The following is a 452,682-nucleotide window of genomic DNA, read 5'->3' on the forward strand; positions in this document are numbered from 1 at the left end:
CGGCAACCGGCGCGGGCCTCTGGGCATGGCAATGTCCTGAGCCGGGCGCTGCGGCGCGGTCAGGACATGGAGCCGGGGGCGGAGCCGCGTGCCAGGGCCGTGCGGGCCCGTTCGGCCTCGAAGGGCAGCCCGGCCGCCTCGCAGACCGGCGCCAGCGCCGCGACATCGCCGCCCATCACCGCCTCGGCCTGCACCGTCAGCACCCTGACGCCGCTGTCGACCAGCCCGGCCAGGCGATCTTCATAGCAGGCGCAGAAGGGTTTCCAGAACTCCGGGCTTGTCGAATGGCGGCGCATGAAACTGGCGCGGGCCAGCGAGGCCAGCACCGCCTCGCGCTCCCTCTCGACGATCACCCAGGTGGCACCCGGAAAGGCGCGCGCGAACAGCGGCCAGAGCAGGGCGAGCTTGGGGTCCTTGTAGCCCCAGGGGGCCTTGCCGTCGTATCCCTCCGCCCGGATCGCGCGCAGCAGGCGGCGGTTCAGGCCGGGGCAAGGCGGCAGGGCCTCGGTGCGGGGCAGGGGCGCCACCCCGCGCGGGTCGGCGCCCAGGGCCGACAGGATCGGTTTCAGGTGCTTTTCACGGATCCGGCGGTTCTCGCCATAGCCCTCTGGGTTGTCGGCATTGCCGGGGATCGTCTCGCCCAGCCACAGGCCCTGGCCCTGCAGGATCCGCGTGACCAGCGAGGTGCCCGAGCGCGGCAGCCCGGTGATGAAGACCGGGCGCAGGGCCGGGGGCTGCCGTGGCGGGGTCGCGGGCAGGGCGGCGACAGGCCGCTCTGACCACCGCGCCAGTGCCTTTTCGATCCAGGGGGCGAGGCTGCGCGCCGACAGCTCTTCCTTCGGCAGGGTGGTGGCGCAGGCAAAGACGCTGCGTGCGTCTGCCTCCGGCCCCCAGAACCAATGCGCGGTTTTGTTCATGATCGCCAGCAGCGGCACGCCGGAAAACCCCGCCATGTGCCAGTTGGCACTGTCCACGGAGATCACCCCGGCGAGACCCCGGATCATGTCGATCGTCTCCACCGGATTGGCGGTGATGTCGGCCAGGGGCACCTGGGCGCGCGGGTCGGCCTGCAGGATCGCGCGTTCCTCCGCCGTCAGGTCGAACTGCAGGGCCAGGATTCGGCAGTCCAGCGGCAGCATGTCCAGCAGGAAGCGCAGGGGGATGTGCCGTTCCTCGCGCCGGTTCTGCCCCGATCCGCCGCGCCAGCACAGGCCGAAGACCGGCGGGTCGAAGGGATGCCGCCGGGGCTGATCCAGGGTGATCCCCGGGGCGATCGTGCCCAGGCGGCGATAGCCGCGCCCGACGAAATCGGCGGCCAGGTGGGCGCGTGGGCGGCCCAGATCCGTGGCGATCCGGTCGGCGGGGGTGAAGCTGGCCTTGGGGAAGTAGCGCCGGATCAGCGGACCATACTTGGCCAGCCCGGTGAAGGCCGATGTTTCATGCGCGCCCTCGGCCTTGATATGCGCCAGGTGAAAGAGCACGTCGCCCAGCCCCTGTTCCAGCACGATAAGCCCGGCATCCCCGGACGGGTCCGCGGGCAGGGGCGCATGAGTCACGCTGTCCGGCAGGACCTTCGGGAAATTGATCGCCTGCCAGCGCGCGGCGTAGAGCGGAAAGCCGATGCCATAGCGGTGCGCCCAGATCTCGTGCAGCCCGGCGGAGGTGCGGAAATCGGCCAGTTCGCGCGGGCCGTTCGCGGGATCCAGGCGCAGCCGTTTCGCCTGGGCCGGATCGCGCAGGCGCAGGGACAGGCGATAGCGCATCGGCGTGAAAAGATGGGTCGGCAGGTCGCGGTTCAGCTGTCGTGCCGCATCCAGGTCGCCGATGGCGTAGAGGGCGCAGCCCAGTTGCAGATAGCGCAGCGCCTGCTGTCGGCTGGGGTCCAGTCGGTCGAAGGCCGGCTGGCGCAGCAGTGGCGCGATCAGCTCCCAGCAGCGGGAAATGCGGCCCGCGGTGAAGGCTGCCTGCGCCTCCTTCAGCAGCGCCGCCAGGTCGACCTTGCGCGCCTGCGGCGCGGGCGCGGCCGGGCGGTCGCTCATTTTTCCTTCACCTTCAGCAGGCGCTCGGGGCGCACCCGTTCGGCGGCCTCGAAGAGGGAGAAGGTCTGGTTCACGTAGTTCACCGCGCCGCCGATGTGATCCATGTAGGTCTGCAGCTCGTCCGTCATTTCCGCCTCGACCATCTGCACGGTCCGATCCGGGCCATCGGCCTCGAACTGCACGTAGAACAGCGGTTCGCCCCGGCGGATCGTGATGGGCTTCGCTGTGTCGTGCCACTCGAAGGCCCACATCAGCGGGCGCGGCCAGAGGTTGATCGGGAAACGCCCGCCGAAGATCGTGCCCGGAAGGGGCGTCTTGCGGTAGTACATGTAGGCTTCGAGCTGGGTCATGTAGACCGGCTCATCGGTGATGAAATAGTAGGGCAGCTTCAGCTGGATGATGGGGCGGTCGGGGTAGCGCCACTCCCCCTCGTTCACCAGGGTCAGCCGCTTGCCCAGGGTCGAGCCGCGCACCGCAGATTTCTCGCCCGAGAGGTTGCGCAGCACCGGCTTGCCGTCCTTGTCGCGGGTGAAGCCGATGTTCAGGTCGAAGGGGCAGAGCACCTCGAAATAGCGGCTTTCCAGTCCCACGACGGCCGGACAGCGCGAGGCGGATTTGGCATGCTCGCGCCGGGCCTCGCGGGAATGCACTCGGCGGGGCGGTTCGTAGATCACCGGCGCGTCGGTCTTGCCCAGTAGCCAGCCGATCTTCACCGGGCCGGCGCCGGGATCGGTCGGGCCGCGCTGGTAGGTGACGGTGATGTCCATGGGGATCTCCTGCGCGCGGGGCGTACACTGCGAAAAGAGGTAGCCTGTCGCCCCGCGCCGCGCAAGAAATTCAAGGGCTTCGCCCCAGTGCGTAGGACCCGGGACCGACCGGATCAGGGCAGCATCGTCAGCCAGAACCACGAGGTGAAGAGGCACACCCCGGTGGAGATCAGCAGCGCCGAGGCCGCCGAGCGTTTGGCCCGGTCGTAGAGGTTGGCGAAGACATAGGTGTTCACGCCCGGTGCCACGCAGGCGGTCAGCACGGCAGAGCGGAAGGCCGCCTCGGACAGGGCGAAGGCGCGGCCCAGCCCCCAGGTGATCGCCGGATGCACCATCAGGGCCAGCACACAGATCATGCCGATCAGTCGCCAGTCGCCCTCGATCTTGTATTGCACCAGCACGCCGCCCACGGCGAACAGTGCTGCCGGCAGGGCGGAGCGGGCGATGATCTGCATCGCGTCATCCATGGGGCCGGGCACGGTCAGCCCGGAAAGGTTCACGATGAAGCCCAGCATCAGTGCGATGACCAGCGGGTTGGTGAAAATCTGCCGCAGGATGCGCTGCGCCAGCGCGGCGATGCGCAGGCCCTGGCCACCCGCCCGCGTCATCTCCATCGCGATGATGCCCAGGGTGTAGCAGAAGGGCGCGTGGATCGAGATGATGGCGAAGTTGGAGGCCAGCGCATCCGCGCCGAAGGCCCGTTCGGTGATCGGCACGCCCAGCATCATCGAGTTGGAGAAGAGACAGCAGAACCCGATGACCACCGCATCCTCGGGCGAACGCCCGATGGCGCGGGCGCCGAAGAGGCCGAGGAAGAAACAGGCGGTGGCCCCGGCGTAGAAGCTCAGCAGCAGCGGCGCGTGGAACTGTTCCCCGATGTCGAAGGTGCTGACCGCGAGGAACAGCAGGCAGGGAAAGGCCGCGTTCTGGGTGTAGGACATCAGCCCTTCGGCCACCGACAGCTTCAGCAGCCCGGTGCGGGTGGCGACATAGCCGGCGCCCAGCACCAGAAAGACCGGCAAGATGATGTTGAGAAGCGCGCTCATGCCGCGGCCCCCTGTGCGGGGCAGGGCCGCATGTCAGAGGTCATAGGTGATCTGCATCCCGTCAAAAGCCGGGGTGATGTGATCCGCCGTCTCGGCCTCCAGCGTGGCATAGTCCAGGTCGATGTGCATGTTGGTCAGCACGGCCCGATCGGGCGCGGCGCGTTCGATCCAGGCCAGCGACTGTTCCAGGTGCGAATGCGTGGGATGCGGATCGCGGCGCAGGGTGTCCAGGATCCAGCATTTCAGCCCGGCGCAGGCCTCCCAGGCCTCATCGGACATCTCGGCCACGTCGGGCAGGTAGGCCACGTCGCGTACCCGGAAGCCGAGCGCGTCGATGGAGCCGTGATTGACCTTGAACGGCATCAGCGTCACCGGCCCGCCCGCGCCGTCGATGGTAACGGCGCCCTTGATGGTGTTCAGCTCCAGGATCGGCGGGTAGGGCGAGCCCTCGGGCTGCACGAAGACATAGCCGAAGCGGCTGAGCAGCGCGTCCTGGGTGTCGCCATCGGCCCAAACGGGCAGGCGGCGGCGCATGTTGAAGACCACCTGGCGCAGGTCGTCGATGCCGTGGACGTGATCGGCATGGGCATGGGTGAAGACCACCGCGTCCAGCTCGCCAATCCCTGCGTCCAGCAGTTGCTGGCGCATGTCGGGGGAGGTGTCGATCAGCACCCGGGTGGTACCTTCCTCGCGGATCTGCTCGACCAGGAGGGAGCAGCGGCGGCGGGCGTTCTTGGGGTTCTCGGGGTCGCAGTCGCCCCAGAGGCCGCCGAGACGCGGCACACCGCCGGAAGAGCCGCAGCCCAGAATGGTGAAACGCAGCTGGCCCATCAGGCGGCGTCCTTCTGCCAGGCGGAGACCTTGGTGAACAGCCGGTCGAAGTTCGCCTGCGTCTGGGCGGCGAAGGCGGCGTAGTCCATGCCGAAGACCTCGGCGCCGACCTGGGCGGTCAGGGCGGTAAAGGCGGGCTCGTTACGCTTACCGCGATGCGGCGGCGGGGCCAGGTAGGGGCTGTCGGTTTCCACCAGCACCCGATCGCGCGGCACCTGGGCGAAGAAATCGCGCAGTTCCTGGCTTTTCTTGAAGGTCGTGACGCCGGACATCGACAGATAGAAGCCCAGCTCCAGCGCCTTGCGGCCCAGATCGGGGCCGGAAGAGAAGCAGTGCATCACGCAGGAGTAAGGCGCGTTGCGGTATTCCTCTTCGAGGATCCGCGCCATGTCCTCATCCGCGTCGCGGGCGTGGATGACCAGCGGCAGGCCGGTCTCGGCGGCGGCGGCGCAATGCACCCGCAGGCTGTCCTTCTGCGCCTGGGCGCTCTCGGCAGTGTAGTGGTAATCGAGGCCCGTCTCGCCAATGGCGACCAGTTTCGGGTGCTTGGCCACCTCGACCAGCTCGTCGAAGGTCACCGGGGCCTCATCGGCCACCGACATCGGGTGCAGCCCGTAGGCCCAGAAGACCGACGGATAGGTTTCCGAGATGCTGCGCACCTTGTCGATGCCGCCGGGCTTGGTGCAGATCGACACCATCCGGGTCACGCCCGCCGCATGGGCCCGCTCCACCACCTGGTCCAGCTCACCGTCGAAGTCCGGGAAATCGAGGTGGCAATGGCTGTCGGTGATCTGGGCTGCGTCGGTCATGTCTGTCCTGATGGGTCTTGCTTTGGCGCCTGGGCCGGGCGGCTTACCCCCCGGCAGCGGCTTTCTGTAGCCTGAAGATCGTATCTAGGATGAGCGCGGAAGGGTCAAGGTTGACCGCCGTGCCGTGACGCAGACGGGCGCCGATCTCCTGTGCCTCTGCTGCCCAAAGGCGTGCGGAACGGGCATCGGGGGCCAGGCGGGCAAAGGCCTTGGCCTCTCCCGGGGCGGCCTCGGGCTGCGGGGGCATGCCGCGGGCGCCGGTCAGGGCAAGACGTACCAGCGCCTGGTCCAGCAGGGCCAGCAGCAGGGCGCGGCGTTCTTCCTGGCCCCGCGCGGCGGCGGCCTCGGCCAGGGCCTGGGCGCGGGCGCGATCGAGGCGCGGCAGGCTGTCGAGGATCGCGACCCATTCGGCATAGAGCTTCAGCCCGTCGAGATTGGCCAGCTGCACCGCCGCGCCGACCGACCCTTCTGCCAGGGCGGCCAGGCGTTCCGGCGCCTGCGTCTGGATCCCGGCCTGTTGCAGTGCTGCCTGCATCGCTGTCTCGTCCAGCGGGCGCAGGCGCAGCACGCGACAGCGCGAGCGGATGGTGGGCAGCAGGCCCGAGGGCTGGTGCGTGACCAGCAGGAGCGTCGTGCGCGCCGGTGGTTCTTCCAGCAGCTTCAGGATGGCATTGGCCGCAGAGGTGTTCAGCTCATCCGTGGCATCGACGATGACCACGCGGCGGCCCCCGTCGGCCGACGACAGCGAGAAGAAGTTCTTCAGCCGCCGCGCCTCGTCCACGGTGATCTGCGCCTTCAGCCGGCCCGTGTTCTCGTTGACGCCACGGCGCAACACGAAAAGACCCGGCTCGGCCCCGGCGGCCATGCGGCGCGCGACAGGGTGGTCGGGCGAGATCGCCAGGCTTTCGGCCTGCGCGGGCGCCAGCGCCTCGCCGAACATGCCGCCATCGTCTTCGGCCGGATCCGGCGTGGCCAGCAGGAAGCGCGCGATGGACCAGGCCAGCGTCGCCTTGCCCGACCCGCGCGGGCCGGTGATCATCCAGCCATGGTGCAGCCGGCCCAGGTTGAAGGCCTCCAGGAACTCTGCCTCCGCGGCCTCCTGCCCGAAGAGGCGGGGCGTGTCGCGGGGATGCGGGGCGCCTTCGATGCGATCCGGTTCGGGGCGGTCCTCGTGGCTCATGCGGGGGCCTCGAACAGCTCGGGCAGGGTGGCTTGCACGCGGGCGTGGACGGTGCCCACGTCGCCCGCGCCATCGACGATGCGGAAGCGGTCCGCGTAGGTCTCGGCCAGGTCCAGGTAGCCCTGGCGCATGGCCAGCTGCAGCGCCAGCCCGAAGGTCTCGAACCGTTCCTCGGCGCCGGTGCGCGACAGGGCGCGGGACAGGCCGGCCTCCGGGTCCATGTCGATCAGCAGGGTGATGTCCGGCTCGCGCCCGATCATCAGCGCGTGCAGGCGGTCGACCACCTCGCGCAGGTCGCCGCGCGACAGGCCCTGGTACATGCGGGTGCTGTCGGCGAAACGGTCGCAGATCACCACGGCGCCACGCTCCAGCGCGGGCAGGATCGTGCGTTCCAGGTGGTCGCGGCGGGCGGCGGTGAACAGCAGGATCTCGGTTTCCGCCGACCAGCGGTCCGGATCGCCGTTCAGCACCAGCGCGCGGATCTCCTCCGCGCCCGGCGATCCGCCGGGTTCGCGGGTCAGAACGACTTCACGGCCCTGCTGTTGCAGAGCCGTGGCGAGGGCACGGGCCTGGGTGGATTTGCCGGACCCGTCGATGCCTTCGAAGGAGAGGAACAGACCCCCGGTCTTGCGCGCCCCGGTCCCGGTCAAGAGGCCGCCTCCGCCGGGGCCGCCTCCTCGGGGCCTTCGTTGATGCGGCGCAGCAGGTAGCGCGCGGCCGACTGCAGCTTGGCGGTGAACCCGCCGTGCGGCACGGCTTCGGCGGCGATCAGCGGGATACGCTTCTCCGGCAGGCCCTCGGGGTGGATCACCAGCTCGCCCAGCTCCTGGCCCTTCTCGATGGGGGCCTTCACCGGGCCGCGGGCCACGATTTCCGAGGCGACGCCGTCGCCGGTCAGTACGGGCACCAGGGTGGTCACGTCCTCGGCCACGGTCAGGCCCACGTCCATCGCGGCGCCCTCATGCACGGGCAGGCGGGTCGGCAGGATCTCCCCCGCTTCGACCAGGGTGCTTTCGGTGAACTGGCGGAAGGCCCAGTTGACGATCGAGCGGCCCTCTTCGGCCCGCGCCTGGGTGCTGTCCAGGCCGGCATAGACGAAGACCACGCGGCGGTTCGACACCGGGTCGACGGCAGAGCCCACCAGGCCGTAGCCGGCTTCCTCGGTGTGGCCGGTCTTCAGGCCATCCGCCCCGATGCCCATCGACAGCAGCGGGTTGCGGTTGTGGATGTTCTGCGGCGCGCGGCCGTCGAAGGCGAACTCGCGCTCGGCGAAGTAGGTGTAGAACTCGGGGAAGTCCTCGATGATGTGGGTGGCCAGCAGGGCGAGGTCGCGCATCGACATGCGCTGCATCGGATCGGGCCAGCCGTTCGAGTTGGCGAAGGTCGAGTTGGTCATGCCCATCTGGCGCGCGCGCTGCGTCATGTAGCTGGCAAAGCCCGCCTCGGTGCCATCGGGCGACAGGGCTTCGGCCAGGACGGCACAGGCGTCGTTGCCCGACAGCACGATGATGCCCTGGATCAGGTCCGACACCTTCACCCGGTCGGTGGTGTCCAGGAACATGGTCGACCCGCCGTAATTCATGGCGTGCTGCGACACCGGCAGTTCCTCATCCAGCTGCAGGCGGCCGTCGTGGATCGCCTCGAAAGTTACGTAAAGCGTCATCAGCTTCGACATGGAGGCCGGGGGCAGGGGCACGTCGGCCTCCTTGGTCAGCAGCACCGTGTCGGTGGTGATGTCGACGACGAAGGCCGCGCGGGCGCGGGTGTCGAAGGCCTGGGCCGGCAGCGCGGCGCTGAGGCTCAGCAGGGCAGTGCCGAGTACCGCGACAATGGTACGCAGCGGGCGACGGAGGATGGACATGGGCGGATCCTTCTGCTTCGCGGACGGTCTGGGCCGGTTCCGGGGCGAAGGCCGCGCCCCGGTGGGCGCGCTCCTTCTACCACGGGTCGGATCAGTTCGTAACCGGATAGGCGTCTGTAAAGCCGGCGTCCTTGACGATCTGCAGCATGGTGGCGCGTTGCTCGGTCGATTGGGCCGGGCCGGCGATCACGCGGTAGAAGGTCTTGCCGGCGCTTTCCTGTGTCAGCACGCTGACATCAAGCGCCCGCTGACGCATGGCGGTGGCGGTGTTCTGGGCATTCTCCCGGATGCTGAAGATGCCAAGCTGGATATAGGGCTTGTCGAGGGACGACACGGCGGCGGCCTGCGCCACGGGCGCGGTGGCGGGGGCCGGGGCGTCCAGCGGTGTGGCGGAGACCTCGGTCGGGGCGGCGCTCGACAGGGATCCTGCGGTGCTCGCCGTGGTGCCGGCGGTCGGGGCCGGCTTGGGGGCGCGGTCCTTGCGCAGCCAGCCGAACAGCCCGCCGGACTTGCGCGGCTGTGCCTCTTCCGACGCGCCGGCCGCGTTGCCGGCGGTGGCGTTCGGCGCGGCCGTGACCTCTGCGCCCGGCGCGGGATCCAGCGCAGTGGCCTCGACCTCGGCCGCAGCAGGCATGCCGGCGGCGGCGGGCAGGGGGGCGGGCTCCACGGGATCAGGGTCAACCGTCTCGCGGCGCAAGGCGGTCACGTTCAGCTCCTCCGGGGCCCCGGCCAGCATGTCGAGGGCGGCCGCGGCATCCGAGGACACTTGCAGCCGCGGCCCCGGACCCATCGTTTCGCGCCGGAAAAGCGCCCCGATGACGAAGCTGTCGTTGCTGGTGTTGCGGATCAGCACCCGTTCCGGTTCGGTCACGTCCGGATGCGCCACCCAGACCCCGCCTAGCGAGGGCCGCCCGTCCCATAGCCCGGCCTCGGTCACCTGGAAGACGTCGGGCGCCTCGATGTCGCGTTCGATCAGACGGGTCGACCGGCCGTCGCCCGCGCTGGCCGGTGGGCTGTCCTGCGAGGCCTGGAACAGTTGCAGCTGTCCCCCCTCCTGGCAGGCCCCAAGCGCCAGCAGAGCCAGCGCCGCGACGGCGGTTCGGAACGGAAACGGGTGGGGCTGTGCCGTTCGGGGGCCCTGAAACATGGTGTCTGCTCTCTGCCTCGGCGGCGGGGCCGCCCTGCCGCGGGGCGCGGCGATGCTCTGTCTTGCTTTGTGCCGGCCGGTCGTGGCGCCGGCCCTGTTGGCGCAGAAACTAACCCGAAGCCCCGCGCAAGGAAAGCCCGAGGAAGGGACGCCGGATCTTTTCGCCGGGCCAGCGGCGGGAATGCGCGCTTCCAGAATCATTCAAGGCCCGGTAACCCGCTGCCCACCGGAGGAGTGGCAGAGTGGTCGAATGCACCGGTCTTGAAAACCGGCGTGCGTGAAAGCGTACCGTGGGTTCGAATCCCACCTCCTCCGCCACCACACATGTCGAGTGGTTTTGATTGGGTCGCCTTGGGCGACATTTTTCTTTTAAAATCAGATCTTTGATGGGGGTTTCATGTTTCTGCGGTTTCTTTCTATTTGGCCTGTTTGCTTGTGTTAGGTGGTACAAATCGTGGTCTGGATCAGGGCCTTGCTGAGCGGAGAGCTCACGAAGAAGCTGGTTGAGAACCTTGGCCCCGGTCGCCACGGGGATGGCAACGGTCTCTATCTCGTGGTGGACCCTTCAGGTGCCCAGCACTGGATCGTCCAGTTACGGTAAAGGGGAAGCGGACCCGCAAGGGTGCGCCGCTCAGAACCGGTCGGACCCGGGAGAGATCGAACGCCTCCAACCAAACGCCGAGCGATCTGTTTGTCATCGCCGTCACCTCCGCGAGACCGGGTATCGTTTCGGTCGTTTGCTGCAGTGCGAGCCGAGTGAGCCGAACAGGGATCTGACGCGCGCGGATCACACCTCTATATCTCGGGATCTGAAGGCGCAGGCTGAGGCACGGCTGCAGAAGTATCCGTGGCACAAGGGGTGCCACAGGCGCGCGGCCCTGTTCCACAGTCCGAATAGCTGAAGAAAATTGGAAGCCTGGCAACGAAACGCGAGGCACTCCCACGTAAAATCTGCGCCATATCAGTATTCTAGCATACCAGCGGAAGCACAGGCGCTCCTCCAGCAGCCCCGGGGGAAGCTGAAAATCAGGGTGAAGTGCTCCTCACCGGTGAGGGGACCTTCGCTTTCGCGCGCGGCTAACGGAGAAAAGAGCCCACTTGTCGACTGGGGGATCAAGGCTTCGCGGGGCGGTAGATCACTTTCCGAGGCTTCGGCGAGCATCTGCACGAAGCCTGAGTGGGCCAGGGCGATCGGCAGGTCTGCGTTGGCGGCGCAATGCGCGCCAACGCAGTGTCTTCTCGTCGGTTCAGCCCTGATTGGGCGTGGGGTAATCCTCGGCATTCAGGACCCAGCCGGGCTTGGCGCTGAAATCGGCGCGGGGCGGGCAGAAGATGTCGACCAGTTGGTTCAGCCCGTCCCCCTTGGCGCGGCTGGTGTGGATCACCGGCGGCGGGATCACCAGGACCGAGGGACCGGTGACCTCGATATGGCGGTCGGGGCGCCAGTCGGCCATGTCCGTGGTCCAGGGCCAGCGCAGGTGATGGTCATAGGCCCCCTCCAGCAGTAGCGAACATTGCTCGAAATCGTCGTGATGATGCGGCGAGACCGAGGCGGGGTCGCGCGGCCCCTCGCGCGGGTCCAGCATGTTCACCATGAAGGTGGTGCAGCGGAAGATCCGGCCAAAGCGCCCCTCGGCCTTCGGCACGTCCAGCGAATAGTGGCGCAGGCGCAGACCGTCGGGCGGGGTGGGCCAGGGCTCAAACGCGGGCACATGGCTGCGGGGCGTATCATAGGCCCGGGCATTGGGACACAGCGCCACGAGATCGGCAGAGGCCGTGGTGAACAGGCCGATCACCACGCCACCCTCGGGCAGGGTCACTTGGCTGTCGCCTGGCGGCACGAAGGCGATCTGATGGCCAGGCAGATCCGCCTGGGCTTCGCCTGCGGTGATCTGCGCGGGCGCCTCGGGCATCAGAAGGACATACTCGTCGGGCTGGTCGCCGCGCGACAGGGTGCCGCCCGGGGCCATTTCGCAATAGGCCAGGACGAAGTTGTGGCCGCGTATGAACCAGATCCGGCCATTGTCATCCTCGATCTGCGGCGGGCTGTCGTAGAAGGTGGCCAGCTGCTCTTCGGCGATCAGCCCTGTCGGGGGCTTGCCCTTGGCGGCCGGGGCGGGGGCCAGTTGCGAGCGGGGGTCGGACTTGTCGTACATGGAGAACCTCAGCGTGTCGTCTGCAGGGCAGTGCGGGTTTCGGTCAAGGTCGCGGCGGCGGCCTTGCGCAGGAAGGTCTGGTCGGAGGAGACGATGAAGGCCGTGGCGCCCTGTGCGGCCAGCGCGGCGGCATCTTCCGGGCCCGAGGCCATGACGCAGATCGGCTTGCCCGCAGCGCGGGCGGCGGCGGTGATCGCCTCGGTTGCGGCCTTGACCGGGGCCGATCCGCCCTTGACCTCGCCATAGGCTACCGTCAGGTCGCCGCGTCCGATGAAGACGCCGTCCAGTCCTTCGACCGCCAGGATCTCGTCGAGGGCGTCCAGCGCGTGGGGATCCTCGATCATCGCGATGACGGTGGCGCGGGTGTCCTGCTCGTCCAGGTGCTGGGCGATGCTGCGTCCGCCGAAATCGCCCGCCCGGGTGGTCGAGGAATAGCCCCGCATGCCGCCGCGATAGCGGGCTGCGGCGACGATGGCGCGGGCCTTCTCGGCGCTGTCCACATGGGGCACCAGCACGCCGTCGCCGCCGCAGTCCAGCACCGACTGGATGCCGGCGGGATCGGCGGAGGGCACGCGCACCAGGCCGCCGATGCCATGCGCGCGGCAGGCCAGCAGGATGTGATCGGTGCTCTCGCGGTTCAGTGCGCCATGCTCTTCATCCACCACGACGAAGTCATAGCCCAATGTGCCGAGTATCTCGGCCGGCATGGTCTGGGCGATTTTCAGAAAGCTGCCGATCAGGATCTGCCCCTCCTGGAAACGCTGGCGAAAGCCGCTGTGCTCTGATGGCATCATCTTCTCCTCGGGTCCTGTGCCTTTGGCCTGAACATCGGCAGCAGGCCGGGGCGCAGCAACGCAGGAGCAGCACCGTTTCGCAGAGCGGAACGGTCGCGGGTTCGCGTTGAGGGAAGGACCTCCGGGGAGGAATGTGGTAGCGCATTCTCCGTGACCGGGAGGAGGGGGCCGCCCCAGGGGGGACGGCACGCTGGCCGAGGTCACGAGAGAGGCGGGCCGTGCCCAGGGGCATGGCCGGACCCAAAGAAGGAGGAAGGTCATGAACTTCAACGTCAAGCTCGCCCGTGCGGCCCTGTTTGCCGGTACGGCCCTGGTGGCCCTGCCGGTCCTGGCGCAGGAGGCACAGCTGCCGCCGCGCCTGGCGATGACGACTTACGACGTGGGCTCGTCCGGCTATGCCCAGGCCGTGGCCCTGGGCAAGGCGATCAGCGATGGCTACGGCATCAGCCTGCGTGTGCTGCCGGCAACTTCCGACGTGGCGCGGCTGCTGCCGGTGAAACAGGGGCGCGTCGACCTGGCCCTGATCGGGTCCGAGGCCTACAACGCCTACGAGGGGACCGAGGCCTTTACCTCGCCCGAGCTGGGCCCGCAGCGGATTGAACTGCTGGCCGGTGCCAATTCGTCCAATTGTTTCACCCTGGCGCTGCAGGGCGACGGCGATGTTCAGAGCGTCGAGGACCTGCGCGGCAAGCGTGTGGGCTGGGTGGTCAGCTCGCCCGCCCTTCAGGCCAATGTCGAGGCCTTCCTGGCCTTCGGCGGTCTGACCTGGGACGACGTGGAGAAGGTCGAGGTGGCCAGCTTCGGCGCCTCCTGGGAGGCCTTCCTGAATGGCCAGGTGGATGCGATCACCTCGCTGTCGACGACCACCTTCGCCACTCAGGCCGCGGCCTCGCCCAGCGGTCTGAAATGGCTGGAGCTGCCGGAAGAAAATACCGAGGGCTGGGCCCGCCTGCAGGAGATCAAGCCGCAATTCGCCCCGCGCACCGCGACCGTAGGCCCGAACATGTCCGAGGACGCGCCGGTGGAATGCGCGGGCTTCCCCTATCCGGTGGTCGTGACCTATGCCGACAAGGATCCGGATGTCGTCTACAATACGACCAAGGCCCTTCAGGAACAGTTCGATGCATATTCCCAGGCTGAAAGCGGCCTGGCCGGGTTCGCTGGCGATCGCCAGAACTTCCAGTGGGTCGTGCCCTACCACCCGGGCGCCGTGCGCTACTGGAAAGAGGCGGGCCTGTGGTCTGACGCGGACGAGGCGCATAACCAGGCGCTGATCGAACGCCAGGACGTGCTGAGCGCCGCATGGGAGGCCCTGGCTGAGGAGGAGCGCGCCGCGATGTGGCCCGAAGCGCGGGCCAAGGCCCTGGCCGACGCCGGCCTCTGACATCGGTCCTCGTCTGAAACGTGAACCCCCGCCTGTCGCGCGACAGGCGGGGGTTTTTCTTTGGGGGCAAGGGGCGGCGTTCGAGCCACCTAGGCTCAGGCGGCGACGCGACCGGCCTCTTCGGCGTCGACGGCCAGAACCACCTTGCCGATCTGGGCGTTGGCATCCAGGATCCGGTGCGCCTCGGCGACCTCTTCGAAGGGCAGGACCGCGTGCAGGCGGGTAACGATCCGCCCGCTTTCCAGCAGCGGCCAGACCTGCGCCACAAGGTCCCGGGCGATGGCGCCCTTGTAGGCGGCAGATCGCGGACGCAGGGTCGAGCCGCACAATGTCTGGCGCCGTCGCACCAGCTGGCGGAAGTTCACGTCGCCCTCGGCGCCCAGGTGGCTGGCGATCAGGACCACCCGCCCGTCGAAGGCCAGCAGGTCCAGCTGCTTCTGCACGTAGGGGCCGGCCTGACCATCGAGGATGACGTCCATCCCCTCTCCTTCGGTCAGGGCCATCAGCTCGGCCCCCCAGTCGCCGCGGTAGTCCACCGCCGCGGCGCAGCCCAGGTCGAGGCAGACCTGGCGCTTTTCGGCGCTGCCGGCGGTGGCATAGACCGTGGCGTCGCGCAGGCTGCGGGCCATTTGCATCGCCGCCAGGCCAACACCACTGGTGCCCCCCTGTATCAGCAGCCGTTCGCCCCGGGCGAGGCGGCCCAGCAGGAAGACATTGTTCCAGGCGGTAAAGAACACCTCCGGCAGGGAGGCGCCCTGGGCAAAGGTGAAGCCAGCCGGGATCGGCATGCATTGCTCGGCCGGGACGGTGCAGTATTCGGCGTAACCGCCGCCGTTGGCCAGGGCGCAGACGGCCGCGCCCAAGGCGAAGCCGGTGACGCCTTCGCCTGTTGCCTCGATCCGGCCGGCCACATCCAGCCCGGGCAGGTCCGAGGCGCCCGGCGGCGGCGGATAGAGGCCCCGCCGCTGCTGGATGTCGGGCCGGTTCACCCCGGCGGCGATGGTGCGGATCAGCACTTCGCCGGGGCCGGGGGCGGGCCGGGGCCGCTCGGCCAGCTGCAGGACCTCGGGGCCGCCGGGTTCGCGGATCTCGATGACTTTCATCACGACGTGCTCCTCAGTGGCTTCCGGCCTGAGCCGGCTGGCGGTTCTGCCAGGTGGCCAGCGCCAGGATCGGCAGAGCCACGAAAGCCGCCGCCAGCACCAGGTCGAAGTCGCTCCAGCCCGGGATGATGGTGGCGGGCAGGGCGATGGCCACCGCCGAGAGGAACAGCAACAGCCGTAGCGGGAAGGCATAGACCCGCCCGGAGAACAGCCGCCCGACAAATGGCACGTAGCCCTGCACTGAACAGGCGAAGAGCGCGATGCCCGCCACCGCCAGCGAGGTCGAGATCACCACCTGCATCGCCGTCCCCTGCAGCACCAGCGCGGGCTGGAAGGCGAAGAAGAAGGGGATGAAGTAGATCACTGAGCCGATCCGCATCGCCTCGAACCCCGTCTGCATCGGCGGTGTCTTGGCAATCGAGGCAGCGGCGAATGCGCCAAGGGCCACGGGGGGCGTGATGAAGGACAGCATCCCCCAGTAGAAGATGAACATATGCACCGCCATCGGGTTCAGCCCAACCTGCACCAACGCCGGCGCCAGCAGGATTGCCAGGAAGATGTAGGCCGCGGTGGAGGTCATGCCGACGCCGAGGATCAGCCCGGTCAGCGCGCCCATGACCAGCAGGAACAGCGCCGAACCATCGGCGAGGCGCAGCAGGTCGTTGACCAGCGTCGCCGCCACACCCGTCATCGACAGGGCGCCGACGATCATGCCCACGGCGGCCAGGATCGCCACCAGGTTGGCAAAGAGCATCCCCAGGCTGTCGATGAAGCCGCCCAGCTCCTTCCAGCCCCAGCGGTGCTTCTTCGACAGCAGCTGGTTCAGCACGATCAGCAGCGGCGTGGCGTAGTAGGGCGCCAGCGCCTCGCGGCGCATCACCAGCAGCATGTAGATCAGCAGGGCGAAGACGAAGATGTAGTACCAGCCGTCCTTCAGGGTCTGGCGGATCGAGGGCAGCTCCTCTGCCGGCAGGCCCTTGATGTCCTCCTTGCCGGCCATGGCGTCGATCTGCACGAAGAGGCCGAAGAAGTAGAGGGCAGAGGGGATGATCGCGGCCAGGGCGACCGTGCCATAGGGCACGTTCATGAAGCTGGCCATGACGAAGGCCGTGGCCCCCATCACCGGCGGCATCAGGGTGCCCCCGGTGGAGGCGCAGGTTTCCACGCCCGCGGCGAAGGTGCCGCGAATGCCGGTGCGGCGCATGGCGGGAATGGTCATCACGCCGGTGGTCAGAACATTGGTGATAACCGACCCCGACATGGATCCCATCAGCCCGGAGGAGAAGATCGCGACCTTGGCCGGTCCACCCCGGACCCGGCCCAGCAGGGCGAAGGACAGGTTCATAAAGAAGGCCCCGGCGCCGGTCTGTTGCAGCGCCGCGCCGAAGACGATGAAGCCGATGATCAGCCCGGCGAAGGTGCGTAGCGGAATCCCGAGAATGCTTTCCGATCCCATCGCATGATAGGCCGCCGCATAGGGGGCGGAGCTGGGGAAACCCTGGATCGCCGCCGGCAGGAACTCGGTATAGAGCGGGTAGAGCGACATCACCCCCACGATCAGTGCCAGTGGCAGGCCCCCGGCCCGGCGGCCCGCCTCCAGCACCAGGATCCAAAGCGCGTAGGAGAACCAGACCGCCGTTTCCGGCGGGGCCATTTCCCATCCGCGCAGGGTGATGTTCATCGCGTTGGCGAAGAAGTAGGCGCAGACGACCAGCGTTCCGCCCGCCAGAAGCCAGTCGTACCAGGCGACGCGCCCGTCGGCGGATCGCCCGGTGACCGGGTAGACGAGGAATGCGACCGAAAGGGCGAGTGCCAGGATTGCGTAGTAGAACCGCATGTCGACCAGCGTGTAGCCGACCAGGAAGCCCAGGTTGAACGTCTGGTTTACCGCCAGCGTCAACATCAGCACAGCGGCGACTCGCACGAACCACTTGCCAGCCCCCCGCAGGTCACGCGGCCCGGGCTCGCCTACGGCCTTCACCTGTTCCTCTGCCTCGCTCGGCAGATCTTGCGTCTTATCCATGTCGTCCTCCCGTGCCACCTGGCACCCTGCGCCGGTTAGGCGCTCAGTTCAGCGGAATATCCACCAGCCGCGACGGGTTGTCCCGCACGAGTTGGCGCACCTCGTCGTCGGTGAAACCAAGCGCAAGGCACAGCGCGATGGCCTGGCGCATCCCCTCGACCGGCGTGGGGTTGTCCACCTGTCCCAGATCCGAGCCGATCGAGCTGTTCTCGACGCCCGCCGCGCGGATGTCGGCGGCCAGTTCCTCGGGCTCGAAGACGTTGAAGCGGCTATCGATGTAGAGGCAGGCGGATTGTTCTATCAGCGCGCCGTAGGTCTCGGCAATCTCGCGGATGTCGTCATGGGTGAAGTGCAGCCCGTACATCGGGTGGTTGACGATCAGCCGCTTCACGCCGCGGGCCTTGGCCTCTTCGAACAGCTTCCAGATCTCCCAGACGTGCAGGTGTCCCGAAGACAGGATGGCATCGGATTCGGCTATGCTGTCCAGGATTTCCTTCACCGGGTCGATGATGTTGCCGTGATCGTCCAGCACCGTCAGCAGTTTCGGCGCTCGCAACTGTACCTTGGCGGCCAGCCGAGTCTTGCGGAAATTGGTGCGGATGTGGTTGGCGGAATGGGCCGTCGGCATCCAGATCATCCGAGCGCCATGCTTCAGGATCGAGTCGACCACTGCCGGGTTGAAGCCGCCGGTGGAATTGTTCAGCACCAGACCGCCGAACATGGCGACGTCGAGGTGACCCAGCGTGCGTTCCATGATCGGGATGATCGGCGAGACCGAATAGTGGTGGTCCTTGAACAGGATGCCCTTCATGCCCGCCGCGGCGGCCTGCTCCACCGCCTGGAAGTGGTCCACCTGGCGGTCCATGATCGAGGGGCCGGAATGCACGTGCAGATCCACCGCCCCCTGCATAAGCGCATCCACCCGCTTGCCGTCGATACCGGCAATCATTTCGCGCACCTTTGCGCGCCGCTCTTCGGTTCCCATGAGGACCTCCCGTGTCTGGTGATGGCCGGGATAATATCCCGACGTGGCGCGACACTTACGTTGACACCCGTCGCTCTCAACGTTTGGATATCTGCGTTTCGTCTGGCGAAATGGAGGGGTGCATGGGCATCAGGGCAATTGAGCGCGTGCTGGACGTGCTGGAGGAGTTGAACCGGCATCCGGTTTCGACCATCGCCGAGCTGAACCGGTCCACCGGGCTGCCCAAGCCGACGCTGGTTCGGATCCTTCAAACGCTGGAGGAAAAGGGCTACGTGGACAACGATCCACGGTTGGGCGGGTACCAGGTTACAGCGCAGGTCGCCTCGCTCTCGGGCGGGTACCACAAAGAGCCGATGGTGGTTGAGGCGGGCCGTCCCTGGGCGGTGGCGCTGACCCGACAGCACCAGTGGCCGATCTCCATCGCGCTTTACGACAACGCCTCGATCATCGTGCGCTTCTCGACGATTCCCGACAGCGCCATCTCGCCGTTCCACCGGACCGTGAACATGCGCCTTCCGATCCTGACCCGTGGTCTGGGGCGGGCCTATTTCGCCTTCGCGCCGCAGGATGAACAGGATCTGATCCTGTCGATCCTGCAACGGTCGGACGATCCCGAGAACAGTATGGCCCGCGCGCCCGCGCAGGTCGCGGCGATGGTGAGCGAAGTACAGTCGCAGGGCTATGCGACGCGTCCCGAGGCAGTGACCCCGAAAAACTCCGACACTATCGCGGTGCCGGTTTTCAGCCCGGCGGGGCGGGTTATTGCCAGCCTTGGGATGACCTACTTCCGCTCCGCCTTTCCCAGTGCGCGCACGGCGACGGCGCGCTATTCACCGCTGCTGAAGAAGGCCTCGGCGGAGATCACCGTCGACCTGGAGCGGCTTGCCAGAACCACGGCCGGAGGGGAGCCGGACGACGCCGCCTCGCCCGTGGCCTGAGGGCACCGGTAGGGCTCGCGCCTAGCCGCGGATCTGTTTCACAGCCGCCGCCGAGGCGCCCGATAGCAGGGCGATGTCGGAGGGGCCGGTCACCATGTCCCAGCCCTTCGCCGCCATCTTCGAGGCGTGGTCTGGGGTCAGGTTGTGCACGGCCGCGAAACCACCCGCTGCCTGCGCTGTCTCGCGGATCCGGTCCACGGCCGCGACCACTTCGGGGTTCGTAGGCTCCCCGGTGGGTTGGCCGATCATTGTCAGGCTGAGGTCGGCGGGGCCCACATAGACGCCCGAGATGCCATCGACCGCAAGGATGTCGGGCAGGGCCTCCAGCGCCTCGCGGGTTTCGATCATCGCCAGAACCAGCAGGTTATCCGAGGACTCCTTCCAGTAGTCGGCGCCGTAGGCGGCGCGGGCACGGACCGGGCCGTAGCTGCGTTCGCCGCTCGGGGCATAGTGCACTGCGCGGGCCAATTGCCGGGCGTCTGCGGCGGAGTTGACCATCGGGCAGATGATCCCCTCGAACCCGTCGTCCAGCAGGCGTGAGATCTGGGCCATGTCGTTCCACGCCGGGCGGGCGAGCAGGGGCAGGTCGAGGCCCGCCGCTGTCCGTGCCAGAGTGCGTGCCTGCGTCGGGTCGATCTGACCGTGTTGCAGGTCCAGGGTCAGGCAATCCCAGTCGTGGGCTGCCAGCGCCTCCAGCACGGCGGGTTCCGGCGTCATCATCCAGCCGTTCAGAAGCGGGCGCCCGGCTGTACGGGCCTCGGCGAGAGCGTGGGAGAGACGCCGGGTCATTGCGGCCACGCCTCGAAGCCGAAGAGCTTTGCCGGGTTGTCGACCAGGATCTGTTTGCGCAGTCCCTCGTCCGGAGCATAGCGGTAGAACAACTCCAACAGGTCCGCGTCGTTGGGCGGAGGGTTCTTCGACACCGGATGCGGCCAGTCTGTCGCCCAGACGCAGCGTTCAGGCGCGTGTTCGATCAGGGTCTGCGCCAAGGGCACCACGTCGTCGAAAGGCGCGCCCTCGACCGATATCTTCTCTCCCAGTGACAGCATGACCCAGACATTGCCGCGGTCGAGCTGCTTCTTCAGCGCCGTGATGTTCTCATCGTTCACCCCCTTGGAGGCATCGGCGCGGCCCATGTGGTCGATCAGGATCGGGATGTCGACGCCAGACAGCTTGTCGACATGCTGGGCAATGCCGGTCTGTTCCGGTTGCACCTTCATGTACCAACCCAAGTCGCGCAGGCGGTCGGTGGCGGCCCTGAAATCCTCGTCGTTCAGGACCGCGCCAAGCGCCTCGCGGAAGCTGAACCTTGCGCCGTTTACCCCTGCCGCGTCGAGCTCGGCCAGATAGGCCTCGTCCTTCTCGGCAAAGACCAGGGCGTTGGCGCAGCCCTTGTAGTTTGCGCCCATGGCTTTCAGTGCGTCGAGCACAACCGAATGGTCGGCGCCGTAGGTTGTCGTCTGCACGATAATCCCGCGGGAGATGCCGAGCTGTTCGTGAACATGGCGGGCCCGCTCCCAGGTGGCCGTGGGCATCTGGTAGGCGGCGCCGGGACGCGTCGGATATGTTTCGGGGTCGCCCAGAACATGGAACTGGCTGTCGCAGGTGCCCGGGGGAGGCAGAATGGCGGGGCGGCGCGGGCTGGGATGGAAGGGGTGGTAGTCTGCCATGGTCGATCTCCTCACGGGGCCGCAAAAGCGGTGACGTTGCATTGGATGAGTTTCCCGTTGTCCAGGTCGGCCTGCATGGCCTGGCGGACGGGGCGGTTGTCTGGGTCGGGGAACATCACCTCCCACTCCCGGTTCAGCGGTCCGCGCTGTGAACGGTCCAGCAGGAGTACATCGAGCTTCAACACATGCTCCGGGCCCATGTCAGCGGCTTCCAGAATGCGGGCCAGGTGTTGGAACATCAGACGGGTCTGTTCTTCCAGCCCCTCGGCGGCGCGGCCGGTGGTGGGGTCCAACCCGTAGATGATCCCCGTGGTCAGCAGCCCGTCGATGACGCAGGCGGCCGGGATCGGGTTCTTGTGCGCGAAGTCGGGCAGGTAGATGCTGCGTCGTTTGCCCATGCTCAGGCCCTCGCGGAGAAATGGCAGGACACGGTGCCGAGCGGCCCGTAATCGGCGGTGAAGGTATCGCCTGCACGCGCGTCTATGGGCCTGATGAAGGATCCCGACAGGATGACCTGGCCCTTCTTCAGGCTGACGCCCCAGGGGGCCAGACGGTTGGCCAGCCAGGCGATGCCGTTCGCCGGGTGGTTCAGTACGCCGGCGGCGACGCCGGTTTCCTCGACGATGCCGTTGCGCAGGGCGATCACGCTGGCGCGGCGCAGGTCAATGTCCATCGGGCGCACCATCAGCCCGCCACAGATGATCGCGCTGTTGGCGGCATTGTCGGCTACCGTGTCCAGCACCGTGCGCCGTCGGCCGTTGGCAGGGTCGCTGCGCTGGATGCGTGCGTCCAGCAGCTCCAGTGCCGGGGTTACATATGCGGTGGCCTCCAGCACGTCGTGCAGTGTGCAGTCCGGTCCCGACAGGTCCTCGGCCATGATGAAGGCCAGCTCGGCCTCGATCCGGGGCTCAATTAGTCGCGCGGTGTCGATCTGCGCTGCATCATCGAGGAACATGTCGTTGGTCAGAAAGCCGTAGTCGGGTTCATCGATTCCCACGGCCTGCTGCATGGCGCGAGAAGTCAGGCCGATCTTATGACCCCGGACCGTCAGGCCCCGGTTCAGCTTGATTTGCAGCCAGGCGTTCTGGATCGCGTAGCTGTCCGCCATCTGCATGTCGGGATGGGCCAGCGACAGCTGGCCGATCTGGCTTGCGTCCTGTTCGGCAGCATCCAGCTGCCGGGCGATGTCGGAGATCAGCTCGCTATCAAGCATTGCCCACCTCCTGGTCGGCGACCCCGTTGCGGAGGGTGCCGATCCCGTCCACCTCCACCTCGACCACGTCGCCGGGTTTCAGCCAGACCGGTGGATCGAACCGAACGCCCGCACCCGTTGGCGTACCTGTGACGATGATGTCGCCGGGCGATAGCGTGGCAAAGCTGCTGAGGTAGGCGATCAGAGCATCGAAGGGGAACATCAGGTTCGCCGTGCTGTCGCTCTGGCGCAGCTCTCCGTTCACGCGGGTCCGGACGGCGATGTCGCCGGCCGGGTCGAGCTCGTCCGCTGTGACGATCCAGGGCCCGATGGCGCCCGAGCGGTCGAAGTTCTTGCCTTGGGTGACGTTGAACTTGCCGTGGCGCAACCAGTCGCGCACCGTGCCCTCGTTGCAGATGGTCAGGCCGAAGATATGCTCATGGGCCTTCTCGCGGGGGATGTCGCGACCACCCTTGCCGATGACCAAGGCGATCTCGCCTTCGTAGTCGAGCTGCTCAGATACCCGCGGGCGCTCCAACGGCACGCCGTTACCCACGAAGGACTGGCGCGACCGCACGAAAAGCGAGGGGTACTTGGGCAGGTCCGAGCCGTCCTTGTACTCGGCGTTGCGGTTGCCGTAGTTGACGCCGATGCACCAGATCTTCTCGGGGTTGCCGACGGGCAGGGCGAAGGTCACGTCTTGGGGCGACAGGCTGGGCGCTTCAGGGATCGCTTGCGCAGCAGAGAGCGCATCCTTCTCGATCAGCTCCTGCAGCGAAGAAATGCCCTCGATCCGGTCGGTGAGAGGGGTGATGCCGGCCTCGGTCACGATGCCGAAACCAGGACGGCCGTTCAGGGTGTAGCTGGCGAGCTTCATGGGTCAGGCTCCTGAATGTTTCTTGGTCTGTTTCATCGCGCGCAGGGTGCGGATCTCTCCCAACGTGGCGTAGTTCGGTCCGGCCAGGCGGCAGATCGGGTCCAGCTCGGCGCTGTCGATCTTGCCGTCCGTGACCAACCCGTCGCGGATGTGGAAACGCAGCACTTCACCGACGATGAAGCGGCTGCGGGTGTCGCCGAATTCGAGGACCTGGCGCAGGCGGCATTCCATGGCGATCGGCGCCGCGGCCAGGCGAGGCACTTCGATGCAGTCACTGGCGCAGGTGCCCAGGCCCAGCATCTCCGCCTCGCTGACCTCCGGCCCGACTTCCTCGGCGCTTTCGTGTAGCGGTTCCATCAGGCTGCGGTCGGCAATATGAACCACATAGGTTTCCCGCGACATGATGTTGTGCACCGTGTCCTTGTAGACGCTGCCCTTACGGCCGGCGCTGAAGCCGACCATTGGAGGCTTGGGGGCAACGAAGGTGAAAGTACTGTACGGAGCCAGGTTCACGTTGCCCGACGCGTTCAGGCTGGAGACCCAGGCAATGGGTCTTGGTACGACGATTCCGCTCAGCAGGCGGTAGCTCTGCTGGGCCGACAGATCCGATGGATCGACGTGCATGATGGGTCCTCCCTTTGTCGCCCCAACACAAGTTCGGGACCCGTGGTTGGACAAGCGCAAATGGTGAAAAGGTCCACCATGTGGAACTTTTCCATTTTTGCAGTTGCGCGGAAACCGGGGGTCCTATGTCCATTGGGACAGATCCGGCGGCCCACGGGAGGGTTGGCCCCGGACAGGAAAATAGGGAGGAAACCATGAAATCCTGGAAAAACGCCATTGCCGCCGTTCTGGCGGTCCTGCCGGGCACCGGCTTTGCTGCGGACTTTCCGTCCGAGCCAGTGACGCTGGTCGTGCCCTATCCCCCGGGCGGCAACGTCGACAGCGCCGCACGCATCATCGCGCCGAAGATGGAGGAGCTGCTGGGCCAGCCCATCGTGGTTGAGAACCGTGCAGGGGCCGGGGGCATGATCGCCGCTGAATATGTCAAGAATGCCGATGCGGACGGCTACACGCTGTTCATGGCGGCCAACGGCCCGCTACTCTTCGCGCCGATGACGATGAACCGCCCCGACGCCTACGATTGGGAAACCGATTTCGAGGCCATCGGCACCGTGTCGATCACCCCCATGGCGCTGACCGTGCGTGAGGGCGTTGGCATCACCGACATCGATGAGCTGATGTCCCGTGCGGGTGAGGAGAACCTATTGATGGCCTCGCCGGGCGCGGGAACCACCAACCATCTGGCCGCGGAGAAGCTGAAGGCCGACAGCGGCAGCGACTTTCGGATCGTGCATTATAAGGGGAACGCGCCTTCGATCGCCTCTCTCGTCGGGGGCGAAACGGCGTTCAGCTTCGACCAGATGTCGGTCATCCTGCCCTACATCGAAGACGGTTCGGTCGTGCCCTTGGCGGTGACTTCCTCCGAGCGCGTGCCCGCCCTGCCGGATGTGCCGACGCTGAAGGAAAGCGGTCAGTTCGATTTCGCCGCCGTGACCTTCACCGGCCTGCTGGCCCCGGCCGGCACCCCCGAGGAGGCGATCGAGGCGCTCTCTGCGGCGCTGAACGAGACGCTGGCCAGTGACGACATCGTGGCTCGCTTTGCCGATCTTGGCTCCGTCGCCTCGCCGAAGACCCCGGCAGAGTTCGACGACTTCCTGACCGAAATCGACGACACGTGGCGTCCTATCGTGGCCGAGGTGAACGCCAACCGCTAAACGACCGGCAACGCAGGAGTGACGGGCGGCGGCAGAGGAGGCTGCCGCTCGTGCACAGGGGGGAACCATGCATCAGACCTATCACCGGATCGGCCGCTTGCCCGAGTTGATCTTCGGCCTCTTTCTGTTCGGGATCGGTTGTGTCAGCACCATCTACGGTTGGAGCTACGGGCTGGGCCGCCTGAACGACATCGGCCCCGGTGCCTTCCCGATGGGGCTGGGCATCGGGTTGATGATCCTTGCCGCCCTCGCCATGCGCGAGGCCGGGACGCAGGACCCGGTGTCGCGGCGCCTTGCGCCCGCCTTTTTCTACCTGCCCGGGGTCATCATCTGGGCACTGCTGATCGAGGGTGCGGGCCTTCTTGTGGCTACGATGGCGCTGATCCTGATGTGTTCGGTGGCGGAAGAGCATCTCAACCTGAAGCGCGCTGTCCTCCTGAGCCTGATCCTGACCGCGGTCGGCTATCTCGTCTTCATTCTTGGCTTCGGCCTGACCTTCAATCTTATCGGGGACTGGTTTTGAACGTCCTGCATGATCTCGCTCTCGGCTTCCAGGTCGCGTTGACCTGGCAGGCCATCGTCATCTGTCTCGGTGGTGTGGTCCTTGGCACCTTCGTGGGCGTGCTGCCGGGGATCGGAGCGCTGGCCGCGATCTCGCTCTGCCTGCCGCTGACCTACTACATGGAACCGGTGCATGGGCTCATCCTGCTGTCGGGCATCTTCTACGGCGCGCAATACGGCAGTTCGACCTCGTCGATCCTGCTGAACATCCCGGGCACACCCTCGGCGGCTGCCACCTGCTTGGATGGCAACCCGATGGCGCGCCAGGGTCGGGCCGGGCAGGCCCTCTTCATTGTCACGCTCAGTTCCTATTTCGGCGGCATGGTCGGGATCATCCTGCTGGTGGCCTTTGCCGTGCCTCTGGCAAAGTTCGCGCTGACCTTCGGGGCGCCGGAGTACTTCGCGGTGATGCTGCTGGGGCTCGTCGCTGCGTCGACCGCCTCTCCCGGATCCGCCGTGAAGGGGCTGGCGATGATGGTGTTGGGCCTGATCTTCGGCATGGTCGGAACTGATGTCACCTCGGGGGTCTACCGGTTCACCCTGGGACAGCTGGAGCTGACGGACGGGATCAACCTGGTGGCCATGGCCATGGGTCTGTTCGGGATCGGCGAGGTCCTCAGCAACCTGGCCGCTCCCTCTGCACCACAGCCGCCCAGCAAGGGTTTCCGCCTGCGGGAAATGTTGCCGAGCCGGAAGGAAGCGCGCCAATCGGTCTTCCCTGCGATCCGGGGCTCGCTTCTCGGGTCCTGGATCGGCGCGCTGCCAGGCACCGGACCGGCCATCGCCGCCTTCGTCGCCTACGCGACGGAAAAGCGGATCTCGCGCACGCCGGAGAAATTCGGCACCGGCGCCGTGGAAGGCGTCGCGGCACCGGAGGCCGCCAACAATGCCTCCGTGCAGGCGGCCTTCATCCCGACGCTTTGCATCGGCATTCCCGGCGATGCGGTCATGGCTTTCATGCTGGGGGCGATGATCATCCACGGGATCGTGCCAGGGCCAAACCTGATTTCCCAGCAGCCGGAGATGTTCTGGGGCCTCGTCGCCAGTTTCTCCGTGGGCAACCTGATCCTGGTGCTTCTGACGCTGCCGATGATCGGGGTCTGGGTGAAGATCCTGAATGTGCCGCGTCAGGTCCTCTATCCGCTGATCATCTTCCTGATCTGCGTCGGTGTCTACAGCGTGAACAGCAACGTCTTCGACGTCATGGTGGCGGTGGCTTTCGGTATCCTGGGATTCGTGATGACCCTCTTCCGCTATCCGGTGGCACCAATTCTGCTGGGCTACATCCTGGGGCCGCTGGTGGAGGAGAACTTCCGCCGCACTCTGTTCATCAGCAACGGCGATTTCACCGCCTTCCTGTCCTCACCGGTGTCAGTCATTTGCCTGGCCCTGGTGCTGGTGGCGCTTCTGACGCCCATGGTGCTGTCCTTCAGGCGCCGTCTGACTTCGAGCGTCCAAGAGTGATGGCATTTGAGATCTGTTCGGCCGACTGACCGAGCAGGTCCACCAGTTCGTCGGCTCGCGGAGCGCGCTGGCGCGAGGAAATCGCGATGGTGCTGAGCGCGGCGACTGGCCGGCCCAGCACGTCCTTGATCGGGAAGGCGATGGCGCTGGTGCCTTGGGTGATGGCGCGGGGCAGCACGGTGTAGCCCCGCCGCCGCGCCTCCCGGACTCTGGTTTTCAGGGTCGCCATGGGCACGCCATAGGTTCGCAGGCGCTCCTCATTCTGCGCCAGAACTTCATCTGCCTGGGCCGGGAAAACGCAGGAAAGCATCGCAACGCTGTTGGCGCTGATGCCGAGCGGGCGTCGCGATCCGATCTCGATGGAGAGTACCTGGATGGGATAGCTGCCGATGCGCCGGTCGGCGCAGACGGTGTCCAGGCCGCTGCGGACGGACAGGAACACCGCATCGCCGACCGCCTCACTCAATCTGCTTAATTCGGGCGAGGCCAGCTCTCGGAAACGGCGGAGTTCGGAGGAGAGGCCAAGCAGGGTCAACTCGCGCCCGACGTGATATTTCAGGTCCGGCTGTCGCTCGACGATGCCGCGTTCCAGCATGGTGCCCAAGATGCGATGGACCGTAGGCTTGGCGATTTGCGTGCTGTCGCAGATCTGCTTGAGGGAGATGCCCGACGGCGAGCATCTGGCGATTGCATCGAGGATGTCGAAGGCCCGGTCGATGCTCTGGGTACCGTTCTTGTTCTGCTTGGGATCAGACATTTCAGGAGCCAAGGACTTGCTGGGACCACGGGGCTGGACACTTCAGGTGGCGACGTGGAGGTCGGGCACATTCGGTAGCCAACCTTTCCAGAACAACACCTTGCTCTGCAACCCTGCTCAGCGCGCGCTGTCATTGAGCATCTGCCCAACCGCTGGACGCAATGTCCCGAGAGGGAGCGCCGCCAACCCCACTGCCGTGCTCGATCCGGTCCACAGTCCGGCCTCTCCCGCGGTCCCCGCGCCTGTCGGGGCCGGGTCCCCGTTGGATCGGCTGGTTATTCAACCTCGGCCGGTATGATCGTGTCCATCTCGGCAATGGTCTGAAACTCCGACAGGAACTCCGGGCGCGTCTGCATCAGATGCCGAACCACGCGCGCATTCCCGAGGAGCTTGGCGACGTAGCTGCGGAGCACAGTCAACTGAAGATGGTCCTGGCCGTAGGTGTCCTGGATCTGGGTGATCCCTTCCTGAAGTCGGGCAAGCTCCTTTTCCATCCGGGCGACCGCCTGAGGCGTCACGCCCCTGATGCGTTTGGGCTTGTTCGCCTCGACCAGCTGCGCCTGCGGAGTCCCGGCGCTCCACCCGCAGACCTCGTGGCAGGTAGGGACCGGTCTTGTGCCCCGTCGCCGGCCTGCTCCTGTTGGGCATCTGGTGTATCGGCCTCAATCCCATGAAGCGCATCCGCCACCGGATGCGCTTCGCGGTCGCCCGGTGGCTGTCGTGATGCCTCACCTGCCGGATACCGAACAACAGCGTCTCCTGAACCTGCCCGGGACAGATGGGCCTGGCTCAGCCGGCCATCCAGCCCCCATCGACCAGAAGGTTGTGCCCGGTCACGAAGGTGGTCGCCGGATCAGCCAGGAACAGGACGGCCTGGGCAACATCGCCAGGGGTGCCCAGGCGTGGCAGCGGGGTGCGCGCCTCGGAATAGGCGATCATCTCCGGGGCGACGGCGGGTCCGCTCTTGCCGGTCAGGATCTTGCCGGGGGACACCGCGTTGCAGATGATCCCTTCGTGCGCGTGTTCGACGGCGATCTGGCGCATCATCTGCAGGACCGCGGCCTTGGAGACTCCGTAGGAGAAGCCGCCGGGCGAGGCGACCATGCCATGCTGCGAGCCGATGATGACGATGCGCCCGCGCACCTCGTCGACGGGCTCTTGCGACAGCATCCGGGCCAGGCCGCCGGACAGCACGTTGTAGACCCCGTCGACATTGACCGACATGACGCGCCGCCAGTCCTCCGGCGTGGTTTGCGCCAGGCTGCCGCGCCCGGGCGTCATGGCCGAGGGCACCACCAGGTCGAGGCGGCCATGCTCGGTCGCGATCCGCTGGCACAACTCGGCGCAGGCGGCATGGTCGCGTACGTCCAGTGGCGCGAAGCGCGAGGCGGGCGAGATCTCGGCCAGGGGCACGGCCACCGGCGGGCCACCCTCCACGACCTCTTCGGTGACATCGGTGGCCCAGACCGTCGCACCGGCCCGGGCCAGGCGCAGGGCGATGGCGCGTCCAATGCCGGAGGAGGCGCCGGTGACAAGCGCGCTTTGGCCGCTGAGGGGGCCGGGGGGCGGGGTGGTCATGTGCGGGTCTCCTGCCAGCTTGCCAGCCAAGCCGTCTCGTCGGCCACGGCCTCGGTCATCGAACGGCCGCCGTTGATGCCGGTCAGCGCGGCGGTGGCGGCGGCGGACATCGGGCCGCGGCGCGGATCGGCGCGGGGGGCGATGTCGGGGGTGTCGGGGGTGAGGGTCGGGGCCGGCAGGCCCATGGCGCGGGCCCAGTCGGTCAGGGCGAAGGGCGCGCCGCCGGCAATGTTGAAACACCCGCCTGCTGCCGCTTCCATCCGGGAGGTGACGGCAGCGATCATCGCGGCGGCATCGCGGGAATAGATCCAGTCGCCGCGCATCTCATGCGCCAGGCGCACCGGCGTGCCGTGCGCGGATAGCTGCCGCAGTTGCGCATGGGGCGACAGGTCGGGGCGGGCCTCGCGCAGGCTTTCCCAGGGACCGAAGAGTGGCCCGAGGCGCAGGGTGGCCAGGCGCAGCCCCAGCGTCGGCGCGATCCGGGCACAGAGCATTTCCGCCGCCAGCTTGGTCTCGCCATAAAGCGTGTCGGGCGTGGCGGGCGCGTCCTCACGCAGATCCGCCGCGCCGCCGCCTAGGGCGCCGTAGACCGAGACCGAGGACAGCAGGACGACATCGCGGACCCCCGTGGCCTGCGCCGCGGCCAAGAGGCGCAGCGCGCCGGTGACGTTGACCTCGGCGATGGTCAGGGCTTGGGTTTGGCTGGTCTCCCCGTTGGGGGTGATGGCGGCAGCATGGACGACCAGGTCGGCCCCGCTTTCGGCCAGGCTGTGCCGCAGCGGGGCCTCATCCAGGATATCGCAGGGCAGATATCGGGTGCCCGCCAGTTCCGTCCGGGCAAAGAGCTGCGGATCGGGCGGTGCGAGGTCCAGCAGGGTCACGCTGTCCCCGCGCAGGCGAAGCGCCTCGGCCAGGGCCAGGCCCACGAAACCGGCGCCGCCGGTGATGGCGATGGAGCGGGTCACCTCAGCGGTCCTTCGTGGCAGCGGCGGCGCGCGTGGCGGAAAGGCCCGGTATGTCCAGCGCGGCGGTGGCGCGGCGCATCTCCTCCATGAAGACCTGCAACAGGCCCGAATGGGGCACCCCGCGCCGGGTGAACATCATGCAGCGCACCGGGCAGGGCTGGGCCAGGGGACGGGCCACCAGGCCCCCGACGCTGGCCGGGCCCTCCAGGTAGGGCTGGGCCGACCAGGGATCGACGATGCAGACCCCCATGCCGCTGGCGGCCAGCGATGCGGCGGTCTGGCAATACCGGGTTTCCAACTGCGGGTGATAGGTGACATGGGCCTCTTCGAAGGCCTGAGCGACCATCCGGCCAAGATAGCTTTCCTGGTCGATGCCGATGAAACGCTCGCCGGTCAGGGCGGCGACCTCGATCATCTCATGGCGGGCCAGGGGGTGATCGCGGGGCAGCAGGGCGACCATCTGGCCCGGCCTCAGCTCCTCGGTGTTCACGTTGGGGATACGGGCCGAGGCGAGGCCGATGCCCACATCCGCCTGGCCAGTCTGAACCGCGTGCAACACGTTGTCCAACCGGCGCACGTCGAAGCTGACGGTGACATCGGGGCGGGTGTCGAGGAAGCCGCGCATCGCCTGCGGGATCACCGAATAGCCCGGCGGCGGCGTGGCGATGACCCGCAGCCGCCCGACGCGCCCGTTGCGCAGATCGCGGGCGCGCATGGCGAAGCTGCGCACGATGCCGAACAGGGGGCGGATCTCCTCGTAGAGGTTGCGGGCCTCCAGCGTCGGTTCCAGGTGGCGGCCGGTGCGTTCGAACAGGGTCAGCCCCAGTTGCGCCTCCAGCTGGCGCAGCCCGGCTGAGACGGCGGGCTGCGAGATCCCGAGGCTCTCTGCCGTGGCCACCGTGGTGCGTTGGCCCATCATAGCGGCGAAGATCTCCAGCAGGCGCATGGAGGTCTCGGGCAGGTTCTCGGGGCCTTTGGTCATGCGCTGGCCGTGTCGAAGGTGAAGGCCGGATCGCCCTGCAACGCCGCAACGGCCTGGGCAACGGCGGCGGAGACCGGGTCGATCACGGCGAGGCCGGTTTCCGCTTCCAGCCGGGCACGGATCAGGGCCATGCCGGCACAGCCCAGAACGATGGCGCCGGCCCCCATGGCGCCCAGCTCCTCGGCGCGGGTGCGGATCAGGGCGTAGGCCTCGGGGTCGCGCATCGGTGCCTCGGCCGAGCAGCCCGAGAGGTGCAGCTCTCCGGCCAGTCGTCCCTCGATGCCCATCATCCGCATCTTGCGCCTGTGGCGCGGGATCGAGGCCGGGCCGAGGGCAATCACGCCGAAACGGTCGGCGCGGGCCAGGGCCGACAGCAACGCCGCCTCCTGGCAGCCGATGGCGACGGGGCCGTCCGGCATGGCGCGCAGGAGGTCCAGGCCGGGGTCGGAGAAACAGCCGGTGATCACCGCGCGCGCGGGCGTGGCGCGGGCCAGCTCCAGCACCCCCAACCCGGCGCGGGCGACATCTTCATCGCTGGCGATGGTCGCCGGGCTGTCGGACAGGTCGAGAGAGGTGAGCGACAGCCCCGGCGGCAGCATGGCACGGGCCGTCTGGTCCATGCCGCGGGTCACGGTGGCCGAGGAATTGGGATTGATCAGCAGGATGTCGGTCATCCGCGCAGCTCCGTGCCGAAGTTCTGAGCCGGGTCGAATTCCTTCACCGGCGCACCGGGCCGGGCGCGCAGATCGACGGGGGCGCGGCCGAAGAACCGGCCCTGGCCCTCGCTGGCCTTCAGCGCGCCCTTGTCCACGATCACCTCGCCCCGGGTCAGCACCGTCTCGGGGCGGCCGGTCAGGGTGCGGCCCTCCAGGGGCGTGTAGTCCATGTTGTCTTGCTGATCCTCCAGCGTGATGGCATAGCGCGCCTCGGGGTCCCAGATTGCGATGTCGGCGTCCATGCCGGGCGCCAGACGGCCCTTGCTGGTGCAGCCGAAGACCTTGGCGGTGTTGGTGGACGACAGCGCGACGAACTGTTCCAGCGTGATGCGCCCCGCCACGACCCCTTCGGAGAAGAGCCAGGGCAGGCGCAGGGCAATGCCGGGCATGCCGTTGGCGATCTTGGGGTAGGGCACGTCGGACCCGTTCAGGAACTTGCCGGTCTTATCCGCGCGGTAGGGGGCATGGTCGGAATGCACGCCGACGAAGGTGCCCATGCGGATGTGATGCCACAGCGCCTCTTGCGTGGCCGTGTCGCGCAGGGGCGGGGAACAGATGTATTTCGCCCCCTCCATGCCGGGCCGGTCCAGGTCGTCGCGGGTCAGTGACAGATACTGCGGGCAGGTCTCGGCAAAGAGCTTGGCGCCGTTGAACTGCTCGCGCCGGATGATCTCGGCCCCGCCTTCGGTCGAGACATGGACGACGAAGAGCGCCGCATCGGCGAGCTTTGCCAACTGCACGGCGCGGTTGATCGCCTCCTGCTCGGCCAGCTCGGGGCGCGAGATGGCATGGTATTTCGGCGCTGTCAGGCCCCGGTCAGCCAGCTGGCGGTTCATCCATTTGACCATATCGTTGTTCTCGGCATGGACCATGGTGATGGCGCCGTGCTGTCGCGCCACCGTCAGGATGTCCAGCATCCCGCCATCGCCGATGTTCATCAGGTCATAGGTCATGAAGACCTTGAAACTGGTGATGCCGCGCGCGAAGGTGCGGGGCAGCTGATCCGCCAGCACCTCGGGGCGCGGGTCCGAGATGATGAGGTGGTAGGAATAGTCGATGACGGACCGCGCGCCGCGCGCGTCGTAGGTGGCCAGCACGTCATCCACGTTTTCGCCGCGCTGCTGTGCCGCGAAAGGGATGAAGGAGGAATTGCCGCCGAAGGCCGCCGAGATCGAGCCCGACAGGTAGTCATCCGCCGTCATCACGCCGGAAGAGCTTTCCTGCGCGATATGGGCGTGGGTCTCTATCCCGCCGGGCACGACGATGCGCCCGCTCGCGTCGATGCGCCGGTCGCCGCCCGCGATGGTTTCCGCCATGGCGGCGATCTTGCCGTCCTTGATGCCGATGTCGCCGGTGCTGACACCTTCGGTCGTGGCGATCTGGCCGCCGTGGATTACGCAATCGAATGTCATTGGGTCACTCCGGCAGCTTGACGCCCGTCTGGGTGGCGATGCGGCCATAGTGCTCGATCCGGCGGTGAGCTGCAAAGTTGAACACGGTGGACTTGCCGAAGGCGCATTTGGCGAAATCGGCCTCGGCGGTGATCACCTCGTCGCCCTCGGTCTCGGCACGGGCGATGACGAAGCCGTCGGGGTCGACGATGATCGTGCCGCCGATCATGTGATTGCCATCCTCCATGCCGCACTTGGCCACGGCCATGGCGTAGGTGGAGTTCTGGTAGGCCCCGGCACAGACCGACAGCTCGTGGTGGTAAAGCCGCTTCTCCAGCCCTTCGTCCTTCGACAGGTTGTTCTGGCTGGGAGTGTTGTAGCCGATGCAGACCAGTTCGACCCCCTGCAGGCCCAACTCGCGCCAGCTTTCCGGCCAGCGGCGGTCGTTGCAGATCGCCAGCCCCATGATCGCGCCCTGGCTGCGCACGACGTTGAAGCCGGTATTGCCGGGCAGGAAATAGCGCTTCTCCAGGTGCTGGTGGCTGCGCTCGGGCTCGTATTCGGCATGGCCGGGCAGGTGGGTCTTGCGGTATTTCAGCACGATCTCGCCCTGCGGAGAGACGATGATCGCGGTGTTGAAATGCTGCCCTTCCGGCGTCAGCTCGCAATAGCCGAAGGTCATGCCCATGCCATAGGCCTTCGCGGCGTCGAACAGCGGCTGGGTGGCGGGGCCGGGCATTTCGGTTTCAAACCAGTGGTCGAACTCGGCGCGGTCCTCGACGTAGAAGCGCGGGAAGAAGGTGGTCAGGCACATCTCGGGATAGGCGATGAAGCCCGCGCCCGCGGCGTGGGCCTTCTCCATCAGCGCCAGCATCCGCGCCACCACCTCTTCGCGGCTCTCGTCCTTCTGGATGCCGCCCATCTGTGCTGCGGCCAGGATCATGCGTGTCATCGTTACGCTCTCTTCTTATAGGTCAATGGCTGATCGAAAGGCCGCGCTGGAAGCGCGAGATGACGCGAACGAGCGGCCAGAGGAGGAGGAGGTAGAGGCCGGCGGCCATCACCAGGGGCGAGGAATTGTAGGTCACCGCACGGGCCATGTTGGCGCTGTAGAGAAGCTCGGACAGCGACACGACCGAGGCGATCGAGGTCAGCTTGACGATCTCCACCACGTTGGACAGCAGGTCCGGCAGCACGTTGCGGATGGCCTGGGGCAGGATGACCCAGGTCTGCGCCTGGGCGGGGCTGAGCCCGGTCGCCCGCGCCGCCTCCATCTGCCCCTTGGGGATCGCCTTGATGCCGGACCGGAAGATCTCGGCGAAATAGGCCGAGTTGTTCAGCAGGAAGGCGATGCAGACCGCGACGAAGGGGGGCACACGGACGCCGACGAAGGGCAGGCCGGCATAGATCAGGATCAGCAGGATCAGCGGCGGAATGGCCCGGAAGATGTCGATGAAGACGAAGGCCGGCAGCCGGAGAGCCGCGGACCCGGACGAGGCCAGAAGCGCCAGTCCCAGGCCGCCGAAGAGCCCCAGCAGGATGACCACCGCACAGAGTTGCAGCGTCACCCAGGCCCCTTTCAGCAGCAGGGGTGTGGCCTGGCGCATGATGTCGATGTTGAAGAAGGCGTCGATGATGGTGTCCATGCCGGTCCCTCAGTGTTCGTAGTGGAACCGGTTCTCGATGTAGCGCGAAAGCAGCATCGCCGGATAGAAGATGATAAGGTAGGCCAGCGCGGCCATGGTCAGCGGCGTGGCCGAGCCGGAGAAGGCCTGGGCCGATCCCGCCACCGAGACGATTTCCTTCACCCCGATGACCGAGCCATAGGCCGTCATCTTGGAGATCGTCAGCGAGCGGTTCACCAGCGGCGGGATGTTCATCCGCAGCGATTGCGGGAAGATTACGTGCAGCAGCACCTGCAGGAAGGACAGGCCCGTGGCCGCGCCCGCTTCCCACTGGCCGCGCGGCAGCGAGGTCATGGTGGCCCAGAAGATCTCCTCGACGAAGGCGGCAAGCACCAGCGTCAGGATCAGGTAGAGGACGAACCAGTCGGCCAGGATAATCCCAACCGAGGGCAGGCCGAAGAACAGCACCAGCATCAGGACCAGCGGCGGCAGGGCGCGCATCAGGTCGGCGAACAGAACGATGGGCCAGCTGAGCCAGCGTTTCTGATAGGCCCGCAGCCCTGCCAGCAACGCGCCAAGCGCCAGGCCCGAGATCACCACCAGGACCGAGATCCAAAGGGTCACCCAGACCGCGCGTATCAGCGCCGGCAGGTAGCGCGCGATGATCTCAGGGTTGAGGAAGGCGTTGAAGAAATCCATCAGGCCGCCTCGCCCGAGACGCGCGACAGGAAGGCCTTCAGCCGGTCGGACTTCGGGTTGCCGAAAATCTCCTCCGGGGGGCCTTCCTCGACGATCACGCCGCCGTCCATGAAGACGACGCGATCCGCGGCTTCGCGGGCGAACTGCATCTCGTGGCTGACCACGATCATCGTCATGCCGCCTTCGCGCAGGTCGCGCATGACCTTCAGGACCGAGCCGACCAGTTCCGGGTCCAGCGCCGAGGTGGGTTCATCGAAGAGCATCACCTTGGGGTCCAGCGCCAGGGCGCGTGCGATGGCCACCCGCTGTTGCTGGCCGCCCGACAGCTCGCTGGGCATGGCGTCGGCCTTGTGCTTCAGCCCCACCTTGTCGAGCATCTCCAGCGCGCGGGCCTCGGCCTCGGCGCGGGGGCGTTTCAGCGCCTTGCGCTGCGCCAGCGTCACGTTCTTCAGCGCCGTGAGGTGCGGGTAGAGAAAGAAGCCCTGGAACACCATGCCGACCTGCAGGCGCATCCGGTCCAGCTCCTTGCGGGGGATGCCCAGCATGGGCTTGCCGCTGACATGAATCGCACCAGAGGTCGGTTCCTCCAGGCGGTTGCAGCAGCGCAGCATGGTGGATTTGCCCGACCCCGAGGGGCCGATCACGAAGACCAGCTCGCCGTTCCGGACATTCAGGTCGATCGAGCGCAGCACCTGCGTCTCGCCAAAGCGCTTTTCCAGCGCGGTGATTTCAAGCGTGGGGAGGGGCTGTGCTGCCGTCATGTGGGAACCTGGGGAAGAAGTTGGCGGGCCGGGAATTGCCCCGGCCCGGGGAAGGAATGACCGGGATCATTCGAAGGTGCAGGTCACCTCATGTTCGTCGGGCTGGTACCCTTCGAAGCCCGGGGTGCCGTAGCCAGCGTCGGGGGTGACGATCAGTTCGCCCTCTTCGGGGGTCAGGCCGAACCACTTCTCCGACAGGGCGGCCATGGTGCCGTCGGTCTTCAGGCATTCCAGGACCGAGTCGAAGAGGTTGCGCGTGGCGTAGTCGTCACGACGGAAGGGCAGGGACCAGCTGAGGCCGGTGTCGATCTGGAACGCGAATTCCAGGCGCGGGTTCTGCTGTCCGGCCCAGGCGGTCACGGTCATGCCGGCCATGCTGGCGTCGGCCCGGCCCGAGGTGACGGCCTCGAAGGCATCGGCCTGGGTGCCGAAGGTCAGCACGGTCAGGTCCATTTCCTCCGCGCGTTCCGTCAGCCAGGTCTCGTAGAGAGAGCCCTTGTTGGCGGTGACGGTCTTGCCCTGCAGGTCCTCGACGCTGTCGATGTCCGAGCCGGTCAGGGTGGCGAAGCCGAAGTTGGTTGCCATGAACCCTTCGGTGAAGAGCATGGTCTTGGACCGTTCCTCGGTCACCGTGGTCGGCGCTGCGATATAGTCGAAGGTGCCCGAATGCAGGGCGGGGAACAGGCCGGTGTACTGGCCGGGGACGATCTCGATGTCGACGCCCAGTTTCTCGGCCATGGCCGCGGCGAGGTCGACGTTGAAGCCCTGGATGCCACCGTCGAGGGAGGGGAAGGCATGGGGAGCGAAGGTGCCGTCGATGCCGGCCTGGTAGCCGTCGGCCTTGATCGGCGCGACTTCCGCGGGGGGCTCTCCCTCGGCGAGGGCGGCGGTGGAGGTCAGCAGGGCGGCGGCAAGGCCAAGGGATGCGAGTTTGAAGGTCAAGGTGGGTCTCCTGTTGGATCGCGCATCGTCGAGTGCGCTGTGCCGCCAAACTCGGGGCGGCGAGGGACAGGAGGCCAGATAAAATGGGATTATCTAGCGATTAAATGTATAATCTCAAATTATACTATCCGGTTTCGGATAGGTTGCCGTCGCCACCGGGGCCGCTGTCAAAAGTCTGATAAGGTTGATTAAAAACTCTCGCCTTCGACTGTACGGCGCGGGCGCATTGTCCCCGTGCGCCGTCCTATCGTGGCCTGTCCCGCAAGTCGGTGCTGGAGAAAATTTGGGCGTTTCGCTCTCATCTTGGTCAGCTTGAGGGCCTGAAACGGGGCTCTGGCCGTGGATTTCGGATCTTCGGCTCGGGGAGGATTTTGAGAATCCCCTGTCGCGATGGAAAAGGCGTTGATGACGCAAGCCCCAGGAGCGCCCGCATGTCGCCTGACCGCACGGTTCAAGTTCTGTTTTCCGCCCCGGACGTCTTCTACGACTCCTTCTTCCCCGTCCTCACCGCCGCGCTGGCGGAGGCGCAGCTGCCCACGGTGATCCGCCGGGAGATGGATCCGGCGGAGGTGGACTACCTCGTTTTCGCGCCCAATGATCTGATTACCGACTTCTCGGGGTTCGTGCGGGCCAGGGCGGCCCTGTCGATCTGGGCCGGTGTCGACCGGGTGCTGCGGAACCCGACGCTGACATTGCCCCTGGCCCGCATGGTCGATCCGGGGCAGCGCGAGGGGATGGTGGAATACGTGGTGGCCCATGTGCTGCGTCATCATGTGGGCATGGACCGTTACATCCTGTCGTCCTCTGGCTGGAACCAGGTCGCGCCCCGGCTGGCGCGGCAGCGCCGGGTGGCGGTGCTGGGCCTGGGGGAATTGGGCGGTGCCTGCGCCCGGGCTCTGTCTTCGCTGAATTTCGACGTCCATGGCTGGAGCCGGCGGCCGAAGACCCTCGACGGGGTGACCTGTCACGCCGGGGCCGAGGGGCTGGAGGCCGTGCTGGCCGGCACGGCGATCGTCGTCTGCCTGTTGCCGACCACGCCGCAGACGGAAAACCTGCTGAACGCCGAGACCCTGGCGCGCCTGGCCCCCGGGGCCGTGGTCATCAACCCGGGGCGGGGGGCGGTGATCGACGACGCCGCGCTGATCGCGGCGCTGGACGACGGGCACCTGGGCCATGCGACGCTGGACACCTTCCGCATCGAGCCGCTGCCCGAGGATCACCCGTTCCGCGCCCATCCCAAGGTCACCGTCAGCCCGCATGTGGCCTCGCTGGTGCGGGCCGAGACCGCTGCTCGGGTGATCGCCGAGAACATCTGTCGGGGCGAGGCGGGCCAGCCCTTCCTGCACCTGGTCAGCCGTCGGGACGGCTACTGAGCAAGGACCGCAGGATCGCCTGCTGTGCGGCCGCCCTCTCGGGCGTGGCCGGTGTCAGCAGCACGAGGTGGCGTTGGTAGGCGGCGCCATCGGGCAGGGGGTGCGCCCCCTGCAGCCCGGCCCAGTCGGGCACCAGCGCGGCCCCGATGCCGCTGGCAACCAGGTCCGAGATGACCTCCAGGCTGTCGAGGGCGCAGAGCACCTGCGGCGTGACCCCGTGATCGGCGAGGTAGCGGGCCGCGATCTGGCCGCCCCAGCTTTCGGGATCGTAGGCGATCAGTGGAAGGTCGTCGAAGGCCGCTTCGGCGGTCCGGGCCGGGTGGCCTTCGGGCAGCAGCAGGCGTAGCGGCTCGCGGCGCAGCGGATGCTGTTGCAGGCCGAAGGGCAGGGGAAAGGGCGGTGTCACGATCAGCGCCGCGTGCAATTCGCCCGCCCGCACCGCCTCGTAGAGCGCGACCGAGGTGCCGGGCGTGATCTGAAGCTCCAGTCCCGGCGCGCTGTCGCGCAGCTCCGGCAGCAGCTTGGGGATCTCTGCGGTCAGCATCGTGGAAATTGCCCCCAGCCGGAACACGCCGCGAGCCAGCCCGGGATCGGCGGCACGGCGCAGGTTCTGGGCCTGCTGCACGAGGCGCCGCATGGCCGGCAGCAGGTCGCGACAGGCCGCAGAGGGGCCGGAGGCATTGGCCTTGCGCTCCAGCAGGGTCCGACCCAGCTCTCGCTCCAGCACCTGGATCCTCTGGCTGACGGCCGCCGGTGTCAGGGCCTGAGTCTGCGCCGCCGCAGCGATCGAGCCATGGTCGATCACCGCCAGCAGGCTTTCCAGAAATCGCGTGTCCAACAGTTTTTCTTTCGCTCGGGTGAAAAGAAATTCGTTTTTCCTTTCTCTGATGATTGGTTACCCCAAGACAAGACCAAACCCGGAGCCTTCCCCATGAAATCAGTTTTCCACCTCGCCCTGCATGTCACCGACCTGGACGAAACCCGCCGTTTCTACGGCGACGTCCTGGGCTGCGCCGAAGGGCGCTCGACCGAAACCTGGGTCGATTTCGATTTCTTCGGCCACCAGCTGTCCCTGCACCTGGGCAAGCCCTTCGAGACGACGCGCACCGGCAAGGTGGGTGAGCACATGGTGATGATGCCGCACATGGGTGCCGTGCTGGGCCTGGACGACTGGAAGGCGCTGGCTGCCCGGCTGGAGGAAAAGGGCGTCGCCTTCGACATCCCGCCCGTGGTCCGTTTTGCCGGGGAACCGGGCGAACAGCGCACGATGTTCTTCTTCGACCCCTCCGGCAACCCGATCGAGATCAAGGGCTTCGCCGACACCTCCGGCATCTTCGCGAACTGACCGATGGGCGCGCTGCTTACCCGTCGGACCCACGGGGTCTACATCATCGCGGCCACTCCTTTCACCGAGAGCGGGGCCGTAGATTTCGACAGTCTGGATCGGCTGGTCGCCTTCTACGAGGGCCACGGCGTCACCGGGATCACCATCCTCGGCATGATGGGAGAGGCCGACAAACTGAGCCCGGAGGAGCGGCATCAGGTCGTCGATCGCGTTCTGGCGCGCACCGACCTGCCCGTCGTCGTGGGCGTGTCGGATCCGGGCCTGGCCAGCCTCTGCGCCCTCGGGCGCTACGCGATGGAGCGGGGCGCGGCGGGCGTCATGGTGGCGCCAACGCGTGGCCCGGCGCGGGAGGATCGGATCGAGGGGTATTTTCACGCCGTGGCGCAGGGTCTGGGGGCCGACGTGCCACTGGTCTACCAGGACTTTCCGCTGTCGACCGGGGTGGCGGTGTCGCCCGCGCTGATCCGGCGGCTGTCGCAGGACCTGCCGCAGATGGTCATGCTAAAGCACGAAGACTGGCCGGGGCTGACCAAGATCTCGGCACTGCGCGACCACGAGGCGGATCCGGCGGTGGCCCGTCTGTCGATCCTGTGCGGCAATGGCGGGCTGTACCTGCCGCAGGAACTGGCCCGGGGCGCGGACGGGGCGATGACCGGCTTCGCCTATCCCGAGGCGCTGGTGCAGTCCGTCGCCCTGCACGCGGCAGGGCAGGTCGAGGCGGCCGAGGATCTTTTCGACCGTTACCTGCCGATCCTGCGTCATGAGCAACAGCCGGGGTGGGGGCTGGCCCTGCGCAAGCACATCCTGATGCGGCGCGGCGCCATTGCCTGCGCCGCGACCCGCGCGCCCGGGCCCCGTCTGGGGGCGCGGGACATCGAGGAACTGGAACGACTGATGCGCCGGACCGAGATCCGGCTGAAGGAGAGATGAGATGGATCTGGGTTTGAAGAACCGCCACGCGCTGGTGCTGGCCTCGTCGCGCGGCCTTGGGCTGGGCGTGGCCGAGGCGCTGGCCGCTGAAGGGGGGCGCGTGATGCTGACGGGCCGGGACGAGACGGCCCTGGCCGAGGCGGCGGCGACGATCAACGCGCGTGGCGCGGGGCAGGCCGACTGGCTGACGGTCGACCTGTCCGCCCCTGATTTCGCCACCTGCCTGGCGGCCGAGGTGCAGGAGCGGTTCGGCGGGGTGGACATCCTGGTGAACAACACCGGCGGCCCGAAGCCCGGCCCGGCGCGGGAGATCACCGCCGCCGACCTGCTGACCCAGGCGCAGGCCATGGTGGCCTCGGTGATCGAGCTGACCGGCCTGCTGCTGCCGGGCATGTGCGCCCAGGGCTGGGGGCGGGTGCTGACCATCGCCTCCTCCGGGGTGGAACAGCCGATCCCCAACCTGTCGCTGTCCAACACGCTGCGCGGCGCCCTGGTGGGCTGGAACAAGACCCTGGCGACCGAGGTCGCCGGCGAAGGGGTGACCTGCAACATGCTGTTGCCGGGGCGGATCCACACGGCTCGCGTCGATCAGCTGGACGGCGCGGCGGCGGAAAGGCAGGGCAAACCCGTGGAAGAGGTCCGCGCGGCCTCGCGGGCGTCCATCCCCGCCGGGCGCTACGGCACGGTCGAGGAGTTTGGCGCGGTCGGCGCCTTCCTGTGCAGCGACCCGGCCAGCTACGTGACGGGCAGCATGATGCGCTGCGACGGTGGCATGATCCGCAGCGTCTGAGCGCCCTTCGCTGCGCGCGCAGCCACATGTGATCCCCGGGGGACGGACGTCGCCCGGGCAGGCCCCGGTCCGGTTGGAGGAGGCCCCGGGGGTCGCCGGATCAGGCCCCGGATAGGCGGCTCTCTGCCCGGCCGTCTGGCGGGGTCTGGCGGATTTTCGCCCCGCAGCTGGCGGTGTCCTGCCACGAAACTTCGCGTTTTTTGTCAGATTATGGCTGACGTCCGACCCCCAAATGCGCGAGGCTTCCGCCATCTCGAAGAGGAGTCGGGACAATCTTGGGCGAAAAGCCCGACAAGGGAGGACGACCATGAGTAATTCTGTAAACCGCCGGACCTTTGGCCTGCTGGGCGCTGCCTGTGCGGCGGCGATCGGCTTTGGCGCGCCGGCAATGGCGCAAACCCAGCTCTCCATCGCGACCGGTGGCACCGGCGGCGTCTACTATCCGATGGGCGGTGGCCTGGCGGAAATCATCAACAACCACATCGAGGGCTACGCCGCGACCGCCGAGGTCACCGGCGCGTCGGTCGAGAACATGGGCCTGATCGCCCTGGGCGACGCGGACCTGGCCATCGGCCTGGCCGACACCGTGGCGCAGGCCTATTCCGGCACCGGCCGCTTTGAAGGCCAGGAGCTGTCGATGATCCGTGGCCTGGGCTCGCTCTACGCCAACATGGTGCAGATCGTGGCCCTCGAAGGCTCTGGCGTGACCTCGCTTGCGGATCTGCCCGGCAAGCGCGTTTCCGTCGGCGCACCGGGCTCCGGCACCGAAGTGAACACCAACGCGATCCTCGAAGCCAACGGCATCAGCTATGATGACATCGAAGAACAGCGCCTGAACTTCAATGAGACCGCCGACGCGCTCGCCAACGGCGATATCGACGTTGGGTTCTGGTCCGTGGGCGCGCCGACCTCGTCGATCCTGAACCTGGCGACGACGCAGGACATCACGATCATCGCGCTGACCGAGGCCGAGCTGGATGCCGCCATGGCGCAGCACGACACCTTCGCCAAGACCACCCTTGCGGGCGGCACCTACAACGGCGTCGACGAGGACATCACCGTGCTGGGGATCCCGAACGTGCTGACGGTCTCCTCCGAGATGTCCGATGACGTGGCCTATGCCATCACCAAGGCGATGTACGAGAACATCGAGGATCTGCGCGCCGTGCACCCGGCGGCGCGTGAGACGACCGTTGAATTCGCCCTGTCGGCCACCCCGGTGCCGCTGCACCCCGGCGCCATCCGCTACTACGAAGAGATCGGTTCCACCGTTCCGGACAAACTGCGTCCATGATCGGGACGATCCGGGGAGGGGGAGTGACAGCACTCCCTCTCCTCATTCTTCTGCTGCTGCCGGTCCCGGTGGGGGCGGAGGCGCTGACCGCCACACTTGAAGACGGCACAGAGTTCGCCCGCTTCGATGTTGCCGAGGGGCAGGAGTGGTGCGTGCTCTGGAACCATTCGGTTCAGGGGTTTCCGGTGTCCGACTGCTACCAGAACCAGGCAGGCCACATGGTCCTGGTTCACGCGCATCTGCCTGACTTCGCGGCCGGACTGGACCATATCCCCGGTCGCGGGCGGCAGGTCTCGGACGGGCAGGGCGGCTATTTCATTCTCGACATCAATGAGCCCGTCCCGGGCGACGCCTATATTCTGCGTCCCGGTGCGGGTCCCGTAAACCACCGCCTTCAGGTCGGAGATGCGATTGTCTCCCTGTCGGCGGTCGCGACGCATCAAAGGGTGCGGATCGCTCTGGAAAGGAATGAGGGCCAATGAGTTCGACCACTGACGACACCCTTTTGCCGATTGAACAGCCGAAGATGGTCGTGCGGGCCATCACGGTGATCGGGATCGCCCTGTCGCTCTTTCAGCTCTACACCGCCGGTGTGCAGCCTCTGGGGCTGTTCTTCCAGCGCCCCATTCACCTGGGTTTCGTCCTGGTTCTGTGTTTCCTGATCTACCCGGCCTTCGGGCGCCATCGGCCGCGGGGCGTGACCGGCTGGGTCATCGACGGCATCCTGATCGTGATGAGCATCGGCGCCGGGGCCTGGGTGCCGATGAACATCGACATCATCGCCAACCAGATCTTCCCCCGTACCACTGACATCGTCATGGGCGTCGCGACTGTCATCGTCGTGCTGGAGGCCGCCCGGCGCGCCGTCGGCCTTGGCATGACCGTGATCGGGGTCGTCTTCATCTGCTATGCCTTCGCCGGCAACCGGGGCGAACTGCCCTTCCTGGCCGACTGGATGCCCGGCATCCTGAACCACCGCGGCTATTCGCTGGATCGCCTCGCCAGCCAGATGACCCTCGGGGCCGAAGGGATCTTCGGCATTCCCCTGGGCGTTGCGGCCACCTTCGTCTTCATCTTCGTGCTGTTCGGCGCCTTCCTCGAAGTGACCGGCGCGGGCAAGTTCTTCATCGACCTGGCCTATGCCGCCGCCGGCAAGCAGCGTGGCGGCCCGGCCAAGGCCGCGGTGATCGCCAGCGCGGGCATGGGCTCGATCTCCGGGTCCGCCATCGCCAACGTGGTGACGACCGGGGCCTTCACCATCCCGCTGATGAAGAAGCTGGGCTACCGGCCGGCCCAGGCGGGCGGGATCGAGGCCGCCGCCTCGACCGGCGGGCAGATCATGCCGCCTTTGATGGGGGCCGGCGCCTTCCTGATGAGCGAGTTTACCCGTGTACCCTATGTCGAGATCGTCCTGATCTCGATCTTCCCGGCGGTGCTGTATTTCGGCGCGGTCTACCTGCTGGTGCATATCGCGGCGGTGAAGCAGGGCATGAAGGGCCTGTCCGCCGAGGATCTGCCCCACACCCGCAAGGTCCTGGCCGAAGGCTGGCATTTCCTGTTGCCGCTCGTCGTGCTGGTCGCCCTGCTGGTGGCGGGCTATTCGCCGATGCGGGTGGGCTTCTATGCGATCCTGTCGATCATCGCGGCTGCCTCGGCGCGGGCGCTCTGGACCTTCGTGGTCTCCGGGCCGACCGCGTCGGGCTTCGCCGCAATGCTCAAGCGTGGCATCATGGTTACCTTCGAGGCGCTGGATCTCGGCGCGCGCAATGCGGTCGCCGTCTCCGTCGCCTGTGCCGTGGCGGGGATCATCGTGGGGGTCGTGGGGCTGACCGGCCTGGGGCTGAAATTCTCGGCCATGATGATCGCCTTCTCTGGTGGCAACATCGTTCTGGCGCTGATCCTCGTCCTGCTGGCTAGCCTGGTGCTGGGCATGGGCCTGCCGGTGACGGCGGCCTACATCGTGCTGATCATCCTTGTGGGGCCGGCGCTGACCGAGGAATTCGGCATCCCGCTGCTGATCGCGCATCTGGTCGTGTTCTGGTATTCCCAGGACAGCAACGTGACGCCGCCCGTGGCCCTCGCCGGGTTCGCCGGCGCCGCGATTGCCGGATCGAAGCCGATGGAGACAAGCGTTCAGGCATGGAAATACGCCAAGGGCCTCTACCTGATCCCGCTGTTCATGGTGTTCAACGAAGAGATCATCGTCGGCGGCCCCCTGCCGCTGGTGATCTGGGGCGGCGCGCTGGCGATCCTCGGGCTCGTGGCCTTTGCCGCGGTGCTCGAAGGGTTCCTGTGGCGTCCGATGGCGCTCTGGATGCGCGTGCTGCTCCTGCCCGGGGTCGTGGCCCTGTTCTGGCCGGATCTGATGGTCGAGGGGGCGGGCTTTGTCCTGGTCGTCCTCCTGCTGGGGGCGAACTGGCTGCAGGCCCGCCGGGAGAAAGACCTGCCCGGCGGCCCGCCCTGGGCGCGGGACTTGTCGAACGGCTGACGCCATGATGCTGGTCCGGCCTCTTCTTCTTGCGGGCCTTGTGGGGGCGCTGGTCTGGGCTGTCGCGCAGAACCTCGCCCTCGGCACGGCGCGCAAGCAGCTGGACCAGACCCTGCTGCTGACCGAACGCGCCGTGGAGGCGGAGGTGGAGCGCCTGCGCTCTCTGCCCGCGGTCGCGGCGGAGGACGTGCGGGTGCGCAACGCGCTGTCCGGCAGCGGCCCCCTGCAGGAGGCCAATCGCTACCTGGAAAGGATCGCGGTGCATGCCCAGGCAGAGCAGTTGTATCTGCTCGACGCCCGGGGCGAGACGATTGCCGCGTCGAACTGGAACCAGCCGAGCGGCTTCATCGGGGAGAATTACGCCTTCCGGCCCTACTTCAAGGACGCGATGGCGCAGGGCCAGGGTCGGTTCTACGGCATCGGGGTGACCACCGGGCAGCCGGGCTATTTCCTAGCCACCCGGGTCGACGCGGCGGGCGCGCGCGGCGTGCTGGCCGTCAAGATGAATCTGGGGGCCTTGCAGGCCATCTGGCGCACGGCCGATGCGGATGTGGCCCTTGCCGATGAGAACGGCGTCGTCATCCTGTCGGCACGGCCGGACTGGGAATACCGCGCGCTGACACCGCTCAGTCCGGATGTCCTGGCCGAGCTGGAGGTCACGCGCGCCTATGAGGGCACCGAGCTGGCGACGGCCCCGCCGCTTCTGGCCGCGGCCCCGGATGAGCGGAACGTGACCGGGGAGGGCTGGATCGGCCGCATCTCCACCATGCCGTCCACGGGCTGGCAGGTGATCGCCGCCCGCTCCACCGCCGGGTTGCGAATGGTGGCGCTTGGGGCCGCGGCCCTGGCGGCGCTTGCGACCCTGGCGATGGTCGCGATGGTCAAGGCCTGGGATCAGCGCCGCCAGATCATCGCCCTGCGCCTGTCGCAGTCCGAGAAACTGGAAACCATGGTGCGTGCCCGCACCGCCGACCTGGCCCGAGAGGTGGAGGCACGCACCCAGGTGGAGATCGATCTGCGCGCCACGCAGGAGGCGCTGGTGCATACGGAAAAGATGGCGGCCCTGGGGCGCATGTCAGCCGCGATCGTGCACGAGATCAGCCAGCCTCTGGCGGCGATGGAGGCCACCCTGTCGGCGGCGGAGCTTGGCGTGGACAAGACGGATGCGGCCACGACACGGCGCCTGGGCAAGGCGCGCGGGTTGATCCGCCGCATGCAGCGGACAACCAAGCACCTGCGGAGCTTTGCGCGCAAGGATGTGGCGGAACGGTCGCTGATCGACCTGAGGGGGCCCGTGGCCTCGGCGCTTGAACTGGTTTCGCCCCGGGCGCGGGACATCGGGGTCACGCCGCTGTTCCAGCCGCCGGAGGAGAAGGTCGAGGTGATGGCCGGCGCCGTCCGGATGGAACAGGTCGTGGCCAATCTGCTGCTGAATGCCCTCGACGCGGTGGCCGAGAGGCCCGACGCCCAGATCACCGTCACCTTGACGACCGGGAACGGCCAGGCCCGGCTGTGCGTGGCCGACACTGGCAACGGCATCGCCGAAACGGACCTGCCCGATGTCACCGAACCCTTCTTCTCGACCAAGATGACCGGTGAAAGCCTTGGCCTCGGCCTTGCGATCTGCAAGGCGATCCTGTCAGATTTCGACGGCACGCTCGATATCACCTCCGATCTTGGCCAGGGCACACGGGTGACGGTCACCGTGCCTCTGGCCCTTGCCAAGGAAGCCCAGGCCGCATGAACGCCAGCATTTTCATCGTGGATGACGACGAGGACCACCTGTCGGCCCTTGCCGATCTGCTTGAGGCCTCCGGCTACGGGGTGGAGACCTTCGACGCGGCGGCCCCGGCCCTGGCCGCGATGCCGAAGCAGCCGGATCTGGTCATCAGTGACCTGCGCATGCCGGGCATGGATGGCATCGCCCTTCTCAAGGAGCTGCATCAGCAGCATCACGGCGTGCCCGTCGTGCTGCTGACCGGCCACGGCGACGTCGTCCATGCCGTCGATGCGATGCGCGCGGGGGCCGAAGACTTCCTGGAGAAACCCTACGACTCCGCGCATCTGCTGGCGGTCGTGCGCCGCACGCTGGAGGCCCAGGCCGCCCGCAGGGAAGTCGCGCGCCTGCAGCAGGTCCTGATCGCTCGGGCCGACGACAGTATCCTTGGCCGGTCGCGGGCGATGCAGCAGTTCCGCAAGCGCATCTCGGTGCTGGCCTCCTTCGACCTCGATGTGCTCATCACCGGCGAGACGGGCACGGGCAAGGAACTGGCCGCCCGGGCCATCCACGCCGCAAGCACTCGGGCCTGTGGCCCCTTCGTGGCGCTGAACTGCGCCGCCCTGCCCGAGGCGATGGCCGAAACCATCCTCTTCGGCCACGGCGAAGGGGCCCTGGCCCATGATGCCGAGGGGCGCGCGGGCAAGCTGGAGGCCGCCCATGGTGGCACCCTGATGCTGGATGAGGTCGAAACGATGCCGCTGGCCATCCAGGCCAAGCTGTTGCGGGTTCTCCAGGAACGCTGTTTCGAACGTCTTGGCGACCCGGTCGCCCGGCCGCTGGATGTGCGGGTGATCGCCACGACGAAGACCAACCTGCGCCTGCTCGACACCTTCCGTCCGGACCTCTTCTTCAGGCTAGCGGGGGCAGAGCTGACGACGCCCACCCTGCGCGAGGCCGGTGAGGACATCCCCCTGATCTTCGCCCACTACGCGCAGCTGGCCGCTCGCCGTTATGGCCGCGAGGATCCGACGCTGCCCTGGGCTCTCCTGCAGAAGCTCAAGCGCCAGGCCTGGACCGGCAATGTGCGCGAGTTGAAATCAAGCGCCGAGGCCTATGCCCTTGGGCTGGTCGAGCTTGAGGGCACCGGCGCCCCCAGGTCGTCGCCGATGACACTGGCCGATCGCGTCGCGGAATTCGAGGCGCGGGAGATTTCGGCGGTTCTGGACGCCCACGCGGGCAACACCCTGCGCGCCGCAGAGGCTCTCGGGATTCCACGGCGCACCCTGAACGACAAGATGCGACGGTACGCGATCTCGTCCGATGCTGAACGCACGTCGGACGACGCCAGCTGAGGGTCCGGACGCGGTTTGCAGCTCGTCCGGGGCGGGAAGGGTCAGAGGACGGGCTCTTGCCATGGCGCCTGCGCCGTGCGGGCCTGACGGGCGAAGATTTGGCGCCCGGACAACTATTCGCCGGAGGCTGGGAAGGCGGCGCAGATCCCTATCCCCTATTTAGGCTCGGCTGTGACTTTTTGGTCGCGTTTGTCGTGGAAGACGCGACGTCAGGGCGCAAGACGGAAGCGTGTAGGTTGCGCCGCTGAGGGCCACTTTTCGCGCGCGTATCAAAAAGATAAATCGATCGTATAAGTCCTTGATATTTGTCGCGATTCGCAAGTCCCCTTTTCAGGGGAGATCGGAGGTTTTCCGCCGTTTGCGTAGCCGTCGGGTTAGTTCGGCCATGAGACGGAGGGCGATTCGGGCGACTGTCGGCCTGCCCCTTGTCGCGAAAAATCCATTTCGACGAGTACCTTGCAACTTGAATTCGATGCGAACTGCACGAAAAGTGGCGGCGAAATCGGGTCGGCAAATTGATGCCGATAAAGCCGGAGCAGGCCGGCAGGTGTCTGCCGCAGTCATACGGTGACGGGCAGGGCAGAGGGCGGCAAAGCCGCGGAGCGGAGGAGCATGAGCATTGGACAACGGGCCCTCGCGGCTGTCGTGTCGGGCATCGTTCTGGCGGGCTGCCAGCATGATGCGTCGAGTGGAAACAACCTGAAGTCGCTGCTGGACCAGGGGCCGGACGCCGAAACGCGGGCGCTGCTGCACGAGGATCTGGCCGAGGTGCTGGAACGCCAGGAAAAGGCCATCGGCACATATACCACGACCGCCAACACCGGCGCCGCTGCCGTGCCGATGAACGCGCTGATCGAGAACGCCCTGGCGCGCAATCCCACGATCGGCCACGCGGCGCAGGCGATCAACCAGGCGGATGCCGAGCGGATGCGCGCCATCTACGCACGCCTGCCGCAGGTCTACATCAACTTCTCCTACGACGGTGTCCGCCAGGACGTGCGCGATACCGACAACGCCGTCTTCGAACGCGGCAAGGCGAATTACCCGGTGGCCACCTCCTCGGCCAGCCTGGTGCAGCCGCTCTTCGATCCGGCCCGGCGCTACCGGGTGCAACGGGCGAAAAGCGTGCAGTCCGGGGCCGAGGTCGATTACATCGCCGCCGTGCGTGATGTCGTATTCGAGGTCTTCGACAACTACATCGTGGCCAGCCAGGCCAAGGCCCGCATCGCGTCGCTGCAGGAGCGCCGCTACCTGCTGAACCGGCAGATCAACAGCCAGGGTGCGCTGGTCGACACCGGGCTGAGCAACGTCCTGCAATCCTCCTCGCTGCGCAGCGAGCGTGACACGATCGCCGCCGAGGAATCGCTGGAAAGCGCCCGCCGGGCCGAGGCGCTCAGCAACCTGTCGCAGCTGACCGGGCTGGTGGTGTCGGATCTGGCGCCGCTCGACTTCCCCGATGACCTGCTGAACGCGCCGGGCCGGGTGAATGTCGATCAGGCGGTCAGCACCGCGCTGGAAAACAACCCCGCGATCATGAGCGCGGCCCTGCAGGTGGTCAGCACCGAGTTCGAGCGCAAGGAGGCCCATGCCTCGGACATTTCGCCGGTGCTGGAGGCCTATGCCACAATCGAACGCGAGGACCGTTCCAACAGCCGGTTCGGCGGCGGCTCCCTCACGGTGGATGAAACCGTCGGCGTCAGCCTGACCATCCCGATCTTCAACGCCAACGGCACCGGCCTGTCGGAGCCGACCAAGCGGATGGAGGTGCGCACCGCCGCGCTGCGCTACCACGCCCGCAAACGGTCGGTGGAGACGGAGGTCCGCACCGCCCATGCCCGCCTCGGCGAGCTGTCGAAGGCGATCCGCCAGTCGAAGAACGCCGCCTACCACGCCTCCCGCGCGCTGGAGGTGGAACGCAACCGCGTCTCCTCCGGGGAAAGCGTCGATCTGGCCGTGGCCGCGCGTCAGTTGCGGGTGAACGAATCCCGCGCGCAGGTGGCCTTCTACGAGGCGGAGTTCATGCGGGCCTGGGCCCGGCTGAACTACCTGATGGGCGCCGACCTGACTACGCAGCAAGGGTTCTGAGCCATGCAAGGGGCCACGATCCGGGGCTGGCTGATCTGTGCCATGATGGCGGTGCCTGCGGGCGCCGCCCTTGGCCAATCTACCAGCCGCGCGGATTTCGAGGCCCGGGCCCAGGCCCTGCAGTCGGGGGAGGGGATGGCCACATCGACACCCAGCTTTGCCGGACCGCGCGCAGGCCTCGGGGTGACCGAGTTCAACTGCACCATCCGCCCTTTGCGTGTGGTGGAGGTCGCAGCCCAGATCAACGGCGTCGCCGAGACGGTTCTGGTGCGCCCCGGTCAGCAGGTGCGCGTCGGTGATCCGCTGGTCGAGCTGGACAGTGAGATGACGCGCGCCGACCTGCGCCTGGCCGAGGCCCGTGCCGCCAATACGGCCACGCTGGAGGCGGCCCGCATCCGCCAGGCGGGGGCCGCCGAACGCGAGGCCCGCCTGAAGACCGCGCTGGAGCGCCGGGCGATCAGCCCCGCCGAATACGAAAGCGCCGCGCTGGAGCTGGCCATGGCCGAGGCCGACATCCTGCGCGAGGAACAGGCGCTGGACATGGCCCGCCTGGAGGCCGACCGCGCGCAGCTGCTGGTCGAGAAGGCCCGCGTCCTGGCCCCCGTCGACGGTGTCGTCGGCGAGGACCTGATCGACCCGGGCGAAAGTGCCAGCGGCCGGCCCCTGGCCACGCTTTACGTCAATCAGCCGCTGCGGGTCGAAGCCTTCGTGCCGGCCGCGGCCCTGGCGGGCTTCGTGGGGGCGGGGGGCTATGCCATCGCCGTGAACGACGACCGCGCCGCGCCCTATCCCGTCACCTTCGATTATGCCGCCCAACTGGCCGACATCGCCTCCGGGACGATCTCGGTCTTCTTCACGTTGGAAGCGCCCGACGTGCTTCCGGGCAGCAAATGCCAGATCTCCGTCAGCCGTGCCCCCGGGGAGGGAACCCAATGAGCCTTTCGCCCTACCAGCCGCGCCCCGAACACGGGCGCCCGGGTACCATCCGCAAGTCGCTGGCCCTGCTGGGCGTCGGCGGGGTCCTGTCGGGCGCCGTGCTGACTGCCTTCGCCCCTGTCGGCCAGGCGCAGGTCGCCTCCAAGGGGGCGATGATCGCCGGCGCCGGCGTGTCGTCGGTCTATGGCGCCACCGCCGATCTGGGGCTGGAAATCGAGGACCTGTTCAGCGCCGGCATCGACCTGTCGCTGGACTATCGCCTGGGCGATCGCGGCCAGGGCCTGAGCCTTGATGTCGAGAAGGCGGTGGCCTTGGGCCAGACCGCGCTTGGCGCGGACACGGTGCTGGACTTCGGCCTGACCGCCGAGGTCGATGAATGGGATTTCCGCTCCTACCGGCGGGAAAGCTACGGTGTCAGCGTCGGGGTGGGCGCCGCGATCACCCCGCAGCTGCGTTACCGCGTCGGGCTGTTCCACGTCGCCGACGATCTGAGCGAGGCGGATGACGACCTGTCGCCGCTGATCCAGGCCGACATGGGCGACAGCGACGCGACCGGAGTTGAGGCCTCGCTGAGCTGGAGCAACCGGCAGAGCAAGTCGGTGCTGGAGCCGGGCGCCGACCTCGGCGTCGCCATCCGGGCCTCGGGCCTGGGCGACAGCCGCGAGTTCACCGAGACCACGGCCCATGTCGACATCTACCAGCCGGTCTTTGGCCCTGCGGTCCTGAACCTCGGCCTGTCGGGCGGCGTGGTGCGCAACGGCGACGACGGCTACGTGGCGATCAACGAACGTGCCTTCCTGGGCGGCGACATGCCGCGCGGCTTCGCCTACGGCGGCATCGGTCCGATGGACGCCTCCACCGGCGATGCCCTGGGCGGCACCCGCTACGTGGCGGCGACGCTGGAGGTGATGGTGCCGACCGCGCGCCCCGACCTGGCCGTGGGCGCCTTCTGGGATGCCGCGACCCTGTCGGATCTGCCGGGCATCGACAGCCCGAACGTCGACGACAGCGCGCACCTGCGCCAGTCGGTCGGCCTGTCGCTGGCCTACCAGACCAAGATGGGTGAATTCACCGCCTCGATCGCCGAGCCGATCGAGAAACGCGACGGCGACGACGTACAGAACATTTCTTTCTCCTTCACCGCCAGCTTCTGACGGTAAGGTTGATTCTTGTTGGGGCCTGAACGGCCAGAGGGACCAGAATGGGACAGCAACGCAAGCTCCGTGCAGAACCGTCGCTCGAAGTCGATCAGCGCGCGATCCCTCTTGAGCCCCGGGTCATGCTCGATGCCAACCTGACCATTGACCTGGCCGGCACCCAGGACCTGACCGAGCTGATGCTGGGTCTGGCCCAGTCCTTCGACGATCAGGCGCAGCAGGCCGATGACCTGCTGGAGTCGCTGGAAAGCTCGGGCGAGGCGGCGATGGTGCTGCTGGACCCGCTGCTGGACAATACCGAGGACCTGTCGGCCGTCACCGATACCGTGACCCGGATCCAGGGCGCGCTGGATGAGCTGCGCTCGGGTCTGGCGGGCACGGTCGACGACCTGTTCAGCGACACCTTCCACGACCGCCTGGCCAGCAGTGGCTCCAGCTCTCTGGGCTACACGATTGATGCGGCGGGCCTGTCGACCATCTTCGACAGCGACAGCGTCCTTAGCGGTGACCTGATGTCGGAACTGGTCGACTACCTGGGTGACCAGGGCGCGACCGATGCCGAGGCCGATGCCGAGGCGCTGCTGGACCTCGTGGTGCCCTCGCTGGATAGCTCGGTCTCCGCCCTCAGCTTCACCCTGACGGACATTAAGGTGGACGGCGAGACGCTGGTGTCCTTCTCCGATGGCGGCAACGGGTCCGTGACCGCCGAGGTCACCCTGCTGTCCGAGGACTTCAGCGCCGATTTTACCACCCTGCTGGCCGATGCGCTGCCGGGGCTGGACCTGCCCTTCGACCTGAACGCCGCCGGCAGCGTCGGCAACGGCTTCAGCTTCGACATTTCCGCCTCGATCGAGGTCGATGCGGGCACCGCCGCGCTGAACGCGCTGGAAGTGCACGTCGACAACTTCGACTTCGACCCGCTGCTGACCGTGGGCGGCGCCCTGCCGCTGACCGGCGATCTGTCGGCGACGCTGGGTCTGCTGGAGCTGGGCGTCGACAGCATCGACACCGCCAGCTTCCGCCTGGCCGTCACCGGCGCCGAGGATCTGGACCTGGGCGGCGCAATCGACTTCTCCGGTGGGCTGGGCTCTCTCGATTTCGAGTTCTACGGCACCACCACCGGCGCCGACCTGTCGCTGGACGTGCTTCTGGCCGAGGCCGGCAGCAGCGACTATGCCGCCATCGAGGAAGGCACCAGCTATCGCATGCTGGACGTGGGCCTGACAGGCACACTGGATTTCTCCGGCGCGACGCAGACCTTCGGCACCGATGTCACGGTCTCCGCCGTGCTGGCGGACGGCAACGGCGGCAACATCCTGGACACGATGCTGAACAGCATCGACCTCGGCCTGGATCTGGACACCTCGGCCACCGTGCTCAGCGACGAGCTGAAGCAGGTGTTCGAGAACCTGGTGAACGCGCTGGCGACCATGTCGACGGGCGACCTGATCGACTTCCTCACCGACACCGGGACCGCGCTGTCGGGCGTGCTGACCGACACGATGTTCGACATCGAAATTCCGATGACCGACATCAGCCTGACCGACGCAGCCGAGGCGATCGCGGCGGTCTTCGACGACCTGGTGTCGGCCTTCGTGATCGACGAGGGTGCCCTGGGCTTCGATGCGCAGACCATCGAGACGCTGCTGACCAACGAGATCGTCAGCTTCGAGGCCGACGTGCTGACCGATGCGCAGATGGATGCGTTGGCCGGTTACAGCACCATGACCTTTGCCGTGCAGCAGGGGACCGATGTCACGCTGAACGTCACCGTCGATCTGACCGCTGCGCCCGAGTTGCAGGACACCTCCCTGAGCGTGGCAGAGCGGATGAACGCCCTGGCCGCGCTGCTAAATTCCTCCCTGCTGGGCACCCAGTACGGCATGACCTTCTCCGTCTCGTCGCTGGGCGCGCTGAAGGCCACCACGTCGCAGCGCACCACGGATCCCGACAGCGGCGCGGAGACCTACACCAGCTTCGCCCTGACCAGCGTCACCGAGACCGGCGGCACCCTGCGGGACGAGGTGAGCCTGTCCGCCCTCGGCTTCGACGGCTACGCCCTGGCCGCGTTGGATTACTACGTCGATGCCGGCGACCCGGATGCTGCGGTGATGGCCGGCTCCGGCGCGGCGTCGGATGGTGAGACCTCCGTGCAGGAGAGCTTCCTGGGCTTCCAGGATGCCGTCACCTCCTTCGAGCTGAATGCGCTGGACCTCGACAACCTGACGGGCGTGACCGACCTGCGCTTCACCTTCACCGTCGATGGTGTGGACCGGAAGGTCGATGTCAGCTCGGACACCGGCTGGACCGATCTGGGCGATCTGATCGCCGACTTCAACGCCGCGCTGACCGCCGAAGGCATCGGCGTCAGCGTGTCGGCCAACACCGACGGCGACGGGCTGGCCTTTGCCATCGACGCGGAGGAAGACCGCCAGGTCGAGGTCTCGGTCGCGGATGGCGCGATCCTGCGGGCCACCACGCTGAACGGGCTGCTGGCCTGGGTCAACGCCGAGTTGCAGGACATCTGGGCCGGCGCCATGCTGGATCTGACCGACGATGGCGCGCTGATCTTCAGCCTGCCCGAGGTCACGGCCAGCGCCGAGATCACCAGCGACGATGAGGTGTATTTCACCGCCGAGGAGCTGGGCTTCGGCATGCTGGGCGACACCAACCTGTCGGCGCTGCTGACGGCCTCGCTGTCGGGCACGATGACCTCGTCCTTCGGCATCGGCCTTGCCGACCTGGGCAGCGACCTGATCGCCGCCGGCGGCAACGCGCTTCAGGGCGCGGCAGGGCAGGGCGACAGCGTCATCGACAGCGTGATGGACAACGCCTTCCTGACTGATGTCTCGCTGGAGCTGACGGTCAACGCCCAGGCCAGCGACATCACCGGCACGGCGGATCTGGGCATCGCCTCCATCGTCGTGGGCGGCGAGGATTCCTCGCTCAACTACGTGGCCTTCGGGGCCGAGCTCTATGCCACCCTCGTCGGCAGCAACCCCGACGGGTCGGCCAGCAGCCGCATCAGTTTCAACAACCTGTGGAACGCGGTGGTGAACCAGGTCGATCTGGGGGATGACGGCGAGGTGGAGACCACGCTGGCCACCGGGTTGCAGGGCCTGATCGGGCGCCTGGACTTCGGCGGCACCATCGTCACCGATGGCGAGGGCCTGGCGCTGGATGCCTCCGGCGAGGCCGCGCTGTCGGGCAGCGCGGTGCAGTTCGTCAGCGCCCATGGCTACGACGGCGACGACGTGCTGGCGCAGTTCTCGGCCCTGCTGGGCGACGTGTCGATCAACGTGGCCGGCGTCAACGGGCTGAACGAGGACGTCATCGACGGCCTGGGCGTCACCGTGACCGACCTGACCGCCATTGGCGCGACCGCCGAGATCGCGATCATCGCCAACGACCCCGACGCCGAGGCGGCCCTCGAAGGTCTGGCCGCGCTGGAAGGCGACGACATCCTCGACAGCCTGGTGTCCATCGCCAACATGCTGGTCGTCGTCGGCGACGCCCTGGAAGACAATCTGCCCTTCCTCGCCGCCGACATTCCGCTGCTGAACTTCTCGCTTTTGGACACCATCAGCTTCTCCGCCGATTTCCTGGAAAAGCTGCAGGAGATCCGCAACGATCCGCAGGCCGCCCTGGATGAGCTGGACGGCTTCCTTGAAAGCTTCTTCGGTGACGACACCGTGGAACTGACCTGGGACCAGGAGGCCGCCACCCTGGTCTTCGGTCTCAGCTTCGAGTTCCTGGACGACTACAGCGAGAGCCTGCCGTTCAACATCGACCTGGCAGAGCTGATCGGCGATCAGCTGGCCGACGTGGTGGGCGAGGACCTGGCCGCAACCGTGACGGGCCTGGTGGATGCCTCCGGCGACGGCGAGATCGTCTTCGATCCGCTGCTGTCGCTCGATTTCGTCTTCGGGCTCGACCTGTCGGCGCTGCTGGCCGAACCCTCGACCGTGGCCTCGGCCTCCACCGCGATTTCGGCGCTGGCGACGGTCGGCACGGTCAACATGCGCCCGGGCGGCGGGGCCGAGCTGCGCGTGACGCGGGTCAATGCCGAGGGCGTGCTGGAGAAGGTGGATATCGACCTTGATGGCGCCGAGACCATCGCCGAGGTGGTGGCGCTGGTCGACACGGCGGTCAAGGGCGCCTTCGGCGACACCGTCAGCTTCAGCTACGACGAGGCCACGGGCGAGGTCAGCCTGACCGACAGCCTGGCCTCTGCCACCGATGACACCGGCGCCGAGGCCCTGACCGGCGCGGCCGAGACCGCCTCGGAAGAGGTGGACGGGCTGCAGACCATCGCCCTGAGCGAGATCAGCGATTTCGAGGCCGCCTACAGCTTCGACCTCGGCGTGGGCGAGGGGCGGGTGACCGTCGAGATCGACGCGGTGGTCGGCCGCACCGAAGAGGAATTCGTTGCCGCCGTGAACGCCGCCCTGGCCGAGCTGTCGGTGGCGCGCTCCGACGTCTTCGAGACCGGCGCGCCCGGCACCACCGTCCTGGTGGCGCAGCTGGTGCATGCGGTTGGCGACGGATCGGGCAATGTCGCCCTGGTCTCCACCGGCTTCGACACGGTGCTGGACTACGACACCTACGATTTCACCCTGTTGGGCGTCGACATCTCCGAAGAGATCGAATTTGCCCTGACCGACCTGGGCGGGGCCAACATCGCCGAGGCCCTGGGCCTGTCGGGTGACGGCAGCTACGGCGCCGGGACGCTGACCTCCGAGGTGCTTTACGAGGCGGTCGAGGACGGGTCGATCCGGGCCTATCTGGATACCGAGGCCAGCGGCATCCACCTGTCGATGTTCGCCGGCGTGACCGAGGGGCTGAACATGACCCTCGCCCTGGGGCCGCTGCAGATCGCGGTGGACAACGGCCATGCCTTCATTGGCGCGGCGGACGGATCGGGCGATCCGGCCTATATCTCCTTCGGGTTCAACGACATCGACGGCGACGAACACGAGGGGCAGTACGACCTGGCGCACCTGTTCGACATCGGCGAGGATCCCGATCTGAGCTATGCCGACCTGTTCGACGTCGACATCTCAATCGGCATCGACGTCAATCTGCCGCTGAGCGACAGCATCGGCCTGTTCGATCCGGCCACCGACGGGCTGACCTGGACCGTCTCCCTGGTCAATCTGAAGGACGGCGCCAGCTGGTCGGACCTGCTGAACGACGGTGTCAGTGTCTCCGACGTCTTTGAAGGCGCTCTGATCGACCTCGCCTCGGGCAACGGCCTGTCGGAAATCTACATGCCAGACATCGAGTTCCCGGACCTGTCCAACTTCCTCGACAACATCAATGTCCTGGCGCTGCTGAACGATCCGGTGCTGGTCCTCGACGGTCTGGACATGATCCTGGACATGATGCAGTCGGCGATCGACGACTTCCTGGGGGCGATCGATCTGCCCATCGTGGGCGAACAGATCGGCGCCGGCGTCACCTTCTTCGACGACTTCCGCATCAACGTGCTGGAGGCCGCGATGGCCTATGCGGAAACGCCGCTGGCCGACGGTACCATGCCGACCACGGTGGACCTGATCACCGGCTTCCTGAACGATGCGCTGAACGACCTGCTGGGCACCTCGGACACCCAGTATCTGCATGCCTACCTGAACACCGATGGCAGCACCGACGAAAGCTATGTCTACGGCGCGCTGAACTTCTCCGCCGAGATATTCAACGAGGTGCTCGACATCGGTTTCGACCTGGGCATCCCGGGCTTCAACCTGGAGATGGCCGAGGGCGCCGAGCTGCAGATGTCCCTGGGCTACTCGGTCAACATCGGCTTCGGCTACGACCGTAACGGGTTCTTCCTGCTGAACGACACCGACGAGTCGGAGATGGTCATCGACTTCGCCGTCGACGCGGGCGACTTCACCACCACAATGGAGCTTTTTGGCATCCTGGGCGTGACCGCGACGACCGAGGCCGACACCAGCGACCCGCTCTATGATTCCGCCGCCTCGGAACATGCCGACGACGGCGAGCTGCGCCTGTCCGCGCAGCTCTACGTGGATCTCTACGGCGATCAGGGCCTGACGATCACCGATCCGGGTCAACAGGGCGATGGCGGCGCCATCACCTCCACCATCGCCTACCGCGATTTCGGCGGCATCGACATCACCGACAGCCACGGCGACCCGCTGAGCTACGAGAAAGTCGTCTATTTCTCGCAACTCGACACCGGCAACATGATCGACTTCGGCTTCGAGGCGCGGATCGACGTGATGCTGTCGATCCAGGGCGACATCCTTGATCCCAGCACCGGCGAGCCGCTCTTGCTGGGCGGTGTGCAGTTCATTCCCTCGGTCGCCACCGAGCTGGAATTCCGCGCCGTCTACACCCTGGAAGACGGCCTGGACATGACGGCGCTGGCCTTCCACGACGTGCGCGTCGACCTCAGCCAGCTCTACGAAGGCATCCTGGCGCCGGTCCTCGACCCGATCCGTGGCTTCATCGACCCGGCCGCGGAGTTCTTCGGCTTCCTCGACAGCACCTTCCCGTTCAACGTCATCTTCAACGGCCTCGCCACTGCCTTCCCGATCGTGCGCATGGTGCAGACGATCGGTCAGGTGATCACCGACCTGAACGATTTCCTCGAAGACCTGGAGGCCACGGGCGGCGTGGTCGTCTTCGGCGACTATGACTTCTCCGGCTCCACCGACGACCTGGAGAGCGGCGAGGCCCGGTTGAACACCATCGACCAGAAGTCGATCTCCACCGACCTGACCAGCACGGTTTCGGCCAGCCAGTTCGGGATCTTCGGCAATACCACGCAGGGCTTTGCCGTCGAATTCCCTCTGCTGACGGATCCCTTCTCGGTCGTCGACATCTTCCTGGGCAACTACGAGGATGTCGGCCTGGTGGAGTTGCACTTCACCCTGTTCAACCTGCCCTATCGCCAGATCAACCTGGCGGATGAGCTGTTTGATGCCATCGGCCTGCCGGGCTGGGTCGCGGACATCGTGCAAAGCGCCTTCAAGGCCTCGGTCACGCTGAAGCTGAAGGGCGGGCTGACCGTCGGCTACGATCTGGGCGGGATCGTGAACTTCGTCGAGACGATGGACGCCGAGCGCCTGCTGGACGGGATCTACATCGAAAGCGGCATCGGCTCGATCATCGACGTCTACTTCGGCTTCGCCGTGTCGCTGAACCTCGGGATTGCCGGGGCCGACCTGGACGGCGGCGCCTATTTCCGGCTTGGCCTGAACGACCCCAACCACGACGGTAAACTGCGCCTGCCGGAGCTGATCGCGGTGGTCGAAAGCGCCGCCGATGCCGGCAGCCTCGGCGGTTTCCTGGGCACGATCTTCATCGGCGACGGTGGCGTGAACCTGAGCCTGGATGTCTGGGTGGAGATCGACCTGTGGCTGTTCAGCTTCGGCGGCAGCTGGACGATCATCAACGTGAACGAGAACATCGACTTCGGTGGGCTGCCGGTGCTGACCTCGCTGTCCAGCGACATCGGTGACACGGGTGGCACGGCGATCCTGAACATCGGCTCGCGCGCCGGGGCCTCGATGACCGACATCTACGAGGACGGCGACGATTCCGTCTACATCGACGGGCCGAACTCTCCCTACACGCTGATCTACACCCAGAACGGCAAGCGGGTCGAAAGCACGATCGATCAGGACGCGGCGGCGATCATTCTGCCGGCCGGGTCGGGCAACAACCGCATCGACCTGTCCGGGGTGAAACCGAAATCCGACGGCAGCACCGCCTCGACCATCACCTACACCCGTGAAGGCGACGACGAGATCACGCTGCCGTCCACCGGGCTGCACGTGGTCTTTGCCGGCGACGGCAACGACACCATCACCGCGGAAGATGCCAGCGGCACCTACATCATCTTCGGCGAAGAGGGGCAGGACAGCGTCAACATCGACGGCGGCAACGTGGTCTATATCGGCGACGACGACTATGGCATGCGCGATCTCTTCGTCACCACCTTCGCCGATGGCGGGGTGAGCGAGGCGAAGGTGCTGGAACTTCTGGGCCTGGAATACACCGCCGAAGGCGGGCTGCGGGCGTCCGACGGGGTCAGCGGCGACAACCTCGACCTGAAGGTGCTGATGGAAGGCTACACGGCCAGCACCCAGCGGACCGCCGGCAGCGATGCCGACACGATCACCCTGGGCGCCGGTGGCACCAAGATCGTGATGACCGGCGCAGGCGACGACCTGATCGAGATCGACAGCGACAACGAGGGTGACGTGACCATCCTGTCCGGCGCCGGGTCGGACACGATCAGCGCGGGTGGCGACGACATCTTCATCGAAGGCGGTGCGGACGGCGACCTGATCAAGGTCGATGGCAACACCACCGAGGTCTGGGGCTGGGGCAAGGCCGCCGGCGAAAGCGGCACCGAGGGTGGCGACGACATCTTCGCCCTGTCTCTGAAGGACGGCCAGGACATCATCATCGGTGGCGACGGCGAGGACGTGCTGCACGGCCAGATGGGTGACGACATCCTGCAGGGTGGCCTGGGCAACGACACCGTCACCGGCGGGCAGGGCGACGACATCGCCACCGGCGGGACCTTCACCCTGACCACCTCCGGTGGGTCCGAGATCGACCTGCTGACCATGACACCGGGCCAGTCGCAGACCTCCGGCATGATCCTGACCGTGGCCGATGCCGCCGATGGCGATGACCTGCTGAAGGGCGGCAACGGGTCGGACATCCTGGTGGGTGGCGGCGGCGAGGATACGCTGGAAGGCGGCCTGTCGGCGGACCTTCTGGTGGGCGATTTCGCGCGGATCACCATGTCGGCCAGCTATGTGGTCACCGGCGTGGCCTCGACCTTCATCACCTCGGTCAACAATGGCACCGATAGCCTGGCGGGGGGCATGGGCAATGACGTGCTGATCGCCGGCGGCTCGACCGAGGGCACCATCGAGGTGATCGAGGATCTGGACGGTTCCAACGTGGTGGTCGGCGACTTTGCCACCATCACCGGGGCGCAGATCCTGGATGCGGTCACCGGCATGGTCTCCATGGCCTCCGCGCGGGGCGGGGCCGACCGGATCACCACCGGGCGCGGCAACGACCTGATCATCGGCGGCGAAGGCGACGACACGATCAGCGCGGGCCTGGGCGCCGACATGGTGCTGGGCGACCTGGGCACGCTGTCGATTGCCGACGGCGAGCTGACGGGCTTGGCGAACGAGAACGACGGCGATGACATCATCACCTTCGGCGCCGACGACGCGGGCCATTACGGCACCGCAGCCCCGGCGGACCTGAAGGACGTGGCCGTGGGATCTCTCGGCGACGATTCCATCAACTCTGCGGCGGCCAGCCTGGTCGCCATCGGCGATGCGGGCAACATCACCCTCGATCCCATCGCGCTGAACGCGCTGCGCACCTACGTGCCGCTCGGGGCGAACCCGACCGACGCACAGCGGGCCCAGGATACCAACGCCCTGAACCTGATCGCCATGCTGGCGACGCAGATCGAGACCGCGGGCACCGTGGATGACGGCAACGACACCATCACCTCCACCGGCGGCGACGGTATGATCGCCCTTGGCGGGGGCAGCGACGTGGCCCACCTGGCCGATGGCGTGAACTATGTCCTGGGCGATGACGGCACCATCACGGTTGAGGCCAACGGCGATTACACCGGCCGCAAGGTGGTGGTGACCTCCGCTGACACCGCCGCCACCTCCAGCGATGACGAGATCATCACCGGCGCGGGCGACGACGTGATCGTCGGCGGCGAGGGCAGCGACACGATCTCCACCGGCGACGGGGTCAACCTGGTGCTGGGCGACAGTGGCGAGATCACCGGCGACACGCTGGACACCGAGGTTCCGGTCTATGCGCTGACCTCGCACATGGATGAAAGCGACGGCGACGACAGCGTCACCGGCGGCGATGATCGCGACATGGTCATCCTCGGGGCAGGGGCCGACTGGGCCGATCTGGGTGACGGGGTGAACCTGACCCTTGGGGACAGCGGCACCATCGACGAGACCGTGGGCACCGGCTACGACCTGCTGACCACCGACGCGGGCACCGGCGGCAATGATACCGTGACCGGGGGTGAGGACCGCGACATCGCGATCCTCGGCGACGGCAGCGACGAGGCCGACCTGGGTGACGGGCGCAACATCGTGCTGGGCGACAATGGCGAGATCCATGTGACCGAGGGGGTCAGCTTCCGCGCCCTGTCGACGGCGCGCGGCACCGGGGATGACGACACGATCACCACCGGTGCGGGCGATGACGTGATCATCGGCGGCGAAGGCGCCGACAGCATCGCGGCAGGCGAGGCGGACAACCTCGTCCTGGGCGACCGGGGCACGATCACCGGCGACATCAGCGATCCGGCGGCCCCCGTCTACTCGCTGGTCTCGGCCTATGACGATCGCGACGGCGATGACACCCTGACCACCGGCAGCGCGGCGGATGCCCTCGACCTGGCGATCCTCGGCGGCGGCAATGATCTGGCCACGATGGGTGACGGCACCAATATCGCGCTTGGCGACAGCGGCACCGTCGATGTGACCGTGGGCACGGGCTACGACCTGCTGTCGACCGATCCGGGCACTGGTGGCGACGACAGCGTCTATGGTGGCGCGGGCGCCGACACGGTTCTGCTGGGCGATGGCAGCGACGATGCGGATCTCTTCGACGGGGCAAACGTGGCGCTCGGCGATAACGGCGAGATCCACTTCGACATTCCCGAAGGGACGCTGGACCTGTGGACCACCTCGCCCGCCATCGGCGGTGACGACAGCATTACATCGGGCTACGACGCGCTGTTCGCCCTGGCCGGTGTGGGCGCCGACACGGTGCGCGCCGCGGGCGGCACCAATTGGGTGATGGGCGACAACGGCCGCATGGCCTTCGACACCGAAGGCACGGTGGAGATGCGCACCTCGGACGAGGACCTGGGTGGCAACGACGTGATCGAGACCGGATCGGGCGAGGATGTGATCATCGGCGGCACCGGCGCCGACACCATCGACGCGGGCAACGGCCACAACCGCGGCCTGGGCGACTCGGGCTCCTACGTGCTGGACGACACCTCCGGCACGCAGGACGGTGATCTGGTCTCCGCCTATCTCGACAGCGACGGGGCCGACAGCCTGACCTCGGGCGCCGGCAATGACTTCTTCATCCTCGGCGGGGATGCGGATGTGGCCGACCTGGGCGATGGCGAGAGCCGGGTGATCGGTGACAGTGGCGAGATCCACTGGGCCGACACGCACCTGACCGAGCTGACCACGACCGACACCAACAGCGGGGCCGGCGACACGATCACCAGCGGCGCGGGCGCCGATGCGATCCTGGGCGGCGACGGCGGCGACGTGATCGCGGCGGGCTCGGGTGACAATGCCATTATCGGCGACCAGGGCGTGCTGATCCTCGACGCGGGATCGCTGGTCAACGTGGTGCGCGACGCCCGTACCTTCGACGAAAGCGAGGGCGGCGCGGACAGCATCACCTCCACCGCGGGCGACGACGTGATCCTGGGCGGCGCCCTGGGCGATACCATCCGCTCCGGCGCGGGCGAGGATGCCATCCTGGGGGACAACGGCCGCTGGATCTCCTCCCATGTGACGGGCGAGGGGTCGCTGACCGCGACGCTGCTGGACTTCGGCGGGGATGACGTGATCGACAGCGGCACCGGGTCCGACCTGGTGATGGGCAACCTCGGCGACGACGACATCTACGTCGACGCGGGCGAGGACATCGTGATGGGCGACGACGGGACGATGACCTTCATCAACCGTTCGGACGTGCGCACTCTGGTCCTGACCAACGAAGAGCTGGGTGGCGACGACACGATCAGCGCGGGCGACATGTCGGGTGACAACCTGATCGTCGGCCAGGCGGGCGCCGACAGCATCATGGGTGGCAACACCGACGACATGATCATCGCCGACATTGCCGAGCTGACCTTCACCGACCCGGCCACGCGCCGGGCGGGCCAGTCGGCGGTCGACCGGATCGACTACATGATCGGCACCCGGATGGATCTGGGCTTCGACGATGTGGTCCGGGCCGGCGGCGGCAACGACTTCGTCATGGGCGGCTTCGGCGCCGACACGATCAACGGCAACGACGGCCAGGACTTCCTGATCGGCGAGACGGTGATCTTCCAGCGCAGCTATGAGGAGATGGCCGATGGCGGTCTCTTCGAGATCACCCTGATCGACACCAACTTCGCCTATGAGACCGGGGGCTATGACCTGATCAGCGGCGACGAGGGCAATGACGTTATGGTGGGCGGTCTGGGCGGCGACCTGTTCTTCGGCAATACCGCCGAGGACCTGATCTTCTCCGACGCCTATGCGGGCGAGTTCCACGCCGAATGGTCGCCGCTGCAGTTCGAGGGCGAGACGGCCTTCCGCACCCTGTGGCAGTCGAACTTCGCCGGGCCGGGCGCCATCGACGTCGTGTCGCGCGCCCAGCTGGACGATGCCATCGGCTCGCCCTTCGACATGCTGCCCGCCTTCTCGGTGGCGCAGTTCGACATGACCGAGCGCGACCTGGGTGGCGACTTCATCGCCGAGGGCTTCGGCGACGAGGTGCAGACCCTGGTCTTCGTCAACCAGCTGATGGACTACCTGTCCTCCGAGAAGGTGGTTGGCGCCCTGGCGGTGATGGTCAACTCCGGTGCTGAAAGCTCGGTCCTGGACGACGCGCTGCGCGCCGGGATCGCCGGTCAGTTCGCCGGTGTCTGGAACCTGGATGCGCCCGAGTTTGAAATGGTCATTCGCCAGATCATCGCCTTCCTGCTAAACCGCGTGCAGGCGGACAATGAAAACGAAGCGCCGTCTGAAGCGGCCTGAAACCCGGGCGCCGCGCGCGTCCGGATCCACGAGACTTGAGGATACTACCATGAGCGAAGATACCACCCCCAAGACCGCGACCGGCACCATCAACGGCGTGAAAATCGCCTGGGACGACAGTGAGATGCAGAGCCATTACGCCAACATCGGCACGGCAACTGCCAACCGCGAGGAATTCTTCCTGCTCTTCGGCACGCACCAGCACTGGCGCGGCACCATGGACGAGCAGAAGGAAGTGGACGTGAAGCTGGCCAACCGCATCGTCATGTCGCCCTTCGCCGCGAAACGCCTGGCCGTGATCCTGACCCAGTCGATCCGCGCCTACGAAGAGCAGTTCGGCAAGATCGAAGCCTGATCCCCCTGAAAGACCGTTAATCCCGTGATCGACACGCTCGACGCCCTGTTCTGCATCGACCCTGCCGGACAGGGCGTGCTTCTGCATGGCTCCCTGCCGGAGGACATCCCCGAGGCCCTGATCGTCCAGCTGCGCTCGGACAAGGCCGTGATCCGGCGCGTGGGGGACCGTCTTCTGGTGATCCTGCCGCAGGACGGCGAACACCTGGCCTGGATCCTCTCGGAGGTGCCCTCGGTCACCGACCTGCCGGGGCTGATGGATCAGCTGAAGGCCTCGGGCCCCGACTGCCTGGCCTCGGCGCGCAAGCTGCGGGCGGAACAGGCGGGGCGTCAGTCCGGGATTGCGGTTACTGGTGACGTGGCGGGCGCTTTGGCGACGGGACCGGCGGAGGCCGGCACCGGGCGCAGCAAGGCGGCCCAGGCCGCCCAAGCGCGTGCCGGATCGGCGGCCTTGCTGGCGCTGGCGCGCATGGCCGGGGCCGAGAAGATGTCGCCTGCCACTGCCGCGCAGGTCGTGGCCGACGCCTGTGTCGAGGCGGGCATCGCGCGCGCCGCCGCCGTCGCCATCTGCGACGGGCGGGCGGGCAGCCGGGGCGTCGGCGCCCTGCGCGTGTCGGACCGGGCGCTGGACCCGGTCTTTGACGAAATCCGCCAGATCATTGCCAGCTACCGCGCGGCGGAGGGCCAGCCGGCCGAGCCGCTGCGCATCCGTGCTGATGACCTGGACGACAGCGCCCTGGATGCTGCCCTTCTGGCGCGGATGATGGAGGCCGGAGAGCTGCTGCTGGACCTTCCGGGCGTGGGCCATGAGGCCCCCGCGATCCTGCTGATCGACCCCTCGCCCGAGGCCGACACCGCCGGGTTGGCGGAGCTGGTGACCGTCGCCGGGCGCCGCCCGTCGAAGGCCCGCCGGTCGGCGCGCGCGCGGGTGCTGAAGGGGGCCGCGCTGGCGCTTGCGCTGGCGGGCCTCGTCTGGCTGGCGCTGCCCGCGCCGCTGATCGTCACCGCCTCCGCGCTCAGCCAGCCGGCCCAGGCACGCGCGGTCACTCTGCCCTTCGATGCCTACCTGCGCGAGATGCGCGTCGAGGTTGGCGAGGCGGTGGACGCGGGGGACGTCCTGGCGGTCTTCGGCGCGCCGGAGATCGAGGAGCAGGCGGCCCAGGCGCGGCTGCAGCTGGCGGTAGAGGCCGCCACCGCCCAGACCGCGCTGGCCGACAATGATTATGGTGCCTACGTGCTGTCCGAACAGCGGCAGGAGGCTTTGCGCCGCCAGCTCGACCAGTTGAAATCGCGGCTGGACCGGCTTCAGGTGCGGGCACCCGAGGCGGGCCGGGTGATCTCGTCCCTGGGGTCGAACGTGCTGGGCCGCTTCCTGCCCACGGGGGATGCCGTGGCGACGATCCAGCCCGAGGATGCCTTTGCCGTCTCGCTGACCGTGACCCGGGTCGATGCGCCGCTTCTGCGCCCCGGGCTGACCGGCGAGGTCTACTTCCGCGGTCTGTCGGGTGAGACCTGGCCGCTGGAGGTGGAGACGCCGGTACAGGCCACGGAAGGCGAGGGCGGCGACCAGAAACTCAGCGCCTGGGCCCGGCTGACCCAGCCGGGGCGGGATGAGCTGATCGTCGGGCTGACGGGCTTTGCCCGGGTCGAGGCGGGCGAGGTGATGCGGATCCGGGCGCTGTCGCGCTACGTGGTCGAATGGGGCAAGGTGAAGGCATGGCAGTACCTGGGTTTGCGCTTGTAGGCCAGCTGGCCCTGCGGCTCAGCGCGGACGGGCGCGACCGCAGGCTCTACCTGGCGCAGGACCGCTCCTCGGGGCGGATCTTCAGCCTGCCGCGCAAACTGGCACTGGCCCTGCACCGGCTGCGCGCGATCAACGACGGCGACGAAGAGGCCCGGCGCGACATGGGCGCGGAAGAGCTGCGCGACGCCTATGGGTTCCTGCGCCAGATGAGCGGCATGCGCGACGAGGACCAGCTGCGGCGCAAACCCTTCAACCCGGTCTTCATGTCGATCCCGCTGATCGACCTGGCGCCCTGGCAGCCGCGTCTGGCCCCCCTGGCGCGGCGTATGGTGGCGCCCTGGTATCTCTGGCTGCTGGCCCTGATGGCGCTGGCCTGTTTCATGCTGGGCATCCGCAGCGACTGGGCGATCATGGAAAGCTACCGCAACGTCTTCTCGTTGCAGGCGCTGGCGACCTTCGGGATCGTCGCGCCCTTCCTGAAGGTGATCCACGAGCTGGGCCACGCCCTGACCGCGACGCGCTACGGCGTGCGGCTGCGCAAGGGGGGGCTTTATGTCATCGGCCTCTACCCGATGCCCTACGTGGATTGTTCCGAGGCGGACGTCAGCGCGCACCGGCGTCACCGGCTGGCGATCAGCGCCGCCGGGATCGCGGTGGACGTGGGCGTGGGGCTGGTGGCCTTCATTGCCTGGTACCTGGTCGAGGGCAGCTACCTGCAGGTCCTGGTGGGCAACATCTTCGTCTTCTCCACGCTGAACTCGCTGCTGTTCAACGCCAACCCGATCGTGAAGCTGGACGGCTACTACGTCATGTGCGACCTGATCCGGTCGCGCAACCTGGCCACCCGTGCAGCGGCGGTGTTCAAGGAGGCTCGGGTCTGGGTGATGACCCTGGGCCGCGCGGGCAGCTACCCGCAGGCCGCGCGGCACTGGGCGATGCTGGGCTACGCGGTGCTGGGCCTGCTCTACCGGCTGCGGATCCTCTTCGTCATCGGCTTCGCGCTGATGCCGCGCTACCTCGGGCTCGGCGTGGTGCTGGTGGCCTGGGGGGCGATCGCCATGTTCGCCGTGCCGATGATGCGCGACCGGGTGCCGAAGGTGGCGCTGGAGGGGTCTGCGAAACGCGCCCGGACAGGCATGCGCCTCGGTCTGCTCGCGGCGCTTGTGATCGCCCTGGCCTTCGTGAAGGCGCCGCATGTCCTGGTGCTGCCCGTGGCGCTGGACACCGGCGGGCGCTACCAGGTGACGGCGCGCACGGCCGGCTTCCTGCAGACGCTGGCCCCCGCCGGGGACATGCAACCGGGTACGCCCCTGGCGCGGCTGGAAAACCCGCTGCTGGCCGACCGCGCCCAGATGCTGGAAGCCAACCTCGACGGGGCCCGTCTGGCCTATGAGACGGTGCGCGGTGACCATCCGGCGAAGGCGGCGGTGGCTCGTGAACAGGTCGAGACCCTGGAACAGCAGTTGCAGGTGTCGCGCTACGAACTGGCCGAGCTGGAGCTGACCAGCGGTTCGGGCCGTTTCCTGCCGCGCAGCGGGCTGGCCCGCGGCGCCTACCTGGCGTCCGGCGAACCCCTGGGCGCCTTCCTGCCCGACACCGGGCGGGCGCGGCTCACCGGGCAGTTCCCGGAACGCTACGTGCAGAAGTTCCAGCAGGGTCTGACCGGGGTCGAGCTGCGCCACGCGGGGCAGTACGAGATCCTGGAGATCTCCACGACCGAGCTGCTGGCGATCCCGGCGGTGGACCGGGTGGGGGGCGGACGCTCCTACAAGCTGGTGACCGAGGTCGGCACGCCGCCCGCGGCGCTGGCCGGCCAGCCCGGCCTGCTGCGCCTGCGCTTCGAGGCGGAGCCGCTGGCGGCGCATGTGGTCTTCTGGTTCCGCGGGCTGGTGGTGCGCTTCCGCGAGGCGCAGATCGCCGACCGCGAAAGCTGGTAGAGGCGGCGCGGCGCTCTCGGCCTGGCGGCCGAGGCCTCCGGCGGGAGTATTTTCGACAAGGTGAAGACAGCGGGACAGCGCCCGGCCGGGCGCCCGCCTTTTCCACCTGGCGGGCGCAACGCCCATCCCCTCGTGCGATGGTGGCCTCGCAGGCGGGCCGTCCCTGTCTTCACGTCGTCTGAAATACTCTGGGGGGAGTCTCCGGCACGGAGACGGGGCGCAAGGCCCCCCTCTGCCATGCCCCTTGTCTCAAACCGCGTCCCAGGGCACCGTGGTCTGGCACTGCTCCCCCAGCCCCTCGATCCCGAGGCGCAGGGTCTGGCCCGGGCGCAGGTAGACCGGGTCGGGTTTCTGCCCCATACCGACGCCCGGCGGCGTGCCGGTGAAGATCACGTCGCCCGGTTCCAAGGTCATGAACTGGCTGAGGTAGGACACCAGATGCGCCACCCCGAAGACCATCGTCGCGGTGGAGCCGTCCTGGTAGCGGTGTCCGTCGACCTCCAGCCACATGGGCAGGGCCTGCGGATCCGCGATCTCGTCCCGGGTCACCATCCAGGGTCCCAGCGGGCCGAAGCTGTCGGCGGACTTGCCCTTCACCCACTGGCCCGAGCGTTTCTGCTGGAAGTCGCGTTCCGATACGTCGTTGACCAGGCAGTAGCCCGCGACGTGTTCCATCGCCTCGGCCTCGTCGACGTAGCGGGCGGTCTTGCCGATCACCACGCCCAGCTCGACCTCCCAGTCGGTGGCGGTGCTGCCCTTGGGAATGATCAGCGGGTCATTGGGGCCGCAGATGGCCGATGTGGCCTTCATGAAGAGGATCGGTTCTTCCGGAAGGTCCATCCCCGCCTCGGCGGCATGGTCGGCGTAGTTCAGGCCGATGCACATGATCTTGCCCACGCGCCCGATGCAGGGGCCCACGCGCGCCTCGGGGTCCAGCACGGGCAGGGACAGCGGATCCACCTCGCCGATCCGCCACAGACCGGCGGCAGTCAGCGCCGCGCCGGTGATGTCTTCCACCACCGACGAGAGGTCCCGACGGGTGCCGTCCTCGTGCAGAATGGCGGGCCGTTCCTGGCCCGGGGCGCCGATGCGCATGAGTTTCATGGTAATCCTCCTGTCTTCCGGGACAGTTTTTCCCGGAGGCAGGCGCGGGACGCAAGTCTCTCTTGCACGTATCGGCGAAAGGATGGCAGGTCGTTACGTCAGATCGCTGTGACGATGCTCCTCTCTTCCAACCATTTCTGGTACTGGATCGGCGGCAGGTCGCCCGGGCGGATCGGCAGTGCGCCCTTGCTCCAGAAGGGCGGCAGCAGCCAGGGGCGCTGACTTTCGATGATCGCCCTGTCCTGCATCCGCACATGGGGCGCCGTCTTGGTGAAGGTCGCTTCGCGTTCGGGCGCCATGTCGTCGTTGCGGGGGAAGATCCAGAAGCTGCGGGTGCGGCTCCAGCCCAGCGGGCAGGTCGCCAGCTAGATCATGTGGCACCCGCCGGGGCTGTTCTTCACCAGGCGGATGGCGCCTGGGCGCAATGGCCGATCTTCAAGGACGTGGCCGGGGGCGACGACAGCGACATCACCATCGAAATCATCGGCTTTCCGGTGCGGGAACCGATGCTGGCCGACGGTGACTTTGATGGCGTCGTCGGCTTCACCTCCTCGTTGACCCTGAACCTGAGGGCCCAGGCTACGTCCGAGGCTGTCACCAGTCTGCTGCGCCCGCAGAAGGGCGCCGCCTCGGTTCGGATGGGCAGGACAGGGGGGTCCAAACGGAGCCCCTTCTTTCGTTCTGCCGAGCCGCGAAGAAAGCTGTTGGACGATCCCGCAGTCAAACCCTACGGTCGAGGTGGGGCCGGCGCCTCTGCGCACGGGGCCGCCGGAAACTGAGGGAGGCCGTTTTGTCTGATGTGATCGTTCTGGGCGCCGGCATGGTCGGCACCACCACCGCCCTGGCGCTGCAGGCGCGGGGGCTGGACGTGGTGTTGGCCGACCGGCGGGAGCCGGGCCGCGAGACCAGCTATGGCAACGCAGGCATCATCCAGGGTGAGGCGATGGAGCCCTATGCCCTGCCGACCAACCCCGTGGAACTGATCCGGCTGGGGCTGGGCGCCGACAACGCCGTCCGCTGGACCCTGGGCGGCGTGCTGGGGCAGGCGGGTGCGCTTCTGCGCTATCTGGGCAATTCCCGGCCCGCGCGGCACGCGGCCATCTCCGCCATCTATGCCCAGCTGGTGCGGGAGGCCGTGGCGCGGCACGAACCGCTGGTCGAAGCCGCGGGGGCCGGCAACCTGATGCGCCCCAGGGGCTTCCGCCAGGGCTGGCGCGGTCAGCGTAGCTTCGACGCGGCACTGGCGGACGCGGAGCGTGTCGTGAAGACCTACGGGATCGAGATCGAGGCGCTGGACGGCGATGCGCTGGCGCGGGTCGAGCCGGGGCTGACGGCGCGCTACGCGGGCGCGATCGATTGGAAGGATTGCTGGGCCTGTGCCGATCCGGGCGGGCTGGTGGCCTGCTATGCTGCGCTGTTCGAGGCGCGCGGCGGCACGGTGCTGCGCGCCGATGCGGGCACGTTGACCCGCACCGGCGCGGGCTGGCGCGTGACCGGAGAGACCGGCCCGACCGAGGCCGCCCGCGTGGTGCTGGCCCTGGGCCCCTGGACGCCCGCCGCACTGAGGCCCTTCGGCGCGCGGGTGCCCATGGTCGGCAAGCGCGGCTATCACCTGCATTTCAAGGGCGAGAGGACGCTGAACCTGCCCTTCATGGACACGGACGTTTCGGCCGTCATGTCGCCCATGCGCGACGGGCTGCGCGTGGCCACGGGGGCGGAACTGGTGCCGATGGACGCGCCGGTGAACCGCAGCCAGCTGATCAAGGCCGAGGCCCGGGCACGCGAGATGTTCGAGCTGGGCGACGCGGTGGAGGCCGAGCCGTGGTTCGGTACGCGCCCCTGCCTGCCCGGCATGCTGCCGGTGCTGGGCGAGGTCCCGGATCAGCCCGGTCTCTGGGCGCATTTCGGTCACGGCCATCAGGGTTTCACCCTCGGCCCCGTCACGGCGGAAATCCTGGCCGCCGCCATGGCCGGTGAGCGCAGCGAGATCATCGCCGCGCTGGATCTGCGCCACGCCCTGGCCTGAGGCATTCAGGCCGGGCCGCCGATCCCGCGCAGGTATTCGTTGGAATAATCCACCTCCAGCTCGATCCAGACCGGCAGGTGGTCCGACATCTCATGGGTGCGCCAGGAGGAATAGCTGCGCGCCCAGTTGGCATAGGGCTCGCCGCCATCCGGTTCCTCGACCAGCAGGCGCGCGACCTCGGCCTGGTCCTCCGCCCCGCGCATCAGCCGGGCGATCTGTTGGTAGTCCCCGGCCTCCTCGTCGCGAAAGACCGCGTCGGGCCAGCACAGCACGCCGCGTTCCAGCATCCGTGTCTTCTGATCCGGCCCGACGAAGGCGATCTGATCGTAGTACTTGTCGCCCGACAGCGAGGTCGGCCCCAGATCCGGCACGTCAAAGCCCGCCGCCAGCAGCGCCTGCATGCCGGGGGCGGCGTGGTCGTCGATGTTCATGTCGCCGAGGAAGACATGCACCTCGTCCTGCGCTCTGGCCCGTTTCGCCATCTCCTGGGCGATCACCCGGATCTCGTCCTCCCGCAGGGGGCGGCCGGCCTCTTCCTTGAAGATGATATGGGCCGAGCAAAGGGTGAAGCGGAACCAGCCGGCCTGGAAGGCGGCGAAGAAGGGCGTGCGGGCGATCTGTTCGCCGCCCGGCAGGGCGTCGCGGGGCAGAACCAGCTCTCCCACCAGGTGGCGAAAGGACACGCGGTTGCGGTTGTAGAGAAACGCCATGCGTTCATGGTTGCCCCGGCCCGCGCCCGAACTGTCATTGATGAAATAGGTCCAGTTGGGGCCCAGCAGGCGCAACAGCCGGTCCACGGCCTCGATGTTCTTCACCTCCTGCACGGCGCAGATGTCGAAATGGTCGATGATCTCGGCGATGTAGTGGAAACTTTCGTGCAGGCGCGGGCGGCCACCGTCGAAATGGCGGATGTTCCACGACCCGATGATCAGGCTGTCGGGGCGGCGGCGCGCGGTGATCTGCCCGTTCAGCAGCGCGCGCAGACGCAACAGCCGGTCGGCGATCCACCCGGCCTGGCCTGGGGCGGCGCGGCCCGGGGGATAGGTTCTGCGGTCGTGTTTCAGGGATTGGTAGAAGGCCATGGAGCGGGCTCCTCGGATGAAAAGGCAGGGTCTGGGCAATGGGTGGGCGGCGCCGAAATCCTGGCGCATGAGGCCATGATAACACAGATGACGTCCTGTCCGGCGGCTGGAATGGAGGACCTTGGTAGGAAAGGTGGTCTGATCTGGTGCAATAAATGTTGCACGCCTCTGGTGCGGCAGAGGTGATGCTGGCGGATGTCTCGGTGGAATTCTGGCACAGCTTCTCTAATAGCGCGGGCGAGGCGCTGGACCAGATCATCGACACCTTCGAGGCCGAGAACCCCGGTATCACCATCGATGCCCAGCACATCGGCAACGACAACGACATCGGGGCCAAGTTGCAGGCTTCGATCCCGGCAGCCCGCGAACCCGACGCGGTGATCATGGAGGTGACGCGCTATGGCCTCTCCGCCGACCGTGGCGTGCTGATGGATCTGACCGACTATGTCGAGAACGAACCGCTGAAGGACGATCTGTTCGACTTCGCCCGCGAGGTAGGCGTGTTCGACGGCAAGAATTACATCGTGCCCTTCAACGCCTCCACGCCGGTTCTCTACTACAACACGGCCATCCTGGAGCAGGCCGGCGTGCCCGAAGGGCCGAAGCTGGACACCTATGCCGACGACCTGGTCGTGGCCCCCATGCCCTGCAACAAGATCTGCCGCGTGCCGATCGGCGACGCGGGTATCGGCATCCAGTCTTCGGCCGAGGACGAGGTGAAGGACGCCGCGTGGACGTTCATTTCCGACGCGGCTTCCGCCGGTCGTCACCTGGATGCGCGCCACCGAATACGACATGTGGCAGGCCATGGCCCTGGGCCAGCGCGACGTGACAGAAATGCTGGACGACTTCGGCGCGCGCACCCGCGCCGAGGCCGAACGCCTGGCCAGGTAAGCCGCCCGGACCATCGAAAGGGGCCCGGCCGGACCGGGCCCCTTTTGTCCCGTGACCCTTCCCCCGGGGGCCGACCGAATGCTGCGCAAACTGACCTCCTATCTCTTCATCCTGCCGCTGATGGCCTTCCTCGCGGTCTTCACCTATGTGCCCATCCTGCAAAGCGTGAACCTCTCGTTCCGCGGGTGGGATTTCATGTCGCCGATGAAATCCTGGGCCGGGCTGGAGAACGACCAGCTGCTGCTGAGCACGCGCGATTTCTGGAACGCGGTGAAGGTGACGACGATCTTCGCCGTCATTTCGGTGCCGTTGCGGCTGGCGCTGGCGATCGCCAGCTACCTGGTGCGTGAAACCATCGTGTCGCGGGTGATGCGCGGGGCGTTGTTTTTGCCTTCGGTGACCTCGACCGTCTCCATCGCCGTGGTCTTTTCCCGGGTCTTCTCGACCGACTACGGGATGATCCACGCGGGCCTCGCCTGGCTGGGGATCGAGCGGGTGCAATGGATGCAGAACCCGCAGCTGGCGCTTTACGTCCTCGGTCGACGGCGGGCGGCGGTTCCACGTCTTCCGGCGGGTGACCCTGCCGCTGGTGATGCCCACCACCTACTTCCTGCTGTTGGTCTCTGTCATCGACGCCTTTCCAGGTTTTCACCATCGTCAACTTCATGACCAAGGGTGGCCCGGCGGGGGCCACCGACATGATCGCCAACATGCTCTACAGCGTGGGGTTCACGCTGTTCGACATCGGGCAGGGCTCGGCGCTGGCGGTCATCCTCTTCGTCTTCCTGATCGCCCTGGCGGGGATCGCCGTGGCGACCATGGCCGCCTATGCCTTCGCGCGCGACCGCTTTCCCGGAGGCAACCTGGCCTTTGCCGCCGTGGTGGCGACGCTGATGATCCCCAGCCACATCACCCGGATCCCCAACTACCTGACCTTGGCGAAGGCCGGGCTGCTGGACAGCTACGCCGGGCTGATCCTGCCCGCGATCTCGTCCGGCTTCGCCGCCGTCTTCCTGCGCCAGTCCATCCGGGACATCCCGCGCGCTGGATGAAGCCGCCTACATGGACGGCGCCGATGCGTTCCAGGTGCTGTGGCGGGTGATCGTGCCGATCTCGAAACCGGCGATCTTCTCCATGGGGCTGCACCTCTTTATCCTTGAATAGAGCAACTACATCCGGCCGCTGGTCGCCATCGGCAAAGAGGATCTCTACACCCTCCAGGTCGGGCTGGCGCGGCTCTACCGGATCAACCCGGGCGAGGACGTGATCGGCTGGCCGCTGGTGATGGCCGCCTCGACGATCACCATCCTGCCCGTCCTGCTGGGCTTTGTGCTGGTGGAACGCCACCTGGTGCGCGGCATCACCATGGGGGCGGTGAAATGACCGTCCCGCATCCCGCCTTTCCGCCCGACGACAAGAGCAAGACGAAGATGCCCATGACCTATGATGTGACCCGCATCGCCGCGCACCGGGGCGGCCCGCTGGCGTTCGGCGGCAGCACCCCGCAGGGGTTCCGCGCCACGGCCGCGATGGCGCTGGAGGAGGTGGAGTTCGACGTTCACCCCACGGCGGACGGCGTCGTCATGGTGCGCCACGACGCCACGCTGGACCGCACCACCGATGCCACCGGCGCGATCCGCGACCTGACCGAGGCCCAGGTACGCGCTGCCACCATCGACTATGGCGCGGGCGGCCATCCCATCTCGCTGGCCGAGCTGTGCGACATCTACCGGGAGAGCCATGTGTCTTTCCGCTGCGAGGTGGACCTGGGTTTGCGGCCCGAGGCCCCGCGCCTGCACCGGGCGCGACCGGCGCTGCGTGCCACCGAGGCGCGGCTGGCGCTGCCCGAGATGACCGGGTCCGAGTTCGTGCTGCATGGCGAAAGCCCCCTGGGCCGGCTGACCGCCGTGGCGCCCTGCGGCGAGGGGCTGCCCAGCCCCGGCGAGGTGATCTGGCTGGAATATGACGCAGTCACCGCGCATCGCTTCGAACGTGACACCGGGCCCGTGCCTGGGCGCGTGCGCATGGACCGGGCCGCGCCGCTGGTCTAGGCCAGAGGGGCACCGCCGGTGCCATGGGTCCGGGAGACCCTGACATGACCGATACGCCGCCCTTCCTGAGCGATCTGATCTCGCGCCATGCGGCGAAGCTGACCGAGGCGGATGCGCGCCTGCTGGACGTGATGGTGCGCGACCCGATCCGGACGGCGATGGAAAACGGCAAGGAGGTCTCGTTCCGCGCCGGTGTCCACCCGGCATCTGCCGTGCGCCTGGCCCGGCGGCTGGGGTTCAAAGGGTATCCCGAGTTCCGCGCCTTCCTGCAATCCAACCTGGTGGAGGGGCAGGGGGAGTTCGAGGCGCCGGGCGCCTGCATCGCCGCGCGGCTGGCGCGCGCGGAGGAAGGGCAACTGCTGTCCACCGTGCTGGACAGCGAGATCGCGGCGCTGGAACGCTTCCACAGCCTGCGCGACGGCTCGGACGCCTTCGGACCCGGTGCCGCCCGGGCGCCTCTGCCGCCGCCGCGACGGCGCCTGGCCCGTCCAGCCCTGGTAGGCGCGCCCGCGGGGGCGCCCGTGCCACGCCCCGGTCTTCTCTTTGCCGGAAACATCCCGGGGGCGTCGCCCGCAGGCGCCGGGGGCAGAGCGCCCTCGGCTTTCAGCTTCCCGGCGTGACCGGGTCGATGGGGCCAAGCGGGCCGCCACAGGCCATCTCTACCGCACGGGCGGCGGCCAGCAGGGCCGCCTCGCCGCGCGGCTGTCCGATCAGTTGCAGGCCCACGGGCAGCCCCTCGGGCGACAGGCCGACGGGGACCGAGACGGAGGGCAGGCCGGTCACCGGCGATAGGTAGGAGAAGCGCAGCCAGGCGATGTAGTCGGTCAGCGGCAGCCCGTCGATCTCGCGCGGGTATTCCTCCTCCACCGGGCCGGGCATCAGCCCGACGACCGGACAGGCCAGCACATCGAAGCCGGTCATGAAGGACTGCACGAAGTCGAAAAGCCGCGACCGCGCCTGCTGCGCGTCCAGCACGTCGGTGATCGTCAGGGCGCGGCCATAGTCGATGTTCTCGCGCAGGGTCTGCTTGAAGTTGCGTTGCAGTTTCGGGTCGGCGCGTCCGGGGCCGGAGGCCCAGAGCATGCCGCGCAGGGTGCGGTAGGTGCGGTCGAGATCGGGGAGCGGCGGACAGGTTTCCTCCACCGTGGCGCCCGCCGCCTCGATCCGCGACAGCGCCGCGCGCAGATGCGCCTCCATCTCCTGCGACACCGGGGCCAGCCCGTCGAGATCGGGGGAGAAGGCGATGCGGATGCGACCGTCGGCACGCGTCACCGCTTCCTGATAGGGCGCGTCGGGGGCGGGGTAGGACAGCGGCTCGGCGGGGTCGAACCCGGCCATGGCATCGAGGAAGAGCGCGCAGTCGAGGACCGAGCGGGCCATGGGCCCTTGCACCGCCTCGGTGTGGAAGCGCGAATGGGCCGGCGCGCCGGGCACCATGCCGGGCGAGGGGCGGAACCCCACGACGCCGCAATAGGCCGCCGGGGTGCGCAGCGACCCCGCCAGGTCCGACCCGTGGGCCAGCCAGATCTCGCCCGTGGCCAGCGCCGCCGCCGCGCCGCCCGAGGAGCCGCCGGCGTTGCGGGTCGTGTCCCAGGGGTTGCGGGTGAAGCCGAAGACATCGTTGAAGGTATTGGCCCCGGCGCCGAATTCGGGCGTGTTGCTCTTGGCCAGGACGATCCCGCCGCGCTCCTCGATCCGGGTGACGATGGGCGAGGAGCTTTCAGGCACATGGGCCGTCATGCCACGGGTGCCGAAGGTCGACCGCACGCCGGAGACCTCCGCCAGGTCCTTGATGGCCAGCGGCAGGCCCGCCAGCCAGCCCGGGTGGTCGCGCGGCCCGTCCAGCGCGGCGGCGGTCGCCTCGGCCCGGGCGCGGCAGAGGGTGGGCAGGGCGTTGACCGCCGGTTCCACCTGGTCGATCCGTGTCATCGCCGCCGCGATCAGCGCGTCCGGGGCGATCTCGCCACGGCGCAGAAGCGACACTGCCTCATGCGCGGAGAGGGCGCAGAGATCGGGGCCGCTGAACGCCGGGGAGGCCTTGGCGCCGGGGCTGGGAGGGGAAACGGTCTCGGTCATGTGGTGGGCCCTGAGCGGTGGCGGAGAGGGCCAGTGTCGGGCGGACGCGAGGCGATGTCAAAGGCGGCCCCTCCGAGCCGGGCCCGGTGTGTCCGCGTGGGTGGCCTTGGCCGGCGATCAGGAGGCGAAGAGGATGCGCGCGACCGACTTCGGCAACAGCAGGTTCACCAGGGCGGAAGTCAGGACCAGAAGCCCGCTGCGGCGGTCGGCGAACCAGCCTGCGGGACTGGCCCACAGCCCGCGCAGGGCGAACGCGAGGGCTTGTCGCCGCGGTGCACCGGCGCGCAGGGCGCGGCGGGCCAGCCGGCGCAGGCGGGCCGCCTCGTCCCGGGCCGTGGGCGGACGGGTGTAGCGGGCCGCCGTGACCAGTGCCGCCAGACGCCCGCTGCAAATCGCCGCCAGGCTCGGCGGGGTTTCGCCCGAGGCGCCCGGCGCGGCGCAGCCCTGGGGGGAGAGAACCAGTTGCCGGTCGAGTGGCGTCAGGCGGTAGCCTTCGCCGACCAGCCGCACCAGCCACTCCAGGTCATCGCCATGGGGCAACCGGGTGTCGAAGGTGCCCACGGCGTTCACCAACTCGGAGCGCAGGGCGAGATTCGACAGGCGCTGCACCGGATTGTCGGCCATCAGCCGGGCGACGGTTAGGTCCCCCGAGGGTTGCGGTGCGGGGATGTCGCCCGCTTCTACCTCGCCACCGGGCGCATAGCAGGCATCAAGCGTCACGTCGGTGAAGGCCGCGGTGATCCGATCGAGCTTGTCAGGCATCCACAGGGCCCCCGGTTCGCAGAAGGTCATGATCTCGCCCCGGGCCGTGGCCAGGCCGATGTTGCGCGCGCAGGCGAAGGGGGCGCCGCCGTTCCCGCACCGCGCGCCGCGCAGAAGGCGGAACCGATGATCGAGCGCCGCATATTGTGCCGCAACCTGGGCGCTGTCGTCGCGCGCCCCGGTGTCGATCAGCAGGGCTTCCCAATCCGTTTCCCTTTGGCTCAGGAGAGCCTCCAGCGTGATCGCGAGTCTGGCGCTTCCATCGCCGTAGGGCAGCAGGATCGAGATTCGGGGCTCTAGGTCTTCGACGGCGCTGCCGGAGAGCGTGCCCCAGCCCGCAACGCTGTCCCGGGGCCAGCTGCGCGGTTCGGCCACGGTGGCGATTGCGTCGGCGCAGGCCGGCGCCGGACCATCCATGCCGGGGACGAAGGGCCACCGCGGATGCCCGCTGGCATCGCCGTAGCCGGGGTGCCAGCCCGGCGGCAAGGGGGACCGCGCGGTCAGGCGTCCACTCCGCGCGTGTCGAGGGTTTCCAGTTCGGCCCGGCTGGCCTTCCAGAGCGGTTCCAGCGCCTGCAGCTCGGCGGCCTCGATCTCCTGACCGCGCTTGGCCTTGGTCTCGATCGCGGCCAGCGCTTCGCGCAGGGCGATCAGGCCGAAGGTGCCGCAGGTGCCGGCGCAGGCGTGGGTCAGGCGGGCGATCTCCTGCTTGCTGCCGGGGAAAGCGGCCAGGGCGGCGATGCAGCCGTCGGTTTCGGCGCAGAACCGGTCGAGAAGTTTCCGCGCGGTTTCGGCGCCCGTGCCGGAGAACAGGGTCTCGATCTGGGTGGCGTCGATCAGCTCGGACGGGGCAGCGCGGTCGCGGCTGTCCTGTGTGGCCAGCGGCAGGACGCCATTGGCCAGGTCCTGCAACAGGCGGCTCAGCACCTTGCGGTCGATGGGCTTGGACAGGCAGTGATCCATGCCGATGCTGCGGAACTTCTTCAGTTCTTCGGGCAGGGCATGCGCGGTCAGTGCGACAATCGGCACGTCGGCGGAGGCGCCATGGCCGGAGCGGATCCGCAATGCGGCCTCGGTGCCATCCATCACCGGCATGGAAATGTCCATCAGGATCAGGTCGAAGCGCTGCGCATCGGCCCAATCGACCCCGGCCTGGCCATCCACCGCCTCGGTCACGTAGTGGCCTTCGCTTTCCAGCATTTCGCGCGCGATGAAGCGGTTGATCTCGTTGTCCTCGACCAGCAGGATTTCCATCGGCGGGGTGGTGCCGTTGGTCGTGCCGACCGTCTCGGGGTCGGGCAGGGTTTCGTCTCCGGCGGCCTGGGCGACGGGGATGCGCACCCAGAACAGGCTGCCGTCCCCGGGCACGCTTTCGGCGCCGATCTCACCTTCCATCAGCTGCACCAGCCGCCGGGCGATACCGAGGCCCAGCCCGGTCCCCGAGGCCTGGCGCGCGTAGGAGCTGTCGAGCGTCTCGAAATCGTTGAAGATCCGGTCCAGGTCGTCCTCTGCGATGCCGATGCCGCTGTCGATCACCCGGAATTCGATCTGGCTGCGTTGCGGACCGACAAGTTCCACCTCGATCTCGACGTCCCCTCCGCGGGTGAATTTCACCGCGTTGGTCACCAGGTTCAACAGCACCTGCCGGAGGCGCCGGGCGTCGGCCACCAGCGGGCCGGACGGGGTGCCGACCCAGTTCCAGGTCAGGTCGTTGCCGTTGGTGGCGGCAAGCGTGGCGGAGGTCTCCACCACGCCGTCCAGCAGGCGAGACACCGAGAAGGTCCGCGCCTCTGGCTTCATCTTGCCGGCTTCGAATTTCGCCAGGTCCAGCACGTCGTTCACGAGGTTCAGCAACAGCTGGGCCGAGCTGTCCATCAGGGTGAGCAGTTCGCTCTGCTCTTCGGACAGGGAGTGATCGCGCAGCAGCTGCATCGACCCGATCAGCCCGTTCAGCGGCGTGCGCATCTCGTGGCTCATCACCGCCAGGAACTCGGACTTCGATCGTTCGCCGGCCAGTGCGCGGTCGCGCGCCTGGGTCAGCATCTCCTCCTGCGCCTTGCGCAGGGAGATGTCGCGGACGAAGGAGACGAAGAGATGGTCGTTGTCGGCGGCCCGGTCGAAGGAGACCTCGGCGGGGAAGCGACGGCCCGAGCGGTCGCGGGCGGTGAACTCGAACGGATGCAGGAAGCTGTCGCCGCGTTCGCGGGCCTCCAGCACGCTGTCGCCCATGCGGCTCAGCTCGTCGGCTTCGGATTCGGGGACCAGCAGGTGCCGCACGCGCCGGCCCACGACCTCGGCGCGGCTATAGCCGAACATCCGTTCGGCGGCGCTGTTGAACTCGTGGATGAACCCGTCGGAATCGGTCACCACCACGGCATCCAGAGAGGTTTCGACGATGGTATGCATCCGCGCGGCATGGGCCTCGGCTCTGCTGGCGCTGTCGCGGGACTGACGCGCCATGCGCACCAGCACCAGCGCCAGCAGCGACAGCCCGGCGATGAACAGGAAAAGCACCGTGGCGATCAGGCCGAGGGTGCGGATCAGGCTGGCCCGGCGGGCATCGGTGATCTGCGCAAAGCCATCGAGGCCCGACAGCGAGAAGGACCGCACGTCCTGGTGGATGCGATCGGCGGACTCCCTCAGGTCTGGAACGGCCGCGAGTAGAGCGGGCTTGCTGCCGTCGATCAGCGGCACCGTCTCCTGCAGGAAGGCGTCGACGCGCTGGCGCGGGGCGTTGAAGTCCTGGTTGTCCTGCATGGTGCGGAAAGCCGGAGCTTCCTCGATCAGGGTCATGCGGCTGTAGAAGATATCGAAGGCGCGGCGCAGCGCGACGATCGCGGCGTCGGTGGTGTCGGCGTCGTCCTCACCAATGCTTGCCTCGGCCTGCACCAGGGCCGCCTCGTAGCGCAGGAAGTCGACCTCGGCCTGGGCCAGGCTCCATTGCAGGTTGTCGGAATTGGAGGAGGTGAGGGTTTCTATTTCATGCAACACGAGCCAGGCCAGCCCGACCACCAGCGTCACGCAGAGGACAAGGATCGTCAGGGCCGCGATTGGCTGCCGCCAGAGAGGGGACCGCCCGCTGTTACGGGGAACGCTCAACATCGTCGTGTCTCTCCTCGGCGCACCGGTCGGCCTACTCGAACGCGGTGATGCGGTCGAGCTGCCAGATGCTGCGCGCGTAGATTACCTCCTGGCGGAAGGCGGGGTCGGTATCAAAGGGGTAGATGATCCACAGCGGCCCCTTGTCGCGCAGGGACATCTCTTCGCCATGGTTCAGGTAGGCCACGATCGGGGCGCCGTCTTCCCAGCCGGAGCGCGGCATCTCGATCTCGTAGTCGTTTATCGCCTTGGCCGAGATGCGCTGCGCGTCCGGCGCGACTTCAGCGATCAGGTCGGCCAGCGGAACGCCGGTGAATTCCTGCACCCCGTCGGTCCAGATCGTGGTCGTTTCGTAAACCTGCGTCGGCATCTCCTGCAGCGCTTCGAGGTCGAGTTCTGCCAGGACCTCGCCGGTTTCGGAGGTCACAGTCAGCAGGGTGGCGCCCCGCGCCTCCGTGGCGGCGGCCGGGGCGGCAAGCAGCGCGGTGGCGACGGCCGCGAGCATGGCGGGCACCAGGGCGAAACGGAGACGGAGCGGAAACATGTGTATGGGCCGAATCTGATTGTTGTCGATGTTAACCTTGGCACAGAACTCGCCCCTCGCGGGAGTGACGCATCGGACCACCACCCCTATCCGAATGGATAGGAGGCCTGCGCAGGTCCGAGCCGGGCAGGGGGCGCACAGGCGCGGGGAATGACGCGCAAGTCACTGGACCTACTCACGGTTTAAGGGTCATATGAGGGTATATTGGCCGATCCTCCCCGATTTGGTCACATTTTTAGGTTCATCCTTACCAAACGGAATGAACTTGATTCGCAGGCGGGACAAAGCGGTGATTACTGCTCGGACTCTTCATGATGAACGCGACATGGGCGGTGTTTCCGCCGGGGCGATGCGCGTCCTCATCGCAGATGACCATGATCTGCTGCGGGATACACTTCAGGCGTTCCTGAACGCCGAGGGCGGCTTCGACGCCGGGACGGTCGCGTCCTTCGACGAGGCCGTGGCGCAGGTCGAGGCCGGGGCGCATTATGATCTGATCTTGCTGGATTACTCGATGCCGGGCATGCGCGGCCTCGACGGGCTGAAGCGGATGATGGAGCTGGCGGGACACAAGCGCGTCGCCATCATCTCGGGCACCGCCAGCCGCGAGATCGCCGAGGAGGCCCTGGCCGTGGGCGCGGCGGGCTTCGTGCCGAAGACCCTTTCGGCAAAGTCGCTGATCAACGCCGTGCGCTTCATGGCCATGGGGGAGCAGTATGCGCCCCTCGAATTCATGCGCGCGCCCGCTGAGGAAGAGGATGCGAACCCGCTGGCCGAGATGCTGTCGGAGCGCGAGTTGCAGGTGCTGGAGGGGCTGACCCAGGGCAAGGCGAACAAGGAAATCGCCCGGGACCTGGATATCCGCGAACCCACGGTGAAGCTGCATGTGAAGACGCTCTATCGCAAGATCGGCGCCTCGAACCGCACCCAGGCGGCGATGATCGCCAAGGAAGCCGGGTTGTTCTGACCCGTTGGGTCCGTCGGGCCCTGACACCTCCTGACCAGGCTCACCCCAGGACGCGGCGCGTTCAGTAGCGCCGTGGGGTCCATGGCCGCCGACAGCCGGGCCATCACCTGACGTTCCTGTTCACTCCGCACCAACGACAGTCCGGGCGACTTGTCCTGACCGCCCCCATGTTCGACATCGAGCCGCCAAGACGCGCCGCCAGGCTGTTCAGCGCGGTCGAGCCCTCGGCGCGGCCCCCGGTCTTCACGATGTGACCGGCGACGTGGCGACAGGCACCGCAGGGCACTGGCGTGGCTTGCGGAAACACGGTACGTCTCGGGTCCTGTCAGGCAAGGGGGGCGTCATGACCGACGCGGCTTTCGACATCGGTGCGCGGCTTCTGGCTATGCGCAAGGCGGCGCAGCTGTCGCAGCGGCAGCTGGCCGAACGGGCGGGCGTGCCCCATGCACAGATCTCGATCATCGAGAAGAACAAGTCCTCGCCCTCCATCGCGACCCTGCGAAAGATCCTGTCGGGGCTGGGCATGACCATGGCCGATTTCTTCGAGAGTGAGCGGCAGGCGCCTGAAGGCCCGTTCTTCAGCCCCGAGGACCTGCTGGACCTGACCTCGAAACTGCCCGTCACCGGGGTTTCGGACGTGGCCGGGCGCATCGCCTTCCGCCAGATCGGCGACGCGCACCGCCACAACCTGCAGATCCTGCACGAGGTCTATGAGCCCGGTGCCGACACCGGCGAGACCATGCTGGAGCATTTCTCAAACGAGGGCGGTTACGTCATCGAGGGGGAGCTGGAGCTGACCGTGGGCGGCGAGGTGCGCATCCTGAAGCCCGGCGACAGCTACCTGTTCGACAGCCGCATTCCGCATCGGTTCCGCAACCCCCACGAGGGTCGCACGGTCGTCATTTCCGCCTGCACGCCGCCCTACCTCTGATCCGTTCAACCTGCGTTTCCGGGTGAATTCGACCTGCGCGTCTCTGCGCAGGTCTTTCGCGTTTGCGAGCCCTGCAGGCATCCCATCCGCTCATTCGCGCAAATCCCTGTCCGTATCTGCTTCGATGCGCAGGGTGGGTTGGTTGAACGCGCAGTTTCAATCGATCTTCATCTGACTGACTCCGAACTGTCATGAAAGCTGCCTAGGCGAAGGGCATCCTTTTCTTCCTTTCACGGAGCATCCGATGCAGCGCAACCTGATCGCAGGCCTGGCCCTGACCACCGCCCTGGTGGCCCCGCTGGCCGCCTCGGCCCAGACCGAAATTTCCTGGTGGCACGCCATGGGCGGCGCCCTGGGCGAGAAGGTCGACGAGATCGTCGCCAACTACAACGCCTCCCAGGACGAGTATCACCTGACCGCGACCTACCGCGGCAGCTACACCGAGACCATGACTGCGGCCATCGCCGCCTTCCGCGCCGGTGAACAGCCGAACCTGGTGCAGGTCTTCGAAGTGGGCACCGGCACGATGATGGCCGCCGAGGGCGCCGTCTACCCGGTCTACCAGCTGATGGAAGAGCACGGCCAGAACTTCGACCCCTCGGTCTACCTGCCCGCTGTGGCCGGCTACTACACCAACACCGACGGCCAGATGCTGTCGATGCCCTTCAACTCCTCCACTCCGATCCTGTACTATAACAAGGACATCTTCGCCGAGGCCGGCCTGGACGCCGACGTGGCGCCGGAAACCTGGGCCGACGTGGAAGAGATGTCGCGCAAGATCGTCGACAGCGGCGCGGCCGAATGCGGCTTCACCACCGGCTGGATCTCCTGGGTGCAGCTGGAAAACCTCTCGGCCTGGCACAACCAGCCGATCGGCACCAACGAGAACGGCTTCGGCTCCATCGACAGTGAGATGACGGTCAACGGCCCGGTGCAGATCCGTCACTGGGAAAACCTGGCCAAGTGGGAAGACGAAGGCCTGTTCAAATACGGTGGCCCCGGCGGCGGTGCCGACAGCGCGCCCGCCTTCTACTCGGGTGAATGCGCTATCTACATGAATTCCTCCGCCTCGCGCGCCGGCGTTCTGGCCAACACTGACTTCGACTTGGGTCTGGGTATGCTGCCCTACTACGCCGACGTCGAAGGCGCGCCGCAGAACTCGATCATCGGCGGTGCCACCCTGTGGACCCTGGCCGGTGCGTCGGACGCCCAGTACGACGGTGTCGCCTCCTTCCTGACCTACCTGTCCTCCGCCGAGGTCCAGGCCGACTGGCACCAGTTCACCGGCTACCTGCCGATCACCAACGCCGCCTACGAGCTGAGCCAGCAACAGGGCTACTACGACGAGAACCCCGGCGCCGACATCGCGATCAAGCAGATCACGTTGAACGAGCCGACCGCCAACTCCAAGGGCCTGCGCTTCGGCAACTACGTGCAGATCCGTGGCGTGATCGACGAAGAGTTCGAGAACCTGCTGTCGGGCAACAAGACCGCTGAAGAGGCGCTGAACGACCTGGTCGAGCGCGGCAACTCGCTGATCGCGGACTTCGTCGAAGCCAACGGCTGAACCTGATCCGATCCCGACAGGCCCGCGTCCCCGCGCGGGCCTGTTCCCTTTTTCCGGCACCCCGGGTTTCCCATGCAGACCAAACGCACGACCTTCCGCAGCTGGTGGCTGCCCTACCTTCTGGTGGCGCCGCAGCTGGCGATCACCCTCGTCTTCTTCATCTGGCCCGCGGGCCAGGCCGTCTATCAGAGTTTCCTGCGCGAAGATCCCTTCGGCCTGTCGACCACCTGGGTCGGTCTGCGCAACTACATCCGCCTGTTCGACAGCGCAGAATACCTGGCGTCCTTCGAGACCACGGTGATCTTCACCGTCTGCACCGCCTCGCTGTCGATGGGTCTGTCGCTGCTGCTGGCCGTGGCCGTCGACCGGATGATCCGCACCGCCAGCGTCTACACCACCCTGGTGGTCTGGCCCTATGCCGTGGCACCGGCCATCGCCGGCATCCTTTGGTGGTTCATGTTCAACCCCTCCTTCGGCATCCTGACCTATGTGCTGGAGATGGTGGGGTATGACTGGAACCACCGGCTGAACGGCGAGGATGCCATGACCCTTGTCGTGCTGGCCTCGGCCTGGAAGCAGATCAGCTACAACTTCCTGTTCTTCGTCGCCGGGCTGCAATCCATCCCGATGTCGCTGCGCGAGGCGGCGGCGATCGACGGGGCCGGGCCGGTGAAACGCTTCTTCACCGTGGTCTTCCCGCTGCTGTCGCCGACCACGTTTTTCCTGCTGGTCGTCAACATCAACTACACGATGTTCGACACCTTCTCGACCATCGACGCCTCCACCGCAGGCGGACCGGGCCAGGCCACGACGATCCTCGTCTACAAGGTCTACGAGGACGGGGTGAAGGGACTCAACCTCGGCTCCTCCGCCGCGCAATCGGTGATCCTGATGTCCATCGTGATCGCGCTGACCTTCATCCAGTTCCGCTTCATCGAGCGGCGCGTGCAGTATTGAGGAGGCCGCACCATGGTTGAAAACCGCCCCTTCCTGACCTTCCTGGCCCATGTGGTGCTGATCCTGGGCGTGGCCTTCGTGGCGCTGCCCGTGTGGATCGCCTTTGTGGCCTCCACCCATGACCAGTCGACCTTCCTGTCGGGGTCCATGCCGATGTGGCCGGGCGACAATATCTGGGAAACCTACGGCACCATCCTGGGCACCGGCGCGCCGGTGCCGGGGGCGCCGCCGCTGACCCTGATGCTGAAGAACTCGCTGGTGATGGCGCTGATCATCACGGTGGGCAAGATCGCCATCTCGATCCTGTCGGCCTTCGCCATCGTCTACTTCCGCTTCCCCGGCCGGGTTCTGATCTTCTGCCTGATCTTCGTCACCTTGATGCTGCCGGTCGAGGTGCGCATCATGCCCACCTTCAAGGTGGTGGCGGATCTGGGGATGCTCAACAGCTACGCGGGCCTCTCGATCCCGCTGATCGCCTCGGCCACCGCCACCTTCCTCTTCCGGCAGTTCTTCCTGACCATCCCGGAGGAGCTGGTGGAGGCCGCCCGGATCGACGGCGCCGGCCCGATGAAGTTCTTCCGCGACATGGTCCTGCCGCTGTCGCAGACCAACATCGCGGCGCTCTTCGTCATCCTCTTCATCTACGGCTGGAACCAGTACCTCTGGCCGATGCTGATCACCACGGACGAGAAATTCTACACCGTCGTCATGGGCATCAAGAGGATGTCCGACGTGGCCGACAGCGACCCCCAATGGAACTTCGTCATGGGCTCGGCCATGCTGGCCATGCTGCCGCCCGTGCTCGTCGTCATCTTCATGCAGAGGCTTTTCGTCAAAGGCCTCGTGGAACAGGAGAAGTAATCATGGCCGGTATCAAGCTTTCCGCCGTGAAGAAGATCTACCCCGGGGCCGCCGAACCGGCGGTGAAGGGGGTGGACCTGGATATCCAGGACGGCGAGTTCGTCGTGCTGGTGGGCCCCTCGGGCTGTGGCAAGTCGACCCTGCTGCGGATGATCGCGGGGCTGGAAACCGTTTCGGACGGCGAGATCGCCATCGGCGACAAGGTTGTGAACCAGATGGAACCGGCGGAGCGTGACATCGCCATGGTGTTCCAGAACTACGCGCTCTACCCCCATATGTCCGTGCGGCAGAACATGTCCTACGGGCTGAAGAACCGGAAGATGCCGAAGGGGGAGATCGCCCGGCGCATCGACGAGGCCGCGGCGGTGCTGGAGATTACCCCCTACCTGGACCGCAAGCCGCGCGCCCTGTCGGGTGGGCAGCGTCAGCGGGTCGCCATGGGCCGCGCCATCGTGCGCGACCCGGCCGCCTTCCTCTTCGATGAACCGCTGTCGAACCTGGATGCGAAACTGCGCCTGCACATGCGTGGCGAGATCAAGCAGCTTCACCAGCGGTTGAAGACCACCAGCGTCTACGTCACCCATGACCAGCTGGAGGCGATGACCCTGGCCGACCGCCTGGTGGTGCTGAACCATGGACGCATCGAACAGGTGGGCCGCCCGCTGGATCTGTACCGCCGTCCGGCCTCGACCTTCGTGGCGGGCTTCCTCGGAGCACCTGCGATGAACCTGATCGATGCCGAGGTGACCGGTGGGGCCCTGATGCTGGCCGGGGCCGCGCTGGCGCGTGGGCTGCAGGCCGAGGCGGGCCGCGTCACCGCCGGGATCCGCCCCGAGGCCCTGCGCCTGCGCGCCGCGCCGGGGGGCAACTTCCGTCTGGACTATGTCGAGGAACTGGGCGGCTCGCGCATCGTGCATGGCCACATCGGGGCACAGCGCATCATCGCCCAGACCGACCTCGCGCAGGAGCTTTCGGCGGAGATGCAGGCCGAGTTGCCGCTGGAAGAGCTGCACCTTTTCCATGCGACCGAGGGCCATCGCCTGTCGATGGGCCTCAACCAGCCTGCGACCGCTGATCCGCAGCTGGTCGGTGCCTGATCCACGCCTGATTTGGGCCTGATTTGGACCCGGTCCGCCATGCAGCGGGCCGGGTGCGCTCAATCTAAAAGCGAATCGCTTTTTTCGAAAATTTTGTTGGTGGACAAGTTAATCAGGGGCGCTAGCGCGGCCATTCGCCTCAAAATTGTGTGCACCTGTTATTTTTGCATAGCCGGTCTTGTCGGGTGAAACTCGCGAAAAACCCCTGAATCGCGGGTCAATCACGGCACGTACGCTTTGCAGAACGGTATCCTGTTGCTACCGTTTCTAGGACGAAAGTCGTGTGTGTCTGAAGTTAATAAGTGGGGTGCTCCATGGAGCTGGTGTGTGTCGCCGCCGTGTGTGTGTGTCTGTCCCTTGCCGTGATGGGACGGATTTCTGGAAATGGTCTGGCCTTGGCGGGCCTGGGTCACGGCAATCAGGATCGACGAAATGCCGCGCGGAAACGTGCCTGGGAGGCGGCCAACGCCGTGCCGGATCAACCGGCCCGGGTTCTGAGCCGCCTGGCAGACGACAGCCTGTCGGGTGCGCCCGACGAGATGGCCGTCGCCGAGACGGCGGATGACGGCGCCGGGATGATCACAGGCCGCGTTGAGGAGAGCGCCGCCGAGGATCGTGCCGCCGCGCGGGCCGCCGGGCCGGAGATGAAGCTCATCGTCGATGGTCTGTGCCTCGATACCTTGCGCTTTCCCGCCCACCTGGGCGACGGCGCGGCCGAGGAGGAAGGCCGGTCCTGGCTGGACATCACCCGACTTCGTCGCGCCGATGATGGGGGCCCGCGCCTGCGCGAAGCGCTGCTCGTGGCGCTCGACTGGGCGCGCGACCCCGAAGGCAAGGGCCGGCCCGGGGCACGCCAGCGCCTGACGCTGGTGCTGCCGATCCGGCATCTGCCCTTACAGGCCTTCCGCGCCTATGCCCGCGAGCTGGAGCTGTTCACCGCGCTGGTGCTGCGCCGCTACCCTGATGTCGTGGCGGCCTTCGAGATCGGCAACGAGGACTGGGATCTGGACAGCCCGGACGAATATGCCGCCAAGGCGCGCATGGTCATCGGCGCCCTTGAAACCGCGATGGACGCCCTGAACCTGCATTCCGCCCGACGTCCCGACATCATGGTGCAACGCCCCCTGCCGCCGACGCCGCCCTCGGGCCGCGACGATCACGGTGCGGTCTCCCGTGTCAGCCGGAACGCCCTGCAGGCGGCCCTCGCTGCGCGCAAGGCGCACAGCCTGCAGGGGCTTCGCGCGGTCGACACCAGTTTCACCACCGAGGATGGCGCGATCGAAATCACCGCCCATGAGGGGGAGGACCGCCTGGTCGCCTATGTCCGTTCGCGCCTGGATCATCCGATCCGGTTGGACGTGGATTTCGCGTCGCTACTGCCCTGGGCTCCGGCCCGGGCTGAGGCCCTGCGCATCGGTGCCGCCCCCTCCGGCGCCGCGCACCCCTCCGTCTCCCATTCGGTTCGGGCCGGGAATGCCCTGCGTTTGGCGCAGTCTGCTCCCGCTGCGCAGCCCTGGGCGCTCGACGTGGTCGAGATGGACGGACCCCTGCTGGATGTCGAGCTTGCGCCCTTCGAGGCGGTCGAGGTCACTTTCCTGCTGGGGGACGGAGGGGACATTCACCCCGACACGGTTCGCCGGTCGATGCGCCTGCTGGATGGCGGCAATGCCGGCCACGGTCGGTCCTCGGCGCAGCAGGACCGGGTCCTGCGGGCCGAGACCGGGGAGGACGACCGGCTGATCGGCGAGGCGCAGCCCGATGAGATGATTGGCTGGATCGGCGCGGACAGGTTCGTCTTCGGCAAGACCGCAGGCACCACGCCTGGGCCGGTCATTCGCAACTTCATTCCGGGTCAGGACGTGATCGATCTCGTGCTGCCCGGTCTGTCCGCGCGCGACATCGCCCTGGCCGATCATGAGGACGGGGTCATGGTCCAGGCTGGCGATCACGCGCGGTTCCTGCTGGATGGTGTCCCTTCCTCCCGGCAGGTCGACGTGCAGCGGGATTTCCGGGTTCTCTGAACCCGTCCGGTTGCCAGTGCAGTGGGCCCCGTGGCAACGCGGGGCCCTTTTCACGTCTGGTCCTATTGTCCGTAGAGCTTCAGACCTTGCGGATTGCGCCGCGGTAGCGCCACAGATGCACGCCCAGGCTCACGGATCCCAGCCACAGCACGGCGGCGATCATCAGGAAGACGGCGGCGTCGAGGCTGCGCATCGGGATCCCGTGGCCCAGGGCGGCCAGGCCGCCGCCCAGCCCGGCGAAGAACCCCAGCCAGGCCAGCACCCGCAGGCGCCGCAGCAGGGCCGTGGCCAGCACGCCCCAGAACACCGCCGCCAGCAGCATGGACCACAGGTAGTCGGCCAGGCTCAGCGCTATGACCGCCAGATGCAGAAACGTCGCGATGTAGAAACACATCGCGGCGAGGAAGAAGGCGTCACTGGCGCTGCTGGCTCGGATCATCTGCGGTCTCCTGTCTCGTCCCGGCTCAGGCGAAATCGATGAAATTGGCGAAGGGCATCTCGCGCAGGCGCTGCCCGGTGGCGGCGAAGATGGCATTGGCCAAGGCAGGCGCGGCCGGGGGCACGGGCGGTTCGCCGATGCCGCGCACCTCCGCGCCGGTTTCCAGCCCGCGCACGAAGATTTCGGGCGCCTGGGGCATGCGCAGGCCGGCGTGGGCGTAGTAGTTCGTCGGCTCGGCGATGCCATCGGCATAGGTCACCTCGCAGTTCACCGCGTGGCCCAGCCCCCAGATCACGCCGCCCTGCACCAGGTTCTCGAAGTTCACCGGATCCAGCACCCGGCCCACGTCGGCGGCCACCCAGACCTTGGCGATGCGCAGCCCGGCGTCGGTCTGGTGCACCTCGACCACCTCGGCCACCGGCGTGCCGAAGGACAGGACCATGGCGACCCCGCGCCCCGCGCCCTCGGGCAGCGGGCTGCCCCAGTCGGACATGTCCCCCACGGCCTCCAGGCAGGCACGGGCCGGGGCGTAGTCGCACAGGCGCAGACGTTCGGCCAAGGGGTCGGCGCCGGCTTCGTGGATCAGTTCGTCCAGCGCGCTTTCGGCGAAGAACCCGGCGGTGGAGGCGCCGACCGACCGCCACGAACTGACCGGCGCCAGATCCGCCACCGCGTGGCCCGCGACCCGCAGGGCGGGCAGGGCATAGGGCATCGACCAGGCGCCGGCGACGGTCTGGCTGTCGGCTCCGGCGGAGGCAAATCCGATCCGGCCCATCTGCGAGGCGGTGACCGAGGGCGCGGCGATCGCCAGGTCCAGCGCCGTGACCTGGCCGTCCGCCACCTGTCCGCTGGCGCGGGCCATGGCGATCTGGCGGGGGAAGTCATGGGCCATGTCCTCCTCCCGCGTGTAGGTCAGCTTGACGGGCGTGCCGCGCAGGGCGGTGCCGATCTCGGCGGCGCGGATGATGTTCTCGAACTCCAGCCGGTGCCCGAAGGAGCCGCCACTGTACTGGTTATGCAGATGCACCGCCTCGCGCGGCAAGCCGGTGATCGCGGCGACCTTCTGTTCGGCCAGCCCCGGGAACTGGCTGGAGACCCAGATGTCGCAGCGTGCCTCGGTCACATGGATCAGCGCCGACAGCGGCTCCAGCGGGGCATGGGCGAGGTAGGGGGCTCGGTATTCGCGCGGGGACACACCGGGGCGGTCGGGTTGGGCGCCGATGTCGCGCCAGACCTTTTCCGGCGGCCCCTCCAGCGCGGTGGCCAGCGCCGCCCAGTGATCCGCCTGTTCCGGCAGGAAGGGGGCGGGCCCCCAGTCGCAGACCAGCGCCTCGGCGCCATTGAAGGCGGTCCAGGTGCTGTCGGCCACCACCGCCAGCCCGTTTGAGACGGGCAGTACGCGGGACACGCCCGGCACCGCCAGCGCCGCGCTGTCGTCATGGGACAGCAGATCGCCGCCCGGACGCGGGTTCAGCTTCACCGTGGCATGGACCATGCCGTCCTGCGTCAGGTCGATGCCGTAGTCCAGCGTGCCAGTGGATTTCGCCAGGATGTCGAGCCGCTGCATCGGGCGGCCCAGCAGGCGCCATTGGGTCGGGTCCCGCAGAGGGATCTCACGTGGTGGCAACTCCCGCGCGGCGGTCTGGGCCAGCTCGGCATAGGGCAGGGCGCGACCATCGGGCAGGATCACCGCGCCGCGTTCCGTGCGCAGGTCGGCCATCGCCAGGTTCTCGCGGTAGGCGGCGGCGGCCTTCAGCATCTCGCGGGCCATGGCGCCGGCCTCGCGCAGCTTCACGTAGCTGTCGGGGGTCGAGCTGGACCCGCCGGTGCCCTGCAGGCCAAGCGCGCCCATCAGGCGTGCGGAGGCCCCGCGGGCGATGGTCGCCACGGTCCCCTGGTCCTGGGACATGAAGGGCAGGCCCTCGGCCGCCAGGGCGCGGTTGGCATAGGCGGGCGCGGCGGGGCCGGGCGCCACCGTGACCTCCGGCTGGTCGAGGTCCACGTCCAGCTCCTCTGCGATCAGGGCGGCCTGCAGGTGGCGGATGCCTTGGCCCAGGTCGGTATGCGGCGCCATCAGGGTGATGCCCGCCTCCGAGATCAGGATCCACGGGTTGAAGCTGACCGCCCCCTCGGGCAGGTCCTCCTCCAGCGGGTTCGGCCAGTCGCGGTTCAGCGCGTAGATCCCCACGGCCAGCCCGCCGGTGACGGCCAGCGATCCAACGATGACCGCGCGGCGGGTCAGGCGGGTGGCTTTCGACATGGCTCAGCCCTCCAGCTTGGCGGCGGCGGCGTGGATCGCGGCGCGGATGCGGGGGTAGGTGCCGCAGCGGCAGAGGTTGCCCTCCATCGCCGCATCAATCTGGGCGTCGCTGGGGGCGGGGGTTTTGGCCAACAGGGCGGCGGCCTGCATGATCTGCCCTGACTGGCAGTAGCCGCATTGCGCCACCTGCTGTTCCACCCAGGCCTCCTGCACTGCGTGCAAGGCCTCGGGGCGGCCCAGTCCCTCGATCGTCAGGACCTCGCGGCCCGCCACATCCTCGGCCCAGACCTGGCAGGAGCGCACGGCCTCGCCGTCCATATGCACGGTGCAGGCCCCGCAGAGCGCGGCCCCGCAGCCGTATTTCGTGCCGGTCAGCCCCAGCACGTCGCGCAACACCCACAGCAGCGGCATATCCGCTGCCACATCGACCTCCTGCGGGGTGCCGTTGACCGTGAAGCCTATCTTCATTTCTTCGCCCTCGCTGACGGCGCCGGCCCGGGTGCCTGGTGGGCGCCCAAGCCTGTCCTTGGCCCGAGCCTAACGTGTTTCACGCCTGTGTTGTGCGTTTTTTCATCTGCCGATCCCGTCAATCGCCTATCGAAGCACGCCAGCATGCGCGCGGCCTCTGGCCCGGAAGTTCGATACGCGGCAGGATTGCGGGGACACCGACGCTGGCCATCAGGGAGAGCTAAGCCATGAGTCACGGTCGCAAATATCCGGTCCGCGCCACGATCCGCCAGGTTGCCGCCCTGTTGCAGCTGTCGGTGCCGCGGATCCTGGCGCGGACCGGGCTGGATGCGGCTTTCTTCGAGGGGGCGGAGGTGCCGGTCGATGGCGCGACCCTCTTTGCGCTGTGGCGGGCGATCGAGGCGGAGGTGCCGGGCACGGAAACGCTGCTGCTGGCCGCGCGAGAGGCCGCAAAGGGACCGTTCACCCCGTCGCTGTTTGCCTTTTCCTGCTCGCCCGACATCGCGACGGGCATCGAGCGGGTCGCGGTGTTCAAGCCCTTGATGGGGCCGTTCCGGATGGAAAACCGGCTGGCCTCGGGGCGCTACACGATCACCTGCGAGACCTTCGATCCCGAGGAGCCGCTGCCGGAGCTGCTGGCGGCGGTGGAGGCGGTTTTCCTGCTGGCTTGCGCGCGCACCTTCTCGGGCCAGCCGATCCGCCCGCTGGATCTGGTCCTGCCGGCGCCGGAAATGGTGACGCCCCATGTCGCCGCCGACATAGGTTGCGTGCCGCGCCCCGGCCCGGTGATGACCCTGGTGCTGTCGGAGACGGACGCGCGCCTGCCGCTGATTTCCGAGGACACGGCCTTTGCCGCAGTGGTCGAACGCGAATTGCACAGCCGCCTGGCCGCCAGCGATGCGGCAGCGCGTGGCGCCACGATGACACAGCGGCTGGCGCGGGTGCTGGAGGATCTGCTGCCGGCGGGACAGGTCTCCGTCGCGGCGGCGGCCGAACGGCTGCGCCTGTCGGATCGCTCGCTGCAGCGTCGCCTGCAGGCGGAGGAGACCTCCTTCCAGGCCGAACTGGACCGCGTGCGCGCCCGGCTGGCGCGGCTCTACCTGGCGCGCGGGGATCTCAGCACTGAGGAGATCTCGCACCTGCTGGCCTACCGCGATCCTAATTCCTTCTATCGCGCCTTTCACGCCTGGACCGGCATGACCCCGTCCCAGGCCCGCGCGGCGCAACCGGCCTGACCGGGGGCGTCCGCCACGGTGGCGCAGCGGCGTTTTCGCGCAGGGACCTCGGGCGGGCAGGGGTATAGGCGCTGGAAAAGACGGCCCGCAGATGCCACTTTGGCCTGGGCGGAACGAGACAGGATCTGTGCGGATGACAGTGGCCACCACAACCGAGAACTGGATCGACAACTTCGAGGGTCTGGGCAAGCTGCCGGCCGAGCTGAAGGATGAACTGGTCGCGGGCAGCAAGATCGTCGAGATGCCCGCTGGCGCCCAGGTCTTTGCCCCCGGGCAGTCGGCGGACAACCTGTTGCTGCTGCTGAAGGGCACGGTGCGGGTGCAGCAGAAATCCGAAACCGGGCGCGAGGTGTTCCTCTATCGTGTCCACGCTGGGGACAGCTGCGTACTGACCACTGCCTGCATGCTGGCCTTCGAGGATTACGCCGCCGACGGCATCGCCGAGACCGACATCCGCGCGGTTGCCATCCCCCGCCGCACCTTTGACGACCTGGTGGCGCGCTCGCCCATCTTCCGCTCCTTCGTGTTCAAGGCCTATTCCCGGCGCCTGACCGATCTCTTCACGCTGATCGACGACATCGTCTTTCAACGGATGGACGTGCGCCTGGCCGCCCGTCTGCTGGAGCTGGCAGACGACAAGGGTGTCGTCCATGCTACCCATCAGGTTCTGGGTAACGAGCTGGGCACCGCGCGCGAGGTGATCTCGCGCACCCTGGCGGAATTCCAGCGTCGCGGCTGGGTCGAACTGGCCCGTGGTGAGGTGCGGCTGACCGGTCGTTCGGGCCTCGAACGCCTGGCCCGCGCCTCCACCGCGGCCTGAACCGGGAATACATTTCGGCGCCGGGAGAGATGCGGCCCCGGACCACGAGCGACTCGCCCCGGTCGGCCTCGCCCTGTCTTGCAAGGGGCGTGGCGCGGCTCCGCGAGAAAAAACGCATCTCAAAAAATCATTTAAATCAAAGTCCTGTATTCGGATGCGTGCGATTTTACCGAGTTCTGTGACCTAGTCACGGAAGTCGACAGCCCTCCTGTGGCATATACTTTCCTGTCCTTCAGATGGACGCCCTCAGATGCCCCGCAAGACCCCGCAGGAGATCCCCATGACCCGTTCCTCCGCTGCCCTCCGCTTCCCGGAGGTGCGCCAATGATCACTGAATTCACCCCCCTCACCTCCGCCTTCGGCGGGGCGCTCGTGGGCCTTTCCGCCGTCCTGTTGATGGCGCTGCATGGCCGTATCCTGGGCGCCACCGGCATCGTCGGCGGGCTGATGCGGTTCGACAATGCCTCCGACTGGGCGCTGCGTGCGGCGCTTCTGCTGGGCATGCTGGCCGCGCCCACGGCGCTGCTGCTGGTGACAGGCACCGGCCCGACCATCGACATCCCCGTGTCGACCCCGGCCATCCTGCTCAGCGGCGTGATCGTGGGCTTCGGCACCTTCTTCGGGGGCGGCTGCACCTCGGGCCACGGGATCTGCGGCAACGCCCGCTTCTCCCGCCGCTCGATCACCGCGACGATCAGCTTCATGGTCGGCGCCTTCGTCACCGTCTTCGTCATTCGCCACGTCATCGGAGCCTGAGCCATGAAACTGCTGACTGCCTTCCTCATCGGCCTGATCTTCGGCACGGGCATCCTGATCGCCGGCATGGGCAACCCCGCCAAGGTGTTGAACTTCTTCGACATCGCGGGCACTTGGGATCCGTCGCTGATCTTCGTCATGGGCGGCGCCCTGGCGGTGACCATTCCCGGCTACCTGCTGGTGCTGGGCCGTCCGAAGCCCCTGTTCGAAAACGGTTTCCAGCTGCCCGCGACGAAGCTGATCGACAAGCGCCTGGTGCTCGGCTCGCTGACCTTCGGCGTCGGCTGGGGCATCGCGGGCTTCTGCCCGGGGGGCGCTCTGCCCGCCATGGGCACCGGCCGGACCGAGGTGCTTTTGTTCGGCGTCGCCCTCATCGCGGGCCTGCTGCTGGCCCGCCTTCTGAACCGGGCGATCACCCGCCCCGCCGGGGCGGCGCGCACCGCCTGACCCATCGGGGCCGCCTGCATCAGGCCGGCGCCCCCCACGTTTTCCGGCGCTCTGACCGCCGTGCATCGACCGGAAGAAAGGAGACTTCCATGTCCTACACGACCCATCCCGAGGTGAAACCCGAGGTCACTGGCTTCTTCGATGAAGCGACCAACACCATTTCCTACGTGGTGAAGGACCCGGCCTCCAATTCCGTCGCCATCGTCGATTCCGTCATGGACATCGACTATGCCGCCGGCCGCATTTCCTACCATGCCGCGGATGAGCTGATCGGCTTCGTCAAGGGCAATGGCTACAAGCTGGAATGGCTGATCGAGACCCATGTCCACGCCGACCACCTGTCGGCGGCGCCCTACATCCAGTCGAAGCTGGGCGGCAAGCTGGGCATCGGCCGTAACATCACCGTGGTGCAGGAGACCTTCGGCAAGGTCTTCAACGAAGGCACCGAGTTCCAGCGCGACGGCTCGCAGTTCGATCGTCTGTTCGACGACGGCGATACCTACAAGATCGGCGAGCTGGAATGCCTGGCCATCCACACCCCCGGCCACACGCCGGCCTGCATGACCCATGTGATGGGCGACGCGGCTTTCGTCGGGGATACGCTCTTCATGCCCGATGGCGGCTCGGCCCGGGCCGACTTCCCCGGGGGCGACGCCGGTGTGCTCTACGACAGCATCCAGAAGGTCCTTGCCCTGCCGGAGGAGACGCGCCTCTTCATGTGCCACGACTACGGCCCCAACGGTCGCGAGATCAAATGGGAAACCACCGTGGCCGAGGAGAAGGCCCACAACATCCACGTGGGCGGCGGCAAGACGAAGGAGGAATTCGTCAAGTTCCGCACCGAACGTGACGCGCAGTTGGACATGCCGCGCCTGATCATCCCCTCGCTGCAGGTGAACATGCGCGCCGGGGAGCTGCCGCCGAAGGACGAGGACGGCAGGACCTTCCTCAAGGTCCCGATCAACGCCCTCTGATCCCGGATTGCGCGCGCCGGTTGCGGCGCGCGCTACCCCCCGTCCGCCGGCACACCCGGCCGGGGTATCTCCGCCAGGGGGGAGGGGCGCCTGCTCTTCACCTCGGTCGAAATACTCCGGGGGAGTCGCGGCCCGCCGCGACGGGGGCAGAGCCCCCCGGACCCCGCAACCTCTGCCCCGCCCTCAGGAGGAGACACCATGGACATTCGCAAGATCGACGACGGGCTGTCCGTCAGCCCCCAGATCCAGCCAGATGAGCTGGCCGCCGCCCGCGCCGCCGGGTTCAAGTCCGTCATCTGCAACCGCCCCGACGGGGAGGCCGCCGACCAGCCCAGCCAGGAGGAGATGGCGCGGGCTGCGGCGGAACAGGGGATGGAATTCCGCTATCTGCCCGTCACCCCCGGCGTGGTGACCGAGGAGACCGCCACGGCCTTCCGGGCCGCGCTGACTGAACTGCCCGGGCCGACGCTGGCCTATTGCCGGTCCGGCACGCGCAGTTCGACCCTCTGGGCGCTTGGCCAGGCGACCGAACGCCCCGTGTCCGAGATCCTGGGCGTGACCAAGGCGGCGGGCTACGACCTGAACGGCGTGGCGCGGCGCATCGCCAATGGCGGCAGGACCCCGACCGATCAGGCCGATGCCAGCTACCAGGTGGTGATCGTGGGCGCGGGGGCGGGCGGCATCTCCGTCGCCGCCTCGCTGAAATCGCGCGAGCCGGATCTGGAGATCGCGATCATCGACCCGGCCGACATCCACTACTACCAGCCCGGCTGGACCATGGTCGGCGGCGGCATCTTCGAGCCGCAGAAGACCGCCCGCACCATGGGCAGCGTGATCCCGCGCGGTGTCACCTGGATCAAGGCCGCCGTCGCGGCGTTTGAGCCCGAGGCTAATGCCGTCATCCTCGACGGCTGCCGGGTGGTGAAATACGATCGCCTGGTGGTTTGCCCGGGGCTGAAGCTTGACTGGGAAGCGATCCCGGGCCTGGAAGAGACGCTGGGCCGCAATGGTGTCACCTCCAACTACCGCTACGACCTGGCGCCCTATACCTGGGAACTGGTTCAGGGGCTGAAGGCGGGCCGGGCGCTCTTCACCCAGCCGCCGATGCCGATCAAATGCGCCGGCGCGCCGCAGAAGGCGATGTACCTGTCGGGCGACCACTGGTTCCGCCAGGGCCGGCTGAAGGACATCGACATCCAGTTCATGAATGCTGGCGGCGTTCTCTTCGGGGTGAAGGATTACGTCCCCGCTCTGGAGCAATACGTGAAGAAATACGGCGCCACGCTGAACTTCTTCCACAACCTGGTGGCCATCGACGGTCCGGCGAAACAGGCAACCTTCGAGGTGAAGGCGCCCGACACCGAGGTCGAAAGGGTGACGGTCGATTTCGACATGATCCACGTCGTGCCGCCGCAGGTGGCGCCCGATTTCATCCGTGTCTCGCCGCTGGCGGATGCGGCGGGCTGGGTCGATGTCGATCAGGTCACCCTGCAGCACAAGAACTTTGCCAATGTCTGGTCGCTGGGCGACGTGATGAACGCGCCCAATGCCAAGACGGCGGCGGCGGCGCGGATGCAGGCGCCGGTGGTCGCGGAGAACATCGTGGCCGATCTGAAGGGGCAGGGCCCCCGCGCGGCCTACGACGGCTACGGCTCCTGCCCGCTGACTGTGGAGCGCGGCAAGATCGTGCTGGCCGAATTCGGTTACGGCGGCGTGCTGAAACCCTCCTTCCCGAAGATCCTGCTGGACGGCACCAAGCCCACGCGCGCCGCCTGGTGGCTGAAGGAACGGATGTTGCCGCCAATTTACTGGAAAGGCATGCTGCGCGGCCATGAATGGATGGCCAAGCCTGCCGACGTGACGGTCAAGGCCGACTAGGCCGAGACCTGCCGGGGGTCCCCATCCCGGCGTCCGGGCTTCCCAGGTCCCCACCATGGGGCCCGGACATTTTCTCCCCGTTCCGGCCAGCGTCCCGGCCGGAACCACCTCGCGGGCGGGGCCGGGTGTCCCGTCCGCTCTTTGCCCGGTTCCGTTCGGGCAACTGATGCCACCCCGGTGCGGCCCGCGCCGTGCCAGCCCAGGATAGACCCATGTTGCAAAGTCTCCGCCACTATCTTCCCATTCTCGACTGGGGTCGCAGCTATTCCCGCGGCGCGCTGTCCAACGACCTGGTCGCGGCGGTGATCGTGACGATCATGCTGATCCCGCAGTCGCTGGCCTATGCGCTGCTGGCGGGTCTGCCGGCCGAGGCGGGGATCTATGCCTCGATCGTGCCGATCCTGCTCTACACGGTTTTCGGCACCTCGCGGGCGCTGGCCGTGGGGCCGGTCGCGGTGGTCTCTCTGCTGACGGCGGCGGCGATCTCGGAAGTGGCCGAGCAGGGGACCATGGGCTATGCCACCGCCGCGCTGACGCTGGCCTTCCTGTCGGGGGCGATGCTCTTTGCCATGGGCGTGCTGCGCCTGGGCTTCCTGGCGAACTTCCTGTCGCACCCGGTGATCGCGGGGTTCATCACCGCCTCGGGTATCCTGATCGCGGCCTCACAGCTGCGCCATATCTTCGGCATCGCCGCTGGCGGGGATACGTTGGTGGAACTGGTCGAGTCGCTGGTGACGACGCTGGCCAACACCAACCTCTACACCCTGGTCATCGGCGCCGCCGCCACGGCCTTCCTCTTCTGGGTCCGCAAGGGGCTGAAGCCGCTGCTGCGCCGCGCTGGCCTGTCGCCCATGGCTGCCGATTTCGCCGCCAAGGCGGGCCCCGTGGCGGCGGTCGTGGTCACCACTGTCGCCACCTGGGGCCTGGGACTGGCGGAGCGGGGCGTCGCCATCGTGGGCGAGGTGCCGCAATCCCTGCCACCCTTCACCCTGCCGGATTTCTCGCCCGCGCTGATCGGCCAGTTGGCGGTGCCGGCCCTGCTGATCTCGATCATCGGCTTCGTCGAATCCATCTCGGTCGCCCAGACGCTGGCTGCCAAGAAGGGCCAGCGCATCGACCCGGACCAGGAGCTGATCGGCCTGGGTGCCGCCAACCTGGGCGCCGCCTTCACCGGCGGCTATCCGGTCACGGGGGGCTTCTCCCGCTCTGTCGTGAACTATGACGCAGGGGCCGAAACGCCTGCTGCCGGGGCCTTTACCGCCGTGGGACTGGCGATTGCGGCGGCCTTCCTGACGCCGCTGGTGCATTTCCTGCCCAAGGCCACGCTGGCCGCGACGATCATCGTCGCCGTTCTGGGCCTGGTCGACTTCAAGATCCTGAAGAAGACCTGGGCCTATTCGCGGTCCGACTTCTGGGCCGTGGCCGCCACCATCCTTCTGACCCTGGCCTTCGGGGTGGAAACCGGCGTCTCGGCGGGGGTGCTGATCTCCATCGTGCTGCACCTGCTGAAGACGTCGAAACCCCATGTGGCCGAGGTCGGGCTGGTCCCCGGCACCCACCATTTCCGCAACGTGAACCGCCACCAGGTCACCACCGACCCGGCGCTGCTGTCCTTGCGCGTCGATGAAAGCCTCTATTTCGTCAACGCCCGCTTCCTGGAGGATTGCGTGCAGGATCGCATCGCCGAGGACAGCCCGGTGAAGAACGTCGTGCTGATGTGTTCGGCGGTGAACGAGATCGACTTCTCGGCGCTGGAAAGCCTGGAGGCGCTGAACGAGGTGCTGACCTCGCGCGGGATCGGCCTGCATCTGTCCGAGGTGAAGGGGCCGGTGATGGACCGGCTGAAGACCTCTCATTTCCTGGATGAGATGAACGGCGAGGTCTTCCTGTCGCAATATGACGCCTGGCGGAAACTGGCGCCCTGCGCGGTGGTCCAAGCCGAGGCCCGCGCCGCGGAGTGATCCTGCGCCTAGGGGCGGGCAGGGGGCGGCGGGTCCGGCATCAGGCCCGGTCGGGCCGACCCTCCAGGCTTTCGGTCAGGGTGCGCAGCAGCCGGTCGGGCGGGCAGGGCTTGCGCAGCACCGGACCGGGCACCGAAGGGCGCATTGCGTCATCGCTTTCATCCCCGACATAGCCGGTCAGGTAGACTACCGGCAGGTCGGGGCACATCTCGCGCGCCGCCTGCGCCAGGCCGAAGCCGCCCAGTTCCGGCATCATCACGTCGGTCAGCAACAGGTCCAGGCTTTCTGCGCCGGCTTCCTGCAATCGGGACAGGGCCACGGCCCCGTTTTCGGCTTCCAGCACCTCGTAGCCGGCGCTGCGCAGGGTTTCGCTCAGCATCATGCGCAGGCCGGACTCATCCTCGGCCAGAAGCACGCGGCGCGCGGCGGGCCGCGCCGGTGCTTCGGTCGGCGTGGCATCCTGCGAGATGGGGGCGTCCGCGACGTTGCTTTGCGCGGGCGTGCCCGGCGTGGGGTCCGCAGGCGGCTTCGAGGGGGCCTCTGCCGGGCTGGACGGCACCGAGATCGGGCGGGCAACCTTGGGCAGAAGATTGGTCGAGGAGGACGCCAGGGTCGCGGGCGCGTCCTTGCCCGACAGGTGATCGGCGGCCACGCCGTGGCGCGGCGGGTTGATAGACCGGCTGCTGCGCGGCGACGCGCGCCGGTACGCGGCCTTTTCCGCGCCCACCCGGCCTCCGCGCGTGGGCGCGCGGGGCGCGTCGGTGGCGCGGGTCTGCGTCTCGGCCTCCGCCTCGCCTTGCGCCGGGTCGCGGGGCAGCAGGATCTGCACCACCGTCCCGGCGCCCGGGGCCGCGTCGATACGCAGATCGCCCCCCGCGCCACGGGCGAAGGAAAAGGCCGAGCACAGGCCCAGCCCGACGCCGGTGCCATCATTGGTCGTGGTGTAGAAGGGTTCCAGCGCGTGCTGGCGCACCTCGGCGCTCATCCCCGGGCCATCATCGCTGACCGACAGTTCCACGTAGCGGCGGGACGGATCGAGCGGCGCGCCCGCGCTGTCGGCGGCGGCGGCCAGCGTCATGTCCGGGGCGTGGGCGGCGCTGCGGCGCAGGGCCTGGGCGCCGGCGCTGCGGGCCTCCACCCGGATCTGCCCGCCCTGGCCGGAGCGTTCTATCGCGGTGCGCGCGTTCAGGATCAGGTTCAGCAGGGCATCGATCAGCAGCCCGGGGTCGCAATGGACCATCAGCCCCGGTTCGGCGGCGTGAAAGTGCAGGTCGACCCCGCTGTCTTCGAGTTGCGGCGCGGCCAGGGCCTCCACCTCCAGGAAAAGCGCGGACAAGGCCCGGCTTTCGGGGGTGCCCGGGGTCGGGCGCGCGATGCTCAGCAGCCGTCCGGTCAGTTCCTTGCCGCGCGCCACGGCGCGGGTGGCGCTTTGCAGGTAGCGTTGTGCCGCCGGGGGCAGCTCCTGGTCCTGGCTGAGTTCCAGCGCGTAGTAGATCGTGGCCAGCAGGTTGTTCACGTCATGGGCCAGCCCGGCGGTCACCTGGCCGAGGGCGGCCAGCCGGTCGTTCAGCTCCTGCGCGCGGCGGTCGCGGTCGCGCTGCGCCGCGCTGCCGGTCAGGATCATCAGCGCCAGGCTGATCGCCAGCAGCAGAAACAGGCCGCTCAGCAGGATCCGTTCCTGGCTCGCGATGCCCGCCTCGCGGGTCTGCCAGCCGGCGATGGCGGTGAAGATCTGCTCTTCCAGCGCCAGCAGGTCGAGGGTCGCATCGTCGTCCGAGATGCGTACCAGCATGTCGACATCTGCAATCGACATGCCCTCGTCCGCTGCGGCGCGGGCCAGTTGCAGGCGGTTGCGATAGCCCGCCAGTGTCGAATGCAGCGCCGACATGGGCAGGTCGGTGCCAATGGCGATCCCCAGCTCGTGAATCTGCCGCAGGGCCTGAGCGGCCTCCCGGTAATCCTCTTCCGCCAGGGCGTAGTAAGTGGGGTCGTCTGGGCGCAGGACGGCGTTCTTGAAATGGTGGATGAAGCCGGAATAGCCGATGGCCCGTTCCAGGCGGTGCAGGGCCGCGGGCAGGTTCTGCGCCGCCTCGCGTTGTGCATGGTTGCTGTCCCGGGTCATAAGCCAGAGCGCGGGCACCGCCAGCACCGAGAGCACCATCAGCGCCGCCAGGGCGATGCGGACACGTGGCATGCTCAGGGCCGCCACGAGACGCCCACGCCATCCGCCCGCTCCACGCAGTTCTCTCGTCGGCATCGGGCGACCCCTTGACCCGCGTTACGTGCCGCCGACGCCCCTGCATCAGCGGTCCATTGTCGATAGCATGCCGGTCGCGAAAAGGAAGCTGAAACGCGCAACTTTGAGGAAAGTTGGCCTAACTGCGTAGTTCTAGGTCACTGCTTTCATGAGCAATTTGTGCTGACTGGGGCAAAAGGAACAGCCCGCTGCCGGGGGCGACACCCATGCGCAGGTCGCAGCCGTAGGCCCGGCTGAGCAGGTCGTCGGTCAGCACCTCTTCCGTCGGGCCGGCACCGATGCAGCGGCCCTGCTGCAGCAATACGACCTTGCGGGCATACATCGCCGTCAGGTTCAGATCGTGCATCACCGCGATGACCCCGCCACCGCGGCGGGCGAAATCGGCGGCGATCTCCATCACCTGCAGCTGGTGCGCGATGTCCAGCGCCGAGACGGGTTCGTCCAGGAACAACCAGCGCGGGCCGTGCGGGCCCACGGGCTCCTCCAGCTGCGCCAGCACGCGGGCCAGCTGCACCCGCTGCTGTTCGCCGCCCGAGAGTTCCTGGTAGAGGCGCCCGCCGTAATGCGCCAGATCGACCCGCGCCAGCGCGGCCAGGGCGCGGGCCGCGCCGCCGGGGCCCTCGGCGCCCAGGCGGACGACTTCCAGCACGGTGAAGGGAAAGCTCAGCGCGGTCTGCTGGGCCAGCACGGCGCGGCGACGGGCCAGGACCCAGGGATCGGCATCCACCACGTCCAGCCCGCCCATGCGCACCTGCCCGCCGGGCGCGATCTGGCCCGCGATCTCGCCGGTCAGCACGCGCAGCAGGGTTGTCTTGCCGGACCCGTTGGGGCCGACGATGGCGGTCACCTCGCCCGGTTCGGCGGCGAAATCCACCTGGTCCAGGATGGTGGTGCGGCGCAGGCGCAGGGTGATGTCGGTGGCGCTCAGGCTTGCAGACAGGGTCACAGGTCCAGCACTCCTCTCTGCCGCAGCAGGATCCACAGGAAGAAGGGGCCGCCCAGGATGGCGGTGACGATGCCAATGGGCAGCTCCGCCGGGGCGATGACCACGCGGCTGATGATGTCCGCCAGCAGCAGCAGCGAGGCCCCCAGCAGGGCCGCATTGGGCAGCAGGTCGCGGTGATCGGGGCCGGAGGCCAGGCGCAGCAGGTGCGGCACCACGATCCCGATGAAACCGATGCCGCCGGACATGGCGACGGCGGCGCCGGTCGCGGCGGCCACGGCCAGGATCGCCAGGTTCTTCACACGCTGGATACGGATCCCGAGGTGATAGGCCGCGGCCTCGCCCAGGGCCAGGGCGTTCAGACCCCGTGCCAGGAAGGGGGCGGCGATAAGCGCCGGCAGGATGATGGCCAGACCTGCGCCCACCTTGGTCCAGGTGGCGCCGGCCAGCGATCCCATGCCCCAGAAGGTCAGGTCGCGCAGCTGGTTGTCATCGGCCAGGTAGACCAGCACGCCCGAGGCCGCGCCGGTCAGCGCGCCCAGGGCGATGCCCGCCAGCAGCATCACCGCGACCGATGTGCGCCCCGCCCGCGTCGCCACGCGGTACAGCAGCATGGTGCTGGCCCAGCTCCCGACGAAGGCCGCGACCGGCACGGTGTAGATGCCCAGGGGCACCGCCAGCGCAGCGGGCAGGAGCCCACCCAGGACGATGGCCGCGATGGCGCCCAGGCCTGCGCCGGCACTGACGCCGACGATGCCGGGATCGGCCAGCGGGTTGCGGAACAGCCCCTGCATCAGAGCGCCCGAGACCGCCAGCGCGGCGCCCACGCCCATGCCCATCAGGGTGCGGGGCAGGCGGATCTGCCACAGCACGATCCGGTCCGACAGGGCCACTTCCTGCCCGCGCAGACCGTCCCAGAGCGCGGCCCAGAGGCTGGTGCCCGCGGCGCCGGTGGCGAGGCTGGCCGCGATGCAGCACATGAGGACGGCGAGCAGGATCAGCCGCAGGCGCCGGGCGCGCAGGCGCCGGTCGCCTGCGTGCAGCACGTCGCCGATGTCGGATCGCGCGTGCGACGGGGCGCCGGGGGCGCCCTCCGCGCTGGTCATCGCGGCCATGGCTCAGCCCTCCTCGGCGCTGTCGACCGCGTCGTGGGACGCCGCGGGCTGTGCCGCGCCCGCGGCGGCGGCCCGCAAGGCGGCGGCCAGGTCGCGCATCGCCTCCGGCGTACGGATGGAGAAGCCCAGCAGGTACATGCCGTCCATGGTGACGAAGGCGTCGTCCTGCCCGGCAGGCGTCGCGGCCACGGCCGGGTTTTCCAGCAGGGTGTTGGGGCCGGTGCTGTGATCGGCGCCACCGCCCGACATGCGCAGGATCACGTCCGGCGCCGCCTGGGTGATCGCTTCGTCGGTCAGGGGCTTGTAGCCTTCGAAGCTGCTGACGGCATTCTCGGCGCCCACGAGACCGATCATCGCATCCGCCGCCGTGCCGGAGCCTGACGCCATGATGCGCCCGCCCTGGGCCGACAGCACGAAGAGCACGCGGATCCCGTCGGCGCCGGCCTCGGCCTGGGCCTCCGCCATGCGCTGCCCCAGATCCTCGGCCAGGGCTTCTGCCTCAACCTCGACGCCCAGGGCGTGGCCCACGGTGCGCACCTTGGTCTTCAGCGCTTCGGTGTCGAATCCGTTGGGCACCACGGTAAAGGGCAGGCCGGCGTTTTCCAGCAGCGCCACCGCCTCCGGCGGGCCGGCGCCTTCCTCGGTCAGGATCATGTCGGGACCGACCGACAGCACGCCTTCGGGCGACAGCTGGCGGATGTAGCCCACGTCGGGCAACAGTTGCGCCTCCGCCGGAAAGACCGACGTCGTGTCACGGGCCACCAACCGGTGTTCCTGGCCAAGCGCGAAGACGATCTCGGTCACCGCGCCACCGATGGAGACGATACGCTCCGCCGGCTGGGCGGTGGCGGTCAGGGGCAGGGCAGCGGTCAGCGGCAATGCCAGGGCCGCGGCAATGAGGGTGCGGCGCGAGAGGGTCATGCCGGCACCTCGTCCGCGCAACGGGCGATCTCTTCCTCGACCAGCTTCATCCAGGCGGCATTGTGATCCACCTCCGACGTGCGGTGCCCGAACATCTGGGCGATCAGCCCGCCGCGCGCATCGAAGAAATCGACCGAGACGGCGGGGCCCCGGCGCGAGGGCTTGTTGGCGACCCAGACCTCGGCGATGTGATCGCCGCGCAGGTGCAGGTTGAAATCATCGTCCAGTACGTTCAGCCAGGGGCCCATTTCCTTGATCGGACCGATGGGCCCCGACACGATCTGGATGCAGCCGGCATTGCCGACGAAGATCATCGACGGCGTGCCGGTGTCGGCCAGCCGGTTCAGGAGGCGCCCGACCGACGCGGGCTCCAGCTTGCGGGCGTGGGGGGCGCCGACGGTGCGGTAGGCGCCCAGGCGGTTGACGCCGAAGGTCCTGCACATTGCCGGAAACTTGTGGGTGTCGCCCAGATCGGCCCAGGCGGCGCGCAGGGCCTCGGCCTTCTCCGGCGCTTCCTGCGCGGGCTCCACCGTGTCGCGGGGGCCGACGGGCAGGTCCCGGCTCTGGTCCTCCAGCGCCAGCTTGTCGCGCAGGGCCACCCAGGGGGCCGGGTCGGCGCCCTTGGCCAGGTAGATCTTGTGTACCGCGTCGCCGGCGGCATCGAAGACCTGGAAGCTGTGGCGCGGGCCGGCCTTGGTCTCGGCCACCACGGCGAAGCCATGGACCCAGTGGGAGGGGAAGAAGCGCAGATCGATCCGCCCGTTCAGCACCAGCCCGGCCCGTTCGGACCGGCGATAGCCGCCGTAGACGCCGTTGATCTCGCTGACCACGCTTTCGTTGCGGGTCAGGCCCATGACCTCGCCCAGCTCGGGGATCGCGGCCAGCAGGCTGTCCGGATCGGCGTCGATGCGGGTGACACGGTCGCCGTCGACCTGCGCGGCCAGCAGGCTGGCCTCGCCGATCCCGAGGCTTTCGGCCAGGTCGCGCGGACGCTGGGTGCTGTCGGCCAGGGCCTGGCGGATCGTTTCGGGGCTGGGCGGCGTGCCGGTTTCGGCGCGTGCGGGCGCGGCGGCGACTTCTGTCATGCGATGTCCTCTCGGTGTCCCGGTGGGGAAAGGTGAGGGGCTGGCGCATTGGCAACAGGGCCGGCTGGCGTCTCTCAGGTTAGTTGACAGAATTAATAAGATATCCTAGGCGGCGCAAGAGCTCGTCGGAGGGGAGTCCGACGCAAGCCCGAAAAAAGATCAGCCAGCCTCTTGGCCAGCCTCCCGTATCCACTCAGCCAAGGGGACACCCCATGCCCGCACGACCCTCCGTGCGCGCGCTGCTTCTGTGCAGTGCCGCGACCACTCTGCTATCCGCCCCGCTTCACGCCCAGACCGCCGACACCGGGATCGTGCTGGCGCCGATCACCGTCGACTCGAAACGTGAAGTGCAGACCGATACCGCCAATTCCGTGACCGTCGTCGATCAGGAAGAGATCCGCGACCGCCAGGCCTCCACCGTGGCCGAACTGGTGGAATCCGCCCCCGGGGTCAGCGTCTACGGTGCGCGCACGCCGCTCAGCTCGGGCATCAACATCCGCGGCTACGGGCCCAACGGATCCTACGGCGCCTCCAGCCACATCGGTGTCAGCATCGGCGGCTCCACCAAGGGCGCGGATGAACTCTATCGCATGAGCTCCCAGCTGTTCACCGACCCGGCGCTCTTCCGCGAGGTGGCGGTGACCCGTGGTCTGGCCGGCACGCTGTCGTTCGGCTCGGGCCTCTTCGGCGGCCTGCTGGAGATGGAGCCGATCCAGGCCTCCGACATGACCGGCGGGGAACCCGGGTTCAAGGTCCGCCAGATGCTGGAGTTCTCCTCCAACGACTACTGGGCGTCGTCCACGACCCTGGCCTGGCAGCCCACCGAGAACATCGAGATCCTCGGCAACTATACCTACCGCGAGGTGGACATCATCGAGGATGGCGACGGTGAGCCGATCAACGACGAGGGCTACGAGGAACCGTCCTGGGTGATCAACGGGCGCCTGACCTTCGGTGACAGCGACGAACACCAGGTCGGCGTGCTGCTGCAGCACACCGAGGCCTCGGAAAGGAACGTGCCCTTCAACCAGGTGGGCCAACAGTTCTTCGATTTCATCTTCGGCTATGTCGACCGCGACACCGAAGACGACACCATCGTCCTGTCCTATGACTACGACAGCCCGACGTCGGACCTGATCCACTTCGAGGCCGATCTGTCCTATTCCGAGCTCTACATCGACAACTATGCGCTGGCGCGTCCGGTGCCCGGCAACCTGGCCTTCACCGACACCGGCTACCGCACCCGGACCACCAAGCTGGTGCTGAAGAACACGGCGGAATTCGCCTCCGGCGGCGTCGATCATATGCTGCAGATGGGTGTCGAATACTCGCGCTCCCACCGGACCACCGACGATGTCGTGGAATCCGCGCCCGAGGGCAAGGAAACGGTTGCCGCCCTGTTCGTCACGGACGAGATGGAGATCGGTCGCCTGACCCTGACCCCGGAGCTGCGGATCGAGACCCAGACCATCGACGGGAGCGAGGATCGCTTCACCGCTGGCGGCTACGGCGAATACGACAACGTCTCCTACAGCGCCGGTATCGGGGCACTCTACAGCTTCGACAATGGCGTGTCGGTCTTCGGCTCGGCCTACTACGGCGAGGCCCTGCCCATCATCGACGACCTGGATGACGCAGATTACATCGTGCAGGAAGAGAAGGCGACCGAGGTCCAGCTGGGCGTCAGCTACGACGGCTTCGACGTCTTCGCCTCGGGCGATGCGCTGGCGCTGAAGGCCACCGCCTACAACCAGCACTTCTGGGACATGACCTCCTTCCTTGCCAGCAAGGTCGGCGGCGACACCTGGGGCCTGGAACTGGAAGCGGCCTATTCGATGGACAGCGGCTTCTACGTCGATGCCAACGCCAACATGATGCGCTCTCGTTCGCAGTATGACGACGGCACGCGCGGCTGGTCGGACATGGCGCCGGCAGACGAGCTGCGCCTGACCCTGGGGCAGAAGTTCGGCGAGACGCTGGATATGTCGCTGGAAACCGTCTTCGTCGACGACATCGACCGCGGCACCGAGGCGGACGGCTACACGCTCTACAACCTGCGGGCCACCTACAAGCCGCAGATGGGCGGCTTCGACGGCACCGAGGTGCGTTTCGGCGTGGAAAACCTGTCGGATGAAACCTACGGGCCCCGCCTGTCGGCCCGCAACGCCGCTGGCCGCACCTTCAAGGTCACGCTGGCCAGGACCTTCTGACCGCCGGATCAGCAGACCACATCGGCCCGATCCGTTCGGGCCAACCCGGGCCCCGCCATCGCGCGGGGCCCTTTTCGTATGGGGCGGGGGAAGGGGAGACGCATCGGCGTGTGACAGAACGGTGACATTGATGTCATCTTGACAATTTTGTCATTTCGGTGAATCTCTTCGCCTCGAACCGGCGCGTTTCAGGAGGCCTGCATGACAGGAACACCGACCCGGCGCGGGGCCCTGGCCCTGCTTGCCCTGCCTGCTCTCATCACCCTGGCCCTGCCGCCCGTCGCCCGCGCGGCGGAGGAGGCGACCCCGGTCGCGGCTTCGGCCCCGGCCTCGGCCCTGCCGGTAACCGTCGTCGATGCCCGCATGACCGCGCCCGAACGCAGCATCCGCCTGACCGGCACCATCGAGGCGCTGGACAGCTACCCGGCTGGGTTCCGCGATGGCGGGCGGGTGATCTCCGTCGCCGTCGACGTGGGTGACGAGGTGCAGAAAGGGGATGAGATCGCCCGGGTCGATCCGACCCGCACCGAGGCGGCCCTGCGCGCCGCCCGCGCCTCCGTCGATGCCACCCAGGCCGCGCTGGACCAGGCGGACCAGGCCCGGACCCGCGCCGAAAGCCTGCTGGAGCGCGGCTCGGGCACCCAGGCGGACCTGGACAGCGCGACCGAGGCCTATCTGACCGCCCGCGCCGCCCGTGACCAGGCCGAGGCGCAGCTGGCCACCGCGCGCCGTGCTTTCGAGGATACCATTCTGACCGCCGTCGACGATGCCATCGTCACCGACCGCAGCGCCGAACCCGGCCAGGTCGTGGGGGAGGGGCAGCCGATCGTCACCCTTGCCTCGCTGGAAGGGCGCGAGGCGGTCTTCCTGACGCCGGATGATCCGCGCCTGTCGGACATCCTCGGTCAGGAGGTCGCCATCCGCCCGCTGGAAGGCGAGGTGCGCCTGCGTGTGCCGGTGACCGAAGTGTCCCCCGTCGTGGCTGAGACCGGCACGGTGACAGCCAAGGCCGCGATCACCGGCGATGTGGCTCATGGCTTTACCATCGGCGAGGCCGTCATCGGAGAGCTGCGCCTGACCGGGCGTCCCGTGATCTCGGTGCCCTGGACGGCGCTGACCTCCGCAGAGGGGGCCCCCGCTGTCTGGCGCCTGCCCGAGGGAACGGACCGGGTGGAATTGCAGCAGATCGAGATCGAGGGCTTCACCCGGGATCGGGTCGAGGTCGCCTCGGGGCTGACCGGCGGGGATCGCGTGGTGGCCGAAGGGTCGCATGCGCTGTTCCCCGGTCGCCAGGTGATCGTGCTGGAGGATGCGCAATGACCCATCAAGTTAACGCCCGCCGCGCCCCTGTGGCCCTGCTGCTGGCGGCGCTGCTTCTTCTGATCGCCCCCCTGGCATCTCGCGCCGCCGAGGAGGCGGCCGAAGGCGCGGCGGAGGCCCGTGCCCCGCGCCCTGTGGTGACCGAAATCGTCTCCGCCGACCCGACCCGGCAGCGTGCCTTCCCGGGCACGATAGAGGCCAAGCACCAGGCCGAGCTGGCCTTCCAGACCATCGGCCGCATCGCGCGGCTGGACGTGGCGCCGGGCGATGTCGTGGCCCGCGACGAGGTGCTGGCAGTGCTCGACCGGGTCAGCCTGCAGGAAGACCTGCGCGCCGCCGAGGCCGCCCTGTCCTCGGCCCGGGCCGAGGCCGATTTCGCCGAGCAGAGCTATTCCCGCGTCCGCGCCCTGGCGGATCGCGACATCGCCGCCCAGGCGCAGGTCGAACAGGCGCTGGCCAATCGTGATGCCACGGCCGCCCAGGTCGCCGCCGCCGAGGCGGATCTGGCCGCAGCCCAGGAGGCGCTGACCTACGGCAGTCTCACCGCGCCTATGGACGGCGTGGTGCTGGACACTCCCGTCGAGACCGGCACCGTGGTGTCGGCTGGCACCACGGTCGTCGTGCTGGCGGGGCTGACCGACCGCGAGGCGGTGATCGACGTGCCCGGCGATTTCCTGAAGTTGCTGCCGGAGGACGCCCGGTTCGAACTGCGCCGCCACGAGGGCGGCGAGCGCGCCGTACCGGCCCGTCTGCGCCTGGTGGAACCCGTGGCCGACGAGGCCCTGCGCGCGCGCCGCCTGCGTCTGACGATCACCGGCGACGAAAGCGTCTTTCGCATCGGCAGCCTGATCTCGGCCACCTACAAGGCCGAGGCGGAGGCGGTGATGACCCTGCCGCGCGCCGCCATCATCGGTGCCGACGGCGACCCTGCGGTCTGGCGTGTGGGGCCCGGCGCCCGGCGCGTGCATCGCGTGCCGGTTACCCTGGGCGCCGTGATCGGCGACCGGGTCGAGATTCGCAGCGGCATCGCCGTGGGCGACGAAATCATCGTGCGTGGGGCGCAGTCCCTGGAAGACGGCCAGCCGGTCGGGGAGCGTGAGCAATGAAAAAGGGCTTCAACCTGTCCGACTGGGCGCTGAACCACCGCTCCTTCGTGTGGTTCCTGATGATCGTCAGCCTTGCCGCGGGCGCCTTCGCCTATGCCTCCATGGGGCGCGAGGAGGATCCCAGCTTCACCATCAAGACCATGGTCGTCTCCGCCGCGCTGCCCGGCGCCACGGCCGAGGAAACCGTGACCCAGGTCACCGACCGGATCGAGAAGAAGCTGCAGGAGCTGGACACCCTCGATACCACCCGCTCCGTCACCTACCCGGGCCAGACCGTGGTCTACGTCGACCTGCTGCCAGAGGTGCGTGGCCCGGCGGTGGAGGCCAACTGGCTGAAGGTGCGCAACATGATGTCCGACATCCGCGGCGACATGCCGGAGGAATTCGGCGGCTTTTTCTTCAACGACGATTTCGGCGACGTCTACGGGTCCATCTATGCCTTCACCGCCGACGGCTTCAGCCCGCGCGAACTGGAACAGCGGGTGGAGGAGGTGCGCTCCGCCGTGCTGCAACTGGATGCCGCCGGCAAGGTGGAGCTTCTGGGCGTGCGCGACCCGGTGGTGCATGTCGAGTTCTCCACCGCGCGGCTGGCCGCGCTCGGCCTCGACAAGCAGACGGTGATGGATACCCTGGCGGCGCAGAACGCCATCGTGCCCTCGGGCTTCATCCACACCGGGGAGGAACAGATCCTGGTGCGGGTCACCGGCCAGTTCACCTCCGCCGAGGACCTGGCCTATGCGCCGCTGCGCGCAGGCAAGACCTTCTTCACCCTGGCCGACGTGGCCGATGTGACCGCGGGCTACGAGGATCCGCCATCCTCTCTTTTCCGCTTCAACGGAGACGAGGGGATCGCGCTGATCATCGGCATGCGCGAGGGCGAGAACATCCTCGACTTCGGCGAGGATCTGCACGGTCTGATGGACCGGGTCGCCGAGGAGCTGCCGGTGGGGATCGAGATGCACAAGGTCGCCGACCAGCCGCATGTGGTGGAGGAATCGATCAACCACTTCGTCAAGGCGTTGGTCGAGGCGGTGGTGATCGTTCTGGCCGTCTCCTTCGTGTCGCTGGGCCTGCGGGCGGGGCTGGTGGTGTCGCTGTCGATCCCGCTGGTGCTGGCGATCACCTTCGTCATCCTGGATGCCATGGGGATCACCCTGCAGCGGATCTCGCTGGGGGCGCTGATCATCGCGCTTGGCCTGCTGGTCGATGACGCGATGATCGCCATCGAGACGATGATCTCGCGGCTTGAACTGGGCGAAAGCCTGGGCAAGGCCGCCAGCTATGCCTGGACCTCGATCGCCTTCCCGATGCTGACCGGCACGCTGGTCACCGTGGCGGGCTTCATCCCGATCGGGCTGAACGCCAGTCAGGCAGGGGAATACACCCGCTCGCTGTTCTACGTGATCGCCATTTCGCTGGTCATCTCCTGGGTGGTGGCGGTGCTCTTCGCGCCCGTGCTGGGGGCGACCTTCCTGCCCCGGAAGATGAAGCACGAGGAACACAAGGCGGGCCGCATCCGCCGGACCTTCCACGTGGTGCTGCGCGGGGCGATGCGATTCAAGTGGCTGACCATCGTGCTGACCGTCGCGGCCTTCGGCGTCTCCATCGTCGGGTTGCAGAAGGTGGAACAGCAGTTCTTCCCGACCTCGGACCGCAACGAGATCATGGTGGACGTGACCCTGCGCCAGAACGCGGATTTCGACGCCACCAATGCCGAGATCAAGGTCTTCGAGGCCTGGCTGGCCGAGCAGCCCGAGGCGCAGTACTGGTCGACCTACGTGGGCCGCGGCGCGCCGCGCTTCCTGCTGACGCTGGATGCGCTGACCGCGACGCCGAACATCGGCCAGATCATCCTGATGACTGAAACCAACGAGGCACGGGACCGGCTGCGCGACAAGATCGCGGCCTTCGACAAGACGCGCCCGGCGGCGGAATATTTCCCCAAGTTTGTCGAAATGGGCCCGCCCGTGGGCAAGCCGGTGCAATACCGGGTGGCCGGGCCGGACTATGAAACCCTGCGCGATCACGCTCGTGACCTGGCCGCGACGCTGTCCGAGGACCCGCGCCTGACCGCGATCTCTCTGGACTGGAACGAACCGGCCCGCGTCGTGCGCGTGGTGCTGGACCAGGCCCGCCTGCGCCAGCTGGGGCTGACCCAGCAGGACGTGGGCCAGGCGCTCTATTCCCTCTTCGAGGGGGCGCCGATCACCGACCTGCGCAGCGGGACGAAACTGATCTCGGTGCTGGCGCGAGGCGTCGAGGCGGACCGGACGACGCTGGAAGCGCTGGAGAACCTGCAACTGGGCAATGCCCAGGGCACGCCCATTCCGCTGTCGGCCTTCGCCCGGCTGGAATGGACCACCGAACAGCCCGTCATCCACCAGGAAGACCGGGTGCCGACGATCACCGTCAAGGCCGCGATCACCAACGGCGATCAGCCGGCGACCGTGGTTGCCGACCTGGCGCCGGCCATCGACGCCTTCGCCGCCGACCTGCCCGCCGCCTATAGCGTCGAGGTGGGCGGTTCGGTCGAAAGCTCGGCCGAGAGCCAGGAGCCGATCGCGGCGGTCGTGCCGATCATGGTGCTGATCATGCTGACCCTGGTGATGGTCCAGATGCAGAGCTTCCGCCTGATGTTCGTGGTGCTTGCCGTGGCACCCCTGGGGATGATCGGCGTGGTGGCGGCCCTGCTGCCCGCCGGCGCGCCCCTGGGCTTCGTCGCGATCCTGGGCGTCCTGGCCCTGATCGGCATCCTGATCCGCAACTCGATCATCCTCTTCCAGGAGGTGAAGGACCTGCTGGATCGCGGGCGCACCCGCTGGGAAGCGGTGTTCGAGGCTTCCGACAGTCGCGCCCGGCCGATCCTGCTGACGGCGGCGGCGGCCTCGCTGGCGCTGATCCCGATCTCGCGCCAGGTGTTCTGGGGTCCGATGGCCTACGCCATGATGGGCGGCATCATCGCCGGGACGCTGATTACCCTGCTGTTCGCGCCCGCGCTGTACTGCGCCGTCTTCGGGGTGAAACGCCCCGAGGCGGGCGACGACACCACGAAGGCGCGCGCGACATGACCGGGGACCACAGGAAGGTCGTCGCCGCGCAGCGCCGCGAGAAGATGCGCCACCGCCTGATCGAGGCGGCGGTGCTGGTCTTCGCGGCCAAGCCCCATGGCGACGTGGTGATCGAGGATATCGTCGCCGAGGCCGGCGTGGCACGGGGCACCTTCTACAAGTACTTCGATACGGTGGAGGCGCTGCTGCATGCCGCCAAGATCACCATGGGCCACGAGATCCTGGAGATGGTGCTGCAGGAGCCGCGCGTCTCCGAGGATCCGGCGCGGGCGCTGGCCCATGACATCAAGCGGTTCATCCAGACCTGTCGCCGCTACCGGATCATCGGCTGCTTCTCCACCCGCACGGGGCTGGGCCCGGTCGACATGCTGGAGGAACCCTTGCCGCGCTACCTGGCGGAGGGCACGGCCTCGGGGCGGTTCTGCGCGCTGCCGGACTGGCTGGTGAAGAATATCCTGAAGACCGCCGTTCTGTCGGTGCTGATCCGCGAGGAAACCGGGGTCGACCAGCCGGGCGATGATTGCCTGTCCGTCGCCGCCGTGCTGCGCAGTTTCGGCGTGCCGCGCGACGAGGCGGAGGCGCTGTCGCAGGTGGACGGTGCGGCGCTGGCCGCCGCCCCCGATACCCTGATTGCCCGGGCCGAGACGATCCGCGCCGCAAGCGGCGACGCGCACCACTAGGCGCAGGGTTCGGCGCAGGTGCGATCACGTTGCGTTCAGTACGTTCATTCCTGATTGAACGGAATCGCCGCTCGTGTCACCACGGGCGTCATGAACGATGCGGCGATTGACGAATTCATCCAGGCCATGGGCCAGCTCTGGCACTCCGAAGGGCGTCCGCGCATCGCGGGGCAGGTCCTGGCCTACCTGATCGTCGCCGGAGAGCCGCGCAGCCTGCAACAGATGTGCGACGCGCTGCAGATCTCCAAGGGCTCGGCCTCCACCAACGCGCGGCTGCTGGAAGACACCGGAGCGCTGCGCCGCGTGCGCCCACTGGGCGCGCGGCAGGACGCCTGGCTGGCGGTGCCGAACCCCAGCCTGGCCCTGTTGCAGACGGTGACCCGGCGCTTCCGCACCAGCGCGGAGGCCATCACCCGGCTGGCCGGGGCCTTCCCGGAGGGCATGGAGGCGGCGCAGGGCCGGGTCGAGGATTTCGCCGATTTCTACCGCCGTTCGGCGGATTTCATGGACGAATGGGCGGCGCGGATCGGGCAGGATTGCCAGGCCGAGCCGCAGGAGAGCAAGACAGATGGCGAAGACTGACGGCACCGGCGATGCGCCCGGGACGCGGGACGCAAGCGAGAAGCCTGACTGGGCGCTGAGCCGCCGGGAGCGTCGCGCCAAGGCGCGGGCCGCAGCGGGCGAGCCGCCGCGGAAGCGGCGCGGCTGGATCCTCTGGCTGGTGCTGGCTCTCGCGCTGGCGGGTGGCGCGGCCTGGTACATCTCCGGCGGGGCCGAGAGGCTTGCCAGCTTGCGCGGCGAAGAGGGTGCGGAAGGTGAGGTCGCGAGCGATGCTGCGCCGACAGAGGCCGCCGAACCGGCCGATCAGGTCATGCAACTGCTGCCCTCCGAATTGGCCGAGGTGCAGCCCGCCCGCCTGCGCGAGACGGTGAAGGCCACCGGCTCCCTGTCGCCGTCGCGGCAACTGGCGATCCCGGCGGAGGTTTCCGCCCGGGTGACCGAGGTGCTGGTGCGCGCGGGCGATGCGGTCGAGGCCGGTCAGCTTTTGGTGCAACTGGACGTGGAAACCCTGCGCAACCAGCTGGATCAGCAGCGCGCCACGGCCGAGGCCACCCGCGCGCAGCTGCGCCTGGCGCAGACCCAGCTGGAACGAACTCAGTCCCTGGTCGGTCGCGGCCTGTCGCCCGAAAGTCAGCTGGACGCCGGCCAGGCCGAGGTGGATCAACTGGCGGCTTCGCTGGCCGCGCAGGAGAAGGCCGTCGCGAATGCCGAGGAAAGCCTGAAGCACGCCCGCGTCGTGGCGCCCTTCGTCGGCGTGATCTCCGCGCGGGAGGTCGATCCGGGTGCCTATGTCGCCACCGGCACCGCGCTGCTGTCGCTAGTGGACCTGTCGACGCTGGAATTCGAGGCCGCCGTGCCCGTCCGCTACACGCCCGAGCTGGCCGCCGGCCAGGTGGTCGAACTGTCGGTCGAAGGCGTTGCCGGCCGGGATTTCACCGGCACCGTCGACCGGATCAGCCCGGTGGCAATCGAGGGTACGCGCATGCTGCCCGTCTACGTGGTGATCGAGAACCCCGAGATCCTGCTGCGTGGCGGAATGTTCGCCGCCGGTCGCGTCGTGCTGGAGGAAAAGGAGGACGCCCTCGGCATCCCCGCCGACGCCCTGCGCGAGGATGACGACGGCCCCTTCGTTCTGAAACGCGACGGCGACCGTGTCGTGCGCCAGCCCGTCGAGGTCGCCCGCACCTGGGAGGCCGGCGCCGTGGTCGAGATCGCCGCGGGCCTGGAACCGGGTGACGTGATCGTCGCGCAACCGTTGGATCAGCTGCGCGCGGGCAGCCGGATCCTGGTGGTAGGAGAGGACCAATGATCCTCACCCGCATCTCGGTTGGCCAGCCGGTCTTTGCCACCATGGTCATGGTGGCCATGCTGGTGATCGGCCTCTTTTCCTACCAGCGCCTGCCGGTGGAACAGCTGCCGGACGTGGATTTCCCGGTGGTGGCCGTGGTCACCTCCTACCCCGGTGCCACGCCGGAGGCGGTGGAGGCCGACATCGTCGAACCGATCGAGGATGCGGTATCCACCATCTCGGGCCTCGACAGCATCCAGTCTACCGCCCAGACCAGCGCCTCCTTCGTGCTGATGATCTTCGATCTGGAGGTCGACAGCGCCACCGCCGCGCAGGAGGTGCGCGACAAGCTGGCCCAGATCGAGGGTGAGTTCCCGGATGCCGCGAATGAGCCGCAGATCCTGCGCTTCGATCCGAACGAGCTGCCGGTGCTGTCCATCGGGATCTCCTCCGACGAGATGTCCCAGGGGGCGATGACCCGGCTGGCCGAGGACGTGATCGCGACCCGGCTGGCCAATATCTCTGGCGTCGGGCGGGCCTCGGTCGTCGGGGGCTTGCCGCGCGAGGGGCAGATCGAGATCGACCCGGATCGCCAGGCCGCCCTGGGGCTGGGCGTGTCCGAGGTGATCGCCGCCCTGCGCGCCGACAACACCGACCTGCCGGCGGGCGAAGTGACCGGCGGCACCAGCGCGCAGTCGGTGCAGGTGCAGGGCCGCATCCCCGCGCTGCGTGATTTCCGCGACATCATCATCGCCCGGCGGGGCGGCCAGCCCGTGCGCCTGGGCGACGTGGCCGACATCGGCCTGGACCTGGCGGACGAGGAAAGCCTGGCCATGTTGGACGGTCGCCGCGCGCTGGCCGTGGACGTGGTGAAAACCCAAGGGTCCAACACCGTCGCCGTGGCCGAGCAGGTGCGCGCCGAGCTGGAGCGCATGTCGCGCGAAAGCCAGTTCGAGGGCGTCAAACTGGAGGTGATCCGCGACAACGCCAAGCCGGTGGAGGAAAGCTTCGAGTCGGTGCAGTCAATGCTGATCGAGGGGGCGCTGCTGGCCACCGCCATCGTCTTCCTCTTCCTGAACTCCTGGCGGTCCACCGTGATCACCGGGCTGACCCTGCCGATCTCGATCATCGGCACCATGGCGGTGATCTACTTCCTCGGTTTCACCCTGAACATGATGTCGATGATGGCGCTGTCGCTGGCCGTCGGCATCCTGATCGACGACGCCATCGTGGTGCGCGAGAATATCATGCGCCACCTGCACATGGGCAAGACGCACCATGACGCGGCGCTGGATGGCACCAACGAGATCGGCCTGGCCGTGCTGGCCACCACCCTGTCGATCGTCGCCGTCTTCCTGCCCGTGGCCTTCATGGAAGGCATCCTGGGCCGGTTCTTCCTGCAGTTCGGGGTCACGGTTTCGGTCGCGGTGCTGATCTCGCTTTTCGTGTCCTTCACGCTCGACCCGATGCTGTCCTCGGTCTGGTACGACCCCTCGGCGGCGCCGGATGCGAAACGCGGGATCGTCGGGCGCACGGTGGCGCAGTTCGACCGTTTCTTCGAATGGATCGGGCGGCGCTACGTGGCACTGCTGCGGATCTGCCTGCGCTGGCGCAAGATGACCCTGCTGTCGGCGGTGCTGGCCTTCGTGGCAGGGCTGGCGACCTTCCCGATGGTCGGGGCGGAGTTCGTGCCACCTGCCGACAACTCCGAAATCCAGATCGAGATGACCCTGCCCGTGGGCGCCACCATCGACCGCACGGCACGCAAGATCACCCAGGTTGACCGCGTCCTGCGCGACGACTTCCCCGAGATCGTTGACACCTATGCCACCATCAACTCCGGCACGACCTCGGGCAGCAACGTGGCCACGATCTTCGCCCGCATGTCCCCGCCGCTGGAGCGCCAGCGGACGCCGGATGACCTGGCCGGTCCTGTGCGGGAGAGCCTGAAGACAGTGCCGGGCGCGGAGTACATCGTCTCCGCCGCTGGCGGTCTGGGCGGGGTCGAGGCACCGGTCCAAGTGAAGATCTTCGGCGACAACCTCGATGTGCTGGAACGGCTGGCGGCGGAGCTGGCCCGTGACATGCGCGAGGTCGAGGGGCTGGTGGACGTGCGCACCTCTCTCGATGATCCGCAGCCCACCGTGGGCATCCGCATCGACCGTGACGCGGCTTCGGACCTGGGCGTCTCGCTGCGCCAGGTGGGGGACGCGCTGAACCCGATGCTCAGCGGCTCCACCGTGTCCGACTGGACCGACCCGCAGGGCAATTCAGTGGACGTGACGATCCGCCTGCCGGAGGCCTTCCGCGATGACGTCTCGGCCCTGGGGGCGCTGCCGGTGGCCGCCGCGCCGGACGGCAGCGGGGTGATCCGCCTGGATCAGCTGGCCGAGGTGGAGCGCACCGAGGGCCCGGGCGAGATCAACCGCGAGGATCGCCAACGCTCGGTTCGGGTCACGGCGAACCTTGACGGGCTGACCACGGGCGAGGTGACGCCCGGCGTGCAGGAGAAGATCGACGCCCTGGCCACGCCCCCGGGCTACCGCGCCACCATGGGGGGCGACGCCGAGGATATCGCCGAAACCACCTCCTCCGCGGGCTCGGCCCTGCTGCTGGCGGTGATCTTCATCTACCTGGTGCTGGCCTCCCAATTCGGGTCCTTCCTGCAACCCTTCGCCATCATGTCCTCGCTGCCGCTGGCGCTGATCGGGGTGATGCTGGGGCTGCTGGTCGGGGGATCCACGCTGAACATGTTCTCGGCCATCGGGTTCATCATGTTGATGGGCCTGGTGGTGAAGAACGCCATCCTGCTGGTCGACAACGCCAACCAGCACGTGCGCGCGGGCTGGCACCTGTTCGATGCGCTGGTCGAGGCGGGCGCGACGCGGTTCCGGCCCATCGTGATGACAACGCTGGCGATGATCTTCGGGATGATGCCCCTGGCGCTGAATCTGCACGGCGGGTCCGGGCAGAACGCGCCGATGGCCCATGCGGTGATCGGCGGGCTGATCTCCTCCTCGGTGCTGACGCTGGTCGTGGTGCCGGTGATCCTGACCTACATGGATGCGCTCGGCCGCCGGGTGTCGGGGCTCTTTCCGCAGGCGCCCGATCAGGCCTGAGGCGCGTTACCATGCATTAAGACCTTTGGCCCATGCTGTCCGCGTGTGGACAGCAGAAGAGGGTCGGATGGCTGAACAGCAGATCGAAGGCGTGGCGCAGATGCCCGACGGTGGCGGGATCGTCCTGACGGTGCTCGGCGGTGCCGCGGCCCTGGGGCTCGCCGGCGGTGCTCTCTCTCTGGGGGCGCCACTCGGGCTTGCGGCGCTGTTGTGGTTGATCGGGACGCCGGTGCTGGCACTGGTGGCTGGCGCGGCCTGGCTGCGCTGGCAAGGTCGACGCTACGACCGTCACAGCACTCCGGCTGTCACCCGGGTCGCGTCGGACGGGGCCTGACGAGCAGGGGCAGGGGCATGTTGGCCAACGCTGTGTCGCGTACCTGGATAGGCCGCTGTCGCTGGCGGTTGCCGGTGACGCCAGGATGACAGCCCGCATGGCGGCTGCTATCGAGGGGGATGGACGCCTCTGACCTTCCACGCCCCGCCGCTGAGGCCCAGGGCGAAACCGACCGCTACCGATTGAAGCGCGAGGCGATCATCGCCGCCGCGGCCCGGCAGATTGCAGGGCGGGGCCTGAAGGGGCTGACCCTTGTGGGCGTGGCCGCAATGGTGGGGCTGAACACCAATTCCGTCACCTACTACTTCCGCAAGAAGGACCTGCTGGCCGAGGCTGCGGTCGAGGATGCGCTGACCCGCTTCGCCCGTGTCGTGGACCCGGATGACGCACCGGAACTTGGCCCGCGGGCCTACCTGTGTGCAGTGCTGGCCCGCAACTTTGCCCTGGCCGCCGCGATCCGCCGGGACGAAGAGGCGCCGCTGACCGTGTTGTCGGACATGCGCGCGCTGGAGGAACCCGCGCGCAGCCGGCTGATCTCGCGCTACTTCGAGCTGGTCGCCCGCGTGGCCGAGCGGATCGGCCCCTGCGAGGCGGAGCCGGGGACGGGCGAGACAGGCGGCAAGGGCCGGGCGCTGGCCCGCGCGCAGCTCCTTTGCGACGTGTTGCACTGGTCGCGCACCTGGCTGCGCCTCTACGCGGTGGAGGATTTTCCCCGCGTCGAGGCTCGGCTGGCGGATCTGCTGGAGCATGGGCTGGCGCCTTCGGGGCAGGGGTGGCAGGTTGCCCCTTTGCGGGTCGAAGAGCAGGAGGCGCCGCCGCCTGGCGCCTCGCCCGAGGCCTACCTGCGGGTCGCCACGCGGCTGATCAACGACCGGGGCTATCGCGGCGCCTCCGTCGAGCGCATCGCCGGAGAGCTGCAACTGTCGAAGGGCAGTTTCTACCACCACCTGTCCGGCAAGGACGACCTGGTGCGCGCCTGTTTCGACCGCTCCTTCAGCCGGGTCACGGCGACCCAGCACCGGGCCGCAGCCCTGCCGTTGAGCGAATGGGAAAAGCTGGGCACCGCCATCTCGACGCTGCTGGAGGCCCAGCTGGGCGGGGAGGAACCGCTTCTGCGCGACACGGCGCTGCTGGCCCTGCCGGAGGAGATCCGGCCGGAGGCCATCGCCCGGTCAGACCGGCTGGCGCGGCGTTTCGCCGGGATGATCTCGGACGGGATCGCCGAGGGTACGATCCGGGCGGTGGACCCGGCCATCGCCTCGCAATGCGTGATGGGGCTGATCAATTCGGCGGTGGACATGGCCGCGCGCGCCGGGCGTTGGCCCTCGCGCGCGGCGCTGATCCGCGACTATGCCGATCCGCTGATGACCGGTTTCTTCCCGAAGGGCTGAGGCTGGGCCTCAACGCTTCTTCATCGCGTCCATCAGGGCCGCGCCCAGCGCGCCGGGCGCGTCGCTCTTCGGCCCGCTCTGGCCACCGCGCGGGGCGCCTCCGCCCCCGCTGCGCCCCTTGGGGCCACCGCGTCCGCCGCCATTGCCGCGCGGAGCCGCGGGGCCGGTGTCGCGTTCGCGTTTCGCATCGCGGGCCGAGGCGCCGCCGTCCTTCTTCATCGACAGGCCGATGCGTTTGCGCGGCGCGTCCACCTCGGTGACCGTGACCTTCACCACGTCGCCCGCCTTCACCACCTCATGCGGATCCTTGACGAAGCGGTCGGCCAGCTGGCTGACGTGGACCAGCCCGTCCTGGTGCACCCCGATGTCGACGAAGGCGCCGAAGGCCGCGACGTTGGTCACCGTGCCTTCCAGCACCATGCCGGGGCGCAGGTCCGAGATCTCCTCGATCCCGTCGGCAAAGCTGGCGGTCTTGAAGCTGGGGCGCGGGTCGCGGCCGGGCTTTTCCAGTTCCGACAGGATGTCACGCACGGTGGGCAGGCCGAAGCGGTCATCGACGAACTGTTCCGCGCGCAGCCCCTTCAGCGCCTGCTCGTTGCCCATGATCTGCCGCAGGTCGCGACCACAGGCCGAGACGATCTTGCGCGCCACGTCGTAGGCTTCGGGGTGCACGGCGGAGGCATCCAGCGGCTCGGACCCGTCGCGGATGCGCAGGAAGCCCGCGCATTGCTCAAACGCGCGCGGACCGAGGCGCGCCACCTTCAGCAGATCGCGGCGCGAGCGGAAGGCGCCCTCCATCTCGCGGTGTGCCACGATGGCCTCGGCGAGGCCCGGGCCCAGGCCCGAGACATGGGACAGCAGCGCCGCCGAGGCGGTGTTCAGGTCGACACCCACGGCGTTCACCGCATCCTCGACCACCGCTTCCAGCGACTTGGCCAGGCGGTGCTGGTCGACATCGTGCTGGTACTGGCCCACCCCGATGCTTTTCGGTTCGATCTTCACCAGCTCGGCCAGTGGATCCTGAAGGCGCCGCGCAATGGAGACCGCGCCGCGCAAGCTGACGTCGAGATCGGGAAACTCCCGCGCCGCCAGTTCGGAGGCCGAGTAGACCGAGGCGCCGGCCTCGCTGACCACGACCTTGGTGGGCTTTTCCACGCTGTCGGGCAGGCGTTTCAGGGCGTCAGCCACAAGCCGTTCGGTTTCGCGGCTTGCGGTGCCGTTGCCGATGGCGATCAGGCCGACGTTGTGTTTCGCGACCATGGCCAGGATGGCGCGGCTTGCGCCCTCGACGTCCTTCTTCGGCTGGAAGGGGTAGAGCGTATCGGTCGCCAGCAGCTTGCCCGTTTCATCCACCACGGCAGCCTTGACGCCGGTACGGATGCCCGGGTCGAGGCCCAGGGTCGCCTTGGCGCCCGCGGGGGCGGCCAGCAGCAGGTCCTTGAGGTTGCGGGCAAAGACGGCGATGGCCTCGTCATGGGCGCGGGTGCGCATGTCCGACAAGAGGTCAAGCGTCATCGACAGCGACAGTTTCACCCGCCAGGTCCAACCGGCGACCTTGCGCAGCCAGGCATCGCCCGGCCCGGTGCCGCTCGCGCCCAGCTTCGCGGCGATCATGTCCACGGGGCGGTCGGCCTGATCCTCGGCCGGGACGATTTCCACCGTCACCACGCCCTCGTTGGAGGCGCGCAGCATGGCCAGGGCCCGGTGCGAGGGCACCTTGGCCCAGCTTTCGGTATGGTCGAAGTAGTCGGAGAACTTGGCGCCTTCCTGTTCCTTGCCCTCGACCACGCGGGCGCGGATCACCGCCGCGCGCTGCATGAAATCCCGCAGGGCGCCCACCAGATCGGCGTCCTCAGCCAGCCGCTCGGTCAGGATGTCCCGCGCCCCGTTCAGCGCGGCCTTGGTGTCCGGCACGGCCTCGGTGACGTAACCGGCGGCCAGGGCCTCCGGGTCGGCGGCGTGATCGGCCAGGATCGCCTCGGCCAGCGGCTCCAGCCCGTTCTCCTTGGCGATCATCGCCTTGGTGCGGCGCTTGGGCTTGTAGGGCAGGTAGATGTCTTCCAGCTGCGCCTTGGTCTCGGCCCGGGCAATGGACAGGGCCAGCTCATCCGTCAGTTTGTCCTGTGAATCGATGGACTTGAGGATGGCGCCGCGCCGGTCCTCCAACTCCCGCAGGTAGGCCAGGCGGTCGGCCAGGGTGCGCAGCTGCGTGTCGTCGAGGCCCCCGGTCACTTCCTTCCGGTAGCGGGCGACGAAGGGCACCGTGGCGCCTTCGTCCAGCAGGGTGACGGCGGCGCTGACCTGTTCGGGCCGGGCGCTGATCTCTGTCGCGATCAGGCGGGCGATACGGGGGGCGGCGTCGGTGGGGGCGGGGGTGCTCACAGGTAGGACCTCGTCTGATGGGACCGCCTTTCTAGCCGCGCGCCGGGGCACCGCCAAGGGGATTTGGCCGCCCCGGCGGCGCCCTGCCGGGCTGCCTCGCGGGCGGGCAGTTCCGCCACGGTTGCCACGTCACCCGCCTGCACCCTGCACAATCCGTTGCCAGCGGACGGCAAAGCATGGAAGCCTGAGCGGGACCATTCCAGGACGCAATTGCCAAAAGGCGGACTCATGTCGATCAAGGCGGCCATTCATCACCTGACCCACTACAAATACGACCGGCCGGTCACGCTGGGGCCACAGATCATCCGTCTGCGACCGGCACCGCATTCGCGCACCCGGGTCATTTCCCATTCGCTGAAGGTCACGCCGGAGAAGCATTTCGTGAACCTGCAGCAGGACGTCTACGGCAACTGGATGGCGCGCTATGTCTTCCCCGAGCCGGTGCGCGAGTTCAAGATCGAGGTCGATCTTGTGGCCGACATGTCGGTCTACAACCCCTTCGATTTCTTTGTCGAGGACGTGGCCGAGGTCTGGCCCTTCGACTACCCTGACGACATCAAGGGTGACCTGAAGGTCTATCGCAAGCCGCTGCGCCCCGGAAAACGGATGAAGGCGCTTCTGGCCACCATCGACCGCAGCGAGCAGCGCACCGTCGACATGCTGGTCGGGCTGAACGCCCACCTGGCCGAGATGATCGGCTATGTCATACGGATGGAGCCGGGGGTGCAGACCCCGGAAGAGACGCTGAAAATCGGCAAGGGGTCTTGCCGCGATACGTCGTGGCTGTTGATCGACATCCTACGGCACCTCGGTTTCGCGGCACGATTTGTGTCGGGTTACCTGATCCAGCTGAAACCGGACCTGGAGGCGCTGGATGGCCCCTCGGGCACCGATCACGATTTCACCGACCTGCACGCCTGGGCCGAGGTCTATCTGCCCGGCGCGGGCTGGATCGGCCTGGATCCGACCAGCGGCCTGTTGACCGGGGAAAGCCACATCCCCCTGGCCGCCACGCCGCACTATTCCAACGCTGCCCCGATCGCCGGGGGCTTTTCTTCGGATGGCGCGCCGGAGGTCGATTTCGACTTCGACATGACCGTGACCCGCGTGGCGGAACATCCGCGCATCTCCAAACCCTTCTCGGAGGAGGCCTGGGAGGCGCTGAACGACCTGGGCGGCAAGGTGGATGAGGCGATTGCCGCCGCCGACATGCGCCTGACCATGGGCGGCGAGCCGACCTTCGTGTCGATCGACGACTTCGAAAGCGCCGAATGGAACACCGCCGCCGTGGGCCCGATGAAACGCGGGCTGGCCGACGGGCTGATCCGGCGGCTGCGGGACCGTTTCGCGCCGGGCGGCTTCCTGCATTACGGCCAGGGCAAGTGGTATCCGGGCGAGACGCTGCCGCGCTGGACCTTCTCCCTCTACTGGCGCCAGGACGGCAAGCCGGTGTGGAAGAACGCCGACCTGATCGCCAAGGAAAAGGATGACCAGGACCTGCCACCCGAGAAGGGCGATGCCTTCCTGAAGGCCATGGCCAAGGTTCTGGGGGTCGAGGAGGACTGCGTGCAGCCCGCCTATGAGGATCCGGCGGAATGGATCCTGAAAGAGGCGCAACTGCCCGATAACGTCACCCCGCAGAACTCCAAGCTGAAGAACCCGGAAGAGCGCAACCGCATCGTGCGGGTCTTCGAGCGGGGGCTGACGAAACCCTCGGGGCACGTCCTGCCGATCCAGCGTTGGCAGGGGCGCTCCAGCTCGGGCCGTTGGCAGACCGAGCTGTGGCAGTTCCGGCGCGGCCATATCTTCCTGATCCCCGGCGACAGTCCGGTGGGTTACCGCATGCCGCTCGACTCGCTGCCGCATGTGCCGGAGTCGCGCTATCCCTACATCAACCCCGCCGATCCCACGGTCGAGCGGGGCGATCTGCCCGATTTCGATGCCGAGGAGGCCACGGAGACCCCGGAGGAGGGGGGCTTTAAGCGGGACGCGCGCGAAGAGGGGCACCCTTCGGGCGCCGAGGCCCGGGTCGAGGCTCGCGCCGCGATCCAGGCCCGGCTTGAGGGGCGCGCCGACAGCGACCAGGCGCGCGCCAGCTTCCGCCCCGATGCGGAACAGCAATCGGTCAGCGAGCAGCAGATGGTGGGCGACTCCGGCGCGGGCGCCGTGCGCACCGCCCTGGCGGTGGAGCCGCGCGACGGGCGCCTGTGCGTCTTCATGCCCCCCGTGACCACGGTGGAGGATTACCTGGAGCTTCTGGCGGCCGCCGAGGCCGCGGCGGAAGAACTGGACCTGCCGGTGCATATCGAGGGCTACGCGCCGCCCCATGATCCGCGCCTGAACGTGATCCGCGTGGCCCCAGATCCGGGCGTGATCGAGGTGAACGTGCATCCCGCGTCCACCTGGGACGAATGCCGGTCGATCACCGAGGCGGTCTATGAAGAGGCCCGCCTGACCCGGCTGGGTGCCGACAAGTTCATGATCGACGGCAAGCACACCGGCACGGGCGGCGGCAACCATGTTGTCGTCGGGGGCGCCACCACCAACGACAGCCCCTTCCTGCGCCGCCCGGACCTGCTGCGCAGCCTCGTGCTGCACTGGCAGCGGCATCCGGCGATGTCCTACCTCTTCTCCGGTCTCTTCATTGGCCCAACCAGCCAGGCGCCGCGCGTGGACGAGGGCCGGGCTGACAACCTCTACGAGCTGGAGATCGCGCTGAGCCAGATCCCGGCGCCGGGTCAGGGGGTGCAACCGCTGCCGTGGCTGACCGACCGGCTGCTGCGCAACCTGCTGACCGATGTCACCGGCAACACCCACCGGGCCGAGATCTGTATCGATAAGCTGTTCTCGCCCGATGGGCCCACGGGGCGCCTCGGGCTGGTCGAGTTCCGCGGCTTCGAGATGCCGCCCGATCCGCGCATGTCCCTGGCCCAGCAACTGCTGATCCGGGCGCTTCTGGTGCGCTACTGGAATGCGCCCATGGGCGGGGATTTCACCCGCTGGGGCACCACGTTGCATGATCGCTTCATGCTGCCGCATTTCGTCTGGGAGGATTTCATGGACGTGCTGGGCGACCTGCGCCGCCACGGCTTCGACTTCCGCCCCGACTGGTACGTGGCCCAGCAGGAGTTCCGCTTCCCCTTCTGCGGCGAGGTCGAATATGAGGGCGTCCACCTGGAGCTGCGTCAGGCGTTGGAGCCCTGGCATGTGCTGGGCGAGACCGGCGCCATCGGCGGCACGGTGCGCTACACCGACAGCTCGACCGAGCGGTTGCAGGTGAAGCTGTCGGGCGCCGATCCCGGGCGGTACGCGGTGACCTGCAACGGGCGCCGCCTGCCGATGACCAAGACCGACAGCGCGGGCGTGTCGGTGGCCGGGCTGCGCTACAAGGCCTGGCAGCCGCCCGAGGCGATGCATCCGGTGATTCCGGTGCACGCGCCGCTGACGCTGGACATCTTCGACACCTGGTCGGGCCGCGCCATCGGCGGCTGTACCTACCACGTCGCGCACCCAGGCGGGCGCAACTATGATACCTTCCCGGTGAACGCGAACGAGGCCGAGGCGCGCCGCCTGGCCCGCTTCGAACCCTTTGGCCACAACCCCGGCGCCTACCTGCCGCCGCAGGAAATATATCACCGCGAATTCCCGATGACCCTTGATTTACGGCGCGGTCCGGGCATCTAGAGGGGCCTGACCCGGGCGATCTCCGCCCGGGCCGTCGCACCCCGGGAGGAGACAGCATGACCGGCCAGCCCCAGTTCGGCAGGCGACATCGCGAGGAGGTTTCGCGATGATCCCGTCCGATTCCGGGAACGCCGGCGGTCCGTCCCAGTCAGGTTCGTCGCCGTCCAAATCACAGAGCCAAGGACCGGGAACCGTCCCGGCCCAGGCCGCCGACCCGCTGGCGGCGCTGCTGGCCGAGTACAGGCCGCTCAAGGGCGTGCCGGACGAACTGCTGGACGGCAACGGCGTGGTGCGCCCGGTCTGGAAGGGCTTCCTGGATCAGATCGCCGCCATGCCGCGCGAGGAGCTGGACCTGGCCTGTGCGCGGGGCAGCCAGTACCTGCGCGATGCCGGGGTCTTCTTCCGCCACTACGGCCCCGACAGCGAGGAAGAGCGGGAATGGCCGCTGGCCCATCTGCCGCTCTTGATCGAGCAGTCGGAATGGGACGGGATCGCCGCCGGGCTGATCGAGCGGGCGGATTTGCTGGAACGGATCATGGCCGATCTCTATGGGCCCAACCAGCTGGTGGCGGACGGGCTGCTCCCGGCGGATCTGCTGACCTCGAATCCGGAATGGCTGCGCCCGATGGTGGGCGTGGCGCCGCGGTCGGGCCATCACCTGCACATGCTGGCCTTCGACATCGGGCGCGGCCCGGAAGGACACTGGTGGGTGCTGGGCGACCGGGCCCAGGCGCCATCTGGCGCGGGTTTCGCGCTGGAAACCCGCATGGCCGCCGCGCGCAGCTTCCCCGGCCAGGTGACCCAGGCCAACGTGGCGCGGCTGGCCGGGTTCTTCCGCGGCTTCCGCGATGCCCTTTTGGCCCTGCGCGCGGAGGAGGACAGCCGCGTGGCGATCCTGACCCCGGGGCCGCTGAACGACACCTATTTCGAACATGCCTATATCGCCCGCTACCTCGGCTTCCTGCTGGTGCAGGGCGAGGACCTGGTGGTGCGCGACGGCCGCCTGATGGTGCATACGGTCGGCGGGCTGAAGCCGATCTCGGTGCTGTGGCGGCGGCTGGACAGCGCCTGGCTGGACCCGCTGGAGCTGAACGAGGACAGCCAGATCGGCACGCCAGGCATCCTGTCGGCGCTGCGTGCCGGGCAGCTGACCATGGTCAACGCGCCCGGGTCGGGGGTGCTGGAAACCCGCGCCCTTATGGCCTTCATCCCCGCGATCGCCCGGCGCCTTCTGGGGCGGGAGCTGAATCTGCCCAACATCGCCACCTGGTGGTGCGGTTCTGCCTCGGCCCGTGACTACGTGAAGGCCAATGCGTCGCGGATGACGATCGACCGCGCCCTTTCGACCAGCCTGCCCTTCGATCATTCCCCCGAGGCGGTGATCGGCGGCAAGCGGGCCGACGGGGAGCCCTTCGACCCGGGTATGATCGAGCAGGAGGCGGGGGCGCTTGCGGCGCAGCAGATCGTGTCGCTGTCCACCGCGCCCGCACTGGACGACGGGCGGCTGGTCGCGCGGCCCTTCTCGATGCGGGTGATCCTGGCGCGGACCTCGCAGGGGTGGCAGGTGATGCCCGGCGGCTTCGCCCGCGTGGGCCATTCCGATGCCTCCGCCGACATCTCGGTGCAGCGGGGCGGATCGGTCTGCGACATCTGGGTCGTGGGATCGCAGCCCACGCCCGACGACACGCTGCTGGCCGGGGCGACCGGCGCGCGGCCGTCGCTGCCGCAGCTGGCGGCGCTGCCGACGCGGGCGGCGGACAACCTGTTCTGGCTGGGCCGCTATTCGGAACGGGTCGAACAGAAGATCCGCCTGCAACGGGCCTATCACCTGCGCCTGGCCGAGACGGGGCGGGATGACCTTCCGCTGGTGCAATACCTGGGCCAGTACCTGGCTGGGCAGGGGGTGGATGCGACGCAGCCTCTCCCGCCAGGGCTGATGGCTGACCTGGATGCTGCCATGGGATCGGCGGGGCGTATCCGCGACCGCTTCTCCACCGATGGCTGGAACGCCCTGACCGATCTGCGCCGCACGGCCGCAAACCAGGCCCCGCGCCTGAAACCCGGCCATGATGCCGCCCGTGCCCTGTCGGTGCTGCTGCGCAAGATCTCCGGCTTCTCCGGTCTGGTGCACGAGAATATGTACCACGCCACCGGCTGGCGCTTCCTGTCGCTGGGGCGGGCAATCGAACGCGCCTGGTCCACCGCCTCCATGCTGGTCGGCTTCACCCAGCCCGACACGCCGCATGGCACCTACGAGATCGCGATCGAGGCGGGCGACGCGGTGATGACCCACCGGATGCGCTTCTCCGCCGCCTTTACCCGGGAAACCGTGCTGGACCTGCTGCTTCTGGATGAAAACTACCCGCGTTCGGTCCTGGCGCAGCTGGATGACATCCTCGGCCACCTCGACTGGCTGGAGAAGCTGACCCATGACCTGTCGGGCAAGCCGACGCCGATCCGCGCCGAGGTGATGAAGCTGCGGACCGAGCTGGCCACGACCCCGGCGGAGCAGATCACCCCGGCCCGGCTGGTCGAGATTTCCAACGCCACCGCGGCCTTCTCCGGCCTGCTGGCCGATACCTACCTGAGGTAGCAATGCTCTATTCGGTTCGCCTGCGCATTCTCTACCAATACGACAGCCCCGCCGACGTGGGCCGTCACCTGCTGCGCGTCACGCCGCCCAGCATTCCCGGTGTCCAGCAGGTGCAGGAGGCGCGGCTGACCTGCCGCCCACTGCCCGCCGAACAACTGACCCGGCGGGATTTCTTCGGCAACATCTGCACCGAGATCGCCTATCGCGACCCGCTGCCTTCGACCGAGTTCCTGATGGAGGCGAAGGTCGAGCGGCTGGACGTGGAACCGGGGCTCGACGTGTCACCCGACCGGGGCAAGTTCCTGCGCGAGATCGCGGCGCAGCCCTCGGTCCTGGGGGAGGCGCCGCAGACCTACCTGCCGGCCTCGCCCCGCGTGCCCGTGAATGCCGAGATTGCCGCCTGGGCCGAAGAGGTCGCGCGTCCCGCAGATACCGCCTTCGGGGCCGCCATGGCGGTGACCCGGGCGCTGCACCGCGACATGACGTTCGACGCGACGGCCACCATGGTCGACACGCCCCTGGACGAGGCCTTTTCGCTGCGGCGCGGGGTCTGCCAGGACTTCACCCATATCCAGATCTGCGCGCTGCGGTCGCTGGGCATTCCTGCGGGCTATGTCTCGGGCTTCCTGCGCACCCTGCCGCCCGAGGGGCAGCCGCGCCTGGAAGGGGCGGACGCCATGCACGCCTGGGTGCGGGCCTGGTGCGGCAAGGACATGGGCTGGGTCGAGTTCGATCCCACCAACGACATGCTGGCAGGCAGCGATCACATCGTCATCGCGCGGGGGCGGGACTATTTCGACGTGGCGCCGGTGAAGGGGTCCATGCGGCTGGCCGGGGGCCAGCGCACCAGCCAGGGCGTGGACGTGGTCGCCGCCTGATCGCGGCCCTAGCCGCCATCTTCGGCCAGGAAGGCATCGTAGACCGCATGGGCCTCGGGCGCGTTCCAGTCGGCGCCGCCCACCAGGCGGGCCACTTCGCGGCCCTCGGGATCGACCAGCAGCGTCACCGGCAGGCCGAAGACGGCCGCCGCCCGCGCCTGGGCGCTTTTCGGGTCGCGGTACTGGGGCAGGGTGGCGGCGTCTTCCTCTTCCAGGAACTGGGCGACCTTCTCCGGCGCGTTCGGGCCGGAGGCCAGGGTGACCACGGCGAAATCCGCGCCCGCGCGGTCCTGCTGCAGGGCGGCCAGCGTCGGCATCTCCTCGCGGCAGGGCGCGCACCAGACGGCCCAGAAGTTCAGCACCACCCATTTGCCGGCATAATCGTCCAGCGACACGGCGGAGCCGTCCACGTCGACCCACTCCAGCGAGGTGTCCAGTGCCTTGGGCGCGTCGAGCACCTGAAGCTTGCGCATCTCTCTGGTCAGTAGGTCCTCGATGCCTTCCGGGGCGGCGAGGGCCGGGCGGACGATTGCGCCCAGCATCAGCGACGTATAAACCAGCGCGGACAGCAGTTTTCTCATTCTTCCTCCGAGGGTCCCGATGACCGATAGCCAAGCGAACCAGATGTGGGGCGGCCGTTTCGCCGAAGGGCCCGATGCGATCATGGAGGCGATCAACGCCTCGATCGGTTTCGACCAACGGCTCGCCCGCCAGGATATCGAGGGCTCGCGCGCCCATGCCGCCATGCTGGCCGCACAGGGCATCATTACCGATAAAGATGCCGAGGCCATCCGTGAAGGCCTGCTCACGGTCTTGTCAGAGATCGAAGGCGGCTCGTTCCAGTTCTCCACCGCGCTGGAAGACATCCACATGAATGTCGAGGCCCGCCTGAAGGAGGTCATCGGCGAGCCTGCGGGCCGTCTGCACACCGGGCGCTCGCGCAACGACCAGGTGGCGACCGATTTCCGTCTCTGGGTCCGGGACCAGGCCGACGCCGCCATCGGCGGGCTGGAGGCGCTGATCCGCGCGCTTCTGACCCAGGCCGAAGAGGGCGCCGATTGGGTCATGCCCGGCTTCACCCACCTGCAGACGGCGCAGCCCGTGACCTGGGGCCATCACATGATGGCCTATGTGGAGATGTTCAGCCGCGACCTGGGCCGCTTCACCGATGCGCGCAAGCGGATGAACGAATCCCCCCTGGGCGCTGCCGCGCTGGCCGGCACCTCCTTCCCGCTGGACCGGCAGATGACGGCAGAGGCGCTCGGCTTCGACCGGCCCTGCGCCAACTCGCTGGATGCGGTGTCGGATCGCGATTTCGCGCTGGAGTTCCTCGGCGCCGCCTCGATCTGCGCCATGCACCTGTCCCGTTTCGCCGAAGAGCTGGTGATCTGGTCCTCCGCCCAGTTCCGCTTTGTCGCGCTTTCGGATCGCTTCTCCACCGGCTCGTCGATCATGCCGCAGAAGAAGAACCCCGATGCGGCGGAGCTGATCCGCGCCAAGATCGGTCGGATTTTCGGCGCCAACGTGGCGCTGATGACGGTGATGAAGGGGCTGCCGCTGGCCTATTCCAAGGACATGCAGGAAGACAAGGAACAGGTCTTTGACGCTGCCGACAACCTGATGCTGGCGCTGGCCGCGATGACCGGCATGGTGTCGGACATGAAGGCCAACGTGCCCGCGCTGGAAGCGGCCGCAGGCGCAGGCTTCTCCACCGCGACCGACCTGGCCGACTGGCTGGTGCGGGTGCTGGGCATGCCCTTCCGCGATGCGCACCACGTGACCGGCTCGCTGGTGGCCAAGGCCGAGGGCCAGGGCTGTGACCTACCCGACCTGACGCTGGCGGACATGCAGGCGGTCGAGCCGCGCATCACCGAGGAGGTCTTCGGCGTTCTGGGGGTGCACAATTCAGTGGCCTCCCGTATGTCTTACGGGGGCACGGCGCCCGAACGGGTTCGCGAACAGGTGGCGGCATGGAAAGCACGGCTGGACGACTGAAACTGATCGCCGCGGCGGCGCTGGCCGGCCTCTTGGCCGGCTGCGGCGTCGATGGTGCGCCGAGCCCCCCGGCCGGGGCGGAGCGGAGCCCGAGCGGCCTCGACCGCAGCAATATGGGCACCACCGGCATCGGCGCGACGGGCGGCACGATCTACGGATCCGAGACGGAGGTCTGAACGGATGTCGCCACTGCGCCTGCTGTTTCTCGTGCTTGCCATCTGGGGCACGCTGCATCCCTTGGGCCTGATCTTCACCTGGTTTGCCGAAAACGGAGTCAGCCTGACCGGGCTGATCGCGGCCTGGCGGGCCGGATGGGCACCGGCGGCGCTGTTCTGGGATCTGGTGATCTCTGCCATCGCGCTGAGCCTGTGGATCGTGACCGATTGCCGGGCGCGCGGCGACCGTCTGGGTCTGCTGGCGATCCCGGCCACCTTCTGCATCGGGGTCAGCTGCGGCCTGCCTCTCTATCTTTTCCTGCGCGCCCGCCCGGTGTAAGGCGGGCCTCGGCGCCGCCTGGCGTACACCTTGCGGCCAACGGAGGTTTCCATGGACCATTTTCTCTATCGTGACGGCGCCCTTTACGCCGAGGATGTCCCCGTGGCCGAGATCGCGGCGCAGGTCGGTACGCCCTGCTACATCTATTCCACCGCGACGCTGGAACGGCATTTCCGCCTGTTCGACGAGGCCCTGGCGGGCATGGATCACTTGGTCTGCTACGCGATGAAGGCCGCCTCGAACCAGGCGATCCTGAAGGTGATGGCCGATCTCGGCGCCGGCATGGACGTGGTGTCGGGCGGGGAATACGCCCGCGCCAAGGCCGCCGGCGTGCCGGGTGACAAGATCGTCTTTTCCGGCGTCGGCAAGACCCGCGAGGAAATGCGCGCCGCTCTGGAAGGCGGGGTGCGCCAGTTCAACCTCGAATCCGAACCGGAGATGGAGGTGCTGAACGAGGTCGCCCTGTCCCTGGGCGTCGTGGCCCCTGTCACCGTGCGGGTGAACCCCGACGTGGACGCCAAGACCCACGCCAAGATCGCCACCGGCAAGTCGGAGAACAAGTTCGGCATCCCGATCACCCGTGCGCCCGAAGTTTATGCCCGCATTGCAGAGCTGCCGGGCCTGCGCGCCGTGGGCATCGACGTGCATATCGGCAGCCAGTTGACCGATCTGGAACCCTACCGCGCCGCCTTCACCAAGGTGAAGGAGCTGACCGAGACCCTGCGCGCCGCAGGCCACGACATCATCCGCCTCGATCTGGGCGGCGGGCTGGGCATTCCTTACGAGCGCGGCAACTCCGCCCCGCCGCTGCCCGTCGAATATGGTGCCCTGGTCCAGGAAGTGCTGGGCGACACCGGCTGCGAGATCGAGATCGAGCCGGGCCGCCTGATTGCCGGCAACGCGGGCATCATGCTGTCGGAGGTGATCTACGTGAAGCACGGCGAGGGCCGTGATTTCCTGATCATCGACGGCGCGATGAACGACCTGATCCGCCCTGCGATGTATGATGCGCACCACGACATCGTCCCCGTGGTCGAACCCGAAGCGGGCGGCGAACAGACCCCCTATGACATCGTCGGCCCGGTCTGCGAATCCGGCGACACCTTCGCCAAGGGCCGCAACATGCCCAAGCTGGCGGCGGGGGACCTGGTCGCCTTCCGCTCTGCGGGGGCCTACGGCGCTGTCATGTCCAGCGAGTACAACACCCGCCCCCTGATCCCCGAGGTGCTGGTCAAGGGGGATCAATTCGCCGTCATTCGCAAAAGACCCTCCTTTGAGGAGATCATTAACCGCGATACGCTACCCGAGTGGATGTAGTGCGATCCCCGCGCTGCCCCTTCGGGACGGAGCATGGTTGAGCCGACGCGATACACCCGATTGATGCACCGGCTGCGCTGGCCGCTGGCCCTGACACGGGCCGGCATCCTGGCGGAGAGCGTGGTGCGTGCGCTGTGGCCGCTGTGGACCTTCCTGCTGACCGCGCTGGCGCTGGTGATGCTGGGGGTGGTCGCGGCCCTGCCGGTGGAGGCGATCTGGACCCTGGGCGCCCTGGCGGGCGTCGTTGCGCTGGCGCTGCTGGTTCTCGGGCTGCGGCGACTGCGGTTTCCCTCCCGTGAGGAGGCCTTTCAAAGGCTGGATGCGACGCTGAAAGGCCAGCCTTTGCAGGCCCTTCGCGACAGCCCGGCTATCGGCGATAGTGATCCGGGCACCCGCGCGCTGTGGGATGCGCACCAGGCGCGGATGGTGGTCCGGGCACGCCAGGCGCGGGCGGTGGACCCCGATCTGCGGCTCTCCTCCCGCGATCCCTTCGGCCTGCGCTACGTCGCCTTGCTGGGCGTCATCGTGGCGCTGTTCTTCGGCTCCTTCTGGCGGTTGGGCGATCTGGGCGACATGACGCCGGGCGGGGCGCAGGCGGCCATCGGTCCTTCCTGGGAAGGATGGGTTGCGCCGCCGCCTTACACCGGGCTGCCCACGCTTTACCTCGGGGACATCGCGGGGGAGGAACTGTCGGCGCCGCGCGGGTCAGAGGTGACCATGCGATTCTACGGCCCCGAGGGCCAGCTGGAACTCAGCGAGACCGTCTCGGGTCGGGTCGGGGACCTGCCGCCGGCGGATGCCGCTGCACAGGATTTCATCATCGAACAGGATGGGCGGTTGGCCGTCGAAGGGCCGGGGGGCCGTGAATGGCGCGTCGTCCTGGTGCCCGATCAGGCGCCTTCTGTCACCATCGACGGCCCGGGCGAGGCCGATGTGGAAGGGCAGATGACCATGCCCTTCTCTGCCAGGGACGACTACGGCGTGGTGGCGGGCGAGGCGGTGATCGCCCTCGACCTCGACGCGGTCGATCGCCGCTATGGCCTGGCCATGGACCCCGAGCCGCGCGAAGCGATCCGGGTGCCCCTGCCGATGCCGATCTCCGGCTCCCGCGCCGAGTTCTCCGAGGCGCTGGCGGAGAATTTCTCACAGCACCCCTGGGCCAACATGCCCGTCACCGTCTCCCTGACAGTGGAGGATGCGGCGGCGCAATCGGGGCGCAGTGACGGTTACGACATGCTGCTGGACGCGCGCCGTTTCTTCGATCCCCTGGCCGCTGCGCTGATCGAGATGCGCCGCGATCTTCTGTGGAATCGCGACAATGCCGAACGTGTGGCCCAGGTCCTGCGCGCCGTGCGGTGGCAAGGCGACCGGTTTTTCCCTTCCGAGACGCTGGAGCTGCGCCTGATGCGCCTGGTGCGCAAGGTGGAGACCATCGTGCGCTTCCGCCCGATGACCGATGAGCAGGTGAGCGAGGTCACGGCCGCGCTCTGGGACATGGCGGTGGAGATCGAGGACGGCGATCTGGATGACGCCCGCGCCCGCATGGAACGCGCCCGCGACCGCCTGCAGGAGGCGATGCGCAACGGCGCCTCGGACGAGGAAATCGCCCGGCTGATGCAGGAGCTGCGCGACGCCACCCGGGATTACATGCGCCAGCTGGCGCAACAGCAGGCCCGCGACCGCGCCAACGATCCGAACCAGCCGCCGATGGACATGGAAAACGCCATGCGGATGACCCAGGACGACATCCAGCGCATGATGGACCGCATCCAGGAGCTGATGGAGGAAGGCCGCATGGCCGAGGCCCAGCAGGCGCTGGAGGAGCTTCAGCAGATGCTGGAGAACATGCAGATGACCGAGAGCCAGGGCGGCGGTGAAGGCCAGCAGAGCCCGGGCGAGCAGGCGATGGAAGGTCTGGGAGAGACCCTGCGCGACCAGCAGGAGTTGTCTGACGAGGCCTTCCGTGACCTTCAGGATCAGTTCAACCCGGATGGGAACTCTGGCCAGCGCGGCCAGCAGGGTCAGCAGGGCGAGGATCAGGGTCAGCAGGGCGAGGATCAGGGCCAGCAGCAGCAGGGTGGCCAGGGACAACAGCAGGGCCAGCAACCCGGCCAGAGCCAGGGCGGCGGCGGTGGTCAGTCCCAGGGACAACAGCAGGGCCAGGCGGGCGAAGGCGCCCCCGATGCGGGGGACCTTGCCGACCGTCAGCGGCAGTTGCGCGAGGAACTGGACCGCCAGCGCGGCAACCTGCCCGGCGCCGGGACCGAAGCGGGACGCGCGGCGCGCGACTCGCTCGACCGGGCCGACGAGGCGATGCGCGGGGCCGAGGAGGCCCTGGGTGAGGGCGACTTGGCTGAGGCCATCGACCAGCAATCCCAGGCCATGGACGCCCTGCGCAAGGGCATGCGCAACCTGGGCGAGGCCATGTCGCAACAGGAACGTGACCTGGCCGGCCAGCAGGGCGAAGCCGAGGGGGACAACCCCGGGCAACGCAATGATCCGCTGGGCCGCAACGCCGGCACCAACGGAGCGCTCGGCAACGATCGGGAGATGCTGCAGGGCCCGGATGTGCAGCGCCGCGCCCGCGATCTTCTGGATGAGATCCGCCGCCGCTCCGGCGAGGCGGAGCGCAGCGCGGAAGAACTCGACTACCTGCGACGCCTGCTCGACCGGTTCTGAGAGGGCGGCCGGATCTGGATTAAGCCGGCCCTGTCTTCCTTGATCGCATGAGGCTTTGCGACAAGGTTAACTCGACTGTCGTGATCTTGCCCGACTGACCTGTCTCGGCCCGGTGATTGCGGCCGCTCGACCGCGCGAATCTTATGTTTCACGGCCCGGTTGGCTGGATGCGGCACTGATCTCCGCGCAGGGTCGAGCTTTTCGGTCGCTATCCGGGAAGGGTAAGCGGGCGAAGCGGCCTCAATGTCTTGGCGGGAACATGTGCGGGACGGCGAGCGGCCTCGCATGTAGGCTCAGAGGCTGCGGGCGACCCGTTTTGCGGTGATTGTGTCCACCCAGATGTCTCAGCCGTCCGGCTGTCAGGCCGCGGCAGGAGGCGAAGGGGACTGTCGACAGCAACCGCTCCCCTTGTCCGGGGTCCTGTCTGCGTTCAGCAGGGCTGTGGTCGGGGGGGCTTCCCCGAGGGGGACGCCCGGAAGACTTCCCCATGTACCACCGGTAGGAAACCGTCCCGTCAGCTGGCCGTCCGGGTCTCGATCCAGGCGATCAGCTCGCGTACGTTGGCGTCAAGCCAGATGCGCCCCTGATCGACCCCGCCGACATAGCTGCGCAGGATCGGCGCGGTCTGGGGGATCTGCGCGGCGATACGCGGCGCATTGATGTAAAGCAGCGCACCGATCGCCGCGACGAAAATGGGCAGGGTGAAGGCGCGGCGGAAATTGCGCCGGACGGCCGGATCCTCGTCCTCGTACTCGGCCTCGTCCTCGACCCGCCGGTTGCGGCTGCGCAGGGAGGAATTGATTTCCTCGATGTCGGGCAGGAGGTCCCGTCGCGAGGCGGCATGGGCCGCGTCGTCACCGCTGTCCTGGGCGGGGGCGGGCTTGCCGCGCAGCCGGGCCATGCGGGCCCGGGCCTCACGCTCGCGGCGGTCGGTTTCGCTTTCGGGATCGCTCAGCCCCAGCTCGGGCTGGCTTTCCAGCCCACTGCCTGCCCTGGCACGGACCTTGGCCTCGTGCTCGGCCTCCTCACGCAGGACGTCCCGCACCGAGGGGTCGAGCTCGCGCCGCCGGGCGCCGCTCATCGGGGCGGGGCCCAGATCGTTTTCGTCGTCTTCCGCGTCCTCGTCGGCCCAGTCCTGCGGGCGGCCGGCGGGTTCGGTCCGGGGCAGGGGCTCTGGGGGGGGCGTGGTCGCTTCTGCGGCCTCGTCCTGGGGGGCGGGCCAAGACATGGGCTCAGATCCGGGCTCCTCGTCGCGCTCGGGCCGGGCGGTGTCGGTCGGTTCGGCGCCATAGGGATCGGCACCCTCGAACCGGGTGCCATCGCCGGTCAGGCCGCTTTCGGTGTCGGTTTCGGCACCGGTTTCGGGCAGGGGATCCGGCTCGGAGGTGGCCTCCGGGGCCGTGGCTGCCGCGGTACCGGTCGTCCCGACGCCAGGCGCGTTGTCGCTGCGCGGCCGACGGGGCGACACGCGCGGGGCGGGGGGCGCGGCGGCGTCGGTCGGGCGCGCGGCGGCCTGCCCGTCGTCGGAGGTGCTGGGGGGACCCTGGAACCAGGTGTCGCCGCAGTTGGAACATTGCACGTCGCGCCCTGCCGCCGGGATCACCGCGTCAGGCACTTCGTACTGCGCACCGCAATTCGGGCAGGTTAACCGCATGAGACCCCATTTGACAGGTCGGGCCGGATCGCTGCGGGGGCAGCGCCGGCTGTGTCTTGCGGCTACCATATGTGGTTCGGCAATGGCGGAAAAGTGCTATTTCCGCCGGGCAGCGTGATTGCAACAGACCCCGCGATCCTGCAAAAGGAACCAGCACACGCGGGGGCTCTACGTGATCGAACTGGACAATCTCGCCTATTCCTATGGCGGCGGAGAGTTGCTGAGCGACATCTCCCTCAGGCTTACCCCGGGCTCGTTCCATTTCCTGACCGGTCCCTCGGGGGCCGGCAAGACGACCTTCCTCAAGCTCTGTTACGGCGCGCTGATCCCGACGGCGGGGCAGGCGGTGCTGTTCGGCCAGGACGTGCGCGAGATGACCCGCGACGACGTGGCCACGATCCGCCGTCGCATCGGCGTGGTGCACCAGGATTGCCAGTTCCTGGACCATCTGACGGTGGCGGAAAACATCGCCCTGCCGCTGATGGTCTCTGGCCATGATGTCGAGGCGGAGCAGCAGAACCTGGGGGAGCTGATCGCCTGGTGCGGCCTCACCCACCGGGCCGGCGCCCTGCCGCCGGAACTGTCGGGCGGCGAACGGCAGCGCGCGGCCCTGGCCCGCGCCGTGATCATGAGCCCGGAGGTGATCCTGGCGGACGAACCCACGGGCAACGTCGATTGGGAAATGTCGCAGCGCCTGCTGGCCCTGCTGGTGGAGCTGAACCGCATGGGCAAGACTGTGATGATCGCCACCCATGACCTGGGCCTGATCCGCGCCGCCAAAAGCCGCGTGCAGGCCCGCGTCCTGCGCATCGCCAAGCGGCGGTTGCAACTGGCGGGGGCGGACCTGTGAACAAGCGCCTGTCGCCACGTGCCCTGGCCGCCATCTCTCCGCTGGCGCTGCTGAAAGGCGAACCGCAGGCGGACCGCGTGGTGCCGCCGACCGGCTTCACCGCCCGGCTGACCCTTTTCGCCGCCGCCGCCATGACCTTCCTTGCCGTCTTCGCCCTGGCGCTGTCGCTGGCCACGGGACGCATGGCCGCCAACTGGTCGCAGGAGCTGGCGCGCAGCTCCACCCTGCGGATCTCGGCGCCCGCGGACCAGATCGCGGCCCAGACCGAGGCGGCGTTGCAGGTGCTGGCGACCACGCGGGGCGTGGCGCGGGCGCGCGCCCTGACGGCGGAGGAACAGCAGGGCCTGCTGGAGCCCTGGTTCGGCCCCGACCTGCCGGTGGACAGCCTGCCCATCCCGCAGCTGGTGGAGATCGTGGAGGACGGCGAGGGTTACGACGCGGCCGGCCTGCGCCTGCGCCTGCAGGCCGAGGTGCCGGGGGCGGTGCTGGACGACCACGCGCGCTGGCGCCGCCCCCTGGTGCGCGCCGCCGAACGGATCCGTGCCCTGGGCCTCCTGTCGCTGCTGCTGATCGGGGGGGTCATGGCGGCCATGATCACCCTTGCTGCCAACTCGGCGCTGGCCGCCAACGCCCAGGTCATCGCCGTGCTGCGCCTTGTCGGCGCCCGGGACGAGTTCATCGCCCGCGCCTTCGTCCGCCGCTTCACCTTCCGGGCCTTCTGGGGCGCGGCGCTTGGCATGGCGCTCGGCCTCGCCGCGTTGCTGGCCCTGCCGCAGGCCCAGGCCGAGGGCGGCTTCCTGACCGGGCTGGGCCTGCGCGGCTGGCACTGGATCTGGCCCTTCGTCCTGCCGCCCGTGGCTGCCGCAGTGTCCTTTGCCGCCACTCGCGCCGCGGCTCGGCGCATGTTGGGGAACCTCGCATGAAAACCGCCTTCGGCTACCTTCGCTCCCTGATCTTCGTGGTGCAGATGTTCGCGATGATGGCCCTGATGGGCATAGCCTTCCTGCCCTGGGCGGCGGTCAGCCGGCGGGGTGCCTATACCGGCGCCTGGGTCTTCTGCCACTGGGTGCGCTGGTCGGTGCGCTGGATCTGCGGGCTGAAAAGCGAGATCCGGGGCGACGTGCCCGAGGGTCAGGTGCTGATCGGCTCGAAACACCAGAGCTTCTTCGACGTGATCCTGATCGTCTCGGCGGTGCGCGAACCGAAGTTCATCATGAAGGACATCCTGCGGTTCACCCCCATCGTCGGGTTCTATGCCCTGCGCATCGGCTGCGTGCCGGTCAAACGCGGCCGCCGGGCGGAGGCGATCCGCGATATGATGGCAAGCGTAACCTCGGGCGATGCGCCGGCGGGGCAGCTGATCATCTATCCGCAGGGCACGCGCGTCGCCCCGGGCCTGCGCGCCGACTACAAGGTGGGCGTGGCTGCGATCTATGAACAGACGCACCAGCCCTGCGTGCCGGCGGCCACCAACGTGGGCCTGTTCTGGCCGCGCAGTGGGCTGCTGCGCAAGCCGGGTCTGGCGGTTCTGGAATTCCTGCCGCCGATCCCGGCGGGCCTGCCCCGGGACGAGTTTCGCGCCCGGCTGCGGCAGGAGGTGGAAAGCGCCTCGGATGCGCTGATGAGGGAAGGAGGGTTCGACCCTGATGGAGTATCTCGACCGGATTGAGGATCTCGAAGAGATCTACGGCAACAGCCCCGGCGCGGCCTCGCTGCGCAAGGTGGCGCAGCGCATGACCCCCGACTATCGCCGCTGGATCACCGCGTCGCGGTTCTGCGTCGTTTCCACCGTCGGGCCGGAGGGTGTCGACGGCAGCCCGCGCGGCGATGATGGCCCCGTGGTGCGCGAACTGGATGAGAGCCACCTGGCGCTGCCCGACTGGCACGGCAACAACCGTATCGACACCCTGCGCAACATCGTCCGCGATCCGCGCATGGCGCTGATGTTCATGGTGCCGGGTTCCAATAACGTGGTGCGGGTGAACGGCCGGGGCCGGGTGACGGCGGATGCCGAGTTGCGCGCGCGGTTTACGTTCAAGGGCAAGCAGCCGCGCAGCGTCGTGGTGATGCAGATCGACGAGATCTATTTCCAATGCGCCCGCGCGGTGATGCGCGCAGGCCTCTGGGACGGGCGCGACGACAGTGCTGGTCTGCCGACCCCGGGAGAGATCCTGGCGGCGATGACCGAGGGCGAAGTGGGCGGAACCGAGTATGACCGCGCCTGGCCCGAGCGCGCAGCGCAGACCATGTGGTGATCAGCCCCGACCGCGCCCTGCCTCGGCCGCCAGTCGCGCCGCGATGAAGGCGTAGAAACTCTGCCCCGGTGCGGCGTCCCGGCTGTAGGCCGCGTTCAGCCGCGCCTTGTCGCGGAACACCTCCGCCAGTCGCGCGCGCAATCGCGGCGTGAGGCCCGCGGTGCCCGGGCTGCCGGCCTCGATCTCGGCCAGGTGGCTGTCATAGGCGCGGGCGACACGGGCGGCGAAGTCGCCACTGCCGGTGGCGGAGCCCCCTGACAGATGCAGACGGTAGGCGGCGCGCCCGAGCGGCGCGGTGCCGCCCACGCGGGCCAGAAGTTCGGCCGCGTGGCGCACGTCCTGGCTGAGATGGGTGGTAAAGGCCCGCGCCAGGCGTCGTGCCAGCACGGGGTGGAAGGAGGCGCCGGTGCGTCCCAGATCCTCCAGCCGCAACACGTCGCCGGGGCCGGGGGGCAGGCGCAGGATCTCCTTTCCGCCCTCGATCACCGCCGTGCGCCCAAAGGCGGCGCCGTGGCGCTGCGCCAGGGGTAGCAGGAAGGTCAGGTAGTCCGGTTCCCAGCTGTCATCCGCGTCCAGAAAGGCGATGTAGTGTCCGCGCGCCTCTGCAAGGGCCCTGTTGCGCGCGGGGCCGGCGCCGCTTTGCACCGCCCCCACGGGCGGGAAGGCATAGCGCGGTCCCTGGGGCATCAGGGGGCGGTAGTCCTGTCCGTCGTCCGAGGCGACCACGATTTCCACGTCCTCCGGCGGCAGGCCGCAGGTCCCGATGGAGGCCACGGCGCCGGGCAGGCTGGCCTCGGCGCGGTAGGCCGGGATGATGACGGAGACAGTGGGGCGGGCCATGATCCGGCCTCCCTTCGGCTGTGCGGCTACCCGAAGGAATGTAGCCTGCGCGCCGATCAAGGAAAGCCAGCGCGACGCTCGGGCGCGTGACGCGGAGCGGGCGGTGGCCGGAAACGAAGAAGCCCGCCGCGCGGGGCGACGGGCGTCTCCAGGTCAGTGATAGAGCCGGATCACATGTGGATCGGGCCGTCGCCGCAGGCCAACGCCGCTTCGCGCACGGCCTCGGAGAAGGTCGGGTGCGCGTGGCAGGTCAGGGCCAGGTCCTCGGCGGAGCCGCCGTATTCCATGGTCACGCAGACCTCGTGGATCAGGTCGCCGGCCGCCGGGCCGATGATCGAGCAGCCCAGGATCCGGTCGGTTTCCTTGTCGGTGATGATCTTCACGAAGCCCTCGGCGGCGAAGACGGCCTTGGCGCGGGCGTTGCCCATGAAGGAGAACTTGCCGACCTTGTAGGCGCGGCCTTCCTTCTTCAGCTCTTCCTCGGTCTTGCCGACGGCGGCGACTTCGGGGTGGGTGTAGATCACGCTGGGGATCACGTCGTAGTTCACGTGGCCCGCCTTGCCGGCGATCACCTCGGCCACGGCCATGCCTTCGTCCTCGGCCTTGTGGGCCAGCATCGGGCCGTCGATGGCGTCACCGATGGCATAGACGCCCTTGACGTTGGTCGCCCAGTGGCCGTCGGTCTTCACCACACCGCGCTCGGTCATCTCAACGCCCAGTTCCTTCAGGCCCAGGCCGTCGGTGAAGGCGCGGCGGCCGGTGGCGACCAGCACGACATCGGCGTCCAGCTGATGCTCGCTGTCGTCCTTCTTCAGCTTGTAGGTCAGCTTCGCCTTGGTCTTGGTGGTCTCGGCGCCCTGGACGGCGGCGCCCAGGATGAAGTTCATGCCCTGCTTCTTCAGGATCTTCTGCAGGTTCTTCTGCACTTCACCGTCCATGGTGGGCGTGATCGTGTCGAGGAATTCGACCACGGTCACCTCGGCGCCCAGACGCGCGTAGACAGAGCCCATTTCCAGGCCGATCACGCCGGCGCCGACGACGACCATCTTCTTCGGCACCTTCGGCAGGTCCAGCGCGCCGGTGCTGTCGACGATGATGCCCTTCTCGTTGTCGATCTCCAGGCCCGGCAGCGAGGCGGGGACGGAGCCGGTGGCGACGATGATGTTCTTGGCCTCGTAAGTCTCATCCCCAACCTTGACCTTGCCGGCCTCGGGGATAGAGCCGTAGCCCTTGATCCAGTCGACCTTGTTCTTCTTGAACAGGAACTCGATCCCGCCGGTGTTGGAGTTCACCACGTCCTGCTTGTAGGCCTTCATCTGGTCCCAGTCGACGGAGGGCGATTTGCCCTTCAGGCCCATGGTGGCGAAGTTGTGTTCCGCCTCGTGCAGCTGGTGCGTGGCGTGCAGAAGCGCCTTGGAGGGGATGCAGCCGACGTTCAGGCAGGTGCCGCCCAGGGTCTCGCGGCCCTCGACACAGGCGGTCTTCAGGCCGAGCTGTGCGCAGCGGATCGCGGACACATAGCCGCCGGGGCCAGCGCCGATGATGATGACGTCATATTGGGCCATGGGTGGTCTCCTTTTTTCGTGGGGCGCGCAGGGGCGCCGGGAGTGCTTCGTTTCGGGTCGGGGGAGGGGGCTCTGCCCCCGCCGCTGGCGCGGCATCCCCGCAGTATTTTGGGCCGCTGGATGATCAGAAGAGCGCGGAGAGGATCATCAGCGTGGTGGCAATCAGCCCCGTCAGCCACAGCAGCGAGCGCCAGGGCACCCAGCCGAAGGCATAGGCGGGGATGTAGAGGATGCGGGCGCCCAGGTAGGTCCAGGCGCAGGTCGCGGTGAGCGGAGAGGCCGCCTGGCCCAGCGTCACCACCGCCACGGCGATGGTGAAGAGGATCAGGGCCTCGAAGTGGTTGTTCATGGCGCGGAAGATGCGGCCCGTGCGCGGGCTGACCTGCTCCATCAGCGGCTTGCCCAGGCGTTGCGGGTCACGCGGTCCCAGGGTCTTGCCGCCGTCCAGTTCCAAGTTCGCGGTGACCGACATCAGCGTGATCTGCGCGACCTGCAGCAGGCCGGCAAGCGCGAGGACGGTGACTTCGGTGGGCAGGGAGTTCATCATTGCACCTCAGAAGAACGCGGCGACATACATGACGCAGGTCGCCAGGAAGCCGCACATGAAAATGACGGACCGCCAGGGGGTCCAGCCGAAGGCGTAGGCGGGGATGTAGACCGCGCGCGCCGCGGCATAGATCAGCGCGCAGGTGGCGGTCACGCCGTTGGCGCTGCCCGACAGCAGCACGACGGCAACGGCGCCGATGAAGAAGGGGAAGTTCTCGGTATGGTTGGCGAGCGCCCGGCGCAGGCGACCGGTCTGTTGCGAGAAATCCGGCAGGTCGTCGCGGGGGCCGGCATTGCCTTCGGGCCCGACATCGCGGGTCAGCAGCATCTGCGACCAGAAGACCAGGACGACGTGTTCCAGGGCCACGATGGCCAGGGCGATGAGTTCGGTGGTCATGAGGGCACCTTCTGTTGCGAGGCCCGGCGCGACCCGATCAGCGCATCAAGCGCGGCGACGCAGGCGAGAACGCCGATCAGCAGCTGCCCGATATTGCTCCACAGGAACCCGCCGGAGATGGCGTAGAGGTAGAGCGCGGCGGCGAGGGTCAAGGTCATCGCGCAGATGCCCCGTTTCTGCGGCGTACGGTAGAGGGAAAGGAGCAGCCCGCCGCACAGGGCCATTTCCACGAGCAGGCGCCCCATGTCCATCAGGTCGGACCGCCCCGCACCGATCCGCGCTCCGGTCAGTACGAAATGCACGGCGCCGGTGGTCAGGATCAGCCAGAAGGAGAGGCGGGCAAGCTTCATCGGACAGGTTCCGAAGGAAAAGGATGCGCCCGGAGTAGCCCGGGCGCATCGGTCGTCTCTTACAGATCCATCAGCAGGCGACGGGGATCTTCCAGCGCTTCCTTGACGCGCACCAGGAAGGTCACGGCGCCCTTGCCGTCGACGATGCGGTGGTCGTAGCTGAGCGCCAGGTACATCATCGGGCGGATCTTGATCTCGCCGTTGACGACCATCGGACGGTCCTGGATCTTGTGCATGCCGAGGATGCCCGACTGCGGGGGGTTCAGGATCGGCGAGGACATCAGCGAGCCGTAGACACCGCCGTTGGAGATGGTGAAGGTGCCGCCCTGCATTTCCGCCATGCTGAGCTTGCCGTCACGGGCGCGCTTGCCCTTCTCGGCGATCGCCTTTTCGATCTCGGCGAAGGACATGCTGTCGACGTCACGGATGACCGGAACCACCAGGCCCTGGGGCGTGCCGGCGGCGATGCCCATGTGAACGTAGTTCTTGTAGACCACGTCGGTGCCGTCGATCTCGGCGTTGACGTCCGGCACTTCCTTCAGGGCGTGGACGCAGGCCTTGGTGAAGAAGGACATGAAGCCCAGGCGGGCGCCGTGCTTCTTCTCGAACTCGTCCTTGTACTGCTTCCGCAGCGCCATGACCTCGGTCATGTCCACCTCGTTGTAGGTGGTCAGCATGGCCGCGGTGTTCTGGCTGTCCTTCAGGCGCTTGGCGATGGTCTGGCGCAGGCGCGTCATCTTCACGCGTTCCTCGCGGGCGGCGTCATCGGCCGGGCTGGGGGCGCGCGGCGCGGCGGCCGGAGCCGAGGGGGCCGATTTGGTGGCCGACAGGGCCTTGGCCACGTCGTCCTTCATGATGCGGCCATCCTTGCCGGTGCCGGTGACCTGGTCGGCGGAGAGGCCGGCCTCTGCCATGGCCTTCTTGGCCGAGGGTGCATCCTCGACGTCCTTGCCACCCGAGGACGCGGGGGCGGAGGCGGCGGGCGCCTCTTCGGACTTGGCGGGCTTGGCAGCGCCCCCTTTGCCGGAGGTCATCTCGGCCAGCTGGCCGCCGGCCTCGACGGTTTCGCCTTCCTTCGCCAGGATCTTGGTCAGGGTGCCGGCGGCCGGCGCGGGCACCTCGACGGAGACCTTGTCGGTTTCCAGCTCGCAGAGCATCTCGTCGGCCTCGAAGCTGTCGCCTTCCTTCTTGAACCAGGTGGCCACGGTGGCTTCGGAGACGGATTCGCCCAGGGTGGGGACCATGACGGGCATGGTCTCGCCGCCAGCATCGGTCGCCTCGGGTTCCTCGGCGGGGGCCTCGGTCTTGCGGGGGGCGGGCTCTTCCGGACCGGCATTGCCGGATTCGGAGATCATGCCCAGCAGGGCGTCGACGCCCACGGTTTCCCCTTCGTTGGCCACGATGTCGGCCAGCACGCCAGCGGCGGGTGCGGGCACTTCGACGGTCACCTTGTCGGTTTCCAGTTCACACAGCATCTCGTCGACGGCCACGCTGTCGCCGGGTTTCTTGAACCAGGTGGCGACGGTGGCTTCGGTAACGGATTCGCCCAGGGTGGGGACGCGGATCTCGGTGCTCATGTCCTTACTTTCCTTCGATGGTCAGCGCTTCGTCGACGATCGACTCCTGCTGAGCTTTATGCTGTTTCGCCAGGCCCGTTGCGGGCGAAGCGGAGGCGAGACGGCCCACGTAGCGCGGGCGCTGATGGGTGGCGCCGATGCGGTTCAGACACCATTCGATGTTGGGCTCGATGAAGGACCAGGCGCCCTGGTTCTTGGGCTCTTCCTGGCACCAGATCATCTCGGCGCCCTTGAAGCGTTCCAGCTCCTTCACCAGCGAGATCGCGGGGAAGGGATAGAACTGTTCGATCCGCATCAGGTAGATGTCGTCGATGCCGCGGGCATCGCGCTCTTCCAGCAGGTCGTAGTAGACCTTGCCCGAGCACATCACGACGCGCTTGATCTTGTCGTCCGCGGCCAGCTTGGTGTCGGAATGGCCGCGTTCGGCGTCATCCCACAGCACACGGTGGAAGCTGGAGCCGGTGGTGAAATCCTCGGCCTTGCTGACGGCCAGCTTGTGGCGCAGCAGCGACTTCGGCGTCATCAGCACCAGCGGCTTGCGGAAGGAACGGTGCAGCTGACGGCGCAGGATGTGGAAGTAGTTGGCCGGCGTGGAGCAGTTGGCCACGATCCAGTTGTCGCCCCCGCACATCTGCAGGAAGCGTTCCAGGCGGGCGGAGGAGTGTTCCGGGCCCTGACCTTCGTAGCCATGGGGCAGCAGCATTACCAGGCCGGACATCCGCAGCCATTTGGATTCGCCCGAGCTGATGAACTGGTCGAACATGATCTGCGCGCCGTTGGCGAAGTCGCCGAACTGGGCTTCCCACATCACCAGGGCGTTCGGCTCGGCCAACGAGTAGCCGTACTCAAAACCCAGCACCGCGTATTCCGACAGCATCGAGTCGATGACCTCGTAACGGGCCTGACCGGGTTTGATGTTGTTCAGCGGGTAGTAGCGTTCCTCGGTCTCCTGGTTGATCAGGGCCGAGTGCCGCTGCGAGAAGGTGCCGCGGGTACTGTCCTGGCCCGCCAGTCGGACCGGGTAGCCTTCCGTCAGCAGCGAGCCGAAGGCCAGAGCCTCGCCGGTGGCCCAGTCGAAGCCTTCGCCGGTCTCGAACATCTTGGCCTTGGTTTCCAGCAGGCGACCGACGGTGCGGTGCAGCGGATAGCCCTCGGGCGCGGTGGTCAGCGACTTGCCGACCTCGGCCATCAGATCTTCGCTGATCGCGGTCTCGCCGCGCTGGTAATCCTCTTTCTCGCGCTCCAGGCCCGACCACTTGCCGTCCAGCCAGTCGGCCTTGTTCGGCTTGTATTCCTTGCCGGCCTCGAACTCCTCGTTCAGATGGGCCTGGAAGGCGGCCTTCATGTCCTCGATCTCGCCCTCGGGGATCAGGCCATCCTTGACCAGGCGATCCGTGTAGAGCGAGAGGGTCGTTTTGTGACCCTTGATGTTCTTGTACATGATCGGGTTGGTGAACATCGGCTCGTCGCCTTCGTTGTGACCAAACCGGCGGTAGCAGAAGATGTCGATCACGACGTCCTTGTGGAACTTCTGGCGATACTCGGTGGCCACCTTGGCGGCGTGGACCACGGCCTCGGGGTCATCCCCGTTGACGTGGAAGATCGGCGCCTCGACCATCAGGGCGATGTCGGTGGGGTAGGGGGAGCTGCGCGAGAAGTGCGGCGCGGTGGTGAAACCGATCTGGTTGTTCACCACGATGTGGATCGTGCCACCGGTGCGGTGACCGACCAGGCCCGACAGGCCGAAGCATTCCGCCACGACGCCCTGGCCCGCGAAGGCGGCATCGCCGTGCAGCAGCACGGGGATGGTGGAGGTGCGTTCGGCATCGTTCAGCTGCGCCTGCTTGGCGCGTGCCTTGCCCAGCACCACCGGGTTCACGGCTTCCAGGTGCGAGGGGTTGGCGGTCAGTGACAGGTGCACGGTGTTGCCGTCGAACTCTCGGTCCGAGGAGGCGCCGAGGTGATATTTCACGTCGCCGGAGCCGTCGACATCCTCGGGTTTGAAGGAGCCGCCCTGGAATTCGTTGAAGATGGCGCGGTAGGGCTTGGACATCACGTTGGCCAGCACCGAAAGGCGGCCGCGGTGCGGCATGCCGATCACAACTTCCTTGGCGCCCAGGTTGCCGCCGCGCTTGATGATCTGTTCCATCGCGGGGATCAGCGCCTCGCCACCGTCGAGACCGAACCGCTTGGTGCCCATGTATTTCACATGCAGGAACTTCTCGAAGCCCTCGGCCTCGACCAGCTTGTTCAGGATGGCGCGGCGGCCCTCACGGGTGAACTTGATCTCCTTGCCGAAGCCCTCGATCCGTTCCTTCAGCCAGGCGGATTGTTCCGGGTCGGAGATGTGCATGTACTGCAGCGCGAAGGTGCCGCAGTAGGTGCGCTTCACGATGTCCAGAATCTGGCGCATCGAGGCGATCTGCAGGCCCAGGACGTTGTCGATGAAGATCGGGCGATCCATGTCGGCGTCGGTGAAGCCGTAGGATTTCGGGTCCAGTTCGGGGTGCTCGACCGGGTCCTTCATGCCCAGCGGGTCCAGGTCGGCGGCCAGGTGGCCACGGATCCGGTAGGCGCGGATCAGCATGATGGCGCGGATGCTGTCCAGAACGGCCCGCTTCACGGCATCGTCGGAAACCTCGACGCCCTTCTCGGCGGCCTTTTCCTGGATCTTCTTGCCGGCGTCCTTGCTTTCCGCCGGGGCGGGCCACATGCCGTCCAGCGCCGCGGTCAGGTCGTCGTTCGGCGTCGGCGGCCAGTCCTTGCGCGACCAGGAGGGGCCTTCGGCCTCTTTCGTGGCATCGCTGCCGCTGTCGCCCAGGGTGGCGAAGAACTCGGCCCAGGCGTCATCGACCGCGGAGGGGTCATTGGCCCAGCGGGCGTACAGCTGTTCGAGGTAGGCGGCGTTGTGCCCCTGCATGAAGCTTGAGGCGTGGAAAAGGTCGTTGGGGCTCTGGTCGTTCATCATGTCACCTGCGGGACGAAACGGAGGGTCATCTGGTGGCGGGCGGGGGCCTGGGGTGGGGCCCCGGGCGGGGCGGCGGAAGGCGGGCTGTGGCAGTCGAGCGGTCTCATGCGGCACCTCGCGGCGCGGGGGCCGGGCCCCAGCGGTTCTCCTGCGGGTCGCTGGGCCGGGTCAGCCACCAGATCACGATCAGGGGCGACAGCACGCAGACGATCAGGGCGATCACCAGGACGATCCCGGCCAGCCCTTCCAGCTGCCCGGCGCCGATGCCGGCACCGAAGGGGTCGGCGAAGTTGAAGGCGCCGATGAAGCCCGCGTAGGTGATCGTGCCGATGATGGCGATGAAAGGGTAGAGCAGGAAGATCCCGCTGCGGCCGGTGTCATGCATCCGGCGCCAGCCGGCGGCGAGCCAGGGCAGCAGCATGGCCAGGCTGAACAGCGAGGACAGGGGGCCATCGGACGAGGCGCTGACGCTGCCCGGCCCCGTGGTGATCTCGGCGGTGCCGAACAGGATGCCGTCGACGATCCCCAGGAGGATCGACGCGATCACATTGAACAGGACGAACCACCAGTATTCCGGGCGGGACGCCCGGCCCGAGAAGGTCACGTATTTGCGCAGGCAGGTGCGGACGGCCTCGGTGAAGCTCATGACAGGAACTCCCGGGGCAGGCACGGATCCGGTTCTGCTTGGTCTCGTGACATTGGTTTTCTCGTTTCCCCCGTACCACATGGGGGTTCAGCATCGGGTGGCAAGGGCCGCATCACGCAAACGCGATGCGGCCCACGCCTTTATCTGGCGTGACGCAGGCTATGCCCGCAGTCGGGCATCAGCCCTTGATGGCCTTCAGCACGGCCTCACCGAGACCGGCAGGGCTGTCCGCGACGACGATACCGGCCGACTTCATGGCTTCGATCTTGTCTTCGGCACCGCCCTTGCCACCGGCGACGATGGCGCCCGCGTGGCCCATGCGGCGGCCCGGAGGCGCGGTACGGCCAGCGATGAAACCGGCGGTCGGCTTCCAGCGGCCCTTCTTCTTCTCGTCGGCCAGGAACTGTGCGGCTTCCTCTTCGGCCGAGCCACCGATCTCGCCGATCATGATGATCGACTCGGTTTCCGGGTCCTTGAGGAACATTTCCAGCACTTCCAGGTGCTCGGTGCCCTTGATCGGGTCACCGCCGATGCCGACGGCCGAGGACTGGCCCAGGCCCGCGTCGGTGGTCTGCTTGACCGCCTCGTAGGTCAGGGTGCCCGAACGGGACACGACGCCGACCGAGCCACGCTTGTGGATATGGCCGGGCATGATGCCGATCTTGCAGGCGCCGGGGGTGATGACACCCGGGCAGTTCGGGCCGATCAGGCGCGAGTTGGAGTTCTTCAGCGCGGCCTTCACCTTCATCATGTCGAGGACGGGGATGCCCTCGGTGATGCAGACGATCAGCGGGATTTCCGCGTCGATGGCTTCCAGGATCGAGTCGGCCGCGAAGGGCGGCGGAACGTAGATCACGGAGGCATTGGCGCCGGTCTTCTCGACCGCCTCGGCCACGCCGTCGAAGACGGGCAGGTCGAGGTGCGTGGTGCCGCCCTTGCCGGGGGTCACGCCGCCGACCATCTTGGTGCCGTAGGCGATCGCCTGTTCGGAGTGGAAGGTACCCTGCGAGCCGGTGAAGCCCTGGCAGATGACCTTGGTGTTTTCGTCAACGAGAACTGCCATTGTCTTAGCCCTTCACTGCTTTCACGATTTTCTCGGCGCCGTCGGACAGGTTGTCTGCCGCGATGACGTTCAGGCCGGAGGATGCGATGATCTCCTTGCCCTGGTCGACGTTGGTGCCTTCCAGACGGACGACCAGCGGCACTTCCAGGCCGACTTCCTTCACGGCCGCGATCACGCCCTCGGCGATGACGTCGCAGCGCATGATGCCGCCGAAGATGTTGACCAGGATGCCCTTCACGTTCTTGTCGGACGTGATGATCTTGAAGGCCTCGGTCACCTTCTCCTTGGTGGCGCCGCCGCCGACGTCGAGGAAGTTGGCGGGTTCCGCACCGTAGAGCTTGATGATGTCCATCGTCGCCATGGCCAGGCCTGCGCCGTTCACCATGCAGCCGATCTCACCGTCCAGCGCGATGTAGTTCAGGTCGTACTTGGAGGCCGCCAGTTCCTTGGCGTCTTCCTCGGTCTCGTCGCGCAGGGCGGCGATGTCGGCGTGGCGGTAGACCGCGTTGCCGTCGAAGCCGACCTTGGCGTCGAGGACCTTCAGGTTGCCGTCGGGCATGACGATCAGCGGGTTGATCTCCAGCTGTTCCATGTCCTTGTCCATGAAGGCACGGTAAAGGTCGCCGATCAGCTTCACGCACTGCTTCATCGCGGCGCCCTTCAGCCCGAGGGCGAAGGCGACCTTGCGGCCGTGGAACGGCGCATAGCCGGTGGCCGGGTCGATGGAGAAGCTGAGGATCTTCTCGGGGGTCGATGCCGCCACTTCCTCGATGTCCATGCCGCCCTCGGTGGAGCAGACCACGGAGACGGAGGAGGTCACGCGGTCGACCAGCAGGGCCAGGTACAGCTCACGCTCGATGTCGGAGCCGGCTTCGATGTAGATGCGGTTGACCTGCTTGCCGGCGGGGCCGGTCTGGTGCGTCACCAGGGTCTTGCCCAGCATCTTCTTGGCTTCGGCTTCGGCCTCTTCGACCGATTTCGCCAGGCGCACACCGCCCTTTTCGCCGGCGCTCTCTTCCACGAAATGGCCCTTGCCGCGACCGCCTGCGTGGATCTGTGCCTTCACGACCCACAGCGGGCCGTCCAGTTCGCCGGCGGCGGTCTTGGCTTCGTCAGCCTTCAGAACCGCGCGACCTTCCGAAACCGGGGCGCCATATTCGCGAAGGATCGCCTTCGCCTGATATTCATGGATATTCATGAACTCCGTCCCTCGTTTGCTACGATTGCCATCGGTAGTGGCACAGTCTTACCCGCCGATGAACCTATTTTTGCAGGGGTGGGAGAAATTCTGCCTATTTTCTTGAGTTTGTGATCACGCGCGGAAAAGCTGTGATCACAACGCCCGGCAGAGGGGGCGAAAGCGCTGCTCGCCGCGCCCTTCTTGGGGAATCGCGGGGCGTCGAGATCGGCGGTTTACCTGTTGAACCTAGCGTCAAAACACCGGTTCGCGCAAATGAGGAGAGCTTTTGCCAAACATCACGCCGCCCGCGCGGGTGCGCGGCTTTAGGCCAAGGCGAAAAAGAAAACGGGCCGCGTAGATGCGCGGCCCGTTTCCGAAACTGTGGTTGGTGGTTGGCGTGGCCGGGTCAGGCCAGCGAGCTGTCGATGCCCTTGCAGGCCTCCACGAGACCCTTCACGGCGTCCACGGACTTGTCGAACATCTCCTGCTCTTCCTTGTTGAGCTTGATGTTGACGATCCGCTCGATGCCGCCGGCGCCGATGACGGTGGGCACGCCCACGTACATGTCCTTCAGGCCGAACTCGCCGCTGCAGGCGGCGGCGCAGGGCAGGACGCGCTTCTGGTCCTTGAGGTAGGCCTCGGCCATCTCGATGGCGGAGGTGGCGGGCGCGTAGAAGGCCGAGCCGGTCTTCAGCAGGCCGACGATCTCGGCGCCACCGTCACGGGTGCGCTGCACGATGGCGTCCAGCTTCTCCTGGGTGGTCCAGCCCATGTCGACCAGGTCGGGCAGCGGGATGCCGGCGACGGTCGAGTAGCGCACGCAGGGCACCATGGTGTCGCCGTGGCCGCCCAGCACGAAGGCGGTGACGTCCTTCATGGACACGTCGAATTCCACAGACAGGAAGTGGCGGAAGCGGGCGCTGTCCAGAACGCCGGCCATGCCGCAGACCTTGTTCGCGGGCAGGCCCGAGAACTTCTGCAGGGCCCAGACCATCGCGTCCAGCGGGTTGGTGATGCAGATGACGAAGGCATCGGGGGCGTTTTCCTTGATGCCTTCACCCACGGCCTTCATGACCTTCAGGTTGATGCCCAGCAGGTCGTCGCGGCTCATGCCCGGCTTGCGCGGCACGCCGGCGGTCACGATGCAGACGTCGGCGCCTGCGATGTCCGCATAGGACTGGGTGCCCTTCAGCTTGGCGTCAAAGCCTTCCGAGGGGCCGGATTCGGCGATGTCGAGCGCCTTGCCCTCGGGGGTGCCTTCCGCGATGTCGAAAAGGACAACGTCACCCAGTTCTTTCAGGGCTGCGAGGTGAGCAAGCGTGCCACCGATCTGCCCTGCGCCGATGAGGGCAATCTTGGGTCTGGCCATTGTTTCTGTCTCCGGTCCGGTTGAAACGTCGGGGATGGCGTAGGCTCTTTGCTGTCAGGACGCAAGGGTGCAGGGGCGCGTGACGCGGGTGCCGCTGGTCAAGGAATGGTGAAAAATGACTTGATTTCAAGGCTCTCCCGGCGCGGACGGGGGCACCTGTTCAGCCTGTCAGCGCGCGGCCTGCCGCCTCTGCGGGCATGTTAGCGGTCGCAGGCTGCAAGCCATGTCGGGCCGGGGAGGGCGCGCGGCGCGATTCTTTCCGGGCATGACACAGGCCGGGGCCCACGTTCCGGGTCAGACCTTGCGAGCAGGCCCGTTTCGTCTGCTGCCCGGTCCGGTCATGAGCCGGTTAGGCGTCCTGGTCATCGACTGGCAGAGCTTCGTTCAGACGCTCAAAGGCCTGGCCGCTGGCGATCAGGCAGGTGATCCCCTGAGGTGAGGTGGCGGTGATCGTCCAGGTGCCGCTGTCGTCGGAGGCGAAAACCTCGATCACCGCGTTGTTGGCGCTCAGGCCGATCGACTTGCGGGTCTCGCCATAGCCCTCGGCCAGCCGGTCCACCACGACGTCACGCGGCGCGCAGGCGCGGGTGCTACTGGTGGCGGTCTGGGCCGCGACAGCGGCGGGGGAGAGCATCGGCAACAGGCACAGCAGCGCGACAAGGCCGTGCAGGGGAGGGCGCTTGCGGGGCCGGCGCCCAGGTTCGCGGCGGAGACAGGTCGGGGAATGACGCATTCTGACCCTTTCAAGCTGGAGCCGGTCCCGGGCGGGGGCCGGCAGGTCGCGGGCAGGTGGCACGCGGGCGGCCTGGCCCCCGGCGTCTCTATCCTGTCGGCGCGGTCCCGTTCCGGCCCGTGACGCGTTCAGCCTGCGGGAGAAGATCCTGAAATCTGGTTAACAGCGCGGCCGAAGGCGCTATCTTGGTCACGAGATCCTCGCCCGTGGCGTCCCGATGCGGCGTTGCGGCGAAAATTGCCCCCAGGGTGCGGTTTGGGCTTGAAGCAATCGGTCCCTTTGTGTCACCTCTGCGCAAGAAAATTACTCAGCTGAGGTTGTCCCCATGGAAACCACCCTGCGCCCCTACCGCTCCCTTCTCTATATCCCCGGCTCAAAAGACCGCGCGCTGGAGAAGGCGCGCAGCCTTCCGGTCGATGCGATCCTGTTCGATCTGGAAGATGCCGTGATGCCCGAGGCCAAGGTGGGCGCGCGTGACACGCTCACCGCCGCGCTGGCCGAAGGGGGCTTTGGCCCGCGGGCCAAGATCGTGCGGGTCAACGGGCTGGACACCGAATGGGGGCGCGGGGACGTGGCCGCGCTGGAGGGCGCCGACATCGACGCGATCCTGCTGCCCAAGGTCATTTCCGCTGCCGATATCGACGCGCTGGCCGCGCTCTGCGACGTGCCGATCTGGGCGATGATGGAAACCCCGCTGGCCATCTTCAACGCGCTGGAGATCGCTGCGCACCCCCGTGTGCAGGGCTTCGTCGCCGGCACCAACGATCTGGCGAAGGAGCTGAACTGCCGCACGCGGCCGGACCGGTTGCCGATGCAGATGGCGCTGCAGACCATTCTGATGGCCGCCCGGGCCCATGACGTGATCGCCGCCGACGGGGTTTACAACCAGTTCAAGGATGAGGCCGGATTGGAAGCCGAGTGCGAGCAGGGCCGCGATCTGGGCTTCGACGGCAAGACGCTGATTCATCCCGCCCAGCTGGAGGTCGCCAACCGCGTCTTCGCCCCGTCGGAGGCCGAGGTCGAGCTGGCCCGGCGGCAGATCGCCGCCTACGAGGAGGTGCTGGAGACCGGGCAGGGAGTTGCCGTGGTCGACGGCAAGATCGTCGAGAACCTGCATGTGGAGACCGCGCGCAAGACGCTGGCCAAGGCAGAGGCGATCGCACAGCCGGCGCTTGCATAGCAGCCATTGCGCCGGCGGGCCGGGCAGACCAGTGTGGGCGTCGAACGCACTACCAAGAGGCACCTTTCATGGCACTCATCCTGCTCGGCCTGATCCTGTGGACCTGGCCCCACGTAATGAAGGAATATACCCCCGGTCTGCGTGCCGGGATGTCCGAGGGCACCGCCAAGGGGGGGATCGCGGTCGCCGCTGTCCTTGCCATCGTCCTGATGGTGCTGGGGTATCGCTCGGCCGAATTCGTCCATGTCTACGCGCCACCGGCCTGGGGGCAGCACCTGAACAACCTGCTGATGCTCTTTTCCGTCGCGCTCTTCGGCGCGGCCAAGGGCACCAGCCACCTGCGCGCCTGGGTGCGGCACCCGATGTTCGCGGGCACCATCCTGTGGGGCCTGTCGCACCTGCTGGTGCGCGGCGACGCGGCTTCGATTCTGCTGTTCGGGGGCATGATCCTGTGGGCCGTGGCCGGTTGGGTCGTGACCAACCGCCGTCAACCCGCGCCTGCGCCCATCGTGCCCTCGGTGAAGAAGGACGTGATCCTGATCGTCGTGACCCTGGTGGTCTACGCCGTCATCGTCCTGATCCACGGCCTCGTCGGCCCCAGCCCCCTGCCCATGTGAGGACGCCATGAAGCTCTATCGTTTCCTGTCCGAAGACGACACCTCCGCCTTCTGCCACAAGGTTACCGCCGCGCTGAATGCCGGCTGGGCGCTGCATGGCGATCCGACCTACGCCTATGATGCCGCCAACGGCACCATGCGCTGCGGCCAGGCGGTAGTGAAGGAGGTCGACGGTACCTATTCCCCCGACATAAAGCTTGGAGCCTACTGAGATGAAGACCAACCCGGGCCGTTTCTTCGAGGATTACACCCTGGGGGAGGTGATCCCCCATGCGGTGCCGCGCACCGTCACGGCGGGGGAGCGCGCGCTGTATCACGCGCTCTACCCGGCGCGCGGGGCGCTCTATTCCTCGGACGAATTCGCCCGGGCCTGCGGGCTGCCGGGATCGCCCATCGATGACCTGGCGGCCTTCCACCTGGTCTTCGGCAAGACGGTGCCGGACATCTCGCTGAACGCTGTGGCCAACCTAGGCTATGCGGAGGGCCGTTGGCTGGCGCCGGTCTGGCCCGGAGACACGCTGACCGCGCGCTCCACCGTGATCGGGCTGAAGCAGAACTCGAACGGCAAGACCGGCGTGGTCTGGGTGCGCACCGAGGGGCTGAACCAGTACGGTGCGATCATTCTCAGCTATGTCCGCTGGGTGATGGTGCGCAAGGGCAACCCGGAGGCGCCGGCCCCTGAAACCGTCGTGCCGGAGCTGTCCGACGCGGTGGCCGCCGGTGATCTGGCGGTGCCCGAAGGACTGGATTTCACCGGCTACGATTTCGCCCAGGCGGGCGAGCCGCATGCCTGGGGCGACTACGACGTGGGCGAGCGGATCGACCACGTGGACGGCTCGACCGTGGAGGAGGCCGAGCACATGCTGGCCACCCGTCTGTGGCAGAACACGGCCAAGGTCCACTTCGACGCCACCTTCCGCCCCGATGGCCAGCGCCTGATCTATGGCGGTCACGTGATTTCCATGGCACGGGCCTTGTCCTTCAACGGCTTGGCCAATGCCCAGATGATCGTGGCGCTGAACGGCGGCGCCCATGCGAATCCCTGTTTCTCGGGCACGACGATCAAGGCCTGGTCCGAGGTGCTGGATCGTGCCGAGACCAGTGCACCGGGCGTGGGCGCCCTGCGTCTGCGATTGGTTGCGACCTCGGGTGGGGAGCCATTCACCCTGCGGGGCGAGGATGGGAAATACCTGTCGCACGTCCTTCTCGACCTCGATTACTGGGCGTTGGTGCCGCGTTGATCTGTCGGCGCGGGGTGTCGCCCCGAAGGGCGCGACGGCCTTCGGCGAGAGTATTTCGGTCTATCGGATGGGGCAGGGCGTTGCCATCTGTGGCCTGCAGGCGCGCGCCCGTCTCAGCCGCAACAGGGACGGGGTCCGGGGGGCGTCGCCCACATTATCCGTCAGCCATAAATACTCCGGCGGGCCGGACCGTCCGGGGCAAAACGCCGGGCCAGGGGCGCAGAATCAAGTCGTAAAACCTAGCAAATCAGTCAGAATTTTGCGTCGCTCATTACGTGATCACAGCGTCATTTTCCGTGATCACAAGTTGAAAAAGATATGGTTGCTTTCGTCAAATTCTCGGGACCGGACGCCCCGGAGAGGATGACAAGCGCATGCGATCTGCGTAAACCAGAGACCAAGGGAAATCCGGAAAGGACATGCCATGGCCGATGTGAACCGGGGCAACCGCCCGCTCTCTCCATTCATGCTCGGGAAGCACTACAGGTTCCAGCTCAACTCCGTCACCTCGATCCTGACGCGGATCACCGGCAACGCGATGGTCGTTTCCGCGCTGCTGGTCGCCTGGTGGCTTCTGGCGGCCTCCTCCGGCCCCGACTACTTCGCGACCGCAGACTACGTGCTGACCTCCTTCATTGGTGACATCATCATGACGCTGTCGGTCCTGGGCCTGTGGTATCACACCCTGGCAGGCTGCCGTCACCTGCTGTGGGACAACGGCTACTGCCTGGATGTCGAAACCTCCGACAAGCTCGGCTGGGGCATCATCGGCGGCTCCGTCGTCCTGACCCTGCTGACCATCATCATCGTCTGAGAGGAGAGCCAGCCATGCGTTATCTCACCGACCGCAAGCGCGCCGTGGGCATGGGTGCCTCCAAGACCGGCACCGAGCACCACTGGTTCATGCAGGTGACGTCCTTCGCCCTGCTGCCGCTCGTCATCCTGTTCGTCTTCACCTTCGGCTGTGCCCTGGGCGGATCCTACGAAGAGGTTGTCGCCTACTATTCCCGTCCCTTCCCGGCCATCGTCGCCCTGCTGACCCTCTGGGTCGGCATGATGCACTTCAAGTCCGGCGCCCAGATGGCGATCGAAGACTACGTCCACGGCATGAAGGGCCGTCTGACCATCATCGCGGTGACCTGCCTGGCCTATGCCATCGCGGCCACCGGCACCTATGCCCTGATCAAGCTCGCACTCTCCGCTTCCGGCGTGATGATCGAGATCGACGTCTAAGACCCGAGGTTTCCAATGGCTGCTTACGAATACGAAACGCACGAATATGACGTGGTCGTGGTCGGCGCCGGTGGCGCGGGTCTGCGCGCCACCCTCGGCATGGCCGAACAGGGGCTGAAAACGGCCTGCGTGACCAAGGTCTTCCCGACCCGCTCGCACACCGTGGCGGCACAGGGCGGCATCGCCGCCTCGCTGTCGAATATGGGCCCGGACAACTGGCAGTGGCACATGTACGACACCGTCAAGGGCTCCGACTGGCTGGGCGACACCGACGCCATGGAATACCTGGCGCGGTCCGCCCCCAAGGCCGTCTATGAGCTGGAGCACTACGGCGTGCCCTTCTCGCGCACCGAGGAAGGCAAGATCTACCAGCGTCCCTTCGGCGGTCACACCACCGAGTTCGGCGAGGGCCCCGCCGTGCAGCGGACCTGTGCCGCCGCCGACCGGACCGGCCACGCGATCCTGCACACGCTCTACGGCCAATCGTTGAAGAACAACGCAGAGTTCTACATCGAGTATTTCGCCATCGACCTCATCATGAGCGACGACGGCGTCTGCACCGGTGTCGTCTGCTGGAAGCTCGATGACGGCACCATGCACGTCTTCAACGCCAAGATGGTTGTGCTGGCCACCGGCGGCTACGGTCGTGCCTACTTCTCCGCCACCTCTGCCCACACCTGCACCGGCGACGGCGGCGGCATGGTGGCGCGCGCAGGCCTCGCGCTGCAGGACATGGAGTTCGTGCAGTTCCACCCGACCGGCATCTACGGCTCGGGCTGCCTGATTACCGAGGGCGCGCGCGGCGAAGGCGGCTACCTGACCAACGCCGAAGGCGAACGGTTCATGGAGCGATACGCGCCCCAGTACAAGGACCTGGCGCCGCGCGACTACGTCTCGCGCTCCATGACCATGGAGATCCGCGAAGGCCGCGGTGTGGGGGAACATGGTGACCACATTCACCTGAACCTGTCGCACCTGCCCGCAGAGGCCCTGGCAGAACGCCTGCCGGGCATCTCCGAGTCGGCCAAGATCTTCGCCGGCGTGGACGTGACCAAGGAACCGATCCCGGTTCTGCCGACGGTGCACTACAACATGGGCGGCATTCCTACCAACTACCACGGTGAGGTGCTGAACCCGACCGCCGACAACCCGACCGCCGTCGTGCCCGGCCTGATGGCCGTGGGCGAAGCGGGCTGTGCGAGCGTCCACGGCGCCAACCGCCTCGGTTCCAACTCGCTGATCGACCTGGTGGTCTTCGGTCGTGCCGCCGCCCTGCGCGCCGGTGAGGTGGTGGACCGCGAATCCGCGATTCCCGCGACCAACAAGGCATCGGTCGATAAGGCCTTTGACCGCTTCGACTTCTACCGCAACGCCAAGGGCGGTGTGCCGACCGCGGAACTGCGGCTGGAAATGCAGCGCACCATGCAGTCCGACGCGGCCGTCTTCCGGGCCTCCGACACGCTGAAGGACGGGGTCGAGAAGATGACCGAGATCGCCGGCAAGCTGCCCGATGTCCATGTCACCGACCGTTCGCTCGTCTGGAACTCGGACCTGATGGAAACGCTGGAGCTGACCAACCTGATGCCGAACGCTATGGCCACCATCGTCGGCGCCGAGGCTCGTCACGAATCCCGCGGCGCCCACGCTCACGAGGACTACGCGGAGCGTGATGACGAGAACTGGCGCGTCCACTCCATCACCCGCGTCGACGGCGCGAAGGTGGACCTGTCTTACCGTCCGATCATCGCCGACCCGCTGACGACCGAGGAAGAGGGCGGCATCTCGCTCAAGAAGATCGCGCCCAAGGCGCGGACGTTCTGATATGGTGGCCGGCCGGCAAGCGGCCCTGCGTTGTGTCCTTCGGGGACGCGACCGGGGCACGCCGCCGGCCGCTCGCTTTCCCTACGCGCCGGAGGCCCTCCGGCGGCGGCTTCGCCCGGACTACGTGACCCGATGACCCAGCACATGCAAAGCTCGACCGCTTCGACCGGCGCCCCCCGTGGCACCGGCGGTGGTTTGCTGCATCTGCACCTGCTGGACACTTCCGTGGCCAGCGACAACGTGGGCGACGAGATCATCACCCGCTATCTGCGCGCGCAGCTTGAGGCGACATTCCCCGACGCCTATTTCACCACCTCCGCATCGCATGACGGGCTGGGCCGATTCGGCCGTCGCCTGGTTAAAGCAGCGGATACTGTCTTTCTCCTGGGGACCAATGCGCTATATTCCCGGTGGCGGGCCCGCGGTGGCCTGATGCCGATGTCGCGCGCCGACGTGCGCGCGATGGACGGCAAGCTGGTGCTCTTCGGGGTCGGAGCCAACCGGGCATGGACGGGGCGGGCCGACCGACGCCAGGTCCGCCGGCTGTCGCGCCTGCTGTCTTCACGCTTCACCCATTCGGTGCGAGATGGATCTGCCATGAAGATCGTAGAGGCTGCTGGCCGCTGCGTCCTGAACGGTTCCTGTCCGACGATTTGGACCCTGCCACGCCAGCAGAGCTTCGCGCCCGCACGGCCCGAGCACGTCATTTTCTCGCTGACCGCCTACCGGGCCGATCGCGACGCCGATGCGCGCTTTCTCGATTGGCTGAAGACGCGTTACACGCGGTTCAGCTTCTGGCCCCAGCAGGTCGAGGATATCGCTTACTTCGACAGTTTCGCCAACCGACCCGACGCCACGCGGATCGCGCCGAACCTCGCGGCCTTCGACCGCGCCCTGGCCGATCCTGCGGCGCTGGACGTCGTGGGCTCGCGCCTGCACGGCGGGATCCACGGGCTGCACGCCGGGCGGCGCAGCGTGATCCTTGCGGTCGACAACCGGGCGCGCGAAATAGGTGCAGAGACCCAGATCCCCGTGCTGGACCGGGTCGAGGCGCCCGACCGGCTCGACGCGCTGCTCGATGCGCCGATCGAGATCGACCTGACCGCATCGCATGAGCTCGCGACGCGCTACCTCTCTCAGTTCGAGGAGCTGCGCGCCGCATGACTTCTTCTTTCCGCATCACCCAGCAGATCGCATGCCCGCTGGCATGCCGTGCCGCCATCGACACACAACCGGAGGCCTGAACATGGTTCAACTGACCCTTCCTAAGAATTCCCGTATGACCACGGGCAAGACCTGGCCCAAGCCGGAGGGCGCCACGAATGTCCGCAAGTTCAAGATCTACCGCTGGTCCCCCGAAGAAGGCGGCAACCCCCGTGTCGACACCTACTTCCTCGACATGGACAAATGCGGTCCGATGGTCCTGGACGCGCTCATCAAGATCAAGAACGAGATCGACCCGACCCTGACCTTCCGTCGGTCCTGCCGCGAAGGGATCTGCGGCTCCTGCGCGATGAACATCGACGGGGCCAACACCCTGGCCTGCATCTTCGGCCTGGACGAGGTGAAGGGCGACGTGACGATCTACCCGCTGCCGCACATGCCGGTGGTGAAGGACCTGATCCCGGATCTGACGCACTTCTACGCGCAGCACGCCTCGATCATGCCCTGGCTGGAAACCAAGACCAACCGCCCCGCCAAGGAATGGCGCCAGTCCATCGAGGATCGCAAGAAGCTCGACGGCCTCTATGAATGCGTGATGTGCGCCTCCTGCTCCACCTCCTGCCCCAGCTACTGGTGGAACGGCGATCGTTACCTCGGACCGGCCGCGCTGCTGCATGCCTACCGCTGGCTGATCGACAGCCGGGACGAGGCCACCGGCGAGCGTCTGGACCAGCTGGAAGACCCCTTCAAGCTGTACCGCTGCCACACCATCATGAACTGCGCCAAGACCTGCCCCAAGGGTCTGAACCCGGCGAAGGCCATTGCCTCGATCAAGCAGATGATGGTCGAACGCGCCGTCTGAGGTCGCCACAGACCGCAAGACATCGAAAGGCCCCGGTCCGAAAGGTCCGGGGCCTTTGCCGTTTCGGGGATGTCTCGGCCGGGGGGCAGGGCAGGGGCCTGCCGCGGGGCGCAGCCCACGAAAAACGCCGGCCCCCTTGCGGAGACCGGCGCGGAAGCGTCCCGCGGCCCGAGGGCCGCGAAAGCTGCCCTTACCAGGAGGTCAGGACGGTGCCGTTGTACTTCTCTTCGATGAAGGCCTTCACCTCATCCGAGTGGTAGGCGTCGACCAGCGGCTTGACCCAGGGCTCGTCCTCGTCGCCCTCGCGGACCACGATGATGTTCACGTAGGGGCTGTTTTCCTCGGTGGCGATGGCATCGGTCACCGGGTCGAGACCCGAGGCGATGGCGTAGTTGGTGTTGATCATCGCTGCATCGAGATCGGCCAGCGACCGCGGCAGCTGCGCGGCGTCAAGCTCCTGGATGCGGATGTCGCGCGGGTTGTCGGTGATGTCGAGCACGGTCGGCACGAGGCCCACGCCATCTGCCAGCGTGATCAGCCCCTTCTGCTGCAGAACCAGCAGGGCGCGGCCGCCGTTGGTGGGATCGTTCGGGATGCCGATGGTGGCACCGTCGGGGATCTCCTCGGGCGAGGCATAGTCCTCGGAATAGAGGCTCATCGGCGTGTTGATGGTGGTGGCCACCTCGACCAGCTCGAAGCCGCGGTCCTTCATCTGGTTTTCCAGATAGGGACGGTGCTGGAAGCTGTTGGCATTGATGTCGCCATCGGCCAACGCCTGGTTCGGCACAACGTAGTCCGAGAATTCGACCACGTCGATTTCGAGCCCCATTGGCTCGGCCACCTTGGCGACTTCTTCCATGATCTCGGCGTGCTCACCGGGCGAGACGCCGACGCTGATCTCCCAGTCCTGGGCCATGGCGGCCCCGGCGGTCAGTGCCAGAACGGAGGAAAGGGTCATCAGTTTCTTCATAGTGCTACTCCTTTTCAGAGACTTCAGGCGCCGCGGTTGCGCGGGGCCCGCTTGTCGACGCGCCGGGCGATCCATTCACCGATGGTCTGCACCAGCTGCACCAGGACAATCAGGATGACGACCACCATGGCCATGACGTCGGGCATGAACCGTTGATAGCCGTAGCGGATGCCGAGGTCGCCAAGCCCCTCGCCGCCGACGGCGCCGACCATGGCCGAGTAGCCGATCAGGCTCACCACGGCCAGCGTCAGGCCCAGCGTGATGCCCGGCAGCGCCTCGGGGATCAGGACCTTGCGGATGATCTGCATGGGCGTGGCGCCCATGGCACGCGCCGCCTCGATCAGGCCGCTGTCCACCTCGCGGATGGCGTTCTCGACCAGCCGCGCGATGAAGGGGATCGCCGCGATGGTCAGCGGCACGATGGCCGCCGTGGTGCCGATCGAGGTGCCGGCCACAAGCCGCGTGAAGGGGATGATCGCCACCACGAGAATGATGAAGGGGACCGAGCGTGTCGCGTTCACCACGACGCCCAGCACCTTGTTCACTGCAGGCGCCGACAGCAGCTCGCCCTTCTGCGAGCAGGCAAGGAAGACGCCGATGGGCAGGCCGCCCACGGCCCCCAGCAGTGTCGAGATCGCGACCATGTAGAGCGTCTGCCAGGTCGCCTCCATCAGCATGTTGATCAGGTTAGCTGACATAGCCGAGCACCTCCGTCCGCTGTTGGTTCTGTTGCAGGAAATTGCGCGCCTCGTCCGCCCGGTCGGCCTCGACCGAGATCAGCAGGTTGCCGAAGGGCCGCGCGTCGACCTCCTCGATGGCGCCGGCCAGGATGTTGACCTGCAGGCTAAGCTCCGTGCTCATCTTCGCCAGCAGCGGGTCGGTCGCGTTCTCGCCCACGAAGGTGATGCGCATCACCTCGCGCGCGGGGCCCGCGGGCCGCGTTTCGGTCAGCTCGCGCGCGATGAACTCCGGCAGGGTCACGCCGGTCACGCCCGACAGGAAGCTCTTGGTCGTGGGATGCTTGGGATCGGTGAAGATGTCGTAGGTCGATCCGTCCTCAACGATGTGACCGTCCTCGATCACCGCGACATGGCTCGCGATGTCGCGCACCACCGCCATCTCGTGCGTGATGAGCAGGATGGTCAGGCCGAGGTCGCGGTTGATGTCGCTCAGCAGTTCCAGGACCGTCTGGGTGGTCTCCGGATCCAGCGCCGAGGTGGCCTCGTCCGACAGCAGCACCTTGGGCTGCGTGGCCAGGGCGCGGGCGATGCCGACACGTTGTTTCTGTCCGCCCGACAGCTCCGCCGGGTAGCGCGCCGACAGCTCCTGCAGGCCGACGCGGGCCACCAGGTCGTCGACCCGCTTCTTGATCTCGCCCGAGGACATCCCGGAGATTTCCAGTGGCAGGGCCACGTTCTCGAACACGGTCCGCGAGGACAAGAGATTGAAATGCTGGAAGATCATGCCGACCTCGCGGCGGATATCGCGCAGGGCTTGCCCCTTGGCCTCGCCCACGTCGCGGCCGCCCACGAGGACCTTGCCCGAGGTCGGTTTCTCCAGCCCGTTGACCATGCGCAAGAGGGTGGATTTGCCTGCGCCCGACCGACCGATGATGCCGGTGATGGTTCCCGGTTCGACGCTCAGCGATATGCCTTCCAGCGCCGTGACCTGGCCGCCGCCCTTCTTCGGGAAGGACTTGCCGACCTCGTCGAATATGATGGCTGCTCCGGTAGAGCTTTCCGTCTTCATGCTGTTTCGGTTGCCTCCGGTTAGTGACCTGCAGGGGTAGACCCCAACAACCGCAAAGTCACAACCCCCCGCGCCTGAAGGGGACCGCAAACGTGCGAAAACTCCTTTGAATGCCGAAACAATTGGCTTTGACGTTGGGTCGCCCAAGGCAAGGTTGTCCGGGGGCGCACCACCGTGATGGAACGCCGATTGCGGCCTTCTGGCGATAATCCGGGGCCGCGACACCCGGTCTTAACCCGCCGGATGCCAGTGTCCGCCACGATTTGACGGATGCGGAGAAGCTGATGACCCGGTGGCGCCTGCCCCTGATCCTTTGCCTTGCCATGACATTACCAGGGCCACAGGCTCGGGCCTATTCCCTCATGCCCGAAGCCGAAGAGGCGCGGCCGCTGCTGGTGGCCGCCGCCCGTCCGATGCTGTCCCGGCCCGGGGCGACCCCCGCCGCCCCGGGGGCAGGGGCCCTTGCGGCAGCGCCGAAGGCCGTGCCCGCCGCCCCGGTGCCCAGCCTCTTCCGGGACCGTGAGGCCTCGTCGCTTTTCGCCCCCGTGCCGGATCGTGCACGGTTGTCGCCGCTGCGACCGCTGCCGCAGCGCCCGGGAACGGCCACGGCGCAGCTGTTGCACCTGATCGCCTCGGTGGAGGCGGATCCCTCGAAGGGCTACGATTCCGTGCAGTTCCAGGCCCGGATCAAACCGCCGAAGCCGCCCACGCAGATGACGCTGGACGAGATCCACGCCTGGATCCGCGCCACCCCGGGGCAGCAGCACGCCATCGGCCGCTATCAGATCGTGCCACAGACCCTGCGCGGGCTGCAGAAGCAGCTGGATCTGCCCGGGCACGCCCGGTTCGACGCGGCGCTGCAGGATCGGATGGCGGATGCCCTGCTGCAATTCGCGGGCTACGACCGCTTCCTGAAGGGGCAGCTGACTCGCACGGGGTTCATGAACAACCTGGCCCGCGTCTGGGCGGCGCTGCCGAATTCGTCGGGGCGGTCCCACTACCACGGGCTGGCGGGCAATCGGGCGGCCTTCAGCTGGGGGCATTTCTCCAACCGGATGAAGGCGATCTTCCCGCGCTGATGCTGCGCCGCGACGTCACCTTTGCACCCGCAGCATAGCGCCTCTTCCCGTTTGCCAGACCTGTCCGTGCCGGATCTGTGTCATAAGACCCCCAGGGAGGAGAGCCGAAGCAGATCAAGAGGCACTCCGATGACGACCACCGCTCCCACCCGCGAAGAGCTGATCCGCGCCCAGGCCGCGCTGGATGCCCTGAACGTGGCCTACGAATACTTCACCCCCGCCCCGCGCCTGGTCGTCTCGACCCCCGCCGAGGCGAAGGACTACGAGCCCTACACCGCCGCCGCCTGAGCCTTCGGGTATCGCGGTGATGTGACAGCGCGCGGCGTCTCCCTCGGGGCCGCGCGCTTGTCTTTTCCGGGCCGCGGGTTCAGATCTCCCCCCATGGTTCTTCTCATCCCCATCGGTTTCGCGATCTTCCTGATCTACATGTGGATCTGGGGTCCGTCGCCGACGAAATCCTGCCGCTGGCGCATGGATCGGTCCCGCGATCGCGACGGTCAGAGCTTCTACATCTGTCCCCTTTGCGGCGCCGAGCGGTTCACCGCCGATGGCAAGCCCCCCCGGATCTGCGCTCTGAAAGAGCCCTGATCGGCCTCATGCGGCGAAAAATCGGGCCTCGTCAGACTCTTGCAAATTTGCTCAAATTTACAGGGGGTTGCGAAGGGTTCGCGACGCCGAAAATTTTTCGGATCGCGGCTAAAAATACCTCTTGATCGAATCTTCGATTGGCCCGATATGCCCGGCCAAGACGCCAACGCACGCGCCTCTGTCGAAAGGGCAGCCTCTGGGTGACGGGTCATCGACCCTGGTCTCCTAGGCGAAACCTCTAGGGTTATGTAGCGACGGTAACGTCTCCCTTGGAACTGAGCGGTCATATATGGCCGGGTCTATTGGAGATGACCATGAACGCTTTCGTTGCCGATTTCTCGGCCCGCGCCTCCGTGCGCACTCAAAACCGTGTTGAAGCCTTCATCCGCCAGAACGATTTCGAGCGCCCCACGCTGGTGCTGGACATCGAGCGCGTGGACAGCCAGTACCGTGCCCTGGCCGAAGGCCTGGGTCGCGCCCGCATCCACTATGCCGTGAAGGCCAACCCGCAGCGCGAGATCATCGAGCGCCTGGTGAACCTCGGTTCCGGCTTCGACGCCGCATCGCGCGCCGAGATCGAGCTGTGCCTGAGCCTGGGCGCCCATCCCGACCACATCTCCTTCGGCAACACCGTGAAGAAGCCGCGCGACATCGCGTTTGCCTACCACGCCGGTGTCACCCTCTTCGCCGCCGATGCGCCCGAAGAGCTGGAGAAGATCGCCGAGCATGCGCCTGGCTCCGAGGTCTACATCCGCCTGATCGTCGATGCGTCGGAAGCCGACTGGCCGCTGTCGCGCAAGTTCGGCATCGCCCGCGAAGGCGCTGTTGCCCTGATGGACTATGCCGTCGAGCTGGGCCTGAAGCCCGTCGGCCTGTCCTTCCACGTCGGGTCTCAGACCAAGCGCGCCGAGATGTGGATCACCACGCTCGACCAGGTGGCCTCCGTCTGGAATGCGGCCATCGCCGCCGGCCATGAGCTGACCCTGCTGAACATCGGCGGCGGTTTCCCGGCCTATTACGGCGAAGAGATCCAGGGCCCGACCGCCTATGCGGCGCGCGTGATGGAACTGGTGACCGAACGTTTCGGCGACGTCCCCCACGTGATGGCAGAGCCGGGCCGCGGCCTGGTGGCCGAGGCCGGCGCCATCGCCGCCGAGGTGCTGCTGGTGTCGCGCAAGTCGGAAAACGACCTGCACCGCTGGGTCTACCTGGACATCGGCAAGTTCTCCGGCCTGGCCGAAACCATGGATGAGGCAATCCGCTACCAGTTCCTGACCGACCGCGACCACGAGGGCCACGGCCCCTGCATCCTGGCGGGCCCGTCCTGCGACTCGGCTGACGTGCTGTACGAAAAGCGCCCGGTCGATCTGCCGCTGGGTCTGCGCTCGGGCGACCGGTTCATCATCCGCAACTGCGGCGCCTATACCTCGACCTATGCCTCCATCGGCTTCAACGGCTTCCCGCCGCTGGACGTGGTTGTCCTGCAGGACTGATCCCTGCCAAATGTCATCTCCAGGGGAGGGGGTCGCCATCGGCGGCCCTCTTTCCGTTTGGGGGGCGGGGTGCGGCGCCTGTCGGATCCGTCGCGCCTCTTGCCCTCGGCGCGCGGCTGCGGTTCCTTGGCGCCAAAGGAGAGACCCATGACCCAGCCTGCCGACGCCGAAGACCGCCGCGCCATTCCGCCGGTGATCTGCTATCCCACCGCCACCTTGCCGCGCCCGGATCTGGCGCTCTATCGTGCCGCCCTGGACGGGGCGGAGGTCACCGAAACCCATGTGGCCGCTCCGCGCGAGGCGGCGAGTTTCACCGTGCCGGCGGGGCATTTCTTCCGCATCCGGTCGGTCGAGGGGCCGCAGGTCGGGGATCTGAACCTGTGGAACGCCAATGACATCTCGGAGCGCTTCTATTCCGGCAAGACCCGGGCGTTGCACGGCACTCATGTGACCACCGGCGAGCGTCTGTGGTCGTCCTTCCCCGGCTTCCGCCCCATGGCGACCATCGTGGAGGACAGCCTGGACTGGTACGGGATCGACGCCTACGGCAGCTCCGTCCATGACGTGATCGGCACCCGCTGCGATCCCTACACGCACAACCTGCTGTCCGGCGGGCAGTATCATCATTGCTGCCATTCCAACCTGACCCGGGCGCTGGCGCAGCACCTGGGCATGACGACGGCGGAGGCCGAGCCGCATGTGCATGACGTGCTGAACGTCTTCATGTGCACCGGGTTCACCCGCGACACCGGGCAGTATTTCATGAAGGCCAGCCCGGTGCGGCCCGGCGACCAGCTGACCTTCTTCAGCGAGATCGACCTGCTGGGGGCGCTGTCGGCCTGCCCGGGCGGCGATTGTTCGGCCGAGCACAGCTCGGACGCGGCGCGCTGCTATCCGCTGGAGATCGACATCCTGGCGCCGGCCGAGGGCGCGTTGCAGGGATGGGAAAGCCCGGCGCGGTCTGGATATGACGGCAGCCACGGCATGTGAGCGTCCGCTTTGGCCGGCCCCGGGGCAACCCCGGGGCCCGCGCGTTCAGCAGTAGCGTTCGATGGAGACCGTCTGGTGATCGCCGTAGCGGTCGCCCCAGGCCCAGCCGACGGGCAGGATCTCGGCGATCTCGGCCATCTCCTGCGGTCCCAGTTCGATCCGGTCGGCGTCCAGCCATTCGCGCAGGTGCGCAGCGGTGCGGGTGCCGGGGATCGGGATCACGTGATCGCCCTGCGCCATGACCCAGGCCAGCGCCGTGCCGGCCACGGTCCAGCCCCGGGCACGGCACCAGGCGCGGAACTCTGCCACCTTGCCGAGGTTCTGGGAGAAGTTCGGCTCGGTGAAGCGCGGGTTGCTCAGGCGGAAGTCGCCCTCGCGCATGTCTTCGCGCCGCACGGAGGCTTCGCCGAACATGCCCCGTGCCACGGGCGAGAAGGCGACGAAGCTGGTGCCCAGCTCCGCGCAGGTCTGGATCAGCCCCAGTTCCGGCAGGCGGGTCCAGAGGGAATATTCATTTTGCACCGCCGCCACCGGCAGCACCGCATGGGCGCGGCGCAGGGTGTAGGGCGCGATCTCCGACAGCCCGTAGCTGCGGATCAGCCCCTCGTCGATCAGGCGGCCCATGGTCTCGGCCACGTTCTCGATCGGGGTCTCCTGGTTGTGACGGTGGGCATAGAACAGATCGACGCTGTCCAGGCCGAGGCGGTCCAGCGACTGTTCCAGCTCGGCCCTCAGGTAGTCGTAGCTGTTGTCGATCCGCCGGTTCGGTCCCGGGATGATCGAGGCCTTGGTGGCGATGCGGATGCCGTCGGGTTTGCGGTCCGCCAGGTAGCGGCCCAGCACTGTCTCGCTGACCCCCATGCCGTAGATGTTGGCCGTGTCCCAGAAGGTGATCCCGGCCTCGACCGCGGCGTCGAGACAGGCGTGGGAGGTTTCCTCGTCGGTCGGCCCGAACATGCCGCCGAAGGACATGGCGCCGAAGGCCAGTTGCGGCACCATGATGCCGGTGCGGCCCAGTTCAACCTGTTTGAACGTCATGAGAATGCGGCCTCCAGGGCGATTTCGACCATGTCGCCGAAGCTGCGTTCGCGGTCTTCGGCGGGCAGGGCCTCGTGGGTGATGAGGTGGTCGGAGACGGTCAGGACCGCCAGGGCGCGGGCGCCGTAGCGCGCCGCGAGGGTATAAAGCTCGGCCGCTTCCATCTCGACGCCCAGGATGCCATGGCGGGTCATCTGCTCGTTCAGGTCGGGGCGTTCGTCGTAGAAGACGTCCGAGGAATAGATGCCGCCGGCGTGCACGCCCACGCCCTTCGCCAGCGCGGCGTCATGGGCGGCGCGCAGCAGGTCGTAATCGGCGCAGGGGGCATAGTTCAGTTCCCTGAAGACGCCCGACGACGGGGTGGACATGGTCGAGGCGGTCATCGCCAGGATCACGTCGCGGATCTTCACCTTCTCCTGCATGCCGCCGCAGGAGCCGATGCGGATCAGGGTCTTCGCGCCGAAATCGCGGATCAGCTCGTTGGCGTAGATCGACAGGGACGGCATGCCCATGCCGGATCCGTGGATCGTCACCCGGTGGCCGCGCCAGGTGCCGGTGAAGCCCAGCATGCCGCGCACCTCGTTCACCAGTTCGGCGCCCTCCAGGAAGGTTTCGGCGGCCCAGCGGGCCCTATAGGGGTCCCCGGGCATCAGCACGGTTTCGGCGATCTGGCCCGGTTGGGCCCCGATATGTACGGTCATGGCGTGTCCTTGTTCCTGGCGCCGGCGAGGGGCGCGCGCGTCGGCGCCAGACTAAGCACTGCGCCGGCGAGGGCAAGGTGGGGCGAGGGCAAGGTGGGTGCGGGCCCTGGAGGAGGCGTCAGGGCACGAAAAGTGTGCCGTAGCCCAGGTTCCGTTCGGGGGTCGGCACGGTCACGGTGACCGGGGGCCGGCGCCCGCCGGGGCCGTAGACCTCGTAAGGGGTCAGCGGGTCATAGCTGGTCGGCCCGCAATCCAGCCGCTCGATCCCCTGGGCTTCGGGGCGGATGCGGCAGTCGGAGGCCGGGCGCAGCGCCCCGATCGGCGCTGAGGCTGAGGCGCCGGGGTGAGGGATCGCCCGGGTGTAGGTCATCGACAGGCGCGGCACGGCGGCCTCGCCCGGGGTGTAGCGCGCGCCGAGTCTCGCCTCCAGTGCGCTGCCCGGCGGCAGGTAGCGCGTCATGCGGCCCTTCAGCGACAGGGTGCCGATGCCGCGCGCATCGCGTTCCGAGGTCGCGGCGTAGTGGAAGAGGCTGAGGCGGCCGCCCAGTTCCAGCCCGGTACCGAGGCTGCGCGTCCAGTCGAGGTAGCCGTCGAGGCCCGCGCGGGGCACGTTCGTCCCCGAGAGGGTCTGGCGGGAGGCATAGTCCGCGAAGGGCAGGTAGAGGTTGGAGCCGAAACGCAGGCGCGAGCCCTGCAGGGCCCAGCTCGTGGCCTGTTCATACTCCACACCGAGGCTGGCCTGGCCCATCAGCCGGTTGCGCCCGGGCGGGGCGCCCAGGTCGAGGTAGGAATTGATGCCCCAGACCTGGCCGCCCGGCAGAACGCTGCGCCAGGCCCGGCCCCAGGAAAAGCGCAGGGTCTGGTCCTGCCGGTTGCCGGTCAGGGAAAACCGCAGCGCGTCGAAGCGTCCGCGCCGGTCGGTCACCACGGAAGGGGTGAAGAGGCCGAAGCTCAGCTCGGCCCAGTTGTCGCGGGCGGCCAGCCCGTAGGAGCCGGAGGCGGCATAGGACACGGCCCCGGGGCGCAGCAGGCTGGTGGCGGGGTTGGCCTGGGCCGTGGGGATGGGACGGGACAACAGGACGAAGATCAGCATCCCGCTGACAGCGATGCGCCAGGGAGAGGACAGGCGGGCGGGCAGGGGAGAATACCGACCGGTCATGGGGGTAAAATGCGAGTCTTGCGCGCGGGTTCCACTCACGCCCGCGTGGGTGGGGCGCATGGGCGGCGGCTCGCCGGCCCGGGGCTGCAGATGCCGGAGATGTCAGCTCAGCGGCGGATCCCGAAGCCGATCAGCGTATCGTCCGGCGCGGCCTCCGTGCTGTTCACGGCGCTGACCCGGGCGGCTGTCGGCCCATCCTGCGCGGCCCGGATCAGGGCGGCAACGGCCTCTTCCGGGCCCTGGACCAGGGCTGTGACACTGCCGTCGGCCTCGTTCTGCACCCAACCGGACAGGCCGAGGCTGCGGGCGCGGTCCTGCGTCCAGGCGCGATAGCTGACACCCTGAACGCGGCCGGTAATGCGCAGGTGGTGGGCGACATCTGGGGACGTGTTGTCGGACATATGGACTCCTCTCCCGCCCAGCCTGACACGCGCGGCTGGGCGGGAAAAGGGATCAGGCGGCGGCCTCGTCCGGAGTCGCCAGGGTCACCACGTCCTGCATGATGGTGTTCAGGGCGAAATCCTTCGGCGTGTAGATCCGCGCCACCCCCATCTCGCGCAGCCGTGCCGCGTCGGCCTCGGGGATGATGCCGCCGAGGATCAGGGGCACATGGCCGAGGCCCTCGTCCCGCATGCGCCGCAGCACCTCTTCCACCAGGGGCATGTGGCTGCCCGATAGGATCGACAGGCCCAAAACATGCACCTCTTCCTCGCCGGCGCGGGCGACGATTTCCTCCGGCGTCAGGCGGATGCCCTCATAGTGGATGGCCATGCCGCAGTCGCGGGCGCGGCAGGCGATCTGTTCGGCGCCGTTGGAGTGGCCGTCGAGGCCGGGCTTGCCGATCATGAAGGTCAGGCGGCGCCCCAGTCGGGCTGAGACGGCATCGACCGCGCCGCGCAGCTCTTCCAGCCCCTGGGCCCGGTTCGACACGCCCGCGGCGACGCCCGTGGGGCCGCGGTACTGGCCATGCACCTGGCGCATCGCCTCGGCCCATTCGCCTGTGGTCACACCGGCCTTGGCGGCGATGATCGAGGCGGGCATGATGTTGTCGCCCGCGCGGGCCGCTTCGCGCAGCCCATCGAGGGCTGCCCGAACCGCGCCCTCGTCGCGCGCCGCCCGCCATTGGTCGAGGCGATCCACTTGGTCGGCCTCCACGGCCGGGTCCACGGTCATGATGCCGCCGTCCTCGCCCACCAGGGGCGAGGGTTCTGCCTCGGTCCAGCGGTTGACGCCCACGACCACGGTTTCCTCGCGCTCGATCCGGCCGACGCGGTCGGCGTTGCTCTCCACCAGGCGGGATTTCATGTAGTCGATCGAGCCGATGGCCCCGCCCATGCCGTCGAGGACCTTCAGCTCCTCCCGCGCGCCCTCTTTCAGCGCCGCGACCTTGGCATCAATCGCCGGGTTGCCGTCGAACAGGTCGCCATATTCCAGCAAATCGGTCTCATAGGCCAGGATCTGCTGCATACGAAGGGACCACTGCTGATCCCAGGGGCGCGGCAAGCCGAGCGCCTCGTTCCAGGCGGGCAATTGCACGGCGCGGGCGCGGGCCTTCTTGCTGAGGGTCACCGCCAGCATCTCGATCAGGATGCGGTAGACGTTGTTTTCAGGCTGCTGTTCCGTCAGGCCGAGCGAGTTCACCTGCACCCCGTAGCGGAAACGGCGAAACTTGGCATCCTCCACCCCGTAGCGGTCGCGACAGATCTCGTCCCACAGATCGACGAAGGCGCGCATCTTGCACATCTCGGTGACGAAGCGGATGCCGGCGTTGACGAAGAAGCTGATGCGCCCGACCACACGGGGGAAATCCTCCTCGGGCACGCGCGGGCGCAGGGCGTCCAGCACGGCGATGCCGGTGGCCAGGGCATAGGCCAGTTCCTGCTGCGGCGTCGCGCCGGCCTCTTGCAGGTGGTAGGAACAGACGTTCATCGGGTTCCACTTGGGAACCTCTTGGTAACAATATTCCGCCACATCCGCGATCATCCGCAGCGACGGTTCCGGCGGGCAGATATAGGTGCCCCGGCTGAGGTATTCCTTGATCAGGTCGTTCTGGACCGTGCCTTGCAGGACGCTGCGATCCGCCCCCTGTTCTTCTGCCACGGCGATGTACAGCGACAGGAGCCAGGGCGCCGTGGCGTTGATCGTCATCGAGGTGTTCATCTCGGCCAGGGGGATCTGGTCGAAGAGCGTGCGCATGTCGCCCAGGTGGCAGATCGGCACGCCGACCTTGCCCACCTCGCCGCGCGCCAGCACGTGGTCGCTGTCGTAGCCCGTTTGCGTCGGCAGGTCGAAGGCCACCGAAAGCCCCGTCTGCCCCTTCTTCAGGTTCGACCGGTAGAGCGCGTTGGACGCCTGGGCCGTGGAGTGCCCCGAATAGGTGCGGAACAGCCAGGGCCGGTCCTTGGCCGGTTGGGTCTGGGTCTGGTCGGTCATCTGGGCCTCCCCCTCTGCGCGCCGCCCGGGTGGGGCGGAATTTTGCAAGCAATTAAATTACTTCATGCGACAGATATTCGAAATAATGTGGCCATGTCAATTCGCCGCGACGCAGCGTCTCTCGCGCGTCGCGCGTCAGTCACGCGGCCCTGCAGCGGGCGGGTGTCCCTTGCGTGGTGCACCAGAGCCGTTTCCATCTGCGCCGAGTGGACCAGGGCCCGGGACCAGTCGTGAAAGGGCATTGGCCTGGCAGAGTGTTCCGGGCGCAATAATCGTATGAGACACAAAATTACCCAAACGCAGCGTCAGGCATTGCAAAGTTGCGCGACGAAATGTATCCCTCCCTTACACCCCGCGATTCTGCATTGCGGCAAAAGGTATGGAGGAGGCCCCGTGATGGCTTTGGACAACGAAACCGGCATCGCACCCTACGACGCGCCGGAGAAGGACCTCTACGAGATCGGCGAACTGCCGCCCCTCGGCTATGTGCCGAAGAAAATGTACGCTTGGGCGATCCGGCGCGACCGTCATGGCGAGCCCGAGCAGAGCTTCCAGCAGGAGGTCGTGGATACCTGGCAGATCGACAGCCACGAGGTGCTGGTCCTGGTGATGGCCGCGGGGGTGAACTACAACGGCGTCTGGGCCGGCCTCGGCCAGCCGATCTCCCCCTTCGACGGGCACAAGCAGCCCTATCATATCGCCGGTTCCGATGCCTCGGGCATCGTCTGGGCCGTGGGTGACAAGGTGAAGACCTGGAAGGTCGGCGACGAGGTGGTCATCCACTGCAACCAGGACGACGGCGACGACGAGGAATGCAACGGCGGCGATCCGATGTTCTCCCCCACCCAGCGGATCTGGGGGTACGAGACGCACGACGGCTCCTTCGCGCAGTTCACCCGCGTTCAGGCGCAGCAGTTGATGCCGCGACCCAAGCACCTGACCTGGGAGGAAAGCGCCTGCTACACGCTGACGCTGGCTACCGCCTACCGGATGCTCTTCGGCCATCACCCGCATGAGCTCAAGCCCGGGCAGAACGTGCTGGTCTGGGGCGCCTCCGGTGGCCTCGGCTCCTACGCGATCCAGCTGGCCAATACGGCGGGCGCCAATGCCATCGGTGTGATCTCGGACGAAAGCAAGCGCCAGTTCGTGCTGGATCAAGGCGCCAAGGGGGTCATCAACCGCAAGGAATTCAACTGCTGGGGCCAGCTGCCCACGGTGAACACGGCCGAATACGTCGAGTGGACCAAGGAGGCGCGCAAGTTCGGCAAAGCGATCTGGGACATCACCGGCAAGGGCGTGAACGTCGACATGGTCTTCGAACACCCCGGCGAGGCGACCTTCCCGGTCTCTACCCTGGTGGTGAAGAAGGGTGGCATGGTCGTCATCTGTGCCGGCACCTCCGGCTTTAACTGCACCTTTGACGTCCGCTACATGTGGATGCACCAGAAGCGTCTGCAGGGCTCGCATTTCGCCAACCTGAAACAGGCGGCCTCGGCCAACCGGCTGATGCTGGAACGGCGGCTCGACCCCTGCATGTCCGAGGTCTTCCCCTGGTCGGATATTCCACAGGCACACACCAAGATGCTGCGCAACGAGCACAAGCCGGGCAACATGGCCGTGCTGGTGCAGGCGCCTCGGACCGGGCTGCGTACCGTCGAGGATGTGCTGGAGGCCGGCCGGTCTTAACACTTTCTTTGCGTCCCGCGCGCAAGATGGTCGGTGTGCCCCCGGGCCGCCGGCCTTTTCGTGTCGGGGCAGGGGCGCCGGGCGGTACCGTCAGTGGTGAACCGGCCCGGCCTGTCAGGGAGAACTGCCATGCCGACGACCTATGATCGAACCCATGCGGGCTATCACGGCGCAAACCCGCGAGAGGCCGAGTACGTTCTTTCGAAGCTCAGCGCCGACCAGTGGATGATCGACGTCCTGGCCGATCTGCAGGAGGCGGCCCGGGACCGGGCGCTCTATACCTCTGCCGAGAAGCTCGCCCAGGTTAGCCGCGTCCTGCAGAACGAGATCACGCGCAAGCGCAACGACAGGATGCGATCTGCGCTGCAGGCGGGGCAGGAACAGGGACGGATGGCCGCTAGCCGGCGGCACTGACGGCGGCACTTACTGGCGCTGCCATTCTGATGCACAGGATCGCGAAGCGGCCTTGCCATGTCTGGCAGGTCGCATGCAGCAGCCCCGGGACGATGAGGGATCAGGGCGGGGCTGGGTTGCGCGCGGGCCTGCGTCGCGACGATCCGGGCATGGCGCCGGCCAGTATTCGGTGGTCGTGGCTGACAAGGGGCCCGTCCACGGACAATCTGCGGTTAGACCGTAGCGCCCTCGGCTGTATAAGCGCGACATGGATACCGGACGTCTTCCTCCCTTGCGCAGCCTCGTTGCCTTCCAGACCGTTGCCCGCTGCGGCAGCTTCACCCGTGCGGCGCAGTTGCTGGCCCTGACCCAAAGCGGGATCAGCCGGCAGATTGCCCAGCTTGAGGATTACGTCGGCGCGGCCCTTTTCGAGCGGCAGCCCTCCGGCGTGGTCCTCAGCCCGATCGGCGAAGAATACGCCAAGGAAGTGGGGCGCGCCCTTGATGCGCTGCAATCGCTGGAGGTTGACCAGTTCACCCGCCAGGGAATGGACCGGGTGACCATCGCCTGTTCGCGGGCGGTGGCCGACCTGTGGATGATGCCCCGCTTGCACGACCTGCGGGAAGCCTTTCCGGAGCTGGAGCTGAAGCTGGTGGTCAATGACTTCTTCGAGCAGCTGCGCCACGACGAATATGATCTGGCGATCTACTACCGCCCGGTGCGGCCGACGGATCACCAGGCGATTTCCCTCGCATCGGAAGAGATGTTTCCCGTCATGGCCCCGGGCGGTGTGCCGTTGACCGAGCAAGCAGCCCCGCTGCTGCTGACGGTGGAGGAGACACACAAGGAATGGACCGACTGGGGCAACTGGCTGGCCGCAGCCGGCCTGCGCCTGCCCGAGGGCGCAATGAGGTGGAAGCTGGGGGACTATCACCTGTCCATCGCCTCGGCCCGGCAGGGGGTCGGCGTCGCCATGGGCTGGAGCCTGTTCATCGTCGACGATCTGGAAAACGGCACTCTGGTGCCCGCCGATGCCCACCGCTTTCGCGGCCGTGGCCAGTACTACCTGATGCGACCGACCACCCGCCACCAACGTCGCATGGCCCGTCAGGTGGCCGACTGGCTGGAGGCGAGTAATCGGCGATGGTCCGGCGGCTGACGGGCCCGCCAGTTGCCTCTTCCCTGCGCAACGCGCCGAAAGGGGTATTGCGCCGGCCCGGTGCAAGCCGCTCAAAAGCCTTGGAAAAGTAGGTGTCTTGAGCGTCTCTCTTAGGGGTATGACAAAAAGTCATTTGTAAATTGGGGGTGCAATCGGGAGTTTTCGGGCGAATTTCCGGGTCTTTCCTCAGCTGGCCCGAAGCAATGCAAGACAGACAGTGGAGACGACATGACGAAGCCTCATGACCAACTTGGTATCAACCGCCGCGGCCTGCTGGCCGGGATGGCAGGCGCAGGTCTTTTGGGCGTGTCCGGGCTGCCCTTGCGGGCCCAGGAAACGCCGCGCCGGGGCGGGGTGCTGAAGCTGGGCATCAGCGGCGGTTCGACCACCGACGACTTCGATGTGCGCAAGCTGGCCGACTGGGTGCCGGTGAACCAGGCCTACATGGTGATGAATGGTCTGGTCGAAATCGACAGCGACAACATCGCTCAGCCCGAGCTGCTGGAAAGCTGGGAGGCCGAGCCCGGCGCCACCGTCTGGACCTTTGACGTGCGTCGGGGCGTGACCTTCCACAACGGCAAGTCGCTGACCGCCGATGACGTGATCTACTCGCTCAACCTGCACCGCGGCGACAGCTCCTCGGCGGCGCGGTCCATCGTGGCTCCGATCACCGAGATCGAGAAGACCGGCGACCACCAGATCCGTATCACCCTGGAGAGCGGCAACGCCGATCTGCCCTACGTGCTGTCCGACTATCACCTGCTGGTGGTGCCCGAGGGGTTCGACGACTGGTCGAACCCGGTCGGCACCGGCCCCTTCATCCCCGAACGGATCGAGCCGGGCGTGCGCGGCCGTTTCGTCCGCAACGAAGACTACTGGAAGCCCGGCTGCGCCAATGTGGACGCGGTTGAGGTGGTGGTCATCAACGACGTGACCGCGCGGACCAACGCGCTGATGTCCGGCCAGGTGCAGGCGATCAACGCCGTCGACTTCAAGACCGTGAACCTGCTGGGCCGCAACCCGCGTGTCGAGATCGTCCGCTCGGCCGGTGGCCAGCACTTCACCTTCCTGATGGATTGCACCAAGGCGCCCTTCACCGACGTGAACACGCGCCTGGCGATCAAACACGCGGTCGACCGGCAGCAGCTGTTGGACACCGCGCTGGCGGGGTATGGCCAGCTGGGCAACGATCACCCGATCCCGCAGACCGACCGGTTCCACAACTCGGAACTGCCGCAGCGGACCTATGACCCCGAGCAGGCGCAGTTCTACGCCCAGAAGGCCGGGATGGACCCGCTTGCCGTGACGCTTTCGGCCTCCGACGCGGCCTTCTCGGGCGCAGTGGATGCGGCGGCGGTGTTCCGCGCCGCAGCCACGGGGGCGGGCATCGATGTGACCATCGACCGCCAGCCGGCGGATGGCTACTGGTCCGATGTCTGGATGCAGGTGCCCTTCTGCATGTCCTACTGGGGCGGTCGCCCCACGGCGGACCAGATGCTGTCGATCGCCTATGAATCCACCTCGTCCTACAACGACACCCGCTGGGCGAACGAGCGTTTCGACCGCTTGCTGAAGGAAGCCCGCGCGCTTCTGGACGAGGAAAAGCGGCGCGAGATCTACTGGGAGTGCCAGGCGCTGATCCACAACGACGGCGGCGCGATGATCCCGATGTTCGGCGACTACCTCGACGCGGTCTCGACCGAGCTGCGCGGCGTCAAGCCTCATGCCATGTTCAACCTCATGGGCGCGCGCATGGCCGAGAAAGTGTGGTTCGACGCATAATGCTGACCCTTATCGCAAAACGAGCGGTGCTGGGCGTGTTCACGCTCTGGCTGGTCTCGGTGCTGGTCTTTGCCGGTACCGAGATCCTGCCAGGGGACGTGGCCGGTGCCATCCTCGGCCAAAGCGCCACGCCCGAAAGCCTTGCCCGCCTGCGTGCCGAGCTTGGCCTCGACGTGCCGGCGCTGCAACGCTACGCCGAATGGCTGACCGGGTTCGTGCAGGGGGACATGGGCCGGTCCATGGCCAGTGGGCAGCCGGTGGCCGACCTGCTGTGGCCGCGGTTCTGGAACACCATGGCGCTGGCCGCCTACGCGGGTGCGATCGCCGTGCCGCTGGCCGTGGGCCTGGGCATCACGGCGGCAGCGCTGCGCGGCGGCATCTTCGACCGGGTCAGCAACGTGGCGGCGCTCGCCTTCGTGTCGCTGCCGGAATACTTCCTCGGGCTGCTTCTGGTGCTGTGGCTGTCGGTCAAGACCGGCTGGCTGCCGAGCCTTGCCGACACCTATGACGGCATGGGGCTTGCGGCCTGGTTCCGCGCCACGACGCTGCCGATGCTGGTGCTGGTCATGGTGACGACGGCCCAGATCCTGCGCATGACCCGGACCACGGTGCTGGGCGTGATGGATCAGCCCTATGTGGAAACCGCGTTCCTAAAGGGCCTGCGCAACGGTCGCGTCGTATTGCGCCATGCCACGCCGAACGCCGCCGCGCCCATCGTCAACGTGGTGTCCTTCAACATCGCCTACCTGATCACCGGCGTCGTGCTGGTGGAGGCCGTGTTCAACTACAACGGGCTGGGCCGCTTCATGGTCGACGCCGTATCGCGCCGCGACCTGCCGCTGGTGCAGGCGGCCGCGATGATCTTCGGCGGGGTCTACGTGTTCCTGAACATGGTCGCCGACATAGCGGCCATCGCCCTGAACCCCCGCCTGCGCCACCCGCGCGGAAAGGAGGCCTGAGATGACGGCCCTGACCACTCGGGCGGCCTCGGTGCCGCTCACCGGCTGGATCGGCATGGCGCTGATCGCCCTGAACCTGTTCCTGTTCCTCTTCGGGCCGATGCTGGCCCCCTACGGGCAGGAAGAAATCGTCGGCGTCCCCTTCGATGTGCCGCAGCCCGGGCACCCTCTGGGCTTTGACCAGAACGGACGGGACATGCTGTCACGCCTGCTCTACGGCGCGCGGACCTCCATCGGCATCTCGCTGGCGGCGGTCTGCCTGTCCTTCGCCATCGGCGTGCCGCTGGGCATCCTGGCGGCCATCCGTGGCGGCTGGATGGATCTGGTCCTGTCGCGGCTGGTGGACACGGTGATGTCGATCCCTGTGCTGATCTCGGCGCTGGTGGTGCTGCAGGCGCTCGGCTCCTCGCTGCCGGTGCTGATCGTGACCATCGCCTGCCTCGACAGCACGCGGGTCTTCCGCCTGGCGCGGCTCGTGGCGCAGGGGATCAACGTGATGGAATATGCCGAGGTGGCCCGCCTGCGCGGCGAAGGCCTGATCTGGATGATCCGGCGCGAGATCCTGCCAAACGTGATGCCGCCGCTGGTGGCCGAGTTCGGCATGCGCTTCTGCTTCACCTTCCTCTTCGTGGCGGGGCTGTCCTTCCTTGGGCTGGGGGTGCAGCCGCCCTTCGCCGACTGGGGCGGCATGGTGCGCGACAATCAGCAGGGCATCCTCTATGGGCTCTACGCTCCGCTGTTCCCCGCCGCCGCGATCGCACTGGTGACCATCGGCGTGAACCTGACCGTGGACTGGATGCTGTCCGGCCGCACCACCGTGCAGGGAGACAACAGATGAGCGACGACATCCTCCGCATCCGCGATCTGCGGGTGTCCACCGACACGGGCGTCGAGCTGCTGCACGGCGTGTCGCTCGAACTGGAGCGGGGGGAGATCCTCGGCCTGATCGGCGAAAGCGGTGCAGGCAAGTCGACCATCGGACTGGCCGCCATGGGCTATGGCCGGGGCGGCTGCCGGATCACCGGCGGCGAGGTGCAGCTTGCGGGCAAGGATCTTGCCAGCTGCACCCGGCGCGAGCGCGAAGCGGTGCGCGGCGCGCGCATCGCCTACGTGGCGCAAAGTGCCGCCGCCGCCTTCAACCCGGCGCACCGGCTTGAAAAGCAGATCATCGAGGCGCCGCTCTACCACGGCTTGATGACCGAGGCCGAGGCCCGCGCCTGGATGGTCGAGCTGTTCACCGCGCTCGGCCTGCCGGAGCCGGAAACCTTCGGGCGGCGCTTCCCGCACCAGGTTTCGGGCGGCCAGCTGCAGCGCGCGATGGTCGCGCTGGCCATGGCCTGCAAACCGGACGTGCTCGTGCTCGACGAGCCGACCACGGCGCTGGACGTGACCACCCAGATCGAGGTGCTGCGCCTGCTGCGCGACACGATCCGAAAGTACGAAACCTCCGCGCTTTACATCACCCATGACCTGGCCGTGATCGCGCAGGTGGCTGACCGCCTCGTGGTGCTGCGCCACGGGCAGGAGGTGGAAACCGGTCCGACGCAACAGATCCTGACCGCCCCGCGCGAGGACTACACCCGGCGTCTTGTCTCCGAACGGCAGGCCAGCCTGTCGGCACCGGCGGGCGCGGCCCACAAGACCGGGCAGGAGCTTCTGCGTGTCGAGGAGGTGGACGCCACCTACGGCAAGGCGCCGGTGCTGTCGGGGATCGACCTGTCGGTGAAGCAGGGTGAGACCGTCGCCATTGTCGGCGAAAGCGGCTCGGGCAAATCGACGCTGGCGCGGGTCGTGGCGGGACTGCTGCCGCCGTCGCGTGGGCGGGTGGCCTTCGATGGCGCCGCCCTGCCGCCCAGCTACCGCAGGCGGGGCAAGGACCTGCTGCGCCGGATCCAGCTGATCTACCAGCTGCCCGACGTGGCGCTGAACCCGCGACAGACCGTGGCCGAGGCCATCGGCCGACCACTCAGCCGCTTCCAGGGGCTGACGGGCGGCGCCAACCGCGCCGAGGTATTGCGCCTGCTGGACCAGATCGGCCTGCCCGCAGAGATGGCCGACCGTCTGCCGGGCGCCCTGTCGGGCGGGCAGAAGCAGCGGGTCTGCATCGCGCGGGCGCTGGCCGCGAAGCCCGACCTCATCATCTGTGACGAGGTGACATCGGCGCTCGATCCGCTGGTGGCCGAGGACATCCTGCGCCTGCTGCGCCGCCTGCAGGACGAGCTGGGGATCACCTACCTCTTCATCACCCACGACCTCAGCGTGGTGAAACGCCTCGCCGACCGAACCGTGGTGATGCAGAAGGGCCGGATCGTCGAGGAGGCCGAGACGGATCGCCTCTTCGCGGCGCCGGCGCAGGCTTATACCCGCGGGCTGCTGGCCTCGGTGCCGCAGCTCGATCCCGGCTGGCTCGACAGCGTGCTGACCGCGCCCTGAACCGACCACACATTCAAGACCTACCCAGAAACGGAGCCCGACATGGCCACCGAAATCATTGAACACGTCTGGATACCCATGTCCGACGGCACCCGGCTGAGCGCCCGGATCTTCCTGCCGGACGGGCCGGGCGGCGCCCCGGCGCCGGCGATCCTCGAATATATCCCCTACCGCAAGCGTGACGGGACCCGTGGCCGTGATGCGCCGATGCACGGCTATTTCGTGCAGCAGGGCTATGCCGCCGTGCGCGTCGACATTCGCGGCACCGGGGACAGCGAAGGCCACATGGCCGACGAATACCTGGAGCTGGAACAGGATGACGCGGTCGAGGTCATCGCCTGGATCGCCGCGCAGGACTGGTGCGACGGCAACGTCGGGATGATGGGCAAGAGCTGGTCCGGCTTCAACTCGCTGCAGGTGGCGGCGCGCCGCCCCCCGGCGCTGAAGGCGATCATCACCTGCTACTCCACCGATGACCGCTTCAAGGACGACATTCACTTCATGAATGGCTGCCTGCTGAACGACAACCTGTGGTGGGGCTCGATCATGATGGCCTACCAGGCCCGTCCGCAGGACCCGGAGGTCACAGGCGAAGCTTGGCGCGGCGCCTGGGAAAAGCGGCTCGACGACCTGCCGTTCTTCCCCGCGCTTTGGGCCGAACACCAGTCCTACGACGACTACTGGAAGCACGGCTCGGTGCAGGAGGATTATTCCGCCATCACCTGCCCGGTGCTGGTCGTCGGGGCCTGGGCGGACAGCTACACCAACTCGGTACCGCGCCTGCTCGAAAACCTGACGGCGCCCTCGCGCGGCATCATTGGCCCCTGGGGGCATGTCTACCCCCACGACGGGGCCCCCGGCCCGGCGATCGGTTTCCTGCAGGAGGCGACGCGCTGGTGGGACCAATGGCTGCGCGGGCGCGACACCGGCGTTATGGAGGAGCCGAAGCTGCGCGCCTACATCAATGACCCCGTCGCCCCGAACCCCACGCGCCCGCACCAGCCGGGCCGCTGGGTCGGCAGCGCCTGGCCCCGGGAAGAGCCGATGCAGCAGATGCACCTGGGCGGCAATGGCACCCTGGGCGACAGGGCAGAGGCGCCCGCGCTGCTGCCGATCCGCTCGCCGCAGAGCCATGGCATCGCGGCGGGGGAATGGATGGCGGTCGGCTGCCCCGGCGAGATGCCTGCCGATCAGCGGATCGACGATGGCGGGGCGCTGACCTTCGACACGCCGGTGCTGGAGGAGGACCTGGAGATCCTCGGCGTGCCGGAGCTTGACCTGCACCTGGCCTCGGACAAACAGGTGGCGCAGGTGGTGGTGCGCATCGGTGATGTGGCCTCGGACGGCCAGATCACCCGCGTCACCTACCAGGTGCTGAACCTGACGCACCGCGACGGCCATGCCGATCCGAAACCGCTGGAGCCGGGCCGGTTCGAGACGGTGAAGGTGAAACTCTCGGCCTGCGGTCACCGCTTTGCCGCCGGTCACCGGCTGCGGGTTTCGGTGGGCACCGCCTACTGGCCGATCATCTGGCCCTCGCCCGAGGCCGCAACGCTGACTATCGACACCGCCGCCTCGGCGCTGCATCTGCCGGTGCGCGCGGGGGGCGACAGCCATCCCGGGTTCGAGCCGCCGGCGCATGGCATCGAGGTGCCTGTCACGATGATCCGCCCTGCGACGCTGGAGCGGACCGCGACCACCGATTTCCTGACCGGCGAAGTGACCTATGTCACCGACGGCCAGGGCGGGCTGTTCGGCGAGGGCGTTTTGCGCTTTGACGAGGTGGGCACGGTGTTGTCGCACAGCCTGCGGCGCGAGCTGAAGATCCATCCCGACGATCCGGCCACGGCGGCCTATCGGCTGAGCCAGGTCTACGAGATGGGCCGCGAGGGCTGGCAGACGGTGATCCAGCTGGAGACCGAGATGACCTCGGACCGGGACAGCTTCTTCCTGAAGGGGCGCATGGATGTCAGCCACAACGGTGAACCGGTCAGGACCCGCACATGGGACGAGACCCTGCCGCGCAACCTGATCTGACCCGATGAAGAGCCCCGCTGGGGCTCTTCTTTTATCCGCCGCTGCCCCCAGACCCCGAGTCGCTGGCCGGAGCCTTCGGGTGTGCTAAACGCAACCGCACTCTCTGGCGCTTCGGGCGCTGACAGGATAGCGTCGCGGCCATGAACACTGTCCCCGCGCTCACCTTCTCAGACGACCAGGCCCAGGCCTGGGACCGCATCGCCGAGACCCTTCAGGGGGCGGGCATCGACCTCGTGAACGGCACCACGGAACCGGCCCAGGAGGGCCGCCAGAGGTCGCTGGCCGTGCTGGGCAAGGCGGGCTCGGGCAAGACCATGCTGCTGGCGCAGCTCTACAAGGCCTGCGAGGAGGCGGGGGTCTCGATCGTGTCGGGCGATTATGAGCCCAAGCGCGACCGCGACGCGCGGACCCTGGCGATCCTGGCGCCCACGAACAAGGCGGCGTCTGTGCTGCGCCTGCGCGGCGTGCCGGCCACCACCATCCACCGCATCCTCTACAAGCCGGTCTATGACCCGGAGTACGAGAAGATCGCCGAATGGCTGGAAGGGCAGGGCGAGTTGCCCGAGATCGAGGGCGTCACGCCGGAGATGATGGCCCGCGCCAAGGCCAGCTACGAGGTGAACAAGTCGATCCCGGCGGCCCTGGCCATGGCCGGGCTGCGCGGGTCCGATTTCATCACCGGCTGGAAACGGCGGGACGATCCGCTGGACGTCGGCTTCATCGACGAGGCCTCGATGCTGGATGAACGCCAATACGATGACCTGAGGGAGATCTTTCCCAACCTCGTCCTCTTCGGCGACCCGGCGCAGCTGGCGCCGGTCGGCCAGTCGGGCAAGATGGTCTTTGAAAGCCTGCCCGAGCCGGCGCAGCTGACGCTGGCGCGGATCCACCGCCAGGATGCAGACAACCCGATCCTCGACCTGGCGCATGCGCTTTCGGACCCCATGGTCGATTTCTACGCTTTCGAACGCATGGTGGAGGAAAAGGCCCGCCAGGATGACCGCGTGGTCTTCGCCGGTCGGGTCGAGGCCGGGTTGATGGCCCGCTCGCCCGTTCTGGTCTGGCGCAATGTCACAAGGATCCGCCTGATCAATGCCTTCCGGCTGGTCCATGGCGCGCCCGAGGATTCCCTGCTGCCTGGTGAGCCGCTGATCTGCGACGGGCTGGAACTGCCGTTGAAGCACCGCAAGAAGCGCCTGGATCTGGAGGCACGCGGCCTGATCAAGGGGGCCCAGGTGATCTATCTCGGGCCGGGCAAGCGCGGGGGCTTCTCGCGGCTGCACGTGGTCGGGGCGGAGAACCCGCAGGTCTCGGCCGCCTCCATCGTCAAGATCGAGAAACCGGACGAGGAAGAGCCTTTCATCCCCTTCGCCGCCCGCATGGGCGCCACCTTCCTGCACGGGGCGGCGGTGACGATCCACAAGGCGCAGGGCTCGCAGTGGCGCGACGTGCAGGTCTTTGCCCCGGATATCGAGATCGCCTCGCGCATGGGCCGGGTCGAGGCGGGGCAGCCACTGTGGAAGCGGCTGGCCTACGTGGCGATCACCCGGGCGGAGGAACGTCTGCTGTGGGTCACCCGCAACCGGCTGGCGAAACCGACCGAGCCGTTGTCGGTCGACGACCTGCGCGCCAAGACGCCCGCCCCGGCGCTGGAGTTGCAGGCGCAGAGCGAGTCCGATTTCGGCTGAGACCTGATGAGGGGGCAGGGGTGTGGCCCCCGGGACGGCATGGCGGCTGACGGCCCATTTCAGAAGGCGTTCTGCCTGCCGTTCGGGCCTCTTTTCGAGGAACAGATCGTCGGCCGCGTTGCCCTCGCCGGAGGGTCGCCAAAGAAACGGGGCGGGATCGTCGGATCCCGCCCCTTTTACCGTTCCTCGCCTGCCACGGGCCTCAGCGCGTCGGCACCGGCTCCTCGCCGCGGTAGTCGTAGAAGCCGCGGCCGGTCTTGCGGCCCAGCCAGCCGGCTTCGACGTATTTCGTCAGCAGGGGGCAGGGGCGGTACTTGGTATCCGCGAGCCCCTCGTGCAGCACGTTCATGATCGCCAGGCAGGTGTCCAGCCCGATGAAATCGGCCAGTTCCAGCGGGCCCATCGGGTGGTTCGCGCCCAGCTTCATCGCCTCGTCGATCGACTTCACGTTGCCCACGCCTTCGTAAAGCGTATAGACCGCCTCGTTGATCATCGGCATCAGGATGCGGTTGACGATGAAGGCCGGGAAATCCTCGGCGCTCGACGCGGTCTTGCCCAGGGTCTCGACGACCTTCAGGCAGGCCTCGTAGGTTTCCTGGTCGGTGGCGATGCCGCGGATCAGCTCCACCAGCTGCATCACCGGTACGGGGTTCATGAAATGGAAGCCCATGAACTTCTCGGGCCGGTCGGTGCGCGAGGCCAGTCGTGTGATCGAGATCGAGGAGGTGTTCGAGGTCAGGATCGTCGAGGGCTTCAGATGCGGCAGCAGCGCGTCGAAGATCGCCTCCTTCACGTGCTCCTTCTCGGTCGCGGCCTCGATCACCAGGTCGGTGGGGCCGAGGTCGGTCAGCTGCAACGTGGTGGAAATGCGCGCCAGCGCCTCGGTCTTGGCCTCTTCCGAGATCTTGCCCCGGCTGGCCTGGCGTTCCAGGTTCTTGGTGATCGTCGCCAGGCCGCGATCCAGCGCCTCCTGGCTGATGTCGTTCAGCAGCACATCGTATCCCGCCAGGGCAAAGACATGGGCGATGCCGTTACCCATCTGGCCTGCGCCGACCACGCCTACCGATTTGATCTCGACCACTTCAGCCTCCTTTGCGGTGTTCGCGCGCAATGTGGACCGCCAGCGCCCGGGCCGCAAGCCCCGGGCACCGCTTAGGCCTTTGGCAAGCTTTGCCCGGCACAGTGGCGCCCGGGTGAAGAAAATGGTGGGTGTGATGAGCTACGACCAACCGGGCCGCGGTGGCCTCGACTACTTTCCGTGCCGCTACGGGCGGTCGAAGACGCTGTTCCGGGGGCCAAAACGGCGCACCGAGGGGGCCTTCATCGCCTACCTGGGCGGGGCGGAGACCTATGGGCGCTTCATCTCGCATCCCTATCCGGCGATCCTGGAGGAACGGCTGGGCGTACCGGCGGTGAACCTCGGCTGGGCCAATGCCGGCGTCGATGCCTTTCTCGGGGATCCCGACCTCTTGCAGGTGGTGGGCCAGGCGCGGGCCGCGGTGATCCGCCTGCCCGGGGCGCAGAACATGTCGAACCGCTTCTATTCCGTGCATCCGCGCCGCAACGATCGCTTCCTGCAGGCCTCGACCCTGTTGCAGACGGTCTATCGGGAGGTCGACTTTACCGAGTTCCACTTCACCCGCCACCTGCTGACAGCCCTGCGGGAGTGTTCCTCGGATCGTTTCGTCATGTTGCGGGAGGAGTTGCAGGCCGCCTGGGTGGCGCGCATGGGCCAGTTGCTGGATCGCATCCCGTTGCCGGTGCTGCTGCTGTGGTTCGCCGATGCAGCCCCCAGCGACGTGACCCTGGCGGAAGACCTTGATGCCGATCCGCTCTTCGTCACCGCCGGTATGATCGAGGCGCTGCGCCCCCGTGTGAATGGCGTGGTGACGGTGGTGCCCTCCGACGCCGCCCGGGCCGAGGGCACGCGCGGCATGGTCTTCTCCGCGCTGGAGGCGCCAGCCGCCGCTGAACAGCTCTCCTCCGCGGCCCACGGGGAGGTCGCCACGGCGCTGGCCCCCGCGCTGAAGGACATATTGGAGCGCTGATCGCCCCTGCGAACCGTTCGGACCTCCCGCGCAAAACCTTCAGCGCAGGGAGCGAGGACAAGGTACAAGAGCAGGGCGCCCACGAAAAAAGGCCCGCCGAAGCTGGCCTTCCTTCAGCCTGATCGCCTTTTTAAGGGCGATCTCGTCGAATGGGTTCATCGACACCTCCACATTCGCAAGATCGACACCCGACGGGCCTTGCCCCCTTCCACGTCAGACGCTCGGTGCCGACGGCAACCCGGCACCACATCTCGGCGCCGGGGGCCTACCGGTCCGAGGGTCCTGCCGACGCGGCCATGATCGCGACCTCGGTGAAGGCGCTGAAAGAGCGCGCGCATGTGCTCGGCGCCGTCTTCACGGAACTCGTGCGGGGGTCCGGCGGGGTCATCGTGCAGCCGCACGGCTGGCTGAAGGCCTTGCACCTGCCCTGACGATCAATAGCAATGAGATAGACATGATCGTCGACCGTATCGAAACCAGCCTCAACGCCCTGACTTTCTGAAGGACAATTCCATGAACCTTTCCGATTACAAGATCCTCACCTTCGACGTCTACGGAACGCTGATCGACTGGGAAAGTGGCATGGTCGAGGGGCTGAAGCCCCTGACCGAGCAGCTCAAGGAACCGAAATCGCGCGATCAGATCCTGGAGGCCCATGCCTACCACGAAAGCACCCAGCAACGCTGGACCCCGGCGATGCCCTATCGCCGCCTGCTGGCCACCGTCCACCGCCGCCTGGCGGAGGAATGGAATATCCCCGTCACCTGGGAAGACTGTCTGGTCTACGGCGACAGCGTGAAGAACTGGCCCGCTTTCGAGGATTCCGCCGCCGCCCTGCAATACCTGCAGAAGTACTACAAACTGTGCGTGCTCTCGAATGTTGACGCACAGTCGTTCAAATATTCGAACGACAAGCTGGGTGTCACTTTCGACCACGTGTATACCGCCGAAGATGTGGGCTCGTACAAGCCATCTGATCGTAACTTCGAGTACATGATCGAACACCTGGCGCGTTGCGGTATCGAGAAGAAGGACATCCTGCACACCGCGGAGTCGATGTTCCACGATCACAAGCCCGGCAACCGCCACGGCCTGACCTCGGCCTGGATCTACCGCCGACACGACAAGGAAGGCTTCGGCGCGACCATGAACCCGGGTGAGATGCCCTCCTACGATTTCCGCTTCAATTCCATGGCGGACCTGGTCGCCGCGCACCAGAAAGCCATGAGCCAGCCGTCCTGACATCTGTAGGGACCTGGTACTGAGCAGCCCCACGCGACACTGAGACTGGTCAGGATAGGCATCAACATCCTTGGGGAGTTGATGAAGAATGGTCGGTTTTCGACCGTTCGCCTGTCTGAGCACGTGGGGCTTTCCGCCCCCTTTTCAGCGTCTCAAGGCATACTATCTTTAGAGTCTCATCCGAAGGAGGTCCGTCATGGCTGGTGGTTGGGCGCGGGATGGCGCCGTCAGTGAACAGATCGAAGCGTCGATCAGCGACGAGTTGAAGCGCATGCAGGCCCGGAAGGGCCCGCAGGGCGAAAGCCGGACCCATTGTGCCGAATGCGAAGAGCCGATCCCCGAGGCGCGCCGTCAGGCCCTGCCGGGGGTGAAATTATGCATCGACTGCCAAGTCGAACGCGACGGGCAGCCGGCCCGGCGGGCTGGCATCAACCGGCGCGGATCCAAGGACAGCCAGCTGAAATAGGGCCCGGCCGTTGTTCGGACCCGAGGCGCGTCATTCCGGCCGGCCCGCACGGTCGACGGGCCTAAGCGCGATCCTGTGGCTCGTCATGTCCGTCTCCTTTGATTTTGGCCCAGTGTCGCGCCGCGGGTGGGGTGGATTGCGATGAATGCGCCGCAGCGGGGGACGGGCAGGGGACGCGGGCGTTAACCGCGCCCCCGCGCGCGCCGCGCTCCCGAATCCTGTCGGGCGTGCTAGGATCGGCCAAACCCCGATGCACAGGCCCCCGCATGTCCTTTGACCCCCACCTTGCCGAGATCCGCTTCGGCACCGGCCTGTCGCCGCGGCTGGCCCCGGCCCTGAGCGCCGCGGCCCTGCTGGCTCGCCTGCGCGGCCCGGACGAGGCGGCGGCGGCCTATCCTATCGAGGGGTGGGCGGGCTTTCAGGCACGGCTGGCCCGGGCGGCAGAACTGACGGAGATCCGCAAGGCCGCGCGGAACGACGCGGCGGGGCTGCGCGCGGCGAAGAAGCAGCAGAACCTGCACAACAAGGCGGCGCGCCAGGCCCGCGCCGACTGGGTGGTGTCGATGGTCCTGCGCCGGGCCCATACGCCTGACGGGTTCCGCGAACGGCTGACCGCCTTCTGGGCCGACCACTTCACGGTGCAGGGCAAGTTCGGTATCCCCCGGCGCGGCGTCGCCCCCTTTACCGAAAGCGCGATCCGCCCCCATGTGGCAGGCCGCTTTGCCGATATGCTGATCGCGGCCACCACCGCGCCGATGATGCTGCACTACCTCGACCAGGCCAGTTCCATCGGCCCGAACGCGCCGGAGGTGAAGCGCCGCGGCGGGCGTGCCGGCCTGAACGAGAACCTGGCGCGGGAAGTGATGGAGTTGCACACTCTGGGCGTCGGAGGCCCCTACACCCAGGACGACGTGCAGCAGCTGGCGGAACTGCTGACCGGCCTCAGCTTCACCTTCGAGGAGGGGTTCGTCTTCCGCCCCCGCTTCGCGGAACCGGGGCCGGAGACGGTGCTGGGCAAGACCTATGGCGGGGCCGAGGTGCCGCATCTGGCCGAAGTGACCGAGGCGCTGGAGGACCTGGCGCGCCACCCCGCCACGGCCCGCCACCTGGCGCGCAAGCTGGCGATGCATTTCGTCTCGGACGCCCCGCCCGAGGGGCTGATCGCCGACATGGCTGCGCGTTATGCCGAGACCGACGGACAGCTGGCCGAGGTCTATGCCGTGCTGCTGGATCACCCCGCCGCCTGGGCGGCGCCCCTGGGCGGCAACGTGAAACCGCCGGTGGATTTCATCGGCTCTGTTTTGCGGGCGCTGGACGTGCCGGCGGCGAAGATGCCCCTGGGGGATGAACGCGGGTTCCGCATCGCCCTGGCGGCGCCGATGGAGCAGATGGGCCAACCCTGGGAACAGCCCAACGGGCCGGATGGCTGGCCGGAGGCCGACGGCGACTGGATCACCCCGCAACGCTATGCCGCGCGGCTGCAATGGCTGACCTCGGCGCCGCTGCTGCTGCTGGACGAGGTACCGGACCCGCGCGAGGTGCTGCAAACCGCCCTGGGGCCGCTGGCGCCCGAGGGGCTTCGCTTTGCCGTGGCGGCCGCCCAGACCCGGATCGAGGGCCTGGCGCTGGCCTTCGCCGCCCCCGCGTTTCAGAGGATGTGATGATGGGCAACAGGTTGAACCGACGGGATTTCCTTTGGCGCTCCGCGCTGATCGGCTGTTCGGCGGCGGCCAGCCCGCTGGTCACGCCCATGTCCTTTGCCGCCGCCCCCTGGGACAATCGGCTGGTGGTGCTGATCCTGCGCGGCGCGCTGGACGGGCTGGATGCCCTGCGCCCGGTGGGGGATCCCAATTTCGCCACCCTGCGCCCGGATCGTGGGGCAGGGACGGGCGTCGCGCTGGATGGCGCGTGGGAGTTGCACCCGGCGCTGGCGCCCCTGGTCCCGCTCTGGCGGGCGGGGGAGCTGGGCTTCGTCAATGCCACCTCCACCCCCTATCGCGACAAGCGCAGCCATTTCGATGGCCAGGACATCCTGGAGGCGGGCACGACGGGCGTCGGCCAGGCCCGGGACGGCTGGCTGAACCGCATGTTGCAGGCGGTGCCCGGCATCGAGGCGGAGACGACCTACAGCATCGGGCGGGGCGACATGCTTCTGACCACGGGCGCTGCGCCGGTGTCGAACTGGTCCCCCGATGCGGCCCTCAGCCTCAGCCCGCAGACCGAACGGCTGCTGGAGATGGTGACGCATGACGATCCGCTGTTCCGCGATGCCCTGGGGGAGGCGCTGGTGCTGTCTGGGCTTGTGGCGCCCGGTTTGGCGGGTGAAATCCTGCAGATGGCTGAGATGATGGAGATGGCCGAGGGGGGCGCGATGGACAGCGGCGGGGTGATGGACCGGGGCGACATGCAGGACGCGCGCAAGGCCTTGGCGGAGGCAGCAAAGGCGGCGCGTAGCGCCGGCGGCTACGACGCGCTGGCCCGCTTTGCCGCGCAGAAACTGCGGGCCGAGGCGCGGATCGCCACCTTCTCGATCAACGGCTGGGACACGCACGCGGCGCAGCACCGTACGCTGCAAGGCCCGCTGGAAAGCCTGGCCTCGGTCCTGCTGACCCTGCGGGACGATCTGGGGCCGGCGGTCTGGGGCAAGACGGCGGTGGTGGCGATGACCGAGTTTGGCCGCACCGCGCGATTGAACGGCACCGGGGGCAGCGATCACGGCACCGCCGGGCTGATGATCTACGCGGGCGGCGCACTGCGGGGGCAGCAGGTGACCGGCGGCTGGCCCGGTCTGGCCGAGGCCGATCTGTATGCCCGCCGGGATCTTTTGCCGCTGAGCGATGTGCGCGCCCATGCCGCCGGGGTGATGCAGGGCCTCTTCGGGCTGGACCGCGCGGTGCTGGAGGGGCAGGTCTTCCCGGGTCTCGACATGAGCGGAGCGGCGCGCCTGGTGCTGTGACCTGCCCCAGGTGTGGGCGATTTCGGCGCCGGACCGCCGCCGCGGCCCTTCCCATGTGGCAAGGTTTTTCCTATCGTTTCCCGAAGACTAGCGCGCCACGGGACAGGCGCCGGAAAGGGAGACGGAGAATGAGCCAGGATCGCCCCCTCGGGCCGCCGGTCGAAAACTGGCAGGTACCGCCGGCGCCCCCGCGCGATCTGGTGTTGGAGGGGCGTCAGGTGCGCCTGCGCCCGCTGCGCGCCGATGCCCATGCGGGGCTGCTGCACGCGGCCTACGGTGACCGGGATTGGCTGTGGGATTACATGCCGGTCGGCCCCTTCCATTCAGCGCCGCAGTACCACCGCTGGGTGCGCTCGGTCGAAGAAGGGCCGTCGGTCTTCCTTACCATTGAGGACCGGCAGAAGGGGCCGCTTGGCGTGGCCTCCTACCTGAACATCGTGCCGGAAAATGGTTCGATCGAGGTGGGCAACATCACCTTTGCGCCGGCCCTTCAGGGCACCGTGGCGGCGACCGAGGCGATGGTTCTGATGATGAACTGGGCCTTCGAGGCGGGCTATCGCCGCTACGAATGGAAATGCAACGCCCTGAACCTGCCCTCGCGCCGCGCGGCGCAGCGGCTGGGGTTCAGCTATGAAGGTGTCTTCCGCCAGCACATGGTGGTGAAGGGTCGCAACCGCGACACCGCCTGGTTCGCCATTACCGACAGCGACTGGCCGGCACTGAAGGAGGCCTATGGGGTCTGGCTGTCGCCGTCGAACTTCGACGAGGCGGGGCGGCAGCGGGAACGCCTGTCGGATCTCACGCGGCTGGTGCGGGTGACCTCGGACCCGGAAGTCTGAGGCCGTCCTGCGGGCCGCCACGAGGCGGGCGGCCCGGCGCCGGAGGGCTTACATCTTCATGTCGGTCTTCGCCCAGTCCCAGTAAAGCTCGCGCGTGCGCTTGGTGATCGGGCCGATGTCGTAATGGGTGTCCTCGAACTGAGTGACCGGGGTGACCTTGGCGAAGTTGCCGGACAGGAACACCTCGTCTGCGGCTTCGAAATCGGCATAGGTCAGCACGGCCTCATGCACGGTGATGCCATCGGCGCGCAGGTTCTTGATGTGCCGCGCGCGTGTCAGGCCCGACAGGAAGGTGCCGTTGGCGATCGGGGTGAAGACCTCGCCATCCTTGACCATGAAGATATTGGCGGTGGCGCTTTCGGCGACATTGCCCAGCTGGTCGGTCACCAGGGCATTGGTGAAGCCCCGCGCGCGCACCTCGGCGATCATCCGGCCGTTGTTGGGGTAGAGGCTGCCGGTCTTGGCGTTGCAGACAGCCACGTCCAGGGTGGGCCGGCGGTAGCGGGTCTTGCCCAGGGTCGCGGCGGCGTCTTCCGCCGGCATTTCCATCGCTTCCAGCGCCATGCAGAAGCCGGTACCACCGCCGTAGGCCGGTTCCACCACGCTGGCCTCGCCGGTGATCCCCCAGTACATCGGGCGGATGTAGATCGCCTCGCCGGGGGCAAACTTGGTCACGCCCTCGCGGACGATCTCGATCATCTGGTCGACCGTGTAGGTCGGCTTGATCAACATCGCCTCGGCGGAGCGATTGACCCGTTCCAGGTGCGGGCGCAGGTCGGGCATGAGCCCGTTGACCAGCCGCGCGCCGTCGAAGACCGTCGACCCCAGCCAGGCACCGTGGTCGCCGGCCTTCATCACAGCGACATCGCCCTGATACCAGCTGCCATCGAAAAAGGTGTGGATTTCGCCTGCCATGTTCGTCTCCTGTGGTCGATTGGGCCTAGGGATAGACGTTTGACCGGGGGGATGAAAGGGGCAGGCCGAGACCAGGCCCCCGGCCCAGGAGGCCGGGGATTTGGTGCTCAAAAATGGCTTCTTGAAATGGTCTGCCGAGACTCGGATCGGGGGGGTGATCCTTGCCCTCACCAGCACCTTGCCCCAGCGTTAACTCTTTAATGAAACACTTGAATGACGTCCGGGACACTTGCGCATGAAAATGCTGCACCCGCAGCCATTCCTGAGGCTGCGGGTGCGGCATTGCATCTAAAATGTGCAGCTTAAGAGTGTGAAACGCGCTGTCTGTTCGCCGGGGTCCCGGTCAGGAGCGGATCATGCCGACAAGCTCATAGGTGTCCTTCAGGATCGGTTCGGCGATTTCGCGGGCCTTTTCGGCGCCACGGCCGATGATCCGGTCGATCTCGTTGGGGGTCTCCATCAGCTGCGCCATGCGGGTCGAGATCGGCGCCAGCTTCTCCACCGCCAGCTCGCCCAGGGCGGGCTTGAACTCGGAGAACTGCCGACCGCCGAAATCGCGCAGTACGCTGTCCACGTCGGTGCCTGCCAGGGCGGCGTAGATCGTCACCAGGTTGCGCGCCTCCGCACGGCCTTCCAGGCCCTCGGCCTCGGAGGGAAGGGCCTCCGGGTCGGTCCGGGCCTTGCGGATCTTGTTGGCGATGGCGTCGGCGTCATCGGTCAGGTTGATGCGCGCCATGTCCGAGGGGTCGGATTTCGACATCTTCTTGGTGCCGTCGCGCAGCGACATGACCCGGGTCGCCGTGCCCTCGATCACCGGCTCGGTCAGCGGGAAAAAGTCCTGCCCGTAGTCGTGGTTGAACTTCGCCGCGATGTCGCGGGTCAGTTCGACGTGCTGCTTCTGGTCCTCGCCCACGGGGACATGGGTGGCGTGGTAGATCAGGATGTCGGCGGCCATCAGGGCGGGGTAGGCGAAGAGGCCGAGCGAGGCGTTCTGGCTGTTCTTGCCCGCCTTGTCCTTCCACTGGGTCATCCGCTGCATCCAGCCCATGCGGGCGACGCAGTTGAAGATCCAGGCCAGCTGCGCGTGTTCGGGCACCTGGGACTGGTTGAACAGGATCGATTTCTCCGGGTCGAGACCGGAGGCGATATAGGCGGCGGCCAGTTCGCGGGTCTGGCGGCGCAGCGCCGCGGGGTCCTGCCAGACGGTGATCGCATGCAGGTCGACCATGCAGAAGATGGTCTCGAACCCTTCCTTCAGGCCGCGGTCCTGCCAGTCCACGAAACGGCGCATGGCGCCCAGGTAGTTGCCCAGGGTCAGCCCGCCGGAGGGCTGGATCCCGGAAAACACCCGGTCCTGAAATTTCGTGGTCTGGGTCTCGGTCGCGTCGGACATCATCCGCACTCCTGTCAGCGGCGTCTGGAAAAATCGTCTGAGCTGGCTTACCCATGCCCCAATGGGGCGTCAACAGCAGGCAGCCCCGGGCAAGAGCAGCAAAGGACGCCCCCATGTACGACGACCGCCGCCCGGACGACAGCCCGGTCAATCCCGTTTCGCCGGTGATTGTGGTGATCTTCATCGCCATCATCGGGATCGAGGGGATCTTCTCGCTGGGCAATGTGGGGCTGATCGGCGGGCCGCAGTCCATCGGCTGGCGCCTGGGCGCGCTGCAGGACTACGCCTTCTCGCCGGCCTTCCTGGACTACATGCTGGCCACGGGGGACGCGGCGCCGCAGCTGCTGATGCGCTTCGTCACCTATCCGTTCATCCACGGGTCGTTCCAGTCGGCGCTGATCGCCGGGGTGATGTTCCTGGCCCTGGGCAAGTTCGTGGGCGAGGCGATGAAACCCCTCGGGCTGGCGATCCTGTTCCTGGCGACCGTCATCGGCGGCGCTCTGGTCTTCGGCCTGGTGGCACCCGACACAGAGCCGCTTTTTGGGGCCTTCCCGGCGGCCTACGGGATGATCGGCGCCTACAGCTACATGCTGGCGATCTATTACCGCGCCGTCGGGCAGAACCAGGTCATGGCCTTCCGCCTGATCGGCATCCTGATGGGGATCCAGCTGCTCTTCGGGCTGTTTTTCGAAACCGGCATGGCCTGGGTGGCCGACATCACGGCCTTTGTCCTGGGCTTCGCCCTTGCGCCGGTGCTGCTACCCGGCGGCTTTGCCCGTCTGCGGGCCAAACTGCGCCACCGCTGAGCGGCGTCAGAACATCTCGGGCGGCAGCACGGGCAGGAACCGGGCGAGGCGGCGGTTGCGCCGTTCCGGCCAGGGCAGGATATGGGCGCTGCGCGCCTCCGGGTCGCGCCCTGCCTCTGCATGGGCCAGCGCGGTCCAGTCGGCGGCGCTGTGGGAATCCATCTCCGCCATGTGATCCTGCAGCCAGCTTTTCATCAGCCGTTTGCGCAGGGCCCTGATATCGGCGCTGTCGTGGAATTGCAGCGACGCCTCGGTATCCCATCGCATCGACCGCCCGTTGAGGTTGGCAGAGCCCAGGATCGCCAGCTTGTCATCCACCAGCGTCACCTTGGAATGCAGATAGATCACCCCGGCGCCGTAGAGCGGTTTCGGCGTGTGGCGCGGGGCCGGGCGGGGCTGGGCCGGGGCGACGACCGCCAGCCGGTCGCCGAAGGCGCGGCGGACGTGGTTCAGGCAGCGCAGTTGCAGGGCCAGTTCGTGCCGGGCGTCGATGCTGGTGTCGCCGTTGAAGATCACCCGCTCCGGTTCCGTCGGCAGCACCAGGATGCAGTTCAGTCGCGGCGCCCGTTCGGCGGCGCGGGCCAAGGCACGGGCCAGGGGCATGTGGCGGAAGAACTGGCTTTCCAGATAGATCAGCTTCTCGGCGCTGTCGAAGGCCGCAAGATGCGCCTCTTCATGTTCGGTGATCGCCGGTTTCGGGCCAAGGCGCAGCGGTCCGCGACGGGGGTGCGACTGGGTGCGCAACAGGCGCGGGCCCAAGGCGCTCATGTGCTTGTCGGGCAGGGGAGCGGTGCTTTCGACCGGGCTTGCCTCGGCGGCAAAGCTGGCGGCGCCGGCCTTCTGCGCGCGGCTCCAGCAATCGGCGAAGTGGCGGCGGATGTCGCCGGCCACGGCGCCGCAGACCCGCAGCGACACGTCGTGCCAGGTGTCCTCGGCGCGTTGTTCATGGGCTTCGTCGTCCCAGCGGCGTTCGTCCACGTCCAGCCCGCCGATGATCGCCTTCCGCCCGTCCGCCACCGCCAGTTTCTGGTGCAGCGAGGCCGGGCGCAGGGTGACGTCCCCCGATAGCGCCCGCAGTTGCAGCGGGGTCAGCCGTTCCGGGTTGCGCCGGCGCAGATCCTCCACCGAGGCCCGCACGCGTCTGCCGAAGATGCGCTTCCACACAGGCGCGGCACTGGCCTGGTGCTGTGCCACCAGAACCTCGGCGCCGTGGAATTCCGCCGAACCGCCCTGCAGGGGACGGTTCAGCAGCCCGGCGGCGAACCCCGCGCCGGCATCCCAGGCGTCCCGGTGCAGCTCGGGGGTGAACACCGGGTCGAAATCGGCGATCAGCAGCCGCATCTTCACCCCCCGCGCGGCAACATGCGCCACCAGGTCGGCCCAGGTCTTCAGCTCCAGCGCCTCGGCCTCTGCGCTGTGCAGGCGGGTGCGCGGATCAAAGATGCGGAACGACATCAGGACCTCGCTCGTTGCCTGCAGGCAAAGCGTTTCCAGCGCGGGAAACATTTCGGCTGCGGTGACGAGCGGGATCAGATCCTTCTGATGGCTATCTTTGGGCATGGGCTCCTGGGGGGCTGGCGACGTTCCGGACTCAACGCCGCCCGAAGCCCGAGGGTTTCAGCCTGATTTGCGGCGTTTCACCGCGCCGGTGAAATCCGACAGCCGGAAGGCGCCGATCAGCGGTCCGGCGCCGAAGTAGACGGCGCAGCCGATGGCGATCAGCAGGGCCAGGGCGGGGTAGCGGATGTAATCCGCCGACAGCCAGGGCGCCAGCAGCAGTTTCGCCGGCCAGAGCGCCGCGCCCATGATCAGCGAGGCGAGGAAGATGCGGGGCGCGCGGCGGCGGAACCGGTCGTCGAAGCGGGCGACCTCTCCCATGCGGCCGGTTCCGGCGACCAGTGCCGCCAGCATCACCCAGCCCGCCAGCGTGGTCGCCAGGGCGCAGGCGATCCAGCCGATCACCGGCGCCAGTCCGATGGCCACAGCCGCGTTGGCGACCATCGCCAGCAGGGCGTAGTTGAAGGGCCGCCGTGTATCCTCGCGCGCGAAGTAGAGCGGTTGCAGAACCTTCTGCAGCACGAAGGCCGGCAGGCCCGCGCCGTAGACCGCCACGGCCAGGGCGATGGCCGCGCTGTCCTCGGGGCGTGCCGCGCCGCGCTCGAACAGGACCGATACGATGGGCCGCGGGATCACCACCAGCGCCACGGCGCAGGGCAGGGTCAGGGCCAGCGCCAGCTCGCCCGCGCGGCTCAGCGCGTTGCGCGAGCCTGCGGCATCCTCGGCCTTCAGGCGGCGCGACAGGTCGGGCAGCAGGACGATGCCGATGGCGATACCCACCACGCCGAGCGGCAGCTGGTAGAGACGGTCGGCGGTGAACAGCCAGCCAACGGCCCGGTCGAAGTAGGAAGCCACCTGCTGACCCACCAGCAGGTTCACCTGCACCACGCCGCCGGCGAGGGCGGCGGGGATGGCGATGCGAACCAGCCGTTTCAGGTCCGGCGTCAGCCGGGGCCAGGCGGGCCGCACATGGAAGCCAGCCCGCGCCGCGGCGATCCACAGCAGGGCCAGCTGCGCCACGCCCGCGACCGGGATCGCCCAGACCAGCGCATAGCCCAGTTCCAGCCCCAGGGGCTCGGCCAGCAGGGCGGTGCCGACAAACAGCACGTTCAGCAGAACCGGCGCGGCGGCCGCAGCGGCAAAGCGCCCGGCGGCGTTCAGCACCCCCGACAGCAGGGCTGCCAGCGAGATGAACAGGATGTAGGGGAAGGCAATGCGCCCGAAGGCCACCGCCAGCGGATATTGTTCATCGCCCGCAAATCCCGAGGCGAGCCCGAGGATCAGCCAGGGCATGGCCACCTGCGCCAGCACCGTCAGTGCGATCAGCAGCGTGGCGAGGCCCGCGAAGGCCTCGTTCATGAACCTCTGCGGGCCGTCGTCGGCCTCCAGCTTCTTCGAGAAGATGGGCACGAAGGCCATGTTGAACGCCCCTTCGGCAAAGAAGCGGCGGAACATGTTGGGCAGGCGGAAGGCCACGACGAAGGCCTCGTAGACCGGGCCGGTGCCCAGCACGGCCAGGATGATGATGTCGCGGGCCAGGCCCAGCACGCGGCTGAGCATGGTCCACAGTCCCACGGTGAAGACGCCGGAGACCAGGCGGATGGGATTCACGCGCGCGCCCTTTCCTGACCGGCGGCGATCGCCTCACGCAGCTTCGCCTCCAGCGCCTTCTGTTTCGAGGCGGAGAAGAGTTTCAGCCCGAACATGTCCTTCACGTAGAAGGTGTCGACGACCTGCTCGCCGTAGGTGGCGATCACGGCCGAGGAGATCTGCACGTTGGCCGTCGCCAGCGTCCGCGTCAGGTCATAGAGCAGCCCGACACGGTCGCGGGTGTCGACCTCGATGATCGTGTAGATCTCGGACCCCTCGTTGTCGAAGGCGACGGAGGTGGCGACCTTGAAGGCACGCTCGCGTTTCTTGATCCGGTCGCGGTCCACCATCGCCTCGCGGGCGACCAGTTCGCCGCGCAGGATCTTGTGGATCATCTGGGTCAGCCGCGGCAGGCGCGAGGCCTCGTAGGGGCTGCCCTCGGCATCCTGCACCCAGAAGGCGGCGGTGGCATAGCCGTCGACCGTCGTGTAGGTTCGCGCGTCCACCACGTTGGCGCCGACCAGGGCCAGCGCGCCGGACAGCCGGGCGAAGATGCCCGGGTGATCGGCCATGGCGAAAAGCGCGCGGGTCGCGTCCCGGTCCTCGTCCGCATGCAGGTCGATGCGGATCTCGTCCACCGGCAGATCGCGCAGCATCTCGGCAAAGGCGGCCTGGGTCGCGGTCTGCAACCCCTGCCAGTAGGGCGGGTAATGGCGCGCCAGCTCGCGGTCGACGTCCTCCTGGCTCCAGCCGTCCAGCTTCTCCACCAGCATCCGCTGGGCTTCCTGGCCACGGTGGGTGCGGTTGAGTTCTTCCAACCCGGTTTCCAGGGCGCGGCGGGTCTGGTGATAGAGGGTGCGCAGCAGCTGCGCCTTCCAGTTGTTCCAGGTGCCGGGGCCGACGCCGCGGATGTCGCAGACGGTCAGCACCGTCAGCAGGTCCAGCCGGTCGCGCGAGCGTACGGCCTTGGCGAAATCGCGCACCGTGCGCGGGTCGGCCAAGTCGCGTTTCTGCGCCATGTCCGACATCAGCAGGTGATAGCGCACCAGCCATTCCACGGTGTCGCATTCCTCGGGCGTCAACCCGAGGCGTGGGGCGACCTTGCGGGCGATCTTGGCGCCCAGCACCGCGTGATCCTCCTCGCGGCCCTTGCCGATGTCATGCAGCAGCAGCGCCACGTAAAGGACGCGGCGGTTCACCCCTTCGGCCAGGATGGTGGAGGCGACAGGCAGTTCCTCCTCCAGATCGCCATGTTCGATCAGCGCCAGGTGGCGGATACATTGGATGGTGTGTTCGTCCACCGTGTAGTGGTGGTACATGTTGAACTGCATCATCGCGACGATCTGCCCGAACTCGGGCAGGAAGGTGCCCAGCAGGCCCAGTTCGTTCATCCGGCGCAGGGCGCGTTCAGGGTTGCCGTGCTTCAGGAGGGTCCCGAGGAAGATCTTCGCCGCCTCCGGGTCCTCGCGCATCTGGTCGTCGATCCTGTCGAGGTTCGCGTGCACCATCCGCATCGCATCGGCATGCAGCAGCATCCCCGTGCGCAGCCCCTCGTCGAAAAGACGCAGCAGGTTCAGCTTGTCCTGCAGGAAATGCGCCTCGTCCTTCACTGCCAGGCGGCCGTGCACCACCTTGTAGTCCGAGCCGATCTTGGGCTTGCGGCGGAACACCCGTTCCAGCATCGCGTCGCCCTTGACGTTCTCGGCCTCCAGCTGGGTCAGGAAGATGCGGGTCAACTCGCCGACCGAGTTGGCGTGGCGGAAGTAGGCCTGCATGAAATGCTCGACCCCGCGGCGCCCGCCCTTGTCCTTGTATCCCATGCGCTCGGCCACCTGGACCTGCATGTCGAAGGTCAGCTGGTCCTGCGGCCGTCCGGCCAGAAGGTGTAGGTGACAGCGCACCGCCCAGAGGAAATCCTCGGCCTTGTGGAAGGTGGCATATTCGTCGCGGGTGAAGACGCCCAGGCGGACCAGCTCGGCCACCGACTGCACCCCATGGACGTATTTGCCGATCCAGTAGAGGGATTGCAGATCGCGCAGCCCGCCCTTGCCTTCTTTCACGTTGGGCTCGACCACGTAGCGCTGGCCGCCCTGTTTCTGGTGGCGGTTGAACCGCTCTTCCAGCTTGGCCTCGATGAAGTCCTTCTCGGTGCCCTTGAAGAGATCCGACCACAGCTTTTCGTTCAGCTGATCCACCAGCGGCGCGTCGCCCGCCAGGAACCGGGTTTCCATCAGCGAGGTGCGGATGGTGTAGTCCTCGCCGCCCAGCTTCAGGCATTCGCGGATGGTGCGGCTGGCGTGGCCGACCTTCAGGTGCAGGTCCCACATGACATAGAGCATCGCCTCGATCAGCGCCTCCAGCGCGGGGGTGATGCGGGACTTGGTCAGGAACAGCAGATCGACGTCGGAGAAGGGGGCCATCTCGCCCCGGCCATAGCCGCCGACGGCGCAGATGGCGAAATCGCCCAGGGCCTCTCGCTGGTCCTCGGTCAGGCTGGCGCGGCCCTGCTCCAGCACCTCGCGGATGATGCAATCGGTGACGAAGGTATAGGCGCGGGTGGTCTTGCGGGCGGCGAAGGGATCGGCGGCGAAGGCTTCGGCGATCCGCTCCATCCCTTCGGTCCGGGCGCTGTTCAGTCGGGCGACGACCGCGGCGCGGGCCCTGGCCGGATCGCCCTCGTCGCGGCGAATGGCCTCCAACTCGCGCCGCAGGGCGGCAGGGTCCAGAATGTCCTCAGCCGGACGAATGAGATCGTCCGGCAGCGAAAGCGAAATGTCCATGTGGCGTCCGTTCCGGAAGCAAAAGGCCCGCCCCCGGCACAGTGGGGCCAGGGGCGGGCGGTATGGGGCCCAGGTGGCGGATCAGAAGCCGCCGCCGGAGAAGCTGCGCGGGGCGGGATCGACCACCACGACCTGGCGGTCCTGGATCGTCGCCACGGCCAGGCCGCGTTCGTTGGTGCCATCCCGCAGCAGGCGGAAGACGCCGCCGACCCCCTGGAAGCCGGAGCCCTGCGTCAGGCCCGACACCGACAGCGCGTCGGACCGGCCCTGGCGGACCAGGGCGCCGATGGCCGCAATGCCGTCGAAGGCCAGACCACCGATCGGATGCGGCGAGGCGCCGTAGGCCGCGGTGTAGCGGGCGTTGAACTGCGCGGTCAGGCCGGGATCGGGCAGGGCGAACCAGCCGCCCTGGACGCCCGGCAGATCCAGAGTCTGGGGCGGGATGTCCCAACGGGTCAGGCCGATGTACTGCACCTTGTCCGGGCCCAGGCCGTTTTCCGGCAGCATCTGGGTGAAGAGCGGCAGCGCACCGGCGGTATTCGCGGTCAGGAAGATCGCATCGGCGTTGCCTCCGTCCCGCCCGGCGGCGTTACGGACCTGCGGCACGGCGTCCAGCACGCCGGTCTGCGAGAACTCGTAAGGCACCGAAGCCACGACCGAAGCGCCGTTGCGCGCGGCTGCCGCCTGCACGGCGCTGGCGCCGGCACGGCCCTCGGGCGTCTGGCCCGAAACCAGCACGATGCGCGACTTGCCCTTGCTCACCGCGTAGCGGGTCAGCCGGTCGGCGGTGTTCTGGAACGTCGGGCCGAGGACGAAGACATTGCCGCCCGCGATCTCGGGGTTGTTGGAGAAGGCCAGCACGTTGACCCCGCGCGATGCGGCGACGCGCCCGGCGGCATTGGCATTGGCGGCATAGACCGGGCCCAGGATGATCTTGGCGCCGTCGCTGATCGCCTGGCCGGTGACCGAGGCGGTGACGTCCGCACTGCCCTTGGTGTCGTAGACGCGCAGGTCGATCTGCACGCCGTTCAGCTCCGACGCGGCCATGCGGGCGGCGTTCTCCAAGCTGGCGGCCAGGATCGCGTCGCCTTGATCGCCAGAACCGCGCGGCACCAGCAGGGCCACGGGCACGGGGCGATCGGTGTTGATGCTGGGGCCGGAATTGCCGCCCATCGAGACCGGCTGACAGGCCGCGGCAAGGGCGACGGCCGGCAGGGCCAGCACCAGGCTGCGGCGGCCACCGCGCGGAGCGGCCTGTTTCGCCGGGACGGGGGTGGTGTGGGGCCGGGTCTGTCCGGTCAGTGCCTTGCGGGCGGCGCTCAAAAGAGCGAACATGGGGATCTCCTCGGGTCCAGGCGGCCCCAGACCGCCCCTTGGGCGCAGATCTGCGGCGGAAAGTCGTTCAGCCGAAATAATAAACCTATCGTTCAGAGGGTCCAGTAATGAATGCCGAAAGCGTGAAACTGGCGGCGGGTCTCTACCTGGTGGCCGTGCCGATCGGGACCGCGCGGGATATCACCCTGCGGGCGCTGGACATCCTGGCCTCGGCCGATGTGCTGGCCGCCGAAGACACCCGGTCGCTGCGAAAGCTGATGGACATCCACGGCATCCCGCTGGGCAATCGTCCGCTGGTCGCCTACCACGACCACAGCGGCGAGAAGACCCGGGCGCGACTGCTCGCGGCGATCGCGGAGGGCAAGGCGGTCGCCTATGCCTCCGAGGCGGGCACGCCGCTGATCGCCGACCCGGGCTATGACCTGGCGCATGTGGCCCGCGACGAAGGGCTGGCGGTGACCGCGGCGCCTGGCGCCTCGGCGGTGATCACCGCGCTGACGCTGGCGGGGCTGCCGACTGATCGGTTCCTCTTCGCGGGGTTCCTGCCCTCGGCCCAGGGCGCGCGGCGCAGCACGCTGATGGATCTGCGAGCCACCCGGGCCACGCTGGTCTTCTACGAATCCCCCAATCGCGTGGCGGCCTCCCTGGCTGATGCCGCCGAAGTGCTGGGTCCCGAGCGGCAGGGGGCGCTGTGTCGCGAACTGACCAAGCGGTTCGAGGAAGTGCGGCGTGGGACGCTGGCCGAGCTGGCGGCCAGTTGCGCAACCGATCCGCCCCGGGGCGAGATCGTTTTGCTGATGGATCGCGGAGATTCAGAAACTCTTAGCGAGTCGGACCTAGAAACGACATTGAGCGCGGCATTGAAGGACCTTTCGGTACGCGATGCGGCGGACCAGGTGGCGGCGCAGTTCGATCTGCCGCGGCGCAAGGTCTACCAGATGGCGCTGAAGATGGCGAAGGGCTGACAGGGCGGCCCGACAGGTGAAAGGGCTGATCATGGCAGAGGTGCTGGAGTTTCGAAATCCGCGGATCGAGCGGGGGCATCAGGCCTACCTGCGCGGCCTTTCCGCCGAAGACTGCGCGCTGCGCCACTATCGCGATCGGGGCGCGCGGTTCGAGGCGGCCCGCTGGCGTGGCGCCGGGGCCGAGATCGACCTGGTGCTGCGCGAAGGGGCGCGACTGGTTTTCGTCGAAGTGAAGGCGGGCAAGACCTTCGATCACGCGGCGCAACGGGTGAACTGGGCGCAGCTGCACCGCATCATGCGCGCGGCCGAGGTCTACGCCGGCCAGCATGGCGGCGCCTTCGTCGAAATGCGCATCGACGTGGCCCTGGTCGACGGGCAGGGCGCGGTTCAGATCCTCGAAAATGTGAGCATGGCGGCCTGACCGGCGGGCACAGCCCCCATTGCGGACCGGGCCGGGATGGGCCATCACCGTTCGGGTGATATCCAGCGGAGGCCCGAAAGATGAAGATCGCGTTCCAGATGGACCCCGTCGGGGCCGTCGACATTGCTGCCGACAGCACCTTCCGCCTGGCCGAGGAGGCGCAGGCCCGAGGGCACGAGCTTTTCTACTACACCCCCGAACATCTGTCCTTCCAGGAAGGTCGCGTCATGGCACGCGGCCAGGCGATGACCGTGCAGCGCGTTCAGGGTAATCATGCGCAGCTTGGGCCGGAAGAGGAGGTCGACCTGTCGACCTTCGACGTGGTCTGGTTGCGCCAGGATCCGCCCTTCGACATGTTCTACATCACGACCACGCATCTGTTGCAGCGGATTCATCCGAAAACGCTGGTGGTCAACGATCCCTTCTGGGTGCGCAACTTCCCCGAGAAGCTGCTAGTGCTCGATTTCCCCGGCCTGACGCCGCCCACCACCATCGCCCGCGACCTGGCCACGATCCGCGCCTTCAAGGAAAAGCACGGCGATATCATTCTGAAGCCGCTCTACGGCAACGGGGGCGCCGGGGTCTTCCGGCTGACCGCCGACGACCGCAACCTGTCCTCCCTGCATGAGCTGTTTACCGGCTTCTCACGCGAGCCGCTGATCGTGCAGAAATACCTCCCGGCCGTGTCCAAGGGCGACAAGAGGGTGATCCTGGTCGATGGCGGACCCGTCGGCGCCATCAACCGCGTGCCGGCCGCCGGCGAGACCCGCTCGAACATGCATGTTGGCGGCCGCCCCGAGAAGGTCGGCCTGACCGAGCGTGACCTGGAAATCTGCGCCGCCATTGGCCCGACCCTGCGCGAGAAGGGCCAGGTCTTCGTCGGCATTGACGTGATCGGCGATTGGCTGACCGAGATCAACGTGACCTCTCCCACCGGCATCCAGGAGTTGGAGCGCTTCGACGGCACCAATATCGCCGGCAAGATCTGGGAGGCGATCGAGGCGAAGCGCGCCTGATCGCAGGGGGCGGGCCAGTCGGCCCGCCACGCGTCCCGGACCTCTGCCACAGGTCGCCCGCCTTTCCGTCTCGCGACCGGTCCTGGCAGACCGGTGGCCGGCGGATACAGACCGGCGTCAGCGGGTCAGCCCGCCATTCCCGGTACCCGGTAGGCCAGTGCCTCTGCCAGATGGGGACGGCGCACGGCCTCCGCGCCGTCCAGGTCCGCGATGCTGCGGGCCACCCGCAGCACCCGGTGATAGCCCCGCGCAGACAGGCCGAACCGTTCGGCCGCGCGCATCAACAGCTCGCGCCCTTCGGCATCCGGCGCGGCCACCTCGTCCAGCATCTCACCTGACAGATCGGCGTTCAGGGCAATGCCCGTCGCCCCGTCGTATCGCCTGGCCTGGAGACGCCGGGCGGTCAGTACCCGGTCGCGGATCGCGGCCGAACTTTCGCCGGTCGCCGGCAGATCCAGCTGCCGATAGTCCACCGCCGGCACCTCAAGCCGCAGATCGAACCGGTCCATCAGGGGGCCGGAAATCTTGCCCAGATACTTCTCCGAACATTTCGGCGCCTTGGAGCAGGCTCGGCCCGCATCGTGCAGGTAGCCGCAGCGACAGGGATTGGCGGCCGCAATCAGCAGGAAGCGGCAGGGATAGCGCACATGGGCATTGGCGCGCGACACGGTGACCTCGCCCGTTTCCATCGGCTGTCGCAGGGTGTCGAGGACGGCGGGCGCGAATTCCGGCATCTCGTCGAGGAACAGCACCCCGTTGTGCGCCAGGCTGATCTCGCCCGGCTGGGCGCCGCGCCCGCCGCCGACGATGGCGGCGGTGGAGGCGGTGTGATGGGGCTCCATGAAGGGCGGTGAACAGCTGAGCCCGCCGCCGTCCAAGAGCCCGGCCAGCGAATGGATGATCGAGGTTTCCAGCGCCTCGCGCGGGGCGAGGTCCGGCAGGAGGCCCGGCATCCTTTTGGCCAGCATGGATTTTCCCGCACCGGGCGGGCCGAGAAGCAGGATGTGGTGGCGCCCCGCGGCGGCAATCTCCAGGGCGCGCTTGGCCTTTTCCTGGCCGCGCACGTCACGCAGGTCGGGCGGCACGAGGCCGCGCGTCACGGTGCCGGCCTCGGCCTGGGGCAGGGGGGCCTGTCCCGTCAGATGGCGCACCAGGTCGCCCAGGGTGCCGGCGCCGATGACGCGCGTGGCCTCGCTCCAGGCCGCTTCGGCCGCAGAATCGGCGGCGCAGAGCAGGCCGCGCCCCTCGTCCGCCGCGCAGATGGCCGCGGGAAGGGCGCCGGCCACCGGGATCAGCTTGCCGTCCAGCGACAGCTCCCCAAGGGCCGCGTGTTCCTCCGCCGCCTCGGGGGGCACGACCTTCAACGCCGCGAGGATCGCCAGCGCAATGGGCAGGTCGTAGTGGCTGCCCGCCTTGGGCATGTCGGCGGGCGATAGGTTTATGGTGATCCGCTGCGAAGGCAGGGCGATGCGCATTGTGGCCAGGGCAGCGCGGACCCTTTCGCGCGCCTCTGACACCGCCTTGTCCGGCAGGCCGACGATGGAAAAGCCGGGCACCCCGGGCGACAGTGCGCATTGCACCTCGACCGGGGCAGCCTCGGCGCCGTGGAAGGCGACGGTATAAGTCCTGAGCATCCTGCGATCCCCCGCTTTGGCCGGATGGCCGAAACCATGGTTAACGGGGCAGGTCTTAGGACTTGGTTAACGCCTTCCGGGCGCGTCCGTGGCCGTCAGCCCAGCAGGGCGGCCACCTCCGGCCAGGCCAGGGCATCGTTGACGGTCTTGTCCCGGCAGGTGGGGTTGCAGAAGCCCAGGATGCGGCCGTCGATCTCCGCCAGGTCGGTGATGGCGCGACCGGAGAAGGGACAGGTTGCGTTGACGGGCATGCCTGCCTCGATCGCGCGGGCCGGCAAGGGGGCAGGTCCGGGCCAGGGGCCGCGCGGCAGGTCCGAGGGGTAGGGATCGCGCTCGACCACCTCGGTCAGGGCCAGCGCGCGCCAGCGGCGGAGCGAAGGGTGCGCCAGCATGGCGGTGGTATAGGCCGCCAGCCGGTCGGAGACGGGCAGGCCGTAGCCCGCGATGCGCAGGGCCACCGGCGCATAGAAGGTATCGGCCAGGGTCCAGTCGCCGAAGATCCAGGGGCCTTCGGTGCTGCGCTGCGTCTCGGCATGGGCAAAGAGCTCATCCAACCGGGCCAGATCGGCGGCGACCGCGTCACTGACCTCGAAACCCTTGTATTGCCCCAAAAGTTGCATCGGGCAGGCCCCGCGCAGGGCGGTGAAGCCCGCGTGCATCTCGGCCACCAGCCCGCGTGCGGCGGTACGGGCCGCGGGCGCGGCGGGCCAGAGCCCGGCGTCGGGATGGGCCTCGGCCAGGTGTTCGGCCATCGCCAGCGTCTCGCCCAGCACATGGCCCTTGGGCGTGCGCATCACCGGCAACAGCCGCGCCGGCGCCAGGCCGTTTTCGGCCAGCTGCTGTGCCACGTTGCCGCCGTAGAGGTCGATCATGCGGGTCTTGACCGGCAGGCCGAATGGTTCGAACATCAACCAGCCGCGCAGCGACCAGCTGGAATAGGTGCGGGCACCGATGAATAGCTCGTAGGGCATGGGGATCTCCGCTGTTGTGCGGACAGCCTAGTGTCGAATTCGTATCACAAAAAATGATATTTTGAGCGCAAATCCATCATGGATTGTGATTTATCTTCGCGACCCGCGCGCCCTCTGGCCGACCGCCGGGGCCGTAGTCGATATGGGTCACCGACAGCGGTTCGACCCGATGGCGCAGCACGTCGCGCGGGGCCTCGCCGCCGTGACGGGCGACCTGGCCCAGGATCACGGCGAAATGGCAGACCACGATCAGGTCGCCGCCCTCCCGCATCAACGCGTCCAGAGCGACGGAGGCCCGTGCAGCCATGGCGTTCCAGCTTTCGCCGCCGGGCGGTGCCACCTCGCCGGGGTCGGTCCAGTAGGCGCGGGACAGCTCGGGGTCGCGGGCCTCGATCTCCGGGGCGGTCAGCATTTCCCAGTCGCCGAAATGGATCTCCCGCAGGGCGGGGTGGTCGGGCAGGCGCCTGCGGCCCGGCCCGGCCAGGGCATCGGCGGTCGCCCGCGTGCGTGTCAGATCGGAGGAAACCAGCCGAGCCTCGCGGGGCAGGAACTCGGACAGCGCGGCAATCCGCCGATGGTCGCTGAGGTCGGCGGGCAGGTCGGACCAGCCGACCATGCACTTCGCATGGGTCGGCCCGTGGCGGACGAGGAGCAGCCGGCTCATGGCAGCTGCCCCTTCAGGACGTTGGGCAGACCGGCCACCACTTGCACCACGCAATCGGCCTCGCGGGCCAGCGCGATGTTCAGCCGCCCCTGCGCCTCGCGGAAGCGGCGGGTCAGCGCGTCGGCAGGCACGATGCCCTGACCCAGCTCGTTGGTGACCGTGACGACCGGGGCCGGGCAGGTGGCCAGCGCGGCCAGCAGGCCGGCCTGGGCCTTGTCCAGGTCGGCCCCGGAAAAGAGCTGATTGCTCAACCACATGGTCGCGCAATCGAAGAGGACGGGGACCTGTGCCGCCGCCAGCGCCGGCGCCGGATCCAGCGGCGCCTCGACCACCTGCCAGCCCGCGCCGCGCCGCGCGGCATGGGCCGCGATCTTCGCCTCCATCTCCGCATCCTGGGCCTCGGCGCTGGCGAGATAGAGCCGTTCAGGCCCCAGGCCGCAGACCAGCGCTTCGGCAAATTCCGACTTCCCGGAGGCTGCGCCGCCGATCACAAGGATCCGTCGTGCCGACATTTTTCTGCCTCCGTTTTGGAACCGAAAGGGGGTTCCGCGCGTATAGCTTGCGAAAGAGCCGAGTCAAAGAGGCGGCCAAAGGGCGCGCACCGCGCACCCCGCCAAACCGACAGAGGGGACTGAACGTGCAGACCGAAACGATGACGATGCCGCTTTCGCGGGTGGCGATGAAGGCGGAACTTCTGGACGCCGAAACCGAGCTGGAACTGGCCTACGCCTGGCGCGACAAGCGCGACACCGCAGCCCTTCACCGTCTGGTGACCGCCTACATGCGACTGGCCATTTCGATGGCCTCGAAATACCGCCGCTACGGCGCTCCGATGAACGACCTGATCCAGGAAGCGGGGCTGGGCCTGATGAAGGCGGCAGACAAGTTTGACCCCGATCGCGGTGTGCGCTTTTCCACCTATGCGGTCTGGTGGATCAAGGCCTCGATCCAAGACTACGTGATGCGCAATTGGTCCATGGTGCGCACGGGCTCCACTTCCTCCCAGAAATCCCTGTTCTTCAACATGCGCCGTGTCCAGGCCCGTCTGGAACGCGAAGCCCTGGCGCGTGGTGAGGAGATCGACATGCACCAGCTGCGCCAGCTGATCGCGACCGAGGTCGGCGTGCCGCTGCGCGATGTCGAGATGATGGAAGGCCGCCTGTCGGGCTCCGACTTCTCGCTGAATGCGACCCAAAGTGCCGATGAAGAGGGGCGCGAATGGATCGACACCATCGAGGATGACGGCGCCGGCGCCGAGGATTTGGTCGCCGAAAGCCATGACCTGTCGGCCCTGCGCCGCTGGCTGGCGGGCGCCATGTCGAAGCTGAACGACCGCGAGCGTCACATCGTCGCCGAGCGCAAGCTGCGCGACACCCCCCGCACGCTGGAAAGCCTGGGCCAGGAGCTGGGCCTGTCGAAGGAACGCGTGCGCCAGCTGGAGGCCGCAGCCTTCACCAAGATGCGCAAGAGCCTGGAAGGCGCATCGAGCGAGGCGCAGGCCCTGCTGCACTGAGCCGCGCGGGCCTCACGGGCCAGGACAGAACCGACATTTCAGAGGCGGGCGTTTCCGGGTGGGGCGCCCGCCTTCGCTTGTACCTGCCGGGGTGCCGTTCTACTCTGCCCGGCGACAGCCGCGTGGCGGCGAGAAAGCGGGGGCCACCATGCTGGCAGGCAAGAGAATCCTTCTGATCGTCGGCGGTGGCATTGCCGCCTTCAAGATCCCCCAGCTGATCCGCCTGCTGCGTGGGCAGGGCGCCGCCGTCACCCCGGTGATGACCCGCGCGGCGGGAGAGTTCGTCACGCCGCTGACCCTGGCCGCGCTGGCCGGGGAAAAAGTGCATGAGGCGCTGTTCGACCTGACGTCAGAGGCCGAGATGGGCCATATCGAGCTGTCGCGCTCCGCCGATCTGGTGGCCGTGGCGCCCGCGACGGCCGACCTGATGGCGAAGATGGCGCAGGGGCACGCCGATGACCTGGCCTCCACCCTGCTTCTCGCCACCGACACGCCCGTCCTGATCGCGCCCGCGATGAACGTGCGCATGTGGGAACATGCCGCCACGCAACGCAACATCGCCACGCTGAAGAGCGACGGAATCGCCTTCACCGGCCCCGATGAGGGCGACATGGCCTGTGGCGAATACGGCCCCGGTCGCATGTCCGAACCCGAGGTGATCCTGCAGGCGATCCGCGCCCATTTCACTGCCGGGCCGCTGTCCGGGCGGCGCGTGCTGGTGACCTCCGGCCCGACCCATGAACCCATCGATCCGGTGCGCTATATCGCCAACCGCTCATCGGGGGCGCAGGGCACGGCGATCGCCCGGGCGCTGGCCGATCTGGGCGCCGATGTCACCTTCGTCACCGGCCCCGCCGATGTGCCGCCGCCTGCGGGCGTCGAGGTGGTGCGCGTTGAGACGGCGCAGCAGATGCTGGAGGCGGTGGAGGCCGCCGGCCCGGTCGAGGCTGCCGTCTTCGCCGCCGCCGTGGCCGACTGGCGCGTGGCCTCCGCCTCGACCTCGAAGATCAAGAAGCAGAGCGGTGCGCCGCTGCCGGTGCTGGAGTTTGCGGAAAACCCCGACATCCTCGCCACGATCTCGCACAAGACGACGGGCCGGCCCCGGCTGGTCGTCGGATTTGCCGCAGAGACGGATGACGTGGTGGCCCATGCCACGGCGAAACGGGCGCGCAAGGGCTGTGACTGGATCCTTGCCAACGACGTCAGCCCGGCGACGGGCATCATGGGCGGCACGGAAAACGCGGTGGTGCTGATCTCGGACGCAGGCGCCGAGGACTGGCCGCGCATGGACAAGACCGCGGTGGCCCAAAGGCTCGCCGCGCGCATCGCCGAGGCGCTGACCGCGTGAACGGCTCTGAAGACTGGGAAAGAACGACAATGCGGAAACTGGCCATTCGGATCATGTGGGACGAGGGCGCGGACCAGAGCCTGGGCCTGCCGGCCTATGAAAGTGAGGGCGCGGCGGGGGCCGACCTGCGCGCCAACCTGCCCGACCGGGGCGAGCTGGAGCTGGCGCCGGGGTCGCGCGCGCTGGTGCCCACGGGCCTGCGCCTGGCGATCCCCGAGGGATTCGAGGTGCAGCTGCGCCCCCGCTCGGGCCTGGCGCTGAAGCACGGCATCACCCTGCCCAACACCCCCGGCACCATCGACAGTGACTATCGCGGCCCCCTCGGGGTGATCCTGCTGAACGCCGGGACGGAGCCTTTCATCGTCAGTCATGGCGATCGCATCGCGCAGATGCTGGTGGCGCCGGTGATCCAGGCCCATTTTGCCCTGGTCGAAGAGCTGGACGAGACCGCACGCGGCGCGGGTGGCTTCGGCTCCACCGGGCGGGGCTAGGGCCTGATGGGCTGGATCCTTTTCCTGGCCCTCGTGCTTTGGCTGGCCGGCGGGCAGTTCGGCGTCTCGCGCCGCGCGCGCGGCGCGGTGGTGCTTGGTGCCTACCTCTGCCTGCTGGCGCTGTTGTTCGTCCTGCCGGAACCCCACCCGATGCGTATGGCCCTCGGCCCCCGGGCCGCCTGGCTGATGCTGGGCGGTGTGGCGGTGGTGGTGCTGGCCTACCGGCGCGGCCTTGGCGCGCTGCGCGCCCGCGCCCATGGCAGGGAAGGGGAAGAGACGCCCACCGACCAGCCCGCGCGGCTGTTCTCCGAGGCCGAGCTGGACCGGTACGCCCGTCACATCGTCCTGCGCGAGTTGGGCGGACCGGGACAGAAGGCGCTGAAGGAGGCGCGGGTGCTGGTGATCGGCGCGGGCGGCCTCGGCTCGCCTGCGCTTCTCTACCTCGCCGCGGCGGGTGTGGGGCGGATCGGGGTAATCGACGCCGACACCGTCTCCGCCTCCAACCTGCAACGGCAGGTGATCCACCGTGATGCCGACATCGGCCTGCCCAAGGTGCAATCGGCCCAGGCCGCGCTGCGCGCGCTGAACCCGCATGTCGAGGTGCGCCCCTACCAACGAGCCTTCGACGACAGCGTCGCGACGGCGCTGATGGCCGACTATGACATCCTGCTGGACGGCAGCGACAACTTCGACACCCGCTACCTGGCGAACCGCGTGGCGGTGGCGGCCGGAAGGCCGCTGATCTCCGGCGCGCTGGCGCAATGGGAAGGGCAGGTCGCCGTCTTCGACCCCGCCCGCGGCGGGCCCTGTTACCAATGCATCTTCCCCGAGGCCCCGGCGCCCGAACTGGCGCCCTCCTGCGCCATGGCCGGCGTCCTGGCGCCGCTGCCCGGCGTCGTCGGCGCCATGATGGCGGCGGAGACGGTGAAACGCATCACCGGCGCCGGCGCCACGCTCACCGGCGAGATGCTGATCTACGACGCCCTCTGGGGCGAGACCCGAAAAATCGCGCTGAAGCCCCGGGCCGACTGCCCCTGCTGCGGCGCAACCCGAAAGGACCGACCATGACCAACCCGCTGCTTGCCCCCTGGGACACGCCTTTTGGCCTGCCGCCCTTCGACAAGATCCGCGACGAGGATTTCGCCCCTGCGCTGGAGGAGGCCCTGGCCGCCCACGAGGTCGAGATCGCTGATATCGCCGACAACCCCGACGCGCCCAGCTTCGACAACACGATCCTGGCGCTGGAGGCTTCGGGCGAGATGCTGGAGAAGGTTCTGGCGCCCTTCTTCGCCCTGGCCGGCGCCGACAGCACACCTGCGCGCGAGGCGCTGCAGCGGGAGTTTTCGCCCAAGCTTGCGGCGCATTTCGCCGACATCAACGCCAACCGCGACCTCTTCGCCCGGGTGGCGATGCTGTGGGAGTCGCGGGACGAACTGGACCTCGACGCCGACCAGGCGCGGTTGCTGTACCTGTCGCATCGCGGCTTCGTCCGGGCGGGTGCCGCGCTGACCGGCGACAAGGCCAAGCGGATGAAGGAGATCATGGGGCGGCTGGCGGAGCTGGGCACTGCCTTCACCCAGAACCTGCTGGCAGATGAACGCGACTGGTTCATGGAACTGGCCGAGGCTGACCTGGCCCCGCTGCCTGCCTGGCTGGCCTCTGCCGCCCGCGCGGCGGGCGAGGAGCGGGGCAAGGACGGCCCTGTGATTACCCTGTCGCGGTCGCTGATAACGCCCTTCCTGCAATTCTCCCCCGATCGCGCCCTGCGGCAGAAGGCCTTCAGCGCCTGGACCGCGCGCGGTGCCGGCGGCGGGGCGACCGACAACCGCGCCATCGTGACCGAGATCCTGGCCCTGCGCGAGGAACGCGCGCATCTGCTGGGCTACGACAATTTCGCCCGTTTTAAGCTGGAACCGGAGATGGCCCATGCGCCCGAGCGCGTTCGCGCCCTGCTGAAACAGGTCTGGGACCCGGCCCGCGAGGCGGCCCTGTCGGACCAGGCGGAGATGGAAAAGCTGCTGGTCGCCGATGGCGAGGCGCTGCCCTTTCAGCCCTGGGACTGGCGCTACTACGGGGAAAAGCGGCGCAAGGTCCTGCATGACATCGACGAGACCGCGCTGAAGCCCTACCTGCAGCTCGACCGGATGATCGAGGCGGCCTTCGACTGTGCCAACCGCCTCTTCGGGCTGGAGTTCGAGGAGGTCACGCTGCCCGGCTACCATCCCGATTGCCGCCACTTCGAGGTGAAGCGGGATGGCGAACACCTGGCGCTGTTCATCGGCGACTACTTCGCCCGCGGCTCCAAACGCTCCGGCGCCTGGTGTTCCGCGATCCGGTCGCAGGCGAAACTGCCGCGCGTCCAAAGCCCCATCGTGGTCAACGTCTGTAACTTCACCAAGCCCGCGAAGGGAGAGCGCGCGCTGCTCAGCTACGACGACGCGCGCACGCTTTTCCACGAGTTCGGCCATGCCCTGCACCAGATGCTGTCCGACGTGACCTATGAACGCGTCTCGGGCACCAGCGTCAGCCGCGATTTCGTCGAACTGCCCAGCCAGCTCTACGAACACTGGCTGGAGGTGCCGGAGGTGCTGCAACGTTTCGCGACCCATGTCGAGACGGGCGAGCCGATGCCGCAGGAGATGCTGGACAAGGTGCTGGGGGCGGCGACCTTCGACATGGGCTTTGCCACCGTCGAATACATCGCCTCGGCCCTTGTGGACCTGGAGTTCCACGACGGCCCTGCGCCCGCGGATCCGATGCAGAAACAGCAGGAGATCCTCGATGATATCGGCATGCCCCAGGCCATCGTCATGCGCCACGCCACGCCGCAATTCGCCCATGTCTTCTCCGGCGACGGCTATTCCTCGGGTTACTACAGCTACATGTGGTCCGAGGTGATGGACGCCGACGCCTTCGAGGCCTTCGAGGAGGCGGGCGACGCCTTCGATCCGAAGATCGCCCGGTCGCTGGAGGAGAACATCCTGTCGAAGGGCGGTTCGGTCGAGGCGGATGAGCTCTACACCCGGTTCCGCGGCCGCATGCCCGGGCCCGAGGCTCTGCTGAAGGGGCGTGGCCTGGCCGCCGAGTAAGCGCAGGGGAGGGGGCTTTGCCCCCTCTTGAGCCCTGACGGGCCCAATTCACCCCCAAAGTATTTTCAGCTTCAGGATGAGCAGGGCCGGGGCGCCCGGCCCGCCGCGTCGCAAGAGAAAGGCCGCCCGGCGGGGCGGCCTTCTTTCGTTATTTGTTGGCCGGAAATATCCCGGGGGGCCGGGGGCTGGCCTCCGGTCCGATGGCCTAGCTCGAGACCTGTTCGCGCAGGATGGCCATGGTCAGAGAGATCATCAGGTAGACGCCCGACAGGATCAGGAAGACCAGGATCGTGTTTTCGAAGGCGCGGGGGTAGCTGGGATCTTGGGGCGCCACAGGGCGGACCGAGGTGGTCAGGTAGCGCACCTGGCGGTTCGCCTCCAGCTCGGTTTGTTTCTCGTTCTGCAGGGCCGATTGCAGGAAGAGGTCCGCAGTGGCCAGATCGGCCTGGGCCATCTGGATCTGTGCCGTATCAGCCGCCAGCGAGGCGCCGTCGCCGCGCGCCTCGGTCATCCGGGCATTCAGTCGCGTCAGCAGCTGGTTCAACCGCTCGATGTCGGCCTGCACCCCGTCCACTCGGGCCTGGTTGGGTCGCGCGTTGTCCATCAGCGCGGCCAGTTGCAGCTCCTTCTCCTGCAACTGGATCTCGTAGGTAGAAATCTGGGTGCGCAGGGTGCCGATCACCGCCTCCGGGTCGACCACGGTGCCTTCCTGCAGGCGCACCAGCGCCTCCTGGGCCTCGCGGCGTTCTGCCTTGGCGCGTTCCAGGCTTTCCCGGGCCGACTGCATGGCATCGTCACGCTTGCGCAGCGACAGCTCATCGACGCGCTGTTCGGCGTAGGAGATCAGCTGGCTGGAAAACTCGGCTGCCACCTCAGGGCTTTCGGCCGCGACCTCCATCTTGATGACGCCCTCGGTCGGGTCATAGCCGATCTGCACGTATTTCTTGTAGACCCGGTAGGCCTCCTCGGTGGTGGGATCCGGGGGCAGACGCTGGATGGGGTCGATCGCGGGGTTGGCGAAATGGCCGGCGAAATCCAGGTCCTCGTTCAGCCGCACCATGGCGTCCTTCGACTGCAGGTAGCTTTGCACCGCGATGCTGTCCTGGTTGGTCGCGAACTGGGTGCCCGACAGCAACCCGCCCAGGGCGCCGGAGGAGGTGGCGTCGGCCTGCAGGATCAGAAACTCGGACTTCGCCGCGTACATGGGCGTGGCCACGCGGTAGTAGTAGTAGCCCGCCAGCAGGGTGGGCAGGAAGACGAAGAAGGTCAGCCGCGTCAACAGTTGCAGCGTCTTGCGGCGCCGCCTGCGCGAGATGTCGCGCTGGATCTCCATGATCTCGCGCTGGCGGCGTTCGGACAGGCCGCCCGGTGGCGGCGGGGCCTTGCGCGGTGCGGCTGGCAGCTGCGCCCCCTGGCCGGCGGGGACGGTCTGCGGCAGCGCCGCGCCGTCATCGCCCGTGGGCGCAAGGGCCTTGCTGCTGTTCTGCGGCAGCACTTCCAGCATGTTGGCGCGTTTGAACGGATCGATGCCACGGGCGCGCAGCAGGCGCACCGCGTCGAAATCGGAGGTCGGCGCCAGCCCATGTTTCTGCGCCACACGCCGTGCCATGCGCAGCTGGCGGCCGGTCAGACCTTCCTTTCGGATCGCGTCCAGATCCTCGTCGGCCGTCATCTCGCCGGGAGCGCTGACCTCGCCATCGCGGGCCGGCGGCTGTTGGTGATGCGGCGGCATGCCTGCGCCCCGGGGCGGCAGGCTGCGCGGGTGCAGGGGCTGGGCGGCCTGCGTCTCCTGGCCCTGCGTGCTGCGGGTGTCGGACGAGGGCGCCGGCTGTTGCGCCTGCCGATCTTCGGCGTTGCTCTCGGCCCGTGGCGTGGGGCGCATCGGGGTCACCCGGTCTGCGGCCGTGGTGTCCTGTGCCGCCTCGGGTCCGGTTTCCGGGCGGGGGGCGGGGCGGCGGGTCGGGTGGGCGTCGTCCTGTCCCTCGGTGCGCAGCCGTTCCAGCGTCTGGGCGCGCCGTTCGGCCAGGCTTTGCGGTCGGGCGGGACCGGGGTCGGAGGGTGCGGGGGCGGAGGGTGCGGGGCGATTGCCGGTCGCGCGGGGGGCGGCGGACAGGCCGTCGTCGCCCGACACCTGTCCGGCGGCGGGGGCGCCGTCGGCCGCGCCGGTGCTGCGCCGGATGCGGAATTTTCTAGCCTTGGGCTTCGTAGTCATAGAGCTGCTTCGCTTCTTCCAAGGTATCGAACATGTGCAATTTGCCGTCGCGCAGAACGGCGGCCTCGCGGGCGAATTTCTCCAGCGTCTTGGGCTGGTGGGAGACGATGATGACCGTCGTGGTCTGCAGCCGCTCGCGCAGGATGTCGCCTGCCTTGCGGTTGAATTCCACGTCGGTGGAGTTGGGCATGCCTTCGTCGATCAGGTAGATGTCGAAATCCAGCGCCAGCAGCAGGGCGAAGCTGAAGCGCGCCCGCATCCCCGAGGAATAGGTGCCGAGCGGCTGATCGAAGTACTCCCCCAGCCCGCAGAGCCAGCGGCAGAAGGCCTCGACGTAGTCCGGGTCCAGCCCGTAGAGCCGCGCGATGTAGCGCGAGTTTTCCATCGCGGAGTGCTTCTTGATCACGCCGCCCATGAACCCCAGCGGGAAGGAGATGTTGCACAGGCGCCGGATCTCGCCCTCGTCGGGCTTTTCCAGGCCGGCCATCATGTTGATCAGCGTCGTCTTGCCCGTGCCGTTCGGCGCCAGGATGCCCAGCGAGCGGCCGAGCTCCACCCGGAAGGAGACCTTTTCCAGGATCACCTTGTGCTGGGAGCCCGTCCAGAAGGACTTGCTGACGTTGACGAATTCGAGCATGGGCGCTCCGGCGGCTGATACTACCCGATCCTTTGCGGATCTTTGTCTTCGCCCAATCTGGGCGTTTTGGATTTATTATGTCTGATCCGTAAACCGGATGCCAAGGGAACCCGGCGAAATTGTGACCCGGAAAAGACAATCCGGCAGCGGTGCTGCCGGATGTCAGGGGCGAAATGCCCGGTCCCGTGATGTGCCGTGTCGCGCGCCGCGGGCGCCTAGACCCGGACCTTCTGCACCCGGCAGAGCATCCCCGCGACGAAGGAGATCCCGGCGGCCGCGAAGCTGAAGAGCGCGCCCATCTTGGCCGCGTCCTGCACCGGCCCGGCGTCGAAGGCGACGGAGGCGATGAACAGTGACACGGTGAAGCCGATGGCGGCGACGCAACCCACGACCAGCAGGTCGATCGTCCGCATGCCCTCCGGCAGGCCCAGGCGCAGCACGTGGGCGCCGATGATGCCCATGATCAGGATGCCCAGGGGCTTGCCGACCAGCAGGCCCGCCAGCACCAGCCAGGTGGGTTCGGAGATGGCGTTGAATTCCACGCCCGCGTTCATCAGGCCGAAGAAGAACAGCACGATTTCCACCGGGTGTTTCAGCGCGTGTTCGATCTGGTTCAGCAGGTCGCTCAGGTACTGTTCGGCCTCGCTGAAGATGCCGAAGGCGCGGTCGGCATGGGGGATCGTCGGGACGATGGGCAGCAGGCCCAGGGCGGGGTGGATGCCCGCGCGCATGAAGCCGTACCAGCTGATGCAGGCGGCGACGAGGTAGGGCCAGAAGCCCAGCTTTTCGCGCATCCAGGTGGAGTTCGGGCGCGCCTGGTTGTGCCGGTCCATGCGGCGCGGCAGGGCGTTGCACAGCACGAAGACCGCGACGGCGGCGGCCAGCGACAGCAGCAGCCATTCGGGGGCCAGTTCACCCGAGGGGTAGAAGATCGCCAGGATGATCAGGCCGGCCGCGTCATCGGCGATGGCCAGCAGCAGCAGGAAGCGCACCGCCGGGTGCCCCGCGCCGAAGACCAGGCGGCCCACCAGGTAGGAAAACGCGATGTCGGTGGCCGTGGGGATTGCCCAGCCGTTCTTCACCGCCTCGTAGGTGTCGGAGCCGAAGACCATGGCCAGCCCGAGGTAGACCAGGATCGGCCCCAGCATCCCGCCCGCCGTGGCAAAGAGCGGCGTCGCCGCTTTCTTGCCGCGCAGCGAGCCGTTCTCCAGGATCACTGCTTCCCAGACTTCCTTTGCCGCGATGGCGAAGAAGAAGGCCATCAGCATGTCGTTCACCAGGTAGTGCAGCGACAGTTCGCGGTAGGCGACGGTGCCGTCTTCGGCCATGTGGGCCGCCCCGATGGGCGCGTGGTCCCAGATCACCAGGTGGACGAAATGGTGGTAACTGTCCGCATCCAGGTTGGCCCATCCAAGCGCGATCAAGGCGCCCAGGATCAACAATAGCGAATAGTTCGTGACGAAGTTCCAGACACGATACATGACAGCCCTCACCCATTTCCCGGTAATCTTTGAGCCGGGGTTAAGGCTTTTTCCGGGGGACGGCAACAGGCGCGGGGGCTTCGCCAAGGGGTCTGATCCTTCCTGCCGCTTGCTTTTCGGGCATTTGCGGGGACGGGGCCGGCGATCTGGCGCTCGGGCTCCCGCTCTCCGGGGATTGCCCTGTCTTGATGCAACCTGGCATGGCGCGCATCAAGAGGAAGTTAAGGCAGGCCGCCTGCGCGGTGCCGGAGCGCGCGGGAGCGGCGCACGCCCCGCGCCGCGCCGGGCGTGCTGATCGGCGGGATCAGGCGACCATGTTCCAGGCGAGCCCGGCCAGCACGGCGCCGATCACCGCCAGGCTGAGGTAGGCGGCGAAGATGCGCGGTTTCACCAGCGCCCAGACCGCGACGGCGGCCGGGACCGAGCTGACGCCGCCCGCGATGACGAAGGACATGGCCGCGCCGGGCGCCATGCCCTGGCTCATCAACCCGTCGACCAGCGGCACCGCCGCATAGCCGTTGAGATAGGCCGGCGCCCCCACGATGGCGCCCAAGAGGACCGGCATCACGCCCTCGCCGCCCAGCAGGCCCGCGATCCATTCCGCAGGCAGGTAGCGCAGCATCCCCGCTTCCAGCACATAGGCCAGGGCCAGCCACTTGCCGAGGAACAGCAGGTTTTCCAGCGCCGTGTCCCGGAAGGTGTCGCGCCGGGGCGCCTCACGCCAGAAGGCCCAGAGGGGGCGGCCCTGGAAGGGCCTCTTCGGTCCACAGCTGCAGCCCCCCGTGGCGGGGCGTTCCCTCAGCGGGTCAGCAAAGACGGCGGAACCCTTCAGCATCATCACCACTGCGCCCCCGAACAGGCCGAGCGCCACGGCGGCCACGGTCTTGCCGATGGCGAAGTCGAGGCCCAGGGTGCCCATGGTGATCGAGAACATCGCCGGGTCCATCAGGGGTGAGGCCAGCCAGAAGGCCATGACCGCCGACAAGGGCGCGCCCATGGTCAGCAGGGCGGCGATGAAGGGGATCACCTGGCACGAGCAGAAGGGCGACAGGCCCCCAAGCAGGGCCGCCATCAGGATCATGTGCGTTTCGCGCCCCTCGAAGGCGCGGCCCAGCAGGGTCTCGGCGCCTGAGGCCTTCATGTAGGCCACGGCCAACACGGCAAATAGCAGGAAGGGCAGGGTGCCCAGGAAGGCCTCCGCCGCCAGGCGCACGGCCTCGGGTAGGTAGGTTGGATCGAAGAGGCCAATGGCCGCCAGGATCAGCGCCAGCGCCACCCAGGCACCATCGAGGTGCGCCCGCAGGCTGCGGTAGCGGGTCAGGATCATCTCAGTCATCGCAGGTTTCTCCGCAGTCGGGGGCTGCATCGGCGCAGCAGTTTTCCAGCAGGAAGGCCGAGAGGGCCTTCAGGTCGTCATAGGCCACCGCCGCGCACAGGATCGACCGGCCCTGTTTCTCCTGCCGGACCAGACCCGCCTGGGTCAGGATCTTCAGGTGATGGGTCAGGGTCGATCCGGTGACACCGGTGCGTTCGCCCAGCTCGCCGATGCGCAGCCCCTCGCTTCCGGCGCGCACCAGCGTGCGCAAAACGGTCAGGCGTTGTTCGCTGCCCAGGGCGGCGAAGGTGGAGGCGGCGCGGGCGAGGCTCAGGTCCTGGAGGTTTGATTGTTTCATGATTGTCGAAATATCTGAGTCGGACGGCTTTGTCACGATATTTCTAGAAGTGTCGAATTATTTGCCGTCAGATTTGTATTTCCGCCCGTTTTCGCCCAGATAACAGCCATGGACGAGTTGCTGACCCAGATCCGCGCCTGCCGCCTCTGCGCCCCCCGCTTTGCCGCCACCAGGACGGCGCATCGGCCCGCGCCGGTGGTCTGGCTGGACCCGCGCGCCCGGATCCTGGTGGCGGGCCAGGCGCCGGGGATCCAGGCGCATCAGAAACAGCGCCCCTTCGATGACCGCTCGGGCGACCGGCTGCGCGACTGGATGGGGGTGACGCGGGAGGAGTTCTACGACCTCGCCAACCTGGCCTTTCTGCCCGCCGCCTTCTGCTTTCCGGGCTACGACGCCAAGGGATCGGACCTGCCCCCGCCCGCCATCTGCGCGCAGACCTGGCACGATCGCGTGATGGCCGGGCTGCCGGACCTGCGCCTCACCCTGCTGATCGGCGCCTATTCGCAGCGATTCCACCTGGGCACCCGCACCTCGATGACCGAGACGGTGGCAGGCTGGCGCGACCATCTGCCGGGCGTGATCCCCTTGCCTCATCCCTCCTGGCGCAATACGGCATGGCTGAAGCGCAACCCGTGGTTCGAGACCGACCTCCTGCCGGTGCTGCGCGCCGACGTGCGAAAGGCCCTGTCATGAGCGACCCGACCCCTCTCGATCTTGCCCACGCCGCGATGGAGGCCGCGCCCGCCGAGGATGCGGCCCGCCTGCGCTTCTACGAACGGCTGGCCGACAGCGAGCTGTTCCTGCTGCTCAGCGCAGAGGCCGAGGGCGAGACCGCCGCGCCCGAGATGTTCCCGGTGGAGGACGTGAACTTCGTCCTGGTTTTCGACCGCGAGGAACGGCTGACCGCCTTCACCGGGCGCCCCTCGCCCTATGCGGCCATGTCGGGCCGGGTGATCGCCGATCAGCTGGCAGGGCAGGGCGTGGGCCTGGCGGTGAACCTGGAAACCCCCTCGGCCATCCTGATCCCGCCCGAGGCGGTCAGCTGGCTGGCCGAGACCGTGGCCCATGCCCCCTCGGAGGTCGAAGCCAACATCGAGGCCTTCCACCCGCCCGCCGGCCTGCCCGAGGCGCTGGTGACGGCGCTGGACACGAAACTGGCCACCGCCCGTGGCTTGGCCGACTGCGCCTTCCTGGCAGGCACCGAGGATGACCAGGGCCGCCGCTCGCACATGCTGGCCTTCATCGACGCGGTGCCGGGCGCCGAAGGGTCGCTGGCCAAGGCCGCGTCGGAGGCCCTGACCTTCTCAGGCATCGAGGCGGGTGAGATGGACGTGGCCTTCTTCCGCGCCTCGGATCTGCATTCGGCAGCCCTGGCGCGCGTCGGCCTGCGCTTCGACCTGCCGAAGCCCGAGGCCCCGCAGGAGATCGGGCGCGCCGTGCCCGGATCGGACCCCGACAGCCCGCCGATCCTGCGCTGAGGTCCGCCTGCGGGGGGCGCTGCCCCCCTTGCGCCCGTGCCGGGCGCAATTCCCCCCGGAGTATTTCCAGCTGTCGGATAAGCAGGGGCGCATTCCTGCGCTTATCCGACAGCCCCAAATACTCCCGCCGGAGGCATGGCGCGAAAGCGCCATATCGGGGCGCGGGACTTGACGCCCCGTCCCCGCCGCTCCACCTTCCGCCAGACCCGAACCGGGACCTTTGAGGACAGAGACTTGAGCAGATCCGCGCCGCCCTTTTCCCGCTACGAATGGATGATCGCCTGGCGCTACATGCGCGCACGCCGTGCCGAAGGGGGCGTGTCGGTGATGACCTGGATCTCTCTCGTCGGGATTTCGCTGGCCGTCTTCGCCCTGATCGCCACTCTGTCGGTGCGCGCGGGCTTTCGGGCCGAATTCGTCGATACCATCCTGGGCGCCAATGCCCATGTCACCGTGCTGAACTCGGCCGAGGCGCAGGCCAATGGCACTGTGTCGCGGGTGATCGCTGATTACGACGCCCGGGCCGAGCGGATTGCAGGGGTCGACGGCGTGACCCGCGCCGCGCCGCTGATCAAGTCGCAGCTGATGGCCAATGCCAATGGCCGCAATGCCGGCGTCGAGGTTTTCGGCATTCGCGCCGATGACCTGGCCGCCATTCCCCGCGTCGCCAACCCCGAGGAGTCCCAGGGCGAGCTGGCGCGGTTCGCCGAGGGCATCGCCATCGGGTCCGGCGTGGCGCGCGAACTGGGCGTCATCGCTGGCGACCAGGTGAAGCTGATCTCGCCCGACGGGGTGAAGACCGCTTTCGGCACCTCGCCACGGGTGAAGACCTACGAGGTCACCTATGTCTTCACCGCCGGGCGCTACGACATCGACCGCACGCGCCTCTACATGCCTTTCGCCGAGGCGCAGAGCTTCTTTAACCGCGAGGGCGTGGCGGATGAGATCGAGGTGATGGTGGAGGATCCCGACAACGTGGAGCGCTACGCGATCCCGATCCTGTCGGCGGCCGGGGACCGGGCATTGATCTGGACTTGGCGCGATGCCTCGGGTGCCTTCCTGCGGGCGCTGACGGTGGAGGACAACGTGATGTTCATCATCATGGCGATCCTGGTGCTGATCGCCTCGCTCAACATCACCTCGGGCCTGGTTATGCTGGTGAAGAACAAGGGCCGGGACATCGGCATCCTGCGCACCATGGGCCTGACCGAGGGCGCGGTGCTGCGCGTCTTCTTCATCTGCGGGGCCTTCACCGGCCTCATCGGCACCGCCGTGGGCGTGGTGCTGGGGGTGCTCTTCTCTCTCTACATCGACCCGATCTTCAGCCTGGTGAACTACTTCTCCGGCGGCGGGGTCTGGGATCCGTCGATCCGCGGCATCTACGCCATCCCGGCGAAGCTGCAGCTGGCCGATGTGCTCTCCTCCGTTGCCCTGTCGCTGGCGCTGTCCTTCGGCGTCACGATCTTTCCCGCCCGCCGCGCGGCGCGGCTGAACCCGGTGGAGGCGCTGCGCTATGAGTGATCCCGTCCTGCAACTCGATGCCCTGGTGAAGACTTACAACGAGGGCGCGCCGAACGAGATCACCGTGCTGCGCGAGGCCGGGTTGGTGGTGAACCCGGGGGAAGTGGTAGCCATGGTCGCGCCCTCCGGGTCGGGCAAGTCGACCCTGTTGCATATTGCCGGACTGCTGGACGCCCCCGACCGGGGCCGCGTGGCGATCAACGGCGAGGACGTGACGGGCCTTTCGGACCGGCGCCGCACCGCGATCCGCCGCGAGGAAGTGGGGTTCGTCTACCAGTTCCACCACCTGCTGCCCGAGTTCACCGCTGCCGAGAATATCGAGCTGCCGCAGTACGCCGCGGGGCGCACCCGCACCGAGGCCGCCGCCCGTGCCGCCGACCTGCTGGAGCGCGTGGGCCTGTCGGACCGCGCCGATCACCGTCCCGCCGAGCTTTCGGGCGGCGAACAGCAGCGGGTGGCCTTCTGCCGCGCGCTGGCCAATGCGCCCTCGCTGCTGCTGGCGGATGAGCCGACGGGTAACCTTGATCCGGCGACCTCGGACCGGGTGTTCGACATGCTGATGGGCCTTGTGCGCGAAACCGGCATGGCCGCGCTGATCGCCACCCACAACCTGGAGCTCGCGGCGCGCATGGACCGCATCTTGCGCATGGACGAGGGTGCGCTGGTCGCCGGTTGAGGCGCCGGCGCCGGGAGGCGTTCCCGCGCCACGGACAGAAAAGGGGCGGCCCCGACAGGGCCGCCCCTTTTTACTTTGCCCGCCCCGCCATTCGGGGCGGCCGCAGTCGCGGATCAGTTCAGCAGGTCGGACACGATGCCGATGGCGGCGGCCACGGTCGCCGTGTCGCGGGCGATCCGGTAGACCTCGTTGTCGTAGCGCACGTAGCGATAGCCGTCTCCCGGCGCGCGCAGACCGTAGCGATCGTAATCGCGGATCACCACGTAGCCGTCCGGAAGCCGGTCGCCCGAGCGGTAGACATGGCGGCGGTCGTCGATGACGACAGTGCGGCCGCCGTGCTGGTTGTTGAAAAGCTTCTTGGCCTGGCCGGGCGGGATGTTCCCTCCGCCCCAGCCGTTGCCATTTCCGTTGCCCGGGTTGGCATAGGCGGCGCCCGACAGGGCGGTGAGGGCGGTGAGGGTGGCGAGAACGGTACGTTTCATGGCTATCTCCTTTCGCGGCAGGTTGCCTGACCAACGCGCGAAGGGAAGGGGAGGTTTCCGACCGGTCAACGGATGGGCGGGAAGGTGCCCCTATTCAACGCCGGTAGCGATCCCCCGCCTATGTGTTCGTTTCCCGCTCTAGCGCAGCGAGGGGACCTGCCGGCGACAGGGGGATGCGAACCCTGGGACGCCTTAGCAAACGCCGATTCAGGCTCTTCAATAGTTTGGTTAGCGTGTTGCCTTGCGGGATATAGGTCCGGTTCGGTGAGCCGATTTGAGAAGTGAAAAGTTCTTTGTCCAACTTAAGCCAAGTTGCGTCCGGAGTTGGAAGCAGCAGGTCTATCTGGTCTCCCTGCACGGCAACTGCTGGCATGAGTTGTTGCAAGCGCAGACCGGTGGAAGATCCCCCACCGAAAAGCAGGCCGTCAACAGACGTGTCGAATGTCTTGACTTGGTCCAACAGCCGCTGCGCAGCATCAGGGCGTATCAAGTATGCGGCTGCTCCGAGGGCGCGCCCATGCAGTTGCCGCAACTCGAAATGGCCCTCACTCGCGACAATGGCGGTCGACAAAATGACACGGCCTCGACCGTAGGTTTCGAGACGGACGATGTCTGCGCGACTTGTCTGACAGGCAAATTCCAGAGCGCATTGAGTGTCGGCACTGAAGAAGACATCATCTTCTAAGATCAACGTCCAGCCCTCGGCAGATGCCGCCGATTGCCAGGCGCGGACGTGGCTCAAGAAACATGCCTGTTCAGCTTCGCTGAGTTGGCAGCTTTTCAGGTCGATGTCGAAGTCCCGTGCGGCTGACTTTAGTTCTGCCGGCGTAATGGCTGCACAGCGGTCCATGCAAAGACCGAGTGCGGACAGCTCCGCCTGCATGTGTTTCAAACGTCGCTCCGCCTTGTCCAAATTGATGACCTGGACCGAAAGGTCAGAGAGTTGCGCGAATTGTGCCATAGCTTTTTCTCACTGCCGAGGGGACCGGCATCGCGGCCCTCTCGTTTACTCACACATCCAGCTCTTCCACGAAGCGCGCGTTTTCCTGGATGTACTGGAAGCGCAGCTCGGGTTTCTTGCCCATCAGGCGTTCCACCAGGTCGCCGGTCTCGCCCGGTTCGTCCTCGTCGATGGTCACCCGGATCAGTTTCCGCGAGGCCGGATCCATCGTGGTTTCCTTCAGGTCCTTGGCGTCCATCTCACCCAGACCCTTGAAGCGGCTGACGTCGATCTTGCCGCGTCCGCCCAGGCCTTTCTCAAGCCACATGTCGCGCTCTTCCTCCGTCTGGGCATAGACGTGGATCGGTCCCTGGGTCAGGCGGAACAGCGGCGGGCAGGCGAGGTAGAGGTGCCCCTGGTCGATCATCGGGCGCATCTGGCTGAAGAAGAAGGTCATCAGCAGCGCCGCGATATGGGCGCCGTCGACGTCCGCATCGGTCATGATGATGATCTTGTCATAGCGCAGATCGTCGATGTTGAACTTGGTCCCCAGACCGACACCGAGGGCCTGGCACATATCCGCGATTTCCTGGTTTGCGCCGATCTTGTTCGACGCAGCCCCCAGCACGTTCAGGATCTTGCCGCGCAGCGGCAGGAGGGCCTGGGTGCGCCGGTTGCGTGCCATCTTGGCCGAGCCACCGGCCGAGTCGCCCTCCACCAGGAAGAGCTCGGTGCCCTCGCGGTTGGTGTTGGAACAATCCGCCAGCTTGCCGGGCAGGCGCAGGCGCTTGGTCGCGGTCTTGCGCTGCGTCTCCTTCTCCTGCCGGCGGCGCAGGCGTTCTTCGGCGCGCAGCACCAGGAAGTCGAGGATGGCGCCCGCCGACTTGCTGTCGGAGGCCAGCCAGTTGTCGAAGTGGTCGCGTACGGCGTTTTCCACCAGCTTCTGGGCCTGGGTGGTGGCCAGCCGGTCCTTGGTCTGGCCGACGAATTCGGGCTCGCGGATGAAACAGCTGACCAGGGCGCAGCCGCCCGTCACTAGGTCGTCGCGGGTGATCTGCGCGGCCTTCTTGTTGTTCACCAGCTCGCCGTAGGCGCGGATGCCCTTCAGGATCGCGGCCCAGAACCCGGCCTCATGCGTGCCGCCCTCGGGGGTGGGGACGGTGTTGCAGTAGGACTGGATGAACCCGTCGCGCGTGGGCGTCCAGTTGATCGCCCATTCCACGCGGCCCGGCTCGCCGAAGCGCTCCTGGAAATCGACACGGCCGCCGAAGGGCTGATCGGCATAGGTCGACGAGCCGTCCAGCGTTTCCTTCAGGTAGTCCGACAGGCCGCCGGGGAAGTGGAAGGTCGCCTCGGTCGGCGTGACCCCGTCGTCGATGGCGGATTTCCAGCGGATCTCGACGCCCGAGAACAGGTAGGCCTTCGAGCGGATCGACTTGAACAGGCGCGCCGGCTTGAACCTGTGGCTGCCGAAGATCTCGGCGTCGGGGTGGAAGGTGGTGGTGGTGCCGCGCCGGTTGGGCGCGCTGCCCACTTCCTCCAGGGGGCCAAGGGGGATGCCGCGAGAGAAGCGCTGTTCCACCAGCTTGCGGTCACGCGCCACCTGCACGACCATCGAATCCGACAGGGCGTTGACCACCGAGGCGCCCACGCCGTGCAGGCCGCCCGAGGTCTCATAGGCCTTGCCGGAGAACTTGCCCCCCGCGTGCAGGGTGCACAGGATCACCTCCAGCGCCGACTTGCCGGGAAATTTGGGGTGCGGGTCGAAGGGCATGCCGCGGCCGTTGTCGCGGATCATGATGGAGTAGTCCTCCAGCAGCTCCACCTCGATGCGGTTGGCGTGCCCGGCCACCGCCTCGTCCATGGAGTTGTCGAGAACCTCGGCCACCAGGTGGTGCAGGGCGCGTTCGTCGGTGCCGCCGATGTACATGCCCGGGCGCTTGCGGACGGGCTCCAGCCCTTCCAGCACCTCGATGGACGAGGCATCATAGGTCTGGGGTTCGGCGCCCTGCAAAAGATCGTCTGACATGAATGGTCCCGGCTGCTCTTTTTGGTGATCTGGGTCGGGTCATTATGGCAGTGCGGGCAGGCCGGGGAAAGGCCCCCTGCGCGGGATGTGCACGGGCGTGCAAATGCCCCTGCGCAGGTCGCTGATTGCCGCAGCGGCATTCCGGAATAGGTTAGAGGCGAAAGGAGCCGTCGATGACCGATTTGACCCTGAACGAAGCCGCGCGCCCCCGTGCCCCCCGGATCCCCGGGGCGACCGATGCCCAGCGTCGGCAGGGCGGGCGCCTGGCGCTGATCCATGCGATGTACCTGCAGGACATGGCGCGCACCCGGACCCTGGTCGGGGAGATCGAGGCGGCTGCCACGCCCGATGAGGCCCGCGACAGTGCCGAGGCCCTGGCCGCCCGGCTGGAAGAGATGCCGATGCTGCGCAACCTGCGCCTTTTCGGCTCCCTCTGCGGTCAGCACTGCGCCCATGTCATGGCCCACCACGACATCGAGGAGGCGCATATGTTCCCGCATCTCGACCGCACCACGGGCGAGGGATTCGCCCCGGTGATGGCGAAGCTGCGCGCGGAGCACGAGGTGATCCACGCCCGGCTGGAGGCGCTTGCCCTGGCCACCCAGCAGATGATGCAGGCCCCGGGGGCGGCAGCCTACGCTCCCCTGAAGGAGGCCTTCGACGCGCTTCACGCCGATATGGAATCCCATTTCGGCTACGAGGAAACGGAACTGCGCGAGGCGCTTGGCGTCTACGGCGGTGTCTGAAATTTCTGACGGAGAGGATTTGTCATGAGCAGCGACAGCAAACTGAAACTGAAGATCGTCATCGGCTCCACCCGGCCCGGTCGCGTGGGTCCCGATGTGGCCAACTGGGTCGACACCGGCGCCCGCGAGCACGGCGGCTTCGCCGTGGAGCTGGTGGACCTGGCCGACATCGGCCTGCCCCTGCTGGACGAGCCGAAGCACCCGGCGATGCAGGATTACCAGCATGACCACACCAAGAAATGGTCCGCGGTCATCGGCGACGCCGACGCGGTGATCTTCGTCACCCCGGAATACGATTTCTTCGCCCCGGCCACGCTGGTCAACGCCCTGCAGGTGATCGCCAAGGAATGGAAGTACAAGCCCGTGGGCATCGTCTCCTATGGGGGCATCTCGGGCGGTCTGCGATCCGCGCAGGAGCTGCGCACGCTGATTGCCAACAAGGGTGCCATGCCGCTGCCCAACGTGGTGCCGATCCCCATGGTCTTCCCGCTGCTGGAAGACGGCACGGTGAAGGCCAACGACCCGATGAAGGAAGGCCTGCAGGGCCTCTTCGATGAGCTGCTCAAATGGGGCCAGGCGCTGAAGCCGCTGCATTCGGCCTGATCGGGGCCCGAGACCCAGCCGGCGCCCGCCGCTCTCCGGCGCGGCGCCGGGTTTGCCGTCCGCCTTGGCAGCCCTCCGCGGGGGCGGGTGGCATGGACACCGGGGCGTCCTTCGGGGCGCCCCTTTCTTGTCCCGCCCTGTGCCGCCGCTGGCGCCGCCTTGCGTGGTCGCGATCTCCGGGACAGGCGGCCTTGCCGTGAGCGTATGGCCGGCCTAAGGGAGAGGGATGAGCACTCCGATGACATATGGCCGGCACTTGCGGGCGATCCTGATCCTGGGCCTGCCGCTGGCGGGCAGCCAGCTGGCGCAGATGTCGTTGTCGCTGGTCGATGCGGCCATGTTGGGCTGGTACGATCCCACCACCCTGGCCGCCGAAACGCTGTCCATGGCCCTGTTCACCGTGCTGTTCCTGGCCGGCAGCGGGTTTGCCGCGGCGCTTGCGCCGCTGGTGGCCGCCGCCGAGGGCAAGGGCGACACCACCCAGGCGCGGCGCCTGACGCGGATGACGCTCTGGCTGTCGGCGCTGGCCGGCGTGGTCATCCTGCCGATCCTGCTGTCGGCGGAGGCGATCTTCCTGGCCCTCGGCCAGACGCCCGCCCTGTCGGCCCTGGCGGGCGAGTACCTGGACATCCTGGCCTGGGGCATCTTCCCCGCCCTGGGCGCGATGGTGCTGAAAAGCTACCTCGCAGCGCTGGAGCGGACAAACGTGGTGCTGGGCGTCATGCTGGTTGCGGTCGTGGTCAACGCCATCGCCAACTACGCGCTGATCTTCGGCGCCTGGGGCTTCCCGGAGATGGGCATTCGCGGCGCGGCGCTGTCCTCGCTCCTGATGCATATCTTCACGCTGGTCTTCCTGGTGATCTACATCCAGCGCACCCTGCCCGAACAATCCCTGTTCCAGCGCCTGTGGAAGGGCGACAGCGAGAGCCTGGGGCAGGTTTTCCGCCTCGGCTGGCCGATCGGTCTGACCTTGGTGGCCGAGGTTGGCCTGTTCTCCGCCTCCTCGGTGCTGATGGGCTGGCTGGGAGAGCTGCCGCTGGTGGCGCATGGGATCGCCATCCAGATCACCTCGATGATCTTCATGGTGCACCTCGGTCTCAGCCAAGCGGTGACGATCCGCGCGGGCCGGGCGCAGGGGCAGGGCGACATGGTGTCCTTCCGCCGCGGGGCCCATATGGCGCTGGTCCTGGCGCTGGCCATCGTCGGGCTGTCGTTGCTGGCCTTCCTGACCATTCCCGACGCGATGATCGCGGTCTTCCTGTCGCCCGACGATCCCGCGCGGGAGGAGATCCTGGCCGTGGGTCGGGGGCTGCTTTACGCCGCCGCCGTCTTCCAGCTGGCGGATGCCATGCAGGTGCTGGCGCTTGGCCTGCTGCGCGGCCTGCAGGACACCCGGCGGCCTATGATCTTTGCCGCCATCAGCTACTGGGTGGTGGGCGTGCCCGCCGCCTGGGTGCTGGGCTTCCCGTTGGGCTTCGGGGGCGTGGGGATCTGGCTGGGGCTGGCGGCTGGCCTGTCGCTGGCCGCCGTCACCATGATGACGCGGCTGTGGCGCACGGTGGTGCCACAGGCGGACGCGGAGGTTGCGGCGCGGGCAGCCTAGGGGGAGAGGGGGCGTTGCCCCCCCTTGGGCCCGTGCGGGCCCAATTCCCCCCAGAGTATTTTCAGCTGTCGGATGAAATGAGGCGGAGACCGGGTGGGGCCGCGCAGGGTTCAGTCGCCCTCGCGCTCACGCAGCAGGCGTTCGGCGCGCTTGCGGACCAGCACCGTGCGCAGGTCGTGCATGGCCAGGAGCAGCGGATCGGTGAGCGCGTCCAGTTCCTCGTCCGTGGCGCGGGTCTGCACCCATTGCGCGGTGGTGTTCAGGTGATCGACGGAGCGGAAGATGTCGTCCAGCTCGCGCGCCGCCAGAACCTCGCGCCGGGCCTCCATCCACTCGCGGATCGCGGCCAGGTCCTCGGCGTCCAGCTGCCGGTCGCCATGGGGTTTCACCTCGCCGTTGCGGATGTTGACCACCGCGATCTGGTCCATGGCGATGCGCCGCTGGCGGTCCTCCGTCGTCACCCGGAAGACGAAGGCGCCGTTGTCGCGGACGCGGAAGTAGTAGGGGGGCAGCTCGGCGGACATCAGGCTCCCTTTCAGGTCAGGCCGTCGCAGAAGGCCTGGATGCGGGTGCAGGCCTCGATCAGGTTCTCTTCCGAGGTGGCATAGGAGATGCGGAAGTTCGGGCTGAGGCCGAAGGCCGCGCCGAAGACGGCGGCGACGTCGTTTTCCTCCAGCAGGGCCGTGGCAAAGGCCTCGTCGCTGTCGATCAACGTGCCGCCCTTGCTGGTCTTGCCGATCAGCCCGGCGATGGAGGGATAGACGTAGAAGGCGCCGTCGGGTTTCGGGCAGGTGATGCCCGGAATGGCGTTCAGCATCTCCACGACGATGTCGCGGCGGCGTTTGAACAGGCGGTTGTTGGGGGCGATGAAATCCTGCGTTCCTTCCAGCGCCTCCAGCGCGGCCCACTGGCTGATGGTGCAGGGGTTCGAGGTCGATTGGCTCTGGATCTTGCGCATGGCGCCGATCAGCTCCACCGGGCCGGCCGCATAGCCGATGCGCCAGCCGGTCATCGCATAGGCCTTCGACACGCCGTTCACCGTCAGGGTGCGATCGTAGAGGCCCGGTTCCACCTCGGCCACGGTGCAGAAGGTGAAGTCGTCGTAGACCAGGTGCTCGTACATATCATCGGACAGGATGTGCACCTGGGGATGGCGCATCAGCACCTCGGTCAGCGCCTTCAACTCGTCCCAGCTGTAGCCCGCCCCGGTGGGGTTGGAGGGCGAGTTGAAGATCAGCCACTTGGTGCGCGGGGTGATCGCCTCCTCCAGCGCCTCGGGAGTGATCTTGAAGCCGGTTTCCAGCGGCCCTTCGATGATCACCGGCTCGCCGCCGGCCAGCAGCACCATGTCGGGGTAGCTGACCCAATAGGGGGCGGGGATGATGACCTCGTCGCCGGGGTTCAGGGTTGCCATCAGGGCGTTGTAGAGGACCTGCTTGCCGCCGGTGCCGATCGATACCTGAGCCGGTTCGTAGTCCAGCCCGTTGTCACGCTTCAGCTTGGCGCAGACCGCGCGTTTCAGTTCCGGGATGCCGTCCACGGAGGTATATTTCGTTTTGCCCGCCGCGATGGCGGCGACGGCGGCCTCCTTGATGTTGTCGGGGGTGTCGAAGTCGGGCTCGCCCGCCGACAGGCCGATCACGTCACGCCCGGCCGCCTTCAGCTCCAGCGTCTTGTTGGTCATCATGATCGTCGGAGAGGGTTTCACACGGGCCAGCGTGTCGGAAAGGAAGGCCATGGCGTCGGGCTCCGGTTTGTAATGTGCTGTCCTCCGTCTTAGGCTTGGGGCGCGCGCCCCGCAAGTTGCATCGGCCCGGGCGGGCGGGCCCCGTGGGATAGGAGACCCAGATGAGTGACGATTGGTATTCGGCCGAGAACGCCACCTTCGGCGACCGGATCGAGGCGGCGCGGTCCGCGGCCGGAATGACCCAGGGCCAGCTGGCCAAGCGCCTGGGGATCAAGCTGGGCACGCTGAAGTCCTGGGAACAGGATCTGAGCGAGCCGCGCGCCAACAAGCTGCAGATGCTTGCGGGGGTGCTGGGCGTGTCGCTGGCCTGGCTGCTGTCGGGCGAGGGCGACGGCGTGGCGCCGCCCGACGAAGGCGGAGAACTGGACGCCACCGCCCTGGCGACCTTGCAGGAAATACGCGAGCTGCGCAGCCAGATGGCTGGCATGGCCGACCGCCTGGCGCTATTGGAGAAGCGTCTGAGACAGACCCTGAAGGACCATATCTGATGACCGACGCGCCCATCCCCTCCGCCCCTGTCGAATCCTACCCGCAGGGAGAGCCGCGCGAGACGCGGCTGAAGCGCATGAAGATGCGCTCGATGCGGCGTGGCATCAAGGAAATGGACATCATCCTGATGCGCTTTGCCGAGACGGAGCTGGACGGGATGAGCGAGGCGGAACTGGACGACTACGACGCGATCCTGACGCAGAACGATCAGGATCTCTACCAGTGGGTGTCCGGGCAGAAACAGGCCCCCGCCAACCTGGCGCCGATGATCGACCGGATCGCCGGGCACAAGTGAGCGCCCGTGCGATGGAACGCGAAAGGGCGGCCCCGGGGCCGCCCTTTGTCGTTTCCGGTCCTGCGCAGGGTCAGCGCCGCCGCAGCTCGCTGCGCAGGACCAGGACGTAGCCACCGATCACCAGCAGCATCAGCGCGAACCAGGTCAGCGCATAGCTGAGGTGGGAGTTGCGGAAGCTGACCACGGTGCGACCGCCCCGGGGCCAAGCCTCCGGATCAGTGCCCGCCTCGGCATCGACGAAGTAGGGCGCCGCGCGGGGCAGGCCCAGGGCCTCGGTCATCGCGCCGATGTCGCGGCGATACCAGCGGCCTGCCTCCGGGTCGTTGTCTTGTGAAAAGAGCCAGCCCTCGTCCTCGGAGATGCGCAGCAGGCCGGTGACGGTCACCGGACCTTCGGGGCGCGCGTAGTCGTCGGACAGGGCGCGGTCCTCTGGGACCACGCCGCGGTTTACCATGACCACGGTGCCGTCGTCGCGGCGCAGGGGCGTCAGCACCCAGTAGCCGGGGCCGTAGTCCGACGGCGTGTAGACCTCCACCGTATCGGCATGGTCGTAGGTGCCCGACAGGGTGACGCGGGTGTATTCGTCGCTCTCGCGGGTGATCCCGGCCCAGGCCTCGGGCCCGGGGGCGGCGACGGGATCGGCGTGGACGCGGGCGTCGACCCGTTCGATCAGGTCGGTCTTCCACTGCAGGCGCTGGATCTGCCAGGTGCCCAGCCAGGCGAAGCCCGCGATGCCGATCACGGCCAGCAGGGTGACGATGATCAGGCGGGGCCAGCGCAGGCCCCGGGGCGCCGGATCATGGTCGGGGGCAGGGGAGGAGGAGGGAGTGGGGGTCATGGGGGCCTCGGTCAGCCGGGGTTTCTTGGCACATGGGAAGCAGGGCAGGGCCCTTCAACGGAGAGGGGCCGGACGATCCCGCCCGGCCCCTCCCCTTGATCTGTCGGCGGCTGGATCAGCCCTGCTGCGATTGCAGCGACATCATCTCGTCCATGTCGGGCATCGGCATCATGTTCTGGTTCATGTTGTGCATGACCCAGAGCGAGCCCGCCAGCACGATCACCAGGATGATGACCGAGAAGATCGTGGCCACCAGGGTCCAGCCCTGTTCCACGTTCTTGTTGACGTGCAGGAAATAGACCAGGTGCACGATGATCTGCAGCCCGCCCATGCCCATGATGAGGCCGATCAGGACCTCGCGGGACAGGCCGGTGTCGCCCATGACCAGCCCGAAGGGCAGGACGGTCAGGATGACGGCCATGGCAAAGCCGGTCATCAGCGAGCCGAAGGTGCCGTGGCCGCCGTGGCCCTCGGCGTGGTGGGTTCCGTGGTCGTTGCTCATCAGATCAACCTCACGAGATAGACGAAGGAGAAGACCCCGATCCACACCAGGTCGAGGAAGTGCCAGAACATCGACAGGGTCGACAGGCGCCGCATGTTGGCGCCGATCAGCCCGTGCATGCGCAGCTGAACGATCAGCGTGACCAGCCAGATGATGCCGCCGGTGACGTGCAGCCCGTGGGTGCCGACCAGCGCGAAGAAGGCCGACAGGAAGGCCGAGCGGTCGGGCCCCGCGCCGATGTGGACCAGGTGGCGGAACTCGTAGATCTCCATGCCGATGAAGCCCAGGCCGAAGAGGCCCGTGACGATCAGCCAGGTGATCGTGGTGTCCAGCCGGCCCTTGTCGGCGGCCAGCATGGCCATGCCGAAGGTCACAGAGGAGATCAGCAGCAGCGCCGTTTCGATGGCGACGAAGCCCGGTTCGAACAGGTCCGCAGGGGCCGGGCCGCCCGCGTAGCTGAAGCCGAGGACCGCATAGGTCGCGAAGAGCGCCCCGAAGATGATACAGTCGCTCATCAGGTAGATCCAGAACCCGATGGGGGTCGGGCTCTCGTGGTGGTGATCCGGGTGGTGATCGGGGCCGTCAGGGCCCTCGATCTTGCCGGTCACGGGGGTGTCGAGCATGGTCATGCGGCGGCTCCCTTGCTTTCGGTGGCCGCGATTTCATCCGGCTGGATGTAGTAGTCGCGGTTGTAGTTGAAGGTGTGGCCGATGCCGATGGCGAGCATTGCCAGGAAGCTGACGATGGCCAGCCACCAGATGTACCAGACCATGGCGAAGCCGAAGACGAAGGCGCAGGCCGAGATCAGGACGCCGGTGGCGGTATCCTTCGGCATGTGGATCGGCGCATAGTCCGTCGACCACTTGAAGCCTTCCTGCTTCATCTTCCAGAACATGTCGCGCCCGGTGACCTGGATCTCCTGCGGGAAGTTGTACTTCTGCGGAGGAGACTGGTTGGCCCATTCCAGGGTGCGCGCATTCCACGGGTCACCGCCGCAGGCCAGGGCCTTGCGGTTCTTGATCGACACGTAGAAGCACATGAAGGTGCTCAGGATGCCGAACAGGATGATGACGGCGCCGATGGCGGCGACGATGAAGTAGGGCTGCCAGCCGGTGTCGGCATAGCTGTTCATCCGGCGGGTGACGCCCATCAGGCCAAGCGCATAGAGCGGCATGAAGGCGACGTAGAAGCCCACGAACCAGCCCCAGAAGGCCCGCTTGCCCCAGCGGTCGTCCAGCTTGAAGCCGAAGGCCTTGGGCCACCAGTAGGTGACGGCGGCATAGACCCCGAAGACGACGCCCCCGATGATCACGTTGTGGAAGTGCGCGATCAGGAACAGGGTGTTGTGCAGCTGGAAGTCGACCGGCGGAATGGCCAGCATCACGCCCGACATGCCCCCGATGGTGAAGGTCACCAGGAAGCCGATGGTCCAGTACATCGGCAGCTCCAGCCGAACCGACCCCCGGTACATGGTGAACAGCCAGTTGAAGATCTTCACCCCTGTCGGCACCGCGATGATCATCGTGGTGATCCCGAAGAACGTGTTCACATCCGCCCCGGACCCCATGGTGAAGAAGTGGTGCAGCCAGACGACGAAGCTGAGGACCATGATGCAGGAGGTCGCCCAGACCATCGTCTTGTAGCCGAAGAGCGGCTTGCCCGAGAAGGTCGCGACGATCTCCGAGAACACCCCGAAGATCGGGATGATCAGGATGTAGACCTCCGGGTGGCCCCAGATCCAGATCAGGTTGATGTACATCATCGCATTCCCACCGAAGTCGTTGGTGAAGAAGCGGAAGTCCATGTAGCGGTCGAGCGTCAGCAGGGCCAGCGTGGCGGTCAGCACGGGGAAGGCCGCGACGATCAGCACGTTGGTGCAAAGCGCCGTCCAGGTGAAGACCGGCATGTCGAACAGCTTCATCCCCGGCGCGCGCATCTTCAGGATGGTGGCGATCAGGTTGATGCCCGACAGGGTGGTGCCCACACCGGCGATCTGCAGCGACCACAGGTAGTAGTCCATCCCCGGCCCGGTCGAGTAATTTGCCCCCGACAGCGGCGGGAAGGCCAGCCAGCCGACACGGGCAAATTCACCGATGAACAGCGAGATGTTGACCAGCAGCGCACCGGCCACCGTCATCCAGAACGAGAAGTTGTTCAGGAAGGGGAAGGCCACGTCGCGGGCACCGATCTGCGTCGGCATGACGTAGTTCATGATCCCGGTGACAAAGGGCATGGCCACGAAGAAGATCATGATCACGCCGTGCGCGGTGAAGACCTGGTCGTAGTGGTGCGGCGGCAGATAGCCTTCCGCGCCGCCGGCGGCCATGGCCTGTTGCGCCCGCATCATGATGGCATCGGCAAAGCCGCGGATCATCATGATGAAGCCAAGCACCATGTACATGATGCCGATCTTCTTGTGGTCGATCGAGATCGCCCAGTTCTTCCAGAAGGGCACCCAGAGACGGAATTTCGTCATCAGGGCCAGGAAGATCAGACCGCCCAGGGCGATGCCCAGGAAGGTGCCGATCAGGATCGGTTCCTGGTAGGGGATCCAGTCGAGGGTGAAACGGCCCGTAAGCCAGTTCCAGGTCTCGGCCGGTTGTACGTGTTCGGTAGCCATCAGTGATCGGCCTCCTCATGCGTCGCGCCGTGGTCGGCGGAATGGGATGCCTCGGAGCCTTCGTCATGGCCGGCTCCGTGGGCGGAGTAGTCGGGGGTCTCGCGCGGGACCAGGTTGCCGAAGCCGTCGATCGACCGGGCGTGGTCGTAGGAATAGGCCGCGCCATCGGCGATCCCTTCCAGGCCGCCACCGCCCATCATGTCGGTCATCATCATGTGGCTCATGCAGACCTGACCCTCTTCCACGCACATCTCGACGATGCGGTCGAACAGCCCTTCCTCGACCTCGCCGTAATAGGCGGGCTCGACGTTCATGCTGGGCTGTTCCAGCTCCAGGTAGCTGTTGGCGGTCAGTGGCTCTGCGCCGCGGGCCTCTTCGACCCAGGCCTCGAAGCCCGCTTCGTCCATGGCCAGCGTGTCGAAGGTCATGCCGGCGAAACCGGGACCCGAATAATGCGCCGAGCGGCCCGGGTAGGTGCCTTCCTCATCCGCGATCAGGTGCAGCTTCGTCTCCATCCCGGTCATCGAGTAGACCATGCCGCCCAGGGCGGGGATCGACAGCGTGTTCATCACCGTGGAGGAGGTCAGCGAGAAGTTCACCGGACGGCCCGCGGGGATCGCCAGCTCGTTCACGGAGGCCACGCCCAGTTCGGGGTAGATGAACAGCCACTTCCAGTCGAGCGAGACGGCCTGCACCTCGACCGGCTCACCTGCGTCGAGATGCGACAGGTCACGGTAGGGGTCCAACCGGTGGGTGTATACGGCGGTGTAGTAGCCAAGCGCGATGATGATCAGAATCGGCACGCCCCAGACGACGACTTCCAGCTTGGTGGAATGCGCCCATTCGGGATCGTAATCGCTCTTGTCCTTGCGGTCCGCGCGGTACTTCAGCGGGAAGTAGACCGACATGAACAGGACCGGCAGGATGACGATCAGCATCAGCACGGTGGAGATGATCAGGAGGTTGCGCTCCTGGTCGGCGACCCAGCCCGAGGGGGCGAGGACGTGGTACTGGCATCCCGAGAGCGCAAGCGCGCCCCCTGCGGCCAGCAGGAGTTTGAGTGGTCGGAACAAAGTCTTGCCTCTTGTTCTGTCCGTGGGGCCGGAGGGGGAGAGGGGGAGGGCCAGCCGACACGGAGAGCGAGTTTGCGCGCTTGGGCTACGCCCTGTTGCCGCTGACAACAGCGGGACCGATTGACGCACCTGTGCCGTAGGGTGCTGAAAGTAACGAATAATTGAGAAAAGGGGCCGTTTCCGCTCGAAGAAAATTGACTTTCAGATGCGAATTTTGAGCATTCGGATGCTGCGTTGCAGCTTCGGGTTGTGCGGCGGTGCGGCGAAATCGGGCCTGCGCGACTCACCTTTGGGTCGGTTCCTTCGGGGAAGGCGGCGCATCGGGACAGCATCCGCCCCATGAGGCGCGCAATGGCAGGGTTCGGCCCAACCGCCGACTTTCGCATGGCGCGTGCAAAGTGACTTTCTCACCGGGCGCGCCTGATGCCTCGCGACCTAGGGAGGCCCGCATGTCGTCCGGGCTGTCTGTTGCGCCCGTGTCAGGGCAGCGCGTCCACCAGGATGGCGTTCAGCTCTGATCCGGTTCGGCGCAGCGCCGCGAGGGTCTGGAAGGCGTCCGAGGCCCAGAAGGTCTCGGCGCTGGCCCGGTCGGGAAATTGCAGGATGAAGGCGGCATCGGGCAGGGCGCCGACGCCTTCCAGGGACGACGGGTTCCCGCCTCGGACGAGGAAGCGCCCGCCATGGGCGGCGACCACATCGGGGATCTTGTCGAAATACTCCGCCATCCAGTCCCGGTTGTGGATCTGCATCTGGCCGATCACGAAGGCGCCCATGGTCCTCTCCTCCTGCTCGAGGCTACTGGGGACAGCATAGGCGGGGGAAACGGTATCCGACAACACGGGCGGAGGGCGTGCCCGAACGGGGGCGTCGCGAGTGTCAGTGAGGCGAAGGCGTTCGCCGCGGCGGGGTCAGTAGATGTAGCGGATCTGGTCGCTCCAGAACCGTTCGACCTTGCGCAGGGAGGTGGTGATCTCGTCCAGGCCTGAGAAATCCAGTACGCCCCGCCCTTCCAGCCCCTCGGCATGGCGGGCAAACAGGTCCGAGACAACCTGGCGGATGTCGCGGCCCTTCTGGGTTAGGCGCACCCGGACCGAGCGGCGGTCGATCTCGCAGCGCTCATGGTGCATGTAGCCCATCTCCACCAGTTTCTTCAGGTTGTAGCTGACGTTGGACCCCTGGTAATAGCCGCGGGTCTTCAGCTCTCCGGCCGTCACTTCGTTGTCGCCGATGTTGAACAGCAGCAGGGCCTGGACGGCATTGATCTCCAGCACGCCGACGCGCTCGAATTCGTCCTTGATGACGTCCAGCAACAGCCGGTGCAGCCGTTCCACCAGCGCCAGCGCGTCGAGATAGCCGTCGTGGAAATCCTGCGGCGCGCTGCGCGGGCTGATCGCGTTCTGAATGCTCATCCAAGTCTCCGTCGCAAGTCTGCTCGACGGAAACTGGAGCAAATTCCCGAAAATCCGGTTAATTCCAAATGGATGCACCGCACCATGGTTAACGCCCGGCCCGGCGGTCGCGGGGCTCAGCGCTGTTGCAGACCGGCGCGCGGGACGGAGGGGGTGCCGGCCACCGGCAGGACCTGCAATTCGCGCAGCAGCTTGCGCGCCATCGCCTCCTCGAAGTCGGCAAAGCCGAGCGCGGTTTCGGTGAAGGCGTCGGGGCCGCGCAGGACGTAGGCGCGGAAATAGGCCGAAAGCTCCGCCGCCTGTGCGGCCTGCCCGATGACGAGCCCGTTGACGGTCACCGCGCCCATGGCGACCTGCCCGGGGTGGGGGCCGGTGTTGTGCCGTCCGTCGCCCGACAGGTCCAGCACCCGGCGCCAGCACGCCCCCTGGCTGTCCAGTTCGGCTGCGCCGAAGGCCAGGGCCGGGCCGATGGCGGTCGAGGGCTCCATCGGTTGCCGCCGCGCTGCCAACAGGCGGGCGCGGAAGGCCGCCAGGGCCTCGGGCCCGTCGATGGCCGCCCAGGGGGCCAACACGCGCTGGTCCTGCGGGCCGCTCCATTCATAGACCATCAGGCGCACCGGGGCCTGGGGCAGTGCAAAGAGCGCCTCGCGCACCTCCGGGTGGTCCAGCGCCCGCGCCAGCCCCTGCAATTGCAGGGCGTATTCCCCATCATCCACCGACCCCGACACGTCGAGGCCAAGCGCCAGCGCCTCGCGGCACTGCTGGGCGCGGGCCGGGGCCGCCAGCAGCAGCAGGCAGGCCAGGATCAGCCGCAGCACCCGGGCACCTCCGGGCTGGGGCCCTGACCCAGGCGCAGGTCGTTCATTTCGCGAAACAGCTTTAGCGTCATCGCGCGGCGGAAATCCTCGTAGCCGCGTGCCACCTCGACAAAGGCGCCCGGGCCGTGGCGCAGCTGGCCGAGGAAATAGGTCACCACCTCGCTGTCGGCGCCGCCCTCGGTCACCGCCAGGCCGTTCACGGTGATGCCGGCGAAGGGGAAGTGGCGATAGGCCAGGTCGGGGCCGAAACCGTCGTTGCTGACGCCGTCCCCGGAGAGGTCGATCACCTGCCGGTCGCAGGCCGGCGCGGCGGCCATCAGGCCCGCCCCGTGGCCCAGGGCATAGCCCATGGCGGTGGGATAGCCCTGCCAGGCGCGGCGTGCGGCACCGATGCGGGCCACAGCGGCGTCGATGTCCGCATTGTCCGACAGCAGCACCCAGGGCAGGATCTGTGCCTGCTGGTAGCGGCCGCTCCATTCGTAGACCGACAGGGCCACGGGGCCGGCGCCGTTCAGGATTACGCCACGGATGTCGGGATCGTCCAGTGCCGCAGCCAGGCCGTCACGCTGCAGCGCATATTCCCGCGCGTCGACCGAGGTCGAGACGTCCAGCGCCAGCGCCAGGGCCAGCCGGCAGGGCTGTTGCGCCAGCACGGGCGCGGCGAGCCAGGAGAGGGGGAGAGCGAAAAGGCCGGCAAGGGCCAGCCGTTTCAGTCCTGCCGTTCTCCCCCCCTGTCGCATCTTACCAGTGCCCGGTGTTTTCCATCGAGGCCCAGGGTTCGGCGGGCTCCAGGCTGTCTCCCTCTTGCAGCAGCTCCACCGAGATGTTGTCGGGGCTGCGCACGAAGGCCATGTGGCCGTCGCGTGGCGGGCGGTTGATGGTGACACCGGCATCCATCAGCTTCTGGCACATCTCGTAGATATTGCCGACGCTGTAGGCCAGGTGGCCGAAATGACGGCTGTCGGAGGGCAGCTCGTCGTCGCCGTCCCAGTTGTAGGTCAGTTCCACCGGGCAGTCTTCCTGACCCTCGGGGGCCATGAAGATCAGGCTGAACCGCCCCTGCTCGCTGTCCATGCGGCGGGTTTCGCGCAGGCCCAGAAGCTCGAAGAAGGCCATGGTCTTCTCCAGGTCCTTCACCCGGACCATGGTGTGCAGATAGCGAACCTTCATGTCAGGTCGTCCTTTCGATCTTGTTCTTGTCGCTGCCCGCCCCGGGGCGCGGTGAGAAGGGTTGGGCGAAAGGTAGCAGGCCACGGGGGTTTGTCGATCCCAAAGCCCGGGGGACGCGAGGGGGGCGGACCCGTGCCGGATCAGAAGGCCGACCGGATGCTTAGCCCCAGCCCGGTGCGGTCGCTTTCGTTCAGAGAGACATTGGACGAGGTGACCGAGCTTTCCAGCGTCATCACCGGGTTGAAGCCGTAGTAGTCGACATCGCGGAAGACGACCTCCACCCCGGCCATCAGTTCCTCGTCGCGGCGGCCGTCGAAGGTGTAGGGCGAGGCGTCGAAGTTCCGGGTGCGGGCCTCCAGAGTGAAGGCCGGGTCAGCGCCCAGGGCCGCCTCCAGCCAGTCCATGTCGGGGGCCAGACGGGCGCCCAGGCGCAGGTCCCGGTAGTCGGCGGTCACGCTGTCGGAGACGGAGCGGGTCGCTACCCCGTAGAGCGAAAGCTGCCCGCCGGTCCAGGCGTGGTCCCAGCTGAGCGACAGCAGGCCCACGTCGGCCTCTGGCGCGTCATCGCCCCGGCGCGCCTCCAGCGTGAGGCCGGTGGTCAGCCGGTTGCGCGGGTCGATGCTGCGGCTGAATCGCGCGCCGGCGCGCAGGAAGTGGCCGTAGGGATCGCCGCCGTACCAGTTCTGGCCGGCCCATCCGGTTAGCACCAGTTCGTTCTTCTTGTCGCCGAACATGATCCGGCGGCTGAGGCCCGCCGACAGGCTGGAAGTGGCGAAGTCCCGGCCCTCCGCTTCCGGTGCGGCGTCCTGCGCATCATCGGACAGCACGTAGGTGGAATGGCTGACGCGCAGCAGCAGGTCGGTGGCCCGGCGCGGGGTCTCGGCCAGGCGATAGCGGGTGTCGGCGCCGAAACTAAGCTCGACCCCGCTCAGCGCCTTGGCAGAACCGGAGAGAATGAACTCGAACGGCAGCCCGTCGATGGTGAAGGTGTCCTCTGCGGAGCCGTTGTTGACGTTGTCGGTGGGGGTGACGGCAAAGCGCAGCTGCGTTGACCAGGGGTTGCGCAGGCGTACGAACTTGAAATCGCGGATGGCTCGGGCGCGGGTGCGCGCGTCGGGGGCCTCCTCGGTCGCACGGCGCAGCCACAGCTGGGCTCGGGTGCGGTGGCCGGCGCTGGATAGGGCCTGGGCGCGCACCATCGCGGCCGCATAGCGTTCTTCGGGCGTGGCAGCCACACCCCAGGCGCGGGTGGCGGCGTCGATGGCGGTGTCGTAGCGGCCCAGGGCGCGTTCGCCCTGCGCCAGCAGCAGCAGGGCGCTCAGGTCCTCCGGGTCCCGCTCCAGCAGCGCCCGCGAAAGCGCGACCGTCATCGGGGCGTCGCCCCTGGCCATGCGCAGGGCCGCCAGCCTGCGCATCTGCTCTGCGTTGAGTCTGTGCGTGCTGTCCGTGTCCGTCGCCGCTGCCGCTGGGGTGGAGACCTGGGCCACCGCTGACGGCCCGGGCAGGGCCGTCACGGCCAGGGCCGCGATCAGGCCGAGGGACAGGCGCAACCCGGACGGGCCCCGGCCTGGCCCCCGGCGCCGAAGGCGGGACTGGGCTCCGGGGCGCCCCCGGGGCGTCTCTCTGACAGAGCGGTTACCGCGCATCTCAGCCTCACCGGTAGAGGATGAAGCCGCCGGTTTCCTGGACCTCCACATCCGTGTCGCGCGGGTCGGTCGAGGTCACGACGACGATCCCCACCATTTCCTCCGCGTCCAGGTCGTTGTCGGCGCCATCGGACAGGACCGCGTAGTAGGTGCCGGTCTCGTAGTCGTCGCCGTCGTTGGGGTCGCGGGAGACCACCCCACCGGTCGCCTCGCCGTTGGCGTCCAGCGCGTTCGGGGCGACGACAAGGTCCAGCACCGGCAGAGAGGTGACCGTGCCATCCATCGCCGCGGTGATGTCGTTGGTGATGTCGTTGCCGCTCTCGTCGAAGACGCGGCGGTTTGTGATCTTGCCGGTGACGGCGCCGGAGCCGTCGAAATCCTCGAAGTCGATGGAGGTGGTCATGTCGCCCTGGGTATATTCGATGCCGCTGCGTCCGTCGAAGACCCGCACCCCGGCATAGCCGCCGGAGTAGGTGGCCTGGCCGGTGGACGGGGCCGGCAGGGTGACCGATCCGTTCCGCTGGTAGACGAAACCGCCGAAGCCGTAGCCGGCGTAGTTGCCGCTGCGTACGATGGCGAACTCGGTCTGGCCGCTGTCGGAGACGCCGTAAATGGCCCGATGCAGGAACTGCTCGATCGGCGCGCCGGTCTCGCTGTCCTGGTAGCTGGGGGCGCCTTCGTAGATGGCATAGCCGCCGAAGGTCGAGGTGGCGCCCTGCGACCGCTGGTAGGTGTTGTCGCCATCGAAGGCCAGGCCATCGACGATGAAGGTGTCGTCACCGCTGTTGTAGCTGACCGCAGTGACGTAGCCGCCGCCATCTTCGGTCTGACCTTCCCGGCGGAAGATGGAGGCGTCCGGTTCCGGTGTGCCGGTGCCGGGCGGCAACTCGCGATCGCTGGAGATCGGGCTGCCGTCGTCGCCGCTGTCATCGGGGGGCTCGCCGACCACCTCGTCGTCGTCGAAGGGGTTCGACGACCCACCACATCCGCTGACGGTCGCGACCGCCAGCAGCAACAGGATCCACATCCGCGCCATATCACTGCCTCTGCTCAAGCTTGTCTGGCCTCTGATGGGCCGCTTTGGGCAGAACGGTTGCCCGGCCGCCGAAAAAAGTCAATTGGCCATGACGCTTACCCTGCGCTCTTCACGCGACTGCGGCGCAAATGCCCTACCTCATCTAGAGGTTCCGCTCCCCCGCGCCACAAGATACCCTTGGCGCGACACCGATCTAGTGGAAAGGATTCGCCCCATGACGCTCTCTGCCGACCAGCAGGCCGAAATCGACGCCCTGCGTGCCGAGACCCATCAGACCCTGCGGGCCACCGTGCCGGGGATGGAGGCGCATCTGTACAAGGCCTACCCGGTGCTGGACCACGGTTTCGTCCGGGTCGTCGACTACATGGGCGACGATTCCGCGATCTGCCAGGCGGCCCGGGTCAGCTACGGGCGCGGCACCAAGTCGGTGCAGAACGACGAGGGGCTGATCCGCTACCTGATGCGCCACTGGCACTCGACCCCCTTCGAGATGTGCGAGCTGAAGCTGCACGTGAAGCTGCCGGTCTTCGTCGCCCGCCAGTGGATCCGCCACCGCACCGCCAACGTCAATGAATACTCTGCCCGCTACTCGATCCTAGACCGCGAATTCTATATCCCCGGGCCCGAACATCTGGCGGCGCAGTCGGTGGTCAACAACCAGGGCCGGGGCGAGGCCCTGACGGGTGAGGAGGCGGCCCGGGTGCTGGAATACCTCAAGGCGGATTCGGCGCGGGCCTATGACCACTACGAGGAGATGATCTCGGACGAGGGCCAGCAGGGCCTGGCGCGGGAACTGGCGCGGATGAACCTGCCGGCGAACATCTACACCCAGTGGTACTGGAAGGTGGACCTGCACAATCTGCTGCACTTCCTGCGCCTGCGCGCCGATTCCCACGCGCAGTATGAGATCCGCGTCTATGCCGAGGAGATCTGCAAGCTGGTCGCCGACTGGGTCCCCTTTGCCTACAAGGCCTTCGAGGATTACCGCCTGGGGGCCGTCACCCTGTCGTCCCAGATGGTCGACTGCCTGCGCCGGATGCTGAAGGGCGAAGAGGTGACGGAAGAGAATTGCGGGATGAGCAAGCGGGAATGGCGGGAGTTTATGGCCACCATCGAATGACTTGACAGGTTGGAATGCCTTGGCGTCTCATTTTTGGGGACGAGGAGGATTTCCAATGAGCAATTTCGAAGGTGCGGTCCAGTCGCTTGCGAAGCGGGTCGAAGATTATTCCGAAACAATCCAGACTGAAGAAGCGGTTAAGACATCTGTTGTCCTGCCGTTTCTTCAGGCCCTCGGTTATGATGTGTTCAACCCGGCTGAGGTCGTACCCGAGTACACTGCGGATGCCGTGGGGAAACGGGGTGAGAAGGTGGATTACGCCATCGTCAAAGGCGATGACGTCAACATCCTAGTAGAGTGCAAGGGGCTCAGCACCCAACTCAACAGCAAGCATCTTGCGCAACTCTATCGTTATTTCTCCGTCACCAAGGCGCGGTTCGCCATTCTGACGAATGGGCGGGAATACCGTTTCTTTTCTGATCTAGAAGAAGCCAACAAGCTGGATACGCGTCCATTCTTCATCTTTGACCTTCTGGATTATTCCAATGCATCTCTGGTCGAGCTTTCCAAATTCTCGAAATCCAATTTCGATGTCGAGAACATTCTCGCCCAAGCCGAGCGCCTGAAATACGTCTCGGCGGTTCGCAAAGTCCTGTCTTCTTGGATGGAGCAGCCCCCAGAAGGGTTGGTCAAGCTCGTCAGTTCCGAAGTCTATGATGGCCGCTCCAATGCTGCGGTCCGGGAGATGATCTCTACGGCGATTGTCTCGGCTTTCCGGGAGATCGTTCGAGATAACTTGCGTGCGCGTCTCTCGGACGCCTTGGGGGATGGTGCCTCGGAGGCAGAGGTCGAGGTTGCAGTGGAGGCCGTGAGCGAGATCGAGACCACAGATGAGGAGATTGAGGGCTGGATCATGGTCAAGGCGCTGCTGCGGGGCGAGGTCGATGCAGACCGCATCGCGATCCGGGATGCCAAGAGCTACTGCGCGGTCCTTTTGGACAACAACAACCGCAAGCCGCTTGTCAGGCTGCATTTCAATCGGTCGAAGAAGTATGTGGGGCTGTTTGACGGGGACACGGAAGAGCGTGTTGCCGTTTCGTCGCTCGATGACATGCTCGGGTTTCGCGACCGACTGATTGCAACCCTGCGAAAATACGCCGCATAATCTGAGCGCAATGGACCGCGCCCTCCCGTGGCGGAGGGAGGCGGGGCCGTCGCGCCAGTGGCGCGGCGTAAGCCCGCCGAACGCGCGGCCCGGCGTTGCCGCCACGCCCCCCTCAATACCGCCCGATCTCCCCGGCCAGCAGCTGGGTGAAGGCCGTGGGCGGCAGGGCGCCCGGGTTCGCGAAGGGATCGGAGGCGGCAAAGATCACGGCGATATTGGCCAGGGCGGTCCCCAAGCCCAATCCTCCCTGCGACCCAGGCCCGCTGCCGCTGCGTCAACGGGTTGGGCGTCGGCGCGGCGCGTTGTCCAGCACCCGGCGGCGATCGGGCCGAGTGGGCCGCATGTGATCCAGGGGGGCAACCCGGGCGTATCCTTGTCGAACACCTCGGGAGGTCTCATGCAACTCGTCACCCTCTACCTGATCACCGCGCTGGTCTTTCTCGGCCTCGACGCGCTCATGCTGAAGAACGTCATGCGCCCGCTTTTCGAAAGCCGGCTCGGTGACCAGATCCTGGAGGACCCGCGGATGGTGGCCGCCGGGCTCTTCTACCTCGCCTATGTGGGCGGGCTGCTCTATTTCGTCTCCGTCCCTGCGCTGGAGGCGGGCAAGCCGTCGCAGGCCCTGCTGAACGGGGCGCTGATCGGGGCGATGGCCTATGGCACCTATGAGGTGACCAACTATGCCGTGCTGCGCGCCTGGTCGCCGGTGATGGTGGCCGTCGATCTCAGCTGGGGCACGGTGCTGACCGGTGTGTCGGCGGCCCTGGGCGTCTGGGCGACCCGGGCGATCTTTCCCGCCGCCTGAGCGACGTTTTGGCGATTTGCGGATGGGCGCGGCGCTGTTATCCTCCTGACGATATTTGCATGAGGGACATCCGATGAAAGCCGTTTTCGCCGCCGCCGCGCTTGCCGTGGCCCCGCTGGCCGTTGCCGCCGAGGGCATGGTCGTCAATGACATCTACACCGGCACCACCGCCGGCATGAGCTATGGGGCGCTGTCCTATTACGACAGCCCGGCGATCACCGCCTATCCCTCCGGCGCCAACTATTGCCCCGCGGGTCTGCAGCCGGTTCAGCTGGGCGGTGAAGTGTCCTGCGGCACGCCCAATGCCGCCGGCGACTGGAACCGGCATCCGGTGCGGACCTGGGGCTGGTCCGGCGCGGTCGACTACGGGTCGAAATCGCCCAACTGAGCTGACAGGCAGGCCGAAAGACCGGCGGGCGTCCCCCAGGGGCGCCCGTTTCGCATTCATGTGATCGGTGCACGGGTATTGGTCCTGCGCGATCTGTCATCTTTCTGTTACATTGGGACGCAGGAGGAATTGCCATGCGTCCGCTCGCGCCGCTTCTGGTCCTTGCCCTTTTCGCCGGTCCGGCACCTGCCGCCAGCCCCTTGGCGGAGGTGGTCTGCGACAGCACCCCGCGCCTGGAGGCGCGGCTGGAGGGCGCGATGAACCAGCGGCGACAGGCCATGGGCCTGCGCGATCCGGAACAGGTGATGGAGGTCTGGCTGGCGCCCGGCGGCGCCTGGACGCTGGTCGCGGCCTATGCCACGGGGCGGTCTTGCATCCTGGCCATGGGCGAGGCCTGGCAGGACGGATTGGCCCGCGCGACGGCCGCAGAGCGGGATCCGAGCTGACCATCAAGGCAAACGTGAACCCCGATCTTGCAAGGCAAAGGGGATTCACTAGCTGTTTGAAAACCCCGGCAGCGCCGGGACGGGCCGGGGAATGCCGGTCAGAGCAGTTTCAGGTCACCCGCCATCTGGCGACCATCGCGGCCCTCGGTCAGCTCGTAGCCGACCTTCTGGTTGTCGGCCAACCCGGTCAGGCCCGAGCGTTCGACTGCTGAAATATGCACGAAGACATCCTTCCCGCCCTCTTCGGGTTCGATGAAGCCGTAGCCTTTCGTCGTATTGAACCATTTCACGGTGCCTACAGGCATGCCGTATCTCCTCTTGCCGTTCCACCCCGACATACGGGGGTCTTACATCACGGCATCCAAGGCCCGCTAAAGGGGGCTTTGCCTGCCAAGCGACATGGTCAGGATTGCATTCACTATGTAAAAAGCAAGCAAAACCGGGGCTGCATTCGGATTCAGTCCCATTTTTGGCATTTTTGACGAAAGGGACAGCGATGCGCGTTTATGGGCTGAAGACCTGTGACACCTGCCGCAAGGCAATGAAGGCTCTGGAGGGGGCGGAACTGGTGGATGTGCGTAAGGATCCAGTGCCCGGAGGGCTCTTGGAAAAGGCGCAGGCGCAATTCGGCGAGGCACTGGTCAATCGCCGCTCGACCACCTGGCGCGGCCTGGATGAGGCCGAGCGCGCCCGTCCGCCGCTGGATCTGCTGGCCGATCATCCCTCGTTGATGAAACGCCCCCTTATCGAGGACGGCGAGGAGCTCTATCTGGGGTGGACGCCCGAGGTGCAACGCGCCCTCGGCGCGGGTTGAGAAGGAGACGGCGGTTTGCGCAACGCGGCATTGGTACTGGGATTGATCGGCGGGCTGTTTGGCCTGCTCGTGGGCTTTGTCGGCTATGGCTACACCGAGGCGATCGAGGCCTACGGCGAGGTTGAGGGCCTGTTCGAGCAGGTGACCAATGTGCAGGCGGTGCGCCTGGCGGGCCTGCTGTCGCCGATCCTGGCGATCGCGGGCGCCGGCATGGCGAAGGTCCGCGCGCTCTGGGGCGGGGTCCTTCTGCTGGCCGGCGCCCTGGGGTTCTACCTGGGCTTCGGGGTGACGGTCTTCACCATCTTCCCGATCGCCTTCATCGGGATCGCGGCGCTGCTAGCACTGGCGGCGGGGAAACCGGACGAGCCTCAGGCGCATTTCTGAACAGGATCTGATCGACGGACAGCACGCCCGCGCCCTTCACCAGCAGCACCAGCAGGGTGAAGGTCCAGAAGGCGCGCTGATCCAGGATCAGCCCATCGGGGTGCCTGTCGAACCATGCGCCCAGGGTCTCGGCATGTTCGATCCCGCCGTGGCCGTAGAGGTCCGTCAGGCTTTGCACGGCGATGAAGCCGCTCATGCCGAGGGCGGCGACCCGCGTCAGCAGGCCGATCACGATCATCAGCGGCAGGACAAATTCGGCAATCGTGCCGGCGGTGACCACGGCCCAGTGCCAGGGCCCCAGGGCGGAGAGGTTGTAGCTCGCGGCCTCCATCGCGCGGGGGAAGATCTGCGCGTAGGCGCCCAGCGACGGCTGGAAGAGCCCTAGGGGGCCATCCCCCAGCTTGGTCAGGCCCGATGCCCAGAAGTAGGGCAGCAGCACGGCGGCAAAGGTGAAACGCGCCAGCAGCGGCAGCAGCGGGTCGAGGCGGGTCAGGGGCGCGGTCGGATCGGTCATCGGGGCAACTCCATGTCGGTCAGGGCGCCGCCTTGCAGCAGCAATCCCAGGATGGCGGGCAGGTCGGGGGCGGGGGTCTCGGCGCTGGCGGCGTCGGCCGCCTCCGCCGTGGGGGCGCCGCGCGCCAGGGCCTGCAGGAAGACGGCGCCGCCCGGCGGCAGCAGGTAGACCTGCGGGTCGAAGGCGGGGCGCGCGATCAGCAGGTCCTCTGCCCGGGCCTGCGGCGGCGGGCCGTCGTGGTGGGCCAGCTGCCAGATCTGGTAGAGCGGCCAGGGCGAGCGCAGCAGCCGCAGCGCCGGCGCCAGCGTCAGCCGGGCCCCGGCAAGGGCCTCGGGCGGTAGCTCCGACAGGCGCGCGGGATCCAGCGGTGTCGCGTCGGCGGCGTGGTAGGCGGCGCGCAGGGCCAGATCCAGCCGCGCCACGTCCGGCAGATACTCCAGGTGCGCCAGCGGGGCGAAGTCATCCAGAAACGCGGGCAGGGCCGCGCCATAGCGGAACATCAGGGGTGAGGACGGCGGATGCGCCCGCAGGAAGGGCGCGGCGATGGCTCGCAGCGCCTCCTCGCCCAGCAGGGCACGCAGGGTGGGGAAGCCCTCCAGCACGGCGTCGGTCAGGCCGACGGCGACATTGTTGCGATAGACGGCAAAGCGCCGCCCGGCGGGCCCGCCGTGGCCATCGCCCAGCCCCTCGGGCACGGCGGCGTCGGGGCGCAGCAGGGCCTCGCGGAAGGTCGCCTGCGCCACGGGAGAGGCGCCGGAGCTCATGCCGGGATCCTTTCCAGTGCGCTGGCGGCCCGAGAGGCCTCGGCGGCCAGCACGGGCCAGTCGGGCACGTCGGTGTCCCATTCGATCAGCAGCGGGCGCGGCCCGGACCGGGCCAGGACGTGATCCAGCAGGGACCAGACCGGATCGGCCACCTGCCGCCCATGGCTGTCGATCAGCAGCGGGCGGCCCGCGTCGTCGGCATCCTCGTCATGGCCGCCAAGGTGAATTTCACCCACTTTCTCCAGCGGGAAGGCCTCGACATAGGCGCGTGGGTCCAGCCCGAGGTTCACGGCCGAGACGAAGACATTGTTCACATCCAGCAGCAGGCCACAGCCCGTCCGCCGGCTGACCTCGGCCAGGAACTCGGTCTCCGCCATCTCGCTTTCCTTGAAGGCCAGGTAGGACGACGGGTTCTCCAGCAGCATCGGGCGGCCCAGCACCTCCTGCACCTGGTCGATGTGATTGGACACGCGGGTCAGGGTCGCGGCGGTGTAGGGCAGCGGCAGCAGGTCGTTGAAAAAGGCGCTCTCGTGGGTCGACCAGGCCAGATGTTCGGAGAAGCTCGCCGGGTGCAGCCAGTCGCAGAGCGCCCGCAGCCGCGCCAGGTGGGCAGGGTCCAGCGGTCCGTCTCCACCGATGGACAGGCCGACGCCGTGGACGGAGATGGGGAACCGCTCGGCCAGGTGGCGCAGCATGGCAATCGGTCGGCCCCCGGCGCCCATGTAGTTCTCGGCGTGGATCTCCAGCCAGGCGACGGGGGCGGAATCGTCCAGGAGGTCGAGGTAGTGCTGCGGCTTGAAGCCGACGCCGGGCAGGGGCGGCAGAGGGGAGCGTGTCTGGTCCAGCATGGGGCGGGTGTCCTTGGTCCGGGGGCCGCTTGCGAAAGCGTCGAGGCTCGCGAAAGGGGCCCGAAGTGGCCGAGATGGCGGAAAGGGGGAGGCGCGCCCGAACCCCGGGCGCGCCGGCAGCCGGATCAGCTGTCCATCGGCAGGTCACGCTCCAGCGGCTCCAGCGAGCCCATGCGCGCGGTGCCGTCGGCCATGGCGGGCAGCTCGATCATGGCGCATTTGCCGGCGTCGACCAGGGCCCAGGCGTTGCCCTGATAGTCGACCTTCGAGGTGCCGGCGCAGGTGGTGCCGGGGCCGGCCGCGCAGTCGTTTTCGCCGGCCAGGGACACGCCGAAGCATTTCTCCTGCGCCATCTCGTCGGCACTGGCGGAGGTGGCATGGGCGGCGAGGGCGGTGGCGAAGGCGCCGGCGATGGCGGCGGACTTGAGGATGGTGGACATGGGTCTCTCCCTAAGAGGTTTGCGATCAGGCGCCGATCTGGCGTCCGTGCCCTGCCATTCGCGCCCCGCGGCCCTGTCGTTACACCTGTCACGAACGAGTGATGGGGATCGGCAAAATTTTCGACCCGCTGTAACGTTCGCCGATCCGTCTGCGAATGGAGAGACGTATGACAGACCGGAACCAGCTTTGGGGCGACCTGCTCCGCCGGGGGACCCGTGGCGATGCCGCGGCCTACGGGCGTTTCCTGACGGAGGCCGTGCCGGTTCTGCGCAACATCGCCCGTGCCCGCCTGCCCGGCGGCAATGCCGAGGAGCTGGAGGACGTGGTGCAGGAGGTGCTGATGGCCGTCCATGCCAAGCGGCACACATGGCGCGAAGGCGATCCGGTGACGCCCTGGCTTTATGCCATCGCGCGCTACAAATGCGCCGATGCGGCGCGCCGGCGCCTCGGGCGGGGCGGGCAGGGGGCCGATGTGCCCATCGACGACCTGGCCGAGATCCTGCCCGACGAGGCGGGCGGAGAGATCACCGCGGCCCGCGACCTGGGTCGCCTGCTGGACCGGATCGAGCCGCGCGCGGCGGAGATCGTGCGGGGCCTGGGGATCCAGGGTGAAAGCGCGGCGGAGGTCGGTGCGCGTCTCGGCATGACCGAGGGCGCGGTGCGCGTGGCCTATCATCGGGCCATGCAGAAGTTGCGGGACATGGCAGAGGATGACATGGCCGCAGGGCACGCGGTCGGGGAAGTGGAGCGCCCCGGCCAGATCAAAGGCGCCGGGGATGAGCCCGGCCCGACAGGGAGACGAGCAGAGGCAGCAGACGGATAAAACGGATGAATACGGACGACCTAATCGCTCAACTGGCGCAGGACCCCGCGCCGGCGCCCTCGGCCCGTGTCGAGGCGCGGCTCTGGCCCTGGCTGACCGGGGGGCTGGCGCTGACCGCCGCCGCCTTCGCGCTGCTGCTTGGCCCGCGCCCCGACCTGGCGGCGGCGCTGGCGCAGCCCGTGGTGGCCGCCAAGACGCTGTTGCCGCTGCTTCTGGCGGCCCTGGCCCTGCCGCTAGCGCTGCGGGCGGTGCGCCCCGGCGCGCGCCCCGGCTGGCTCGCGCGGGCCCTATGGGCGCTGCCGCTGGCGGTCGTGGCGCTGATTGTCCTGGCCTGGCTGGGCACGCCAGCGTCGGAGCGGATGCGACTGTTCATCGGCCATTCGATCCATGTCTGCCTGCCGGCCATCACCCTGCTGTCGCTTCCGCCGCTGGCTGGGCTGATCGCCGCGCTGAAACGGGGCGCCCCGGTCCATCCGACGGGCGCCGGGGCGCTGGCCGGGTTGGCCGCGGCTGGCCTGGCGACGGCGCTTTACTCGACCTTCTGCATCGAGGACAGCCCGCTGTTCTACGGCGTGTGGTATTCGCTCGGCATCGGCATCGCCACGGGCATAGGCGCGCTGGCGGGGCGGCGGTGGTTGCGCTGGTGATCGAGCCGCCGCGGCGTCGCTGAAACGAGAAAGGGCGCCCCGTGGGGCGCCCTTTCGTCTTACTCGGCGGCCAGCTCGGCCGGTGCATCCTGGCGCAGGTCCGGGGGCGTGGCTTCGCCCGTCAGCTGGGCGACGATCTCGTCCAGGGTCTGCGTCTTCGTCTGCTTCTCACCCAGGCGGCGGGTCGACACGGTGCGCTCCTCGACCTCCTTCATGCCGCAGGCGAGGATATAGGGGACCTTGCCCAGCGAATGCTCGCGGACCTTGTAGTTGATCTTCTCGTTGCGCAGATCCGCCTCGGCGCGCACGCCGCGGGCCTTCAGCGCCTCGACCACTTCCAGCACGTAGTCGTCCGCATCCGACACGATGGAGGCGACGACCACCTGGCGCGGCGCCAGCCAGAAAGGCAGCTTGCCGGCATGTTCCTCGATCAGGATGCCGATGAAGCGTTCGAAGGAGCCGACAACCGCGCGGTGCAGCATGATCGGACGATGCTTGGCACCGTCCTGGCCGACATAATGCGCATCCAGACGCTCCGGCAGGTTCGGGTCCACCTGCAGGGTGCCGCATTGCCAGTCCCGCCCGATTGCGTCGGTCAGCACGAATTCCAGCTTCGGCCCGTAGAAGGCGCCTTCGCCCTCGTTGATGGTGAAATCGTAACCGGCCGCCTTGCAGGCATTGCCGAGCGATTCCTCGGCATGGTCCCAGCTTTCCTCGCTGCCGATCCGCTTTTCAGGCCGGGTCGAGAGCTTCACCGTCCAGTTGTCGAAGCCTAGATCGGCATAGATACCGGCCAGGAACTCGATGAACTTCTTGGTTTCGGCTTCTATATCCTTCTCTTCGCAGAAGATATGGGCATCGTCCTGGGTAAAGCCGCGCACCCGCATGATGCCATGCATCGCGCCGGACGGTTCATAGCGGTTGCAGGAGCCGAATTCGGCCATCCGCAGGGGCAGGTCGCGATAGCTTTTCAGGCCGTGATTGAAGACCTGCACATGGCAGGGGCAGTTCATCGGCTTCAGCGCGTTGACCGTCTTCTCACGGGCGTGGTCCTCATCGACTTCGACGATGAACATGTTCTCGCGATAGTTTTCCCAATGGCCGGAGGATTCCCACAGCTTGCGGTTCACCACCTGCGGCGTGTTCACCTCTACATAGCCGTCGCGGCGTTGCTGGCGGCGCATGTAATCCTGCAGCGCGGTGTAGATCGTCCAGCCGTTCGGATGCCAGAAGACCTGGCCCGGGGCCTCTTCCTGCATGTGGAACAGCTCCATCTCCCGGCCCAGCTTGCGGTGGTCGCGCTTGGCGGCCTCCTCCAGCATGGTCAGGTGGACCTTCAGCTTTTCCTTGCCGGTGAAGGCGACGCCGTAGATGCGTTGCAGCATCGGGCGCGAGCTGTCGCCACGCCAGTAGGCGCCGGCGACCGACATCAGCTTGAAGGCATCGGCGGGCACCTGGCCGGTGTGCTGCAGGTGCGGGCCCCGGCACAGGTCCTGCCAGTCGCCGTGCCAGTACATGCGCAGCGGCTCATCGCCCGGGATGCTCTCGATCAGCTCGACCTTGTAGGGCTCGCCCCGGTCCTCGTAATACTTGATCGCCACGTCGCGGTCCCAGACCTCGGTCTTCACCGGATCGCGAAGGTTGATGATCTCCTTCATCTTCTTCTCGATCTCGCCCAGATCCTCGGGGGTGAAGGGCTCTTCGCGGTCGAAGTCGTAGTACCAGCCGTCCTTGATGACCGGGCCGATGGTGACCTTCACGTCCGGCCACAGCTCCTGCACGGCACGGGCCATGATATGGGCCAGGTCGTGACGCACCAGTTCGTTGGCCTGCACCTCGTCCTTCATCGTGTGGATGGCGATGGAGGCATCTTCGGTGATCGGCCACTGCAGATCCCAGTGCTGGCCGTTGACGGTGGCGGAAATGGCCTTCTTGGCCAGCGAGTTGGAAATGCCCGCGGCCACGTCGGCGGCGGTCACGCCTGCGTCGTAGTCACGCGAATTGCCATCGGGAAAGGTGAGGGAGATCTGGGACATGCAAGTCCTCCTCGTCGGTTTGGCGCCCACGGAACGCCCGGTTGCGGGTTATGTACGGGGGCGTTGTGCCGCGCGGGACGGGCGGGGTCAAGGGCGGTCTGTCGGGCGCGGTCGTTGGAGGGAACGCGGGGCGCGCGGCCCTGAGGGCAGGACCGCCCGTGCCGAAAGTGAACCAAACCTGCCCGCCCGGCGTTACCTAAGGGCCTAGCAGACGGAAAGGACGAGCCATGGCGGATCCGGCGCAGACCACTCTCTTCGGACAGATCGCAGGAGGAGAGGAGGCGCCAAAACCGCGAGAGGCCCACAACGGTCTGCGAGAGATCGCCTCGCTGTCGATGACCAAGATCAGCGATGGCCTCATCAATCCGAAACTGGTCCTCAGCTGGCTGCTGAACGCGCTCGGTGCGCCGGCCTATTTCGTCTCCGCCCTGGTGCCGATCCGCGAGGCGGGCGCGCTGCTGCCGCAGATCCTGCTGGCCGGCTGGCTTAGGACCCTCGCGCATCGCAAGTGGATGTGGGCCGCAGGCGCCGCGTTGCAGGGTGTCGCTGCGCTGGCCATCGCCCTGTCGGGACTCTGGCTGCAGGGCTGGGCCGCCGGGCTGGCTGTCTGCCTGGCGCTGGCGGTGCTGGCCCTGGCCCGCGCGGCCTGTTCGGTCAGCTACAAGGAGGTGCAGGGCAAGACCATCGCCAAGACCCGGCGCGGCGCGATCACCGGCACCGCCGGATCGGCTGCCTCGCTGGTCGTGGTGGTCTTCGCCGTTCTGCTGATGACCGGCCTGTTGCAATCGGAAGGCGCGGTGGTCGCGGCCATCGCCGTGGCGGGCGTCCTGTGGCTGGGCGCGGCCCTGCTGTTCTCCACCCTGCGCGAACCGGCCAGCGAGCCCGAGGACGATCCGGGCCGGCCCGAGTTCCTGTCGGTGCTGCGCGGCGACGCGGCGCTGCGCCGTTTCGTCCTGGTGCGCGGGCTGCTGGTGTCCACCTCGCTGGCGCCACCCTACATCGTGCTGCTGTCGCAGGAGAGCGGTGAGGGCGTGCTGGGGCAGCTCGGTGCGATGCTGCTGGCAAGCTCGGCGGCATCTTTTCTGTCGTCCTATGTCTGGGGCCGGCTGTCGGATCGGTCGTCGCGGCTGGTGCTGGCGGCCTCGGGCGTGGTCGGGGCGCTGTCGATGGCGCTGATGCTGGCGCTCTGGGCCGCGGGGATCGCCAATGCGGTCTGGGTGGGGCCGGCGGTGCTTTTCCTGTTGATGATCGCCTACCACGGGGTGCGGCAGGCGCGGTCGACCTACCTGGTGGACATGGCACCCGAGGACAGCCGGGGCAGCTATGCCGCCGTGGCCAATACGCTGATCGGGTCGATCCTGCTGCTGACCGGCCTCTTCGGCGGGGCGCTTTCGGTGATATCCGCCGCCTGGGCGCTGGCCGGGTTCGCGGTGATGGCGGCGGCGGGTGGCGCGCTGGCGCTGACCCTGCGCGAGGTCGAGGCGGGCTGAGTTGCACCCCGTCACGGCCCATGCCAATCATTGGGCAAACGCCACTTATGGGGACGGGACATCCGCATGACAGACGCCACCTATCTCGAAACGCCGCAGGGCCGCCGACTGGCCTATCACAAGACCGATGGGGCAGGCGACGGCCGCCCCGGCGTGGTCTTCCTGGGCGGGTTCAAATCCGACATGGGCGGCACCAAGGCGATCTTCCTGGAAGAGTGGTGCCGGGCCCGCGGCCTGTCGTTCCTGCGGTTCGACTATTCGGGGCACGGCGAAAGCTCCGAACCCTTCACCGATGGCTGCATCGGCGACTGGGCCGAGGATGCCGAGGTGGCGATCACCGAGCTGACCTCGGGGCCGCAGATCCTGGTGGGCTCGTCGATGGGCGGCTGGATTTCGCTGCTGATGACGAAACGCCTGCATGATCGGGTGGCGGGCCTCGTGACTATCGCCGCCGCGCCGGATTTCACCGAGGACAGCATGTGGGCCGGCTTCACCCAGGCGCAGCGCCTGGCGCTGGACATGGTGCAGCACGTCGAGCTGCCGTCGGAATACGGCGAGCCCTACGTGATCACCAAGCGGCTGATCGAGGACGGGCGCGATCACCTGGTCCTGCGGGACCCGGTGCCGCTGCCTTTCCCGGTGCGGTTCCTGCACGGCACGGCGGATGCGGATGTGGAACTGTCCGTCGCCCTGCGGCTGATGGAAAAATCGGTCGGCGAGGACATTCACCTGAAGCTGGTGAAGGGCGCCGACCACCGCTTCTCCACCCCCGAATGCCTGGACCTGATCGGCACGGGCATCGAGGAAGTGCTGGCACGGCTCTGAAAACCGCGACGGGGCAGGGCGGTGGCGCGGGGCGCGCCGCCCTGGCCCCGCTCAGCGGCGGCCCGCGCGGGCCGGGATCAGTTGCTGGACCATGCCCACGAACAGCAGGTAGGCGCTGACCACGATCAGGGCCACCTCGGCCCAGTCGGGCAGGTTGAAGTTGGTCAGCGTCGCGAACAGGGCCAGCGCCACCCAAATCCCCGCCAGTGGCAGGGACAGCCCGCGCCAGCGCTCGGTGCGCACCGGGTGGATGAATTTCAGCGGCAGGAACATCGTGGGCGTCAGCGCCAGGATCACGCCGACCATCACGGTCCAGTGCGGCTCCACCGCGAAGAAAACCAGCACCACCATGTTCCAGCAGCCCGGGAATCCCCAGAAGCTGTTGTCCTCGGTCTTCATCCGGGTGTCGGCGAAGTAGACCGAGCTGGCGAAGGCGATCAGCAGGACCCCGAACCAGCCGGTCCAGCCCGGCAACAGGCCCGATTGGTAGAGGGCGAAGGCCGGGATGAAGACATAGGTCAGGTAGTCGATGATCAGATCCAGCAGCACGCCGTCGATCTGGGCCGCCTGGGTCTTCACGTGGTAGCGCCGGGCCAGCGGGCCATCGATGCCGTCCACGGCAAAGGCCACGACCAGCCACAGGTACATGGTTTCCCAGGCGCTGTTGGCGGCGGCGATGATCGCCAGCATCGAAAAGACCGCACCCGTGGCGGTCAGCAGGTGAACGGAGAGGGCGCGCAATCTGATCGTGTTCATGTCGGAGCCTAGTCATAGAAATGTTATCGGGGCAAGCGGTTAGCCCCGTGCCGCGGGATCGGGCGGTTTCAGGTCGGGGGAGGGACGGGGGTCAGCCGCGCGGATGGGCCTTGCGGTAGACCTCCATCAGGCGGGCGCTGTCGACCGCCGTGTAGGCCTGGGTGGTGGAGAGGCTGGCGTGACCCAGCAGTTCCTGAATCGCCCGCAGGTCGCCGCCGGCGTTCAGCAAGTGGGTGGCGAAGCTGTGGCGCATGGCGTGGGGTGTCGCGCTGGCGGGCAGGCCCATCTGGGCGCGCACCTGGGCCATGGTCTTGCGCAACTGCGCGGCGGCCAGCGGCCCGCCCCGGATGCCGCGAAAGACCGCGCGATCGGGCTCCATCTCCCAGGGGCAGAGGGTGACGTAGCGGTCGACCGCTGCGCGGGCCGGGGCGATGACCGGCACCACGCGTTCCTTGTCGCCCTTGCCGCGGATGCGCAGCGCCTCGCCCAGGGGCAGGTCGGCCCCGGTCAGGCCGAGCGCCTCGGAGATCCGCAGCCCGCAGCCGTAGAGCAGGGTCAGCACGGCGGTGTCGCGCGCCGCGACCCAGTCGCGGGCATCCTGTTCGCCAACCCGTTCGATCATCTGCGCCGCGTCGGGCACCGACAGCGGGCGCGGCAGCTTGCGCTGATAGCGCGGCGAGCGGGCAGCCAGCACGGCGGTCGGCTCGAACCCTTCGCGCTCCGCCAGCCAGCGGTAGAAGCTTTTGACCGCCGAGAGCTTGCGCGCCAGGCTGCGGGCGCCGCAGCCGCCCGAGCGCATCGCGGCCATCCAGGCGCGCATGTCCGACAGGGTGATGTCGCGCAGCGGCCCCAGCCCCTGGGCCTCGCCCTTGTGGGTGGTCAGGAAGGCGAGGAACTCGGCCACGTCGCCACGATAGGCGGTGATCGTGTTCTCGGCCCGGTCCTGGACCGCCGATTGCAGCTCCAGCCACTCTGTCAGTGCGTCGCGCGCCGCCGGCGAGATCAGCAGGCTGCCCTCGGCGCGGCTCATGACAGCCAGCGCCGCATGGTCCTTTCGAAGACCCCGGCGAAGAAACCCAGCAGGTCGGTGCCCTGCTGCGGGGTGAACTGCTGCGGATCCTCGGACCCCATCAGCAGCATGCCGGGCAGACGTCCCGGGCCGAAGTCCAGCCGCAGGCATGCTTCGGAACAGGTATGCTCTGCCTTTTCGCCGTACATCTCCTCGGTGCCGGCCTCGATCTGGCGCAGGATCACCTGACGCGCGGGGGAGGTGCGGTAGCCGTCCATGTAGGCGGAGATGAACCCGGGATCGACCACGCGCAGCACGTCGCCCAGGCGCCGTACGGCCGGGTCGCTTTCGTCCTGGGTGGTTTCCAGCACCAGATGCATGGAATCCACGCCCAGGATGTCGGCCACCTCGCCGCCCAGGTCGCGCAGGAAGGTCTCGAATTCGTCGCCATCCATCATGCGGATGATGGCGCGGTGAATCTGGTTGGTGCCCGCGAGGTTCTCATAGGCCGCCGCGATGACCGACCGATGGGTGTCCTCCAGCCGGTCAAGCCGGTCTTCCAGACGTTCCATGGCGATGCCGCGCAGGTCGACGATATTGCCGCCCATGGTCTTGTCGTTGGCCGCGATCAGGGCCTTCATCATGTCGCTGTCGTCGAGGATGATATCCGGCCGCGCCAGTACGCGCTCGCGCAGTTTTCGGTCCAGCTCGGGTTTGCCGGGTGTCGTTGTCATGCCTGGTGCCTGCCTCTGGTCTTCTTTTGCCGGTAAACCTAGCAGACCCGCAGGGGGATTTCGCGCCTTTTCTGGTGCGGGAGAGCGAAGTTTCGCCGCCCGAGCCGGGACTTTGGTCGCAGGCCCCGCAAAGGGAAAGCGCCCCCGCTTGTCAGCGGAGGCGCCCCTCGTCGTCTGCCTGTCGGTGCGCCTGCCCGCCGGGGGCAGGGGGCGCCTTACAGGATCTTGATGCCGGCCTCGGCGATGTCCTTCAGGAAGGCATCCAGGCCCTTGTCGGTCAGCGGGTGGCTGGCCAGGGCCTTGATGACCGCGGGCGGCGCGGTGATCACGTCGGCGCCGATGCGGGCGCTGTCCAGAACGTGGTTCGGCGTGCGGATCGAGGCCGCCAGGATCTCGGTCTCGAACCCGTAGTTGTCGTAGATGGTGCGGATGTCCTCGATCAGCTCCATGCCGTCCAGGTTGATGTCATCCAGGCGACCGATGAAGGGGCTGATGAAGGTCGCGCCGGCCTTGGCGGCCAGCAGCGCCTGGTTGGCGGAGAAGCACAGGGTCACATTGACCATGGTGCCTTCGTCCGACAGCACCTTGCAGGCCTTCAGGCCGTCCCAGGTCAGCGGCACCTTCACGGTGATGTTGTCGGCGATCTTGGCCAGCTTGCGGCCTTCAGCGATCATCTGCTCGGCTTCGGTGGCGACCACCTCGGCGGAGACGGGACCGTCAACCAGGTCGCAGATCTCCTTGATCACTTCCAGGATGTCACGGCCGGACTTCTTGATGAGAGAGGGGTTGGTGGTGACGCCATCCACCATGCCGAGGTCATTCAGCTCGGTAATGGCGGACACGTCTGCGGTGTCGACGAAAAACTTCATGATCGGGGTCCCCCGGGTTGCATTGTCTCGCCCCGCGTTTACCCGATAGACTGGTTGCCCGAAACCCTGAACACGCGCGGACGCTTTCTTTGGCCGATCCCGACCCTGCCTTCCCCGGCTCTCTCTTCGATGAGACCCCAGCCTACAGTTATGCGCCTGCCGATTACGCGGAAGGCGAACTGGTCAGCGTGCTGACGACTCAGCCGCTGGACCGGCCACTGGACTACAAGGCGCCCCCCGGTGGGGTGGCCGACGGCGCCTTCGTGCTGGTGCCCCTGGGGCCGCGGCTGGTGATGGGCGTGGTCTGGGGTCGGGGGCGTGGCGGCTTCGACCTGTCGAAGGCGCGCGGCATCAATGCCGTGCTGCCCGTGCCGCCGATGCGCGAGGAAATGCGCGACTTCCTGGAAAAGGCCGGGGCCTACACGCTGACGCCCATGCCCGCCATGTTGCGCCTGGCGACCCGGGCGCCGGGCCTCACCGATCCGCCGTCGATGCGCAAGGTCTACCGCATGGGCGAGGGCGAGCCCGATCGGATGACCGACGCGCGGTCCCGCGTGCTGGCGGTGCTGGAGGAATTTGGCGGCCTGGCCTTCACCCTGAAGGAGCTGAGCGAGGCCGCGGGCGTCACCTCCTCGGTGATCAAGGGTCTGGTGAAACAGGGCGCGGTCAGCGAGGAGAACACCCCCCGCGATCTGCCCTATCCCACGCTGGACCCCAGTTTGCCCGGCAAGGCCCTGACCGAGGCGCAGGAGGCGGCGGCGGACGATCTGCGCGCGGGTCTGCGCGCGGGCAGCTATGGCACGACCCTGCTGCGCGGCATCACCGGGTCGGGCAAGACCGAGGTCTACCTGGAGGCCGTGGCCGCCGCCCTGGCCCAGGGCCGTCAGGCGCTGGTGCTGCTGCCTGAGATCGCCCTGTCGGCGGAATTCCTGACCCGGGTCGAGCAACGCTTCGGCGCGAAACCGGCCGAATGGCATTCGGGCGTCACCATGACCGAACGCCGCCGCACCTGGAAGATGGTGGCCGAGGGCGGCGCGCAGCTGGTGGTTGGCGCGCGCTCCGCCCTGTTCCTGCCCTTCCGCGACCTGGGCCTGATCGTGGTGGATGAGGAGCACGACAGTTCCTACAAGCAGGAGGATGGCGTCCTCTACAATGCCCGCGACATGGCGGTGCTGCGCGCCTCCATCGCGGGCGCCCAGGTGGTTCTGGCCTCGGCCACGCCGAGCCTGGAAAGCTGGGTCAACGCCCAGGCAGGCAAGTATCGCCGGGTCGATCTGAAATCCCGCTTCGGCGCTGCCGTCCTGCCGGAGATGAAGGCCATCGACATGCGTGCCGAGGAGGTGCCGTCGGGGCAGTGGATCTCCCCCGCGCTGCGCCAGGCGGTGAACCAGCGGGTCGAGGCCGGGGAACAGTCGCTACTGTTCCTCAACCGCCGTGGCTATGCGCCGGTGACGCTGTGCCGGGCCTGCGGGCATCAGATCGAATGCCCCCAATGCGACGCCCGGATGGTCGAGCACCGCTTCCTCAAGCGTCTGATGTGCCACCAGTGCGGCGAGAACATGCCGGTGCCCGAGACCTGCCCGAAATGCGAGGCGGAAGGGACGCTGGCCGCCGTCGGCCCCGGGGTCGAGCGGCTGACCGAGGAGGCCACGGCGCTGTTCCCCGAGGCGCGCATCGCCACGCTGTCGTCGGACCTCTTTTCCTCGGCTCGCGCCCTGAAACAGGCGGTGGCGACGATTGCCGGGGGCGGCGCGGACATCATCGTGGGCACGCAGCTGGTCGCCAAGGGGCACAATTTCCCTGCGCTGACCCTGGTGGGGGTGATCGACAGTGATCTGGGCCTGCACGGGTCCGACATGCGGGCGGCCGAGAAGACCTTCCAGCTGATGCGCCAGGTGGCGGGGCGGGCGGGGCGCGCCGACAAGCCGGGCCAGGCGTTGATGCAGACCTATCAGCCTGACCACCCGGTGATCCGCGCCATCCTGTCGGGCGACGAGGAAGAGTTCTGGAACGCAGAGGCCGAAAGCCGTCATCAGGCCGGCATGCCGCCCTTCGGACGCATGGCGGGGATCATCCTGTCGGCGGAACAGGCCGATGTGGCCATGGCCGCCGGGATGGAGCTGGCCCGCCATGACGGTCCGATCCGCGCGGCGGGCGCTGTGGTGTATGGACCGGCACCCGCCCCCATTGCCCGGGTGCGCGGATGGCATCGGGTGCGGATGCTGGTCAAGGCGCCCAAGGGCGTGGCCCTGCAACGGGCGGTGTCGGACTGGGTCGCGGGCGTCCGCCTGCCGAAGAACCTGCGCCTGGCGATCGACATCGACCCGCAGAGCTTCTTCTGAGGCAGGCCCCGGGCCGGGCTGGCCGCGCGGCGAACCGGCCCCCGCGCGGGGGGGCGGCCAAATTGTGCGTTCTTGCGAAATCATTTTTCTATCCAAAGCATGCGGATCGCATTAATTGGGCTGCATGACCAAGACCCTTCCCCTTGCCGATGCGGCCACCCAACCCTTCTGGCGGCGCCCCGTGGCGCTGCTGTTCCTCATGGCCGCGGCGATGCCGATCTCCTTTGCGACCTGGTCGGCGCTGCTGAACAACTTCGTCATCGAGGCGGCGGAGTTCGACGGTTCCGACATCGGCTGGCTGCACACGGTGCGGGAGATCCCGGGCTTTCTCAGCTTCGGGGTGATCCTGGTGCTGATCCTGGTGCGGGAACAGGCGCTGGCGCTGACCTCGCTGATGTTGCTGGGGATCGCCACGGGTCTGACGGCCTATTTCCCCTCGCTCGGCGGCATCCTGATGATCACCTTCCTCAGCTCGGTGGGCTTCCACTACTACGAGGCGGTGAACCAGTCGCTGCAACTGCAATGGCTGACCCGCGAGGAGGCGCCGAAGGTGCTGGGCAAGCTCCTGGCGGTGGGATCGGCGGCGACGTTGGTGTCCTACGGGCTGATCGTGCTGCTGTGGGATCCGCTGGGTCTGACCTACAACACGGTCTTCATGATCGCGGGCGGGATCACCGTGGCCATCGCGCTGTTCGCGCGCTTCAGCTATCCCCGGTTCGAGAGCCCGCATCCGCAGCGCAAGACCCTGGTGCTGCGCAAGCGCTACTGGCTCTATTACGTGCTGCAGTTCCTGGCGGGCGCACGGCGGCAGATCTTCGTGGTCTTCGCAGGCTTCATGATGGTCGAACGCTTCGGTTTCGACGTGCATGAGGTGACCTCGCTCTTCCTCATCACCCTGCTCGGCAACATGATCATCGCGCCCATGATCGGCCGCGCCGTTGGCCGTTTCGGCGAACGCCGGGTGCTGCTGGTGGAATACGCAGGGCTGGTCACTATCTTCACGCTCTATGGCGGCATCTATTTCTTCGGCTGGGGGCTGGTGCTGGCGGCCACGCTCTACGTGATCGACAACCTGCTGTTCGGCCTGGCGCTGGCGCTGAAGACCTACTTCCAGAAGATCGGTGACCCGGGCGATATGGCCCCCACGGCCGCCGTGGCCTTCACCATCAACCACATCGCGGCGGTCGTCCTGCCGGCCTCGCTGGGCTACCTGTGGCTGGTATCTCCGGCGGCGGTTTTCGTGCTGGCCTCGGGGCTGGCGGCCTGTTCCTTCCTCTTCGGCCTGCTGATCCCCCGCCACCCCGAACCGGGGTATGAGACGATCTTCGCCGGACGCCGCTCCCCCGCCGCGGCGGAGTGAGCGCGCTTGACGCCGGGCCGCCCGGCGCTTAGGCCGCTGAGCGACCCAAGATGCGAGGACGCAATGGCCACCTGGACCGCCCTGACCACCCTTGAAACCAAACACGACGCCGAGGCCCTCGGCGCCGCGATGGAAGGGCTGATGCCGGAACCCACGGGCGTCGGTGTCTTCGAGATGGAAGACGGCTCCGGCCTGTGGGAAGTGGGCGGCTACTTCGAGGAGAAGCCCGACATTGCCGGGCTGGCCTTGCTGGCCACGCTGCACAACGCGCGCCCCTTCGCCGTGTCCGAGCTTCCCGAGACCGACTGGGTGGCCCATGTGCGCCGGGAGCTGGCACCGGTCGAGGCCGGGCGCTTCTTCGTCTACGGCTCCCATGATGCCGACAAGTTGCCGCAGGACCCCGCCAAGATTCCGCTGTTGATCGAGGCTGCCATGGCCTTCGGCACCGGCCACCATGGCACCACCCTGGGCTGCCTGAAGGCGCTGGACCGGCTGGACAACGAAGGTTTCTCCACTGATCGCACCGCCGACATCGGCTGCGGCACCGCAGTGCTTGCGATGGCGGCGGCGAAGATCTGGCCGGGCACGCCCGTGGCCTCCGACATCGACCCGGTCGCGGTCGAGGTGGCCGAGGCCAACCTGAAGGCCAACGGCATGGCCGGCGCCGTCACCTGCTGCGAGGCGGCCGGGTTCGACAACCCAATCCTGGCGGAGAAGGCCCCCTATGGCCTGATCTTCGCCAACATCCTGATGGGCCCGCTGGTGGCCCTGGCGCCCGACCTGGCCAAGCACCTGGAACAGGGCGGCTACGCCATCCTGTCGGGCCTGCTGAACGAGCAGGCCGAGGCCGTGCAGGCCGCCTATGAGGCCGAGGGCTTGGCCCTGCACCACGCCGAACAGATCCGCGAATGGACCACCCTGACCCTGCGTCGGGTCTGACCCCAACACCTTCGTCCCGACGGTTCGGACCCGGTCAGCACGCATCGCTGTACCGGGTTTGACCGTTTTCGGCCCCATTCAGGCCCGAATCCTGCGTTTACCTTGATCTCGACGGGCTGGGGGGCTGAGAGTTGAGGGACGAGATGACCCAATCCTTTAGAGAATTCGACGACCGTGTGCGCCGGATCGAGAATAAATCGCGGCGTGCCGGTGGCATGCGGTTCACGGTGGATGACTACGGCAACGTGCGCCGGCGCGGCGCCCGCCGCTTCGGCCTTTGGCGCCTGACCCGTGGGCTGCTGGTGCTGGTCGCGGCGATCTACCTGTTCAAGGTGATCGGCTTCTCCTTTCTCGGCGCCGCGGAATTTGAACGCCGGGCCGAGGTCCTGTCGGAGGGCGCCGGCTGGGAGCGCACCCTGAGCCGCCTGATGCAGGTGGATCCGCTGACCCAGGAGCTGGGCACCCGCCTGCGCCCCTACATCAAGCACCTGTAACCCGGTTCAGGTCCGACCTGGCAGGCGGCTGTCCCAGGGCAGAGGGTCTTGGGTCTCCGAAAAGCTTCTCCGGGAAAACGACGCCTGAAAAGAAGAAAGCCGCCCCGGTTTCCCGGCGCGGCTTCCTGTCCCCGAAAGCGGCGCGACCCCCAAAGCCGCGCCTTTTTCGGGTCTCAGATCTTCGAGATGTGGTCGATGTCGCCGCGGACCAGGCCGATGTCGTTCAGTTCACGGTCGGTCAGGCGGGACAGGGCCTTGCGGGTGACGCGGGCGTCGTTCCAGCGCATCACGGCGGCAACCAGGTGGTTGACGGCGGCGGCGATCGGCAGAACCAGGGAGGTGGAGGCGGCGGTGCGTGCGTAGAGCGTGGTCATGGTCGTAGTCCTTAACTTTCGGGGTGGGGCCCTGTGCCGGACCCCGTTGGGTTGTTCTCTGACGCCGCAGGTAGGATTCTTTTTCCGCCCAAACAATCAGCATTTTTGCATGGATTGCATGCGCGTTTTGCATGGCTGACCATTTGTTAAAATTTCGTTCGAAAACCCATAAAAATCCGTGACATTGGGGTCGGATCCAGGTCGTGGAATGTCGGATTCGCGCCGTTCCGACATGCGTTTTGCGCAGGAAGGCGACCCGGGCGGGGTCTTGGCGAATGTTCTCCTTTCGTGCTAAGTCAGTGAAAAAACCGTGAACACATCCGCGAATACGGGGTCTCGGGCAGGAAAAGGGGCGGCAGCATGCGCATTCTGGGGATCGACCCGGGGCTACAGAACCTTGGCTGGGGCGTGATTCGTGTCGAAGGCAGCAAGATCTCGCACCTGGGCAATGGCGTCTGCCACGGCACCGGCACCGCATTGGCGCAGCGCCTTCTGGCCCTGCACGATGCGTTGTCGGAGGTCTTCACCCGGTTCGCGCCGGACGAGGCAGCGGTCGAGCACGTCTTTGTCAACCGCGACGGGGCTGGCACGCTGAAACTGGGCCAGGCGCGGGGCGTGGCTCTTCTGGTGCCCGCGCGTTTCGGGCTGGAGGTGGGCGAATACGCGCCCAACCAGATCAAGAAGACGGTGGTCGGCGTCGGCCACGCGGACAAGAAGCAGATCCAGCACATGGTGAAGATGCAGCTGCCGGGCGTGCAGTTCGCCGGCCCCGACGCTGCCGATGCCCTGGCCGTGGCGATCTGCCATGCCCGCCACGCGGGGTCGTCTCTGGGCAAGCTGATGAGGGCGCAGGCATGAGGAGAGGCGCATGATCGGGAAACTCTCGGGTCGGATCGACTACAAGGCCACGGATCATGTCCTGCTGGACGTGCGCGGCGTGGGCTATGTCGTCCACTGCTCCGACCGGACGCTGGCCGCGCTGCCCGGTCCCGGCGAGGCCGTGGCGCTTTATACCGACATGCTGGTGCGCGAGGACCTGTTGCAGCTCTTCGGCTTCCCGACGCTGGTGGAAAAGGAATGGCACCGGCTGCTGACCTCCGTGCAGGGGGTGGGGGCCAAGGCCTCGCTGGCGATCCTGTCCGCGCTTGGCCCCGACGGGGTCGGGCGGGCGATCGCGCTCGGCGACTGGAATGCGATCAAGGCGGCGAAGGGTGTGGGCCCGAAGATCGCGCAGCGCGTCGTGGCCGAGCTGAAGGACAAGGCACCTGCCGTCATGTCCATGGGCGGGCAGAGCGCCGAGGTCACCGAGGTGATCGAGGACGCTCCGGTGCCCGCTGCGATCGCGCCCGGGCCTCGGGCGCCGAAGCCCGCGCCGAAACCGGCGGCCAACCTGCAGGGCGATGCGCTCTCGGCGCTTTCAAACCTCGGCTATCAACCCTCGGAGGCCGCGGGCGCGGTCGCCCAGGCGCTGAACGAGGATCCGGACCTCGACATGGCCGGGCTGATCCGCGCGGCGCTGCGCCTGCTGGCGCCGAAGGAATGAACCGCTCTTGCCCGTTCCCCGTGCCCGGCGCTAGGAGGGTCGGATGACAGAACCGGACCCCACCCTGCGCCCCGATCCGCTGCCTGAGGATGCCGCCGGCGACACCCGCGCCCTGCGGCCGCAGCAGCTCGATGACTTCATCGGCCAGGCTCAGGCGCGGGCGAACCTGAAGGTCTTCATCCAGTCCGCCCGCCAGCGCGGCGAGGCGATGGATCACACGCTGTTCCACGGGCCGCCGGGCCTCGGCAAGACGACGCTCGCGCAGATCATGGCGCGGGAGCTTGGGGTGAACTTTCGCATGACCTCCGGCCCGGTGCTGGCCAAATCCGGCGACCTGGCGGCGATCCTGACCAACCTGGAGGCGCGCGACGTTCTCTTCATCGACGAGATTCACCGCATGAACCCGGCGGTGGAAGAGGTTCTGTATCCCGCGATGGAGGATTTCGAGCTGGACCTGGTGATCGGCGAAGGCCCCGCCGCGCGCACCGTGCGGATCGAGCTGCAGCCCTTCACCCTGGTCGGCGCCACCACGCGCCTCGGCCTGCTGACCACCCCGCTGCGCGACCGTTTCGGCATTCCGACGCGGCTGCAGTTCTACACGGTCGAGGAGTTGCACGACATCGTCACCCGCAATGCCCGCCTGATGGGCGCGCCTGCCGATGCCGAGGGCGCGCAGGAGATCGCGCGCCGCGCTCGCGGCACGCCGCGGATCGCCGGGCGTCTGCTGCGCCGGGTGGTGGATTTCGCCGTGGTCGAGGGCGACGGCACGATCACCCGCGCCCTGGCCGACCGCGCGCTGACCCGGCTGGGCGTGGACGAGCTGGGCCTCGACGGCGCCGACCGCCGCTACCTGCGGATGATCGGCGAAGGCTACGGCGGCGGCCCCGTGGGGATCGAGACCCTGGCGGCGGCGCTGTCGGAGAGCCGAGATGCCCTGGAAGAGGTGATCGAGCCCTACCTGCTGCAACAGGCGCTGGTGCAGCGGACGCCGCGCGGGCGGATGCTGGCGCAGCGGGCCTGGGGGCACCTCGGGCTGACCCCGCCCCGGCGAGAGCCGCAGGCGGGCCCGGATCTCTTCGGCAAGTAACCTCGCCCGGCCGCCCCAACCCGACACCTCCCGCGAAGGAAAGGACAAAGCATGCAAGGACTGGCCCCCAGCCCCGAAGAGGCCGAGGCGCTGTTCACTGGCCCTGACGGCAGTTTCCGCTTCGCCCGTTGGTCGCGCCCGATCGCGCCAGTGGTCTTCGGCGCCACCGACGACAGCGTCGCGCCCCTGAAGGCGGCCATGGCAACCGTTGTGCTGGCCGCCAATCACCGGCTGGCGGAAACGGACCCGGAACTGGGCGCCAACCTGATGATCTTCTTCCTGACCGACTGGGCCGAGCTGGCCGAGGTCGAGAACATGGATCGCCTGGTGCCCGACCTGCCCGCCCTGCTGCCGCGACTGAAGGCCGAGGAGGCCGACCAGTACCGCTTCTTCCGCTTCGAGGAGGACGGGTCGATCAAGGCCGCCTTCGTCTTCCTGCGCATGACGGGCGCGCTGGCCGGGATGCCGGCGGCAGACCTCGGCATGGAACAGATGCTGAAGACCATGCTGCTCTGGGCGCCCGGCGCCTTCGCGGGCCGTTCGGCCCTGGCGCGGGTGGAAGGGCGGACCGAGGCGGTGCTGCGGCCCGACCTGACCTCGTTGCTGCGCGCGGCCTATGATCCGGTCCTGCCCGCCGCGTCGCAGGACCCCGTGCTGGCGATGCGCCTGGCGGCCCGGGCCGGGCAGCTCTTCAACTGAGCAAAGGGGCGCGGCGTTCTTCTTATCCGACAGCCGGAAATACTCCGGGGGGGGCGGGGGCTGGCCCCCGCGGCGCCCCGCCGCGCCTCTGGACAGCGGGCGCCGCAGGAGGCAGCAAGACGTCATCAGGCCCGCGCCGGGCCCAAAAGCAGGAGCGGAGAATGCACAGGTTCGATCTGCGGGTCTACTACGAGGACACCGACCTGGCGGGGATCGTCTACTACGCCAACTACCTGAAGTTCATCGAACGGGCGCGCAGCGAATGGGTGCGCGACCTCGGGATCGACCAGGCGGCGATGAAGGCCGAGACGGGCCAGGTTTTCGCCGTGCGCCGGGTGGTGGCCGACTATCTCGCGCCCGCCCGCTTCGACGAGCGGCTGACGGTGGTGACCCGTGTGCTGAAGGTCACGCCCGCCCGGATCATCCTTGGCCAGGATGTCACACGCGAGGGGGAAAGCCTTTTCGCCTCCGAGGTTACCCTGGTCGCGCTGGACGGGCAGGGCGGGGCCACCCGCCTGCCGGCGGTTCTTCGCCAGTTGCCCCCCGACTGAGGGGCGAACACCCCGCCGCTCACGCCGCCGAAAGGCCTTTGTCATTGGCCTTTGATCGGGATCTGCGCTAGGTTCTCTGACAATTGGCCGCATCAGACGGCCCGGCGAGAAAGAGCAGACGAATGGAAACCCAAACCCTGGCAATGGCGTCGGAGATCGACTTCTCCATGCTTGGCCTGTTCTCTCAGGCAACCTTCACCGTGAAGCTGGTGATGCTTCTGCTGATCCTGGCCAGCTTCTGGAGCTGGTCGATCATCATCCAGAAGATCATCGCCTACCGCGCCGCCCGGCGCGAGGCGACCCGGTTTGACCGGTCCTTCTGGTCCGGTGAGCCCCTGGACGAGCTATACGACGAGATCGGGCCGGACCCCTCGGGCCGCAGCGAGCGGATCTTCGCCGCGGGCATGACCGAATGGCGCCGCAGCTACCGCAGCGACGGTCAGATGATCGCCGGCGCCCAGGCGCGGATCGACCGATCGATGGACGTGGCCATCGCGAAGGAGGCCGAAAGCCTGCAATCGGGCCTGCCGGTGCTGGCCACCGTCGGCTCCACCGCGCCCTTCGTCGGCCTCTTCGGCACGGTCTGGGGCATCATGCACGCCTTCATCGGCATCGCCGCCACCCAGAACACCAACCTGGCCGTCGTGGCGCCGGGCATCGCCGAGGCCCTGCTGGCCACCGCGCTCGGCCTCTTGGCGGCCATCCCGGCGGTCGTCTTCTACAACAAGCTCAGCACCGACTCGGACCGTCTGGTCGGCGGCTACGAGGCCTTCGCGGATGAGTTCGCCACCATCCTCGGCCGCCAGCTGGAGGCCTGAGCCATGGGAGCGGGTGTCATCGGAAAAGGCGGGGGCGGACGTCGCAGAGGGCGTCGCCACGGCGGTCGCGCACGGCCCATGGCCGAGATCAACGTCACGCCCTTCGTGGACGTGATGCTGGTGCTGCTGATCATCTTCATGGTCGCGGCGCCGCTGATGGTCACCGGCGTGCCGGTGCAGCTGCCGCAGACCCAGGCCACGGCCCTGCCCACAGAGGCCGAGGAGCCGCTGTCGGTCACCCTGACCGCCGATGGCCGCATCCTGATCCAGACCACCGAGACCGACCGCGCCGAGCTGGTCGACCGCCTGCGCGCGGTGGCCGCCGAACGCGCCTCGACCCGGATCTACCTGCGCGCCGACGGCTCTGTCTCCTACGACAAGGTGATGCAGGTGATGGGCGCGCTCAACGCCGGCGGGTTCAGCGACATCGGGTTGGTCACCGACCAGGCCGATCCGACAGCGGAGGCCGGCTGAGGCCGCCAGAGCATGAACACGGGCCAAACCATATCCGGGGCCGTCCATCTGGGCCTGATCGGCTGGCTGTTTCTCGGCGGGCTGTTCACCTCCGCCCCCCAGCCGGCGCAGGTCAGCCCGGTGACGCTGATCACCGAGGCGGAGTTCGCGGCGCTGGAAGGCGCGGCGCAGCCCCCCGGGGCGGCGACCGAGCTGTCGCAGCCCGAGGCCCCCGCGCCGGAACTCGAACCCCAGGCACCCGCCCCGGAACCGGAGGCCCCCGCGCCCACGCCAGAGCCGCCCGCGCCCACGCCGGAACCGGCGCCGGAACCCGATCCCGTCCCGGAGGTTGAACCGGAGCCGGTTGTGCCCCAGGCCGAGGTCGACGACGTCGCGCCCGAACTGCCGCCGGTTCCTGAACAGGTGCAGGGACCCGACCGTCCGGATCTGGAGCCCAGCCCCGAAGCCGCCCCGCGCGTCAGCCCAGAGCCGGTCGCGCGCCCTGAGGAAGACGTGGCCGTGGACATCGAGACCCGCCCCGAGGTCGCCCCCTCGGACGCACCGGCCGAGGTGCAGCAGGACGAGCAGGAGGCCGCGGCCCCCGAACGCTCGACCACCGAGATCGTGACCGAAGCCGACAGGCCCTCCGGTGCGCCGACGTCTTCCGTGCGGCCCAAGACCCGGCCGCAGCGCCAGGCGGAGGCACCTGAGCCGGAGGCGGAACCGGAAGATCCGCAGCCGCAGCAGCAGGCCGCGCAGCCTGAACCAGAGCCCGAGCCCGCGCCGCAGCAGAACGACGATGCCATCGACCAGGCCCTGGCCGAGGCGCTCGGGGCGGGCGGCAGCGAGGCCGATGCGCCGGTGCGCCAGGGTCCGCCCCTGTCCGCGGCGGAACGCGAGGGCCTGCGCCTGGCGGTGCAGCAGTGCTGGGTGGTCGATCCCGGCTCGCCCGCCGCCCAGGTGGTCGTGACGCTGTCCTTCTCGCTGGATCGCGACGGGCAGGTGCAGCAATCGACGCTGGAGATGGCCAGCGCCCAGGGCGGTGACGCGGCGGCCCAGCGGGCGGCCTTCGACGCCGCGCGGCGTGCCGTGCTGCGCTGCAATGCCATGCAGGGGGGCTTCGCGCTGCCGCCCGAGAAATACGACAGCTGGCGCGACATCGAAATGACATTCAATCCGGAGAGAATGCGGAACCTATGATGACACGCCTTGCAGTCCAGACCCCGCTTGCCCTTTGCCTGAGCCTCGCCCTCGGCCTTGCCGCCCTTGTCGCGCCGCTGGCGCCAGGGGCCGCGCAGGCGCAATCCTCCGGTCCCCTGCGGATCGAGATCACCGAGGGCGTGATCGAGCCGATGCCGATCGCCGTGCCGGCCTTCGTGCCCGAGGGCGGCGAGGCGGGCCAGATGGCCGCGCAGATCAGCCGGGTGGTGGTCGACGACCTGGTGGGCACGGGCCTCTTCCGGGAAGTTCCGCCCTCGGCCCACATCGGGCGGATCACCTCGTTCAACAGCCCCGTGCAATATGCCGACTGGAAGGCGATCAACGCCGAGGCGCTGATCACCGGCGCCGTGGCCGTGCAGGGCGGGCAGGTGAACGTGAAGTTCCGCCTGCATGACGTCTTCGCCGATCAGGAAATGGGCGCGGGCCTTCAGTTTACCGGCACCGAGGCCGGTTGGCGGCGCATGGCGCATAAGGTGGCCGACGCGGTCTACAGCCGGATCACTGGCGAGGATCCCTATTTCGACAGCCGCACCGTCTTCGTCTCCGAAGACGGGCCCAAGGACGCGCGGCGCAAGCGTCTGGCGATCATGGATTACGACGGCGCCAACGTGCAGTTCCTGACCGACAGCAGCTCCATCGTGCTGGCGCCGCGGTTCTCCCCCACCGGGGACAGGGTGCTCTACACCAGTTACGAAAGCGGCCGGCCGCAGATCTACATGCTGGACGTGGCCAGTGTCGGGCGCCGCGTTCTGGACACCGGGGCGGGCGACATGGCCTTTTCTCCACGGTTCAGCCCCGACGGGCGCACGGTGATCTATTCCAAGACCGAGGGCAGCAATACCGACATCTACCGCATGGACATCGCCAGCGGGCAGAGCACCCGGCTGACCGATGCGCCCTCGATCGAGACCGCGCCCAGCTTCAGCCCCGACGGCTCGCGCATCGTCTTCGAAAGCGACCGCAGTGGCAGCCAGCAGCTCTATATCATGCCGGCGACGGGCGGCGAGGCGCAGCGGATCAGCTTTGGCGAAGGGCGCTACGGCACACCGGTCTGGTCGCCGCGCGGCGACCTAGTGGCCTTCACCAAGCAGTCCAAGGGCCGCTTCCACATCGGGGTGATGCGCACCGATGGGTCAGGCGAGCGGCTGCTGACCGCCTCCTTCTTGGACGAGGGTCCGACCTGGTCGCCCAATGGCCGCGTCATCATGTTCGCCCGCGAAACCCAGGGCGCAACGGGCTCCTCTTCGCTCTACACCGTTGATATCACGGGGCGGAACCTGAAGCGGGTCTCGACCCCCTCGGGCGCCTCGGACCCGGCGTGGGGCCCCCTGCAATGATCGCGAGCGCCCGTCGCACGCCCTGCTTCGCGTCCTTGCCGTCGGGCAAGGGCGTCCTTGCTGTCCCGGCGCTTGCCCGGGGCGGACCCGGTAATATACGCTACACAAAACATATGAGGCACGACGCATGACCCATCTGGTGAAAGCCACCCTCCTGTGCACCGTCCTGGGCCTCGGCCTGGCCGGGTGTTCCAGCATGAGGCCCGACCGTTTCGACAATGTCACCGATCTGAACCAGGCCGGCGGCGCAGGCGCCGCAGGGACGGTTTCCGATCCCAGCTCTCCGGCCTACTTCCAGCAGAGCGTGGGCGACCGTGTCCTCTTCGCCGTGGACCAGTCGACCCTGAGCTACGAGGCCCAGGCCGTTCTGGACGGCCAGGTGCGCTGGCTGCAGTCGAACCCCAGCTACCAGGTCCGCATCGAGGGCCATGCGGATGAGCAGGGCACGCGGGAATACAACCTCGCCCTGGGCGCACGCCGCGCCACGGCCGTGAGGGACTACCTGGTGTCGAAGGGCATTCCGCAAGGCCGGCTGACCACGATCAGCTACGGCAAGGAACGTCCGATCGAGATCTGTTCCGAGGAAGCCTGCTACGCCAAGAACCGTCGCGCCGTCACGGTGCTGACCGGCGGCGTCGGCATGTAACGCGCGTCTAGTCGCCCCGGCGCAGCGACGGCGCCGATCCCGGTTCGACGACCGGGGCGGGCGACCACGATGCCGCAAGGCGGCGGTCCGCAGGGCCGCCTCTGTCCGGTTCCACGGGACCTCGGCGCGCCATGGGCCGCCGGGGTTCGTTCGGCACCGACGAAGAGTGAGGGAGACGGCAATGCCCGATCGCAGAATGCCCCTGAAATGCGCGTCGCTGACCCGGCGCTGGCGCCAGCTGGCGCTGCGCCTGGCGCTGGTGGCGCCGCTGGCCCTGGCACCGCTGGCCGCCCCCGCGCCGCTGGCCGCGCAGGACCAGCAGGAGACCCTGGCCGATGTGCGCCAGCAGCTGACCCTGCTATATGGCGAGGTGCAGGGGCTGAAGCGCGAGCTGTCGACCACCGGCGCGCCCACGCAGATGAGCGGTGGCGGCAGCCAGCTGGAGCGGCTGAACGCCATCGAGGCCGAGCTGCGCCGCCTGACCGGCAAGACCGAAGAGCTGGAACATCGCATCGACCGCGTTGTCACCGACGGCACCAACCGCATCGGTGACCTGGAATTCCGCCTGGTCGAACTGGAAGGTGGCGATCTGAGCCAGCTGGGTGAAACCACGACCCTGGGCGGCGGCACCGCGCCGGCGACCTCCGGGGCCGGGGCGGAAACAGGCGCGCCGGCGTCCGGGACCGGTTCCGGCGTCTCTCAGACCACGCTGCCCGCCACCGGCGATACCGCAAGCGGAGGGGCCGACCCCCAGTTGGCGGTCAGCGAAGAGGCCGACTTCCAGTCCGCCTCCGATTTGCTGGAGAACGGGGATTACAGTGCGGCGCTGTCGGCCTTCGAGACCTTCAAGGCCAGCTACCCCGGCAGCCCCCTGACCCCCGAGGCCGACCTGGGCCGAGGCCGGGCGCTGGAGGGGCAGGGGGACATCAAGTCCGCCGCCCGCGCCTATCTCGACGCCTTCTCGGCCGCACCCTCCGAGGACAGCGCGCCCGAGTCGCTCTATCGTCTGGGCCTCCTCCTGGGCCAGTTGGGCCAACAGAACGAAAGCTGCGTGACCCTGAGCGAAGTCTCCAACCGCTTCCCCGGCGACCCCTGGGCGACCGAGGCGGGTACCGCGCGGCAGCAACAGGGCTGTAGCTGACACCGGCATCTGCATGACTGAAAGCACCTCCCTCCTGAAAGAGATCGTCGCCGGGCATTTCCTGCCCGGTCCCGCGGAGGAAATCGGCCTCGCGGTCTCGGGCGGGGGAGATTCCATGGCGCTGATGCATCTCATGGCGGAGGTTGCTGCCGAGGGCGGGCTGCGCCTGCGCGTGGCCACGGTGGATCACGGGCTGCGGCCCGAGGCGACCGAAGAGGCGGCCCGTGTCGGCGACGCGGCTGCGGGCCTGAGCCTGCCCCACGAGGTGCTGCGCTGGGACGGCGCTGCGGATGAGACGGGCAACCTTCAGGATCGGGCCCGTCGCGCGCGCTATGATCTGCTGGCGGACTGGGCGCGCCGCCACGGCATGCGCCAGATCGCCCTGGGCCATACCTCCGATGACCAGGCCGAGACCTTCCTGATGCGCCTGGCGCGTGCGCCGGGCGCCGACGGGTTGTCGGGCATGGCTGCACGTCGCCGCATGGGGGCGGTGACGCTGGTGCGGCCGCTGCTGGAGGTCTCGCGCAACTGCCTGCGGATCTACCTGAAGAGCCGCGGCCTTACCTGGGTCGAGGATCCGTCGAACCAGGACGACCGTTTCGACCGGGTGCGCGCCCGCCGTGCGCTGGAGGTTTTGCGCCCGCTGGGTCTGACCGTGCAGACGCTGTCGGAAACGGCGAAGAACATGGCCTCGGTCCGCAACGCGCTTGGCTGGTACGCCTTCACGGAGGCACAGCGCCTGGCGCGGATCCAGGGGGGCGACCTGGTGATCGAGCGCAGCGGTTTTCGCGTCCTACAGCCCGAGATCGCCCGGCGTCTGCTGTCGCAGGCGCTGATCTGGATTTCGGGCAGCGACTACCCGCCGCGGCGCCGTGCGCTTGCGATGGCACAGGAGGCGGTGCGATCGGGCACCGGCATGACGCTGCACGGCTGCCAGATCTCGGTCACCCCGCACGAATTGCGCATCACCCGCGAATACGCCGCGGTGAAGGATCTGAGTGTTCCTGCCGACGGGGTCTGGGACGGGCGCTGGCGGCTCAGCGGCCCCTGGGGCGACCGCTTCGGCGCCGCGGGGGCGGAGATCCGCCCACTGGGCGCCGAGGGCCTGCGCCTGTGCAGTGAATGGCGCGCCTCCGGGCTGCCCTACCGGTCCCTGCTGGGCTATCCCTCGGTCTGGATGGGCGGGGACCTGGTGGCCGCGCCCCATGCGGGGTTCGGCGACGGCTGGCGTGCGGATCTGCTGCGTGGCGAGGACGCGCTGCACACCGGCCTCCTGGCGCAGTGAGCGCGGGGAGATTTTTTCGCCCAAATTGACCGGCTCGGGCCCACGACTGGGTCGCGCTACATTGAACCCGGGGCGATCAAGCTTATTTAATCCCGGACGCCCTTATGCTAGGCGACTTACGACTTCGACTTAGGGGAGACCTTTCGTGGGTACCGCAAAAAACCTCGCCTTCTGGGCCGTGCTGCTGCTGCTGATCGTGGCGCTGTTCAATCTGTTCGGCGGCTCGAACAGCGCGCTGCAAAGCCAGTCCCGGCCCTACTCCCAATTCGTTCAGGAGGTGGACGACGGATTCGTGCAATCCGTGACGCTGGATGGCGAGAAGGTGCTGTACCGCGGGACCGACGGCCGCGACTACGTGACCATCAAACCCGAGGATGCCGAACTGACCAGCGAGCTGATCGCCGACGGCATCCCGGTCGAGGCGCGCAGCCAGGAAGAGAACGGCTTCCAGGCCTTCATCATCTCGCTGCTGCCGATCCTGCTGCTGATCGGTGTGTGGATCTATTTCATGAACCGCATGCAGGGCGGCGGCAAGGGCGGGGCCATGGGCTTTGGCAAGTCCAAGGCCAAGATGCTGACCGAGAAATCGGGCCGCGTGACCTTCGACGACGTGGCCGGCATCGACGAGGCCAAGGAAGAACTGGAAGAGATCGTGGAATTCCTGCGTAACCCGCAGAAATTCTCGCGCCTGGGCGGCAAGATCCCCAAGGGCGCGCTTCTGGTGGGCCCTCCGGGCACCGGTAAGACGCTTCTGGCCCGTGCCATCGCGGGCGAGGCGGGCGTGCCCTTCTTCACCATCTCCGGCTCTGACTTCGTCGAGATGTTCGTGGGTGTCGGTGCAAGCCGTGTCCGCGACATGTTCGAACAGGCCAAGAAGAACGCCCCCTGTATCGTCTTCATCGACGAGATCGACGCCGTGGGCCGCCATCGTGGCGCAGGGTACGGCGGGGGCAACGACGAACGCGAACAGACCCTCAACCAGCTGCTGGTGGAGATGGACGGCTTCGAGAGCAACGAGGGCGTGATCATCGTCGCGGCGACCAACCGTCGTGACGTGCTGGACCCCGCTCTGCTGCGTCCGGGCCGTTTCGACCGCCAGGTGACCGTGCCCAACCCCGACATCAAGGGCCGCGAGAAGATCCTGGGCGTGCACGCCCGCAAGACGCCTCTGGGCCCTGACGTCGACCTGCGCATCATCGCACGCGGCACGCCCGGCTTCTCCGGCGCCGACCTCGCGAACCTGGTGAACGAGGCCGCGCTGATGGCGGCCCGCGTCGGGCGACGCTTCGTGACCATGGTCGATTTCGAGAACGCCAAGGACAAGATCATGATGGGCGCCGAACGCCGCTCCATGGTGATGACCCCGGCGCAGAAGGAAATGACGGCCTATCACGAGGCCGGCCACGCCATTGTCGGTCTGTCGCTGCCGAAATGCGACCCGGTCTACAAGGCCACCATCATTCCCCGCGGCCAGGCCCTGGGCATGGTGATGTCCCTGCCGGAAATGGACCAGCTGAATTACTTCAAGGATGAGCTGGAAGAGAAGATCGCGATGACCATGGCCGGCAAGGCCGCCGAAATCATCAAGTACGGCGAAGAGCATGTGTCGAATGGCCCCTCGGGCGACATCATGCAGGCCTCCAACCTGGCGCGGGCCATGGTGATGCGATGGGGGATGTCCGACGCGGTCGGCAACATTGACTACCAGGAGGCCGCTGAGGCCTTCCGTGGGGGCGGCGCCGGCGGCTTCTCCATCTCCGCCCAGACCAAGGAGATGATCGAGAGCGAAGTGAAGCGGATCATCGACGAAGGCTACAAGGAGGCGCATCGCATCCTGACCGAGCGTCACGAGGAATGGGAACGGCTGGCCCAGGGCCTGCTGGAATATGAGACCCTGACCGGCGCCGAGATCGAACGTGTGATCCGTGGCGAGCCGCCCCATGCCGATGACGGCGAAGATGACAGCTCTGACCAGGGGTCCGCGCCTTCCGTGGCGGCGATCCCGAAGACCAAGCCGAAGCCCAAGCCCGATAGCGGGTTGGAGCCGGAACCCTCCGCCTGATCGGGCGAGAGAGGCGAACATTGAGAGGCCGGGGCAGACGCTCCGGCCTTTTCACTTTCCCGGGGCGCCCCTGTACCGGCCGCTAGGCCGTTGGCCTCCGGCGGGAGTCTCGGCGGGCCGAGACGGGTACAAGGCCCCTTCTGCAGATCACCTCTTCCCGGCGCTTTCGGGTTGCCGGGCGCCGGGCTTGCGGCGAGGATCAGCCCGTGCCCTGGACCGGAGAAAGACATGCCTGCCCTCATTGCCACAGATTACACCGCGCGCATCACCTGGCTGGGCCTCGTGCCCGACCGCGACAGCGATTTGCCGTCCGTCCCGCGTGAGCGGCTGGAGCTGCGGTTCTCCGGCCCGGCGGGGGAAAGCCATGGCGGGCTGACACGCCCCAGCTGTTCGCGGGTCCTGGCGCAATACCCGGAGCGGGGCACCGAGATCCGCAACGTGCGCCAGCTCTCGATCGTCTCGGCGGAGGAACTGGCAAAGATCGCCGAAGGCTGCGGGCTGGAGACGCTGGATCCGGCCCTCTTGGGCGCCACCATGGTGATAGAAGGCATCCCCGATTTCAGCCATGTGCCACCCTCGTCGCGCCTGCAGGGCGCCGGCGGGGCGACCGTGACGGTGGATATGGAAAACCGCCCCTGCCTGCTGCCGGCGCGGGAGATCGAGAAGCGCATGCCGGGCCACGGCAAGCCATTCAAACGCGCCGCGCGCGGGTTGCGCGGCGTCACCGCCTGGGTGGAGCGCGAGGGCGCCTTCACCCTGGGCGAGGAGATCCGCCTGCATATCCCCCATCAGCCGGTCTGGGCGCACCTGGACCGCGCCTATGCCGATGCCCGCGACTGACTGCATGCGCCTGATCGCAGCTGGGCCCGGCCAATAAAAAACCGGCAGGTTCCGAGGGAGGAACCTGCCGGCAATCAGACTGAGTTCTGGGGAGGGGTGTCGTCAGGCAAACAGCGCCACGGCCAGCGCAAGCGTGGCAGCGAAGCTGGGGAAGACGACGAGGGCAGCGGATCTCATGTTTGTTCTCCTTGGGCAGCTATGGAGTTATCGTCCGTTCGGGGTATTAACGCGGTGTTGAGGAAAAAAGTTCCGCTGCTCTTACTCACAAGTTTCCGACTGCGGAAGTCATGAATACCTGACCGTATGGAATTCCTGACTTGCTGCACCCGCATGACAGCCCCTTTGGCAAGCGACGCAGGGACGGATAGGCTCCGCCCGACGCCCGGGGCTGCGCGCCCGGGGCCGGCGAGAAGGAGACAGCCATGAGCCAGCCCAGTGACATCGAGATCGCCCGCGCGGCGCGCAAGAAGCCGATCACCGAGATCGCGGACCGCCTGGGCATTCCCGAAGAGGCCGTGCTGCCCTATGGCCGTGACAAGGCCAAGGTGGACCGCGATTTCATTGCCAGCCTGGCGGATCGGCGCCGCGGCAAGCTGGTGCTGGTCACCGCCGTGACCCCGACGCCCGCGGGCGAGGGTAAGACGACGACCACCGTCGGCCTGGGCGACGGGCTGGCACGCATCGGGGAAAATGTGGCGATCTGCCTGCGCGAGGCCTCGCTGGGCCCCTGTTTCGGCATGAAGGGCGGCGCGGCCGGCGGCGGCCATGCCCAGGTGGTGCCGATGGAGGAAATGAACCTGCATTTCACCGGGGATTTCCACGCCATCACCAGCGCCCACAACCTGCTGGCGGCGATGATCGACAACCATATCCACTGGGGCAATGCGCTGGACATCGACGCACGGCGGGTCACTTGGCGGCGGGTGATGGACATGAACGACCGGGCGCTGCGCGACGTGGTCGTCTCGCTGGGCGGTGTCGGCAACGGGTTTCCGCGCCAGACCGGCTTCGACATCACGGTGGCGAGCGAGATCATGGCGATCCTCTGCCTGGCGCGGGACCTCGACGACCTGCAGGCGCGTCTGGGCCGGATCATCATCGGCTATACCCGCGACAAGGCTCCGGTGACGGCGAAGGATCTGAAAGCTGACGGCGCCATGGTGGTTCTGCTGCGCGAAGCGATGCAGCCCAACCTGGTGCAGACGCTGGAAAACACGCCCGCCTTCGTCCATGGTGGGCCCTTCGCCAATATTGCCCATGGCTGCAATTCCGTGGTGGCCACGGACACCGCCCTGCGCCTGGCGGACATCGTGGTGACCGAGGCGGGCTTCGGCGCCGACCTCGGGGCGGAGAAATTCCTCGACATCAAATGTCGCAAGGCTGGCCTGTCGCCCGATGCGGCGGTGCTGGTGGCCACGGTGCGCTCGCTGAAGATGTCGGGCGGTGTCGACAAGGCTGACCTGGGGGCTGAGGATGCCAAAGCGGTGGCGCGCGGTTGCGCCAACCTGGGCCGCCATCTGGAAAACCTGCGCGGCTATGGCCTGCCGGTGCTGGTGGCGATCAACCGGTTCGACGGCGATACCGAAGCCGAACTGGCGGCCGTGCGCGACTACGTCGAGGGGCAGGGGGCCGAGGTGCACCTGTGCACCCACTGGGCCGACGGGGGCGCGGGCATCGAGGGGCTGGCGCGTCGCGTGGCTGAGGTCGTGCAGGCGGGCGATGCGGATTTCGCGCCGATCTACCCCGACGACATGGGGTTGGTGGAGAAGATCGAGACCGTCGCCCGGCGCATCTACCGCGCCGAAGGCGTCGACATGCCGGCCCCGGTGCGGGCGCAGCTGGCGGACTGGGAGAAGGCGGGTTTCGGGGATCTGCCGGTCTGCATGGCCAAGACGCAGTATTCCTTCAGCGCCGACCCGGGCCTGCGCGGCGCGCCCGAAGGGTTCCGCGTGCCGGTCCGCGAGGTCCGGTTGAGCGCCGGGGCGGGCTTCGTGGTGGCGATCTGCGGGGAGATCATGACCATGCCGGGCCTGCCCCGCGTGCCGGCGGCGGAAGCGATCGGGTTGAACGAGGCGGGGGAGATCGAGGGGCTGTTTTGACGATCTCCGCTGCCGGACTTTCCTGATCCGCGCAAGGCGCGAGGCGTGGATTGTGTAAAATCCACGCCCTCAGGCCGTCTCGACAGAGGTGCAGGTGATATCACTTTTCGGACCTTTATGGCTGCGCCGGCACCGCGTTTCATTGCGTGAACTTTGCTTATCAAGTCATGGAAAGCCTATTCACTTTCCATCAGCGGGCCAGGCCAAAGTGACCGATCAAGGATTCCCCTTTGGAGTCCAGCAGCGGATATTAGGCCGTTTGCCCGGGCAAATCGGCCTCAGGTCGAGGAAAGACAAACTCTGTGGCCGCAGCTCAACGCGGCATCGGGATCGGTCGGGCCACCGATCCGGTGAGGATGGCCACCGCGCCCGGCTCCATCAGGCCCGACAGCGCCGGGTCGCGCGTGCGCAGGCCGCCGGTATAGGTGCCGAAGGCCGGCAGGATCAGGCGTTGACGGTCAAGCAGGAAACAGGGTCGCGCCCGCCCGCCGCGCAGACCGGCCTTGGGGTGGTAATGGCCTGACACCTCCGCCTGGGCCCCGGGTAGGGCGATGTGGCGGAAGGTGAGGGGGCCGAGGGACATCTCGGCCAGGTGTTCTCCGCCCAGGTCGACGGGGCCGGGATCGTGATTGCCTTCGATCCAAATCCAGCGCCGCCCGGCCTGCAACGTGGCGATCCACAGCCTGTGCGCCTGCGGCAGGGCGCGGGCGGCGGCGTCATCGTCGAAACTGTCGCCCAGGCAGACCACGGTCTCGGCCTGCGTCTGTTCCAGCGCCTCTTCGAGGCGCGCAAGGGTGTCCTGGGTCTCATAGGGCGGCAAGGGCGAGAGCGCGCGGCGCGCAGCGCGTTCGGCCTTGCCCAGGTGCAGGTCGGAGACGCAGAGCAGGCGTTCGGCGGGCCAGTGCAGCGCGCCCGACGGCAGGGCGATCATCTGGGCCCCGGCAAGAGCGAAGGGATGGCCGGTCATGGGCCGTTCTTGGCGCGGGCGGCGGGGAAGGGCAAGAGGGGCCGTGGCAATGATGCGGGTCGGGCAGGGAGCTCTGCCCCCCGCTGCGCGCCTTCCCACGGGATGCTTTCAGCAAAGAGAAGCCTGGAGCACGCGCTTTCCGAGAGGCTGCCGTCCTCCGCGCAGGCGTGAGGGCCGCTCAGGCCAGGCCCGCGGCCTGCATCAGGCGCTCGGCCTCCTGTTCTTCGAGCCGCTCGCGTCCCTCGCCCTCCACCGGGACCTTGCCGACTTCCAGGAACAGCGGTGCGGCCAGCGGGGTGACGCGGTCGAGACGCAGGTGGTCGATGCCCGAGATCCGGCCCAGCATCTCCTCGATCCGACCGAAATCGACGAGGCCGCGCATGGCTTCCTCGCGGGTGATCCGCATCAGCAGGTGGTCGGGATCGTAGCGGTGCAGCGTGTCGTAGAGGATGTCGGACGAAAACGTGGCCTGCCGCCCCGATTTGCGCGACTGCGGCGTGTTGCGATTGATCAGGCCCGCGATATTGGCCGAGGCGCGGAAGGTGCGTTTCATCACCGCGTTGCCCGCCAGCCAGCCCTCCAGCCCGTCACGCAGCGCCTCGGCGTCGAAGAGCGGCGCGGGATCGGTCACCGCATCCAGCCCCCAGATCAGCGTGGCATAGTCGGTGGCGACGAAGCCGAGGGGGGCCAGGCCCATCTCCTCCATCCGCTTGGTCAGCAGAAGGCCCAGGGTCTGCATGGCGTTGCGACCGGCAAAGCCATAGACAACCAGGTGCTGCCGCCCATCGTGAGGGAAACTCTCGACCAGCAGCCGGCCCGGTTCCGGCAGGCGCGACACTTCGCGCTGCAGGGTCAGCCAGTCCGCCGTATGGGCGGGCAGCTCGGGCCAGCTGTCTTGGCGAAACATGCGCAGGATGCGGTGCGACAGCTGGGTGGAGGTGGCGAATTTCGTGCCTGAAAACACCGCCACCTTGGGTTTGCGCCCCGGGTCGCGGCTGACCTCCACCGTCATTTCGCGTAAGCCCTCGTAGCGGACGATGCGGCCGCCGATCAGGAAGGTGTCGCCCGGGGTCAGCGAGGCGGCAAAACCTTCCTCGACCTCGCCCAAAGCCCGGCCGCCGCCGCGTTTCATCCGCACCTTCAGCGTGTCGCTGTCCTGGATCGTGCCGATGTTCATCCGGATCAGCTGGCTCGCGCGTGGGTCGCGCAGCTGCCAGGCGCCGTCGGGACGCTGTTTCAGCCGCTGCCACTGGTCGTAGCCGCGCAGGGCGTAGCCCCCCGTCGCCACGAAATCGAGGCAATCGTCGAAGGCGGCGCGGCTGAGACCCGCGTAGGGGCCGGCGGTGGTCACCTCGGCATAGAGCGCATCGGCGTCTATGGGGCCGGCGCAGGCCGCGATCAGGATCTGCTGGCAGAGCACGTCGCGCGGCCCCGGCCCCCGTGGGTCGCCGTCCAGGTCGTTTTCCTTCACCGCCTCCAGCGCGGCCACGCATTCCACGACCTCGAAGCGGTTGGCGGGCACCAGCAGCGCCTTCGACGGCGCGTTGTAGCGGTGGTTGGCCCGTCCGATCCGCTGCACCAGGCGTTTGACGTTCTTCGGCGCGCCCACCTGGATCACCAGGTCGACGTCGCCCCAGTCAATCCCGAGATCCAGCGAGCCGGTACAGACCACGGCCCGCAACCGTCCCTGCACCATGGCCTTTTCCACCCGCTCCCGTTGCTGCCGGTCGAGCGAGCCGTGGTGGATGCCGATCGGCAGGCCTTCTTCGTTGGCCATCCAGAGGTTGTGAAAGAAAATCTCGGCCTGGGCGCGGGTGTTGTGGAAGATCAGGGTGATGCGGTGCCGGCGGATCTGGTCGAGCACCTCGGGGATGGCATAGGCGCCGCCGCCGCCGGACCAGGGGGGCGGCGTGTCCACCTGCAGCATCTGGATGTCTGGCGCCGGGCCGGGGTCGGCCTGCAGGATGGCGCAGGGGTCGGGGTGGCGCGCCAGAAACCGCGACAGGGCGGGGGGATCTTCGACCGTGGCGGACAGACCGACGCGCCGCAGCCCGGGGCGGAGCGCCTCCAACCGCGCCAGTGCCAGCATCAGCTGGTCGCCGCGTTTCGATTCCGCGAGGGCATGGATTTCATCCACCACCACCCGCTTCAGCCCTGCGAAGATGCGCGGGGCGTCTTCGTAGCTGGTCATCAGGGCCAGGCTTTCCGGCGTGGTCAGCAGAATGTGGGGCGGGTCGGCGCGCTGGCGGCGCTTGACCGTGTAGGAGGTGTCGCCGGTGCGATCCTCGATGCGGATCGGCAGGCCCATCTCCTCCACCGGGGTCGACAGGTTGCGGCGGATGTCAGCGGCCAGGGCCTTCAGCGGCGAGATGTAGAGGGTGTGCAGCCCCTCGTGCCCCCCGTCGGCCAGTTCGACCAGCGTCGGCAGGAACCCCGCCAGCGTCTTGCCCCCGCCCGTGGGGGCGATCAGCAGCAGGGCAGGATCGTCCTTGCGCGCCAGCATGTCCTGCTGGTGCGGGTGGACCTGCCAGCCGCGGGCAGAGAACCAGTCACGGAACCGGGGGGGAAGCGTCATGGGGTAGAGATAGGCGCGGGGCCGGGGTTTGGCGAGGGGCGACGGGCGCCCGCTCGCGCAATTCTCAGGTGCCGGTGTCCTGGGTGTCGGCGGTGCGTCCGACCGCGCCCACCGCATCCAGCTGGGCCACCAGGGTGTCGATGGTGGTCTCGAACCGGCTGTGATCGGCGGCCGCGGCCTCCTGCGACCAGGTCGAGAAACGGTCGAGCAGGGGCAGGAAGGCCTCCACCTCGGCGCTGTCCCAGCCGCGCAGGTAGTCGCCCAGGATCATGAACTTCAGCGTGCGGACCGCGTCGACGGTCACCAGGCCCTTGTCGGTCAGCTCGACGATGGTGCGCCGCGCGTCCTGCTGGCTGACGCCGCGTTTCAGGTAGCCCAGGCCGATCAGGTCCGACACCAGCCGCGAGGCGCGAGACGGGTCGATGGACAGGCGGCAGGCGATGGTGGAAACCATCGTCTCGCCTTCTTCGTCGCCGAATTCGTTGGAGGGCGCGCGCGTGGCCATTAGCACGTCGAGCTTGGGCAGGTCGATGTCCAGCTTCAGCCGTTCCAGCGCCATGCGCCCCAGCTCGCGCTTGCCCATGCGGCGGCGCCACTTCTGCAGCACGGCGTCGATCTGCAACGCCTGACGGGTTGCGGTTTCGGGAATGCCGGCCTCGGACAGCAGCGCGGCCAGGTCCTCTTCTCGCGTGGCGATCGTTCTACCCTCCGTTCGGATTATTGCATGCAGTTGACATGCATATGCCATGAGCATATATGAGACGCAATCCAGTTTAGCAAGGCGGGGATCGGTCTGTCACGCAGGTGAGCGGACCTTCCGGGCGCCTTCCGACAAGAAAAGACATACAGCATGATCCGTTCCACCCAAGACGGCGCCGCCGCGGCGCCCGCGGGGGCAGAGACCGACAGCGGCCTGCCAGACCCCAAAATCCGCCGTTTGACCATGATTACCGTGGCCCTGACCCTGTTCCTGGCCTCCACCGGGCAAAGCATCGTCTCCACGGCGCTGCCGGAGATTGTCAGCGATCTGGGCGGGCTGTCCTACATCACCTGGGTCGTCACGGCCTACCTGCTGGCCTCCACCATCGGGGCGCCGATCGCGGGCAAGCTGGGCGATATGTATGGGCGCAAGATCGTGCTGCAGTTCGGCATTGCCATCTTCCTGGTCGGTGGCTGGATCGCCGGCGCCGCCTGGACCATGCCGATACTGGTCGGCGGGCGTATCATCCAGGGCTTCGGCGGCGGCTCCCTGATCGTGGTGGCCATGGCCGTCGTCGCCGATCTGCTGCCGCCGCGCGAACGCGCCAAGGCGCAGGGCATGCTGTCTGGCGTTTTCGGTGTCTCTACCGTGCTGGGGCCGCTGGTCGGCGGTTTCCTGGTGCAGACCGTGGGCTGGCACTGGATCTTCTTCGTCAACATCCCCTTCGGCATCGCCGCCTTCACCGTCCTCAGCCGCACGCTGAAGGCGCCGGATGAACAGATGAAGCACAAGATGGACTACCTGGGCGCCGTGCTGCTGATGGCGCTGCTGTCCTCGGTGGTGCTGATCGCCTCGCTTGGCGGCTCCACCCTGGCGTGGTCGTCGACCCCGATGCTGGTGCTGATGGCCGTGGCCGCGCTGGCCGTGGTGGGCTTCGTCCTGGCCGAGCGGCGCGCGGCAGAGCCGGTGCTGCCGCTGGATCTGTTCCGCATCCGCAACTTCCTGGCCGCCAACGGGGTCAACGTGCTGATCGGCATGGCGATGTTCGGCACCATCAGCTTCATCCCCATGTTCCTGCAGGTGGTGAAGGGCGTGCCGCCGGCGGAAAGTGGTGTCTACATGATCGCGATGATGGCCGGGCTGATCAGCCTGTCCTTCACAGCGGGCCGGGTGATGACCTACACTGGCCGGTTCAAGTTCCTGCCCAACATCTCCACCGTGGTGCTGGCCGCCGCGCTGCTGATGCTCTCGACCGTGGGGCCGGAGACGCCGTTGTGGCAGATCACGCTGAACCTGTTCTTCGTCGGCGTGGGCATCGGACCCACGATGTCGGTGGGCATCGTCGCCATCCAGACCGCCGTGCCGCGCGAACACCTGGGCGTGGGCACCGCCAGCGCCAACATGTTCCGCCTGACGGGCGGGTCGGTCGGCACCTCGGTGTTCGGGGCCATCTTCAACCATGGCCTGGGTGAACACGTGCAGCCCCTGCTGCCGCAGGTCGAGCGGGTGCAGGACATCACGACGACGCTGGTGGCGGAACTGGAACCCGCCTTGCAGGGCCAGGTCGTGCAGGGCTTCTCCGATGCGCTGTCGCCGCTCTTCCTGGTGGGCGCCGTGGCGTCCGCGCTGGCCTGCATCGCCTCGCTCTGCTTGGAAGAAAAGGGCCTTGGCCCGTCCGAGCCACTGAAACGTGACGTGGAAGAGGCACCGACGCCCATGGGCCAGAGGATCGCGGCTGCCGAATGAGCCGGAGCCTGCAGGCCACGGCGCCTTGAGGAAACTGCAAAGGGGCACGCCGCAGGGCGCGCCCCTTTTTCTTTGACCTTATGTGGGGGCTGCATCAGCCCGGCAGGGTCAGCACCTCTGCGCCCGATGCCGTGGCGACGATGGTGTGTTCGTACTGCACGGTCGGCGCGCCCGGCTCTGCCGTCAGGGTCCAGCCGTCGTCGCCCTGATCTGCCCAGAGACCGCCGAGCGACAGGAAGGGTTCCACCGTCAGGACCAGACCCTTCTCGATCCGGCGGCGGTCGCGGCGCACGGGCCAGGTCGCGATCTCCTCGGGGTATTCGTGCAGGGTCCGACCGATGCCGTGACTGGCCAGGTTGCGGATCAGCGTGTAGTCGCGCGCCTTGGCGAAACGACCGACGGCATTGCCGATCCCGGCCAGCGGCTTGCCCGCCGCCACCTGGTTGATCCCGATCTGCATGGCGCGGCGCCCGTCCTTGCACAGCCGGTCCAGCTTCGGCCGCACCTTGCCCAGCCGGAAGGTGGCGCCGGTGTCGGAGAAGTAGCCATCCTTGGAGGCGGAGACGTCGATGTTCACCAGGTCGCCCTCGCGCAGCACGCGAGGGCCGGGGATGCCATGGGCGATCTCTTCGTTCACGCTGATGCAGGTCGCGCCGGGAAAGTCGTAGCAGGACTGTGGGGCGGAAACCGCGCCGTCGCGCTCCAGCAGGGTGGCGCCGATGGCGTCCAGCTCAGCGGTGGTCATGCCTGGTTCCAGCGCGCGACCCATGGCCTGCAGCGTGTTGGCGACGATGCGACCGATCTCGCGCATCGCGTCCAGTTCGTGTTCTTCGGTGATCGTCATCTGGCCCCTCGTCTTCAGCGCGCCACGGGTAGCGTCCTTTGCCATTAAGGGAAAGCCGGCCAGTCCGGTGCCGGCGGCGATCAGCGCGTGATGGCCTCGTCACGCAGGAACATGTTGGACCAGGCCCGGTCGATCAGCTGCGGCGACATCTGGTAGGGGATGCCTTCGAACTCGCAGATTGCGATCATCTGGTCGATCAGGAAGACCGGCTGGTAGTTGGCAAAGACGTTGCCGATGGTGGGATACTTGTTCTTCAACAGGTGACGCAGGGCGGCCTCGGACAGGGGCATCTTCTTCTTCTTGGCGACCAGGGCGAAGATCTTCAGGAAGTTCTCCTGGCTGGGGCCGTCGATCTTGATCTTGAAGAAGATCCGCCGCAGCGCTGCCTGGTCGAAGATCTCGTTCGGGTGGAAGTTGGTGGAGAAGATGACCAGCGTGTCGAAGGGCACCTCGAACTTCTCGCCCGACTGCAGGGCCAGGATGTCCTTGTTTTCCTCCAGCGGCACGATCCAGCGGTTGATCAGCGCCTGCGGCGGTTCCGCCTGGCGGCCCAGATCGTCGACGATGAAGACGCCGCCGGTGGCCTTCAACTGCAGCGGGGCCTGGTAGGTGCGCGCCACCGGGTTGTAGGTCAGGTCCAGCATGTCCAGCGACAGCTCCCCCCCGGTGATGACGGTGGGCCGTTCGCAGCGCACGTAACGGGTGTCGTAGCGGTCGGAGGCGCGGCGCAGCTGGGTGGGGTCGTCGTGCTGTTCCTCGGCGGCGGCATGGACGATCGGGTCGTAGACGGTGATGACCTGGCCCGAGTATTCCACCGCGCGCGGCACGAAGATCCTGTCGCCAAGCGCATCGCGGATGCCGTTGGAGATCGAGGATTTGCCGTTGCCGGGCGGGCCGTACATCAGGATCGACCGCCCGGAGGAGATCGCCGGCCCGAGGTTGGCAATCAGGTCCGGCGGCAGGATCAGGTGCCCCATGGCCTGTTCCAGGCGATCGCGGGTCAGCTGGATGTCACGCACCGACTGGCGTTTGACCTGTTCGGCGTAGACCTCCATCGGGACGGGCATGGGGCCGAAGTATTCCGACTGCGCCAGCGCATCCAGCGCCCGCGCCCGGCCGTTGTCGGTCAGTTGATAGCCCATCTCGCCGGAGGAGGAGGCCGACATCGACCCCGTCGCCTCGACCAGCAGCTGGTCGCGACACAGGTCCACCAGTTCCTGGGTCACCGCCACGGGCAGGCAGATGGCGCGCGCCAGGTCCGTCACGGTCTCGGTGTTGCGGCGGAACATGGTCTTGATGACGATGTCACGCATCATCACCACCGGCAGCCGCATCCCGTCCAGCGTGCTGGGCGCCGGGGGCGCCTGGACGCTGCCCTGAGGCTGCATGTTCATGGCGTGTCTCCTTGGTCTGTCATGGTTGAGACTAATGGCAAATCCCCGTCAGGTCAGGCAGAAATGCGTGCAAGGGCCGGTTTGCAGTCCTAGAGTGCCGCGGAAACCATGAGGGACAGATGAACAGGTCAGAGACCGGCCGCATCATCGCGCTGCTGATCGGGATCCTGGCGGTCGAGGCCGGGCTGATCGGTCTGGCCGGCGGGTTTCGTTTCAATGCTCAGGCCCCGCAGATGTTGCAGCTGGCCGAACTGGTCCTGCGGAGCGCCGGGGGGCAGGTGGCCCATCTCGACTTTTCCTCCCCCCTCGGATCCTGGAGCTTTGCCCCCGCGGGATTGCTGATGCGGGCGGGGATGTCGGCGGGGGAGGCGATGCTCTGGGCGCAATGGGGGCTGGCGGTGCTGATCGCGCCTGCCGTGGTCTGGATCGCCTGGAGCCGGCTGGCCTTCTGGCCGTCGCTGGCGTTGGTCCTGCTTTGCGTGACCGTCCCGCTGGCGCTGGTGCCCGGGGGCACCGATCCGGTCCTGTCGCTTGCCGCGCAGGCATCCCGTTGGGCCTGGGCGCTGGCTTTTCTCGTCATCCCGGTGGTGCTGTTCCCTCCGATCCAGGGGCGTGCCGGCGACTGGGCCGATGCGGTGGTGCTGGGCCTGCCGATGGCGGCGCTGGTGATGGTCAAGCCGGGCTTTGCGCTGGCGCTGCTGCCGGCCTGCGTGCTGGGCCTGCTGCTGTCGGGGCGCGGGCGCCTGCTGCTGCGGGCGCTGCTGCTGGCGCTGGCGGTGCTGGCGCTGGTGACGCTGGTGGCGGGGGCCGCCTACTGGCCGGCCTACGGGCGCGACCTGCTGGCGGCGGCGCAGGGGGCGCCGTCCGGCGACCGCTTCGGACATATCCTGCTGTCGCCGGCCCAGACGCTGGGCACCGTGTCGGCCCTGGCGGCGGTGGGACTTTTGTGGGCCATGCGGGGACGGTCAGCCAGCGGGTCGACCTTGCTGCTGTTGCTGCCGGGCTTTGCCTGGATGAGCTACCAGAGCGCGGGCCATGATGCCCTGTGGCTGGCTGTCCTGGGGGTGGTCCTGCTGGGGCTGCCGGGCCCGGAGGTCGATCCCGACCGCGAACGCATCCTGCGCAGCCTCGGGGGTGTCATGCTGGTCCTGATCGGGCCGGTCCTGCTGAATCTGGGCTACAGCCCGGTCCGTCACGCGGTACAGCCCGCCGCGCGCTACAGCGAGGTGGGGGCGGGGCAGAGCGGACTTTTCGCGCCCACCCGGGACCTGGACCGCGCCAGCGTCCTGACACCATGGGATACCCGCGCATCGGGCCACTTCGCCGGGCGGCCTCTGCCGGACTGCCGCGTAGCGGAGGGCCATCTGGCCTATGTCACGCGGATGGCGGCGGTCATGGGGGCCAGCCCGGCGCTGGACGGGCAGATGCCCTTCGTCGCGGATGAGATGGCGCCCCAGTGGTGGGTCCTGGGCTGGGCGCCGCTGCCCGGCAGCGCGCCACAGGTCCATGGCGGCCTGCCGGGATACGATGTGGCGCGGTATCTTCTGGTGCCGCTTTGCGCGATCAGCCCCGAGGTGCGCGACAGGATCCTGTCCCGGATCGACCCGGACAGCGTGACCTTGATCGAGGGAAGCCCGCTGTATCGGCTGTACCAGATCGACCGCTAGGGCGACGGCTCTGGGGCCGGCCTCCTGCGATCAGATCATCGCAAGGATCAGGTAGAAGGCGAGGGTGCCTGCCAGGGGGAAGCCCATGGGGAAGGGCGCGCGCAGCCAGCGGGCCTTCGTGCCCTCGGCGCTCCTGGCCTCCCAACTCTGCCAGCCGGGAGCAAGGCGGCGCAGGGCCGTGGCCCGGGCCAACCGGTGCGTGGCGAACCCGGTCAGCAGCAGGGCACAGAACAGGATCAGCACATAAAGCAGGTCGGGCGGGGCGACGAAGGGCGCGGCCGCCGGAATGAACTTCGCATCGCCCCCGCCCATGGCGCCGCCAGCGTAGAACAGCATGGTGATGCCCAGGGTGACGACCATGGTCACCAGGCGCCAGCCATAAGCGTCGAGCGGCATCACCAGGGGACCGATCAGCACGAAGACCAGCACCAGCGCCACCACCGCCCGGTTCGCGATCCGCATGGCTGAAAGGTCGGTCCAGGTCACGTGGGCGCAGAGCGGCAGCACGAAGGGGGCGAAGATCATCGCCGTGCGCGCCGGAAGCGCCAGATCAGGCGTCAGGAACCCGGCCATGGGATCAGGCGCTTTCGAGCGCGCGGAGCGAGCGCACCGCCTCTTCGAAGTGCTGCGGGTGGGTTTCGATCGCCTCGCGCAGAAGCGCCTTGCCGGTTTCCACGTCGCCCTGCTTGACCGCCGCAAGGCCCAGGGTGTGCAGCAGCTGGGCACGCTCGGTCTGGCTCATCTGCATGACGGGCAGGCTGTACTTGCGCTGTGCGCCGCGGGCCAGGATCATGTTGTTCTTGGCGGTGAACAGGGTTGGATCCTGCTGGATCGCCTCGGCGAAGAGCACTTCGGCATCGGCGAAGTCGCCGCGGGTCAGCTTGGAATAGCCCCAGTTGTTCATCACGCCCGACGGCTTGGTGGTCAGCCCGGCGGCGATTTCATAGAAGCTGTCGGCCTTCTGCCACTCGCGGTTGCTATCGGCCACCATGGCCTCCAGCCGGTAACGCTTGTAGGTCTCGAAGGTCGGCGGAATGGCATCCAGCACGCCGTCGGCCTCTTCCCAGTTGCCGGTGCGGATCAGGGCATCGGCGAAATCGACACGGTCCTCGTTGGTGGCCTGGGGATGGGCTACCACCTCGCGCCAGGCGTTGACCGCTTCCTCGTTGCGCTTGGCGCGCACCAGGGAACTGGCAAGGCCGCGCTTCAACTCGATCTTCTCGGGGTTCTCGCGCGTGGTGCGGGCGAAATAGGCCACCGCCTCGTTCGGGTCGCCCACGGTCAGCATGATGTCCGACAGGTTGCTTTCCTCGATCACGTTGACCGCCTGGAAGGCCCGTTCGACCTCCTGGTCGTCGCGATCGGCGCAGCCCGCCAAGGCCGCCAGGGCGGAGAGGGACAGGAAGATGGCGGATCGGGACCGGATCCGCGTCATCGGCTGACGCTGGGAAGGGTGGCGCATGATCGCGTCCTTTGCACTGCTCGTCCTCAGCCAGGGTCCGTGTCGCGGATCTCGTAGTAGCCTTGTCCGCTGTGCACGACCTGGAAGTCTTCTTGTTGCTCCGGATCATAGGGTCTTTCGCCCATCATGGCGAGAGCCAAGCGCAGATTGTCCCGGATTGCGTCACTTTCGCCATTATCAAGCGCATAGGCGCGGCGCAGGGTGGCCACGGCCTCCTGCAGCTGGCCGCGCCCGATCAGCACGAGGCCGAGGTTGTTCCAGACCTCGGGCGACGTGTCGGCGCCCTCGGAGGCCCGGCGCAGCTGTTCCTCGGCCTGTCCCAGGCGGCCCAGTTGCAGGTTGGCGGTGCCGATCCCGGCATAGACCCGTGGGGTCAGCCCCTGGTCCAGGGCCGCGCGGGTATAGGCGTCGATCGCCAGCTCGTACTCTCCGGCCTGCAACAGCCGGTCGCCGACCACCATGCCGTCCACGGCGTCGCCCTTCGGGTCGAGGCCGGGGGCATAGGGGCTGTCGGGCAGGCCGGGCGGCCCCTCGGCGCAGGCGGCCAGCAGCAGTGGCACTGCCAGCGCGCAGAGACGGGAGAGGGCGGACCTGCGGCGGGGCAGGAAGGGCTGGGGCATGAACGCTCCGGGCGCGCGGGGGCAGGAACCAGGCGGTCGGGGCGGCGCGGTTACTGCCCCAGGGCCTGAATGTTCACGATGGAGGGGCCGACGAGGATGATCAAGAGCGGTGGCACGCAGAACATCATCGTCGCCAGCGTCATCTTGGTGGGCAGCTTGTTCGCCGCTTCCTCGGCGCGCATCACGCGCTTGTCGCGCATCTCGGCCGCGTAGACGCGCAGGGCGTCGGCGATCGAGGTGCCGAAGGTGGCCGACTGGATCAGCACGGTCACGAAGGAGGAGATGTCGTTCACGCCACAGCGTTCCGCCATGTCCTGGAAGACGGCGGCCTTGTCCTTGCCCGCCTTGATCTCCCAGCTGACCATCTCGAATTCATCGGCCAGGTGTTCGTAGGAGGCGCGCAATTCCTCGGCAACGCGGATGATCGCCTGGTCGATGGACTGGCCGGCCTCGACGCAGACCAGCAGCATGTCCAGGCTGTCGGGGAAGCCTTCCTCGATCTCCTGCTTGCGTTCGGTCAGCCGCTTGTTCACCCAGTATTTCGGCAGGTAGTAGCCCGCGCCGCCGGGGCCGAGGATCCACAGCAGCGTGGTCTGGGTCGTGGGCTCGGTCTGGGCGATGAACAGCATGAAGTAGATGGTGCCGGCCAGCAGGCCCAGGATGCCCAGGGCAAACTGCGCGAAGTAGTAATAGCGCACCGCGTCCTTCGAGCGATAGCCGGCCTGAAGCAGCTTCAGCTTGATCGCGGAATACTCTTCCTCGTTCTGCGGTTCGAGGAAGGTCGAGTAGCGTTCCAGCCGCTCGTTCGCCTGTTTGGCGCGCAGGGCTTCGCGGTGCTTGTCGGTGCCGTCCTTGCTGCCACCCTGGTTGGAGGCCTTCAGCTTCTCCAGGGGGTCGTCCTGCTTCTTCAGGAAGAAGGGGATGGTCAGCAGGATCAGGAAAAGCCCCAGCCCGCCCACGAGGTAGAGCGGGCCTGCCGGGCCAAGCCGGTCGGTGATGAACTGCATCAGATCCTGCATGCGCTTTCTCCGTTCTGCCCGGGCGGGCCGTGCCGCCGGGCGGCCGGGTCGTCAGACCCGGATGTTCACCATGCGCCGCATCACGATGAGGTTGGCCGTCAGGAAAACGCCGACCGCGATGCAGCAGGGAATGAAATAGGGGTGGTCCAGGACCTCGTCGTAGTAGTTCGGGTCCATCAGCAGGATGCCGACCAGGGCGAACAGCGGGAAGCCGGACAGGAACTTGCCTGACCATTGCGCCTCTGCGGTGATGGCCTTGACCCGGCGGAACAGCTTGAACCGGGCGCGGATCACCGCGGCCAGGCCCGCCAGGACCTCGGCCAGGTTACCGCCCGATTGCTGCTGGATGGTCACGGCGACGGCGAGGAAGCGAAGGTCCTGCAGGCCGATGCGCTCGGCCATGTCCTTCAGCGCCTCGCCCATCTCGCGCCCATAGGCGGCCTCGTCCGCGACGATGCCGAACTCGGTCGCCAGCGGGTCCTGCACCTCTTTGGCCACGATGCCGATGGCAGAGCTGAACGGGTGACCCACGCGCAGCGAGCGCACCATCAGTTCCACCGCGTCGGGCAGCTGTTCCTCGATCAGGCCGATGCGCTTCTTGGCCTTGTTGTTGACCCACATGAAGACCGCACCCACGCCCATCACGACAGAGATCACGGCGCGCACGGGCACGGCGGTTTCCGTGCCGATGGTCAGGCCGACGAAGGCCACGACGGAGACACCGGCCATGATCGCGATCAGCTGCGGCGGGGTGAAGGCGATGGCCGCCTTCTGGGCCCGTTCGGCCAGCAGCGAGTAGAGCGGGATCTCCCGCGAGGCCATGTGCAGTTCCATCTCCTTGCGGAGCTTTTCCAGCACTTCCTCCCGGTTGGAGCCCTTTTCGAGCATCTCCAGCCGGCGGTTGACCTTGCTGTTGAGGCTGATCGACTTGCCGAAGACCGTCAGGTAGAGGCCCTCGATCAGGCCGAAGACGCCGACGAAGATCAGGATGTAGATCAGGGGATCCATGGCGAAGGACATGGTCGGAGTTACTCCCTTGCCGGTTCGAAGACCTGGGGCGGCAGATCATAGCCCCACATCTTGAACCGTTCGGAAAAGTGGCTGCGCACGCCGGTGGCGGTGAAATGGCCGAGGATCTTGTTCTCGGGGGTCAGGCCGGTGCGCTGGTAGCGGAAGATCTCCTGCATGGAGATCACCTCGCCCTCCATCCCGGTGATCTCGGTGATCGAGGTCATCCGGCGGGAGCCGTCCTGCAGGCGCGAGGCCTGCACGATCAGATGGACGGCGCTGGCGATCTGGGCGCGCATAGCTTTCAGCGGCATATCGATGCCGGCCATGGCGATCATGTTTTCCAGACGCGAGATGCCGTCGCGTGCGGAGTTAGCGTGGATCGTGGTCATCGACCCGTCGTGGCCGGTGTTCATGGCCTGCAGCATGTCGATCACCTCCTCGCCGCGAGTCTCGCCGACGATGATGCGGTCGGGGCGCATCCGCAGGGCGTTCTTCAGGCAGTCGCGCGGGGTGACGGCGCCCTTGCCCTCGACGTTGGGCGGGCGGCTTTCCATGCGGCCCACGTGGGTCTGCTGGAGCTGGAGTTCCGCCGTATCCTCGATCGTCAGGATACGCTCGGAGTTGTCGATGAAGCTGGACAGGGCGTTCAGCGTGGTCGTCTTGCCCGACCCCGTCCCGCCCGAGACGATGACGTTCAGCCGGCAGGCGACGGCGGCCTGAAGGTATGCGGCCATTTCCTCGGAGAAGGCGCCGAAGCGCACCAGGTCGTCGATGCCCAGCTTGTCCTTCTTGAACTTACGAATGGAGACAAGCGAGCCGTCGACCGCAATGGGCGGCACCATGGCGTTGAAACGGGAGCCGTCGCGCAGACGGGCGTCGACATAGGGGTTCGATTCATCGACCCGCCGGCCGACGGCCGAGACGATCTTGTCGATGATCCGGAAGAGGTGCTTTTCATCCTTGAAGGTGACATCCGACAGCGTCAGCTTGCCCTCACGCTCGACGAAGATCTGGTGCGGGCCGTTGACCAGGATGTCCGACACGCTGTCGTCTTTCAGCAGGCTTTCCAGTGGGCCGAGGCCACGGACTTCGTCATAGAGTTCCTGGTTCAGCTGCGTCCGCTCTTCGCGGTTCAGCACGATGCCCTTTTCCTGCAGGACCTCGGTGGCGATGGAGTTGATCTCCATCTTCAGGTCGCTTTCCTGCGCGGCCTCCAGGGCCGAGAGGTTCAGGTTGTCCAGCAGCGAGCGGTGCAGGTCCAGCTTGATCTCCGAAAGGCGTTCCTTGCGCTTGCGGTTGCGATCGGCGGCGCCGGCCTCCGCCGGCTTGGAGGGGGCCATCGGCTTGCGCATGACGCGCACCCCGTTGCCGCCGCTGGAGGCGTCGTGCGGCGCAGGCTTTGGCGAGGCGGGCGGGGCTGCGGCGGGTTTCGGCGCCGGTGCCGGGCTGGCCTTCGGTCGGGCCGCGCCCGCACCGGAGGCGCCGGACTTGCCGCGCGGGGTCGCGCTGTCTTTCTTGTATCGCGAAAACATGGCTATCCTCGGGCTCAGGCTTCTGCTTCGGCGGCGGCGTAATCCAGATCCAGCAGCGATTGGGCCAGCTTCTGGATCTCGCGGCGCAGCGGGTTCTTGGGGATCGCCGCGCCGAGGGGCACGCCGTGATCGGCGCCCTGGGTGACCTGGCGGCCCCCGTCGGGGAATTGCAGCTCGATGGCGATATCCAGGGTCTCGGCCAGCCGCTTCACCCGCTGGCGGCCGGACAGGTCGGTGAATTTCGGCGCCCGGTTCAGCACGTAGCGCAGTTTCTCCACCGGCAGTTCCTCTGCCTGCAGGGCACGTTTCAGACGCTGGGTGTTCTGGGCAGAGCGCATATCCATCTCGATCAGGGCAAAGTAGACCTGAGCTTCGTTCAAAACCGTTTCGGTCCATTGAACGATGGTCTTGGGCATGTCGATGATGACGAAATCGAAATGCGACCGGGCCATGTCGATGATCCGCTGCACGTCGTCCTGGGTAATCAGGTCCAGCGGCAGCATCTCGGTGGGTGCGGTGAGGACCGAGATCCGGTCCTCGAATCCCAGAAGCGCCTGGCGGAACACGTCGGCATCCATCGCCTCGGTGTCCGACAGCAGTTCATAGACCGCTTCGCGACGGGGCAGGTCCAGGTAGGTGCCGACAGACCCGTATTGCAGGTCCAGGTCCAGCAGGCAGACCTTGGGCGGCGGCGCGTCGGTGGCCTTCTTCTTGCGCCCGCGCTTCTTGCCCGTCTTGGCGGGGCCGGCGGACAGTTCGTAGGCGATGTTGACGGCCAGCGTGGTGGCGCCGGAGCCGCCGGACAACCCGTGACAGACAAGCACGGCCCCGTTGCGGTCGCCCTTGCCGCCGCCGGTGCGGGTCATGATGTGACCGTCGTGTTCGTTTTCGGGCTCCGGGTCGGGTTGCTGGATGCGGCTGATCGCGGCTGCCAACTCGTTCTCGGGCAGAGGGTAGGGGACGAACTCATCGGCGCCCTTGCGCAAAAGTTGGTGCAGTGCTGCGGGGCTGACGTCCTCCGCGATCAGGATCACCTTGATGCCCTGGGCCCGCGCCTGGGTGATGACCTCCCCCAGCAGGACCAGGTTTTCCTCGTCCTCGGCATCGATCGCCATGGCGATGAATTCGAGCGTCTCGGCCTCGGGCTGGTTGAAGAACATCAGGGCCTCGGCAAAACCGAGATCGCCCCACTTGTCCCCCATGACTGTTTCCATGTCTTCGATAAGCAGTTCGAACCCGTCCGGCTCTCGCCGGATCGTGCATGCAACGATAGGGCTGGGATCAGCCTGTAATGTCGCAGATGCGCTCATGGTCACTTACTACCTCTCATTTCACTGCGGCCCGGTGGCCTGCCTGCCTTGGGGCAGACGTTTGGAACTTCTCAGCCCCGGGACGACTCATGTCCTCCGCAGCGATCCGGGGTCGAAACTGCGGGTCAACTAGGGCGACAATACGGCCAAAAAGCCGAATTGTTGCGGATTTGGCGCCAGAGTAGCGAACTCTTTGGGACCATAAAATAAGGGATCTTCAGGCGGTTTGCACGTCTGCTTCAAATCCGGCGGGTTTGCACCGCATTCGCGCCGTTTTGCCGCCCCTGCAGGGGCGGGGCGGCCCCAGGTGTTGCGGGGGCGGCGGCCCGGGTGTCCGGCGCCGGTCTACTCTCCCGCGTCCGAGCCGCCGTTGAGCGAACCGCCTGTCAGCGTCGAGGGGACCCCCGCGCTCTCGTTGACGTAACCGCGGTAGACGACCGCGGCATACTTGCCGTCGAGAATGTTGGGATGGCGCTGGACGAAGCCCGAGACCTCGGTCACCGTGCGGCGGTTCTGGCGCTCGGGCGCCTGGGTGTAGACCAGAGGCTGCGTTTCCCCGAAGGAGGCGACGGCCTCCAGCCGGTCGCGGCTGATACCCTGGGCCACCAGGTAAGACACGGCGGCCTGGGCGCGGCGCAGTCCGAGGCGGCGGTTGTAGCTGTCAGACCCCACGAGGTCGGTGTGGCCGTAGACCCGGAAGCGTACCTCGGGGAACTGCCGGATCCAGGCCGCCTGACGGCTGAGGACGGCCATTGCGGCGGCGTCGAGCCGGGCGGAGTTGAAGGCGAAGTTGATGGTTGAGGGCACTTCGGCCGCAAAGCGTTCGTTCAGGTTCACGACGTAGGACCGCTGGCCGGTCTGGACCAGCTGGTTGTTCATCGTCGCATTGCCGAAATCGCCCCGATCGACGATCGCGCCGGCCTCACGGGTGAAAGGCGAATAGCCGTCGCCGGCGCAGGCGCCCAGGAGGGCGATCAGGCCGGCTGCGGTCATGATGGGGGGGAGGCGTCGCGTTGTCATGGGCGTCTCGTCATTCCATCACGTAGCCGTAGGAGCCGCTGAAATCCTGCCGCGCCACTTCGCCCGCGCCGCCCGAAAGCCGCGAGCCCTGTTCCCGGGCCACGTTGCCGAAGAGGAACAGATCCTTCTCCGACGGCGGGCGGACCCGGTCGGTGGGCAGGGCCAGGGCCTCGCCCCGGGTGGGGGAGACCAGATGCGCGGTGATGATGATGACCAGCTCCGACTGCTGGCGCTGGTATTCGGCGCTGCGGAACAGCGCGCCCAGCACGGGCACGTCGCCGAGCCAGGGCAGCTGGCTGTTGCTATCGCTGAAGTCGTCCTGCAGCAGGCCGGCAATGGCAAAGCTCTCGCCGTCGCGCATCTCGACCGTGGTCGAGGCCTCGCGCCGAGAGAAGGCGTCGATGCGGAAGGAGTTGACCTCGTAGCCGTTGGCGCTGTCGATGGCAGAGACGGCTGCCGCCAGTTCGAGGTTGATCACGCCGTCATCGACCACGCGCGGGATGAAGTTCAGCTCGACCCCGAAGGGTTTGAATTCAACGGTGACAGCGTTGTTGTCCTGCGCGACGGGCACCGGGTACTCGCCACCGGCCAGGAACTTCGCCTCCTGGCCCGACAGGGCGGTCAGATTGGGTTCGGCCAGGGTGCGCACGACCCCTTTGCTTTCCAGCGCCTCCAGTAGCATGCCGACCTCGACCGAGCCGACGTCGAAGCCCAGCAGAAGCGCGCCGTTGTTGGTGTTGGAGGCGGGCAGGGAGCCCCCCAGCATCGAGGTCTGCCCGTTGGCGTTCGACCCCCGCGTGGAGCCCCCTTCCAGGCCCAGGCCGCCTCCGAAGGCGGAGCCGGACAGGCCCAGCGACGTGGACAGGGATTTGGTCACCGAGCGCTGCATCTCCGCGAAGCGGACTTTCAGCATGACCTGCTGGGTGCCGCCCACGGACATCAGGTTCGACACCCGTTCGGGCGCATAGCGTTCGGCGAGGTCCATCGCCCGCTGCAACTTCTGCGCGGAGGAGACGACGCCCGACAGCACGATGCCGTCATTCGCGGTGCGCACCTCGATCGGTTCGCCCGGCAGGATCTGCTTCAGCCGTGCCTTGAACTCGGTCACGTCGGCCGAGACGATCACGTCGACGTTGGTGATCAGCTGTCCGGCGGCGTCCAGCAGGGTCAGAGTGGTGATGCCCGGGCTCTTGCCCAGCACGTAGATCGACCGTTCGGACAGCGAGGAGATGTCGGCGATGGCGGGGTTGGCGATCGACAGTTCGGCAAAGGGCACGTCGCTTTCGACGACCACCGCGCGGTTCATGGCCACGCTGAGCTGCGAATCGGCATTCTGATTGACCACGCGCAGGGTGTCGGCAAACGCAGAGCCCGGCGCTTGGGATGCCAGCACCGCGACGCCCAGCAGGGCGGCTTTCAGAAAGCTATCGAATGTCATGTGACCTGCCTCTCGGATCACTGCTCGGGTCCGGATCTTCTGCCCGGTCTCTCGCTCATCCTGCGCCAGAACGCCTTTTTATGCAATAATCAATGATTTCGGCGTCGGAGTTTCTGTGGATAAGGGGCAACTACGCCAAGGGTTCAGACCCCGTGGCGGCTCTATGCGGCAGGGCGGATACAGGACGGGGCGCCCTGGCGGGACGCCCCTGAAACCTTGTTGCGGTGATCTTACTGTGGCTGTCAGTCGGTCGCGGTCAGTCGGTGCAGGGGATCCGGATCTCGACGACTTCCGAGCCGCGACGGTTGCGGATCGTGCAGACCCGGTCCTGCGGGGTCGGCGCCTGTTGCATCGGCGCGGCTTCTTCGGCGACGGGAATGCCAAGCAGGCTGCGTTGGTCCACCTCGATCGCCTCGGCCACTGTGTCGTCGTAGAGGCCGACCAGCGACAGGGACAACCGCCCGGTGGACTGGGCCTGTGCCAGCGTGGCCACCTGCTGTGGGTTCACGGCCACGGTGACGGTGCGCGCGATAGTGTTCTCTTCGAAGTCCGAGTTGGCGCTCTGGTCGATGGCGATCAGTTCGACGCCGCTTTCGATCAACTTGGTGAAATCGCCGCGGATGCCATCGGCCCGGCCGGTCCAGTAGACGTCGACGCGGTCGCCGGGGCGCAGGAAGCCCGAGACGCCGGTCGCCACGTCGACGGAGATGGCGAAGGCGCGCATCCCGCGCTCCAGGCGCGCCGTCAGGCCGGCCTCGGTGCCGGGTTCGGTCACCTTCACGGCCAGGATCGCCTCGTCCTTCTCCATGGCGCGGCGCACGTAGCGGGGGGCGTCGTTCTCATCGGGGAACAGAGCTTCTTCCTGGCTGAAGATCCCTTCGGGCAGGGCGCTGCGGGGCCATTCGACCTGGCGCACGTCTTCGGGCATCAGGGCCTCGCCGTAGGCCAGGGCACGGGTTGCGACATAGACGGGCATGGTGGCGATGGCAGGGGCCTTCTTGGCCTGCTCCTGCAGCAGCGCCTGCTGCATGCTGTCCTGATAATCCTTGAACATGTAGACCGCAGCCCCAGCCAGGGCGAGGCCCACGATCAGAACCAAACCGAAGACGATCCGCATGTTATCTTCCTCATTACAGGTCCGCCTCGGCCCGGTCCCGCCACACATGGGGGGAGGTCGATGGCGGCGATCACGATAGTCCCTGTTGTCATGACGACAGAATGTGACGAAATCAGGGTTCGACTGGGGAGTTGCGAGGGCCTATCGGGTGACAGGCTTTTCGCTCATGGCCGTGGCGGCCGATTCCGTTGCCAAGTCGGTGGCATCCGAGATGGCCGCAAAGATCAGCATGCAGAGCGCAATGACCATTGCGCAAAGGGCCACCCAATCGACGGTGATGGCTCCGGCTTCCGCTTTCGCGAAATGCCGCGTGGTGGGGATTATCTTTGTCCCGAACACTTGATCGCCCTCTTGTGAAGACATCGCCGCTATAGCGAACGGCTACGAAAAAGGCCGCGTCGCGGGGACGCGGCCTGATGCCAGGAAACTGGCGCGACGCTTATTGGCCGGTGTCCACGTTGATCGTGCCTTCGTCCATGGCGGTGGAAACGTTTTCGCCCATGTCGGTGACACCGGAAGAGATGGCGGAGTAGGCTGCGCCACCCAGGGCAACAACGGCTGCGGTCAGCACGACCCAGTCAACGGTCACGGCGCCGGATTCGTTCTTGCGGAAGTTCTTGATGAAGTTGATCATGGTCTTGTCCCTCCAAAGGATCACTAGGTTTCATATGCTCCGCTTCGATGTTTGGCGTGGCCCGTTGCTCTCTCTCTTGGGTCACCACCTCTGCGGCACGGGTTAGTTATAGCCCTTGGATTCGGGCAGGAATTGGGCACCTTTGTAGCGAAAAAGCAGTTTGTTTAAGCTCCCACGAGACATGGGGTTATGTCTTTGAAATTAAACATCTTAAAAAGATGCTGCCGTGGTGGTTTTCCTCTTGGAGGCCTGTTTTCCGGGGCCGCGGGAGGGAGAAATGGGACGCAAAATCCGCGGGATGGCGCCCGATTCCCGGCTTTTGCAGGCCGCAGCCGTCCCTCTGATCGGGCGCCCGGACGGGCGCTGCGCGGCCAGTTCCTGGTTTCGGCGCTGACCGTGGTTCTGCTGGGGGCCGCAGGGCAGAGCGCTGCACAGGATCAGGCTGGCGCCCCCCGGACGCCGCCCCCCTTCAGGGATTTCACCCATCGGACGGTGCGCCCGCCGGAGCCCGGCGCGAAGAAGCGGATCACGGTGCAGATCACTCCCACGGCGCCACCTGCGACCGCTGCACGGCCTCAGGCGGCGTCCATGGGGGGCGCGACCGCCGGGGCGGGGCCTACCCCGGGTGCGGGGCGGTTCGGCTGGTTCTGGCAGGCCATGTCGCCGGAGATGGAGGCCAGTGGGCCGGGGCGGCTGGAACCGGCGCTGACCGCATTGGCCACCGCGCCTGCGGCGCAGGCTGTGCCCGCGCCGCGCCTAGGCTCGTTGATGGAGATCGCCCGCGCCCACGCAACGCCGATCCTGCTGCATTCGGCCGGCACCCGTGTGTCGCCCGCGCTGGTGCTGGCGGTGATCGCGGTGGAATCGTCGGGCGATGCGGGGGCGCAAAGCCGCGCCGGCGCCCAGGGGCTGATGCAGCTGATGCCCGACACCGCGCTGCGCTATGGCGTGTCCGATCCCTTCGATGCCGATCAGAACATCGCGGGCGGCATCGCCTTCCTGGATGACCTGATGGACCGCTTCGCAGGGGACCCGATCATGGTGCTGGCGGGCTACAACGCGGGCGAGACGCAGCTGGCCGACCATGGCGGCGTGCCCGATTTCGCCGAGACCCGGGACTACGTTCCCAAGGTGCTGGCGGCCTTCGCCGTCGCCCGGGGGTTGTGCCTGACCCCGCCGGAGCTGATCTCGGACGGCTGCGTCTTCCGCCTGCCGGACTAGGCCCGCCCCGGCGATACTGCGCCCGGCGCAACGAAATAGGCCCGGACGCATCGTCCGGGCCTTGGTGTTCCTGCGGGGCGCTGCCCTCAGACGATGGTTGCCTCGGTCGCGTCGCGCATCTCCTGCTCGGTGACGCCATCGGCGAGTTCAACGATCTTCAGACCGCCCTCGACCACGTCGAGAACCCCGAGGTTGGTGATGATGCGGTTGACCACGCCCGCGCCGGTCAGCGGCAGGGTGCAGGTCTTCAGCACCTTGCTTTCACCATGCTTGTTCTGATGGTCCATCACCACGATGACGCGGCCGACGCCGGCCACCAGGTCCATGGCGCCACCCATGCCCTTCACCAGCTTGCCGGGGATCATCCAGTTGGCCAGGTCGCCCTTCTCGTCCACTTCCATGGCGCCAAGGACAGCCGCGGCGATCTTGCCGCCCCGGATCATCCCGAACGACATGGCGCTGTCGAAATAGGCCGTCTTGGGCAGCTCGGTGATGGTCTGCTTGCCGGCATTGATCAGGTCGGGGTCTTCCTCGCCCTCGTAGGGGAAGGGGCCCATGCCCAGCATCCCGTTTTCGGACTGAAGCGTGATGTCCTTGTCGCCCACGTAGTTCGCCACCAGCGTCGGGATCCCGATGCCGAGGTTCACGTACATGCCGTCTTCAAGTTCCTCGGCCGCGCGGGCGGCCATCTGGTTACGGTCCCAGGGCATCACTGTCCTCCTCTTTGAACCTGTCTATGCGGTCAGGGTCACGCCGGACAGGTCCAGCGTCACCACGGTACCGGTGGCACCTGTCTTTACATCCAGCGTCCCGTTCAGCTGGCGGATCAGCCCCGAAATGACCGAGCTGCCGACGGAGCTGTCCTTGGGCCAGGTCACGCCCTCGGGCATGCCGACCCCATCATCGGCGACGGTCACCCGCAGGCTGCTGCCCGGTAGGGCCTGCAACCGCAGGTCCACTCGGCCGTTCTCCCGCCCGATGAAGGCATGCTGCAGCGCGTTGGTCAGGATCTCGGAGACGATCATGCCCATATGGATCGCGGCCTCGGATTCGGCCTCGGCGTCTTCCACGTCGACGTTCACCGTCAGGCCGGGGCGACCGTCCAGCGCCTGGGTCGCCGCCGCCAGGCGCGAGAAGTAGGCGCCGAGAGACACGGTATCCATGTTGCGCCGCCGTTCAGGGTTCGACAACTCCTGGTACAGCACCTGAAGGCTCTCGATGCGGCGCGACAACTGCTGGAACTGGTCCTGCGCGGCACCGGCGCCGCGCCCGTACATCCGGGTCAGCGAGACGATCATCGACAGGTGGTTCTTCACCCGGTGCTGCACCTCGCGCATGGCATGGCGCACGGCATTGGGCGACAGCACGTCCTCGACCTCGGCCAGGGGTTTCTGGATGCCCAGGAAATACCGCAAGGAGCCGTCCTCGAAGAAGATCGGCGCCAGCATCAGCCGGTTGGTGAAGACCTCGCCATCGGCGCGGTAGTTCACCAGGTCGACGGTACAGTCGGTCTGGGTCGCGATCGCGTCGCGCAGACGTTTCACGTCGTCCGGGTCCGTGCCCTCCCCCTGCAGGAAGCGGCAGTTGCGACCGATGGCCATCTCGGCGTTGTAGCCCGTGACCCGCTCGAACGCGCGGTTCACGTAAACGATGGGGTTGTCAGGCAGGGCAGGGTCGGTCAGCACCATGGAGATCCTCGATCCGGCAAGCGTCTCGAAGGCTTCCATGTGGGTCAGGGGCTGAATCTCAACCCGGTTTTCGGCGTCCATCGTCATGTAGCGTCTGTGTCGTCTCTCTCGTGGGCCGGCGCGACTTCTGCCGCGCCCGTGCCCTATGTGGTGGCCAAGGTTGCCTCTGCAACCCGGGAGCCTGTGCGTGTCCGCTCAGGCAGCGGGTCGCGTCGTGACCTTCTCGATCCGCTTTTCGTGCTCGCCCTGGATCAGGCGGTGTACGTAGATGCCGGGCAGGTGGATGTGATCGGGATCCAGCTCGCCGGGTTCGACGATCTCCTCGACCTCCATCACGCAGACCTTGCCGCACATGGCGGCCGGCGGATTGAAGTTGCGGGCGGTCTTGCGGAAGATGGCATTGCCGGTGGTGTCCGCCTTCCAGGCCTTCACGATGGACAGATCGGCAAAGATGCCTTCCTCCATGATGTAGGTTTCGCCCTTGAAGTCCTTGTGTTCCTTGCCCTCGGCGATCTGGGTGCCGACGCCGGTCTTGGTGTAGAAGCCGGGGATGCCTGCGCCGCCGGCGCGCATGCGCTCGGCCAGGGTGCCTTGGGGGTTGAATTCCAGCTCCAGCTCGCCCGAAAGGTACTGGCGCATGAATTCCGCGTTCTCGCCCACGTAGGAGGAGATCATCTTCTTCACCTGCTTGCTTTGCAGCAGGATGCCGATGCCGAAGTCGTCGACGCCGGCGTTGTTGGAGGCGAAGGTCAGATCCTTGGTACCTGCCTCCTTGATCGCGTCCAGCAGAAGTTCGGGAATACCGCACAGGCCGAAGCCGCCGGCGGCGATCTGCATGCCGTCAAAGAGCAGCCCGTCGAGCGCTTCCGCGGCGGAGCCGTACACTTTCTTCATGGAATTCCTCCTCAGACCTTGTTGCCTCTGTCTTGCCCACGAGGGGAGGCGAAGTCAAATGCTAGGCGCCATATACGGGTTTCCACGGTAAGACCCGCCGCCCTGCGGGGCGACGGGTCAGCCGGGGGATGGAGCCTTGCGCGTGCGAAGTGCGGGATCAGATGATCCGCACCTGTGTGCCGATCGGGGTGGCCGCGAACAGCTCCTCGATGGAGGGGTTGTAGAGGCCGATGCAGCCGTCCGAGCTTTGCCGGCCGATCTTGCGCGTGTCGTGGGTGCCGTGGATCAGGTAGGCGGGCCAGCTGAGGTACATGGCATGGGTGCCCAGCGGGTTGTCGGGGCCGGGGGGCATGTACTGCAGCTCGGGGTTGCGCTCCTTCATGGAGGCCGTGGGGGTCCAGTCGGGGCCCACCTTCTTGCGCACCACCTCGGTGTATCCGCGCTTGGTCAGCTCTTCCGAGGCGGGGACGGAGGTGGGGTAGATGCGATAATCGCTTTCATCGCCAGACCAGTAGTGCAGCGCGCGCGAGGCGGTGTCGCAGACGATGGCGGCGACGCCCAGCGTGTCGAAGTGATCGCGCCAGTCCTGCCGCACGAAGCTGGAGGTGTTGCGCCGCACCGGCGCCTGTTCCGGCGCGGGAATCAGCGGCGGCGGACCATCCGTGGCATCTTGCGCGCGGGCGGTGGCGGGCACCAGCGTGGCAGCTGCGCCGGTCAGCAGGAGCTTGCGTCGGGACAGCCGGCTGGCGGACAGGGGGGTAGGGGGCATGATCTCTCCGGTCTGGCTTGCAGGGTCTGTGGCACAAGATCGGGATCAAGAGGCCGAGTGGCCAATCACAACTCCGGGACGGAGCGTGAGTGCGCCTCCCGGGCCACAGGGGGCCGGGAGGCGGCAGTAATCATTGCGCGTCGGAGGCCTTGGGCTCGGCCTTCTTCGCCGGGGCCTTCTTGGCTGCCGGCTTCTTGGCGGCTGTCGATTTCGCCGCCGGCTTCTTGGCCGCAGACTTCGCCGGCGCCTTCTTGGCGGTGGTTTTCTTCGCGGCGGCCTTCTTCGGTGCGACCTTCTTGCCGGTCTTGGCGGCACGTTCGGCGATCAGCTCCACCGCCTTGTCCAGGGTCACCGTGTCCGGCTCGACCCCTTCGGGCAGGGTGGCATTGATCTTCTCCCACTTCACGTAGGGGCCGTACTTGCCTTCCAGCAGCTGCACCGGCGCGCCCGCCTCGGGGTGATCGCCCAGCTCCTTCAGCACCTTGGCCTGGCCACGGCCCTTGCGGGAGGCAACCTTCTCCGCCAGTAGCTGCACCGCGCGGTTCATGCCCACGGTCCAGACTTCGTCCAGCCCTTCCAGGTTGGCATTGGTGCCGCCCCGGTCAGAGGTGCTCTCGGCGTGCTTGATGTAGGGGCCGTAGCGGCCGATGTTGGCCCAGACGTTCACCCCGTCCTCGGGGTGCGGGCCGATCAGCCGCGGCAGGGCCAGCAGGCGCACGGCCTCTTCCAGGGTCAGATCCTCCGGCGCCCAGTCCTTCGGCACCGACTGGCGCGGGGGCTTCTTGTTGTCTTCCGTCACCTCGCCGCGCTGGCAGTAGGGACCGAAGCGGCCCTTCATGACGTAGATCTTGTCGCCATTGTCCTCGCCCAGGAACTTGCCCTCGGGCGGGATCGCGCTGGCCTCGGCCTCGGGGTTCGGGGGGCCGAAGGGGCGGGTATAGCGGCATTCGGGGTATTGCGAGCAGCCGATGAAGGCGCCGCCCGAGCGCGCGGTGCGCATCGACAGCCGGCCCTTGCCGCAGTTCGGGCACAGGCGCGGGTCGCTGCCATCCTCGGTCGGCGGGAAGAGATGCGGCTCCAGCACCTCGTTGATCTTGTCCAGCACCTCTGTGATGCGCAGCTCGGACGTCTCGGCGATGGCGGCGGAGAAATCGCGCCAGAAGCGGTTCAGCACGTCCTTGTAGTCGCGGTCACCGGCCGACACGTCGTCCAGTTCTTCCTCAAGATCCGCGGTGAAGTCGTATTCCACGTATTTCTTGAAGTAGTTGGACAGGAAGGCGATCACCAGCCGGCCCTTGTCCTCGGGGATCAGGCGGTTCTTGTCCTTGATGACATAGCCGCGATCCTGGATCGTGGTCACGATCGAGGCGTAGGTGGAGGGGCGGCCGATGCCCAGCTCTTCCATCCGCTTCACCAGCGTTGCCTCGGTGTAGCGCGGCGGCGGCTGAGTGAAATGCTGTTCCGGGTTGATCTCGGACTTGGCGGTTTTCTCGCCTTCGTGGATCTGCGGCAGGCGCTTGTCGTCGTCATCGACGACATCGTCGCGGCCTTCTTCGTAGACCCGCAGGAAGCCGTCGAACAGCACGACCTGGCCGGTGGCGCGCAGGCCGACCTGGCGGTCCTGGCTGCCGATCTCGACCGTGGTGCGTTCCATCCGGGCGCCTTCCATCTGGCAGGCCAGGGTGCGTTTCCAGATCAGGTCGTAAAGCTTGCGCTGATCCTCCGACAGACCCAGGGCGGCGGCGTCCTTGGTCATGTCGGTGGGGCGGATGCACTCGTGCGCTTCCTGGGCGTTCTTCGCCTTGTTCTTGTAGACCCGCGGGCTGCCCGGCACGTATTCCTTGCCGAAGCGATCGGCGATGGCGTCGCGGCAGGCGCTGACCGCCTCGGGCGCCATGTCGATGCCGTCGGTCCGCATGTAGGTGATATGCCCGGCCTCATAGAGGCGCTGCGCGGTGTTCATCGTGGCCCGGGCGCCCATGCCGAACTTGCGGCTCGCCTCCTGCTGCAGGGTGGAGGTCATGAAGGGCGGGCTGGGGTTGCGCGAGGCGGGCTTGGCCTCGACCGAGGTCACGGTCAGATCGCGGCTGTTGATCGCCTGCACGGCCATCTCGGCCTGGGTCTCGTTCTCGATGGAGAACTTGTCGAGCTTGTCGCCGGCCAGCGTGGTCAGCCGGGCCTCGAACTCCTGGCCCCGGGGCGTGGTCAGGATGGCCTTCACCGTCCAGTACTCGCGGGGCTTGAAGGCCTCGATCTCCATCTCGCGTTCGACGATCAGGCGCAGGCAGACCGATTGCACCCGGCCGGCGGATTTGGCGCCGGGCAGCTTGCGCCACAGCACGGGCGACAGGTTGAAGCCCACGAGGTAATCCAGCGCGCGGCGGGCGAGGTAGGCATGCACCAGATCCTCGTCCACCTGGCGCGGGTTCTTCATCGCCTCGGTCACCGCCGTCTTGGTGATCGCGTTGAACACCACGCGGCTGACCGGCGTGTCCTTCTTCAGGGCCTTGCGGTTGCGCAGGGCCTCTTCCAGGTGCCACGAAATCGCCTCCCCCTCGCGATCGGGGTCAGTGGCGAGGATCAGGGCGTTGTCGTCCTTCAGGGCGTCGGCGATGGCCTTCACATGCTTCTTGCTGTCGCTGGCCACCTCCCATTTCATGTCGAATTCATGCTCGGGATCGACCGAGCCGTCTTTCGGAGGCAGGTCGCGCACATGGCCGTAGGACGCGAGAACGGTGTAGTCGGATCCCAGATATTTGTTGATTGTCTTGGCCTTGGCCGGGGATTCGACAACGACGACGGGCATGCGGGTTCCTTTCGCTGGACGGCTCGACTCGAAAGACGCGCCTTGGCGGCGGAACATGTGGGCTGGCAGGGCTGATTGTCAATGGAGGCAATCCTGCCCATGGCCCCGGGCCCTGCTGCGCCGCGGCAAAGGGCGATCAACTGCCCGTGTTTTCGCCGCGGGTGATCAAGCCCCCCGGCTGGCGGCGGATCCGGCCCTCCAGTTCCAGGTCGGTCAGGGCGGGGGCCACCTGGCGGGCGGGGGCGTCGAGCGTGGCCAGAAGCACCTCTTCTTCCACCGGGGCGGCGTCGATCCGGTCGAGGATCTGGGCATGCAGCTGCGCGATGTCGCGCAGGCTGTGGGAGGGGGCTGCCGAGGCGTCGGGCCGTGCATCCGGCTGAGGCACCGGGGCCCTGGGCCGCGGGGCGGGGTCGCCCAGGACCTCCAGCACATCGCGGGCGCCGCGCACCAGGCCGGCGCCGTCGCGCAACAGCAGGTTGCAGCCCGAGGCCCGGGCCTCGAAGGGGTGGCCGGGCACTGCCAGGACCTCCCGACCCTGGTCGAGGGCGTGGCGGGCCGTGTTCAGCGTGCCGGATTTCGTTGCCGCCTCCACCACCACCACGGCGCGGGCCAGGCCGGAGACCAGGCGATTGCGCAGGGGGAAATGCCGTTGCGCCGGCGCCAGCCCAGGGGGCTGTTCCGTCAGGCACAGGCCCTCGGCGGCGATGCGGTCCGCCAGGCGGCGGTTTTCCAATGGATAGACCTGGTCCAGCCCGCCGGGAAAGACGGCGATGGTGCCGGTCTCGACCGTGGCCTCATGCGCCGCGGCGTCGATGCCGCGTGCCAGGCCGGAAATCACCACCTGTCCCGCCTGGCCCAGGTCGGCGGCGAGGGCGCGGGCCATGCGCAGCCCCAGGGAGGAGGCCTGCCGCGCGCCGACCACGGCCACGCCGGGGCGCGTCAACAGCTCGGCCCGGCCGCGCAGCCACAGCAGGGGGGGCGCGTCGGGCAGGTCATCCAGGGCGGTGGGGTAGGCGGCCTCGCCCCGGGCAACCAGGTGTGCCCCAAGGGCCTGGCCCCGGGCCAGTTCCTGTTCGGCGATGGAGAGGGGACAGGGGGCGTAGTCGGACAGGCCCGCCGCGCGCGCCACCTCCGGCAGGGCCTCCAGGGCCGCCGCGGCGCTGCCATGCTCGGTGAGCATCCGGTAGAAGGTGACCGGTCCGATCCGGCGAGAGCGCAAGAGACGAAGCCACGACAGACGCTCATCTTCCGTGGTGGGTGGGAGTGGGGGGTGAGTGGAAGGATGATTATCCACGACCATCGTGACTCCGCCTGCTTGCAGAATCATGTGTAGCGTTCGGGTGGTTAATTATGGGTGAAGGGGCGCGCGGCCCGAAGAGGCTGCTGCGGCAGCCCGCCCGCTTGCCCTCGTCGCGCGCGGCCGCCATGGTCCGCCGCATCGAATTGGCCGACGGAGGAGCCTATCATGACCTTTCCCGACTTCATCATGGGCTTTCCCGCCCTCGACGTGCCCTTTCCGGAGGATGTCGTGCAGACCCGCGCGGTGCAGTCGGAGGCCGGGCTGGTGATCTTCTTCACCTTCTTGCAGGACATGGTCCTGCCGCCCCATGCCCACGGGCCGCAATGGGGCACGGTGGTGGAGGGAGAGATCACCCTGACCATCGACGGCGAGACCCGGACCTATGCCCCGGGCGAAAGCTACGACATTCCCGATGGCGCCCTGCATGGCGCGAGGATCAAGGCCGGCACCAAGGTCATTGACGTCTTCGCAGAGGCGGATCGTTACGCGTTGAAGGGGTGAAACCCTCCGGCTGTTGCGCTTCCGTCAGCGGGGTGACAGGAGGGATCGCATTGATCAAGGAGGAGAACCCCATGTCCGACCGCGGCTTCATCCGTCACGTCGTCTTTTTCAGCGCCAAGGACCCGGTCGACCGTGCGCGGGTTTACGAAGGCCTGTCGATCCTGAAGCAGAACCCCCATGCCCGCGTGCTTGAAGTGGTCGAGAACAGCCACGTCGACAGCTTGTCGGGCGAGGTGGACGTGGTCGTCTACGGCGAGTTTGACGACGAGGCGGCGCTGGCCGCCTACAAGGCGCATCCGCTTTACCAGCAGTCCATCGACCTGGTGAAACCCCTGCGCGAGCTGCGCATCGCCGCCGATTTCTGAGGGCGCCGCGCGCCGAGGCTGAAACGACAGAAGGCGCGTGCAACCAGCACGCGCCTTTTTCCTGTCGGATCCAATGGATCGCCGCGAAGATCAGGGGGCGGGGATCAGGTGGCCGAGCCACCCACGGTCAGCCCGCCGATCAGCACCGTTGGCTGACCCACGCCCACGGGCACCCACTGGCCCGACTTTCCGCAGTTGCCCATGCCTGGATCAAGCGCCAGGTCGTTGCCGAGCGCCTTGATCTGCTTCATCGCTGCAGGCCCCGACCCGATCAGCGTCGCTCCCTTCACCGGGGCGACGCGGCGGCCGTTCTTCACCAGGTAGGCCTCGGTGCAGTTGAACACGAACTGGCCATTGGTGATGTCCACCTGACCGCCGGAGAAACCGACGGCGTGGATGCCGTCCTTCATCTCGCCCACCACCTCTTCGGGGGTGGCCTCGCCGCCCAGCATGTAGGTGTTGGTCATCCGCGGCATCGGCGCATGGGCATAGCTTTCGCGGCGGCCGTTGCCGGTGGGGTCCACGCCCATCAGGCGGGCGTTCTGACGGTCCTGCATGTAGCCCACCAGGATGCCGTCCTCGATCAGCACGTTCTTGCCCGAGGGCGTGCCCTCGTCATCCACGGTGATGGAACCGCGGCGGTCGGGGATGGTGCCGTCGTCCAGCACCGTCACGCCCTTCGCCGCCACCTGTTCGCCGATGCGGCCGGAAAAGGCGGAGGCGTTCTTGCGGTTGAAATCGCCCTCCAGCCCGTGGCCCACGGCCTCGTGCAGCATGACCCCGCACCAGCCGGAGCCCAGGACCACGTCCATCTGGCCGGCAGGGGCGGGGATCGCTTCGAGGTTCACCAGCGCGATGCGCAGCGCCTCACGCGCCTTGGCCTGCCAGTCGGCGGGGTCGATCAGCCCGTCCAGCGCGATGCGCCCGCCGCCGCCGGCGGTGCCGGTCTGGCGCTGGCCCTTGTCCTCGACGATCACGCTGACGTTGACGCGGGTCATCGGGCGGATGTCGCTGACCACGTGGCCTTCGGGGCGCAGGATCACCACCTCCTGGCACGACGCCGCGATGGTGGCCGAAACCTGCACCACGCGTGGGTCGAGGTCACGGCAGAAGGCGTCGATCTCCCGCAGGGTGTCGACCTTCACCGGAAAGCTGTGGCCGGCAATCGGATCGAGGTCCGCATAAAGATGTCGGTTGGTGCCGGCGGGCGGGGGCGCCATGGTGCCACCGCCGTCGCCCACGGCTAGGCGCGCAGTGGACACGGCACGCTTCAGCGCGCTTTCGGAAATGTCGGTGGCATGGGCATAGCCCGCCACCTCGCCGCGCACGGCGCGCAGGCCGAAGCCCTCAGCGGCATCGTAACTGGCGTTGCGGATGCGCCCGTCGTCGAAATGCAGCATTTCCGACCGGCGGCGTTCCAGGAACAGCTCGCCGTCATCGGCGCCGGCCACCGCTTCACGCAGGAGGCGCAGCGCGGTGGCCTCGTCCAGCATCGTCTCGAAGGGGCGGAACGGGGTTTCCGGGGCGGTTGCGGTCATCGCTGGGGGCCTTTCAGGAGCGTGCGTGGCGCGAACGGGCGCGCGGCCGGACGGGGAAGGGGACAGAATCGGTATATTCCGCACCTATGTTCCGGGATGTGCAAGGGAAGGGCGCGGGGGCCTACCTGCGACATATTTTCTTGATCTGGATCAAAAAACTGACTTCTGACGCGCGCGTGATTATTGTCGTGAGCGCAAGAATATGATTTTAAGCTGCAACAAACAATGGGAGCGCCATGGCCATCGGGCGCTCTCCCCCGGTAGGAGGCCGGGCGGGGAGGAGGCCGAGACTGTGCAGGCGATCTGCCGCAACCGATCAGGGTGACCGATGCGACTGAAGACACATTTTCTTGGCCTGATGGCCGCCCTTGCCGCCACGCCCGCGATGGCGCAGGAGCTGGAGACGATCGGCAAGCCGACCCTCGGCGGGACCGGCTTCCAGACCGCCGCGACCGAACTGGCGCGCGATCTGCAATGGCTTGAACACATGCTGATGTGGATCATCGTGCCGATCGTGATCCTCGTCGTTGCGCTGCTGCTGGTGGTGATCCTGCGGTTCAACCGCAAATCCAATCCCAAGCCCGCGACCTTCACCCACAATTCGCCGCTGGAAGTCGCCTGGACGATCGTGCCGATCCTGATCTTGCTGTTCATCGGTGCCTTCTCGCTGCCGACCCTGTTCAAGCAGCAGGTGATCCCCGAGGGCGACATCCACATCCAGGTGACCGGCTACCAGTGGTACTGGGGCTATGAGTACACCGACAGCGAAGACCTGGCGTACGAAGGCTTCTTGTTGCCCCGCGAAGACCTGGCGTCCTACGGCTACAACGACGATGAATACCTGCTGGCCACCGACAGCGCGATCATCCTGCCCGTGGGCAAGACCGTCGTGATGACCGTGACCGGCGCCGACGTGATCCACTCCTGGACCGTGCCCGCCTTCGGCGTGAAGCAGGACGCCGTGCCCGGCCGCTTCGCCCAGCTGTGGTTCACGCCGGAGCAGGAAGGCATCTACTTCGGCCAGTGTTCGGAACTGTGCGGCAAGGACCACGCCTATATGCCGATCACCGTCAAGGTGGTCAGCCAGGAGGTCTATGACGCCTGGCTTGCCGCCTCGGAAGAGGCCGGTGGCTTCGTGCCGCTGAGCGAGCTTCCGGCGGTCTGATTGACCCCGGCCGGGCGCCGCCACGGTGGCGCCCCCGACACCACGCCAGGACGGCGGGCCGCAGGTCCGCCTCTCGTGGGAGGAGAGGGAGGAGGCGCCCGGAGCTGATCCGGGCCCCAGATGAAACCCGACCCGCCCCGGCCCGCGCGCCGGCCCACGGATCCCCCGCAAGATCGAGACCCAAGACATGACCGACGCAAGCATCCAGACGCAGGCCAACCAGGGCGACGCCGAGTTCGGCGACTACATCGCCCTGCTCAAGCCGCGGGTCATGTCGCTGGTGGTCTTCACCGCGCTGGTCGGCCTGGTGGCCGCCCCGGTGCCGGTGCATCCCTTCATTGCCTTCTGCGCGATCCTGTTCATCGCCGTGGGCGGCGGCGCCTCGGGCGCGCTGAACATGTGGTACGACAGTGACATCGACGCGGTGATGAAACGCACCAAGGGCCGCCCCATCCCTGCGGGCCGCGTCGGCCGGGACGAGGCGCTGGCCCTGGGCCTGGCGCTGTCGGGCTTCAGCTGCGTGATGCTGGCGCTGGCTGCCAATGTCTTCTCGGGCCTCTTCCTGGCCTTCACGATCTTCTTCTACGCCGTGGTCTACACCATGTGGCTGAAGCGTTCGACGCCGCAGAACATCGTCATCGGTGGTGCCGCGGGCGCCTTCCCCCCGATGATCGGTTGGGCCGTCGCCACCGGCGGCGTCAGCGTCGAGTCGGTGCTGATGTTCCTACTGGTCTTCATGTGGACCCCGCCGCATTTCTGGGCCCTGGCGCTGTTCATGCGGTCCGATTACGATGACGCGGGTGTGCCCATGCTGACCGTGACCCACGGCCGGCCGGCCACCCGTCGCCATATCCTGATCTACACCGCGGCCCTGGCGCTGGTGGCAATCGGCACCGCCTTCACCTCGATCGGCGGGCCGCTGTACCTGGCTGTCGCCCTGGTGCTGAACGCTATGTTCCTGGCCGGGGCCGTCCGCATCTGGCGCCGGGACGAGGCGATGGCCGAGGCCGACGACTACCGGGTCGAGAAACGCTTCTTCAAGCTGTCGTTGATCTATACCTTCCTGCATTTCGCCGCGATCCTGGTCGAGGCGGTGCTGAAACCCTATGGCCTTGGAGGCTGGTAAGCGATGCCGCTGACCCATGAACACGAGTTGCACCAACGCCGCCGGGGCCTGAACATGGGCCTGGGGCTGGTGCTGGCCGGCTTCGTGGTGCTGGTCTTCGTGCTGACCTTCGTGAAGGTCACCGGCCAGAACCTGCAGATGCCCGACAATGTGCCGGGCGCAAGCGCCGCGGGCCAGTCCGCGGCGACGGAGGGGTAGCGATGGATCCGAAGAAGAAGACCGTCTTTCAGGCCCTGGGCGTTATCGGCACCATGGGGGCGCTCGCCTGGGCGGCGGTGCCCGCCTACAACTACTTCTGCGCCGTCACCGGCTTCGGGGGTGTCACGCAGCAGGCCGATGCGGGCTCCGACCATATCCTCGACCGGACCATCAAGGTCCGTTTCGATGCCTCGACCGAGCGTGACATGGCCTGGGATTTCAAGCCCGTTCAGCGCCAGGTGGAGCTGAAGATCGGCGAGACCGGCCTGGCCTTCTACGAGGCGCACAATCCGACGGACCGGCCGATCGCCGGCCAGGCCAGCTACAACGTCACGCCCTACGAGGCGGGCGGCTTTTTCACCAAGATCGACTGTTTCTGTTTCACCGAGCAGGTTCTGATGCCCGGTGAAACGGTGGAGATGCCGGTGACCTTCTACGTCGATCCCGAAATGGTCGAGGATCGCGACGCAAAGTATATCCACACGATCACGCTGGGGTATACGTTCTACGAGATCGACATGCCCGAAGGCTACGCGGCGGATCACGCCGCGCTGCTGGACGGGCAAGCACCGCAAACCGATGTGAACTGAGGGGCCGAGCCCGGGGAAGAGAACAATGGCGCACGCAAAGAACCACGATTACCACATTCTGCCACCGTCGGTGTATCCGTTCATCGGGGCGGTCGGCACCTTCGTCATGCTGTTCGGCGCCGTCATGTGGCTGAACGACAGCGGCCCCTGGCTGTTCCTCGCCGGCCTGCTGGCCATTTTCTACACCATGTTCGGCTGGTGGCGTGACACGGTGATGGAAAACATCGCTGGGGACCACACCGCCGTTGTCCGCATCGGCCTGCGCTATGGCGTGATCCTGTTCATCATGTCCGAAGTGATGTTCTTCGCCGCCTGGTTCTGGTCCTTCTTCAAGCACGCCCTCTACCCGATGGGCCCGGAAAGCCCGGCCGTGGATGGCGTCTGGCCGCCCGCGGGGATCGAAACCTTCGACCCCTGGCACCTGCCGCTGATCAACACGCTGATCCTGCTGTGTTCCGGCGCCGCCGCCACCTGGGCGCACCACGCCCTGGTGCATGAAAACAACCGCCGTGACCTGAAAACCGGGCTGCTGCTGGCCGTCCTGCTGGGCCTGCTGTTCACCGCCTTCCAGGCCTATGAATACAGCCACGCCGCTTTCGGCTTCGGCGGCAACATCTACGGCGCCAACTTCTTCATGGCGACGGGCTTCCACGGGGCGCATGTGATCATCGGCACGATCTTCCTGCTGGTCTGCCTGTTCCGCGCCAACGCCGGGCACTTCACGCCAACCAATCACGTCGGTTTCGAGGCTGCCGCCTGGTACTGGCACTTTGTCGACGTGGTCTGGCTGTTCCTCTTCGCCTCGATCTACATCTGGGGCCAGTAAGGCCTGCGGCGGGCGGGGTTTACCCCGCTGTCCGAAGAGCAGAGGATCCGAGGGCGCGGGCTTTCCGCGCCCTTCTTCATGAACGGGGATGACATGCGGGGAAAACTGATCGGCGCGCTGGTGCTGGGGATCGGCGGTGTGGCTATCCTGCTGGCGCTGGCCAACTGGCAGATTCAACGGCTGGAGTGGAAAACCGGCGTCCTGGCCCGGATCGAGGCGCGCATCGCCGCCGATCCAGTGGCCCTGCCGGAGGCGCCGGACCCCGAGCAGGACCGCTATCTGGCCGTGGCGCTGACCGGACAGTTCACCGGCGCACCGCTGCGTGTGCAATCGGCGCGCGAGGGGCTGGGCGCGGGCTATCTGATCGAACAGGCGTTCGAGACGTCGGACGGACGCCGGGTCATCGTCGAACGGGGCTTCGTTCCCCAGGCTGACCCCATCCCGCAGGCGCCCGAGGGCGTCGTGACGGTCACTGGCAACCTCGTCTGGCCGGATGAAGTCGACGGCTTCACCCCGGCGCCGGACCTGGACAGCGGCTTGTTCTACGGGCGCGACCTGGCTGAACTTGCCCGTGCGCTGGACAGCGAACCGCTGCTGCTGGTACGCCGCGAGGGCCCGGCAGGGGGCGGGGCCCTGGTCGCGGCGCCGGTCGGCACCGCGGGAATTCCAAACGATCACCTGGAATATGCGATCACCTGGCTGTCTCTGGCCGCCGTATGGCTGGTCATGTCGCTTTATCTGATTTATCGCATGCGCAAACAGTCGAGAGGCGAGACGACGTGATTTACGTATCGACCCGGGGGCAGGCCCCGGAACTGAGTTTCGAAGAGGCGATGCTGACCGGGTTGGCACGCGACGGCGGCCTCTACGTGCCTGCCGAGATCCCGACCCTCTCGGAGGACGAGATCCGCGCCCTGCACGGCCTCAGCTACGAGGAAACCGCCTTCCGCATCATGTGGCCCTTCCTGGGTGGCACCTTCACCGAGGACGAATTCCGCGGCTGCATTTCGCGCGCCTACGAGGGGTTCGGCCACGCCGCCCGCGCGCCGCTGGTGCAGCTGGAGCCGGGCCATTTCCTGCTGGAACTGTTCCACGGTCCCACCCTGGCCTTCAAGGATTTCGCGATGCAGCTGATCGGTCAGCTGTTCCAGACCGCGCTGGCCAAGAACGGCCGCCGCATCACCATTGTCGGCGCCACTTCCGGCGACACCGGATCGGCCGCGATCGAGGCCTTCCGCGGGCTCGATAACGTCGATGTCTTCATCCTCTACCCGCACGGCCGGGTGTCCGAGGTGCAGCGCCGGCAGATGACCACGCCCGCCGACAGCAACGTGCACGCCCTGGCCGTCGATGGCGATTTCGACACCTGCCAGGCGCGGGTGAAGGACATGTTCAACGATTTCGAGTTCCGCGACGAGGTCGGCCTTGCTGGCGTCAACTCGATCAACTGGGCGCGGGTGCTGGCGCAGGTCGTCTACTACTTCACCTCCGCTGTCAGCCTGGGCGCGCCCGAGCGCTGCGTCAGCTTCACCGTGCCAACGGGCAATTTCGGCGACATCTTCGCGGGCTACATCGCGCGCAAGATGGGGCTGCCCATCGACACGCTGGTGGTGGCGACGAACCAGAACGACATCCTGCACCGCTGCCTCAGCACGGGTGAGTACAAGCCCGACGGCGTGACCCCCTCGATCAGCCCGTCGATGGACATCCAGGTCAGCTCGAACTTCGAGCGGGTGCTGTTCGACGCGCTCGGCCGCGACGGCGGCGCCGTCGGTCAGCTGATGGACGAGTTGAAGGCGGGCGGCTTCACCGTGCCCCAGGGCGCGCTGCAGGCCCTGCAGGAAGCCTTCACCTCGGGCCGCTGCTCGGAGGAGGAGACGCTGGCAACCATCACCGAGATGCGCGATCTGACCGGCGAGCTTCTGTGCCCGCACAGCGCCGTGGCGGTGAAGGTCGCGCGCGAGATGCGCGACCCGGCGATCCCCATGGTGTCGCTCGCCACCGCGCATCCGGCCAAGTTCCCCGACGCGGTGGAACAGGCCAGCCATATCCGCCCCGGCCTGCCAGAGCGTATGGCCGACCTCTTCGACCGGGAGGAGCGGTTCACACGAATTGCCGACGATCTGGGCGCCATCGAGGCCCTGATCCGTGAAAGGAGGGCGCATTGAGCGTCGAACTGACGACCCTGAAAAACGGGTTTCGCGTTGTCACTGAAACCATGCCGGGCCTGCAATCGGCCTCGATCGGGATCTGGGTCAGCGCCGGCGGGCGGCATGAGCGGCCCGAACAGAACGGCATCGCCCATTTCCTGGAACACATGGCCTTCAAGGGCACGAAGACGCGCAGCGCGCTCGACATCGCCGAGGTGATCGAGGACGTGGGCGGCTTCATCAACGCCTATACCTCGCGCGAGGTGACGGCCTATTACGCCCGCGTGCTGGAGGCCGATGTGCCGCTGGCGCTGGACGTGATCGCCGACATCCTGCGCGCCTCGGTCTACGATCCGCATGAGATCGAGATGGAGCGTGGCGTGATCCTCAGCGAGATCGGTCAGGCGCTGGATACGCCCGATGACGTGATCTTCGACTGGCTGCAGGAACAGGCCTACCCGGAACAGCCCTTGGGCCGCACGATCCTGGGCCCCGAAGAGCGCGTGCGCGCCTTCAGCCGCGACGATCTACAGGCCTTCGTGGCCGAACACTACGGGCCGGGCCAGATGATCCTGGCTGCCGCCGGTTCGGTGGATCACGCGGCGCTGGTGAAACAGGCCGAGGCGCTCTTCGGGGACATGCCCGCCCATGGCCAGCCCGACATCGTGCCCGCCCGTTTCGTCGGCGGCGACCTGCGCCGGGTGAAGACGCTGGAACAGGCCCATGTGACCTTCGGCTTCGAGGGGCCGGATTACCGATCCGAGCAGGCCTATGCGGCGCAGATCTACGCCGCGGCGCTTGGCGGCGGCATGTCCTCGCGGCTGTTCCAGGAACTGCGCGAGAAGCGGGGCCTGTGCTACACCGTCTTCAGCCAGGCCGGTGCCTATGCCGACAGCGGGATGATGACCGTCTATGCCGGCACCTCCGCCGACAAGGTGGCGGAACTTTCGGAGCTGATCCTGGACGAGATGAAGCGCGCCGCCGACGGGCTGAGCGTGGCCGAGACCGATCGGGCCCGCGCCCAGATGAAGGCCGGGCTGCTGATGGGTCTGGAAGGCGCCAGCAACCGCGCCGAACGCCTGGCGCGGATGGTCGAGATCTGGGGCCGTGTGCCCGCGCTGGAGGAAGTCGTGGCGCGCATCGACGCGGTGACGGCCGAGGGCCTGCGGGCCCATGCAGAGGTCATGGCCGCGCGCGCGCCCATGGCGCTGGCGCTGTACGGTCCCGTGGAGGGGGTGCCCGCCTTCGAGCGGCTGCAGGCCCGCCGCGCTGCCTGATGTTGCGGTCCCGGCGGAAAGTACGGATCGAGACGGGGCGCATGGTGCTGCGCCTTCCGGTTCATGCCGATTTCCATGCCTGGACCGATCTGCGCGCCGAAAGCCGCGACTTCCTGACCCCCTGGGAGCCCGGCTGGTCCCGCGATCACCTGACCCGGCGCAGTTTCACCAACCGTGTCTACTGGGCGCAACGCTCGGTCACCGGGGGCACGGCCCTTCCGCTGTTCCTGGAACGGAGCGGCGACGGGGCCCTTTTGGGGGCGATCACGCTCGACAACATCCGCCGCGGCCCCAGCATGTCGGGCGTCCTGGGCTACTGGATCGGCGAGCGCTACAAGCGCCAGGGTTACATGCGCGAGGCGATCGAGGGGGTGGTACAGCACGCCTTCCACCGCATGGACCTCAGCCGCATCGAGGCTGCCTGCCTGCCCGAGAACACCCCCTCGCGCCGCCTGCTGGAAAGCTGCGGCTTCAAGTACGAAGGCGTGGCCCAGAGCTATCTGCAGATCAACGGGCGCTGGCGCACCCATGTCCTCTATGCCTCGCTGCGGCTGGACCGGCGCGGGCGAACGGAGGCGGGGTAGTCGCGGCTTCGGTCGGGTAGGGGGCCTTTCTCCGTTGTCGGAGAGCGTCAGAGAGGGAGGAAGGGGCAGAGCCCCCGTGCCCCGCGGAATGGCCCCTCAGTTCTGACCGGGGCGGCTCAGGGGGAAAAGTTCCGTGATGGCGGAATAGTCGCGGTAGCCCAGCCGTGACAGGGTTTGCACCTTGGCCACGTCGAACATCCCCTCGGTCAGGGCGGTCTCGTCGATATGCACGCCCACGACCTCGCCGATGACCATGACGTTGGGGGCCCCGGCCAGGTCGACGATCTGCGTCATCCGGCATTCCAGCGCCGCAGGCGCCGCGGCGACCCGCGGGCAGTCGATCATCTGGCACTGTGCCTTCTCCAGACCCGCCACCGCGAACTCGTCCTCGCCGGCGGCCAGTGCTGCGGAACTGGCGTTCATCGCGTCGCGCAGGGCGTAGGACACGATGTTGCAGCAGAAGACCCCGGTTTCCCGGATCTGCGCCACGCTGTCCTTGGTGCCGTCACGGTCGGGCTTGGCGCTGCTGGAGGCGAACATCACCTGCGGCGGGCTGTCCGCCACCGCGTTGAAGAAGGAATAGGGTGCCAGGTTGTCCCCCAGGTGCCCCCGGGTCGAGATCCACCCGATGGGGCGCGGCGCGACCAGCGCCTTGAACGGGTTGTGCGGCAGACCGTGGCCGTCTTTCGGTTCGTAGAACATGCGTCTCTCCGATGGGTTTGCCGAGCAGGTAAACCCGTGCTAGGGGCGTTTCCAACCTAAAAGACTGATCATGAGCGCAGAGACGATGTTCACTCTCACCCCCGAAACCGCGGATGACTGGTGGGAGGTCGAAGCGTTGTATGATCTCTGCTTCGCCCCCGGTCGGACCGCGCTCAGCTCCTACCGGCTGCGCGAGGACGTGGCGCCCGTTGCGGGCCTGTGCCAGGTGGCGCGGGACCGGGACGGCAGCGTCGGCGGGGCGATCCGCTACTGGCCGGTGCAGGCGGCGGGCGTGCCCGCGCTTCTGCTGGGACCCGTGGCCGTGCACCCGACCCACCAGGGCGAGGGGCTGGGCGGCCTGCTGATCAACGCCTCGCTGCATGCCGCGCGCGACAGCGGCTGGGACCGGGTTCTGCTGGTCGGCGACGCCCCCTATTACAGCCGGTTCGGATTCTCGAAACTGCCGGACATCTGCATGCCGCCGCCCACCAACCCCGACCGGGTGCTGGGGCTGGCGCTGACGCCCGGCGCCTGGGACGGGCTGACGGGCAAGGTGACACGCGCGGCCTGAGCGCCCCGGGGGGCGGGGGGCTCTGTTCATCACGGCATCGCCGCTTCCCCCCGGGGATATTTCCGGCAAGGAGAAGATGGGGCGGGGTCATGCCGGGACGACCCTCCGCCCTTTCCTTTCAGCTCCGTCGCCCCCATCTTCTGAGGGCAGACGGAGGATCCCATGACCGCAGCCGCCCCCACCCCCCTTGTCCTGCCCCGTGACGTGGCAGAGGACATCACGGAACTGGCCCGCATCCACCGCCGCGCGGGCGGGCCGGGCCTGCAGGTGCTGACCCTACTGGGCACCCGCGCCGAAGGGCTGTTGGAACGGTTGCCCCTGGGCGTGCGGACCCGCCTCGACAGCGCCACGGAAAGCGCGCTGGAGGTGGCGATGAGCGCGGCGCAGCGTTCGCGCGGGCTGGTGAAGGATCAGCCGGGCTGGCTCGACCGGGTGGTGACCATGGGCCTTGGTGCCGCCGGGGGCTTGGGCGGGCTGCCGTCGGCCCTGGCGGAACTGCCGGTGACCACGACGGTGCTGCTGCGCTCGATCCAGGGGGTCGCGGCCGAAGAGGGGTTCGATCCCTCCGAGCCCAATGTGCAGTTCGATTCCATGCGCGTCTTTGCCTCCGCCGGGCCGCTGGCCGAGGATGACGGGGCCGAGACGGCCTTTCTCGCCACTCGCCTGACCCTGACGGGGGCGACGATGCACGGGATGATCTCCGCGGTGGCGCCACGCCTGGCCGCCGCCCTGGGACAGAAGCTGGCCGCGCAGACCGTGCCGGTGCTGGGCGCCGCTGCGGGGGCCGCCGTCAACTATGCCTATACCAGCTACTACCAGGACATGGCGCGCGTGCATTTCCGCCTGCGCCGCCTGGCCATCGAGTCCGACCAGACCCCCGAGACGCTGACCGAAGCTCTGCGCGCCGAGCTGACGAAACGCCCCGTGCGCCAGTCGGATAGCCGCTCGGGCAGCTAATCGGGATCGCGCAACGCCTCCGGGCGCAGCACCATGATCGTGGGCCGGTCCGGCAGGTCGCGCAACGAGACCTCCAGCGTGTTCTCCTCGCGCAGCTCTATGGCGAACGCGCCCGACAGCCGGTCGAGGAAATAGCCCAGACTCGCCCCCGAGAACCAGTGCATCGGCAGCACGATCGACGCCTTCAACCGTTCCACCACCCGCGCCATGGCGGGCGTGTCCAGCGTCAGCCCGCCGTCCACGGGCACCATCACCACGTCCAGCCGCCCGATGGCCGCATATTGCTGATCGTTGGGTTCATGGTGCAGGTGGCCCAGATGGCCAATGCACAGGCCCCCCACCTCGAAGATGAAGATCGAGTTGCCGTTCTCCTCCACCCCGCCCATGCGGGAGCGGATATCGGTGGACACGTTGCGGATCAGCATGTCGCCCACCTCCACCATGTGGTTGACGGGCTGGCCGAAATCCTCGGACCAGCCGGGCAGGACATGGGGGATGGCCGGATCCGGGAAGGCGGTGAAATGGCTGGAATGGGCGTGGTTCATGGTCACCACGTCGGGCAGGTAATCGGCGGTGCCGATATAGCCCGGGAAGTCGGTGACGGCCCCCACGCCGCCGGGCGACTGGATCAGGAAGGCGGAATGGGTCAGGTAGCTGATCCGCACGGTATACTCGGGCACCGGATCGCGGAACGAGGCCAGCTGGACGAATGCGGCCCCCGGTGTCGATTGGGCGATGGCGATGCAATGGCTGACCGGCACCTGCGCGCCAGCAGGCAGCGGCGCCAGGATCGGCAGGAGTGGGACGGCCCCCAGGGCCAGCAGGCGTCGAAACATCGGCGGATCCTCCTCCGCAACAGCCTAGCACGCCCCGCGCCTCTGACCGCCCTCACGCCCACGTGAGGCCCCGATCACGACCCCGTGCTGCCCGCCTTTTCACCAGGGACGCCAGTCGCGCAGCGGACCGGCCCCTTCCGGTGGCCCACATTGCCACGGGGGAGGCGCCACAGGAGACGTGGGCCGTGCCCGTCCCCCTGCCAAACGAAAACGGCCGGCGCGAGGGGACGCGCCGGCCGTTCAGATGTCATGCCCCGTGGCTCAGTGCCCGCCGAGGATGCCCGTGCGGACGTGATAATCCACCGCCAGCTCGTAATCGGGGTCATCGTCGCTGTCGACCATCAGGTGACCGGCCTTCTTCAGCAGCTTGTGGCAATCGCGGCTGAGGTGACGCAGCTGGATCGTCTTGCCCTCGGCCTCGTATTTCGCCGCCACGGCCTCGATCGCCTGCAGCGCCGACTGATCGACCACGCGGCTGTCGTCGAAGTCGATGATCACCTGCGCCGGGTCTGCCTCGGGCTTGAACAGCTCGATGAAGCCGTCGGTGGAGCCGAAGAACAGTGGGCCGGTGATGCGATAGACCTTGGCGCCGGCCTCGTTGATGTCGGTCGAGGCCGAGATCCGGCGCGCGGCGTTCCACGAGTAGGTCAGTGCCGAGACGATGACACCGGCGACCACGGCGGTCGCGAGGTCGGTCATCACGGTGACCACCGTCACCAGGATGATGACCACGGCGTCCGTCAGCGGCACGCGCGTCAGGATCTTGAAGCTGTTCCAGGCGAAGGTGCCGATGACGACCATGAACATCACGCCCACGAGCGCGGCCAGCGGGATCTGTTCGATCAGCGGCGCGGCGAAGAGGATGAAGCCCAGCAGGCAGAGCGCGGCGAAGATGCCGGCGATCCGCGTGCGGCCGCCCGATTTCACGTTGATCATCGACTGGCCGATCATGGCGCAGCCGCCCATGCCGCCGAAGAAACCGGTGATAACGTTTGCCGTGCCCTGGGCCACGCATTCCTGGGACGCGCCGCCCTTCTGGCCGGTCATTTCACCGACCAGGTTGAGGGTCAGCAGGCTTTCGATCAGGCCGACGGCGGCCATGATGATGGCGTAGGGCAGGATGATCTGGAAGGTTTCCCAGGTCAGCGGCACCATGGGGATGTGGAAGGGGGGCAGCGTGCCTTCGATGCCAGCCATGTCGCCGACGCGCGGCACGTCGAGGCCGAAGACGATCACGATCACGGCGGTGATCAGGATGCCCGCCAGCGGCGCGGGGATCAGCTTCGTCAGCCGCGGGATGAAGTGGATGACCGCCATGGTCAGCGCCACCAGCCCCAGCATCAGGATCATCTGCGGCCCGGCCAGCCATTCGCCGCCCGAGGCGCCATGGCCCCCGGCTTCGGTCGTGCCCGGCACCTTGAACTGCGACAGCTGCGCGAGGAAGATCACGATGGCCAGACCGTTGACGAAGCCCAGCATCACCGGGTGCGGCACCAGGCGGATGAATTTCCCCCACCTCATGAAGCCGACGAAGATCTGGATCAGCCCCATCAAGACCACGGCGGCGAAGAGGTATTCGATGCCATGGGTCGCCACCAGCGACACGATGACCACGGCGATGGCGCCGGTGGCGCCCGAAATCATGCCGGGACGCCCGCCCAGCACGGCGGTCACCAGCCCGATGATGAAGGCGGCGTAAAGGCCGACCAGCGGGTGCACATTGGCCACGAAGGCAAAGGCCACGGCCTCGGGCACCAGGGCCAGGGCCACGGTGAGGCCCGACAGCAGTTCGATCCGCAGCCGGTCCGGGGAGAAGCTGTCGTTCGTGGTCGGCGCGAGGCGCAGGTCGGGCAGGGTGATGCGATCGGCGAATCTCGCCAGAATGGCTTTGCGCATGTCTCGTCCTGTCTGGGATGTCTGTTCACGGTTCCGATAGCGGTTTTGCCCTCATGCAGCAACCTTGCAGCCCGTGAAACAGGAGGTTTCGAGGCGTTTCGGCCCCATGCCTTGCAGCTCGCGCAGCCGGACGGCAAGCTGACGGCGACTGACGAGGAAAGGGCAGAGCATGACGGGCGTCAAACTGGCGGTGATCGGCGGATCGGGCATCTATGACATCGAGGGGCTGGAAGGGGCCAGCTGGCAGACGGTGGAGACCCCCTGGGGGGCGCCCTCGGATGCGATCCTGACGGGGCGGCTGGCTGGTCTCGACGTTTGCTTCCTGCCGCGCCATGGGCGGGGCCACCCGCTGCCGCCGACCGAGGTACCCTATCGTGCCAATATCGCCGCGCTGAAACAGCTGGGGGTGACCCATGTGCTGTCGGTCTCCGCTGTGGGGTCCTTCCGAGAGGAGATGGCGCCGGGGGATTTCGTCGTCGTCGACCAATTCATCGACCGCACCGTGAACCGCGCCAAGACCTTCTTCGAGGCGGGGCTGGTGGCCCATGTCTCGGTCGCCCACCCGGTCTGCGCCGACCTAGCGGCACGGGCGGGCGCGGCGGCCCGCAGCGCCGGGGTGACCGTGCATGACGGCGGCACCTACCTGGCGATGGAGGGACCGCAGTTTTCGACCCTGGCCGAAAGCCGCATGTACCGTGAAAGCTGGGGCGCCGACGTGATCGGCATGACCAACATGCCCGAGGCGAAACTGGCCCGCGAGGCGGAGCTGCATTACGCCTCTGTCGCCATGGTCACCGATTACGACAGCTGGCACCCCGACCATGGCGAGGTTGACGTGAACGACATCCGCCGGGTGCTGGCCGCCAATGGCGCCCACGCGCGGGCCACGGTGGCGGCGCTGGCGGCCGATCTGGCGGGCGCGGCGCCGGGCGCCTGTGCCACTGGCTGCGCCACTGCGCTGGATCACGCGCTGCTGACCCGGCCCGAGGCGCGCGACCCGGCGCTGGTGGCCAAACTGTCGGGCATCGCCGGGCGCGTGCTGGGCAACGGCTAGGCGATGAGAGGTGGCCGGTTCCCACGCGGGCCCGTGCCCTTGCGCTCCGCCCGGGGCTGGGGCATGTCCCGGGCGTTTGAGCCGCAGACCCAGGAGCCGCCCCATGAAGACCCTCGAGGATTACATCCGCGTTACCCCGGATTTCCCCAAGCCGGGCATCGTCTTCCGTGACATCTCGACCCTGGTGGCGGATCCCGACGGCATGCGTCTTTGCGTCTCGCAATTGGCCGAACCCTATCGCGCCGCCGGCATCGACCGGGTCGCGGGGCTGGAGGCGCGCGGCTTCATCCTGGGCGCGGCCCTGGCGCTGGAACTGGGCAAGGGGTTTCTGCCGATCCGCAAGAAGGGCAAGCTGTCGGGGCCGGTGATTGGCGAAAGCTACGCCTTGGAATACGGCGAGGCCGAGATCGAGATGAACGACGACGTGCTGCGCCCCGGCGAACGGGTGCTGATGGTCGATGACCTGCTGGCCACCGGCGGCACCGCCGAGGCGGGGATCAACCTGGTGGAGCGCGTGGGGGCCAAGGTGGTGTCCTGCGCCTTCGTGGTCGACCTGCTGGACGTCGGCGGTCGTGCCCGGCTGGAGGGCCGCGGCATGGAGGTCTTCAGCCTGCTGCGCTACTGAGGCGGACCCCGGAACGGGCCGTGTCGGATTGGCCCGCGCTTTCGTAAACCATTTGGAAAGATCTGCCGCTTAGCCATGTCCTACCGGTCATGGGAGCCGGTCCTGCTTGCACCAGGTCCCGAAGGGAGCTGCGCGTCCTGCCATTCCCCCGGCAGGACGCGTTTTCCATTCCGGGTCAGAGGACTGGCGTGGCGCTGGCGGCAATCGGGCAGGGGGCGCTGCCCCCTTCCGCTCAGTCTTCGGCGCGCAACACGGCGCCGGGGTTGAGGATGCCGTTGGGATCGAACAGCCGCTTGATGCCGCGCATCATCTCCAGCTTCACCGGATCGCCGTAGCGTTCCAGATCTTCGACCTTCAGCCGGCCGACGCCATGTTCGGCGGAGAAGGACCCGTCGTAACCCGCCACCAGGTCGTGCACCAGGTCCATGATCGCGCGCTTGGCGCCCATGTGATCGGCCTTCGCCTCTCCCGCGGGGGGGAAGACGTTGTAATGCAGGTTGCCGTCGCCCAGGTGGCCAAAGCAGTTCAGGCGGTAGGGGCCCAGATCGGCCAGTTTCGCGGTACCTTCCTCGATGAATTCGGGCAGGGCCGACAGGGGCAGGGCGATGTCGTGGGACGAGATCGCCCCGATGGCGCGGTTGGCCTCTGGGATGGCTTCGCGCAGGTGCCACAGCTCATCCGCCTGGGCCTCGGACTGGGCGATGACGCCATCGGTGACCAGCTCCGCCTCGAAGGCCGCCTCCAGGATGCCCGCCATCATGCCCTCGGCGTCGCCCGTACCCGACAGGCCGACCTCGGTCAGCACCATCCAGTCGGGCGCCGGGTGGAAGGGGCGGCGAATGTCGGGCAGGGTCGCTTCCAGAAAGCGGAAGCTTTCGCCGGAGATCAGCTCGAAGCCGGAAATCTGTTCGCCCGCATGGTCGCGCGCCAGGGCCAGCAGCTTCAGCGCCGCGGCGGGCGAGGGGACGACCAGCATCGCCGTGGCGCGGCGCGTGGGGCGCGAAAACAGTTTCAGCGCGGCGCCGGTGATGACGCCCAGTGTCCCTTCGGAACCGACCATGAGGTTACGCAGGTCATAGCCGGTGTTGTCCTTCCTCAGCCGCGTCAGCGTGTGCATCACCCGACCGTCGGCCAGCACCGCCTCGATACCCAGACAGAGCTCTCGCGTGTTGCCGTAGCGCAGCACGTTCAGCCCGCCCGCGTTGGAGGCGAGTGCGCCGCCGATCCGGGCCGACCCCTGGGCGCCGAAGGACAGCGGGAAGAGGCGGTTCACGCCTTCGGCGGCGCGGTGCAATTCCTCGACCACGACACCGGCATCGGCGGTGATCACGTTTTCTTCGGCGTCCACGCGGCGGATGCGGGTCATGCGTTCCAGCGACAGGATCAGCGGCGCGGGGCCCTCGGGCATGACCTGGCCCGCCACCAGCCCGGTGCCGCCACCATAGGGCACCACGGCCACGCGCGCCTCGTTGGCTGCGGCCAGCACGGACGAGACCTCTTCGGTGCTACCCGGGGCCACCACCATGCCGGCCCGGCCGCGGTAGGCGCCGCGAAGCTCCTGGACGTAGGGATCCATATCCTCGCGCAGGGCCTTTTCGGGCAGCAGCGCGCGCAGGCGGGCGCGGAAGGTGTCATCGACGGGGGAAAGCTGGGACATGGGGGCGGGTCTTCAGGCGGAGGTGTTGCGGAGATGGTCGAGGACGGCGCGGCGCACGCTTTGCTCGCCCCGGGCGGCGGCCTCTTCGATGACCTCCCGCAGGGCGGTCAGATCGACGCGCAGCAAGAGCGACTTCACCGGGCCGATGGAGGCCGGGCGCATCGACAGGGCGCGCAGGCCCATGGCGGCCAGGCAGACGGCCTCCAGCGGGCGGCCGGCATCTTCGCCGCAGAACGACAGCGGCGTGTTGGTCTCTTCGCAGCGTTCGACGATGCGTTGCAGGAAGGTCAGGAAGCTGACGTTCAGCGTGTCGTAACGTCGGCGCACCCGTTCGTTTTCCCGGTCGGCGGCGAAGAAGAACTGTTTCAGGTCGTTGCCGCCGATCGACAGGAACTCGACCTCTTCGAAGAAGGCCTTCGGGGCGAAGGCCAGCGAGGGCGTCTCCAGCATGGCGCCCAACTCGATCTTCTCGGGCAGGATGTGACCGAGGATGCGTTCGCGTTCCAGCGTGCGGGCCAGTTCGGCCTTGGCGGCGCGGTATTCGTCGTATTGGGCGACGAAGGGGAACATCACGGTCAGCGGGCGCCCGTTGGCGGCGCGGATCAGCGCCTGCAGCTGCATCCGCATGACGCCGGGCTTGTCGAGGCCGACGCGGATCGCCCGCCAGCCAAGAGCCGGGTTCGGCTCCTCCGCCGGTTTCATGTAGCTCAGCACCTTGTCCGAGCCGATGTCCAGGGTGCGGAACACGACGCGCTTGCCGCCGGCATTGTCCAGCACGTGGGAATAGATCTGCTTCAGCTCGGTCCGCGTGGGCATCTTGTTGCGGATCAGGAACTGCAGCTCGGTGCGGAACAGGCCCACGCCCTCGGCGCCCGAGCTTTCCAGGCTGGGCAGGTCGGCCATCAGCCCGGCGTTCATGGTCAGGGAAATGCGGGTGCCGCATTTCGTTTCCGCCGGCGTGTCGCGGATCGAAGCGTAGCGTTCCTGCGCCTTGGCCTGCATGGCGATCTTGTCGCGGAAGGCGGTGGTGACGGTATCCTCGGGGCGCAGGTGGGCGATGCCCTGGTCGCCGTCGACCATGATGTGATCGCCGTTCAGCGCCTCGTTGGTGATGTCTTTGGCGTGGATCACCAGCGGGATGGCCAGGGCCCGTGCCACCACGGCGGCATGGCTGCCCACGCTGCCCTGTTCCAGGACGATGCCACGCAGGCTGCGGCCATAATCCAGCAGCTCGGCGGGGCCGATGTTGCGCGCCACGAGGATCGGGTCGGCAGGCATTTCCGCGCCCGTTTCCGTGCCCTGGCCAGTCAGGATGCGCAGCAGGCGGTTGGAAAGGTCATCCAGGTCATGCAGCCGTTCGCGCAGATAGGGGTCAGAGGCCGTCGACAGTCGCAGCCGCGCCTGGGTCTGTTCCTTTTCCACTGCCGCTTCGGCCGACAGGCCGGAGGTTATGTCGGCCTGCATGCGCCGCATCCAGCCCTTGGAATTGGCGAACATCCGGTAGGCTTCCAGCACCTGCAGGTGCTCGGCATCGGCGCTGGCCCCTTCCAGCATCTGGTCGACCGACACGCGCAGGCGGTCGACCGCCTCGGTCAGCCGCTCGGCCTCCTTCGCCGGGTCCTCGGCGATGGGATTGGTGATGACCACGCGCGGTTCGTGCAGCCAGACATGCCCCTCGGCGGAGCCTTCCTGGGCACAGCTGCCACGGAACAGAACCGGTTTCGTATGTCGCGCCGACAGGGCGGCGCTGTCGCCGATGAAGGCACCCAGCTCGGCCATCTCGGCCAGCACCATGGCGACCACTTCCAGCGCGTAAAGCTCTTCCTCGGTGTACTTGCGCGCCTCCTTCGACTGCACGACCAACACGCCCAGGGTTTCGCCCAGGCGCTGGATCGGCACCCCGGCGAAGGAGCTGTAGATCTCCTCGCCGGTCTCCGGCATGTAGCGGAAGCCCGCCTCGGCGGGGGCATCGGCGGTGTTGATGATCTTGGCGGTGCGCGCGACGCGGCCGACCAGGCCCTCGCCCAGGCGCATGCGGGTCTGATGCACCGCCTCGGGCTTCAGGCCCTCGGTGGCGCAAAGCTCCAGCGTTTCGGCATCGCGAAAAAGATAGACCGAGCAGACCTCGGTATGCATCGACGAGGCGATCAGCGCCGTGATCCGGTCGAGCCGCGCCTGGCCATGGGCATCCTCGGCCATGACCTCTCGCAGACGGCCGAGCATCTGCCGGCTGTCGGTCTTGTGCTCCACGCTCATGTCCCCGGCTTCGCCTCCGTTCACTGCGGTCCGACTAGACCACAAAGTCCTTCGAAGTGAAATGCATAAGAGCGGCCCGGGGCACAGGGGGATTGCGACCTTTTGCCGATGCGCCCGGTCATGTGGCGCCCCCGGCGACACACGCGGGGCACAGGGTGCGGGGAGGTCTTGCGGCCGACGGACAGGGGCCGAGATGCAAAACGCCCTCGACCGCGGGGCGATCGGGGGCGTGGCAGGGGCGGGTTCGGCGCCCCTGCCTTGCGGGGGCGCCCGGTCGGGCCTCAGGCCTTCTCCAGCTCGAAGGCGTCGTGCAGGGCCTGCACGGCCAGTTCCATGTACTTGCGGTCGATCAGCACCGAGATCTTGATCTCGGAGGTGGCGATGACCTTGATGTTGATGCCCTCGTCCGAGAGCGTCTTGAACATCTTGGCGGCGACGCCGGACTGGCTGCGCATGCCGATGCCCACGGCCGAGACCTTGCAGACCTCGGTGTCGGCTTCCAGCGCCTCGAAGGCCAGGCTGCCCGCGGCCTTGGCATCGTTCAGCGCCTTCTCGGCGCGCTTCACCTGGTCGATGGGGCAGGAGAAGGTCATGTCGGTCAGACCTTCCTCGCTGATGTTCTGGATGATCATGTCGACGTTGACGCCGGCTTCGGACAGGGGCCCGAAGATCGCGGCGGCGATGCCGGGGGTGTCGGCGACCGACACAAGGGTCATCTTCGCTTCCTCGCGGGAGAAGGCGATGCCGTTGACGACGTTGGATTCCATGATGTCCTCCTCGGCACAGACAAGGGTGCCGGCTGTGTCGGATTGTTCCTCGAAACTCGACAGAACGCGCAGTTTGACGTTGTAACGCATCGCCAGCTCGACCGAGCGGGTTTGCAGCACCTTGGCGCCCAGCGAAGCCAGCTCCAGCATTTCCTCGAAGGCGATGCGGTCCAGCTTGCGCGCCTTGGGGGCAACGCGGGGATCGGTGGTGTAGACGCCGTCGACATCGGTGTAGATGTCGCAGCGTTCGGCGTTGAAGGCCGCGGCGAAAGCCACGGCGGTCGTGTCGGATCCGCCCCGGCCCAGCGTGGTGATCCGGCCCTCGGGCGAAATGCCCTGGAAGCCCGCGACCACGGCCACGCGCATGCCTTCGCCGAACTTGGCGGTGATGTTGTCGGTCGGGATCTCCTCGATCCGCGCCGCACCATGGGCCGAGTTCGTCTTCAGCGGCACCTGCCAGCCCTGCCAGGACCGGGCGGGCACGTCCATTTCCTGCAGGGTCAGGGCCATCAGCCCGGCGGTGACGTTTTCGCCCGAGCTGACCACGGCGTCATATTCGCGCGCGTCGTACATCGGGCTTGTCTCGCCGACCCAGCCGACAAGTTCATTGGTCTTGCCGGACATGGCCGAGACGATGACGATCACGTCATAGCCCTTGGCCACTTCCACGCCCACGCGCTTGGCCGCGCGGCGGATCCGGTCGAGGTTGGCGACGGAAGTGCCGCCGAATTTCATAACGAGAACAGGCATGCCGGTCTCAAACCCCGTCGTTGGGAGAAACTGCGCGCCGGTTTACGCATCGTCGGGCACCGGCGCAAGCGTGATTGCGTCTGGCAGGCACTTGCGGTCTCAGAAGGGGACGGGGCTGCCGTCGTAGCTCTCGAAACAGCCCGTGCTGGCCGGGCTCAGCGCTTCGAAGCGCGCGATCAGGCCGGCGGCGGAGGTCGGTGCGTCGATGTCGGCCGCCGCGCTGCCCATGTCGGTCTGCACCCAGCCTGGGTGATAGGCGCCCACGGCGATGCCTTCGGGGGCCAGATCGGCGGCCAGGTTGCGGGCCAGGTTTACCGCCGCCGCCTTGGAGGCGCGGTAGATGTAGGAGCCGCCCGGCGCCCGATGCTGACTGCCCATGGCCGAGGCGATGACGGCGATCTTCGCGCCCGTCGCGGCCCGCAGGCGCGGCAGCAGGGCCTGTACGGTCAGGAAGGGGCCGGCGACGTTCACCTGCATCTGCCGCGCCCAGGTCGTGGCGTCGAAGCCCGTTTCCAGCGCCTGGCCCTTGTCCAGGTAGATCCCGGCGTTGCAGATCAGCAGGTCGACGGGCGCGGTGATCTGCCCGGTCAGGGCAGCCAACTGTGCCGGGTCGGTCACGTCGAGGGGCAGGAGCCCGTCGCCGCCAGTGGTCGAGGTGCCGGATACGGTCGCGCCGCGCGCCTCGTACTGGCGTTTCAGTTCCGCGCCGATACCACGGCTGGCGCCGGTGATGACGATATGCATGGGGATCCTCCTGTCTGGCCAAAGGCCTAGCGCGCGGGGCGGGGCTGGGCAAGCGCAGGGGGCGGTTCGGCCTCACCCGCAGGCTGACGATGCCGAAGGCGGGCCCGGGATCAGTTGGTCTTGCGGCCCGTGGCGAAGGGCAGGGGCAGCACCGGCACGCCCTCCTCGATCAGCGCGCGGGCCTCCTCGGGCTTCGCCTCACCGTAGATCGGGCGGTCGGGCTTTGTGCCCTCGTGGATCGCGCGGGCCTCTGTCACGAAGGTGTCGCCGACATAGGTCGCGTTCTCCTCCACCCGGCGACGCAGCTCCGACAGGGCGGCCTCGGCTTCGGAGGAGGGGCGCGACAGGGGGCGCTCCGCCGGGCGGCTTGTCGGGGCGTCTTTCGATGCGGCCTGCGGGGCTGCGGCGTTGCGCGAGGGGCGCACGCGCGGCGCCATCAGCGCCTTTTCCACCATGGTGGAGCCGCAGGCGGGGCAGGAGACGTGGCCCGCCGACGACAGGCTGTCGAAGGCGGCGGAGGATTGGAACCAGCTGTTGAAACCGTGTCCCTGGTCACATTTCAGGTCGAAGTTGATCATCCTGTCAGATCCGCGAAGTGATCTTATTGAGATAGAGAGATTTCTCGCGGATGCAAGATTCCAACCCGCGTCCGCGGCGCCCCTGTAGGGCGGGGGTCATGCCCGCTCAGTTCCGCAGTTTCGACGGGTCGAAGGTCTTCAGGATGCGCGCCAGTTCCGGCTCGGCCACCTGTTTGGCCGCCTTTTTGCGCGAGAACCACTTGCGCTTGCGCTCCCCCGCCTCCGGGTACTCGGCCTTCAGCAGACGGACGTGCACAGGGTAGACGATGCCGACGCAGGGGATCTCCTCCCTCTTGTCGGCGGTTTTCATGTAGGGGAAAAGCCCGAGCGCCGTTTCCGAAACGCGGCCGATGACGCCGGCCTCTTCATAGGCCTCGCGCAGCGCCGCTTGGCCCGGGGTGCGGGACTTCATCGGCCAGCCCTTGGGCAGGATCCAGCGCTTCGTCCCGCGGGAGGTGATCAGCAGGATCTGCGGCTTGTCCTTCACGATCCGGTAGCACAGCGCGCAATACTGCGTCTGCACCTCCTTGCCGGTGGTGCCGGGGATCTGGAACGAGGTCTGAACGAGCGCGCTCACCCTTGCCTGCCTTCCTGCCGTAATCTGCCCTCACTGCCTGGCCCTCGCCCGATCGGATCGGGGGCGGGACCGGCGGTCGGTCTTCTGACCGTCCCGTGGAATGAGAATATGAAGGTCCGGTTAAGGTTGAAAAGAACTGTATACAGCCGGGGCGCCCAGCTGGCACCATTTTGAGCCATATATTGTGGATAAGTCGCGCCCTGCCATGTCTTCAGGCGGCAGGGCGCCGGTTTTCAACGGTCGCTGACCTGCCAGCGGGGATTGATCCAGGGTTCCGCATTCTCGCGCGGCAGCGGCGCGCGGCCCAGGATATGGTCGCTGGCCTTCTCCCCCACCAGAATCGAGGGACCGTTCAGGTTGCCGTTGGTGATCCGCGGGAAGATCGAACTGTCCGCGAGGCGCAGCCCGTCCACCCCGATCACCCGGCATTCGGGGTCGACCACCGCCCAGGGGTCATCGGCGCGGCCCATGCGGGCGGTGCCGCAGGGGTGATAGGCGCTTTCGGCGTGTTCGCGGATATGGGCGTCCAGCTCCTCGTCCGTCTGCTTGTCGGCGCCCGGGCTGATCTCCTTGCCGCGGAACGGATCGAAGGCCTGCTGGCCGAAGATCTCGCGGGTGACGCGGATGCAGTGGCGGAAGTCCTCCCAGTCGGATTGTTCCGACATGTAGTTGAAGAAGATCCGCGGCGCCTCCCTCGGGTCCGAAGATTTCAGCGTCACCTCCCCGCGCGAGGCCGATCGCATCGGGCCGACATGGGCCTGGAACCCATGCCCTTCCGCTGCCGCCTTGCCGTCGTAGCGCACGGCGATGGGCAGGAAGTGGAACTGGATGTCGGGGTAGTCCACCCCAGCTTTTGAGCGGATGAAGCCCGCGCTTTCGAACTGGTTCGACGCGCCCAGGCCGGTCTTGGTCAGCATCCACTGGGCGCCCGACAGCGCCTTCCCCCAGAGGTTCCAGTGCTTGTAGAGCGTGATCGGCTGCGTGCTGGCCTGCTGGATGTAAAGCTCCAGGTGATCCTGCAGGTTCTGGCCGACGCCCGCGCGGTCGGCCACCACCTCGATCCCGTGCTCGTGCAGGTGCGCGGCCGGACCGATCCCGGACAGCATCAGCAGCTTGGGCGAATTGATCGAGGAAGCGGCGATGATGACCTCGCGCCGGGCGCGCACCACCTCGATTGTGCCCCCGCGCTCGATCTCCACCCCGGTGGCGCGACCGTCCTCGATCACCACGCGCCGGGCGAAACAGCGGACCATCTCCAGGTTCTCGCGCTTCAGCGCCGGTTTCAGGTAGGCATTGGCGGCGGACCAGCGGCGACCTTTCCAGACCGTCTGTTCCATCGGGCCGAAGCCCTCCTGCTTCTCCCCGTTGTAGTCATCGGTGGTCTCGAACCCGGCCTGGGCGCCGGCATCGACGAAGGCCTGAAACAGCGGGTTGGCACGCGGGCCGCGGGTGACATGCAGCGGGCCGTCGGTGCCGCGCCAGCTGGCATCGCCGCCGTGGCCGCCGTCATGCCAGTTCTCGGCGCGCTTGAAGTAGGGCAGCACGTCGGCATAGGCCCAGCCGGTGGCGCCCTGTTCCTCCCAGTGGTCGTAGTCGCGGGCGTGGCCGCGCACGTAGACCATGCCGTTGATCGAGGACGATCCGCCCACGACCTTGCCGCGCGGGGTGACCAGACGCCGCCCGCCCAGCCCGGGTTCCGGTTCCGACATGAAGCCCCAGTCGTAGCGCTTCATGTTCATCGGGTAGGACAGGGCGGCGGGCATCTGGATGAAGGGCCCGGCGTCGGTGCCGCCGTATTCCAGTACCAGCACCCTGTGCTTGCCGTCCTCGCTGAGCCGCGCGGCAATGACGGAGCCGGCAGAGCCCGAGCCGATGATGACGTAGTCCGCTTCCATCAATGGATCCTCAGAAGGCCGCTTCGACATCGCCCATGGCGACGTAGACGGATTTCACCTGGCTATAGTGTTCGATCGCGGCCTTGGAGTTCTCGCGGCCCACGCCCGACATCTTCACCCCGCCGAAGGGGGCCTCGACCGGCGTCAGGTTGTATTCGTTGATCCAGCAGGTGCCCGCCTGAAGCTGGGCCACCACGCGGTGCGCACGGGTGAAGTCCTTGGTGAAGAGCCCCGCGGCCAGGCCGAACTGGGTGTCATTGGCGCGGGCCACCACCTCGTCCTCATCCTTGAACGTCAGGATCGACAGCACGGGGCCGAAGATTTCCTCGCGGGCGATGGTCATCTCGTCGGTGACATTGCGGAAGATCGTGGGCTCGATGAAGAAACCGGGGCCTTCGGGCGCATGGCCGCCCAGGATCAGCTCGGCGCCTTCCTCCTGGCCGATGCGGATGTAGTCCAGCACCTTCTTCCGCTGTGCATCGGTGATCATCGGGCCGATCTGAGTATCCGGGTCCAGCGGGTCGCCAAGGATCGCGGTGCGGCTGCGTTCCACCAGCCGTTCGATGAAATCCTCGACGATGTTCTCATGCACGAAGACCCGTGTGCCGTTGGAACAGATCTGCCCGGTGGAGTAGAAGTTGGCGTTGATCGCCGCCGAGATGGCGTTTTCCAGGTCGGCGTCCTCGAAGATGATGAGGGGGGACTTGCCGCCCAGCTCCATCGTCACGTGGCGCAGGCCTTCGGCTGCGGCGGCATAGACCTTCTGCCCCGTGGGCACGGACCCGGTCAGCGAGACCTTGGCGATGCGCGGGTCGGTGACCATGGAGGCGGCTGCGTCGCCGTAGCCATTGACCACGTTGAACAGGCCCGCAGGTGCACCCGCCTCGATGAACAGCTCGGCCAGTTTCAGCGCGCAAAGCGGGGTGACCTCCGACGGTTTGAAGACCATGGCGTTGCCGCAGGCCAGCGCCGGGGCGGCCTTCCAGGCAGCGATCTGCGTGGGGTAGTTCCAGGCGCCGATCCCCAGACAGACGCCCAGGGGTTCGCGGATGGTGTAGACGAAATCGCCACCCAGAGGCACGGTTTCGCCGGTCAGCGTCGCGGCGAGGCCCGCGTAGTATTCCAGCGCCTCGGCGCCGGAGGTGGCATCGGCCACCAGGGTTTCCTGGATCGGCTTGCCGGTGTCGATGCTTTCCAGCTCCGACAGCTCGGCGTTACGCTCGACCAGCAGGTCGGCCACGCGGCGCAGCACGCGGCCGCGCGCCACGGGGGCCAGGGCCGCCCATTCCTTCTGCGCCCGCTCGGCCGAGGCGATGGCCGCCTCGACAATGGCCGGGGTGGCGGCATGCAGGGTGGCGACGGTTTCGCCAGTGGCGGCGTAGACGCAGGAGATTTCGCGGCCCGCTGTGTCGTCCACATAGGCGCCGTCGATGAAGTGTGAGCCCTTGGGCTGAACGGATTTCATGGTCATTCTCCGCGGGGGTAGCGCTGGTTTTCCTCCAGCACGTTGAGGTCCATGTGATTGCGCATGTAGCGTTCCGAGGCCTTCTGCAGCGGCTCGAAGTCCCAGGGGAAATACTCGCCGTTGCGCAGCGCCTCGTAGACGATCAGGCGGCGGGCCTGGCTTTCGCGCACCTCGGCGTCGAAGCGGGGCAGATCCCAATAGTCATCCGCCATCCTTGCAAACTGCTCTTCCACGCTTTGCAAGGCGGGGTCGCCGGCGCGGTTCACCAACTCGTTCGGGTCCTCAGACAGGTTGTAAAGCTGTGGCGGATCCAGCTCGCAACGGATGTATTTCCAGTCGCCCTGCCGCAGGCCGACCAGCGGCGCGTAGGAGCCTTCGGCGGCATATTCCATGCGGACGGGGGAGGTGCGTTCGACGCCATTGGCCAGGCCCACCAGGCTTTCGCCATCGGTCCAGGGGGCAATCTCTGAAATGTCGATGCCCGCCAGTTCCGCCAGGGTCGGGTTCACGTCGATGGTCGAGACGGGGGTTTCCACCAGCCCTGGCGCCATCTGCGGCGCCGCGACCATCAGGGGCACCCGGGCCGAGCCTTCGAAGAAGGTCATCTTGAACCACAAGCCCTTGTTGCCCAGCATGTCGCCGTGGTCCGACACCAGCATCACGATGGTCTCTTCGGTCTGGCGGGTGTTGTCCAGCGCCTCCAGGATCTCGCCGATCTTGTCGTCGAGGTAGGAGATATTGGCGAAATAGGCCCGGCGGGAGCGTTTCACGTCCTCTTCGGTGATGTCGAAGTTGCGCCAGTCGTTGGCGTCGAAGATGCGCTGCGAATGCGGGTCCATCTCCTCGTAGGGCTTGGCGGGGACCTCGGGCAGCAGGTGTTCGCAGTCCTCGTAGAGATCCCAGTACTTCTTGCGCGCCACGTAAGGGTCGTGGGGATGGGTGAAGCTGACGGTCATCATCCAGGGGCGATCATCCAGGCGGCGGCCCAGGTGGCGCACCTTGGCGGAGGCCTGGAAGGCGACCTCGTCATCATATTCCATCTGGTTGGTGATCTCGGCCACGCCGGCGCCGGTGACCGAACCCATGTTGTGATACCACCAGTCGATCCGCTCGCCGGGCTTGCGGTAGTCGGGCGTCCAGCCGAAATCGGCGGGGTAGATGTCGGTGGTCAGGCGCTTTTCAAACCCGTGCAGCTGGTCGGGGCCGACGAAGTGCATCTTGCCGCTGAGGAAGGTCTGGTAACCCGCCCGGCGCAGGTGGTGCGCATAGGTGGGGATGTCCGAGGCAAACTCGGCCGCGTTGTCATAGACCTTGGTGCGGCGCGGCAGTTGGCCGGACATGTAACTGGCCCGGCCCGGCGCGCAGAGGGGGCTACCGGTGTAGGTATTGGCGAAACGGGTCGAGCGTTCGGCCAGCTTCCGCAGGTTGGGCGTGTGCAGCCAGTCTGCGGGGCCGTCGGGGAACAGCGTCCCGTTCAACTGGTCGACCATGAGAATCAGGATATTGGGGCGTTTGCCGCCGGTCTGTGCCGCGGTGTCAGTCACGGGTCGTCCTTTCGAGCCAGAGGGTCAGGTAGTCAGCGATGGTCGCCTTGATCTTCGCGCGTTCGGGAACCGAATCCTGCAACGCGGAGCGGATGTAGAAGCCGTCGATCAGCGCGGCGATGCCCTGCGCGATCTCCACGGCGATGTCGGTGGGGAAGATTTTCCTTAGGTCATACAAAAGATTCGACTGCAGCCGGTGCGCATAGATGTTCAGCAGCCGCCGGGTGTCGGCGGAATGCAGGGCGCGCACGTAGAAGTTCAGCCAGGCCGCCACGACCTCGCGCTCGAACTGGTTGGAGTCGAAGGAGGAATCGCTGATCGCCAGCACGCGCTCCGCCGAGGTGGAGGCTTGCGCCAGGTTCCGCCGCACGGTTTCCCCCCACAGGCGCAGCACGTAGCGCATGGTCGCCAGGAAGATCTGTTCCTTTGATCCGAAGTAATGATGTGCGAGGGCTGAGGACATGCCGGCCCGCTTCGCGATCTGGCTGACAGTCACGTCGAGGGTCCCGGCCTGGCCGATCTCGGTGATGCAGGCTTCGATCAATGCCTGTTTTCGCACCGGTTCCATTCCGACCTTCGGCATCCTGGTTGTCCTCGCATCTGAATGCTTTACATTTTGAACCACTTGTATTTTGATTAACTCATCAATCAAGAAAAACGCAACCCCAAGTCCAACGGAAGGAAACGACATGACCCGTTTGAATCTGATGATGACCAGTGCGGCGGCACTGACCCTCTCGGCCGGCCTGGCATCGGCCCAGTGCACCGAGGTCAGCTTGTCGGACGTCGGCTGGACCGACATCACCACCACCACCTCGGCCACCAAGCAGGTGCTGCAGGCGCTGGGCTACGACGTCGACGTGAAGGTGCTGTCGGTGCCGGTGACCTTCGCCTCGCTGGAAAGCGATGACGTGGACATCTTCCTGGGCAACTGGCTGCCGGCACAGCAGAGCGCCATCGGCCCCTACCTGGACTCGGGCGAGATCGAGACGGTCGCCACCAACCTCGAAGGCACCAAGTACACCCTGGCCGTGCCCGCCTACACCTACGAGAAGGGCCTGCAGTCCTACGCCGACATCGCCAAGTTCGCCGATGAGCTGGACGAGACGATCTACGGCATCGAGCCGGGCAACGAGGGCAACGCCTACCTGATCGGCCTGACCGAGAACGACACCCACGGCCTGGGCGATTTCACCGTCCGTGAAAGCTCCGAACAGGGCATGCTGTCGATGGTGCAGCGCGCCTACGAGGACCAGGAAGACATCGTCTTCCTCGGCTGGGAACCCCACCCGATGAACGCCAATTTCGACCTGGAATACCTGCCGGGCGGCGAGGAGTTCTTCGGTGGCGAGGGCATCGTGAACACGGTGACCCGCAAGGGCTACGTCGAGGAGTGTCCGAATGTCGGTGCCCTGCTGAACAACCTGAAGTTCACCCTGCCGATGGAGAACGAGATCATGGGCGCCATCCTCAACGATGGGGAAGATCCCGATGACGCCTCCATGGCCTGGATGAAGGCCAACCCGGACCTGGTGATGTCCTGGCTGGACGGCGTGACCACCGTGGACGGCGAAGACGGTGCCGCGGCGGTGAAGGACGCCTTCGGTCTCTGATCAACATGGTGGAAAGGCCCGGACGCACAGGACCGGGCCTTTTCGCTTCCAGGCATTAGCCCAAAAGGAGGTCCGCTTTGGATTGGCTGACACAGCTACTTAGCCATGTTTCGTATTGGCTCCATTTTCCAATTGAATGGGTGCGGTCTGCGAAGATCCCCGTAGGGGACTGGGCCAGTGATTTCTTCGACTGGCTGAGGGACAATTTCGAGGGTGTCGTCGACATCCTGGCCAGCGGCGCCGAAAGCATGATCGACGGTCTGCTGTGGCTGCTGCAGGAACCGCCCGAACTGCTGGTGATCGCCGCCTTCGTGGCGCTGACCTGGGTGCTGCAACGCAACTGGAAGACCTGCCTCTTCGTGGCCGTGGGCTTCCTCTTCATCCTCAACCAGGACTACTGGGAAGAGACGACCGAAAGCCTGACGCTGGTCATGTCCTCCTGTATCGTCTGCATGGCCATCGGGGTGCCCATAGGCATCTGGGCGGCGCACCGCCAGAAGGTCTATACCTTCCTGCAGCCGGTGCTCGACCTGATGCAGACCCTGCCGACCTTCGTCTACCTGATCCCGGCGATCGTCTTCTTCGGCATCGGCATGGTGCCGGGCCTGATCGCCACGGTGATCTTCGTCGTGCCCGCGCCGATCCGCCTGACCTACCTCGGTGTCAGTTCCACCCCGACCCCGCTGCTGGAAGCGTCGGAGGCCTTCGGTGGCACCAAGTGGCAGACCCTGACCAAGGTCGAGCTGCCCTATGCGCTGCCGCAGATCATGGCGGGGCTGAACCAGACCATCATGCTGTCGCTTTCGATGGTCGTCGTCGCCGCCCTGGTGGGCGCGGACGGCCTGGGCGTGCCGGTGGTGCGAGCACTGAACTCGGTCAACACCTCGCTGGGCTTTGAATCGGGATTCGTCATCGTGGTGGTCGCCATCATCCTGGATCGCATGCTTCGCATCGGAGGTCGCAAATGACTGAGGGCAAAGAGACCACCAAGAAAAAGCCCGCTGTCGAGTTCGACAATGTCTCCATCGTCTTCGGGGATCACCCGGACCGCGCTCTGCCGTTGATGGACAAGGACATGACCCGCTCCGACATCCAGAAGGAGACGGGGCAGGTCCTGGGCGTCCACGATTGTTCGATCAACGTGGAAGAGGGCGAGATCCTGGTGCTGATGGGTCTGTCCGGCTCGGGCAAGTCGACGCTGCTGCGCGCGGTCAACGGGCTGAACCCGGTGGTGCGCGGCGCCGTGCGGGTGCGGGCGAATGGCTGGGAATGCAAACCCACCAATTGTTCCAAGGACGATCTGCTGCGGCTGCGGCGCGAAAGCGTCGCCATGGTGTTCCAGCAGTTCGGTCTGCTGCCCTGGCGCAACGTGCTGGACAACGTGGCCCTGGGGCTGGAGCTGTCGGGCCTGCCGAAGAAGGAGCGCGAGAAGAAGGCGCGCGAGCAGCTGGATCTGGTCGGGCTGACCGACTGGGCCGAGAACAAGGTCGGGGAGCTGTCGGGCGGTATGCAGCAGCGCGTCGGCCTCGCCCGTGCCTTTGCCACCGAGGCGCCAATCCTGCTGATGGACGAACCCTTCTCGGCGCTCGACCCGCTGATCCGCTCGCGCCTTCAGGACGAGTTGCTGGAGCTTCAGGCGAAGCTGAAACGGACCATCATCTTCGTCAGTCACGACCTCGACGAGGCCTTCAAGCTGGGCAATCGGATCGCCATCATGGAAGGCGGGCGGATTGTCCAGAGCGGCAGCCCGCAACAGATCATCGCCAACCCGGCGAATGACTACGTGGACGATTTCGTCACCCACATGAACCCGCTGAACGTGCTTCTGGCCTCCGACGTGATGACGCCGGCCGGGTCTGAAAGCGTGGCGGGGCAGGTGGCGCCCGAGACGCCGGTGGCCGAGGTGATCGGCCTGCTGACCGACGTGTCGCGCCCGGTGGCGGTCTGCGACGCGGAGGGCAAGACCCTGGGTACGATTTCCCACCAGGACATCATCGCCGCGCTGCACGCCAAGGCCCCGGCGCAGGGCTGAACCGCGCCACAGGCGGACCGCAACGGACCCCGGCAGGCCTTCTGCCGGGGTCCTTTTTGTTGGTTAGGTCTTCGTTACCCCCGCGTCCTATAGTCCTGCGGGAGAGGGAGGAGCTGCGTGAAACACGAAAGGACAGGGCGCCGGGCAGGGCATCAGGGGCTGCCCGCAGAAGCGGGGCAGGGGGCCGCGCGCCCGCGCCCGCGCCAGCCCACGCGACCGCGGGATTTCGGCTATTCCCCCCTGATGCCGCGGCTCTGGCACGGGATGACCTGGGGCGACTGGCGGGCCCTGTCGCGCGGGCAATGGGCGCGCTGTCGGGGCGACCTGCGGCTTGGTCTCTATGCCTCGATCACGGCGCTCAGCCTGGGCAACTCGCTGATGCACGGGCTGGCCCAGCTGATCCACGGCCGCGCCCTGGCCCGGACCGAGATCAGCCCCGATCCGGTCTTTGTCCTGGGCTACTGGCGGTCCGGCACCACCTGGCTGCACCAGCTGCTGAGCTGCGATCCGCGCTTCTGTTCCCCGACCTCGTTGCAGGTCTTCATGCCCAAGAGCTTCTTGATGCTGCGCCACGTGATGCGGCCCCTGGCGCCGCTGTGGCTGCCCGGACGCCGCCCGATGGACAACGTGGCGCTGGAGGCCGACAGTTCAGAGGAGGACGAGGTGGCGCTGCTGGTCGCTGGCGCCCCGTCGGTGATGCGGGGCATGGCCTTCGAGGACCCCAGGGCCCCCGCGATGACCGGTGACATCATGGATCTGCCCGAGGCCCTGCGCGCTGACTGGCATCGCCGCTGGCGCGAGTTCCTGACGGCGGTGCAGTACCTGGCGCCGGGCCGGCAGCTGCTGCTGAAATCCCCGGCCCACACGATGCGCCTGGCTGAGGTGCTGCGCGCCTTCCCGCAGGCGCGTTTCGTTCATATCGTCCGCGATCCCTACGAGATCGCTCAGTCCAACATCCTGACCGCCGAGGGCATGACCGCCACCCAGACCCTGCGCCGCACCATGCCCGCCCGCGCCGACCTCGAAGACGGCGTATTCCGCGCCTTCAGGGCCTTTCATGAGGCCTTCGAGCGCGACCGCGCCCTGATCCCCGAGCGGCACTACACTTGCATCCGCTATGAGGATCTGCGCCGCGATCCGAAAGCTGTCATCAAGGGCGTTTACGACGCAATCGGGCTGGGCGAGGCCGATGCACTGGAGCCGGCCCTTGACCGAATGCTCTCGGCACGTAAGGGCTATAGGGTAAATGAATTTTCCATGGACCCGGCGCTGGAACGGCGGGTCGAACGGGACTGGGCGGCCTATTTTCGGCGCTACGGCTATTCCCGGCGATCAGGGTGGATAACCGAAGACGAATGAGCACCTCGGACCGGATTGCAGAGTTCATCCTGCGCCATCTCGTCAAGCTGACCCTGTTGGTCCTGGCTCTCGTGCTGGGGCTGGGGGTCGGGGTGTCGCGGCTCTCCTTCTCGGCCGACAACACGTCGTTCTTCGGCAAGGACAACCAGGAAAGCCGCGACCTGGCCGAGTTGTCGCAGCATTACGCCAGCGCCAGTGGCTTCCTCATCATGATCGTCCCGCCGGAGGGGGAGATGTTCGCCCGCCCGACGCTGGAGGCGTTGCGCGACATGACGTCGGACGCCTGGATGGCGCCCTATGCGCTGCGGGTGGATTCGCCGGCGAACTTCCCCCACAGCAGGGCCGAGGGGGACGACATCCTGGTCGAGCCGCTGCTGGACGAATGGGCCGAGATCACACCGGAGGTGGCCACGCGCTTCCGCGAGGTGGCCAGCACCAGCCCCGAGTTGCGCAACCGGCTGGTGGCCGAGGACCTGACCGCCTACGGCATCATGCTCAACGTGGTGCTGGGCGGGGACTTCGAGGCCCGGCGGGCCGAGCTTCTGGCCTACCTGGATGAGATGCGCGCCGACTGGGCCGAGCGCTATCCCGGTTTCGAGGTGCATGTGACCGGCGACGTCATCGGCGGGCTGACCCTGGCGCAGGCGGCGCGTGACGACATCATGACCCTGGTGCCCGTCGCCTTCGTGCTGGTTCTGGGTCTCTTCCTCTACTTCCTGCGCTCGCCGATGGCGGTCATGGCTTCGGCGGTGGTGGTGCTGTCGGGCACCCTGGCCACCTTCGGCTTCGCTGGCTTCCTCGGGATCGAGCTGACGGCGGGCACGGCGATCAGCCCGATGGCGGTGATGGTGCTGACGGCTGCCTCTTGCATCCACATCATCCTCAGCTGGATCCGCGAACTGGACCACCTGGACGGCCCCGGCGCCGTGCGCCACGCGCTGGCCGGGAACCTGGCGCCGGTGCTGGTGACCACGCTGACCACCGCCATCGGCTTCCTCGGCCTGAACTTCGCCGAGGCGCCGCCGCTGCAGGACATGGGCAATATCGTGGGCTTCGGGCTGCTGATCGGTATGCTGGCCACTTTCACCATCCTGCCCCTGGGACTGCGGATGAGCCGGGCCAGGGGCGGCGACAGCCTGCCGCTGACCGTCGGCATGATGCGGCGCCTGGCGGAACTGGCAATCCGCTATCGCCGCGGCTGGTTGGCGGGCTTCGCGGCGCTGGTGGTCCTGTCGATCTTCGGTATCTTCCGCATCGGCTATGACGACAGCCTGGTGCGCTATTTCGATCAGCGCTACGAGTTCCGCCGCGAATCCGACGAGATCCGGGCGCATCTGACCGGGTTGTCGAACCTGCAGTTCTCCTTCACCGCGCCGGAGGGTGGCTCGGTCTTCGAGCCGGACTTCCTGCGCGACATCGACCGGTTCACCGCCTGGATCGAGGCCCAGGACAACGTTGTCGGCGTCACCAGCATGACCCAGATCGTCAAGCGCATGAACATGAGCATGAACGGCGACGATCCCGCCTTCGCGCGGATCGCCGACAGCCGCGAGGCCAACGCCCAGCTGATGATGTTCTACGAGCTGTCGCTGCCCGTGGGGCTGGACCTGAACACGATGATCGACGTGGACCGGTTGCATACGCGGGTGGTGGTGCTGCTGCGCTCGGACCATTCGCACCAGATCCGAGACCTCGGCGATCGCGCTCAGGCCTGGATGGCCGCGAACACGCCGGCCACGACGGCGCGACCGGCCGGGATCTCCTACGGCTTTTCGACCGTATCGGAACGCAACAACTCGCAGATGCTGGCGGGGCTGCTGGTGGTCCTGGTTCTGGTGTCGATGATCATGATGGCGACGTTGCGCAGCCTGAAGATGGGGTTGATCAGCCTGGCGCCCAACCTGATGCCGGCGATCATCGCCTTCGGGATCTGGGGCATGACGTTCCGCGACGTGAACCTGGGCTCCACCGTGGTCACGACCATGACATTCGGCATCGTCGTGGATGACACGGTGCATTTCCTGATGCACTATCTCGACGGGCGGCGCCGGGGACTGGCGCCGCGCCCGGCGTTGCACGACACCTTCCGCGTCGTCGGCTCCGCCATCATCGTCACCTCGATCTGCCTGGCGGTCGGTTTCCTGACCATGGCCACGTCGGGCTTTGCCATCAACCAGCACCTGGGGGCGCTGACGGCCATCGTGATCGTGTTCGCGCTGCTGGCCGATCTTATGTTTCTCCCCGCGCTGCTGCTGACCCTCGACAGGACCAAGGACTGATGCCCAGACGTTCCCTCTCCCACCTCCTCGCCGCGCTGGTGTTGCTGACCCTGCTTCCGGGACCGGCACTGGCGGAAACCGCACAGGAGAAGGGCCGCCGCCTGGCCGCCCAGGTGGGGGTGGAGCCGGGGTTCCGCGACCAGTCGGTCTCGGGCGAGATGATCCTGACCACCGCCAGCGGTCAGACCAGCACCCGCCGCTTCAAGGCCCGCTCGGTGGAGACCGGTCCCGAGGAGGCGCGGTCCGTGCTGATCTTCGACTGGCCGGGCGACATCCGTGGCACCGCCCTGCTGACCCATTCCCACGGCGGCGGGCGCGACGACGACCAGTGGCTCTACCTGCCGGCGGTGTCGAAGGTTCGCCGCATCTCCTCGTCGGGGCGGTCCGGTGCCTTCGTCGGCAGCGAGTTCGCCTATGAGGACATGGTCGACCAGGACGTGGAGAAATACACCTATGCCTTCGTCTCGACCGGGGCCTGCCCCGGGGGCGGGCGCTGTGACATCGTCGACCGCTTTCCGACCGGCCGCTCCGCCTACAGCGCGCAGCGGCTTTGGATCGACGCCGGGCGCCACCTGATCCGCCAGGTCCAGTACTTCGACCGCCGCCAGGCCCATGTGAAGACCATGGTGGTCTCGGGCTACCGCCAGTACCAGGGCCGCTACTGGCGCGCGTCGCAGATGGTGATGACCAACCACCTGACCGGCAAGGGCACGACGCTGACCTGGACGGACTTCCGGTTCAACCAGGGCCTGAAACCTGCCGATCTGACCGTCAACGCCCTGCGCCGGGGTCTTTAGGCCCCGCCGGACCGGCCCTGCGGTGGGGTGGGCGACCTTCGCCTCGCACCGTTGCGCGCATGAACCGCGCCAAAAGGCGGCACTCGCGCGATCCGGACCCTGTTTGTGTGGCTTTGCTGCATCTGAGCCCCTGTCACGACGCCCCGGCGCGGTCCTGAGCCGGCCGGGCCAGCCGTCCCTGTGCCTATGATCGGTGAACATAGTGATTCTTTTAATTTCCCGATTTCACGGAGTGTCAGATGACGGTCTCTCTCCCTCTGCGCATGGCAGCCCCCGGCGCTGCGGCGCTTTTGACCTTTGCCGCCGGTTCGGCCCTGGCGCAGGAGGCTTCCTTCAACGCCAGCCTCAGCGCCGGGCTGCGCTACTACCCCGAAGACGGGCTTTATGCCGGCCAGTCCTCTTCCGGGGTGGAGGCCTTCGGTGAAATGACCCTGGGGGGAGAGATCGCCCTGGGCGCCGGTCGCCTGACCTTCGACCTGGACGGGATCCTGGACAGCACCGGCACGCTGGACCGGGGCAATGTCGCCGAGCTGCATTATTCGCAAAGCTTTGGCGACTGGAGCCTGCTGGCCGGCTTCCACACCGAGAACTGGGGCGTGGCCGAAAGCCGGTCGGTGATGAACGTGATGAACCCGGTCGACGGCACCGACCCACTGGTCCAGGACACGCTGCTCGGCACGCCGATGGTGAACCTGAACTACCACAGCGGTATCGGCACCTTCAGCGCCTACGCGCTTCTGGGCTTCATCGAGCCGACCTTCCCCAAGGGCGACGAGGGCCGTTTCCGCTCGCTGCTGCAATGGGACCCGGACCGGGCCTACTATGATGAGGACCGGGACGCACGGAACGTCGACCTGGCGCTGCGGTACTCGGGCTACTTCGCACTCGGCAACGGCTCTCTTGACGTGCAGGCGACCTATTTCAACGGCACCAGCCGCGAGGCGCTGGCCATGCCGGGCTGCATCAAACCCCTCGGGCCGGTCAACGAGGCCATGTGCGATGCGATCAACGATGCCATCGCCGATGGGATCGCCCAGGGCGACCTGCCGGTCGACGCGGATGACTTCTGGGACACGATGGACGAGATCATGACCGATGACCTGGCCAGCGCCCTCTCCGGGCTGCCGCCGGTCGCCGGGCTGATCCCCTACTACCGCAAGGTCGAACAGGTCGGGCTGTCGGCCGTTTATGCTCTCAACGACCTGCAACTGCGGGCTGAGGCCTCCTGGCATGATGTCGGGACGGAAGAGTACCTCTCGGCCGTGGTTGGCGGCGACTACACGTTCAACGGGCTGGGTGGCGGGGACGGCGATCTGACCATGGTGATGGAATATCTCTACGATGATCGCGGAGCGCTGCAGCCGGCGACGGTCTTCGAGGATGATCTGTTCCTCGGCATGAACTATCGCCTGAACAACGCCAGCGATACCGAGGTGAAGCTGGGCGTCTTCCACGACATCAGCAGCGAGGCGCGTCTCTACACCCTGCGCCTGTCCTCGCGCCTGACCGATTCCAGCAGCTTCGAGGTCAATGCCAGCCATGCGACGACCACGGGCTGGAACGATCCGCTGGCCTTCATAAAGGACGACAGCTTCGTCGAGGTGAAGCTGACCACCTACTTCTGATCCATCCAGCTCGCGTGGTGTCGGCCCCCGCGATTCGGGCTGGGGCTGCCCTGTGCCGGGTCTTCCGGTCCGCCTCGGCGACTGGATCGACTTTTCCGGGTTTATGACTGCTGCCTTCAGCGCAATTGATGTCCCGTTAAACGTCTCTTCCTAGGCTGCGCCCGTTTCAGCGAGGGAGAAACAGATGCCTTTCAGCCGGATTCTGCGCGCCATCCTCATGGCGGTGCTGCCCGTGCTCATGCCCGCGGGCGTGGTACGGGCCGAAGAGGGCGTGACCGCCGACAGCGTCACCTTCGCCCAGGTCGCGGTGCTGGACGGGCCGGCGGCCGCGCTCGGCCAGGGGATGAAAGCGGGGATCGAGGCCGCCTTTGGCGAGGCCAATGCCTCGGGCGGCGTGCACGGGCGACGGGTGCTGCTGGAAAGCCAGGATGACGGCTATGAACCCGACCGTTCGGTGCGGGCGGTGAAGGCCGTTCTGGCCCGCAACGATGCGATTGCCCTGATCGGCGCCGTCGGCACGGCGACCTCCACCGCGGCCCAGCCGGTCGCGGCCCAGGCGCAGGTCCCCTTCATCGGGCCGCTGACCGGCGCCGGGGCCCTGCGGGAGCCAGGTCGCGGCAATGTCTTCAACCTGCGGGCCAGCTATGCCGCCGAGACGGAGGCCTGGGTGGCCTACCTGGTGGATGACCTCGGCCTGTCGGAGATCGGCGTGCTCTACCAGGACGACGGCTTTGGCCGCAGTGGCCTGGACGGCGTGACCCGCGCCCTGGCCGAGCGAGGCAAGGCGCCCGTGGCCCAGGGCAGCTACATCCGCAACACCACGGCGGTGAAGACCGCGCTGCTGACCCTCCGCAAGGCCCGGCCACAGGCGGTGGTGATGGTCGGGGCGTCGAAACCCGTGGCCGAGTTCGTACGCCTGTGCCGGATGCTGGAGTTCACCCCGACCTTCGTCGCGATCTCCTTCGGCGGTGACGGGCTGGTGGCCGATCTCGGCCCGGAGGGGGAGGGGCTGATCGTCAGCCAGGTCGTGCCCTATCCGGGTGATCGGTCGCTACCGCTCGTCGCCCGTTACCAGGCAGCGTTGGCCGCTCATGCGCCTGGGGTCGACCCCGGATTTGTCTCCCTCGAAGGCTACATGGTCGGGCGCCTGGCCCTGACCGCGCTTCAGGCCGCGGGCCGCGACCTCAGCCGGGCCGCGCTGCAATCGGCGCTGGAAGGGCTGCGGTTGGTTGATCTGGACGGGCTGAGCCTGACCTTCGGTCCGGATGACAATCAGGGCATGGACCAGGTGTTCCTGACCCGCGCCGGTCCGGACGGGCAGTTGCACCCGCTGGCCACCGGCGCGGAGACGGAGGCCGCGGAGAGTGAGACCGGGGGCGACAATGGCTGATCGGTGTCAGGCAGCCCCCTTGTTTGGCGGCGCCGGCCATCTGGATGGAAGCTGTGTCTGGGTGCCCAGGGGATGGTGATGTCTCTTGTCAGGCGCGTGACGGGGTCGATCGGCACCAAGGTCACGCTGATACTCCTGGCCATGGCGGCCACCACCGCCGTGGGTGGCGCCACCGCTTTGATGGTGTTTGACCGGATCGCGCGGGACATGGACCGGCTGACCGGCGAGATGCTGGTGCAGGTCGAACACAGCGCGGAGCTGATCGGCGCCGCCGACCTGGCCCGGGACACGGTCACCCGGACCCTCCTGGCCGCCACGCCCGAGGCGTTGGAAGAGGCGCGCGCAGACACCGCTACGGTCCTGTCGCAGCTGGAAAGACGTATCTCCGCCCTGCCGCCTGACGCGGCGCACGACCTGGGCCCGGCCTTCGATGAGGTGTCGGCCGGGCTGCGACGCCTTGCCGACAGCCGCGCGGCGACCTTTGCCAGCGAAGCCCGTATAGACGAGTTGATCCTGGATCTGCAGACCCAGATGGGTGCGATGCAGCGCGGGTTGGTGGAACTGGCCGACGACGCCTATTTCGATGTGGTGCTGCGGGGGGAGGAAACCATGGCCTCGGTCGCCGGAACGCTGCAGAGGCTGTCGGAAGAAGGGTTCGCCGTCGTCAGCGCGGTCCTGGAAACGCGGGCGGACCTAAACCTGCTGACCGGGCTGGCCCTGGCCGCCGGCGCCAGCGCCAGCCCGGGCGAGGCGGCGATCCTGCGCGACCTGGCGCAGGCGGCGAGAGGGCGCCTCGATCAACGGCTGGAAGAGCTGGCGGACAACCCCGCCGTTGCCATGCCCGGGGCGCCGATCCGCGAGGCGATGGCCGTCTTCTCCGCCGCCATCAACAGCGGCAGGGTGGCCGCCGACAGCCTGCGCGGCGAGGTCCTCGCGGCGCGTCAGTCCAGCGATGTCGTGCTGGCGATCGCCGTAGATGACCTGCTGTTTGACCTGACCCTGGGCGCCGAGGCCGCCAGTGCCGAGAACGGCGCCACGATCCAGGGTTTGCTGGACGAGGAATTCGGCTTCCTGATGGACCTGGTGGTGCTGAACGGCGCCCTGGGCGACTTCGCCGCCGCCGCGCTGCAGATCGTCAGTGGCGCGGACGCTGACGCGGTCGGCGTGGCAGCCGATGCCCTGCGCAGCGCCGCGGGGCACTTGTCGGATCGGCGCGATCTTCAGGACGGGCGCATCGCCGGCGAGGTCGACCGGCTGGTCGCCCTGGCCGCGCCCGACACCGGTCTTGCGGCGGCGCGCCTCGCCACCCTTTCGGCGACAGCAGACGCCGAGGCGGCCTCCATCGGGGCGGTGGATCGGGTCATCGCGATTGCCGAGCGGGCCGCCGAACTTGGCGCCGACAGCCGCGATCAGATCGACAGGATGGCTGAGACGATCACCGAAGACGTGGCCGGCGCGGGCCGCCGCATGCGGGACATGGCCCTGGCCTCCGCCGGGGTGCTGGTGCTGGCCCTGCTGCTGACCTGGGCGCTGATCCTGCGTCCCCTGGGCGCGATCAGCCGCACGACGGAACGTCTGGCCGGGGGGGACCTTGGCCCGGTGACCGGCTTCGACCGGCAGCATGGGGAGGTCGGGCGCATTGCGCGGGCGCTGAAGATCTTCCGCGACGGGCTGGTGGAACGGGCCGAGGTCTCCCGCGCGGCGGAGGCCGAACGCGAGGCCCGCCGACAGGAGCAGGAGGCCATGATGGCCCTTCTGGCCCGCGCGCTGGAACGGCTGTCTGCCGGGGATCTGACCGTGCGCATCGGCACCCAGATGCAGGGCGGCTACGCCAAGCTGCGGGATGATTTCAATGCCGCCGTGGAAACCCTGGAGGCCTCGGTGCGCAGTCTGGCGACCAGCGGCCAGTCCATCGCCGGGGCCAGCTCCGAGATCACCAATGTCTCGCGCGAACTTGCGGCGCGGTCGGAGCAGACAGCGGGGACCCTGGCCGCGACTGCGCTATCGATCGACAAGCTGTCGGCGTCGATCTCCGACACCGCCCAGGCCTCGGGCGAGGCACGGGACGCGGCCACACGGGCGCGCCTTCGGGCCGACGAAAGCGTCAGCGTGGTGCATCAGACCATCGGCGCGATGGAACAGATCCGCAGTTCGTCGAAGAAGATTGAGCAGATCATCGACATGATCGAGACGATCACCTTCCAGACGAACCTGCTGGCGCTGAACGCCGGGGTTGAAGCGGCGCGGGCGGGCGAGACGGGACGCGGCTTTGCCGTGGTCGCCAGCGAGGTGCGCGCCCTGGCGCAGCGGTCCAAGGAAGCGGCGGAGGAGATCACCGGCCTCGTGCAGGAGAGCCGACGTCAGGTCGACGTGGGCTTCGACCTGGTCAGCCGGGCCAGGGGCACGATCGAGGATATTTCCGAGACGGTCGGCATGGCCACAGGGCTGATGGCGTCGATCTCCGACGCGGTGGTGAAGCAATCCTCGAACCTGAGCGACATCAACGCCTCCATGTCCAGCCTCGACGAGGCGACGATGAAGAACACCGCGATGCTGGAGGAGGTCTCCTCGGCCAATGTCGCGTTGAACGAAGAGGCGCAGGGCATGGCCGGGGCCATTGCCCAGTTCAAGGTGACGCTGGACGGGGCGGCGGCCCATTTCGATACCGGGCTCGGGACCTGCGACGGGCGAGCGGCGCAGGTCGCCTGATCTCTCGGGCGCGGGTGGTGCGAGCTTTGACCGGGATCGGCGGGGCCGGAAGACGCAGGGCGGGCGTCGCCGACAGGAGGGCGGCTTGGCCCCCCCTGGACGAGAAGCGCAGTGGCGTTTGGCACATTGCCAGGCGGGCAGGTCTGCGCGGGCCGCCTGATCGGGCGTCGTCACTAGGTGCCCGGGGCAGGCGGCGCCACTGCGGCCAGTGCCGCGCGGGTCGTTCGAGAGAGCTGGCGCGGGCCTCTGGCAAGGCGTCGCCGCCAGCAGTGGGCATGCTGCGGCCCGTCTTACGCAGGGCGGCCGGGGGGGGGGGCAGTCGCGGTCAGTCCGGCTTGGGCTCGCCGAGGGCGCCCGGTGGGGCGACCCCGCCCAGCCGTTCGGTCAGTTGCCGCGCGGCCTCGCGCACTTGCTGACCGGCCTGGTCCAGCCGGTCCCGGGTCAGCCGGGCCGCAAGGCCGGAGATCGAGATCGCGCAGGCGGGTTCGGCACTGGGCGCCCAGACCACGGCGGCGACGCAGCGCAGGCCGGGCACGTGTTCCTCGTCATCCAGCGCATAGCCCCGCTGCCGGACCCGCGCCATGTCGGTCAGGACCGCCTCGGTCGTGACCAGGCTGCGGGGGGTCATCGGTGGCAGGCCGACCCGCGCCACCAGCGCCGTGATCTCAGCATCCGGCCAGGTGGCCAGCAGGGCCTTGCCCATCCCCGAACAGAAGATCGGCGCCTGGCCCCCGGGCGGGGCGATGGCGCGCACGATCTCGCGGCTTTCGACCTGGCTGATCGTCACCAGCCGATCCCGGTCGAGGATGCCGAGGTTGGCCGTTTCATGGGTCTGGTCGCGGAGCCGCCGCAGGAAGGGCAGGGCCGGGCCGGTGAAACTGTGGCGCCGGCCATAGGCGGCGCCCACGGCAAAGGCGGCGCGCCCGACGCTCCAGCTGGCGGTGTCGGGGTCGCATTGGGCAAACCCCTGCGCTTCCAGCGTTGTCAGAAGGCGATGCGTGGTCGACACCGCTAGCCCTGCGCGGCGCGCGAGGGCGCTGACGCCCAGCCCCTCTTCCTGTTGTTGGCCGAGCAGCTGCAGCAACTCCAGCGCGCGCCGCACCGACTTCACCCCGTCCGATCCTGTCGCGCCCGTCATTTCGTTGCCCCGCTCGGTTCCTGCCGGGCCTTGCCGCCCTGCCGCCGTGATGCCGCCGCATTCGCGGTTTCTGGTAGCAAGAGGAGTAGGCAGTGCCAATCACTTCGCCTAGAACGGAAGTGGTATCAGTCAGGGAACCCGCATGTACCGTCGTTTCGCCCGTTTCAAGATCTGCGTTCTTGGTCCGCTTCTTGTGCTTCTGTTTCTTGCGGTGCCGGTCGCGACCCCGGCACAGGACGCGCCGGGCCCGGAGGAGGCGACTTCGGACCGCCCGCTGGTGCGGGTGCCCTGGTCACCCTACGCCGGCATCTACGAGATGCAGTCCGACGGCACGCTGACCGGCTACTTTGCCGAGCTGGCCCGGCTGGTGGCTGACGAGGCGGGGTTCGACGTGGAATTCGTGGGCTACGAGTCCACACCCGACGTGGTCGCGGCGCAGATGGTCGGGGATACCGACATGCTGGCGGGCGCATCGGGGGAACAGGCGCTGCGCCGCACCAATATCCTGTCGAGTCCCGTCCTGAAAAGCAGCGTCTACCTGATCGCCCGCATCGATGCGCCGGCGGACTGGTCGCCGGAGACGCTGGAAGGCGCGCGGATCGGGGTGATCCGCAACACCACCGGCAGCGAACCCGGTGCACTGGCGGAGCGCAATACGATCCTGCCCTACGGCGGGGTCGAGGACGCCCTGGGCGCCCTGCTTCTGGGTCAGATTGACGCCGTGGTGAGCGTGCGCAAGGTGATCTTCGACACGCTGCGCCAGTGGCGCCTGGATCATCGGGTGCGCACGGTCGGCCCGCCCCTGATGGAGCCGGAGCACTACGTCCTGCTGCACCAGAGCCGGGCCGAACTGATGCCGCGCATCAATGCCGCGCTGGCCCGCCTGCAGGACAGCGGCGCCCTGACACAACTGGGCGAACGCTGGGGCCTGGGCCTGGCCGCGCCGGTGCCCGATGTGCTGACCGTGGGGGTCAGCCACTTTCCGCCCTACCAGGTGGTGACCGAGGACGGCACCTTGACCGGCTTCGGCGTCGAAGGCCTGCGCGACCTGGCGGAACGGGCCGGCATCCAGCTGCAGTTCAAGCAAATCTCGGCGGAGGAATGGGCCGCGGGCCCGGCGCCGGATCGCTACGATATTCTGCCGCCGATCAGCGTGAACGCCGATCGCCAGCGGCGGATGGATTTCACCACGCCGATCCAGCAGTCGCCCTATTCGATCTTCGTGCGGGCGGGCAACGGCGAAGGGATCGCCGCTCTTGATGACCTGGTGGGCCTGCGCGTCGGGGTGGGGGAGCAGAACGTGGCGCGCGCCCGGGCCGAGGCCCATGGCGGGCTGGACCTGGAGGTCTATGACAATGCCGGCGGTTTGCTGGACGGGCTTCTGGCGGGGGAGGTCGATGCGATCCTCTATCCCACCATGACCGTCCGGCGTCTCGCCGCGTCCGGCGGGTTCGAGACCCGCATTGAGGAGGTGCGCCCGCCCTTCGAGGTGACAGAACGGGCCATTGCGCTGCGTCCCGGGCTTGCGACGGTGCGCGAGCGGCTGAACGGGGTGATCCCGGGCTACCTCAGCTCGGAGCAATATATTGCCCTGCGAGAGGATTGGCTGGGCACCCCCGAGTTCTGGACGCCGGAGCGCCTGCGCATGGCGCAGATCGGGGTGGTGCTGATCTCGCTGCTGGTGATCGCCGCCTTCCTCGTGCAGAACGTGCTGGCGCGGCGCAACGCCGAGCGGCTGGCGGCCGAGACACGCCAGGTCAGCAACCGCCTGACCGCGATCCTGGACGCGGCGCAGAGCGGCGTGATCGGCCTGACGGCGGGCGGCCAGATCGCCGCTGTGAACCCCTGCGGGCGCCTGATGCTGGGCGAGATGGATCGTCCGATGCCCTTCCCCTGGCCGGAGGCCCTGGCCTTCATCGACCCGGAGAAGATGGTGCCCGTGGGCGCCAACACCCCGGTGGCGCGCGCCATGGGCGGTGAGGTGCTGCGGGGGGAAACGGCCCTTCTGCGCAGAGCCGACAGCGACGAGCCGCGCTACGTGCGTGTGTCCACCGCGCCAGTGAAGGCGCGCGATGCCGGCGATGTGGCCACCGTGGTGATCCTGGACGACATCACCGAACAGGAGCGCAACCGCCAGCAGATGGAACGCTCGGGCCGGCTCGATGCACTCGGCCAGCTGACCGGCGGCGTGGCGCATGATTTCAACAATATCCTGGCCACCATCGAATACGCGGTGCAGCTGGTGAAATCCGAGGCCTCGCCGCGGATGATGCCCTTCCTCGACACGGCCCATGCCTCGGTCCGGCGGGGGGCGGAGCTGACCAAGCGGCTGCTGGCCTTCGCCAAGCGCCAGCCGGGCATGGAAAGTTCGGTAAGGACGTCCCGCGTGCTGGCCGATTTCCGCGATCTGGCCGCGCCCACGATCGAGAAGAGCATCGATCTGATCATCAACGACGAAGACGAGGATCTGCGCGTCTTCTGCGATGTGGGGCAGCTTGAGAACGCCCTGCTGAACCTGGTGCTGAACAGCCGCGACGCGATCATCGCCTCCGGCATGGGGGACCGGATCAGCGTCAGCGTGCGCAGCCTGTCGGAGGTCGACAGCCGTTCCAGCCTCTATCGCTCCGGTGGGGGCGAAGATGACGGCCAGAACCTGCGCTATGTCGAGTTCTCGGTCACCGACAACGGCCCCGGCATGACCGAAGAGGTGCGCCGCCGCGCCATCGATCCCTTCTTCACCACCAAGGGCCAGAACTCCGGCACCGGGCTGGGTCTGTCGATGGTCTACGGCTTCGTCGAACAGTCCAACGGCGAGTTGCGGATCTATTCGGAGGAGGGGTTGGGGACCACCGTCAGCCTGGTCCTGCCGCGCGGCACCGAGAACAACCGGCGCGAGGCCCCGCACAAGCGCGCCAAGGCGCCGAAGGGGCAGGGGCAGCGGATCCTGGTGGTCGAGGACGAGGAAAGCCTGCTGAGCATCGTGACCGAGGTCGTCCGGTCCCTGAACTACGAGGTCCTGCCGGCCAGTTCGGGGCGCGAGGCCCTGGACCTGGTGGAGGCCGGCGAACCCTTTGACTTGCTGCTGACCGACGTCGTCATGCCGGGGGGCATTGGCGGGTTCAAGCTGGCGGCCGAGGTGCGCAAGCGCCGACCCGACATGCCGGTGGTCTACATGACCGGCTATTCCGGGCTGCTGGAGGTCGAGATGGGCGAGGTGGTCGCGCCCACGTTGCAAAAACCCTGCCCGCCGGTGGACCTGGCGAAGACCCTGAAACAGGAGCTGGAGGGCTAGGCGCCCGACGCTGCCCGCCGGCTCTGCCCCAGATGTGAAATCAGACCTGCAAACGGACGTTCCATGCCCCTGACAGATGACGTGATGACCGGCCTGATCGAGGCCGTGCGCGACGCCGCGCGGACGGAGATCCTGCCGCGCTTTCGCAACCTTTCGGCCGACCAGATCGACACCAAGAGCGGACCCGATGATCTGGTCACCGTGGCCGATCGCGCCGCCGAGGCGCGGCTGACCGCCGCCGCGCAGACGTTGCTGCCGGGCGCCCTGGTCGTCGGCGAGGAAGGGGTGGCGGAGGATCCGACGATCCTCGACCGCTTCGCCGAGACGGAGTTGGCGGTGGTCATCGACCCGGTCGACGGCACCTGGAACTTTGCCAACGGGCTGGCCAATTTCGGGGTGATCCTGGCGGTGGTCGAGGGTGGGCGGACGATCTTCGGCCTGCTGTATGATCCGGTGCTGGACGACTGGATCACGGCCACCCCCGGCGGCGGGGCCTGGTTCTGCCGTTCAGATGCGGCACCGCGCCGCCTGTCGGGCCCGCCGGCGCGGCCGCGCGACCGCTGGCAGGCCTTCGTGCCGTTGCGTCTTTACGCGCCCGAACAGCGCGCCGCCCTGTGGCAACAGGCGCAGGGGTTCGGCGATGCCTTCACCCTGCGCTGTTCCTGCCATGAATACCGCATTATGGCCCTCGGCCACGCCGACCTTATGCTGGCGCCGGTGGTGAAACCCTGGGACCACGCCGCGGGCGTCCTGATCGTCGAGGAATGCGGGGGCGCGGTCTGGTCCGGCGGCGCGCCGGGCTACCGGCCCGCGGGGCCGGCCCATCCCCTGATGGTCACGGGGCGCGCCGAGGCAGGCGAGGATCCGGCGCTGTGGCTGCCCGCGGGCCTCTGAGGCGCTTTGATCCGGATCATTGAAAAGGGGTGGTCCCGGCGGGCCGCCCCTTTTCGTCTCTACAGCGCGGCGTGCCTCAGCCGCGGGCCAGCGCCTCCATCAGCTGTCCATAGGCCAGCTGGCCGGTGCGGAAGGCATCCAGCCGGAAGAACTCGTTCGGGGCGTGAATGTTCTCGTCGCCATGGCCGAAGCCGAACATCACCGCATGCACGCCCAGCTCCCCCAGCAGGGTGGTCATGACCGGGATCGAGCCGCCGACGCGGGTGCGGTAGGGCGCGCGGCCGTAGACCTCCTCCAGAACCTGGGCGGCGATGGCGGTGGCGTTGTGGCCGACGGGCACCTGGAAGGGCTCGGCCCGGCCAGGGTTTCGGGTGACCTCCGCCGTTACGCCCGGTGGGCAATGGGCGGCCACATGGGCGCGGATCGTCTCGAAGACCGCTTCGGGGCTTTGCCCGGCGACAAGGCGGCAGGTGATCTTGGCGCTGGCCTGTGCGGGCAGCACCGTCTTGGTGCCCGCGCCCTGCCAGCCGCAGGTCATGCCGTTCACTTCCAGCGTGGGCCGGGCCCAGAGGCTTTCGCGGACCGTATAGCCCGGTTCGGGCAGCACGGCGGGGGCGCCGGTTTCGGCCAGGTAGTCGGCCTCGTCATAGGGCACGCGGGCGATGGCGGCGCGGGTCTCCGCATCCAAGGGCAGCACGTCGTCGTAGAAACCTTCGACGGTGATCTGGCCTTCGGGGGATTTCATCGAGGCCAGGATCTGCGCCAAGGCCATGCCGGGGTTGGCCACGCCGCCGCCGTGCTGCCCGGAATGCAGGTCCGCCGCCGCGCCCTGCACATGAACCTCCAGGCTGACCAGCCCTTTCAGCGCCTCGACGATCTGTGGCTGCCCCGGTGCCCATTGCGAGCCGTCGGCGGAGAAGATCATGTCGGCCTTCAGCCGGTCGGCGTGTTCGGCCACGAAGGGCGGCAGGTCGGGGGAACCGATCTCCTCCTGGCCCTCGAAGAAGAATTTCACGTTGACCGGCAGCCTGCCGTCGGTCTTCAGCATCGCCTCGACCGCCAGGATGGGGATCAGCATGCCGCCCTTGTCGTCCGAGGCTCCGCGTGCCCAGACCCGGTTGTCACGCACCTCGGGCTCGAAGGGTGGGCTTTGCCACAGGTCGAAGGGCTCGGCGGGTTGCACGTCGAAGTGGCCGTAGATCAGGATCGTGGGTTTCTCCGGCCCGGCGCCCATCCACTCCGCCAGGACGACCGGGTGGCCGGCGGTCGGCAGGATCTCGGCCCCGGTCACGCCCGCTGTCTCCAGCCGGTCGCGCACCCAACGGGCGGCACGCATCACGTCGCCGGCGTTCTCGGGCTTGGCCGAGACCGAGGGGATGCGCAGGAAGTCGAGAAGCTCTTTAGTGAAACGCGCCTGGTTGGCGTCGAGATAGCCGGTCCAATTCATCGCGGGGTCTTTCGTCTGGGGGATCCTTGCCCCCAGCTAGACCCATTCGCGCGCGAATGGCCAGAGCGGTGGCGCCGTGCGGCGCTGCCCGGCGGGCCCCACGCCCAAGCGGCAGGCGATCCGGCGCGCCGGTCCCGTTCAGGCGGTCCCGTTCACCGAGCCGCGCAGGTATTGGGCCGTCATATGGGCGATGACTTCTGCCACCACGGTGGGGCGGACGTGGACATTGTCGTTGTCGAAGGCCGCGAGGCCCATCGAGGTGACCATCTCGTAGCTGGGGAAGTAGTCGACGCCATCGAACCGCTCCGCGACCTCTTCGGCCACCACGCGCAGGACGGCCTTGGAATAGGCGTTGCGCATGATCGCATCGCCTTCGGCAAAGGTGGTCTGAAGGGGGACCGGTGACAGGGTCAGCAGCACCCGTTGGCGGCGCTCGGTGACCAAGCGGTCCATCATCTCGAACAGCATGTCGCGGCAGGTCGGGATGTCCAGCCGGCGAAAGACAAAGCGGTCGGGTTCGGCGCGCAGCAGGCGTCGGTTTGGCACCTCGTTCAGGTAGATGCCGTCGAACTGGTCGAACCAGCATTCGATCAGGCCCAGGGTGACCACCACGGTCTCGCAGGTCGCCAGCCCTTCGGCATAAAGACGGCGGATCTGGGCGCGCCGTTCCAGGGCGCGGGCGCGGGGCACCGCGCGCCCGCCGGTGGCCAGAAGGCAATCCTGCACCATCTCCTCGTCGTCCGCCGCAGCCTCGCCCTGATCCGCTCCGGTGGCGGTTGGCAACCGGTAGAGGCCGGCGCTGGTTTCGCCGGTTTCGGCATCGCGCAGGCATTGCAGCATGGTGGCGGGGTTGTACTGGTTCAACAGGCGGTTCGACCGCCCCGGTGCCTCCTCCGGCGGGGCGGTGAAGGTGGTGGTGGGCACCTCCAGTCCGGCGGCGGTCAGGGCGTCCTCGACATTGCGGGCGAAGCAGGAGCCGATGGTGAAGACCGCCTCGCCCGGGGCCAGATGGAAGCCCGGGGTGATCTGCGGGCGCAGCATGCCGCCGGCGCTACGGGCGTCGGACCGGTCGGGATAACGGCGCACGGTATTGCGTAGAGCGCGGGCGACGACCTCCTCGCCGCCGAGCTCGGCGGTTCGGCCCCCGGGCATGCGGTAGCCTTCTGTCCGTGGCTTCTGCGACGGCGGTTGCCTGTCTTCTGACATATCCCTCATGGGCGCCTCCTGGCGTCGATTCTTGGCGGTACAATCGGGCAGGGTGGGTTAATATGCCTTCAATCGCTGTGGCTGTTCCGGCCGGGGCGATGCAAAATGTGACGCCGGAAGCGCAATGCGCGAATGCAGGACATCGCGGCGTTGCCGTGGTCGCATCCTTGTGGCACAACCGGGTCCGAGAGGATTCTGAACGAAAGAGTCTAGTTATGACCGACTACGCCGCCCGCCGCACGATGATGGTCGATGCGCAGGTCCGCCCCTCCGACGTGACCAAATTCCCGATTATCGAGGCCATGCTCTCGGTTCCGCGCGAGCTGTTCGTGCCGCAGGAGCGCAAGGAGGCCGCCTATCTGGGCGAGAACCTGCCCCTCGGCGGGAACCGTGTCCTGCTGGAACCGCGCACCTTCGCCAAGATGCTGGACGCGCTGGACATCCAGCCCGAAGAGCTGGTGCTGGATCTGGGCGCCGCCCAGGGCTACTCCGCCGCCGTCATCGCCCGCATGGCCGAGGCCGTGATCGCCGTCGAGGAAGACAGCGAACTGGCTGGCGACAGCCAGCAGATCCTCAGCGATCTGGGCGCCGACAACGTGATCCTGCATGAGGCCAAACTGACCGAGGGCGCGCCGGAACACGGCCCCTATGACGTGATTCTGATCGAGGGCGCGGTGGAACACCTGCCCGAGGCGATCACCGACCAGTTGAAGGACGGCGGCCGCATCTGCGTGCTTTTCGCCGAGGGTCATCTGGGTGTCGTGCGCGTCGGCTACAAGATCGACGGCAAGATCAGCTGGCGCTTCTCCTTCAATGCGGGGGCGCCTGTCGTGCCCGGTTTCGAACGACATGCGGCCTTCACCCTTTGATCCTTCGGGTCGGACAGGCGCCGCGTCTCAAACAAACTGAGCCGGGCCAACCGGCGGAACGAGGAAGAACAGGATGATGGAACAGGTCAAGGCGCCCCGGCGTCGCGGAATCTTCGCCGGGCTGCGGCACTCGGCACGGGCGCTCCTGTCTGGGGCGGCCTGCGCCGCAGCTCTGGTGGCGCTTCCGGGCGCCGCCAGTTCGGAAACGCTGGGTCAGGCCCTGGCGGATGCCTATCGCAATTCGGGCCTGCTGGAGCAGAACCGTCTGCTGTTGAAGGCCACCGACGAAGATGCGGCCGGCGCCCTGGCGGCGCTGCGCCCGGTGCTGGCCTGGAGCGCGAACGCCTCCAGCGACTACAACGATGCCACCGGCGTGACCACCAACGGTCTCGGGGCCGGCCTTTCGGTCAGCTATACCCTGTTCGATTTCGGCAAGGGGCAGCTGGGTCTCGATATTGCCAAGGAAACCGTTCTGGTGACCCGGCAGCAGCTGCTGGCCATCGAACAGCAGGTGCTTCTGCGGGCCGTGACCGCCTACATGGAGGTGCGCCGCGCCCTGCAGACGGTGCAGCTTCGCCGTGCCAACGTCCGCCTTCTGAGCGAGGAAATGCGGGCCGCCAAGGACCGCTTCGAGGTGGGTGAGGTCACCCGCACCGACGTGTCCCAGGCCGAGGCTGCGCTGGCCGGCGCCCGCTCCGGTCTGACCGCTGCCCAAGGCGCGCTGATCCAGGCCCAGCTGGAGTACGAGGCGGCCGTGGGGCACAAGCCCGGCGATCTGGCGCCGCCCGCCCGCCTGGGCCGGGTGCCCGGCCAGGTGTCAGAGGCCGTCAACATCGGCCTGCAGACCCATCCCAGCATGAATGCCGCCCGCCGCCAGGTGACGGTGGCGGAGCTGCGCATGCGGCAGGCCGACCTTCAGGTGGCGCCCGACATCGACCTGTCGGCCAGCGTGTCGATCTCGCGTAACGTGGACAATGATTTCACCACCAACAACCGTTCCATCGGCCTCGGCGCCTCCGGCCCGATCTACAGCGGGGGCGCCATCGCATCGGCCCGTCGCCAAGCTGTCCTGAACCGGGACGCGCAGCTGGCCAACCTGCGTGTGGTCAGCACCGACGTGACCCAGAACGTCGGCAATGCCTTCTCAGGCGTTCAAATCGCCCGTGCGGCCTCGGTCGCCGGCGAGGAACAGGTGCGCGCCGCCGAAGTGGCCTTCGAGGGCGTTCGCGAAGAGGCCAACCTCGGGTCCCGCACGACGCTTGACGTGCTGACCCAGGAACAGGCGCTGCTGGATGCCCGTGTCGACTACCTTTCTTCACAGGTCGACGAGGTGCTGTCGCGCTACTCGCTGCTGTCCACCATGGGCCTGCTGACGGCCGAGAACCTCGGCCTGAACGTCGAGATCTACGACCCGGCGGCCTACTACAACATGGTCAAGGATGCGCCCGCGGGCATCTCCGCTCAGGGGCGGAAGCTCGACTCCGTTCTGCGTCGCATCGGGAAAGAGTAAAACTCTGCTCATCCATTGTGAAAAACCCTTGCCCGGGCTAGACTTCGGGCTTGGGGATTAACGGTTAGAGCAGATGAACGACCCTGTCAGCAACGTCCAGATCGAGGATGTCCTGGCTTCCATCCGGAAGCTGGTATCGGAAGAAGTGCGCGCCCAGACGCAGCCGGAGGAGGCCCGCAAGGGGCCCACGGCCTTCGGGCGCAAGGGCGAGGCGTCCCGGGAAGAGGAAGCCCCCGCCGCGGCCGAGAAGCTGATTCTTGCACCGCACCTGCGTGTTGCCGATCCGGATCCGGCCAGCGATCCCGAGAGGGACGCAGAGTCCGCGATCGGCGCCGACCGTGATGCCGATGGCGATGATCTGAGCGACAGTTTTGCCGATGCCGGCCTGTCCTTCGGGCGGGAAGACCACCCCGACCTCTTTGCCGAGGACGAGATCGAGGAGGCGCCTTTTGCCGAGATCTCGGATGAGGCCGCCCTGCGCGGCTTCGACGATGCGCCGGTGGCCTTCGACGGCAGCAGCTGGATGCCCGCCGAGACCGGGGCACAGCGGGACGATGAGCTGGCTGGGGACGCGGCGGACGCCCGCGCCCTGCGCGCGCGGCCTGAAGATGACGCGTCCGAAGATGACGCTTTTGCGGGCGCGGCGGAAGACGACGGCGAAGAGTTCGATTTTGAAGAGATGCTCGCCTCGCTGAACGCCGATCATGCCCGGTCCACCGATTTCTCCGATTTCGGCGATGGTGCCGCAGAGGCGCTGGCCGCCGCTCCTCACGTCGATACCACGCCCGCCGATGACTTGGCCGATACTCCCGCCGAGGACGATGCCGCGGAGGATGCGCGGTTCGACGATCTGGATGCGGTTCTCAGCCACCTTGATTTCGATGCCGACCCGGCGCCGCGCCACGACCGGTCCGAACTGCGGGACGACATCGAGGACGCGGAACTTGTCGAAGGGCAGGGCGACAACGTCCGCAGCTTCGAGTCGCTGTTCCGCCGCAACGAGACCGTCACGCCGAAGTCGGAGCCGGAGCCGGCTGAGGCCGAAGAGGCGCCCGAAGGATACCGTTTCGTCGCGCCGGATGCGGATGATCCGACACAGGACGTAGATTTCCTGGATGACAACAGTACGGGGACCCAGCCCGAGGCGGACTTCGACGCGATGCCGGAGCATGACGCCCTTGTCGGGCGTGCAGCGCACTCCCGGTCCGAGCCGGCGGATCCCTATCAGGACGACGCGGAAGACGGCGACGTCACCGTGGACGAGGAGGCCCTGCGCGAGCTCGTGTCCGATATCCTGCGACAGGAGCTTCAGGGCGCCTTGGGCGAGCGGATCACTCGCAACGTGCGCAAGCTGGTGCGCCGTGAGATCCAGCGCGCGCTGCAGAGCAAGGATTACATCTGAGGCCGGGTGAGACGAGGCGCGGGTCGCAGGGCCCGTCCTTGGGGCGCCGCTGTGGCGCCCCTGTGGCCTGCTCAGCCCGCCGGGGGGCTGATCTCTGCTGACATCGCAAGAAGTTCGTCCAGATCCAGGTGTGCCGCCATGTGGCCCGCCAGCCGGTCCAGCACGCTGTCCACCTCCGTCTCGTAGCGCAGGGCGGAGGCGGGGGCGCCCAGCTCCGTCAGCAGCGCGGCGCGGAAGCCATCGGCGGCAAAGAGGCCATGCAGGTAACTGCCCCGCACCAACCCGTTCTCCGACATGGCGCCCTCGGGGCGACCCGCGATTTCCAGCCAGGGTCGGTCCGTGTCGGGGCCAGTGGTTTCGCCCAGATGGATTTCATAACCTTCGACCGGGCTGCCGCTGGCCGGATGCGTTCCCTGGCGCAGGTGCAGCTGTTTCTCTGGTTGCAGCACGGTGTCGATCTGCAGGTGCCCCAGGCCTTCCGTGACGCCCGGAGGGCCTTCGAGGCCCCCGGGGTCCGACAGCGTGCGGCCGAGCATCTGAAAGCCGCCACAGAGGCCCATGACATGCCCGCCGCGCCGCAGGTGCGCCGCCAGGTCGATATCCCAGCCTTCGGCCCGGAAGGCGGCCAGGTCTGCGCGGGTGCTTTTTGAGCCGGGCAGCAGGATCAGCGCCGCATCGGCGGGCAGGGGGCGGCCGGGCGGCACCAGGTCCAGCGTGACGCCCGGTTCGGCAGCCAGCGGGTCCAGGTCGTCGAAATTGGCGATCCGGGGCAGGCGGGGCACGGCGATCTTCACTGCGCCGGCAGCGGGGGTGCTCGCCGGGCGGTCCAGATCCATCAGGTCCTCGGCCGGCAGGCGCCAGGCCTCGGCGAACCAGGGCAGCACTCCTAGGCCGGGCCAGCCGGTGCGCGCCGCGATGGCGGCGTAGCCCTCGTCGAAGAGGCGTGGATCGCCGCGGAACTTGTTGATAAGGAAGCCGCGGATCATGGCCCGGTCTTCGGCGTCCAGCACCTCGGCCGTGCCGACCAGCTGGGCAATGACACCGCCCCGGTCGATATCGCCCGCCAGCACCACTGGCACGCCTGCCGCCCGAGCAAATCCCATGTTGGCGATGTCGCGGGCCCGCAGGTTGATCTCTGCGGGGCTGCCGGCGCCTTCGACCAGAACCAGGTCGGCGTCACGGGCCAGGCGGTGGAAGCTGTCCAGCACCCGGTCCATCAGCCCCGCGCGCAGGGCGGGGTAGTCGGCGGCGGCGCTGCTGGTCAGGCGCCGGCCCTGGACGATGACCTGGGCGCCGGTCTCGCTTTCGGGCTTCAGCAGGACGGGGTTCATGTGGACCGAGGAGGGCAGGCCACAGGCCCGGGCCTGCAGGGCCTGGGCGCGGCCGATCTCGCCGCCGTCGGCGGTCACGGCGGCATTGTTCGACATGTTCTGCGGCTTGAAAGGAGCCACGCGCAGGCCGCGCCGGGTCAAGGCTCGGCCAAGCCCGGCCACCAGCAGCGACTTGCCCACGTTGGAGCCGGTCCCCTGGATCATGATCGCGCGGGCCATGGTGCCTTCCTCCCTTAGACCTGTTCTCACAAAAGGAAAACGCGCCCCTTTCGGAGCGCGTTTTTCATGGCGAAACCGGCTGGGCTGGTTCCGTCAATGGGCTCAGGCCGCCTCGGCCTGTTCCGCTGCGTGGCGACGCTCGCTCTCTTCGCGCGAGAGGGCGACGGAGGTCCGGACACCTTTGGAAACGAACTCCATCAGGCCAACGACCACGCGTTCGTTCGGGTCGATGCCGGCACAGGACAGAACTTCGCGGCCGTCACGAGACCGGGCCCAGCGGGCGATCTGTTCCGGGCCGTTGCCGTATTTCTTGTCGTCTGCAATGGCGTCATCGAGGGCCGCCAGTACGACAGCGGCAAACAGTTTGCGTGCGCGGTTGCCCTGTTCGTTATTGAAGGCGGTGCCGTCAACGAAATCTTTCATGATCCGTCCTTGCTTATTGCTCTTGTGTTTCGGGCGTGCCGCCCCTTATGACCAAAAAGAACCGATTCGGATAGCGCAATCACGCATCCCTGCGTTGCGCTCACCGCATGGCTCATTGGGCCACACCCAAGCGTGACACCCCCGTGGCGATGACTTGTCACGGGGCTGAAGGCCATATATAGGCTGGCCCGGAAACGGATCAACACGCAGGCTTCCCGAATGCCCAAGATCAACGGAAACGAAATTCGTCCCGGCAACGTGCTGGAACACAACGGTGGCCTCTGGGCGGCCGTCAAGGTGGACCACGTCAAGCCCGGCAAGGGCGGCGCCTTCGCCCAGGTCGAGATGAAGAACCTGCGCAACGGCTCCAAGCTGAACGAGCGTTTCCGCAGCGCCGACAAGGTCGAGCGTGTGCGGCTGGAACAGAAGGACATGCAGTTCCTGTTCGAGAGCGACGGGATGCTGAACTTCATGGATACCGAAACCTTCGACCAGGTCGAGGTTTCCGCTGATTTGCTTGGCGATCGTCGGCCCTTCCTTCAGGATGGCATGACCATCGTGGTGGAATTCTACGACTCCGAGGCGCTGAACGCCACGGTGCCGCAGAAGGTGACCTGCAAGATCGTCGAGACTGAGCCGGTGGTGAAGGGGCAGACGGCGGCGAACTCGTTCAAACCGGCGATCCTCGACAACGGCGTCAAGGTCATGGTGCCCCCCTTCGTGGGCCAGGACGAGGACATCGTGGTCAACACCGAGACCATGGAATACGCCGAACGCGCCTGAGCGTCCCCGCCGCGGCGGAATCGGATCGAAACGGAGGCCGCGCATTGCGCGGCCTTTCGCGTTCTCAGGGGGGATCGGGCTGGCGTTGCCGGCTCCGAAAAGCTGTATCTTCCCAGTGCATATGAAGCCGCTGCATGGCTGCGGCGACCCGTCGTGGCTCTGGCCACTTGGTGAAATTTCCGCAATTATGGACCGCTTCCGGCCGGATCTTCCCTCGGCGCGACCGCGGTTGCCAGCTTTGTGCGTTGTGACCAGCGGGCCGGCAGATGAAGCTATAGGCGTGTTTGCCTAAAAGTTGTGCGACTGTATGTGGCGGCGCTGCAACTCGGCCCTGGGGCCTGTTGGCCCGGCGGCGGACCCGTCGGGCGCGGCTCAGAGCCGGTCCAACAGGTCCTCGACCAGCGTGCGGTAGCTGGGCCCGAAGAGGCGCAGGTGCACCAGTGCGGGCCAGAGCTGATAGATCACGCGGCGCGTGCCCCAGCCTGGCGGCAGGGAGCCGTAGTTGGCGGTGAACCCCGGACCCGGCTGTCCGAAGAGATGCAGCATCGCCAGGTCGACCTCCGCGTCGCCGCGGGCGCAGGCGGGGTCGATCAGGTGGACATTGCCCGACGGGCCGAACAGCAGGTTGCCGGCCCAGAGATCGCCATGCAGCAGCGAGGGGCGCGGGGCGGCGGGCAGCATGTCGGGCAGGCGCTGCGCCAGGGCTTCGATCCGCCGTGCGAGCGGCATGGGCAGGGTCTCTATCCCCTGCAGCAGCCGCGCCTCGGCCCAGAAGCGGGGCCAGTCGGTTGCCGTCCCCGGCGCCTCGCCGGGCAGGCCGCAGGGAATGGGGACCGGGCCGAAGGCATAGTCCTCGGGCCATCCATAGCCCGCGCCCTCGGGGGGCGGCGCATCGTGCATGGCGCGCAGGCGCCGCCCGAGACGGCCCCAGGCCCCGGGCAGGGCATGGCTTTCGGGCAGGTGTTCGAGGATCAGCATCAATGGCCGCACCTCCAACACCTTGGGCACGGGGGCCCCCGTCCGCGCCATCGCCTCCAGCATGCCGGCCTCGGCGCGGGCATGGCTGCCCAGCTTGGCCACCCGGTGGCTGCCGTCCGCCAGCGTCAGCAGGCGCACTTCCGACAGGTCGCCGCCCTGCAACTGGCGCATCCCGGTGACGGGCTGGCCCACCAGGTCGGCCAGCAGGGCGGAGGACGGATCGCTCATTCGGGCGCGTCGGGCAGGGCGGTGACCCGGGCGTCGCCGGCGTGCAGCACGCCCGTGGCACGGTCGAAGCGCAGGTAGGCGATGCCTTCGCCGCCCGCCTGCGTGTAGAGCGTGCCGGCGGCCTTGCCGTCGTCTGTTTCCAGCGCGGTGCCCGGGGGCACGCTGCCCTCCACGGCGACACGGCGCAGGCCCTTGCGCAGCTCGGTCTTGTGCTTCATCCGCGCGGTCACCTCCTGGCCGACGAAACAGCCCTTGCGGAAGTCGACCCCGTGCAGCCGCTCGAAGCCGGCCTCCAGGATGAAGGTGTCCGGCGTCAGCTCGATCCCCGTCTCGGGGATGCAATGAGCCACGCGGATGGCCGCGAAATCGCTGCCGTCATCGCCCGCCTCGGCCCCGTAGAGCCGCCAGCCAAGCGCCGGGTGACGCGGATCGGGCACGGCGCCCTCGGGCGCCTCGCCGGTGCCGCGGCAGACCTTCAGATCGGTCTCCTCGATCTGCACGTCGGCGCGCAGCTTGTAGAGGGTGAGCTTCTGCAGCAGGGCAGGGGCCAGATCGGCCGCCACGTCCAACAGCAGGGCATCGCCCTGGGGGACCAGCAGGAAATCGGCCTGGTACTTGCCCTGGGGCGTCAGCAGGGCGGCGTAGACCGGCCCCTGGTCGAGGCGCCCCAGGTCATTGGTGACGAGGTTCTGCAGGAAATCGCGTGTATCGCTGCCGGTGAGGCGCAGCACGCGGCGATCTGTTTCGGACATCGGGGACTCCCGGTTTTCGATTTGCTCCCTTATAGCGGGCCGAGGAACTGGCCGACAGGGGGTGACATGCGCGCAGCGATTTCGGTGATCGTGACCACGCGAAATGCGGAGCGGCATCTGCCGGATCTGGCCCCGCTGATCTTCGAGGCGGTGCAGGAGGGGATCCTGCGGGAGCTGATCTTCGCCGATGCGGGGTCGACCGATGCCACCGCCGAGATCGCCGAGGCGATCGGGGCCGAGGTGGTGCCCGGGGATCGCGACACCGCCGCCGCACAGGCGCAGGGCGAGTGGCTGCTGTTTCTCGATCAATGCGACCGGCCCGAAAGCGGCTGGACCCGGGCCGCGGCGGATCACCTGGGCGCGCGGGCGCCGGCGGTCTTCCGGCAGGGCAGGATCGGGGATCTGCGGGCGCGGGCCCTCGCACCGGGGCGCAGCCGGGCGCTGATGATCCGCGCCGTGGACTGGCGGGCCGGACGCCTGGGGCGCGCGCAGGTCTGGCCTGCGCGCAACCGTCCCGTCAGCCGCCGAACAGCCTGAGGAAGGCGCGCCGGAACACGCCGACTTCATCGGCATCCGCCGCGCGGCCGCGATTACGGGTGCGGTCGCGTTCCTGTTCCAGCGCCATGCGATCGGCGGTGCGGCCATCGGTGCGGAACTGCAGGTCGTGCAGATGCGCATAGATCCCGCCGTGCGCCATCAGCTCGTCATGGGAGCCATGGTCGGTGGCCCGGCCGCGATCCATCACCACGATCTGATCGGCGCCGCGCACCGTGGACAGGCGGTGCGCGATGACCAGCGTCGTGCGGCCTTCCGCCAGCCGGTCCAGCGCCGCCTGCACCACGGCCTCGGATTGCGCATCCAGCGCCGAGGTTGCCTCGTCCAGCAGCAGGATCGGCGTGTCGCGCAGCAGGGCGCGCGCGATGGCGACCCGCTGACGTTGGCCGCCCGACAGGGACGACCCGCGCGGGCCCACGGGCGTATCGAGGCCCTGAGGCAGCTTCTCGGCGAAGTCGCTGACATGGGCGGCGGCCAGCACCTCGGACAGACGGTCCTCGCTGACATCGGTGCGGCCCAGCAGGATGTTCTCGCGCAGGGTTTCGTCGAAGAGGGCGGCATCCTGCGACACGACGGAGAAGAGGCTGCGCAGGTCGGGCAGGGACATGGCCGAGACCGGCACGCCGTCGATCTCGATCTTGCCGGAGGTCGGGTCGACCAGCCGGGTCAGCAGGTTGAAGACGGTGGACTTGCCCGCGCCCGACGCACCAACCAGCGCCGTGGTCTGCCCTGGCCGCGCGGTGAAGCTGAGCCCGTTCAGCACCGGCGTCTCGCCGTAGGACAGGTGGACATCGGTCAGGGTCACGCCCGGCATGCCCTTCGGCGGGGCGACGGGATTGGCGGGGGAGACGAGGGTGGGCTTCGTCTCCATCAGCTCCTTGATCCGCTCCAGCGCGGCGGCGGCCACCTGCCAGGTGCCCGAAACGGAGCCCAGACGCCGTAGCGGCTCGAAGGCGAAGCCGATGGCGGTGAAGAAGGACATGAACTGGCCCACGGTCTTCTCGCCGGCGATGATCTCGGAGCCGCCGAAGATCAGCACGCCGAGGAAGCCGAAGCCGGCCATGATGTCGATCATGCCGGGGATCGAGGCGGTGCCGATGGTGGAGCGGATCGAGGCGCGGACCAGGTCGTCAGTCAGGGCCCCGTATTGCCGCGACTGGTACTCCTCCAGGCGGTTCAGCTTCACCGGGACGATGCCGTGGAAGATTTCGTCCAGCCGGGTGGCCAGACGCGCGCCGAGGTCGCGCGCCTCGCGCGAACGGGCGCGGACGAAGCGTTGCACGATCATTGAGGGCGCCACGAGGACCGGCGCGCCGATCAGTGCCACGGCGGTCCATTGCCAGTCCACCGAGATCGCCACGCCCATAAGGATCACCAGCGAGATCAGGTCGCGGCCCGCGCCGGTCAGGATGGCGGTCCAGACCCCGTTGACAGCGGCCACGTCCGCCTGCACCCGCTGGATCAGGAAGCCCGGCGGATGGGTCTGGTGAAAGGTGCCGTCCTGGCGCATCAGGTTGGCCAGCAGGTCCATGCGCAGATCCGCCGCGTTCAGCTGACCCACGCGCGCCAGCAGCGCCTTCTGCCCCATGGAGCTGAGCGCGCGAACGATGAAGATCGACAGGATGGCGGCGCCGACCCAGCCGAGCGCCCCGGTCTGACCCTCGATGAAGACGGTGTCGAACATCGGCTTCATCATCCAGCTGAGCGCCCCCAGCATCGAGCCTTCCAGCGACATCAGCACGAAGGCGGCGATCAGCGCCCAGCTGTGCTTCTTCAGGTAGTTGACCCAAAGCCAGCGCGCCAGGATGCGGCCGGGCACATGGGCGTCCGTGCCGGGGACAGGCTTGCCGCCCATGGTCGGGGCGGCCTTGGAAGCCTTGTCGCCCTTGGCAGTCGGGCCGGGACGGCCTGTCGCGGCGCCGGCCGGGGCGGTGCTCTTCGGGGTCGTGTCGTCAGTCATCTTCGCCACCAGGGTAGGGCGCGGAAGTCCGCCTTGATCCTGTCCGCATCATATTCGGTCCGTATCCAGTCCTCGAAGCCGATCGGCTCTCTCGCATTGCGCGCGGCGTAGACGTCGAGCAGGTGATCCAGCACGCCGGTCTTGCTCTTGCGGATGTGGATGTATTTCAGCGACAGCATCTTTCGGGCCTCTTCCACGGGGCGGCCTTCGATCACCATCAGGTAGATCGCCGAGGCCAAGCCTGCCCGGTCCGCCCCGGACTTGCAATGCATCACGAAGGGGCGGGGGATGGTGCGCAGGGTTTCGATGACCGCCAGCACTTCCTCCCGGCTCGGGGCCTTGCGGGCATGCAGCCGACGCGCGATCAGCGTCAGGCCCAGCTCGCGGCAGCTCTCGACCTCGGTCAGGTAATGCGCCGTCGGCTTGTCGCCGCGCAGGGTCAGCACATGGGTGATGCCCATGGCCTTCATCTTCGCGAAGCGTCTGTGGGTGGGATGGTTCGAGCGCCAGACGCCTGGGGCGATCTGGAAGAAGTTGGTCCACAGGATGCGCAGCGCGGCGTGATCGAACCAGAGGTTGTAGACATTCGCGCGCCGCCGCAGCTCGGGCGTGGAAAGATCTGTGTTGTAGTGGTCGCGCAGCTCGCGCTCAAACTTGCGGATCTTGTCAGCCAGTGTCATCCCGAACCCTTGTCTGTCAGTTCCGGCGTCCGTACCGGCGCGTCCCCGCGAAACCCGCCCCCATGTAGGCGAGCAGGGGCCGTCGCGCAAGCGTGGCGGCGTGACGTGGCGATCTGGCGGAGGAAAGCGGTACGGGGGCCGGGGAAGGGCGTGGGCAGGCCGGGGGCAGGGGGCTCTGCCCCCTCTTGAGCCTGCGGCTCAATTCACCCCCGGAGTATTTCGAACAAGGTGAAGACGGGGTCGGCGGCCCGCCGCAGGCGCAGCTGCCCATGAGCCGGAGGGGGTAGGCCGGACAACGCGATAGGCGCCGGCCTGGCGGCGGGGCGCATGGGGTCGTGCAGCGCAGTCGGTCGGTGGCGTATCAGCCAGCGGCGCGTTTCTCGGGGCGGAAGCCGATGCTGTCGGAAACGGTGAAGCGCCCGGCCTCGGCCTTGCGGATCTTGCCGTCGCGCAGCAGCTGGCCGAAGGCGCGAAGCCCGTCCTCGCGAGAGTATTCATCGGGGGCCAGGGTCTTCACCCGGGTCATCAGCTGTGGCCGCGAGAACAGAGGCTGGCCTTCCAGGAAGCACATGTAGGAGGCCGCGGCCTCCAGCAGGTCCCCCAGGGAACTGGCGCCAACCGAGGCGGCGTAATCCTCAAAGCTCTCCTCCGGGGTGCGGGCCGGGGCCTGCGGGGCGGTCGCGGCCTCGCGCCGTTGCTCCGCGCTGTCATGGCGGGCCAGGTCGGCCACCGAGATGCGGCGCGGGCGGACCGGGCCGCGCGGGGCGGCGGAGACGTCCACGCGTTGCTCTGCCACCAGTTTCAGTGGCGCCGGGCGGCTGTCCAGGCGCCGGGCGGGGGCGGTGCCTTGGTGCGCGATCGCCGGGCGGCGCGGGCGCACGACCTGGGCCAGGTCCTCGCGATAGGCATCGGTAGTGTCCTCGCGCGCGGCAAAATCCGAGCCGGCGGCCTTCTCGGCCTTCTTCGCGGCCACGGCGGCGCGCAGATGCGCCAGGGCGGAGCGACGCCGGGTGCTGTCTTCCTGCTCGAAATGGTGATCCGTCTCGCGCAGGATGCGGTCCATCTGGGCGGAATGATCGGCGGCGCGCAGCGTATCGCGGGCGGCCGGACGGGGGCGCGCGGTCGGGGCCTGGGCTGCCGTCGTGCTGTCTTCTTCGGGGGCGGCGTCCTCGTCCGCGACCTCTGCCGTCAACTCACCCGCCATCGGATCGTCCGTCAGATGGTCGTCTGCCGTCAGGTCGACTGCCGGCGCGTCCTCGTCCATCTCCTCGGGCGAGACGCCGGTGGCGGCGTTGCTGCTGGCGATCTCGTCTTCCAGCGCGGCCAGTTCGCGCTGCAGCTCGGCCTCTTCCTCGGGCGAGAGGGTGCTTTCTTCCGGGGCGACATCCGGACGCCGCTTCACCTTCACCACGCGGGCCATGACACGCGGGGCGCTGTTGAGATCGCTGTCTTCGCCGTCGTCGGAGAAGAGGGAATCGGCACCTTCACCGTCCTCGGGCAGGTCATCCTCGGCCTCGGCGGCGCCGATGGTCGAGGAGAAGGCGGCCTCTTCGTCCGCGATCGGCGGCAGCGGGGCGCTGTCCCCGTCCTGCGGGGGCACGACGGTCGCGGGCGCGTCCAGGCTCTCGGCCAGAGCACGGCGGCTGGCGACCACGTCGCGGATGCGCTGCAGTTTCAGCGCGACATCGGTGACGTCGGGACGGGCCGGGGCGACGGGCAGGTCTTCGGCCTCCCGGGCGCGGGCGGCATCAATGGCGTCAGCGGCCTCGGCGATGGAATCCTGGCCCTCGCCCGCGGGGGTCAGATCGGGCAATTCGATCGTTTCATCCGCCTTGGGCGCGTCGCCGACCAGGATGGCGTCCTCGGTGCCTTCGACCGCGGAGGACGCGTCCATCTCCGAAAGGGCGGCGTCGAGCGGCGCAGGGGATGTCTCGGCGCGCAGGTCATCCTCGTCGGGCGCCACAAGCTCGGGGGCGTTGAAGGTGGTCTCCGTGTCGTCGGCGTCTGCCGTCAGCGGTGTATCGAGCAGCAGCGCGTCCAGCGCCTGCTCCTCCGGGGCCGCGCCCTCGGTGTCGGCCAGAAGCGTGTCGAGCGACTCGCTCTCTTCGACCGGAGTCTCGATCTGGGCGCTGTCGTCTGCCGCGATGGCGTTCACGGTCGGCGCCGCATCCAGAAGACCGTCTCCGGCTTCCTGCGCGATCTCGTCGTCCTGGGGGGCGGGCGCCCCGGCCTCGGGCGCGGTCGTCAGGAGATCGGCCGTTTCAATCGGGGGTTCGAGGGCGTCGGCCGGGGAAGATGCTGCGGTTTCGGTCGACTCGGGGTCGGACGGCTCGGTGTCACGCTGGTCGGTTTGGGGGACCGTCTCGGTGATCTCTGCCACGGCTTCGCTGTCCGCCTGCGGCAGGTCTTCTGCCGGCGTCTCGGGGACCTGTGTCTCGTCGGTCTCGGCGCGGGGCGGAGCCGAGGCCAGCAGGGCGGCGCCGCCGGCGGCGGCCAGGGCTGCGGCGATGCGCGGGGCACGTTGCGGCTGCGGCGCGGGGCCGTCTTCGTCGTCCTCGTCGGGGCGTTCGGCGGCAGGAGCCGGGGTCCCGCTGTCGGCCCGCGTCTCGGGCTGCGGCGCAGGCTTGGGGCGGGCTGCCGTGCCCTGCGCGGGGTTCTGGGTCACGGGGGCGGCCTGCTGCGCGTCGGGGCTGAGGACGATATTGCCGTCCTCGCTGCGGGCGGTCACCCGTCGCGAGATGCTGCGCTCGGCCAGGCGGGCCAGCATGTCGGCATCGGGGGTGGGCGGCTCGGCGCCGAAATAGCGGTCATCGGCGGCCAGGTCGCGGAAGTACTCGGCAATGGCCTTCATCGTGTCGAAAGCATCGTCGAACCCCTCAAGGGTACAGGAGAACGTCCCGTAGGAAACCGTGAGGATCTTGTTCGACTCGACCACTTTACTTCTCGCTCATTCTGGCGCTACCGACCCTGCGACCCGGTCCGACCGGGGCGAGATGGCGCTTGCTTGGACTCAGGGATGAGACACAACCCGCCCGAATCTAAGGTGCAGAAGGTTTCATTTTGTGACGATATTGTGGTTTCTGTCGAATCCAGGGGGAATTACATGGGTCTAGATGCGGTGGTGACAAGCCCGCGGGCCGTGGCCCTGGTCGGCGGTGGCGGTGTGCCCGAGGCGGTGCTGGACCGGATCCTGGCGCTGACCGGGCCGGTGGTCGGCGCCGATGGCGGGGCAGCGGCACTGCTGGCGCGGGGGGTGTCGCCCGACGCGGTGGTGGGCGACATGGACAGCCTGGCGCCGCCGGTACGGGCCCAGGTGCCTGGTGCCCGGGTCCATCACATCCCCGAGCAGGCCAGCACGGATTTCGAGAAATGCCTGACCCGAATCGCGGCGCCGCTGGTGCTGGGCACCGGTTTTCTCGGCCCGCGCGCCGATCACATGCTGGCGGCGCTGTCGGTGCTGACGACCCATCCTGACCGCCGCTGCCTGCTGGCCAGCGACAGTGACGTGGCCTTTCTCGCCCCGCCGGAACTGCGGCTTTCGCGGCCTGCGGGCGAACGCCTGTCACTCTTTCCCATGGGGGCCGTCACGGGACAGTCGGAGGGACTGGAGTGGCCGATCGAGGGGCTGTCCTTCGCCCCGGACGGCCAGATCGGGACGTCGAACCGGGTCACCGGCCCGGTGCGGCTGCGTTTCGACGCGCCGGCGATGATCGTCATACTGCCGGTGGCGGCGCTGGAGGATGCGGTAGTGGCGCTTGCCGGCTCGCCCGCGCGATGGCCCGCTCGCGCAGGATGATGTAGAGGCCGGCGGCGATGGTCACCACGATCCCGGCCAGGGCCAGGCCGTCGGGGAAATCGCGGAAGATCAGCCAGCCGATCAGGGTCGCCACGGGGATCTCCAGGTATTGCATCGGGGCCAGGGTGGCGGAGGGCGCATAGCGCAGGCTGGCCGCCATCAGCAGGTGCCCGAAAGAGCCGATCAGCCCGATGGCCAGGATCAGTAGCCAGCTTCCGGGATCTGGGGCCACCATGGTCAGCGGGGCGAGGCCGGCCCAGTGGCCGAGCCCGATCACGGGTGCGAGGATCGCCACGGCCATCACCCCGCTCAGCCCCTGCATCCCGATCGGCGCGATGTCCTTGGCCATCTGCCGTGTCGACAGCATGAAGAGCGAAAAGAGCACCGCCACCCCGAGCGGCAGAAGCGCAGGCCAACCGACCTCGGCGAAGGAGGGCTGGACGACCAGCAAGGTCCCGACGAACCCGACGGCGCAGGCGGCCAGGCGACGCGGGCCGACCTCCTCGTCCAGCACGAACCAGCCCAGCAGGAGCATCAGGAAGGGCATGACGAAGGCGATGGCCACCGCGTCCGCCAGAGGCAGGTACAGAAGGGCGGTGAACATGCAAAAGATCCCGCCCATGTGGAACAGCGTCCGGTAGAGCGTGAACCGCAGGACCCGCGGGCTAAGCCCGCGCAGCTCGCCTCGCCACAGGGCGACGGGGCCGAGAAAGATCATCTGCGCCAGGAAACGAAACAGCAGCAGCTGCATCACCGGCAGCACCCCGCCCAGCAATTTGGCGATGGAATCGCCCAGGGGCGCCAGCACGCAGAAACCCAGCATGAGGGAAATGCCCAGGAGCGGGCGGTCGAGATCCTTGGTCATGGCGCGACGCTAGGGGGCGTTCCGCGGAATGTCCATTGTCCAGCGCGTTTGCGGGGGAAGGGGGCGGCGTTGGTATCGGCCTGGCGGCCGATGGCCTCCGGCGGGAGTACTTGGAACAAGGTGAAGAAGGGGGGCGGCGTCCAGGCTGGTCAGCGGTCCGAGGACGGAGACCTGCCACGCTCGGGGAGGAGAAAGAGGCCGCCTTTCCGGGCGCCGTTCTGCCTGGGTTATCTGGCTGGAAATATCCGGGAGTCTTCGGAACGAAGACGGGGGCAAGGCCCCATCTTCCAGCCTTTCGCCTCAGCAGTTGGGCACGTTCACAGCCAGGCCGCCCAGCGAGGTTTCCTTGTAGTGCTCGTGCATGTCGCGGCCCGTCTGGCGCATGGTCTCGATACAGGCGTCCAGCGGCACGAAATGGCGCCCGTCGCCGCGCAGGGCCAGCGAGGCCGCCGAGACCGCCTTGATGGCGCCCAGCCCGTTGCGCTCGATGCAGGGCACCTGGACGAGGCCCGCCACCGGATCGCAGGTCATGCCGAGGTGGTGCTCCAGCGCGATCTCGGCGGCGTTCTCGATCTGCTCCGGCGTGCCGCCCATCACGGCGCAGAGGCCCGCGGCGGCCATGGCGGCAGCGCTGCCCACCTCGGCCTGGCAGCCCGCCTCGGCGCCCGAGATCGAGGCGTTGTATTTCACCAGCCCGCCGATGGCGGCGGCGGTCAGCATGAATTCGGTGATTTTCGAGGGTGTCGCCGTGGGCACATGGGTCAGCCAGTATTTCATCACCGCCGGCATCACGCCCGCCGCACCGTTTGTGGGCGCCGTCACCACTTGGCCTCCGGCGGCGTTTTCCTCATTCACCGCCATGGCGTAGCAGCTGATCCAGTCGTTCACCACGTGGGGCGGCGCCAGGTTGCGGCCCGCTTCTTCCTTCAGCGCCTCGTGGATGGCGCGGGCGCGGCGGCGCACGGCGAGGCCACCGGGCAGCAGACCGTCGCTGTCGAGGCCGCGGTCGATGCAATCCGACATCACCTTCCAGATCTGGCCAACGCCCGTGCTGACGTCCGGGCGGCCGCGCGCGGCCTCGTTTGCGGCCTTCATCTGGGCGATGGTCAGCCCAGAGGCGCGGGCCATCTCCAGCATCTCTGCGGCGGAATGGAAGGGGTAGGGGATCGGCGCGCCCGGCGCCTTGTCCTCGCCCGCCGCCAGTTCGGCCTCGGTCAGGACAAAGCCGCCGCCCACGGAATAGTAGACCTCCGACAGGATCACGTCGCCCTGGCCATCCAGGGCCATCAGTTTCATTCCGTTGGGGTGGCCCGGCAGTGCCTCGTCATAGTCGAAGAGCATGTCGCGCGCCGGCTCGAAGGCCATCGGCGGCAGGCCGTCGGGCGTGACCTCGCCGGTCTCGGCGATCCGGGTCAGCGCCGTCTCGGCCTTCTCGTTGTCGTAGGTGACCGGTTCGAACCCCGCCAGGCCGAGGATCGTCGCCCGGTCCGTCGCATGCCCCTTGCCGGTGAAGGCCAGCGAGCCGTGCAGCGAGGCGCGCAGGCCCTTCGCCTCGAAGGGCGCTTCGCGCAGCCGGTCGAGGAAACGCGCGGCGGCCACCATCGGCCCCATGGTATGGGACGAAGACGGGCCGATGCCGATCTTGAAGATCTCGAAGACGGAAAGGAACATGAGGCACCCCTGTTTATACCGTGACCCTAGCGCAGGCAGGGCGGGCGACAATGCCGAAAGCGACAGGGGCGGCCCCGGCTGCGGCGTGGCACCGCCCGGGCCACCGGTCCGGGTCTTTTGTCTGCCGACCGGCGCCGCTAGGATGGCGCCAAAGCAAGGGCAGGCGCATGGACCTTTTCGAAGACGACACCCCCGACAATGGCCCGGGAAATTCACCGGAATTCACCGTCTCGGAAATTTCCGGCGCGGTGAAACGCGTGATCGAGGGCGAGTTCGCCCATGTGCGCATCCGGGGCGAGATCGGGCGCGTCAGCACGCCGCGCTCGGGCCATGTCTACATGGACCTGAAGGACGACCGCGCGGTCATCTCCGGCGTGATCTGGAAAGGGGTCGCCAGCCGACTGGAGACCCGCCCCGAGGAGGGGCTGGAGGTCGTGGCGACGGGCCGGCTGACGACCTTCCCGGGCCAGTCGAAATACCAGTTGGTGATCGAGGATCTGGCGCCGGCGGGCATGGGCGCGCTGATGGCCATGCTGGAAAAGCGCAAGCAGGCGTTGGCCGCCGAGGGGCTGTTCGCCCAAGAGCGCAAGAAACCGCTGCCCTTCCTGCCGGAGGTGATCGGCGTGGTCACCTCGCCCTCGGGCGCTGTCATCCGCGACATCCTGCACCGGCTGCGCGACCGCTTTCCCCGCAAGGTACTGATCTGGCCCGTGGCGGTGCAGGGCAAGGCCTGTGCGCCGGAGGTGACCCGCGCCATCGAGGGCTTCAACCGGATGACCCCGGGGGGCGCCATGCCGCGTCCGGATCTGCTGATCGTCGCGCGCGGCGGCGGCAGCCTGGAGGATCTTTGGGGGTTCAACGAGGAAAGCGTGGCGCGGGCGGCCGCCGCCAGCCAGATCCCGCTGATTTCCGCCGTGGGGCATGAAACCGACACGACGCTGATCGATTTCGTGTCCGACCGGCGGGCGCCCACGCCCACGGCGGCGGCGGAACTGGCGGTGCCGGTTCGGGGTGAACTGCTGGCCTGGGTGGCCGATCAGGGCGCCCGGCTGACCCGCGCCCAGACCAGCGCGGTGGAAACCCGCGCCCGCTGGCTGCGCGACCTGTCGCGGGCCCTGCCGCGGGTGGAAACGCTGGTCGAAGGGCCGGCGCAGCGGCTGGATCACCTGGGCGACCGCCTGCCACGCGCCCTGACCGGGCTGGCGCAGCGCCGCCGGGTGGAGCTGTCGGAAAAGGGCGGGCTGCGGCCCACGCTGCTGCGGGGGCGGATCAGCGAGGAGCGGCGGCGGCTGGATCAGCTCTCGGCGCGGCTGGCCCCGGCGCTGTCGCGGTCCGTGGCGGTGAAATCCGAACGCCTCGCCGCGCGGGGCCGGATCGAGCCCAGCCGACTGGCGCGCCAGGCGGCGCAGGGGAGAACGGAGCTGACGGCGCTGATGGGCCGTTTCGACCGTGGCGCCCGCGGTCAGATCGAGGCGCAGCGCCAGCGTCTGACCGCGCTGGATCGCCTACGCGAAACGCTGGGGTACAAGGCAACCCTGCGGCGTGGCTATACGGTGGTGCGCGACGAGGCGGGCCAGGTGCTGCGCGACAGCATGGCGGCAGGCTCGGCCGCAGGGCTGGAGATCGAGTTTGCCGATGGCCGCCTGTCGGTCGGGGTCGGGGCCGGGGCGCGCGCCCCTGTGCCCGAGGCCGCCGCGACATCCGCGTCGAAACCCGCCCCGAAAGCGGCGCCGCGCAAGGCGCCGAAATCGGACGGTGGCGGGTCTGGCGGTGGCACGCCGCCGGAACAGGGCTCTCTTTTCTAGGATCCCGAGTCTAATACCCCGGGCGGGCGCGCCGCAGACCGGGACGCCGGCGGTGCCTCAGACCCCGATCTCTGGGCCGGGGCAGGCCAGGGGCTCTTCGCTGCTCTGCATTTCGTAAAGCTCGGTCTGGCTGCCCGGCGCCTGGAAGGTCGCGGTCAGCCCGCCGCCAGAGCCGGCCGCAAAGCTCCAGCATTGCGGCTCGGGTGTCTGCTCGTAGGTGAAACAGATCAGCCCGTCCTCCTCGTACCATTGCCCCTCCTGGCAGTCGCCGTCGAGGAAGGACCAGCGCACGCGGCGGTTCGACAGGTATTCCTCCGCGCCGTAGGGCGCCCCTTGCGAGCCGTAGGTGAAGGTGCGCCCCCGGGTGTATGCGTCGAATTCCGCCGCCGACATCGAAGGCGCAGGGGCCTGTTGTGTGAGGGCCTGCTGCGCGGTGGCGGGCAGGGCGGTGGCGGTGAGCAGCGCAAGGGTGAAAAGCGGTTTCATGCGGGCACTGTGACAGGTCGCGGGCAGGGCGCAAACGTCAAATCGCGTCATATGGCGGCGACGGGCGGGCGCTTGCCATTCCGCTGCCTGCCTGCGATCGCGCCCTGTGCAGGGCATCGACACGTGGGTCCATGACGTGCCGCCACCAACGCGGTACCAGGGCCACCGTCGCCATGACCGGCAGGGAGCGTGGCAAGATCGGCATCGCGTCCCGGTCCAGTTGCAGCCCGGGGTAGATGCGGCCCGGGTGCATGTGATGGTCGGAATGGCGTGGCGCGTTCAGCATCATCGCCTGGGTGGCTGCATGGGGTGTGTTCCATGAATGACCCATGCCGACAGGTTCCAGCCGGCCATCCGGGCGTTCGCCCCGTTCCAGCCCGTAGTGCTGCACGTAATCGGATAGTAGGATCTGGATCTGCGCCAGGATGCAAATCCCGAGGTAAATCGCCGCGCCGCGCGCCCCGCCGAAGGCGCAGGCCAGCAGCAGGCACAGCAGGGCCACCGCGACGTAGCCGATGTAGGGGTGATGCCACCAGGCGCGCCCCGCGCGGCGCAGGTCCCGTGTCTCGGCGCGGAACCCTTCGCGGAAACTGCCGCGCCAGGCACGCCGCAGGTAGCGCCAGAACCCTTCGCCCCGCCGGGCTGTATTGGGATCGCGCCGGGAGCCGACCCAGACATGATGCACCTTCGGATGGGCGCTGGCGTGGTGGCCGAACAGCATCGTGGAATAGACCAACCGCCCGAGCCGCCGCAGGCCGCGTTTGGGGCGGTGGATCAGCTCATGCGCATTGGGATGGCTGACCTGGCCGAAATAGACGGCGAAGGCCAGCGCGGCGGGTCCCACTTCGGCCCAGCCTTCGACCCCGCCGGGTCCCCCGAGGACCCGCAGCGCGATCAGCACCAGCCACAGGTGCGCCAGCCCGAGCGTCAGCGACAGGCCGACCCCGGCGTCGAAGGCGCGGTCCGTGGGTGCGTTCTGCCAGTTCTTCGGCAAGAGTGCGTCCAGCAGGGCGGTGAGGCCGGTCAGCCAGGCCAGGGCGATCCAGCCCCATGGTCCGCCGACCAGCGCGGCCAGGACCAGCAGGGGCAGAGGACAGAGCGTGGCGATCAGGAAAGCAGCCATGAGGCACCCCGGGGGAGAGGAAGAATGCGCGCCGCCGGCCTCGCCGGGGCGTCCTTGCCTAACATAGCGCGCAATGGGTTGGGAATCGGGCGCAAACGCATCGCTTTCCCGGCATTTCGCCCAGTTTCGACCACGCGCCGCGTCCCACGCCCCCTTCCATCGTCCCCGCTTTGGCATTACCTCCGTAACGGTAACGACCGGAGGCCCCATGGCGCTGTTTTCCAAACTGAAGGACCGTCTGTTCAAATCCTCGTCCCGGCTGGAGGCGGGTCTGGATGCGATCGTGGAGGAAGGGGCCGAGGCGCCCGAGCAGCCCGAGACGCCGGAGCCAGCCCCGCGCCCGGAGCCAAAGCCTGAGCCCAGCCCGGAACCGGAGCCGGAGCCCGTACCGGCCCCCGCGCCGCAGCCTGACCCGACGCCTGCGCCCACGCCGCAGCCGGAGATCCCGCCCGCGACCCCGCCCGAGGATCCCGCGCCCACGCCCGACAGCGACCCGGGCGTGCCGCCGACCCCTGGCCCCGACCTGCCCAGTCCCGGCCCGGATGAAGTACCGCCCCCCGCGCCGGACCTGGCGTCGGTGACGCCAAAGGGTGGGCTTGTCTCGCGCCTCTTCGGGCGGGGCCAGGCCGCCGTGCCGCGCCGGGTGCTGGACGACGAGATGCTGGAAAGCCTCGAAGAGCTGCTGATCGCCTCGGACATGGGGGTGGATACCGCACTGCGGGTGACGGCCAACATGGCCGAGGGGCGCATGGGCCAAAAGCTCTCGGTCGAGGAGATCAAGCGCCTGCTGGCCGAGGAGGTCACCCGGGTGATGGAGCCGGTGGCGCGCCCGCTGCCGATCTACCCGAAGAAGCCGCAGGTGGTGCTGGTGGTGGGCGTCAACGGGTCGGGCAAGACCACGACCATCGGCAAGCTGGCCTCGCAGTTCCGCGATGCGGGCAAGTCGGTGGTGATCGCCGCCGGCGACACCTTCCGCGCGGCGGCCGTCGAACAGCTGGAGGTCTGGGGCCAGCGCGCCGGCGTGCCGGTGCTGAAGGCGGAAACCGGCTCCGACCCGGCATCGCTGGCGTTTGATGCCATGACCAAGGCCGAGGCTGAAGGCGCGGATCTGCTGATGATCGACACCGCCGGGCGTCTGCAGAACCGCGCCGACCTGATGGAAGAGCTGGCCAAGATCGTCCGGGTGATCCGCAAGAAGGACTCTTCGGCGCCGCACAACACCCTGCTGGTGCTGGATGCCACCACCGGCCAGAACGCCCTGAGCCAGGTCGAGACCTTCCAGAAGCTGGCCGATGTGTCGGGCCTGGTGATGACGAAGCTGGACGGGACCGCCAAGGGCGGTGTGCTGGTGGCGCTGGCCGACAAGTTCGGCCTGCCGATCCATGCCATCGGCGTGGGGGAGCAGATCGACGATCTGGCGCCCTTCGATCCGGCCGATTTCGCCCGCGCCCTGACCGGGCTGGACAGCTGAGGCGCGCCGGCCCCTGTCACCGACCGCATCCCCTTCGGCGGGCCGGGCACCGGCCCGTCACTCCAGTACGCGCTTCAGCAGCCACAGCACGGTGACGGCCATGACCGATGTCAGCGCCGCCAGCGCCAGGTTGCCCATACCCGCCGAGAGGCCGACCGCGCCCGCCAGCCACAGCCCCGCCCCCGTGGTGATGCCGCGTACCTTGTCGTCGGCGGTGAAGATCGCGCCGCCCGCCAGGAAGGCGACCCCGGCGGTGACTGCTTCGATCACGCGGATCGGATCCTTGCGCACCGAGGAATCGTCGGTCAGCGGGTCCATCAGGATGCCCAGCATGATGAGGGTGAAGAGACAGGCAGCCAGCGACACCAGGATATGGGTGCGCAACCCGGCTGATTTCTCCTGCCGCTCGCGCTCCCACCCGATGATCCCGCCAAGCAGCAGGGCGCCGAACAGGCGCAACAGGATCTCGGGCCAGCTGAGGCCGGCGACGGGCGGGGCAAAGTGGCTGCTGAGTAGGTCTTCCATCACCGGGCCAACGCCCTCCACCCGTCCAGAGTTCATTTCCCGAAAGGCCCCGCGCGCATGAGCGACTGGTTCACCGCCATCGAGGGCACGGAGGCCGGCCATCAGGCCGCGCTGATCCTGGCGCTGTCCGCGGCCCTGCTGCATGCGCTATTCGGGTCCCTGCAGAAGGGGCGTCTGGCTCCCTGGACCTCGCGCGGCATCATGGATGTCTTCATGGTGGCCCTGGCCGTGCCGGCGGTGCTGTGGCTGGTGCCGGCACCGCAGGGCGCGCTGCAATGGGCGCTGGTGCTGGGGGCGATCCCCATTCACATGGCCTACAAGGTCGGCATGGCCATGGCCTACAGCCGGGGCGCCTACACGGTGGTCTATCCGGTGGTGCGCGGCACCGGCCCGGTATTCACCGTGCTGGGCGCCTGGGTGGTCTTCGGCGAGGTGTTCCAGCCGCTGCAGTGGCTGGGCGTCGGCCTCCTGATGGCGGGGATCCTGGGCCTGGCGCTTTACAACCTGCGTCACATCGTGGTGGCGCGGGAGACGCTGGTGGCGGCGCTGATCCTGGCGGTGGTCACCGGCGCGCTTGTCGCGCTTTATACCACCTACGACGCCTATGCGATCCGTGCGCTGCCCGATCCCTTCACCTTCCTCGCCTGGTTCTTCCTCGTCACGAACCTGGACTTCCCCCTTGTCCTGGCCTGGCGCTGGCGCCATCTGGACATCAGACCCGCGCCGCGTGACTGGCTGCGCGGCGGGTTCCTCGGCGCGCTGGTGGCCTATGGCTCCTTCGGGTCGGTCATGCTGGCGACGCGGCTGGACAAGGTGGGCGAGGCGGCGGTGCTGCGCGAAACCTCCACCGTCTTTGCCGCGCTGATCGGCTGGCTGGTGCTGAAGGAAACGGTGGGGCCGCGCCGTATCGCCCTGATGGCATTGATCGCCGTGGGCGCCGTGGTAGTAGAAGTAGCCGGATGATGAAGGAGCGCCCCGTGGCCGAGCCCAAGAAGATTTCACCTGCCCTGAAACTTGGCCTGGAGCTGGGGCCGATCCTGGTCTTCTTCGCCGCGTATCTTCTGCTGAAGGACAACATCTACACCATCGGTGGACGCGACTACGAAGGGTTCATCCTGGTCACCGCCGGGTTCATCCCGCTGATGCTGGCCTCGACCTTTGCCCTGTGGCGGCTGACCGGCAAGCTGTCGAAGATGCAGGTGATGACGGCGGTGCTGATCGTGATCTTCGGCGGGCTGTCGGTCTGGCTGAACGATGACCGCTTCTTCAAGATGAAGCCAACGCTGATCTACCTGCTGTTCGGCGGCGCCCTGGGCCTGGGCCTTCTGCGCGGCGAAAGCTGGTTGCAGATCGTGATGGAAGAGGCGGTGCCGCTGACCCACGAAGGCTGGATGATCCTGACCCGGCGGCTGTGCTATTTCTTCCTGGCGCTGGCGGTGCTGAACGAGGTGATCTGGCGCACGCAAAGCACCGACACCTGGGTCTATTTCAAGACCTTCGGCCTGTCGGCGGCGGTGTTCCTGTTCTTCATCACGCAGGGAAAGGTGTTCCAGGACCACGGCATCGAAGAGGCTGAGGGCGACGAGAGCTGACGGGCCCGCATGCTGCGCTTTCCCGGCCCGGCTCCGGTCTGGGCACTGTCATTTCCCTGTCATCGGCCGGCATTAGGGCTGCGCCTGTCTGTTCATGACAGGAGGGCGCCATGCCTTTCTCCCCCCGCCATCGCGCTGGCGCGGGCGCATTGGCCATGGCTCTTGCCCTGCTGATCCTGCCCCCGGCGCCCTCAGCCGCGCAGAGCCCCGAGATGACCCACCTGTTGACTGACCCCTACCTGCAACTGCCGACCGAGACGGGGGTGCGGGTGGTCTGGCTGACGGAATTCGAGGGCCGCGATCACCAGGTGGTGCTGGCGGATGGCACCCGCGTCGCGGCACGGACGCTCAAGCTGTCTCGCATGGCCGAGGATGCCGACAGTCATATCGGCCCGCAGTCGGGCGACGGCAGCCTTTACCCCCGCACCACCCCGCGCGACATCTGGCGGCATGAGGCGCAGGTCGAGGGGCTGACGCCCGGCCAGCGGACGGGCTACCACGTCGAAAGCACGGACGGGGCGGGCAGGAGGCTGACCAGCGAAAGCTACACCCTCGCGGCCCTGCCGCGACCGGGTCAGCCGTTACGCATCCTTCTGACCTCGGACCACCAGCAGAAGCCGATGACACCGGCCAACATGCAGCAGGTGGAGGCGATGTTCGGCCCCCTCGACGCGGTCTTCTTCGCCGGCGACCTGCAGAACGTGCCGGATCGCGCCTCGGGCTGGTTCGACGACACGCGCGGCGCCGCCTTCTTCCCGGCCATGCAGGGGCGGGCGGACATGGTGTTGCGCAGCGCCGGGGAGGCCAGTGAAGCGCGCTACCGCGGGGGCCGCATCTTGCAGCATGCGCCGCTTTTCCCGGTCATCGGCAATCATGAGGTCATGGGCCGCTACGACCCCCGGGCGCCACTGGTGCGGCAGTTCAACGATCCGCACCCGCGCGCCGTGGCCGAGGCGAGCTATGAGGCCCGCGCGGAGCTGTTGAACCCCTCGGGCGATCCCGGCGTCCGGGACAGCTGGATCCGGGACAATGCCTTAAACACCCTCAGCTACGAAGAGCTCTTCACCCTGCCCGATGACAGCCCGGGGGGCGAGACCTACTACGCCCTGCGGTTCGGCGATATCTTCCTGATCGGGCTGTACGGCACGCGCATCTGGCGCAGCCCGTCGATGGCAGCGGACCGTCGCGGCAAGTACCGCGAAGCCGATCAAAACCTGGACAGCCCCGACCAGTGGGGCTGGGGGGAGTTCATCTTCGAGGACATGGCGGCAGGCTCCCGCCAGCACGACTGGCTGAAGACGGTGCTGGCAAGCGAGGCCTTCCGCACGGCGCCGGTGAAAGTGGCGATGATGCACACCCCGTCGCATGGGGTCGGCGACAACTCGATCCCGGTCTTCGCCGATCCGGTGCCGGTGCTGGACCGGGATGAGGCGGGGCGGCTGATCGGGGTGCGCTACGAGTACCCGCTGGGCGAGGATATCTACATCCGCGACGTCGAACCGCTGCTGGAGGCGGCGGGGGTGCAGCTGCTGCACAATGGCCATTCGCACCTGTGGAACCGCTTCGTCACGGCGGGCGGGCTGAACGTGCTGGAAACCTCGAACGTGGGCAATTCCTATGGCTGCTACCTGCCCGGGCAGACCCGCCGCACCAACGGCCCCGAGGATCCGCGCTTCGATGCGGCAAACTACCCGGTGTGGGGCGATCCGCACGGGCTGTCCCCCGTGCCCCCGACCGAGTTCTCGCCGCAGGCGGCAGAGGACGGCACGCCGCTGCCCTGCCTCGCCTCCGATGGGCTGTCGGCCTTCTCCATCCTCGAAACGGATGAGAGGGGCGCCCGGGTCAGTTCCTATGTCTTCGATTCGACACGGCCCGACGCGGCCCCGCGCCTCTTCGACCGGTTCCCGCTGCGATGAGGGGCCGGAGACCCATTCTCAGCCATTAGTTGATGGTCTCTACTGACTCTGCTCTCGGTGGTGGTTCCGTCATGTGTCTCACGCATGGCGGATCTGCGTGCCGCCGCGACCCACTGGCGGTCGGTGCACATTTGTATTCAATTGCAATCGTTCCAGCGCGGGCCTGTCCCGCCGCCAGGTCGAACCAGCCGAGGAGGATGCGTCGCTGATGGCCAACCGAATTTCCAACGAGACCCTGCGCGCCCGGATGATGAGCGCCGAGGACGCCGCCAGCCTGATCGCCCCGGGCGATACCATCGGGATGAGCGGCTTCACCGGCTCGGGCTACCCCAAGGAGGTGCCCCAGGCCCTGGCCGCAAGGATCGAGGCAAAGCATGCCGAAGGCACGCCCTTCAAGGTGAAGATCTGGTCAGGCGCCTCCACGGGGCCGGAGCTGGACGGGGCCCTGGCCAAGGCCGACGGAATCGAGTTCCGGCTGCCCTACAACTCGGACCCGGTCGCCCGCGAGAAGATCAACAACGGCGAGATGAACTACTTCGACATGCACCTCAGCCAGGTCGCCCCGATGGCCTGGGAAGGCTTCATGGGCAAGATGGACGTGGCCGTGGTCGAGATCTCGGGCATCACGCCCGAGGGGGAACTGATCCCGTCCTCGTCGGTGGGCAATAACAAGACCTGGCTGGAGCTGGCCGACAAGATCATCCTGGAGGTCAACGACTGGCAGTCCGAGCATCTGAACGGGATGCACGACATCTATTATGGCACGGCCCTGCCGCCGAACCGGGTGCCGATCCCGCTGGTGAAATCCGACGACCGCATCGGCCAGCCGCATTTCCGCGTTGACCTGTCGAAGGTGGCCGCCGTGGTGCGCACCGATGCGCCCGACCGCAACGCGCCCTTCAGCCCGCCTGACCAGACCTCGCTGACCATCGCCAGCCATATCATCGAGTTCCTGGAATGGGAGGCCAAGCGCGCCGGCCTGCCGAAATCGCTGCTGCCGATCCAGTCAGGCGTGGGCAATGTGCCCAATGCCGTGATGGCCGGGCTGATCGAGGCGCCGTTCGAGAACATGACCGCCTTCACCGAAGTCATCCAGGACGGCATGCTGGACATGATCGAGGCGGGCACCCTGCGCATGGCCTCGGCCACGGCATTCTCGCTGAGCCCGGAAAAGGCGCAGTATTTCAACGACAACGCCGAGCGGTTCAAGGACCGGCTGCTGCTGCGGCCGCAGGACATCTCGAACAACCCCGAACTGGTGCGGCGCCTGGGCTGCATCGCCATGAACGGGTTGATCGAGGCCGACATCTTCGGGGCCGTGAACTCCACCCACATCATGGGCTCACGCATCCAGAACGGCATCGGCGGCTCGGGCGATTTTGCCCGCAACGGCTATGTCTCGATCTTCGTCACGCCCTCGACCGCCAAGGGCGGGGCAATTTCGGCCATCGTGCCGCGCGTGGCCCATGTGGACCACATCAGCCAGGACGTGCAGGTGATCGTGACCGAACAGGGTCTCGCCGATCTGCGCGGCCTGGCGCCGCGCCAGCGCGCCGAGCTGATCATCGAACATTGCGCCCACCCCGATTACCGCCCCATGCTGCGCGACTATTACACCCGCGCCCTGCAGGACAGCTACGGCAAGCATGCGCCGACTCTGCTGAACGAGGCGCTGTCGTGGCACCAGCGGTTCGTCGAAACCGGCACGATGAAGCTCTAAGCCGTTCACAGGCATAAGAAAAAGGCGCGCGTCCCGAGAGACGCGCGCCTGACTGAGAAACCGCTAAGGGAAAGCGGTAACGCCTTCCTTAACGCCAGCCGAGAGCGGGCGCCACGTCTTTCAGGATGCTTTCGATCACATGGGCGTTGTAATCGACGCCTAGTGAGTTCGGCACAGTCAGCAGCAGGGTATCGGCCTCGGCGATCGCCTCGTCCTTTTCCAGCTGTTTGATCAGCTTGTCCGGCTCATCCGCGTAGCTGCGGCCGAAGATCGAGCGTTGCTGTTCGATGTAGCCGACGCTGTCATCTTCCTTGCCGCCCCGCCCGAAATAGGCCCGGTCCATGTCGTTGGTCAGGGCAAAGATCGACCGGCTGACCGAGACGCGCGGGGTTCGCTTGTGGCCCGCAGCCTTCCAGGCCTCGCGGTAGGCGCGGATCTGCTGCGCCTGCTGCACGTGGAAGGGCTCACCCGTCTCGTCGTCCTTCAGGGTGGAACTTTGCAGGTTCATGCCCAGCATGGCGGCCCATTCGGCGGTCTTCACGCTGCCCGAGCCCCACCAGATGCGATCCTTCAGCCCTTCGGAGAAGGGTTCCAGCCGCAGCTTGCCTGGCGGGTTGGGGAACATCGGGCGCGGGTTCGGCTCGGCAAAGCCCTGGCCTTCCAGCATCTGCAGGAAGACCTGGGCGTGGCGGCGGCCCATGTCTGCGTCGGTTTCATCCTCGCCGGGGTTGTAGCCGAAATAACGCCAGCCCTCGATCACCTGTTCCGGGCTGCCCCGCGACAGGCCGAGTTGCAGGCGACCTTCGGAAATCAGGTCGGCGGCACCGGCATCCTCGGCCATGTAGAGCGGATTTTCATAGCGCATGTCGATGACGCCGGTGCCGATCTCGATCTTCGAGGTCTTGGCGCCGACCGCGGCCAGCAGGGGGAAGGGGCTGGCGTGCTGGCGGGCAAAGTGGTGCACGCGGAAATAGGCGCCGTCGGCGCCCAGTTCCTCGGCCGCGACCGACAGGTCGATGGCCTGCAGCAGGGCGTCACCGGCGGTCCGGGTGGCCGAGCCGCGCTGCGCGGACCAGTGGCCGAAGGACAGAAAGCCGATCTTCTTCATCTCGTGTCTCCTCGGGATCGGGCAGCGCGACAGGGGCCGCGCCCGCCCGTCCTGTTTGAGAGACAGCTAGTCATTCCGACCCCGCCGGGGCAAGCGGCGGGGCTGTGTGTGCGGGCGCAATGGCTGTGCGCCCGCGTCGCCGGCGGCTCACTTCTGGCCGAAGAGCACCTTCTGCGCGTCTTTCGACTGCGTCACCGCGCGTTTGTCGGACGCCAGGGCCTTGCCCTTCTGCACCGCCTCGCGCGCGCCGACCTGATCGAGCCAGCGCGACAGGTTGGGCTTGTCGCTGATGTCCTGCTGCTGGCCTTCCCACAGGATCGCCCAGGGCCAGATCGCCATGTCGGCGATGGAATAGAAGTCGCCGGCAACATATTCGGTCTTGGCCAGCTGCCGATCCAGAACGCCATGCAGGCGGTTCACCTCGTTGCGGTAGCGGTCCTGAGCATAGGGTAGTTCATGGCCCATCTGGGGGGCATATTTCAGGAAGTGGTGCGCCTGACCGGCCATCGGCCCCAGGCCGCCCATCTGCCACATCAGCCACTGGTCCACGGCGATCCGGTCGTGTTCGGTCGGGCCGCAGAACTGGCCCGTCTTGCGCGCCAGGTACTGCAGGATGGCGCCGCTTTCGAAGATCGAGATAGGCTCCCCCTCCGGCCCGTCGGGGTCGATGATCGCGGGCATGCGGTTGTTGGGAGAGATCTTCAGGAAGTCAGGCTCGAACTGCTGGCCGGCGCTGATGTCCACGAGGTTCAGGTTGTAGGGCAGGCCCATTTCCTCCAGCGCGATGGAAATCTTCCATCCGTTGGGCGTGGGCCAGTAGTAAAGCTCGATTGGCGTGGTCATGACATCCTCCTGTTCGCGAGGGGTCATGATGACGCATTGGCGCCCCATGGCAAGGGCAGGGACCAGCCGGCCCGGGCAGGCCGGGCGGGTTTGCCGATGGCCTGCGTCACTTCGGCGTGAAGCGCGGCGCCCTGCGGGCCGGTCAGCGCGCGGTAAAGCGGAAAGGCGCCCTCGCGCAGGTAGGTTGACCAGTGGCAGATCCGGCGGTCCGGCGCGGCCAGGGGGAAGCCAAGGGCGCAGAGGCCGGCCAGGTGCCGACTGTCGTCGAGCCGCAGTTCCGGCAGGTCGGGGGCGCCCGCGCGTCCCAGCACCGCGTCGTTCCAGCGCCGCCCGAGGACGAGGCCACCCAGCATCAGGTCGAAGACGCCGTTTTCCCCGCTGGTCACGTGCAGAAGGCGCGCCCGCCGCCCGGCCGGGCTGGTCAGCGCGGCCTCCAGGTGGCTGGCGTGATCGGCAGCAGCCAGCAACAGGACGCGGTCGAGGACAGGGCTGTCCAGCGCCGCCAGGGCCGACAGCAGCACCCGCGCGCCCAGCGAATGGCCCAGGGCGTGAATCGGGCGATGCGGGGCCAGGCGCCGCAGCTCCGCCAGCACTTGGGCCAGGTCCCGGCCGGCCGCCTCGGCCCGGGCATAGGCCTGCCAGATCGTGCCGCGTGCAGGCCAGCCGAAGGCCAGGCCCAGGCGTCCGTCCTCGCCGATGCCCAGCCCCCGGGGCCAGCTGACGGCCTTGCGGCAGGCATGGCTGCGGTGATCGGAAAGAATGTGGCGATGGGGGCAATGGTGCGGGTCGCCGGGCAGAAAGCGGTAGCCGTGCACCATCACGATGATCGGGCCGGCGGACCCCTGAGCGGTACGCGGGCTGAGCGCCTGGCGCAGCGCCGGCCCGGCGGGCGCGCCGCCGTTGTGGGTCACCGGCCCCTGCGGGCTCGTGTTTATCCGGATCAAGCTCATCGCAACGAGCCCTCTGCTCATCTCTGCCTCATGGCTAACCCAAAGAAGCAAAGGAGCCGTGAAATCTCCGTAACAGCGCCGTGACGGGCCGTGCCTGTCTTGACCCCGCGTCGGGCGGCGCGTATGCGGGCGACGTGGCGCTTTGTTACCGGATTGCGGGCCACGTTAAACATTCCGCTAAAGAGGTCGAGGATAGGAGACCCCTTTCGCTTGACCGCGTCTGGGGTTTTTTTATTGGCCGTTTCCCCCGCGGCCCGGAGGTTGGAAAGATGACGCAAGACTACAAACCGCGCACCAAGCTGGTCCATGGCGGCACCCGCCGATCGCAGTACAACGAAGTTTCCGAAGCGATCTTCATGACGCAAGGTTTCGTCTACGACACCGCCGAACAGGCTGAGGCCCGGTTCGAGGAAACGGGTCCGGACGAATTCATCTATGCCCGCTACGGCAACCCGACAGTGGCGATGTTCGAGGACCGGATCGCGCAACTGGAAGGGGCCGAGGCGGCCTTTGCCACCGCGTCTGGCATGGCCGCGGTGAACAATGCCCTGCTGTCGCAGGTGAAGGCGGGCGATCATGTCGTGGCCTCCCGCGCGCTCTTCGGGTCCTGCCTGTTCATCCTGGAAAAGGTGCTGGTGCCCTTCGGGGTCGAGCTGACCCAGGTCGACGGCACCGACCTGGAGGCCTGGAAGGCCGCGATCCGCGAGGAGACCAAGCTGGTCTTCTTCGAAACCACCTCGAACCCGACGCTGGAGGTCGTGGATATCAAGGCGGTGTCGGAGATGGCCCATGCCGTCGGCGCGCTGGTCGTCTGTGACAACGTCTTTGCCACCCCGGTCTATTCCCGCGCGATCGAACTGGGCGCCGACGTGGTGGTCTATTCCGCGACCAAGCATATCGACGGCCAGGGCCGCGCCCTGGGCGGTGTCGTCCTGGGCAGCGAGGACTTCATCAACGGGCCCTTCTTCAACTATTCCAAGCATACCGGCGCCGCGATCTCTCCGTTCAACGCCTGGCTGATGCTGAAGGGGCTGGAGACGATCGACCTGCGCGTGCGGGCCCAGACCGAAAGCTCTGAAAAGATTGCCGAGGCCTTCCACCAGCACCCCAAGCTGTCGCGCATGATTTACCCGGGGCATCGGTCGCACCCGCAGTACGACCTGGTGCAGCGCCAGACCGGCAAGGGTGGCACCGTCATCGCCATCGACCTGGCCGGCGGGCAGGAGGCGGCGTTCCGCTTCCTCAACGCGGTCAACGTCGGCGTCATCTCCAACAACCTCGGCGATGCGAAGTCGATCCTGACCCACCCGGCGACCACCACCCATTCCTCGCTGACCGAAGAGGCGCGGCAGAAACTGGGCATCACCCGGGGCCTGGTGCGGATCTCGGTCGGGCTGGAAGATGCCGAGGACCTGGTGACCGACTGGCTGGCGGCCCTCGAACTGGCCTGAGCTCGCCGACCCCCGCTCGCAGGGCAGGCACAGAGACAGACGGCGGTCCGGCCCCCCGGAGCGCCGTTTTCTTTCCGGCAGAGATTTAGTGATCCGTTAGCTTTATGGCTGCGTATCTAAGGCGAGAATGGAAATTCCTGCCGAAGACGCTTATGTATACACCAGCTTGCCTGGGAGCGTCCTGTCTGGGGCGATGAAGAAGGGGGAGGGCGGAGCATGAATATCCACCCGAACGATCTGAAACCGGAAACCGAAGAGGCCAAAGCCGCCCTCGCGCTGTTGCGCGACTGGGTCGCCAAGGCCTCGGATGCCGAGATCAACGCGCTGGATCCGGCCGTGGCCCAGCTGTTGCCGGGGCAGGGGGGGTATCCCGTGCTGTCGCGCGACTATCCGCAGGATTTCGCCGTGGATGCGGCCTATCGCGCCACGCTGCCTGACCTGCAGAACGGCCCGGCCTCGCTGATCCGTGGCGCCCACGCGCCGATCCAGCACGTGGGCATCTCCAACTTCCGCCTGCCGATCCGCTTCCACACCCGCGACGGCGGCGATCAGACCCTGGAAAGCTCGGTCACCGGCACCGTCAGCCTGGAGGCCGACAAGAAGGGCATCAACATGTCCCGGATCATGCGCAGCTTCTACGGCCATGCCGAGAAGTGCTTCTCCTTCGGGGTGATCGAGGCGGCGCTGGATGACTACAAATCGGATCTCGACAGTCTCGACGCCCGGATCATGATGCGGTTTTCCTACCCGGTGAAGCGTGAAAGCCTGCGCTCCGGCCTGGCGGGCTACCAGTATTACGACATCGCGCTGGAGGTCGTGGACGAAGGCGGGCAGCGCAACCGCTACATCCACCTCGATTACGTCTATTCCTCCACCTGCCCCTGCTCGCTGGAGCTGTCGGAACACGCGCGCCGTGCCCGCGGCCAACTGGCCACGCCGCATTCGCAGCGGTCGGTGGCACGGATCTCGGTGCAGGTGCTGCCCGGCGACTGCCTGTGGTTCGAGGACCTGATCGACATGGCCCGCGTCGCCGTGCCGACCGAGACTCAGGTGATGGTCAAACGCGAGGACGAACAGGCCTTTGCCGAGTTGAACGCCGCCAACCCGATCTTCGTCGAGGACGCGGCGCGGCTGTTCTGCGAAGAACTGCAAGGGGATGCGCGCATCGGCGATTTTCGCGTGGCGGCCAGCCACCAGGAAAGCCTGCATTCACATGACGCGGTGTCGATCCTGACCGAGGGGCCGACCTTCGCCGCCTCCAGCCTTGATCCGCGTTTCCTCGCCACGCTGCATCACGCTGGCTGATCGCGCGCCTCTTGCCGGACGCCCATTTGATGGGCGCCTTGCCGCCGAAAGTGGCAGGGCCGGGGGCGTGATCGCGATTGCCCTTTCGTCCGCCGCGCGGCTTGCTACTCTCCAAGGGATTGGAGGGACACGCCATCAACATGGAGCTGCAGGAGATGCGCCCGAAGGCGCAGCGCCAGCCCCGCGCCCGCGGGGTGCTGCGGCTGTCCGCCCGCCCCGGTGCGCGCATCGGGCGGCTGCATCAGTCCGGATCGCTCAAGGCTCTGTTCCCCGCCTCCCGTCATGACACGCTCAACGCCGTTTTCCTGAACACCTCCGGCGGGGTGACGGGCGGCGATCGGTTCCACGTCGAGGCGGAGGCGGAGGCGGGTGCCTCGCTGATGCTGACCTCCCAGGCGGCTGAACGGTTCTACCGCGCGCAACCCGATGAAACCGGTGCGATGGACATCGCCCTGACCGTCGGTGCCGGCGCGCGACTGGACTGGCTGCCGCAGGAAACGATCCTGTTCGATGGCGCCCGGGTGCGGCGCAGCTTCCGCGTCGACCTGGCCGAAGATGCCCGTTTCCTGGCGGTGGAGCCGCTGGTGTCGGGCCGTTTGGCCATGGGCGAGTTTGTACATTCCGGATTTCAATCGGATATATGGCGGGTGTATCGCGCAGGTAAATTGACTTTTGCCGACAATTTTCGCCTGATCGGTGACATCGACGCGCAGCTGGCGCAGCCGGGGGTCGCAGCGGGCAATCGGGCCATGGCGGCCCTGCTGTTCGCCGCCCCGGGGGCGGAAACGCTGCTGCCGGCGCTGCGCGACCTTCTGGGTCCGCTGGGGGGCGCAAGTTGTGTCGCCAAGGACCTTCTCTTTGCACGGATCCTGGCCGAAGATGGGTATGAGCTGCGACGCCGACTCATCCCGGCCATCACGCGGCTTTCGGGCCAGGACATTCCCAAGACGTGGACGCTTTGACACATGCAGCTAACTCCCCGTGAGAAAGACAAACTTCTGGTGGCCATGGCGGCCGAGGTGGCGCGCAAGCGGCTGGCCCGCGGCGTCAAGCTGAACCACCCCGAGGCGATTGCCCTGATCACCGACGCGGTGGTCGAGGGGGCGCGCGACGGGCGCAGCGTGGCCGAGATGATGGAGGCCGGCGCCCAGGTCATCACTGCCGAGCAATGCATGGAGGGCGTCGCCTCGATGATCCACGAGGTCCAGGTCGAGGCCACCTTCCCGGATGGCACCAAGCTGGTGACCGTCCACAACCCGATCCGCTAGGGCCGATCCGTTAAGGCCGAACCGCAAAGGCACAACCTTAAGAAAGGAGCGCAAGCAAATGAGCTTTCTGGAGAAACTCCTGGCGCTACTGGGCCCGAAACAGCAACCGGCCCCGATCCCCGTGCGCGTAGAGAAGCCGAAGCGCGCGCCCTGGGAGGGACGTCGATGATCCCCGGTGAACTGCTGCCCGCAGAGGGCAGCCTGACGCTGAACGACGGGATCCAGTCGGTGGCGCTGATGGTGGCCAATACCGGGGATCGCCCGGTGCAGGTCGGGAGCCACTACCATTTCGCCGAGGCCAACCCGGCGCTGGATTTCGACCGCGCCGCGGCCCATGGGCTGCGTCTGGATATCGCGGCCGGCACCGCCGTGCGGTTCGAGCCGGGCCAGCGTCGTGAGGTGCAGCTGATCCCCATCGGGGGCGGTCGCAGAATCTACGGATTCAATCAACAGGTCATGGGCGCGCTCTGACGCGACCCGGGGCCACGAGGGGACGGGCAGATCGGCGGGGGCGTCCCGCCGGAACGTGACGTGGACGCAACGCGAAAGGGATAGACCTAATGATGGACGCGACGCAGATCATGATCCGCCAGGCCAGTTTCGTGCAGGGACTGTTTGTCGGCTCCGCGCGGATGGCCGAATGGCAGATGCGCTTTTCCCAGGCGATGCTGAGGGCGATGCTGGATGACCCGCTGCCCGATGTTTCGCCCCATCCGGCCCCCGAGGGCGCCGAGGCGGTCCCGGCGCTGACGCCGAAACCGGCACCGCGGCGCAAGCCCGCCGCCCGCAAGGCGCCGGCAAAGCGGGCCTCGACCGCGAAGACGGCCACACCCGCAGCCGCGGACACCCCTGCGGCAAAGCCGGCCGCCCAGACGACTGCCGGTAGCGACGCGAAACCGGCCGCCCGCAAGGCCGCGCCCAAGCCGGCCGCGAAACCCGCATCGACACCGGCCACCCGGGCCCAGACCGCGGCGGACGCCGCCGCCAAGGGCGCAGCCTCCGGGACGGAAGCCAAGGCAGCGCCCGCGACGACGCCGAAACCGGAGGCGAAAGCCGAGGCCGCGAAGACTGGTGCATCCAAGACCGAGGCCAAGGCCGCGAGCGCCTCGCAACCGGCGCCCAAGGCGGAGGGCAAACCGGAGGCCGAGGCGAGGGCGCGCCGCCCGCGTCAGCCCTCGGCGCCGCCTTCGATGCCCGACAGCCCTGCCAACAAGAGCGACGACAGCTAAGTCGCGTCGAAAGATCCTTCAGGAGCCACCCGAATGCCCACCCAGATCTCCCGCGCGGACTATGCCGCGATGTTCGGCCCCACGACCGGCGACCGCCTGCGGCTGGCCGATACGGACCTTGTCATCGAGGTCGAGCGTGACCTGACCGCCGAGCTGGCCGCCCTGGGTGGCGGGTCGGCCAATGGACCGCGCTACGGCGAGGAGGTGAAGTTCGGCGGCGGCAAGGTGATCCGCGACGGCATGGGCCAGTCGCAGGCGACGCGGGCCGAAGGTGCGGTCGACACCGTCATCACCAACGCGCTGATCGTCGACTGGACGGGCATCTACAAGGCGGATGTGGGGCTGCGCGACGGGCGCATCCATAAGATCGGCAAGGCGGGCAACCCCGACACCCAGCCCGGCGTCGACATCATCGTCGGCCCGGGCACCGAGGCCATCGCGGGGGAGGGCAAGATCCTGACCGCCGGCGGCATCGACAGCCACATCCACTTCATCTGTCCACAGCAGATCGAGGATGCGTTGCATTCGGGGCTGACCACGATGATCGGCGGCGGCACGGGGCCCGCACACGGCACGCTGGCCACCACCGTCACCCCCGGCCCCTGGCACCTGGGCCGGATGCTGCAGGCGGCCGAGGCCTTCCCGATGAACCTGGCCTTCGCGGGCAAGGGCAACGCCTCGCTGCCCGCCGCGCTGGAGGAGCAAATCAAGGCCGGCGCGTCCTGCCTGAAACTGCACGAGGACTGGGGCACCACGCCTGCGGCCATCGACAACTGCCTCAGCGTGGCCGACGATTACGATGTGCAGGTGATGATCCACACCGACACGCTGAACGAAAGCGGCTTCGTCGAGAACACCGTGGGCGCCATGAAGGGCCGCACCATCCACGCCTTCCACACGGAAGGCGCTGGCGGTGGCCACGCTCCCGACATCATCAAGATCTGCGGCGAGGAGCATGTGCTGCCCTCGTCCACCAACCCCACGCGGCCCTTCACCCGCAACACGATTGACGAGCATCTCGACATGCTCATGGTCTGTCACCATCTGGACAAGGCGATCCCCGAGGACGTGGCCTTCGCCGAAAGCCGCATCCGGCGCGAGACCATCGCGGCCGAAGACATCCTGCACGACATGGGGGCCTTCAGCATCATCGCGTCGGACAGCCAGGCCATGGGCCGGGTGGGCGAGGTCCTGATCCGCACCTGGCAGACCGCCGACAAGATGAAGAAGCAGCGCGGGTCGCTGCCCGAGGAGCAGGGCGACAACGACAACTTCCGCGTTCGTCGCTATATCGCCAAATACACCATCAACCCGGCCATCGCGCATGGCCTGTCGCACCAGGTGGGCAGCATCGAGGAGGGCAAGCGCGCCGACCTGGTGCTGTGGAACCCCGCCTTCTTCGGGGTAAAGCCAGAGATGGTGTTGATCGGCGGCTCGATCGTGGCGGCCCAGATGGGCGATCCCAACGCCTCCATCCCCACGCCGCAGCCGGTCTATACCCGGCCCATGTTCGGCGCCTACGGCAAGGCTGTGACCAACTCCGCCGTCACCTTCATCTCTGCTGCCGCCCAGGCTGAGGGGCTGGCAGGCAAGCTGGGGCTGGAGAAGGAGACGATCGCGGTTCTGAACACCCGCCAGATCGGCAAGAAGGACCTGCGGCTCAACTCCGCCACGCCCCATGTCGAGGTGAACCCAGAGACCTACGAGGTGCGCGCCGACGGCGAGTTGCTGACCTGCGAACCGGCCGAGGTCCTGCCGATGGCCCAGCGGTACTTCCTCTTCTGATGCGCCCCGCTGCCGCATTCTGCCTGTCCCTACCGGCTGTGCTGCTGGCCGGGGCGGCGCTGGCCCGTTGCCCGACGTCGGACGACATTTCGGCGGGCATCGTCTATTCCAACACGGTCGCGGGGCAGGAGAGCATCAATGTCGCCTTCGGCACCACGGCCTATCTCGCCTCCTATTACGAGCTGGGCGACCAGGGGCTGACCAAGCAGTTCCTGATGCTGAAGGGGGTCTATCCGCAGACCCTGACGGCGATCACCGCCGCCGAAGTGCTGACGATCTCCTACCACTACCCCGTGGGGCAGGCGGAGTTCCCGGAGCCGCGCGAAGGCGTGTCCTGGCAGGTCGAGGCGGTCGTGGCCCAGGGGGCCGACAGCCTGACCGAAACCCAGAGCTACACCTTCGGCCGCGAGGAGGAGCGCGAGATCGGCGACTGCACCTTCGGCGTCATCCCCTATGACATCGAGACCCGCAGCGAGGCCTATGGCGCCCAGGTGCTGGGGATGTTCTACGTGCCGGTTCTTGGCGTGGCCTTTCCCGACGTCAGGCGCGATCTGCCCGAGTCGGGAGAGGTGGCGTTCAGCGAGAGCATGACCACATACCCAGCGCTTCTGGCGCAATGGGGCAACTGAGGGGCGATCCTTGACAAGTCTTGTGATCACAAAGTTCGTCGGGGTGGGGAAATCGCCTTGTGTGGCAGGGCTTTCCCCGGATCTGGCCACGCTGCAATGCGGCGCCTTTCTGGAAAGAGTTATGCGTTTGGCGCAAGTGGGGTCTGCAAGCCCCTTTAAATCAAGGCTTTCTGCGTTGCGGCAAGCGCATGGCGGTAATGAGGGATTGAAAATGGTAAGGGCGCAAGAGCTGACCTATTGTGAGTGTCAATCAACGGACGAACCAGACATTCACGAGGTCCCCCATGGCAACCGTTTCCAGCCACGTTTCCGCTCCCGCCGGCATTTTCGCAAAGCTGTCGGCCTTCTTCCACTCCGTCTCCGTGGCCCTGGTGGCCTACATGGAACGCCGCACCCGTGCCGATCAGATCGCTGCGCTGCAAGCCAAGTCCGACGAGGAACTGGCCAAGATGGGCGTCAACCGCGACAATATCCCGGCCTACGTCTTCCGCGATCTGTTCTACGTCTGATCGCCGTTTGGCCGATGCGGGGCGCCGCCGCGCGCCGCTCGGGCCATCCGGCTGTCAGGGAATGGTTCCCGGTAGCGGAGGTGCGTCATGCCTGATCGTGCCCCAGTCAAGAGAGCCCTGACAGCCCTCAGATCCGCCGAAATGGACGCGCCCCGTTTCGACGACCTTGTGACGCTCGACTACGAAGAGCGTTTCTTCCGGCGCAAGGGCCTTGTGACCGACGGCGGGGAGCGCATCCTCGCCGATCTGGCCCAGACCCTGTCGCTGGACGACGGCGACGCGCTGCAGCTTGAGGATGGCCGACTGATCGGCATCCGGGCCGCCCCCGAACCCCTGCTGAAAGTCACCGGAGAGGCGCTGCCCCGTCTGGCGTGGCACATCGGCAACCGTCATACCCCCTGCGAGATCACCGCCTCGGCCCTGTTCATCCGCCAAGACAAGGTCATTGCCGAGATGCTGCGCCACCTCGGCGCCACCGTGGAAACCGTCATGGCGCCCTTCCTGCCGGAGGGCGGGGCCTATGGTCACGGGCGCACCCATGCCCATGAACATGGCGCCACCCTGCACGACGGGGCACACGGACATTCCCATGCCCACGATCACGACCATGGGCATTCGCAAGACCATGGCCACGCGCATCCGCACGATCACGGACATGTTCACCACCATTCCTCCCACGATGATCCGGATGTGCAGTCCGAGGATGAGACGACGCGCGGCGCACGTACGGCACGCAAGCGCCACGGGCACACGCACCACCATTCCTCGCACGACGACTTCGGCGCCCTGACCGAGGACGTGGATGGCGACGGCGGCCCCCGCGCACCGGGCCACGGCCCCCTGGGTGATCATGACCGCGACCACTGATCCGGCGCTGATCCTCCACCGCTGGCTGTCCCCCGCCTACCCGGTGGGGGCCTTTGCCTATTCCCACGGGATCGAGGCGGCGGTGGCCGAAGGCTGGCTGACCAATGCAGACCAGACCGGTGCCTGGCTGCGCGACGTGGCCTTGAAGGGCGCCGGGCAGAATGACGCGATCCTGCTGGCCGCCGCCTGGCGCGCCGAGACGCCCGAAAGGTTGGCGGAAATTGCCGCGCTGGCCTCCGCCCTGGCCCCCTCGGCCAACCGCCGGCTGGAAACCGAAGCCCAGGGCGCGGCCTTTGCCCGCACGACGGCCGCGGTGCACGGGATCGCCCTTTATCCGGCGCCCTATCCGGTGGTGCTGGGCCGGGCCGCGCGGCTCATGAACCTGCCGCTGGAGATGACCCTGCGCCTCTTCCTGCTGGCCTTCCTGTCGAACCTCACCTCCGCCGCGATCCGCCTGGTGCCCCTGGGCCAGACCGACGGTCAGCGCATACTTTCGGCGCTGGAGCCGCTGTGCGCCGAGCTTGCCGCCACGGCTGCGCCAAGCGATCTCGACGCCCTTGGCTCTTGTGCTGTAATGTCCGACATTGCGGCGATGCGGCAGGAGGTGCTGACCACGCGCCTTTTCCGTTCCTGACCGACCACGCCACCACGACCTGACACGAGGTATCCCGATGACCAGCTCCCCTCACGGCCCCCTGCGGATCGGCCTCGGCGGCCCGGTGGGCGCCGGCAAGACCTCCCTCACGGCCGCGCTCTGCCGTCGCCTGCGCGATGACCTGTCCATCGCCGTGGTCACCAACGACATTTACACCCAGGAAGACGCCGAGGCGCTGGTGCGGATGCAGGCGCTGTCCTCGGACCGCATTCGCGGGGTGGAAACGGGCGGCTGCCCCCATACGGCGATCCGCGAGGATGCCTCGATCAACCTGGCCGCCATCGACGACCTGATGGCGCGCTTCCCGGATCTCGACGCGGTTTTCGTCGAATCGGGCGGCGACAACCTGTCGGCCACCTTCTCGCCGGAGCTGGCGGATGTGACGATCTATGTGATCGACGTGGCCGCGGGCGAGGAAATCCCCCGCAAGGGCGGCCCCGCCGTCACCCGCTCCGACATCCTGGTCATCAACAAGACCGACCTGGCCCCCTACGTGGGCGCGGACCTGTCGGTGATGGAACGCGACGCCAAGGCACAGCGCGGCGCGCGGCCCTTTGTCTTCACCAATCTCAAGACGGGGGAGGGGCTGGACCAGGTCCTGACCCTTCTGGAAGAGATCGGCGGCCTCGCCGTGCCCGCCTGATCCGATGGCCAACCTGGATGTGCCCCGCGGTCAGAGCCTGACCCTGATCGACTTCCGCCCCATTGGCTACGTGATCGGCCTGCTGGTGGCGGTGCTGGGGCTGACCATGCTGGTGCCGCTGGCGATGGACATCGCCGATGGCAACGGCCACTGGCCGGTGTTCTTCGAGAGCTTCCTCATCACCTTCACCGTGGGCAGTCTGACCTCGCTCGCCTGCCAGAACGGCGCGCGCGAGGGGCTGACCCTGCAGCAGACTTTCATCCTGACGACCGGTCTCTGGGCGATGCTGCCGCTCTTCGGAGCGCTCCCCTTCATCATGGGGGCGACACAGGCCGATTTCACCGACGCCTATTTCGAGGCGATGTCGGGAATGACCACGACCGGCTCCACGGTGTTCTCCGGCTTGCAGGATCTGCCGCGAGGGCTGAACCTGTGGCGCGGCATCCTGCAATGGCTGGGCGGCATCGGGATCATCGTCGTGGCCATGGTGTTCCTGCCGGAACTGCGGGTGGGCGGTATGCAGATGTTCCGCTCTGAGGCCTTCGAGACGATGGGGAAGATCCTGCCCAAGGCCTCGGCCATCGCGGGACAGATCTCGGTGATCTACGTCGGCCTGACCGTGGCCTGCATGCTGACCTACCTGATTTTGGGCATGGATCCCTACAATGCGACGGTTCATGCGCTGACCACCATGTCGACCGGGGGCTTTTCCACCTCCGACGCCAGCTTCGGTGTCTTCCAGGGACCGATGGAATATGCCGCCTCCTTCTACATGATCGCCGCGGCACTGCCCTTCGTGCGCTACGTGCAGATGCTGAACGGCAACCGCATCGCGCTGTTCCGGGACACCCAGGTGCATGGCTTCATCGGCACCATTGCCGTGCTGGTGGTCGTCTCGGCCATCGTGCTGCTGCATATCTTCCCGCATCACTGGGAACAGGCGGTGCGCGAAAGCCTGTTCAACATCGTCTCGATCATGTCCGGTACCGGCTATGCCTCGGTCGATTACATGCAGTGGGGCGCCTTCCTCATCACCATGTTCTTCTTCATCGGCCTGATCGGGGGCTGCGCGGGGTCCACCGCCTGTTCGGTGAAGATCTTCCGCTACCAAATCCTGCTGATTTCCATCAAGGCGCAGATCAAGCGGATCCACTCGCCGCACGGGGTCTTCTCGCTGCGCTATGACGGCAACAAGCTGGACGAGGACGTGCTGGCCTCGGTCATGTCCTTCTTCGTCTTCTTCACCGTCTCGGTGGGCGTCTTCTCGGTGGCACTGGCGCTGACCGGGCTCGACTTCATCACCTCCCTGTCGGGCGCGGCCACGGCGCTGGCCAATATCGGGCCGGGCCTCGGCGACATCATCGGCCCTGCGGGCAACTTCGGCCCGCTGAACGACACAGCGAAATGGGTGCTGATCATCGGCATGCTCTGCGGCCGGCTGGAGCTGATGGTGGTCTATGCCATGCTGACCGTGCGGTTCTGGCGCGGCTGATACCTGCATGGGCGGCGCTAGCGCCGTCCGGCTGGCCGTCCGTTCGTCGCGTTTCCCTTGCCTGACCCGGCGATCCTCATGGTGCGGCACCAGAAAGCGGCTGCGGCGGAGGTGGTCTATCCGCAGAATGTGGCGGGAGGCGGCTGGGCCGAGAAAGAGAAAAGGCGCCCGGGTGGGGCGCCTTTTGCATTTGGTCCGTCTGTGGGGGCCGGACTGGGCTCTGCCCGGGCGCCGTTCAGCCAGCTGGGCTCTGCCCGTGACGTCCTCAAACGCTCCCCCGGAGCGTTTGTCGGCCCCGTCGGGGGCCGAACCGGACGTCACTCCCAACACTGCACCAGAACTGTCAGTTCTTCGGCCTGACGGGTCAGGGCGGCGGGGGTCAGGGACTCGCCGGCGTTGGAGGTGCGGGGGCTCAGGCCGGCCTGCGTCAGCATGTCGGACACGGTCATGGCGTCGATCGCGAAGGAGACGCCCTCGGGCAGGCGACGGGCGCCATCCTCGGGGTCGGCCAGCAGGCCGATCAGCGCGCCGGAGCGGTCGAAAACCGGGCCGCCGGCGTCACCGGGCAGGGCCGCCAGGTCAAGGCGCAACAGGCCCTCTTCGCCGGCCAGGCCGCGCACATCCGCCAGGCTGCCCCAGGTGACACTGGGCGCGCCCAGAAGGCCCTCGTAGCTGTAGCCGGCCACGGCCACTTCGCTGGCGATGCGGGGGCTGAGGCTGGCCAGGCTGGCCACGCCCATGGGCGCCTGGGCGGTCGTCGGGCGCAGCAGGGCCAGCCCGGTGGCGGCGTCGCTGGCGGCCAGTTCCGCAGGGGTGCCGTCCTCGCGCCCCGTGCCCAGGGTCACGCGGCCGCAGCCGTCCACGGCCGACATCAGCGTCAGCACGGCACCATCTGCACCCACGTAGACGCCCGAACGGCCCTTCAGCGGCTTGCGGATCTCCAGGCCCGAAACCAGGTCGACGCTCTGCTCGGTGTCCGCGCCCGCATCATGGGGCAGCACACCGGGCGTCCGCTCGAAGCTGGCGCGCATCGTCTCCAGCAGGCGGCTGCGGCGTTCCTCATCGCCCGCGGGCCAGACCAGGATGAAGCCCTTGATCGCGCCATCCTCCAGCGCGGCTTCGGCATAGGTGGCGCGGGTGGCGTTCCGGCCCTCGATCGTGAAGCTGCGCGCGGCGCGTTCGCGCGGGCCGTCCTCGGGCAGGATCTCCAGCGTCTGCAGGATGTCGTAGAGGCCGAACAGCGTATCCTGATCGCCGTCCTGGCTGATCAGGATCAGCTGGGCGTCCAGATCGCCGGAGGCGGTGTAGAAGGCAAAGGGCGCCTGGTAGCGGTCGAAGCTGACGGCGCCGAGGGGCATCTGCATCCGGATGCCGGCGCGGGTGTCGGCCTGGGTCTGCAGGCCCAGACCGTCCAGAACCGCATTGTACTGACCCAGAAGCTCGGCCCGCTGGGCGGTGGTCAGGATGCCGGTCGCCTCGTGCCCGTTGTTCTGCTGCCAGGCGGCCATGGCGCCGCGGGTGCCGCGGCCGAAGGCGCCGTCGATAGCGCCGTTGTAGACGCCGGCCCATTCCAGCGCGATCTGCAGCTGGTCACGTTCGGCCCGGTTCAGCAGGGCCTCGCTGCGCCGCGCCTCGGCGGGGCTTTCGTCGGGCAGTGCGGGCATCGCCGGTTGCGTCTCGGCCTGCGCCTCGGGGGCGGCCTCGGGCTGGGCCTGCGGTGCGCTGGCGCCGCCGGCGGGCGGGTAGATCCGACCGGCGAACCAGCTGGGGAAGGCGATGTAGCTGTCGCGCGGGATGCGCCCCTCGGCGCGCAGCACGCGCAGGACTTCGCCGGCGTCGGTGCGGCTGTAGGGGCCAAGCGCCACGGCGAAATAGCCGTTGCCCAGCGAGAAGCCGTTCACGTCCGACAGGAAATCTTCGTAGTAGGTGATGGCGCGCAGGGCCTCGGACTCACTGGGTTGAGCCTCGATCTGCACGTAAACTTGGCCGCCGGCGGTCTGCGCCCGGACGGGCAGGGGCGCCAGGGCCCCCAGGGAAAGGAACAACGCGGCCACCACCGCGAACAGGGAACGGATCATAAAAAGGGCCTCTTGGCGAACTGTCTTTGCCCCTTCTAGCCGTCTGAACCCCCGGAAATGCAAGCGTTTTGACGTATTCGGACAAACCGGGCGCACGTACGGCGTCCCCCGTGCAACAGCGCGGGAGGCACATGCAACCGGAAGAGGACTTGCCCGGGGCCGCCGGTCGGTGCGGGTCTGGGCCATTGACCCTTCGCACGCCCGCCCGTAATCAGGCCCCTGACCCCGGCCGGCCCCGGTCTGTGCGCTACGTGAAAGGGATGGACATGTCCGAGACCCGCATCGAGAAACCTCGCTCCTTCCAGGAGATCATCCTGCGCCTTCAGGCATACTGGGCCTCCAAGGGCTGTGCGGTGATGCAACCCTACGACATGGAAGTGGGCGCGGGCACCTTCCACCCGGCCACCACGTTGCGCTCGCTCGGATCGAAACCCTGGGCCGCTGCCTATGTGCAGCCCTCGCGGCGCCCCACCGATGGCCGCTACGGCGAGAATCCCAACCGCCTGCAGCACTATTACCAGTACCAGGTGCTGATCAAGCCCAGCCCGCCGGACCTGCAGGACCTCTATCTGGGCAGCCTTCAGGCTATCGGCATCGACATGGAGTTGCACGACATCCGCTTTGTCGAGGACGACTGGGAAAGCCCGACGCTCGGCGCCTGGGGCCTGGGCTGGGAGGTCTGGTGCGACGGCATGGAAGTCAGCCAGTTCACCTATTTCCAGCAGGTCGGCGGCCACGACTGCCACCCCGTCTCGGGCGAGTTGACCTACGGGCTGGAGCGTCTGGCGATGTATGTCCTGGGCATCGATCACGTGATGGACATGCCCTACAATGATCCCCAGGCGCCGATCGCGCTGAAATACGGCGATGTCTTCCGCCAGACGGAAGAGGAGTATTCGCGCTGGAACTTCGACGTCGCCAATACCGAGGTGCTGCTGAAGCATTTCGAGGAGGCCGAGGCGGAATGCGAGGCGATCCTGGCGCAGGAGCATGTCGACCCGAAGACCGGTAAGCGCATCGTCATGGCGCACCCCGCCTATGACCAGTGCATCAAGGCGTCCCACCTGTTCAACCTGCTGGATGCGCGCGGCGTGATCTCGGTCACGGAACGTCAGGCCTACATCGGCCGCGTGCGGGCGCTGGCGAAGAAATGCGCCGATGCCTTCGTGCAGACCGAAGCGGGCGGCTGGGCCCCCGAGACCGCGGCCTGATCGCGTCATGATGGGCCGCATCCTCATCGTCGCGCTGTTGATCACTGCCGTGGTGGCCGGTGGCGCGATCTACTACCTGCAGGAATACGCCTATTACGAGGAAGTGCCGGCCAGCGGCACCGAGGACGTGCGGCTGACCACCCGAGAAGGTGAGGTCGTCGCGCTGCCCCATACCGGGTTCGAGGGCATCGACGCCGACAGCTCCCCGATCCGCTACCGCGCCTGTTTCACGGTCGACGCAGCTCAGGACCTGTCGGGTTATGAGCCCTATGAGGCGGCCGAACCTCTGGTCGGTCCGCGCTGGTTCGACTGCTACGACGCCGACGCCATCGGTGCGGCCCTGGAAGAGGGCAGTGCCCGGGCGCTGCTGTCGGTGGAGAATATCTCCTACGGCATCGACCGCGTGGTGGCGATCGCGGACGACGGGCGCGGCTGGGTCTGGCACCAGATCAATCGCTGCGGCGCCGAGGTCTTCGACGGCCATCCCGCTCCCGACGGCTGCCCGCCTGTGCCCGAGGGCGTCGCGCGCCAGTAGGCGCGCCCGTCACGCGGCGTCACGGCCCCTCCGAATACATGACGACAGGCCGCGCCCCGCGCGGCCTTTTGCGTTCCGGCCCCCTCGTGGCTCTGGCGGCGCCTGTTGCCCTGATCCGGGGTGCGGAAGGAACCCCGGCCGCTCGCTTCGCATTGGCCTAGTGACACAACACCGTGAGGAGCCGACCCATGTCCCAATCCCGTGCCCCCGCCTGGGTCGTCCCCCTGATGCGCTTCGGCTACGGCGCTCGCGGCATCACCTACATCCTGCTCGGAGGCCTCGTCCTCTCAGCCGCCCTGACCGGCGGGCAGGCGGGCAGTACCTCCACCGCGCTGGCCCAGTTGAAGGGACAGCCCTTCGGTGACTTGATGCTGGGCGCGATGGCCCTGGGCCTGCTGGCTTATGCTCTGTGGCGCCTGATCTGCGCCGGGATGGACCTGGAACGGCGCGGCACGGATGCCGAAGGGATCGTCGCCCGGCTGGGACAGGCTATTTCGGGCGCCATCGCCGCCGGTCTTGCGGTGACCGCTGCACGCCTCGCCCTCGGCTCTGCCAGCGGCAGCGGCGGGCAGGGGACCACGACGCTGGCCTCCTGGCTGCTGCAACAGCCCATGGGCAAGTGGCTGGTTATCGCCGTGGGCGTCGTGACCATCGGCGCCGGCGGCTACTATGCCATCAAGGCGCTGAAGGAGAAGTACAAGGATCACATGCGCGCCACCGCCACCAGTGAAAAGCTGGACCCGGTGGTGAAGGCCGGGCTGATCGCCCATGGCGTGGTGATCGCGCTGATCGGCGGCTTCCTGGCCTATGCCGGCTGGACCTCTGACGCGTCGGAGGCGCAGGGTATGACCCAGGCCTTCGAGACGGTCCGCGCCCAACCCTTCGGGCAGGTCCTGCTGGGGGTGCTGGCTCTGGGGCTTCTGGGCTTCGCCGTCTACTGCTTCGTCGAGGCGCGCTATCGCATCGTGCCGGCGCGGGCGGGCGATGACGTCACCACCCTGGCGCACCGGGCCAAGCGCGAAGGCCGGCGCGCGGCGGCCCGTCTGGGCTAGCCGGCAGGCAGTCTGCGGGGCGGGGAATTTCCCCGCCCTCTCTGGACGCTCCCGGCCCCCTTCGCTATTCCCTGCGGCAACGCGCCCTTCGCGGCGCCCCACGCTGCCTGGATGGAACCGACATGCCCGATCTGCTGATCGAACTCTTTTCCGAGGAAATTCCCGCGCGCATGCAGGCGCGGGCCGCGGAAGACCTGAAGAAACGCATGACCGACGCGCTGGTCGAGGCCGGGCTGACCTATGCCGGTGCCGCCGCCTTCCACACGCCGCGCCGCCTGTGTCTGACGGTGCACGGCCTGCTGGCCGAAAGCCCGCTGGTGCGCGAGGAACGCAAGGGCCCCCGCGTCGACGCCCCGGAAAAGGCGATCGAGGGCTTTCTGCGCGGTGCGGGCCTGACCCGCGACCAGCTGGAGGAACGCGAGGAGAAGAAGGGGAAGGTCTTCTTCGCCGTGATCGAGAAGCCGGGCCGCCCGGCCGCCGAGATCGTGGCGGAAGAGTTGGAGAAGATCATCCGCAATTTCCCCTGGCCGAAATCCATGCGCTGGGGGGCGGGGTCCCTGCGCTGGGTCCGCCCGTTGCATTCCATCCTGTGCATCCTCACCGATGAGGAGGGCGCGCGCGTCGTGCCGATGGACATCGACGGCATCGTCGCTGGCGACACCACCGAGGGTCACCGTTTCATGGCGCCGGGCCGGTTCAAGGTGCGCAGCTTCGAGGACTATGACGCCCAGCTGAAACGCCGCTTCGTCGTGCTGGACGCCGCCGAGCGCGCCGATGCCATCTGGCAGGAGGCCACCAATCAGGCCTTCGCCGCCGGGCTTGAGGTGGTCGAGGACAAGGGCCTGCTGGCCGAGGTCGCGGGCCTCGTCGAATGGCCCGTCGTCCTGATGGGCGAGATCGGCGCCGACTTCCTGCACCTGCCGCCGGAAGTCCTGCAGACCTCGATGAAAGAACATCAGAAGTTCTTCTCGGTGAAGAACCCCAAGACGGGCCGCATCGAGCGGTTCGTCACCGTTGCTAACCGCGAGACGGCGGACAATGGCGCCACGATTCTGGCGGGCAACCAGAAGGTCCTCTCGGCGCGTCTGTCGGATGCGAAATTCTTCTGGGACAATGACCTGCGGATCGCCAAGGACGCCAAGATGCAGCCCTGGCGCGACCACCTGGCCCATGTGACCTTCCACGCCAAGCTGGGCAGCCAGGCCGAGCGGATCGAGCGGATCGCCGCCCTGGCCGCGCAGCTGGCCCCCGCGCTCTCCGCCGACGCGGGACTGGCCGAAGAGGCCGCGCGCATCGCCAAGGCCGATCTGTCGTCCGAAATGGTCTACGAATTCCCCGAGTTGCAGGGCCTGATGGGCCGTTACTACGCGGAGGCCGCAGGCTTCGCCCCCGAAATCGCGGCTGCCTGCGAGGAACATTACTCGCCCTTGGGCCCGACCGACGATGTGCCGACGGCGCCGGTCTCCGCCACCGTGGCGCTGGCTGACAAGCTGGACACGCTGACGGGCTTCTGGGCTATCGATGAGAAGCCCACGGGCTCGAAGGATCCCTTCGCCCTGCGCCGTGCCGCGCTTGGCGTGATCCGGATCCTGATGCAGCATGGCACGAAGCTGGCGATGACGCCGGTCTTCACCAGTTGCCACGACCTGTCCGCTGACACCGCCGCCGATCTCCTTTCCTTCTTCCATGACCGGCTGAAGGTCCACCTGCGCGACGAAGGCATCCGCCACGACGTGATCGACGCCTGCCTCGCGATGGAGGGCAACGACGATCTGGTGGCCCTTGTGGCCCGCGCCCGCGCGCTGCAGGCCGTGCTGTCGACCGAGGACGGGGAAAACCTCGTTCAGGGCTTCAAGCGCGCCAACAACATCCTGACCAAGGAAGAGGAAAAGGACGGCGTGGCCTATGAGTTCGGCGCCGATCCGAAGTTCGCCGAAGCCGCCGAGGAAACCGCGCTCTTCAACGCGCTGGAAGCGGCCAAGCCCAAGCTGGACGCGGCCAATGCAGCCGAGGATTACGCCGCCGCGATGGAAACCCTCGCCACGCTGCGCGCGCCCATCGACGCCTTCTTCGAGGCGGTGCAGGTCAACACCGACAACGCCGTGGTGCGCCGCAACCGCCTGAACCTCTTGTCGACCATCCGCTCCACCGTGCTGAAGGTCGCCGACCTGACCCGCATCGAGGCCTGAGCCTCGGCACAGTTTTCGCCCCCGGTGCCCGGGGGTGAAGCCTCCGGCGGGAGTATTTTCGGCCTGCGTATAGGAGGGGGCAGGGCGCGGGTGATCTCTTGTCCGCCCTGCAGGCCCGCCGCGTGCCTGTCTTCTCCTTGCCGGAAATATCCCGAGGGGGCGGGGTCCGCGCGGGTCCTTGCTGCATCCGCGAAACCGCTTGCCCCGAATCCCGCCACCGTTATGCTTCGGCCACCTTGACGGGGGAGACAGCGGTGAAAGACACCGATCCGCATATCACGCGCATCACCGAAACCGCGCCGGTGGCCACCAACACCCACGGCGGCCGGGCTAAGTGCCTGCAGCGCCTGGTGCGCCTGTCGCTGCCCGTGCCGCTGACCGTCGCGCTGTCCTTCCGGGCCGTCAACGACATCGCCGAGGGACGCCTGCCGTCCATGGCCGATCTGCTGGAGCCCTTCGGCGAACACCCCCTGCTGTGCGTGCGCCCCTCGTCGGAGGATCCCGACTGGGGCGGGCCGTCGGCGGTGCTGAACATCGGCATGAACGACGCGACCCACGCCCGCCTGTCCGCACAGATCGGGGAAGAGGCGGCGACGGCGCTCTACAAGAGCTTCGTGCGGACCTATTCGGTGCATGTCGAACGGCTGGACCCGGACATGTTCGAGGATCTGCCCCCTTCCGGCCCCGAGGCGCTGGCCTTGTCCTTGCGCGCGTACCGCGAGGAAACCGAAGAGGAATTTCCCCAGGACCCGGCCGTGCAGCTGGCCGCGGTGCTGAAGAGCATGGCGCGCGCCTGGCGCGGCACCACTGCGCGGCTCCTGCGCCAGGCCAAGGGGGCGCCGGCAGATGCGGGACTGGGCCTGGTGGTGCAGGAGATGGCGCTTGGCCTCGGCAAGGACGGAGAGTGTGGCTCGGGCGTGATGCAGCTGGTCTCCTCGACCTCCGGCAAGCCGCGCATCACCGGGCGCTACCTCAGCCAGTCGCAGCACCGCGAGGCGCTGCGCGAGGGCTCCCGCGCGCTGTACCTGGCGCGGGACGAACGCGGGCCGTCGCTTCAGGAACTGGCGCCCGAGGCCTATGACCGGCTGGTCGAATACTGCCAGCTGATGCGCTTCCGCCTGCGCGAGGAGATGCAGGCCGAGTTCACCATCGAGAACGGCAATGTCCATGTCCTCGACGCGCTGCGGGTCAGCCGCAGCCCGCGCGCGGCGCTGCGCATCGCCGTGGCGCTGGCCCAGGACGGGGTGATCCCGCGCGACGAGGCGCTGTGCCGGGTCGAAAGCCGGGCGCTGAACGAGATGCTGCACCACCAGATCGACCCCGAGGCGCCGCGCGATGTGCTGGCCACGGGGATCGCGGCCTCTCCCGGCGCGGCCACGGGAAAGCTGGTTTTTTCGGCCGCCGCCGCCCAGGCGGGCAAGGCGCGCGGCGAGGCGACGGTTCTGGTGCGCCGCGAGACCGGGCCAGAGGACATTCGCGGCATGCATGCCGCCGTTGCCGTGGTGACGGAGCGGGGCGGCATGACGTCCCACGCGGCGGTCATCGGGCGGGGTCTGGGCCTGCCCAGCGTGGTGGGCTGCTCGGAGCTGTCCTTCGACGTGAAGAAGGAGCGGCTGCGCGCCCGCGACGGGCGGATGCTGAAGGCCGGGGATATCGTGACGGTCGATGGGTCCTCGGGGGACATCCTGGCCGGCGCCGCACCGCTGATCGAGGCGGCCCATGACGAGGCCTTCCAGGCGATGATGGCCTGGGCCTGGGAATATTGCGACATCGGCATCCGCGCCAATGCCGACACCCCCGCCGACGCCGAGGTGGCGCGCCGCTTCGACGCCCAGGGCATCGGCCTGTGCCGGACCGAGCATATGTTCTTCGACGCGGGCCGCCTGACGGTGATGCGCGAGATGATCTTTGCCGATGTCGCCGCCGATCGGCGCGCGGTGCTGGACCGGCTGCTGCCGATGCAGCGGGCCGATTTCATCGAGTTGTTCCGCATCATGCAGGGCAAGCCGGTGTGCATCCGCCTCTTCGATCCGCCCCTGCATGAATTCCTGCCCTCCGACCGGGCCGGGTTGCGCGAGCTGGCCGAGGCGCTGTCGCTGCCGCTGTCCGACGTCACCCGCCGGGTCGAGGCGCTGTCGGAATACAACCCCATGCTGGGCATGCGCGGCGTGCGCCTGGGGATCACCATGCCCGAGATCTACGAGATGCAGGCCCGTGCCATCTTCGAGGCCACGGTGGAGGCCTCGCGCGAGGGCGATCCGGTGGTGGCGGAGATCATGATCCCGTTGGTCAGCGCCAAGCGCGAGGTGGAGATGGTGAAGACCCGGGTCGACGCCGTCGCGGCAGCGGTACGCAACGAGACGGGCCGGGATTTCACCTATCGCCTGGGTGTCATGGTCGAGACCCCGCGCGCGGCCCTGAAGGCGGGCGACATCGCGCCCCACGCGGCCTTCCTGTCCTTCGGGACCAACGACCTGACCCAGATGACCTACGGGCTGTCGCGCGACGACGCCGGAAAGTTCATGTCCGACTATGTCAAGCAGGGCGTCTTCCCGGAGGATCCTTTTCATACGCTCGACACCGATGGGGTGGGCGAATTGCTCATGATCGGGGCAGAACGGGGGCGCGCGGCGCGACCCGACCTGATCCTGTCGATCTGCGGCGAACACGGGGGCAACGCCGAATCAATCGCCTTCTGCCGCAGCGCGGGCTTCGATTACGTGTCCTGCTCCCCCTTCCGGGTGCCCGTGGCGCGGCTGGCGGCGGCGCAGGCGCGCATTCGTCCCACCCTGCCGCCGCGAGCTTTCAAAACCTCCTGAACTCAGACGCTTACCCCCTGTCCGATGCGACGGGAGGTGTTGACGGGCCGCTCACCTTTCGGTGGGTGCCGGGCCGCGGGGTGGACGGTTTCACAAGTTTTCGTTAGGGAACCGCTCTTGGTGCGCCCCATTAGGCGTGCAGCGACGAGGTTCGACGATGCGAATTCTGACTTTCCTGAGCGTGGCAGCCACTGCGGTGGCTCTGGTGTCCGGTGCGCCCGCGCGCGCGGACAATCCTTTGTCCGAGGCCATGAAGACCGAAGCTCAGGGGCTGAATTCCGTTCCCGGCACTCGCCTGACCGCCCTGTTGAAACGCCCCCGTGTGGCCGCCGAGACCGGCGTGGAATACTCCCGCGAGTGGCTGGCCCGCCAGCCCTCCGGCAAGGGCGGCGCCGAGTTTCAGTGCCTGGCCGAGGCGCTTTACTTCGAGGCGCGGGGCGAAAGCGTGAAGGGTCAGTTCGCCGTGGCCGAGGTGATCCTGAACCGGGTCGAAAGCGCGACCTTCCCCAACACCGTCTGCGGCGTGGTCCACCAGGGCACGGGCCGCAAGTTCGCCTGCCAGTTCACCTATACCTGTGACGGCCGCGAGGAAGTGATCCACGAACCCGCCGCCTACGCCCAGGTGGCCAAGGTGGCCTCGATCATGCTGAAGGATGAGGACGCCCGTGGCCTGACCGACGGCGCCACCTTCTACCACACGCTTCATGTCGCCCCGCGCTGGTCGCGGAAGTTCGACCGCACTGCGACCATCGGCGTGCATCACTTCTACCGCATGCCGACCCGGCTGACGCAGAACTGATCCGTCTCGGCGACGAGACCTGGCAAACTACCTTTTTCTCGGGCAGGTGGCGCTGCCCCCGCCTTGTGCTGACGCGCAATTCCCCCCGGATACTTTCGGCAAAGAGAAGACCGGGCCCAGGGCGCGGTGGAACGACCCGCGGGCGGGACTTCTGTGCGATTATAGACCGTTTGAGATTTATTGGTCCGAAACTCCGATTAAATTCTGGACCCTGACCAGCGTTCGCGCGACACTTCGTCCCGTGCGGGGCGGTCCTGCGGCTGCCCTGACGGACCTCGAAGTGGAAAGACCGTGCCGCAAACGCCCCCCGATACTGCTCCCCGAACGCCTGCCACCTGCATCGCGCAGCCCCTGACGCCAGAGGCTTTCGCGCCCCATGGCGATGTCGCCCGTCCGGGCATGGGCGCGGTCAAGATGATCCGTGAGGGCCAGGTGCGCCTGAGCAAGACCGAAGCGACCTTCCCCCATGACGTGGCTGCGCCAGCGGCGGCGCTGGATTTCTACGAGGTCGAGCCCAGTGAGGCGCCCCTGCGGGCCACCATGGTCGAACGGCATCCCTTCTCCACCCAGATGTTCTGCCCCATGGAGTCGGGCCGCTGGCTTGTCGCCGTCTGGCCCGACGGGCCCGAGGGCGCGCCGCAGGCCTTCGTGGCCGGTTCCGGTGACGTGGTGACCTATCGCCCCGGTCTGTGGCATCATGGCATCGTCGCGCTGGATCGTCCGGCCACCTTCGCCTCGCTGATGTGGAAGACGGCGGACGGGCAGGGCGACACCGAGTTCCTGGAGCTGCCCGCCCCGGTTCTGATCGACTGGCCTGACGCATGAGCGGGACACATCTGGCCGTGGATTTCGGCGCCCGTTTTGCCGATTTCGTCGCTTGGGACGAGGGCAGCCTTCGGATCTGCAAGGTGCCCAACAGGGGCGACGTGACCCAGGTGACCCGTGCCGGGCTGGCCGAGCTGGGCCTGACCGGGGCGGAGCTGGACAGCCTCCGCTTCGTCAGCACTGCCCCGCTGAACGCCCTGCTGGATCGCGCCCCGGGGGAGGTTGCCCTGCTGACCACCCGCGGCTTTGCCGATACCCTGCGGCTGGGGAGGCAGAACCGCGTCGCGCTCTACGATCCGGTCGCGGCTTCTCCCGCACCGGCCTTCCTGGTGCCGGAGGCCCGGATTCACGAGATCGGCGGGCGTCTCGATGCCAGCGGGGCCGAGGTGGAGGCCCTGTCGCAGACCGACATGGAACGGGCCATCGACGCCCTGCGGCGCGAGGGCGTGAAGGCGGTGGCGGTCTGCTTCCTCTTTTCCCATCTGAACCCCGCGCATGAGAAGCAGGCGGCCGAGGCCCTGCGCGCGGCCCTGCCCGAGGTGGCGATCAGCCTGTCCTACGTCATCGACCCGGCGCCGCGCGAATACGACCGCACGGTATCGGCGGCGCTGGATGCCTGGATCGCGGCGCGTGCGGGCGACACCCTGGCGCAGCTGCGCGGGGCCCTGCCGGAAGGGTTCGCGGGCCAGATCCTGCTGGGTGAGGGACGCGGCGTGCTGGTGCCCGAAGAGGTCTTCGACCGGCAGCGTGCCGTCCTGCTGACCGGCGCCCCGGCGGCAGCGGGCCGGGCCGGTGCCCGCGCATCTGTTGGGCCGGAGGCGCCGGAGGATACCCTGGTCCTCGACATCGGCTCGCAGAGCGCCGACATCGCCCTGGTGCAGGGTGGCGAGCCGGTCAGCGTTGATTTCTCCCGCTTCGCCGGGGTCGACCTGCGCGCCACCATGGTCGACATGGCCAGTGTCGCTTTGGGCGGTGCCCGCGGGGTGCGGCAGGACGGGGTAGAGCTGACCTTCGACGGAAGCGCGCCCGAGGCACCGTGCTTGGACGATGCGCTGGCGGTGTTGGGGCGTCTGCCCGATCCGGGCGACGCGGCGCGCGCGTGCATCTCGGGCTTTGTCCCCGGGAAGGCGGTGGAGGAGACCGCGCGGCAGATCGTCCGGGCCGCCGCAAAGACCGCTGCGCTCGCCCTGATCCGCTACGCCACCCGGCGCAACGTGGATCCGGCCCGCGCTGGTCTTTGCGTCATGGGCGGCACCGGCCCCCTGCTGGCGGCCGAGATCGCCGCGGAGATGGACGCGACCTCCGTCTCGATCCCCCGCGCGCCAGCTGTGGCTGGCGCCATGGGCCTGGCCCAGGCGCCCCGCCGGCGGGAGGCCATCCGTCGCGCCGACAGCGCCCTTGCCGATCTCGGCGATGCGACACTAACCGGACTGCTGGAGGCGCTTGAGGCCGAGGTGACAGGCGAGGGTACGCCGGTCTGGACCCTGACCCTGGCCGCGCGGGCGCCCATGCACCCGCTGCAACTGACCACGCGGACCCGCCCGGCCTCGGTCGCGGCGATCCGCGAAGACCTGGCGCGCGCCTATGACACCCAGTTCGGGGTGGCCCCGCCGGGACCGGGGCACCTCTTTTCCATCCGGCTGTCGCACGACACGATCACCGCGATGCCGGTGATGCCCGGCGCCGGCGCGCCGACACCTGACGCCGCCCGCCTTGTCACCACCGAGGCCGGGGCGATCTATCTGCCCGAGGGCTGGGACATCACGCAGGACGGCGCCGCCTACCGCCTGACGAGGAGCGCGCCATGAGCGATACGCTGAAGATCCTGCAGCTGCGCCTCGACGGGCTGGCCGAAACCATGCAGCAGACCCTGCTGCGCTGTGCCGTCTCGCCGGTGGTGCGCGAAGGGGCCGATGCCTCCTGCGCGCTGTTTTCGCCGCGGGGCGAGGTGTTGGCCCTGGCCGAGGCGATCCCGCTTCTTCTGGGGGCGCTGCCCGGGTCGGTGCGCGCGATCCTCGATGCCTATCCGGCGGAGACGATGCAGCCCGGTGACATCTTCGTCACCAATGATCCCTTCTCCGGCGGGACGCATCTGCCTGACATCGCCGTGGTGCAGCCGGTCTTCGCCGAGGCGCGCCTGGTCGCCCTGTCGGCCAGCCTGCTGCATCATCAGGACATCGGCAGCACCCGCGCGGGATCGGTGCCGCCCGATGCCACGGAGATCTTCCACGAGGGCCTGCGCCTGCCGCCCCTTCAGGCAGGGCACGCGGGGCAGTTCGACCCGGCGTTCGAGCGGCTGATCCGCGCCGCGTCGCGCGTACCCGACGTGGTGGTGGGCGATCTGGAAACCCAGCTGGCCGCCGGGTTCCGCGCGGCCGAGGGCGTGCGCCGCCTGGCGGGAGAGGCGGGGGCGGAGAGCTTCCTGGCGGCCTGCGACGCGATGTTGGACCGGGCCGAGGCCGCGACCCTGGCCCGCCTGTCGGACCTGCCCGCCGGGCCCTTTGCGGGTGAGGATGAGCTGGACCCGGTCGCCGGGCTTGGCCCCTGCGCGGCGCGGGTCTCCCTGCGTTTCGAAGCGGGGCGGATGATCGCGGATTTCCATGGCTCCTCGCCGCAGGTGGCCGCACCAGTGAACTGCGTCCGCTCGGGGCCGCTGTCGGCCACTTTCTACGGGCTGCTGACCCTGCTGGACGAGGGCGCCCTGCGCAACGGTGGCGTGCTGCGTTGTCTCGACCTGCGCCTGCCCGAGGCCAGCGTGGTCAACGCCGCGCCCCCGGCGGCGGTGAACGCGCGGATGAACATGGTGCGCTGCATCACCTCGGCCCTGTTGCAGGCCCTGGCCCAGGCGGACGGCGCGGGCATGCCCGCAGCCAATTCCGGCATGTCCTATGTCATTGCCTTTTCCGGCACGGATGACGCCGGCCAGCGGTTCCTGTCGACCGAGATCGTCGCCGGCGGCGCCGGCGGCGGCCCGCGTGCCGATGGCTGCCCGGCGATCTCGACGGACGTGGGCAACGCCATGAACATCTCCGCCGAGGCGCTGGAGTCGCTGGTGCCGATGCGCCTGCTGTCTGCCGAAATCCGGCGCGGGTCGGGCGGGCCGGGGCAGTTCCGCGGCGGTGATGGGGCAAAACGCGTCTACGAGGCGCTGGCCGATGGCATCGCCGCCTCGATCCGGGGCGAACGGTTTTCCCGCGTGGCGCAGGGCGCCCATGGGGGCGGCGCGCCGAAAGGCTCGGCTGTGACGGTGCTGCGGGTGGATGGCGGGCGCGAGGAATTGACCGCGCGGTCGGCCATCACGCTGAACCGGGGCGACCGGGTGGTGATCGAAAGCTCCGGCGGGGCTGGATACGGCACCCCGGCCTAGGGGCTGCGGACGCGCCTGAAAGACAAAGCGGCGGTCGGGATGTCCCGGCCGCCGCTTTCGTTTCGCCCTCTGAACGCAGGTGTCAGTCGTCGTCCTCGTTCATCTCCACCGGTGCGCGGCGCAGCAGGCGCTGGCGCAGGCCGGGCAGGAAGACAGAGCCAAGGAAGATCAGGCTGAGGCCCATGAAGACCGCGCTGATCGGGCTGGTGAAGAAGACGCTGGCATCGCCCCGCGACAGCAGCATGGCGCGGCGGAAGTTCTCCTCCAGCAAGGGCCCGAGGATGAAGCCCAGCAGGACCGGCGTGGCCGGGAAGCCGAAACGCCGCATCAGATAGCCCAGCACGCCGAAGCCCAGCACGACGAAGATGTCGAAGACATTGTTGTCGGCGGAAAAGACACCGACGCAGATGAAAACCAGGATGCCGGGGTAAAGCAGGTTGTAGGGCACCGACAGCAGCTTCACCCACAGCCCGATCAGCGGGATGTTCAGCACCAGCAGCATCAGGTTGCCGACCCAGAAGCTCATGATCAGGCCCCAGAACATCTGTGGTTCGGAATTGATCAGGTTCGGCCCCGGGGTGATCCCGTGCAGGATCATCGCCCCCATCAGGACGGCGACGATGGCGTCGCCCGGAATGCCCAGCGACAGCATGGGGATGAAGGCCGACTGGACGGAGGCGTTGTTGGCCGCCTCGGGGGCGGAGATGCCTTCCAGCGCGCCCTTGCCGAAACGGTCGGGTGTCTTCGAGATGCGCTTCTCGGTGGCATAGGCCATCAGCGAGGCGATACCCGGTCCCGTGCCCGGCAGGGCCCCCACGAAGGAGCCGATGGCCGAGCCGCGCAGCGTCGGTCGCACGATCTGCCGCCATTCGCCGCGTTCGGGCATCATGTCCTTCATGCGGATGCGCCCGACCTTCTGGATCACGCCCTGCGGCTGGCGGATGTTCGAGATGATCTCGGCCACGCCAAAGAGCCCCATGGCGACGGCGACGATCGAGAACCCGTCGGCCAGTTCAAACAGCCCGAAGGTGAAGCGGAACTGCCCGGTATTCACATCCGTGCCCACCATGCCCAAGAGCAGGCCGAAGACCACCATCGACAGAGCCTTCATCGGCGAGCCGATGGTCAGGGTGGAGGCCGCGACGAGACCCAGCAGCATGACGGAGAAGTAATCCTCGGCCCCGAACTCCAGCGCGAATTCGGCGATGGCGGGGGCGAAGCCCATGACCAGCACGATGGCGATGGAGGAGCCGACGAAGCTGTTGATCGCGGTGACGAAGATCGCCAGCGGCGCCTTGCCCTGCTGTGCCAGCGGATAGCCGTCGAGGCAGGTGATGGCGGCCGTGGCCGTGCCCGGCAGGTTCAGCAGGATCGAGGCGGTGGAGCCGCCGTATTGCGCTCCGTAGAAGATGCCCGCCAGCATGATCAGCGCGTCGGTCGGGTCTAGGTAGTAGGTCAGCGGCAGCGCCAGCGAGATCGCGGCCAGCGCCCCGATGCCCGGCAGCACGCCCACGAAGGTGCCGATGGTGACCCCGATGAAGCAATACATCAGCGCGTGCCAGGTCAGCGCCGTGGCCAGGCCGGTTTCAAATCCCTGCAGGATATTCATCACGCGCCTCCGAAGGCTGAAAGGGGCAGGCCCAGGCCCCAGATGAAGACCGCCGTACCCAGCCCGGCGATGAAGAGCGCGGCCAGCGCCAGCCGGCGCCAGTCCCGTCCGCCCTCGAAGACGGCGCAGATGGCGAAAAGCAGCAGCGTGGCGGGGATGAACCCGATGCGCTCGACGCTCAGGCCGAAGGCCAGGATGCTGACCACGGTGCCGATCAGCGCGCCCCAGTGGAATGGCTCCTCGGGGGTGTCGGCGGGGGCGGCGCGGGCCGTGGCGCGCGCCTCGATCAGCACGCCCAGGCCCATCACCATCAGCAGCACCGAAAGGCCCAGCGGGAAAAACCCGGGGCCGGGCCGCAGGACCGACCCCAGCGGATAGTTGAGGGCACCGGCGGCGACGGCGGCGCCGGTCAGGATCACCACGACCCCCGGGAGGTAGGGGCCGGGACGGAATGAGAATGCGGGGGAACTGGCCACGAGATGGCTCCGAAGCTGTCGGTGGGACGCGGATCGCCGGCGGAACGGGCCGCCGGCGATCGGGTTTCAGCCAGGATAGGCGTCGCTTATTGCTTCAGGCCAGCGGCATCGACGACCTCGGTCCATTTCTCGACCTCGGAGGCGATGAAGGCCTTGGACTCCGCCGGCGGCATGCCCTCGACCAGGAAGCCGCGCTCGCGGAACATGGCCTGCATCTCTTCGCTCTCCAGCGCGGTGGAGACGGCACCGTACAGCGTGTCCAGCGCTTCGGTCGGTGTGCCGGCGGGGGCAAACAGGCCCTGCCAGGAGAAGGCGGCGTAGTCCGGCAGGCCGGCCTCGGCGATGGTCGGCACGCCTTCCAGCAGGAAATGTTCCTGGGTGCCGGTGACGCCCAGGGCGGTCAGCCGGCCGTTGGCGATGTATTCCGAGGTCACCAGGATATCGCCGAACATGGCGTCGATGCGCCCGCCCAGCAGGTCCTGCAGGGCGGCGGCGCTGCCCTTGTAGGGGACGTGGACCAGGCTGGTGCCGGATTCCAGCGCGAAGAGCTCGCCAGCCATGTGCATCGAGGTGCCGACGCCCGGGGTGCCGTGGGTGAAGGTGTCGGGGTTTTCCTTGGCGAAATCGAGCACGTCCTGGACGCTTTCGAAATCACTGTCGGAGTTGACCACCAGCGCCAGCGGCGAGGAGATGACAATGCTGACCGGGTCGAAGTTCTCGGTCGGCGAATAGGGCAGGTCGTCGCGCAGCGCGGCGGAGATCGCATTGGACCCGGTGACGCCCATCAGAAGGGTGTAGCCATCGGGATCGGACTGGGCGACGTAGTTGGCGCCCACGGTGCCGCCGGCCCCGCCCCGGTTTTCCACCACGACCGGCTGGTCGAGCTGGGCGGAGAGGCTTTCCCCCAGCTGGCGCGCCAGCAGGTCGGTGGAGCCGCCGGGCGGGAAGGGCACGACGATGGTGATCGGGCCTTCGGGGTAGGTCTGGGCGGCCAGCGGGCCGGCGAGGGCGGTCATCAGGGCCGCAGCTGCGGCGCCCGTGGTCAGGAAAGTACGCTTGAACATTGTCTTTATCCTCTACTCTGTTGGGGAACTGGTCCGTTGTTCGGACCTGTTCTGGTTCTGGTTTATTCTTCTGTCGTGCCGCGGGGCGGCGGGTCAGCCGCCCAGCAAGGTTCGGAACCGGTCGGGGCGGAAGGGGGTCAGGTCGATCTCCGGCGCGCGGCCCGAGATCAGGTTGGCCAGCTCGCGGCCCGTGGTGGCGCCGCCGCACATGCCCACGTGCCCGTGGCCGAAGCCCAGCCAGGCGTTCTCGACCCGGGCAGGGGCACCGATGACGGGCATGCTGTCGGGCATGCAGGGGCGATGGCCCATCCATTCGGTGTATTTCTCGGTGCGCATCTTCGGGAACATGGTGCCGCCGACCTTCAGAAGGGACCGGGCGCGGTCGTAGTTGGGCGGCGGGGTCAGCCCGGCCAGTTCGACCGTGCCCGCCAGGCGCAGGCCCATGGCCATGGGGTTCACCATGATGTTCTGTTCCACCGCCATCACGTTGCGGTTCAGCGCGACGCCCGGGTTCTCAACCGTGACGTGGTAGCCGCGCTGGCTTTCCAGCGGCACCCGCGTGCCCAGCTGGCGGGCCAGACGGGCGGACCAGGCGCCGGCGGCCACGACGACCCCGTCGACCGGCAACGCCTCTCCGGTGGCAAGTCGGATCGCCTCGACCTGGCTGTCCTTCATGTCGAACCCCCAGGCTTCATGCCGCACATGCTCTGCGCCGTCCTTGATCGCCTGGGCGTAGATCGCCTTCACCAGCGCCGACGGATCGGGGGTGGAGCCATTCTCGGGCGCGTACTGGCCGAAGCCGAAGCTGCCGCGCAGGTCGGGCTCCAGCTCGAACAGGGCATCGCCCTCCAGCTCCTGCATTTCGATGCCCAGGCCGCGGCGCAGGTTGGCGCCCCATGCCCATTTTTTAGCCATTTCGCGGGAGGAGTAGACGTAGAGACAGCCGTTTCGACGGACCATCGACATGGCGCCGGCCCGTTGCAGCAGCGGCGTGTAGGCGTCGAAGACCGGCGCCAGCAGCCCGCGCATGGCGCCCGCGATCCGGGTCACCTCGGCCTCCGACGAATGCCGCAGGAAGCGCATCAGCCAGGGCAGGACCGTGGGCAGATACTGGGTGCGGATGACCAGCGGCCCGTCAGGATCCAGCAGCCATTTCGGCACTTTCTTCCACATTCCGGGCATCGCAACGGGCAGAACGGCAGTCGGAGAGATCGAGCCAGCATTGCCGAAGGAACAGGCCTCACCCGCCTCGCGCGGGTCGACGAAGACCACCTCGTGCCCGTCCCGCTGCAGCCAGCCGGCGGTCGAAACCCCCACGATTCCCGTTCCGATAATTCCGATGCGCATCTGGTTGGCAGCCCCTGGTCGTCCGTGTTCAGGGGATTGTTGAATGTGAGATGTCACAATACAAACAAAATGAATTTGCCAATCCATCAGGAAACCTTATGTCGCTGTCCCTCCGCCAGCTTCGCGCCTTCCTCGCCGTGGCCGAGGCCGAAAGCTTCACCGCCGCTGCCGAACAGCTGAACCTGACGCAATCAGCGGTCAGCATGCTGGTGCGTCAGCTGGAGGCGGACCTGAAGATCCCGCTCTTCACCCGGTCGGGGCGCGGGGCGGAGCTGACCGAGTTCGGCGCCAGCATCCGGCCCACGGCGTCAAGGGTTCTGTCGGATGTGGGCAATATCGCGGATGCGGCGGCGGACCTGCGCTCGCTGCAGCGCGGGCACCTGCGGCTGGCGATCCCGCAGGTTCTGGGGTGCTGCTGGCTGCCCGAGGTTCTGGGCGCCTTCCGAGAGGCCTTCCCGGATGTCGAGGTCAGCGTCTACGAGGCCGCCGGCGACGGGGTGACCGAACTGGTCGAACAGGGCGACGTGGAGATCGGCATCGGCCCCGAGCGGCCCCTGGGCGGCGGCGTGGTGGGGGACGTGCTGTGGCATGTGCCGATGCAACTGGTGGTGCCTGCGGGCACGGATCTGCCGTCGGATCGGGCGCCCTCGGCCCGCGATCTGCGGCGCATGCTGTGGATCAACTATTCCGATGAATTCAGCGGCATGATCAACCGAACCCTTCTGGGTGCGCCGGACACGCCGCGCCCGCAGGACATGCGCGTGCTGGGGTTGATGAGCGCCATGGCGATGATCGGGCGAGGCACCTACGTCACCGTGGCGCCTGCCTATGCGGGTCTGTTCGCCGGGGTCTTCGGGGTGCGCTTCCTGCCGCTGGAAGGCCCGGCCAGCCTGCGCCGGTTCCTCTATTACGTGCGTGCCCGGCACGACCTGTCGCCGGCGGCGGAGATGTTCCTGGACATGGCCCGCCGCGCCGGGCCGCAGGGCGCGCAGCGCGAGGGCTAAAAGGGCAGGTGGCCCTAGCGCAGGGCCTTCGCGATCTCGCCTGCGTGGCGGTGCAGGATCTCGGTCAGGCGGGGGTAGTCGGTGGCGGGGATCTCGCTCATCGGTTCGGAGAAGCCCAGGGCGGCCTCGGCCGCGCCCATGGCGCCCACGGGCACCGCGATGCCGACGGCGCCCGCCTCGAACTCGCCCTCGACCACTGCCGCGCCGCGCGTGCGGATGTCGGCCACCGCCTCGGCGATGCGATCACGGTCGGTCAGGGTCTCGGAAGTGAACCGCTCCAGTTCCGCGGTGGCGATCATCTCCCGCGCCCAGGCGTCTTCGCCCCAGGCCAGCAGCATCCGCCCGATGGCCGTCGGCAGAAGGGGCAGGCGGCTGCCCACGGTGAAGCCGAAGGTGAAACGCGCGTTCTGCTGTGCCGATTGCGCCACGTAGACCGCCGAGGCCCCGTCGCGCATCGCCAGGCTGACACTGTAGCCCAGTTCGCGGGCACAGAGTTCCATCAGCGGCTGCACCTGCCGGCCGAACTGATTGCCGCGCAGGAAGCCTGAACCCAGCACCAGCACCCGCGGCGTCAGGGAATAGCGGTTCTCCTCCTTGCGCACGTAGCCCAGATGGACCAACGTCAGGACCAGACGGCGCACCGCTGCCCGTTCGATCCCGGTAAGCCGGGCAATATCGGCCAGGGACAGCTGGCTGTGTGCCTCGTCGAAGGCCCGCAGCACGGTCATGCCCTTCATGAAGGTTAGCGAGATGTCCTTGGTTGGAATATCCGACTGCACGTTCTCTCACCCTGTCCTTCGGCGCCCATTCGGCGGGCATAAAACTTCGTCCCACCGTATTGCCCACGGAAACCGGCCCCCGCAAGCTCTGTCTGTCTTGACAAGGCAATGGTATATCCACCATGTGGTATATTATCGAACAATCGGAATATGAACGATAGAGTCGAACGATAGACTGGCGCTCCCCAAAGCCAGCGATCAGCCAACACGGAGACCAGAATTCCATGATGAAGACACTTGCCGTTTCCGGCGCCCTTGCCCTCGCCATTACCGCCGGCGCCCAGGCGGAAACCCTGCGCTACGCGCATTTCATGTCCGCCAACAGCTGGCAGAACCAGGTCATCTTCGAAGACTGGGCCGCCGCCGTCGAAGAGGCCGCCGGTGAAGACCTGGACGTCGAGGTCTACCCGGCCCAGACTCTGGGCAAGGCGCCCGCGGGCTACGACAACGCCATGATGGGCATCGCCGACATCGCCTGGACCGTGCAGGGCTACACCGCCGGTCGCTTCCCGCTGAGCCAGATCATGGAGCTGCCGGGTCTGTTCGACACCGGCGCCGTCGGTTCCTGCGCCTTCCAGAAGCTCTATGACAGCGGCGCGCTGGACGCGGAATATGACGAGACCCATGTCCTTTTCGTGCACACCCATGATCCGGGCCACCTGCACACCGCCGACAAGCCGGTCGAGAACCTGGACGACATGCGCGGCCTGAAGCTGCGCCGACCGACCCAGGTCGTCGGCACCCTGCTGGAAAACCTTGGCGCGGAACCCGTGGGCATGCCCGCGCCCAACACCTACGAGGCGCTGCAGCGCGGCGCCATCGACGGCTACATGCTGCCCTGGGAAAGCGTCGAGAGCTTCCGCCTGGATGAGCTGTCGGGCTACCACACCGAGTTCGGCTTCTACGCCCTGGCCTTCGTCGCCACGATGAACAAGGCCAAGTACGAGGGCCTGTCGCCCGAGGCCAAGGCCGCCATCGACGCCAACTCCGGTATGGAGTGGGCCGTGACCGCAGGCCGTGGCTACGACGAGGCCGGCGCCAAGGTCCTGGAAGGGCTGCGCGAAACCTCGACCGTGATCGAACTGTCCGAGGAAGAGCGCGCCAAGTGGAGCGAAGCCGCCCAGGCCGCCTCCGACGCCTATATCGCCGAGCTGGACGGCATGGGCCTGCCGGGCACCGAGACCTATGCCGCCGTGCAGGGCTACGTCAGCGAGTGCGAAGCCGAGCTGAACTGAGCCGCCCCGACGTGACCTTTCGGCGGGCCGCCCCGGGGCGGCCCGTCTGCGCTCAGACCGAAAATCGACGGAACAGCCAATGGTAATAGCGACGGTCCGGCGGGTTGCCCGCGTGATGGAGGGAGGCAGCCTGATCCTGGGCGCGATCTGCCTCTTCTACATGGTCTGCGTGGTGGGGGTGAACGTGCTGGCACGGATCATCTTCGACGCCACCGATACGGCTGTGAACCTGATGATCCCCGGCGCTATCGAACAGGTCTCCTACCTGCTGGGCATCGTGGCCCTGGCGGGGCTGACCGCCTCGATGGCCCATGGCATGATCGCCGTGGACTTCCTCGTCGCCCGCCTGCCCAGCCTGGGCCAGGCGCTGGTGGCGCGGTTCTGGTTCATCGGCATGGTGGCCCTGGCGCTGGTGCTGACCTGGCTCTTCTACGAGGACATGCTGGCGACCTATGCCCGCGGCGAGGACACCCAGGACCTGCGCCTGCCGATGTTCCTGATCTACGGCCTTTATGCGGCGCAAAGCCTGGCCCTGGCCATCGTCGCCCTGCGCGAGGTGCTGACCAGCCATGGCGACCACGGGGAGATGACCTGATGACACCCCTGATGATCGGCTACGCCTGCATCGGCGCCATGTTCGTGATCCTGATCCTCGGCGCGCCCATCGGGCTGGCGATGATCACCGTGGGCTTCGTCGGCTTTTCCGCCATCATCGGCATGACGCCGGCGCTGGCGGTGCTGAAGACGGCGACCTTCGAGACCATCACCAACTATTCCTTCACCCTGATCCCGCTGTTCCTGCTGATGGGCAACCTGATCTCGCGCTCGGGCGTGGCCGCCGACCTGTTCCGCGGCGCGCTGCTGCTGACGCGCGGCTGGTCCGGCGGGCTGGCGGCGGCGGGCATGACCGCCAGCGCCGTCTTTTCCACCGTGTCGGGCTCGTCCCTGGCCACCGCCTCGACCATGACCCGCGTCGCCTACCCGGAGATGAAGGCGCACGGCTACGATCCGCGCCTGGCCACCGGGTCGCTGGCCGCAGGGGGGACGCTGGGCATCCTGATCCCGCCCTCGATCGCGCTGATGCTTTATGCCCTGATCACCGAGCAATCGGTGGGCACGATGTTCCTGGCGGGCATTCTGCCCGGCATCCTGGCCTTTGTGCTCTACATCGTCACCATCCTGATCATGTCGCGGATCTGGTCCCCGGACCCGGAAATTGCCGCGCAGGCCATTGCGTCGGAGGCCGAGGCCGCGGGCCCCGCCCGCCGGTTCGAGACGCTGCGCCTCTTCGCGCCGGCGATCATCCTCTTCGGGTTGGTGATGGGCGGGCTCTACGGCAACTTCTTCACCCCCACCGAGGCCGGCGGCGTCGGCGCCGCGCTGTCGCTGATCTTCGCCCTGTGGCGCCGGGTGCCGCGCGCCGAGCTGGTGGCGGCCTTTGTCGAGACCATCATCACCTGCGGCTCGATCTTCCTCATCCTGATCGGCGCCGAGGTCTTCGGCTTCGTCCTGTCGACTTCGCAGCTGTCGAACGAACTGGTGCGTTTCCTCGACGGAAGTGGCTTTGGCCCCTGGCAGGTGCTGATCGTGATCCTGGTCTTCTACGTGATCCTGGGCTGCTTCATGGAAAGCCTGGCGATGATCCTGCTGACCGTGCCGATCTTCTTCCCCGTCGTCCTGGCCAACGGGTTCGACCCGATCTGGTTCGGCGTCATTGCCGTGGTCACAGTGGAGCTGGGGATGATCACGCCCCCCGTGGGCATGAACCTCTTCATGGTCAAGAGCGCCTCGCGGGACACGAAACTGACCACGATCATGACCGGGGTCATCCCCTTCGTGGTGACCGACGTTATCCGGCTGGGCATCCTCCTGGCCTTCCCGGCGATCTCTCTGCTGCTGACCGGGCGGCTGTGAACCCCGGCGGCGCGCGCTGGCCCCTCCGCGCGCGCCGCCCCAATTCCCCGGCCCGTCGCCCCGGCGGGTCCGCATGTCAGGCAGGAAGGCTTACGCATGACATCTTCATCTCATCATGACCGGATCGCGGCGGGCCGCCTGGCCCGCGAGGGCCTGCTGGACGCGGAGGCCGTGACGGCGGCGGCCGAGCTGCTGGCCCGTGTCGAGGGCAGCGAGATGGAGACGGTGCGCGTCGTCTTCGCCGATCAGCACGGGTTGTTGCGCGGCAAGACGGTGACGGCGGCCAGCCTCGGCTCGATCTTCCGCGCCGGGCTGAACCTGCCCGGGACCCTGCTGCTGAAGGACACCTCGAACCGCACCGTCTTCCCGGTCTGGGAAGGGGCGGCTGAGGGGGTGATGAAGACCATGGCAGGGGCGGGCGACATGCTTCTGGTGCCCGATCCGGCCACCTTCCGCATCCTGCCCTGGGCGCCGCATTCCGCCTGGCTGTTCTGCGATCCCTATACCCGCACCGGCGAGGCGCTGCCCTTCGCGCCACGTCCCGTGCTGCGCCGCGCCGTGGGGGCGCTGGCCGAACGGGGCCTGTCCCTGACCGTGGGGCTGGAGGTGGAGTTTCACGTCTATACCCGTGAGGCCGCGAACCTCGGCCACCAGCAGGCCGGCATGCCCGGCCAGCCGCCGGAGACGGCGCTGCTGGACCAGGGGTATCAGTTCCTCGCGGATGCCAACTACGACCGGCTGGAGCCGATCATGGACCTGCTGCGCCGCCACGCCCAGGCCCTGGGCCTGCCGGTCCGCTCGACCGAGGTGGAGATGGGGCCGAGCCAGTTCGAGTTCACTTTCGATCCGGCCAGCGCGCTGGAGCATGCGGACAACATGATCATGTTCCGCACCATGGTGAAGGAGGTCTGCGCCCGCGAAGGGCTGCATGCCACCTTCATGTGCCGCCCGAAGAAGGAAAACGGCGCCTCCAGCGGTTGGCACCTGCATCAGTCGCTGGTGGACGGCGAGGGGCGCAACGTGCTGATCCCCGAGGCGGAGGGCGCCCTGACGCCCGAGGCCAGCGGCTGGATCGCCGGCCTGCTGAACCATGCCGAGGAAAGCTGCCTGCTGACCACGCCCACGGTGAACGGCTACAAGCGCTATCAGCCCTATCAGCTGGCACCGGATCGCATCGAATGGGGCTACGACAACCGCGGCGCCATGGTGCGCGCGCTGATGGCGCCGGGCGACGGGGCCAGCCGGGTGGAAAACCGCGTGGCGGAACCGGCGGCCAACCCCTACTTCTACTTCGCCTCGCAGATCCTGTCGGGGCTGTCGGGCCTCGACCAGGGCCTGACCGCGCCCGAGCCGGTCGAAAGCCCCTATGACAACGACGCCACCGCCCTGCCGCCCAGCCTGATCGCCGCGATCGAGGCCTTCGAGGCGGGCGACCTGTACCGCCGCGCCCTGGGGCCGGAGTTCGTGGAATACATGTCGGTGCTCAAACGGGCCGAATGGAAACGCTACCTGTCGGTCGTGACCGAATGGGAGCACACCGAGTATTTCGGGATCTTCTGACCATGCCCCACGTCGTCATCGAGTATTTCACCGAAGACCCGCTGGACCGCACCGCCGTCCTGCAAACCGCGCTGGACACGGCCGCCGGCAGCGGCGTGATGAACCGCGCCGACATCAAGGTGCGGCTGGTCCCGTCGGAGGCGATCCTGATGGGGGACGGGCGGTCGTCCTTCCTCCATGTGACGATCTCCATGCTGACGGGCCGCACGGATGAGGCGAAGCTGGCGGTGGCCCAGGCGATGACCGGGGCGCTGCGCGATCTCTGCCCGCAGATCGGCGCGATCAGCACCGACATCCGCGACATGAACCCGGCCTGCTACAAGAAATCCCTCGCAGAGTGATCCCGGCGCAGGGAACGTGAAAAAGGCGGAGCCATGGCTCCGCCTTCTCGCGTTTTTGCCGGTCCGGGTCAGGCGCTGTCCGGGTCAGGCGCTGAAGGGGCGGAACCCGGCGGCGTCGCCCATCAGGCGGGGCAAGTCGGCCAGCACCTCCGCCGCGGCGAGGGGGCGGGCAATGGGACGCGACGACAGGCCGAACCCGGTGAAATAGGCGGGCTCGCCCAGGCGGATGTCGGCGGGCAGGGCGGTGTTTGCGCGGACATCCAGCCAACGCCACTCGCCCGTGCCCAGCAGGGAGACCTCTGCGGCCTCGCCTTCGGGGCGCGTCACCGTCAGGACCATGGTGTCGATCAGACCGGCATAGCCGTCGCGCAGGTGCAGTGGCACCGGCGCATCCGGGGCAAGGCCGTCGATTTCCATCACGGGGGCATGGCACAGCAGCATCCAGGCCCAGCTGAGGTCGTGGCGCGCCATCATCTGGCGCACTGACTCCTTCAGGGTGAAATAGCCGTCCAGAATGTCGTGGAACGGCTGCGCATGATCCCCGGCGTGCCCCCCGTTTTCGGGCAGGATCATACCGTCGCGTCCCAGGGCGCAGCCTGGCGGCGCTCCATGTCGGCGGCCATGCTTGCGCCCAGCCAGTCGTCGCTGTCGGCGATGGCGTCGTTGGACAGCGGCCCCATGATCTGCGGCGTGGTCTGCATGTCCTGCATCGGCAACCGGTCCAGCTTGCCCGTCTGCACGGCCTTGATCGCCTTGCGCAGCAGAAGGCGGTACCGGATGATCGCCGCATCGCCCCGGCCCAGGTGTTCGCGGGTCCGGTCCTGGATCGCGCCCATGCTTTCCACCGCCCATTGGTCATGCACGTTGATGTCCATGCCCATGCCCGTGTAGGTTAGCGATTTCTGCTCTTCTGGGTCGTAGTGGTAGTTGTTCGAGGCGTTCTTCAGCGGCGCGTAATCGGGCAGGCTGTGTTCCTTCAGGCGCTGCTCGCGCATCAGCTCCTTGTTCACCGGTTTGTCGAAGCTGGTGAACATCGTGAACCAGTAGCAGTTCTCGTCGTCGACGGGCACGTGCCACTGGGTGATGATCATCTCGCGCGACATCGGGATGCAGATGGCCGAGGGGAAGATCTGGTTGGTGACCCGCACGTGGGTCAGCCCGCCCTTCATGTGGCGCAGCGAGGTGATCTTCAGGCCGAAGGGGGTCTCGTCCACCTCGATGTCCGGGCGGGGATACTCGCGCAGCACCTGGGTGATCGGCATGTCGGTATTCGCGGCCTTGTCGCGGAACTGCTTGCCGTAGCCGTCGCTGGGGTCCTCGTCCTGCAGGAAGCGGTGCAGGAAGGAGGCATGGCTGGGGTCGATGCCGATCTCCAGCGCCTGCAGCCAGTTGCATTCCCACAGGCCCTTGAAGGCGAAGACATGGCTTTCGGGGGCGCGGAAACAGTCGAAGTTTGGGAAGGCCGGCGCCTCACCCTCGCCCATGAAGGCAAAGCAGATGCCGTTCTTCTCGACCACCGGGTAGACGGGGCCGCCCTCGACCAGGCGGATCTCCTCGCGCGCGGGGTGATGGGTGGGGGCCTCGTCGGCGCTGGCCTCGCGGGTGGCCAGGATCAGGTCTCCGGCCTCGTCCCTCATCATGACCAGGCGTTCGCCCAGCAGGTTCACGGGCAGCATGGGATCGTTGGCGCCGGCCAGCTCATCGGTCAGGGCGGCCGGCTGCCAGTACTGGCGATGCACGGCGCCGGCGGGGGTGTCCGGGCCGATGCGGGTGATCTGGTCGTTCAGCTTCTGGGTAATCATGTGGGGCTCCTTTGCGGGAACGCGTGGGGAAGATGTGGGGCGCGCGGCGCCAGAGGGAAGGGGGGCTCAGGCGTCGAAGGCGGGGGGGGTGCCCTCACCGGACCAGGCGAAGATCTCTCCGTTCCGTTCGACCACGGTGAAGCTGGGCAGCTTGATCGCCTTGTACATGGTGGAATCCACAGGCTCGGCAGGCTGTTCGGTGCATTGGCCCGACCGGTCGAAATGCCAGCCGTGGAAGGGGCAGCGGATGCCGTTGTTCTCATGCCGGCCAAAGCAGAGGTCGGCGCCACGGTGCGGGCAGTAGCGGCCGATCAGGCCCAGCTCGCCTTCCTCGTCGCGGAACAGCACCAGTTTCTGGCCGAAGGCCGTCACCGGGGTCACCGGTCGCGGGCCGGCCAGGGCGTCTGTGCTGGCGATCTTTACCCAGGTCGACGGGACGGTCTCGGGTTGGGTCGCTTGGCTCATGTCTCTACTATCCTCTGGGGCGCCCGGACCGGCATCTGCCGCCTCTTCGGGCATTTAATCTGGGCGATAATCGACCACTTGGGCTTTATTCAAACTTCTCATTGATTTTGGATCCGGTCAATGCCAATGATCGAGCCAACGCAGCACGGCGACTGTCTGCCAGTGAAACGCCCCTGAAATCGCCCCATGCCGATCAAAAAGGCATCAGTGCCGGGCAGGCGGGGCGGCAAGGATGTAACGAGGATCGCATGAGCGCCAAGATCGCAATTGTCGGTGGCGGGCCTTCGGGGTGCTACACCGCCCAGGCCCTTCTGAAACGCGCCCCCGATCTGGAGGTGGACGTGATAGATGCCCTGCCCGTGCCCTACGGGCTGGTGCGCTATGGCGTGGCCGCCGACCATCAGGGGACCAAGGGCGTGGCGCGGCAGTTCGCGCGCCTCTTCACCCGGCAGAAGGCGCAGTTCTTCGGCAATCTGCGGGTGGGCGAGGACGTCTCCCTCGACGAGTTGCGCGCGGCCTATGACGCGGTCGTCCTGGCCACGGGCCTCTCGGCGGACCGCCCGTTGGGCATGCCGGGCGAGGATCTGCCGGGCGTCATCGGCGCGGGCGCTCTGACCCGCGCGCTGTACGAACATCCCGACGCCACCGACCTGCCGCATCTGGGCGCCACGCCGGTGGTCATCGGTACCGGGAACGTGGCCATCGACGTGCTGCGCCTGCTGGCCAAGACCCCGGCGGAGCTGCACGGCAGTGACCTCGGCGCCGGACCCAGCGACTGGCTGGCCGCCCAGGGGATCGAGCGGATCACCGTGATCGGCCGTTCGCCCGCGGCCGCCGCCCGTTTCTCGCCGGTTATGGTGAAGGAGCTGGGAGAGCTGTCGCGCGCCGAGATCCAGGTGCGCCACCCGGCGCCCGAGGCCGAAGACGCGCTGAACCTGGCTGCCGCGGCCTCCTCCGGCCCGCTGCCGATCGAGTTCCGCTTCGAGACCCGGCCCCTGGCGCTGGAGGCCACCGAGAGCGGGCTGCGCCTGACGGTCGAGACCCCCGAGGGCGAGGATCGGATCGACGCCAGTTCCGTCATCTCGGCCATCGGATTCACCTGCGACGGGCGGCTGGATCGCGCCGGGCTTCTGGCCGAGGCGGAGGCGGGCGCAGCCTCGCGCCTTTACGCTGCCGGCTGGTTCCGGGGCGGCCCCACGGGCGCCATCCCGCAGTGCCGCGAAGAGGGACAGGCCCTGGCCGCGCGAATCCTGGAGGAGATCTCCCCCGATCCCGCCCGCCCGGGCCGCGGGCTTTTCGCCGGTCGCGCGGGCGTTGTCGATTTCGATCACTGGCAGCAGATCGACGCGCAGGAACTGGCCGCCGCCCCCGAGGATCGCTGCCGCCGCAAGTTCGCCCGCCGCGAAGACCTTTTGCGTCCCGCTCTTTCTCAGGACGAGTGATTTCAGGTCCTTCCCGAGGACCCCAGTCTCAAGCCCCCAAATGCAGGCCCCCAGTCTCAGGACCCATGACCCCATGAAGATCGCCATCTACTACGGAACCGAAACCGGCAACGCCGAGATGCTGGCCGAGGATATCGCCACAGAGCTGGAGGACGCGCACGAGACCTCCGTCGCCGACCTGGCCGAGACCGCGCCCGAGGCGCTGAAGGCGGCGGAGCTGAATGTGATCGTCTGTTCCTCCTACGACGACGGCGATTTCCCCGCCTCCGCCAAGCCCTTCGTGGAAAAGCTGAATGACGAGAGTCCCGACTTGTCGGGCGTCCGCTTCGCCGTCTTCGGGCTGGGCGACAGCGAGTACGAGGCGACCTACGGTTTCGGCTCGATGAAGCTGGCGGATCTGCTGGTCGCGTGCGGCGCCACCACCCTGGGCGAACGGATTGTCCATGACGCCGCCGGTGATGACCTGCCCGAGGATCTGGCGCTGCCCTGGCTGGCCGGGATCCTCGAAACCGCCTGACGTTGTAACCGGGGTCCTCGTGCGCCCCCTTGTTGCCCCGTCCCTCACGTTGCCCCGGCCCCATGCCGCCCCGTGGCCGCGCGGCGCCGCTTTCGCGCGGCCCGTGCTTTGCCTTTCGGGGCAAGCTCTGACATGAAGGCGACAAATGCGAGGGGGCGTCATGTCAGATCAGATCACCCAGGCCTTCGGCCATCCGCTGGAACGGTCCAAGGCCATGTCGGGCGACACGCCCGCCGACCGCATCTCCCTGCGGGACTACCTGACCGAGGTGGAAATCGGCGCGTTCCAGCAAGAGCGGGGCCGGATGCAGCGCCTGCGTTTCAACATCGTCGTCGAGGTGCGCCAGCAGGCGGCCCCGGTCGATGATGATGTCGACCGCATCCTGTCCTACGATACGATCACCGAGGCCATCGAGGCCGAACTGGCGGCCGAACGCCTGAACCTGCTGGAAACGCTGGCCGAACGCATCACCGCCCGCATCCTGGCCGAATCCCAGGCGCAGCGCGTCTTCACCCGGATCGAGAAGCTCGACCGAGGCCCCGGTGCCCTGGGGGTGGAGATCATGCGCGCCGAAGGCGACGTGGCCCCGGTGGCGGATGCCGCCGCGGGCGAGGGCACGCCGGTGCCGCTGGTCGTCTTCCTGTCGGAAGAGGCCACGCGCTCGGATCGGCTGTCCGGCTGGCTGGATCAACTGGAGGCCGACCCGCGCCCCGTCATCCTGGCCTGTGGCCCGGGCCGGTGGGATCGCCCCCTGTCGACCTCGCCCCAGGCCCAGCGACGCATCGACCTGCTGGCGATCGAACAGGCCGCCTGGGTGCTGGCCGCGCGCGACCGGCGCTGTGTCGTGGTGAACTCGCGCACGGAACTCGACTGGGCGATGAAGCATGACCAGATCAGCCTCTGGGCGCCGTCGAAGATCGTTCTGGACGCCGCCGGTGACCGGCCCGATGCCGTGGGTGACGGCACGGGCCTGGTGCTGTGGTTCGCCGAGCTGATGGGCGCCTCGGATGTGCTGTTCGTCGGCGCGCCCCAGCCGCAGCCCGGGGACGCGGGGGAGGGGCCACGTCTGGCCGCCTGCGCCGCCAATGGCCCGCTGACCCTGACCTGATCCCCGCAACCGCCGACCGGAGGTCCGCCATGACCCAGCTCTACTATCGCCCGCTCGTGCAATCCGGCCCCCGTCCCGAGGGGGCGCTGCCGCTGACCGGCGGGCCGCTGTGGTTCGACCGGGTGGAGGTGCTGTCGCGCGACGGCGCGCGCTTTGCCCCGGTCACCGATCTGCCCGAGGACTGGCAGCGCCGCCTCTGTCGCCCGCGCCCGGCGCTGGCCGGGCTGTCCATGGACGTGCCGCGCGTCATGGGGATCCTCAACGTGACGCCCGACAGCTTTTCCGACGGCGGAGCCCATGACGCGCCCGAGGCCGCCCAGGCCCATGTCCGGGCGATGATCGCGGCGGGCGCCGACATGATCGACGTGGGCGGCGAATCCACCCGTCCCGGCGCTGCCGAGGTGGCCGTGGCCGATGAGATCGCCCGCACCGCCCCGGTGATCGAGGCCATCGCCCCGCTGGGCTGCCCGGTCTCCATCGACACCCGCAAGGCGGAGGTGGGCCGCGCGGCAGCGCAGGCGGGCGCCGCATTGATCAACGACGTTTCTGGCTTTGCCCATGACCCGGCGCTGGCGGATGTGGCCGCGACCTTCGGGCTGCCGGTCTGCGTCATGCATATGCGCGCCACGCCTGCCGACATGCATGTTGATCCTCACTACGATAATGCCCTGCTGGAGGTCTACGACGAGCTGGCCGCGCGCATCGACGCGGTGGAGGCGGCAGGCATTCCGCGCGCGCGCATCCTCGCGGATCCCGGTATCGGGTTCGCCAAGACCGCCCAGCACAATATCGAGATCCTGAACCGGCTGTCGCTGTTCCACGGGCTGGGCTGTCCGATCCTGCTGGGGGTCTCGCGCAAGCGTTTCATCGGCACCATCGGCGGTGCGGCGCAGGCCCGCGACCGCGCGCCCGGGTCCATCGCCGTGGCGCTGGCGGGGCTGGCCCAGGGAGTGCAGATGCTGCGCGTCCACGACGTGGCCGAGACGGTGCAGGCGGTGCGCCTGTGGCAGGCGGTTCAGACCGGGCAGATCGCGTCACAAGGATAACCCGGCTGCCGCACCGCCCAGCCCGCGACTGCGGTGCCGCAAGAAAGGTAATCGGCCCCGAGCGCGGAACGCACGGGGCCGGGACGCCGGATTGCACCGGGTAGGATTGAAAAGGTCTAGGTCATGCAATGCGCGACCGGCAAGGCCGGCCGGATGTTTTGTAGCTGCGCGGCGGGGGAGGCCACGTGGCGAGGATTTTGCCGTAGTGGTGGAAACCGACGCTCGGTACGGGACAGTCCGAGCGCCGGCCAACCGAGGTTGGCACCGGTCCTTGCGGGCGGCGCCACCACAACGTTTGCCCGGCCATAATGGGGATAACGGCCGACAGGGGCATGTCGTCATCGACGACACCCAATGCCTACCCCGCCCGGCGGGGAAGGTGAAATCCGTATCGTTACCTAGGCAGTATTGCCTATTCTCAAACCGGCCCTCCGGATGGCATGAGGATCACGCGCGCGCGGGACCGGGCGCATCGCGGGCAAGACGCCAGCAATGTTGCGACAGGCGCCTGTCCCGGCGCCGCCGCATATGGCCGCGCCGACGCGCCGTGGTACTCTGCGGGCGATCCGGCGGCGGCACGCGCAGGCGACGGGGCGGACGGGAACCGGAACTTGGGCGGGACGGACACGTGAAGAAGACATTGGGCGCACCTCTCTTCCTGGGGCTGGCGGGGCTTCAGCTCCTCGCGGTGCTGGCCATCGTGTTTTCCTCCTACATCACCTCCGAAGGGGTGCTGATGTTCCACGCCCGCAACTTGCTGCGTAATGTCGGGCTGAACACGATGGAGCATTCGCGCGGCTTCCTCAAACCGGCGCACGACGCGGCCGAGCTGGCGGTGCGCCTGGCGCAGAACCGCATCGTGGCCAGCGACGATCCCGACCGGCTGGAACAGCTGCTGTTCCAGCAGTTGCAACTGACCACCCAGGCCTCGGGCATGTATTTTGGCGCCGCCGACGGCAGCTTCGTCTTCGTCATGCGCGATCCGGGCACGGAACTCTTTCGGACGAAGTTCATCACCTACGACGACAGCGGCAACCGCGAAACCCGGCTGATCTGGCGCACGGAGGACTTCAATCCCGTGCGCGAGGTGAAGGATCCGACCGACACCTATGATCCGCGCAACCGGAGCTGGTTCACGGGCGCGTCCGAGACCGGCGGGATGACCTGGGCCGACCCCTACATCTTCTTTTCCTCCCGCCAGCCCGGCATCACCCTGGCCGCGCCCGTCTTCAGCGAGGCGGACAGTGTCGGTGGCGTCATCGGCGTGGACATCGAGATCGACGAGATCTCGGACTTCCTGATGCGGCTGAAGATCGGGCGCTCGGGCCGGGCAGTGATCATCAACCGCAACGGCGACGTGATCGCGGGGCAGGCCCCCGACCTACTGAAGACCACCGCGGCCGACGGCAGTCTGCGTTTCGTCAAGATCGACGAGTTTGGCGACCCGATCGCGCGGCAGGCCTTCGCGCCGCTCTTCGCCGGGGGCACGGGGGATGTGACCGAGGAGGTCACGACGACCTTTACCCACGACGGAAGGCGTTTCGTTGCGCTGGCCATGCCTATCCTCTCGGAGGCGCTGCCCTGGACCATCGGCGTCTATGCCCCCGAGGACGACTTCATCGCCGAGATCAAGCAGAACCGCCTGATCAACATCTGGATCGCCGTGGCGGTGGCCGCCGTGACCGGGGGGATCGGCCTGGCGCTGGCCAACTCGATCCACCGCCCCGTGCGCGCCTTCGCCGTGCGGTCCGCCCTGATCAACCAGGGCGAGGTTGACCCGGACGAGCCCGCGCCGCGCACCTACCGTGAGCTGGAAGCGGTCAATGACGCGCTGATGACCCAGATCGCCGCCCGGCGCCGCGCCGAGCGCGAATACGGGCTGACCTTCGAGATGTCCTCGCGCGGGATGGCGCAGATCGAACCGGGCACCGGGCGCTTCATCCGGGTCAACAATCGCCTGTGCGACATCACCGGCTACGACGCCGGCCAGCTGACCTCGAAGACCCTGTCGGAGCTCGTCCTGCCCTCGGATCGCAACGCGCTGCCGCGGGACGAGGCCATGGCGGAAAGCGATTTCTCCACCAACCAGGAGCTGCGCCTGCGCCGCGCCGACGGCGTGGTGATCTGGGTGCGGCTGAACGCGATCATGATCCGCGACGGGTCCGGCGCCGCGCTGCATGCGGTGATGACGCTGGAGGACGTGACCCTGGCGCATGAGAAGGAAAGCGAGATCGTCGAGCTGAACCGCGAGATGACGCTGCTGGCGCGGGACAACACCATGGGACAGCTGGCCGCCGGCCTGGCGCATGAGCTGAACCAGCCGCTGGCGGTCATCGCGCAGAACGCGGGCACCGCGCTTTACATGCTGCAGAAACAGCCCGGTGTGGCGCCGGAGCTGGTCGAGGCGATGTTCGAGGTCGAGGGCCAGGCCCTGCGCGCCGGCGAGATCATCAACGCCCTGCGCGGCTTGATCCACAATGATGGCAGCGCCTCGGCGCCCTTCGCGCTTGGCCCGCTTCTGGATCAGGTCCAGCGGCTGGTGCAGCACGAGGCGGGGGAGGCCGGGGTGCGCCTGATCGCGCAGGATGCCGCCGGCATCGAGGTGCGCGCGCACAGGGTGCAGATCGCCCAGGTGCTGGTGAACCTGCTGACCAACGCGATTGAGGCCTTCGCCCAGGCCGATCCCGCCACTCTGCCCCTGCCGAACGACCGCCAGGTGCGCATCACCCTGGCGGGGGGGGCGGGCCAGCTGACCCTGGGCGTGGTCGACAACGGGCCGGGCGTCGGGCAGGGGGTGCAGCTGTTCACCCAGTTCGAGACGACGAAACCCGACGGCCTGGGCCTGGGGCTGTCGATCTGCCGTTCCATCGTGCGGGCCAATGGCGGCAAGCTCTGGCATGAACCCGTGCCGGATGGCGGTGCGGCCTTCTACCTGACACTGCCGCTGGCCGAGGCCGCTGGCACCGACGGCGACGACGCCGAGACCACAAAGGAGAGCCCAGAATGATGCGGCGAACGCCAATCGGGGTGCCGAACCCCCGCCTGCTCTCCCCGGCCGGGACGCGCCAGCCGGGCAACGGGCACTGCACCTCTGCAAGTGGGGGCGATGCCGCCGCCGCCGACAATGGGCGGGAGGAGGCCGATTTCACTGTCTACCTCGTGGACGATGACCCGGATGTCCGCCGGGCGCTGTCGCGGGCGATTTCGACCCGCGGTCTGGCGGTCAGCACTTTTGACCGCGCCGAGGCCTTCCTGCAGGCTTTCGATCCCGCGCGCCCGGGCTGCCTGATCCTGGATTACGGGCTGCCCGGCATGTCGGGGCTCGACCTGCAGGCGCAGGTGGTCGATCAGGGACACCCCCTGCCGATCATCTTCATCACCGGCCATGGCGGCGTGGGCGAGGCGGTGCAGGCGATCCGCGGCGGGGCCATCGACTTTCTCGAAAAGCCCTTCCGTCAGGACCGTCTGATCGAACGGATTCAGGCCGCCCGCGGGGTCGCGGCCGAGATGGCTGCGGCCCGAGCCCAGCAATCCGAACTGACCGCGCGCCTGCGCCGCCTGACCCCCCGCGAGGCGGAGATCGTGCGGCACATGCTCGACACGCCGGCCGAGATCTCCTCGAAGGAAGTCGGCCGGCATCTCGACATCTCGCCGCGCACCGTGGACCACCACCGCGCCCGGATCCTGGAAAAACTGGAAGTCGCCTCGGTGATCGAGATCTTCGGCCTGGTGGCGGAACTGCCCCGCGACATGGTTGGCGACTTGCTGAGCAGCCTGATCGCGGAGTGAGTTGCCCGGCAGGGGCGGCCTGTCTCCCGGTGCCTCCGGCGAACGCCAGGGCACCAAAGGAAAAGGCCCCGCATCTGCGGGGCCTTTCCGTTTCGTCCGATCTGGGCAGGGCCCGGATCAGTTCTTTTCCTTGTCGACCATCTTGCCAGCGGAGATCCAGGGCATCATCTCGCGCAGCTTCGCGCCGACCTGCTCGATCTGGTGTTCGTCGTTCAGGCGGCGGGTGCCCTTGAAGAACGGCTGGCCGACGGAATTTTCCTGCATGAAGTCACGCACGAACTTGCCGGTCTGGATATCGCGCAGCACGGCCTTCATGCGGGCCTTGGTCTCGTCGTAAGGCAGGACGCGCGGGCCGGACACGTATTCGCCGTACTCGGCGGTGTTCGAGATCGAGTAGTTCATGTTGGCGATGCCGCCTTCGTAGATCAGGTCCACGATCAGCTTCACTTCGTGCAGGCACTCGAAGTAGGCCATTTCCGGAGCATAGCCCGCTTCGACCAGGGTCTCAAAGCCCGCGCGGATCAGCTCGACCAGGCCACCGCAGAGAACGGCCTGTTCGCCGAAGAGGTCGGTTTCGCACTCTTCACGGAAGTTGGTCTCGATGATGCCCGAGCGGCCGCCACCGATGGCGGAGCAATAGGACAGACCCAGTTCCAGGGCCTTGCCGGAGGCGTCGTTGTCGACAGCGACCAGGCAAGGCACGCCGCCGCCCTTGGTGTATTCGCCGCGCACGGTGTGGCCGGGGCCCTTGGGCGCCATCATGATGACGTCGACGCCGGGCTTCGGTTCGATCAGGCCGAAGTGCACGTTCAGACCGTGGGCGAAGGCAATGGCGGCGCCTTCCTTCAGGTTGTCGTGGACGTATTTCTTGTAGGTTTCGGCCTGCAGTTCATCGGGCATGGTGAACATGATCAGGTCGCACCAGGCGGCGGCCTCGGCGATGCCCATCACGGTCAGGCCCTCGGCTTCGGCTTTCTTGGCCGAGGCGGAGCCTTCGCGCAGGGCGACGACGAGGTTCTTGGCGCCCGAGTCGCGCAGGTTCAGCGCGTGGGCGTGACCTTGCGAGCCATAGCCCAGGATGGCCACTTTCTTGTCCTTGATCAGGTTAATGTCGCAATCGCGGTCGTAGTAAACGCGCATGGGAGATCTCCTTCCGGGATGGGCCATTCGGCCCGTTATGGCGGCACTATAGGTCGGAGGGAGGCGCCGTGGCGTTGCAAAAATCTCATTCGTATGGCAAAAGTCGATAAATTCATTCGTTCAGAGTCTCCAGGTGAATAGATCATGCTTGATGATGCCGACCGGCGTATCCTGCGCCAGATGCAGGCCGATCCCGGCGCTTCAAGCGCGCAGATCGCCGAGCGGGCCGGGCTGACCTCGGCCACCTGCTGGCGGCGGATCGAGAGGATGCAGGCGGCGGGCATCATCCGCGGCGTGCGCGCGGTGATCGACTGGCACGCCTTGGGCTATGAAGTCGAGGTGTCGCTGCGCATCATCCTGGACAAGAGCCAGCCGCGCGCCTTCGAGGATTTCGCCGATGCCGCCCGCAAGATCCCCGAGGTGCTGGAGATCCAGACCCTGCTGGGCCAGGTCGATGTGCGCATCGCCCTGATCGCCCGCGACCTGGCCCATTACCATGAGATCTACCGCTCGCGTATCCTGACCCTGCCGCATGTCACCGATATCGACGCGCTGATGCATGTGGCGCGGGTGAAATACAACAACACGGTGCCCCTGTGATCGCCCTGGACGAAACCGACCGCGCCCTGCTGCGCGCCCTGGCCGAAGATGCCACGCAGGGCTCCGGCGCCCTTGGCCGCCGCCTCGGCCTGTCGCAACCCGCCACCTGGCGCCGCATCAAGCGGTTGGAAGAGGCCGGCGTCCTCGCCGGGCGCCGCCTCGATCTTGACCTGGGCGCGCTCGGCTTCGGCGTGACGGTCTTCCTCGGCATCAAGCTGGGCACCAAGGGCCGCGTCTCGCTGGAGGATTTCGAGCGCGCGGTCTCGGCGATCCCCGAGGTGCAGACGGTGGAACATATCCTGGGGGTCTACGACTACCGTCTGCGGGTCACAGCCCGCGACATCCCCGATTTCGAACGGGTCCTGCGCCGCCGCATCATGACCCTGCCGGGCGTGGGCAGCGTGGATGCCAACGTCATGCTGTCCGAAGAACGCCTGCCTGGCCCGATCTAGGGCGGAGGGGCACCCTCGCACGCCATCCCACTCGTTCTATCCGATTGCCGGAAATACTCCGGGGTGAATGGCGCCTCAGGCGCTAGAGGGGCGGCGCCCCTTTACCCTCGGGCGCCCAGACCCATCTGCATCAACACCTTGCGCACGGGTGCTGCGGAATAGAGCGCGTTCAGCCCGGCGGCGCGCAGGTCGCGCAGGGGCTGGGCCGAGATCTGGCTGGCGCGGTTCAGCGCGTCGATGCCGGCGGCGCGGATCTGCACCTCGCGGTGGCGGGCGCGGTGATAAGCCTCCATCATCTGCGCATCGCCCAGCCGGTCGGGGGCGGCCAGGATCAGCTCGCGCAGGGCGCGGAGGTCGCCCAGCGACATGTTCAGCCCCTGCGCCCCGATGGGCGGCACCACATGGGCGGCCTCGGCCATCAGGGCCAGGCGCTCGCCCGCCATGTGATCGGCCACCTGGGTGATGATCGGCCAGACAGACCGGCGGGTCAGCAGGCGCAGCTCTCCCAGGATGCCGACGCTGCGGCGGTTCATCTCCGCCTCGAACTCGGCGACCTCCATCGCCGCCAGGTCCTGCACCCGGGGGCCGTCCTCCATCCAGACCACGGCGGACGACGGGCGGCCGTCATGATCGGGCAGGGGCACCAGAGTGAAGGGCCCGCCGGAACGGTGGATCTCGGTCGAGACGTTCTCATGCGGGATCGGATGCGACACCGAAAACGCCAGGGCCTTCTGCCCGTAGCGGCGGGTGGTGACGTTGATGCCCGCGGCCTGGCGCATGGGGGAATTGCGCCCGTCGGCGGCCAGCACCAGCTCGCAGCGCACGCGGCTGCCGTCGGTCAGCCCGACGCGCGCCTCGGCCTCGCGGGTGAAGAGGCTGCGGGTGCCGGTGCCGGGGCGGAACTCGACGTTGGGCAGATCCTCCAGCCGGGCCACCATCTCTCGGCGCAACAGCCAGTTGGGCAGGTTCCAACCAAAGGGCTTGTCCGAGATCTCGGTGCTGTCGAAGTCGCGCACCACGCGCGGCTCCGGCTCCGGCCCGCCGGCATCGACGATGCGCATGATGCGCAGGGGTGCCGCATGGGCGTCGAGACGGGCCCAGAGGCCTGCCTGCTCCAGCAGCTGCTGTGCCGGCTGCAGGAAGGCCGTGGTGCGCAGGTCGGCCCCTTCGGCCGCGCCGTCGGTGACCGGCGGCGTCGGGTCGAGACAGAGCACGCGGAACCCGTCCGCCCCCAGAACGGCCGCCGCGGACAGCCCCGCGACGCCCCCGCCCGAGATCACGATGTCGTATTGCGCGTCCATGTCCGGCCTCCTTCTGCCGTGGTTCAACGGGCCCTCTACGCTATTCCTAGCCCCGCGTCAGCAGGATCAGGATCACGAACATCACCGGCACCGAGGCCAGGGCTGTCAGCCCGAGGGCCACAAGGCCCCAGGTTTTCACCGCCAGGATCAGGGCGGTCACGGCGATAAGGGCGGCATAGCCGATATTGCCACGGAAATCCCGCTCCAGATCGCGGATGATCCAGCCCAGCACGGGCACGAAATGGTAGGGTCGCCGGGGACCGGCGGCGCTGATGTCAGTCATGGGTGTCCTCGCGTTTCCTGTCCCCTTCAGATGGGGGCAAAGGGCGCCGGAGGCAAA

401 protein-coding genes, 1 tRNA gene, 3 pseudogenes and 1 riboswitch (1 of these 406 running past the window's edge) are annotated in these 452,682 nt (G+C 67.6%); of the genes and pseudogenes, 221 read left to right on the forward strand and 184 right to left on the reverse strand.

Annotation, left to right across the window (positions count from 1 at the left end; all coding sequences use genetic code 11):
• Nucleotides 1–40, forward strand: the final stretch of a protein-coding gene (locus CVM50_RS04835; RefSeq protein WP_085887734.1) for a Hint domain-containing protein. Its footprint begins 860 nt before the window's first position; 40 of the gene's 900 nt are visible here — the last part of the coding sequence; its start codon lies off the left edge, out of view; the stop codon is at nucleotides 38–40.
• Between the two features lie 19 nt (nucleotides 41–59).
• On the opposite strand, the gene CVM50_RS04840 is transcribed toward CVM50_RS04835, so the two are convergent.
• From CVM50_RS04840 to CVM50_RS04880, 9 genes are all read right to left on the reverse strand, one after another.
• Nucleotides 60–2,039 carry a sulfotransferase gene (locus CVM50_RS04840; RefSeq protein ID WP_085887733.1) on the reverse strand — a complete coding sequence of 660 codons (1,980 nt, stop codon included), beginning with the start codon at nucleotides 2,037–2,039 and terminating at the stop codon, nucleotides 60–62.
• Nucleotides 2,036–2,806, reverse strand: a complete 771-nt coding sequence (locus CVM50_RS04845; protein ID WP_085887732.1) for a hypothetical protein — start codon at nucleotides 2,804–2,806, stop codon at nucleotides 2,036–2,038. Before CVM50_RS04845 ends, CVM50_RS04840 begins: the two co-directional genes overlap by 4 nt.
• Nucleotides 2,807–2,919: 113 nt before the next feature.
• The gene (locus CVM50_RS04850) at nucleotides 2,920–3,852 is read right to left on the reverse strand and encodes an AEC family transporter (protein WP_085887731.1); all 933 of its coding nucleotides are present in this window, start codon (nucleotides 3,850–3,852) and stop codon (nucleotides 2,920–2,922) included.
• 33 nt (nucleotides 3,853–3,885) lie between these two features.
• Complete coding sequence (locus tag CVM50_RS04855) at nucleotides 3,886–4,683, reverse strand: MBL fold metallo-hydrolase (protein ID WP_085887730.1); 798 nt, start codon at nucleotides 4,681–4,683, stop codon at nucleotides 3,886–3,888.
• The gene (locus CVM50_RS04860; protein ID WP_085887729.1) at nucleotides 4,683–5,492 is read right to left on the reverse strand and encodes a TatD family hydrolase; all 810 of its coding nucleotides are present in this window, start codon (nucleotides 5,490–5,492) and stop codon (nucleotides 4,683–4,685) included. Before CVM50_RS04860 ends, CVM50_RS04855 begins: the two co-directional genes overlap by 1 nt.
• A gap of 43 nt (nucleotides 5,493–5,535) precedes the next feature.
• Nucleotides 5,536–6,672, reverse strand: coding sequence for a DNA polymerase III subunit delta' (locus CVM50_RS04865; protein ID WP_085887728.1), 1,137 nt, complete (start codon nucleotides 6,670–6,672; stop codon nucleotides 5,536–5,538).
• On the reverse strand, nucleotides 6,669–7,322 hold the full coding sequence (gene tmk / locus CVM50_RS04870; RefSeq protein ID WP_085887727.1) for a dTMP kinase: 654 nt from the start codon (nucleotides 7,320–7,322) through the stop codon (nucleotides 6,669–6,671). The genes CVM50_RS04865 and tmk overlap by 4 nt, the downstream gene beginning before the upstream one ends.
• Nucleotides 7,319–8,533: a D-alanyl-D-alanine carboxypeptidase family protein gene (locus CVM50_RS04875; RefSeq protein ID WP_085887726.1), complete on the reverse strand. Its 1,215-nt coding sequence runs from the start codon at nucleotides 8,531–8,533 to the stop codon at nucleotides 7,319–7,321. Before CVM50_RS04875 ends, tmk begins: the two co-directional genes overlap by 4 nt.
• A gap of 91 nt (nucleotides 8,534–8,624) precedes the next feature.
• Entirely contained in the window at nucleotides 8,625–9,680 is a 1,056-nt protein-coding gene (locus tag CVM50_RS04880) for an SPOR domain-containing protein (protein ID WP_085887725.1), read from the reverse strand.
• A 228-nt stretch (nucleotides 9,681–9,908) separates the two neighbouring features.
• On the opposite strand from CVM50_RS04880, the gene CVM50_RS04885 reads away from it, so the two are divergent.
• Nucleotides 9,909–9,998, forward strand: a tRNA-Ser gene (locus CVM50_RS04885).
• A gap of 929 nt (nucleotides 9,999–10,927) precedes the next feature.
• Here the strand turns inward: CVM50_RS04885 and CVM50_RS04895 are convergent.
• Both CVM50_RS04895 and CVM50_RS04900 read right to left on the reverse strand, forming a co-directional pair.
• Nucleotides 10,928–11,836, reverse strand: coding sequence for a cupin domain-containing protein (locus CVM50_RS04895; RefSeq protein WP_085887724.1), 909 nt, complete (start codon nucleotides 11,834–11,836; stop codon nucleotides 10,928–10,930).
• Nucleotides 11,837–11,844: 8 nt separating this feature from the next.
• Entirely contained in the window at nucleotides 11,845–12,627 is a 783-nt protein-coding gene (locus CVM50_RS04900) for an HpcH/HpaI aldolase family protein (protein WP_232618158.1), read from the reverse strand.
• A 262-nt stretch (nucleotides 12,628–12,889) separates the two neighbouring features.
• On the opposite strand from CVM50_RS04900, the gene CVM50_RS04905 reads away from it, so the two are divergent.
• Nucleotides 12,890–14,014 carry a TAXI family TRAP transporter solute-binding subunit gene (locus tag CVM50_RS04905; RefSeq protein ID WP_085887722.1) on the forward strand — a complete coding sequence of 375 codons (1,125 nt, stop codon included), beginning with the start codon at nucleotides 12,890–12,892 and terminating at the stop codon, nucleotides 14,012–14,014.
• A 95-nt stretch (nucleotides 14,015–14,109) separates the two neighbouring features.
• Here the strand turns inward: CVM50_RS04905 and CVM50_RS04910 are convergent, their stop codons facing one another.
• Genes CVM50_RS04910 through CVM50_RS04920 form a run of 3 tightly spaced genes read right to left on the reverse strand, consistent with a single transcriptional unit; the run spans nucleotide 14,110 to nucleotide 18,125 of the window.
• Nucleotides 14,110–15,117 (reverse strand): NAD(P)H-quinone oxidoreductase, encoded by a 1,008-nt coding sequence (locus tag CVM50_RS04910; protein WP_085887721.1) that lies wholly within the window; start codon nucleotides 15,115–15,117, stop codon nucleotides 14,110–14,112.
• Between the two features lie 13 nt (nucleotides 15,118–15,130).
• Nucleotides 15,131–17,140 (reverse strand): TRAP transporter permease, encoded by a 2,010-nt coding sequence (locus CVM50_RS04915; protein WP_085887720.1) that lies wholly within the window; start codon nucleotides 17,138–17,140, stop codon nucleotides 15,131–15,133.
• Nucleotides 17,141–17,183: 43 nt separating this feature from the next.
• Entirely contained in the window at nucleotides 17,184–18,125 is a 942-nt protein-coding gene (locus CVM50_RS04920; protein WP_085887719.1) for a DUF6282 family protein, read from the reverse strand.
• Between the two features lie 122 nt (nucleotides 18,126–18,247).
• Here CVM50_RS04920 and CVM50_RS04925 point away from each other — a divergent pair, with 122 nt between their 5' ends.
• Entirely contained in the window at nucleotides 18,248–19,063 is an 816-nt protein-coding gene (locus CVM50_RS04925; protein ID WP_085887718.1) for a helix-turn-helix domain-containing protein, read from the forward strand.
• Between the two features lie 21 nt (nucleotides 19,064–19,084).
• Here the strand turns inward: CVM50_RS04925 and CVM50_RS04930 are convergent, their stop codons facing one another.
• From CVM50_RS04930 to CVM50_RS04955, 6 genes are read right to left on the reverse strand one after another with little or no spacing between them, the layout of a single operon-like run.
• Complete coding sequence (locus tag CVM50_RS04930) at nucleotides 19,085–19,852, reverse strand: HpcH/HpaI aldolase family protein (RefSeq protein WP_085887717.1); 768 nt, start codon at nucleotides 19,850–19,852, stop codon at nucleotides 19,085–19,087.
• Nucleotides 19,849–20,733: an amidohydrolase family protein gene (locus CVM50_RS04935; RefSeq protein ID WP_085887716.1), complete on the reverse strand. Its 885-nt coding sequence runs from the start codon at nucleotides 20,731–20,733 to the stop codon at nucleotides 19,849–19,851. The genes CVM50_RS04930 and CVM50_RS04935 overlap by 4 nt, the downstream gene beginning before the upstream one ends.
• An 11-nt stretch (nucleotides 20,734–20,744) precedes the next feature.
• Nucleotides 20,745–21,131 (reverse strand): RidA family protein, encoded by a 387-nt coding sequence (locus CVM50_RS04940; protein ID WP_085887715.1) that lies wholly within the window; start codon nucleotides 21,129–21,131, stop codon nucleotides 20,745–20,747.
• Between the two features lie 2 nt (nucleotides 21,132–21,133).
• Nucleotides 21,134–21,946, reverse strand: a complete 813-nt coding sequence (hpaH, locus tag CVM50_RS04945; protein WP_085887714.1) for a 2-oxo-hept-4-ene-1,7-dioate hydratase — start codon at nucleotides 21,944–21,946, stop codon at nucleotides 21,134–21,136.
• Entirely contained in the window at nucleotides 21,939–22,802 is an 864-nt protein-coding gene (locus tag CVM50_RS04950; RefSeq protein WP_085887713.1) for a fumarylacetoacetate hydrolase family protein, read from the reverse strand. The genes hpaH and CVM50_RS04950 overlap by 8 nt, the downstream gene beginning before the upstream one ends.
• A 3-nt stretch (nucleotides 22,803–22,805) precedes the next feature.
• Nucleotides 22,806–23,426 carry a flavin reductase family protein gene (locus CVM50_RS04955; RefSeq protein ID WP_085887712.1) on the reverse strand — a complete coding sequence of 207 codons (621 nt, stop codon included), beginning with the start codon at nucleotides 23,424–23,426 and terminating at the stop codon, nucleotides 22,806–22,808.
• A 194-nt stretch (nucleotides 23,427–23,620) separates the two neighbouring features.
• On the opposite strand from CVM50_RS04955, the gene CVM50_RS04960 reads away from it, so the two are divergent.
• The 3 genes from CVM50_RS04960 (at nucleotide 23,621) to CVM50_RS04970 (ending at nucleotide 26,605) form a co-directional block, all read left to right on the forward strand.
• Nucleotides 23,621–24,580 carry a Bug family tripartite tricarboxylate transporter substrate binding protein gene (locus CVM50_RS04960; RefSeq protein WP_085887711.1) on the forward strand — a complete coding sequence of 320 codons (960 nt, stop codon included), beginning with the start codon at nucleotides 23,621–23,623 and terminating at the stop codon, nucleotides 24,578–24,580.
• A gap of 67 nt (nucleotides 24,581–24,647) precedes the next feature.
• Entirely contained in the window at nucleotides 24,648–25,103 is a 456-nt protein-coding gene (locus CVM50_RS04965) for a tripartite tricarboxylate transporter TctB family protein (protein WP_085887710.1), read from the forward strand.
• Nucleotides 25,100–26,605, forward strand: a complete 1,506-nt coding sequence (locus tag CVM50_RS04970; RefSeq protein ID WP_085887709.1) for a tripartite tricarboxylate transporter permease — start codon at nucleotides 25,100–25,102, stop codon at nucleotides 26,603–26,605. The genes CVM50_RS04965 and CVM50_RS04970 overlap by 4 nt, the downstream gene beginning before the upstream one ends.
• On the opposite strand, the gene CVM50_RS04975 is transcribed toward CVM50_RS04970, so the two are convergent.
• The 12 genes and pseudogenes from CVM50_RS04975 to CVM50_RS05030 all read right to left on the reverse strand — a co-directional run bounded on the left by CVM50_RS04975 (nucleotide 26,571) and on the right by CVM50_RS05030 (nucleotide 37,021).
• A complete protein-coding gene (locus CVM50_RS04975) occupies nucleotides 26,571–27,362 on the reverse strand; it encodes an IclR family transcriptional regulator (RefSeq protein WP_085887708.1) in 792 nt (263 codons plus the stop codon). The genes CVM50_RS04970 and CVM50_RS04975 overlap by 35 nt on opposite strands.
• Before the next feature lie 275 nt (nucleotides 27,363–27,637).
• Nucleotides 27,638–27,928: pseudogene (locus CVM50_RS04980) on the reverse strand (plasmid partitioning protein RepB C-terminal domain-containing protein); the annotation flags it as partial.
• A gap of 223 nt (nucleotides 27,929–28,151) precedes the next feature.
• Nucleotides 28,152–28,940, reverse strand: a complete 789-nt coding sequence (locus CVM50_RS04985; RefSeq protein WP_085887707.1) for an SDR family NAD(P)-dependent oxidoreductase — start codon at nucleotides 28,938–28,940, stop codon at nucleotides 28,152–28,154.
• Nucleotides 28,937–29,905 (reverse strand): NAD-dependent epimerase/dehydratase family protein, encoded by a 969-nt coding sequence (locus tag CVM50_RS04990; protein WP_085887706.1) that lies wholly within the window; start codon nucleotides 29,903–29,905, stop codon nucleotides 28,937–28,939. The genes CVM50_RS04985 and CVM50_RS04990 overlap by 4 nt, the downstream gene beginning before the upstream one ends.
• 1 nt (nucleotide 29,906) lies before the next feature.
• Nucleotides 29,907–30,887 (reverse strand): LysR family transcriptional regulator, encoded by a 981-nt coding sequence (locus CVM50_RS04995; protein WP_232618160.1) that lies wholly within the window; start codon nucleotides 30,885–30,887, stop codon nucleotides 29,907–29,909.
• Entirely contained in the window at nucleotides 30,884–31,561 is a 678-nt protein-coding gene (locus CVM50_RS05000; protein WP_085887705.1) for an aspartate/glutamate racemase family protein, read from the reverse strand. Before CVM50_RS05000 ends, CVM50_RS04995 begins: the two co-directional genes overlap by 4 nt.
• Nucleotides 31,558–33,015, reverse strand: coding sequence for a dihydropyrimidinase (gene hydA, locus CVM50_RS05005; protein ID WP_085887704.1), 1,458 nt, complete (start codon nucleotides 33,013–33,015; stop codon nucleotides 31,558–31,560). Before hydA ends, CVM50_RS05000 begins: the two co-directional genes overlap by 4 nt.
• 4 nt (nucleotides 33,016–33,019) lie before the next feature.
• Nucleotides 33,020–33,946, reverse strand: coding sequence for an N-carbamoyl-D-amino-acid hydrolase (locus CVM50_RS05010; protein WP_085887703.1), 927 nt, complete (start codon nucleotides 33,944–33,946; stop codon nucleotides 33,020–33,022).
• 22 nt (nucleotides 33,947–33,968) lie between these two features.
• Nucleotides 33,969–34,640 carry an amino acid ABC transporter permease gene (locus CVM50_RS05015; RefSeq protein ID WP_085887702.1) on the reverse strand — a complete coding sequence of 224 codons (672 nt, stop codon included), beginning with the start codon at nucleotides 34,638–34,640 and terminating at the stop codon, nucleotides 33,969–33,971.
• Between the two features lie 9 nt (nucleotides 34,641–34,649).
• A complete protein-coding gene (locus CVM50_RS05020) occupies nucleotides 34,650–35,318 on the reverse strand; it encodes an amino acid ABC transporter permease (protein ID WP_085887701.1) in 669 nt (222 codons plus the stop codon).
• Complete coding sequence (locus tag CVM50_RS05025) at nucleotides 35,318–36,079, reverse strand: amino acid ABC transporter ATP-binding protein (RefSeq protein ID WP_085887700.1); 762 nt, start codon at nucleotides 36,077–36,079, stop codon at nucleotides 35,318–35,320. Before CVM50_RS05025 ends, CVM50_RS05020 begins: the two co-directional genes overlap by 1 nt.
• Nucleotides 36,080–36,145: 66 nt before the next feature.
• Nucleotides 36,146–37,021, reverse strand: coding sequence for a transporter substrate-binding domain-containing protein (locus CVM50_RS05030; protein ID WP_085887699.1), 876 nt, complete (start codon nucleotides 37,019–37,021; stop codon nucleotides 36,146–36,148).
• Between the two features lie 431 nt (nucleotides 37,022–37,452).
• Between CVM50_RS05030 and CVM50_RS05035 the strand changes: the two genes are divergently transcribed.
• Nucleotides 37,453–38,394 (forward strand): 2-hydroxyacid dehydrogenase, encoded by a 942-nt coding sequence (locus CVM50_RS05035; protein WP_085887698.1) that lies wholly within the window; start codon nucleotides 37,453–37,455, stop codon nucleotides 38,392–38,394.
• Here the strand turns inward: CVM50_RS05035 and CVM50_RS05040 are convergent.
• The gene (locus tag CVM50_RS05040) at nucleotides 38,372–39,232 is read right to left on the reverse strand and encodes a LysR substrate-binding domain-containing protein (RefSeq protein ID WP_085887697.1); all 861 of its coding nucleotides are present in this window, start codon (nucleotides 39,230–39,232) and stop codon (nucleotides 38,372–38,374) included. The genes CVM50_RS05035 and CVM50_RS05040 overlap by 23 nt on opposite strands.
• A 93-nt stretch (nucleotides 39,233–39,325) precedes the next feature.
• Between CVM50_RS05040 and CVM50_RS05045 the strand changes: the two genes are divergently transcribed.
• From CVM50_RS05045 to CVM50_RS05115, 15 genes are all read left to right on the forward strand, one after another.
• Entirely contained in the window at nucleotides 39,326–39,739 is a 414-nt protein-coding gene (locus CVM50_RS05045; RefSeq protein ID WP_085887696.1) for a VOC family protein, read from the forward strand.
• Between the two features lie 3 nt (nucleotides 39,740–39,742).
• Nucleotides 39,743–40,669 carry a dihydrodipicolinate synthase family protein gene (locus tag CVM50_RS05050; protein WP_085887695.1) on the forward strand — a complete coding sequence of 309 codons (927 nt, stop codon included), beginning with the start codon at nucleotides 39,743–39,745 and terminating at the stop codon, nucleotides 40,667–40,669.
• A 1-nt stretch (nucleotide 40,670) separates the two neighbouring features.
• The gene (locus CVM50_RS05055) at nucleotides 40,671–41,459 is read left to right on the forward strand and encodes an SDR family oxidoreductase (RefSeq protein ID WP_085887694.1); all 789 of its coding nucleotides are present in this window, start codon (nucleotides 40,671–40,673) and stop codon (nucleotides 41,457–41,459) included.
• 307 nt (nucleotides 41,460–41,766) lie between these two features.
• A complete protein-coding gene (locus tag CVM50_RS05060; RefSeq protein ID WP_085887693.1) occupies nucleotides 41,767–42,753 on the forward strand; it encodes a TAXI family TRAP transporter solute-binding subunit in 987 nt (328 codons plus the stop codon).
• The gene (locus CVM50_RS05065) at nucleotides 42,750–43,235 is read left to right on the forward strand and encodes a DUF1850 domain-containing protein (RefSeq protein WP_085887692.1); all 486 of its coding nucleotides are present in this window, start codon (nucleotides 42,750–42,752) and stop codon (nucleotides 43,233–43,235) included. The genes CVM50_RS05060 and CVM50_RS05065 overlap by 4 nt, the downstream gene beginning before the upstream one ends.
• Nucleotides 43,232–45,241, forward strand: coding sequence for a TRAP transporter permease (locus CVM50_RS05070; protein WP_085887691.1), 2,010 nt, complete (start codon nucleotides 43,232–43,234; stop codon nucleotides 45,239–45,241). Before CVM50_RS05065 ends, CVM50_RS05070 begins: the two co-directional genes overlap by 4 nt.
• Before the next feature lie 4 nt (nucleotides 45,242–45,245).
• A complete protein-coding gene (locus tag CVM50_RS05075; RefSeq protein ID WP_085887690.1) occupies nucleotides 45,246–46,985 on the forward strand; it encodes a sensor histidine kinase in 1,740 nt (579 codons plus the stop codon).
• Nucleotides 46,982–48,313, forward strand: a complete 1,332-nt coding sequence (locus CVM50_RS05080) for a sigma-54-dependent transcriptional regulator (protein ID WP_085887689.1) — start codon at nucleotides 46,982–46,984, stop codon at nucleotides 48,311–48,313. Before CVM50_RS05075 ends, CVM50_RS05080 begins: the two co-directional genes overlap by 4 nt.
• 612 nt (nucleotides 48,314–48,925) lie before the next feature.
• Nucleotides 48,926–50,398, forward strand: coding sequence for a TolC family protein (locus CVM50_RS05085; RefSeq protein ID WP_085887688.1), 1,473 nt, complete (start codon nucleotides 48,926–48,928; stop codon nucleotides 50,396–50,398).
• Nucleotides 50,399–50,401: 3 nt separating this feature from the next.
• Complete coding sequence (locus tag CVM50_RS05090; RefSeq protein ID WP_085887687.1) at nucleotides 50,402–51,334, forward strand: efflux RND transporter periplasmic adaptor subunit; 933 nt, start codon at nucleotides 50,402–50,404, stop codon at nucleotides 51,332–51,334.
• The gene (locus tag CVM50_RS05095) at nucleotides 51,331–52,488 is read left to right on the forward strand and encodes a BamA/TamA family outer membrane protein (protein ID WP_085887686.1); all 1,158 of its coding nucleotides are present in this window, start codon (nucleotides 51,331–51,333) and stop codon (nucleotides 52,486–52,488) included. Before CVM50_RS05090 ends, CVM50_RS05095 begins: the two co-directional genes overlap by 4 nt.
• 125 nt (nucleotides 52,489–52,613) lie before the next feature.
• Nucleotides 52,614–65,321, forward strand: a complete 12,708-nt coding sequence (locus CVM50_RS05100; RefSeq protein ID WP_143515602.1) for a beta strand repeat-containing protein — start codon at nucleotides 52,614–52,616, stop codon at nucleotides 65,319–65,321.
• A 49-nt stretch (nucleotides 65,322–65,370) separates the two neighbouring features.
• Entirely contained in the window at nucleotides 65,371–65,676 is a 306-nt protein-coding gene (locus CVM50_RS05105) for a DUF3467 domain-containing protein (RefSeq protein ID WP_157792129.1), read from the forward strand.
• A 24-nt stretch (nucleotides 65,677–65,700) separates the two neighbouring features.
• Entirely contained in the window at nucleotides 65,701–67,419 is a 1,719-nt protein-coding gene (locus tag CVM50_RS05110; protein WP_085887683.1) for an HlyD family efflux transporter periplasmic adaptor subunit, read from the forward strand.
• Entirely contained in the window at nucleotides 67,392–69,356 is a 1,965-nt protein-coding gene (locus CVM50_RS05115; protein ID WP_085887682.1) for a site-2 protease family protein, read from the forward strand. Before CVM50_RS05110 ends, CVM50_RS05115 begins: the two co-directional genes overlap by 28 nt.
• A 249-nt stretch (nucleotides 69,357–69,605) precedes the next feature.
• Here the strand turns inward: CVM50_RS05115 and CVM50_RS05120 are convergent, their stop codons facing one another.
• Both CVM50_RS05120 and CVM50_RS05125 read right to left on the reverse strand, forming a co-directional pair.
• Entirely contained in the window at nucleotides 69,606–70,460 is an 855-nt protein-coding gene (locus CVM50_RS05120; protein WP_085887681.1) for a fumarylacetoacetate hydrolase family protein, read from the reverse strand.
• A 98-nt stretch (nucleotides 70,461–70,558) separates the two neighbouring features.
• Nucleotides 70,559–70,759 (reverse strand): hypothetical protein, encoded by a 201-nt coding sequence (locus CVM50_RS05125; RefSeq protein ID WP_085887680.1) that lies wholly within the window; start codon nucleotides 70,757–70,759, stop codon nucleotides 70,559–70,561.
• Between the two features lie 75 nt (nucleotides 70,760–70,834).
• Between CVM50_RS05125 and CVM50_RS21680 the strand changes: the two genes are divergently transcribed.
• Together CVM50_RS21680 and CVM50_RS05135 are read left to right on the forward strand one after the other, a co-directional pair.
• Entirely contained in the window at nucleotides 70,835–71,239 is a 405-nt protein-coding gene (locus CVM50_RS21680; RefSeq protein ID WP_198431854.1) for a hypothetical protein, read from the forward strand.
• A gap of 20 nt (nucleotides 71,240–71,259) precedes the next feature.
• Nucleotides 71,260–72,486: an NAD(P)/FAD-dependent oxidoreductase gene (locus CVM50_RS05135; protein WP_232618175.1), complete on the forward strand. Its 1,227-nt coding sequence runs from the start codon at nucleotides 71,260–71,262 to the stop codon at nucleotides 72,484–72,486.
• Nucleotides 72,487–72,491: 5 nt separating this feature from the next.
• Here the strand turns inward: CVM50_RS05135 and CVM50_RS05140 are convergent, their stop codons facing one another.
• On the reverse strand, nucleotides 72,492–73,568 hold the full coding sequence (locus tag CVM50_RS05140; protein ID WP_085887677.1) for an endonuclease/exonuclease/phosphatase family protein: 1,077 nt from the start codon (nucleotides 73,566–73,568) through the stop codon (nucleotides 72,492–72,494).
• A gap of 185 nt (nucleotides 73,569–73,753) precedes the next feature.
• On the opposite strand from CVM50_RS05140, the pseudogene CVM50_RS22235 reads away from it, so the two are divergent.
• From CVM50_RS22235 to CVM50_RS05160, 5 genes and pseudogenes are all read left to right on the forward strand, one after another.
• Nucleotides 73,754–74,131: pseudogene (locus CVM50_RS22235) on the forward strand (extracellular solute-binding protein); the annotation flags it as partial.
• 409 nt (nucleotides 74,132–74,540) lie between these two features.
• Nucleotides 74,541–75,131 (forward strand): carbohydrate ABC transporter permease, encoded by a 591-nt coding sequence (locus CVM50_RS21685; RefSeq protein ID WP_232618162.1) that lies wholly within the window; start codon nucleotides 74,541–74,543, stop codon nucleotides 75,129–75,131.
• Nucleotides 75,128–75,514, forward strand: coding sequence for an ABC transporter permease family protein (locus CVM50_RS21690; protein ID WP_198431857.1), 387 nt, complete (start codon nucleotides 75,128–75,130; stop codon nucleotides 75,512–75,514). The genes CVM50_RS21685 and CVM50_RS21690 overlap by 4 nt, the downstream gene beginning before the upstream one ends.
• Before the next feature lie 327 nt (nucleotides 75,515–75,841).
• Nucleotides 75,842–76,513, forward strand: coding sequence for a glycerophosphodiester phosphodiesterase family protein (locus CVM50_RS05155; protein WP_232618163.1), 672 nt, complete (start codon nucleotides 75,842–75,844; stop codon nucleotides 76,511–76,513).
• 44 nt (nucleotides 76,514–76,557) lie between these two features.
• On the forward strand, nucleotides 76,558–77,133 hold the full coding sequence (locus CVM50_RS05160; protein WP_085887676.1) for a MurR/RpiR family transcriptional regulator: 576 nt from the start codon (nucleotides 76,558–76,560) through the stop codon (nucleotides 77,131–77,133).
• Here the strand turns inward: CVM50_RS05160 and CVM50_RS05165 are convergent.
• From CVM50_RS05165 to CVM50_RS05180, 4 genes are all read right to left on the reverse strand, one after another.
• Nucleotides 77,117–78,589 (reverse strand): amidase, encoded by a 1,473-nt coding sequence (locus tag CVM50_RS05165; RefSeq protein WP_232618164.1) that lies wholly within the window; start codon nucleotides 78,587–78,589, stop codon nucleotides 77,117–77,119. The genes CVM50_RS05160 and CVM50_RS05165 overlap by 17 nt on opposite strands.
• Nucleotides 78,590–78,706: 117 nt before the next feature.
• Nucleotides 78,707–79,837, reverse strand: coding sequence for a glycosyltransferase family 2 protein (locus CVM50_RS05170; protein ID WP_232618165.1), 1,131 nt, complete (start codon nucleotides 79,835–79,837; stop codon nucleotides 78,707–78,709).
• Nucleotides 79,838–79,851: 14 nt separating this feature from the next.
• Nucleotides 79,852–82,452 (reverse strand): ATP-binding protein, encoded by a 2,601-nt coding sequence (locus tag CVM50_RS05175; protein ID WP_085887675.1) that lies wholly within the window; start codon nucleotides 82,450–82,452, stop codon nucleotides 79,852–79,854.
• 31 nt (nucleotides 82,453–82,483) lie between these two features.
• Nucleotides 82,484–82,954: an oxidoreductase gene (locus CVM50_RS05180; RefSeq protein ID WP_232618166.1), complete on the reverse strand. Its 471-nt coding sequence runs from the start codon at nucleotides 82,952–82,954 to the stop codon at nucleotides 82,484–82,486.
• A 388-nt stretch (nucleotides 82,955–83,342) separates the two neighbouring features.
• On the opposite strand from CVM50_RS05180, the gene CVM50_RS05185 reads away from it, so the two are divergent.
• From CVM50_RS05185 to CVM50_RS05215, 7 genes are all read left to right on the forward strand, one after another.
• Nucleotides 83,343–83,960 (forward strand): response regulator transcription factor, encoded by a 618-nt coding sequence (locus CVM50_RS05185; protein WP_085887959.1) that lies wholly within the window; start codon nucleotides 83,343–83,345, stop codon nucleotides 83,958–83,960.
• Between the two features lie 343 nt (nucleotides 83,961–84,303).
• A complete protein-coding gene (locus CVM50_RS05190; protein WP_085887674.1) occupies nucleotides 84,304–84,891 on the forward strand; it encodes a cupin domain-containing protein in 588 nt (195 codons plus the stop codon).
• 244 nt (nucleotides 84,892–85,135) lie between these two features.
• Entirely contained in the window at nucleotides 85,136–86,458 is a 1,323-nt protein-coding gene (gene ugpB, locus CVM50_RS05195) for a sn-glycerol-3-phosphate ABC transporter substrate-binding protein UgpB (protein ID WP_085887673.1), read from the forward strand.
• 72 nt (nucleotides 86,459–86,530) lie between these two features.
• Nucleotides 86,531–87,415 (forward strand): sn-glycerol-3-phosphate ABC transporter permease UgpA, encoded by an 885-nt coding sequence (gene ugpA, locus CVM50_RS05200; RefSeq protein WP_085887672.1) that lies wholly within the window; start codon nucleotides 86,531–86,533, stop codon nucleotides 87,413–87,415.
• Nucleotides 87,416–87,427: 12 nt separating this feature from the next.
• Nucleotides 87,428–88,276, forward strand: coding sequence for a sn-glycerol-3-phosphate ABC transporter permease UgpE (gene ugpE / locus CVM50_RS05205; RefSeq protein WP_085887671.1), 849 nt, complete (start codon nucleotides 87,428–87,430; stop codon nucleotides 88,274–88,276).
• Between the two features lie 2 nt (nucleotides 88,277–88,278).
• Nucleotides 88,279–89,373, forward strand: coding sequence for a sn-glycerol-3-phosphate ABC transporter ATP-binding protein UgpC (gene ugpC / locus CVM50_RS05210; protein WP_085887670.1), 1,095 nt, complete (start codon nucleotides 88,279–88,281; stop codon nucleotides 89,371–89,373).
• Nucleotides 89,374–89,843: 470 nt separating this feature from the next.
• Complete coding sequence (locus CVM50_RS05215) at nucleotides 89,844–91,394, forward strand: hypothetical protein (RefSeq protein ID WP_143515601.1); 1,551 nt, start codon at nucleotides 89,844–89,846, stop codon at nucleotides 91,392–91,394.
• A gap of 79 nt (nucleotides 91,395–91,473) precedes the next feature.
• Here CVM50_RS05215 and CVM50_RS05220 read toward each other — a convergent pair whose 3' ends face one another.
• From CVM50_RS05220 to CVM50_RS05230, 3 genes are read right to left on the reverse strand one after another with little or no spacing between them, the layout of a single operon-like run.
• Complete coding sequence (locus CVM50_RS05220; RefSeq protein WP_085887668.1) at nucleotides 91,474–91,833, reverse strand: hypothetical protein; 360 nt, start codon at nucleotides 91,831–91,833, stop codon at nucleotides 91,474–91,476.
• Between the two features lie 25 nt (nucleotides 91,834–91,858).
• Nucleotides 91,859–94,093 carry a xanthine dehydrogenase family protein molybdopterin-binding subunit gene (locus CVM50_RS05225; RefSeq protein ID WP_085887667.1) on the reverse strand — a complete coding sequence of 745 codons (2,235 nt, stop codon included), beginning with the start codon at nucleotides 94,091–94,093 and terminating at the stop codon, nucleotides 91,859–91,861.
• A gap of 3 nt (nucleotides 94,094–94,096) precedes the next feature.
• Nucleotides 94,097–94,561: a (2Fe-2S)-binding protein gene (locus CVM50_RS05230; RefSeq protein WP_085887666.1), complete on the reverse strand. Its 465-nt coding sequence runs from the start codon at nucleotides 94,559–94,561 to the stop codon at nucleotides 94,097–94,099.
• A gap of 227 nt (nucleotides 94,562–94,788) precedes the next feature.
• Here CVM50_RS05230 and CVM50_RS05235 point away from each other — a divergent pair, with 227 nt between their 5' ends.
• From CVM50_RS05235 to CVM50_RS05265, 7 genes are all read left to right on the forward strand, one after another.
• Nucleotides 94,789–95,796 (forward strand): AraC family transcriptional regulator, encoded by a 1,008-nt coding sequence (locus tag CVM50_RS05235; protein ID WP_085887665.1) that lies wholly within the window; start codon nucleotides 94,789–94,791, stop codon nucleotides 95,794–95,796.
• 133 nt (nucleotides 95,797–95,929) lie between these two features.
• Nucleotides 95,930–96,616, forward strand: coding sequence for a Crp/Fnr family transcriptional regulator (locus CVM50_RS05240; protein ID WP_085887664.1), 687 nt, complete (start codon nucleotides 95,930–95,932; stop codon nucleotides 96,614–96,616).
• Nucleotides 96,617–96,940: 324 nt separating this feature from the next.
• Complete coding sequence (locus tag CVM50_RS05245; RefSeq protein ID WP_085887663.1) at nucleotides 96,941–97,372, forward strand: YeeE/YedE family protein; 432 nt, start codon at nucleotides 96,941–96,943, stop codon at nucleotides 97,370–97,372.
• A 3-nt stretch (nucleotides 97,373–97,375) separates the two neighbouring features.
• The gene (locus CVM50_RS05250; protein WP_085887662.1) at nucleotides 97,376–97,819 is read left to right on the forward strand and encodes a DUF6691 family protein; all 444 of its coding nucleotides are present in this window, start codon (nucleotides 97,376–97,378) and stop codon (nucleotides 97,817–97,819) included.
• Nucleotides 97,820–97,908: 89 nt separating this feature from the next.
• On the forward strand, nucleotides 97,909–98,793 hold the full coding sequence (locus tag CVM50_RS05255; RefSeq protein WP_085887661.1) for an MBL fold metallo-hydrolase: 885 nt from the start codon (nucleotides 97,909–97,911) through the stop codon (nucleotides 98,791–98,793).
• Between the two features lie 198 nt (nucleotides 98,794–98,991).
• Complete coding sequence (locus CVM50_RS05260; protein WP_085887660.1) at nucleotides 98,992–100,671, forward strand: TIGR01244 family sulfur transferase; 1,680 nt, start codon at nucleotides 98,992–98,994, stop codon at nucleotides 100,669–100,671.
• Between the two features lie 212 nt (nucleotides 100,672–100,883).
• Entirely contained in the window at nucleotides 100,884–102,632 is a 1,749-nt protein-coding gene (locus CVM50_RS05265; RefSeq protein ID WP_198431858.1) for a SulP family inorganic anion transporter, read from the forward strand.
• 40 nt (nucleotides 102,633–102,672) lie between these two features.
• Here CVM50_RS05265 and CVM50_RS05270 read toward each other — a convergent pair whose 3' ends face one another.
• The 5 genes from CVM50_RS05270 to CVM50_RS05290 form a co-directional block, all read right to left on the reverse strand.
• Nucleotides 102,673–104,826 (reverse strand): hybrid sensor histidine kinase/response regulator, encoded by a 2,154-nt coding sequence (locus tag CVM50_RS05270; protein ID WP_159457054.1) that lies wholly within the window; start codon nucleotides 104,824–104,826, stop codon nucleotides 102,673–102,675.
• A 181-nt stretch (nucleotides 104,827–105,007) separates the two neighbouring features.
• A complete protein-coding gene (locus CVM50_RS05275; RefSeq protein ID WP_085887658.1) occupies nucleotides 105,008–105,835 on the reverse strand; it encodes a heme ABC transporter ATP-binding protein in 828 nt (275 codons plus the stop codon).
• Nucleotides 105,832–106,938: a FecCD family ABC transporter permease gene (locus CVM50_RS05280; protein ID WP_408634050.1), complete on the reverse strand. Its 1,107-nt coding sequence runs from the start codon at nucleotides 106,936–106,938 to the stop codon at nucleotides 105,832–105,834. Before CVM50_RS05280 ends, CVM50_RS05275 begins: the two co-directional genes overlap by 4 nt.
• Nucleotides 106,939–106,950: 12 nt before the next feature.
• A complete protein-coding gene (locus CVM50_RS05285) occupies nucleotides 106,951–107,868 on the reverse strand; it encodes a heme/hemin ABC transporter substrate-binding protein (protein ID WP_085887656.1) in 918 nt (305 codons plus the stop codon).
• Entirely contained in the window at nucleotides 107,865–108,953 is a 1,089-nt protein-coding gene (locus CVM50_RS05290; protein WP_085887655.1) for a hemin-degrading factor, read from the reverse strand. Before CVM50_RS05290 ends, CVM50_RS05285 begins: the two co-directional genes overlap by 4 nt.
• 212 nt (nucleotides 108,954–109,165) lie before the next feature.
• Here CVM50_RS05290 and CVM50_RS05295 point away from each other — a divergent pair, with 212 nt between their 5' ends.
• The 10 genes from CVM50_RS05295 (at nucleotide 109,166) to CVM50_RS05340 (ending at nucleotide 124,030) form a co-directional block, all read left to right on the forward strand.
• Nucleotides 109,166–111,163, forward strand: coding sequence for a TonB-dependent receptor plug domain-containing protein (locus CVM50_RS05295; protein WP_085887654.1), 1,998 nt, complete (start codon nucleotides 109,166–109,168; stop codon nucleotides 111,161–111,163).
• A 201-nt stretch (nucleotides 111,164–111,364) separates the two neighbouring features.
• On the forward strand, nucleotides 111,365–112,483 hold the full coding sequence (locus CVM50_RS05300; RefSeq protein WP_085887653.1) for an efflux RND transporter periplasmic adaptor subunit: 1,119 nt from the start codon (nucleotides 111,365–111,367) through the stop codon (nucleotides 112,481–112,483).
• Nucleotides 112,480–113,589 (forward strand): efflux RND transporter periplasmic adaptor subunit, encoded by a 1,110-nt coding sequence (locus CVM50_RS05305; protein ID WP_085887652.1) that lies wholly within the window; start codon nucleotides 112,480–112,482, stop codon nucleotides 113,587–113,589. Before CVM50_RS05300 ends, CVM50_RS05305 begins: the two co-directional genes overlap by 4 nt.
• Nucleotides 113,586–116,657, forward strand: a complete 3,072-nt coding sequence (locus CVM50_RS05310; protein ID WP_085887651.1) for an efflux RND transporter permease subunit — start codon at nucleotides 113,586–113,588, stop codon at nucleotides 116,655–116,657. The genes CVM50_RS05305 and CVM50_RS05310 overlap by 4 nt, the downstream gene beginning before the upstream one ends.
• Nucleotides 116,654–117,337 carry a TetR/AcrR family transcriptional regulator gene (locus CVM50_RS05315; protein WP_085887650.1) on the forward strand — a complete coding sequence of 228 codons (684 nt, stop codon included), beginning with the start codon at nucleotides 116,654–116,656 and terminating at the stop codon, nucleotides 117,335–117,337. Before CVM50_RS05310 ends, CVM50_RS05315 begins: the two co-directional genes overlap by 4 nt.
• 54 nt (nucleotides 117,338–117,391) lie before the next feature.
• Complete coding sequence (locus CVM50_RS05320; RefSeq protein WP_157792130.1) at nucleotides 117,392–117,919, forward strand: GbsR/MarR family transcriptional regulator; 528 nt, start codon at nucleotides 117,392–117,394, stop codon at nucleotides 117,917–117,919.
• On the forward strand, nucleotides 117,906–119,207 hold the full coding sequence (locus tag CVM50_RS05325) for an efflux RND transporter periplasmic adaptor subunit (RefSeq protein ID WP_085887648.1): 1,302 nt from the start codon (nucleotides 117,906–117,908) through the stop codon (nucleotides 119,205–119,207). Before CVM50_RS05320 ends, CVM50_RS05325 begins: the two co-directional genes overlap by 14 nt.
• Nucleotides 119,204–122,305: an efflux RND transporter permease subunit gene (locus CVM50_RS05330; protein ID WP_085887647.1), complete on the forward strand. Its 3,102-nt coding sequence runs from the start codon at nucleotides 119,204–119,206 to the stop codon at nucleotides 122,303–122,305. The genes CVM50_RS05325 and CVM50_RS05330 overlap by 4 nt, the downstream gene beginning before the upstream one ends.
• Nucleotides 122,306–122,372: 67 nt before the next feature.
• Nucleotides 122,373–122,639 (forward strand): hypothetical protein, encoded by a 267-nt coding sequence (locus CVM50_RS05335; RefSeq protein ID WP_085887646.1) that lies wholly within the window; start codon nucleotides 122,373–122,375, stop codon nucleotides 122,637–122,639.
• Nucleotides 122,640–122,758: 119 nt separating this feature from the next.
• The gene (locus CVM50_RS05340) at nucleotides 122,759–124,030 is read left to right on the forward strand and encodes a TetR/AcrR family transcriptional regulator (RefSeq protein WP_085887645.1); all 1,272 of its coding nucleotides are present in this window, start codon (nucleotides 122,759–122,761) and stop codon (nucleotides 124,028–124,030) included.
• 9 nt (nucleotides 124,031–124,039) lie between these two features.
• Here the strand turns inward: CVM50_RS05340 and CVM50_RS05345 are convergent, their stop codons facing one another.
• Nucleotides 124,040–126,412, reverse strand: coding sequence for a Tex family protein (locus CVM50_RS05345; protein WP_085887644.1), 2,373 nt, complete (start codon nucleotides 126,410–126,412; stop codon nucleotides 124,040–124,042).
• A 228-nt stretch (nucleotides 126,413–126,640) separates the two neighbouring features.
• On the opposite strand from CVM50_RS05345, the gene CVM50_RS05350 reads away from it, so the two are divergent.
• From CVM50_RS05350 to CVM50_RS05360, 3 genes are all read left to right on the forward strand, one after another.
• Nucleotides 126,641–130,096: a transglutaminase family protein gene (locus tag CVM50_RS05350; protein WP_085887643.1), complete on the forward strand. Its 3,456-nt coding sequence runs from the start codon at nucleotides 126,641–126,643 to the stop codon at nucleotides 130,094–130,096.
• Nucleotides 130,097–130,202: 106 nt separating this feature from the next.
• Nucleotides 130,203–132,689 (forward strand): circularly permuted type 2 ATP-grasp protein, encoded by a 2,487-nt coding sequence (locus CVM50_RS05355; RefSeq protein WP_085887642.1) that lies wholly within the window; start codon nucleotides 130,203–130,205, stop codon nucleotides 132,687–132,689.
• Nucleotides 132,690–132,691: 2 nt separating this feature from the next.
• Nucleotides 132,692–133,567, forward strand: a complete 876-nt coding sequence (locus CVM50_RS05360; RefSeq protein WP_085887641.1) for a transglutaminase family protein — start codon at nucleotides 132,692–132,694, stop codon at nucleotides 133,565–133,567.
• Between the two features lie 8 nt (nucleotides 133,568–133,575).
• On the opposite strand, the gene CVM50_RS05365 is transcribed toward CVM50_RS05360, so the two are convergent.
• Nucleotides 133,576–134,148, reverse strand: a complete 573-nt coding sequence (locus tag CVM50_RS05365) for a TlpA disulfide reductase family protein (protein ID WP_085887640.1) — start codon at nucleotides 134,146–134,148, stop codon at nucleotides 133,576–133,578.
• Between the two features lie 19 nt (nucleotides 134,149–134,167).
• Here CVM50_RS05365 and argH point away from each other — a divergent pair, with 19 nt between their 5' ends.
• The 5 genes from argH to CVM50_RS05390 are packed head-to-tail and all read left to right on the forward strand — an operon-like array spanning nucleotide 134,168 to nucleotide 140,053.
• On the forward strand, nucleotides 134,168–135,562 hold the full coding sequence (gene argH / locus CVM50_RS05370) for an argininosuccinate lyase (RefSeq protein ID WP_085887639.1): 1,395 nt from the start codon (nucleotides 134,168–134,170) through the stop codon (nucleotides 135,560–135,562).
• Complete coding sequence (locus CVM50_RS05375; protein ID WP_085887638.1) at nucleotides 135,538–135,738, forward strand: hypothetical protein; 201 nt, start codon at nucleotides 135,538–135,540, stop codon at nucleotides 135,736–135,738. Before argH ends, CVM50_RS05375 begins: the two co-directional genes overlap by 25 nt.
• 4 nt (nucleotides 135,739–135,742) lie before the next feature.
• A complete protein-coding gene (locus tag CVM50_RS05380) occupies nucleotides 135,743–136,057 on the forward strand; it encodes a DUF2834 domain-containing protein (protein WP_085887637.1) in 315 nt (104 codons plus the stop codon).
• A 51-nt stretch (nucleotides 136,058–136,108) separates the two neighbouring features.
• Nucleotides 136,109–137,374 (forward strand): diaminopimelate decarboxylase, encoded by a 1,266-nt coding sequence (gene lysA / locus CVM50_RS05385; protein ID WP_085887636.1) that lies wholly within the window; start codon nucleotides 136,109–136,111, stop codon nucleotides 137,372–137,374.
• A 33-nt stretch (nucleotides 137,375–137,407) separates the two neighbouring features.
• On the forward strand, nucleotides 137,408–140,053 hold the full coding sequence (locus CVM50_RS05390; protein ID WP_085887635.1) for a TIGR02302 family protein: 2,646 nt from the start codon (nucleotides 137,408–137,410) through the stop codon (nucleotides 140,051–140,053).
• Between the two features lie 514 nt (nucleotides 140,054–140,567).
• Here the strand turns inward: CVM50_RS05390 and CVM50_RS05395 are convergent.
• Nucleotides 140,568–141,707, reverse strand: a complete 1,140-nt coding sequence (locus CVM50_RS05395) for a zinc-ribbon domain-containing protein (RefSeq protein ID WP_159457053.1) — start codon at nucleotides 141,705–141,707, stop codon at nucleotides 140,568–140,570.
• Between the two features lie 172 nt (nucleotides 141,708–141,879).
• Between CVM50_RS05395 and CVM50_RS05400 the strand changes: the two genes are divergently transcribed.
• From CVM50_RS05400 to CVM50_RS05415, 4 genes are read left to right on the forward strand one after another with little or no spacing between them, the layout of a single operon-like run.
• Nucleotides 141,880–142,557 (forward strand): cell division ATP-binding protein FtsE, encoded by a 678-nt coding sequence (locus CVM50_RS05400; protein WP_085887633.1) that lies wholly within the window; start codon nucleotides 141,880–141,882, stop codon nucleotides 142,555–142,557.
• Entirely contained in the window at nucleotides 142,554–143,480 is a 927-nt protein-coding gene (locus CVM50_RS05405) for a cell division protein FtsX (protein ID WP_408634046.1), read from the forward strand. The genes CVM50_RS05400 and CVM50_RS05405 overlap by 4 nt, the downstream gene beginning before the upstream one ends.
• Nucleotides 143,477–144,226, forward strand: coding sequence for a lysophospholipid acyltransferase family protein (locus CVM50_RS05410; RefSeq protein WP_085887632.1), 750 nt, complete (start codon nucleotides 143,477–143,479; stop codon nucleotides 144,224–144,226). The genes CVM50_RS05405 and CVM50_RS05410 overlap by 4 nt, the downstream gene beginning before the upstream one ends.
• Entirely contained in the window at nucleotides 144,204–144,812 is a 609-nt protein-coding gene (locus tag CVM50_RS05415; protein ID WP_085887631.1) for a pyridoxamine 5'-phosphate oxidase family protein, read from the forward strand. The genes CVM50_RS05410 and CVM50_RS05415 overlap by 23 nt, the downstream gene beginning before the upstream one ends.
• Here CVM50_RS05415 and CVM50_RS05420 read toward each other — a convergent pair whose 3' ends face one another.
• From CVM50_RS05420 to CVM50_RS05475, 12 genes are all read right to left on the reverse strand, one after another.
• The gene (locus CVM50_RS05420) at nucleotides 144,813–145,652 is read right to left on the reverse strand and encodes a glycosyltransferase family 2 protein (protein ID WP_085887630.1); all 840 of its coding nucleotides are present in this window, start codon (nucleotides 145,650–145,652) and stop codon (nucleotides 144,813–144,815) included.
• 170 nt (nucleotides 145,653–145,822) lie between these two features.
• Complete coding sequence (lpdA, locus tag CVM50_RS05425) at nucleotides 145,823–147,217, reverse strand: dihydrolipoyl dehydrogenase (RefSeq protein WP_085887629.1); 1,395 nt, start codon at nucleotides 147,215–147,217, stop codon at nucleotides 145,823–145,825.
• A 124-nt stretch (nucleotides 147,218–147,341) separates the two neighbouring features.
• Complete coding sequence (locus tag CVM50_RS05430) at nucleotides 147,342–147,752, reverse strand: MAPEG family protein (RefSeq protein ID WP_100148446.1); 411 nt, start codon at nucleotides 147,750–147,752, stop codon at nucleotides 147,342–147,344.
• Between the two features lie 18 nt (nucleotides 147,753–147,770).
• Nucleotides 147,771–148,160 carry an MAPEG family protein gene (locus CVM50_RS05435; protein ID WP_085887628.1) on the reverse strand — a complete coding sequence of 130 codons (390 nt, stop codon included), beginning with the start codon at nucleotides 148,158–148,160 and terminating at the stop codon, nucleotides 147,771–147,773.
• The gene (locus CVM50_RS05440; protein ID WP_085887627.1) at nucleotides 148,157–148,510 is read right to left on the reverse strand and encodes a hypothetical protein; all 354 of its coding nucleotides are present in this window, start codon (nucleotides 148,508–148,510) and stop codon (nucleotides 148,157–148,159) included. Before CVM50_RS05440 ends, CVM50_RS05435 begins: the two co-directional genes overlap by 4 nt.
• Nucleotides 148,511–148,569: 59 nt before the next feature.
• Complete coding sequence (gene odhB, locus CVM50_RS05445; protein ID WP_085887626.1) at nucleotides 148,570–150,087, reverse strand: 2-oxoglutarate dehydrogenase complex dihydrolipoyllysine-residue succinyltransferase; 1,518 nt, start codon at nucleotides 150,085–150,087, stop codon at nucleotides 148,570–148,572.
• Between the two features lie 4 nt (nucleotides 150,088–150,091).
• Nucleotides 150,092–153,052: a 2-oxoglutarate dehydrogenase E1 component gene (locus tag CVM50_RS05450; RefSeq protein ID WP_085887952.1), complete on the reverse strand. Its 2,961-nt coding sequence runs from the start codon at nucleotides 153,050–153,052 to the stop codon at nucleotides 150,092–150,094.
• Between the two features lie 106 nt (nucleotides 153,053–153,158).
• On the reverse strand, nucleotides 153,159–153,701 hold the full coding sequence (locus CVM50_RS05455) for a DUF805 domain-containing protein (protein WP_085887625.1): 543 nt from the start codon (nucleotides 153,699–153,701) through the stop codon (nucleotides 153,159–153,161).
• Nucleotides 153,702–153,879: 178 nt separating this feature from the next.
• Complete coding sequence (sucD, locus tag CVM50_RS05460; protein ID WP_085887624.1) at nucleotides 153,880–154,764, reverse strand: succinate--CoA ligase subunit alpha; 885 nt, start codon at nucleotides 154,762–154,764, stop codon at nucleotides 153,880–153,882.
• A gap of 4 nt (nucleotides 154,765–154,768) precedes the next feature.
• Nucleotides 154,769–155,962: an ADP-forming succinate--CoA ligase subunit beta gene (gene sucC, locus CVM50_RS05465; protein WP_085887623.1), complete on the reverse strand. Its 1,194-nt coding sequence runs from the start codon at nucleotides 155,960–155,962 to the stop codon at nucleotides 154,769–154,771.
• Nucleotides 155,963–156,350: 388 nt separating this feature from the next.
• A complete protein-coding gene (gene mdh, locus CVM50_RS05470; RefSeq protein ID WP_085887622.1) occupies nucleotides 156,351–157,313 on the reverse strand; it encodes a malate dehydrogenase in 963 nt (320 codons plus the stop codon).
• A gap of 349 nt (nucleotides 157,314–157,662) precedes the next feature.
• On the reverse strand, nucleotides 157,663–157,947 hold the full coding sequence (locus tag CVM50_RS05475) for a hypothetical protein (RefSeq protein WP_085887950.1): 285 nt from the start codon (nucleotides 157,945–157,947) through the stop codon (nucleotides 157,663–157,665).
• A gap of 424 nt (nucleotides 157,948–158,371) precedes the next feature.
• On the opposite strand from CVM50_RS05475, the gene CVM50_RS05480 reads away from it, so the two are divergent.
• The 9 genes from CVM50_RS05480 to CVM50_RS05520 all read left to right on the forward strand — a co-directional run bounded on the left by CVM50_RS05480 (nucleotide 158,372) and on the right by CVM50_RS05520 (nucleotide 166,164).
• The gene (locus CVM50_RS05480; RefSeq protein ID WP_085887621.1) at nucleotides 158,372–159,226 is read left to right on the forward strand and encodes an HpcH/HpaI aldolase/citrate lyase family protein; all 855 of its coding nucleotides are present in this window, start codon (nucleotides 158,372–158,374) and stop codon (nucleotides 159,224–159,226) included.
• Between the two features lie 68 nt (nucleotides 159,227–159,294).
• Nucleotides 159,295–159,843: an NnrU family protein gene (locus tag CVM50_RS05485; RefSeq protein ID WP_085887620.1), complete on the forward strand. Its 549-nt coding sequence runs from the start codon at nucleotides 159,295–159,297 to the stop codon at nucleotides 159,841–159,843.
• Between the two features lie 7 nt (nucleotides 159,844–159,850).
• Nucleotides 159,851–160,054, forward strand: a complete 204-nt coding sequence (locus CVM50_RS05490) for a DUF1737 domain-containing protein (protein ID WP_085887619.1) — start codon at nucleotides 159,851–159,853, stop codon at nucleotides 160,052–160,054.
• A gap of 1 nt (nucleotide 160,055) precedes the next feature.
• The gene (locus CVM50_RS05495) at nucleotides 160,056–161,084 is read left to right on the forward strand and encodes a MaoC family dehydratase (protein WP_085887618.1); all 1,029 of its coding nucleotides are present in this window, start codon (nucleotides 160,056–160,058) and stop codon (nucleotides 161,082–161,084) included.
• A 424-nt stretch (nucleotides 161,085–161,508) separates the two neighbouring features.
• Nucleotides 161,509–161,898: a succinate dehydrogenase, cytochrome b556 subunit gene (gene sdhC / locus CVM50_RS05500; RefSeq protein WP_085887617.1), complete on the forward strand. Its 390-nt coding sequence runs from the start codon at nucleotides 161,509–161,511 to the stop codon at nucleotides 161,896–161,898.
• Nucleotides 161,899–161,912: 14 nt separating this feature from the next.
• Nucleotides 161,913–162,317: a succinate dehydrogenase, hydrophobic membrane anchor protein gene (gene sdhD, locus CVM50_RS05505; protein WP_085887616.1), complete on the forward strand. Its 405-nt coding sequence runs from the start codon at nucleotides 161,913–161,915 to the stop codon at nucleotides 162,315–162,317.
• Between the two features lie 15 nt (nucleotides 162,318–162,332).
• A complete protein-coding gene (gene sdhA, locus CVM50_RS05510; protein ID WP_085887615.1) occupies nucleotides 162,333–164,138 on the forward strand; it encodes a succinate dehydrogenase flavoprotein subunit in 1,806 nt (601 codons plus the stop codon).
• A gap of 132 nt (nucleotides 164,139–164,270) precedes the next feature.
• Entirely contained in the window at nucleotides 164,271–165,302 is a 1,032-nt protein-coding gene (locus CVM50_RS05515) for a polysaccharide pyruvyl transferase family protein (RefSeq protein ID WP_085887614.1), read from the forward strand.
• Between the two features lie 82 nt (nucleotides 165,303–165,384).
• Nucleotides 165,385–166,164, forward strand: a complete 780-nt coding sequence (locus CVM50_RS05520) for a succinate dehydrogenase iron-sulfur subunit (RefSeq protein ID WP_085887613.1) — start codon at nucleotides 165,385–165,387, stop codon at nucleotides 166,162–166,164.
• A 190-nt stretch (nucleotides 166,165–166,354) separates the two neighbouring features.
• Here CVM50_RS05520 and CVM50_RS05525 read toward each other — a convergent pair whose 3' ends face one another.
• Genes CVM50_RS05525 through CVM50_RS05535 form a run of 3 tightly spaced genes read right to left on the reverse strand, consistent with a single transcriptional unit; the run spans nucleotide 166,355 to nucleotide 168,883 of the window.
• A complete protein-coding gene (locus tag CVM50_RS05525) occupies nucleotides 166,355–167,134 on the reverse strand; it encodes a MetQ/NlpA family ABC transporter substrate-binding protein (RefSeq protein ID WP_085887612.1) in 780 nt (259 codons plus the stop codon).
• 23 nt (nucleotides 167,135–167,157) lie between these two features.
• Nucleotides 167,158–167,832 carry a methionine ABC transporter permease gene (locus tag CVM50_RS05530; RefSeq protein WP_085887611.1) on the reverse strand — a complete coding sequence of 225 codons (675 nt, stop codon included), beginning with the start codon at nucleotides 167,830–167,832 and terminating at the stop codon, nucleotides 167,158–167,160.
• A complete protein-coding gene (locus CVM50_RS05535) occupies nucleotides 167,822–168,883 on the reverse strand; it encodes a methionine ABC transporter ATP-binding protein (RefSeq protein ID WP_085887610.1) in 1,062 nt (353 codons plus the stop codon). Before CVM50_RS05535 ends, CVM50_RS05530 begins: the two co-directional genes overlap by 11 nt.
• 284 nt (nucleotides 168,884–169,167) lie before the next feature.
• Between CVM50_RS05535 and CVM50_RS05540 the strand changes: the two genes are divergently transcribed.
• The 5 genes from CVM50_RS05540 to CVM50_RS05555 all read left to right on the forward strand — a co-directional run bounded on the left by CVM50_RS05540 (nucleotide 169,168) and on the right by CVM50_RS05555 (nucleotide 173,033).
• Nucleotides 169,168–169,962 carry a lysozyme family protein gene (locus CVM50_RS05540; protein ID WP_085887948.1) on the forward strand — a complete coding sequence of 265 codons (795 nt, stop codon included), beginning with the start codon at nucleotides 169,168–169,170 and terminating at the stop codon, nucleotides 169,960–169,962.
• Nucleotides 169,963–170,091: 129 nt separating this feature from the next.
• The gene (locus CVM50_RS21280; RefSeq protein ID WP_157792131.1) at nucleotides 170,092–170,250 is read left to right on the forward strand and encodes a hypothetical protein; all 159 of its coding nucleotides are present in this window, start codon (nucleotides 170,092–170,094) and stop codon (nucleotides 170,248–170,250) included.
• 93 nt (nucleotides 170,251–170,343) lie between these two features.
• Entirely contained in the window at nucleotides 170,344–170,550 is a 207-nt protein-coding gene (locus CVM50_RS05545) for a hypothetical protein (RefSeq protein WP_085887609.1), read from the forward strand.
• A gap of 314 nt (nucleotides 170,551–170,864) precedes the next feature.
• Nucleotides 170,865–172,043, forward strand: a complete 1,179-nt coding sequence (locus tag CVM50_RS05550; protein ID WP_100148448.1) for a type III PLP-dependent enzyme — start codon at nucleotides 170,865–170,867, stop codon at nucleotides 172,041–172,043.
• Between the two features lie 147 nt (nucleotides 172,044–172,190).
• Entirely contained in the window at nucleotides 172,191–173,033 is an 843-nt protein-coding gene (locus tag CVM50_RS05555) for an urea carboxylase-associated family protein (RefSeq protein WP_198431859.1), read from the forward strand.
• Nucleotides 173,034–173,078: 45 nt separating this feature from the next.
• Here CVM50_RS05555 and CVM50_RS05560 read toward each other — a convergent pair whose 3' ends face one another.
• The 5 genes from CVM50_RS05560 to CVM50_RS05580 all read right to left on the reverse strand — a co-directional run bounded on the left by CVM50_RS05560 (nucleotide 173,079) and on the right by CVM50_RS05580 (nucleotide 178,412).
• Nucleotides 173,079–174,071, reverse strand: coding sequence for an aldo/keto reductase (locus CVM50_RS05560; protein WP_085887607.1), 993 nt, complete (start codon nucleotides 174,069–174,071; stop codon nucleotides 173,079–173,081).
• Entirely contained in the window at nucleotides 174,068–174,772 is a 705-nt protein-coding gene (deoD, locus tag CVM50_RS05565; protein WP_085887606.1) for a purine-nucleoside phosphorylase, read from the reverse strand. Before deoD ends, CVM50_RS05560 begins: the two co-directional genes overlap by 4 nt.
• Nucleotides 174,773–174,890: 118 nt before the next feature.
• Nucleotides 174,891–175,931 (reverse strand): hypothetical protein, encoded by a 1,041-nt coding sequence (locus CVM50_RS05570; protein WP_085887605.1) that lies wholly within the window; start codon nucleotides 175,929–175,931, stop codon nucleotides 174,891–174,893.
• A 107-nt stretch (nucleotides 175,932–176,038) separates the two neighbouring features.
• Nucleotides 176,039–176,332 (reverse strand): acylphosphatase, encoded by a 294-nt coding sequence (locus CVM50_RS05575; protein ID WP_085887604.1) that lies wholly within the window; start codon nucleotides 176,330–176,332, stop codon nucleotides 176,039–176,041.
• Nucleotides 176,333–176,384: 52 nt separating this feature from the next.
• Nucleotides 176,385–178,412 carry a methylmalonyl-CoA mutase family protein gene (locus tag CVM50_RS05580; protein WP_408634047.1) on the reverse strand — a complete coding sequence of 676 codons (2,028 nt, stop codon included), beginning with the start codon at nucleotides 178,410–178,412 and terminating at the stop codon, nucleotides 176,385–176,387.
• 348 nt (nucleotides 178,413–178,760) lie between these two features.
• Between CVM50_RS05580 and ccrA the strand changes: the two genes are divergently transcribed.
• The 9 genes from ccrA to CVM50_RS05625 all read left to right on the forward strand — a co-directional run bounded on the left by ccrA (nucleotide 178,761) and on the right by CVM50_RS05625 (nucleotide 190,501).
• A complete protein-coding gene (gene ccrA / locus CVM50_RS05585; protein ID WP_085887602.1) occupies nucleotides 178,761–180,050 on the forward strand; it encodes a crotonyl-CoA carboxylase/reductase in 1,290 nt (429 codons plus the stop codon).
• A gap of 129 nt (nucleotides 180,051–180,179) precedes the next feature.
• Nucleotides 180,180–180,464, forward strand: coding sequence for a hypothetical protein (locus CVM50_RS05590; RefSeq protein ID WP_085887601.1), 285 nt, complete (start codon nucleotides 180,180–180,182; stop codon nucleotides 180,462–180,464).
• Between the two features lie 271 nt (nucleotides 180,465–180,735).
• Nucleotides 180,736–181,602, forward strand: coding sequence for a LysR family transcriptional regulator (locus CVM50_RS05595; RefSeq protein WP_232618167.1), 867 nt, complete (start codon nucleotides 180,736–180,738; stop codon nucleotides 181,600–181,602).
• Nucleotides 181,603–181,830: 228 nt separating this feature from the next.
• On the forward strand, nucleotides 181,831–183,384 hold the full coding sequence (locus CVM50_RS05600) for an ABC transporter substrate-binding protein (protein WP_085887599.1): 1,554 nt from the start codon (nucleotides 181,831–181,833) through the stop codon (nucleotides 183,382–183,384).
• Complete coding sequence (locus CVM50_RS05605) at nucleotides 183,384–184,343, forward strand: ABC transporter permease (RefSeq protein ID WP_085887598.1); 960 nt, start codon at nucleotides 183,384–183,386, stop codon at nucleotides 184,341–184,343. The genes CVM50_RS05600 and CVM50_RS05605 overlap by 1 nt, the downstream gene beginning before the upstream one ends.
• A gap of 1 nt (nucleotide 184,344) precedes the next feature.
• The gene (locus tag CVM50_RS05610; RefSeq protein WP_085887597.1) at nucleotides 184,345–185,181 is read left to right on the forward strand and encodes an ABC transporter permease; all 837 of its coding nucleotides are present in this window, start codon (nucleotides 184,345–184,347) and stop codon (nucleotides 185,179–185,181) included.
• Complete coding sequence (locus CVM50_RS05615; RefSeq protein ID WP_085887596.1) at nucleotides 185,178–186,776, forward strand: ABC transporter ATP-binding protein; 1,599 nt, start codon at nucleotides 185,178–185,180, stop codon at nucleotides 186,774–186,776. The genes CVM50_RS05610 and CVM50_RS05615 overlap by 4 nt, the downstream gene beginning before the upstream one ends.
• 42 nt (nucleotides 186,777–186,818) lie before the next feature.
• On the forward strand, nucleotides 186,819–188,813 hold the full coding sequence (locus CVM50_RS05620) for a CocE/NonD family hydrolase (RefSeq protein WP_085887595.1): 1,995 nt from the start codon (nucleotides 186,819–186,821) through the stop codon (nucleotides 188,811–188,813).
• Between the two features lie 140 nt (nucleotides 188,814–188,953).
• Nucleotides 188,954–190,501, forward strand: a complete 1,548-nt coding sequence (locus tag CVM50_RS05625) for an ATP-dependent DNA helicase (RefSeq protein ID WP_085887594.1) — start codon at nucleotides 188,954–188,956, stop codon at nucleotides 190,499–190,501.
• A gap of 202 nt (nucleotides 190,502–190,703) precedes the next feature.
• Here the strand turns inward: CVM50_RS05625 and CVM50_RS05630 are convergent, their stop codons facing one another.
• Nucleotides 190,704–191,582 (reverse strand): 3-hydroxybutyryl-CoA dehydrogenase, encoded by an 879-nt coding sequence (locus CVM50_RS05630; protein WP_268808203.1) that lies wholly within the window; start codon nucleotides 191,580–191,582, stop codon nucleotides 190,704–190,706.
• Nucleotides 191,583–191,715: 133 nt separating this feature from the next.
• On the opposite strand from CVM50_RS05630, the gene CVM50_RS05635 reads away from it, so the two are divergent.
• Complete coding sequence (locus tag CVM50_RS05635) at nucleotides 191,716–192,549, forward strand: DUF6473 family protein (RefSeq protein WP_085887942.1); 834 nt, start codon at nucleotides 191,716–191,718, stop codon at nucleotides 192,547–192,549.
• A gap of 108 nt (nucleotides 192,550–192,657) precedes the next feature.
• Here CVM50_RS05635 and CVM50_RS05640 read toward each other — a convergent pair.
• Nucleotides 192,658–192,741 (reverse strand): annotated as a pseudogene (locus CVM50_RS05640) (electron transfer flavoprotein subunit beta/FixA family protein); the annotation flags it as partial.
• A gap of 104 nt (nucleotides 192,742–192,845) precedes the next feature.
• Here CVM50_RS05640 and CVM50_RS22140 point away from each other — a divergent pair.
• From CVM50_RS22140 to CVM50_RS05665, 6 genes are all read left to right on the forward strand, one after another.
• Nucleotides 192,846–192,980 (forward strand): hypothetical protein, encoded by a 135-nt coding sequence (locus CVM50_RS22140; protein ID WP_268808202.1) that lies wholly within the window; start codon nucleotides 192,846–192,848, stop codon nucleotides 192,978–192,980.
• 82 nt (nucleotides 192,981–193,062) lie between these two features.
• The gene (locus CVM50_RS05645; RefSeq protein WP_085887592.1) at nucleotides 193,063–193,791 is read left to right on the forward strand and encodes a haloacid dehalogenase type II; all 729 of its coding nucleotides are present in this window, start codon (nucleotides 193,063–193,065) and stop codon (nucleotides 193,789–193,791) included.
• A 196-nt stretch (nucleotides 193,792–193,987) separates the two neighbouring features.
• Nucleotides 193,988–194,257, forward strand: a complete 270-nt coding sequence (locus CVM50_RS05650) for a DksA/TraR family C4-type zinc finger protein (protein ID WP_085887591.1) — start codon at nucleotides 193,988–193,990, stop codon at nucleotides 194,255–194,257.
• A gap of 266 nt (nucleotides 194,258–194,523) precedes the next feature.
• Nucleotides 194,524–195,918, forward strand: coding sequence for a DUF1800 domain-containing protein (locus CVM50_RS05655; RefSeq protein ID WP_085887590.1), 1,395 nt, complete (start codon nucleotides 194,524–194,526; stop codon nucleotides 195,916–195,918).
• Nucleotides 195,918–197,213 carry a DUF1501 domain-containing protein gene (locus CVM50_RS05660; RefSeq protein ID WP_085887589.1) on the forward strand — a complete coding sequence of 432 codons (1,296 nt, stop codon included), beginning with the start codon at nucleotides 195,918–195,920 and terminating at the stop codon, nucleotides 197,211–197,213. The genes CVM50_RS05655 and CVM50_RS05660 overlap by 1 nt, the downstream gene beginning before the upstream one ends.
• A 128-nt stretch (nucleotides 197,214–197,341) precedes the next feature.
• Nucleotides 197,342–198,052, forward strand: coding sequence for a GNAT family N-acetyltransferase (locus CVM50_RS05665; protein ID WP_085887588.1), 711 nt, complete (start codon nucleotides 197,342–197,344; stop codon nucleotides 198,050–198,052).
• Nucleotides 198,053–198,100: 48 nt separating this feature from the next.
• On the opposite strand, the gene CVM50_RS05670 is transcribed toward CVM50_RS05665, so the two are convergent.
• Both CVM50_RS05670 and trpS read right to left on the reverse strand, forming a co-directional pair.
• On the reverse strand, nucleotides 198,101–198,967 hold the full coding sequence (locus CVM50_RS05670) for a branched-chain amino acid aminotransferase (RefSeq protein WP_085887587.1): 867 nt from the start codon (nucleotides 198,965–198,967) through the stop codon (nucleotides 198,101–198,103).
• A gap of 343 nt (nucleotides 198,968–199,310) precedes the next feature.
• Complete coding sequence (trpS, locus tag CVM50_RS05675) at nucleotides 199,311–200,360, reverse strand: tryptophan--tRNA ligase (RefSeq protein WP_085887940.1); 1,050 nt, start codon at nucleotides 200,358–200,360, stop codon at nucleotides 199,311–199,313.
• A 113-nt stretch (nucleotides 200,361–200,473) separates the two neighbouring features.
• On the opposite strand from trpS, the gene CVM50_RS05680 reads away from it, so the two are divergent.
• On the forward strand, nucleotides 200,474–201,166 hold the full coding sequence (locus CVM50_RS05680) for a rhomboid family intramembrane serine protease (RefSeq protein WP_085887586.1): 693 nt from the start codon (nucleotides 200,474–200,476) through the stop codon (nucleotides 201,164–201,166).
• A 6-nt stretch (nucleotides 201,167–201,172) separates the two neighbouring features.
• On the opposite strand, the gene CVM50_RS05685 is transcribed toward CVM50_RS05680, so the two are convergent.
• The 4 genes from CVM50_RS05685 to CVM50_RS05700 form a co-directional block, all read right to left on the reverse strand.
• Nucleotides 201,173–202,726 (reverse strand): phospholipase D family protein, encoded by a 1,554-nt coding sequence (locus CVM50_RS05685; RefSeq protein WP_085887585.1) that lies wholly within the window; start codon nucleotides 202,724–202,726, stop codon nucleotides 201,173–201,175.
• Nucleotides 202,727–202,783: 57 nt separating this feature from the next.
• Nucleotides 202,784–204,334, reverse strand: coding sequence for a murein biosynthesis integral membrane protein MurJ (gene murJ / locus CVM50_RS05690; protein ID WP_085887584.1), 1,551 nt, complete (start codon nucleotides 204,332–204,334; stop codon nucleotides 202,784–202,786).
• On the reverse strand, nucleotides 204,331–207,093 hold the full coding sequence (locus tag CVM50_RS05695; RefSeq protein ID WP_085887583.1) for a [protein-PII] uridylyltransferase: 2,763 nt from the start codon (nucleotides 207,091–207,093) through the stop codon (nucleotides 204,331–204,333). Before CVM50_RS05695 ends, murJ begins: the two co-directional genes overlap by 4 nt.
• Before the next feature lie 81 nt (nucleotides 207,094–207,174).
• Entirely contained in the window at nucleotides 207,175–208,428 is a 1,254-nt protein-coding gene (locus tag CVM50_RS05700) for a penicillin-binding protein activator (protein ID WP_085887582.1), read from the reverse strand.
• 107 nt (nucleotides 208,429–208,535) lie between these two features.
• On the opposite strand from CVM50_RS05700, the gene rsmI reads away from it, so the two are divergent.
• The 3 genes from rsmI to gshB all read left to right on the forward strand — a co-directional run bounded on the left by rsmI (nucleotide 208,536) and on the right by gshB (nucleotide 210,830).
• The gene (rsmI, locus tag CVM50_RS05705) at nucleotides 208,536–209,393 is read left to right on the forward strand and encodes a 16S rRNA (cytidine(1402)-2'-O)-methyltransferase (RefSeq protein ID WP_085887581.1); all 858 of its coding nucleotides are present in this window, start codon (nucleotides 208,536–208,538) and stop codon (nucleotides 209,391–209,393) included.
• 16 nt (nucleotides 209,394–209,409) lie between these two features.
• Nucleotides 209,410–209,814, forward strand: coding sequence for a YraN family protein (locus CVM50_RS05710; protein ID WP_232618168.1), 405 nt, complete (start codon nucleotides 209,410–209,412; stop codon nucleotides 209,812–209,814).
• Between the two features lie 80 nt (nucleotides 209,815–209,894).
• Nucleotides 209,895–210,830: a glutathione synthase gene (gshB, locus tag CVM50_RS05715; RefSeq protein ID WP_085887579.1), complete on the forward strand. Its 936-nt coding sequence runs from the start codon at nucleotides 209,895–209,897 to the stop codon at nucleotides 210,828–210,830.
• Between the two features lie 125 nt (nucleotides 210,831–210,955).
• On the opposite strand, the gene CVM50_RS05720 is transcribed toward gshB, so the two are convergent.
• The 4 genes from CVM50_RS05720 to CVM50_RS05735 all read right to left on the reverse strand — a co-directional run bounded on the left by CVM50_RS05720 (nucleotide 210,956) and on the right by CVM50_RS05735 (nucleotide 214,611).
• A complete protein-coding gene (locus CVM50_RS05720; protein ID WP_085887578.1) occupies nucleotides 210,956–212,464 on the reverse strand; it encodes a YifB family Mg chelatase-like AAA ATPase in 1,509 nt (502 codons plus the stop codon).
• A 95-nt stretch (nucleotides 212,465–212,559) separates the two neighbouring features.
• On the reverse strand, nucleotides 212,560–213,435 hold the full coding sequence (locus CVM50_RS05725) for a glutathione S-transferase (RefSeq protein ID WP_085887577.1): 876 nt from the start codon (nucleotides 213,433–213,435) through the stop codon (nucleotides 212,560–212,562).
• Between the two features lie 76 nt (nucleotides 213,436–213,511).
• Nucleotides 213,512–214,099, reverse strand: coding sequence for a histidine phosphatase family protein (locus tag CVM50_RS05730; protein ID WP_085887576.1), 588 nt, complete (start codon nucleotides 214,097–214,099; stop codon nucleotides 213,512–213,514).
• Nucleotides 214,096–214,611 carry a bifunctional adenosylcobinamide kinase/adenosylcobinamide-phosphate guanylyltransferase gene (locus tag CVM50_RS05735; protein ID WP_085887575.1) on the reverse strand — a complete coding sequence of 172 codons (516 nt, stop codon included), beginning with the start codon at nucleotides 214,609–214,611 and terminating at the stop codon, nucleotides 214,096–214,098. Before CVM50_RS05735 ends, CVM50_RS05730 begins: the two co-directional genes overlap by 4 nt.
• Nucleotides 214,612–214,751: 140 nt before the next feature.
• On the opposite strand from CVM50_RS05735, the gene CVM50_RS05740 reads away from it, so the two are divergent.
• From CVM50_RS05740 to CVM50_RS05760, 5 genes are all read left to right on the forward strand, one after another.
• Nucleotides 214,752–215,612 (forward strand): RNA polymerase factor sigma-32, encoded by an 861-nt coding sequence (locus CVM50_RS05740; RefSeq protein ID WP_198431865.1) that lies wholly within the window; start codon nucleotides 214,752–214,754, stop codon nucleotides 215,610–215,612.
• A gap of 148 nt (nucleotides 215,613–215,760) precedes the next feature.
• Complete coding sequence (gene coaBC, locus CVM50_RS05745; RefSeq protein WP_085887574.1) at nucleotides 215,761–216,960, forward strand: bifunctional phosphopantothenoylcysteine decarboxylase/phosphopantothenate--cysteine ligase CoaBC; 1,200 nt, start codon at nucleotides 215,761–215,763, stop codon at nucleotides 216,958–216,960.
• Between the two features lie 29 nt (nucleotides 216,961–216,989).
• Nucleotides 216,990–217,451: a dUTP diphosphatase gene (gene dut / locus CVM50_RS05750; protein ID WP_085887573.1), complete on the forward strand. Its 462-nt coding sequence runs from the start codon at nucleotides 216,990–216,992 to the stop codon at nucleotides 217,449–217,451.
• Between the two features lie 6 nt (nucleotides 217,452–217,457).
• Complete coding sequence (locus tag CVM50_RS05755) at nucleotides 217,458–218,519, forward strand: HesA/MoeB/ThiF family protein (protein ID WP_085887572.1); 1,062 nt, start codon at nucleotides 217,458–217,460, stop codon at nucleotides 218,517–218,519.
• Complete coding sequence (locus CVM50_RS05760) at nucleotides 218,516–220,540, forward strand: M3 family metallopeptidase (RefSeq protein WP_085887571.1); 2,025 nt, start codon at nucleotides 218,516–218,518, stop codon at nucleotides 220,538–220,540. Before CVM50_RS05755 ends, CVM50_RS05760 begins: the two co-directional genes overlap by 4 nt.
• 205 nt (nucleotides 220,541–220,745) lie before the next feature.
• Here the strand turns inward: CVM50_RS05760 and CVM50_RS05765 are convergent, their stop codons facing one another.
• The 5 genes from CVM50_RS05765 to CVM50_RS05785 form a co-directional block, all read right to left on the reverse strand.
• Entirely contained in the window at nucleotides 220,746–222,752 is a 2,007-nt protein-coding gene (locus tag CVM50_RS05765; RefSeq protein ID WP_100148438.1) for a capsule biosynthesis protein, read from the reverse strand.
• Nucleotides 222,730–223,389, reverse strand: a complete 660-nt coding sequence (locus CVM50_RS05770) for an ABC transporter ATP-binding protein (RefSeq protein ID WP_085887570.1) — start codon at nucleotides 223,387–223,389, stop codon at nucleotides 222,730–222,732. Before CVM50_RS05770 ends, CVM50_RS05765 begins: the two co-directional genes overlap by 23 nt.
• A gap of 215 nt (nucleotides 223,390–223,604) precedes the next feature.
• Nucleotides 223,605–224,870, reverse strand: a complete 1,266-nt coding sequence (locus CVM50_RS05775) for a Na+/H+ antiporter NhaA (RefSeq protein ID WP_085887569.1) — start codon at nucleotides 224,868–224,870, stop codon at nucleotides 223,605–223,607.
• Between the two features lie 304 nt (nucleotides 224,871–225,174).
• On the reverse strand, nucleotides 225,175–226,206 hold the full coding sequence (locus CVM50_RS05780; protein ID WP_085887568.1) for a permease: 1,032 nt from the start codon (nucleotides 226,204–226,206) through the stop codon (nucleotides 225,175–225,177).
• Entirely contained in the window at nucleotides 226,199–226,543 is a 345-nt protein-coding gene (locus CVM50_RS05785) for an ArsR/SmtB family transcription factor (protein ID WP_085887567.1), read from the reverse strand. Before CVM50_RS05785 ends, CVM50_RS05780 begins: the two co-directional genes overlap by 8 nt.
• A 108-nt stretch (nucleotides 226,544–226,651) precedes the next feature.
• Here CVM50_RS05785 and CVM50_RS05790 point away from each other — a divergent pair, with 108 nt between their 5' ends.
• The 4 genes from CVM50_RS05790 (at nucleotide 226,652) to CVM50_RS05805 (ending at nucleotide 230,218) form a co-directional block, all read left to right on the forward strand.
• A complete protein-coding gene (locus CVM50_RS05790; RefSeq protein WP_085887566.1) occupies nucleotides 226,652–227,236 on the forward strand; it encodes a uracil-DNA glycosylase family protein in 585 nt (194 codons plus the stop codon).
• A complete protein-coding gene (locus CVM50_RS05795; RefSeq protein WP_085887565.1) occupies nucleotides 227,233–228,021 on the forward strand; it encodes an SseB family protein in 789 nt (262 codons plus the stop codon). Before CVM50_RS05790 ends, CVM50_RS05795 begins: the two co-directional genes overlap by 4 nt.
• 234 nt (nucleotides 228,022–228,255) lie before the next feature.
• Nucleotides 228,256–229,542, forward strand: a complete 1,287-nt coding sequence (locus CVM50_RS05800) for a lipoprotein-releasing ABC transporter permease subunit (RefSeq protein ID WP_085887564.1) — start codon at nucleotides 228,256–228,258, stop codon at nucleotides 229,540–229,542.
• Nucleotides 229,535–230,218 carry an ABC transporter ATP-binding protein gene (locus tag CVM50_RS05805; RefSeq protein WP_085887563.1) on the forward strand — a complete coding sequence of 228 codons (684 nt, stop codon included), beginning with the start codon at nucleotides 229,535–229,537 and terminating at the stop codon, nucleotides 230,216–230,218. The genes CVM50_RS05800 and CVM50_RS05805 overlap by 8 nt, the downstream gene beginning before the upstream one ends.
• Before the next feature lie 113 nt (nucleotides 230,219–230,331).
• On the opposite strand, the gene CVM50_RS05810 is transcribed toward CVM50_RS05805, so the two are convergent.
• The 3 genes from CVM50_RS05810 to parE form a co-directional block, all read right to left on the reverse strand.
• A complete protein-coding gene (locus CVM50_RS05810) occupies nucleotides 230,332–230,700 on the reverse strand; it encodes an RcnB family protein (protein WP_085887562.1) in 369 nt (122 codons plus the stop codon).
• Between the two features lie 118 nt (nucleotides 230,701–230,818).
• Complete coding sequence (locus tag CVM50_RS05815; protein ID WP_085887561.1) at nucleotides 230,819–231,661, reverse strand: glycosyltransferase family 25 protein; 843 nt, start codon at nucleotides 231,659–231,661, stop codon at nucleotides 230,819–230,821.
• A gap of 49 nt (nucleotides 231,662–231,710) precedes the next feature.
• Complete coding sequence (gene parE / locus CVM50_RS05820; RefSeq protein ID WP_085887560.1) at nucleotides 231,711–233,669, reverse strand: DNA topoisomerase IV subunit B; 1,959 nt, start codon at nucleotides 233,667–233,669, stop codon at nucleotides 231,711–231,713.
• Between the two features lie 173 nt (nucleotides 233,670–233,842).
• Here parE and CVM50_RS05825 point away from each other — a divergent pair, with 173 nt between their 5' ends.
• The 3 genes from CVM50_RS05825 to CVM50_RS05835 all read left to right on the forward strand — a co-directional run bounded on the left by CVM50_RS05825 (nucleotide 233,843) and on the right by CVM50_RS05835 (nucleotide 236,621).
• Entirely contained in the window at nucleotides 233,843–234,415 is a 573-nt protein-coding gene (locus CVM50_RS05825; protein WP_085887559.1) for a hemerythrin domain-containing protein, read from the forward strand.
• Between the two features lie 24 nt (nucleotides 234,416–234,439).
• On the forward strand, nucleotides 234,440–235,018 hold the full coding sequence (locus CVM50_RS05830; protein WP_085887558.1) for an NADPH-dependent FMN reductase: 579 nt from the start codon (nucleotides 234,440–234,442) through the stop codon (nucleotides 235,016–235,018).
• Between the two features lie 226 nt (nucleotides 235,019–235,244).
• Nucleotides 235,245–236,621: an MATE family efflux transporter gene (locus CVM50_RS05835; protein WP_085887557.1), complete on the forward strand. Its 1,377-nt coding sequence runs from the start codon at nucleotides 235,245–235,247 to the stop codon at nucleotides 236,619–236,621.
• Nucleotides 236,622–236,731: 110 nt separating this feature from the next.
• Here CVM50_RS05835 and CVM50_RS05840 read toward each other — a convergent pair whose 3' ends face one another.
• Nucleotides 236,732–237,145, reverse strand: a complete 414-nt coding sequence (locus tag CVM50_RS05840; protein ID WP_085887556.1) for a hypothetical protein — start codon at nucleotides 237,143–237,145, stop codon at nucleotides 236,732–236,734.
• Between the two features lie 11 nt (nucleotides 237,146–237,156).
• Nucleotides 237,157–238,359, reverse strand: a complete 1,203-nt coding sequence (locus tag CVM50_RS05845) for a pyridoxal phosphate-dependent aminotransferase (RefSeq protein WP_085887555.1) — start codon at nucleotides 238,357–238,359, stop codon at nucleotides 237,157–237,159.
• A gap of 110 nt (nucleotides 238,360–238,469) precedes the next feature.
• Here CVM50_RS05845 and CVM50_RS05850 point away from each other — a divergent pair, with 110 nt between their 5' ends.
• Nucleotides 238,470–238,856 (forward strand): helix-turn-helix domain-containing protein, encoded by a 387-nt coding sequence (locus CVM50_RS05850; protein WP_085887554.1) that lies wholly within the window; start codon nucleotides 238,470–238,472, stop codon nucleotides 238,854–238,856.
• Entirely contained in the window at nucleotides 238,856–239,152 is a 297-nt protein-coding gene (locus CVM50_RS05855) for a succinate dehydrogenase assembly factor 2 (protein ID WP_085887553.1), read from the forward strand. The genes CVM50_RS05850 and CVM50_RS05855 overlap by 1 nt, the downstream gene beginning before the upstream one ends.
• Before the next feature lie 70 nt (nucleotides 239,153–239,222).
• Here CVM50_RS05855 and CVM50_RS05860 read toward each other — a convergent pair whose 3' ends face one another.
• From CVM50_RS05860 to CVM50_RS05915, 12 genes are all read right to left on the reverse strand, one after another.
• Complete coding sequence (locus CVM50_RS05860; RefSeq protein ID WP_085887552.1) at nucleotides 239,223–239,990, reverse strand: SURF1 family protein; 768 nt, start codon at nucleotides 239,988–239,990, stop codon at nucleotides 239,223–239,225.
• Between the two features lie 115 nt (nucleotides 239,991–240,105).
• Nucleotides 240,106–240,492, reverse strand: coding sequence for a cytochrome o ubiquinol oxidase subunit IV (gene cyoD / locus CVM50_RS05865; RefSeq protein ID WP_085887551.1), 387 nt, complete (start codon nucleotides 240,490–240,492; stop codon nucleotides 240,106–240,108).
• Nucleotides 240,492–241,121 (reverse strand): cytochrome o ubiquinol oxidase subunit III, encoded by a 630-nt coding sequence (gene cyoC / locus CVM50_RS05870; RefSeq protein ID WP_198431860.1) that lies wholly within the window; start codon nucleotides 241,119–241,121, stop codon nucleotides 240,492–240,494. Before cyoC ends, cyoD begins: the two co-directional genes overlap by 1 nt.
• Entirely contained in the window at nucleotides 241,118–243,112 is a 1,995-nt protein-coding gene (cyoB, locus tag CVM50_RS05875; protein WP_085887550.1) for a cytochrome o ubiquinol oxidase subunit I, read from the reverse strand. The genes cyoC and cyoB overlap by 4 nt, the downstream gene beginning before the upstream one ends.
• A complete protein-coding gene (gene cyoA / locus CVM50_RS05880; RefSeq protein WP_085887549.1) occupies nucleotides 243,112–244,185 on the reverse strand; it encodes a ubiquinol oxidase subunit II in 1,074 nt (357 codons plus the stop codon). Before cyoA ends, cyoB begins: the two co-directional genes overlap by 1 nt.
• A 479-nt stretch (nucleotides 244,186–244,664) precedes the next feature.
• Complete coding sequence (locus CVM50_RS05885; RefSeq protein ID WP_085887548.1) at nucleotides 244,665–244,958, reverse strand: DUF1330 domain-containing protein; 294 nt, start codon at nucleotides 244,956–244,958, stop codon at nucleotides 244,665–244,667.
• Between the two features lie 135 nt (nucleotides 244,959–245,093).
• A complete protein-coding gene (locus tag CVM50_RS05890; protein WP_085887547.1) occupies nucleotides 245,094–245,594 on the reverse strand; it encodes a MarR family winged helix-turn-helix transcriptional regulator in 501 nt (166 codons plus the stop codon).
• 116 nt (nucleotides 245,595–245,710) lie between these two features.
• Complete coding sequence (locus CVM50_RS05895; protein WP_306372310.1) at nucleotides 245,711–246,412, reverse strand: DUF1194 domain-containing protein; 702 nt, start codon at nucleotides 246,410–246,412, stop codon at nucleotides 245,711–245,713.
• The gene (locus CVM50_RS05900; protein ID WP_100148439.1) at nucleotides 246,400–247,152 is read right to left on the reverse strand and encodes a DUF1194 domain-containing protein; all 753 of its coding nucleotides are present in this window, start codon (nucleotides 247,150–247,152) and stop codon (nucleotides 246,400–246,402) included. Before CVM50_RS05900 ends, CVM50_RS05895 begins: the two co-directional genes overlap by 13 nt.
• 1 nt (nucleotide 247,153) lies before the next feature.
• Complete coding sequence (locus tag CVM50_RS05905) at nucleotides 247,154–247,582, reverse strand: VOC family protein (protein ID WP_085887546.1); 429 nt, start codon at nucleotides 247,580–247,582, stop codon at nucleotides 247,154–247,156.
• 140 nt (nucleotides 247,583–247,722) lie between these two features.
• Nucleotides 247,723–249,132 (reverse strand): surface lipoprotein assembly modifier, encoded by a 1,410-nt coding sequence (locus CVM50_RS05910; protein ID WP_143515599.1) that lies wholly within the window; start codon nucleotides 249,130–249,132, stop codon nucleotides 247,723–247,725.
• Between the two features lie 103 nt (nucleotides 249,133–249,235).
• Nucleotides 249,236–250,264 (reverse strand): hypothetical protein, encoded by a 1,029-nt coding sequence (locus CVM50_RS05915; protein ID WP_085887544.1) that lies wholly within the window; start codon nucleotides 250,262–250,264, stop codon nucleotides 249,236–249,238.
• Between the two features lie 214 nt (nucleotides 250,265–250,478).
• Here CVM50_RS05915 and thyX point away from each other — a divergent pair, with 214 nt between their 5' ends.
• Both thyX and CVM50_RS05925 read left to right on the forward strand, forming a co-directional pair.
• Complete coding sequence (gene thyX / locus CVM50_RS05920) at nucleotides 250,479–251,384, forward strand: FAD-dependent thymidylate synthase (RefSeq protein ID WP_085887543.1); 906 nt, start codon at nucleotides 250,479–250,481, stop codon at nucleotides 251,382–251,384.
• A gap of 55 nt (nucleotides 251,385–251,439) precedes the next feature.
• Complete coding sequence (locus CVM50_RS05925) at nucleotides 251,440–252,489, forward strand: type I restriction endonuclease (RefSeq protein ID WP_085887542.1); 1,050 nt, start codon at nucleotides 251,440–251,442, stop codon at nucleotides 252,487–252,489.
• Between the two features lie 112 nt (nucleotides 252,490–252,601).
• Here CVM50_RS05925 and CVM50_RS22145 read toward each other — a convergent pair whose 3' ends face one another.
• Nucleotides 252,602–252,724, reverse strand: a complete 123-nt coding sequence (locus CVM50_RS22145; protein WP_268808201.1) for a hypothetical protein — start codon at nucleotides 252,722–252,724, stop codon at nucleotides 252,602–252,604.
• 162 nt (nucleotides 252,725–252,886) lie between these two features.
• Between CVM50_RS22145 and CVM50_RS05930 the strand changes: the two genes are divergently transcribed.
• The 3 genes from CVM50_RS05930 to CVM50_RS05940 all read left to right on the forward strand — a co-directional run bounded on the left by CVM50_RS05930 (nucleotide 252,887) and on the right by CVM50_RS05940 (nucleotide 254,128).
• Nucleotides 252,887–253,294 carry a DUF2177 family protein gene (locus tag CVM50_RS05930; RefSeq protein ID WP_085887541.1) on the forward strand — a complete coding sequence of 136 codons (408 nt, stop codon included), beginning with the start codon at nucleotides 252,887–252,889 and terminating at the stop codon, nucleotides 253,292–253,294.
• A 73-nt stretch (nucleotides 253,295–253,367) separates the two neighbouring features.
• Complete coding sequence (locus CVM50_RS05935) at nucleotides 253,368–253,682, forward strand: hypothetical protein (protein WP_085887540.1); 315 nt, start codon at nucleotides 253,368–253,370, stop codon at nucleotides 253,680–253,682.
• 134 nt (nucleotides 253,683–253,816) lie between these two features.
• A complete protein-coding gene (locus CVM50_RS05940; RefSeq protein ID WP_085887539.1) occupies nucleotides 253,817–254,128 on the forward strand; it encodes a hypothetical protein in 312 nt (103 codons plus the stop codon).
• A gap of 98 nt (nucleotides 254,129–254,226) precedes the next feature.
• Here the strand turns inward: CVM50_RS05940 and CVM50_RS05945 are convergent, their stop codons facing one another.
• A complete protein-coding gene (locus CVM50_RS05945) occupies nucleotides 254,227–254,433 on the reverse strand; it encodes a cold-shock protein (RefSeq protein ID WP_085887538.1) in 207 nt (68 codons plus the stop codon).
• A 191-nt stretch (nucleotides 254,434–254,624) separates the two neighbouring features.
• Between CVM50_RS05945 and CVM50_RS05950 the strand changes: the two genes are divergently transcribed.
• Together CVM50_RS05950 and CVM50_RS05955 are read left to right on the forward strand one after the other, a co-directional pair.
• A complete protein-coding gene (locus CVM50_RS05950) occupies nucleotides 254,625–254,942 on the forward strand; it encodes an arsenate reductase family protein (protein WP_085887537.1) in 318 nt (105 codons plus the stop codon).
• A gap of 15 nt (nucleotides 254,943–254,957) precedes the next feature.
• Entirely contained in the window at nucleotides 254,958–255,326 is a 369-nt protein-coding gene (locus CVM50_RS05955; RefSeq protein ID WP_085887536.1) for a hypothetical protein, read from the forward strand.
• Here CVM50_RS05955 and CVM50_RS05960 read toward each other — a convergent pair.
• The 4 genes from CVM50_RS05960 to CVM50_RS05975 all read right to left on the reverse strand — a co-directional run bounded on the left by CVM50_RS05960 (nucleotide 255,259) and on the right by CVM50_RS05975 (nucleotide 257,892).
• Nucleotides 255,259–255,840, reverse strand: a complete 582-nt coding sequence (locus CVM50_RS05960) for a DoxX family protein (protein WP_085887535.1) — start codon at nucleotides 255,838–255,840, stop codon at nucleotides 255,259–255,261. The genes CVM50_RS05955 and CVM50_RS05960 overlap by 68 nt on opposite strands.
• Nucleotides 255,837–256,604, reverse strand: a complete 768-nt coding sequence (locus CVM50_RS05965) for an HvfC/BufC N-terminal domain-containing protein (RefSeq protein ID WP_085887534.1) — start codon at nucleotides 256,602–256,604, stop codon at nucleotides 255,837–255,839. Before CVM50_RS05965 ends, CVM50_RS05960 begins: the two co-directional genes overlap by 4 nt.
• The gene (bufB, locus tag CVM50_RS05970) at nucleotides 256,601–257,452 is read right to left on the reverse strand and encodes an MNIO family bufferin maturase (RefSeq protein ID WP_085887533.1); all 852 of its coding nucleotides are present in this window, start codon (nucleotides 257,450–257,452) and stop codon (nucleotides 256,601–256,603) included. Before bufB ends, CVM50_RS05965 begins: the two co-directional genes overlap by 4 nt.
• Before the next feature lie 125 nt (nucleotides 257,453–257,577).
• Nucleotides 257,578–257,892 carry a BufA1 family periplasmic bufferin-type metallophore gene (locus CVM50_RS05975; RefSeq protein WP_085887532.1) on the reverse strand — a complete coding sequence of 105 codons (315 nt, stop codon included), beginning with the start codon at nucleotides 257,890–257,892 and terminating at the stop codon, nucleotides 257,578–257,580.
• A gap of 167 nt (nucleotides 257,893–258,059) precedes the next feature.
• Between CVM50_RS05975 and CVM50_RS05980 the strand changes: the two genes are divergently transcribed.
• Both CVM50_RS05980 and CVM50_RS05985 read left to right on the forward strand, forming a co-directional pair.
• The gene (locus tag CVM50_RS05980) at nucleotides 258,060–258,716 is read left to right on the forward strand and encodes a sigma-70 family RNA polymerase sigma factor (RefSeq protein WP_085887531.1); all 657 of its coding nucleotides are present in this window, start codon (nucleotides 258,060–258,062) and stop codon (nucleotides 258,714–258,716) included.
• Between the two features lie 5 nt (nucleotides 258,717–258,721).
• On the forward strand, nucleotides 258,722–259,363 hold the full coding sequence (locus CVM50_RS05985; protein WP_085887530.1) for an NrsF family protein: 642 nt from the start codon (nucleotides 258,722–258,724) through the stop codon (nucleotides 259,361–259,363).
• Between the two features lie 59 nt (nucleotides 259,364–259,422).
• On the opposite strand, the gene thrS is transcribed toward CVM50_RS05985, so the two are convergent.
• Nucleotides 259,423–261,399, reverse strand: coding sequence for a threonine--tRNA ligase (thrS, locus tag CVM50_RS05990; protein WP_085887529.1), 1,977 nt, complete (start codon nucleotides 261,397–261,399; stop codon nucleotides 259,423–259,425).
• A 227-nt stretch (nucleotides 261,400–261,626) separates the two neighbouring features.
• On the opposite strand from thrS, the gene CVM50_RS05995 reads away from it, so the two are divergent.
• Nucleotides 261,627–262,889, forward strand: coding sequence for an MFS transporter (locus tag CVM50_RS05995; RefSeq protein ID WP_085887528.1), 1,263 nt, complete (start codon nucleotides 261,627–261,629; stop codon nucleotides 262,887–262,889).
• A gap of 66 nt (nucleotides 262,890–262,955) precedes the next feature.
• Nucleotides 262,956–263,714 (forward strand): alpha/beta hydrolase, encoded by a 759-nt coding sequence (locus tag CVM50_RS06000; RefSeq protein WP_085887527.1) that lies wholly within the window; start codon nucleotides 262,956–262,958, stop codon nucleotides 263,712–263,714.
• A 51-nt stretch (nucleotides 263,715–263,765) separates the two neighbouring features.
• Here CVM50_RS06000 and CVM50_RS06005 read toward each other — a convergent pair whose 3' ends face one another.
• The 4 genes from CVM50_RS06005 to fsa form a co-directional block, all read right to left on the reverse strand.
• On the reverse strand, nucleotides 263,766–264,470 hold the full coding sequence (locus CVM50_RS06005; protein WP_085887526.1) for a CDP-alcohol phosphatidyltransferase family protein: 705 nt from the start codon (nucleotides 264,468–264,470) through the stop codon (nucleotides 263,766–263,768).
• Between the two features lie 91 nt (nucleotides 264,471–264,561).
• Entirely contained in the window at nucleotides 264,562–265,500 is a 939-nt protein-coding gene (locus CVM50_RS06010; protein ID WP_085887525.1) for a tyrosine recombinase XerC, read from the reverse strand.
• The gene (locus CVM50_RS06015) at nucleotides 265,497–266,213 is read right to left on the reverse strand and encodes a DUF484 family protein (RefSeq protein ID WP_085887524.1); all 717 of its coding nucleotides are present in this window, start codon (nucleotides 266,211–266,213) and stop codon (nucleotides 265,497–265,499) included. Before CVM50_RS06015 ends, CVM50_RS06010 begins: the two co-directional genes overlap by 4 nt.
• A gap of 215 nt (nucleotides 266,214–266,428) precedes the next feature.
• A complete protein-coding gene (fsa, locus tag CVM50_RS06020; RefSeq protein WP_085887523.1) occupies nucleotides 266,429–267,082 on the reverse strand; it encodes a fructose-6-phosphate aldolase in 654 nt (217 codons plus the stop codon).
• Between the two features lie 179 nt (nucleotides 267,083–267,261).
• Here fsa and CVM50_RS06025 point away from each other — a divergent pair, with 179 nt between their 5' ends.
• From CVM50_RS06025 to CVM50_RS06040, 4 genes are all read left to right on the forward strand, one after another.
• Entirely contained in the window at nucleotides 267,262–269,424 is a 2,163-nt protein-coding gene (locus CVM50_RS06025; RefSeq protein ID WP_268808204.1) for a primosomal protein N', read from the forward strand.
• Nucleotides 269,425–269,548: 124 nt separating this feature from the next.
• Entirely contained in the window at nucleotides 269,549–270,784 is a 1,236-nt protein-coding gene (locus CVM50_RS06030) for an MFS transporter (RefSeq protein WP_085887521.1), read from the forward strand.
• 63 nt (nucleotides 270,785–270,847) lie between these two features.
• Entirely contained in the window at nucleotides 270,848–271,723 is an 876-nt protein-coding gene (locus CVM50_RS06035) for a 50S ribosomal protein L11 methyltransferase (RefSeq protein WP_085887520.1), read from the forward strand.
• Nucleotides 271,724–271,866: 143 nt separating this feature from the next.
• Nucleotides 271,867–272,217 carry a hypothetical protein gene (locus CVM50_RS06040; RefSeq protein ID WP_085887519.1) on the forward strand — a complete coding sequence of 117 codons (351 nt, stop codon included), beginning with the start codon at nucleotides 271,867–271,869 and terminating at the stop codon, nucleotides 272,215–272,217.
• Between the two features lie 173 nt (nucleotides 272,218–272,390).
• On the opposite strand, the gene CVM50_RS06045 is transcribed toward CVM50_RS06040, so the two are convergent.
• The gene (locus CVM50_RS06045) at nucleotides 272,391–272,591 is read right to left on the reverse strand and encodes a DUF1127 domain-containing protein (protein WP_085887518.1); all 201 of its coding nucleotides are present in this window, start codon (nucleotides 272,589–272,591) and stop codon (nucleotides 272,391–272,393) included.
• Between the two features lie 360 nt (nucleotides 272,592–272,951).
• Between CVM50_RS06045 and ruvC the strand changes: the two genes are divergently transcribed.
• The 15 genes from ruvC to CVM50_RS06120 all read left to right on the forward strand — a co-directional run bounded on the left by ruvC (nucleotide 272,952) and on the right by CVM50_RS06120 (nucleotide 288,373).
• Nucleotides 272,952–273,449 (forward strand): crossover junction endodeoxyribonuclease RuvC, encoded by a 498-nt coding sequence (ruvC, locus tag CVM50_RS06050; RefSeq protein ID WP_085887517.1) that lies wholly within the window; start codon nucleotides 272,952–272,954, stop codon nucleotides 273,447–273,449.
• Between the two features lie 10 nt (nucleotides 273,450–273,459).
• Nucleotides 273,460–274,134, forward strand: a complete 675-nt coding sequence (ruvA, locus tag CVM50_RS06055) for a Holliday junction branch migration protein RuvA (protein ID WP_085887516.1) — start codon at nucleotides 273,460–273,462, stop codon at nucleotides 274,132–274,134.
• Between the two features lie 43 nt (nucleotides 274,135–274,177).
• Nucleotides 274,178–275,221, forward strand: a complete 1,044-nt coding sequence (gene ruvB, locus CVM50_RS06060) for a Holliday junction branch migration DNA helicase RuvB (protein WP_085887515.1) — start codon at nucleotides 274,178–274,180, stop codon at nucleotides 275,219–275,221.
• A gap of 51 nt (nucleotides 275,222–275,272) precedes the next feature.
• Complete coding sequence (locus CVM50_RS06065) at nucleotides 275,273–275,920, forward strand: hypothetical protein (RefSeq protein ID WP_085887514.1); 648 nt, start codon at nucleotides 275,273–275,275, stop codon at nucleotides 275,918–275,920.
• 161 nt (nucleotides 275,921–276,081) lie between these two features.
• Entirely contained in the window at nucleotides 276,082–276,471 is a 390-nt protein-coding gene (gene ybgC / locus CVM50_RS06070) for a tol-pal system-associated acyl-CoA thioesterase (RefSeq protein WP_085887513.1), read from the forward strand.
• A 122-nt stretch (nucleotides 276,472–276,593) separates the two neighbouring features.
• Nucleotides 276,594–277,289, forward strand: a complete 696-nt coding sequence (tolQ, locus tag CVM50_RS06075) for a protein TolQ (RefSeq protein WP_085887512.1) — start codon at nucleotides 276,594–276,596, stop codon at nucleotides 277,287–277,289.
• A 3-nt stretch (nucleotides 277,290–277,292) separates the two neighbouring features.
• A complete protein-coding gene (tolR, locus tag CVM50_RS06080; RefSeq protein WP_085887511.1) occupies nucleotides 277,293–277,763 on the forward strand; it encodes a protein TolR in 471 nt (156 codons plus the stop codon).
• Between the two features lie 12 nt (nucleotides 277,764–277,775).
• On the forward strand, nucleotides 277,776–278,942 hold the full coding sequence (locus CVM50_RS06085; RefSeq protein WP_085887510.1) for a hypothetical protein: 1,167 nt from the start codon (nucleotides 277,776–277,778) through the stop codon (nucleotides 278,940–278,942).
• The gene (tolB, locus tag CVM50_RS06090) at nucleotides 278,942–280,300 is read left to right on the forward strand and encodes a Tol-Pal system beta propeller repeat protein TolB (RefSeq protein ID WP_408634048.1); all 1,359 of its coding nucleotides are present in this window, start codon (nucleotides 278,942–278,944) and stop codon (nucleotides 280,298–280,300) included. The genes CVM50_RS06085 and tolB overlap by 1 nt, the downstream gene beginning before the upstream one ends.
• Nucleotides 280,301–280,427: 127 nt before the next feature.
• Nucleotides 280,428–280,946, forward strand: a complete 519-nt coding sequence (pal, locus tag CVM50_RS06095; protein WP_085887508.1) for a peptidoglycan-associated lipoprotein Pal — start codon at nucleotides 280,428–280,430, stop codon at nucleotides 280,944–280,946.
• A gap of 181 nt (nucleotides 280,947–281,127) precedes the next feature.
• The gene (ybgF, locus tag CVM50_RS06100) at nucleotides 281,128–282,087 is read left to right on the forward strand and encodes a tol-pal system protein YbgF (protein ID WP_232618169.1); all 960 of its coding nucleotides are present in this window, start codon (nucleotides 281,128–281,130) and stop codon (nucleotides 282,085–282,087) included.
• A 13-nt stretch (nucleotides 282,088–282,100) separates the two neighbouring features.
• Nucleotides 282,101–283,372 (forward strand): tRNA lysidine(34) synthetase TilS, encoded by a 1,272-nt coding sequence (gene tilS / locus CVM50_RS06105; protein ID WP_085887507.1) that lies wholly within the window; start codon nucleotides 282,101–282,103, stop codon nucleotides 283,370–283,372.
• A 145-nt stretch (nucleotides 283,373–283,517) separates the two neighbouring features.
• Nucleotides 283,518–285,434 carry an ATP-dependent zinc metalloprotease FtsH gene (gene ftsH, locus CVM50_RS06110; protein ID WP_085887506.1) on the forward strand — a complete coding sequence of 639 codons (1,917 nt, stop codon included), beginning with the start codon at nucleotides 283,518–283,520 and terminating at the stop codon, nucleotides 285,432–285,434.
• Nucleotides 285,435–285,662: 228 nt separating this feature from the next.
• Nucleotides 285,663–286,274: an MOSC domain-containing protein gene (locus CVM50_RS06115; RefSeq protein ID WP_085887505.1), complete on the forward strand. Its 612-nt coding sequence runs from the start codon at nucleotides 285,663–285,665 to the stop codon at nucleotides 286,272–286,274.
• Nucleotides 286,275–286,696: 422 nt separating this feature from the next.
• Nucleotides 286,697–288,373, forward strand: coding sequence for a formate--tetrahydrofolate ligase (locus CVM50_RS06120; RefSeq protein ID WP_085887504.1), 1,677 nt, complete (start codon nucleotides 286,697–286,699; stop codon nucleotides 288,371–288,373).
• 313 nt (nucleotides 288,374–288,686) lie between these two features.
• Here the strand turns inward: CVM50_RS06120 and pdeM are convergent, their stop codons facing one another.
• The 3 genes from pdeM to CVM50_RS06135 all read right to left on the reverse strand — a co-directional run bounded on the left by pdeM (nucleotide 288,687) and on the right by CVM50_RS06135 (nucleotide 292,663).
• Nucleotides 288,687–289,340, reverse strand: coding sequence for a ligase-associated DNA damage response endonuclease PdeM (gene pdeM / locus CVM50_RS06125; protein WP_085887503.1), 654 nt, complete (start codon nucleotides 289,338–289,340; stop codon nucleotides 288,687–288,689).
• A gap of 178 nt (nucleotides 289,341–289,518) precedes the next feature.
• Nucleotides 289,519–291,915, reverse strand: coding sequence for a ligase-associated DNA damage response DEXH box helicase (locus CVM50_RS06130; RefSeq protein ID WP_085887502.1), 2,397 nt, complete (start codon nucleotides 291,913–291,915; stop codon nucleotides 289,519–289,521).
• A gap of 64 nt (nucleotides 291,916–291,979) precedes the next feature.
• Nucleotides 291,980–292,663, reverse strand: a complete 684-nt coding sequence (locus CVM50_RS06135) for a MarR family winged helix-turn-helix transcriptional regulator (protein ID WP_198431861.1) — start codon at nucleotides 292,661–292,663, stop codon at nucleotides 291,980–291,982.
• Between the two features lie 102 nt (nucleotides 292,664–292,765).
• Between CVM50_RS06135 and CVM50_RS06140 the strand changes: the two genes are divergently transcribed.
• Entirely contained in the window at nucleotides 292,766–294,361 is a 1,596-nt protein-coding gene (locus CVM50_RS06140) for an MDR family MFS transporter (RefSeq protein ID WP_085887501.1), read from the forward strand.
• Nucleotides 294,362–294,455: 94 nt separating this feature from the next.
• On the opposite strand, the gene map is transcribed toward CVM50_RS06140, so the two are convergent.
• The gene (gene map, locus CVM50_RS06145) at nucleotides 294,456–295,205 is read right to left on the reverse strand and encodes a type I methionyl aminopeptidase (RefSeq protein ID WP_085887500.1); all 750 of its coding nucleotides are present in this window, start codon (nucleotides 295,203–295,205) and stop codon (nucleotides 294,456–294,458) included.
• Between the two features lie 80 nt (nucleotides 295,206–295,285).
• Nucleotides 295,286–296,599, reverse strand: coding sequence for a P-loop NTPase family protein (locus CVM50_RS06150; RefSeq protein ID WP_085887499.1), 1,314 nt, complete (start codon nucleotides 296,597–296,599; stop codon nucleotides 295,286–295,288).
• A 119-nt stretch (nucleotides 296,600–296,718) separates the two neighbouring features.
• Between CVM50_RS06150 and CVM50_RS06155 the strand changes: the two genes are divergently transcribed.
• Entirely contained in the window at nucleotides 296,719–298,266 is a 1,548-nt protein-coding gene (locus CVM50_RS06155; protein ID WP_085887498.1) for a hypothetical protein, read from the forward strand.
• 30 nt (nucleotides 298,267–298,296) lie between these two features.
• Here the strand turns inward: CVM50_RS06155 and CVM50_RS06160 are convergent, their stop codons facing one another.
• From CVM50_RS06160 to CVM50_RS06215, 12 genes are all read right to left on the reverse strand, one after another.
• Nucleotides 298,297–298,839, reverse strand: coding sequence for a prepilin peptidase (locus tag CVM50_RS06160; protein ID WP_085887497.1), 543 nt, complete (start codon nucleotides 298,837–298,839; stop codon nucleotides 298,297–298,299).
• A gap of 4 nt (nucleotides 298,840–298,843) precedes the next feature.
• Entirely contained in the window at nucleotides 298,844–299,701 is an 858-nt protein-coding gene (locus CVM50_RS06165; protein WP_085887496.1) for a tetratricopeptide repeat protein, read from the reverse strand.
• A gap of 53 nt (nucleotides 299,702–299,754) precedes the next feature.
• Nucleotides 299,755–300,348, reverse strand: a complete 594-nt coding sequence (locus CVM50_RS06170; RefSeq protein ID WP_085887495.1) for a tetratricopeptide repeat protein — start codon at nucleotides 300,346–300,348, stop codon at nucleotides 299,755–299,757.
• Nucleotides 300,349–300,398: 50 nt separating this feature from the next.
• The gene (locus CVM50_RS06175; RefSeq protein WP_085887494.1) at nucleotides 300,399–301,367 is read right to left on the reverse strand and encodes a type II secretion system F family protein; all 969 of its coding nucleotides are present in this window, start codon (nucleotides 301,365–301,367) and stop codon (nucleotides 300,399–300,401) included.
• Between the two features lie 51 nt (nucleotides 301,368–301,418).
• Nucleotides 301,419–302,387 carry a type II secretion system F family protein gene (locus CVM50_RS06180; RefSeq protein ID WP_085887493.1) on the reverse strand — a complete coding sequence of 323 codons (969 nt, stop codon included), beginning with the start codon at nucleotides 302,385–302,387 and terminating at the stop codon, nucleotides 301,419–301,421.
• Between the two features lie 8 nt (nucleotides 302,388–302,395).
• On the reverse strand, nucleotides 302,396–303,910 hold the full coding sequence (locus CVM50_RS06185) for a CpaF family protein (RefSeq protein WP_085887492.1): 1,515 nt from the start codon (nucleotides 303,908–303,910) through the stop codon (nucleotides 302,396–302,398).
• 14 nt (nucleotides 303,911–303,924) lie between these two features.
• A complete protein-coding gene (locus tag CVM50_RS06190) occupies nucleotides 303,925–305,220 on the reverse strand; it encodes an AAA family ATPase (RefSeq protein ID WP_085887491.1) in 1,296 nt (431 codons plus the stop codon).
• A 345-nt stretch (nucleotides 305,221–305,565) separates the two neighbouring features.
• Nucleotides 305,566–306,240, reverse strand: a complete 675-nt coding sequence (locus CVM50_RS06195) for an OmpA family protein (protein WP_085887490.1) — start codon at nucleotides 306,238–306,240, stop codon at nucleotides 305,566–305,568.
• A 10-nt stretch (nucleotides 306,241–306,250) separates the two neighbouring features.
• A complete protein-coding gene (locus tag CVM50_RS06200; protein WP_085887489.1) occupies nucleotides 306,251–307,678 on the reverse strand; it encodes a type II and III secretion system protein family protein in 1,428 nt (475 codons plus the stop codon).
• Nucleotides 307,679–307,934: 256 nt separating this feature from the next.
• Nucleotides 307,935–308,795 carry a Flp pilus assembly protein CpaB gene (gene cpaB / locus CVM50_RS06205; RefSeq protein WP_085887488.1) on the reverse strand — a complete coding sequence of 287 codons (861 nt, stop codon included), beginning with the start codon at nucleotides 308,793–308,795 and terminating at the stop codon, nucleotides 307,935–307,937.
• 141 nt (nucleotides 308,796–308,936) lie between these two features.
• Nucleotides 308,937–309,134, reverse strand: coding sequence for a hypothetical protein (locus CVM50_RS06210; protein ID WP_085887487.1), 198 nt, complete (start codon nucleotides 309,132–309,134; stop codon nucleotides 308,937–308,939).
• 100 nt (nucleotides 309,135–309,234) lie between these two features.
• Complete coding sequence (locus CVM50_RS06215; RefSeq protein WP_085887486.1) at nucleotides 309,235–309,429, reverse strand: hypothetical protein; 195 nt, start codon at nucleotides 309,427–309,429, stop codon at nucleotides 309,235–309,237.
• A gap of 588 nt (nucleotides 309,430–310,017) precedes the next feature.
• On the opposite strand from CVM50_RS06215, the gene CVM50_RS06220 reads away from it, so the two are divergent.
• Nucleotides 310,018–310,650 (forward strand): lytic transglycosylase domain-containing protein, encoded by a 633-nt coding sequence (locus CVM50_RS06220; RefSeq protein WP_306372308.1) that lies wholly within the window; start codon nucleotides 310,018–310,020, stop codon nucleotides 310,648–310,650.
• A gap of 86 nt (nucleotides 310,651–310,736) precedes the next feature.
• Here CVM50_RS06220 and CVM50_RS06225 read toward each other — a convergent pair whose 3' ends face one another.
• The 6 genes from CVM50_RS06225 to dprA all read right to left on the reverse strand — a co-directional run bounded on the left by CVM50_RS06225 (nucleotide 310,737) and on the right by dprA (nucleotide 318,107).
• Nucleotides 310,737–311,360: a 3-oxoacid CoA-transferase subunit B gene (locus tag CVM50_RS06225; RefSeq protein ID WP_085887484.1), complete on the reverse strand. Its 624-nt coding sequence runs from the start codon at nucleotides 311,358–311,360 to the stop codon at nucleotides 310,737–310,739.
• Between the two features lie 24 nt (nucleotides 311,361–311,384).
• Nucleotides 311,385–312,425, reverse strand: a complete 1,041-nt coding sequence (locus tag CVM50_RS06230; RefSeq protein WP_085887483.1) for a PAS domain-containing protein — start codon at nucleotides 312,423–312,425, stop codon at nucleotides 311,385–311,387.
• Between the two features lie 108 nt (nucleotides 312,426–312,533).
• The gene (locus CVM50_RS06235) at nucleotides 312,534–313,232 is read right to left on the reverse strand and encodes a CoA transferase subunit A (RefSeq protein WP_085887482.1); all 699 of its coding nucleotides are present in this window, start codon (nucleotides 313,230–313,232) and stop codon (nucleotides 312,534–312,536) included.
• Between the two features lie 157 nt (nucleotides 313,233–313,389).
• Nucleotides 313,390–314,001 (reverse strand): L,D-transpeptidase, encoded by a 612-nt coding sequence (locus CVM50_RS06240; RefSeq protein WP_085887481.1) that lies wholly within the window; start codon nucleotides 313,999–314,001, stop codon nucleotides 313,390–313,392.
• 130 nt (nucleotides 314,002–314,131) lie between these two features.
• Nucleotides 314,132–316,807, reverse strand: a complete 2,676-nt coding sequence (gene topA / locus CVM50_RS06245; RefSeq protein ID WP_085887480.1) for a type I DNA topoisomerase — start codon at nucleotides 316,805–316,807, stop codon at nucleotides 314,132–314,134.
• 136 nt (nucleotides 316,808–316,943) lie between these two features.
• On the reverse strand, nucleotides 316,944–318,107 hold the full coding sequence (gene dprA, locus CVM50_RS06250) for a DNA-processing protein DprA (RefSeq protein ID WP_085887479.1): 1,164 nt from the start codon (nucleotides 318,105–318,107) through the stop codon (nucleotides 316,944–316,946).
• A gap of 165 nt (nucleotides 318,108–318,272) precedes the next feature.
• Here dprA and CVM50_RS06255 point away from each other — a divergent pair, with 165 nt between their 5' ends.
• Together CVM50_RS06255 and CVM50_RS06260 are read left to right on the forward strand one after the other, a co-directional pair.
• Nucleotides 318,273–318,608, forward strand: a complete 336-nt coding sequence (locus CVM50_RS06255; protein ID WP_085887478.1) for a cupin domain-containing protein — start codon at nucleotides 318,273–318,275, stop codon at nucleotides 318,606–318,608.
• 71 nt (nucleotides 318,609–318,679) lie between these two features.
• The gene (locus CVM50_RS06260) at nucleotides 318,680–318,973 is read left to right on the forward strand and encodes a Dabb family protein (RefSeq protein WP_085887927.1); all 294 of its coding nucleotides are present in this window, start codon (nucleotides 318,680–318,682) and stop codon (nucleotides 318,971–318,973) included.
• 104 nt (nucleotides 318,974–319,077) lie between these two features.
• Here CVM50_RS06260 and tldD read toward each other — a convergent pair whose 3' ends face one another.
• The gene (tldD, locus tag CVM50_RS06265; RefSeq protein ID WP_085887477.1) at nucleotides 319,078–320,511 is read right to left on the reverse strand and encodes a metalloprotease TldD; all 1,434 of its coding nucleotides are present in this window, start codon (nucleotides 320,509–320,511) and stop codon (nucleotides 319,078–319,080) included.
• 328 nt (nucleotides 320,512–320,839) lie between these two features.
• Between tldD and coxB the strand changes: the two genes are divergently transcribed.
• From coxB to CVM50_RS06310, 9 genes are all read left to right on the forward strand, one after another.
• Nucleotides 320,840–321,676: a cytochrome c oxidase subunit II gene (gene coxB, locus CVM50_RS06270; RefSeq protein WP_085887476.1), complete on the forward strand. Its 837-nt coding sequence runs from the start codon at nucleotides 320,840–320,842 to the stop codon at nucleotides 321,674–321,676.
• Between the two features lie 187 nt (nucleotides 321,677–321,863).
• Entirely contained in the window at nucleotides 321,864–322,802 is a 939-nt protein-coding gene (gene cyoE, locus CVM50_RS06275; protein ID WP_085887475.1) for a heme o synthase, read from the forward strand.
• Nucleotides 322,803–322,805: 3 nt separating this feature from the next.
• Complete coding sequence (locus CVM50_RS06280) at nucleotides 322,806–323,000, forward strand: cytochrome C oxidase assembly protein (RefSeq protein ID WP_085887474.1); 195 nt, start codon at nucleotides 322,806–322,808, stop codon at nucleotides 322,998–323,000.
• A gap of 2 nt (nucleotides 323,001–323,002) precedes the next feature.
• Nucleotides 323,003–323,590, forward strand: a complete 588-nt coding sequence (locus tag CVM50_RS06285) for a cytochrome c oxidase assembly protein (RefSeq protein WP_085887473.1) — start codon at nucleotides 323,003–323,005, stop codon at nucleotides 323,588–323,590.
• Nucleotides 323,591–323,615: 25 nt separating this feature from the next.
• Nucleotides 323,616–324,416, forward strand: coding sequence for a cytochrome c oxidase subunit 3 (locus CVM50_RS06290; RefSeq protein WP_085887472.1), 801 nt, complete (start codon nucleotides 323,616–323,618; stop codon nucleotides 324,414–324,416).
• A 93-nt stretch (nucleotides 324,417–324,509) separates the two neighbouring features.
• Nucleotides 324,510–325,199 carry an SURF1 family protein gene (locus CVM50_RS06295; protein ID WP_085887925.1) on the forward strand — a complete coding sequence of 230 codons (690 nt, stop codon included), beginning with the start codon at nucleotides 324,510–324,512 and terminating at the stop codon, nucleotides 325,197–325,199.
• Nucleotides 325,196–326,584, forward strand: coding sequence for a threonine synthase (gene thrC / locus CVM50_RS06300; protein WP_085887471.1), 1,389 nt, complete (start codon nucleotides 325,196–325,198; stop codon nucleotides 326,582–326,584). The genes CVM50_RS06295 and thrC overlap by 4 nt, the downstream gene beginning before the upstream one ends.
• Nucleotides 326,581–327,843, forward strand: coding sequence for a M16 family metallopeptidase (locus CVM50_RS06305; protein WP_085887470.1), 1,263 nt, complete (start codon nucleotides 326,581–326,583; stop codon nucleotides 327,841–327,843). Before thrC ends, CVM50_RS06305 begins: the two co-directional genes overlap by 4 nt.
• On the forward strand, nucleotides 327,843–328,427 hold the full coding sequence (locus CVM50_RS06310; protein ID WP_085887469.1) for a GNAT family N-acetyltransferase: 585 nt from the start codon (nucleotides 327,843–327,845) through the stop codon (nucleotides 328,425–328,427). Before CVM50_RS06305 ends, CVM50_RS06310 begins: the two co-directional genes overlap by 1 nt.
• A 96-nt stretch (nucleotides 328,428–328,523) precedes the next feature.
• Here the strand turns inward: CVM50_RS06310 and CVM50_RS06315 are convergent, their stop codons facing one another.
• Nucleotides 328,524–329,129, reverse strand: coding sequence for a flavin reductase family protein (locus CVM50_RS06315; RefSeq protein WP_085887468.1), 606 nt, complete (start codon nucleotides 329,127–329,129; stop codon nucleotides 328,524–328,526).
• 85 nt (nucleotides 329,130–329,214) lie between these two features.
• On the opposite strand from CVM50_RS06315, the gene CVM50_RS06320 reads away from it, so the two are divergent.
• Nucleotides 329,215–329,700, forward strand: a complete 486-nt coding sequence (locus CVM50_RS06320; protein ID WP_085887923.1) for a GNAT family N-acetyltransferase — start codon at nucleotides 329,215–329,217, stop codon at nucleotides 329,698–329,700.
• Between the two features lie 162 nt (nucleotides 329,701–329,862).
• Nucleotides 329,863–330,657: an EcsC family protein gene (locus CVM50_RS06325; RefSeq protein WP_085887467.1), complete on the forward strand. Its 795-nt coding sequence runs from the start codon at nucleotides 329,863–329,865 to the stop codon at nucleotides 330,655–330,657.
• Here the strand turns inward: CVM50_RS06325 and CVM50_RS06330 are convergent.
• Together CVM50_RS06330 and CVM50_RS06335 are read right to left on the reverse strand one after the other, a co-directional pair.
• Nucleotides 330,654–331,493: an MBL fold metallo-hydrolase gene (locus tag CVM50_RS06330; RefSeq protein WP_085887466.1), complete on the reverse strand. Its 840-nt coding sequence runs from the start codon at nucleotides 331,491–331,493 to the stop codon at nucleotides 330,654–330,656. The two genes, CVM50_RS06325 and CVM50_RS06330, sit on opposite strands and share 4 nt — an antisense overlap.
• Before the next feature lie 261 nt (nucleotides 331,494–331,754).
• The gene (locus tag CVM50_RS06335; protein WP_085887465.1) at nucleotides 331,755–333,389 is read right to left on the reverse strand and encodes a SulP family inorganic anion transporter; all 1,635 of its coding nucleotides are present in this window, start codon (nucleotides 333,387–333,389) and stop codon (nucleotides 331,755–331,757) included.
• Between the two features lie 169 nt (nucleotides 333,390–333,558).
• On the opposite strand from CVM50_RS06335, the gene CVM50_RS06340 reads away from it, so the two are divergent.
• A complete protein-coding gene (locus CVM50_RS06340; RefSeq protein ID WP_085887464.1) occupies nucleotides 333,559–334,443 on the forward strand; it encodes an S-methyl-5'-thioadenosine phosphorylase in 885 nt (294 codons plus the stop codon).
• Between the two features lie 103 nt (nucleotides 334,444–334,546).
• Nucleotides 334,547–335,068, forward strand: a complete 522-nt coding sequence (locus CVM50_RS06345) for an adenine phosphoribosyltransferase (protein ID WP_085887463.1) — start codon at nucleotides 334,547–334,549, stop codon at nucleotides 335,066–335,068.
• Nucleotides 335,069–335,300: 232 nt separating this feature from the next.
• Here the strand turns inward: CVM50_RS06345 and CVM50_RS06350 are convergent, their stop codons facing one another.
• The 10 genes from CVM50_RS06350 to betI all read right to left on the reverse strand — a co-directional run bounded on the left by CVM50_RS06350 (nucleotide 335,301) and on the right by betI (nucleotide 347,884).
• Nucleotides 335,301–336,725, reverse strand: a complete 1,425-nt coding sequence (locus CVM50_RS06350) for an FAD-binding oxidoreductase (protein ID WP_085887462.1) — start codon at nucleotides 336,723–336,725, stop codon at nucleotides 335,301–335,303.
• A 12-nt stretch (nucleotides 336,726–336,737) separates the two neighbouring features.
• Entirely contained in the window at nucleotides 336,738–338,981 is a 2,244-nt protein-coding gene (gene ptsP, locus CVM50_RS06355; RefSeq protein ID WP_085887461.1) for a phosphoenolpyruvate--protein phosphotransferase, read from the reverse strand.
• Between the two features lie 281 nt (nucleotides 338,982–339,262).
• Entirely contained in the window at nucleotides 339,263–340,498 is a 1,236-nt protein-coding gene (locus tag CVM50_RS06360) for an aspartate kinase (RefSeq protein ID WP_085887460.1), read from the reverse strand.
• 99 nt (nucleotides 340,499–340,597) lie between these two features.
• Nucleotides 340,598–341,242: an SDR family oxidoreductase gene (locus CVM50_RS06365; RefSeq protein WP_085887459.1), complete on the reverse strand. Its 645-nt coding sequence runs from the start codon at nucleotides 341,240–341,242 to the stop codon at nucleotides 340,598–340,600.
• A 110-nt stretch (nucleotides 341,243–341,352) separates the two neighbouring features.
• On the reverse strand, nucleotides 341,353–341,820 hold the full coding sequence (locus tag CVM50_RS06370) for a DUF1178 family protein (protein WP_085887458.1): 468 nt from the start codon (nucleotides 341,818–341,820) through the stop codon (nucleotides 341,353–341,355).
• A gap of 106 nt (nucleotides 341,821–341,926) precedes the next feature.
• Nucleotides 341,927–342,397, reverse strand: a complete 471-nt coding sequence (locus CVM50_RS06375) for an NUDIX hydrolase (protein WP_085887457.1) — start codon at nucleotides 342,395–342,397, stop codon at nucleotides 341,927–341,929.
• 233 nt (nucleotides 342,398–342,630) lie between these two features.
• Entirely contained in the window at nucleotides 342,631–344,292 is a 1,662-nt protein-coding gene (gene betA / locus CVM50_RS06380) for a choline dehydrogenase (RefSeq protein ID WP_085887456.1), read from the reverse strand.
• Between the two features lie 10 nt (nucleotides 344,293–344,302).
• Nucleotides 344,303–345,757 (reverse strand): betaine-aldehyde dehydrogenase, encoded by a 1,455-nt coding sequence (gene betB / locus CVM50_RS06385; RefSeq protein WP_100148452.1) that lies wholly within the window; start codon nucleotides 345,755–345,757, stop codon nucleotides 344,303–344,305.
• A 2-nt stretch (nucleotides 345,758–345,759) separates the two neighbouring features.
• On the reverse strand, nucleotides 345,760–347,301 hold the full coding sequence (betC, locus tag CVM50_RS06390) for a choline-sulfatase (protein WP_085887454.1): 1,542 nt from the start codon (nucleotides 347,299–347,301) through the stop codon (nucleotides 345,760–345,762).
• The gene (gene betI / locus CVM50_RS06395; RefSeq protein WP_085887453.1) at nucleotides 347,294–347,884 is read right to left on the reverse strand and encodes a transcriptional regulator BetI; all 591 of its coding nucleotides are present in this window, start codon (nucleotides 347,882–347,884) and stop codon (nucleotides 347,294–347,296) included. The genes betC and betI overlap by 8 nt, the downstream gene beginning before the upstream one ends.
• A gap of 106 nt (nucleotides 347,885–347,990) precedes the next feature.
• On the opposite strand from betI, the gene choX reads away from it, so the two are divergent.
• The 9 genes from choX to CVM50_RS06440 all read left to right on the forward strand — a co-directional run bounded on the left by choX (nucleotide 347,991) and on the right by CVM50_RS06440 (nucleotide 361,105).
• Nucleotides 347,991–348,914 (forward strand): choline ABC transporter substrate-binding protein, encoded by a 924-nt coding sequence (choX, locus tag CVM50_RS06400; protein WP_085887452.1) that lies wholly within the window; start codon nucleotides 347,991–347,993, stop codon nucleotides 348,912–348,914.
• A 131-nt stretch (nucleotides 348,915–349,045) separates the two neighbouring features.
• Nucleotides 349,046–349,882: a choline ABC transporter permease subunit gene (gene choW, locus CVM50_RS06405; protein ID WP_085887921.1), complete on the forward strand. Its 837-nt coding sequence runs from the start codon at nucleotides 349,046–349,048 to the stop codon at nucleotides 349,880–349,882.
• Nucleotides 349,879–350,946, forward strand: a complete 1,068-nt coding sequence (choV, locus tag CVM50_RS06410; protein WP_085887451.1) for a choline ABC transporter ATP-binding protein — start codon at nucleotides 349,879–349,881, stop codon at nucleotides 350,944–350,946. The genes choW and choV overlap by 4 nt, the downstream gene beginning before the upstream one ends.
• A gap of 117 nt (nucleotides 350,947–351,063) precedes the next feature.
• A complete protein-coding gene (locus CVM50_RS06415) occupies nucleotides 351,064–352,305 on the forward strand; it encodes a sulfotransferase family protein (protein ID WP_143515595.1) in 1,242 nt (413 codons plus the stop codon).
• Nucleotides 352,302–354,584, forward strand: coding sequence for an efflux RND transporter permease subunit (locus tag CVM50_RS06420; RefSeq protein ID WP_085887449.1), 2,283 nt, complete (start codon nucleotides 352,302–352,304; stop codon nucleotides 354,582–354,584). Before CVM50_RS06415 ends, CVM50_RS06420 begins: the two co-directional genes overlap by 4 nt.
• The gene (locus CVM50_RS06425; RefSeq protein WP_085887448.1) at nucleotides 354,584–355,381 is read left to right on the forward strand and encodes an outer membrane lipoprotein-sorting protein; all 798 of its coding nucleotides are present in this window, start codon (nucleotides 354,584–354,586) and stop codon (nucleotides 355,379–355,381) included. Before CVM50_RS06420 ends, CVM50_RS06425 begins: the two co-directional genes overlap by 1 nt.
• A gap of 239 nt (nucleotides 355,382–355,620) precedes the next feature.
• Complete coding sequence (locus tag CVM50_RS06430; RefSeq protein ID WP_143515594.1) at nucleotides 355,621–357,006, forward strand: hypothetical protein; 1,386 nt, start codon at nucleotides 355,621–355,623, stop codon at nucleotides 357,004–357,006.
• Between the two features lie 184 nt (nucleotides 357,007–357,190).
• The gene (locus CVM50_RS06435; protein WP_085887446.1) at nucleotides 357,191–358,396 is read left to right on the forward strand and encodes an ABC transporter substrate-binding protein; all 1,206 of its coding nucleotides are present in this window, start codon (nucleotides 357,191–357,193) and stop codon (nucleotides 358,394–358,396) included.
• Nucleotides 358,397–358,474: 78 nt separating this feature from the next.
• A complete protein-coding gene (locus CVM50_RS06440) occupies nucleotides 358,475–361,105 on the forward strand; it encodes a methyl-accepting chemotaxis protein (protein WP_085887445.1) in 2,631 nt (876 codons plus the stop codon).
• Between the two features lie 325 nt (nucleotides 361,106–361,430).
• On the opposite strand, the gene CVM50_RS06445 is transcribed toward CVM50_RS06440, so the two are convergent.
• Entirely contained in the window at nucleotides 361,431–362,243 is an 813-nt protein-coding gene (locus CVM50_RS06445) for an IclR family transcriptional regulator (protein ID WP_085887444.1), read from the reverse strand.
• A gap of 142 nt (nucleotides 362,244–362,385) precedes the next feature.
• Between CVM50_RS06445 and CVM50_RS06450 the strand changes: the two genes are divergently transcribed.
• Both CVM50_RS06450 and CVM50_RS06455 read left to right on the forward strand, forming a co-directional pair.
• Complete coding sequence (locus CVM50_RS06450) at nucleotides 362,386–365,535, forward strand: transporter substrate-binding domain-containing protein (RefSeq protein WP_085887443.1); 3,150 nt, start codon at nucleotides 362,386–362,388, stop codon at nucleotides 365,533–365,535.
• A 63-nt stretch (nucleotides 365,536–365,598) separates the two neighbouring features.
• The gene (locus tag CVM50_RS06455) at nucleotides 365,599–366,429 is read left to right on the forward strand and encodes an inositol monophosphatase family protein (protein WP_085887442.1); all 831 of its coding nucleotides are present in this window, start codon (nucleotides 365,599–365,601) and stop codon (nucleotides 366,427–366,429) included.
• 76 nt (nucleotides 366,430–366,505) lie between these two features.
• On the opposite strand, the gene CVM50_RS06460 is transcribed toward CVM50_RS06455, so the two are convergent.
• Together CVM50_RS06460 and CVM50_RS06465 are read right to left on the reverse strand one after the other, a co-directional pair.
• Complete coding sequence (locus tag CVM50_RS06460) at nucleotides 366,506–367,876, reverse strand: dipeptidase (RefSeq protein ID WP_085887441.1); 1,371 nt, start codon at nucleotides 367,874–367,876, stop codon at nucleotides 366,506–366,508.
• 138 nt (nucleotides 367,877–368,014) lie between these two features.
• Nucleotides 368,015–369,028, reverse strand: coding sequence for a GSCFA domain-containing protein (locus CVM50_RS06465; protein ID WP_100148441.1), 1,014 nt, complete (start codon nucleotides 369,026–369,028; stop codon nucleotides 368,015–368,017).
• A 269-nt stretch (nucleotides 369,029–369,297) separates the two neighbouring features.
• Here CVM50_RS06465 and CVM50_RS06470 point away from each other — a divergent pair, with 269 nt between their 5' ends.
• From CVM50_RS06470 to CVM50_RS21940, 3 genes are all read left to right on the forward strand, one after another.
• Nucleotides 369,298–369,951 (forward strand): protein-L-isoaspartate O-methyltransferase family protein, encoded by a 654-nt coding sequence (locus CVM50_RS06470; protein WP_085887439.1) that lies wholly within the window; start codon nucleotides 369,298–369,300, stop codon nucleotides 369,949–369,951.
• A 76-nt stretch (nucleotides 369,952–370,027) separates the two neighbouring features.
• Nucleotides 370,028–371,461, forward strand: a complete 1,434-nt coding sequence (locus tag CVM50_RS06475; protein ID WP_198431862.1) for a TolC family outer membrane protein — start codon at nucleotides 370,028–370,030, stop codon at nucleotides 371,459–371,461.
• A gap of 73 nt (nucleotides 371,462–371,534) precedes the next feature.
• Nucleotides 371,535–372,863 carry a hypothetical protein gene (locus CVM50_RS21940; RefSeq protein WP_085887437.1) on the forward strand — a complete coding sequence of 443 codons (1,329 nt, stop codon included), beginning with the start codon at nucleotides 371,535–371,537 and terminating at the stop codon, nucleotides 372,861–372,863.
• A 71-nt stretch (nucleotides 372,864–372,934) separates the two neighbouring features.
• On the opposite strand, the gene CVM50_RS06485 is transcribed toward CVM50_RS21940, so the two are convergent.
• Both CVM50_RS06485 and CVM50_RS06490 read right to left on the reverse strand, forming a co-directional pair.
• Complete coding sequence (locus CVM50_RS06485) at nucleotides 372,935–374,413, reverse strand: cobyric acid synthase (RefSeq protein ID WP_085887436.1); 1,479 nt, start codon at nucleotides 374,411–374,413, stop codon at nucleotides 372,935–372,937.
• Between the two features lie 102 nt (nucleotides 374,414–374,515).
• On the reverse strand, nucleotides 374,516–374,836 hold the full coding sequence (locus tag CVM50_RS06490) for a DUF6280 family protein (RefSeq protein WP_085887435.1): 321 nt from the start codon (nucleotides 374,834–374,836) through the stop codon (nucleotides 374,516–374,518).
• 219 nt (nucleotides 374,837–375,055) lie between these two features.
• On the opposite strand from CVM50_RS06490, the gene efp reads away from it, so the two are divergent.
• Nucleotides 375,056–375,619, forward strand: a complete 564-nt coding sequence (gene efp, locus CVM50_RS06495; protein ID WP_085887433.1) for an elongation factor P — start codon at nucleotides 375,056–375,058, stop codon at nucleotides 375,617–375,619.
• Nucleotides 375,620–375,991: 372 nt separating this feature from the next.
• On the opposite strand, the gene CVM50_RS06500 is transcribed toward efp, so the two are convergent.
• Nucleotides 375,992–376,825: a fructosamine kinase family protein gene (locus tag CVM50_RS06500; protein ID WP_085887432.1), complete on the reverse strand. Its 834-nt coding sequence runs from the start codon at nucleotides 376,823–376,825 to the stop codon at nucleotides 375,992–375,994.
• The gene (gene ygfZ / locus CVM50_RS06505) at nucleotides 376,822–377,577 is read right to left on the reverse strand and encodes a CAF17-like 4Fe-4S cluster assembly/insertion protein YgfZ (protein ID WP_085887431.1); all 756 of its coding nucleotides are present in this window, start codon (nucleotides 377,575–377,577) and stop codon (nucleotides 376,822–376,824) included. Before ygfZ ends, CVM50_RS06500 begins: the two co-directional genes overlap by 4 nt.
• Before the next feature lie 66 nt (nucleotides 377,578–377,643).
• Between ygfZ and CVM50_RS06510 the strand changes: the two genes are divergently transcribed.
• Nucleotides 377,644–378,114: a glycosyltransferase gene (locus CVM50_RS06510; protein WP_085887430.1), complete on the forward strand. Its 471-nt coding sequence runs from the start codon at nucleotides 377,644–377,646 to the stop codon at nucleotides 378,112–378,114.
• Here the strand turns inward: CVM50_RS06510 and CVM50_RS06515 are convergent.
• The 3 genes from CVM50_RS06515 to CVM50_RS06525 all read right to left on the reverse strand — a co-directional run bounded on the left by CVM50_RS06515 (nucleotide 378,095) and on the right by CVM50_RS06525 (nucleotide 383,707).
• Nucleotides 378,095–379,987: an ABC transporter ATP-binding protein gene (locus tag CVM50_RS06515; protein WP_100148453.1), complete on the reverse strand. Its 1,893-nt coding sequence runs from the start codon at nucleotides 379,985–379,987 to the stop codon at nucleotides 378,095–378,097. The two genes, CVM50_RS06510 and CVM50_RS06515, sit on opposite strands and share 20 nt — an antisense overlap.
• Before the next feature lie 101 nt (nucleotides 379,988–380,088).
• A complete protein-coding gene (locus CVM50_RS06520) occupies nucleotides 380,089–380,772 on the reverse strand; it encodes a phosphatase domain-containing protein (RefSeq protein WP_085887429.1) in 684 nt (227 codons plus the stop codon).
• Between the two features lie 361 nt (nucleotides 380,773–381,133).
• Nucleotides 381,134–383,707, reverse strand: a complete 2,574-nt coding sequence (locus CVM50_RS06525) for a hypothetical protein (RefSeq protein WP_085887428.1) — start codon at nucleotides 383,705–383,707, stop codon at nucleotides 381,134–381,136.
• Nucleotides 383,708–383,875: 168 nt separating this feature from the next.
• Here CVM50_RS06525 and CVM50_RS06530 point away from each other — a divergent pair, with 168 nt between their 5' ends.
• Nucleotides 383,876–384,568: a thiamine diphosphokinase gene (locus CVM50_RS06530; protein ID WP_085887427.1), complete on the forward strand. Its 693-nt coding sequence runs from the start codon at nucleotides 383,876–383,878 to the stop codon at nucleotides 384,566–384,568.
• On the opposite strand, the gene CVM50_RS06535 is transcribed toward CVM50_RS06530, so the two are convergent.
• Complete coding sequence (locus CVM50_RS06535) at nucleotides 384,486–385,433, reverse strand: DMT family transporter (protein WP_085887426.1); 948 nt, start codon at nucleotides 385,431–385,433, stop codon at nucleotides 384,486–384,488. The genes CVM50_RS06530 and CVM50_RS06535 overlap by 83 nt on opposite strands.
• A gap of 300 nt (nucleotides 385,434–385,733) precedes the next feature.
• Entirely contained in the window at nucleotides 385,734–387,104 is a 1,371-nt protein-coding gene (locus tag CVM50_RS06540; RefSeq protein ID WP_085887425.1) for an L-serine ammonia-lyase, read from the reverse strand.
• Between the two features lie 167 nt (nucleotides 387,105–387,271).
• Here CVM50_RS06540 and xseA point away from each other — a divergent pair, with 167 nt between their 5' ends.
• Nucleotides 387,272–388,909 (forward strand): exodeoxyribonuclease VII large subunit, encoded by a 1,638-nt coding sequence (gene xseA / locus CVM50_RS06545; RefSeq protein WP_085887424.1) that lies wholly within the window; start codon nucleotides 387,272–387,274, stop codon nucleotides 388,907–388,909.
• Between the two features lie 57 nt (nucleotides 388,910–388,966).
• Here xseA and CVM50_RS06550 read toward each other — a convergent pair whose 3' ends face one another.
• Both CVM50_RS06550 and CVM50_RS06555 read right to left on the reverse strand, forming a co-directional pair.
• A complete protein-coding gene (locus CVM50_RS06550) occupies nucleotides 388,967–389,395 on the reverse strand; it encodes a hypothetical protein (protein ID WP_085887423.1) in 429 nt (142 codons plus the stop codon).
• 37 nt (nucleotides 389,396–389,432) lie between these two features.
• Nucleotides 389,433–390,518 (reverse strand): alkane 1-monooxygenase, encoded by a 1,086-nt coding sequence (locus tag CVM50_RS06555; RefSeq protein WP_085887422.1) that lies wholly within the window; start codon nucleotides 390,516–390,518, stop codon nucleotides 389,433–389,435.
• 208 nt (nucleotides 390,519–390,726) lie between these two features.
• Here CVM50_RS06555 and ftsY point away from each other — a divergent pair, with 208 nt between their 5' ends.
• Complete coding sequence (gene ftsY / locus CVM50_RS06560) at nucleotides 390,727–391,989, forward strand: signal recognition particle-docking protein FtsY (protein WP_085887421.1); 1,263 nt, start codon at nucleotides 390,727–390,729, stop codon at nucleotides 391,987–391,989.
• A 57-nt stretch (nucleotides 391,990–392,046) separates the two neighbouring features.
• Here ftsY and CVM50_RS06565 read toward each other — a convergent pair whose 3' ends face one another.
• A complete protein-coding gene (locus tag CVM50_RS06565; protein ID WP_232618170.1) occupies nucleotides 392,047–392,550 on the reverse strand; it encodes an MgtC/SapB family protein in 504 nt (167 codons plus the stop codon).
• Nucleotides 392,551–392,571: 21 nt separating this feature from the next.
• Here CVM50_RS06565 and CVM50_RS06570 point away from each other — a divergent pair, with 21 nt between their 5' ends.
• From CVM50_RS06570 to CVM50_RS06585, 4 genes are all read left to right on the forward strand, one after another.
• Nucleotides 392,572–393,477, forward strand: coding sequence for an EamA family transporter (locus tag CVM50_RS06570; RefSeq protein ID WP_085887419.1), 906 nt, complete (start codon nucleotides 392,572–392,574; stop codon nucleotides 393,475–393,477).
• Nucleotides 393,477–394,106, forward strand: coding sequence for an inner membrane-spanning protein YciB (locus CVM50_RS06575; RefSeq protein ID WP_085887918.1), 630 nt, complete (start codon nucleotides 393,477–393,479; stop codon nucleotides 394,104–394,106). The genes CVM50_RS06570 and CVM50_RS06575 overlap by 1 nt, the downstream gene beginning before the upstream one ends.
• 110 nt (nucleotides 394,107–394,216) lie before the next feature.
• Nucleotides 394,217–396,022 carry a metallophosphoesterase gene (locus tag CVM50_RS06580; protein ID WP_085887417.1) on the forward strand — a complete coding sequence of 602 codons (1,806 nt, stop codon included), beginning with the start codon at nucleotides 394,217–394,219 and terminating at the stop codon, nucleotides 396,020–396,022.
• 208 nt (nucleotides 396,023–396,230) lie between these two features.
• Complete coding sequence (locus tag CVM50_RS06585) at nucleotides 396,231–397,742, forward strand: acetyl-CoA hydrolase/transferase family protein (RefSeq protein WP_198431863.1); 1,512 nt, start codon at nucleotides 396,231–396,233, stop codon at nucleotides 397,740–397,742.
• 88 nt (nucleotides 397,743–397,830) lie between these two features.
• On the opposite strand, the gene CVM50_RS06590 is transcribed toward CVM50_RS06585, so the two are convergent.
• The 3 genes from CVM50_RS06590 to CVM50_RS06600 form a co-directional block, all read right to left on the reverse strand.
• Nucleotides 397,831–398,850, reverse strand: coding sequence for an LLM class flavin-dependent oxidoreductase (locus CVM50_RS06590; protein WP_085887416.1), 1,020 nt, complete (start codon nucleotides 398,848–398,850; stop codon nucleotides 397,831–397,833).
• Between the two features lie 147 nt (nucleotides 398,851–398,997).
• Entirely contained in the window at nucleotides 398,998–399,693 is a 696-nt protein-coding gene (locus CVM50_RS06595) for a glutathione S-transferase N-terminal domain-containing protein (protein WP_085887415.1), read from the reverse strand.
• Nucleotides 399,694–399,716: 23 nt separating this feature from the next.
• Nucleotides 399,717–400,664 (reverse strand): DUF726 domain-containing protein, encoded by a 948-nt coding sequence (locus tag CVM50_RS06600; protein ID WP_143515593.1) that lies wholly within the window; start codon nucleotides 400,662–400,664, stop codon nucleotides 399,717–399,719.
• A 103-nt stretch (nucleotides 400,665–400,767) separates the two neighbouring features.
• A riboswitch (SAM riboswitch) is annotated at nucleotides 400,768–400,845 on the forward strand.
• A 67-nt stretch (nucleotides 400,846–400,912) separates the two neighbouring features.
• On the opposite strand from CVM50_RS06600, the gene metZ reads away from it, so the two are divergent.
• From metZ to CVM50_RS06665, 13 genes are all read left to right on the forward strand, one after another.
• On the forward strand, nucleotides 400,913–402,094 hold the full coding sequence (gene metZ / locus CVM50_RS06605; RefSeq protein ID WP_085887413.1) for an O-succinylhomoserine sulfhydrylase: 1,182 nt from the start codon (nucleotides 400,913–400,915) through the stop codon (nucleotides 402,092–402,094).
• 216 nt (nucleotides 402,095–402,310) lie between these two features.
• Nucleotides 402,311–403,399: a GTP cyclohydrolase FolE2 gene (gene folE2, locus CVM50_RS06610; protein ID WP_085887412.1), complete on the forward strand. Its 1,089-nt coding sequence runs from the start codon at nucleotides 402,311–402,313 to the stop codon at nucleotides 403,397–403,399.
• Between the two features lie 140 nt (nucleotides 403,400–403,539).
• Nucleotides 403,540–404,361, forward strand: a complete 822-nt coding sequence (locus tag CVM50_RS06615) for an urease accessory protein UreD (RefSeq protein ID WP_085887410.1) — start codon at nucleotides 403,540–403,542, stop codon at nucleotides 404,359–404,361.
• Nucleotides 404,362–404,364: 3 nt separating this feature from the next.
• A complete protein-coding gene (locus CVM50_RS06620; RefSeq protein WP_085887409.1) occupies nucleotides 404,365–404,667 on the forward strand; it encodes an urease subunit gamma in 303 nt (100 codons plus the stop codon).
• Between the two features lie 165 nt (nucleotides 404,668–404,832).
• Complete coding sequence (locus CVM50_RS06625; protein ID WP_085887408.1) at nucleotides 404,833–405,138, forward strand: urease subunit beta; 306 nt, start codon at nucleotides 404,833–404,835, stop codon at nucleotides 405,136–405,138.
• An 89-nt stretch (nucleotides 405,139–405,227) separates the two neighbouring features.
• Nucleotides 405,228–405,896: a hypothetical protein gene (locus CVM50_RS06630; protein ID WP_085887407.1), complete on the forward strand. Its 669-nt coding sequence runs from the start codon at nucleotides 405,228–405,230 to the stop codon at nucleotides 405,894–405,896.
• 33 nt (nucleotides 405,897–405,929) lie between these two features.
• On the forward strand, nucleotides 405,930–407,681 hold the full coding sequence (ureC, locus tag CVM50_RS06635) for an urease subunit alpha (RefSeq protein WP_085887406.1): 1,752 nt from the start codon (nucleotides 405,930–405,932) through the stop codon (nucleotides 407,679–407,681).
• Entirely contained in the window at nucleotides 407,681–408,310 is a 630-nt protein-coding gene (locus tag CVM50_RS06640; protein ID WP_085887405.1) for a hypothetical protein, read from the forward strand. The genes ureC and CVM50_RS06640 overlap by 1 nt, the downstream gene beginning before the upstream one ends.
• 284 nt (nucleotides 408,311–408,594) lie before the next feature.
• On the forward strand, nucleotides 408,595–408,819 hold the full coding sequence (locus CVM50_RS06645; RefSeq protein ID WP_085887404.1) for a DUF1127 domain-containing protein: 225 nt from the start codon (nucleotides 408,595–408,597) through the stop codon (nucleotides 408,817–408,819).
• Between the two features lie 141 nt (nucleotides 408,820–408,960).
• Nucleotides 408,961–409,686, forward strand: coding sequence for an urease accessory protein UreE (locus CVM50_RS21945; RefSeq protein ID WP_085887403.1), 726 nt, complete (start codon nucleotides 408,961–408,963; stop codon nucleotides 409,684–409,686).
• Entirely contained in the window at nucleotides 409,670–410,320 is a 651-nt protein-coding gene (locus CVM50_RS06655) for an urease accessory protein UreF (protein ID WP_085887915.1), read from the forward strand. The genes CVM50_RS21945 and CVM50_RS06655 overlap by 17 nt, the downstream gene beginning before the upstream one ends.
• 37 nt (nucleotides 410,321–410,357) lie before the next feature.
• Nucleotides 410,358–410,984 carry an urease accessory protein UreG gene (gene ureG, locus CVM50_RS06660; protein WP_085887402.1) on the forward strand — a complete coding sequence of 209 codons (627 nt, stop codon included), beginning with the start codon at nucleotides 410,358–410,360 and terminating at the stop codon, nucleotides 410,982–410,984.
• 4 nt (nucleotides 410,985–410,988) lie between these two features.
• Nucleotides 410,989–412,476, forward strand: a complete 1,488-nt coding sequence (locus tag CVM50_RS06665; protein WP_232618171.1) for a TrkH family potassium uptake protein — start codon at nucleotides 410,989–410,991, stop codon at nucleotides 412,474–412,476.
• Nucleotides 412,477–412,793: 317 nt separating this feature from the next.
• On the opposite strand, the gene CVM50_RS06670 is transcribed toward CVM50_RS06665, so the two are convergent.
• The gene (locus CVM50_RS06670; RefSeq protein ID WP_100148442.1) at nucleotides 412,794–414,554 is read right to left on the reverse strand and encodes a serine protease; all 1,761 of its coding nucleotides are present in this window, start codon (nucleotides 414,552–414,554) and stop codon (nucleotides 412,794–412,796) included.
• A 266-nt stretch (nucleotides 414,555–414,820) separates the two neighbouring features.
• Here CVM50_RS06670 and CVM50_RS06675 point away from each other — a divergent pair, with 266 nt between their 5' ends.
• From CVM50_RS06675 to CVM50_RS06715, 9 genes are all read left to right on the forward strand, one after another.
• The gene (locus CVM50_RS06675; RefSeq protein WP_085887401.1) at nucleotides 414,821–415,765 is read left to right on the forward strand and encodes a glycine--tRNA ligase subunit alpha; all 945 of its coding nucleotides are present in this window, start codon (nucleotides 414,821–414,823) and stop codon (nucleotides 415,763–415,765) included.
• A gap of 10 nt (nucleotides 415,766–415,775) precedes the next feature.
• Nucleotides 415,776–416,300 (forward strand): DUF6446 family protein, encoded by a 525-nt coding sequence (locus tag CVM50_RS06680; protein ID WP_085887909.1) that lies wholly within the window; start codon nucleotides 415,776–415,778, stop codon nucleotides 416,298–416,300.
• A gap of 188 nt (nucleotides 416,301–416,488) precedes the next feature.
• On the forward strand, nucleotides 416,489–417,352 hold the full coding sequence (locus tag CVM50_RS06685) for a DUF1206 domain-containing protein (protein ID WP_085887400.1): 864 nt from the start codon (nucleotides 416,489–416,491) through the stop codon (nucleotides 417,350–417,352).
• Between the two features lie 170 nt (nucleotides 417,353–417,522).
• Nucleotides 417,523–419,541: a glycine--tRNA ligase subunit beta gene (gene glyS, locus CVM50_RS06690; RefSeq protein ID WP_408634051.1), complete on the forward strand. Its 2,019-nt coding sequence runs from the start codon at nucleotides 417,523–417,525 to the stop codon at nucleotides 419,539–419,541.
• Between the two features lie 254 nt (nucleotides 419,542–419,795).
• Complete coding sequence (locus CVM50_RS06695) at nucleotides 419,796–422,360, forward strand: putative PEP-binding protein (RefSeq protein WP_085887398.1); 2,565 nt, start codon at nucleotides 419,796–419,798, stop codon at nucleotides 422,358–422,360.
• Nucleotides 422,361–422,517: 157 nt separating this feature from the next.
• Entirely contained in the window at nucleotides 422,518–423,159 is a 642-nt protein-coding gene (locus CVM50_RS06700; protein WP_085887397.1) for a cell wall hydrolase, read from the forward strand.
• 291 nt (nucleotides 423,160–423,450) lie between these two features.
• Complete coding sequence (locus CVM50_RS06705) at nucleotides 423,451–423,984, forward strand: ureidoglycolate lyase (protein ID WP_157792132.1); 534 nt, start codon at nucleotides 423,451–423,453, stop codon at nucleotides 423,982–423,984.
• The gene (locus CVM50_RS06710) at nucleotides 423,981–425,792 is read left to right on the forward strand and encodes a hydantoinase/oxoprolinase N-terminal domain-containing protein (protein WP_085887395.1); all 1,812 of its coding nucleotides are present in this window, start codon (nucleotides 423,981–423,983) and stop codon (nucleotides 425,790–425,792) included. The genes CVM50_RS06705 and CVM50_RS06710 overlap by 4 nt, the downstream gene beginning before the upstream one ends.
• Nucleotides 425,789–427,351 carry a hydantoinase B/oxoprolinase family protein gene (locus CVM50_RS06715; protein WP_085887394.1) on the forward strand — a complete coding sequence of 521 codons (1,563 nt, stop codon included), beginning with the start codon at nucleotides 425,789–425,791 and terminating at the stop codon, nucleotides 427,349–427,351. Before CVM50_RS06710 ends, CVM50_RS06715 begins: the two co-directional genes overlap by 4 nt.
• Before the next feature lie 82 nt (nucleotides 427,352–427,433).
• Here the strand turns inward: CVM50_RS06715 and CVM50_RS06720 are convergent, their stop codons facing one another.
• The 4 genes from CVM50_RS06720 to CVM50_RS06735 all read right to left on the reverse strand — a co-directional run bounded on the left by CVM50_RS06720 (nucleotide 427,434) and on the right by CVM50_RS06735 (nucleotide 431,847).
• The gene (locus CVM50_RS06720; RefSeq protein ID WP_085887393.1) at nucleotides 427,434–428,960 is read right to left on the reverse strand and encodes a tripartite tricarboxylate transporter permease; all 1,527 of its coding nucleotides are present in this window, start codon (nucleotides 428,958–428,960) and stop codon (nucleotides 427,434–427,436) included.
• Nucleotides 428,960–429,436, reverse strand: a complete 477-nt coding sequence (locus tag CVM50_RS06725) for a tripartite tricarboxylate transporter TctB family protein (RefSeq protein ID WP_157792133.1) — start codon at nucleotides 429,434–429,436, stop codon at nucleotides 428,960–428,962. Before CVM50_RS06725 ends, CVM50_RS06720 begins: the two co-directional genes overlap by 1 nt.
• Before the next feature lie 86 nt (nucleotides 429,437–429,522).
• On the reverse strand, nucleotides 429,523–430,500 hold the full coding sequence (locus CVM50_RS06730; protein WP_085887391.1) for a Bug family tripartite tricarboxylate transporter substrate binding protein: 978 nt from the start codon (nucleotides 430,498–430,500) through the stop codon (nucleotides 429,523–429,525).
• Nucleotides 430,501–430,593: 93 nt separating this feature from the next.
• A complete protein-coding gene (locus CVM50_RS06735; protein ID WP_085887390.1) occupies nucleotides 430,594–431,847 on the reverse strand; it encodes an NAD(P)/FAD-dependent oxidoreductase in 1,254 nt (417 codons plus the stop codon).
• Between the two features lie 98 nt (nucleotides 431,848–431,945).
• Between CVM50_RS06735 and CVM50_RS06740 the strand changes: the two genes are divergently transcribed.
• Nucleotides 431,946–432,851 (forward strand): LysR family transcriptional regulator, encoded by a 906-nt coding sequence (locus tag CVM50_RS06740; RefSeq protein ID WP_159457052.1) that lies wholly within the window; start codon nucleotides 431,946–431,948, stop codon nucleotides 432,849–432,851.
• A gap of 14 nt (nucleotides 432,852–432,865) precedes the next feature.
• On the opposite strand, the gene CVM50_RS06745 is transcribed toward CVM50_RS06740, so the two are convergent.
• The gene (locus CVM50_RS06745) at nucleotides 432,866–433,630 is read right to left on the reverse strand and encodes an IclR family transcriptional regulator (protein WP_085887388.1); all 765 of its coding nucleotides are present in this window, start codon (nucleotides 433,628–433,630) and stop codon (nucleotides 432,866–432,868) included.
• 224 nt (nucleotides 433,631–433,854) lie between these two features.
• On the opposite strand from CVM50_RS06745, the gene CVM50_RS06750 reads away from it, so the two are divergent.
• From CVM50_RS06750 to CVM50_RS06770, 5 genes are all read left to right on the forward strand, one after another.
• Complete coding sequence (locus tag CVM50_RS06750) at nucleotides 433,855–434,865, forward strand: TRAP transporter substrate-binding protein (RefSeq protein ID WP_085887387.1); 1,011 nt, start codon at nucleotides 433,855–433,857, stop codon at nucleotides 434,863–434,865.
• 79 nt (nucleotides 434,866–434,944) lie between these two features.
• Nucleotides 434,945–435,460, forward strand: coding sequence for a TRAP transporter small permease (locus CVM50_RS06755; protein ID WP_085887386.1), 516 nt, complete (start codon nucleotides 434,945–434,947; stop codon nucleotides 435,458–435,460).
• Nucleotides 435,460–436,779 carry a TRAP transporter large permease gene (locus CVM50_RS06760; RefSeq protein WP_085887385.1) on the forward strand — a complete coding sequence of 440 codons (1,320 nt, stop codon included), beginning with the start codon at nucleotides 435,460–435,462 and terminating at the stop codon, nucleotides 436,777–436,779. Before CVM50_RS06755 ends, CVM50_RS06760 begins: the two co-directional genes overlap by 1 nt.
• Before the next feature lie 96 nt (nucleotides 436,780–436,875).
• Nucleotides 436,876–438,339: a glutamine synthetase family protein gene (locus CVM50_RS06765; RefSeq protein WP_085887384.1), complete on the forward strand. Its 1,464-nt coding sequence runs from the start codon at nucleotides 436,876–436,878 to the stop codon at nucleotides 438,337–438,339.
• Between the two features lie 2 nt (nucleotides 438,340–438,341).
• On the forward strand, nucleotides 438,342–438,680 hold the full coding sequence (locus tag CVM50_RS06770; RefSeq protein WP_085887383.1) for a 5-carboxymethyl-2-hydroxymuconate Delta-isomerase: 339 nt from the start codon (nucleotides 438,342–438,344) through the stop codon (nucleotides 438,678–438,680).
• 84 nt (nucleotides 438,681–438,764) lie between these two features.
• On the opposite strand, the gene CVM50_RS06775 is transcribed toward CVM50_RS06770, so the two are convergent.
• The 3 genes from CVM50_RS06775 to CVM50_RS06785 all read right to left on the reverse strand — a co-directional run bounded on the left by CVM50_RS06775 (nucleotide 438,765) and on the right by CVM50_RS06785 (nucleotide 440,947).
• Nucleotides 438,765–439,253: a hypothetical protein gene (locus tag CVM50_RS06775; RefSeq protein WP_085887382.1), complete on the reverse strand. Its 489-nt coding sequence runs from the start codon at nucleotides 439,251–439,253 to the stop codon at nucleotides 438,765–438,767.
• The gene (locus CVM50_RS06780) at nucleotides 439,250–440,482 is read right to left on the reverse strand and encodes an aromatic ring-hydroxylating dioxygenase subunit alpha (protein ID WP_085887381.1); all 1,233 of its coding nucleotides are present in this window, start codon (nucleotides 440,480–440,482) and stop codon (nucleotides 439,250–439,252) included. Before CVM50_RS06780 ends, CVM50_RS06775 begins: the two co-directional genes overlap by 4 nt.
• Before the next feature lie 66 nt (nucleotides 440,483–440,548).
• Entirely contained in the window at nucleotides 440,549–440,947 is a 399-nt protein-coding gene (locus CVM50_RS06785) for a Rieske 2Fe-2S domain-containing protein (RefSeq protein WP_085887380.1), read from the reverse strand.
• A 248-nt stretch (nucleotides 440,948–441,195) separates the two neighbouring features.
• Here CVM50_RS06785 and CVM50_RS06790 point away from each other — a divergent pair, with 248 nt between their 5' ends.
• The 6 genes from CVM50_RS06790 to CVM50_RS06815 all read left to right on the forward strand — a co-directional run bounded on the left by CVM50_RS06790 (nucleotide 441,196) and on the right by CVM50_RS06815 (nucleotide 448,849).
• Complete coding sequence (locus CVM50_RS06790; protein ID WP_085887379.1) at nucleotides 441,196–442,389, forward strand: FAD-dependent oxidoreductase; 1,194 nt, start codon at nucleotides 441,196–441,198, stop codon at nucleotides 442,387–442,389.
• A 73-nt stretch (nucleotides 442,390–442,462) separates the two neighbouring features.
• A complete protein-coding gene (locus CVM50_RS06795; RefSeq protein WP_085887378.1) occupies nucleotides 442,463–442,906 on the forward strand; it encodes a flavodoxin domain-containing protein in 444 nt (147 codons plus the stop codon).
• A gap of 160 nt (nucleotides 442,907–443,066) precedes the next feature.
• Nucleotides 443,067–444,014: a dihydroneopterin aldolase gene (locus CVM50_RS06800; RefSeq protein WP_085887377.1), complete on the forward strand. Its 948-nt coding sequence runs from the start codon at nucleotides 443,067–443,069 to the stop codon at nucleotides 444,012–444,014.
• 29 nt (nucleotides 444,015–444,043) lie between these two features.
• Nucleotides 444,044–445,060 carry a dihydropteroate synthase gene (gene folP, locus CVM50_RS06805; protein WP_085887376.1) on the forward strand — a complete coding sequence of 339 codons (1,017 nt, stop codon included), beginning with the start codon at nucleotides 444,044–444,046 and terminating at the stop codon, nucleotides 445,058–445,060.
• Between the two features lie 628 nt (nucleotides 445,061–445,688).
• Nucleotides 445,689–448,067, forward strand: a complete 2,379-nt coding sequence (locus CVM50_RS06810; protein ID WP_085887375.1) for an ATP-binding protein — start codon at nucleotides 445,689–445,691, stop codon at nucleotides 448,065–448,067.
• Complete coding sequence (locus tag CVM50_RS06815) at nucleotides 448,064–448,849, forward strand: response regulator transcription factor (RefSeq protein WP_232618172.1); 786 nt, start codon at nucleotides 448,064–448,066, stop codon at nucleotides 448,847–448,849. The genes CVM50_RS06810 and CVM50_RS06815 overlap by 4 nt, the downstream gene beginning before the upstream one ends.
• 117 nt (nucleotides 448,850–448,966) lie before the next feature.
• On the opposite strand, the gene ilvC is transcribed toward CVM50_RS06815, so the two are convergent.
• A complete protein-coding gene (gene ilvC / locus CVM50_RS06820; protein WP_085887374.1) occupies nucleotides 448,967–449,989 on the reverse strand; it encodes a ketol-acid reductoisomerase in 1,023 nt (340 codons plus the stop codon).
• A gap of 144 nt (nucleotides 449,990–450,133) precedes the next feature.
• On the opposite strand from ilvC, the gene CVM50_RS06825 reads away from it, so the two are divergent.
• Together CVM50_RS06825 and CVM50_RS06830 are read left to right on the forward strand one after the other, a co-directional pair.
• Nucleotides 450,134–450,589: an Lrp/AsnC family transcriptional regulator gene (locus CVM50_RS06825; RefSeq protein ID WP_085887373.1), complete on the forward strand. Its 456-nt coding sequence runs from the start codon at nucleotides 450,134–450,136 to the stop codon at nucleotides 450,587–450,589.
• Nucleotides 450,586–451,041 (forward strand): Lrp/AsnC family transcriptional regulator, encoded by a 456-nt coding sequence (locus CVM50_RS06830; protein WP_085887372.1) that lies wholly within the window; start codon nucleotides 450,586–450,588, stop codon nucleotides 451,039–451,041. Before CVM50_RS06825 ends, CVM50_RS06830 begins: the two co-directional genes overlap by 4 nt.
• Before the next feature lie 101 nt (nucleotides 451,042–451,142).
• Here the strand turns inward: CVM50_RS06830 and CVM50_RS06835 are convergent, their stop codons facing one another.
• A complete protein-coding gene (locus CVM50_RS06835; protein ID WP_085887371.1) occupies nucleotides 451,143–452,342 on the reverse strand; it encodes a UbiH/UbiF family hydroxylase in 1,200 nt (399 codons plus the stop codon).
• Between the two features lie 46 nt (nucleotides 452,343–452,388).
• Nucleotides 452,389–452,625 (reverse strand): hypothetical protein, encoded by a 237-nt coding sequence (locus CVM50_RS06840; protein WP_085887370.1) that lies wholly within the window; start codon nucleotides 452,623–452,625, stop codon nucleotides 452,389–452,391.
• Nucleotides 452,626–452,682: the final 57 nt, after the last annotated feature.

Source organism: Pseudooceanicola marinus (assembly GCF_002786295.1).
Taxonomy (GTDB): Bacteria; Pseudomonadota; Alphaproteobacteria; order Rhodobacterales; family Rhodobacteraceae; genus Pseudooceanicola; species Pseudooceanicola marinus.

Bases quoted from the DNA above. Each gene is read 5' to 3' on its own strand.
- CVM50_RS04895 (WP_085887724.1), bottom strand. From the start codon at position 11,836: ATGTACGACAAGTCCGACCCCCGCTCGCAACTGGCCCCCGCCCCGGCC.
- CVM50_RS05065 (WP_085887692.1), top strand. From the start codon at position 42,750: ATGATCGGGACGATCCGGGGAGGGGGAGTGACAGCACTCCCTCTCCTC.
- CVM50_RS05020 (WP_085887701.1), bottom strand. From the start codon at position 35,318: ATGGATTTCTTCAACGCCTTCCTCAACCCTGAGATCATCGCGCGCTAC.
- CVM50_RS06565 (WP_232618170.1), bottom strand. From the start codon at position 392,550: ATGAACTCTGGACGGGTGGAGGGCGTTGGCCCGGTGATGGAAGACCTA.
- CVM50_RS05845 (WP_085887555.1), bottom strand. From the start codon at position 238,359: ATGGCCTTCCTTTCCGACACGCTGGCCCGTGTGAAACCCTCTCCGACG.
- CVM50_RS05420 (WP_085887630.1), bottom strand. From the start codon at position 145,652: ATGGCCCGCCCCACTGTCTCCGTCATCATCCCGGCCTACCGCGCCGAG.
- CVM50_RS05645 (WP_085887592.1), top strand. From the start codon at position 193,063: ATGAACCTTTCCGATTACAAGATCCTCACCTTCGACGTCTACGGAACG.
- CVM50_RS05495 (WP_085887618.1), top strand. From the start codon at position 160,056: ATGAAGACCAACCCGGGCCGTTTCTTCGAGGATTACACCCTGGGGGAG.
- CVM50_RS05270 (WP_159457054.1), bottom strand. From the start codon at position 104,826: ATGCCACGTGTCCGCATCGCCCTGGCGGCGCTGATGGTGCTCTCGGTG.
- CVM50_RS05605 (WP_085887598.1), top strand. From the start codon at position 183,384: ATGCTGACCCTTATCGCAAAACGAGCGGTGCTGGGCGTGTTCACGCTC.
- CVM50_RS06835 (WP_085887371.1), bottom strand. From the start codon at position 452,342: ATGGACGCGCAATACGACATCGTGATCTCGGGCGGGGGCGTCGCGGGG.
- CVM50_RS05985 (WP_085887530.1), top strand. From the start codon at position 258,722: ATGAATACGGACGACCTAATCGCTCAACTGGCGCAGGACCCCGCGCCG.
- sucD (WP_085887624.1), bottom strand. From the start codon at position 154,764: ATGGCAGTTCTCGTTGACGAAAACACCAAGGTCATCTGCCAGGGCTTC.
- CVM50_RS04915 (WP_085887720.1), bottom strand. From the start codon at position 17,140: ATGGATAAGACGCAAGATCTGCCGAGCGAGGCAGAGGAACAGGTGAAG.
- CVM50_RS05975 (WP_085887532.1), bottom strand. From the start codon at position 257,892: ATGTCCACCATCCTCAAGTCCGCCGCCATCGCCGGCGCCTTCGCCACC.
- CVM50_RS05775 (WP_085887569.1), bottom strand. From the start codon at position 224,870: ATGTATCGTGTCTGGAACTTCGTCACGAACTATTCGCTATTGTTGATC.
- CVM50_RS06450 (WP_085887443.1), top strand. From the start codon at position 362,386: ATGTACCGTCGTTTCGCCCGTTTCAAGATCTGCGTTCTTGGTCCGCTT.
- CVM50_RS05165 (WP_232618164.1), bottom strand. From the start codon at position 78,589: ATGACCGAGACCGTTTCCCCTCCCAGCCCCGGCGCCAAGGCCTCCCCG.
- CVM50_RS06115 (WP_085887505.1), top strand. From the start codon at position 285,663: ATGCCTGCCCTCATTGCCACAGATTACACCGCGCGCATCACCTGGCTG.
- ugpB (WP_085887673.1), top strand. From the start codon at position 85,136: ATGCAGCGCAACCTGATCGCAGGCCTGGCCCTGACCACCGCCCTGGTG.
- dut (WP_085887573.1), top strand. From the start codon at position 216,990: ATGCGGAAACTGGCCATTCGGATCATGTGGGACGAGGGCGCGGACCAG.
- CVM50_RS06735 (WP_085887390.1), bottom strand. From the start codon at position 431,847: ATGCGCATCGGAATTATCGGAACGGGAATCGTGGGGGTTTCGACCGCC.
- sdhA (WP_085887615.1), top strand. From the start codon at position 162,333: ATGGCTGCTTACGAATACGAAACGCACGAATATGACGTGGTCGTGGTC.
- CVM50_RS06215 (WP_085887486.1), bottom strand. From the start codon at position 309,429: ATGATCAACTTCATCAAGAACTTCCGCAAGAACGAATCCGGCGCCGTG.
- CVM50_RS06760 (WP_085887385.1), top strand. From the start codon at position 435,460: ATGACACCCCTGATGATCGGCTACGCCTGCATCGGCGCCATGTTCGTG.
- CVM50_RS04875 (WP_085887726.1), bottom strand. From the start codon at position 8,533: ATGTCCATCCTCCGTCGCCCGCTGCGTACCATTGTCGCGGTACTCGGC.
- hpaH (WP_085887714.1), bottom strand. From the start codon at position 21,946: ATGCTTGATAGCGAGCTGATCTCCGACATCGCCCGGCAGCTGGATGCT.
- CVM50_RS05930 (WP_085887541.1), top strand. From the start codon at position 252,887: ATGCAACTCGTCACCCTCTACCTGATCACCGCGCTGGTCTTTCTCGGC.
- CVM50_RS05515 (WP_085887614.1), top strand. From the start codon at position 164,271: ATGACCCAGCACATGCAAAGCTCGACCGCTTCGACCGGCGCCCCCCGT.
- CVM50_RS04960 (WP_085887711.1), top strand. From the start codon at position 23,621: ATGAAATCCTGGAAAAACGCCATTGCCGCCGTTCTGGCGGTCCTGCCG.
- CVM50_RS06815 (WP_232618172.1), top strand. From the start codon at position 448,064: ATGATGCGGCGAACGCCAATCGGGGTGCCGAACCCCCGCCTGCTCTCC.
- CVM50_RS04900 (WP_232618158.1), bottom strand. From the start codon at position 12,627: ATGCCATCAGAGCACAGCGGCTTTCGCCAGCGTTTCCAGGAGGGGCAG.
- CVM50_RS06350 (WP_085887462.1), bottom strand. From the start codon at position 336,725: ATGTCCCAGCTTTCCCCCGTCGATGACACCTTCCGCGCCCGCCTGCGC.
- CVM50_RS06470 (WP_085887439.1), top strand. From the start codon at position 369,298: ATGACCGACTACGCCGCCCGCCGCACGATGATGGTCGATGCGCAGGTC.
- CVM50_RS06160 (WP_085887497.1), bottom strand. From the start codon at position 298,839: ATGGCCGGGTTCCTGACGCCTGATCTGGCGCTTCCGGCGCGCACGGCG.
- CVM50_RS05305 (WP_085887652.1), top strand. From the start codon at position 112,480: ATGACCCATCAAGTTAACGCCCGCCGCGCCCCTGTGGCCCTGCTGCTG.
- CVM50_RS05050 (WP_085887695.1), top strand. From the start codon at position 39,743: ATGGGCGCGCTGCTTACCCGTCGGACCCACGGGGTCTACATCATCGCG.
- CVM50_RS06765 (WP_085887384.1), top strand. From the start codon at position 436,876: ATGACATCTTCATCTCATCATGACCGGATCGCGGCGGGCCGCCTGGCC.
- rsmI (WP_085887581.1), top strand. From the start codon at position 208,536: ATGAATGCCGAAAGCGTGAAACTGGCGGCGGGTCTCTACCTGGTGGCC.
- tolQ (WP_085887512.1), top strand. From the start codon at position 276,594: ATGGAAACCCAAACCCTGGCAATGGCGTCGGAGATCGACTTCTCCATG.
- CVM50_RS05770 (WP_085887570.1), bottom strand. From the start codon at position 223,389: ATGCTCGAATTCGTCAACGTCAGCAAGTCCTTCTGGACGGGCTCCCAG.
- CVM50_RS05670 (WP_085887587.1), bottom strand. From the start codon at position 198,967: ATGGCAGGCGAAATCCACACCTTTTTCGATGGCAGCTGGTATCAGGGC.
- CVM50_RS06795 (WP_085887378.1), top strand. From the start codon at position 442,463: ATGAAGATCGCCATCTACTACGGAACCGAAACCGGCAACGCCGAGATG.
- CVM50_RS06425 (WP_085887448.1), top strand. From the start codon at position 354,584: ATGCCCAGACGTTCCCTCTCCCACCTCCTCGCCGCGCTGGTGTTGCTG.
- CVM50_RS05125 (WP_085887680.1), bottom strand. From the start codon at position 70,759: ATGGCGCCCGAACGCGAAGCGACCTTCACCAAGACGGCGCCCCATGTG.
- CVM50_RS05310 (WP_085887651.1), top strand. From the start codon at position 113,586: ATGAAAAAGGGCTTCAACCTGTCCGACTGGGCGCTGAACCACCGCTCC.
- folP (WP_085887376.1), top strand. From the start codon at position 444,044: ATGACCCAGCTCTACTATCGCCCGCTCGTGCAATCCGGCCCCCGTCCC.
- CVM50_RS05570 (WP_085887605.1), bottom strand. From the start codon at position 175,931: ATGACCGGTCGGTATTCTCCCCTGCCCGCCCGCCTGTCCTCTCCCTGG.
- CVM50_RS05650 (WP_085887591.1), top strand. From the start codon at position 193,988: ATGGCTGGTGGTTGGGCGCGGGATGGCGCCGTCAGTGAACAGATCGAA.
- CVM50_RS05225 (WP_085887667.1), bottom strand. From the start codon at position 94,093: ATGTCGAAAGCCACCCGCCTGACCCGCCGCGCGGTCATCGTTGGATCG.
- CVM50_RS05355 (WP_085887642.1), top strand. From the start codon at position 130,203: ATGATCCCGTCCGATTCCGGGAACGCCGGCGGTCCGTCCCAGTCAGGT.
- CVM50_RS05105 (WP_157792129.1), top strand. From the start codon at position 65,371: ATGAGCGAAGATACCACCCCCAAGACCGCGACCGGCACCATCAACGGC.
- CVM50_RS06500 (WP_085887432.1), bottom strand. From the start codon at position 376,825: ATGAGCGATCCGTCCTCCGCCCTGCTGGCCGACCTGGTGGGCCAGCCC.
- CVM50_RS05660 (WP_085887589.1), top strand. From the start codon at position 195,918: ATGATGGGCAACAGGTTGAACCGACGGGATTTCCTTTGGCGCTCCGCG.
- CVM50_RS06200 (WP_085887489.1), bottom strand. From the start codon at position 307,678: ATGACATTCGATAGCTTTCTGAAAGCCGCCCTGCTGGGCGTCGCGGTG.
- CVM50_RS04985 (WP_085887707.1), bottom strand. From the start codon at position 28,940: ATGACCACCCCGCCCCCCGGCCCCCTCAGCGGCCAAAGCGCGCTTGTC.
- CVM50_RS05475 (WP_085887950.1), bottom strand. From the start codon at position 157,947: ATGCTCTCCCCCGCCGCTGTCGCGGCCCAGACCGCCACCAGTAGCACC.
- CVM50_RS05395 (WP_159457053.1), bottom strand. From the start codon at position 141,707: ATGCGGTTAACCTGCCCGAATTGCGGTGCGCAGTACGAAGTGCCTGAC.
- tolB (WP_408634048.1), top strand. From the start codon at position 278,942: ATGACACGCCTTGCAGTCCAGACCCCGCTTGCCCTTTGCCTGAGCCTC.
- CVM50_RS04920 (WP_085887719.1), bottom strand. From the start codon at position 18,125: ATGGGAACCGAAGAGCGGCGCGCAAAGGTGCGCGAAATGATTGCCGGT.
- CVM50_RS05265 (WP_198431858.1), top strand. From the start codon at position 100,884: ATGTTGCAAAGTCTCCGCCACTATCTTCCCATTCTCGACTGGGGTCGC.
- CVM50_RS06640 (WP_085887405.1), top strand. From the start codon at position 407,681: ATGCGCCCCGCTGCCGCATTCTGCCTGTCCCTACCGGCTGTGCTGCTG.
- CVM50_RS06475 (WP_198431862.1), top strand. From the start codon at position 370,028: ATGGAACAGGTCAAGGCGCCCCGGCGTCGCGGAATCTTCGCCGGGCTG.
- CVM50_RS06680 (WP_085887909.1), top strand. From the start codon at position 415,776: ATGGGCCGCATCCTCATCGTCGCGCTGTTGATCACTGCCGTGGTGGCC.
- betB (WP_100148452.1), bottom strand. From the start codon at position 345,757: ATGAAATCCGTTCAGCCCAAGGGCTCACACTTCATCGACGGCGCCTAT.
- CVM50_RS05835 (WP_085887557.1), top strand. From the start codon at position 235,245: ATGAGCACTCCGATGACATATGGCCGGCACTTGCGGGCGATCCTGATC.
- CVM50_RS21690 (WP_198431857.1), top strand. From the start codon at position 75,128: ATGACCAAGGGTGGCCCGGCGGGGGCCACCGACATGATCGCCAACATG.
- gshB (WP_085887579.1), top strand. From the start codon at position 209,895: ATGAAGATCGCGTTCCAGATGGACCCCGTCGGGGCCGTCGACATTGCT.
- CVM50_RS06665 (WP_232618171.1), top strand. From the start codon at position 410,989: ATGGCCAACCTGGATGTGCCCCGCGGTCAGAGCCTGACCCTGATCGAC.
- CVM50_RS04955 (WP_085887712.1), bottom strand. From the start codon at position 23,426: ATGCACGTCGATCCATCGGATCTGTCGGCCCAGCAGAGCTACCGCCTG.
- CVM50_RS05940 (WP_085887539.1), top strand. From the start codon at position 253,817: ATGCGTCCGCTCGCGCCGCTTCTGGTCCTTGCCCTTTTCGCCGGTCCG.
- CVM50_RS05175 (WP_085887675.1), bottom strand. From the start codon at position 82,452: ATGTTGAGCGTTCCCCGTAACAGCGGGCGGTCCCCTCTCTGGCGGCAG.
- CVM50_RS06010 (WP_085887525.1), bottom strand. From the start codon at position 265,500: ATGAGCCGCGCCGAGGGCAGCCTGCTGATCTCGCCGGCGGCGCGCGAC.
- betA (WP_085887456.1), bottom strand. From the start codon at position 344,292: ATGGAAGCGGACTACGTCATCATCGGCTCGGGCTCTGCCGGCTCCGTC.
- CVM50_RS04950 (WP_085887713.1), bottom strand. From the start codon at position 22,802: ATGAAGCTCGCCAGCTACACCCTGAACGGCCGTCCTGGTTTCGGCATC.
- CVM50_RS05635 (WP_085887942.1), top strand. From the start codon at position 191,716: ATGAGCTACGACCAACCGGGCCGCGGTGGCCTCGACTACTTTCCGTGC.
- CVM50_RS05825 (WP_085887559.1), top strand. From the start codon at position 233,843: ATGACCGATTTGACCCTGAACGAAGCCGCGCGCCCCCGTGCCCCCCGG.
- CVM50_RS22140 (WP_268808202.1), top strand. From the start codon at position 192,846: ATGATCGCGACCTCGGTGAAGGCGCTGAAAGAGCGCGCGCATGTGCTC.
- CVM50_RS05035 (WP_085887698.1), top strand. From the start codon at position 37,453: ATGTCGCCTGACCGCACGGTTCAAGTTCTGTTTTCCGCCCCGGACGTC.
- CVM50_RS05695 (WP_085887583.1), bottom strand. From the start codon at position 207,093: ATGGACATTTCGCTTTCGCTGCCGGACGATCTCATTCGTCCGGCTGAG.
- argH (WP_085887639.1), top strand. From the start codon at position 134,168: ATGACCGATAGCCAAGCGAACCAGATGTGGGGCGGCCGTTTCGCCGAA.
- CVM50_RS06595 (WP_085887415.1), bottom strand. From the start codon at position 399,693: ATGACCACGCCAATCGAGCTTTACTACTGGCCCACGCCCAACGGATGG.
- CVM50_RS06460 (WP_085887441.1), bottom strand. From the start codon at position 367,876: ATGAATTGGACCGGCTATCTCGACGCCAACCAGGCGCGTTTCACTAAA.
- CVM50_RS04925 (WP_085887718.1), top strand. From the start codon at position 18,248: ATGGGCATCAGGGCAATTGAGCGCGTGCTGGACGTGCTGGAGGAGTTG.
- ptsP (WP_085887461.1), bottom strand. From the start codon at position 338,981: ATGAGCGTGGAGCACAAGACCGACAGCCGGCAGATGCTCGGCCGTCTG.
- CVM50_RS05885 (WP_085887548.1), bottom strand. From the start codon at position 244,958: ATGGGCGCCTTCGTGATCGGCCAGATGCAGATCCACAACCGGGACTGG.
- CVM50_RS06015 (WP_085887524.1), bottom strand. From the start codon at position 266,213: ATGACAACGACACCCGGCAAACCCGAGCTGGACCGAAAACTGCGCGAG.
- CVM50_RS06575 (WP_085887918.1), top strand. From the start codon at position 393,477: ATGAAGGAGCGCCCCGTGGCCGAGCCCAAGAAGATTTCACCTGCCCTG.
- CVM50_RS06645 (WP_085887404.1), top strand. From the start codon at position 408,595: ATGGCAACCGTTTCCAGCCACGTTTCCGCTCCCGCCGGCATTTTCGCA.
- CVM50_RS05855 (WP_085887553.1), top strand. From the start codon at position 238,856: ATGACCGACGCGCCCATCCCCTCCGCCCCTGTCGAATCCTACCCGCAG.
- CVM50_RS05795 (WP_085887565.1), top strand. From the start codon at position 227,233: ATGAGCGACCCGACCCCTCTCGATCTTGCCCACGCCGCGATGGAGGCC.
- CVM50_RS04965 (WP_085887710.1), top strand. From the start codon at position 24,648: ATGCATCAGACCTATCACCGGATCGGCCGCTTGCCCGAGTTGATCTTC.
- cyoE (WP_085887475.1), top strand. From the start codon at position 321,864: ATGACCGACGCAAGCATCCAGACGCAGGCCAACCAGGGCGACGCCGAG.
- CVM50_RS05055 (WP_085887694.1), top strand. From the start codon at position 40,671: ATGGATCTGGGTTTGAAGAACCGCCACGCGCTGGTGCTGGCCTCGTCG.
- efp (WP_085887433.1), top strand. From the start codon at position 375,056: ATGCCCAAGATCAACGGAAACGAAATTCGTCCCGGCAACGTGCTGGAA.
- CVM50_RS05960 (WP_085887535.1), bottom strand. From the start codon at position 255,840: ATGACCGATCCGACCGCGCCCCTGACCCGCCTCGACCCGCTGCTGCCG.
- CVM50_RS05155 (WP_232618163.1), top strand. From the start codon at position 75,842: ATGACCGTCCCGCATCCCGCCTTTCCGCCCGACGACAAGAGCAAGACG.
- CVM50_RS05680 (WP_085887586.1), top strand. From the start codon at position 200,474: ATGTACGACGACCGCCGCCCGGACGACAGCCCGGTCAATCCCGTTTCG.
- CVM50_RS06445 (WP_085887444.1), bottom strand. From the start codon at position 362,243: ATGACGGGCGCGACAGGATCGGACGGGGTGAAGTCGGTGCGGCGCGCG.
- CVM50_RS06065 (WP_085887514.1), top strand. From the start codon at position 275,273: ATGCAAGGACTGGCCCCCAGCCCCGAAGAGGCCGAGGCGCTGTTCACT.
- CVM50_RS06490 (WP_085887435.1), bottom strand. From the start codon at position 374,836: ATGAAAGATTTCGTTGACGGCACCGCCTTCAATAACGAACAGGGCAAC.
- CVM50_RS04865 (WP_085887728.1), bottom strand. From the start codon at position 6,672: ATGAGCCACGAGGACCGCCCCGAACCGGATCGCATCGAAGGCGCCCCG.
- CVM50_RS06740 (WP_159457052.1), top strand. From the start codon at position 431,946: ATGTCGCTGTCCCTCCGCCAGCTTCGCGCCTTCCTCGCCGTGGCCGAG.
- pal (WP_085887508.1), top strand. From the start codon at position 280,428: ATGACCCATCTGGTGAAAGCCACCCTCCTGTGCACCGTCCTGGGCCTC.
- lysA (WP_085887636.1), top strand. From the start codon at position 136,109: ATGGACCATTTTCTCTATCGTGACGGCGCCCTTTACGCCGAGGATGTC.
- CVM50_RS06235 (WP_085887482.1), bottom strand. From the start codon at position 313,232: ATGAAGAAAGTGTACGGCTCCGCCGCGGAAGCGCTCGACGGGCTGCTC.
- CVM50_RS06840 (WP_085887370.1), bottom strand. From the start codon at position 452,625: ATGACTGACATCAGCGCCGCCGGTCCCCGGCGACCCTACCATTTCGTG.
- CVM50_RS04995 (WP_232618160.1), bottom strand. From the start codon at position 30,887: ATGACCAAAGGCCCCGAGAACCTGCCCGAGACCTCCATGCGCCTGCTG.
- dprA (WP_085887479.1), bottom strand. From the start codon at position 318,107: ATGGTCGTGGATAATCATCCTTCCACTCACCCCCCACTCCCACCCACC.
- ilvC (WP_085887374.1), bottom strand. From the start codon at position 449,989: ATGCGCGTTTACTACGACCGCGATTGCGACATTAACCTGATCAAGGAC.
- CVM50_RS05415 (WP_085887631.1), top strand. From the start codon at position 144,204: ATGGAGTATCTCGACCGGATTGAGGATCTCGAAGAGATCTACGGCAAC.
- CVM50_RS06120 (WP_085887504.1), top strand. From the start codon at position 286,697: ATGAGCCAGCCCAGTGACATCGAGATCGCCCGCGCGGCGCGCAAGAAG.
- CVM50_RS05160 (WP_085887676.1), top strand. From the start codon at position 76,558: ATGACCGATACGCCGCCCTTCCTGAGCGATCTGATCTCGCGCCATGCG.
- sdhC (WP_085887617.1), top strand. From the start codon at position 161,509: ATGGCCGATGTGAACCGGGGCAACCGCCCGCTCTCTCCATTCATGCTC.
- CVM50_RS05785 (WP_085887567.1), bottom strand. From the start codon at position 226,543: ATGAAACAATCAAACCTCCAGGACCTGAGCCTCGCCCGCGCCGCCTCC.
- CVM50_RS05410 (WP_085887632.1), top strand. From the start codon at position 143,477: ATGAAAACCGCCTTCGGCTACCTTCGCTCCCTGATCTTCGTGGTGCAG.
- CVM50_RS05450 (WP_085887952.1), bottom strand. From the start codon at position 153,052: ATGAACGACCAGAGCCCCAACGACCTTTTCCACGCCTCAAGCTTCATG.
- CVM50_RS06185 (WP_085887492.1), bottom strand. From the start codon at position 303,910: ATGTTTTCGCGATACAAGAAAGACAGCGCGACCCCGCGCGGCAAGTCC.
- CVM50_RS06620 (WP_085887409.1), top strand. From the start codon at position 404,365: ATGCAGCTAACTCCCCGTGAGAAAGACAAACTTCTGGTGGCCATGGCG.
- map (WP_085887500.1), bottom strand. From the start codon at position 295,205: ATGACGATCACCGAAGAACACGAACTGGACGCGATGCGCGAGATCGGT.
- CVM50_RS06035 (WP_085887520.1), top strand. From the start codon at position 270,848: ATGGCCACCTGGACCGCCCTGACCACCCTTGAAACCAAACACGACGCC.
- CVM50_RS05535 (WP_085887610.1), bottom strand. From the start codon at position 168,883: ATGAAGACGGAAAGCTCTACCGGAGCAGCCATCATATTCGACGAGGTC.
- CVM50_RS06585 (WP_198431863.1), top strand. From the start codon at position 396,231: ATGGCCAACCGAATTTCCAACGAGACCCTGCGCGCCCGGATGATGAGC.
- CVM50_RS05685 (WP_085887585.1), bottom strand. From the start codon at position 202,726: ATGCCCAAAGATAGCCATCAGAAGGATCTGATCCCGCTCGTCACCGCA.
- CVM50_RS05235 (WP_085887665.1), top strand. From the start codon at position 94,789: ATGAGTCACGGTCGCAAATATCCGGTCCGCGCCACGATCCGCCAGGTT.
- CVM50_RS21940 (WP_085887437.1), top strand. From the start codon at position 371,535: ATGAACGACCCTGTCAGCAACGTCCAGATCGAGGATGTCCTGGCTTCC.
- CVM50_RS05780 (WP_085887568.1), bottom strand. From the start codon at position 226,206: ATGACTGAGATGATCCTGACCCGCTACCGCAGCCTGCGGGCGCACCTC.
- CVM50_RS05905 (WP_085887546.1), bottom strand. From the start codon at position 247,582: ATGAAGGTTCGCTATCTGCACACCATGGTCCGGGTGAAGGACCTGGAG.
- CVM50_RS05220 (WP_085887668.1), bottom strand. From the start codon at position 91,833: ATGATCCGAGCCAGCAGCGCCAGTGACGCCTTCTTCCTCGCCGCGATG.
- CVM50_RS04940 (WP_085887715.1), bottom strand. From the start codon at position 21,131: ATGGGCAAACGACGCAGCATCTACCTGCCCGACTTCGCGCACAAGAAC.
- CVM50_RS06225 (WP_085887484.1), bottom strand. From the start codon at position 311,360: ATGCCCTGGGACCGTAACCAGATGGCCGCCCGCGCGGCCGAGGAACTT.
- CVM50_RS05190 (WP_085887674.1), top strand. From the start codon at position 84,304: ATGACCGACGCGGCTTTCGACATCGGTGCGCGGCTTCTGGCTATGCGC.
- CVM50_RS06005 (WP_085887526.1), bottom strand. From the start codon at position 264,470: ATGAACACGATCAGATTGCGCGCCCTCTCCGTTCACCTGCTGACCGCC.
- CVM50_RS06755 (WP_085887386.1), top strand. From the start codon at position 434,945: ATGGTAATAGCGACGGTCCGGCGGGTTGCCCGCGTGATGGAGGGAGGC.
- CVM50_RS06285 (WP_085887473.1), top strand. From the start codon at position 323,003: ATGGATCCGAAGAAGAAGACCGTCTTTCAGGCCCTGGGCGTTATCGGC.
- CVM50_RS05615 (WP_085887596.1), top strand. From the start codon at position 185,178: ATGAGCGACGACATCCTCCGCATCCGCGATCTGCGGGTGTCCACCGAC.
- CVM50_RS05340 (WP_085887645.1), top strand. From the start codon at position 122,759: ATGGACGCCTCTGACCTTCCACGCCCCGCCGCTGAGGCCCAGGGCGAA.
- CVM50_RS06365 (WP_085887459.1), bottom strand. From the start codon at position 341,242: ATGCATATCGTCATCACCGGCGCCAGCCGTGGTATCGGCGCGGAACTG.
- CVM50_RS04930 (WP_085887717.1), bottom strand. From the start codon at position 19,852: ATGACCCGGCGTCTCTCCCACGCTCTCGCCGAGGCCCGTACAGCCGGG.
- coaBC (WP_085887574.1), top strand. From the start codon at position 215,761: ATGCTGGCAGGCAAGAGAATCCTTCTGATCGTCGGCGGTGGCATTGCC.
- CVM50_RS04860 (WP_085887729.1), bottom strand. From the start codon at position 5,492: ATGACCGACGCAGCCCAGATCACCGACAGCCATTGCCACCTCGATTTC.
- CVM50_RS06730 (WP_085887391.1), bottom strand. From the start codon at position 430,500: ATGTTCAAGCGTACTTTCCTGACCACGGGCGCCGCAGCTGCGGCCCTG.
- sucC (WP_085887623.1), bottom strand. From the start codon at position 155,962: ATGAATATCCATGAATATCAGGCGAAGGCGATCCTTCGCGAATATGGC.
- CVM50_RS05755 (WP_085887572.1), top strand. From the start codon at position 217,458: ATGGGCTGGATCCTTTTCCTGGCCCTCGTGCTTTGGCTGGCCGGCGGG.
- CVM50_RS05140 (WP_085887677.1), bottom strand. From the start codon at position 73,568: ATGGCCTTCTACCAATCCCTGAAACACGACCGCAGAACCTATCCCCCG.
- ureG (WP_085887402.1), top strand. From the start codon at position 410,358: ATGACCAGCTCCCCTCACGGCCCCCTGCGGATCGGCCTCGGCGGCCCG.
- CVM50_RS05915 (WP_085887544.1), bottom strand. From the start codon at position 250,264: ATGGCGCGGATGTGGATCCTGTTGCTGCTGGCGGTCGCGACCGTCAGC.
- CVM50_RS06520 (WP_085887429.1), bottom strand. From the start codon at position 380,772: ATGACACTGGCTGACAAGATCCGCAAGTTTGAGCGCGAGCTGCGCGAC.
- CVM50_RS05840 (WP_085887556.1), bottom strand. From the start codon at position 237,145: ATGTCCGCCGAGCTGCCCCCCTACTACTTCCGCGTCCGCGACAACGGC.
- lpdA (WP_085887629.1), bottom strand. From the start codon at position 147,217: ATGGCCCAATATGACGTCATCATCATCGGCGCTGGCCCCGGCGGCTAT.
- CVM50_RS04850 (WP_085887731.1), bottom strand. From the start codon at position 3,852: ATGAGCGCGCTTCTCAACATCATCTTGCCGGTCTTTCTGGTGCTGGGC.
- ugpA (WP_085887672.1), top strand. From the start codon at position 86,531: ATGCAGACCAAACGCACGACCTTCCGCAGCTGGTGGCTGCCCTACCTT.
- CVM50_RS05085 (WP_085887688.1), top strand. From the start codon at position 48,926: ATGAGCATTGGACAACGGGCCCTCGCGGCTGTCGTGTCGGGCATCGTT.
- CVM50_RS06045 (WP_085887518.1), bottom strand. From the start codon at position 272,591: ATGACCACGCTCTACGCACGCACCGCCGCCTCCACCTCCCTGGTTCTG.
- CVM50_RS05765 (WP_100148438.1), bottom strand. From the start codon at position 222,752: ATGACTACGAAGCCCAAGGCTAGAAAATTCCGCATCCGGCGCAGCACC.
- CVM50_RS05080 (WP_085887689.1), top strand. From the start codon at position 46,982: ATGAACGCCAGCATTTTCATCGTGGATGACGACGAGGACCACCTGTCG.
- CVM50_RS06800 (WP_085887377.1), top strand. From the start codon at position 443,067: ATGTCAGATCAGATCACCCAGGCCTTCGGCCATCCGCTGGAACGGTCC.
- CVM50_RS04905 (WP_085887722.1), top strand. From the start codon at position 12,890: ATGAACTTCAACGTCAAGCTCGCCCGTGCGGCCCTGTTTGCCGGTACG.
- CVM50_RS06780 (WP_085887381.1), bottom strand. From the start codon at position 440,482: ATGATTACCCAGAAGCTGAACGACCAGATCACCCGCATCGGCCCGGAC.
- cpaB (WP_085887488.1), bottom strand. From the start codon at position 308,795: ATGCGGATCGTCTTCGGTTTGGTTCTGATCGTGGGCCTCGCCCTGGCT.
- thyX (WP_085887543.1), top strand. From the start codon at position 250,479: ATGACGCTCTCTGCCGACCAGCAGGCCGAAATCGACGCCCTGCGTGCC.
- cyoC (WP_198431860.1), bottom strand. From the start codon at position 241,121: ATGACCATGCTCGACACCCCCGTGACCGGCAAGATCGAGGGCCCTGAC.
- sdhD (WP_085887616.1), top strand. From the start codon at position 161,913: ATGCGTTATCTCACCGACCGCAAGCGCGCCGTGGGCATGGGTGCCTCC.
- CVM50_RS05295 (WP_085887654.1), top strand. From the start codon at position 109,166: ATGCCCGCACGACCCTCCGTGCGCGCGCTGCTTCTGTGCAGTGCCGCG.
- CVM50_RS06165 (WP_085887496.1), bottom strand. From the start codon at position 299,701: ATGACGCGGATCCGGTCCCGATCCGCCATCTTCCTGTCCCTCTCCGCC.
- CVM50_RS05455 (WP_085887625.1), bottom strand. From the start codon at position 153,701: ATGAGCTTCACCGAGGCCGTCCGCACCTGCCTGCGCAAATACGTGACC.
- CVM50_RS05610 (WP_085887597.1), top strand. From the start codon at position 184,345: ATGACGGCCCTGACCACTCGGGCGGCCTCGGTGCCGCTCACCGGCTGG.
- CVM50_RS06615 (WP_085887410.1), top strand. From the start codon at position 403,540: ATGGAGCTGCAGGAGATGCGCCCGAAGGCGCAGCGCCAGCCCCGCGCC.
- CVM50_RS05230 (WP_085887666.1), bottom strand. From the start codon at position 94,561: ATGAAGATAGGCTTCACGGTCAACGGCACCCCGCAGGAGGTCGATGTG.
- CVM50_RS05980 (WP_085887531.1), top strand. From the start codon at position 258,060: ATGACAGACCGGAACCAGCTTTGGGGCGACCTGCTCCGCCGGGGGACC.
- CVM50_RS05120 (WP_085887681.1), bottom strand. From the start codon at position 70,460: ATGAAACTCATGCGCATCGGCGCCCCGGGCCAGGAACGGCCCGCCATT.
- CVM50_RS06530 (WP_085887427.1), top strand. From the start codon at position 383,876: ATGGGTCTAGATGCGGTGGTGACAAGCCCGCGGGCCGTGGCCCTGGTC.
- CVM50_RS06535 (WP_085887426.1), bottom strand. From the start codon at position 385,433: ATGACCAAGGATCTCGACCGCCCGCTCCTGGGCATTTCCCTCATGCTG.
- CVM50_RS06330 (WP_085887466.1), bottom strand. From the start codon at position 331,493: ATGTTTCGACGCCTGCTGGCCCTGGGGGCCGTCCCACTCCTGCCGATC.
- metZ (WP_085887413.1), top strand. From the start codon at position 400,913: ATGACGCAAGACTACAAACCGCGCACCAAGCTGGTCCATGGCGGCACC.
- CVM50_RS05360 (WP_085887641.1), top strand. From the start codon at position 132,692: ATGCTCTATTCGGTTCGCCTGCGCATTCTCTACCAATACGACAGCCCC.
- CVM50_RS05590 (WP_085887601.1), top strand. From the start codon at position 180,180: ATGCCGACGACCTATGATCGAACCCATGCGGGCTATCACGGCGCAAAC.
- CVM50_RS06195 (WP_085887490.1), bottom strand. From the start codon at position 306,240: ATGACAACGCGACGCCTCCCCCCCATCATGACCGCAGCCGGCCTGATC.
- ugpE (WP_085887671.1), top strand. From the start codon at position 87,428: ATGGTTGAAAACCGCCCCTTCCTGACCTTCCTGGCCCATGTGGTGCTG.
- CVM50_RS05850 (WP_085887554.1), top strand. From the start codon at position 238,470: ATGAGTGACGATTGGTATTCGGCCGAGAACGCCACCTTCGGCGACCGG.
- CVM50_RS05325 (WP_085887648.1), top strand. From the start codon at position 117,906: ATGGCGAAGACTGACGGCACCGGCGATGCGCCCGGGACGCGGGACGCA.
- CVM50_RS06170 (WP_085887495.1), bottom strand. From the start codon at position 300,348: ATGCCCCAGCCCTTCCTGCCCCGCCGCAGGTCCGCCCTCTCCCGTCTC.
- CVM50_RS06825 (WP_085887373.1), top strand. From the start codon at position 450,134: ATGCTTGATGATGCCGACCGGCGTATCCTGCGCCAGATGCAGGCCGAT.
- CVM50_RS06345 (WP_085887463.1), top strand. From the start codon at position 334,547: ATGAAGACCCTCGAGGATTACATCCGCGTTACCCCGGATTTCCCCAAG.
- CVM50_RS05790 (WP_085887566.1), top strand. From the start codon at position 226,652: ATGGACGAGTTGCTGACCCAGATCCGCGCCTGCCGCCTCTGCGCCCCC.
- CVM50_RS05490 (WP_085887619.1), top strand. From the start codon at position 159,851: ATGAAGCTCTATCGTTTCCTGTCCGAAGACGACACCTCCGCCTTCTGC.
- CVM50_RS06515 (WP_100148453.1), bottom strand. From the start codon at position 379,987: ATGGGCGGCAAGCCTGTCCCCGGCACGGACGCCCATGTGCCCGGCCGC.
- CVM50_RS06085 (WP_085887510.1), top strand. From the start codon at position 277,776: ATGAACACGGGCCAAACCATATCCGGGGCCGTCCATCTGGGCCTGATC.
- CVM50_RS06360 (WP_085887460.1), bottom strand. From the start codon at position 340,498: ATGCCTGTTCTCGTTATGAAATTCGGCGGCACTTCCGTCGCCAACCTC.
- CVM50_RS06320 (WP_085887923.1), top strand. From the start codon at position 329,215: ATGTTCACTCTCACCCCCGAAACCGCGGATGACTGGTGGGAGGTCGAA.
- CVM50_RS06770 (WP_085887383.1), top strand. From the start codon at position 438,342: ATGCCCCACGTCGTCATCGAGTATTTCACCGAAGACCCGCTGGACCGC.
- CVM50_RS06295 (WP_085887925.1), top strand. From the start codon at position 324,510: ATGCGGGGAAAACTGATCGGCGCGCTGGTGCTGGGGATCGGCGGTGTG.
- CVM50_RS06340 (WP_085887464.1), top strand. From the start codon at position 333,559: ATGACGGGCGTCAAACTGGCGGTGATCGGCGGATCGGGCATCTATGAC.
- CVM50_RS05760 (WP_085887571.1), top strand. From the start codon at position 218,516: ATGACCAACCCGCTGCTTGCCCCCTGGGACACGCCTTTTGGCCTGCCG.
- CVM50_RS04845 (WP_085887732.1), bottom strand. From the start codon at position 2,806: ATGGACATCACCGTCACCTACCAGCGCGGCCCGACCGATCCCGGCGCC.
- CVM50_RS05250 (WP_085887662.1), top strand. From the start codon at position 97,376: ATGAAACTGCTGACTGCCTTCCTCATCGGCCTGATCTTCGGCACGGGC.
- CVM50_RS06240 (WP_085887481.1), bottom strand. From the start codon at position 314,001: ATGCCCCCTACCCCCCTGTCCGCCAGCCGGCTGTCCCGACGCAAGCTC.
- CVM50_RS05525 (WP_085887612.1), bottom strand. From the start codon at position 167,134: ATGAAGAAACTGATGACCCTTTCCTCCGTTCTGGCACTGACCGCCGGG.
- coxB (WP_085887476.1), top strand. From the start codon at position 320,840: ATGCGACTGAAGACACATTTTCTTGGCCTGATGGCCGCCCTTGCCGCC.
- CVM50_RS06000 (WP_085887527.1), top strand. From the start codon at position 262,956: ATGACAGACGCCACCTATCTCGAAACGCCGCAGGGCCGCCGACTGGCC.
- CVM50_RS06155 (WP_085887498.1), top strand. From the start codon at position 296,719: ATGAACAGGTCAGAGACCGGCCGCATCATCGCGCTGCTGATCGGGATC.
- hydA (WP_085887704.1), bottom strand. From the start codon at position 33,015: ATGACATTCGATTGCGTAATCCACGGCGGCCAGATCGCCACGACCGAA.
- CVM50_RS06280 (WP_085887474.1), top strand. From the start codon at position 322,806: ATGCCGCTGACCCATGAACACGAGTTGCACCAACGCCGCCGGGGCCTG.
- CVM50_RS05285 (WP_085887656.1), bottom strand. From the start codon at position 107,868: ATGACCCTCTCGCGCCGCACCCTCATTGCCGCGGCCCTGGCATTGCCG.
- CVM50_RS06130 (WP_085887502.1), bottom strand. From the start codon at position 291,915: ATGACGCTTCCCCCCCGGTTCCGTGACTGGTTCTCTGCCCGCGGCTGG.
- CVM50_RS06315 (WP_085887468.1), bottom strand. From the start codon at position 329,129: ATGTTCTACGAACCGAAAGACGGCCACGGTCTGCCGCACAACCCGTTC.
- CVM50_RS05925 (WP_085887542.1), top strand. From the start codon at position 251,440: ATGAGCAATTTCGAAGGTGCGGTCCAGTCGCTTGCGAAGCGGGTCGAA.
- CVM50_RS05280 (WP_408634050.1), bottom strand. From the start codon at position 106,938: ATGACCAGCGCGGAGGGCGCCCCCGGCGCCCCGTCGCACGCGCGATCC.
- CVM50_RS05485 (WP_085887620.1), top strand. From the start codon at position 159,295: ATGGCACTCATCCTGCTCGGCCTGATCCTGTGGACCTGGCCCCACGTA.
- choX (WP_085887452.1), top strand. From the start codon at position 347,991: ATGACCCGTTTGAATCTGATGATGACCAGTGCGGCGGCACTGACCCTC.
- CVM50_RS05665 (WP_085887588.1), top strand. From the start codon at position 197,342: ATGAGCCAGGATCGCCCCCTCGGGCCGCCGGTCGAAAACTGGCAGGTA.
- ybgF (WP_232618169.1), top strand. From the start codon at position 281,128: ATGCCCGATCGCAGAATGCCCCTGAAATGCGCGTCGCTGACCCGGCGC.
- CVM50_RS06570 (WP_085887419.1), top strand. From the start codon at position 392,572: ATGAGCGACTGGTTCACCGCCATCGAGGGCACGGAGGCCGGCCATCAG.
- CVM50_RS06550 (WP_085887423.1), bottom strand. From the start codon at position 389,395: ATGAAACCGCTTTTCACCCTTGCGCTGCTCACCGCCACCGCCCTGCCC.
- CVM50_RS05575 (WP_085887604.1), bottom strand. From the start codon at position 176,332: ATGTCCGACAACACGTCCCCAGATGTCGCCCACCACCTGCGCATTACC.
- CVM50_RS05115 (WP_085887682.1), top strand. From the start codon at position 67,392: ATGGCAGTACCTGGGTTTGCGCTTGTAGGCCAGCTGGCCCTGCGGCTC.
- CVM50_RS06600 (WP_143515593.1), bottom strand. From the start codon at position 400,664: ATGAGCAGAGGGCTCGTTGCGATGAGCTTGATCCGGATAAACACGAGC.
- CVM50_RS04840 (WP_085887733.1), bottom strand. From the start codon at position 2,039: ATGAGCGACCGCCCGGCCGCGCCCGCGCCGCAGGCGCGCAAGGTCGAC.
- CVM50_RS05100 (WP_143515602.1), top strand. From the start codon at position 52,614: ATGCTCGATGCCAACCTGACCATTGACCTGGCCGGCACCCAGGACCTG.
- tolR (WP_085887511.1), top strand. From the start codon at position 277,293: ATGGGAGCGGGTGTCATCGGAAAAGGCGGGGGCGGACGTCGCAGAGGG.
- CVM50_RS05315 (WP_085887650.1), top strand. From the start codon at position 116,654: ATGACCGGGGACCACAGGAAGGTCGTCGCCGCGCAGCGCCGCGAGAAG.
- CVM50_RS06655 (WP_085887915.1), top strand. From the start codon at position 409,670: ATGACCGCGACCACTGATCCGGCGCTGATCCTCCACCGCTGGCTGTCC.
- deoD (WP_085887606.1), bottom strand. From the start codon at position 174,772: ATGACCGTACATATCGGGGCCCAACCGGGCCAGATCGCCGAAACCGTG.
- ruvA (WP_085887516.1), top strand. From the start codon at position 273,460: ATGATCGGGAAACTCTCGGGTCGGATCGACTACAAGGCCACGGATCAT.
- ruvC (WP_085887517.1), top strand. From the start codon at position 272,952: ATGCGCATTCTGGGGATCGACCCGGGGCTACAGAACCTTGGCTGGGGC.
- CVM50_RS05540 (WP_085887948.1), top strand. From the start codon at position 169,168: ATGACCCGGTGGCGCCTGCCCCTGATCCTTTGCCTTGCCATGACATTA.
- ugpC (WP_085887670.1), top strand. From the start codon at position 88,279: ATGGCCGGTATCAAGCTTTCCGCCGTGAAGAAGATCTACCCCGGGGCC.
- choV (WP_085887451.1), top strand. From the start codon at position 349,879: ATGACTGAGGGCAAAGAGACCACCAAGAAAAAGCCCGCTGTCGAGTTC.
- CVM50_RS05890 (WP_085887547.1), bottom strand. From the start codon at position 245,594: ATGAGCATTCAGAACGCGATCAGCCCGCGCAGCGCGCCGCAGGATTTC.
- CVM50_RS05480 (WP_085887621.1), top strand. From the start codon at position 158,372: ATGGAAACCACCCTGCGCCCCTACCGCTCCCTTCTCTATATCCCCGGC.
- ccrA (WP_085887602.1), top strand. From the start codon at position 178,761: ATGGCTTTGGACAACGAAACCGGCATCGCACCCTACGACGCGCCGGAG.
- CVM50_RS05350 (WP_085887643.1), top strand. From the start codon at position 126,641: ATGTCGATCAAGGCGGCCATTCATCACCTGACCCACTACAAATACGAC.
- CVM50_RS06455 (WP_085887442.1), top strand. From the start codon at position 365,599: ATGCCCCTGACAGATGACGTGATGACCGGCCTGATCGAGGCCGTGCGC.
- CVM50_RS05070 (WP_085887691.1), top strand. From the start codon at position 43,232: ATGAGTTCGACCACTGACGACACCCTTTTGCCGATTGAACAGCCGAAG.
- CVM50_RS05740 (WP_198431865.1), top strand. From the start codon at position 214,752: ATGACGATGCCGCTTTCGCGGGTGGCGATGAAGGCGGAACTTCTGGAC.
- CVM50_RS05300 (WP_085887653.1), top strand. From the start codon at position 111,365: ATGACAGGAACACCGACCCGGCGCGGGGCCCTGGCCCTGCTTGCCCTG.
- CVM50_RS05240 (WP_085887664.1), top strand. From the start codon at position 95,930: ATGACAGTGGCCACCACAACCGAGAACTGGATCGACAACTTCGAGGGT.
- CVM50_RS05945 (WP_085887538.1), bottom strand. From the start codon at position 254,433: ATGCCTGTAGGCACCGTGAAATGGTTCAATACGACGAAAGGCTACGGC.
- CVM50_RS05545 (WP_085887609.1), top strand. From the start codon at position 170,344: ATGGTTCTTCTCATCCCCATCGGTTTCGCGATCTTCCTGATCTACATG.
- CVM50_RS06190 (WP_085887491.1), bottom strand. From the start codon at position 305,220: ATGAGCGCATCTGCGACATTACAGGCTGATCCCAGCCCTATCGTTGCA.
- CVM50_RS05600 (WP_085887599.1), top strand. From the start codon at position 181,831: ATGACGAAGCCTCATGACCAACTTGGTATCAACCGCCGCGGCCTGCTG.
- CVM50_RS05520 (WP_085887613.1), top strand. From the start codon at position 165,385: ATGGTTCAACTGACCCTTCCTAAGAATTCCCGTATGACCACGGGCAAG.
- CVM50_RS05950 (WP_085887537.1), top strand. From the start codon at position 254,625: ATGCGCGTTTATGGGCTGAAGACCTGTGACACCTGCCGCAAGGCAATG.
- CVM50_RS06510 (WP_085887430.1), top strand. From the start codon at position 377,644: ATGCGCGCAGCGATTTCGGTGATCGTGACCACGCGAAATGCGGAGCGG.
- CVM50_RS06775 (WP_085887382.1), bottom strand. From the start codon at position 439,253: ATGATCCTGCCCGAAAACGGGGGGCACGCCGGGGATCATGCGCAGCCG.
- CVM50_RS21945 (WP_085887403.1), top strand. From the start codon at position 408,961: ATGGACGCGCCCCGTTTCGACGACCTTGTGACGCTCGACTACGAAGAG.
- CVM50_RS05550 (WP_100148448.1), top strand. From the start codon at position 170,865: ATGAACGCTTTCGTTGCCGATTTCTCGGCCCGCGCCTCCGTGCGCACT.
- CVM50_RS05290 (WP_085887655.1), bottom strand. From the start codon at position 108,953: ATGACAGAAGTCGCCGCCGCGCCCGCACGCGCCGAAACCGGCACGCCG.
- pdeM (WP_085887503.1), bottom strand. From the start codon at position 289,340: ATGACCGGCCATCCCTTCGCTCTTGCCGGGGCCCAGATGATCGCCCTG.
- CVM50_RS05860 (WP_085887552.1), bottom strand. From the start codon at position 239,990: ATGACCCCCACTCCCTCCTCCTCCCCTGCCCCCGACCATGATCCGGCG.
- CVM50_RS05010 (WP_085887703.1), bottom strand. From the start codon at position 33,946: ATGACACGCATGATCCTGGCCGCAGCACAGATGGGCGGCATCCAGAAG.
- fsa (WP_085887523.1), bottom strand. From the start codon at position 267,082: ATGAAGTTTTTCGTCGACACCGCAGACGTGTCCGCCATTACCGAGCTG.
- thrS (WP_085887529.1), bottom strand. From the start codon at position 261,399: ATGTCCCAGATCTCCCTCACCTTTCCCGATGGCAATTCGCGTGACTAC.
- CVM50_RS06720 (WP_085887393.1), bottom strand. From the start codon at position 428,960: ATGAATATCCTGCAGGGATTTGAAACCGGCCTGGCCACGGCGCTGACC.
- CVM50_RS06335 (WP_085887465.1), bottom strand. From the start codon at position 333,389: ATGCGCAAAGCCATTCTGGCGAGATTCGCCGATCGCATCACCCTGCCC.
- mdh (WP_085887622.1), bottom strand. From the start codon at position 157,313: ATGGCCAGACCCAAGATTGCCCTCATCGGCGCAGGGCAGATCGGTGGC.
- CVM50_RS05390 (WP_085887635.1), top strand. From the start codon at position 137,408: ATGGTTGAGCCGACGCGATACACCCGATTGATGCACCGGCTGCGCTGG.
- CVM50_RS06555 (WP_085887422.1), bottom strand. From the start codon at position 390,518: ATGGCTGCTTTCCTGATCGCCACGCTCTGTCCTCTGCCCCTGCTGGTC.
- CVM50_RS05935 (WP_085887540.1), top strand. From the start codon at position 253,368: ATGAAAGCCGTTTTCGCCGCCGCCGCGCTTGCCGTGGCCCCGCTGGCC.
- CVM50_RS06175 (WP_085887494.1), bottom strand. From the start codon at position 301,367: ATGCAGGATCTGATGCAGTTCATCACCGACCGGCTTGGCCCGGCAGGC.
- CVM50_RS05260 (WP_085887660.1), top strand. From the start codon at position 98,992: ATGGACATTCGCAAGATCGACGACGGGCTGTCCGTCAGCCCCCAGATC.
- CVM50_RS05720 (WP_085887578.1), bottom strand. From the start codon at position 212,464: ATGCTCAGGACTTATACCGTCGCCTTCCACGGCGCCGAGGCTGCCCCG.
- CVM50_RS05555 (WP_198431859.1), top strand. From the start codon at position 172,191: ATGACCCAGCCTGCCGACGCCGAAGACCGCCGCGCCATTCCGCCGGTG.
- CVM50_RS06260 (WP_085887927.1), top strand. From the start codon at position 318,680: ATGTCCGACCGCGGCTTCATCCGTCACGTCGTCTTTTTCAGCGCCAAG.
- CVM50_RS04910 (WP_085887721.1), bottom strand. From the start codon at position 15,117: ATGAAAGTCATCGAGATCCGCGAACCCGGCGGCCCCGAGGTCCTGCAG.
- CVM50_RS06325 (WP_085887467.1), top strand. From the start codon at position 329,863: ATGACCGCAGCCGCCCCCACCCCCCTTGTCCTGCCCCGTGACGTGGCA.
- ygfZ (WP_085887431.1), bottom strand. From the start codon at position 377,577: ATGTCCGAAACAGATCGCCGCGTGCTGCGCCTCACCGGCAGCGATACA.
- CVM50_RS05095 (WP_085887686.1), top strand. From the start codon at position 51,331: ATGAGCCTTTCGCCCTACCAGCCGCGCCCCGAACACGGGCGCCCGGGT.
- CVM50_RS05965 (WP_085887534.1), bottom strand. From the start codon at position 256,604: ATGAGCTCCGGCGCCTCTCCCGTGGCGCAGGCGACCTTCCGCGAGGCC.
- CVM50_RS06290 (WP_085887472.1), top strand. From the start codon at position 323,616: ATGGCGCACGCAAAGAACCACGATTACCACATTCTGCCACCGTCGGTG.
- CVM50_RS06710 (WP_085887395.1), top strand. From the start codon at position 423,981: ATGAGCGGGACACATCTGGCCGTGGATTTCGGCGCCCGTTTTGCCGAT.
- CVM50_RS06420 (WP_085887449.1), top strand. From the start codon at position 352,302: ATGAGCACCTCGGACCGGATTGCAGAGTTCATCCTGCGCCATCTCGTC.
- CVM50_RS06630 (WP_085887407.1), top strand. From the start codon at position 405,228: ATGATGGACGCGACGCAGATCATGATCCGCCAGGCCAGTTTCGTGCAG.
- ybgC (WP_085887513.1), top strand. From the start codon at position 276,082: ATGCACAGGTTCGATCTGCGGGTCTACTACGAGGACACCGACCTGGCG.
- CVM50_RS06230 (WP_085887483.1), bottom strand. From the start codon at position 312,425: ATGACGATGGACGCCGAAAACCGGGTTGAGATTCAGCCCCTGACCCAC.
- tilS (WP_085887507.1), top strand. From the start codon at position 282,101: ATGACTGAAAGCACCTCCCTCCTGAAAGAGATCGTCGCCGGGCATTTC.
- CVM50_RS06430 (WP_143515594.1), top strand. From the start codon at position 355,621: ATGACGGTCTCTCTCCCTCTGCGCATGGCAGCCCCCGGCGCTGCGGCG.
- bufB (WP_085887533.1), bottom strand. From the start codon at position 257,452: ATGCTGGACCAGACACGCTCCCCTCTGCCGCCCCTGCCCGGCGTCGGC.
- CVM50_RS06670 (WP_100148442.1), bottom strand. From the start codon at position 414,554: ATGATCCGTTCCCTGTTCGCGGTGGTGGCCGCGTTGTTCCTTTCCCTG.
- CVM50_RS05060 (WP_085887693.1), top strand. From the start codon at position 41,767: ATGAGTAATTCTGTAAACCGCCGGACCTTTGGCCTGCTGGGCGCTGCC.
- CVM50_RS06750 (WP_085887387.1), top strand. From the start codon at position 433,855: ATGATGAAGACACTTGCCGTTTCCGGCGCCCTTGCCCTCGCCATTACC.
- CVM50_RS05380 (WP_085887637.1), top strand. From the start codon at position 135,743: ATGTCGCCACTGCGCCTGCTGTTTCTCGTGCTTGCCATCTGGGGCACG.
- CVM50_RS05335 (WP_085887646.1), top strand. From the start codon at position 122,373: ATGGCTGAACAGCAGATCGAAGGCGTGGCGCAGATGCCCGACGGTGGC.
- CVM50_RS06625 (WP_085887408.1), top strand. From the start codon at position 404,833: ATGATCCCCGGTGAACTGCTGCCCGCAGAGGGCAGCCTGACGCTGAAC.
- CVM50_RS04975 (WP_085887708.1), bottom strand. From the start codon at position 27,362: ATGTCTGATCCCAAGCAGAACAAGAACGGTACCCAGAGCATCGACCGG.
- CVM50_RS05830 (WP_085887558.1), top strand. From the start codon at position 234,440: ATGAGCAGCGACAGCAAACTGAAACTGAAGATCGTCATCGGCTCCACC.
- CVM50_RS06370 (WP_085887458.1), bottom strand. From the start codon at position 341,820: ATGATCAACTTCGACCTGAAATGTGACCAGGGACACGGTTTCAACAGC.
- CVM50_RS05900 (WP_100148439.1), bottom strand. From the start codon at position 247,152: ATGCGACAGGGGGGGAGAACGGCAGGACTGAAACGGCTGGCCCTTGCC.
- CVM50_RS06135 (WP_198431861.1), bottom strand. From the start codon at position 292,663: ATGGCATATGCATGTCAACTGCATGCAATAATCCGAACGGAGGGTAGA.
- CVM50_RS06150 (WP_085887499.1), bottom strand. From the start codon at position 296,599: ATGAACATGCAGCCTCAGGGCAGCGTCCAGGCGCCCCCGGCGCCCAGC.
- CVM50_RS05725 (WP_085887577.1), bottom strand. From the start codon at position 213,435: ATGCCCTACGAGCTATTCATCGGTGCCCGCACCTATTCCAGCTGGTCG.
- CVM50_RS06140 (WP_085887501.1), top strand. From the start codon at position 292,766: ATGATCCGTTCCACCCAAGACGGCGCCGCCGCGGCGCCCGCGGGGGCA.
- CVM50_RS06700 (WP_085887397.1), top strand. From the start codon at position 422,518: ATGCGAATTCTGACTTTCCTGAGCGTGGCAGCCACTGCGGTGGCTCTG.
- xseA (WP_085887424.1), top strand. From the start codon at position 387,272: ATGGACCTTTTCGAAGACGACACCCCCGACAATGGCCCGGGAAATTCA.
- CVM50_RS05185 (WP_085887959.1), top strand. From the start codon at position 83,343: ATGCGCGTCCTCATCGCAGATGACCATGATCTGCTGCGGGATACACTT.
- ftsY (WP_085887421.1), top strand. From the start codon at position 390,727: ATGGCGCTGTTTTCCAAACTGAAGGACCGTCTGTTCAAATCCTCGTCC.
- CVM50_RS06685 (WP_085887400.1), top strand. From the start codon at position 416,489: ATGTCCCAATCCCGTGCCCCCGCCTGGGTCGTCCCCCTGATGCGCTTC.
- CVM50_RS05730 (WP_085887576.1), bottom strand. From the start codon at position 214,099: ATGAGCCGGCTGCTCCTCGTCCGCCACGGGCCGACCCATGCGAAGTGC.
- CVM50_RS06030 (WP_085887521.1), top strand. From the start codon at position 269,549: ATGACCAAGACCCTTCCCCTTGCCGATGCGGCCACCCAACCCTTCTGG.
- CVM50_RS06040 (WP_085887519.1), top strand. From the start codon at position 271,867: ATGACCCAATCCTTTAGAGAATTCGACGACCGTGTGCGCCGGATCGAG.
- CVM50_RS06675 (WP_085887401.1), top strand. From the start codon at position 414,821: ATGTCCGAGACCCGCATCGAGAAACCTCGCTCCTTCCAGGAGATCATC.
- CVM50_RS05075 (WP_085887690.1), top strand. From the start codon at position 45,246: ATGATGCTGGTCCGGCCTCTTCTTCTTGCGGGCCTTGTGGGGGCGCTG.
- CVM50_RS06180 (WP_085887493.1), bottom strand. From the start codon at position 302,387: ATGTCCTTCGCCATGGATCCCCTGATCTACATCCTGATCTTCGTCGGC.
- CVM50_RS06580 (WP_085887417.1), top strand. From the start codon at position 394,217: ATGCCTTTCTCCCCCCGCCATCGCGCTGGCGCGGGCGCATTGGCCATG.
- folE2 (WP_085887412.1), top strand. From the start codon at position 402,311: ATGAATATCCACCCGAACGATCTGAAACCGGAAACCGAAGAGGCCAAA.
- cyoD (WP_085887551.1), bottom strand. From the start codon at position 240,492: ATGAGCAACGACCACGGAACCCACCACGCCGAGGGCCACGGCGGCCAC.
- CVM50_RS05045 (WP_085887696.1), top strand. From the start codon at position 39,326: ATGAAATCAGTTTTCCACCTCGCCCTGCATGTCACCGACCTGGACGAA.
- CVM50_RS04880 (WP_085887725.1), bottom strand. From the start codon at position 9,680: ATGTTTCAGGGCCCCCGAACGGCACAGCCCCACCCGTTTCCGTTCCGA.
- tldD (WP_085887477.1), bottom strand. From the start codon at position 320,511: ATGACCGCAACCGCCCCGGAAACCCCGTTCCGCCCCTTCGAGACGATG.
- glyS (WP_408634051.1), top strand. From the start codon at position 417,523: ATGCAGGCGCGGGCCGCGGAAGACCTGAAGAAACGCATGACCGACGCG.
- betI (WP_085887453.1), bottom strand. From the start codon at position 347,884: ATGCCGAAGGTCGGAATGGAACCGGTGCGAAAACAGGCATTGATCGAA.
- CVM50_RS06310 (WP_085887469.1), top strand. From the start codon at position 327,843: ATGTTGCGGTCCCGGCGGAAAGTACGGATCGAGACGGGGCGCATGGTG.
- CVM50_RS06465 (WP_100148441.1), bottom strand. From the start codon at position 369,028: ATGCCCGGGGGCCGAACCGCCGAGCTCGGCGGCGAGGAGGTCGTCGCC.
- CVM50_RS06435 (WP_085887446.1), top strand. From the start codon at position 357,191: ATGCCTTTCAGCCGGATTCTGCGCGCCATCCTCATGGCGGTGCTGCCC.
- CVM50_RS05560 (WP_085887607.1), bottom strand. From the start codon at position 174,071: ATGACGTTCAAACAGGTTGAACTGGGCCGCACCGGCATCATGGTGCCG.
- CVM50_RS05255 (WP_085887661.1), top strand. From the start codon at position 97,909: ATGTCCTACACGACCCATCCCGAGGTGAAACCCGAGGTCACTGGCTTC.
- parE (WP_085887560.1), bottom strand. From the start codon at position 233,669: ATGTCAGACGATCTTTTGCAGGGCGCCGAACCCCAGACCTATGATGCC.
- CVM50_RS05000 (WP_085887705.1), bottom strand. From the start codon at position 31,561: ATGACCGACATCCTGCTGATCAATCCCAATTCCTCGGCCACCGTGACC.
- ureC (WP_085887406.1), top strand. From the start codon at position 405,930: ATGCCCACCCAGATCTCCCGCGCGGACTATGCCGCGATGTTCGGCCCC.
- cyoB (WP_085887550.1), bottom strand. From the start codon at position 243,112: ATGGCTACCGAACACGTACAACCGGCCGAGACCTGGAACTGGCTTACG.
- CVM50_RS05995 (WP_085887528.1), top strand. From the start codon at position 261,627: ATGGCGGATCCGGCGCAGACCACTCTCTTCGGACAGATCGCAGGAGGA.
- CVM50_RS06715 (WP_085887394.1), top strand. From the start codon at position 425,789: ATGAGCGATACGCTGAAGATCCTGCAGCTGCGCCTCGACGGGCTGGCC.
- CVM50_RS06790 (WP_085887379.1), top strand. From the start codon at position 441,196: ATGAGCGCCAAGATCGCAATTGTCGGTGGCGGGCCTTCGGGGTGCTAC.
- CVM50_RS05090 (WP_085887687.1), top strand. From the start codon at position 50,402: ATGCAAGGGGCCACGATCCGGGGCTGGCTGATCTGTGCCATGATGGCG.
- CVM50_RS21280 (WP_157792131.1), top strand. From the start codon at position 170,092: ATGACGACCACCGCTCCCACCCGCGAAGAGCTGATCCGCGCCCAGGCC.
- CVM50_RS06785 (WP_085887380.1), bottom strand. From the start codon at position 440,947: ATGAGCCAAGCGACCCAACCCGAGACCGTCCCGTCGACCTGGGTAAAG.
- CVM50_RS05735 (WP_085887575.1), bottom strand. From the start codon at position 214,611: ATGTCGGCACGACGGATCCTTGTGATCGGCGGCGCAGCCTCCGGGAAG.
- CVM50_RS05810 (WP_085887562.1), bottom strand. From the start codon at position 230,700: ATGAAACGTACCGTTCTCGCCACCCTCACCGCCCTCACCGCCCTGTCG.
- CVM50_RS06590 (WP_085887416.1), bottom strand. From the start codon at position 398,850: ATGAAGAAGATCGGCTTTCTGTCCTTCGGCCACTGGTCCGCGCAGCGC.
- CVM50_RS05440 (WP_085887627.1), bottom strand. From the start codon at position 148,510: ATGAAGCTTGCCCGCCTCTCCTTCTGGCTGATCCTGACCACCGGCGCC.
- odhB (WP_085887626.1), bottom strand. From the start codon at position 150,087: ATGAGCACCGAGATCCGCGTCCCCACCCTGGGCGAATCCGTTACCGAA.
- topA (WP_085887480.1), bottom strand. From the start codon at position 316,807: ATGCCCGTCGTCGTTGTCGAATCCCCGGCCAAGGCCAAGACAATCAAC.
- CVM50_RS05815 (WP_085887561.1), bottom strand. From the start codon at position 231,661: ATGGCACAATTCGCGCAACTCTCTGACCTTTCGGTCCAGGTCATCAAT.
- CVM50_RS05015 (WP_085887702.1), bottom strand. From the start codon at position 34,640: ATGGACACCATCATCGACGCCTTCTTCAACATCGACATCATGCGCCAG.
- CVM50_RS05025 (WP_085887700.1), bottom strand. From the start codon at position 36,079: ATGACGGCAGCACAGCCCCTCCCCACGCTTGAAATCACCGCGCTGGAA.
- CVM50_RS05805 (WP_085887563.1), top strand. From the start codon at position 229,535: ATGAGTGATCCCGTCCTGCAACTCGATGCCCTGGTGAAGACTTACAAC.
- trpS (WP_085887940.1), bottom strand. From the start codon at position 200,360: ATGTCCGACGCGACCGAGACCCAGACCACGAAATTTCAGGACCGGGTG.
- CVM50_RS05655 (WP_085887590.1), top strand. From the start codon at position 194,524: ATGTCCTTTGACCCCCACCTTGCCGAGATCCGCTTCGGCACCGGCCTG.
- CVM50_RS05365 (WP_085887640.1), bottom strand. From the start codon at position 134,148: ATGAGAAAACTGCTGTCCGCGCTGGTTTATACGTCGCTGATGCTGGGC.
- CVM50_RS05620 (WP_085887595.1), top strand. From the start codon at position 186,819: ATGGCCACCGAAATCATTGAACACGTCTGGATACCCATGTCCGACGGC.
- CVM50_RS06540 (WP_085887425.1), bottom strand. From the start codon at position 387,104: ATGTTCCTTTCCGTCTTCGAGATCTTCAAGATCGGCATCGGCCCGTCT.
- CVM50_RS05435 (WP_085887628.1), bottom strand. From the start codon at position 148,160: ATGACCACCGAACTCATCGCCCTGGCCATCGTGGCCCTGGAACACGTC.
- CVM50_RS06485 (WP_085887436.1), bottom strand. From the start codon at position 374,413: ATGGCCCGCGCGATCATGATCCAGGGGACCGGCTCCAACGTGGGCAAG.
- CVM50_RS06440 (WP_085887445.1), top strand. From the start codon at position 358,475: ATGTCTCTTGTCAGGCGCGTGACGGGGTCGATCGGCACCAAGGTCACG.
- CVM50_RS05530 (WP_085887611.1), bottom strand. From the start codon at position 167,832: ATGTCAGCTAACCTGATCAACATGCTGATGGAGGCGACCTGGCAGACG.
- CVM50_RS05330 (WP_085887647.1), top strand. From the start codon at position 119,204: ATGATCCTCACCCGCATCTCGGTTGGCCAGCCGGTCTTTGCCACCATG.
- ruvB (WP_085887515.1), top strand. From the start codon at position 274,178: ATGACAGAACCGGACCCCACCCTGCGCCCCGATCCGCTGCCTGAGGAT.
- CVM50_RS06220 (WP_306372308.1), top strand. From the start codon at position 310,018: ATGGGGGGCGCGACCGCCGGGGCGGGGCCTACCCCGGGTGCGGGGCGG.
- CVM50_RS05700 (WP_085887582.1), bottom strand. From the start codon at position 208,428: ATGTTCGCTCTTTTGAGCGCCGCCCGCAAGGCACTGACCGGACAGACC.
- CVM50_RS05375 (WP_085887638.1), top strand. From the start codon at position 135,538: ATGGAAAGCACGGCTGGACGACTGAAACTGATCGCCGCGGCGGCGCTG.
- CVM50_RS04935 (WP_085887716.1), bottom strand. From the start codon at position 20,733: ATGGCAGACTACCACCCCTTCCATCCCAGCCCGCGCCGCCCCGCCATT.
- CVM50_RS05625 (WP_085887594.1), top strand. From the start codon at position 188,954: ATGAACACTGTCCCCGCGCTCACCTTCTCAGACGACCAGGCCCAGGCC.
- CVM50_RS05180 (WP_232618166.1), bottom strand. From the start codon at position 82,954: ATGCTCGCGGCCGTCGCCACCGCGCTGCTTGCCGCCCCGGCCGCCGCC.
- CVM50_RS05245 (WP_085887663.1), top strand. From the start codon at position 96,941: ATGATCACTGAATTCACCCCCCTCACCTCCGCCTTCGGCGGGGCGCTC.
- CVM50_RS21685 (WP_232618162.1), top strand. From the start codon at position 74,541: ATGCTGCGCAAACTGACCTCCTATCTCTTCATCCTGCCGCTGATGGCC.
- CVM50_RS06255 (WP_085887478.1), top strand. From the start codon at position 318,273: ATGACCTTTCCCGACTTCATCATGGGCTTTCCCGCCCTCGACGTGCCC.
- CVM50_RS04855 (WP_085887730.1), bottom strand. From the start codon at position 4,683: ATGGGCCAGCTGCGTTTCACCATTCTGGGCTGCGGCTCTTCCGGCGGT.